Origin of the sequence: Agromyces sp. S2-1-8 (genome assembly GCF_021129215.1) — a bacterium.
Taxonomy (GTDB): domain Bacteria; phylum Actinomycetota; class Actinomycetes; order Actinomycetales; family Microbacteriaceae; genus Agromyces; species Agromyces chromiiresistens.
This window is the reverse complement of record NZ_JAJOLP010000001.1, coordinates 1,826,366-2,280,713: the sequence shown is the minus strand read 5'-3', so window position 1 is coordinate 2,280,713 and position 454,348 is coordinate 1,826,366. Positions and strand designations below refer to the sequence as shown.

The window sequence follows — 454,348 nt, the reverse complement described above, 5'->3', positions numbered from 1 at the left end:
CAACGACGTCGTCTCGGGCACCACGGCCATCACCGAACTCTCATCCGCCGTCTCGGTCATCCCCTCGGAGACCGAGTGCACGTCGGTCGACGACGCGACCACCGCGCCCGGCACCGACGGCTGAGCCGGAACCGGGGGCCGCACTTCGCGTGCTACCGGGCACCGGTCGCGTGCCCGACCTCGATGAGCTCGGTGATGAGCTCGGGATAGCTGAGGCCCGAGTTCAGCCAGCACGTCGGGAACATCGAGATCGGCGTGAACCCCGGCATGGTGTTGATCTCGTTGACGACGAACCCCTCGCCGGTGAGGAAGACGTCGACGCGGGCGAGGCCCTGGCCGCCGATCGCCTCGAAGGCGCGACGCGCGACGCGCTGCAGCTCGAACAGCTCGCCGTCGCCGAGGTCGGCCGGGCAGACGAGTTCGACGCCCGGCGCGTCCAGGTACTTCGCCTCGAAGTCGTAGAACTCCCGCCCGGTCACGACGATCTCGCCGGCGACGCTGACCTGCGGCGTTCCGTCGCGCCCCTCGAGGACGGCGCACTCGATCTCACGGCCGACGACGCCCGACTCGACGAGCACGGTGCCGTCCTCGGCGAACGCCACGTCCAGGGCCTCGTGCAGCTTCGCCCAGTCGTCGACCTTCGTGACACCGACCGACGAGCCGGCCCGGGCCGGCTTCACGAACACCGGGAGGCCGAGGCTGTGCACCCGGCGATGCCACAGCTCGGGGTCGCGGTCGATCGCCGCGCGCGTCACGGTCACCCACGGCGCGACGGGGATGCCGGCACCCTCGAGCACCGTCTTCGTGAAGTGCTTGTCCATGCCGAGCGACGAGGCGAGCACGCCGTTGCCGACGTAGGGCAGGCCGACGAGCTCGAGGAGGCCCTGGACGGTGCCGTCCTCGCCGAACCGGCCGTGCAGGATCGGGAAGACCACGTCGACGTCGCCGAGCGAGCGCGTGCCCGAGGCATCCGACACGGTGAGCTCGCGCGACGAGGCCGACTCGGGCCAACGCACCCGGGTGCCGTTGTCGACGACCTCGGGCAGGTGGGCCGGATCGAGCGCGAATCGCGCCGGGTCGTCGGCCTCGAGCACGTAGGCGCCGTCGCGCGTGATCCCGACGGGGATCACCTCGAACCGGCTACGGTCGATCGCCCCCAGCACCCCGCCCGCCGTGGCGCAGCTGATCGAATGCTCGCTTGAGCGCCCGCCGAACAGCAGAACCACCGTGAGCTTGTCCATCTTTCGTCCTTTCGCCCTGCGGCTCGTCGTCGGTCGTGAGGTGCGGCGCGATGTCCTTGGGGTCGAGGGTGCCCGCGAGCACCTGTCGCACCTGCTCGACGATGGGCATCTCCACGCCCTTCGCCCGCGCGAGTTCGAGGATCGGCCCGACCGAGGCGAGGCCCTCGGTCGTCTGCTGCATGCGGTTGACCACGTCGTTGAGGTGGTAGCCCTGGCCGAGCAACCGCCCGGCCGTGTTGTTGCGCGAGAGGGGCGACTGGCTCGTCGCGATGAGGTCGCCGAGTCCGGCGAGGCCCGACAGCGTCTCGGGGTGGGCGCCGAAGGCGACGGCGAAGTCGCTCATCTCGACGAGGCCGCGCGTGATGATCGACGCTTTCGTGTTGTCGCCGTAGCCGGCACCGTCGACGATGCCGATCGCCACGGCGATGAGGTTCTTCAGCACGCCGCCGAACTCGGTGCCGATGACGTCGGTGTTGACGAACGAGTGGAAGTAGCGGTTGCGCGCGACGCTGGCGACGGCCTGCGCGGTCTCGAGGCTCGTCGACGACACGACGGCGGCCGTCGGCTGCTCCTTCGCGATCTCGAGCGCGAGGTTGGGGCCCGAGATGACGGCGATCTGCGATTCGTCGATGTGCAGCACCTCGGCGATGACCTCGCTCATGCGAAGGCCCGTCGACTTCTCGACGCCCTTCATGAGCGAGACGACCTTCGCCTCGGCGTGCAGGTGCGGCGCGATCGTCTTCAGGTTGTCGCGCAGCGACTGGCTGGGCACCGACACGAACACCTGCTCGGCCCCGGCGAGAGCGAGGTCGAGCCGGCTCGTCGCACGGAGGTTCAGCGGCAGATTGACACCCGGGAGGTAGTCGCTGTTGCGCTTCGCCTCCTGGATCTCGCGGGCCATCTCGGGCCGCCGGGCCCACAGGACGACGTCGGCACCGCCGTCGGCGAGGATCTTCGCGAAGGTCGTGCCCCAGCTGCCGGCGCCCAGCACGGCCACACGAGTGCCGTGCGGCGGCTTCTGTCTACTCTTCAAGGCGCCCCGTCTCCTTCTGGCCGTGGGCGGCCGGGTTCCAGCGCTCGGCGGGTGCGGGCTCGCCGCGCACCTCGGCGAGGAGCTCGGCGATCGCGTCCATGAGCTCGCCGGTCGCCTTCACGAGCATCGCCTGGTCGATGGGCTTGTCGCGGTAGGCGCTGAGGTCGAAGGGCTCGCCGATGATGACGTCGATCGTCTTGCGAGGGAACAGGCTGATCTTCTTGCCGTAGCGGGGCAGCACGGCCTGGGTGCCCCAGTGGGCGGCCGGCACGATCGGGATGCCTCGCTCGAGTGCGATGCGCACCGCGCCGGTCTTGCCGCGCATGGGCCAGAGGTCGGGGTCGCGGGTGAGCGAGCCCTCGGGGTAGACGATGACCATCCGGCCCTTCTCGACGAGCTCCTCGGCGGCACGCAGCGCCTGGTGGCCGTTGCTTCCGGTTCGTTCGACCGGGATCTGGCCCGAGGTGCGCAGGAACCAGCCGAGCACGGGGTTCTTGAAGAGCGACGCCTTCGCGAGGAACCGCGGCGCGCGACCGAGCTTCCAGCTCGCGGCGCCCATCACGACGGGGTCGATCTCGCTGTAGTGGTTCGGCGCGAGCACGAACGCACCCGAAGCGGGCATGCGCTCTCGATGGTGGAACCGGAAGCGCATGCCGAGGTTGATGATCGGCAGGATGAGGACGGCGAGCACCCAGAAGAACGACGGTCGACGGGTCTCGGACCGCGGTTTGGCAGGGGTGATCGCCTCGGAGGTGTCGTGTGGCACGCCCCTATTATCCTTCGAGTTCGAAATCCGCCCCGAGCAGCTCGAGCTTCGTGATGAAGTCCTCGTACCCGCGGGCGATGATGCCGACGTTCGAGACCGTCGAACGCCCTTCGGCCGTGAGTGCCGCGATCAGGTGGCTGAAACCGCCGCGCAGGTCGGGCACTTCGATGTCGGCGCCGGTGAGGGTCGCCGGGCCGGAGATGACCGCGGAGTGCTTGAAGTTGCGCTGGCCGAAGCGGCAGGGCCGACCGCCGAGGCACTCCTTGTGCACCTCGATCGACGCGCCCATCTCGACGAGGGCGTCGACGAAGCCGAAACGCTGCTCGTAGACCGTCTCGTGCACGATCGAGACGCCCTTGGCCTTCGCGAGGGCGACGACGAGCGGCTGCTGCCAGTCGGTCATGAAGCCGGGGTGCACGTCGGTCTCGATGATCACGGGCTTCAGCTCGCCACCGGGGTGGTAGAAGCGGATGCCCTCCTCCTCGATCTCGAAGGCGCCGCCGACCTTGCGGAAGACGTTGAGGAACGTGAGCATCTCGGCCTGTCGGGCACCGCCGACGAAGATGTCCCCGTCGGTCGCGAGTGCCGCGGCCGCCCAGCTCGCAGCCTCGTTGCGGTCGAAGAGCGCGCGGTGCGTGTAGCCGTCGAGCTTGTCGACGCCCTCGATGCGGATGACGCGGTCGGTGTCGACCGTGATGATCGCGCCCATCTTCTGCAGGATGTTGATGAGATCCATGATCTCGGGCTCGATCGCGGCACCCGAGAGTTCGGTGATGCCGTCGGCGAGGACGGCGGTGAGCAGGACCTGCTCGGTCGCGCCGACGCTCGGGTACGGCAGCGACACCTTGGCGCCGTGGAGGCCGCCGGGCGCCGACATGCGGATGCCGCTCGGCAGCTTCTCGACGATGGCACCGAAGTTGCGCAGCACCTCGAGGTGGTAGTCGATCGGCCGGTCGCCGATGCGGCAGCCGCCGAGATCGGGGATGAACGCCTCGCCGAGGCGATGCAGGAGCGGTCCGCAGAACAGGATCGGGATCCGGCTCGAGCCCGCGTGGGCATCGATGTCGGCCATGTGCGCGGTGGCGACGCCCGACGGGTCGAGGATGAGCTCGCCCTCCTCGATGCCGTGCGTGACGCTCACGCCGTGCACCTCGAGCAGCCCCCGCACGATGCGCACGTCGCTGATGTTCGGCACGTTCTTCAACACGCTCGGGGTGTCGCCGAGGATCGCCGCCACCATCGCCTTCGTGACGAGGTTCTTGGCGCCCTTCAGCTCGATCCTGCCGCGGAGCGGCTTGCCTCCGTTGATCGTGATCTTGTCGACGTTCAACCCGACTGCCGTTCCATGGTTCTTGGCATCCTGCCCGAGTGTGTTCACAGACTCCCTGATTCCGCCGGCTCCCTGATGGGGAGCGTCTTGGGCCGCCATGCCGCTCGATGTGTCTCGAACTCGGCGATGGCCGCTTCGTCCCGGAGGGTGAGGCCGATGTCGTCCAGGCCCTCCAGAAGCCTCCACCGAGTGTAGTCGTCGATGTCGAACGGCACGGTGAGCGCGCCCGCGCTCACCGTTCGTGCAACGAGATCGACGGTCACCGCTATTCCCGGGTCGGCTTCGACGACCGCCCACAGGCGCTCGATGTCCTCGTAGGCGACCTGTGCGGCGAGCAGGCCCTGCTTGCCCGAGTTGCCGCGGAAGATGTCACCGAACCGCGAGCTGATCACGACGTCGAAACCGTAGTCGCGCAACGCCCAGACGGCGTGCTCTCGGCTCGATCCGGTGCCGAAGTCGGGGCCGGCGATGAGCACCTTCGCGCCCGCGTACTCGGACCGGTTGAGGATGAACTCGGGGTCCTGGCGCCAGGCGTGGAACAGCGCGTCGTCGAAGCCGGTCTTCGTGACCCGCTTGAGGAAGACCGCGGGGATGATCTGGTCGGTGTCGACGTTCGAGCGGCGCAGCGGCACGGCGACGCCGGTGACGGTCGTGAGCTTCTGCATCAGCGGGCCTCCCCTTCGGTCTGCAGATCCCATGGGCTCGAGAGCGTGCCCCTGATGGCGGTCGCGGCCGCGACGAGCGGCGAGACGAGGTGCGTGCGGCCGCCCTTGCCCTGCCGGCCCTCGAAGTTGCGGTTCGAGGTCGAGGCGCAACGTTCGCCCGGGGCGAGCTGGTCGGGGTTCATGCCGAGGCACATCGAGCAGCCGGCGAAGCGCCATTCGGCGCCGAACGCCTCGAACACCTTGTCGAGCCCCTCGGCCTCGGCCTCGAGGCGCACGCGTGCTGAGCCGGGCACGACCATCACCCGCACGCCGTCGGCCTTCTGCTTGCCCTCGATGACCGACGCGAACGCGCGCAGGTCTTCGATGCGGCTGTTCGTGCACGAGCCCATGAACACCGCATCGACCTTGATGTCCTTGAGCGGCGTGCCCGGCTCGAGGTCCATGTACTCGAGCGCGCGCTCGGCGGCCGCCCGCTCGTGCTGGTCCGCGATGGCGGCGGGATCGGGCACCGACTCGGAGAGCGACACGCCCTGGCCCGGGTTCGTGCCCCAGGTGACGAACGGCTCGAGCGCGTCGGCGTCGATGAACACCTCGGCGTCGAACTCGGCGCCCTCGTCGGTCGGCAGCGTCTTCCAGTACTCCACGGCCGCATCCCACTCGGCCCCCTCGGGCGCGTGCGCGCGACCCTTCAGGTACGCGAAGGTGGTCTCGTCGGGGGCGACCATGCCGGCGCGCGCGCCGGCCTCGATCGACATGTTGCAGATCGTCATGCGACCGTCCATCGACAGCTCGCGGATCGCCGAGCCGCGGTACTCGAGCACGTAGCCCTGGCCGCCGCCCGTGCCGATCTTCGCGATGACGGCGAGGATGATGTCCTTCGCGGTCACGCCCGGCCGCAGGGCGCCGTCGACGTTGATCGCCATGGTCTTGAACGGCTTCAGCGGCAGCGTCTGCGTGGCGAGCACGTGCTCGACCTCGCTCGTGCCGATGCCGAACGCCATCGCGCCGAAGGCGCCGTGGGTCGACGTGTGCGAGTCGCCGCAGACGACCGTGATGCCGGGCATCGTGAGGCCGAGCTGGGGCCCCACGACGTGGACGATGCCCTGCTCCTTGTCACCGAGGGAGTGCAGGCGGATGCCGAACTCCTTCGCGTTCCTGCGGAGGGTCTCGATCTGCGTGCGGCTCGTCGGGTCGGCGATGGGCCGGTCGATCTGGAGCGTCGGCGTGTTGTGGTCTTCGGTCGCGATCGTGAGGTCGGGGCGGCGCACCGGGCGCCCGGCCATCCGCAGGCCGTCGAACGCCTGGGGGCTCGTGACCTCGTGCACGAGGTGCAGGTCGATGTAGATGAGGTCGGGGGTGCCGTCTTCGCCCTGCTTGACCAAGTGGTCGGTCCAGACCTTCTCGGCCAGGGTGCGGGGACGTGCGACAGCGTCGTGCGCAGCGTTCATTCGTTCGTCTTCCTTCGAGGATCGGTTTCGGCCGACGACGGACTCCGCGACGGGGACGGCCTCAGATCGAAGCCCCGTCGCGGCGACGAAGGAGAAGTCGTGGCGCGCGCATGCCCATCAGGCTAACACCTCGCCGCCGGCGCTTCGGCCGCGAGCGGACATGTGGCGGTCATCGGGCGTCACGCCGAGGGATCCGCGATCAGCGGTGCGTCCCGGCGCCGTCGACCCGCAGCCCGAACTCGCCGAGGTACAGCGCCGACCCGAGGGGCACCACCGTCGCCTCGCCCGGTGGCAGCTCGCGCACCGGTGCGCCCGGCACCTCGACTCGCACCCCGTTCGTCGACCGGAGATCGGTGACGCGCACGCCCGCCTCGACGGGCTCGACGTACGCATGCGTCTTCGAGACGGTACGGGCGGGATCGTCGACCGCGACGGTGCGAGCGCCGGGCACCGCGGACGGCGCCGGGTCGCGGCCGAGCACGACCGGTTGGTCGATGACGGCTTCGAACCCGGATGCCGCGACGAGACGCCGTGCGGGAGCACCGGGCCGCGGAGGCGGAGCCGCCGGCCCCGCCGCCACCACCGGTGCGGGATGCTGCGGCGGCGCCGGAAGCGGTGTTCCGGGCGCGCCGATGACCGGCCCGCCCGGGGCGAAGGTCGGCAGCGTCCTCGGGACGGCCCGAACCGTGCGATCGGGCGCATGCGGCTGCGGCGCCGAGGGCACGATCCCCGGCGGGGGAACGATGAAGTCCGATTCACCCACCGTCCCAGCCTACCGACGACGACGGATCCGATAGCGACTGATGAATCGCCGGGCTCTGCCGACGGCCGCGGTCACCGCAGCCGTCGCCGCCTCGGCCTCGGTCCAGCGACGGGCGACGACCTCGTCGGACACGGGGCGGCCGTCGAAGACGTCCCGGTCGATCGTGGAGGCGAGCGTCGACAACGGCACGCCTTCGGCCGCGGCATCCGCGCCCTGCATCGCATCGCCGAGCCCCTGCTCGACGACCTGCTGCTCGAGGGCCCTCGCGGACTGCAGGCGCGTCGCTCGCGTCGGCGGCTCGAAGCCGAGCTCTGCGTAGCGGTCGACGAGCTCGTCCCAGGCGGCCGCGGCCTGCCGGTCGTTGGGGCCGGAGCGACGCCGCCGACGCCGTGCCGCCTTGATCAGCGCCGCGGCGAGCATCGGCAGGAAGACGAGCGCCGCGGGGATCGCGATCGACCCGAGTGCGATCCACACCCATCCCGGAATCTGGAAGGGACGATCCTTGTCGTCGTCGTCCGTGTCGTCGATCTCGACGGTGGCGAGCAGCTCGTCCTCGGTCTGCTCGGCGCGCGGCGGCTGGCGCACCTGCGGCTGCGGCTCCGACTTCGGCTTCGGGGTCTCCTCCTTCGGCACGTCGACCTGGTCGGGCGTGGGGTGGAAGCTCACCCAGCCGATGCCGTCGAACGCGACCTCGACCCACGCGGTGACGTCGTCGCCGACGACCTCCACCTCGTCCTGTCCTTCCGCGACGTCGGGTGCGAACCCCATCACGACGCGCGCCGGATAGCCCAGATCGCGGGCCATGAGCGCCATCGCGGCGGCGTACTGCTCGGCGTCGCCGACCATCTGCGATCGCGTGAAGAGCTCGGTGATGCGGTCGGCGCCGTGCCCCGCGCGCGACGCCACCTCGTCGGAGGCGAGGCCGTGGCTCAGGAATCCGTTCGTCTTGAGCGCCTTCTCGATCGCGCGCAGCTGCTCGATCGGGCTCGCGGCGTCGCCGGCGAGCTCGCTCGCCTTGGCCTCGGCCACGTCGGGCGAGTTCTCGACGATCGGCAGGGTGAGGTCGGCGACGGGCACGTCGAGCATGTCGTCGGTGTCGGGCTCGCGCTGCACGTTCGCCGTGAGCTCGTACCGGGTGCCCTCGCCGATGCCGCTCGTGAGCACGGCGGTGCCCGCGTCGGGGTTGTAGCGCAGGTCGCCCGCGCGGGCGGCGCTGGCGGCATCCTGCAAGTGCAGGCTGCTGCCGTAACCGACGGTCGGGAGCCAGACGTCGGAGTAGGCGCCGACCTCGATCTCGACGTCGCGCTTCGAGCCGAGGTCGGCGAGTCCGGGCTCGGGCAGCGACTCGCCCACGATGCCGTACCCCGCGTCGGACCCGGCGTCCTCGGGACCGGCGACGTTCCAGAGGCGGCCGGTGTAGGAGTCCATCGTGGCCAGCCGCAGGGTGTCGCCCGGTTGGAGGCCGCGCACCGTGAACAGCGTCTCCTCGGCGAGGTCCTTCGTGTACTTGCGGAATCCCGACAGCGGGCTCGGGAACTCGAGCGGGTCGAAGGGCGGCACGACCTCGTCGCGCAGCACGAAGCGCTCGGGACTCACCGGTGCGAACGCGACGCCCGCAATCGCGCCGATGGCGACGGCTCCGGCGACGACCGCGCTCGTGCCGGTGATCTTCTGCCGGCGCAGGCGCTTCGCCCCCTCTCCCGTCGCCTCGACGGTCGTCCCGCGGTGCCACGCGATCCAGACCAGGGCGATGACCGCGAAGGCGACGCCGCGGACACCCGCGAAGTACGGCTCGTCGGTGCCGAGCAGGATGCCGGAGAGGTAGAGGAGGGCTGGGCCGATGACGAGCACGCTCGCACGCAGTGCGGTTCGACGCTTGGGCAGCCATCGGGTCGCGAGCATCGTGCCGACGAGCGAGACGAGCCAGGCGGCGAAGTAGGGCAGCGCCGCGATGTAGTACGGCGCCTCGACCGGTGTGCCGATCGTGACGATGTCGGCCCAGCCGAAGACGGCCCCGTAGGCGAGCCCGGCGAGCGACGTGAGCGAGGGCAGCACGGCGAAGAGTCCGGTCTCGGGCATCGTGAACGGCGTGCCGAGGATGAAGTAGGCGGCGACGGCGACGAGCACGGTCGTGAGCACGCCGAGCCGCCAGACCGCGCCGGCGACGGCCGCGAGGGTGCCGACGACGAGCCCGGCGATCGCCGCGACGAGGAAGTTGAGGTCGCCGAAGCTCGTCTCGTAGCCGACGATGCCGAGCAGTGACAGGAGGCTCAGGACGAGCAGGTCGCTGACGACGTTGCGGGGCAGGCGTCTCATGGGCGCACCCTCCGCATCAGCCGAGGAAGGTCGGCGAGCTCGCCGATGGTTGCGACGGTCATGCCCGCGATCTTCGTGAGCGAGCTCGGCGCGCCGAGGTCGATGCGCACGGCGACCGTCTGGGTGTCGTTGCCGAACACCGTCTCGACGGCGCGGAACTCGGCGAGCGGGAGCTGCGAACCGCCGACCGCGATCACGACGCTCGGGGCCGGCAGGCGCTTCGTCGCCTCGCGCACGAAGTCGCGCATCGTCGGGTAGGCGCGGTCGACCGGATCGATGCGGCACGAGTCATCCAGCAAGGTCGTCGGCGTCGCCGTGCGCAGGGAGACCCGTTCGGTCGCGACCGAGAGCCGCGTCTTGTCGCGGATGACCTGCACGCCGATCGAGGCGAGCACCGACACCCCGAGCTCGAACTCGTCCTCGGATGCGTAGTGCGCCCGCTCGGTCGACTGCAGGAGCGCGAGCTGCGAACGACGCGTCTCCTCGTACTGGCGGACCATGAGCTGTCCGGTGCGGGCCGATGTGCGCCAGTGCACGTTGCGCAGCGGGTCGCCCGGCTCGTAGGCGCGCAGGGCGTGGAACGAGATGTCGTTGTTCGTGATGACCTTCGTGATCTCGCCCTCGAGGTCGCGGACGAGGCCCGCGGCCGACGGCAGCAGGCGCGCGGTCACCGGGTGCACGAAGAGTTCGACCGGGTCGGTCCAGCGCACCGTCCGGCGCAGCATGCCGAGCTGGTCGCCGCGGACGGAGACCGCAGGGCCGGCGACGATCACGGCGCGGCGGTTCGTCGGCACGGCGAAGAGCTCTTCGTGCTCCTCGCCCGGTGCCAGCTGCGGCACGACGAACTCGGCGAGCCCGGCGCCGACCGGGAGCTCGATGCGCGCGGGCGCCGACGGCGCGCCGCCCGCGTTGCGGACGGCGAGCCGTCCGAGTGCGCGTTCACCGGCGACGACTCGGGCGGGCTGCAGCTCGATGCCGACGTCGAAGTGCATCCGACCGAACACGAACGCGATCGAGACGAGCACCGCCGCGAGCAGGGTGAACCCGAGGAACGCGAACTCGATCCAGCCGAAGGCCCACGCGAGCACGAGCGAGACGACGGCGGCGGCGAGCACGAGCCATCCCGTCGTCGAGATCACGCCCGTGACCGGCTCGCAGAAGGCGGCCACCGCGCGCGCCGCGCGCACGACGGCGCGCCGAGCCGCCGTCAGCGACGTCCCGAGCGAACGCGAGACCGTCCTGAGTGCGATGCGTGTCTGCGAGGGCGCCTGCGCCTGGGCCTCCCGCGTGCCGGCCGGTACGCTCATGCCGCCCGGTACGCCGGCGGAGCGACCTCGACCAGGACCCTGTTCACGATGTCCGTCGCGGTCACGCCCGCGAACTCCGACTCGGGATCCACGATGATGCGATGGGCCAGCACCGGCACGGCCAGGTCGCGCACGTCATCGGGCGTGGCGAACGTGCGGCCACGCGAGATCGCTCGCGTCTTCACCGCCCGTGCGAGGGCCAGTGCGCCGCGCATGCTCACGCCCAAGGCCGAATCCCGGTCGTCCCGGGTCGCCGCGACGAGCTCGTTCAGGTACGACAGCACGGCCGCGTCGACGTACACGTCGCTCGCGAGCGCGGACATCGTGGTGATCGACTCGGGGGCGATGATCGGCGACACCTTCGACGCCCGCGCACGGTTCGCCGAGTCGAGCAGCAACGTCACGGCGGTGTCGTGGTCGGGGTACCCGAGCGAGGTCTTGATCAGGAACCGGTCGAGCTGCGCCTCTGGCAGCGAGTACGTGCCGGCCTGCTCGACCGGGTTCTGCGTCGCGATCACCATGAAGGGCGACCCCACCTCGTACGAGACGCCGTCGACCGTGACCCGGCCCTCCTCCATCACCTCGAGGAGGGACGACTGCGTCTTCGGGCTCGCCCGGTTGATCTCGTCGGCCAGCACGATCGAGGCGAAGATGGGGCCACGATGGAACTCGAACTGCCCCTTGCCTTGGTCGTAGATCGTGACGCCGGTGACGTCCGACGGCAGCAGGTCGGGCGTGAACTGGATGCGCGAGTTCGTGCCGTCGAGGGTGTTCGCGAGGGCCTTCGCGAGCACCGTCTTACCCGTGCCGGGGAAGTCCTCGAGCAGGACGTGCCCGTCGGAGAGCAGTGCCGTCACGACGAGCTCGATGACCTCGCGCTTGCCGAGGATGGCGCGGTCGACGTTGTCGACGAGCTTCGAGAACGCGTCCTGGAACCACAGGGCCTGTTCTTGGGTCACTGACATGCGGGTTTCGTCTCTCTCTTGCTTCGTTGCCGTCGGGTCACACGCGTCACCACGTGTTGTACGGGATGCTGTTCCACTGGCTGCCGCTGATCGCGCCGAGGGTCTTCGAGGTGCCGCCGCTGACGTTCTCGAAGCGCACCGCGATCGTCTCGCCCGCGGCACGCCGGCCGAGGTGGTTCTGCAGCTCGAGTCGGCCGTCCGCGCCGACGTCGTAGGTCCCCTTGTAGTTGTCCCACGAGCCGTTGACGGTCACGTACACCTGGTAGCGGCCCGGGTCCATGTTGCTCCAGCTGATGCGCACGTTCGCGCAACCGCTGCCGCCGCTGTCGCAGGCGCGGCTCCCGCCCTTGCCGATCGAGCCCGAAGCCTGGGGCGGCGGACGGTTCTCGACGCTGAACCTGATGGAGTTCGCGGGGCCCTCCTTGCCGCTGCCGTTGTTCCTCGCCTTGACGTCGACCGTGTGGCTGCCGGCGCCGAGGTTGCCGAACGTGCGCGACTGGGCCGTGCCCCAGCCCGACCAACCGCCACCGTCGATCTGTGTGGAGTACTGCACGCCTCCGCCACCCGTGTCGGCGGGCGGATCCCACGCGACCGTGACGTCGGCGGGCGCGTAGCCGATGCCGCCCGTGCGCAGGTTCGTGGGCTGGGTCGGCGTGCCGTACGGCGTCTGGGTCATGCTGTTCGACGCGTCGGACGTGCCCTTCGCGTTGACCGCGCGCACGGTGAACGTGTACGCCGCACCGTTGCGGAGGCCGTCGATCGTCTGCGGCGTGCCGGCTGCGGCTTCGCCGAACTCCCTCGAGCCGCCGTCGTAGCTCACGATGTAGCCCGTGATCGGCGAGTTGTTCGTGGCGTTGGCGCGCCATGTCACCTGGATGTTGCCGTCTCCGCTCGTCGCGGCGGTGAGCGTCGGCGGGTCGGGCCGATCCCTGACGATCACGGTGACGCGTCCCTGCACCTCGCGCGCCGGGTCCATCGTGGCGTCGCCGATGCGGTAGATGACGCTGAGCTCGCCCGTGAACGATGCACCGGTGCGCACCGTGATGTCGGATTCGGTGTGGCTCACCGACGCGTTCGAGCCCACGCTCGCCGAGTCGATCTCGGCGGCGACGACGCGCAGCTTCTCGCCCTCCGCGTTGAACGGGTTGAAGTCGTTCTCGAGGACGTCGACGAGCTTCGAGTCGCTGCGCACCATCTCGATCGGACCGTCGTCCTTGGCGATGGGCTTCGCGCGCGTCGAGGAGACGACCTTCACGTCGACATAGCCCGGAACCGTGAACGACTCGAACTTGAGGTCGAAGGTCAGGCGGGTCGAGGTGCCCGGCTGCACGCCGAGCTCCGACGAGACCTTCAGCGTTCCGCCGTCGATCGACGCCTGGATCTCGTCCGTCGTCCCGGACAGGTTCGTGTACTCGACGCGCTCGATGTTGTCGGGATTCGGCTGGTAGGTCGACGAGCGCAGGTCGACGTCGAGCGGCGCCTCACCGGCCTCGATCGTCTCGGTGCGCGGCGTGAACGTCGGCGGGGTGTCGTTGAAGTTCGGATCGCCGACCGTGATGGGAATGGTGAGGATCGCGACGCGGCCGATGGGGTCGGTCGCGCTCTTGCCGTCGGTCACCTGGAACGTCACGGCGGCAGAGCCCCGGTAATCCTGCTCGGGCACGTACTGCAGCGTCTGGCCGTCGACCATGGGCGCCTCGCCCGCGTTCGTCGCCGACGCCGTGAGGATGAGCGGCGGCTGGCCGGAGGGCACCACGACGATGTCGTCGACGTCCCAGGTGATGCTGCCGTTCATCGGCACGACGACCGGCTCCATGTCGGCGAGGTGCGGTGCGGGGAACTTCGCCTTCTCTTCGGCGGCGAGCTCTTCGGGGGTCTTCGGCCGCTGGGTCTCCTCGACGACGGGCTCCTCGTCTCCGCCGGGGATCGGCGGCACGATGACGAACGCCATCGCATCGAGTTCGTCGAGCTCGTTGGTCAGTCGATAGGCGACCGCGAACCGATCGCGGCCCGGCTTCACGTCGATGCTGCCGTCGGAGAGCACCTCGGCGCGATCGGCGTTGGGGCCCTCGACGCTCACCTTGAGGTCCTCGACGAGTCCTCCGGGGTTCGTCGCATCGTTGAGCGGGCGAACGTTGACCTTGTCGACGTCGACGACCTCTTCGGGTTCGATGACCTGGTCCTCGGCGGTGGGCGGCGGGATCACGGCGTCCTTCGAGACCGCGATCTGCAGGAAGGCGGCATCGGCGCCGCCGTGACCGTTCGAGATCTCGTACCGCACTGTGTACGCGCCCTCGGTCTCGGGGGCCGTCACGACGACGCGCCGCCGGTCGCGGACCTCGGCCTCGATGCCCTCGTCGACGTCGGGGAGCCCCGCGACGCGCAGCTGGTAGCCGGACGGGTCGGAGTCGTTGAGCAGCACCTCGACGCCGACGGTGCGGCCGGGCTTCATCTCGATCGTGTCGTCGACCGCCTTCGGCGGCAGCTGCACCGCCGGCCGCGGGATGACGCCGATGCGCACGGTGCCCTTCGACTTCGCGCCCTGCGTGTCTTCGACCTCGTACTGGAAGGTGTCGGTGCCCGCGGATCCGGTCAACGCCTCGTAGGTGATCGACGTGCTCGTGCGCTCGAGGATGCGCCCGAGCGACGGCGCCGAGGCGATGCCCGTCAGCGTCACCGAATCGCCGTCGGGGTCGATGCCGTCGAGCGGGACGTCGATCTTGACCGCCGAACCCTCGAAGGTGCGCGAGGTGAGCGGCGTCGGAAGCGGCGCACGGTTGTTGGCGGGGTCGGGACCGACCACCGTGAAGTGCACCGTCGCGCGCGCGGTCTGCTCGAAGTCGTCTCCGACCGTGTAGACCGCGCTGTAGACGCCCGGCGTCTTCGGAGCCTGGAACCGCACCTCGTCGCCGTTGACGAACGCGAGGCCGCCCTCGGCGTCGACCTTCGACAGCTCGGGCAGCACGTGGATCGCCGCGGCGTCGGGGTGGTAGTCGTTGCGCAGCACGGGGACGGTGACGATGTCGCCCGCGCGCACGTTCACGCTGTCGTCGGCCGCGACGGGCGGTTGGTGCTTGACGAGCGGCGGCACGGGCACGACGGCGACGCTCGCGGTCGCGGTGTTCACGCCGTCGGAGATCGTGTACTCGAACTCGAGCTGGCGGTCGATCGCCTCGGAGGCCGTGACGCGTGCGACCGTGTTCGTCAGGATCTCGACGGAGACGAGGTCGTCGGTCGCCGAGTCGTCGACGGACTGCACGGCGAGCACCCGGCCCGACGGTGAGACGTCGTTCGCGAGGAGCGGCACCGTGGTCGGCTCGCCCGGCCGGAGGTAGGCCGTGTCCTTCACGGCGATGGGCTTCGGCTCGTCGTCGGGCGTCTCGGCGACCTGCACGCGGATGAGGCCGACGCTCACGGCGGTGTCGGCGGCGAGGTCGTAGAGGAAGACGTACTCGCCCGGCTCGTCGGCCGAGAACGTGATGGTGCCGCGTTCGAGGTTCGGGGTCACCGTCGCACCGTCGGGCACCTCCTCGACGCCGGCGAGCGACAGCGGGGCGCCCGAGGGCGTCAGGTCGTTCGCGAGCGGCTCGATCGCGACCGCCTCGCCGACGAAGACCTGCGCGAAGTCGGGCGTGCCGACCGGGTTGAGGGTGCCGGTGGGCTTCACCTCGACCTCGAGGGTGCCGGCGGACTCGGTCTGCCCGTCGGAGACGACGTACTGCACCTCCTTCGTGCCGAGCTCTCCCGAACGGTGCCCGAAGGTGACCTGGCCGTCGGGGCTGAACCGCACGGAGTCGCCGCTCGTCGGCGACGCGTTCACGAGGTACACGTCGTCGCCGTCGGGGTCGTTCCAGTCGGCCAGCACGTTGTACGAGATCTGCCGGTTCTGCTCGACGCTCGTCGCCGCGGTGCGCATCGACACGGGCGCCTCGTTCTCGCTCTCGGGCGTGATGCGCACGTTCACGGATGCCTCGGCGACGCCCCCGCGTCCGTCGTCGACGGAGTACCGGAACGAGGCGGTGCCCGCCGCACCGTCATCGGGGGTGAACTGGAGCGCTCGCCCGCCGTCGATGAGTTCAAGTCGGCCCTGCGCACCGCTCACGGCCGGCAGTTCGGCCACGGTGAGCACGTCGCCGTCGGGGTCGGTGTCGTTCTCGAGCACCTCGAGGATCGTCGTGCGTTCTGGCCGTACGCCGAACTCGTCGTCGCGCGCGACCGGAGGACGGTTGACGGGCCCCCGTTCCGCGAGCGTGTCCTCGAAGTTCTGGCGGGAGCTCTTCTCCTCGCCCTCCTCGTCGTCCGACTCCTCGGGCGGGGTGACCTCCTCCCAGTTGTCGACGAGTCGGAGGTCGGAGTCGACCAGCCATGCGTTGCCGTTCGAGAGGTTGTTGAGCACGATGACGTTGCGGTTGACGCGGAACTCGAGCCGCCCGCCCGCCGTCTTCTGCTCGATCTCCTGCGACCGGGGGTCCTCGCCGTCGCAGGCGGCGAGGTAGCTCGCCGAATTCGCCCAGGCGCCGTGCGCGCAGCCGTTGAGCCAGACCGGTGCCGCGACCTGCGACGCCTTCTCGGCTTCGACTTCGCCACCGCTCGGGATGACGCGGACCTCTCCCCCGGCGAGCGGTGCCTCGAGCAGTGCACCCGCGCTCGCGACGAGGGCGACGTCGTGCTCGGCGCCGGACTGCTGCAGTCGCAGGCCCTGCTCGGGCAGGTCGACGGCGACGTCGCCCGAGATCAGGCGGTTCTGGTCTTCGTCGAGGATGACGGCGCGCTCGCCCACGGCGGCGAGCTGGTGCTCGCCGAGCTTCGGCGTGCTGCGCTTCTGCGGGTCGGCGCCCACGGCGATCGTGTACAGCGCCTTCTTGCCCGGTCGGGTCGCGAAGACGGTGCCTTCGCTCGAGACGGCGACCCTGGCCCCCTCGCCGAGCTTCAGGAGCGGGTCGGTGCCGGCGGCGTCGAAGGAGAGCGCGGACCCGGCCTGCACCGTCCACAGCTCGCCCTTCGGCGAGAGCACCGCGATGACCTCGCCGCCGTAGGCGACCTGCGAGCCCGGGGGCACGTCGATGCGTTCGGTGAGCGTGGTGAACGAGGGATCGATGCGCTCGATCGAGCCGATGCTGCGGTCGTAGAGGAACGCGTCGTCGCCGTTCTGCAGGACGTCGAACTCGTTCGTTGCCGTGTTGACGGCCGCGTCGAGCTCGCCGATCGGCCGGTTGAGGCGGCCGGCGAGCAGATCGTGCTCGTTGAGGACCCAGACGTCTCGCGCGTCGAGGTCGGGGTCGGTCACGGGGAAACCCTGGTGCAGCACCGCGAAGGTCAGCGGTACCCCCGCGATGAGCGTGAGTGCGAGCGTCGTCGCCGTCGCCTTGCGCGTGCGCACCCAGGACGTGAAGGATCCCACCACTTCTCCCCTGATGCACCACGAATCGGATCGGGCCGATCGGCCCCCACAACGGGGTACACGGTAACACGGGGATCCGACGCGGTCACATGGGGAGTCGTCCCCATGCGCAACAGTCGCTGATCGTCGCGGTGCGATCGTGCCGCGTCGTCGGCACAGCGGCGGGCGTCACGCCCGCGCAGCGTCGTCGGCGTCGGGGGCCGGCCGATCGAGGAGCGGCAGGTCGTCGGCACTCACGAGCCGGGTCGCCACCGCGTACTCGACGAGCCGGGCCCGTCGATTGGTGGCGAGCTTGCCGCGACCGCCGCGGAGGCCGTCGACGCCGATGCGATCGAGCTTCTCGCAGACGTTGTCGAGCTTGCGGTTGAAGGTCGTCATGCTCCAGCCGAGGCGGGCCGCGGCCTCCGCCGAAGTCGGGACCGCGGCGCGACCGGCCGCCGGCTGCGCGAGCACGTGCTCGGCGAGCGCGACGACCAGCAACCGCTGGCTCGTCGTCAGCGTCACCGGCATCACCGTCGTGCCGCCGTCGACCGGCGTCGCGGTGAGGGACGTGTTGTAGAAGTCCTCTTCGGCATGGACGGTGAAGTCGTAGGTCGTCGCTCCCGCGCTGAACATGACGTGCACGGTCTGGAAGACGAGCGGCAGCTTGGCGCCGGGCGCCACCCAGGCCTGCACGCTGCCGGTGGCGTCGGAGACGGTCGCCGCGAGAAGCTGGCCCACGTTCGACAGCCACCACAGCCCGTACTCGCTCGAGAGCGTGAGGAAGGTTCGGTGCAGGTAGGGGTTCTCGTCGATCGTGAGGTCGGAGTCCCGTCCGATCGTGAACGGATCGCCTCCAGCCTCGACCGTGTACCACTCCCCGCAGTATTCGACGCGCAACGGCCTCATTCCGAGCATCCCCTCACCGGCTCCGATGTCTTGCTGCCGCGCTGCACCTCGACGTCGATGCAGACGACTCCCCCAGCAGTGTTCTCGACCATGATCGTCGACTCGTCGGTGACCTCCGTCTTGCCTGAACCGTCGGCGCGCTCCCACCGATAGCGGTCGCCCTCCTCGGCGCGGGGATGCGTGACCTCGAACACGGCGGAGGACCCCTCCGCCCCGGTGAACTCGACCTCCGGCGCTGGAACGGCGACCTCGAGCAGCGCGTCCTCGCCGTTCGCATCGCTCGTCGGCTCGGGCCCGGCATTCACGAACGTGCCCGACATGGCGATCGCGATGCCCACGACGGCGACGATCACGACACCCGCGCAGGCCGCGACGATCGCACCGACGCGGCTGCGCCGCGGTGCGCGGGTCTCGGTCGGCGCAGCACCGGGCGCCTCCGGCACGTTCCTGCGCGGACGGACGATCGTCTCGTCGACTGCCGCGGCCGAGGCTTCGCGCATCACCGTGGCGTCGTCGGCGACCGGTGCGGTGCGGTGCGGTTGCGCGTCGATCTGCTGCGGCGTTCGTGCACGGGTCCGGTCGTCGTCGATCGGCGCTGGGGCCGACGCGGCTGCGGCGACCGGCGGCGCTCCGATCGCCGCGCCGGGGGCTCGGGGCGCCTGCGCCTCGACCGTCTGCACCGTGCGCGCGCGGGTCGCGTCGGCCCCGTCGTCGGGAGCCGGCTCCCGCTCGGCGCCGAGGTTCGGGACCTCGATCGTCGTGGCCGCGTAACCGAGCTCGAGTTCGACGCGCTGCAGGGCGCGCGCGAACTCCACAGCGCTCGGATAGCGGTCGGCGCGATGCGCCGCCATGCCCTTGGCGAGGACGGCGACGAGGCTCGCGGGCACGTCGGCGCGCCCGATCGGCGTGATCGCGCCCCGCTCGATGCGGCCCATGAGGTCGAGCGACCCGTTCGGCCGGCCGGGGATCTCGAACGGCGTGCGGCCCGCAAGCAGCGTGTGGACGGTCGCGGCGAGCGAGAAGACGTCGCTTCGGGTGTCGGGCTTCGGGTCGTCCTCGAACATCTCGGGCGGCGACCACGGCACGCTCAGGCCGACGGCCGACTGGCCCGAGCCGGATCCCGTCGCGCCGAGTTCGGCGACGGTGACCGTGTGCACGGGCAGCTCGCCCTCGAGGTTCGACGAGATGCCGAAGTCGGTGAGCGCGGGCCAGCCGTAGTCGTTCGTGAGCACGTTCGCCGGCTTGATGTCGCGGTGCAGGATGCCTGCGGCGTGGGCGGTCGCGATCGCCCCCGCCAGTCGCACGCCGGTGCGCAGCGCGTCCTCCACGGAGAAGGGCTCCCGCTTGTAGCGCTCGGCGAGACTCGGGCCGGAGCAGTACTCCATGACGAAGTACGGGCGGCCGTCGGCCGACACGTCGGCATGGAAGATCGTGACGATGAACGGGTGCGCCGAGAGCTGCGCCATGAGGTTCGCCTCGGCGACGAACTGCGCGCGGGTGTCTCGGCCGAGCTCCTCGGTGAGCAGCACCTTCACCGCGACCTTGCGCCGCGGCAGCCGCTGCTCGTAGAGGAAGACGTCGGCGAACCCGCCCGAGCCGAGCAGGCCGAGCGACGCGTAGCCGGGCAGTTCCGGCGGGCTGGACGGGGCTCGACGCATCAGTCCCCGACCACCTGGATGGTCCATCCGCCGCCGAGGTCGACGACGGTGCCGATGAGCACGGGCGTGGGCTCGCCGGCGCGGAGCTTCACCGGGGCCTTCCCGGGCGCGACGACGAGGGTGCCGTTGCGAGAGTGCAGGTCGGTGACGACGACGGTGCCGCCCTCGAGCGCGAGCCGGACGTGGCTGCGCGAGATGTCGGCGTCGCCCTGCCCGATCGTGACGATCCGAGGCAACCGGCCGCCGGCCACCTTGCTGACGCTCGGGGCTCGCCCGAGCACGATCTCGTGCACGAGCGGCTCGAAGCTGCCGTCGGGCATGCGCAGGCGCACCTCGGGCACGGGCGCGGGCGCGGCGCCTTCGGCGGGCGTGTCGGACGGGCGGGCGGCGTCGCGCTCGGCGCGGAGGCGCCGGATGTCGGCACTCGCGACGGTCATGCCGTCGTGGTCGCCGTCGCCGGGCGGCGGAGAGGCGATCTCGCCCGCGGGCCGGGCGATCGTCTCGTCGAGATCGAGCTCGGGCGGGCGCACCAGCTCGGAGACGCCCACGATCGTCTCCTCGATCGGCGCCATCGTGTGCTCCGATACCGGCACGGCCGGGGCTGGCGGCGCCGGCGGCGCGACCGGTGCCGGTGCGTCGTCGACCCGACCGGCCTCGACGCGCGGCGGGCCCGCGAGCACGGTCGGCGCCGTACGAGGACCGCGCGGACCGGATGCCGGGGCGTCTTCGCCGCCGGAGACGGCCGCCGTCACGGCGACGGGCTTCGCAGGCGACTCGCCGGCGCCCGACGCGCTCGGCACCGCGATCGCCGCGGTCGGCACGACGCCGTCGAGGATGGGCAGCCACGAGGCATCCGCCCCGGCGCCCGCGGCCGACATCTCGACCCGCTCGACACCGTCGACGACCCGCTCGGCCCAGGTCGACACCGTGGCGCCCGAGACGGTCGTGTCGCCCGCGACGACCTCGAATGCGCCGCGCACGATGATGCGCACGGACCCCAGCGTGTCGCCGTCGCCCGCCCACGTGACCAGGGCGAAGTCGGGGGTGCGGCCGAGGCCGGCGGCGGTGAGCCGCTCGATCACCTCGGTCGAGGATTCGGGTGCCAGCGCCGGCCACAGCTCGGTCGCGATCGCCGGGGCCGTCGGCCCCGACACCATGAGCGCGGCCCCGCTCCGCACCGCGGCGACCGCATCGCCCTGCTCGTCTGCGCGATACTCAGGCATCGCGACCCCCCTCGTCTCGTGGTCTCGTCTCTTCGACCGCCTCGTGCACCCGATCGCGCGTCGCGTCGCCGTCGTCGTCGACCTCGCCCCCGATCGTGGACTCGACGACGACGACGCTCACGTTGTCGCGGCCCCCGTGGGCGAGCGCCGCCTCGACGAGTTCACCGGCCATTCCGGCCGGGTGGGCGGCGTCGCCCGCGAGGATCGCGGCGATGCGATCGTCGGGAAGCTCCTTCGTGAGGCCGTCGGAGCAGATCAGGAACGCCTGGCGGCCGGCAGCGGGGACGAGCCAGACGTCGGGCTCGACGAGGTCGTCGGCCCCGAGCGCCCGGGTGATCACGTTCCGCTCGGGATGCCGCTCGGCCTCTTCAGGGCGGATGAGCCCCGCGTCCACCAGTTCTTGCACGGCCGAGTGGTCGATGCTCATCTGCTCGAGCGAGCGGCCGTCCCACGAGTAGATGCGCGAGTCACCGATGTTGAATGCCATCCAGTGGAAGCCGCCCGAGTCGCCGGCGTCGACCAGCGCGACCCCCGCGAGCGTCGTGCCCGCCACAGCGGTGCCCTCGTCGCCGTCGCCGCTCAGCGCGCGGACCGCGTCGTTGGAGCTGTGGATCGCATCGAGCACCTGCTCGGGCGACGGCGGAGTGCCCGGCTCGATGTGCCGGCGGAAGGTCTCGACGACCGCCGTGCTCGCCGCGTCACCGCGGGCGTGACCGCCCATGCCGTCGGCGACGAGGTACACGGGCGCCTCGGCGAACACGGCGTCTTCGTTCACGCTGCGCACGAGCCCGATGTCGGTGCGCGCCGAGTGCGCGACGAGCGCGGAGCCGCGAGTCAGGGCGACGACGCCCTCGGCATCACCTGGCACGGAACTCCTCGGTAGGGCGGGATGGTCGGGACGGCAGCCCGAGCGACGCCGCCCGGGCGTCGCCCGTCAACGGTAGCAAGTCCGCGGACCGATCGCCCGCGCCTGTGGAGAACGCGGGCGATCCGTCGTCGCGGTTCAGCGGCCGGTGTGCTCGGGGTCCTCGGTGAAGTGCGGCACCTCGTCGAGCAGCCGGTGGCCGCGGCGCTTCGCGTCGACCCGCGCCTTCACGAGGCTCGCGACGGTCGCGACGAGCATCGCGAGCACGATGACGCCGAGCGACATCCACGTCGAGATCTCGGGCGCCCACTCGATCGGCTCGCCGCCGTTGAGGAACGGCAGCTCGTTCACGTGCATCGCATGGAGCACGAGCTTCACGCCGATGAAGGCGAGGATGAACGCGATGCCGTACTTCAGGTACTCGAGGCGCTCGAGCAGGCCGCCCAGCATGAAGTACAGCTGGCGCAGCCCCATGAGCGCGAAGACGTTCGCGGTGAAGACGATGAACGCCGACTGGGTGATGCCGAAGATCGCGGGGATCGAGTCGAGCGCGAAGAGCAGGTCGGTCGTACCGATCGCGATGAACACGATGAGCATGGGCGTGAAGAAGCGCTTGCCGTCGATCGTGGTGCGCAGCTTCACCCCGTCGTAGTCGTCGGTGAGGCGCACGCGCTTGCGAAGCATGCGCACGACGAAGGTCTCGGAATCGTCGTCGTCGTGGTCGCCGCGCACCTGTTGGATGGCCGTCCAGACGAGCCAGGCGCCGAAGATGTAGAAGATCCAGCTGAAGTTCTCGATGAGCGAGGCGCCGAGCAGGATGAAGATGCCGCGCAGCACGAGCGCGATGATGATGCCCACCATCAGCACCTCCTGCTGCAGCTTCCGCGGTACCGCGAACTTCGCCATGATGATGACGAACACGAAGAGGTTGTCGATCGAGAGGCTGTACTCGGTCAACCATCCGGCGAGGAACTGCCCCGCGAACTCGCCGCCGGCGAACAGGTACATGAGCCCGGCGAAGACGAGGGCGAGCACGACGTAGAAGACGACCCACAGGGTCGACTCCCGCATGGAGGGCACGTGCGGGCGCTTGAGCACGAGCAGCAGGTCACCGACGAGGATGAGCGTCAGGACGACGAGCGAACCGACTTCGAACCAGATGGGGAGTTCGAGCACGTTGGGCCTTTCGGGGATCAGGGTACGACGGAACCCGAAAGTCTCTCCCTCGTGGCGCTGCCACTCCCAGGACCGGAGCGGCGACGACGGCGCTCGTACTGACGATCATGGGCCGAGGCGTTGCCTCGCGGGATACTCCCCTTCGCTCAGGCGAGTCTAGCGGACGGTGGGCCCACGTAGACTCGAACCCCGCGAACCGAGGAGAGAGCTTGAGCGCCCGAACGACGCCCACCCCCGCCCGCCCGTACCGCCGCGCCCCCGGCACCTCGTTGATCGGCTATTCGATCTTCGCGAGCCGCTGGCTCCAGGCTCCCCTCTACCTGGGACTCATCGTCGCCCAGGCGATCTACGTGTGGGTGTTCCTCAAAGAACTGTGGCACCTCGTCGACGGCGTCTTCATCGACCAGGAGCACGCGTTCACCGAGGCCGACATCATGCTGCTCGTGCTCGGCCTGATCGACGTGGTCATGATCGCGAACCTGCTGATCATGGTCATCATCGGCGGCTATGAGACGTTCGTCTCGCGGATCAGGGTCGACGATCACCCCGACCAGCCCGAGTGGCTCTCGCACGTCAATGCGAACGTGCTCAAGGTCAAGCTCGCCATGGCGATCATCGGCATCTCCTCGATCCACCTGCTCAAGACCTTCATCGAGGTCGGCGACCTCGGCAGCCCGAACGCCGAGAACACGACCGGCAACGACTACACCGGCGAGGGCGTCATGTGGCAGGTGATCATCCACTGCGTGTTCATCCTGTCGGCGCTCGCGCTCGCGCTCATCGACCGCATGTCGTACCACAGGGTCACCGCGGGCGAGATCCACGACGGCGTCGTCGTTCCGGTCCCGGCGGCGCCGGGGCCCGATGCGGCCTCGGAGGGCGTGCAATCCCCCGATCCGAGGCTCGAGCCCGTGCGGTGAGCGGTCCGGCCTCCGGCCCGACACGGATGCCTCGGAGCGGCCCGCTCCGAGGCATCCGCCGTCGGTGCCGCGCCCGGCCCGGCGCGCCCCGGAAACGACGAACGCCCTCGCTTTCGCGAGGGCGTTCTGCCGTGTTGCCGTTGGTGACCCCAGCGGGATTTGAACCCGCGCTACCGCCGTGAGAGGGCGGCGTCCTAGGCCGCTAAACGATGGGGCCGTGTCGTGGATCGGACTCCCTCTCGGGAACCTCGCTCCGTTTTGGCAACTCGAAGAGTATGACACACGTTTCGGGCGGTTTCCAAATCGAGGCGCCGGCGGGCGCGCGGGGTCACGCGAACGCCGCGACGGCGGCCGGAACGACGCGGATCCCGGCCGGCATCGCATCGGCTCGCTCAGGCTTGCGCACGCCGGCCGCACGGGTGTTGGCTCGAGGCATGCGCCTCACGAAACTCGAGCACGCGGCCCTCCTCATCGAGGACTCGGGCGACAAGCTGTTCATCGACCCGGGCAAGTTCACGACGCCCATCACCGAGTCGGCGGGCACCGTCGCCGTCGTGATCACGCACGAGCACGACGACCACTGGGCCCCCGACCAGCTCGACCGCATCATCGAGATGAATCCCGATGTGCGGATCTTCGGGCCGGCGGGGGTCGCCGCCGACGCCGAGCACTACCCGGTCGAGGTCGTCGCCGCGGGCGACGCCGTCGAGGTCGGCCCCTTCCACTTGCGGTTCTTCGGCGGCGAGCACGCGCTCATCCACCGGTCGATCCCGATCATCGACAACGTGGGCGTCCTCGTGAACGACGCGCTCTACTACGCCGGGGACTCGTTCGCCGTGCCCGAGGGGGTCGCGGTCGATGTGCTCGCCGCCCCGGCGGGTGCACCGTGGATGAAGCTGTCGGACTCGATGGACTACGTCGAGGCGGTCGCGCCTCGCCGCGCCTTCGCGACGCACGAGATGCTGCTCTCGCGCGCCGGCAAGGCTCTCGCGAACACCCGCCTGGCATGGGCGACCGAACAGCACGGCGGCGAGTTCCTGCCGCTCGAGCCGGGCGACACGCTCGACTTCTGAGGCTCAGTCCCCCGTATTTCCGTTGCCGTTGCCGTTGTTGCCGTTCCCGTTATTGCCGTTGCCGTTGCCGTTGCCCTGATCGCTGCTGCCCTCGTCGCCGGCGCCCTCGTCGTCCCGGTCGCCGACACCGGGTGGCGGCTCGACCACGGGGCCCGGTCCGGCCTCGGTGAAGGGCCCTCCCCCGTACTTCGCGGCGGCGACCGACATCACGACGGGCCACATGCGGTGCCGCGCCTCGGCGGCCCGCCCGCTGTCGAACCAGATGCCGCGCTGGTTCGCGTCGCCGTTCACGCTCACGACCGCCGCGACCGTCGCGACCTCCGTGCTCGCACCGGCCATCCAGGTGTCCTTCGCGCCGTCGGTCGTTCCGGTCTTGCCGATGAACGGCACGTGCGGCACGGTGTTCTGATCCGACTCCCACGCCGTGCCGTTCATCACCCGGGTCATGCCGTAGTGCATACCGGCAGCCACCTCGGGCGACACCGACTGCGTGCAGGTCGACGCGGGCGGCGGCAACTCCTCGCCGTCCCGTCCGACGATGCGGTCGATCGCGATGGGGCTGCAGGTGCGCCCGTTGTTCGCGATGCCGGCGAAGGCCACGGCGACGCTCAGCGGCGCGACCTCGTTCGTGCCGATCACGGTCGAGGGACTCTCCAGCAGCGGGTCGCCGTCGGCCCGGTGCATCCCGAACGCCTCGGCCGTCTTCCGGATGCCGCAGAGGTCGAGTTCCTTCGCCATGCCGAGGAAGCCCGTGTTGATCGACTGGACGGTCGACTCGAGCGCCGTGTAGGCACCGCCGGACTCGCCCGCGTCGTTCTTCGGGTTCCAGTTCTCGCCCGAGACGTCGTAGTCGCCGAGGCAGCTGTCGTGGAAGACGCCCCAGTTCGATCTCGGGCGCGAGTCGACGCGCTCGCTGAGCCCGTGCCCCTCCTTCAGCCACTGCGCGAGCGTGAAGACCTTGTACGTCGATCCGGGCTGGAACCCGCGCGAGCCACCCTGGTCGAAATCGGTGTTGTAGTTGATGCTCGTGTACTCGGGGCCCGAGGCGAGCACGGTCGGGTCCTGGCTGTACCGCTTGTTCTGCGCCATCGCGAGCACGCGCCCAGTGCCGACCTCCACGCTCACGACGACCCCGCCGAGGTCCCACCCGGGGTAGGTCATCGGCACGTTCTCGGCGATCGCCCGGACGGCCGCGCCCTGCAGGTCGACGTCGAGCGTCGTGTACACGTCGTAGCCGCCGCGGCGGAAGTTGAGCATGCGCGTCTCGGCGTCCTCGCCGAAGCTCGGATCGGTCTGCAGGATGTTCTTCACGTAGTCGCAGAAGTAGGCACTCGCACCGGCGGTCTGGCAACCGGTGCTCGGTTCCGTGATCTTCGGCTCGACCGGCGTCGCGATCGCCTCGTCGTAGCGGTCGCGCGTGATCTTCCCGAGGGTGAGCATGCGCTTCAGGATGTAGTCGCGGCGCGTGTGGTTCGCGGCATAGCCGTTCGCGGCCCCATTGGCCTCGCTGTCGGGCTCGTCCAGCCGGAACTTCTCCGGATTGTTCACGATCGCGACGAGCGACGCAGCCTGCGGAAGAGTGAGGTCCGACGCCTTCGTGCCGAAGTAGTAGTTCGCCGCGGCCTCGATGCCGTACACGGTGCCGCCGAACCCCGCGATGTTGAGGTACCCGAGCAGGATCTCGTCCTTGCTGTAGCGCTTCTCGACCCCGATCGCGAGCCGCATCTCCTTCACCTTGCGGTCGATCGTGGTCTCGGTGACCGCGTCGTAGCAGTCGTCTCGCGCGGCCTCGTCGGTCTCGAGCTCGCACTGCTGCACCCGCACGTTCTTCACGTACTGCTGGGCGATCGACGAGCCGCCCTGCGTCTCACGGCCGCTCGCCGTCGTGACCGCCGCACGCAGCGTGCCCTGCAGGTCGATGCCGCCGTGCTCGTAGAATCGCGGATCCTCGCTCGCGACGGTCGCATCCTTCACGTCCTGGTCGACGGCCTCCCACCCGACCTCGACCCGGTTCTGGTCGTAGAACGAGGCCATCATGCTCGGCCGGCCCGACGCGCCGATCACGTAGATGTTGCTCTTCTCGCTGAGCTCGTCGATCTTGAGATACCCCGGCAGGCTGTCGAACATGCCGATCGTGCCGCTCGCGGCCATGCCGACCATGGCGATCGCCGGCGTCGCCGCCGCCACGACGAGTGCGGCGACGGCGGCACTCGCGGCGATGAGCCCGACGAACCCGCCGAGCACCCCCAGCGGCGTGCGCGTCTCGGCGAAGTCTCGATTGCGCTTGTTGCGCGGTTCCGACGACTTCACCCCGACGCACCCCCAGCCACAAGCAGTACGCGGCGGATGCGAGCGGAATCGATCCGCGCTGTCATTCCATGACACCGCAGCCGGCCGGACTTGTAAAGCGTCCGGTCGGCCGGTTGCGGAATCGAAGCGGCGCCCGGCCCTTCAGGAGGCGAGCCGGTCGCGTCGCACCGGCCGCCATCCCGGGCGAGGCACGGCCGCGCGCAGCGAGCGCGTGTACGGGTGCACCGGGTTCGCGAGGAGGTCCGCGGTCTCGCCCGAGTCGACGACGATGCCGTGCTCCATCACGATCATGCGGTCGGAGATCTGGTTGACGACGGCCAGGTCGTGCGAGATGAACAGATAGCTGATCTCCCGCTCGGCCCGGATGTCGGCGAGCAGGTTGAGGATCTGCGCCTGGATCGACACGTCGAGCGCCGCGACCGCCTCGTCGAGGACGATGACGGCGGGGTCGGCCGCGAGCGCGCGCGCGATCGCGACGCGCTGACGCTGCCCGCCCGACAGCTGATGCGGGTACTTCGACGCGAACTGCTCGCCGAGGCCGACGCTCTCGAGGATCTCGAGCGCCGCCGTCCTGGCTGAGCCTCGGCGCCCGGAGCGGTTGGCGTGCAGGACCACGCTCGTCTCGACGATGTCGCCGACACGCTGCCGTCCGTTGAGCGACGAGTACGGGTCCTGGAACACGTACTGCACCTCCCGCGCCCAGCGACGGCGGTCGGCGAGCCGCTTCACCCCGCCGGCGCGAGACTCCCCGCGAACGGTGAGCTCGCCGCCGGTCAGGGTCTCGAGGCCGACGAGCATGCGCGCGACCGTCGTCTTGCCGGAGCCCGACTCGCCGACGATCGCGAGGCACTCGTCGGGATGCAGCTCGAACGACACCTCGTCGACGGCGACGATCGGCTCGTCCTTCGCCCGCCCCGGGAACACCTTGCGCAGCCCGCGCGCGACGACGATGGGCTCGGTCCTGTCGGTCATGCTTCCGCCTTCATCAGTTCGTGGGTCTCACGGTTGTAGCGCAGCACCGGCAGCCGGTCGGCTCGTTCGTCGATGCTCGGTCGAGCGCCCAGCAGCTCGACCGTGTAGGGATGGCTCGGCGCGTCGTAGACGTGCGCGCCCTGCTCGACGATCTCGCCGGCGTACATGACGGCCAGTCGGTCGCAGCACGCTGCGGCGAGTTCGAGGTCGTGAGTGATGAACAGCAGCGCGAGCCCGCGGGCACGCCGCTGCTCGTCGAGGATCGCCATGACGTCGGACTGCGCGGTCACGTCGAGCGCGGTCGTCGGCTCGTCGGCGAGGATGAGCCTCGGCTCGGTGAGCAGCACGCTCGCGATCATCACGCGCTGCAGCAGCCCGCCGGAGAGCTCGTGCGGGTACTGGCGCAGCCGGTGCTCGGGATTGCGCACGCCGACCTCGTCGAGCAGCACGACCGCCCGGCGCTCGGCCTCGCGGCGATCGACGCCCCGATTCTGCACGAGCGCCTCGGTGAGGAAGTCGCCTACGCGGTGCACCGGATTCACGTGGGCGCGCGGGTCCTGGAAGATCATGCCGACGTCCTGCGAACGGTAGCGCCGCAGCTTCGCGGCGTTCATGCCGAGCACGGACGCCCCGCCGAACTCGATCTCGCCGGTGACGGCGAACTCGGGTCCGAGCATGCGGGTGATCGCGCGAGTGGTGAGCGACTTGCCCGACCCCGACTCGCCGACGAGTCCGAGGGCCTCGCCCTCGCCGATCTCGAGCGAGACGCCGTCGAGCAGGGTCTGCTCGCCGCCCTTGAGCCGCAGGGTCGCCCGTACGTCGTCGAGGCGCAGCAGTGGTGCGGTCATCGGAGGCTCCTTGCGCTGGAGGTGAGTCGGTCGCCGATGACGGTGACGCACCAGACGATCACGACGATGAGCGTGCCGGCCGCGATCGCCTCGATCGGGTGGCCGCGCAGCATCGAGTCGAAGCCGCTCTTGACCATGAGGCCGAGGTCGGCCGTCGGCGGCTGCACGCCGAGCCCGAGGAACGACACGGCGGCGAGGTCGATCACGGCGAAGCCGAGCGACGAGACCGCCTGCGCGACCACGATCGGCTGCACGTTCGGCAGGACCTGCGTGAACGTGATGCCCGTGCCCGACTGCCCCTGCAGCCACGCGGCCGAGACGTACGGCATGTTCCGCTCGCGGAGCGCGGCACCGCGGACGACCCGGGCCACGTAGGGGATGTAGGCGATCGAGAGCCCGGCGACGACGGTGCCGAGGCCCGGGCCCCAGATGGCGACGGCGATGAGCCCGAACACGATGCCAGGCACCGCGAACAGCACGTCGAGGAGCCAGGTGATGACCGTGTCGGTGCGGCCGCCGCGCCACGCGGCGAGGAGCGCGAGCAGGACGCCCACGACGGTCGCGATCAGGATCACGAGACCCGGGCCGGCGAGCGTGATGCGCGCGCCCCAGATGAGCCGCGAGAGGATGTCGCGGCCGAGTGCGTCGGTGCCGAGCAGGTGCGCCGGCGAGGGCCCCGACAGCGCCGCCAGCAGGTCGGGGAAGTCGGGATCGTAGGGTGCGACGATCGGCGCGAACAGCGCGGCGACGACGATCACGAGGAGCACGGCCGCCGCGGTGCAGCCGAGGACGCCGAGCCGGTCTCGCGTCGCGGTGACGACGCCCGCTCGGCGTCGCTCCCGCGTCACGCGCGCGACGGCGAGGCTCGTGGTGGATGGGGTGGTCATTGCCGGCTCCCGAGCGCGATGCGCGGATCGATGAACGTGTAGAGGAAGTCGACGACCGCGTTCACGACGACGAACGCGACGACGAGGACGAGGATGACGGCCTGGACGACCGCGAAGTCGCGCTGCAGGATCGCCCGCACGAGCAGCGATCCGAGCCCGTCGAGCGCGAACACGTTCTCGACGACGACGGCGCCCGCGATGAGCGTCGCGATCGTGAGGCCGAGCACCGTGACGATCGGCACGAGCGAGTTGCGCAGCACGTGGTGCCGGACGATGTACCGTGGCGCGAGACCCCGCACCGTCGCGGTCTGCACGTGCTCGCGCCCGCTCTCCTCGAGCACCGCCGCACGCGTGATGCGTGCGAGATAGGCGGCGCTCGCGACCGAGAGGGCGATCGCCGGCAGGGTGAGGTGGTGCAGCGTGTCGATCCCGCCGGTTCCCGACCCGAAGGTCGGGAACCAGCCGAGGGTGACGGCGAAGATGCTGATCAGCGCCACGCCGACCACGAACGACGGCGTCGAGAGCCCGACCGCCGCGAGCGTCGACGTGAGCTGGTCGCTCCAGCCGCGCCGGAGCGCGGCGTACGTCCCCGCCAGGATGCCGACCACCGCGATGATCACGGCCGCCATCGACACGAGCACGAGCGTCGTGGGGACGCGACCCGAGATCAGCGTCGAGACGTCCTGCCGGTAGACGATCGAGTAGCCCAGGTCGCCGTGGAGGATGTCGCCGAGCCAGGCCACGTAGCGCACGAGGAAGGGGTCGTCGAGGTGGTACTGCTCGGTGACCGCGGCGATCTGCTCGGGTGTGCCGCCGCGCGGCCCGAGGATGAACGCAAGGGGGCTTCCGGGGGCGAGGTACAGCAGTCCGAAGACGAGGAAGGAGGTCACGAGCAGGACGAGCAGGAGCCCGCCCACGCGTCGCAACAGGTAGGAGCCGGCCGACATGGTTACTCCACGCCGCCGAGCGTCGCCGCCCACGGCGCGTAGAGGTAGGCGAACGAGGCAGTCGCACCCGAGATGCGGTCGTTCTGCACGAGGGTCACCGGCTCGTAGGCGAGCGGGAGCCAGGGCAGTTCGTCGGTGATGGTCTGCTGCGCGTCGATCACGTGGTCGGCACGAGCGGCCTCGTCGGTCTCGGCGCGCGCCGCGAAGATCGCGTCGTCTGCGTGGTCCCAGCCCGCGTAGTTGTGGCTGTCGGTGCTCGCGAACATCTGGTACACGTCGGTCGGGTCGGCGAAGCTGCCGTACTGCGTCGTGAAGAAGCCGTCGATGCCCTCACGCGCCGCCGGGTCGAAGTAGAGGTTGCCGAACTGCTCGACCGGGATCACCTTGGTCTGGATGTCGAGGCCGATCGCCTGGCCGGCGGCCTGGATGACGTTCGCGGTCTGCTCGTGCACGGCCGAGCTGCCCTGCACCGCGAGCACGATCGGGGCGACCGTGCCGGCCTCGGCCACGAGCTGCTTCGCCTCCTCGATGTCGGGGTCGGCCGAGAACCCGTCGAACGCCTTCGCGAACTTCTCCTCCTCGTAGCCCCAGTACGAGGGGCCGGCGAGGGTGGTGGCGGGGATTCCGGCGCCCTGGAAGACGACCTTCGTGAGCGCCTCGCGGTCGATCGCGAGCGAGAGCGCCTGGCGGATGCGGTCGTCGCCGAGGCCGCCGTCGAAGTTCGTCGTCATCATGGTCCAGAACACGAGCGAGTCGCCGAACGTCACGGTCACCTCGTCGCTGTCGGTGAGCTGGCTGAGGCCGGCGGGCGGAAGGTAGAAGTACTGGCCGTCGACCTCGCCCGTGCGGAGGGCGTTGACCGCCGTCGACTCGTCGGCGATGAAGCTGAAGCTGAGTTTCGACGCGAGCGGCGCGCCGTCCCAGTAGGCGGGGTTCGCCGCGAGCTCGATGCTCTTGCCCGAGTTCCACGCCTCGAGCGAGAACGGGCCCGTGCACTGGAGACCGCCGTCGGGCGTGCCGAACGCCTCGCCCTGCGCCTCGGCCGCGGCCTTCTGCACGATCGCGCCGGCCGCGGTGGCCATGGCCTGGGTGAACAGCACGTCGGGCTGGGTGAGCTTCACCGTGACTTCGTTCGGGCCGGTCGCCTCGACCGACTCGACGTTCTGGAAGTAGCTCGAGAAGTAGCTCGTGGCCGTCTCGCCGACCTGGCGGTCGAGCGAGTAGACCACGTCGTCGACCGTCAGCGGTGTGCCGTCCCAGAACGTGACGCCGTCGCGGATGGTGTAGACGACGGTCGTGTCGTCGGGCTGGGTGACCCCCGACGCGAGGCCCGGCTCGACCGAGAAGTCGGGCTTCATGCGCAGCAGGCTCTCGCAGAGGTTCGCGGTGGCCGTGTTCTCCGCGTAGTTGTAGCCGAACTGCGGGTCGAGCGACATCGGCTCGTACGGCAGGTTCCACGTCACCTCGTCGACCGGCGCGGTGCCGGACTCCGTGGTGGTGACGAGGTTGTCGAAGTCGACGGCGAGCGCCGCGTCAGCGTTCTGGTCGGTCGACTGCGCGGTGCAGCCGGCGAGGGCGAGGCTCGCGGCAGCCAGGGCGGCTGCGGTGAGCGTGATACGGCGTCGGAACACGGGGGAACTCCTTTGTCGTCGTGTCTCTGGATGAGGGGTGGTGGGGGTGTTTCGGATGGGTGGGTGGGTGGAGATCGGAAGGGGTGCGGCGGGCCGGCTCAGCGCCGGTCGAACACGAGCCCGTCGCGGATCACGCTGACGGGGCCGGGACGGTCGACCACGATCTGCGCGATCGACTCGCCGGCGAACTCGACCCGGGTCGGGTGCTCCGGGCCCGAGAACTCGGCGAGGTCGGGTACGCCGATCAGGCTCGCCCCCTCGGTCGAGCAGATGCGGTAGCAGCGCTCGAGCTCGTCGTCGGTCATGGCGCCCGTGCGATACGCGAGCAGGTGCGCGCGATCGACCATGCTGCCCGAGCCGAACGGCGTCCAGGAGTCGCGGACGCCGTCGCTGCCGGCCACCAGGCGGACGCCGTGACGCCCGAGCTGGTCGAGATCGGGCACGGGGTCGTCGCCGAGGGCGCAGTTCGCGATCCACACCCCGGCATCGGCCACAGTGTCGAGCGTCGCGCCGAGCGTCGGGAGCGACGCATCCCCGAGCGCGAACGCGTGGCTCACGGTGACCCGCCCCTGCAGGCCGGCCGCTCGCGTGCGCCGGGCGATCTCGCGGATCTGCGCGAGGCCCGGCTCGCCGCCGTCGTGCAGGTGGATGTCGATCTCGCGTCCTGCGCGCTCGGCGAGCCCGAAGACGGCGTCGAGGTGGCCGTCGACGTCGCCCTCGAGGCCGAGCGGGTCGATGCCGCCGACGAGGTCGGCACCACTGTCGAGCGCGGCGGCCATCGCCTCGACGGTTCCCGGATTCGTGAGCAGGCCGAACTGCGGGAACGCGACGATCTGCACCGTGAGCCACGGTGCGAGGCGCTCTGCGGCAGCTCGCACGCCCTCGACGTTCCTCGTGCCGAGTTCGCTGGAGACGTCGACGTGCGCGCGCATCGCGAGCGTGCCCTGCGCGAGCGCGGTCGAGAGCAGCGCGTGGGCGCGTTCTTCGACGCTGCGGGTGTAGGCGCGCTGCGTCGCGAGGTCGTTCGCGATGAACTCCGGCAGTGAGCCGGCACGACGGCGAGACATCCACGGACCGCCCCAGCTCGACTTGTCGGGGTGGATGTGGGCGTCGACGAGCCCCGGAGCGGCGACGATGCCCGTCGCCGAGCGGTGGTCGCCGGCCAGCTCGGCGGTCGTGTCGGTCATGCGAACGAACTCCTTTGTCTGTGAGGGTCGGCCGGGGTCTGCCGGCCGAGATTTGTAAGATGTATGATAACCATACATTCCCCCGGGAGCGGAAGATCGAGAGAATGGAAATCGTGAAGCCCATCCAGCGAAGGTCGATCGTCGACTCGGTCGTCGACCGCCTGCAGTCCGAGATCGCGACGGGCGCCTGGCCCGTCGGCACGCGGATCCCCACCGAGGCCGAACTCACCGAGACATTCGGCGTGAGCCGCCCGTCGGTGCGCGAGGCGGTGCGCTCGGTCGCGCAGCTCGGGCTGCTCGAGACACGACAGGGCGACGGCACCTACGTGATCGCGAGCGACGCCACCGAGGTCGCCCTCCGACGCGCGCTCGGCGTCGCCGACGCGCGCGAGGTGCTCGCCGTGCGCCGCGCGCTCGACGTGCTCGCGGCGCGCGAGGCGGCGACGCACCGCGACGACGACGACGTCGCGGCCCTCCGGGAGGAGCTGCAGCATCGCCGCACGGCGATCGACCGCAACGACGTCGACGCCTTCGCCGACCACGACGTCGCGTTCCACGTCGGCGTGGCGGCCGCCTCGCACAACCGGCTGCTCGTGGGCATCTACGCGAGCTTCGATTCGTCGCTGCGGCATTCGGTCGCGCAGAACTCGTGCCTCTCGAACAATGCCGATCCCAGTGCGGTCGACCTGCACGAGCAGCTGCTGCGCGCGATCGAGGCCGCCGACCCCGAGGCCGCGACCGCCGCGGCGCTCGGCGTGCTCGACCAGACCGAGCGCTCGCTCGATGCCTGACCGCCGGCCGACGCCGATCCTCGCGGTGACGGCGCTCGTCGCCGTCGGGCTGCTCGCCGGATGCACGGCCCAGCCCGGACCGACGGGGGTCCCGACGGCATCGGCCCGGCCCGCCACGACCGCCCCGACCGCAGAGGAGACCGCCGTGCCCACCCCCGAGATGACGCCCGACCGGGCCACCGCCCTCATCGTCTCCGCGACCGCCGCGGGCGACCTCGCCGGCGTCGAGCGCGCGATCGCGAACTCGGCCGATGTCGACGCGCGAGACGGCGAGGGCCGGCCCGTGCTCGTGACGGCGACCCGCGCGAACGACGTCGCCGTCGCCCGAGCCCTCCTCGAGGCGGGCGCCGACCCGAACGCGAAGGACGGCATCGAGGACTCGGCGTTCCTCTACGCCGGGGCGGAGGGCCTGAACGACATCCTGCGCCTCACGATCGCGCACGGCGCCGACCCGAAGAGCACCAACCGCTACGGCGGCACCGCGCTCATCCCCGCGAGCGAGCACGCGCACGTCGAGACCGTCGGCATCCTCATCGAGGCGGGCGTTCCCGTCGACCACGTCAACAACCTCGCCTGGACGGCGCTGCACGAGGCGATCGTGCTGGGCGACGGCGACGACGCGCACGTCGAGACGGTCCGACTGCTGCTCGCGGCCGGCGCCGACCCGTCCATCCCCGACGGCGACGGGGTGCTCCCCCGCCGGCTCGCCGCACAGCGCGGCTACGACGCCATCGTCGCCGAGATCGACGCGGCGAGCTGACTCGAGGCGGATGCCTCGTGGCGCGCGCTCGTCGCGCATGCGTTCGACTCCCCGCAGCGGGCCACGACCGCACCCTCGGCGGGGTCATCCCGCACGAGCAGCGGCGAGCCGCGCCTCAGCTGCGAGCGGCGCTGCGCGCCGGAGCGGCAGGAGCCGGAGGCATCCTTCTCACCTGGCCGAAGCGCTCGGCCACGGGAGCCAGCAGGAGCGGCCGGGCGAGCACCCAGCCGGCGACCATGACGGCGAGCGACACCGCGAACACCGCGAACCCGACCCAGTCGTCGCTCTCGCGGGCCGCGTACATGTGGTTGAGGTTGCGCAGGGCGCCGGTCGCGAGCACGAGCACGACGTGCACGGCGGTGAAGAGCAGGAAGAACAGCATCACCGGATAGTGCAGCGCCCGCGCGAACCGCTCGGGCGGCGCCGAGGCGAGCGCCCCCCGCATCGGCCACACCGGCGACAGCCGCAGTCCCGTGAGGATCGCCAGCGGCGAGGCGATGAACACGATCGCGAAGTACGCGAGCACCTGCGCGTCGTTGTACGAGACCCACGAGTTCTCGACGGGCCACTCGAGCGAGAGGTACTGCAGCACGACCGAGATCGAGTTCGGCACGACGTCCCAGCTGGTCGGCACGATGCGCAGCCACTGCCCCGTCGCGAACAGCAGCACGACGTAGACGACGCCGTTGAGCACCCAGAACGCGTCGACGACGAGATGCAGCCACACCGAGATCCCGAGCCGGCGCGGCGCCCCGTTCGTGCGCGGCCAGCGGGTGTTGTCCCGCGTCCAGAAGGCCGGCGGCCGCGCCTTCGACCTGATGATCAGCCCCGTCCGCACGAGCATCACCAGGAAGAAGGCGTTGAAGAAGTGCTGCCACGCGAGCCATGCCGGGATGCCCACCGGCGCCCCATCGGGCAGCGGGCTGTGGCCCGGGTACTCCGCGATGAAGTCCTGCACGGCCGGCGCGGTGCGAAGGAACCGGGCGACGACCACGGCGACGACGAGCAGGATGACGGCGCCGCAGGCGAGGAGCAGGGCTCGCTTCACGGAGAGTCCCCGTGACCCGGGGCGCGAGGTTGAGGGCACGTCACTCAGCGTGACAAAGGCCCGCGAGCGGCGCAACTCCGCGCCGTCACGTGACGCGGGCGCGCCGGGGATTCGGCGACGGACGGGGCAGATGCTCGCGCGATCGGACTCGGCGCGCCAGAGTGGGGGCATGTTCGAATCGGACGCTCGCGACGTCGCCCAGCGCAGTTCGACCGGGTCGTTGCCGTTGAAGGACCACGTCGACGAACTCGTCGCGGCCGCCCATGCGCGCTATGCGGACCTCCACGAGGGCACCGTGGCCGACTACATCCCGGTCCTCGCCGAGGCCGATCCCGCCTGGTTCGGTCTCGCCGTGGTGGGCGCGGACGGCGGCGAGCATCTCGCAGGCGACATCGGGCTCGCCTTCTCCGTCCAGTCGATCTCGAAGGCGTTCGTCTTCGCGCTCGTGTGCGACGCGATCGGTCACGAAGCCGTGCACGAGGTCATCGGGGTGAACAACACGGGACTCGCGTTCAACTCGGTCGTCGCGGTCGAGCTCAACGGCGGCAGCCCGATGAACCCCATGGTGAACGCGGGCGCGATCGCGACGACCGCGCTCGTGCCGGCCGGCCACGCCGACGAGCGCTGGCAGCTGATCCGCGACGGGCTCAGCCGCTTCGCCGGCCGGCCGCTCGCACTCGACGGCGAGGTGTACCGCTCGGAGTCGTTCACGAACCACCGCAACCAGGCGCTCGCCCGGCTCCTGCAGAGCTACGACCGGCTCGCCATCGACCCGGAGGAGGCGGTCGACGTCTACACGCGGCAGTGCTCGCTCGCGGTCACCGCGCGCGATCTCGCGGTCATGGGCGCGACGCTCGCCGACGGCGGGGTGAACCCCGTCACGGGTGAGCGCGTCGTCTCGGCGGAGACCGCACGGGACACCCTCGCACTGCTCGCCTCGTGCGGCATGTACGAACGTTCGGGCGAATGGCTCTTCGAGATCGGACTGCCCGCGAAGTCGGGCGTCTCGGGCGGCATCGTCGCCGTCGCACCGGGCAAGGGGGCGGTCGGCGTCTTCTCACCGCCGCTCGACGAGGCCGGCAACAGCGTGCGCGGCCAGCGCGCCTGCGCCTACCTGTCACGCGCCCTCGGACTCAACCTGTTCGCCTCCGACCCACAGCCGCTCGTGGCGCGAACCGCGCCCACCGACGAAGGAGACCTGCGATGACCACACCCGCACCGACCACGAACGGCGCGAACGGGGCGGATGCCTCGGGGCCGGCACCGCACGCAGTCGAACGCCGCTCGTGGGCGCCGATGGTGGGGCTCTTCCTCGCCCAGGTGCTCATGTCGTTCAACGTCGCCGCGCTGCCGATCTCGCTCGGCGGCATGGTCGAGGACTTCGGCGTGCCGCCGACGGTCGCATCGACGACGATCGTCGTCTACGGCCTCGCGGTCGCGGCCCTCGTGATGACGGGCGCGAAGCTCGGCCAGCGCATCGGGTGGGTGCTCATCTTCCGCATCGTCGTCGCGGTGTTCGCCGTGTCGTCGGTCATGATGATCCTCTCGACGACGATCGGCTGGGCGATCGCGGGGCAGGTGCTCGCCGGCGCCTCCGCCGCGATCATCGTGCCCGCACTCGTGGCGCTGATCGCCGAGAACTACCGCGGCGACCAGCAGGCCACCGCCGTCGGCTCGCTCGGCTCGGCGCGCGCGTTCTCGGGCATCAGCGCCTTCCTCATCGGCGGTACGCTCGGCACGCTCGTCGGCTGGCGTCCGGTGTTCTTCATCACGCTGGGGCTCGCCGTCGCCGTCTTCGCACTGAGCTTCAGGCTGCGGGGCGACCGGGGCGACCGGAGCATCCGCATCGACCTCGTCGCGTCTGCGCTCATCGGCGCCGCGATCGTGCTACTCACGCTCGGCTTCAACAACCTGAACGCGTGGGGCATCCTGCTCGCCGAGCCCGGGGCGCCGTTCTCCGTGCTCGGCCTCTCCCCCGCGCCCGTGTTCGTCGTCGTCGGGCTGATCCTCGGACAGGCCTTCTTCATGTGGACGAAGCGCCGCATGCGGCTCGGCCGGGTTCCGCTCGTCGATCTCGGCGTGCTGAGCGAGCCGACCGAGCGGGCGGCCGTCTACGCCATGTTCATCATCGTCGCGATGGAGGCGGCCGTGAACTTCACGGTGCCGACGTACATCCAGGTGGTGCAGGGGCGCACCCCCTTCGACACCTCGCTCGCGATGATGCCGTTCAACCTCACGGTGTTCGTCACGGCGACCCTCATCGTGCGCTTCTATCGTCGGCACAGCCCGCGTACGATCGCGCTGTTCGCGTTCGGGCTGACGACGGCCGCGCTGATCTGGCTCGCGTTCGTGGTCACGAACAACTGGGAGACGGTGCCGACGATCGTCGGGCTCATCGTGTTCGGGATCGGCCAGGGCGCGCTCGTGACCCTCGTGTTCAACGTGCTCGTGACCGCGGCTCCCAAGGAACTCGCCGGCGACGTCGGCTCCATCCGCGGCACGACGCAGAACCTCGCGAGCGCGGTGGGCACCGCGCTCATGGGGGCCCTGCTCGTCACGATGCTCACGCTCAACTTCACGCAGGCAGCGGTCGAGCACCCCGAGATCCCCGAGGAGCTGAAGGCCGAGGTCGGCCTCGGCCAGGTGAACTTCGTCAGCAACGACGACCTGCGCGCGAAGTTCGAGGAGACGAGCGCGACACCCGAGCAGATCGACGCCGCCGTCGCCATCAACGAGGAGGAGCGGCTGAACACGCTGCGCCTCGGGTTCCTCGTGCTCGCCGGTCTCAGCGCGCTCGCGGCACTGCCCGCGTCGCGCCTGCCGAAGTACAAGCCCGAGGAGATCCCCGACCCGATGGCCGCGGGCGGCGACGACGTCTGATGCGCTGGTCCGGCGCGCGAGTGCCGGGGTGCCGCGACGGAGGCGTCCCGGCGCCCGCTCCCGCCATCGTCAGTGGGTGGGTGGGGTGAGGGTGTCGGTGTAGTCGATGAGCCAGGAGCGCAGGTCGGCGCCGAGGTCCTCGCGATCGACCGCGAGCTGGATCACGGCCTTGATGTAGTCCAGCTTGTCGCCCGTGTCGTACCGGCGACCCCGGAACACGACCCCGTACACCCCGCCCGTGCCCGCCACATCTCCGGCCATCGTCATCAACGCATCGGTCAACTGGATCTCACCACCCTTGCCCGGCGGCGTGTCGGCCAGGATGCCGAACACCTCGGGCTTGAGCACGTACCGGCCGATCACCGCGTAGTTCGACGGCGCGACCTCCTTCGCGGGCTTCTCCACCAACCCCGTGATCCGCACCACATCGGGATCGTCGGTCGGCTCGACCTGCGCAGCCCCGTACAGGTGGATCTGATCCGGGTCCACCTCCAACAAGGCCACGATCGACGCGTCCCGCTTCTGCTGCTCGTCCAGCATCCGCGTCAACAACTCGTCCCGGGCATCGATGATGTCATCCCCCAGCAGCACCGCGAACGGCTCATCACCCACATGCATGTGCGCCCGATGCACCGCATGCCCGAGCCCCAGCGGGTCACCCTGCCGCACGTAATGCATGTCCGCCAGATCGGTCGACTCGTTCACCTTCTCCAGCTTCGCCGTATCGCCCTTGCGCTCCAGCGTCGCCTCCAACTCCGCGACCCGGTCGAAATGGTTCTCCAACGCGTTCTTGTTCCGACCCGTGATCATCAACACATCCGTCAACCCCGCCGCCACGGCCTCCTCGACCACGTACTGGATCGCCGGCTTGTCCACCACCGGCAGCATCTCCTTCGGCATCGCCTTCGTCGCCGGCAGGAACCGCGTCCCCAACCCCGCCGCAGGAATGACCGCCTTCGTGATCCGCTTCGTCATCGATCGTGCCTCTCCGTCTGTCGTCGTGTCATGTCGTCGTCTGCGCGTGCCGCCCCCGTCGGCGGCGACGGCAGCGCTCAGGCCGGGCGGAACCCGGTCGTCTCGGGCGGCGGCGCGTGCCGGATCATGAGGTGCCGGGTCACCGAGTAGTCGAGCAGCGGCTCGATCGACATGTCCTTGCCGAAGCCCGACCCCTTGACGCCGCCGTGCGGGGCCTCCGACGCGATCGGCAGGTGGTCGTTCACCCACGTGACGCCCACGTCGAGCGACTGGCTCACCCGCAGCGCGCGGCCGACATCGGTCGTCCAGACCGATGAGGCGAGCCCGTACGCGCTGTCGTTCGCGAGCGCGATGCCGCCTGCCTCGCCGTCGAACGGCAGCACCACGAGCACGGGGCCGAACACCTCGCCCTGCACGATCTCCGACGATTGCGCCGCGCCGACGAGCAGGGTCGGTGCGAAGTACGATCCCGGGCCATCGATCGACCGGCCGCCGACGAGCGCCTCGGCCCCCTCCGCGACGGCGCGCGTCACGAAGCCCTCGACGCGCGAACGGTGCGCCTTCGACACGAGCGGCCCGATGTGGGTCTCGGGGTCCATCGGGTCGCCGGCGACGACGCTCGCCACGGCCTGCCGCAGTGCCGCGACCCCGTCGTCGAAGATCGACCGCTCGAGGTAGACGCGGGTCGCCGCGGTGCAGTCCTGTCCCGAGTTGTACGTCGCCCCCATCGTGACGGCCTGCGCCATCGCGCCGAGGTCGGCGTCCGCGAAGACGATGACGGGCGCCTTGCCGCCGAGCTCGAGATGCACGCGCTTCACGCCGTCGACGGCGCCGCGCATGACGGCCTTGCCGGTCTGGGTCGACCCGGTGACGCTCACCATGTCGACCTCGCGGTGCGTCACGAGCGCCTGCCCGACCTCGGCGTCGCCCGTGACGACGTTGAAGAGGCCTGCGGGCAGTCCGGCCTCGACCGCGAGTTCGGCGAAGCGGAGCGTCGTGCGCGGGGTCGCCGGCGCGGGCTTCACGATCACGGCGTTCCCCGCGGCGAGCGCGGGACCGGCCTTCCAGATCGCCATGATGAGCGGGAAGTTCCACGGTGTGATGCCCGCGACGACGCCGACGGGGCGCCGGGTGAGGATCGACGTGTATCCGTTCGAGAACGACCCCGCCCCGGTGCCGTCGAGCGAGCGCGCCGCCCCGGCGAAGAACCGCAGGTTGTCGATGCCGAACGGCAGCTCGCCGTCGAATGCGGTCGTCCAGGGCTTGCCCGAGTCCTCGACCTCGAGGCGGGCGAGATTCGCCGCGTCATCCTCGAGGGCGTCGGCGAGCCGCAGGAGCGCGAGCGAGCGCTCCCCCGGCGTCTTCGCGGCCCACGCCGGCTGCGCCGCCCGCGCCGCCGCCGCGGCCTCGTCGACGTCGGCGACGCCCGATGAGGTGAACGCGGCGACCTCCTCCTCAGTGGCGGGATTGGTGATCACGGCGTCGCCGCCGGTGCCGGCGCGGTAGTCGCCGATGAAGGTTCCGGTGCTCATGGAGAGCTCCTCTCGTCTCGTTCACCGAGTCCGTCGGAGCGGACCCAGCGGTCGTGCGGCTCGCGTCGACGGGCTCGGCGAGCGGGTGGTCAGGAGTTGAAGCCGAGGCCGAACCGGTCGAGCGTGCGCAGCCACAGGTTGCGTCGGCCCTCGCGGGCGTCGGCCGCGAGGATCGAGCGCCGCGTGAACTGCACGATCGGGTTGCGGAGCGGCTCGGGCGGGATGGGGAACGGACGGCGGCGCACGATGTCGTAGCGCAGGCGCGACGTCGGCTCGCCCGAGAGCAGGTCGAGCGCGACGTCCGCCGAGAATCGCGATGCCCCCACGCCCAGGCCGGTGTGCCCGACCGCATAGGCGACCCGCCCGCCGCGGGCGGTGCCGTACGCCGCCGTGAATCGGGTCGTCGAGTCGATCGGCCCGGCCCACCGGTGCGTGAACCGCACGCCGTCCAGCTGCGGGAAGGTCTCGAAGAAGTGGCGCGCGAGCAGTTCGTGCGAGGCGTCGCGCTGCTCGAGCCCCGCATCGACCCTGCCGCCGAAGTAGTACACGGCGTCCCAGCCGCCGAACAGGATGCGCCCGTCGGCGGTCGGCCGGTAGTAGTGGAACTGGTTGCCCGCGTCGGTGAGCCCCTGCCCCTCGGACCAGCCGATCGCCGCCTGCTGCGCGACGTCGAGCGGCTCGGTCATGAGCACGTGGTCGTAGAGCGGCATGATGTAGTTGCCGAGCCGCCGGAGCGGCGCCGGGTAGGCCGCGGTCGCGATGACCGCGTCGCGCGCGTCGACGTGCCCGAGCACAGTGCGCACGCGCACGCCCGCGCCCTGCCGGTCGATGCCGGTGACGGCGGATGCCTCGAAGATGCGCACCCCGCGGCGTTCGAGCTCCGCGGCCATGCCCCACGCGAGCCGCGCGGGGTCGATGAGCACCGTCCCGGTGCGGTCGCGGAGGCCGCCGAGGTACGTCGGCGAGTGCACGTCCGCCTGCACCTCGTCGCGGTCCTGCAGTTCGAGCTCGACCCCGTGCCTGGCACCGAGCTCGTGCGCCTCGCGCAGCCCGTCGAGCTGCCACGGTTCGATCGCGATCGTCGTCTTGCCGGCGCGCCGCAGCGCGCAGTCGATGCCGGCCGCCTCGATCGTCGCGACGAGCTCGGCGAGGTTTCGCTCGCCCTCGTCGTGCAGGGCGCCCACCTGGTCGGGCCAGATCGCGGTGCCGTGGGTGAGCCCGTGCGTGAGCGAGCTCGAGACGAAGCCGCCGTTGCGCCCGGTCGCCCCGTGCGCCACGCGTTCGGCCTCGAGCACCACGACGGATGCCGCGGGGTCGCGCTCGAGCGCCCGCCAGGCGGTCCAGAGGCCGGTGAACCCCGCCCCGATGACGACGAGGTCGGCCTCGTCCTGGCCGGTCAGCGATGTCCGCGGCGACGGGGCGCCGTCGCGCTGCGCGCGGTCGGTCCAGTAGGCGCGGGGCGCTGCGTCGGCGAGCGCCGCCTCGGCCTGCGCCTGCGCCCGTTGCTGCGCTCGCGCCCCGGTGGCGCTCACACCCGTTCCCGGGCGCCGACGCGCTCGATCACGTCGGCGGCGGCCGAGACGCCGTCGCGCGAGCGGATCTCCGCCCCGGCGGCCGCCACGCGCTCGCGCAGGGCCGCGTCGCCCACGAGGGTGCGCACGGCGTCCGCGAGCTCGTCGGGCGTGAAGCGGTACGGGTCGAGCCGGAGGCCGTAGCCCTTCTCGTGGACGCGTTGCGCATTGTCGTACTGGTCCCAGAAGAGCGGCAGCAGCACCATGGGCTTGCCGAAGTGCAGCGCCTCGGTCGTCGTGTTGTTGCCGCCGTGGGTGATGACGAGGTCGACGAGCGGCAGGATCGTGGTCTGCGGCAGGAACTCGGCGCCCCACATGTTGTCGGCGAGCTCGATCTCGTCGTGCAACGGCCCCTTCGAGACGATGACGTTGATCGGCTGGTCGGCGAGCGCCGCGATCACCCGGCGCATGAGCTCGACGTCGGCCGAGCCGAGCGAGCCGAGGCTGAAGTAGACGAGCGGGCGGCTGCCGTCGGTGAACGAGGCGGGCAGTTCGGCGGGTGCCTGCTCGGTCTCGCGCACCGACGAGTCGAGCCGGTGCCAGGTCTCGTCCAGGGGGCGGGCGTCGGTGTAGTCGAGCACCTCGGGGTAGACGTAGAGGTTCGCGTCGCCGCGGTGGATGAACTCGAGCTCGGGCAGGGCGGGTGCCCCCTGCTCCTGCACCCACGCGTCGAACTCCTGCCAGAGCGCGCGGTGCGTGCGGTCGTACTCGGCGCGGAACGCGGGCCAGGCCGCCCGGTCGTCTTCGGCCAGCCCCGAGAAGACGGGCGCGATGTCGTCGCCGGGCACCTCGAGCGGGTTGCACGACACGATGCGAACGAACGGAACGCCCGCGGTGACGAGCGCCGGGAAGGCGAGGACGTTGTCTTCGACGACGACATCGGGCCGCACCCGCTCGATGATCGCCTTCAGCTGCGGCTCGCAGTACTTCGCGCCGTCGACGAGCGCCTGCCAGATCGGGAGCGTGACCGTCTCGAGCTGCTCGGCGGTCGTCTTGCGGAACTCGGGCGACACCTCCCGGATGTAGTCCTTCCAGAACTGGCCGGCATCCTGCTCGACCTCCTCCTCGGGTGCCGGTGCGAGGTCGACGAGATCCTCCTCGAAGCCGAGGGCGGCGAGCTTGCCCTCCCACGAGCGCTCGGCGGCGAACACGACGCGGTGGCCGCGCTGCAGGAGCACGTTTCCGATGCCGATGCAGTTGTTCGTCGGGCCGTAGGCGCTCTCGGGCATGAAGAGGAAGGTGCGGCGCTCGTCTGCCATTGGTGACTCCTTCGTCGATTTATTGAATCGTGATGAAAAGAATTCGAGTTGTCAAGGGTTGCGAGAAATCTGGCCGCATCGACGTATCATTGACCAGCAGTACAGAGAACTCGACGGTGAGGGGAGCCCGAATGGCGCGGCCGAAGCGGCAGGAGGAGCGACGCAGCCAACTCGTCGCGGCGGCCCAGCGCGCGATCGCGGCGCACGGCCCCGACGGGGCGCGACTGAATCGCGTCGCGGAAGAGGCGGGCCTCACGTCGAGCGCGGTGCTGTACTACTACCCCGACATCGACGAGCTGATGTTCGAGGCGAACCGTGCCGGCATGGAGCGCTTCTACGAGGCGCGCGTGCGCATGCTCGAACAACTGCCCGACGACCCGGTGGCACGCCTGCTGGCCCTCGCGAAGTCGGGCCTGCCGAGCGGCCCGGGCGACACCGAGGTGCGGCTGCTCTGCGAGCTCGGCGGGTCGGCCGGCCGCAACCCCCTCATGGCGTCGCTGCTCACGACCCTCTACGACCGCCAGGTCGGCATGTACCAGGTCGTGCTCGAGCAGGGCGCCGCACGCGGCATCTTCGCCCTCGCGCAGCCGTCGCTCGTGATCGCGCGCAACCTCGTCGCCCTCGAGGACGCGTACGGCTATCGCATCATCGCCGGCCACCCCACGATCGACCACGACGGGGCCTACGAGCTCATCGTGGCGAGCGCGCGGCTCGCGACGGGTCATGACCTGACCCCCTCCGCCTCCTCCTGAGGCGTGCCCGCGACGCCGGTCGGTTCCGCCGAGTCATCGGTGCCGTCCTGGTCGTCGACGGTCGCCGCGTCGCGGGAGACCGCGGCCGCCCGCCCGAACCGCACGCCCACCGCGTCGCCGCGGGTGAGCGCGCTCGTGCCGTGCACCGAGGCGATGATCGGCGCCGCGAGGCCCGCGACCTCGATCGAGAGCGTCGACGCCCCGCCGAGGAAGTAGGTGTCGACGACGACGCCCGAGAGCGCGGCCGTCGCCGCATCGGCGGTGAGGTCGACGTCTTCGGGTCGTACGACCGCGGTCGCCGGGGTGCCGTCGGGCAGCGCGTGCGCTGCCACCTCGACGGCGCCGACGCCGGGTACGTCGACCCGCCCCGGGCGAACGACACCGTCGAGCAGGTTCGCCGAGCCGATGAACGACGCGACGAAGCGCGTGGCCGGGTTCGCGTAGAGCTCCTGCGGGGTGGCGAGCTGCTCGAGACGACCGTCGCGCAGCACGGCGATGCGGTCCGCCATCGACATGGCCTCCTCCTGGTCGTGGGTGACGACGACGAACGTGAGCCCGACCTCGTGCTGCAGCCGCTTGAGCTCGAGCTGCATCGACGCCCGCACCTGCCGGTCGAGTGCCGAGAGCGGCTCGTCGAGGAGCAGCAGCCTCGGGCGCTTGACGATCGCGCGGGCGAGCGCGACGCGCTGGCGCTGGCCGCCCGACAGCTGGCCCGGTCGGCGCTTGGCGAGGTGGCCGAGGCCGACGACGTCCATCACCTCCGCGACGCGCTTCGCGGTCTCCGCCCGGCCGACCCCCTCGGACTCGAGCCCGTAGGCGACGTTCTTCTCGACCGACATGTGCGGGAACAGTGCGTAGCTCTGGAACATCATGTTCACCGGGCGTCGGTGCGCCGGCATGCGCAGCAGGTCGTCGCCGTCGATCTCGATGCGACCCGCGGCCGGCGTCTCGAAGCCGGCGATCGAGCGCAGCAGCGTCGTCTTGCCGCACCCCGACGGCCCGAGCAGGGCGAAGAACTCGTTGTCGGCGATGTCGAGCGAGATGTCGTGGAGGGCGACGGTGTCGCCGTAGACGGCGCGCACGCCGTCGACGCGGAGGAGGGGTGCGGTGCTCACTTCACGGTTCCTGTCAGTCGGGTCAGTCGTTGCGCCGCGATCACCGTGACGATGCTCACGAGCAGGAGGATGGTGGCGAGGGCGTTGACCTCGGGCGTGACCCCGAAGCGCACCATCGAGTAGATGACGATCGGCAAGGTCGGCTGGGTCGGCGCGGTGGTGAAGAACGCGATCACGAACTCGTCGATCGAGAGCGTGAACGCGAGCAGCGCGCCCGCGACGATGCCCGGGGCGAGCTGCGGCAGTGTCACGCGCATGAAGGTGCGCACGGGACCCGCGCCGAGGTCGCGCGACGCCTCCTCGAGGCTCTGGTCGAGGCTCGCCATGCGGGCGAGCACGATCGCGGTGACGAACGCGGTCGCGAACACGGCGTGCGCGAGGATCGCCGAGTGCAGGCCGAGCGTCAACGACAGCAACGAGAAGAACGTGAGCAGGCCGATGCCGAGCAGCAGGTCGGGCAGGATGGCGGGCGCGATCGCGAAGGCGCGGATGAGTCCGCCACGCGTGTACTTCTGGATGCCGTACGCGAGCAGCGTGCCGAGCACCGTCGCGATCGCCGTGGCGCCGGCGGCGACGACGAGCGTGTTCGCGAGGCCCTGCATGATCTGCTCGTCGGCGAAGAGCTCGGGGTACCAGCGCAGCGAGAACCCGCGCCAGACGAACAGGTTCTCGGAGTCGTTGAAGCTCATGATCACGACCACGAGGATCGGCAGGTAGAGGAACGCGTAGCCGAGCCACAACGGCACGAGGATGCCTCGGGCCTTGCGCACCGCCCGCGGCGCCGACGCCGGATCGGCCTCGCGCATCGCGGTCGTCGGCGGGTTGCCGGTGTCAGCCACGGCGGCTCCCTTCGGTCAGGCGCCGCGAGACCGCGGACTGCACGAGGATGACGAGCACGAGCATGATCGTGAGCACGAGCGCGAGGGTCGCGCCGAACGGCCAGTCGCGCGCCTCGAAGAACTGGTCGCGTACGAGGTTGCCGACCATGATCGTCTTGCCGCCGCCGATGAGCTCGGGAATCACGAAGTTCGACATGGCCGGCACGAACACGAAGATGCAGCCGGTGAGCGCCCCCGGCAGCGAGAGCGGCAGCGTGACGGTGCGGAAGGTGCGCCACGGGGTGGCGCCGAGGTTCGTCGCCGCCTCGCGGAGCGAAGGATCGAGCTGCTGGAGCGACGCGTAGAGCGGCAGCACCATGAGCGGCAGGTACATGTAGAGCAGTCCGACCACGATCGCCTGCGGGGTGTACAGCATCGCGATCGGCTCGTCGACGATGCCGAGCGACTGCAGCCACTGGTTCACCCAGCCCGCATTGTTGAGCAGCAGGATCCACGCGTACGTGCGGATGAGGAAGTTCGTCCAGAACGGCAGCACGATCGCGACGAGCGCGACGGTGCGCCACTTCGGCGAGAGCCCGGCGATGGCGTACGCCATCGGGTAGCCGATGAGGAGCGCCAGGAGGGTCACGACGAGCGCGACGCCGACCGACTGCACGATGACACCGAGGTACAGCGGCTCGAAGAGCTTCACCCAGTTGTCGAGCGTGAACTCGAACACGACGCCGCCGAAGCGGCCGCGCTTGAAGAAGCTGTAGAACGCGAGCAGGCCCACCGGGATCGCCATGAAGGCGATCAGGAAGACGAGGCCCGGGGCGAGGAACGGAACCGGGGCGAACCCCCGCCGCGCGCGGGGTGCGCGTACGGCGGGGGCCTTCCGGTCGAGTGTCGACGTCACGGCGTCAGTTGGTCGCCAGCACTTCGGCGTTGAGGTCGACGTACTTCGTCGTGTCCTCGCCGAGGTCGACGATGACCTCCTGCTCGAACAGTTCGTCGACCGAGATGCCGAGCGTCGGGTACTGCTCGACGAGCGCCGGGTCGAGGGCCTCCATCGCGGCCTGGTTCGGCACCTTGTAGAGGATGTTCTCGGCGACCCAGGTCTGCACCTCGGGGTCGAGGATGTAGTTGACGAAGGCCATCGCGGCCTCCTTGTTCTCCGAGCTCTTGAGCACCGTCATGGTGTCGACCCACAGGTCGGCGCCCTCGTCGGGGATCACGAACTCGATGTCGGGGTTCTCGGCGATGCCGTAGTTGCACCAGCCGTCCCAGGCCTCGACCATGGCGGCCTCGCCAGAGACGAGCTTCGAGTAGAACGTCGTGTCGTCGTAGGCGAGGAGGGTCGGCTTGGTCTCGAGCAGCTGCGCCTTCGCCTCGTCGAGCTCGGCGTCGTCGGTCGTGTTGAGCGAGTGACCGGCGGCCTTGAGCGCGGGCATCGCGAGCCAGCGGTCGGTCGAGAGCATCGTGGTCTTGCCCTCGAGCTCGGGCTTCGGGTCGAGCAGGTCGTTCCACGACGTCGGTGCGAAGCCGGTCAGGTCGGGACGGTAGCAGAGGCCCGTCGTGCCCCAGGCGTACGGTTCGGAGTAGACGTTGCCCTCGTCGTAGTCGAGCTCGAGCGCCTCGGGGTAGAGGTTCTCCTCGTTCGGGATGAGCGACTTGTCGAGCTCCTGGAGCAGCCCCTGCTCGCCGAGCGCCTGGGCGTACTGGCCCGAGACGAACGCGACGTCGATGCCGGGGTCGGCGCTCGCGGTGAGCTTGGCGACGATGTCCTCGTTGGTGGTGTGGTTCACGATCGTCGTCTTGACCCCCGTCGCCTGCTCGAACTGCTCGGCGAGGTCTTCGGGGTAGTAGTCGGCCCAGATCGACACCGTGAGCGTCTGCTGGCTGAGGTCGGCGTCGGGGTCGAGCGTCTCGTCGGCGGCACCGCCACCGGAGGAGGCGCACGAGGAGAGGGCGAGGGCGAACGCGAGTGCGCAGCCCGAGGCGGCGACGATTCGACGGGTCGAACGCATGGGGAACCTCCTGCAACAGTGGACAAGGTTGAGCGATTGTTGCATCGGTCATCAAGAAATGGCAATGGCTCCGAGAAAACACTGGAGCGGGCTTTGCCGAATAGTTATAATCCGAATTCAATGAACTCGACGATGAGCGACGGCTCCACCATCAGCGGCGCAGAGCCGGTCGTCGGCGGGCGCACGCTGTCCGTCGGCGACGACGGAGCGCTGCTCGCCGACGGGCGGCACCCCGCTGCCGGCGACGGCCTCGCCCGTGCGCTCGCCGCCGCGGTTCCCGGCTCATCGATCACGGCGGATGCCGCGGAGCGGGCGATCACGGTCGACCAGACGAACGTCTCGGTCATCGTCGACGAGCGCCTCGTCGTGAAGCTCGTCGGCCGCTGGGGCGCCGCCGACCGCGCCGGCGCCCTGCTCGAGCGACTCGCCGAGGCGGGGTCGCGCGACGTCGACCGGCTGGTCGGCCGAGTCGAATGGCGGCATCCCGAGCTCGGCAGGTCGACGATCGCGATCGTCACCGAGTACCTGCCCGGTGCCGAAGACGGCTGGACCTGGGCGGTCGACGATATCGTCGAGCTGCTCGGCTCGGGCACGGAGCCCGAGTGGCCCGGCCTCCTGGGTGCACGCGTCGCCCGCATCCACGGCGTCCTCGGCGCCTCCGCCGTGACGTCCGGCGACGACGCGCCCGCCGCCCGACTGGTCCGCGCCGAGGATGCGCTCGCCCGTGCGCTCGAGGCCGCCGATCCGGCCGACGGCGAGAGCGGAGCGCGCCTGCACAACCGCCGCACCTCGCTCGCCCGAGACATCCGGTCGCTCGGGGGCACCTCGCCCGGGCTCGAGTTCCCGATCCACGGCGACCTGCACGTCGGGCAGGTGCTCGCCTCCCCCGACGGCTCCGGCACCCGGCGCTACACCGTCATCGACTTCGACGGCGACCCGCAGCTCTCGGCCGACGACCGCGAGCGCGCCGACGCGGCCGCGCGCGACGTCGCTCATCTGGTCGTGTCGCTCGACCTCGTCGCCGCGGTCGCCCAGCGCCGCATCGGCTGCGCCGACGACCGCGCCTTCGCGTGGGCGGATCGGGCCCGGTCCGCGTTCCTCGAGGCGTACCGGTCCGAGCTCTCACGCCCCGAGCTCTTCGACGAGGCGCTCCTGCCCGGCTTCTGCGCCGAGCAGCTCGTCGCAGAACTCCACTACGCCGACCGATTCCTGCCCGTCTGGCGCTACGCGCCCGACGCCGCCATCACCCACCGCCATCGATCGACCGATGAACATCCGGAGACCCAGTGGACCCCACCGCCTTCCGCGCCGACCTCGACCTGATCCCGCACTCGCTCGGCGCGCTCGCCGATGCGCTCGACGCCGGGCTCGCGGGCCTCGACGAGGTCGCCGCGCTCGCGCGCGGCGCCGTCGAGCGCGTGCTCGTCGTGGGCATGGGCTCGAGCCGGTACGCCGCCGACGTCGTCGCGCGACGGCACCGCGCGGCCGGCGCGCACGTCGTCGTCGAGCTCGCGAGCACCGAGCTGCTGCCCGCGCCCGCACCCGGCCTCGTCGTCGTCGCCGTGTCGGCGACCGGCGGAAGCGTCGAGGTGCTGCGCGCCGTCGAGCGGTACCGCGGGTCGGGCCGGCTCGTGGCCATCACCAACCGCCCCGGCTCCGCCCTCGGCGAGGCGGCCGACGTCGTCGTACCGCTCGTCGCCGGCACCGAGGCATCCGGCGTCGCCTGTCGCACCTTCCGGGCGACGTTCGCCGTCGTCGACGCGGTGCTCCACGCGCTGCGCCCGGTCGCCGAGCCGGGCCGTGCCGCACGATTCGACGCCGCGGTGCTGCGCCGGGCCGCCGACGCCTCGGCCGACCTGCTCGCGACGAGCTCGAGCTGGCTCGACCCGATGACCCGACTGCTCGCCGGGCCGTCGGGCACCTGGACCCTCGCCCCGGTCGAGCGGCTCTCGAGCGCGCAGCAGTCGGCGCTCATGCTGCGGGAGGTGCCGCGGGTGGGCGCGTTCGCCTCGGAGACGGGCGACTGGTCGCACGTCGACGTGTACCTCACGAAGACCCAGGACTATCGGGCGCTCGTGTTCGCCGGCTCGGCCTGGGACGACCAGGCCCTCGAGTGGATGGCGATGCGCGAGTCGCGCTTCGCGTCGGTCGGCCGGGAACTCGCCGGCGCCGAGCTCGTCGTGCGGCATGCGCACGACGACGAGCCCGATGTCGCGACGCTCGCCGAGGTGATCGTCGGCGAGCTCGTCGCGAACCGCCTCTTCGACGGAGAGGGGGTGCGCGAGGGCGCCTGATGCCGCGCGTCGGGTGTCCGGCACTCCTGCCGGCCCGGGCATCGAACTTGCTCCATGTTCAGCACCGCTCCACCGATACACCGATACGGAAACAGCGAGGTTCATCATGCAGGCAACTCCCCGCGGCACGACGCCGCTCAGTTCACGGATCGGCGCGATCCTCCGCGCCCACGGCGAAGCCGAGCGGCGCGGCATGCCCGTCGACGAGGTGCTCGGCGAGGCCGCTGCGGCCCGCGCCGAGGCATCCGGCTCGAGTTCTTCCGACACCGGACGACCGAAATCGCCGCCCAGCCGGCGCGACGCCCTGAGGGTCGCGGGCATCGCCGGAGCCGGCGCGGCACTCGCACTGGCCTCCTCGCCGATGCCGGCCGCCGCCGCGGCGGCGAAGCCCGCCCCTGCCCCGAGCGTCGGCATCGTCGGCGCCGGGCTCGCCGGTACGCGGGCCGCCCACTGGCTGTGGCGCACGAAGGGCGTCGCATCGACGCTCTTCGAGGGCAGTGCCCGCGCCGGCGGCCGCTGCTACAGCCTGCGCGACCACTTCGACGACGGCATCGTCGTCGAGCACGGCGGCGCGCTCGTCAACACCGACCACAACGCCATCCGCAACCTCGCGTCGAGCCTCGGGCTCAGCCTCGACGTCGTCGCGGGCGGCAGCTACATGGGTTGGGTCGACAAGTACCGCATCGACGGCGCCGACTATCCCTACGACGACGCGAACGACGACTGGGGCGAGGTGTACCAGGCGATGAAGGCCGACCTCGCCGCCGCACCCTACTGCCAGACCCACGACGTGCACACGGCGGCCGGGGTCGCCCTCGACGGGATGACGGTCGACGACTGGCTCGCGGCGAAGGTGCCGGGTGGCCTGTCGAGCCGCTTCGCGAAGCTCATGCAGTCGAACGTGATGGCGGAGTACGGCCTCGAGTCGCACGAGCAGTCGGCGCTCAACCTCGTCTACCTCCTCGGCTGGAACGCCCAGAACAGCCTCTCGCCGATCAACGGCGCCGACGAGAAGTACGTGGTCCGCGGCGGCAACGACCAGATCGTGTCGCGCATGCTCGCGGAACTGCCCGCCGGCACGGCGCGCTACGGCCACGAGCTCATCGCCGTCAAGCGCAACGCCGACGGCACCGTGCGGCTCAGCTTCAAGGTCGGCAACCAGACCGTCGACAAGACCTTCGACCGCGTCATCCTCGCGCTGCCGTTCACGACGCTGCGCGAGTGCGACCTCAGCCAGTCGGGCTTCTCGTCGCTCACCCGGCGGGCGATCGACGAGCTCGGGCTCGGCGCGAACGCCAAGGTGCACGTGCAGGTCTCGCACCGGCCGTGGGTCGAGCAGGGCTACGGCGGGGCGGCGTACACGAATCCGTCGGGGTTCCAGTGCGGCTGGGACGACACGGCATCGCACCCGCTGCCCGTCGGCGTCTACAACTTCTTCCCCTCGGGCGACCACGTGAAGGCGTGGTCGGGCCAGCCCTTCGGCGTCGCCCCGGCGGCGCAGGTGCAGGGGCTGCTCGCGCAGCTCGAGCCGATCTTCCCGGGCGTCACGGCGGCGTACACGGGCAAGAGCTACCGCGACTTCTGGTGGGCGAACCGCTGGTCGCACGGCGCCTACACCTGCCAGCGGCCGGGCCAGTACACGCAGCTGTTCGGCGTGGGCTCGACCCCCGAGGGCAACGTGCACTTCGCGGGCGAGCATACGAGCGTCGAGTACTACGGCTTCCTCAACGGGGCGGTCGAGTCGGGCGAACGGGCGGCGAAGGCGGTCGCGCTCTCGTGAGCTGACGTCGCGCCCGCGGGGCGGGGAGTTCGAGCTCTCGGATGCCTCCGCTTCGCGGGCGGGCCCCTCGGTCGCAGCGAGCCGGCCCCGGGGCATCCCCGGGTTCGGACATGGCGGGTCGCTACTGCTGGGCCGCGCGATACCGCTCGACGGCGTTGAGCCCGCCGGCGATCGCCCCGAAGAGCACTGCGGCGATCGGCCAGACGATCCACGAGATGCCCCAGGCGTGACCGATGAAGCTCCAGCCGAGGAACACCGCGACGACCAACGGCCAGTAGAAGGCGGCGATCACCCCGACGATGCTGCGGTCGCCGTCGCTCGCCCGGCGACCGGCCGAGCCGCCGCCCGAGAGGGTCTCGGCGACCGAAGCGGCCCAGTTCGCCGGGAGGAAGATCAGGAGCCCGACCGCGACGATGACGAGCATCGCCGCGACCGCGACGCCGATCCATGCGTTGGACACCGACGGGGGCGCGAGCAGGCTCACGCCGAGCACCGGGGTGACGGCCAGGATCCAGAGCGCGACGGCGACCTGCAGGGCCGTCGACCGCCTCGGCGCCGCCTCCGCGGCGAGCTGCTCCGCCCACCGGTCGACTCCGGGCGAACGGGTGAACTCGCCCGTGGCGAGTCGGTGGTACGGCGCCAGCTCGCCGGCGCGGCGCACGACCATGAGCACCGCCACGAGCACGACCACGAGCAGGCAGGCGAGGCCGATCATGGCCGCGGCGTCCTGGCCGACCCCGATCACGCCGCCCGCGCCCAGGGTCGCCAGTGCGATGAGCGGCGCGGGCGAGACGACGAACATCGCGATCGCGAGCGCCAGGCGCGGCTCGCTGCGGCGGCGGGCCTCGGCGTACCGCTCGGCCTCTTCTTGGGTGACCGGTGCCGGCGCGGGCACCTTGCGGACGGCCGGCGCGGGCGGTGCGGACGATGCGACCGGCGCTCCACCCGTGCCTTCGAGGCCGCTTCCGGACGGTGCGATCTCCGCGCTGATGCCGAGCACGGGCGCCAGTTCGTCGAGATTGCCGAACTCGGTGATGACGCGCCCGACGGCCTCGTTCTCGGACATGCCCTGGGCGAGATAGCCGTGATAGGCGTCTTCCATCATCGCGTGGAGCTCGGCCTTCGCCTCGAGCAGCCGCGTCGTCTTCGGGTAGGCGCCGAACATCGTCTCGAGATAGGCGGTGATGACGTTCATGCTTCGACCCCTTCGATGAATCGATCGACGACGGACCTCGTGTCGCGCCACTCGGCGACCTTCGACTCGAGGTAGGCGAGCCCGTCGGCGGTGATCTGGTAGTAGGTGCGCGGCTTGCCCGACTCCGAGGCGCCGGCGTACGAGGTGACGAGGCTCGCCCCCTCGAGGCGCTTCACCGCCGAGTACAGGGTGGTCTGCTTGATCGAGTACTCCGCGCCGGTCACCGCGTGGATCTGCTGCGCGAGCTCGTAGGCGTACGAGGGACGCTGTCGCAGCAGCGACAGCAGCATCAGATCGACGTAACCGCGAATCGCGTCGGCGCTGATCATGACGACCTCCACTCCGCACACCCCGTTGATATTGCCCTCAACGTACTATGCGTGACGTAGTACGTCAAGCATTCCGGCCGGGGCGGGGAAGGTCGCGCCGGCGGAGCCACGGCTGGCACCACGAGGCGGCGTTCGAGAGCAGCGCCACCATGCCCATGGCGAAGATCACCGGCGCGGGTCCCCACTGTTCGGCGAGCACGCCGGCGAGGACGCCCGCGATCGGCATGCCCGCGAAGTTCACGAGCTGGGCACTCGTGCTCTGCCGCGCCAGCATGTGCTCGGGCACGTACGACTGGATCCAGGTGCGTCGCAGCACGTTCGCGGCGACGATGCCCGCCACCGCCAGCGCATCGGCGACGACGACGATCCACAGCACCGGACCGGGCTGGGCGAGGGCGAGCAGCGGCAGCATCAGCCCCGCGCCGGTCAGCATGATGCTGATGCCGCGCGCGTCGCCGAGCACACGGCCGAGCCACGGCGACGCGAGCGCCCCGACGACGCCGCCGATCGAGGTGATCGCGAACACGGCGCCGATCATCGCGGCGTCGAGTCGCAGGTCGCGGCTCAGCCACAGCACGAGGATCGCCTGCTGGCCGATCAGGCCGAAGTTCGCCACGGCGCCCTGCACGACGAAGAATCGCACCATCCGGTCGCCGAACACGAGCCTGAGCCCCGCACGCACCGATGCCCAGAGCGGCTCGCGCTCGACTCGTCTCGCGACCGGGTGGGGTCGCATCGCCACGAGGCAGACGAGCGAGACCGCAAGTCCGATCGCCTCGCCGAGCAGTCCCTTCACCGGCCCGATGAGCTGCCCGACGAGACCGCCGATCCCCGGACCGACGGTGTTCGCGGCGTTCTCCGTGCCGAACAGGAGGCTGTTGGCGAGCGCCCGATCGGGTTCCGGCACGATCCGCACGAGCAGCTTCGTGTAGGCGGAGCGGAACGCGATCGTCGCGGTGCCGACGACGAGCGCGACGATCACGAGCTGCCAGAGACTCAGCACGCCGAGCATCGCGGCGACCGGAACGAAGGCGTACGCCGCCATCGAGATCGCGTTCGCGCCGATCATCACGGCGCGCGGCGAACGACCGTCGACCCAGGCGCCGATCGGCAGGCCCACGACGAGCCACGGCAGCCACGTCGCCGCTGCGATCACGCCCATCCACGTCGCCGAGGCGTCGAGCAGGTCGACCGCGATGAGCGGCAGCAGCACGCTCGTCATCCCGGCGCCGGTGACCGACGCCGCCTCGCCCGTCCACATCAGCAGGAAGTCGCGATTGCGCCAGACTCCCCCGCCGCGCCGGCCGTTCGTCGCCGGGACGGCGACGACGTCCTGCGGTGCCTCGGTGCCGCCTGCGACCGGGCGCTCGACGCTCGGCGCCTGCTCGACGCTCGGCGCCTGCTCGACGCTCGGCGCCTGCTCGACGCTCATGGGTGGTTCGGGAATGCGCGCGCCCACACGAGTACGGCCTCCCGCCCTTCGCGCTCGCGCCCGGCGAACGAGCGCAGCACGGCCTCGAGCGCCTCGCCGAGTTCGGTCGCCTCGTCGGCCGTGAGCCACAGCCGCGACTGGTGCGCGAACGCGACCTCGGCCCATTCGGGCCGATCATCGCGCTCGGCGAGCCACTGGCGGGCCTGGGCATGCTGCTGCTCGAGCATCTGCTCTTCGATCGCATCGGCGACGACGCGCGCCGCGGGATCGGTGAACGCCGTCGACGACCAGCGGATGCCGCGCTGGGCACGTTGCCACCAGTGCTCGCGAGCGTCGCGCGCGAGCTCGGGCGCCTCGACGATGAGGCCGGCTCGCGCGAGGATGCCGAGGTGGTGGCTGGCACTCCCGATCGCGACGCCGGCCTTCTCGGCGAGCATCGAGACCGTCGCCGGACCGTCGACCGAGAGCAGGTCGTACAGATGGTTGCGCAGCGGGTGCGTGAACGCCTTCAGCACATCGACGTCGACGACGTCGCGGATGCCGTCGGGCTCCTGGATGGGTTCCATGCCCTTCACGATAGATGCACAAGTGTATTTGTACAAGTCTTCTTGTGCATCTTTTCGAGCGGGTGAGGGTGCGCCGATGAGTACGATCGCACAATGGGGATCAACGATCATCCGCAGCCTCAACGCTGGTCCGAGGCCGCCGCCGGTCCTGAGCTTCGCATCCCGTTCCGGTTCGAGGAGGCCCTCACCGAACGTTTGCGCCTCCGCATCATGACCGACGCAGACGTCGATGCCGTGCACGCTTATCAGTCGAGGACCGATGTCTGCGAGTATTTGCTCTACGAGCCGCGTGATCATCGCACCGTCTCAGAGAAGATTGCAAAGTGGTCGCAACGCACGACACTCGAGCGCGAAGGTGAATCTCTCGAACTCGCAGTGGAGCGCCGAGCCGACGGTCAAGTCATCGGCGATCTCTACTTCTCACTGAAGACCGTCGAGCACTCTTGCGCCGAGATCGGCTGGGCGTTGCACCCAGACCATCAAGGGCTGGGATACGCCACCGAGGCTGCGGCGGAGTTGCTGCGGATGAGCTTCGCGACCATCGGCCTGCACCGGGTCATCGCCGAGGTCGACCCACGGAACGACGCATCCGTAGCGCTCTGCCGGAGGCTCGGGATGCGCCAGGAAGCACACTTCATCGAGGAACTCTGGTTCAAGGGCGCTTGGGCCGACACCGTCGTCTATGCGATGCGCGAGACCGACTGGCACGACACGACGATCGCCGGCGCGGGGACTCTGCCGGCCCACTTCACAAGCGAAGGGCCTGATCGAACCCGGAAACCACTGAAGCCCGGATGACCGCTACTTCCGCGGTATTCCGGGCTTCTCGTATGGCTGGGGTACCTGGACTCGAACCAAGAACAACTGAACCAGAATCAGCCGTGTTGCCAATTACACCATACCCCAATGGCCCGAAACCGAGGTTCTCGGGCCGAGAGTCAACTGTAGCCTACCCGCCCGCCGCAGCCAAACTGAGCCGGTCTCACCCGATCGTGCCGGGTTCCGAGGGTGCAGCTCCGCAAGATCCGTGCCGCGAAAGCGGTGAAGATCGCGGGAGAGCACCCCCGGAACTCGTGGTCTCGATACGCGCTTCGCGCTGCTCGACCGACGAATACGAGCGTCAGCCGACGAGCGCCGCCAGGCGGTCGATGCGCGCGAGCGAGTCGACCTTGCCGAGGATCTGCATCGACTCGAACAGCGGCGGCGAGACGCGGCGGCCCGAGACGGCGGTGCGCACGGGGCCGAAGGCCACGCGGGGCTTCAGCCCGAGACCGTCGATGAGGGCGGCGCGCAGCGCCTCCTCGATCTCGGCGGTGTTCCAGGCCGAGGCGGGCAGCGCGTCGAGGGCGTCGCGGGCAGCCGAGAGCACGGCGGAAGCGTCGGCCGGCAGGCCGCCGACGGCGGCCTCGTCGTACTCGAGCCCCGAGGCATCCGTGAACAGGAAGCCGAGCATGCCGGGCGCCTCGCCCAGCAGGGCGATGCGCTCCTGCACGAGCGGGGCCGCCTCGGCGAGCACCGACTCCTCGGCCGCCGAGATCGGCGTCGAGGCGACGCCCGCGGCCTGCAGGTACGGCACGGTGCGGGCTGCGAAGTCGTCGGCCGAGAGCTGGCGGATGTGGTCGCCGTTGATCGCCTCGGCCTTCTTGAGGTCGAAGCGCGCGGGGTTCGGGTTGACGTTCTCGACGTCGAACGCGGCGACGAGCTCGTCGCGGCTGAACACGTCTCGGTCGGCCGAGAAGCCCCAGCCGAGCAGCGCCAGGTAGTTCAGCAGCCCCTCGGGGATGAACCCGCGGTCGCGGTGGTGGAACAGGTTCGACTCGGGGTCGCGCTTCGAGAGCTTCTTGTTGCCCTCGCCCATGACGTAGGGCAGGTGGCCGAACCGCGGGATGAACGTCGTCACGCCGATGTCGATGAGCGCGCGGTAGAGCGCGATCTGGCGCGGCGTCGACGAGAGCAGGTCTTCGCCGCGCAGCACGTGCGTGATGCCCATGAGCGCGTCGTCGACGGGGTTCACGAGCGTGTAGAGCGGGGCGCCGTTGGGGCGCACGAGCACGAAGTCGGTGGTCGAACCCGCCGGGAAGTCGATGCGTCCGCGCACGAGGTCGTCGAAGCCGAGCTCGACCTCGGGCACCCGCAGGCGCAGCGCGGGCTGTCGCCCCTCGGCTCGGAACGCGGCCCGCTGCTGCTCCGTCAGGTCGCGGTCGAAGTTGTCGTAGCCGAACTGCTTCGGCCGGCCGGCGGCCTCGTTGCGGGCGTCGATCTCTTCGGCGGTCGAGAACGACTCGTAGAGATGGCCGGCCGCCTTCAGCTTCTCGATGACGCCGGCGTAGATGTCGCCTCGCATCGACTGGCGGTACGGCTCGTGCGGGCCGCCGACACCGACGCCCTCGTCCCACGAGAGGCCGAGCCAGGTCAGCGCGTCGAGGATCTGCTCGTAGCTCTCCTCGCTGTCGCGCGCGGCGTCGGTGTCTTCGATGCGGAACACGAACGTGCCGCCGGTGTGCCGCGCGTACGCCCAGTTGAAGAGGGCGGTGCGCACGAGACCCACGTGCGGGGTTCCGGTCGGTGAAGGGCAGAAGCGCACACGGATGTCGCTGCCGGTGGCCTGGGTGACGGGGTGAGCTGAATCGGACATCGGCTCAATGGTACCGACGCGGGCGGTGGGTTCGCGGTGCCGGGGTGGCGCGCTCAGCCCTCGTGACCCGCCAGCGCGGCCAGCGCCGACAGCGCCGCCGCGACGGCGGGCACCCGGTCGGCGCCCTTGGCGGTCACCAGATGCAGCGACCGCACGTCGGCGCGGGCCGTCGGCCGCGTGACGACCCCCGGATGCCTCGGCGACGCGGCGAGCGCGAGCGCCGGCAGCAGCGCGACGCCGAGCCCCTGCGCGACCATGCCCTCGACGGCGACGAAGTTGTCGGTCTCGAACGCGATGCGCGGCGTGAACCCGGCGGCGCCGGCGAGTTCGAGCAGGTGGCCGCGGCACCGCGGGCAGCCCGCGATCCACGGCTCCTCCCCCAGCTCGGCCAGATCGATCGTCTCGGATGCCGCGGCCGCATGCCCCGTGGGCAGCACGAGCCGCATCGGCTCGTCGCCGTAGCTGCGCACGTCGAGACCGCGCGCGCTCGCCCGGTGCGGGTCGTCGCGGTCGCCCGGGTAGCTGAAGGTGATCGCCACGTCGGCCCGGTCGCCGCGCACGGCGGCGACGGCCTCGGGGGGCTCCGCCTCGACGTAGGTCACCGTGACGCCGGGATGCTCGGCCGCGAGGGCGGCGATGAGTCGGGGCACGAGCGTGGCCGACGCCGACGGGAACGCGACGAGGCGCACCCGTCCGGCACGGAGTCCCCGGAGTTCGGCGAGCTCGCCCGCGGCCGCTTCGAGCGCGGTCGCGACGGCGTTCGCGTGGCGGGCGAGCACCCGGCCCGATTGGGTGAGGCGGATGCCTCGGCCCACGCGTTCGACGAGGGCGATGCCGGTGCGCTCCTCGAAGCGGCGCAGCTGCTGGCTCACGGCGGGCTGGCTGTAGCCGAGCGCCTCAGCTGCGGCCGTGAGCGAGCCGTGCTCGGCGATGCGGCGCACGACCCGCACGGTCTGCAGGTCGAGGGCGGCGGCGAGGGCTTCGATCGAGGCGTCCGACATGTCGTAATCATAATCGGACGTTATGCATATCATCGATCACTGGGCCTTGTCGAATGATTCTCGGACGTCGAGGCTGGAGGCATGCTCGAACTCGGAGACCGCTTCGCCGCCGGCCGCGGCTATCTGGCCGCCTGCACGCTGGGACTTCCCGCCGATGTGACCCGCGACGCCGTGCGCCGCGACCTGGAGAGGTGGGCCACCGGCACCGCGAGCGCCGCCGACTACTCGGCGACTCTCGAGCGGGCGCGCGGTCACGCTGCCGCGCTGCTCGGCACCGCGGCCGAGCGCGTGGCGACCGGCTCGCAGGTCTCGGTGTTCGCCGGGCTCGCCGCCGCGTCGGCGCCGGCCGGTGCCGAGATCCTCTGCGTCGACGGCGACTTCTCGTCGGTCGTCGCACCATTCCTCGCCCGGGGCGACCTCCGAGTGCGCCACGTGCCGCTCGACGCCCTCGCGGACGCGATCTCGACGTCGACCTGGCTCGTCTCCTACTCGCTCGTGCAGTCGGCGACCGGGGAGGTCGCCGACGAGGCATCCATCGCCGCTGCCGCCCGGGCGGCCGGCGCGCTGACGCTCGTCGACACGACCCAGGCGACCGGCTGGATGCCGACCGACGAGGTCGCCGGCGACCTCGTCGTCTGCCACGCGTACAAGTGGCTCGGCGCACCGCGCGGTGCGGCCTTCGCGGCGTTCTCCGACCGCGCGGTCGCCGAATTCACCCCGCACACCGCGGGATGGTACTCGGGCGCCGACCCGTGGGCGTCGTGCTACGGGCCCGAGCTGCACCTCGCCGAGGGCGCGCGCCGGTTCGAGGTCTCCCCCGCGTGGCATGCCTGGGCCGGTGCCGAGGCGGCGCTCGGGTTCGCCGCGTCGCTCGACCTGCGGGCGGTGCGGCGCCACGATGTCGGGCTCGCGAACGCGTTCCGCGAGCGGCTCGGGCTCGAGGCATCCGACTCGGCCATCGTGACCTGGCCCGACGAGACCGGGTGCGACCTCGCCGCGCTGACCGCGGCCGGGCTCGTCGCGTCGGGGCGCGCAGGTCGGGCGCGGGTCGCGTTCCACCTCTGGAACGACGAAGAGGATGTCGCCCTCGCCGCCGACGCGGTCACCGGCTCACGCAGCCCGCTCGGCGTCGGCTGAGCCGTTCGGCATCGGCGCCCGAGCCGTCGGGTGCATCGATCATGCCCGCCGCCTCGAGGCGTTCGCGAGTGGTGATGGTCTCGTGCATCGAGCCCGATCCGCCCTCGAGGCGTCGCCGGATCGATGCGGCGATCCGCTGCGCCTGCGTCTTCGCCCGTCCGGCGGTGGGGCCGGCGAAACGGGCATCGACCTCGGCGTTCCACAGCTCGAGCCAGCGATCGAACTCGGGTGCGCCGAGCGACGCCTTCGCGTGCATCGCGACGTGCAGCGCGAGCGCGTTGCGGCGGTAGGCACCGGTGTCGAACAGCACCGTCTCCCAGAAGTCGCACATGATCGGCAGGTGGTGGTCGAGGTCCATGTGCGCGACGTCGGTGAAGATGGGGCCGATGAGCGGGTCCGCGAACGCACGACGGTAGAACGCCCCGATCAGCGCGGCGAGATCGTCGCGGTCGCGGATGTCTCGCCGCTCCCCGCTCGCCGCACCCATGCCCCGACTCGCCTACTGCGCGGCGCGCACCGGGTTCGAGAGGCTGCCGAGCCCTGAGATCGTGACTTCGACCGTGTCGCCGTCGACGATCGGGCCGACGCCCGCGGGCGTGCCCGTGAGGATGACGTCGCCCGGCAGCAGCGTGAACACGCTCGAGGCGTACGCGACGATCGCGGGCACCGAGTGCACGAGGTCGGCCAGTCGCCCGTCCTGGCGGCGTTCGCCGTTGACGCTGGTCTCGATCGTGCCGGCCGCGAAGTCGACGTCGGTGTCGATGACCGGGCCGAGCGGGCAGAACGAGTCGAAGCCCTTCGCGCGGGTCCACTGGCCGTCGCGGCGCTGCAGGTCGCGGGCCGTCACGTCGTTCGCGATGGTGTAGCCGAAGATCACTTGGTCGGCGTCGGCTTCGCTCACGTTCTTCGCGATGCGCCCGATGACGACCGCGAGCTCGCCCTCGTGCTCGACCTGCTCGCTCTGCCTCGGCAGCACGATCGCGTCGCCGGGGCCGATCACCGAGGTGTTCGGCTTCAGGAAGAGCAGCGGCTCGGCGGGCGCCTCGCCACCCATCTCGGCCGCGTGGTCGCGGTAGTTCTTGCCGACCGCGATGACCTTCGACCGCGGGATCACGGGCGCCAGCAGCTTCGCCTCGGTCAGCGGAACCCGCTCGCCCGTCGGCTCGTAGCCGGCGAACATCGGGTCGGCCTTCAACACGACGAGCTCGTGCTCCTCTTCGTCGACGACGCCGAACGAGATGGTCTCACCGTGGCTGAACCGCGCGATCTTCATGACGTCAAGCCTATCGGCGCGGTCTTCGCCCGCCGAGTCGCCGAACAGTGCTGCTCATGACGCGAAGAAGAGCATGCTTCGGCGACTCGATGAGCGTGCCGACCACCGGGCACGCCGGCGGGGCGACGCAGCGGCCCGACCGGCTCAGCCGTCGGGGATCAGCCGCTTGCCGAGGCTCACCGCGTCGTCGATCACGTAGCCGAGCCGCTCGTAGAAGGCGATCACCTCGGTGTTCGACGTGCGCACCTGCAGGTTGACCTTGGGGCAGCCGCGCTCGATGAGCCGGCGCTCGGCCTCGTCCATGAGCGCTCGCCCGAGTCCCGTGCCGCGGGCCGGGTCGGCGACAGCGAGGTAGTTGACCCACCCGCGGTGCCCCTCGTAGCCGACCATCGCCGTGCCGACCACGCGGCCGGCGGCGGGATCGCCGGCCACCGCGACCAGGAACAGCTCGGGCTGCACCGAGAGCTTGCGCTCGACGTCGAGGTAGGGGTCGTTCCACGGCTTCACGAGACCCGCTGCGCGCCAGAGCGCGACCACCGCCTCGGTGTCGCCGACGGCGAACGACCGGATCGCGATCGATCCGGCCGTCACCGTCTCATCCGCAGGCGCCGACGAGGAGGAGGACGCCTCGGTCACGCGTCGAGCCGCACCATCCAGCCGTGACGGTCTTCGACGCGGCCGTACTGGATGCCCGTGAGCTCGTCGCGCAGCGACATCGCGAGCTCCGTCGCGGCGTCGCCCTCGTGCACGATCTCGAAGTCGTCCGCGAGCAGCTTGCCGATCGGCACGACGACCGCGGCGGTGCCGCACGCGAACGCGCCGATGATCTCGCCCGACTCGGCCCCCCGGCGCCACTCGTCGATCGAGATCTTGCGCTCTTCGACCTCGATGCCGCGGTCGCGCGCGAGCTGCAGGATCGAGTCGCGCGTGATGCCCTCGAGGATCGAGTCGGACTCGGGGGTCAGCAGCCGGCCGTCGCGCGTGACGAGCACGACGTTCATGCCGCCGAGCTCTTCCAGGTTGCGCTCGTCGTCGAGGAAGAGCACCTGCTGGCAGCCCTTCTCGTACGCCTCGGCCTGCGGCAGCAGGCTCGACGCGTAGTTGCCGCCGGTCTTGGCGGCACCGGTGCCGCCCTTGCCGGCGCGGGCGTAGTTCGTCGAGAGCCAGATGTTCACGGGCTGCACGCCGCCGGGGAAGTACGCCCCGGCCGGGCTCGCGATGAGGTAGTACGCGACCTTCTTCGCGGGACGGACGCCGAGGAACGCCTCTTTCGCGAACATGAACGGACGCAGGTACAGGCTCGTCTCGTCGGCCGAGGGCACCCACGCTCCGTCGACCGAGATGATCTGGGCGAGCGAGTCGAGGAAGATCGACTCGGGCAGCTCGGGCAGCGCGAGGCGGCGGGCCGAGCGCTGCATGCGCGCGGCGTTCGCCTGCGGGCGGAAGGTCTGGATCGAGCCGTCGGCGTGACGGTAGGCCTTGAGGCCCTCGAAGATCTCCTGCGCGTAGTGCAGCACGGCGGCCGCGGGGTCGAGCTGGATGGGACCGTACGGCGAGACGCGCGGCCGATGCCAGCCGCCCTTCTCGCTCCAGCACACGTCGACCATGTGATCGGTGAAGTGCTGGCCGAAGCCCGGAGCGGCGAGGATCGCCTCGCGCTCGGCGTCGGACTTCGCCTCGGGGTTGCGGATGGTCTGCCAGATGAGCCCGGCGGCGGTCGGGGCCTGGAGCGGAAGGTCGATGGTCATGGCGCCCTCTCTCAGAGATGCGGATATGGGATGCGGTTGCTACGAATTCGCGGGCACCGTCGCCGCGATGCGGGCGGCGATGCGGTCGCCGACCTCGCTGGTCGACCGTGCGGCGTCGCCGCGCTCGGCGACGTCGTCGGCGATCGCCCGTTCGACGCGGGTCGCGGCATCCGTCTCGCCCAGGTGGCGGAGCAGGAGCGCGACCGAGCCGATCGCGGCGGTCGGGTCGGCGATGCCCTTCCCGGCGATGTCGGGAGCCGAACCGTGAACCGGCTCGAACATGCTCGGGAACGTGCCGTCGGGGTTGATGTTGCCCGAGGCTGCGAGTCCGATGCCGCCGCTGATTGCGCCGGCCAGATCGGTGAGGATGTCGCCGAAGAGGTTGTCCGTGACGATGACATCGAATCTAGCAGGATCGGTGACGAGGAAGATCGTCGCCGCGTCGACGTGCAGGTAGTCGACCGCGACATCGGGGAACTCGGCGGCGACGGCGTCGACCGTGCGCTTCCACAGCGACCCCGCGAAGACGAGCACGTTCGTCTTGTGCACGAGCGTGAGCTTGTTGCGGCGGCGGGATGCCTCGGCGAACGCGTAGCGGACGACGCGCTCGACCCCGTACGCGGTGTTGACCGAGACCTCGTTCGCGACCTCCGCGGGCGTGCCGACGCGGATCGCCCCGCCGATGCCGACGTACGGGCCCTCGGTGCCCTCGCGCACGACGACGAAGTCGACGTCGCCGGGATTCGCGAGCGGGCTCACGACCCCCGGGTAGAGCACGCTCGGGCGCAGGTTCACGTAGTGGTCGAGCTCGAAGCGGAGCTTCAGCAGCAGGCCGCGCTCGATGTTGGCGCCGGCCAGCCGCGGGTCGCCCGGCACCCCGCCGACCGCGCCGAGCAGGATCGCGTCGTGCGCCTTGATGGCGTCGAGGTCGGCGTCGGTCAGCACGTCGCCCGTCTCGAGGTAGCGCGCGGCACCGAGCGAGAACGGCGTCTGCTCGAATGCGAGGTCGCCCCCGGCCGTCGCAGCGTCGAGCACCTTGAGCGCCTCGGCGACGACCTCGGGGCCGATGCCGTCTCCGGGGATGACCGCGAGCTTGACCGTACGTACCATGGATTCTCCTTCTCGCACCAGCCCCTCCAGCGTAGTGCCGTACCTCGCTACGCTCAGCCCTATGACGAGGACCCGTCGCCTGACGGGATGCTCATCGAGGCGGCGTCCGCCCACGGCCGTCGCGGAACAAGGGAGGGACGCAATGAGTCTGGGACTCGGTATCGTGCTCGTCGTCATCGGCGCGATCCTCACGTACGCCCTGAATGTCACGGTCGACTGGATCGACCTGCAACTCGTCGGCTACATCCTGATGGCCGCCGGTGCGGTGATCATCGTGATCGGGATCATCCTGCTCGTCCGGCGCCGCCGGACGATCGCGACGTCGCACACGAGCGTCGACCCCACGACGGGAGACCGGATGACTCGGGCCGAGAACTCCACGCCCGAGGACCCGACGCTCTGATCGTCACGGCGTGACCCGCCGCACCCTCGCCGCCGAGCCGGTGCGGGCGCCCGACGCACGCGCGACCCGTCGCGTGCCCGGGGGTCCGCCCGGGCGGCCGGCGCTCAGTCGTGCTGCGCGGGGTTGCGCAGCGTGACCGCCGCGACGACCGCGGCGGCGACCATGAGGCCGACGCCGATGAGCGAGGTCACGAGCACGCCGCCGTCGAACGCGACGGCCGCGGCGCCCATGAGCGCGTCGGCCTGCGCCGGGGGCAGCTCGCTCGCGACGGCCGCCGCGCCTGCGAGCGTCTCGCGCGAGGCATCCGCCTGGGCCGCCGTCAGGGAGGCGGGCAGTTCGATCGCGCTCGCGTAGTGCGCCGCGATGATGCTGCCGAGGCCCGCGGTGCCGAGCACCGCGCCGAGTTCGTACGCCGTCTCCGAGACGGCCGACGCCGCGCCCGCCTTCGCGGGCGGCGCGCTCGAGAGGATGAGCTCGTTCGAGACGGTCTCGGCCATGCCGATCCCGATGCCGAGCATCGTGAACGCGACGATCACGGCCCCGGTCGACCCGTCGGAAGCGCCGAACGCCACCACGAGGTAGCCGCCCGCCGACAACGTGAGCGCCGAGGGCACGAGCACCCTCGGGTGCACGCGACGTGCGATCGGCACGACGACGAGGCCCGAGATGATCATCGCGATGAGTCCGGGCAGGAGTGCGAGCCCCGCCTCGACGGGCGAGAGCCTCGCGATGATCTGCAGGTGCTGCGACACGAAGAACAGGAAGCCGACGAGCGACACGACGCTCAGGAGGTTCACGAGCACGGCGCCGCCGAACGGCCCCACCGTGAAGAGGCGCACGTCGAGCATCGGGGCGTCGCTTGCGAGCTGGCGCCGCACGAACAGGTAGCCGGCCAGGAGCCCGCCGACGATGAACAGCGGGCCGACGACGTCGATGCCCTCCGTCGCGAGGTGCTTGATGCCGAACACGATCGGCGCCATCGTCGCGAGCGACAGCAGGATGCTCCAGACGTCGATGCGACCGGGATTCGGGTCACGGCTCTCGGTGATCAGCAGCGGCACGAGCACGAGCATCGGCACGAGCACGGGCACCGCGAGCAGGAACACCGAACCCCACGCGAAGTGCTCGAGGAGCACGCCGCCCACGAGCGGTCCGAGCGCGCTGCCCGCGGCGAACGCCGAGGCCCAGATCGCGATCGCGAGACGCCGCTGCTCGCGATCGCTGAAGATCGAGCGCAGCAGCGACAGCGTCGAGGGCATGAGCATCGCGCCGAAGAAGCCGAGCGCGGCACGCGCCGCGATGAGGAGTTCGGCGGTCGGCGCGAAGGCCGCCCCGACCGAGACGGCCGCGAAGCCGATCGAGCCGACCATGAGCATGCGGCGACGGCCCCAGCGGTCGCCGGCGCTGCCCATCGCGACGAGCAGGGCGGCGAGCACGAGCGGGTAGGCGTCGATGATCCAGAGCTGCTGCGCGGCGGTCGGCGCGAGGTCGCTCGAGATCTCGGGCAGTGCGAAGCTCAGCACCGTGTTGTCGATCGACACGAGCAGCGCCGGCAGCATGAGCACCGCGAGGGCGAGCCAGGCGCGGCGCGGCGCTCGGCCGGCTCGGGCCGCAGCCCGGGCGCGGGTGGCGGCGGCCGCGGCGGATGCCTCGGGCACAGCGCGCGGCCGGCCGTTCGTCTGGTTCGTGGTCGTGGTCGTGGTGGCCGTCTGGTCGGTCATGGTTTCACTCAGTTTCTATACCGTCTGGCTGGTATAGTAACAGAATCCGCCGACGTCGCGGCAGCCGCCTCGCCCAGCACGCGATCACCGCCGTTTCAGGGAGAATGAAGCCATGGCCCGCCCACCCGCCGCCCGCGAAGCGGTGCTCGACGCCTTCGAACGGCTCATCATCGCCGACGGCGAGCGCACCGCGACGATCGACGCGACCGCCCGCGCCGCCGGCGTCTCGAAGGGCGGGCTGCTCTACCACTTCGGCTCGAAGCAGGCCCTCGTCGCGGGGCTCATCGAGCGCCTGCTGCGCCTCGTCGACGAAGACCTGACGCGCATCGACGAGGCGCCCGACGGCGCGATCGCCTACTTCCTGCGCTCCTCGCTCGACATCGAGACCCCGCTCGACCACACCTTCGTGGCGACGCTGCGGCTCGCCCAGGGCGGCGATCGCGAGGCGGGGCGCGCACTCGACGAGGCCGAGACCCGCTGGATCGAGACCATCACGCGGCACGTCGGCGACCCGACGCTCGCCCTCGCCGTCACCCTCCTGGGCGACGGCCTCTACCATCGGGCGGCCCTCCGCGCAGAAGCCGTCGGCGTCGACCTCCCCGCCGCCGCGACCGGGTCGGTCTCGGCCGAGCAGCTGACGGCGCTCGTCGCCCTGCTCGAGCGCCTCGTCACCCGCTGACAGCAGGTCGCCCCCGGCGTCGGCGCGACGCTCCGAGAGGATCGACCGGATCCGCTTCAGCCGGCGACGTCACAGGACATTCCGGCCGGCACCACCGCATACGCACCCGCCGACCGCATGCTCCTGCAACGTCCCAGAACGACGGATGCCTCGGCGCGACGCCCGCGAGGGCGCAGCGCCGAGGCATCCGGGCGGTGAATCGACCTACTCGGTGATGTCGATCTCGACGAACAGCGTCGCGTCGATCGCCTCGCGCACCCGGTCGAGCACGTCGGCCGGAACCGGCGAGTCGACCGTGAGCACGCTGAGCGCCGATCCTCCGGCCTCGCGACGGGCGATCTGCATGCCGGCGATGTTGATGCCGGCCTCGCCGAACTCCCGGCCGTAGACCGCGACGATGCCGGGGCGGTCGGTGTACTCCATGATGATGTGCGTCGTCGCGATCGGCACCTCGAGCTCGTAGCCGTTCACGCCGACGAGCTTCTCGGCCTGCTTCGGGCCGGTCAGCGTGCCCGCGACCGACACCTGGGTGCCGTCGGCGAGTGCGCCGCGCAGCGTGATGACGTTGCGGTACTCGGGGCTGTCGGCCTCGGTGATGAGGCGCACCTGCACGCCGCGCTGCTCGGCGAGGAGCGGCGCATTGACGTACGACACGGTCTCGGAGACGACGTTCGTAAACACGCCCTTGAGCGCCGCGAGCTTCAGCACGCTCACGTCGTAGTCGACGAGCTCGCCGCGCACCTCGACGTCGAGGCTCGTGAGCGCGCCGTGGGCGAGGCCCGAGAACAGCTGCCCGAGCTTCTCGACGAGCGGGATGCCGGGGCGAACGTACGGGTCGATGACGCCGCCTGCGACGTTGACGGCGTCGGGCACCAGTTCGCCGGCGAGGGCGAGGCGCACCGACTTCGCGACCGAGACGCCCGCCTTCTCCTGCGCGTCATCGGTCGACCCGCCGAGGTGCGGCGTCGCGATGAGGTTCGGCAGGCCGATGAGCGGCGACTCCTTCGGCGGCTCCTGCACGAAGACGTCGAGCGCGGCGCCCGCGATCTCGCCCGAGACGAGGGCGTCGTGCAGTGCCTGCTCGTCGATGAGGCCGCCGCGGGCGACGTTCACGATGTACGCCGTGTTCTTCATCTTGGCGAGCTGCTCTGCGCCGATCATGCCGACCGTCTCGGGCGTGCGCGGCATGTGGATCGTGACGAAGTCGCTGCGCTCGAGCAGTTCGTCGAGCGAGACGGTCTGCACGCCGAGCTGCTGGGCGCGCGCCGACGTGATGAACGGGTCGTACGCGATGACCTCGACGCCGAACGCCTGCAGGCGGGCGGTGATGAGCGCGCCGATGCGGCCGAGACCGATGATGCCGACGGTCTTCTCGTACAGCTCGGTGCCGGTGTAGGCCGAGCGCTTCCACTCCCCCGCCGAGAGCGAGGCGTGCCCGGCCGGGATGTGGCGGGCGAGGCTCAGGATGTGGCCGATCGTCAGCTCGGCGGCCGAGATGATGTTCGACGTCGGGGCGTTGACGACCATGACGCCGGCCGTCGTGGCCGCCTTCACGTCGACGTTGTCGAGGCCGACGCCGGCACGGGCGACGACCCGCAGGTTCGGCGCCGCGGCGATGGCCTCGGCGTCGACCTTCGTGGCCGAACGGATGAGGACGGCGGCGGCATCGGCGAGCGCCGACAGGAGCGCCGGACGGTCGGTACCGTCGACCTTGCGGATCTCGAAGTCGGGCCCGAGGGCGTCGACGGTGGCGGGCGAGAGTTCTTCGGCGATCAGCACGACCGGCTTTGACACGAACGGTTCCTTCGGGGCGGTGCGCGACGAAGCGCGCAAAGGGGGGTGCGCCTACGCCAGTGGGGGCGCCGTTACCCCGACAACCCTACTGGAGCATGACGCCGCATCTCGTTCTGTGACGGCCCGCGACACCGGTCGATCGGGCCGGAATGGGTGAAAGCGCGGACGAACTGTGCGCGGACTCGGGTGTCAGCCGACGACGACCCCGCGCACGAGTCCCAGCAGCACCGTGCAGCTGAGGAACAGCGCGCCGGAGACGCAGAGTCCGGTGAAGTACAGCGCGACGCGAGGGAGCACGCCGCGCGACCGGCCGAGCGCGAACGCGGCGAAGAAGCACGCGAACGGCGCGAGGAACGCCACGGTCATGATCGCCCAGCCCGCCGGCGAGAACGTCAGCCCGATGCCGAGCAGCTGCACGACGCTCTCGACGACCTCCCACACGTCGTACGCGTAGAAGAGGCCGAACAGCGTCGCGAGCGCGACATCGAGCCACATCGGCACGCGGCGCGAGGGGGCGGACGCCTCGGGGGCGAGCGGTTCGGCGGTCATGCGGTCACCCCCAGTACGAACGGCAGCGGGACGAGCACGACGGCGCCCGCGACGAGCCAGAGGAATCGCGACCGCGTGGTCGTCGTGCCGCGCAGTGCCAGCGCGAACCAGCAGGGCGCAGCGAGCACGGCGAGCCAGAGCCCGAGCGAGTACATGGCGTCGCTCACGACGCTCGTGCCGGGCGCCGACGTCCGCACGGCTGTGATGAGCCAGCCGATCGTGTAGAGCAGGTAGACCCCGCCGAGCACGCCCAGGGCGATGAGCACGGCCGAGCCCGTCTGCGCCGGGGCATCGTCGTCGCTCGACTCGCCGGCCTCCTCGTCGGCCGCTCCGTCGTCGGCCGGTTCCGCGGCTCCCGCATCAGCGAGCGGAACGGCCTTGCCGACGGTCTTCCAGCCTGGGGCGAGGGTCGGGTCGTCGTCACCGTCCCAGCGCAGGGCGTCGTCGTCGGAATCAGGGTCGGGACGCATGGCTCCAGCCTAGCGGCGCGGCTCCCCGGGCCGCTTGCGGGAGTCAGGCGCCCGCGGTCACCCCGCGCCGGGCGGCCTCGACGGCGGCGGCCACGAGCGCCGCATCGGTCTCGTCGAATCCGTCGACCCCGCCGCCCGGTCCGCTCGCGCCGCCTCGCACGGCCCGCCCGCGGGCCGAGAGGTGCACCGCATCGACGCCCGCCGCGGCGAGCTCCGCGATGTCGTCGAGCCTCACTCCGCCGCCGGCCATGATCTCGAGTACGCCGGACGCCTCGGCCATGGCTGCGAGATTCGCGAGGCCCGTGCGGCAGTCGGCCGCGCCGCCCGAGGTGAGCACCCGCCGCACGCCGAGGCGAGCGAGACCGGCGACCGCGGCGCGGGGGTCGTTCGCGGCATCGACGGCGCGGTGCACGGTGACGTCGGCCTGCCCCGCGGCGTCGATGAACCGGCGCACGGCCTCGACGTCGAGGTCGCCCGTCTCGGTGAGCGCGCCGACGACCACGCCGTCGGCGCCGGCGGCGACCACGGCCCGGATGTCGCGCTCGATCGTGTCGAGCTCGTCGGCGTCGTAGACGAATCCGCCGCCGCGCGGGCGCACGAGCACGTGCACGAACGAGGGTGCCGACGCCTCGGCGGCGAGCCCGACCGCCGTCTCGACGAGTCCGATCGACGGCGTGAGGCCGCCGAGGCCGAGGGCCTGGCAGAGCTCGATGCGCGCGGCACCGTGCTCGAGCGCGATGCGCGTGCCCGAGGCACCCTGAACGGCGATCTCGACGGGGAGCGGGAAGGCGACCATTCTCGACAGCGTAGCGGGCGGCACCGCGCTCCGACGTCGCCGCCGTCTCCGCGGACCTCGACACCGCGGCCGCACGGCGGCGGCCCGCCCCGAGGCATCCTCGGAGCGGGCCGCCGTGCGCGCGACACGACCCGTTACGGGAAGACCGGCACCCCGTTGCGAACGAGCTTCCAGTTCACGGTGTGGAAGGTGGCCGGGTCGATCGTGCCCTGCTCCGAGGCGTAGGCGACGATCGCCTCGCGGATGGCGACCTGGGCGTTGTAGACGACCGGTGCCGACGCGATGTGCGGGAATCCTCCACCGCCCGACTGGCGGTAGTTGTTCACGGCGACGAGGAACTGCTGGCCGTCGGTCACCGGCGCACCGTCGTACATGAGCGGCGAGATGCGCTGGCCGACCGGCTTCGAGATGTCGATCGTGTACTCGACGCCCGAGAACTGGTCGTAGTTGTAGTCGGGTGTGAACGCCGACCTCGGGGTCGCCGCGTTCGTCCACTTCTCGGGCTCGATCGGGGCGTCGGGCGCGACGACCTTGAAGTACTCGGCAGAGAACTCGAGGTACTGCTTGATCTGCGCGCCCGTGAGGATCGAGGCCATGAGCGTGTTGTCGTAGATGTAGAGCCCCGCGACGTCCTTGATCGTCACATCGCCCTGCGGGAAGCTCGCGGCCCGGTTGAAGGGCGCGGCGATCGAGACGATGGGCAGGGAGGCCTCGGGCGTGCCGGCGACCGCCGCGGCGACGGTCTCGGTCTGCACCTTGTTGACGTAGTCGAGGATCGCGGTGTCCTTCCAGCAGGACTCGGCGGCGAGCATCTCCTCGGTCGAGACCGCGACCTTCGAGTGCATGTAGTCGACGACGGCATCGTGCTGGTCGCGCACGATCGCGACGAACTCGGGGTCGTCGACGACGGTGTTCGCGTTGAGCAGGTACGCCTTGTGCTCGGCGACGGACCACTTGCCGCGCGCGTAGGTGAGATCGAGGTCGAAGACGCTGAGGCGCTGGCCCCAGTTCTTGGGCTCGCTCATGATGACCTCGGCGCCGGTCACGAGGTTCGTGACGAGGCGCTCGGGAATCTCCGCGTGCGCGTGACCGAAGAGGATCACGTCGACGTCCGGCACCTGCTCGGCGACGAGCTTCGCCGCGTTCTCGATCGGCAGTTCGGGCCCGTAGGTCGACAGGCCGCTCTCACCCGAGTGGGCGCTCACGACGATGATGTGGGCGCCCTCGGCCTTCATCACCGGAACCCAGCGCTTGGCGGTCTCGACGAGGTCGAGCACCTCGACCTTGCCCGACACGTTCGCCTTGTCCCAGATGACCACGCCGGGGTTCGTGAGTCCGAGCACGCCGACCTTGACGGGCGGGTGTCTCTTCGCGACCTTCATCGACGTGATGGTGTACGGCGTGTACCGGGGAACCTTCGTGCCCGCGTGGACGGCGTTCGCGGCGAGCACCGGGGCGTCCATCTGCGAGATCCAGTTGTCGAGGAAGTCGAGGCCGTAGTTGAACTCGTGGTTGCCGAGGGCGACGGCGTCGTACTCGAGGGCGTTCATCTGCGCGGCCACCGGGTGCATCGCACCCGATTCGGTGATCGGATCGACGGTCGCGTAGTAGAACCCGAGCGGGGTGCCCTGGATGGTGTCGCCGGCGTCGAACAGCAAGGTGTTGCCGCGCCCCCGGTCGGCGCGGACCTGCTTCACGAGGCTGGCCACCCGAGAGAGCCCGACCGCGTTGCTCGGAACACCCGGCTTGCCGTCGTAGTACACCGCGTCCTTGTAGTAGTCCCAGTTGACGACGTTCGCATGCAGGTCGGACGTGCCCATGATCGTGATCTTCGCCGTCGTGCCGTTCGTCGCCGCCGTCGCCGGGGCGGCCGACCAGCCGGCCGCGGCGAGGGCGGTCGCGGCCGAGGCGCCGATCAGGACGTTTCGTCGGGTGAAACCGGACGACGCGTGGCCGACCTCTTCGTCGGGAACTGCGCACGAGCACCAGCGGGGGACGGGTTCGTGATTCGAGTGATCGCTCATGGCATCGAATCCGACCACGTCGGGATGCCTCACTGCAAGGGTTTGCAGCTGAATTCCTCGTGCTCATTCGCGCACGGCGACGAACGGCCCGTCCAGGAGGGAATTCCTGGACGGGCCGTGTGGGTTTCGAGACGCGTCGGGCTTCGCCCGGCGCTCCTCAACCGGCGGGGTGGGTCAGCGAGCGACCTCGCCGTCGACGTAGTCGTCGTCGTCCGACGAGTTCCACGCGAAGAGCTTGCGCAGCTCGCGGCCGGTCGTCTCGATCGGGTGCTGCTCGCCCTTGGCGCGGAGCTCGAGGAACTCCTTCTGCCCGTTGTCCTGGTCGGCGATGAAGCGCTTCGCGAAGGTGCCGTCCTGGATGTCGGCGAGCACCGCCTTCATGTTCTCCTTGACCGACGGGTCGATGACGCGGGGGCCCGACACGTAGTCGCCGTACTCCGCCGTGTCGGAGACCGACCAGCGCTGCTTGGCGATGCCGCCCTCCCACATGAGGTCGACGATGAGCTTGAGCTCGTGCAGCACCTCGAAGTAGGCGATCTCGGGCTGGTAGCCGGCCTCGACGAGGGTCTCGAAGCCGTACTGCACGAGCTGCGAGGTGCCGCCGCAGAGCACGGCCTGCTCGCCGAACAGGTCGGTCTCGGTCTCTTCGGTGAAGGTGGTCTTGATGACGCCGGCGCGGGTGCCGCCGATGCCCTTGGCGTACGACTTCGCGAGCTCCCAGGCGGTGCCGGTCGCGTCCTGCTCGACGGCGATGATGTCGGGGATGCCTCGGCCGGCGACGAACTCGCGGCGCACGGTGTGACCGGGCGCCTTCGGCGCGACGAGGATCACGTCGACGCCCGCGGGCGCCTCGATGTAGCCGAAGCGGATGTTGAAGCCGTGACCGAAGACGAGCGCGTTGCCCTCGACGAGGTTGTCGCGCACCGACTCCGCGTAGATGTGGCGCTGGTACTGGTCGGGGGCGAGGATGACGACGACGTCGGCCCACGCCGCGGCATCCGCGACGCTCTTGACCTCGAAGCCGGCCTCTTCGGCCTTCTGGATCGACTTCGAGCCCTCCTTGAGGCCGATGACGACCTCGACGCCCGAGTCGCGCAGGTTCTGCGCGTGCGCGTGGCCCTGCGAGCCGTAGCCGATGACGGCGACCTTCTTGCCCTGGACGATCGAGAGGTCGGCGTCCTGGTCGTAATACATCTCAGCCATTGCTGTTCTTCTCCTTGGTGTGGGTGTTCATGACGGATGCCTCGGCGCCGTGCCGCGGCATCCGCGCTCAGTTCTTGAAGACGCGTTCGGTGATGCTCTTGCCGCCACGGCCGATCGCGAGGAGACCCGACTGGGCGATCTCCTTGATGCCGTAGGGCTCGAGCACCTTGAGCAGCGCCTGGGTCTTGCCCGAGTCGCCGGTGACCTCGATCACGAGTGCGTCGGTCGAGACGTCGACGACGCGGGCGCGGAAGAGGTTGACCGCCTCGAGCACCTGCGAGCGGGTCGTGTTGTCGACGCGCACCTTGATCAGCAGGTGCTCGCGCTGCACCGACTGGGCGGGGTCGAGCTCGACGATCTTGATGACGTTGACGAGCTTGTTGAGCTGCTTCGTCACCTGCTCGAGCGGCAGGTCCTCGACGTCGACGACGACCGTGATGCGGCTGAGGCCGTCGATCTCGGAGTGGCCGACCGCGAGCGACTCGATGTTGAAGCCGCGGCGTGCGAAGAGGCCCGCGACGCGGGTCAGGAGGCCGGGCTTGTCCTCGACGAGGAGTGAGAGCACGTGGGTCGACATGGTCAGTCCTCCTCGCTGAAGGCCGGCGCGTGATCGCGGGCGTACTGGATGTAGCTGTTCGACACACCCTGCGGCACCATCGGCCACACCATCGCGTCGGCGGAGACGACGAAGTCGATCACGACCGGGCGGTCGTTCGTCTCGAGGGCGAGCTTGATCGCGTCGTCGACCTCCTCTTTCTTCGTGACGCGGATGCCGAGGGCGCCGTACGCCTCGGCGAGCTTCACGAAGTCGGGGATGCGAACGGTGTCGTGCCCCGTGTTGAGGTCGGTGTTCGAGTACCGGCCGTCGTAGAACAGGGTCTGCCACTGGCGCACCATGCCGAGCGAGGAGTTGTTGATGACCGCGACCTTGATGGGGATGTCGTTCAGGGCGCACGTCGCGAGCTCCTGGTTCGTCATCTGGAAGCAGCCGTCGCCGTCGATCGCCCAGACGTCGCGGTCGGGCTGCGCGACCTTCGCTCCCATCGCCGCGGGCACCGCGTAGCCCATCGTGCCGGCGCCGCCGGAGTTGAGCCACGAGTTGGGGCGCTCGTACTTGATGAACTGGGCCGCCCACATCTGGTGCTGGCCGACGCCCGCGGCGTAGACGCCCTCGGGGCCGGTGAGCTCGCCGATGCGCTCGATCACGTACTGCGGGGCGAGCAGTCCGTCGCTCGGCTCGGAGTAGCCGAGCGGGTACTCGTTGCGGAGCCCGTCGAGCGTCGCCCACCACTCGTCGAGGTCGGGCGTCGTCGCGCGGATCGCGTCGCGGTAGGCGGCGCCGAGGTCGACGAGCACCTCTTTCAGGTCGCCCACGATCGGCACGTCGGCCGTGCGGATCTTGGAGATCTCGGCGGGGTCGATGTCGACGTGCACGACCTTCGCATCGGGGGCGAACAGCGCGGCCTTGCCGGTGACCCGGTCGTCGAAGCGCGCACCGAGGGCGACGATGAGGTCGGACTCCTGCAGCGCGAGCACCGCGGGCACGGTGCCGTGCATGCCGGGCATGCCGAGGTGCTGCGGGTGCGAGTCGGGGAAGGCGCCGCGGGCCATGAGCGTCGTGACGACCGGGGCCTTCGTCGTCTCGGCGAGCGCGAGCAGCTCTTCGGAGGCGCGGGCGCGGATGACGCCGCCGCCGACGTAGAGCACCGGGCGCCTGGCCGCCGCGATCAGCTGGGCTGCGGCGGTGACCTGCTTGCCGTGCGCCTTCGTGATCGGGCGGTAGCCGGGCAGTTCGACCTTCGGCGGCCATCGGAAGGGGAACTTCGCCTGCTGGGCGTCCTTCGTGATGTCGACGAGCACGGGGCCGGGCCGGCCCGTCGTGGCGATGTGCACGGCCGCGGCGATCGTGGCGGGGATGTCCTCCGCCTTCTTCACGAGGAAGGAGTGCTTCGTGATCGGCATCGTGATGCCGACGATGTCGGCCTCCTGGAAGGCGTCGGTGCCCATGAGCGTCGAGAACACCTGGCCGGTGATCGCGAGCAGCGGCACCGAGTCCATGTGCGCGTCGGCGATGGCGGTGACGAGGTTCGTCGCGCCGGGCCCCGACGTGGCGATCGTGACGCCGAGTCGGCCGCTCGACGACGCGTAGCCCTGGGCGGCGTGGCCGCCGCCCTGCTCGTGACGGACGAGGATGTGGCGGAGCTTCTTGCTCTCGAAGAGCGGGTCGTAGACGGGCAGGATGGCCCCGCCCGGGAGTCCGAAGACGTCGGTGATGCCGAGCAGTTCGAGCGAACGGACGACCGCCTCGGCACCCGTGATCTCCACGGGTGCAGCGGACGGCACGGCCGCAGGCGTCGGCACGGGGGACGATTCCGTGGGCATGCGGTTCCTATCTGGTGGACGGTGATTGCGAAGGGTGCGCAGCACTCAGCCCGTCGTCGCGCCTTCGGCAGCGGAGCGCACGAGCTTGGAGTACTTCGCGAGAACGCCTCGGGTGTAGCGCGGAGGAAGCGGAGCCCAGCCCTCACGGCGGGCAGCCAGCTCGGCCTCGTCGACAAGTAGGTCGATGGACCGGGCTGCGATATCGACCCGAATCAGATCACCATCGCGCACGAAAGCAATCGGACCTGCGTCGACTGCTTCGGGTGCCAGATGGCCGATGCACAGGCCGGTTGTGCCGCCTGAGAATCGACCGTCCGTCAAGAGTAGTACATCTTTTCCGAGCCCTGCGCCCTTGATGGCCGCGGTGATCGCGAGCATCTCGCGCATGCCGGGGCCGCCCTTCGGCCCCTCGTAGCGGATCACGACGACGTCGCCGTGCTTGATCTCGCCGTTCGTGAGCGCATCCATCGCGCCGCGCTCGCGCTCGAACACGCGCGCAGGGCCCTCGAACACGGCCGCGTCGAAGCCGGCGGTCTTCACGACCGCGCCCTCGGGCGCGAGCGTACCGTGAAGGATGGTGAGGCCGCCGGTCTCGTGGATCGGGTCGTCGAGGGTGTGCAGCACCTCGCCGTCGAGCGGCGGCAGGTCGAGCTCGGCGAGGTTCTCGGCCATGGTCTTGCCGGTGACGGTGAGCACGTCGCCGTGCAGGAGGCCCGCGTCGAGCAGCGCCTTCATGAGCACGGGCACGCCGCCGCGGCGGTCGACGTCGTTCATGACGTACTTGCCGAACGGCTTGAGGTCGCCGATGTGCGGCACCTTCGAGCCGATGCGGTTGAAGTCGTCGAGGGTGAGATCGACCTCGGCCTCGCGGGCGATCGCGAGCAGGTGCAGCACGATGTTCGTCGAGCCGCCGAGCGCCATGCCGACGGCGATGGCGTTCTCGAAGGCCTTCTTGGTGAGGATCTGGCGGGCGGTGATGCCCTTGTTGAGGAGGTTGACGACGGCCTCGCCGGAGCGGTGCGCGTAGTAGTCGCGGCGGCGGTCGGCCGACGCCGGCGAGGCGGAGCCGGGCAGCGAGAGCCCGAGCGCCTCGGCGACCGACGCCATCGTGTTCGCGGTGTACATGCCGCCGCAGGCGCCCTCGCCGGGCGCGAAGGCGCACTCGATGCGCTTCGCATCGGCCTCGCTCATGGTGCCGGCCTTGACCGCGCCGACCGCCTCGAACGAGTCGATGATCGTGATGTCCTTCTCGGTGCCGTCGGAGAGGCGCACCCAACCGGGCGCGATCGAGCCGGCGTAGAGGAAGACGCTCGCGAGGTCGAGGCGGGCGGCCGCCATGAGCATGCCGGGGATCGACTTGTCGCAGCCGGCGAGCAGCACCGAGCCGTCGAGGCGCTCGGCCTGCATGACGACCTCGACCGAGTCGGCGATGACCTCGCGCGAGACGAGCGAGAAGTGCATGCCCTCGTGCCCCATCGAGATGCCGTCGGAGACCGAGACGGTGCCGAACTGCAGCGGGTAGCCGCCGCCGCCGTGCACGCCCTCCTTCGCGGCCTGCGCGAGGCGGCCGAGCGAGAGGTTGCAGGGGGTGATCTCGTTCCACGAGCTCGCGATGCCGATCTGCGGCTTGTCCCAGTCGGCATCGCCCATGCCGACGGCGCGGAGCATGCCCCGGCTCGTCATGGCCTCGATGCCATCGGTGACGGTACGACTACGCGGTTTGGGATCGAACTCCGACATGCATCGAGTCTATGGCCAGCGCGATGGGGCCCCGCGCGAGATGTCACGCTCGTCGGCGAGGCGCTCGAGCAGGAGCGCGACATCCTCGGGGCTGCGCACCCGGTGCGTCGCGAGCGAGCGCCCCTGGCCGACCTTCACCCCGACGTCATCGCCCTCGAGGGTGGCGAAGGCGTCTTCGTCGGTGACGTCGTCGCCGACGTAGACGACCGCACTCGCGCCCGCATGCTGGCGGAGCCGCATGAGCGCCTCGCCCTTGTCGCTCGGCCGCACCGAGAACTCGATGACCCCCTTGCCGGCCCGCATCGTGAGGTCGGGCAGCTCGGCGGCGACCCGCTCGCGCGCCGCGCGCTGCAACTCGCTGGCCGTGGCCGCGGGCACCTTGCGCGTGTGCAGCGCGAGTCCGGCCGGCTTCCACTCGACCCACGCCGCCGCATCGCCCGCGGCGATCTCGTCGAGGATGCGGGTGAGCTCCTCGAGATCGGCGAGCTCGCCGTCGCGCAGCTCCATCGTCACCGCTCCCCCGTCGAGCTGCAGTTCGACGCCGTGCGAACCGCTCAGCAGGGCGCCGTGCGGCGGGTCGGCGACCTCGCGCAGGCTCTCGAGCGCACGGCCCGAGACGATCGCGACACGGGTGTCGTCGGCCGCCGCGAGCCGCTCGACGGCGGCGCGGGCGCGTCCGGTCGCCCTCGCGTCTTCAGGACGGTCGACGAGCGGCGCGAGGGTGCCGTCGAAGTCGAGTGCCACGAGCAGCCGCTCGGCGCCGGCGACGCGACGGACGGCCGCCTCGAGCGGCTCGGGCACGCCCGGGGCGATGATGCCGGCCCCCGTGAGGGTCTTCAGGAACGAGGCCGACCAGTTCGCGACGTCGTTGTCGCGGACGCGCCGTCGGAGCGCCCGCATGCGCCGCGTGCGCTCCCGCTTGGGCATCGACACCGCCTCGACCATCGCGTCCTTCACGCCCTCGATGTCGTGCGGGTTGACGAGCACGGCCTGGCGCAGCTCATCGCTCGCGCCGGTGAACTCGCTGAGCAGCAGGACCCCGTCTTCGTCGAATCGGCACGCGACGTACTCCTTCGCGACGAGGTTCATGCCGTCGCGCAGCGCCGTCACGAGCATGACGTCGGCGGCGAGGTAGAGCGCCACCATCTCCTCGCGCGGGTAGCCGTGGTGCAGGTACGCGATCGCCTGGTGGCCGAGCGTCGAGTAGTCGCCGTTCAGGCGGCCCACCATGAGCTCGATCTCGTCGCGGAGCTGCCGGTACGTCTCGACGCGCTCGCGCGACGGACTCGCGACCTGCACGAGCGTGGCCTGCTGCACCGAGAGGCGTCCGTCGCGCAGCAGCTCGCCGAACGCCTTCAGCCGATGCCGGATGCCCTTCGTGTAGTCGAGCCGGTCGACCCCGAGCATGATCGTCTCGGGATCGCCGAGGCTCGCGCGGATCTCGCGGGCCCGGGCCTGCACCTCGGGCCGGCGGGCGATCTCCTCGAAGCCGGCCGAGTCGATCGAGATGGGGAACTGCCTGGCGACGACGTGCCGCACCTCGCCCGAGTCATCGGGCACGTCGATGACGCTGCCGCGCGTCGCGAAGCCGAAGAGCCGCCGCACCGCCCGCGTGAAGTTGCCGGCGTCGGCAGCGCGCTGGAAGCCGATGACGTCGGCACCGAGCAGTCCGTGGACGACCTGGCGGCGCCACGGCAGCTGCGAGTAGATGCCGTACGCCGGGAACGGGATGTGGTTGAAGAAGCCGATCACGAGGTCGGGCCGGCTCTCGCGCAGCATGCGCGGCACGAGCTGCAGCTGGTAGTCCTGCACCCAGACGACGGCGCCCGGCGACGCGGCCCTGGCGGCCGCCTCGGCGAAGCGCCGGTTGACGCGCACGTACGCGTCCCACCACTCGCGGTGGTACGACGGCGGCGCGATCACGTCGTGGTAGAGCGGCCAGAGCGTGTCGTTCGAGAACCCCTCGTAGTACTCCTCGAGCTCCGACTCGCTGAGCGGCACCGGGATGATGGAGATGCCGTCGTGCTCGAACGGCTCGAACTCGCGGTCGGCCACGCCGGCCCACCCGATCCAGGCGCCGTCGGCGGTGCGCATGACCGGCTCGAGGGCGGTGACGAGCCCGCCGGGCGAGCTCTTCCACTGCGTCTCGCCGTCGGGCCCCGCCTGGTAGTCGACGGGCAACCGGTTCGAGACCACGATCATGTCGTAGGCGGCATCGACGTACAGGTCGTCGCGTGATGGTTCGGGGGCGTTCATAGAGCGGATGTCCCTCCTCGCGCTGTCCTCAGGCTAACAGCGCCCCCGCATGCGCCGGACGGTCGGGTCGACGCGCACCCCGATGTCGGGGGTTCCTGCCAGCATCGGGTCATGGACATCCAACGCCTCCAGCCAGACGGGCTCGTCGTGAGCCCGGCGTTCAGCCACGTCGCGATCGTTCCCGCCGGCGCGACGACCGTCTACCTCGGCGGCCAGAACGGCGTCGACGAGACGGGCTCGGTCGTCTCGGGCGACATCGCCGAGCAGGCCGTGCGCACCATCGACAATGCGGCCGTCGCCCTCGCCGCGGCGGGTGCGTCGCTCGCCGACGTCGTGCAGTGGACCGTGCTCATCGCCGACGGCGCCGATCTGCGCGCCGCCTACGGTGCGATCGCGCCGCGCCTCGCCACGGGCGGCGCGCCGCCCCTCGTCACCGCGGCGACGGTCGCGGGCCTCGGGGTGCCGGGCGCGCTCATCGAGGTGAGCGCGATCGCTGCGCTGCCCGCCTGATTCCACCGCCGGTCGAGTAGCGCCCGAGGAGCGTAGCGAGACCACCACCGCAGGTGCCCCGATACCCTCCCGGCGCGCCGACTCGACCGGCGGCGGGTTCGCTCAGCCGAGCGCTGCGGCCGCGAATCCGATCGAGCGGATGCCTCGGCGTCGGCCGACCACGATCGCGGTGCCGACGACCCCGATCACGCCGAACAGCGCGATCACGCCGGCCGCGCCCGCGACGGCTCCCCCGCCCGCACCCGACACGATCGTCTGCATGCCCTGCACCGCCCACGTGAGCGGCAGGAACGGGCTGATCGCCTGGTACGGCCCGCTCAGCACCTCGATCGGCACGAGCCCGCCCGTCGACGTCAACTGCAGCGCGACGAGCACGAGCGAGACGAGCAGTCCGGCCCGGCCGAGCCACGCCGTGAAGAACGCGTGCAGCGCCGTGAAGGCGAGCGCGAGCAGAGCCGAGAACGCGAGGGTCTGCGGCAGCAGGCTCCATGCGACGCCCAAGGCGCCGTGCAGCAGGAGCACGACGGCGACCGCCTGCGCGAGCGCGATGAGCCCGGCGCGCGCGAGGGAGCGCCAGACGAGCCCGCCGGTCGAGGCCGTGCTGCGCAGCGCTTCGCGGCCGAACGGCCGGAACACGAGGAAGAGCGCCATCGCGCCGAGCCAGAGCCCGATCGGTACGAACAGCATGCCGATGACCTCGCTCGTCGAAGCGATCTCGTTCTCGCGCGACGTGTCGACGCTCACCGGTTCTGCGACGACGTCGGCGGTCTTCGCCGCGTCGATGTCGCCGAGCTTCTGCGCCTCCTTCGCGCCCGAGGCGAGGCCGTCGGCGAGGGAGTCGGCGCCGGTCGCGAGCTTCGTGGCGCCGTCGGCGGCGCCGTCGGCGCCCGACTCGAGCTGGCCGAGCCCGCCGGCGAGCTCGCCGATGCCCGAGGCGAGGCCGTTCGCGCCGTCGCTCAGCCCCGCGGATCCGGCCGAGAGCTGCTGCGCGCCCGATGCGAGTCCCGCAGCGCCGTCGCGAAGCCCGGCCGAGCCGGCCGAGAGCTTCGCGGCGCCGGTGGAGAGCCCGCCGATGCCCTCCTGCAGCGCCGGCAGCCCGGCCCCGCCGGCGGCGAGCGGTGCACCTTCCGTCGAGAGGGTTTCGGCGCCGTCGCCGACGCCGACGACGCCCGCACGCATCTCGCAGAGGGAGGTGAGCTCTGTCGGCAGCGGCTTCGTAGTGCAGTCGGCGGCTCCGCCGGTCGCGGTCGAGATGGTCTGGTCGATCAGGGCGAGGAGGCCGGGTTCGAGCGCGGCATAGTTGTCCGAGAGCGCCGTGACGCCCCCGGTGTACGCCACGACGCCGTCGCCGAGCTGGCCCAGCTGGTCGGTGTTCTGCTCGAGCTGTGAGAGCCCGCTCGCGATGCCGTCGACGCCCTGGGTGTACTGGGCGACACCGCTCGAGTAGCTCGAGAGGCCGCTCGCGATGCCGTCGACGCCCTGCGTGTACTGGGCGACCCCACCGGCGTACGCCGATGCTCCGTCCGCGGCATCCGAGGCACCGGCGGCCGACTGCGCGACGCCGTCGGCGAGCTGGCCGATGCCGTTCGAGAGCGAGCCCGCACCGCTCGAGAGCTGCGCGGCGCCGTCGGCGGCGTCGCCGAGCGAGCCTCCCATGGTGGCGAGGTTGCCGTAGAAGCCCTCGAGGTACTGGGTCGTGAGTTCGCGACCGAAGGCGGTCGACATAGCGTCGCCCACCGACTGGGCGACCGAGCCGGTGAGGTAGCCGTGCGCGTCGTCGGTGCGGATGTCGAGGTTCGCACGGGTCGGCGACTCCCCCGAGATCGACGTGACCGACTCCGAGAAGTCGGAGGGGATGGTGAGCACGGCGTACGCCTCGCCCGAGGCGAGCTTGTCGGCGGCCTCTTCGTCGTTCGAGATCGTCCACTCGAACCCTGCGGTGTCGGGCCCGGTGAGCTCGGTCACGAGCTGGCGGCCGGCGAGCACGGGCTGCTCGGTGCCGTCGGGCAGGGTCATCGTGACCATCTCGTCGTTGTTGACGACGACGGCGGGGATCTGCTCGAGATTGTCGTCGGCGCCGCCGAGCGCGCCCGAGACGAGCCCGGTGACGGCGAGGGGGACGGCGATCACGGCGGCGACGAGCACGCCGTAGCGCACGCGGCGCTGGGCGGGGGTCGAGCCGAACAGGCGGGCGAGTCGGGAGCTCATCGCTGTGCCTCCAGGGAGCGTGAAACGGGTTCGATGAATCGGATGCCTCGGGCTGCGAGCTCGGGCGTCGCGTCGGGCGTGCACGACCCGGCACCGAGCCCGACGATGAGGGTGACCTGCGCGGGCAGGAGCCGGCCGAGCGCGGCCCAGAGCTCGTCGCTCGCGTCGCCCGGATCGTCGTCGATGTCGACGACGACGACTCCGGGACGCTCGGCGAGCGCCGCCGCCACGGCGACGACGGTGCGGGCTTCGGCACCGAGCGCCGACAGCGGGGTGTCGACGCCGAGCCGAGTCCGGTCGACGCCGAGCGCGGTCGCGGCACGGTCGGCCCACTCGCGGACGAGCGAGCTCGACGGGGCGAGCCGGTACCACGGACGGGTCGCGTCGAGGCGGGCGGCGATGAGCTCGCCGACGGTCGAGCCGGTCGGAGCGTCGGAGGCGACCTCGGCCATGGCGACCTGCCGCATGACCCGCCCCGCGCCGGTCGGCAGGGGTGTGCCCTGCACCGCGACCCGGCCCGAGACCGGTGCGAGCCGGCCCGCGAGCGACGCGGCGACGACACGGCGGTCGACGGCCTCGCCGCGCACGACGAGCACGCCGCCGGTCGGGACCTCGACCGCGAGCGGCCCGATCGGCCGCTCGGGCAGCCCGAAGACCGCTTCGTCGAGGTTGACGGCCGCCGGTCGCGCCGCCGCCCACTCGGCCTGCTCGAGGTGGGCGCGCAGGCCCTCGCCCTCGATGTCGACGTCGGGGAGGATGCGGGCGAGCCACTTCGGCAGCCACCACGCCGACGTCCCGGCGAGCGCCATCGCGGCGGGCACGAGGGTCATGCGCACGAGGAAGGCGTCGAAGGCCACGCCGATCGCGAGGGCGAACGCGATGCCCTTGATGACGCCGGACCCCTCGGGCACGAACGCGAAGAAGACGAAGAACATGATGAGCGCGGCAGCCGTGACGACGCGTGCGGCGTGCTGGAACCCGTGCACGATCGACGTGCGCGGCTCCTTCGTCTTCACGAACTCCTCGCGCATGCCCGACACGAGGAACACCTCGTAGTCCATCGCGAGGCCGAACAGCACGGCCATGAGCAGGATGGGGAGGAAGCTCAGGATCGGGCCGGGCTCGACGTGCAGCAGGTCGGCGAACCATCCCCACTGGAAGATCGCGACCGTCGCGCCGATGGCGCCGAACGCCGACAGGAGGAAGCCGAGTGCGGCCTTGATCGGCACGAACACCGAGCGGAACACCATGAGCAGGAGCACCACCGAGAGTCCGACGACGATGAGGGCGAACGGCACGAGGGCGTCGGCGAGCCGGTTCGAGATGTCGATCGCGACCGCGGTGAAGCCGGTCACCGCGATCGGAGTGCCGTAGTCCCGCTCGATCGACGGGGCGAGGTCGCGGATCGAGGCGACGAGCTCCTTCGTCTCGGGCGAGTCGGGCGCCGACTCGGGGATGACCTGGATGATCGCCGTGTCGACCGTCTCGTTCGGCAGGCCGTCGCCGACGTAGGCGACGTCGTCGAGTTCGGCGATGCGGGCGCCGATCGCGTCGAGGTCGTCGAAGATGTCGGTCGTCTGCGTGATGTCGACCGTGACGATGAGGGGACCGTTGTACCCGGGGCCGAAGCCGTCGTCGATCATCTCGTAGGCCTCGCGCTGGGTCGATCCGGCCTCGCCCGAGCCGTTCGGCAGGTTGAGGTCCAGGCTGAGCGCCGGCACCGCGGCCAGGCCGAGCAGGCCGACCACGGCGACGACGAAGACGACGGGCGCCTTGAGCACGAGGTCGACCCAGCGGCGGCCCATCGTGCGCTCGCCGCCCTCGTCGGCGGCGTTCGCCCGACGGTGCGCACGGCTGCCGGGCTTCGGCGTGAGCTTGCGCCCGAAGACCCCGAGCAGCGCCGGCAGGAGCGTGACCGCACCGGCCACCGCGATGAAGACGGCGAACGCGGCGCCGACGCCCATGACGCTGAGGAACGGGATGCCGACGACGAGGAGTCCGAGGAGCGCGATGATCACCGTGAGTCCGGCGAAGACGACGGCGCCGCCCGCGGTCGCGACGGCCTCGGCCGCGCTCTCCTCCGGGTCCTGTCCGCGGGCGAGCTGGTTGCGGTGCCGCGAGAGGATGAACAGGGCGTAGTCGATGCCGACCGCGAGCCCGATCATGACGGCGAGCATGGGCGCGGTCGACGAGACCGTCGCGAACGCCGCGACGATCGTGATGCCGCCGACGGCGGTGCCGACGCCCACGAGTGCGGTGAGCAGCGGCATCCCCGCGGCCAGCAGCGAGCCGAAGGTGATGATCAGCACGACGGCGGCGAACAGCACGCCGAACACCTCGGTGATGGTGAGGCCGAAGCTCGTCTCCTGGAAGACATCGCCGCCGAACGCGACCTGGAGCCCGGCGTCGGTGCCGATCTCGCCGGTCGCGGTGACCTCGTCGAGGGTCTCGGGGGTCACGTCGGTGACCTGTCCGTCGAACGTGATCTGGATGTACGCGGTGCGCTCGTCGCCCGAGACCTGGTCGCCCGCGTACTCGTCGAACGGCCCGAGAACGCTCGCGATGCCGTCGACGTCCTCGAGGGCGGATTCCATGTCCTCGATGGCGCCCTGGTACTGCGCCGATTCGACCGACTCCCCTTCCGGGGCCTCGACGACGGCCTTCGCCGACGCCCCAGCGGTCTGCGGGAAGACGGCGGCGAGCTGGTCGATCGCCTGCTGCGACTCGGTGCCGGGGATGGCGAACGAGTCCTGCAGCTGGCCGCCGAGCGCGACGCCGGTGCCGAGGACGGCGCCGAGCGCGACGACCCACGCGACGATGACGAGCCAGGCGCGGCGGTAGGCGAATCGCCCGATGCGATGGAGGAGCAGAGCCATGGGCGGTGCCTTAACGGGTCGGCCGGCCGTCGGCCGGGATCAGCAGTTCGGTGAGCACGTCGACGAGGGCCGTGCGCACCTCGTCGTCGGAGTGGGTGTTCATGAGCTCGCTCATCTCGTCGTCGTCGAAGAACGTCGCCCCGGCGACGAGGGCGTAGGTGGCCCCGGCGAGCGCGACGCCGAAGCGCATCTGCTCGGCGAGCGAGGCTCCCGAGCAGATCGCGTCGGCGAGGACGCGGATCGCGGCGTTGCCGCGCTTCACGATCGGGATGTCGCCGAGCGAGTGCCCCTGGCTCACGAAGAGGTGCACGGCGAGGCGCTCCCCGAGCAGCAGGTCGACGAACCGGCCGATGAACGCGCCGCGCGCCGCATCGGAGCGGCGCCCCTCGGCGAACTCGGCGACGAGCACCTCGAGCCGCTCGATCGCGGGCGCGATGCCGGCCTCGAGCAGCGCCTCCTTCGAGGCGTAGTGGTAGAGCACGCTCGACTTCGAGTAGCCGGCGTGGTCGGCGATCTGCTGCAGCGACGTGCCGGCGAAGCCGACGGTGGCGAACTGTTCGAGGGCGGCGTGCAGCAGCTCGTCGCTCGCGCGGGCGCGCGGAGGTGCGGTCGCATCGGTGGGCATGCTCCGACGGTACTTGACCGATCGGTCAGATCCTGCACGATCGGTCAGATTCACGGATGACTCCCAGCACGGGCGGGTGGCGCGGTAGCGTGGCGCCATGCGCAAGTACCTCTTCAGCGGAGCCGTGATCTCAGCAGCCGTCAGCGGCATCACCGTGATCAAGGCCACCGCGTCGGGTCCGCGCGACTGGCGACTGCTGCTGCTCTGGATCTCGTGGGCCGCGAGCCTCGCGATCGCGATCGGCACGGTGGCCGAAGAGACGAAGCGACCCGAGCTCGGCGAATAGCCGGTCGCAGCCGCCGCTCTGCGGCGTGTCTTGCGGAATCCGCTCCGCCGTGCCCGAAACTGGAGCGAACGACCCGAATATCGCAGTACCCGCTGCAACACGACGAGAGGGGCCACCGATGTTCCGCCGTTGGCGACGCGCTCGGCTTGCCGCCCAGGCCTCCGCACACGCTGCCGCTCCCGCTCCCGCACCGCGCCCCACCGCGGCCGACCTGCGCGGCGAGCACATCTTCGAACTGCTGAACGCCCGCCTCTCCGAGTTCATCGGCCCGGGCGGCGGCTGGTCGCTCGTGCGCCGCAGCGACGGCGACACCGACCGCATCTTCCACGCGATGCTGACGCACCAGATCGCCGCTGAACTCACCCGTGCGATCCTCGACGAGCGCGACTCGGTCGCGGTCGTGGTTCCCGCAGGCGAAGAGTCGATGGCGCTCGGCTGGGAGCCCGCGCCGCTCATCGTCTGGGCCGACCCCGTCGAGACCTCCGGTTCGATCGACGCCGACGCCGACGCATCCGCCCTCGAAGCCGACGTGCGGCCGTTCGGTCCGCTCACCGAGCTCGAGGCTCGCGCCGCCGCCTGACCCCGTCGAGCGGGGTGACGAGCGAGCGCCGGCGCGCCTCGAGACCCCCACCGTGCGCTTCCAAAATCGACCCCCGAATCTTGTACGGCTGGGGCGACGCGACCCCTCCCCGCCCTCATAGCGTGATTCACGGGCACTCCGCCCGCACGCCTTGAGAGGGGATCCCGATGAGCACCGCACCGAGCAGCACCCCGCCCACCGCCGGCCCGACGAGCGGTTCGGAGACCGACGTCGTCGACGCGCCGACGCGGCGCCACACCGCACGCGACCTCGCGCAGATCGCGGTCTTCACCGGCCTCATCGCCGCGCTCGGCCTGCCCGGCGCGATCTACCTCGGCGGCACCGCGGTGCCGATCACGTTCCAGACGCTCGGCGTCATGCTCGCGGGCGCCATCCTCGGTGCACGCAAGGGCTTCCTCTCGGTGCTGCTGCTCATCGCCCTCGTCGCCGCGGGACTCCCGCTCCTCTCCGGCGGCCGCGGCGGGCTCGGCGTCTTCGTCGGCCCGTCGGTCGGCTACCTGATCGGGTGGCTCGTCGGGGTCGTGGTGATCGGCTGGGCGACCGCGCGCCTGCTCCCCCGCTACCGCGTCGTGCCCGCACTGCTCTGGACGGCGCTCGGCGGCATCGTCGCGATCTACGCCGTCGGCATCCCCGTCCTCGCGGCGATGACGGGCACCCCGATCGGCGTCGCCGCCGCCGGCTCGCTGCTGTTCCTGCCCGGCGATGCGCTGAAGGTCGTCATCACGGTGCTCGTCGCGAAGGGCGTGCACCGCGCCTGGCCGGGCCTCATCGAGCCTCGTTCGTGGCCGTGGGCGCGCCGCGCCGCGCTCGACGCCGGGGCGGTCGACGCCGCGTGAGCGAGTGGCTGCGGGGTTCGCCCGGTGCGCCCGCCCTCGCGTTCGGCGGCGACGTCGTGCGCGTGGGCGAGCTCGCCGCGGCGGTCGCCGCGGCCCGCCTGCCCGGCGGCACCGGGTTGGTGCCCTGCCCCGTCGGCACGGCACCGGTCGAGCTCATCACGACCGTGCTGGCGGCCCTCGAGCGCGGTCGGCCCGTCCTCGTCGGCGGGTCGTCCGACGAGGCACGGCGCCTCGACGACCTGCTGCCTGCGGCCACCGCGATCGCGCTGCGCACCTCGGGCTCGTCGGGCACCGCGCCCACGGTCGTGGCCCGCACCGAGGCATCCTGGCTCGAGTCGGCTGCGCCGCTGGCGCAGCTCGCCGGCATCGAGGCCGGCGACCGCGTGGCCGTGACCGGGCCGCTGCACGTCTCGATGCACCTCTACGCGGCGCTGCACGCGCTGTGGGCGGGCGCGGTCGTCGGCGACTCCGTTCGCGATGCGACGGTCGTGCACGCGACGCCGACGAGGCTGGCCCGGCTCCTCGACGGCGGTCTCGACGCCCGTGCCGCCGTGGTCGCGGGCGCCGCGCTCCCCGAGCGGGTGCGGCACACCGCCCGTGCGCGCCTCCGGCTCACGGAGTACTACGGTGCGGCCGAGCTCTCGTTCGTCGCGGCCGGGCACGGCGAGGGGCTCGTTGCGTTCCCGGGTGCCGAGATCGAGCTGCGCGAGGCCGCCGGCGGTCGTGAGCTCTGGGTGCGGTCGCCCTATCTCGCGATCGACGCGGTCGGCGGGATGCTGCGCCGCGACGCCGCCGGTTTCGCCACCGTCGGCGACCTCGCCGAACTGGGCGCCGACGGCACCCTCACGATCCTCGGACGCGGCGATGCGGCGATCACGACAGCCGGTGCCACCGTGATCGCAGAACGGATCGAGGGCGTGCTCGCCGGCCTCCCGGGCGTCGCCGCGGTGGCCGTCGTGGGCGAACCGAACGAGCTGCTCGGCGAGCGCGTGGTCGCGATCGTCGAGCTCGACGAGCTCGACGAGCTCGACGAGCGCGTCCGCGCGACCGATCGCGACGCATTCGGCGGCGACGACGAGGCCGCGGACCCCCGCGACGCGACCGACCTCCGCGACGAGATCGTCGCGGAGGCGAGGGCGCGCCTCGAGGTCGCCGAGCTGCCGCGCCGCTGGTTCTTCGCCCCGCTGCCGCGCACCGACTCGGGCAAGGTCGCCCGCGGCGCGCTCCGGTCGGCGCTCGCCGCCGGCGGGCTCGACGGCGAGCACCGGGCCGCAGCCCGCCGCCACGACGCGATCCGCGCCGTCGCAGCAGGCGCCGCACCGACGAACGCCGCACCACCGACGGGAGGACCCGCATGACCGCCGCCCCGACCCCCGTCCTCGTCGCGGGCCGCCGTACGCCCATCGGCACTGCCGGCCGCGGCTTCGCCGGCCACTCGGTCGATGCGCTCGCCGCGCCCGTGCTCGCGGCCGTGGCCGCGCGGGTCGCGCCGGCCGAGGTGCCGATCGACGACGTCGTGCTCGGCAACTGCATGGGCCCCGGCGGCGACCTCGCCCGCGTCGCCGCGCTCCGCGCCGGTCTCGGCGTCGGCGTTCCCGGTGTGACCGTCGACCGGCAGTGCGGCTCGGGTCTCGACGCGGTCATGCAGGCGGCGGCCCGCGTGCGGGCGGGCGACGGCCGGCTGCTCGTCGCCGGCGGCGCCGAGTCGGCGTCGACGGCGCCGGTTCGCAGCTGGCGCGACACGGGTGCCCGGTACGACCGTGCACCGTTCGCCCCGCCCGGGCTGCCCGACCCCGACATGGGTCCCGCCGCCGACCGGCTCGCCGCCGTCGCCGGCATCTCCCGCACACGCCAGGACGCCTGGGCCGAGCGCTCGCACCGTCTCGCGCTCGCCACCCACCGCTCGGGCGGCTTCGATGCCGAGCTCGTCGCCGTCGACGGGGTCGTCCGCGACGACCGGCCGCGCCGGCTGAGTCTCGAGACGCTCGCACGATTCGCGCCCGCCTTCGTGTCGGACCCGGCGGACTCGAGCGATGCCGCCGGTGCCGGCACCGTCACGGCCGGCAACTCCTGCGGCTTCTCCGACGGCGCAGCGGCGATGGCCGTGACCACGCCGGAGCTCGCGCGCGAACTCGGGCTGCCCGCGCTCCGCGTCCGCGCGGCCGCCGTCGCCGCGGGCGACCCCGCCCTGCCCGGGCTCGGCGCCGCGCCGGCCGCGCAGGCCGCCCTGGTCCGGGCGGGCCTCGCCCCGGCCGACCTCGGCTTCGTCGAGATCACCGAGGCGTTCGCCGCGCAGCTCCTCGCCGTGACCGATGCCCTCGCGCTCGACGAGGAGATCGTCAACGCCGAGGGCGGTGCCATCGCGATCGGACATCCGTGGGGTGCCTCGGGCGCCGTGCTGCTCGTGCGGCTCGCCGCGCGCATGCTCTCCGCCGACGACGACCGCCCGGGCCTCGCCGCGTGCTCGATCGGCGGCGGCCAGGGCATCGCGATGATCGTGGAGCGCGTCGCATGAGCGGGATCGTCTTCGACCGCGTCTCGCACGACTTCGGCGCCGAGCCGATCGTCGACGACGTCTCGCTCGTCATCGACGAACGACGGGTCGGCATCGTCGGCGCGAACGGCTCGGGCAAGTCGACCCTCGCCCGCATGATCAACGGCCTCGTGACGCCGAAGACGGGTCGGGTGATCGTCGACGACCTCGACGTCGCGCGACGCGGTCGCGACGTGCGCCGCCGGGTCGGCTTCGTGTTCACGAACGCCGACAACCAGATCGTCATGCCCACGGTCCGCGAAGACGTCGCATTCACCCTGCGCCGCCATCGGCTGCCGGCCGAGGATGCCGCGGCGCGCGTCGAGGCGACGCTCGAGCGCTTCGGGCTCATGGGCCTCGCCGATCGACCGGCGCACCGCCTCTCGGGCGGGCAGAAGCAGCTGCTCGCCCTCGCGTCGGTGCTCGTCGCCGACCCGGCGATCGTCGTCGCCGACGAGCCGACCACACTGCTCGACGCGCGCAACGCCCGGCTCGTCGCCGACCACTTCCGCGCGCTCGACCAGCGGCTCGTCGTCGTGAGCCACCAGCTCGAACTGCTCGAGGACTTCGACCGGGTGATCGTCATGGAGTCGGGCCGCGTCGTCGCCGACGACGAGCCCGCCGGTGCGCTCGCGGCCTACCGGTCCCTGATCGGCTGAGCGGCGGAATCGTGATCGGCGTCTTCCACCCCGGCGACTCGCTCGTGCACCGGGCGCCCGCGCTCCTGAAGCTCGGGCTGCTCGCCGTGCTCGTGACCGTCGTCGCGGTGCAGAGTTCGCTCGTCGTCCTGGGCGCCGCCGCTGCGGCGACCATCGTGCTGTTCCTCGTCGCGCGCCTTCCGGCGCGCGCCGCCTGGCGGCAGATCGTCCCCATCCTCTGGGTGCTCGCGTTCGCCGTGCCCGTGCAGTGGCTGTTCTCCGGCTGGGAGTCGGCGGCCACGATGGCGTTCCGGCTCGTGATCGCCGTTGCGCTCGCCGCGCTCTACACGCTCACGACGCCCGTCTCCGCGACCCTCGATGCCATGCAGCTGCTCTTGCGCCCGCTGCACCGATGGGTCGACGCCGACCGAGTCGGCCTCGCCCTCGCGCTCGCGATCCGCTGCGTGCCCCTGCTCGCCGACATCGTTCGCGAGGTGCTCGAGGCGAGGAAGGCCCGAGGTGCGGAGGGTTCGGTCATGGCGCTCGCGGTGCCCGTCATCGTGCGCGCGCTGCGCACGGCCGACCATCTCGGCGAGGCGCTCGTCGCCCGCGGCTTCGACGACTGAGACGCACGCCTCGGCGCGCTCGCGTCGCGCCCGCCGCCGCGTCGTCCACCATCGGGGGTACATTGAGGGTCACTCGTCGGAAACCCTCGCGGAGGTGCGTGATGGATTGGTCCTTCTGGCTCGCGATCGGGGTGCTGATCGCCGTCTGGGCGGTCGGCCAGTGGATGTACACGCGTCGCCGCAAGGCCGGCCGCTCCAGCCGACCCGCGCCCGGCGGCACGGACGTCGCGAACTCGGTCGACGTCGAGCGCGAGAAGTCGATGCGGCAGATGCGCGGCGGCATGATGCCCTGACGTCCTCGCGAGAGGTGCGCGCCGCACGACCGCACACGGAAGAAGCCCGGAACCACGCGATTCGCGTGCGTTCCGGGCTTCTCTTGGTGCACCCCCAGGGACTTGAACCCTGAACCCACTGATTAAGAGTCAGTTGCTCTGCCGATTGAGCTAGAGGTGCATCGATTCGGGGCTGTTTTTCAACAACCGAACCGAGCGTCAACGTTATCAGGTCGTTCGCCGCTGCGCCAATCGAGCACGGCACGGCGTGTTCACCCGCGCCCGATAGCCTGAATCGCGTGACCGACCACGCCGAAACCACCGCCCTCGACCTCGCCGACGACCTCGAACTCGCCCTCGAGCTCGCCGACCTCGCCGACGCCGTCGCGATCGCGAAGTTCCGCGCCGTCGACCTCGCCGTGTCGACGAAGCCCGACCGCACGTTCGTGACCGAGGCCGACCTCGCCGTCGAACGGGCGATTCGCGATCGGCTCGCCGAGGCGCGCCCCGCCGACGGCATCCTCGGCGAGGAGTTCGGCACGTCGGGCGACACGACGCGTCAGTGGATCATCGACCCGATCGACGGTACGTCGAACTTCATGCGCGGCGTCCCGGTGTGGGGCGCGCTCATCTCGCTCGCGATCGACGGCGTGCCCGTCGTCGGCGTCGCCTCCTCCCCCGCGCTGGGCCGGCGCTGGTGGGCGGCGCGCGGCGCCGGCGCGTTCACGACGGATGCCTCGGGCGCGACCCCGCGCCGCATCGCCGTGTCGCAGGTGGCCGACCTCGCCGATGCCTCGCTGAGCTTCCAGAGCATCGCCCAGTGGCGCGAGGCCGGCTACCTCGACCGCCTGCTCGCCCTCGCCGAACGGGTCTGGCGCGATCGCGCCTACGGCGACCTGTGGTCGTACATGCTGCTCGCCGAGGGGCTCATCGACGTGACCGGCGAGTTCGACGTGAAGCCCTACGACCTCGCCGCGCTCGTGCCGATCGTCGAGGAGGCGGGCGGGCGATTCACCTCGATCACCGGCGAGCCCGGCCCGTGGCACGGCTCGGCGCTCGCGACGAACGGCCGGTTGCACGAGACGGTGCTCGAGGCGCTCGGCGAGCGGGCGTGACCGGCATGGAGTTCGTCGTCTTCACCGAACCGCAGCAGGGCGCGAGCTACGACGAGCAGCTCGCCCAGGCGCAGGCCGCCGAGCGCCTCGGCTTCGACGGCTGGTTCCGTTCCGACCACTTCCTGCGCATGGGCGACGGCGACCCGCTGCCCGGCCCGACCGACGCGTGGGTGACCCTCGCGGGCCTCGCCCGTGAGACCGAGCGCATCAGGCTCGGCACCCTCGTCTCGTCGGCGACGTTCCGCCACCCGTCGCTGCTCGCGATCCAGGTGGCCCAGGTCGACGCGATGTCGGGCGGCCGTGCCGAGTTCGGCCTCGGCACCGGATGGTTCGCCGAGGAGCACACCGCCTACGGCATCCCGTTCCCGCCGAAGCGCTTCGACCTGCTCGAGGAGCAGCTCGACATCGTCACGGGCCTCTGGGCGACGCCGGTGGGCGAGGCCTTCGACTTCGCCGGCGAGCACTATGCGCTCGCCGGCGCACCGGCGCTCCCGAAGCCCGTGCAGTCCCGCGTGCCGGTCGTCATCGGCGGCGCCGGGCTGAAGCGCACCCCCGAGCTCGCGGCGCGGTTCGCGACCGAGTTCAACCTCGGCTTCCGCTCGGAGGACGAGATCGCCGCCGCCTTCGAGCGCGTGCGCCGAGCCTGCGAGGCGATCGGCCGCGACCCCGCGACGATGCGCACGTCCGTCGCACTGCCGACGGTCGTCGCGGAGCACGACGCCGACTACCTGCGCCGCCTCGCCGCGATCGACGAGGACCCCGACGACTTCGCCGAGGTCAACATCGCCGGAACGCCGGCGGCCGCGGTCGAGAAGCTCGAGCGGCTGCGCGAGCTCGGCGCCGACCGCGTCTACCTGCAGCTCGTCGACCTGCGCGACCTCGACCATCTCGAGCTCATCGCGGCCGAGGTGCTCCCCGCGCTTCGCTGACCCCGCGACGGATGCCTCGTGGCCGGCGCCGGCCACGAGGCATCCGCTCGCTCATCGACGGGCCGGCCGTGACGGCCTGCGGCTCCACGCCACGCCGATGAGGCAGAGCGCGCCGCCCACCATGCCGAGGACGGTCGGCAGCTCGCCGAGCAGCAGCCAGCCGAGCAGCACGACGATCGCGGGGACGGCGAGCGTCGCCGAGGCGGTGACGCCGGCCGGACTGCGCTTGAGCACGTACGCCCAGAGCAGGAACGCGACCGCCGACGGGAACACCCCGAGGTACACCATCGCCCAGACCGCGGGCGCGGGCGCGGCGCCGACCTCGACGACGGTTTGCGGCAGGAAGGGCAGCAGGGCGGCGGCGCCGATCGCGCAGCCCACCCACGTCGCGCTCAGCGCGTCGGTGTCGCGCAGGGCGACCTTCTGCACGAGCACGCCGAGCGCGTAGAGCAGCGCGGCCAGGAGGCCGAGGACGACGCCCAGCGGATCGGCGTGATTGCCGACGCCGCCGGTCGCGATGAGCACGACGCCCGCGAAGGCGACGAGCATGCCGACCACGAGCGAGCGCGGGAAGCCCTCCTTGAGGAACACGCCGGCCGCGACCGCGACGATGAGGGGTGCGACGTTCACGAGCATCGCGGCGGTGCCGGCGTCGAGATGCCGCTCGGCGAGGTTCAGCACGAGGGTGTAGCCGGCGAACCAGAGCACGCCGTACAGGGCCACGAGTGCGAGCGAGCGTCCGCGCGGCAACGGCGGCCGGCGAACGAGGGCGACGGCGACCAGTGCCGCGGTGCCGACGAGTTGCCGGCCCAGCGCGAGGGGGCCCGGCGAGAGCGCGTCGCCGACGAAGCGGATGGCGATGAACGCCGAGGCCCAGAGCACCAGGACGACGAGCATCGCCGTCAGCACCTTCCACCCCGGCGAGGGTGTCGACGCGGTCACGGCTGGCGGCTGGAGGCTCGGGGCGGCGGTTCGCATTCCCCCAGCCTGACGATCGGATCATCTCAGCACAAGCGAACGATCCTTGGGTTCGATTAAGCAGAACTGTACGATTGTGATCATGGTCGATCCGCACCGGCTCCAGGTCTTCCGCACCGTCGTGCTCACGGGCTCGATCAACCGCGCGGCGGCCCGACTCGGCTACACCGCGTCGGCCGTGAGCCAGCACGTCAGCGCCCTGCAGCGGGAGACCGGTCTGACCCTCGTCGAGCGCCGCGGTCGCGGCATCGTGCCGACCTCGGCCGGTGTCGCGGTCGCCGATCGCGCCGGTCGCGTGCTCGATCACCTCGCGGACTTCGATGGCGCGGTCGACGACCTGCGGGCGGGTCGCAGCGGCACGATGCGCATCAGCTGCTTCATGTCGGCGAATCGCGCATGGATGCCGCCCGTCGTGGCCGAGCTCGCCCGCACCTACCCCGACCTCCGGCTCGAGCTCTCGATGGTCGAACGAGCCGGACAGCTCTCAGGCGAGCCCGACCTCGAGCTCTACATCGCCGAGTCGATCCGCGGCGACCGCGACCCGGCGGTGGCCGACGGCTCGCCCGACGGCTACGACCTGGAAGAGCTGCGCACCGAGGGCTACGTCGTCGTGGTGCCCTCGGGACACCGGCTCGCCGCGCGCGAGTCGATCGGACTCGTCGAACTCGAGGGCGAGCCGTGGATCGACAACGACGACGCGCACGGGCCGTGCCGCGAGATCGTGCTCTCGGCGTGTGCGGCACTCGGGTTCGCACCGCAGTACCGCCTGCACGCGCCCGATTACACGAGTGCCTTCGACTACGTCGAGCAGGGCGTCGGCATCACCGTGCTGCCCCGCCTCGGCGCGATCGGACTGCCCGACGGCGTCGAACTGCGGCCCATCGCCGACACGGCCGCACGGCGCCGCATCATGATGCGGGTGAAACGGTCGATGCGCACCCACCCGGCGGTGCTGCGCGCCGCCGAGCTGCTGAGGGCGGCGGCCCGGCGCGACTGACCGCGGCGCCGGCCCCCTCGGATGCCTCGTGGCCGGTCACGAGGCATCCGGATCGTTCGACGCCTGCGATCAGGGTCGCAACTCGGGCAGCGGCCCGCCGCCCCGGGCGTCGGCCCAGAGGTCGATGCCGGCGTCGCCGGCGAACCGGTCGATCTCGGTGAGCTCGTCGGCGGTGAAGTCGCGGCGGTCGACCGCCGCGACGTTCTCCTCGAGCTGCCGCACGCTCGACGCCCCGACGACGAGGCTCGTCACCCGCTCGTCGCGGAGCGCCCAGGCGAGCGCGAGCTGCGCGAGCGACTGCCCGCGGCGCTCCGCGATCGCGGCGAGCCCGCGGATGCGCTCGAGGGTCTCGTCGGAGAGCATCGAACGGTCGAGCGACCCGTCGGCCGCCGCGCGCGAATCGGCCGGGATGCCGCCGAGGTACTTGCCGGTCAGGAGGCCCTGCGCGAGCGCGGTGAAGCCGATGACGCCGAAGCCGTCGTCGGCCGCCGCGTCGAGGAGGCCCTCGGTCTCGATCCAGCGGTTCAGCATGGAGTACGACGGCTGGTGGATCGTGAGCGGCGTGCCGCGCTCGGCGAGCAGGCGCGCCATCTCACGGCTCTGCTCGGCCGAGTACGACGAGATGCCGACGTACAGCGCCTTGCCCTGCCGCACGATGTGGTCGAGGGCGGCCGCCGTCTCTTCGAGCGGCGTGCCGGGGTCGGGGCGGTGGTGGTAGAAGATGTCGACGTGGTCGAGGCCGAGCGCGGTGAGCGAGCGGTCGAGGCTCGCGACCAGGTACTTGCGGCTGCCCCCCACGCCGTGCGGCCCCGGCCACATGTCCCACCCGGCCTTCGTCGAGACGACGATCTCGTCTCGGTAGGGGGCGAGGTCGCTCGCGAGGATACGGCCGAAGTTCTCTTCGGCGGCGCCGTACGGCGGGCCGTAGTTGTTCGCGAGGTCGAAGTGCGTGATGCCGAGGTCGAATGCCCGGCGCACGATCGCCCGCTGCGACTCGAGCGGCCGATCGTCGCCGAAGTTCTGCCAGAGCCCGAGCGAGAGCAGCGGCAGCTGCAACCCGGACCGACCGGTGCGGCGGTGTGGCATACGGTCGTATCTGGCGGCATCGGCGATGTACGGCATGCAGTCATGCTAGCCAGACTCACCGACACGGGCCGTGCGCGGCCCGGCCCGCCTCGAGCCGTATTCCGTTGCCGGTATCCGTCGCACCATGGACACGATGGACAATCGGCTCCGACAACTTCACCGCACCGGCCATATGGCGCCGTGCCGCGCGACTGGCAGGATCTTCAACCATCGCGACGCGACTCCCCCACCGCGCGCAGCCCCGACGAAGGATCCGACGATGGACGAGCACCAGCCCGAGAACTGGTACTGCCCCGAGCCCGACTGCGACTACTGCGGGGGCGCGTTCACCGACTGAGCCAGCACGTCGTCCCCGACGACACCCGACCCGTACCGTCCCCGACGCAGAACGCCCGGCGACTCCGAGTGGAGTCGCCGGGCGTTCTGCGGCTTCCGCAGCGTGCGATGACGGCCGGTGGTGGAGATGGGGGGAATTGAACCCCCGTCCATCGCTGAGATTCCACGTCTTCTCCGGGCGCAGCCTGTGAAAGCGCTCTGCTCGGCCCCGACTCTTGCCACAGGCACCTGAGTCGACGGGCCCAGCCTGAAAGAGTCCCGCACGTCGCTCAGGCGACGACGCGCAGCAAGTTCCCTAGATGACGTCAGTGACCGGGGCGGGAACGAACCCGGACTGACGGACTATCGAGCTCGCTTAGGCAGCGAGGGCGAAGTCAGACTGCTTCTTATTGGCAGTTATTTGTTCGCAGGGGGCGTTCACGAGATAACCCTGCATCCTCGGCCCGCTTCTCGTGGGCACACAGGCGATGTCGAAACCGATCATCCCCATGTGACGTCGAACGGATTCGACGGACCTTCATCGCACGCTGTGGAGTTTCCAAGAGTCGCGACCCGTTCGCAGGACGAAGGGGTGCGCGGCCTTACAGTCTAGAACAGGCGACACCGCTCCGCCATTCCCAGACCTCGAGCGGATGCCTCGTGGAGGACCAAATGGCCACCGTCATCGCCGTTCGCGGCACCGCAGAAGAACGCGTCGACCCCGAGCTCGCCGCCGTCACGCTCACGATCGGGGTCTCCGAGCCCGAACGCGACACCGCGCTCGCCCGCACTGCCAGGGCGCGCGAGCGCCTCCTCGCCGAGGTTCGCGATCTCGAGGCCGCCGGGGCGCTCGACACCTGGTCGGCGGGTCAGCTTCGAGTGTGGTCGCACCGCCCGTTCAACAACGAGGGCCGGCAGTTGCCGCTCGTGCACCAGACCAGGTCAGAGGTCGAGATCGTGTTCAGCGACCTCGACCGGCTCGGCGAATGGGTGAGCCGGGTCTCCGACGGTGAGGCCGTCGACCTCGACGGCATCGACTGGCGCCTGACCGAGGCGACCCGCCGGCGCGTGCAGGAACTCGCGCAGCGCGCCGCGGTCGCCGACGCCATCGCGAAGGCGCGCGTCTACGCGGCCGCCCTCGGGCTCGGTGCGCCGACGCCGGTTGAGCTCGCCGACACGGGACTCCTCACGGCCCAGCCGCTGCCGCCCGCACCGCGCGGCGGCATGAAGATGGCGATGGCCGCCTACGACGGCGGAGGCGCGGGGTCGGGCACCGAGTTCGCACCCGCCGTGCTCGTCGTCGAAGCCTCCGTCGAGGCGCGATTCCACGCCGAGGTCCGAACCGGCTGAGGCGCCGCCCGCGGCTCAGTCGCCGTCGATGAGCAGGCGTTCGAGACCGGCGAGGTCGCCGAGCCCGAGCCCTGACGCGAGCAGGTACTCGCGCACCGACCCGTGCGCGCGCTCGACCGTGTCGAGCACGCCCTCGATCGCCTCCCGCGGGCTCCCTCCCATCAGGGTGCGCAGTTCCGGGGTGTCGGGCACGCCGTACTTCGCGATGACCGCGACCATGCCCTCGAGCCATTCGCCCGCGAGGTTCGCCTCGGTCCTGGCGTAGTCGTCGATCACGGCCTCGCGGTCGACGCCGACGGCCAGGAGCGCGAGCGCGACGACGATCCCGGTGCGGTCCTTGCCCGCGGTGCAGTGCACGATGACCGAACGCTCGCCCGCACTCGCGATCTCGCGCAGCGCCGCGACCACGACGCCCGCATGCTGCGTGACGATGCGGTCGTACAGGGCTTCGAGCGAGATGCCCGCCATGCCCTGCGAGGCGCCGGATCCCTCGAACACCGGCAGCCGCAGCACCTCGACGTCGAGCCCGTCGAGGTCGTCGGGCATCGAGCGGGCCTCGTTGTCGTCGCGCAGGTCGATCACGATGCCGACGCCGAGCTCTCGCAACTCGGCCTTGCCGGCGTCGCCGAGCCGGAACAGCCCGTCGGACCGGTAGAGCACCCCGTCGCGCACCCGGCCCGTGCGGGCGGGCAGTCCGCCGACATCGCGGAAATTGTACGTGCCGGGAACGGGGATGCGCATCGACGTCTTCATCGCGACGAGCCTACCTCCGGCGGCCGAGCGGGTCACCCAGGCTCGACCCGGCTCACTCGCCGAGGTGCCGGCGGCTCGCCATCGCGCGATCCGCCTCGCGCTTGTCCTGCCGCTCGCGCAGCGTCTGCCGCTTGTCGTACTCGCGCTTGCCTCGGGCGACCGCGAGCTCGACCTTCGCGCGGCCGTCGCTGAAGTAGATCGAGAGCGGGATGAGCGTGTAGCCCCCCTCTTTGATGCGGTGGCTGATCTTCACGATCTCCTGCTTGTGCAGCAGCAGCTTGCGCTTGCGCCGGGGCGCGTGGTTGTTCCACGTGCCCTCGGTGTACTCGGGGATGTGCACCGCATCGAGCCACATCTCGCCGCCGTCGATGAACGCGTACCCGTCGACGAGCGACGCCCGCCCCTCGCGCAGCGACTTCACCTCGGTGCCCTGCAGCACGAGCCCGGCCTCGTAGGTGTCCTCGATGAGGTACTCGTGCCGCGCCTTGCGGTTGGTCGCGACGACCTTCTGTCCGCGTTCCCTGGGCACGGTGATCTCCTTGCGAATCGAGCTGACACTGACGGATGCCTCCGGCCGATGCCGGGCGAGCCGTTCAGTCTATCCGACTCAGACGCGCAGGTACCGCCTGATCGCGATGCCCGCCGAGACGGCGGCGAGCAGTACCCCGACCACGACGAGCAGCGGCATCACGAGCAGCGCGTCGCCGTTGTCGACGAACGTGAGCGACAGGTTCTTCGCCAGGTAGCCCTGCACGAAGAAGTGCACGATCGCGACGACGGCGCCACCCGCGAGGAGCGACCCGACGAGCCCGGCGAAGACGCCCTCGAGCACGAACGGTGTCTGGATGAACCGGTTCGAGGCGCCGACGAGCCGCATGATGCCGAGCTCGCGCCGCCTCGAGAACGCCGACAGCCTGATCGTCGTCGCAATGAGCAGTGCGGCGGCGACGAGCATGATCGCCGCGATCGCGATCGCCGTGTAGCTCGCCGCGTTGAGCGCGTCGAAGATCGGATCGAGGTAGCGGCGCTGGTCGACGACCTGTTCGACGCCCGCCATGCCGGCGAGGCTCTCGACGATGACGTCCGACTGCGACGGGTCGATGAGGTTGACCCAGAACGCCTCGGGCAGCACGTCGGGGGTCACGTAGTCGGCCGACGGCGTGCCCTCGAACTGCTTCTGGAAGTTCTCGTAGGCCTGCTCGTGGTCCTCGAAGTAGAACTCGTCGATGAAGGGCTTCAGCGTGTCGGACTTCAGCTGCGCCTCGACGGCCGCCTTCTGCTCCTCGTTGGCCTCGCCGTCGGTGCAGCCCGCGGCCGTCGACATCGAGGTGCACAGGTACACCGCGACCTGGGCGCGGTCGTACCAGAAGCCCTTCATCTGGGCGATCTGCAACTGCATGAGCGCGGCGGTGCCGACGAACGTCAGCGAGATGAACGTGACGAGCACCACGGAGACGACCATGGTGATGTTGCGGCGAAGTCCGTTCGCCGCCTCGCGCAGGACGAGCCCGATCCTCACTTCGTCGGCCCCACTTCCTGGTCACTGTCGCCTTCTCGCGGGCCTCCCGGCGCCCTGAGCCCCAACCGTTCGGCGAGGGTGAGCGGGGCGGATGCCTCGCCCGGGGCCTTCTCCTTCGGCACGAGCTTCTCGGGGTCGACCTCGATGGCACCGGTCGCGGCCTTCGTGATCTCGGCAGCGGCCTCGGTGACCTCGTCGGTCGCCTCGGGCTCGACGTAGAGGGGCTCGGCGTCGCGCATGACCTCGGCCGTGACCTTGGGTGCGGCCGCAGTGGTCGCAGCCATCGTCGCGGCCGGCTGCGCCGTCTCGGACGCCTGCGCCGACTCCGGAGGGACGGCGGCGGCGACGCGTTCGGCGTCGGTCGCGACATCCTCGACGGCCTCGCCACCCTGTTCGGGGACGTACTCGACGTCGCGGACGGTCTGGCCGTCGTAGCCGGCGCTGCGCTCGTCGCGCACGATGTCGCCGGCCGACAGCTCGATGACGCGGCGGCGCATCTGGTCGACGATGCCGGCCTCGTGCGTGGCCATGACGACCGTCGTGCCGCCCGCGTTGATCCGCTCGAGGAGGGTCATGATGCCCGCGCTCGTGACGGGGTCGAGGTTGCCGGTCGGCTCGTCGGCGAGCAGGATCTGCGGCTTGTTGACGATCGCGCGTGCGATCGCCACGCGCTGCTGCTCGCCGCCCGAGAGCTCGTGCGGCATGCGCTTCTCCTTGCCGTCGAGGCCGACGAGCTTCAGCGTCTCGGGTACCGCCGACTGGATGAAGCCGCGCGACTTGCCGATGACCCGCAGGGTGAAGGCGACGTTCTCGAACACCGACTTGTTCGGCAGCAGCCGGAAGTCCTGGAACACGACGCCGAGGTCGCGGCGGAAGTACGGCACCTTGCGGGTGGAGATCTTGCCGAGGTCCTGGCCGAGCACGTGGATCTTGCCCTTCGTCGGCTTCTCCTCCTTGAGGATCAGACGGAGGAAGCTCGACTTGCCGGAGCCCGATGCGCCGACGAGGAACACGAACTCGCCCCGCAGGATCTCGACCCCGATGTCGTTCAGGGCGGGCCTCGATTGGCCGGGGTAGGACTTGGTGACGGAGTCGAAGCGGATCATCGTGTTCGAGCCTAGGCAGGCGGCACCCAAAAGTGGGCAGCGACACCGGAAATCGGTGCCGCCGCCCACTCGATCGGGACGACCGGCCCGGTCAGACGCCGAGGAACCCGACCACGAGGTAGCCGGCGAGGCTCAGCACGGCCGCGATCGCCGCGTACGGCAGGATCGCCGTCATCAGGTTGAGCGGCTTGATGCCGGTCGAACGCGACGCGAGGATGATGCCGTCGCCGTAGAGGCACGTCGTCGAACCGAGGGCGGCGCCCGAGAACACCGCGGCCCCGGCGATGATCGGGTTCACGTCCATCGCGAGCGCGAGCGGGATCACGATCGGGGTGATGACGGCGGCGAGGTCCCAGAACGACCCGGTCGCGTAGGCGTAGACGCCGCAGACGAGGAACACCATCGCCGGCAGCAGCGCTCCGATCATGACGGGCTCGGTCGTGGCGATCACGAAGTCGGCGAGCTTCAGGTCGATGTTCATGTGCTGCACCATGAACGCGAGGGCGGTGAGCACGATGACGAAGAGCATGCTGCCGACGCCGTCGAAGGCCGCGTCGAACACGCCCTTGATCTTCAGGCGGCGCTGCACCGTGTACATGACGATCGCGACGACGAGGGCGGCGACCGTGCCCTTCAGCACGTCGACCTCGGTGAGGATCGTGACGGCGATCATGACGGCGATCGGCACGAGGAAGTTCCACGGCCGGGGCTTCGCGATGTCGGGGGCCCGGGTTGCGACCGCGACCGGCGCGGCGGCGACCGCGCGTCCGCCGTCGTCGCCCGACGCGGCGAACTCGCCGACCTCGGCATCCGCCGGCAGCACGCCCTCGGCGAGGCGCTCCTCTTCGGTCGTGCCGGCCGGGAACACGTCGCCCGTGGTGTCGGCGCGCTTCGCGTCCTTCTTCAGCGCCCCGAGCCGCGGGAAGACGCCGAAGGCGACGAGCGCGGCGATCACGAGCGCGATCCAGCCGAAGAAGATGTAGGGGATCGCCTGGAGGTAGGCGCCGAAGCCGGAGCCGTCCACGGTGACGCCCTGCGCTTCGAGGAGACCCGCGAAGAACAGCGCCCAGGTCGAGAACGGCACGACGACCGCGATCGGCGCGGCGGTGAGCTTCATGATGGTGCCGAGCTCGGTGCGCGGCACCCTGTACCGGTCGGTGACGGCCTTCATCGAGGTGCCGACCGTGAGCACGTTGAGGTAGTCGTCGACGAAGAGCACGATGCTGAGCAGGAAGCTCAGCACCGTCGACTTGCGCCGCGAGTTCACGAAGCGCTCGGCCCAGGCGGCGAACTCGCGCACGGCGCCCGAGCGCTCGAAGAGCGTGATCAGGATGCCGAAGAGCACGACGACGAGCATGAGCCACTGCAGGGTCTCGTCGGCCATCGCGGTGCCGAAGTAGCCGATCCAGGAGTCGAAGAAGCCCCAGCCGCCGAGCAGCACGGCACCGACGAGCGTGCCGCAGAGCATGGCGAAGAGGGTGCGCCGGGTGAGCACCGCGACGAGCAGGATGATGACGACGGGGAGGAGCGCGAGCGCGCCGACGTCTTGCATGGTTGCCTCGGATTCGAAGGGGGTCAGGCGGCGGATGCCGCGGTCAGGGGTCGCCCGTCGACGATCGTCGTCAGCACGGGCAGGTCGAGCAGGTCGTCCGCTCCGACGGCGATCGGGCTGTCGGCCCAGACCACGAGGTCGGCACGGTACCCCGGCGCGATGACGCCGAGGTCGTGGTCGCCCTGGGCGAGCGCCGCCCACACGGTGTAGCCCTGTAGGGCCTCGTACGGCGTGAGCACCTGGTCGGGCTCGAACACCGGGGCGTCGGGATTGCCGGGCTCGCGGCGGAGCCGCGCCCAGGCGAGGCCGATGCGCGCGTCGGTCTGCGCCACCGGCCAGTCGGAGCCGAGTGCGACGGGCGCCCCGGCGTCGATCATGTCGCGCACGCGCCAGCCGAGCGCCGCACGCTCTGGGCCGAGCCGCTCGGCCCAGAAGTCGGAGCCGTCGGCCTTGCGCCACTGCATGTGCAGCGGCTGCACCGAGGCGGTGATGCCGGTCTGGGCGAGGCGCGCGAGGTCGCGGTCGGCGAGCAGTTCGAGATGCTCGATGCGGTGCGGGGCGCCCTGGGCCGACTGCACGCCCGCCTTCAGGTACGCGTCGATCGTCGTGCCGATCGCGCGGTCGCCGATCGCGTGGGTCGCGATCTGGAATCCGGCGGCGGAGTAGCGGGCGACGACGCGCTCGAACTCGTCGGGGTCGGCCCAGAACGAGTGGAGGCCCTCGCCGTGCGTGTCGGGCTCGTAGAGCCAACCGGTGCCGGTGTCGATGACGCCGTCGTTGAAGAGCTTCACGAGGCCGCCCCGCCAGCGCCCGCCGCGGCGATCGCGCTGCGCGAGGTGGTGCTGCGTGCGCTCCTCGTCGTAGCCGGGGTTGTGCGCCATCGCCGAGACGATGCGCACGGGGAGCAGGCTTCGCGCGTCGCGGTCGTCAGGGGCGGCGGATGCCTCGCCGTCGAGTTCGTCGAGCAGGTCGAGGGTGCCCGGGTTGCCGTCCATGATGCAGCCGCCCGTGATGCCCGAGGCGGTGAGGCCGCCGAGGATCTCGCGGACCCGCTCGAGCGTCTCCTCACGGGTGTACTCGGGCGCGGTGCGCAGCACGATGTCGAACGCCGAGTCCTCGCGGAGCGCGCCCGTCGGACGGCCGGACTCGTCGACGACGATCTCGGAGGTGTCGCCGAACGTGCGGGCGCCCGTGATGCCCGAGCGCCGCAGCGCCTCGCTGTTGGCGAGCGCCGTGTGCCCGTCGAAGAAGAGCAGGAACGCCGGCGCCCCGGCGGTCGCGTCGTCGATCGCCGCGGCGGTCATCGGCAGGGTCGAGAACACGTCGTAGTCGATGTTCCAGCCGCGCACCCAGCCGCCCGCGGTGCCGCCTGCCACGCGCGCGGCCTCGGCACGGAGCAGTTCGAGGAACCGCTCGGGGTCGCGCACTCCCCCGAAGTCGATGCCGACCGCGAGCTCGACGCCCTGGATGGGGTGCATGTGCGCGTCGATGAGGCCCGGCGTCACCGAGGCGCCGCGCAGGTCGTCGACCGTCGTCGCCGGTCCGCGGAGCTCGGCGAGCGTGGCGGCGTCGCCCACCGCGAGGATGCGTCCGCCCCGGATCGCGATCGCCTCGGCGACCGGCTGGCGCGGGTTCAGCGTGATGACCCGGGCCCCCACGAGAATGGTGTCGGCGAAGATGCGCTGCATGCTGCTCGTTTCCGCGCCGTCGCCCTCGTTGGCCGGCTGCGCAATTTAACGTGATTAAATTCGGGCACACGTTACTCCGCCCGCGCAGCACGGCCAAATCGACGACCCGACGACCGACGACACCGAAGGAACCAGGTGAACCCGACCCCGACGAAACGCACCGCCGGTCGCCCGCGCACCCCCGTACTGAGCGCCGACCAGATCGTCGACGCCGCGTTCGACCTCGCGAAGACGGCCGGACCCGACGGGTTCACCATGGCGGCCCTCGCCCGGTCGCTCTCGGTGCACCCGCCTGCGCTCTACCACTACTTCCGCGGCAAGGCCGACGTCGTCCGCGCGATGCGCGGACGACTCGCCGACCTCCTCGACGTGTCGGGCTTCGAGTCCGACGAGGTGCCGCTCGCCGAGGCGGTGGCCCGGTGGGGCAGCTCGTACCGTTCGGCGATGGCCGCCAACCCCGCGGGCATCACCCTGCTCGCGACCACGCCCATCGACGGGCAGGCGCGCTCGGTCGCGAACTACGATGCGATCACCGGGCGACTGCTGCGCGAGGGCTGGCGCGCCGACGGCGTCGTCGACGCACTCGTCGCGCTCGAGTCGTTCATCATCGGGTCGTCGCTCGACGCGCTCGCACCCGCAGACATCATGTCACCGGGCGACGCCGCGGCGGACGCGCCGCAGTACGCCCACGTGGAGTCGCTGCGCTCGGCCGCGGCGTCGGCGCGAGGCATCCGCCCCACCGATCGCTCGTTCGAGCTTGGACTCGCCGCGCTCGTCACCGGCCTGCGGGCCGAGCTCGCAGACGACGAGGCCGGCCGAGCCGACCCGTCGGGCGCGGCGACGTCGGATCGTGGCTAGTCGTCGTCCTTGCGCTTGCGCCACTTGATGCCGGCGGCGATGAGGCCGTCGAGGTCGCCGTCGAAGACGGTGGCGGGGTTGCCGACCTCGTACCCGGTACGCAGGTCTTTCACGAGCTGCTGGCCGTAGAGGAAGTACGAGCGCATCTGGTCGCCCCAGCTCGCGGTGATCGTGCCGGCGAGCTCCTTCTTCTGCGCCGCCTCCTCCTCTTTCTTCAGCAGCAGGAGGCGGGTCTGCAGCACGCGCATCGCCGCGGCGCGGTTCTGGATCTGCGACTTCTCGTTCTGCATCGAGACGACGATGCCGGTGGGGAGGTGGGTGATGCGCACCGCCGAGTCGGTCGTGTTGACCGACTGGCCGCCGGGGCCCGAGGAGCGGAAGACGTCGACGCGGATGTCGTTCTCGGGGACCTCGACCTCCGTCGCCTCCTCCATGACCGGGATGACCTCGACCGCGGCGAAGCTCGTCTGGCGCTTGTCGGCGCCGCCGAACGGGCTGATGCGGGCGAGCCGGTGGGTGCCCGCCTCGACCGAGAGCGTGCCGTAGGCGTAGGGGGCGTCGATCTCGAACGTCGCCGACTTGATGCCGGCACCCTCGGCGTACGAGGTGTCGAGCACCTTCACCGGGTAGTCGTGCCGCTCGGCCCAGCGCAGGTACATGCGCATGAGCATCTCGGCGAAGTCGGTCGCGTCGTCGCCGCCGGCACCCGAGCGGATCGTCACGACCGCGCCGCGATCGTCGTACTCGCCGTCGAGGAGCGTCTGCACCTCGAGGTCGCCGATCGTCTTCTGCAGGGCGGCGACCTCGGCGCGCGCCTCGGCGGCCGAGTCCTCGTCCTCCATCTCATTGGCGAGATCGATGAGCACGTCGAGGTCGTCGAGCCGCTGCCCGACCTCGGTGATGCGCTTCAGCTCGGACTGGCGATGGCTGAGCGCGCTCGTCACCTTCTGGGCGTTCGCGGTGTCGTCCCAGAGGTCTGGAGCGCCCGCCTGCTCGGAGAGCTCGGCGATCTGCGCCTCGAGCGCGTCGACGTCGATCACGGTACGGATGTCGCCGAAGGTGGCGCGCAGCGCCGCGATCTCCTGCGAGAGGTCAAGTTCCAACATGGCGCCCTCCAGCCTAGTCGGCTGCGGGGTGGATGCCTCGCGCCGGCGCCTCAGACCCAGGAGCGCCGCACGGCCTCGGCACCGAGCTGCATGCGGCTCGTGACCCCGGCCGTCTCCATGAGCTCGGCCACGCGGCGCTGCAGGGTGCGCAGCGAGATCCCGAGCTGCGAGGCGGCGCCCGCATCGGTCACGCCGAGCAGCAGCAGCCTGAGGAGGTCGCGGTCGATGTCGTCGGAGGACGGTGCCGCGGCGATCGGCAGGAACTCGGTGGCAGAGCGCCAGTACTCCTCGAAGATCGAGATCACGAGGTCGAGCAGGCCGCTCGGGTGGATGAGCAGCGCGCCGAACCCGCGATCCTCCCCCTGCGAACGCATGGGCACGAGCGCCATCTGGTCGTCGGCGATGAACATCCGCGTCGGCAGCGTCGGCAGCACCCGGATCTCCTCGCCGATCTGCGCCATCTCGCGCGCGACGGCGAGCCATCCGGGGCGCTCGAGCACGCCGCTCTCGACGATCACCCGGTAGCGCACCCCGCGTTCGAGCGCGCGGTCCTCCTCGACGTTCTCCTCGCCGCTCAGCAGGGCGACATCGTGCAGCACGAGCGCCCGCACCTGCTCGGTCGACGCCGCCTGCAGCTGGGCGACCCGCTGCCGCACGGAATCGTCGCCGATGACGACGTCGACGACGTCGGCCACGCTCCGCTGATCCGCCGAGCGCCGGTAGAGCTCGCCGAGCTCGACGAGGGCCTCGTGCGCGCGGGTGAGCCCGCGCTCGCGTTCGAGCAGCAGCGGGCGGAGCGAGATCGACGGCGGCGACGCGACGAACCGGTCGCGGTTCGAGCCCTGCCGTGCGAGCAGCCCGAGGCCCTCGAGCTCGGTCGCGATCGAGCGAACGCGCGGCACCGACATGCTGAGCATCGCGCCGATCTCGGCGGTCGACGCAGACGGCTGCTGCAGCACGCACCGGTACACCGCGGTGTGCGCCGCGTCGAGCCCGAGCGCCTCGAGCACGTTGACCTCCTCGCCCGCCCGACCGTGGCGGATCATGGCCATGGCGGGACTCCGCCACCACTTTAGGCGAGCGGGCGGCGAAGGTGGGAGACGGAATCCCCTACACCGAGAGGCTCGCGCATGTCACGACCCCAACCCTTCGGTCGCCGTCTGCTTCCGATCGTCGCCGCCACGAGCGGCCTGGCGATCGGCATCGCAGGCGTCGGCCTCTCATCCCTGCCGGCGGCCGCCGGCCCTGCGTCCGGCGTTCCCCACGCCAGTGCGGCCGCCGGCAGTGCCCACACCGTCACGCTGATCACCGGCGATCGCGTCACGGTCACCGACCTCTCCGACGGTACGCACACCGTCTCCGTCGACACCGCCGTCGACGGAGCCGGCGTGCAGACCTTCGAGACTGGGGGCGACCTGCACGTCGTCCCGCAGGGTGCGATGCCCTACCTCGCGTCGGGAGCGCTCGACGGCGACCTGTTCAACGTGACGAAGCTCATCGAGTTCGGCTACGACGACGCGTCGGTCGATGCGACCCCCGTCATCGTCGAGCGGGACGGCGCGGCCGCCCGCACGTTCGCCGCGCCCGTGCCCGGCCTCGAGGTGCGGGCGCAGCTCGAGAGCATCGGCGGGGCCGCGGCGACGCTCGGGCACGACGACGCGGCATCGGCGTGGCAGGCGCTCACCGCGCCGAGCGGGGCGGCCGCCCGCAGCACCTCGGCGGCGCCGTCGCTCGCCGACGGCATCGAGACCATCCACCTCGACGGCAAGGTGAAGGCGTCGCTCGATTCGAGCGTGCCCTTCATCGATGCCCCCGAGGCCTGGGCCGAGGGGTACACGGGCGACGGCGTCACGGTCGCGGTGCTCGACACCGGCTACGACGACACCCACCCCGACCTCGCGGGTCGCGTGCTTCCCGCGTCGAAGAGCTTCGTGCCCGACTCGGACGTCGCGACCGACGTCAACGGGCACGGCACCCACGTCGCCTCGACCATCGCGGGCAACGGCGCCGCGAGCGGCGGCACCCACCGCGGCGTGGCCGACGGCGCCGACCTGCTCGTCGGCAAGGTGCTCGGCGACGACGGCTACGGCCAGGACTCGTGGATCATCGAGGCGATGGAGTGGGCCGGGCAGAACGCCCCGATCGTCTCGATGAGCCTCGGCTCGATGGAGGCCTCGGACGGCGAGGACCTCATGGCCGAGTCGCTCAACCGCATCGCGGACGAGACCGGCGCGCTGTTCGTCGTCGCCGCAGGCAACGCCGGAGCGGCCGAGACGATCGGTGCCCCCGGCTCCGCCGCCGAGGCGCTCACGGTGGGGTCGGTCGACGACCCGTCGGGCGACCTGTCGTGGTTCTCGAGCCAGGGGCCGCTCACGCGCTCGGGTGCGCTGAAGCCCGACGTGACCGGCCCCGGCAGCGACGTCACCGCCGCCCGATCGGCCGACAGCGCCGGCTCGGGCGACTACGTCGCCATGAGCGGCACCTCGATGGCGACCCCGCACGTCGCCGGCGCTGCGGCGATCATCAAGCAGCGGCATCCCGAGTACACCGCCGACCAGCTGAAGGCGGCGCTCGCGAGCACCGCGGTCGACCACGGCCAGACGCCGTACCAGGGCGGAGCGGGCGTCATCGACGTCGACGCCGCCCTCGACGCCCCGGTGATCGCCGCCGGCTCGGGCGACTTCGGCATGCTCCGCTGGGGCGAGGAGCCGACGCCCGTCGAGCGCACGGTCGAGTACACGAACCGCACCGACGCGGAGATCACGGTCGCGCTCGAGGCGACGCTGAACGACACGACCCCCGGCGGCGGAGTCGACCCGGGCCCGCTCTCGGCGGGCATCGCGTTCGACGCCCTGACCCTCGACGTCGCGTCGCTCACGATCCCGGCGGGTGAGACCCGCTCGGCGACCATGACGGTCGACCCGGCCGTGGTTCCCGCGGGAAGCCAGCTGTCGGGCGCGCTCGTCGGCACGGTCGACGGCCAGCCGGTCACCCGCACGGCGCTCGGCACGATCGCCGAGGCGGAGCGCTACGACCTCACCATCACGGCGACCGACTTCGACGGCGAGCCGACGGCGACCTACGCGTACCTCTGGAACCCCGCCACGCAGTTCGCAGAGCCCGTGTGGGTCGACGGTGAGACGACGCTGCGCATCCTGAAGGGCGACTACACGCTGATGTCGTTCATGGAGCTGCAGCGCACGCCCGACACGCTCGCGAGCGTCATGGTCGGCGAGCCGACGCTGCACCTCGACGAGGACAGCACGGTCGCGCTCGACGCACGCACGACCGAGCAGGTCACGCTCGACGTCGGCGAAGACGGGCTCGACCCGGTGTTCCGGCGCATGGACATGAAGGTCGACGACTTCCTCGCGAGCGCGATGATGCCGATCTGGACCGACGAGATGTGGGCGCAGCCGATGACGGTCGACGACGCCGACTTCGACTTCACGACCCGGTGGCGCCTGCAGAAGCCGTTCCTCGAGGTCACCGCGGGCAAGCACCAGCTCGACGTGATCGTGCCCGGCGGTTCCGCCCTGCTCGACGGCTCGCTGAAGGCCACGGCGGTCGACGCCGGCACCGGCACGCCGGAGGAGCTCGCCGCAGCGGGTGCGGCCGGCAAGGTCGCCGTCGTCACGCGCACCGCCGAGCGCTCGGCCTCGCAGCAGGCCGCCGACGCGGCCGCCGCCGGAGTGAAGCTGCTCGTTCTCGCGAACGACCAGGACGCCGAGTTCAACGCGTGGGTCGGTTCCGAGACGGACTTCTCGGACGTCGCGATCCCCGTCGCGACCATCAGCGGCATCGAGGGCCGCGAGCTCGTCGCCCGGCTCGCGAAGAACAAGAAGCTGACGGTCTCGGCGATCGGGACGCACTACTCGGACGTCGTCTACGACATCGCGGAGTACGGCGACGGCGAGATCCCGTCGGACCTCGCGTACACGCACTCGAAGAAGGACCTCGCACGTATCGACACCCGCTTCCACGGACAGCAGGAGGAGCTCGCGGAGTTCCGCTACGACTTCGTGCCCGGTGCCCAGTACGGCAGCGGTTTCCCGATGATCGCCCAGCGCGGCATGGATCGCACCGAGTGGGTCAACACCGAAGGACTGCGCTGGAACCAGTGGGTCGCCGTCAGCTCGGTGCTGTGGGAGATCCGCGACATCCAGCACACCTACGAGCCCGGCGAACGCACGTCGGCCGAGTACTTCGGCGGCATCGTTCGCCCGTACGTGGCGACCGGGTTCTGGGTGCCGTACCGCGTCTCGGATTACGCGCAGATCAACGTGCCCAGCTGGGCCGACGGCGGCAGCGCCGATCGCACGGGCACCTTCGACACCTGGGTGGAGCCCTCGACCGTGAAGCAGACGACCGACGTGTACTTCGACGGCGAACTGGTCAAGCAGGCCGAGCATCAGGGCGTGAACGTCTACGACCTGCCCGACGGCGAGCAGCAGATCCGCGTGGTGAGCACCGCGACCCACGACGGCTCGCACCTCGAGGGCTCGACGAAGACGGTGAGCGACTGGACGTTCACCTCGGAGGGCAAGCTCGGCGACTGGACCAACCGGCTGCTGCCGATGATCCAGGCGTACTACGACCTCGACGTGAACGCCGCGAACGAGGCCGGCGACGGTCGCCGCAAGGGCACCGGCATCGCGCTCGGCCTCGAGCTCGGCCACGTCGCGGGCTCCGCGCCGGCCGGCGCGATCACCGAGGCGACGCTCGAGGCCCGCGCCGCCGGCGGCGACTGGGTCGAGGTCGCGCTGCAGCCCGCGAAGACCGATGCCCCGACGGGTGCGGTCGAGGGCGACGGCGACGTCTTCGTGAAGAGCCGCGCCTGGGTGAGCGGCTACGCCGCGAAGGTGCCGGTCGCCGACAAGGGCGGCTGGGTCGACCTGCGGGTGACGGCGAAGGATGCCGCGGGCAACACCTTCTCGCAGGAGATCGACCGCGCGTTCGAGGCCGCGCCCGCGAAGGGCGTTCGCTGAACTCACTCCCCCGTGAGAGGCGAGGGGCCCGGCCGTCACGGCCGGGCCCCTCGTTCGCGTCGCACGGGCCGCGGCTCGCATGCGTCCGCACCGCGTGCCGGGTGTAGCGTCGAAGGCGATGACCGACTCCGCCGCCCCGTTCTCGTGGCGCGGCATCGTCCTCCCGGCCTACCTGCCGACGCTGCTGTTCTCGCTCGGCGAGGGGGCGATCATCCCCGTCATCCCGGTCGTCGCGACCGAGCGCGGCGCCTCGCTCGCGCTCGCGGGGCTCATCGCCGCGATGCTCATGGTCGGCGAGCTCGTCGGCGACCTGCCCGCGGGGTGGGTCGTCGCCCGCATCGGCGAGCGCAACGCCATGATCGGGGCGGCGCTGCTCGCGGTGACCGGCGTGCTCATCGCGCTCGCGTCGCCGACGACGGTCGCGCTCGGTGTCGGGGTGTTCCTGCTCGGGCTCGCGACGGCGGTGTTCGGGCTCGCCCGCCACGCATTCCTCACGAGCTACGTGCCCGAGCGGGTGCGCGCCCGCGCGCTGTCGACGCTCGCGGGCGTGTTCCGCGCCGGCTGGGCGGTCGGCCCGTTCGTCGCGGCGGCGATCATCGCGTTCGCGGGCTCCTCGGAGCCGGTGTTCTGGGTGCTCGTCGCGAGCTGCTTCGCGGTCGTCGTGGTGCTCGTGCTGCTGCCCGACCCCGAGCAGGCGTTCGGGGCCGCACGGCGCGCGCGTGAGGCATCCGCGGTCGAAGTGCGTCGCGGCACCGCCGGCGAGGCCGACGCGGCGGCCGCATCGCACGGCGTGTTCCGCGCGATCGTGGTGCACCGCGAGGTGCTCGCACGCATCGGCACGGGCATCGGCATCCTCGCGGCGCTGCGCGCGAGTCGCACGATGATCCTGCCGCTGTGGGCGGTGTCGATCGGCATGCCGCCCGAGCAGGCGGCGCTCGTGATCGGCATCTCGGCGACGATCGACTTCGCGCTGTTCTACGTGAGCGGGCAGGTCATGGACCGGTTCGGCCGCATGTGGAGCGCCATCCCCGGGCTGCTCGGGCTCGCGGTCGGGCACCTCGTGCTCGCGTTCACCCACGACGTGCCCGCTGCGGCCGCGTGGTTCACGGCGGTCGCGCTGCTCTTCGGCGTCGCGAACGGGCTGTCGAGCGGGGTGATCCTGACCCTCGGCGCCGACCTGGCACCGAAGGCGAACCCGGCCCCGTTCCTCGCCGCGTACCGCACGATCGGCGACACCGGCCAGGCGGTCGCGCCGCTCGTCGTCGCGGGCGTGACGTCGCTCGTGTCGATCATGGCCGCGAGCGCGACGATGGGCATCGTCGGCCTCGTCGGGGCGGGCGTGCTCTGGCGCTACATCCCGAGGTACGTGCCGCGCCGCCTGCGCTGACCGGCGCCGTCAGCGGCCGTTGACCTTCTCGAGCTGCATGACGAGGATGACGCGGTCGGCGTGGTCGGCGGGCACCGCGGTGTCGGGGTCGCCGTACCGCTGCCCGAGGTGCACGTAGAACGCCCCCTCGGGGTCGGGGACGACTTCGGCGAGCCGGCCGCGCACCTCGACGTACTTGTGCGCGTTCTCGGGGTCGGTCATCGCGAGCGTCATCGCCGGGTTCTTCTGCAGGTTGCGGAACTTCGCACGCTTCGTCGTGTGCGTGAAACGGATGGTCTGGGTGTCGGCATCGAACTCGAACCACATCGGGTTGACCTGCACCTCGCCGTTCGGGCGCGTGGTGCCGAGGAAGGCGAACACGGGCGCGTTGAGGATGCGGGCGAAGTGGTCTGAGATCTCGATGGTCATGCTTCAAGTCAATCAGGCGCGGGCGGCCGCATATTCCCGATCAGGCAGCGCGCGGGCCATCGTGCGTCAATGGAAGACCGACCGCGCGGTCGCCGTCACCTCGATGGGCACCGCCACCGGGATGAGGTCTGTCGAGATCGGCGCGTGCCACACGGCGCGCAGGGTCACGGTCGCGGTGCGGCCGTCGGTCGACGTCGCCTCGACGAGTTCGACCGCGTCGAGTTCGTGCACGGCGTCGCCGAGGTAGTCGTTCGCGGCGCGCAGGACGCGGGCGTCGTCGAGTTCGACGGAGAGCGCGCCGTCGTCGACGCGCACCTCGTCGAGGTTCCACATCTCGGCGCCGGCGAGCGCGGCCCCGTCGGCGAGAGTGAAGAGTCGCTTCCGGTCGAGATAGAGCGATGTCGCCGATGCGACCACGAGTACGAGGGCGAGCCCGAGCGCGCAGAAGAAGATCGTGAGCAGCATCGTGGATCCGCGTTCGTCGCCGCCGGCACCGGCATGGCACTCGCGTCTCGGCTCCGCTCCCCGGCGGAACCGTGCGGCCCAGCGCGTCACGGGCGATCACCCGCGAATCGCGACACCGTCTGCGTCGCGCTCGCATCGAGCGGAACGCTGCCGACCCGGTCGAGGTCGAGCACGTCGGGGACGAGGGGCAGGCGCACCGTGGCCCGGACCGACACCCGCACCCGGCTGCCGGGTGCGGCGCAGTCGCCCGCCTGGCAGTCGAGCTCGACGGACGCCTCGCCGGCCTCGATCCCGTAGTCCGCGAGCGCGACCGCCACCGCGCGCTCGACGGCGATCTCGGCGTCGCCCCGACCGCCCGCCTCGACGGCGACCCGGGCGGCCTGGCGGGCGGCACCCTCGACCGCGAGCGCACCGCCCTGCACGGCGGCGATCGCGAGCACCAGGTAGACGAGCGGCACGAGCAGCAGCATCCCGACCGTCAGGAACTCGAGCGACGCGGAGCCCCGCTCGCCGTCGTCGCCACTCGGGCCCGCCGGCCACCGCAGCTCAGCCGAGGCGTTCGACCGCCGCATGCCCGGTCACCTCCAGCCCGCGATCGAGGCCGAGCAGTCCGACGACGGGCAGCGTCGCACGAACGGTCACGGCGACGACCGGAACGCCGTCGATCGTCGTGCGCGACGCGCTCACCTCGCCCGCATAGTCGCTCGAGATCGCAGCCGAGATCAGCTCCCGCGTGCGCACGACGCCGTCGGCATCGCTCGACCCGGCGAGCGATGCGTACCGGGCTCCCTCGGCCGCAGCATCGAGCACCGTGTTGCGCACATGGAGCGCGAGCCCGAGCTGCACGACCGCGAGCGCGAGCACCGTCAGCAAGACGCCGACGAGGGTGAACTCCGCGACCGCCGAGCCTCGTTCGTCGGCGAGTCGCGCCCGCACCACCGCGAGCGAGCGCCGGATCAGATGCCGAGCACTCGATCGATCGCCTGGTTGAAGACGTCGCTCAGCGCAGGACCGGCAAGGCCCCAGATGACGATCACGAGCCCGGCGGTCATGAGGGTGATCAACACCCAGCCGGGCACGTCGCCGCGCTCGTCGTGGATTCGGCGCATGATCTGCTGTCGCATGGGAGTTCCTTTCGTCGTCGGGCATCAGAAGCCCGCCTGCAGTACGAGGTAGCCGGGGAAGAGCGCGAACGCTTCTGTTGTTATATGGGGATATGACTTCCACTCCGAAACGCGCTGCTTTGTATCTGCGCATCAGTAAGGACGATGCCCGGACCGGGCTTGCCGTAGAGCGTCAGCGCTCCGAGTGCGAGGCGCTTATTGCCCGCCGAGGTTGGACGCTGGTCGAGACGTACGTAGACAACGGCGTGAGCGCGTACGCCCGAAACGTGAAGCGACCCGCCTATGACCGCATGGCACTCGACTATGAGGCAGGCGAGTTTGATGCGGTGGTCTGCTGGGACGCCGACCGCCTGACGCGTCAGCCGGAGCAGCTCGAAAGGTGGATCCGTGTAGGCGAGAGCCGGGGGCTCGTGATCCTCACCGCGACCGAAGAGATAGACCTCAGCACCGATAACGGGCGGCTCTTCGCTCGCATCAAGTCAGCCGTGGCGCGAGCCGAGGTCGAGAGGAAGAGTGCTCGGCAAAAGGCGCAGGCTGCCCAAGCCCGAGCTGCAGGCAAGATGCCTGCGGGCCTCCGCCCCTTCGGGTTCGATCAGGACGGCGTGACGGTCCGAGAGTCAGAGGCGGTATGGCTGCGCGAGTGTTACCGGATGATCCTTGCGGGTGACTCGGTACGGGCCTGCGTGCGCAAGCTCAATGAGAAGGAAGTGAAGACCCGGCTCGATGGGCCATGGCAGGCCGTTACTCTAAAGCGCGCTCTGGAGCGCCCACGCAACCGAGGGCGGATCGTCCCGGAAGCTGAGTTCGACACCGCCGTAGGCATCCTTGCGGCTCGGCGGACAAAGGCGGGGCGACCGGCGCGTAAGGCATGGCTCTCGGGCATCATCAAGTGCGGTGTGTGCGGCTCGGGGATGCTCTCCCATCACGGCTACTACCACTGTGCCCGGAAGGTGAACGCTCCCGGCGTTGACCCTGAGACGCGACACGTCAGCATCAATGGCGAGGTTGCTGAATCCAAGGTCTCGGCCTTCGTGTACGGATTCCAGAAAGCGGAGCCCCCCAAGGCTGAACCGAAGCCCGCCGTGACGGCAAGCAAGCTCGCTGCGATCGAAGCGGAGATGTCTCGGGTCACGGAGCTTGCGCTGCTTCCCGGCGCTGACGTCTCTGTAACGGGAGCACGGCTCGCTGAGCTGGCTGCGGAACGGGACGAGCTGGATGCTCAGCGGGGCGAAGAGCTAGCGGCAGGCGCGGGCCTCGCGGCTCTGGCCACCCTTCCCGACTCTGGAGAGAACGCTCTGGAGTGGCTCGAAGCTTGGAAAGCACTCGACTCGGACAAGCGCAGGGAAATTGTCCGGAGTGGCTACACAGTGACTGTTACCAAGGGCGGGAAAGGCTCGAAGCGGGTTCAAGTAGTACCCCGTTAGAGCGGCCCCAATTTCAAGTTTTGGCCCGCCAGAGAGCCAAAACGCCTAATTAACTATGCTGCGACACGCCGAGAAATCATCCACAACGAAAGAATCTCTACGGCAATCTGACTGTGGATAGTTCCCGGATCCGGCCCGGGATCCTGTGAACTGGCCCGGAATCTCGCGGGAGCAGCCGACGGCGCTTAATTCGCGGGGGTCACGCCCACCTGTGGATAACTACATGGATGTAACTACAGGTCGTCGGTATACGTGCATTAAGTCATTAGGGGTACGTAGACTTAACGCAGCCAAGATGCACAAGACCCCGGAACTTCGGGTAGTGCCGAAGGTCACGGGGTCGTGAGCGTCAAACTTGTCTAGGGGATGACTCTTCCGATCTTAGACCTTCGAGGTGCGAGGGAGGCAAGTCCGCCTCCGGAGCGTCGCCACTTCAGGCCTTGGTTGGAACAAGGGAGACTCCCATGACGGGACGTATCTATATCTGCACCAACCCGCGATGCCGTGCGAAGCTCGGGCCGTACCGGGTGACCCGCCCGGGCTTGGCCCGCTGCGCGTACTGCGGCACGCAGTTCAGGGTTCGCTAGCCGGTAGCTTTCGCTAGCGGGTAGCCACTGGGGCGCGTTCTTCCTCTCGGAGGGGCGCGCCCTTCGCTGTGCCCGGTCCCCCTTGTCAGACTTCTCCGCCTGAACGCTCTCCTGCGTACTGAGCGAGCCATGCGCCAAGCTCCGCCGCATCCTTGCCTGTGTCAGTCGCCCATAGCCCGAGAGCCGAATAGGTGAGGGAGGCGGAAGCCATGGCGAAGCAGTCGAGTCGGAGGCTTTGCTCTGCCCCTGATTGCGCCTCATTCATGTAGTCGTGAACAGCCTTGTATCCCTCAACCAAGAGCGCGTCGTCCTTCGCGACCAATGCCGTCAGGATCGCCACTGCTGGCCCGGTAGCTCGGTGCGTGAGAGCGTCAACATCCATACCGCAAAGCTACGCCCGCTCGCGTTCGGCACTGCGGTAGCTCGACCCCCCTTTTTTCTGGTGGGGATGCCATGAACCCCGCTCCCAGTAGTTATTTTTACGCGCGGGGGTCAAAACATTTGGGACTATATGTTTTTCGCTGGCGTTCGTTGTTGACCGGTGTGGTTTCGGGCTACTCGCACCGGATACGACGAAGGCCCCCGAGCCTGTCGAACTCAGGGGCCTTTCGCAGGCGCTAGCGGGTCACAGGCCAAGCGCCTGACGCACTGCCGCCTCTCGCTGCTTCGTCCGAGCCTGCTCCGCCCAGATCGTCTGTGCTAGCGCGGCGCAAACGGAACAGGACTGTCGGCTGTCCCACTCTCCGAGGTTGAGGGCGCGCATTGTGAGGTCCGAGGCAACCTCACCGCACAGGGGGCAAGTGTGCGACTCGCGGTAGGCGGCTTCGCGCTCAGCCGCTAGCCGAGGGGCCTCCACTTCCTCCCAAGCAATCGCCATTCTGGAGCGGTGCTCCGAGCGCGCGAAGATTTCCGCGAGGTGGTCATTCTTGACCTTTCGGATCATGTCCGCTGTGTAGACGGGTTCGTTGGGGTACAGCTCGCGTGCCAAGTCCAGAGCGGCAGCTTCGATATACGCGTATGGATCCGGGATCGCCGCGTCATAGGCGGCTCGGAGGTTGTCCGGTACTGGGTAGGGGGTTGGCTCGGCGTCCTTTCTGCCGAATAGGGAGTTACGCATTTTCATTGCCTTTCGTGTTGGGGGTGATGGGTGCCCATCCTTCGGCTGCGAGCCGATCTAGGGCGGCAGGGATGTATTGGCGCTTGTGGAAGTTGACGCGGTGTTCCCACCCGTCTTCACCACTGCGCCGGATGCCGTCTGCGTCCCAAATGCGGATGCGCTCCGCGAGTGCTGCGACATAGACGGGGGCGGGGGTTGTCCTCATTTTTCGAGGTCCTTTCGTTGAGGTTGAGGGGTTATCCACCGAGCGCCTCCCGGAGAGCTGAGGGCGGCTCCGGAGGGGTGAATCCTGACGCTCCCGGGGAGGGTTGGGGAGACTCGGGAGGCTCGGGGAGGGCTGAATCTGAAGCCTCCCCAGACGGCGCAGGGAGACTAGTCTCCCGGGAGGCTTGGGAGGGCTCTACTTCCGCATGATTCCGGGCCTCAAAGCCTCCCTGGGGATGCTTAGGGAGGCTTAGGGAGGCAGTATCCCCACTCTCCCCCAGTCCTAGGGACTGGGGAGGGGGGAGGGTTGAAGCGAGCGGAAGATTGAGAAGCTTTGCGCCGTAGGCTCCGGGGGTCTCCACGAGCCGTCCGGACTCGATGAGGTACGCGAGAACGGGACCGTACTCTTTGAGGTCGTTGTACAGTCCGAGCGCCTCCCGAAGTTCGGCCCGCTTCATCGGTCCGTTGTGCTCGGAGACGGCGGAGAGGATCTCGCCCTCTCGCGCGCGGTCCGCCTGAGCGTGGCGCGCAATCTGCGTGCTCGCCTCCGGGTGCCGGAGTGTGTAGCGGATCGTGTCCCCGGTGCTGTCTACGACAAACTCGGCGGCTAGTTCGTTCTTCCGGAGCCCGAGACCTCCGCCGTTGTCCTTCGCGAGCTTGAGCGTGAGTAGCCCCACAGAGCCCTTGCGCGGGCCTCCAGCCTTCGGAGCCTCCAGTAGATAGACAGCGCCCTTGTAGCCCGCAAGCTTCGCCTGAGAGCCGATAGGGAAGAGCGGGTTAGCGGCGTCCTTCGTGATGTGGTCAATCACGAGCACACAGGCCCCGCCCCGCGCGAACTCGCGAATGAACGAGTGCCACCGGGTCACGTCATCGGTGGAGTTGGAGTCTCCGCCGGTCACGTTGTTGATCGACTCGCCTACCGTGTCGATTACAACCAGTGCGTGGCCCTCCGCCGCGAAGGCCTCAACGGCTGCGAGCGTCGGGCGTTCTTCCGGGCGCACGTAATGGAAGCGCTCGCGGATGCTCTCGACGGGGACGCCGTAATCAAGCAGGCGCTTCGTGATGCGGCCCGGGTGCTCCTCATAGTCGAGGTAGAGCACGCTCTCCCCCAGCCCGAGCTGCTCCGCGACGATCGCGAGGGCGAACAGCGTCTTACCGGTGCCCGGGGTCGCGTGGAACTCATTGACCACTCCGGGGTAGAACATCCCGATACCGTCATCCCGAAGGAAGACAGAGGGCTTAGGCGGTTCGTAGCCGCCTTCGAGGTACTCCGAGAGGTCGAGAGCCTTCCAGCTCTCCGGGATCGCCGTCTCTTCACTCGCCCGGGCTTCGGTTGCCTTCGCACGGTTGATTGCCTGCGCGTGTAGGTCCTGCCAGTCGTAACCGAACTCGGCTTCGGCCTGCTCGGGTGTGAGGCTCTCCAAGCGCTCCAGCTCGGACTGAGCGGAGCGCTCGCCGGTCAGGAAGGGTAGAGCCCAATCGACAGCCGCGCGTCCAATCTCGGCCTCCAGCTCTGCGAGCTGCTCGGCCTGCTTCGGCAGTGCGTTCTGCCACAGCCGATCCATGCGCCCCATGCGCTCGGCCTGCGGAGTGCTTGTGTCCGGTCGATTGACATAGGCGTCCGTGATCTGCCCCCGGAGCGTATCGATTCCGGGAGTCTCGGGGAGCAGTACCGCGATCCACGCAAGGTCCCAGAGGGCTCGCTGAGCATCCGGGTAGCGCTCTACGCCTCCCCACTGCTCGGCAAGCTCCAGCAGCCAAGGTGCAACCTCTCCAGCGTCATAACTCGCCGGAGCTTCCCACTCCGGAAGAGCACGGTACTCACGTGCAGGCCTGCTTAGGTGCTTGAGCCATTCGGCGGGCAACTCTGCGACATGCTCGGCAATGTCCTGTGCTGTGGGCGGACCCGAAAGGGCGGAGCCGTCAGGGAGGTACCAAGTCTCTTCGGCAAGCGTCCTGTGGTTGCGGGTCGGGCCGACGAAGGCAAAACGGTGGAAGTGATCTACGACCTCTCCCCCGCTGTAGCGGTCGGCAAGGGTGGCATCTTCGGGCACCCGGTACAGCCGCTTTGCGCGCCCCTGCGTGTCAGAGAGCGGGCCGCGTGAGGTTGTGTAGAGCGTTGCAGGACGAACCCCTAGCCGAGCCTCCAGAGCGGCGCAGAGCGCGGCGTCATCGTCATCTAGGAAGACGTACCCGGGCGCAGGGCTGGAAGCAGTGCGGGCCTGAGCCCAGTGCTCCGACTCAGCCCAGCGTGCCGCCGTCTCCGGGCTCCAATTGCGAAAGCCTCGGGGCGGAGTGGTGGCAACAGGGACGGGGCGAAGGATGCTTGCCGAGCCCGCTGCGGTGTAGAGCCGTAGCGCGTCCGCGTAGCCGACTCCCGGTGTTGGGTAACCCTGAGCCGCCCCTAGGGCCGCTTCGAGGGTTGTTGCGTTGTTCATGTTGTGGTGCTCCTAAGAGGTGGGGAGTAGCCCCGAGCACCACACCGGAGACCACCCCCCGGCATATGGAAAATCGCGGGTGGTGCCTGTCTCTGTGTCGCTGGTCTCAGTATACCAGACGTTTGTAGACTATATCTAAGCAATACGCGATTGTTATGTAGCTATTTGACAACCAGAGTGTAATAGCGAAGACTCCAATTGCCCCGGTCCCGCTAACAAAAGACCGCCTGACATGTCAAGTCGAGGCGGCCATTTCCGTTACCAAAATGTGATCTTCCCCGGAAACTAACACTGTCGAAGGCGATCGTGACCGGGAGGATGAGGAAGATCAACGGCACGAGCATCGCGATCTCCTTGCGGCCGGCCGCCTCGATGATCGAGCGCTTCGCGGCCTCGCGGGCGTCGCCGGCTTGGGCGCGCAGCACGGCGGCGAGGGGTGCCCCGCGCTCGAGCGCTCCGAGCACCTGATCCAGCGCGCGAGTGAGCCCGGGATGGTCGACACCGTCGCGCAGCTCGGCGAGCGCCATCGCGAGCGGTACGCCGGTGCCGACCGTCGCGACGACCCGACCGAACTCGGTCGGCAACTCGCCGGTGCCCGCTGCCGACACCCTGCGCAGCGCGTCGAGCATGCCTTCGCCTGCGGTGAGGCTCAGCGTCAGGAACTCGAGGACGGTCGCGAGCTCGGATGAGATGCGGGCGAGGCGCCGTCTCGCGCTCCGCTGCAGGACCCAGTCACGTCCGATCGCGCCGAGCGCCGCCGCGATGAACGGAGCCGTGATCCGCACGATCGCGGGCAGCGTCGCGAAGCCGGGTGCCGCCACGGCGAGAGCTGCCCCGAACACGAACCCGCCGGCCGCCCACGCGAGCTGCTCGCCGCGGAATCGCTCGACACTCGCCGTCGAGCCCGCCTGCCGCAGGCGCCGTGCGATGAGGTCGTTGCCGCCGAGCCACGACGACAGCACTCCGCGCAGCCGCTGGGCGGTCGGCGCGACGAGCGCTGCGAGCACGGGGCCCGGGTCGGCGGGTCGTCGTGCGAGCATCGCCCGTGCCTCCGCAGAGAGGTCGGCGACGTATGGTGCGACGCGTTCCGCGAGGCGCGGACGGCCGATCCGCGGCAGCGTCGACACGAGCATCCAGAGACCGAGGCCGGCGGTGACGCCGAGGACGAGGCTCAGTGCCCCGACGGTCGTCAGTTGAACCATCGTCGCTCCTCGGGAAGCCGGCCGAGCGCGATCATGGCGCGGTACGCAACGAGGGTCACGCCGAGGCCGACGAGGATGAGGACGGCTCCGGCCGGGCTGTCGTAGGCGATGATCGCCTCGTGCCGCGAGGCGAGCACGAGCAGCAGCAGCCAGGGGGCGGCAACGCCGAGCCGAGCCGCGTTGCGGATCCAGGACTGGCGCGAGACGACCTCGGCGCGGAGTGCCGCGTCTTCACGGAGGTACCCGGCGAGCGCGCGCAGGACTGCGGTCACGTCGCTGCCGCCGACCTCCCGCGCCATGCGCAGTGTTTCGAGGATCCGGTCGGAGACGGGATCGGCGAGCTCGGCCTTGAGCCCGTCGAGGCAGGCGGAGAAGTTCGCCGTGCGCCGGTACTCGCGTTCGAACGCGGCGAACGCGGGTCGCGTCGGAGCCGGGCCGAGCTCCGCGAGGGCTCCGAGGCTGTCGGGCAGCGACATGCCCGCCCGAACCGACGCGACCAGGTGGTCGACGACGTCGGGCCAGACCGCGCGATTCGCCGCGCGCCGGCGGGCCGCGCGGCCGCGCACGACGAACGGGACGAGCGCGCCACCGAGGAGCGCACCGATCGCGGTCAGGAACGGTATGCCGAAGATCGCCTGCGCGAGGGCGGCGCCGACGAGGGCGAGCGCGAGGCCGACGGCCACGATGACGGGCAGCGGCACGCCGCCGAGCCCCGCCAGGGCGAGTTCGCCGCGAAGGCGGTCGAGCGAGTCCGTCGCCCTCGCGGAAGCACCCGCGACGCGCGGCCAGAGCAATGGTGCGGCGATGAGCAGGATGCCGAGGCCGAGCACCGCGCCGAGCACGAGACTCATTCGACCACGCCCAGGACGTGGTCGGGGTCGAAGCCGCGGGCCTCGAACTTCTCGAGGCGGGCCGGGCGCGCCCCGGTCGCCCTCAGCACGCCGTCGCTCGTCGCGAAGATCGCCTCCGCGTCGACACTCGCCCCGCTGGCTGCACCGGTGGGCGCGAGGATCTCGGCGACGCGGCGGTGTCCGTCCCGGTCGATCGCGAGGTGGACGACGAGGTCGATGCAGCTCGCCACCGTCGGAACGACGAAGGCGGAGTCGATGTTCCGTCCGGCGAGCAGCGGCAGCGTGCACAGCTTCGCGAGTGCGTCGCGAGCCGAGTTCGCGTGGATGGTGCACATGCCGGGAAGACCCGAGTTCAGCGCGATGAGCAGGTCGAGGCTCTCGGCCTCTCGCACCTCGCCCACGATGAGCCGGTCGGGGCGCATGCGCAATGCTTCCTTGATGAGCCGTCGCAGGGTGATCTCGCCGGTTCCCTCGAGGCTCGGCTGCCGGCACTGGAGGGCGACGAGGTCGCGCACGTCGAGGTCGAGCTCGAAGGTCTCCTCCACGGTGACGACCCGGTCGCCCGTCCGCGCGCCCGACATGAGGGCGTTGACCATGGTGGTCTTGCCGGTGTGCGTCGCCCCGGAGACGAGGATGTTCGCTCCGGCGAGCACCGACATGCGCAGGTACTCGGAGGCCTGGACCGTCAGCGATCCGAGCTCGACGAGCGCCGCGAGCGACCTGATGCGCCGCTGGAACTTTCGGACGTTGACCGCCCAGTGCTCCCTCGCGACGTCGGGAATCGCCACGTGCAACCGCGATCCGTCGGGCAGCGAGGCATCGACGAACGGCGAGCTGAGGTCGACGCGCCGTCCGGTGTGCGCGAGCATGCGCTCGACGAGTTCGCGCACCTCGCGGTCGCTCAGCACGAGGTTCGTCAGTTCGGAGACGCCTCCGCGCGCCACGAACACGCGGGCCGGACCGTTGATCCAGATCTCTTCGACGGTGTCATCGTCGAAGAAGGGCTGCAGGGCGCCGTACCCGGTGAGCGCGGCGACGACGTCTCGCGCGGTGCCCGCCTCGTCGACGAGCCCCGAATGGGCGCCCGCGAGCGCCCGCTCGCTGTACCGTCTCACCTCGTCGTGCGCATACCGGGCGGCGACGTCGTCGTCGCCCGCGAGATCGACCCCCTCGCGCAGCACCCGCGTGCGCACGCGCTCGGCGATGGTGCGGACGGCGTCGGACATGGCATCCATCATGCGGTGGGACCCGACGACTGCGTCGAAGTTATCCACAACGCCAGCCGCGAGCCATCCACGTCGTCGGCGCACCACCCTGCGACATCCATTTCTTGTTCACATTTATTACTTGATCTGTTACAGTACTTCACATGATCCAAGATTCAGCGGCATCCGGCGACGCCTTCGCGTCCGACCTGCTGCGCGGGCACACCGACACGATCGTGCTCGGCGTGCTGCGCGAGCACGACAGCTACGGCTTCGAGATCTACAAGCACATCCGCGATGCCACGGGCGGGGGCTACGAGATCAAGGAGGCCACCCTCTACGCCAGCTACCGCCGGCTCGTACGCGACGGTCTCGCAGAGGCGTACTGGGGCGACGAGTCGCAGGGCGGCCGCCGCAAGTACTACCGCATCACCGACGCGGGCCGCGCCGCCTTCCGCCAGAACGTGGCGAGCTGGGTGGCCACCCGCACCGTCATCGACTCCCTGCTCGGCAGCCAGACGGCGCCGGCGAACACGAAAGGCTCCCTGCGATGAGCGACAACCGCAGCCCCCGCACCTCGACCGAGGTGCACCGCCTCCTCGACGAGGCCTTCGCGGGCATCGACCCCACCCCCGAGGCGCAAGACCTGAAGGAGGAGATCCGCGACAACCTGCTCTCGCGGGTCGCCGAGCTCGAGGTCGCCGGCGCCTCCCCCGTCGAGGCCGCCCGCCGAGCCGTCGACGAGCTCGGCGACGTGCGCGAGCTCGTCGCGGCGGCGACCGGCGACGCGGATGCCTCGGCACCCGCCGCACCCGCCGCACGCGCCGCTCGCCCCGCGGCATCCGCGGCCCAGACGGCCCTGCGCCACCGGGTGCGCCCGAAGCCCGCGTTCGTCGTGCGCACCGTCGTGCTCTCGATCGTCGCGGCGGCGGCGCTCGTGACCCTCGTGCTCGGCCTCACCCCGCTCATGCCGCTCGCCGCCGGGCCGCTCATCGCGATCGCCGCCGCGCTCGGGCTCGCGATCGGCGTCATCACGGCCGACGCGCTCCGCCAGGAGACCACGACGAACTACCCGCTGCCGACCGGCCGCGCCGTCGCGTTCGGTGCGGCGACCGGCACGCTCGTCGCCTCGCTGGGCTTCGCCGCCGTCGTCGTCTGGCGGCTCGAGCTCGTCTGGCTCGTGCTCGCCGCGGTGCTCGCCGTCGCCGCGATCGCCGTGCTGAGCGCGCTCGGTGCCACCCAGACGAACCGGCACAAGCCGTGGGTGGTCGCGATGCACCGCGACGCCGTCGAGGTCGGCAACCGCTTCGAGCAGGACCCGGCCGCGGCCGCCCGCTTCGGCATCTACAGCGCCGTCATCTGGCTCACGGCGTTCGCGCTCGTGCCCGTGCTCGGCTTCACGGTCGGCTGGTGGTGGGCGCCGCTGCCGGTGGTCGCCGCGTTCATCGTCATGATGCTCGTGCTCGCGCGCATGCTGTTCGGCCACGACGCTCGCTCATCGCACTGATCGCGCTGTCGGCCCCGTCGCGCCCACCGCGCCGGGCAGGCCGAGCGGGCGCCGCGACCCCCGTCGAGGCCGCTGCGACGGCCGACGGCGAAAGCGCACCCGCATAGACTGAACGGGCACTCGCGGGAGTGGTGAAATCGGCAGACACGCAGGATTTAGGTTCCTGTGCCTTCGGGCGTGTGGGTTCAAGTCCCACCTTCCGCACTCGACGCGACGCGACGCAGCCCGACGGCGCTGCGTTCGACCGTTTCCGTCCGACCCGACTCGCCATGCATCAGGCCACGGGCCCCGTCAACCCCTCGCGGAGGAATCGGTTCCCGTGTTCTGCTGAGAGAGTCGCAGGGACGACGCCCCGGTGGTTCGGTCATCGGGATCAGGGGAAATACGGCCCGGGCTCGTGTGATCGACGCGAGCCCGGGCCGACTCCGTGTCAGCGGTCGATGACGGGCGGACCCGCCGCGAGCCGCGCTCTCGAGTACTGCTCGATGCGCTCGGCGGGCACCGACCAGTCGGTGTCGAGCCACCACGTCGCCCCCGCCTCGGCCCAACTGCGGACGACCGCGGCGTCGGAGGCCGGGTCGAGCCCCGCCGTCGTGCCCTCCTGCACCCAGTCGAACGGCTCGTCGGCGAGGCCGAGGCGCTCGCGCTCGGCGCGCAGCCACGCCATCGCCTCGGCGCCGATCTCGGGCGTGAACAGCTCGCGCTGGGCGTCGGGCCCCGCGGCGCCCTCGCCGGGCGGCGCGTAGTTGGGCAACCACCCGTCGAGGCGGGCGACGCGTCGCATGGACTTCGGGCGCGGCCACAGGCCGACCGCCCAGATCGGGATGCGCGGTTGCTGCACGGGCGGCAGCGGCAGCATGCGGTCGGTGCGCCGCACCGTGTAGTGCGCCCCCTCGTGCTCGAAGGGCTCGCCCCGCCAGAGCTTCGGCAGGAGGTCGAGCGACTCGTCGAAGACGTCGGCCCGCTCGCGCCGGCCCGGGTCGTGCTCGAAGATCCAGAAGCGGTCTTCGGCGACTTCGGCGACGCCGAGCCCGGCCGACAGGATGACGCGCCCGCCCGAGAGCCGGTCGACCGTCATCGTCTGGCCCGCGAGCTCCCACACCCGGCGGCGGGGCACGGGCGTGAGCATCGTGCCCAGTCGCACGTTCGTCGTGCGCATCGCCGCCGCCGCGAGCACCGACCACGGGTCGGTCGCCCAGATGCCCTCCCACACGAAGAAGCCATGCCAGCCGTACTGTTCTGCGAGCCCGGCCAGCTCGACCGCGAGTTCTGGGTCACTGCCGGGATAGATGAATCCGTAGCGCATGTCGGCGACCCTACGCGCGACGACCGACACGCTGCGACCTCGGCGGCGGCGCGCGGACGAGCGCGGCCGGTGCCGCGCATCTCACCCCGCGGGGTGAGCCCCGGGTCATCCTGCAGTCGGATGCCGCGTCCAGGGGCCGCTCGGTAGACTCACGTCATACCCACGCCGCCCGCCGACCCGGTACCGCCGGGTCCGACGACTGGAGCCCATCCGCATGGTCCACACCGCCCTCATCCCGTGGCTCGACCCCGAGACGATCATCGGCGGCGCCGGGCCGTGGGCACTGCTCGTCGTGTGCGGCATCATCTTCGCCGAGACGGGCCTGCTCGTCGGGTTCCTGCTGCCCGGCGACACCCTCCTCGTGATCTCGGGGCTGCTCTCGCACCCGCTGCCCGGTTCGCCCGAGGGCGTCTTCGGCATCAGCGTCTGGTGGGTGTCGCTGCTCATCGGACTCGCCGCGTTCATCGGCGGCGAGGTCGGCTACCTCATCGGCCACAAGGCCGGCCCGGCGATCTTCGAACGAAAGGAATCGGGCCTGTTCAGCGTCAAGAACGTCGAACGCACGAACGCCTTCTTCGACCGGTTCGGCGCCCTCGCGGTCATCCTCGCGCGCTTCGTGCCGATCGTGCGCACCTTCACCCCCGTCGCCGCAGGCGTCGGCCACATGCACAAGGGCAAGTACACGCTCTACAACCTCGTCGGCGCCGTGCTCTGGGGCTTCGGACTCACGATGTTCGGGTACGCGATCGGCTTCATCCCCCCGATCGCCGACTTCGTCAAGGAGTACATCGACCTCATCCTGCTCGCCGCGGTCGGCGGCACGGCCATCGTGACGCTCTGGCACTACCTGCGCGAGCGGTCGAAGGCGAAGAAGGCCGCCGCCGCCGGCGAAGACGTCGTCACCGACGAGACCGAGGCCGCCGAGCTCGTGCTCGACGCCGACGTCTTCGAGCGGGGCCCGAAGCACGACGAGCACTGACGGGGATGCCTCGGCCGAGGCATCCGCTCGCCTGAACCGCGCCTCGCGGCTTCAGCCCGCGTACCACCCGCTCGGCGCGACCTCGGTGCCCATCCGCGGCACGTACTGGTCGAAGTAGACGCGCGAGATGAGCTCGCGACGGCTGCGCACCCCAGCCTTCTCGAACACCGACTTCAGGTGGTCCTGCACGGTGTAGGCCGAGACGTGCATGGTCGCCGCGATCTCCTTCGTCTCGACGCCCTGCAGCACGAGCCTCGTGACGTCGCGCTCGCGGGGCGTCAGCCCGAACGCGGCGACCACGAGTGCGACGATCTCGGGCGGGCGCGCCTCCTCGATCGTGATGACGACGTCGCCCGCTGCGCCGTCGGGACCGGCCAGCGGCGAGGCGTGCAGCACGAGCCAGGTGCCCGCGGCGGTGCGCACGCGCGCCCGTGGGATCGGCGAGCCGGGCACGGCGAGCATGCGCCGGGCCGCGCCGACGAGCGAGGTCACGAGGCTCAGCGGGTCGCCGCTGTGCTGGGTGGTCGCGAGCTGGGCGAGCCGCTCCTCGGCACCCAGGCTGATCTGCGAGACCTCGTCGTCGGTTCCCACGATGACGACCGCCGGCCCGCAGACGTCCGACTCGGCGACCGGTGACGCCGAGAGCCGGGTCAGCATTCCGGCGCGGACGCCGCGGGCGAACGACTCCGACAGGGTGCCGAGGAAGTCGACCTCATCGCGCGAGAACTTCGCGTCGTCCGTTCCCCGGAACATCGCGAGGCACCCCCACACGCCCGCACCGTCGCGGAACACGAGGCGGGCCTCGTCGCCGAAGCCGTAGACCGGGCGCATGAGGCGGTTCGTGCGCTCCGACCGGTCGGCGTCGACGTCGTCCGAGGCGTGCATGCCGATCGCGCGCGCCTCCGACCTGGCGAGCGCGCGGAACGAGCTCGGCTCCTCGGCCCCGTACTCGAGGAGGCCGAACAGCATGTCGTGCTCGTTGTTCGCGACGAGCGAGCCGTACTTGCGGGCGCTCGTCAGCATCATGGTCGACGGGTCGTGCGTGCCGACGCACGCGCCCACCCACGGCGTCGCCCGGCCGACGGTCTCGGTCGCCTCGGCGATGAAGTCGTCGAGGTCGAGGCCAGCGCGCGAGAGCACGTCGAGATCGCCGCGAGCGCGTTCGGCGCGCAACCGGTTGTGCATGCGATCAGTATGCGCCCGCCGGCCCCCGCCGCGATATCCCAGAACACTGGGATCCGGAAATCCCCCCACAACTGGGATGGCTCGGGGCCGGCGCCGTTCGCAGGCTTGGATCCGTGACCACCACGATCCATTCCGAGCCCGTCGACGAGCGCGGCGATCTCGTGCACGCCGACGACGCGACCGCGCAGCTGTGCCTCGCGTTCGTGCGCCTCGAGCACGACATCGTCGACCGCGGGCTGCCGCTGACCGCGCTGCGCCGGCTTCGCGTGCACAACGCGTCGGCCGAACCCGCCGACGAGCTCGTGGTCATCCTCGCCGAGCGACTGGGCGACGCGACCCGCGACGTCCGCGTCGAGGTCGTCGCCGACGAACGCGAGCGGCCCGCGGGCATGCTCGTGCGACTCGAGGCGACGGTGGCCGCACCCGCTCCGACCCATCACGAAGGAATCAGCATGAACCCGACCCTCACCCGCCTCGCCGCGCTGCGCGAGCTCGAGGTCGTCCTCCTGCCGGGCGACACCGGCTACGACGACGCCTGCCGCCCGTGGAACCTGGCCGTCTCGCAGCGGCCGGCCGCCGTCGCCGTGCCGCGCACCGTCGCCGAGGTCGTCGCCACCGTCACGGCGGCCGGCGCCGACGGACTGCGGATCGCGCCGCAGAGCACTGGCCACGCGGCATCCGCCATCGCCGGCGACCACCTCGAGGAGGCGCTGCTCCTCCGCCTGCACGCCCTCACGGGTGTCGAGGTCGACCCGGCCCTGCGTACCGCGCGCGTCGCCGGCGGCACGCTCTGGCAGGACGTCGTCGCCGCGGCGGCCCCGCACGGCCTGACCGCGCTGCACGGCAGCGCGGGCGACGTCGCGGTCGCGGGCTACCTGCTCGGCGGCGGACTCTCGTTCTACGGGCGCGCGCACGGGCTGGCCGCTTCATCGGTGCGGGCGATCGAGCTCGTCACGGCCGACGGCGAGCTCATCCGTGCGAGCGCTGAGCAGCACGCCGCCCTGTTCTGGGCGCTCCGGGGCGGCGGTGGCGGCTTCGGCGTCGTCGTCGCCGTCGAGATCGACCTGCTGCCCATCGCCGACGTGGTCGCGGGAATGCTCCTGTGGGACCTCGCGGCGGCGCCGCAGGTCGCCCGCGCGTGGGCGGAGTGGACGAGCACGGTGCCCGAGTCGGTCACGACCTCGCTGCGCCTCATGCGCTTCCCGCCGCTGCCCGAGCTGCCGCCCTTCCTCAGCGGCCGCGAGCTCGTCGTCATCGACGGCGCGCTGCTCGAGGACGACGAGCGGGCGGCCGAGCTGCTCGCCCCCCTCCGCGACCTCGCACCCGAGCTCGACACCTTCGGGCGGATGCCGTCGTCGGGGCTGCTCGCGGTCCACATGGACCCGCCCGCGCCGACCCCCGGCGTCTCCGACCACGCGATGCTCGCCGGCCTTCCGGAGGCGGCGATCGACGCGCTGCTCGCCGCGGCGGGGCCCGGCGTCGAGACGCCGCTCATGATCGCGGAGCTCCGTCACCTCGGCGGGGCGCTCGCCCGCCCGCACGACGGCGCGCTCGCCCGCCTCGACGGCGCCTACGCGCTCTTCGCCGTCTCGCCCGCGCCGACCCCCGAGCTCGCCGAGCTCGGCGAGCAGGTCACCGCCGCGGTCGCCGGCGCGCTGCAGCCCTGGTCGACGGGCGGCACCTTCCCGAACTTCGCCGAACGCCCGGACGCGAGCTCGGCGTTCTCCGAGGCGGCCGACCGCGAGCGGCTCGTGCGCGTGCGCGACCTCTACGACCCGCGGCGCGTCTGGATCGCATCGCACGCGGTCGAGCGCGACTGAGCGTCGCGCGGCGGCATCGGACCCCCGAACTCGGCCACCCGCACCGAGCCGCACCCGCACGCAACCGCACGCCGAACCCGAACCCGAACCCGAACCCGAACCCGAACCCGAACCCGAACCCGAACCCGAACCCGAACGAAGGAAACCACCACCATGCGCACCATCCACCGCACCATCGCCGCGACGCTCGTCACCGCCGCGGCCGTCACCCTGTCGGCGCTGCCGGCGCAGGCCCACGACGGCGAACACCCGCTCGACCCCGGCCCCACGACGCCCGAGATGCGGCGCGTCGTCGCCGACGTGCGTGCCGCGACCGCCCGATTCCACGACGTCGACGCCGCGATCGCGGCCGGCTACGTGCCCGCCGGCGAATGCGCCGCGAGCCCCGACGGAGCGATGGGCTTCCACTACGTGAACCCGGCGCTCGTGCGCCCCGGCGCACCGGTCGACCCCGCCGCGCCGCCGATGCTCACCTACGGCCCGTCGCCGTCGGGCGAGCTCCGGCTCTGGAGCGCCGAGTTCTTCGAGCCCGACGTCGGCCAGCCCGTGCCGATGCTCGGCACGCGGCCGTTCGACGGCCCGATGCCCGGGCACGAGCCAGGCATGCCGACGCACTACGACCTGCACGTGTGGGTCGGAGCGCACAACCCGGCGGGCGTCTTCACGCCGTTCAACCCCGCGGTGAGCTGCTGATCGCCCTCGGCAGACGGCGCCGAGGCCCGCTTCGCATCCGCGCGGTGGGCCTCGGCCGCTTCGCGCGCGCCGGTCAGCAGTGCGAGCCCTGCTCCTGCTCCGCCCGGCCGGCGGGCTCGAGCTGGAAGGTCGAGTGCGCGACGTCGAAGTGCTCGCTGAGGCATCCCCCGAGCTCGTCGAGCAGCGCACCCGCGCGCCCCGCCTCGAAGACCTCGGGCTCGACCTCGACGTGCGCCGTGAACACCGGCTGGCCCGAGGTGATCTGCCAGACGTGGATGTCGTGCACCGCCACCACTCCGGCGGTGCCGAGCAGGTGGTCGCGGATCTCGGCGACGTCGGTGTCGGCGGGCGCGCTCTCGCTGAGCACTCGCGCGACGTCGCGCAGCAGCGACAGCGCGCGCGGCACGATCAGCACCGCGATGCCGAGCGAGGCGATCGGGTCGGCCGCGTTCCAGCCGGTCAAGAGGATGACGATCGCCGCGACGATGACGAGGGCCGAGCCGATCGTGTCGCCGAGCACCTCGAGGTACGCGCCGCGCAGGTTGATCGAGTCCTTCGCTCCGCCGCGCAGCACGAGCATCGCCGCGATGTTCGCGACGAGCCCGAGCACGGCGATGACGAGCATCATGCCGCCCTGCACCTCGTGCGCCTCGCCCTCCGCGCCCGTGACGAGCCGGCCGATCGCGCCGATCGTGACGGTCACTGCGACGACGACGAGGATCACGCCGTTGATGAGCGCACCGAACACCTCGGCGCGACGGAATCCGTAGGTCTGCCGGTCGGTCGCCGGGCGGGCGGCGACGAACGCGGCGACGAGCGCGACGATCAGGCCGATGAGGTCGCTCGTCATGTGCCCGGCGTCGGCGAGCAGTGCGAGGGAGCCGCTCAGCAGGCCGCCGATGACCTGCACGAGCACGAACGCGCCGATGATCGCGATCGCGATCCAGAGTCGGGTGCGGTTCGCCGTCGCAGCGTGGTCGTGCGCGTGATCGTGTGCCATGTCGCTTCCAGCGTAGGTCGGCCGGGGCGCGCTGGGAGCGAATCGCCCCAATCAGGAATGAGTCGCGTTCTCACCGGCATGGCAGCGCACGGGGGGGTCGCGGTCGCTGCGGCTCCCGCCCTAGGCTGCGGTGCATGCCCTCGCGCCGCACGCTCGCCATCGCCCTGACCGTCGGATGCCTCGTCGCCGCGCTCTCCGCATGCGCGGGCGGTCCCGGAGGCGGCGGCGGAGCGACGAGCGGCGCCGACGCGTCGGCGACGGCCGAGCCCGCCGCCGAGCAGCCCACGCCGCCCTCCGAGCAGTGCGGCGACACCGGCGTCGAGTCGAGCGCGATGCTGCTGCCCGTCGGCGAGGCGCTGTTCGACGTCGGCGTCGCAGGCTCCGGCACGACGACCGCGATCTTCGCGCACCAGCGGAATCAAGACGAGTGCGGATTCTGGCCGTACGCGTCGAGCCTGGCCGAGCAGGGCGTGCAGGTGCTGCTCGTCAACAACTGCGGCTACGGCGCGACCGAGTGCCCCTCCGGCGCGAACCACGTCGTCGACGACGGTGCCGACGCCCTGCTCGCGGCCGCCGACTGGGCGCGCGAGCACGGGGCGGAGCGGGTCGTCGTCATCGGTGCCTCGATGGGCGGAACGGCGGCCGTCGTCGCGGGCGGGCGGGACGGCGATGCCGCCGTCCTCGACGGCGTCGCCGACCTGTCGGGACCGATCTCGTTCCGCGGCTACGACTCGATGGACGACGCACCGGCGCTCGCGGCGCCGCTCTTCCTCGCGGTCGCCCCCGACGACTCGACCGTGAGCGTCGACGAGTTGCAGCAGCTCGCCGACGCGAGCGCGAGCGACGACGTGACGATCGTCGGCGACGGGGTCGGCCACGGGTGGGCGATGCTCACCACCGGCACGGCGTTCAACGAGTTCGCCGACCGGTTGACGGCGTTCGTCACCGGGTGACGTCGGGCTTGGGCAGGGGCATCCGCTATTCGGCGGGAGTGACGCCCGCCGCGATGCGCTCGAGCTCGGGGATGAGCGCCTCGAACGCCCGCGCCCGGTGGCTGATCGCGTTCTTCTGCTCGGGCAGCAGCTCGGCGGCCGTCACCTCGTGCCCCTCGGGCTCGAACACGGGGTCGTAGCCGAATCCGTGCGAGCCGCGCGGCTCGTAGGCGAGCGAACCTCGCCAGAGTCCCTCGGCGACGAACTCCTCGTCGGCATCGGCGTCCCGGAGCACGGCCGACGGCACGACGACCGCGATCGTGCAGTGGAAGGCCGCGCCGCGATTCGGCCGGCGCACGTCGCCGAGCTGCGCGAGCAGCAGCCGCACGTTCTCCTCGTCGCCGGCGCGCTCGCCCGCCCAGCGGGCTGAGAAGATGCCGGGGGCGCCGCCCATGACGTCGACCGTGATACCCGAGTCGTCGGCGAGCGCGATGCGCCCGGTGTGCTCCGCCGCGGCGCGAGCCTTGATGAGCGCGTTCTCGGCGAAGCTCGTGCCGTCCTCCACGGGCGACGGGCCGTCGTAGGCGAGCACCGTGAGTCCCGGCATCCGCTCACCCAGGATGCGCTGGAACTCGGCCACCTTGTGCGCGTTGTGGGTGGCGAGCACGACCTCGAGCGCACCCGATGCGGCCGTGGCGTTCGCCCCGGTCACGCTCGCTCCCCCGCCGCCTCGGCGAGCGCGGCGCGCTGCAGCTCGGTGAGCGATGCGGTGCCGGCGAGGGCGAGGTCGAGCAGCGAGTCGAGCTCGCGCCGGTCGAACGGCGCACCCTCGGCGGTGCCCTGCACCTCGACGAAGAGCCCGCGCCCGGTGGCGACGACGTTCATGTCGGTCTCGGCGCGCACGTCCTCGACATAGGCGAGGTCGAGCATGGGGACGCCGTCGATGATGCCGACCGACACGGCCGAGACGGTGTCGATGAGCGGAGTCGCCTTCTGCCCGATGAACTTCTTGTCGCGGGCCCACTCGATGGCGTCGGCGAGCGCGACGTACGCGCCCGTGATCGCGGCGGTGCGCGTGCCGCCGTCGGCCTGCAGCACGTCGCAGTCGATCACGATCGTGTTCTCGCCGAGCGCCTTGGTGTCGATGACGGCGCGGAGGCTGCGACCGATGAGGCGGCTGATCTCGTGGGTGCGCCCGCCGATGCGGCCCTTCACGCTCTCGCGGTCGTTGCGGGTGTTCGTCGAGCGGGGCAGCATCGCGTACTCCGCCGTGACCCAGCCCTTGCCCTTGCCGGTGAGCCAGCGCGGCACGCCGTTCGTGAAGCTCGCGGTGCACAGCACCTTCGTGCCGCCGAACGAGATGAGGGCGCTGCCCTCGGCATGGGCGCTCCAGCCGCGCTCGATGGTAACCTCGCGCAGCTGGTCGGGCGCGCGCCCGTCGGCTCGGACGATCGGGGTGGCGGATGCCTCGGTCATGCGTTGTTCTCCTGTCGAAGCCGTGCGCGGTCGGGAAGGGGGATGACGCCCGTCTGCACGAGCTCGACGCTCGGGATCTCGGGGGCGATCAGTCGGTGTGCGAGGTCGAGGAAGGCGCTCGTCGAACGACCGGTCGCCTCGTAGCGGTAGCTGGGCGGCGTCGGTTCGCGCCGCTCCATGCCCGTCGAGACGAGCACGCGGTAGACGTCGTTCGCGGTCTCGACGTCGCTCGAGACGAGGGTGACGCCCTCGCCCATGACGTACGAGATGGCGCCTTTCAGGAACGGGTAGTGGGTGCAGCCGAGCACGAGCGTGTCGATGTCGGCGCGGCGCAGCGGCGCGAGGTACTCCTCGGCGACGGCGAGCAGTTCGTCGCCCGTCGTGATGCCCGCCTCGACGAACTCGACGAAACGGGGGCACGCCTGCGAGAAGAGCTCGAGGTGGGGTGCCGCGGCGAACGCGTCGTCGTACGCTCGCGACGAGACGGTGCCCTGGGTGCCGATCACGCCCACCCGGCCGGTCTTCGTCGCCGCGACCGCCCGGCGCACGGCGGGCTGGATGACCTCGACCACGGGCACGTCGTAGCGCTCGCGCGCGTCGCGCAGCATCGCCGACGAAGCCGTGTTGCACGCGATCACGAGCATCTTCACGCCCTGCGCGACGAGGTCGTCGAGCACGGCGAGCGCGTAGCCGCGCACGTCGGCGATCTTCTTCGGCCCGTAAGGCGAGTGCTCGAGGTCGCCGATGTACAGGATCGACTCGTTCGGCAGCTGGTCCTTCACCGCGCGGGCGACGGTGAGGCCGCCGACCCCTGAGTCGAAGATCCCGATCGGTGCGTCCGTCACGAGGTTCAAGCTTAGGCGAGCGGGCCGGTCGCGTAGGCCTCGCGGATGGCGCGCGCCAGTCTCGTCGTCGCCGGATGCCGCCACGATCGGTGCCAGGCGAGGTGCACCTCGATCGGCGGCGCATCGGTGAGCTCGGCGAACACGATGCCCGGCCTCGGGTACTGGTGGGTCGTGGCCGCCGCCGTGACGCCGATGACCTCGCCGGCGGCGATGAGGTCGAGCCAGTCCTCGAAGTCGGTCGTGTCGGTGATGCGGGGCGGTTCGAGCCCGGCGTCGGACCACAGCGAGGTCGTGGTCGTGCCCGTGTACCGGTCGACCGCGACGACGAACGGCGTGAGGTCGGCGAGTGCGACCCGCGACCGGTCGGCGAGCTCGTGGTCGACCGGCATCGCCACGTAGCGGCGTTCGTGGCCCACGACCTCGTCGACGACGTCGGGCACGCGCACGTCGCCGCGGATCACGGCGAGGTCGACCCGGCCGTCGGCGAGGCCGGCGTCGCGCCGGTTGATGCGGCTGAGCCGCAGCGGCTCGTCGGGGTGCGCGCGGTTCCAGGCGCGGAGCACGGCGGTCGTGTGCGCCCCGAGGGCCGCCCACGAGTAGCCGAGTCGCACCCGGGACCGTTCGCCTCGCAGCTCCGCGAGCGCACGGTCGAGCTCGGCGTTCAGCCGGCGGGCCGTGCCCGCGAAGGCGGCGCCCGCGGCCGTCGGCTCGACCCGGCGGGTGGTGCGGTGCACGAGCGGGGTGCCGAGCTCGTGCTCGAGCGCCGCGATCGCCCGCGAGACGGCCGCCTGCGAGAGCCCGAGGCGCGCCGCGGCCGCGGTGAACGAGCGCTCCTCGTCGAGTGCCACGAGGACCCGGAGGTGGCGGAGCTCGACATCCATGCGTCTAGCGTATCGATCGTCCGTGATTGCATTTCACTTCGAACACAATGCGACCTAGCGTCGAATCATGGAATCGACACGCGCGGCGAGCCTCGCCATGGTCGGCAGCGCGACCTCGGTCGCCGTCGGCGCCGCGATCGGCGCGACCGTCTTCCCGATCGTCGGGCCGGCCGGTGTCGTCGCCCTGCGCCAGGCGGTCGCCGCGATCGCGACGCTCGCCGTGGCCCGCCCCCGGCTCCGCGCGATCGGCTGGCGCCGCCTGCGCCCCGCCGTGCTGCTCGGCGCGGTGCTCGTCGTCATGAACCTCTCGCTCTACGCCTCGATCAGCCGGGTCGGCCTCGGCCTCGCGGTCACCCTCGAGTTCCTCGGCCCCCTCCCGGTCGCGCTCGTCGGTTCGCGCCGGCGGCTCGACCTCGCCTGCGCACTCGGAGCGGGGCTCGGCGTCGTGCTGCTCACCGGCACGGTCGCCGGCCTCGACCCGCTCGGCATCGCCTTCGGATTCGTCGCGGCGGGCGCCTGGGCGGCCTACATCGTCATCGGCCAGCGGGCCGCGCTCGCGCTGCCGGGCCTCACCGCGACCGCGGTCGCGAACACCACCGCCGCAGCGGCCACCTCGCCGCTCCTCGTGCTCGCGCTCATCGGGCTCGACCCGGCGGAGCTTCCGCGCGTGCTCCTCGTCGGGGTCGCGGTCGGCCTGCTCTGCTCGGCGCTCCCGTACGCGATCGACATGTGGGCACTGCGGCGCGTCTCGAGAGCCAGGTTCGGCGTGCTGCAGAGCCTGCACCCGGCCGCGGCGACGCTCTTCGGCTTCCTCATCCTCGGGCAGACGCTCACCGGATGGCAGCTCGCGGGCATCGCGCTCGTGATGCTGAGCAACGTCGTCGCGACCGCACGCCCCGCCGACGCATCCGGCCCGCCCGACGCCGCGTCGCCGCGACCGGGGTCGCGTCGGCTCCGGCTAGGCTCGGGGGCGTGACCGGCTCAGCTGCCCTCTTCACCGACCGCTACGAACTGACGATGGTCGATGCCGCCCTGCTCGACGGCACCGCCCACCGCGAGAGCCTCTTCGAGGCGTTCGCGAGACGCCTGCCCGACGGACGCCGCTACGGCGTCGTCGCCGGCACCGGGCGCCTGCTCGAACTCGTCCAGCGGTTCCATTTCGAAGACGCCGAGCTCGAGTGGCTGCGCGAACAGGAGATCGTGCGGCCCGCGACGCTCGACTGGCTCGCCGACTACCGGTTCACGGGCGACATCTGGGGGTATCGCGAGGGCGAGGCGTACTTCCCGGGCTCGCCGCTGCTCACCATCCAGGCGTCGTTCGCCGAGGCCGTCATGCTCGAGACCGTGGTGCTCTCGACGCTCAACTACGACTCCTCCATCGCGAGCGCCGCAGCACGCATGGTGTCGGTCGCACTCGGCCGACCGATCGCCGAGATGGGTTCACGTCGCACGAGCGAACGCTCGGCGATCGCCGCCGCGCGCGCCGCCTACATCGCCGGGTTCGACGCGACCTCGAACCTGGAGGCCGGCCGCACCTGGGGCATCCCGACGATGGGCACCGCGGCGCACGCCTTCACGCTCCTCCACGACAGCGAGGAAGACGCGTTCCGCGCCCAGGTGGCCGCATTCGGCCCGAAGACGACCCTCCTCGTCGACACGTACGACATCACCCGCGGCGTCGAGCTCGCCGTGCAGGTCGCCGGTCCCGAGCTCGGCGCGGTGCGCATCGACTCGGGCGACCTGCCGACGGTCGTCGCCGCGGTGCGCGAGCAGCTCGACGCGCTCGGGGCGGTCGATACGAAGATCACCGTGACGAGCGACCTCGACGAGTTCACGATCGCGGGGCTCTCGGGCGCACCGGTCGACTCGTACGGCGTCGGCACCGCCGTGGTCACCGGCTCGGGCTTTCCCGCCGCAGGCATGGTCTACAAGCTCGTCGCCCGCAAGGACGACGCGGGCGGATGGGTGCCGGTCGCGAAGGCCTCGACCCAGAAGGCGAGCGTGGGCGGACGCAAGAACGCCGCCCGCAGGCTCGACTCGACCCGTACCGCTCGCGAGGAGCTCGTGTTCGTGGGCGACGGGCCCGACGGCGAGGCCGAGTTCGAGGCGGGCGACCGGCTCCGCCCGCTCATGGTCCAGCTGGTCGCGAAGGGCGAGCCCGACCCGGCGCACCTCGGTCCGGCCGGCACGGCCGCTGCGCGGGCGCACCGCGCCGAGGTCATGCAGGAGCTGCCGATCGAGGCGTTCCGCCTCGGCCGCGGCGAGCCGGTGATCCCGACGAGCTACCGCTGAAGAAGGTGCGCGCCTACGAGCGACGCATCTTCTCGTAGATCTCCTTGCAGGTCGGGCACACCGGGAACTTCTCGGGGTCGCGACCCGGCGTCCACTTCTTGCCGCAGAGCGCCTTGACCGGCTTGCCGGTGAGCGCCGACTCGAGGATCTTCTCCTTCTGCACGTAGTGCGAGAAGCGCTCGTGGTCGCCCGGCTCGATGGCCTCGTCCTCGAGGAGCTTCTCGAGTTCGCGGTCGAGGACGTCGGTGCCGCCGCCCGGCTGGCCGGGGTCGGCGATGCTGGCGCGCACGCTGTGGATCATGACGAAGAGTCTACGCGCGGCTCAGGCGCGGATGGCCGCGGCGAGCGTCTCGGGGCCACGGGCGTCGAACACGCGTCCGCCCCACCACACGCCGATCGCGAGTGCGCCGAGCCCGAGGCCGACGCCGGCGGCGAACGCCGCCGCATGCCACGACGGGTCGACGAGCACGCCCATCGCGGCGAAGATCAGGGCCGGAGCCGCGATGAGGACGGAGGCGAGCATCGTGAGCGACTGCACGAGTGCCGTGAGCCCGCCCGTGGCCTGGGGCTGCTGGAACGGGCTGTCGCCCGGCTTCACCGCAGGATAGGGGAACCGCGCGGACGCGACCGAGCCGACTCCGAGCCCGGCGAGCAGCAGCGCGGTGCTCACGCCGAGCAGCGACGGCAGGAGGCGCCAGTCGTCGAGCACGAAGACGGTGACCGCGCTGCCGAGGCCGATCACGAGGACGCCTGCGAGGAGCACCGGCACCAGCCGGCCGAACCGGTCGGAGACCCCGCGCACCCCGGACACGACGTGCAGCCAGATCGCGGTCGAGTCGTACGCGGTGTCGTTGTGCAGGCTCCAGCCGAGGAACAGGCACATGAGCGGCACCGGGATGAGCCCGAGGTACTGGGTCGGCACGCCGGCGACACCGAGCGGCACCATCACGAGCACGGGCACGATCGGGATCATCACGACCGACACCCAGTAGCGGGCGTCGCGGAACCAGTACGTGAAGCTGCGGGCGGCGACGGCGCCCGTCGCGCCGTGCGGCATCCGATCGAACCAGCCGAGCCCGCGATAGCTCTTCGCCGAGGCCTCGCGGCCGGGCGTGACGAGCATCTTCGCGACGAGCGCCTGCCAGGCGAGCCAGACGGCGCCGAGCGTGGCCGCGGCGATGAGGAGTTCGAGCACGGCCGGACCCCACGCGCCGGCCGAGGCGTCGCCGGGCACCGCGAAGGCGGCGCCGAACGGCGTCCAGCCGAGGAGTCCGCCGAGGGTCGAGAGGATGCTCCGCCCCGAGTTCGCCCAGTCGAGGGTCGCGATCGCGACGATGATGGGCGAGAGCATGACGATGAGCAGCAGGCCGATGACGCCGAGCAGTTCGCGGGCGCGTCGCGTCGACAGCAGGAACGATGCGAGCGCGGTCGTCACCCGGGCCAGGAGCAGGCAGGTCGCGAACGCGAGCGCGGCGGAGATGAGCGCGAGCAGGGTCTCGGCGACACCGCGCGACCAGGTGACGACGGTGCCGAGCAGCACGATGCCGAGCACGAGCGCCGGGATGCCGACGAGCCCGGCGACCGCGAGGCTCAGCGCGAGCGTGCGGTCGGGCAGGCCGAAGAGCGCGAACTTGCGCGGGTCCATCGTGTCGTCGGTGCCGAACACGAGCGGGAACACGATGAACCCGACCATCGTCGCCGACCCGGCGATGACGAGCGCGTTGCGGATCGTCTCGACGTCGCCGACGACGCGCAGCGCGACGAGCGAGAGGAACAGGACGATCGCGAGCCCGAGCCCGTAGACGAGCCCGACGACGATGCCGACGACCTGCCAGGTGCTCCGTTTGAAGATGTTCGCCAGCAGGCGCAGTTTCAGTCCGAGAAACTGTGCAACCATTCCATGCCTTCCGCAGCCTTGCGCCCGCCCGCGAGCTCGACGAATCGGTCTTCGAGCGTCTGGCCGGCGCGCACCTCGTCGAGGGTGCCGGAGGCGAGCACGCGGCCCGAGACGATGATGGCCGCCGAGTCGCACACCCGCTCGATGAGATCCATGCCGTGGCTCGAGAGCACCACCGTGCCGCCGCCCGCGACGTACCGTTCGAGGATCTCGGTGAGGTTCGCGGCCGACACCGGGTCGACCGACTCGAAGGGCTCGTCGAGCACGAGCAGCCGGGGCGAGTGGATCAGCGCGCACGCGAGCGCGATCTTCTTCGTCATGCCGGCCGAGTAGTCGGCGACGAGCCGGTCGACCGCGTCGTCGAGCCCGAACGCGGAGATGAGGTCGGCGCTGCGATCGCGCACCGTGCGGTTGTCGAGCCCGCGGAGCACGCCCGAGTAGTAGAGCAGCTGGCTGCCGGTCAACCGATCGAACAGGCGCAGGCGGTCTGGCAGCACGCCGGTCACGCGCTTCGCGGCGCGCGGGTCGGCCCAGGCGTCGATGCCGTGGATGGCGACCGTGCCGGCGTCGGGCCGCAGCAGGCCCGTGACCATCGAGAGCGTCGTCGTCTTGCCCGCGCCGTTCGGCCCGACGATGCCGAAGAACGACCCCGCGCGCACCGAGAGGCTGATGCCGTCGACCGCCGTGTTCTCGCCGAAGCGCTTCACGAGGCCGGAGATCTCGAGCACGCGCGGCGCATCGACGGGCGGCGCCGGCCGCGCCACCCGGAGGGTGCGCTTCTTGCGCGGCGCCGTCGACTTCTTCGCGGGGATCACGGTCACGGCCTGGGCAGCGATGGTCGGTGCGGATGCCTCGGCGGCGGGTGCGTCGTCGAGCACGCCGTCGGCGCCGGGCGCCTCGGCGGGCGAGGTCTCGGCGAGTGCCGCCGAGCCGTCGGGGTCGACCGCGTCGGCAGGCGGCGTCGTGACGCCGGCGGCGGGCGCTTCGTCCGATTCGTGGACCAGCACCTCCGTCGCCGCGGTCGCCGCCGTCGCCGCCGTGCGCTTGCGTTCGGTGGTCGCCTCCAGGTCGAACGCCCCGTCCTTCGCCGGGGCCTCCGCGGGCTCGACGGCGGGGGCCGCGGCGTCGCCGCCCTTGCGCGGGCCGCGTTCGGCGGCGGTGGTCTCAGTGGTGAGCGAGGCCGCCACGCGCTGCGACTGGCGATGCGCCGACGCCGACGCGGCGGCGCGATTGCGCGTCTCGGCGGCGCTCGCGACGCTCGAGGACCGGGTGGCCCCCGTCGATCGCGCGGCCGCGCTCCGCGCCGAACTCGCCGAGGCCGACGCGGCGCGGGAGGCACCGCTGCGCTTCGATCCGGACGCCTCGGCCGTCGTGCTCGAGGGCGACTCGCCCTCGGCCGCCGCGGCTGCCGCGGCGGCAGCGGCGGCCTTGTTGGCCTTGCGCGTCGCTGCGGCCTTCTTCGCTGCCGCCGAACGTGCCGCCGAACGCTCGGCGGGCGTCATCGCCGCGGTCTTCGACGTCGCCGAGGCCGGCTTCGCGCCGCCCTCCTTCGAGCCGGCCGGCTTCGCAGCTGCACCCTTCTCGGAGCCCGCCTTCGAACCGGCCGATGAGCCGGCGCTCGTCGAGCGGGCGCCGGAGCCGCCGGTCGACCCGGTCGGGGCACCACCCTGCTCGGACGCCCCCGCACCGGTGCCTTCGACAGCTTCGTCGTCGTGGTCGGAACGCGAAACGGAAGTCACCAAGCCAACCTACCAATGACCGCCCGTCGAGCGCGCCCCCGCCCTCGGCGGCGCTTTCTGTGCATTGCCTGTGCGTCGTATCACGATCCGACTACGACCGTCCGGCCCGAATGGCCCGTTCGGCAGGCGCCCCGATAGTCTGTAGTCCGGCATAACGGCGTGTCCATATGTGAACTTCCGGATGAACTCCGGGCGAATTCCTCGGTTCGAGGCCGCCCGGTGGGGGCGTCCGACCACCGAAGGAGATGCAGTGACCACCCAGATCGTGATTCTCGCGGCCGGCATGGGGAGCCGACTCGGGCGATCCCTCCCCAAGCCGCTCACCGAACTCAGCGACGGCCGCACCATCATGCGCCAGCAGTTCGACAACATCGAGCACGCGTTCGGCGGCACCGCCGACGTGACGATCGTCGTCGGCTACAAGCTCGAGCACATCATCGAGGCGTTCCCGCAGGCGTCGTTCGTGTACAACGAGGAGTACGACCAGACGAACACCTCGAAGTCGCTCATGCGCGCCCTCGCCGCGTCGCAGCAGGGCGGCGTGCTGTGGATGAACGGCGACGTCGTGTTCGACCCGGCGATCCTCGACCGGGCCCTTCCGCTCATCGCGCGCGACCAGTCCTTCGTCACGGTGAACACCGCGAAGGTCTCCGACGAAGAGGTGAAGTACACGACGAGCGCCGAGGGCTACATCAAGGAGCTCTCGAAGACCGTCAAGGGCGGCCTCGGCGAAGCGGTCGGCATCAACTACATCTCGAGCCGCGACAAGGCCACGTTCCTCGCGCACCTGCAGCGCGTCGGCGACCAGGACTACTTCGAGCGCGGTCTCGAGCTCGCGATCGAGCACAACGGCCTCCTCGTCGAGCCGATGGACGTCTCCGACCTCTACGCGGTCGAGATCGACTTCGCCGAAGACCTGGAGCGTGCGAACCACTTCGTGTGACCTGCAGCACACAGCGCAATGACGAAGAGCGGATGCCTCGAGGCATCCGCTCTTCGTCGTTCAGGGCACGTCAGGCGAGGGTGCGCGCGACGCCCGCCCGTGACAGCGAGCGCGCGATCACACGACCGAGCCAGGTGAAGACCACGGGGCTCAGCGTGAACATCGCGAGGTAGAGCACCCAGAACCAGGGCGCGTAGTGCTCGGGGCCGAGCGCGACGAACGTTCCGGCCGCGAGCGCGAGCCCCGATCCGCCGGCCGCGGCGTAGAACAGCCACGGCGACCACGAGCGGTAGCGCGTGACGAAGAACGGGAGTTCGAGGAGCGCGCCGACGAGCAGGCCCGTGAGCAGGAACCGCCAGATCCACTGCGGCGCGAACGCGGCGCCAACGAGCCCCGCGATGAACCCCGTGAGGATGCCGACCCCCGGGCGCTTCAGCAGTGCGAGTGCGACGGCGCTCGGCAGGAAGTGCGAGCCGATCGTGATGCCGTAGAGCATGGGCGCGATGCCCGCGATGAGGCCGGCGAAGTAGCCGGCTCCCGCGGCGAACAGGCCGCCGCCGACGCCGATCGCGGCGCAGCTCAGAATGACGCGGGTGCTGGTGCGGTGCACGGGTGCGCGGCTCCTCTCGACCGGGCTCGGCAGGTCGCCACCCGTCCGCATCAAATCTACCCCGCCCGGGCATCTACGATGAGATGCGTGACGAGCACCGCACCGGTCGCCTACGGCGACGCCCATCCGCTCCAGCGGACGCCGTGGGCGCGGTACCGGCACGCGCTCTGGCTGCTCACGACGCGCGACCTCAAGGTGCGCTACTCGACCTCGGCGCTCGGCTACGTGTGGTCGGTGCTCGACCCGCTGCTCATGGCGGGCATCTACTACTTCGTGTTCACGATCGTGTTCCAGCGGCTGAGCGGCACCGAACCGTACATCGTGTTCCTGCTGTCGGCGCTCCTGCCGTGGATGTGGTTCAACGGAGCGGTGTCCGACTCGACGCGCGCGTTCCTGAAGGATGCGAAGCTCGTTCGGTCGACGATGATCCCCCGCACGATCTGGGTCAACCGCATCGTGCTCGCGAAGGGCATCGAGTTCCTGCTCGCGATCCCGGTGCTCGCGCTGTTCGCGATCGTGTTCGGCGCGACCGTCTCGTGGGAGCTCGTGCTCTTCCCGCTCGGGATCGCACTGCAGGCGCTGCTCACGGTCGCCGTGTGCCTCATCGTCGCGCCGCTCGTCGTGTTCTTCCGCGACCTCGAGCGCGCGGTGAAGCTCATCCTGCGGTTCCTGTTCTACGCGTCCCCGATCGTCTACGGCGTCTCGAACCTGCCGGCCGACCTGCGCCCGTGGGCCGCCTTCAACCCGCTGACCGGCATCTTCAGCCTCTACCGCGCCGGGTTCTTCCCGGGCGAGCTCGACTGGTTCGCGGTCGCGGTGTCGACCGGAATGTCGCTCGTGCTGCTCGCGCTCGGGCTGTGGGTGTTCCGTTCGTGCGAGCGTCAGGTGCTGAAGGAGATCTGATGACGGAAGCCACCACCGCCGTCTCCCCCGGCGCCGCCGCCCCGCCACCGCCGACCGCGATCCGCACGGAGGGCCTCGGCATCCGGTTCCGACGCAACCGCCGCGGCCGCCGTTCGTTCAAGGACCTGTTCGCCGGCAAGCGCCGCCGCAACCGGCCGGGCGAGTTCTGGGCGCTCCGCGACGTGTCGATCGAGGTGCGCCCCGGCGAGGCCATCGGCGTCGTCGGACGCAACGGCCAGGGCAAGTCGACGCTCCTGAAGCTCGTGGCGGGGGTCATGCTGCCCGACGAGGGCACGGTCGAGATCACGGGCGGCGTCGCGCCGCTCATCGAGATCACCGGCGGGTTCGTCGGCGAGCTCACGGTGCGCGACAACGTGTACCTGACCGCGGGCCTGCACGGCATGACGCGGGCGCAGATCGATGCGAAGTTCGACGAGGTCATCGGGTTCGCCGAGATCGGCGACTTCCTCGAAACGCCGTACAAGCACCTCTCGAGCGGCATGAAGGTGCGCATCGCCTTCGCGGTGATCTCGCAGCTCGAGGAGCCGATCCTGCTCGTCGACGAGGTGCTCGCCGTGGGCGACGCCGCGTTCCGCGAGAAGTGCTATCGGCGCATCGACGAGCTGCTCGCCGGCGGCCGCACCCTCTTCTTCGTCTCGCACAACGAGCGCGACCTGCGCCGGTTCTGCACGCGCGGTCTCTACCTCGACAAGGGCAGGCTCGCGCTCGACGCGCCCATCGACGAGGTGCTCGAGCAGTACAACAAGGACTACGGCACGAAGAAGTAGCGACGCTCGCGCGGTCGAGGAGCGCGCGACGGTGGGCCTTGTGCCTCGGGAGCCGTCTCGCAGAGCTCAGGCGAGTGCGTCGCGCTCGATGATCGCCCGGATCGCGGCGGCGTCGTTCGCCGTCTCGGTCACGACCTGCGGCGCGTCGAGGAGTTCGCGCAGGTGCTCGGGCACCTCGGGCGTCCGCCCGATCGCCTCCTCCACGATGTCGGGGAACTTGGCGGGCTTCGCGGTCTCGAGCACGAGCATCGGGATGCCTCGTTCGAGATTCCGACGCGCGACGGCGAGCCCGTCGGCCGTGTGGGGGTCGACGACCACGCCGTAGCGCTCGTGGGTCTCGCGGATCGCGGCGACCCGGTCGGCGTGCGTGCTCGAGCCGCTCACGAACCCGAACTCGCCGGCGAAGCGCTCGCGTTCTGCCGACAGGTCGAGCACGCCGTCGCGTTCGAGGCCAACCCAGGCCTCGCGGAGCCGCTCGGGGTCGCGCCCGAGCACCTCGAACACGAACCGCTCGAAGTTCGACGCGCGGGAGATGTCCATCGAGGGGCTCGACGTCGCGAGGGCCTCGACGCCGGCGCGCGGCCGGTACACGCCCGTGCGGAAGAACTCGTCGAGCACGTTGTTCTCGTTCGTCGCGAGCACGAGCCGGCGGATCGGCACGCCCATGCAGCGGGCGAGGTAGCCCGAGAAGATGTTGCCGAAGTTGCCCGACGGCACGGTGACGTCGATGCGTTGCGCAGCGCGCTCGGCCTCGGGCAGCGCATCGGTGACGCGCAGCCACGCCCAGACGTAGTAGACGACCTGCGCGCAGACGCGTGCGAAGTTGATCGAGTTGACCGCGCCGATGCGATAGCGCCGCTTGAACTCGGCATCGCCGGCGATCTGCTTCACGAGGTGCTGGCAGTCGTCGAAGTCGCCCGCGACGGCGATGTTGTGGATGTTCTCGTCGGTGAGCGAGTACATCTGTGCGCGCTGGAACCGGCTCATGCGCCCCTGCGGCGACAGCATGAACACCGCGATGCCGCGCTTGCCGCGCAGCGCGACCTCGGCGGCCGAGCCGGTGTCGCCCGACGTCGCGCCGAGGATGTTGAGGGTGGCGCCGTCGTGGGCGAGGGCGTACTCGAGCGCCTGCCCGAGGAACTGCATCGCCATGTCCTTGAAGGCGAGCGTCGGCCCCTCCGAGAGCCCCACGAGCGCGAGCTCGTCGTCGAGGCGCCGGATCGGCACGATCTCGTCGCGGTCGAACAACGCCGGGTCGTAGGCGGCGCGGCAGAGCCGTTCGAGGTCGTCGCGCGGGACGCCGTCGGCGTAGCGGCCGATCACCTCGATCGCGAGGCCGGCGTAGTCGAGCCCGCGCCACGCCTCGAGCTCGGCAGCCGACACCTGCGGCACCGTCTCGGGCACGACGAGACCCCCGTCGGGTGCGAGCCCCTCCACCAGGATCTCGGAGAACGGCGACGGCTGCATGCCGCCGCGGGTCGAGACGTACTTCACGGCGCTCCTCCGGGATCGGTGCGGAACTTCGATCGTATCGAGGATCGGCCGAGTGCGACGGCGGGTGACGCGGATGCCCCGAGCCGTCGACCGGCCCGAGGCATCCGTTCCCGCTCCGCCGTCCGTCGTCAGTCGGTGTCGCAGATGAAGTTCTCGAAGTGCCCGGGCGTCGACGAGAACGCCTTGCCCGAGTTGTCCTTCAGGTCCTTCGTGTAGACGATCGCCGCCTCGCGATACGCCGACCCGCTCGCGGACTGCACGTCGGCGAGGGTCGGTGCCCCGTCGAAGTCGGCGCGGGCGCCGGTCACGTAGGCGAGCTTCTCGAGCCCGAGCAGGTTGTTCGGGTCGAGCTTGCGCACGTTGTTCCATCCGCCGTAGGCCGCGTTGCAGGCCGTGTAGAGGTTGTACGCGCCGTTCCAGTCGAGCAGCTTGTCGCCGTCGTTCGGGCCGTTCGCCGAGACATCCGCCTGCAGCACGTCGCGGTCCCAGCCGCCGTACAGCCAGTCGGTGCCGTGGTGGTGCTGCCTGGTCTCCGCGCCGGCGTTCTCCGGCGCGGTGTCGGCGTACGCGGCGACCATCGTCTGCCACACGACCGGGTCGGTGCCCGGTCGCGGCTGGTAGTCGAGGACGTCGGCGCCCGCCTCGGCCGCGGACTGGCCGTGACCGCCGAACAGCACGTCGATCCACTCGCCGTCCTCGCCCGGGTCGTTGCGGCCCGGCAGGTCGGGGCTGCCGACCGTCGGGTCGCCGCGACCGCCCCACATCACGTCGGCGCCGTCGTCGCCGTACGCGTAGTCGCCGCCGGAGTCGCCGTTCATGAGGTCGGCGCCCTCTCCTCCGTGCAGCGAGTCGTGCCCGGGTCCGCCGCGCATGCGGTCGGCACCGCCGACTTCGTGCCCGTTCTTCTCGAGCACCGAACCGTCGCGGTCGTGCGTGAGCGAGGTGCCGCGGTAGAGCGGGTGCGCCTCGAAGGGATGGAGCACCGCGTCCTGCGCGCCCGAGTCGGGACCGCCGAGGTTGATGCCGGGAGGGCCCTGGCTGTTGTGCGTGAGGAGATCGGGATCGTCGCCGTCGCTGCCGTCGACCTCGACGAAGCGGGTCTGCACTCCGCCGCGGTCGCCCACCATCGCGTCTTCGCCGTCGCCGCCCCACATGGTGTCGTCGCCGAGCTCGCCGAACTGGTCGTCGTCGCCGTCCTCGCCGAACAGCCGGTCGTTGCCGTCCTGGCCCCATTGGCTGTCGTCGCCGTCGCCGGCGCCTGCGGAGATGAGCGGGTTCGTGCCGTTTCCGCCGAAGACGAGGTCGGCGCCCCAGACCCCGGCCGCCGCCGGCGCTCCGACGTCGTAGCGGGTGACGTCGCGTTCGATCACCGCGGAGCCGTCGTCGGGCGGGTCGTTGTCGGGGTATCGCTCCTCGTAGACCGCGTAGGCGGCGGCGTCGCCCTCGCCCTCGACCGTGCGGTCGAGCTCGCCGTTGTCGCCGAGCTGGAAGTCGGCTTCGCCGTCACCGAAGAGCCAGTCGCCCGTGTCGCGGTGGCCGGCGAGGTTCGATCCGCCGAACTGGTCGTCCTGCCCGTCGGCCTGCGCCGGGCCGACGAGGTCGGCGCCCGTGCTCGGGGAGCCGGGCAGGCCGGCCGGCACCGCCGGGAGCGCAGGCAGTACTCCGCCGACCTCGGGCGGCAGGGCGATCCCGCCGTACGCCGCGACCGGCCGGTCGCCGACGACGATGTCGGCGTCGCCGTTGCCGTGCTGGAAGTCGGCGCCGCCGTCGCCGAAGAGCGCGTCACCGCCGTCCTGGCCGAACTCGGCGTCGACGCCCGAGCCGCCGTTCAGCGTGTCGCGCCCGAACTCGCTCGGGAACGGCCCGTCGAGGTCGTGGTAGACGAGGCCGCGCCGCGTCTCGACGCCGAGCTGGCTCGTGACGTAGTGGAACTCCTCGGGCGCCGGGTCGTCGAGCTCGGGGCACGAGCTCGGGTCGAAGTCGACGCCGGGCACGTCGCGCACGACGCACGCGTTGTCACCGGCGAGCACGTCGGCGCCGCCGCCGCCCCAGAGCACGTCGCCCGTGTCGGGCTGGTCGGGGAACGACGAGCCGCCGATGACGTCGTCCTCGTCGGCGTTGCCCTCGAGCCAGTCGCCGTCCTGGTTGCCCTCCACCAGGTCGTCGTCGGCGTTGCCCTTGGCGAGGTCGTTGCCGCCCTCGCCGAAGATCCGGTCGTTCTCGTCGTTGCCGGCCATGAAGTCACCGCCCGAGACCTCGGCGAGGTCGGCTCCGGTCTTGCCGGTGTCGAGCAGGGTGACCTCGCGGAAGACCCCGCCCGTGACGGGATCGGTCTGCCAGGCGTTCGCGTCATCGGGGTCGGCGTGACGCGTCAGCACCGCGTTGTCCCCCGTCATGACGTCATCGGCGCCGTTGCCCTGCATCTCGACCTCGCCCTCGTCGAGCGCGTGGTCGAATCCGTCGGGGTCGGCGAGCGGGTTGACCGGCGACGATCCGCCGATCAGGTCGTCGGCGCCGTCGGTCGAGTCGTCGGCCGTGTGGTCGCTCTCCTCGTCGAAGCCGAAGATGCGGTCCTGCCCGCCGTTGCCCTCGAGGTGGTCGTCGTGCGATCCGCCGCGCAGGGTGTCGGTGCCGTGTCCGCCGAATCCGCGGTCGTCGCCGCCCGTCGGCCAGGGGGCGGCCGCCGTGTCGAAGTCGCCCCAGATCGCGTCGCCGCCGCCCACGGTGGGCGCCACGAGGCTCAGCTCCACGTCGGGCGAGCCCTGCGGGGTGCCGGGCTTCCAGCCGCCCGCGGGCGGCTCGATCTCGCGAGCCGGCGGCGCGATCGTCCCCTGGTCGCCGATGATGTCGTCGGGATCGGCACCGCCCACGAGGTGGTCGCCCGCGAGCTCGCCGAAGAGCTGGTCGTAGTCCTCGGCGCCGTAGAGCCGGTCGACGGCGTCCTGGCCGTGCAACTCATCGAGGCCCGTGCCGCCGTCGCCGATGTCGTCGCCGTAGGTGCCCACGACGAACGACGGCTCGAACGTCACGTCGTCGAGCGCGTCGAGCCCGGGATCGAACGCACCGTTGAACCCGCCGTCGACGTCGATCGAGACGTCGTCGCCGAACGTGCGGTCGTCGTCGGGCCCGCCGTACATGGTGTCGCCCGCATCGGCGCCCGCCGGGTCGTCGTGACCGCCGACGATGAGGTCGACGCCCTCCTGGCCGTGCAGCTGGTCGCTGCCTGCGTTGCCGATCACGACGTCGGCGCCGGGACCGCCGTAGCCGAAGTCGTCGTCGCCGTCGCCCCTGACCTCGTCGTCGCCGAGCTCACCGTAGAGGTGGTCGGCGCCGCCGTTGCCGTGCACCAGGTCACGACCCGCTCCGCCGTAGGCGTTGTCGGCGCCGCCCTCGCCGTAGACGCGGTCCTTGTCGGCACCGCCCGAGAGCGACGGGTCTCCGACGCCGACCGTCTCGCTCGGGTGCGCGACCCGTGCACCGGGCGCGCCGTCGATCGTCCCGTTGTCGCCGAGCACGAGGTCGTTGCCGTCGCCGCCGTCGGCCGTGTCGCCGCCCATGGTCGCGGCATCCGCGCCGTCGCCGTCGCCGATGAGCTCGTCGTTCCCGGCCTCACCGTTGATCGTGTCGGCGCCGGGTCCGCCCCACATCCGGTCGTCGTCGGGCCCGCCGTTCAGCGCGGGGTCGGCATCGGACTGGCCGTGCACCTCGTCGGCGCCGGCCTCGCCGTTGACCGCGTCGGCCCCGCGCCCGCCGTAGAGCAGGTCGGCGCCGTTCGACCCGTACAGCTTGTCTGCACCGTCTCCGCCCTGGAGCTGGTCGGCCGAGTCGTCGACACCGCTCGCGACGAGCCGGAAGCCGCCGTACAGTTCGTCGGGGGCGCCGCCGCCGAAGATCACGTCGGCTCCCGCTTCGCCCTCGATGCGGTCGACGCCATCGGTGCCGGGTGCCGCCGCGCCTTCGGCCTCGACGGTGTCGTCGTCGGGCGTCGCGTCGGGCGGGTCGTCGCCGAAGAGCCGGTCGCCGCCGCTGCCGCCGAGGAGCGTGTCGGCGTCTGCGCCGCCGATGATGAGGTCGCCCGCATCGATCTTGTTGGGCTTGTCCTGGGGCGGCGTCTGGCCCGGCGGCACCGACAGCTTGTCCTTGCCGCCGCGCAGGGTGTCGTTGCCGGCGTCGCCGCGGATCACGTCGGCCGCCAGCCCGGCGTCGATGTTGTCGTTGTCACCGCCGCCGCTCAGGGTGTCGACGCCCTCGCCGCCCGTGATCGTGTCGCGCCCGCTGCCCGTACCGTCGGAGTTGTCGCCGGCTGCGGTGTTGGTTCCGTCACCGAGGTTGATCGTGTCGGCCCCGTTGCCGCCGTTGACCGTGTCGTCGCCCGAGCCCGTGATGATGCGATCATCGCCGTCGCCGAGCGTCTGCGCGTCGACCGGTGCGCTGAACGCCCACTCGCCCGCCTCGGGCGGCTCGGCCTCGGGGTTGAGGTCGCCCGGCTTGGCGCCGGCGCCCGATCCGTTGAACAGGAACGAGTCGTTGCCGCCGAGCGCGTCGATGATGCGCACACCGGCGCCCTTCTCCGTCTCGGTGTAGCCGAATGCGCTGATGCTGAACTCGTACTCGCCGCCCTGCGGTTCGGCGCTCAGCTGATGCACCGTGAACGACTCGTTCTCGACGTCCTCGAACGCCCCGCGCACGTCGGCACGACCGCCGACGTTGAGCACGACCCAGCCGCCTTCGACGCTCGCGAGATCGGGTGTCTTCGCCTCGCACGACGACGAGAACTCGAACAGCGTCACCTCGGCGAGACGCCAGCTGTCGGAGTAGCAGAACGGGCAGGGCCCGAACTCGGCGTACACCTCGAGGAAGGCGATGAGCTTGCCCTCGATGTCGAACAGGCAGATCGGCGTCTTGAACTTCGCGACGATCTCATCGATGTGCATGCGCCCGTCGGCCTCGGGGCTGTCGTTGAGATTGAGCCCGAACGTCGCGGTGATGCCGCCCTTCACGCCGGCCTCGGCGATGAAGATGTCGAGCTTCGCGCCCGCGGTGATCGTGCCCGACACCGAGAACTCGGGGATGTCCTTGCCCTCCGCGTCGAGGTCGGTGAGATAGAGGCTCTGCAGGAAGGCCTCGCCGGCCTTCGTCGCCGCGTCGAGTGCGCTGTCGACCTCACCGCCGATGATCGACTCGGCGAGCATTCGCACACCGCGCGTCGAGACGCCGCCGCCGACCTGGGCGTTCACGTCGAGCGCGCCGCCGATCGTGATGTACAGCACGCCGAAGAACGGGCCGAAGCTCTGCGTGTACTCCATGTGCACGGCGAGCGGGTCGGGCCGCCACTCGACGACGGCGCAGTCCTTGCCGAGCAGGAGGCCCACGAGGCAGGTCGGGTCGTCGAACATCGGGAAGGAGAAGTCCGACTCCCCGGCCGGCGCACCCTTCTGCCGCAGCTTGTCGAAGTCGCCGGATGTGCCGCCGAGCGCGGTGCCGACCTGGGCCTCCGGGTCGCCCGTCATCGCGGCCGAGCCTTGCACGGCCTTGAGCTTCTGATCCTGCGTGAGCGGAGCGCCACGGGCGGTCTCGGGCGAGAGCTCGAGCTCGTCGACGAGGATGAACGGCGAACCGTTCGCGAGTCCTTCGATCATCTCGAGGAAGTCGAAGAGCTGGTCGATGTCTTCGAGCAGCGACACGTCGACGACGCCGAACGCCTTCGCGAGGGTGGCCATCGTCACCGGGTCTCCTCCGAAGTACTCGGAGAGGTCGCTGATCACGGGGATCGGCGAGAACAGGAACTCCCGCACGGGCTTCGTGGGAGCGAGGATCGGGTCGAGTGTCTTCAGCACCGAGCCGAAGAGCTTGGTGAACATCTCGCCCGGCGCGACGCCGATGTTGCGCAGTTCGAGCTCGAGGTCGCCCGCGCCGGTGCCGTCGAACTCCCAGGTGAGCCCGAACTCGGCGGTGAAGGTCGGCAGCGTCGTGTTGACGTTGCCGCCGTCGGCGATGCCGGTGTCGATGTCGAGGTCGAGTGCGATGCCGCCGTCGATGCGCGGCTCGGTGAGCAGGCCGCCGATGTCGCCCGAGAGGAACGACGAGATCGGGATGACGCTCGTGCAGTGCGCTCCACCGGTGACGCCGTTCCCGTACGTGGCCGGGTCGAGGTCCTCGCAGCCGTCGGCCTCGAGCCCGAGTTGTGCCATCAGACGTGCGCCGCTCGGCTGGTTCGGGTCGGTGCTGCGGTCTTCGGCCTGCATTCCGATGAAGCCGATGCGCCCGGTGATGGGTACCCCGGCGGTGAGGTTCGCCCCGACGTTCACCCGGATCTCCTCGAGGGCGTCCGCTCCCTCTGGAGTGGCCTCGCCCGTGCCGGGCACGGGGTTGTCGAGCAGGTAGAACCCGTCGTCGCGCGAGACGCCGAAGCCGAGCTCGACGGTCCAGCCGGCGCTCGCGGTGACCTTGCCGGTGAGCGAGAGCGGCAGGCCCGGCAGCCCGAGGTCGAGTGGGATCTCGCTCACGCCCGGGCACGCCGCGGCATCGCCGACGGGGCAGCCGCCCGTCAGGTCGCGTGCGCCCTGCCCGAGTTCGAGCTCGAACCTCAGGTCGACGAGGTACATCAGCGACTCGGTGCCGTCGCAGAGCTCGTCGCTGCCGCTGTCGTTGCAGATGGCGACGACGCGGATGTCGGTGGCGCTCGGGTCGTCCCCGGCGTCGCCGGGGAACACGCCGACGGCCTGGTAGTCGCTGTCGCGCAGTACCCCGGCTGCGATGAGCTTCTGCGCGAGCACGTCGCGGATCCCGCCCGCGCCGTACACCGCCGCGTTCACGTCGGAGTCGGGCAGGCCCGGGATCTGCGGGTCGTCGAGGAACGCCTTCACGTCTCCGAGTCCGTCGGCGAGTGCGGTGAGGTCTTCGCCGACGACCGGGAGATCGCCGCCGGCCTTGCTCGCGTCGATCGCGAGGCCGAGGATCTTGCTGATCGACTTCAGTCCGTCGCCGAAGCTGTCGAAGCTGAAGCTCGCGGCGTCGAGCACGCTGGCGAGAGCCGCGGGCGCATCGACCTCCAGGTCCGTGAGGCCGCTGGACGGGTCGGCGGGGTCGCCGTACCTGACCGTGAGGTAGTCGTCCGCAGTCGGTGCGGTCGCCGGCGCGCCGCTCGGAAGCTCGGGGCCGGAACCGAGGTCGACGAGCACCGGCAGTGCAGCGCACGCGAACTTGCCCTCGACGGGCGCCTGTCCCGGGGCGGCGCACGTGTACTTGCCGCCCTCGGCGGGCGAGGTCACGCCGGCCGTGAAGTCGCCGTCGAAGAACGCGTCGAGTTCGCGAGGCTCCTCGGCCGGGTCTCCCGGCTGGGGTGCATTCGTGCGCTCGAGCGCGAATCGCACGCCGACCGCGATGCGACCGGTCTTGTTCGTCGCGTCGCCGAGTTGCGCCGAGAACGGCCCGAGGTGCACGCCGAGCTGCACCGACCCGGGCGGCTGCTCGGTGACCTCGGCCTTCACGCTCACCCGGCTCGAGTCGAGCAGGCGCGGAGGTGCTGCGGCGGCATCCTCATCGAGACCGACGACGAGCCCGAGGGCGAGCTTCGCCTCGAGGACGGCGTGCAGCGTGCCTTCGCCCTCGGTGCCCGCGATCGAGGGAAGCTCCGCATTCACGAACGACATCGGCACCTCGGCCTCGACCGACTTCGTGCCGTCGAACGCCGCGATCAGCGCGGGCTCGATCGCGCCGCCGTCGTCGAGGTCGCGCAGACGGAACTCGACCCCGAGGCCGAGCGCGTCTTCGAGGCCCTTCTCGAGCTTGGCGAGGTCGGTCGGCAGCAGCCCGCCGCGGAACTCGTTGTACTTGTCGCGGAGGCCGGTGACCTCCCGCAGGATGCTCTCGACGCCACGGTTCAGGAACGGCACCGTATCGCCGCCGACCACGCTGTCGACGGCGTCGAGCCGGTCGACCACGGCGCCGATGCCGTCGAGCGCGCGGCCGAGCAGCACGTCGGGCTCGGACGTGTCGATGTTCAGCGCCGCGAGCAGGGTCATCTCGTCGTTGCCGAGCACGACCGTCTGCCCCGGCTGGTCGAACGCGGGGCCGTCGACCGTGAACGTGCCGGGTGCCTCGGTCAGGTGCTGGGCGGCATCGAAACCGTGCCCGACGACCGTGTAGTCCGCGTCGATGAGGCCGCGCCGTACGGCCGCGGCGACCGGGTAGACGGCGGGCTCGCCGTCGTGCTCGTAGAGCCCGGCGAGCAGGTCGACGATGCGCGGCGTGGCGGTCTCGCCGGAAGCCGGGTCGACGTCGGCGCCGGTCGTCGGCGAGGTGCCGTCCTGCAGCAGCTTCCAGGTGCCGCCGATCGCCGCCGGCACGATGCCGAGCTGGCCCTCGCCGTGCACCGCGGCCTCGGCCTGCTCGGTGATGGTGAGCTCGGCGCCATCGATGAGCTCGGTGCCGAACCGCTCGTAGACCATCGGCGACTCGAACTCGACGACGGCGGTTGCGGCGTCGTCGGCTGCGGGCTCGGCCTCGTCGAGGTCGATGAGGATCGGCAGGTCGATGTCGTACGCGACGTCCGTCTCGACGGTCTCGGGGTCGCCGCTCGCCGAGACGCCGCGCAGGCCGGTCGTGTCGAGCAGTTGGTCGCCGAAGGCGGCCTGCCCGGGCGGCGGGGTGTCGTCGGTCGGCTGGTCCTCGAGCACCGGCGGCACGTCGGGCTGATCGTCGAGTGCGTGGTGCACGACGAAGTCGAGCCGCACCTCGGCGGCGTCGCGGTCGTAGACGGGCGTGATGGTGGCGGGTGCACCGGGGATGTCGCTCTCGATGCGGTCGGCGAGGTCGCCGACCGTCGAGATGCCGACATCGATCACGGGCTGGGGATCGGCCGGGTCGGGGTCGGGGTCGGGTTGGACGTCGATGAGATCCTCGGCGAGCTTCGCGAACTCGCCGCCGAGGTCGTAGAGCTCGCTCAGCGTGCCGCTCGCGAGCGGCAGAGGGGCGTCGACGTTGGTGTGTCGCTGCAGCGCCCGCAACAGGGTGCCGTACTGGATGATGCCCGAGACGAGGTCGACCGGCCCCAGGCGGGTGAAGGCCTCGAACGCGGCGAGATCCCCGTCGCTCGCGACGAGCTCGGCGAGCGGTTCGGGGACCTGCGCGAGGTCGGCGTCCATGGTCAGCGAGGGCGCCGGGTCGGACGACAGCCCGAGCAGCGACGACCCGAAGCGGATGTCGGCCGTCGCGGTGCCGGCGAGCTCGAACGTCGTGAGCTGGTCGGCCGGCACGGTGAGCTCGCCCGGCGTCTGCTCCCCACCCTCGAACGCCGGCGGCTCGAACATCGCGAGCCGGCCGTCGCCGTTGACGTCGTCGATCGTGCCCGACCATTCGGCGGAGACGTCGACGGAGCTGTCGTCGAGGATCTCGACGTCGCCCACGCCGATCGCGGCCGCGCCCCCGGGGAAGGCGAACGCGTCGTCGCCGGCGAGTTCGGCGGTGACCTCGACGGTGGGCTCGCCCGACGCGGTGTCGAGCCAGAAGCGCAGCCCCTGCGGGTCGGTGCGGACCGTTCCCGTGAACTCGAACGCGATCTCGTACGGAGCGGGGTCGGCCTCCGCGGTCACGAGGCGCAGCGGCTCGCCCCCGGGGCCGTCGGGGTCGACGATCGCGATGGGCGAGTCGACGGTGCGCGAAGCGCGGATCGCGAGGTCGAAGCCACGCGTGTCCCCCGAGTCGACGAGGTTCGACGTCGTCAGCTCGAGCTGCGTCCCCGCGACGTCGGCGTCGAGTCCGTCGACGCCGGCCATGAAGTCGGCGGTCGTGGCCTGCTGCGCGAGGCCGAGGAGCGCCGTCTTCACGCCGACGATGAACGTGTTCGTCAGCTGCAGCGCCGCGCCGGGGCGGACGACCGCGACACCCGGTGCCGTGTCGGCGAGCGGCAGCGGAGCCGCGAGCGGGCCCACGTCCTCGTAGTCGCCGAGCGCGACCTCGGCGAGCGCCGCGATGCCCGCACGGAGCTGGGCGACATCGGCGGAGTCGGTCACGGGGTCGGCGTAGGCGACCTGCGCGCCGGTCAGGGCGAGCGCCCAGGCGCCGACGACGGCGATCGCCCGGAACGGCCATCGCCGACCGTCCTGGCGGCGCCGTCGGATCACGCCTTCGGCCTGCGTGTACGAACGGTTCGGGACGTTCTTGGCGCGCATGAGACTCCCCCAAGTCGATGCCGGCACAGTGCACGCCGTCTGCGTATGCACCCGTCGCCCGTTGTACTCCTCCGGAGAACGCGCTGACAAGAGAAACCCTCACTTTGGGGGGCAAAATCAGTCGGGGCGATCTAGGATCGACGGCATGGCCGAGCCGGTGCACACGATCACGTCGATGGACTCCGGTGCGCCTCGCGAGCACTCCGGGCACGCCGACGAGCACTCCGGGCACGCGAACGCCGATGGGCGGCCGTCAGCTGCACCGACCGTCGATGGGGGACGTGCCCATGGCGTCGAGCATGCGATCGATCGTGCGCTCGCCATCCAGCGACCGGTCGTCGTCGCGCACCTCCGGAGCATCCGCCGGCGAGCCCCCGGCGCGACGCCCGATCAGCTCGTCCGCATCCTCGAGCGCCGCTACCTCACGGCCGTGACGACCGGCGGCGCCGCCGTTGGTGCGACCGCGGTGATCCCGGGCATCAGCACCGGCATCACGCTCGCCCTGTCGGGGGTCGAGACCGCCGGCTTCCTCGAGGCCACGGCCCTGTTCGCCCAGTCGGTCACCGAGGTGCACGGCATCCCGCTGGAGAATCCCGAACGCGCGCGTGCGCTCGTGATGACCCTCATGCTCGGCGATGAGGGCAGTGATCTCGTCCGCCAGTTCGCGGGCCAGGTGACCGGCTCCGGCGTCGCACGCAGCGCGTACTGGGGCGAGCTCATCACGAACAGCCTGCCGAAGGCGGTGATGGGCACGGTCGTCGACCAGTTGCGCCGCACGTTCATGAGGCAGTTCGCCGTGCGCGGCGGCGCGGGGATCATCGGCAAGGCGATCCCGTTCGGCATCGGCGCCGCGATCGGCGGCGTCGGCAACCACATGCTCGGCCGCAAGGTGCTCGCCCAGTCGCGGCTCGCGTTCGGGCAGGCGCCCGCACTGCTGCCGTCCGAGCTCGAGCCCGTCGGCGACGACGCGGCCGTCGTGGCGGCGGGCCGGCGAGTCGCTCGTGCTGCCGGCGTCGTCGGCGGCGCGGTCGGGCGGGCGGCGATGCGGCCGTTCGCGCAGATCGCAGCTCGACGCGCGACCGCGGAGACCGATGCCCGCGACACCGCAGATGCCCGTGACACGCCGACCGCAGATGCTGGCGGCGGCGGCGAAGCGGCCGCGCCTCCGGCCTGACCGGGGCCGGGCCTCCGGCCTGACCGGGGCCGGGCCTCGAGCGCAGCCCCCTATCCCAGTTCCACTCCGAGCAGCCCCGCGAGTTCCCGCGCCTCGACGTCGAGCACGTCTTCGGCCTTGCCGGCGTCGCGGCGCACCCGGTAGCGCCCGGCGAGGGCCGCGATGCGGTCGTCGACGTCGTGCTCGGGGTCGCGCTCGACGCAGCGCAGCGCGATCACGAACCAGCGCTCCGCGAGCTCGAGCTCGTCGGCCAGCTCGAACACCTCGGCGACGTCGAGCAACCGCCACCAGTCGTCGAGCCGGGCGGCGCGCAGCCGGTCGGCCTCGGCGATCGCCGCGTCGCGCTCACCGAGATCGAGCAGGATCGACACGAGCGTTCCGCCCGCCTCGCCCGGTTCGACATCGGATGCCTCGGCGGCACGCCGCGCGACCGCGAGTGCGCGATCGAGCTCACCGGCCGCTTCGAGGTGCTCGGCCGCGATGAACAGCAGCTGCGCGCGCCGCACTCCGTCGCCGAGCACGAACCCGTCGCCCTCGACCGCCCATCGCTCGAGCAGCTCGGCCTGCGCCGTGTGATGGCCCGGGCCGTCGGAGACCCGGAGCTCGAGGTCGTCGAGGTCGGCTTCGGTGATGAGCTGCGCCATGACGTCAGTGTAGGTCGACTTCGGAGGGACGCGACGGGTTTCGAGACGCGTCACCGCTTCGCGTCGACGCTCCTCGACCAGCGGGCGTGGTCGTGGCCTGGAGACGGCGCTGCGCGCCTACTCGACCGGCGAGCAGGGTGTCACCCGAGCTCGGCCTCGTCGCCCGCGCCCGATTCGGCCGCCTCGCCCTCGACGTCGTGATCGTCGACCTCTCCGTCAGCGGCGTGCAGCGCCGCGAAGCGCTCCCACTCGGCCATCAGGTGGTCGATCGCCGCATGGAACCTGGCGGTCGTCACCCCCGGCGTCGTGTCGCCGAAGTAGCGTTCGACCCAGAACTTCAGGCGCTCGAGCGCCTGCTCGTCGTGCGCCACCTCGTCGACGCGTTCGACCATGGCCGAGGCATCCCCGGCGTCGAGCCACTCGCACGCCTGCAGGTAGCCGCCCGTGTCGATCTGCGCGGCCGGGTTCGCCGGGCGCGTGATGAGCAGCGGCTTTCCGGCGGCGAGGCGGTCGTAGACCATCGCCGAGATGTCGACGATCGCGACGTCGGCGGCCGCGAGCTGCCAGCCGAGCTTCGGCCCGTCGTCGAACACGTGCTGCGCGGTGGGGTCGGCGGCGTTCGCCTGCTCGAGCGCGGCGATGATGCGCTTGTTCGCGGCGGCGTACTGCTCGTCGAGCACTCCCGAACGCGGGTGCGGGCGGTAGATGACCCGGTGCCGCCCGGTGGCGAGCAAGCCCTCGACGAGGGTGACGCCGTGCGACGCGATCGAGCCGTATGCGGCGGCCGCGCGGTCGCCCTCCCAGGTCGGCGCGTAGAGCACGACCTCGCGCTCGTCGGGCGTGTACGGCAACGGGCTGCCGTCGAGGTAGTGGTCGGCCTGCGGGCGCCCGATGGGGATCGCCCGCTTGTCGAAGTCGTAGTCCCACAGCACCTTGTCGAGCCGCGCGCGAGCCGCGTCGCCCGCGATCAGGGCGTAGTCGTACGCCTTGAACTGGTTCGTGGTCATGTACATCTTGTCGGACTCGCCGTGGTTGATGAACACGTGCCAGCGGCGCCCGTAGCGCATCATCTGGAAGTTCTTCGCGTTCTGGTTCACGTAGAGGATGACGTGCAGGTCCTGCTCATGGATGACCCGCTCGAGGTCGGCGACGCGACGCACGTACGCGACCGGCAGCGGCGACTCGTCGAGGAGCTTCAGCGCCGCGCCCGAGGCTCGGCTGAGGATCAGCACCGGATGCGTCTCGGCGAGCTCGGCGAGCGGGGCGTACCACTGGCGCAGCTGGTAGAGGTTGACCTTGCCGTCGGCGAAGTACACGCCGACGCGGTAGCGGTGCGGCTCGAGCGGCGGCCGGTCGGCGAGCTTCGCCTTGAGCGACCGCTGCGCCCGCCGCGACCACATGATGTCTTTCGCGAGCTTCACGGCGCGACGCGCGTCTTTCCTCAATCCCACCGTCCAAGGGTAGCGAGCCCCGGCTGGGCGGATGCCTCGTGGCGGATGCGCGGCCGAGACCGAGAGCCGATCGTTACGGCGGCCGGTGGTCAGTCTCAACAGCCCGGACCCGAGGGGTTCGCCTTGCAAGCACCGATCGTGAGCACCGTGTCGACCTCACTCGCGAGCGACCTGGTACCCCGCGACCGCGAGAACGCCCGAGATCGGGCCGCCACCCCGAATCGCCGAACCGATACTCCGCCGACAACACCGCCTCGAGGGTCACCGTGTGCTCAGTACGCTCGGCAGAGACAGAGCCGGTGCGGGTCGGGCTGAACTGGTTGGCGTCGAGGTCGGCCCGCCTCGCACCCGTCGACGCACTCTCCACCACTCCGCCGTCGCTGTGGGTCCGCCGGAAGGCGTGCGATGAGCGGGTCATCCACAGAGTGGCGGCGGCGTCGGGTGCGGCAAGTTGCAGGACTCTGCGGTCGGCACCCCGCGTTGGGCGCCTGCCGACCCGATCGTCCTGCGTTCGTCGAGTCGACGCGGCAGCTGCGGTCGTCCGCGCGGCGGCACCGGTGGCAAGCTGCAGGACTGTTCGGCGGGCACCGTGCATGAAGAGCCGGCTCGACGGATCGTCCTGCATCTGGGTCTCGATACGTCGCCTGCGGCGGCGCCAACGACCAGCGAGACAGCGAGACTGCGAGACAGCGAGACAGCGAGACAGCGAGACAGCGAGACATCGAGACATCGAGACTGCGACGCCACGCTACTCGACCACCGGGGCCGGAGAACGGCCTCAGACGACGGGCGGGCGCCCTGCGCGAGTCATCCGCCAGACGGTGCGCCAGGAGATCGGCCGTCGCTCGCCGGGCGACTCCCGCCACCCGGCTCGCCACCCGCCGAACCAGGCGCCCAGCGCAGCGGGCCGCCGCGCCCAGCGCAGCACCTGGATCGCCGTCCACGAGCCGACGTAGAACGGCACGAGCACCGCGGGCAGGTTGCGTCGCGCGAGCCAGACCCGGTTGCGGGCGTTGAGCCGGTAGTAGTACGAGTGCCGGGCCGGATCGATCACCGGGTGAGCGGCCTCGAGGCCGCCCTCGTACCAGGCGATGTGCCCGGTGTCCCACACGCGCCACGCGAGCTCGATGCCCTCGTGCGCGTAGAAGAACGGGTCGGCCCAGCCGCCCGTCGCGTCGAAGACCGCGCGGGGCATGAGCACCGCGCCCTCCCAGCACGAGAAGACCGGGCTCGAGTGCGCCGGGTCGCCCTTCCGGATCCGGGGTATCCAGCGGCGCGGAGAGGCGAGACCGGTCGGGTCGACGACCCGGGGCTGGATGAGCCCGAGCTCGGGTCGCTCGGCGAGCAGACGGCAGCCGTCGGCGAGGAACGTGTCGCTCGGCAGGGACGCATCGTCGTCGAGGAAGAAGAGCGCCTCGCCCGCGACGAGCGGCACGCCGGCGTTGCGACCCGCGGGGATGCCGAGGTTCTCGGGAAGGTGCCGGGTCTTCACCCCGGCCGGCAGCGACGGGTCGGCGGTCGCCGGGTCCCAGCCGTTGCCGACCACGACGACGTCGACCTCCACGCCGCGCTGGTCGAGCACGCTGCGGATGCCGCGGGCGAGGTCGTCGGGCCGCTTGCCCATCGTGAGCACGACGACGCCGACGGTCGCGGTGCCTGCGCCCGCCGCGGGCGGGAGCGGAACGTCAGGACCGGACACGACGGCTCGCCATGATCGCGACGAAGTGGCCGATCACCGCGAGCACGGCGAGCGGCAGCAACGCCGCGACGACGATGCGGTCGACGAGGGGCTGGCCGGCGAAGAGCCCGACGACTGCCGCCGCGAACGCGATGAGCGTGAGCTCGACCGAGTGGTAGAGGCGGTGGAACGGCACGAACCTCGCCGCCCTGCGCAGCTTCGCGACGAGTCCGCCGCGGGGCGCCGTCTCGCCGTGCGTGTCGGCGAGCTTCGGCAGCCCGGCGTTCGCGCGGGCGACGTGCACCATGTCGTTGAGCGCCTTGTTGAGCACGATCACGAGCGCGAGCATCGCACCGATCGTGGTCCACAGGAAGTCCTCGGGGAACTCGAGCGGGTACGCGGCCGCGCGGATGCCGAGCGCGATCGGGATGAGCGCCTCCGTCGTGTAGTGGCCCACCTTGTCGAGGAACACGCCCGCGGGCGACGACGTGCGCCGCCAGCGCGCGACCTCGCCGTCGCAGCAGTCGACGAGCATCTGCAGCTGCCCGAGCACGACCGCGAGGAGCGCGCCCCAGACGCCCGGGATGAGGAGCGCGGCGGCCGTCGACCAGCCGACGAGGATCATGAGCCCGGTCACGCCGTTCGCCGAGATCCTGGTCTTCAGCAGCGCCCACGTGAGGTAGATCGAGAACCGGCGGAGGTACAGCGAAGCGGTCCAGTGCTCGGCGTTGCGGCGGCCGCGCACCTCAGGCGGCTGCGCGACGGCGCGCAGCTCTGCGATGTTCGCCGGCCTGGTCGTCACCGGTCGGGCGTCAGTCATCCCGTGCTCACCTTCCCGTGTGCCGTGCGATGTTGCTCGTCAGCGACAGGTAGCCGAGCACGAAGCCGATGCCCCACGTGACATGTATGCACGGCAACACTACGAGAAACCAGCCGGCAGTGCCCGCACCCCGGCCGCGGGCCTCGGCGATCGTCGCCGCCACGACGAAGGCCAGGTACACGAGCGGTGCGGCGAAGCCGAGGAGCAGCCACGGCGCGGCCCCCACGGCGAGCTGCACGAGCCCGCCGATGCCGAGCAGGAGGCCGATGGTCACGCCGACGACCATCGCCGGCGGAACGAAGTAGCGGAGGCCGTTCGATGCCGGGAAACGGCGGGCGAGCTCGCCCCGCCAGAGGCCCGTCGAGAACATCTGCCGCGCGAGCCGGTCGAGGCTCGAGCGCGGTCGGTACGTCACCGCGAGCTCGGGGGTGAACCACACGGTGCCGCCGGTCTCGCGCAGGCGACGGTTCAGCTCCCAGTCCTGGCCGCGCTTGATCGACTCGTCGAAGAGCCCGACCCGCTCGAGCGCCGACCGTCGGAAGACGCCGAGGTACACCGTCTCGGCCGGGCCCTCGACCCCGCCGACGTGGAACGCCGAACCGCCCAGCCCGACCTTGGTCGTGTAGGCCAGCGCGACCGCTCGTTCGAAGGGGGTCTCGCCACGCGCGTCCATGATGCCGCCGACGTTGTCGGCCCCCGTGCGCTCGAGCGTCTCGACGGCGATGCGCGCGTAGTCGACGGGCAGCATGGAGTGGGAATCGACCCGGACGACCACGGGGTACTGCGCGGCGCGGATGCCGATGTTGAGCCCCGCGGGGGTCGAGCCCACCACGTTCTCGAGCACGCGCACCCGGTCGTCGCGCGATGCGAGGTCTCCGACGAGCTCGGCCGTGCCGTCGATCGACGGGCCGAGGGCGATGAGCACCTCGACCGGGCCCGGATAGTCCTGCGCGAGGATCGATTCGACGGCGGCCCGAACGTGGGTGGCGTCGTTCAGCACGGGCATGACGTACGACACGCCGACGAGCGACGACGGTGCCGTCTCGGGGTGGTGCTCGGGCATGTTCCTCATTCGTGCTCGGGTCGATCGAGCCTAACAGGCGACGCCTCGCGGCGGGCGCCGCGCCGGGCGACGCCGAACGGGGCCGGATCGAATCCGATCCGGCCCCGTCGCGTGGCCTCGGGCCGAGGCATCCGTGCCGTTCTGGGTCAGCCCTCGAACGTGTCGAGCTCGACCGTCACGGTCTTGGTGTCGCCGTCACGGGTGACGGTGAGCTCGGCCTTGTCGCCGCCGGCCAGTGCACGCACCTGGGCGGTGAGGTCGGTCTGGTCGGTGATCGGCAGGCCGTTGAAGCCGGTGACGACGTCGCCCTGCTTGAGGCCGGCCTTCTCGGCGGCGCCGCCCGACGAGACGTCGGTGATGAGCGCGCCGACCGTGTCGCTCTGCTCGTCGGCCGCGGCCGAGGTGACCGTCGCGCCGAGCAGGCCGTGGGTGGCCGAGCCGTTCTCGATGATCTCCTTCGCGATGCGCTCGGCGAGGTTCGACGGCACGGCGAAGCCGACGCCGATGTTGCCGCTCTGACCGCCCGACGAGTCGCCGGTGCCGAGGATCGCGACGTTCACGCCGATGAGCTTGCCCTCGCTGTCGACGAGCGCGCCGCCCGAGTTGCCCGGGTTGATGGCCGCATCGGTCTGGATGACCGGCAGCGCCACCTGGCCCGCGCCCGCAGCCTGCTGCTGCGGCGCCTGCTCCTGCGACTGGCCGCCCTCGTCGGGGATGTCGAAGAAGAAGTCGAACGGGCTGTCGCCGTTCTGGCCGCCGTCGCCCTGGCCGCTGTCGCCCTGGCTGTCGTCGCCCTCGGTGCTGTCGTCGGGGGTCGACGGGGCCGCCGAGGAGGCGACGTCGATCGAGCGGTTGAGCGCCGACACGATGCCGTTCGTCACGGTGCCCGAGAGGCCGAGCGGCGCGCCGATCGCGATCGCCGTGTCGCCCACGTTGAGCTTCGACGAGTCGGCGAACTCGAGCGGGGTGAGGCCCGACGCGTCGACCAGCTTGATGACCGCGAGGTCGCTGAGCGGGTCGGTGCCGATGAGCTCGGCCTTGTAGAGGTGGCCGTCGTTCGTCTTGACCTGGATGGTCGGGTCGGCGGTCGCGCCGTCGAGGGTCACGACGTGCGTGTTGGTGAGCACGTAGCCGTCCTTCGAGAGGATGATGCCCGAGCCGGTGCCCGCGCCCTCGCCGCTCGAGACCGAGATGGTCACGACGCTCGGGCTCGCCTTCGCGGCGACCGCCGAGATCTGGTTCACCGAGTCGGGGTCGTTGACGACGATGTTCTGCGCCGAGTTCGACGCGGCCGTCGAGTTCGCCGGCTGGTTCGCAGCGACGAGCGCGGTGATGCCGGCGCCCGAGGCACCGCCGATGAGGGCGGCGGCCACGATCGCGGCGGCGACGCCGAGTCCGACCTTGCGCTGCTTGGGCTCCTTGGCGGAAGCCGCGGGGCCGTGCTGGCCCGGGGCGCCGGCGATCGGCGCCGTGGGCTGCGACGGCTGCGGGCCGCCGAAGGCCGGGGGGACCTGGCCCGCGACCGGAGCCGTCGGGGCGGTCGCCTGCGTCTGCTTGGCGTACTGCGGGGCGTGGTAGGGCTGGGGCGCCTGGCCCGGCTGGTACACGACGCCGGTCGCGGCGGCCGGGGCCGCGGGCGCGGCAGGGGCCGGCTGCGGCGCGGCGGGAGCCGGGGCGGCGGGCGCCTCCGCCTTCGCGACCGTCTCGACGGCGGTCGTCTCGACGGCGGCGTCGGGCGTGGTGGTGACGGCGGTCGTCTCGACGGCCGCCTCGGGCGTGGTGGTCTCGTGGGCCTCGGTGGGGCCGGCCCCGGTCGCGGCCGAAACGGCGGCAGCGTCGGTGGTGCTGGTCACGGGCGTGGTCTGCTCCGCGGGGACGTCGGCCTCGCGGGGCTCCCCCGTGGCGCCGTTGGTCGTGTCGGTCATGTCTGCTCCTTCCAAAGCGATGCCAGCATCCCGCGGCAGCCTGTGCGGGGGATTTGCGGAGTCTATGTCTCGGCTATCAGCGAGCAGTGATTCATCCGGCAGTGGTCCGCCCCGGGCCCGGGCGACCCGAGGGCCCGGCGCCAGCGTACCGGCCCGAGCCTCGCGTACGGTGTGAAGATGAGCGACTTCTCCCCCGTGACCGCCGGTCTCAGCCCGTGGCAGCGCACGGCGGCCGGGGCGGGCCTGCTCGGCGCCGACGGTGCGATCGCCACCACGATCTTCGCCGAGATGAGCGCCCTCGCCGCACGCACCGGGGCCATCAACCTGGGCCAGGGGTTCCCCGACGAGGACGGCCCGGCCGCCGTGCTCGACGCGGCCCGCGATGCGATCGCGGCCGGGCTCAACCAGTACCCGCCCGGCATCGGCATGCCGGTGCTGCGCGAGGCGATCGCGCGCCACTGGTCCCGGTGGTACGGGATCGAGCTCGACGCGGCGTCCGAGGTGCTCGTGACCGCTGGCGCGACCGAGGCGCTCGCCGCGACGATCCTCGCGTTCGTCGACACCGGCGACGAGGTCGTGACCTTCGAGCCGTACTACGACGCGTATGCCGCGCTCATCGCGCGCGCGGGCGGCGTGCACCGCACGGTGCCGCTCACATTCCCCGGCTGGCGGCCCGATCTCGACTCGCTCGCCCGCGCGATCACCGACCGGACTCGCATGATCATCGTCAACTCGCCGCACAACCCGACGGGGGCCGTGTTCGACGACGACGTGCTCGCCGAGATCGTGCGCCTCGCGGAGCTCCACGACGTGCTCATCGTGACCGACGAGGTGTACGAGCACCTCGTCTTCGACGCGCCGCACCGCCCGATCGCGACGTTCCCCGGTGCCCGCGAGCGCACGATCTCGGTCTCGTCGGGCGGCAAGACGTTCTCGACGACAGGGTGGAAGATCGGCTGGCTCAGCGCACCCGCACCGCTCGTGAGCGCCGTGCTCGCGGTGAAGCAGTTCCTGACCTACGTGAACGGGGCGCCGTTCCAGCCGGCGATCGCGACCGGGCTCGACCTGCCCGACGAGTTCTTCGCCGGCGCCGCGGCGGCGCTCGCCGCGAAGCGCGACCTGCTCGCCGCGGGCCTCGAGTCGGCCGGGTTCGCGGTCTCGCCCCCGCAGGCGGGCTACTTCGTCGTCGCGGATGCCTCGCCGCTCGGCCACTCGGACGCGGCGCGGCTCTGCCGCGAGCTGCCGGGGCGAGCGGGCGTCGTCGGGGTGCCCGTGTCGGCGTTCGTGCACCCCGACCGCCATGACGCGTATCGCAGCCTCGTGCGCTTCGCGTTCTGCAAGCGCATGCCCGTGCTCGAGGAGGCCTCCGCGCGTCTCGCCTCACTCGGTCGCGGCTGAGCGGGGCACGACCGCGTACCGGCGCAGCGCGAGCGCCGGGTTCACCCGCCTGACGGCGGCGACGCGCTCGCGCGACACCCAGGCGACCGCGACGCCGGCCTGCTCGCCGAGGCCCGCGAGCTCGGTGCCCATGGGGTCGATGACGAAGCTGTTGCCGACCGCGACGGGCGGCGTCTGGTCGGCGGCGGCGAGGTACACGGTGTTCTCGATCGCGCGCGCGGTCGCGAGCGTGCGCCAGTGGTGCTCCTTCAGCGGGCCGCGCACCCACTCGGCCGGCACGAGCACGAGTTCGGCCCCGGCGTCGACGATCGTGCGCGTGACCTCGGGGAATCGCAGGTCGTAGCAGGTCTGCATCCCCACCGGCACGCCGTCGACGGTGAAGATCTCGGGTGCGTCGACCGCCCCCGCGACCACCCGGTCGGACTCCCGCTGCCCGAACGCGTCGTAGAGGTGCTGCTTGCGATACGCCGCCACGAGCCGCCCGTCGTCGTCGAACGCGACGAGCGTGTTCGAGAAGCGCTCGGGGTCGGAGGCCTGCTCGAGCATGCCCGCGACGAGGTGCACGCCGAGGTCGCCCGCGAGCGCGCCGAGCGCGCCCGCGAAGGCGCCGTCGATCGGCTCGGAGGCATCGGCCATCTCCTGGCCGAGCTCGGCGGTGAAGAACATCGAGTACTCGGGGAGCACGACGAGCCGCGCGCCGCGCGCCACCGCCGTGCGGGCGAGCCCCTCGATCGTGTCGAGATTCGCCGCGACATCCGCAACAGGTGCGAACTGCGCGACGGCGACCCCCAGGTCACCGCCGGATGCCTCGCCGTCGCTCCGTTCGTCATCCATCACGACCTCGCCGTCCACCATGCCACCAGCGTAGGCCCGGGCCTGGCCGCGAAGCGTCGCCCGCACTCCCGATCGGCGGGTGGCGACGCGGTACTGCGCATCACGGGCGGGTGTGCAAGCCCCTTCCGATGAGAATTCCGAGGTGCTGTACTGGCCGGGTTCATCACGGAGGCCGCGACGACGCGGACTCCGAACAGATCGGTCCCGCGCGACGAAGGGCAGACCGTCCGGCGCCACGGGTCCACGAGAGAAATGGGACACCGCCGTGCTCCGAGCACCATCAAGGGCGGTCGGCGCCGCCACGAGCATCGCCGTCGCCGCCGCGGCCTTCGTCGCGGCATCCGCCCTGCCGGCCCAGGCCGACGACCACCTGAACCTTCCGGGCGAACCGACGATCACGCTGCCGATCAACGACAGCGAGGCCGGCGGCACCTACGACCAGGACTTCACCCGGGTCTACGCGGGCACGACGCCCGACGACACCCCCGTGTACATCTACGTGCCCGTGGGCACGCCGCTCGACGGCAGCGCGCCGACCGGCGTCGACAGCCTCGACCCCGCCTTCGACCCCACCCCCGACGACGAGTTCGTGCCGTGCGCCGACGCCGACGTCGCCGACTACACGCTCACGCAGGCGCAGATCGACTACATGGGCGCCGAGCTCTCGAACCAGATCGTCGCCGTCGACGAGGAGCACTTCGGGCCCATGGACGCGGCCGACCCCGACGAGCCCGCGAGCGACTCGCTCGTCATGGTGGTCTACAACGTGCAGGACACCCAGTACTACGACTGCACGGAGACCACGTACACCGCCGGGTACTTCGCCCCCGAGTTCATCGACTCGTCGGGCATGAACGCCATCGTGATCGACGCGTACGACTGGGCGAACCGGGTCGGCCCCGCCGACTCGGAGTGGAACGACGACGACCCCGACAACGACCAGCCGACCCTCTACGAGGGCGTCATCGCGCACGAGTTGGAGCACCTGCTGCACAACTACAGCGATCCCGGGGAACTCTCCTGGGTCGACGAGGGCCTCGCCGACTTCGCGGTGTTCCTCAACGGCTACGACGTCGGAGGCTCGCACCTCACCTACCACCAGGTGTTCTACGCCGAGACGTCGTTGACCAGATGGGGCGGCGGCCTCGAGAACTACGGCGCCGCGTACACCTTCTTCCAGTACCTGTGGGAGCAGGCCGGCGGCAACGGCGACGGAACCTACGAACCCGATCTCGAATACGACGGCGAGGGCGGCGACCTGCTGATCAAGCTCATCTTCGAGAACCCGGCCGACGGCATGGAGGGCGTGCAGGCCGCCATCGACGCCTTCAACGGCGAGACGGGCGCCGAGCTCCGCTCGGCCGAGGACCTCTACCGCGACTGGGCGGTCGCCGTCTACCTCGACGACGAGGCATCCGACCGCTTCGACATCAAGGCCGTCGACTTCGGCGACCCCGCGTTCACGAATTGGACCTTCGACATCGCCGACGACCAGTTCTGGGAGGGCCGGGGCTCGAACCAGGGCGCCCAGCCCGAGGCCAAGTGGCTGCGCCGGGCGAACCCCTCGAGCGACGTGGCGCTGCCGTACGGCATCCAGGTCGAGCGTTTCCGCAACCCCGGGCCGACCGTCACCGTCGCGCTCGACGGCGACGACACCACGCGGATCGCACCCCACACCGGCGACACGCACTGGTACGCCGGCTACGAGAGCCAGTCGGAGAACGTCCTCGACGTGGACGTCACCGGAGCGGTGACCTCGCTCGACTTCTGGACCTGGCACTTCATCGAGGAGGGCTGGGACTACGGATTCGTCGAGGCGCTCGTCGGCGGCGAGTGGGTCACGGTGCCTCTCGTCGACGACGCCGGCACCGAGGTGACGACCGATGACGACCCGCACGGCAACAACCCGACGGGCAACGGCCTGACCGGCACCTCGGGCGGTGAGTACTTCGTCGACGAGCCGGTGTACGTGCACTACACGGCGCAGCTGCCCGCCGGCACGACCGACGTGCAGTTCCGGTACTCCACCGACGCGGCGTACCTCGACACGGGCTGGTTCGTCGACGACGTGATGGTGAACGGCGCCGCGGCGACGCTGTCGTCGGACGAGGGCGAATGGTTCGAGACGACGGGACTCCAGGACAACAACTGGACGCTCCAGATCGTCGCGACCTGCGACCTGACGCCGGGCGTCGACTCGCCCTTCGAGATCACCGACGACGCGGGCAACTTCGTCTACCGGCTCGAGGGCGACGCGATCTCGCAGGCCGGCTTCCAGACGAAGCGCGCGAGCGGCAACAACCGCGACTTCGTGACGCTCGTGTCGAACCTGCCGACGGGCGACCTGACGTACCTCGACGCCGGGTACACGCTCACGGTCACGAACACGGGGAACCGCAAGTCCGGCTGAGGCCGGGCCGTCGGCTCGGCGTGCCGAGCCGCTCGGGGCCGGGAGGATTTCGCACCCTCCCGGCCCCGGCATGCGTCAGTCGAACCGCGCCGCGATCGCCTCGACGGCCCAGCCGTAGTGCCCGCCGAGACACTCGTGCGCGGGCACCGCGAGCGGCTCGCCGAGCCAGTCGAACCGATCCGCATCGAAGAGCACGTCGCCGCCGATGGCCGACACCCGCGCGAGGGCGGCGGCATGGCTCGCCTGGACGCGGGCGAACGCCCGCGCGACGTCGCGCACGCGGTACTTGTCGCGCAGCGACCGGTTGAGTGCGTCCAGGTGCTCCCAGTCGTAGCCCTCGGCCGGATAGGCCGGCGTCGTGCCCGCATCGATCGCATCGAGCCAGCCGAGCAGCAGCTCGTGCCACGCGTGCAGGTGGTTGAGCACGTCCTGCAGGTCGCGGTCGCGCCCGGCGCCCGGAACGCCGGATGCCTCGGCGGACGCAGGGGCGATCGGGAACGGCCGATCGCGAACGGCCGGCGGGATCACGTCGATCACGTCCTCGAGCGTGCGGAATCCGCGCATCGCGGCGGCCTGGAGGGCGACGGCGGTCTCGGGTACGGGCATGTGGCCATCGTAGGGGCCCCACGGCGGCGGTCGGCCGGGTCGGTGCACGTCGATCGCCGTGAGCCGGGTGCGCGCCCGGTTACCTGTGAGTGCGCACATGTTGAGTGCCGATACTGCGAAGCGGAGGACATCACGGACTCCGGGCGCTGAAGAGGAGGTGCCCATGAACAAGAAACGCGCTCCACGCGAAGGCGCTCGAGCGGACGAGCGTTGGGAGACCGAAGGCGGATCGCTCGACGCCTCCGGAAACGAGGCCGACGCCGCCGACGCCCAGGCTGACGCCGACGCCCGGGTCGACGCCCACGCTGACGCCGACGCCGACGCCCGGGTCGACGCCGACGTCGAGGCGGACGCCCAGGTCGACTCCGAGACCGACGTCGATGCGGCGGCCGGTCGCGGGGCGGCGCAGCGACGAGAGGGCCGCTGGCGCGCGGCGCAGGGCGAGCACTGGCACAAGGCCGACTACACCGACGAGACGAAGCGACGCGATGGGAATTGACGCCGCCGCAGACGGTGACGTCTCCCGTGCAAGTGCCCGGCGCAGAAAAGCAGAAGGCCCGGAATCTCGACGATTCCGGGCCTTCTTCTCGTTGCGGGGGCAGGATTTGAACCTACGACCTCTGGGTTATGAGCCCAGCGAGCTACCGAACTGCTCCACCCCGCGGCACAAGAGAAAACACTAGCACGGGAAACGGGCACCGTCCAATCGGCCGCCTTCTCGACCCCGCGACCGCTGCGGCGAGCACGCTCATCGGGAGGCGGAAATCACGCCGAGCCCTCGGCCGCGGGTGTGCAGCATGTGCACGCCCGCGCGATTCGATTGGAGGTCTCCACAGCGACCGTGCGGCTTCGCTCGCGACATCCGCGAACCTTTGTGAGGAGTCTTAACTTACGTGGACGGCCTTGGTAGTGTCCCGGCAACCGCCGCACCCGCGGCGGCCGGCAGACCACGATCGATGAGGATTCCATGTCACCACGCCCCCTCCTGCGCGGCGCGGCCATCGCCGCCGCCACCACCGCGCTCATCGCCGCCTCCGCGGCCGCCCCCGCCGTTGCGAAGGGCCACGACGGGCCCGAAGGCCCGAGCGACATCAACGGCTACCGCAGCGTCGGCTACCTGATGGCCGACACCCCGGTGACCCGTGACTTCGAGATCGAGGACCTGCTCACGACGGGTGCCATCGAGGACGTCACCCACATCAACTACGCGTTCGGCAACGTCACCGCGAACCTCGCCTGCGAGATCACGGATGTCGCGGGCGAGGGCGATGCGTACAACGACTACCTGCGACTCGTCTCGCCGCAGGACTCGGTCGACGGCAAGCGCGACCTGCCGAACCGGCATCAGCGCCTCGCCGGCAACTTCAACCAGCTCAAGAAGCTCAAGGCCGTGAGCCCCGAGACGAAGGTGCTCATCTCGCTCGGCGGCTGGACCTGGTCGGACAACTTCTCGGCCGCCGCGGCGACCGCCGAGAGCCGCGAGCGGCTCGTCTCGTCGTGCATCGACCTCTACCTGAAGGGCGACCTGCCGAGGGTCGGCCATCTCGGCGGCCCCGGCGCCGCGGCCGGCGTCTTCGACGGCATCGACGTCGACTGGGAGTGGCCGGTCAACGGCGGCGAGACGGCCAACGCCTCCCCCGCCGACCGTGAGAACTTCCTCGCGCTCATGGAGGAGTTCCGCCGCCAGCTCGACGCGTACGGCGCCGAGACGGGCGAGGACTACCTGCTGACCGCGTTCGCCCCCGCGGGCGGCTGGAACACGAACGCGGGCGGCTGGACCGACCCGCGCCTCTTCGACGTCGTCGACTGGCTCAACATCCAGGGCTACGACTACGCGGGCGGCTGGACGGGCAACACGGGCCACCAGGGCAACCTGCACCCCGACGGCTCGAACAACTGGGGCCTCGCCCTCGACAACGCGGTCGGCCTCTACACGGCCGCCGGCGCCCGGCCGGAACAGCTCAACGTCGGCATCCCCGCCTACGGCCAGGGCTGGACGGGCGTGACCGTCGGCGACCGCGCCGTGTGGACGCCCGACCCCGCCGTCAGCTCGATCGGCACGAAGCCGTACTACGAGATCCGCTCGATCGGCGAGGGCTACTACGACCCCGCGATCGGCGCCTCCTGGCGCTACGACGCGGCGACCGGCCAGTGGTGGAGCCTCGACGACCCGAAGTCGGTCGAGCAGAAGGCCGAATGGCTCGCCGAACAGGGCTACGGCGGCGCGATGTGGTGGGACCTCTCGGGCGACTACCGCAACGAGCTCGGCGGCGCGCTCGGTGAGACGCTGCGCGCGGCCGAGGAGGGCCCGCTCGGCTGATTCCCCGGAGGACGGCGGATGCCTCGGAGCGGGCACGCTCCGAGGCATCCGTGCTGCTCGCGGTCGCGGGCCCGACGCGCGTCGCTACGCCGCCGACGGGTTGCGCGCGACGATCTCGTACGAGAGCGGCAGCCAGTGCTCGGCCGGCCAGCCGTACATGCCCTCGCCGAGCGCGGGCGTCGCCGGGTAGATCTGCCACGGCACCGAGTAGTGCTCGTCGAACGCCTCGACCTCGAGGCCGGCGTCGCGCAGCGCGCCGAGCACCGTGCTGAGCGGATGCAGCCATTCCCAGTTGCGGGAGTTGACGAGCTTCGCCCCGGGGTCGGCGTAGTCGCTCGGATCGTCGAGCACGTCGGGCTGCCCGGCGTTGTCGTACGCGTAGCTGATCGTCGGCAACCCACCGGGTCCGTCGGCCCCGTCGAGCACCATCGCCGACGGATGCCCCTCGGCGAAGTACAGGCGACCGCCCGGCTTCAGGAACCAGGCGACGATGCGCGCCCACTCGGCGATGTCGGGCAGCCAGTTGATCGTGCCCCAGGTCGCGAAGACGAGGTCGAACGACTCGGGCTCCGGCAGCATGTGCCGGGCGTCGTAGACGTTGGACTCGATGAACCGCGCGCGACCTTCGACGCCGAGCTCGGCGGCCATGCGCCGAGCCTCGGCGACGGCCGCGGGGGCGAAGTCGATGCCGACCGCCGTCGCGCCGCGGTTCACGAGCGAGAGCGTGTCCGAGCCGAAGTGGCACTGCAGGTGCAGCACCCGGACGCCCTCGAGGCCGTCGGGATGCAGCCGGTCGATGCCGGCCGCGGCGATCGGGTCGAGCACTCCCCCGCCGGCGCGCAGCGGCGCCTGGTCGTAGAAGTCGCTCGCCAGGTGCACCCCGACGCGCTCGTCCCAGTTGGCCCGGTTGTCGTCGAGCCACTCGCCGTCGCGCAGGTCGAAGCCCATCGTCAGTCGCCTGAACCGCCGTCGGTCGTGCCGCCGTCGGTCGTGCCGCCGTCGGTCGTGCCGCCGCCCGACTCGTCGGTCAGGGCGATCATCTTCGAGATGATGTCGGCCAGCTGCGCGTCGGCCTGGCCGTATGCGGTCCAGTCGCCCTCCGCGAGTGCGGTCTTCTTGTTCTTCAGCGCCTGCTTGGCCTGGTTCAGCAGCGCCTGCATCTCGTCGCTCGGCGTCTCGGGCGTCGTCGGCGTCGAACCGCCGTTCTCGCCCTCGCCGCCCGGCTCGGGCTCGACGTTCTCGTCGCCCGTGGTCGCGCCCGAGTCACCGCCGAACAGCACGTTCAGCGCCTGGTCGAGCGTGTCCTGGAAGGCGATCTGGTCGCCGAACGCGACGAGCACCTTCTGCAGCAGCGGGTAGCTCGTGTTGCCCGTCGACTTCACGTAGACCGGCTGCACGTAGAGCAGTCCCCCGCCGACGGGCACCGTGAGCAGGTTGCCGTTGATGACGTCGGACTGGCCCTGCTTCAGCAGGTTGAGCGACTGCGACACGCTCGGATCGGAGTTGAACTTCGCCTGGACCTGGCCGGGGCCGGGCACGTTGTCGTCCTCGGGGAGCGTGAGCAGCCTGAGCTTGCCGTAGCCGTCCGACCGCTTGCCGTCTTCTGCACCTGCATCGGAGTCGACCGCGAGATACCCGCGCAGCACGTTGCGGCTCTGGTCGCCCCGCGCCTCGGGGATGAACGTCGAGTAGAGCGAGTAGGCCGGTGCGTCCTGGCCCGGCATCTGCATCGTCAGGTAGTACGGCGGCTGCAGCAAGGCGGTGTTCGCGCCCGCGGTCGGCTCCTTCGGCGTCGTCCACGCGTCTTCGCGCGAGTAGAACGGACTCGCCTCGGTGACGTGGTAGCGGCCGAGCACGGCGCGCTGCACCTTGAACAGGTCGGACGGGTAGCGCACGTGGCTCATGAGCTCGCCCGACATCTTGCTCATCGGCTCGATCGTCGTCGGGAAGACCTTCTGCCACGTCTGCAGCATGGGGTCCTCTTCGTCCCACGCGTAGAGCGTGACCGTGCCGTCGTAGGCGTCGACCGTGGCCTTCACCGAGTTGCGGATGTAGTTGACCTCGTCGAACGCGAGCGACGGGGTGAGGCCTTCGCTGTCGGCGATCGCCTCCGACATGCTCACCTTGTTCGAGTACGGGTACTGGTCGCTCAGCGTGTACCCGTCGACGACCCACACGATGCGCCCGTCGACGACGGTCGGGTAGGTGTCGGAGTCGAGCGTGAGGTACGGCGCGACCTTCTGCACGCGCTGGATCGGGTCGCGATCGTAGAGGATCTGCGAGTCGGTCGTGACCTCGTCGGAGAGGAAGATCTGCTCCGACTGGAACTTGAGCGCGTAGACGAGCTTCGTGAACACGTTGTCGAGCTTCGGCCCGCCGTCGCCCGCGAAGGTCGTCTGCGTCTGCTGCTCGTTGTCGCCGCCCGCCGGGTAGTCGAGCTCGATCGGATCGCTGCCCTTCGGGCCGCCCACGATCGAGTACTGCGGCGATCCCTCGCCGAAGTACACGCGAGGCTCGAAGTCGCCGAGCGTGCCCGACTGCGGGATGCCGGACTGGATGAAGACGGGCTGGCCGTCGACCGAGCGCTGGTTGCCGGCCGCGGCGACGAGGCCGTAGCCGTGCGTGTACACGAGGTGCGAGTTGAACCAGGTCTCGGCGTCGCCGAGGCCCGAGAGCTTGACGTCGCGGACGGCGACCACGGTGTCCTGGGTCTCACCGTCGATGTCGTAGCGGTCGACGTCGAGCTGCTTCGGGAACTGGTAGTACTGGCGGAACTGCTCGAGCTGTTCGAAGGCGGGCGAGATCACGAGCGGGTCCATCAGGCGGATGTTCGCGGTCGTCTCGGCGTCGGAGCGGAGCGCGCCCGGCTCGGCGTCGGTCTTCGCCTCGAACGGGATCTCCTCGACCTCCGCGACGCCGTACGCGTCGCGGGTGAGGTCGATGTTGCGCTGGATGTACGGCGCCTCGAGCGACTTCGCGCTCGGGTCGACCTGGAAGCGCTGCACGACCCACGGGTAGAGGGTGCCGATGAGCAGGCTCGTGACGATGAGCAGCGCCGTGCCGATGAGGGGCAGCCGCCACCTTCCGATGATCGCGGTCACGAAGAAGAGCACGGCGACGACGACCGCGACACCGGCGAGGATGCCTCGGCCCGGGATCACCGCGTTGACGTCGGTGTACGCGGCGCCCGTGATGAGCGAGCCCGATTCGGTGACGGTGGCGTACTGGTCGAGCCAGATGCTGATGCCCTGCAGCAGCAGGTAGATGCCCGCCGTGACCGCGATCTGGATGCGCGCCGACTTCGAGATGACGACCTCGCGGCCCGAGACGCGGATGGCTCCGTAGAGGTAGTTCGTCGCGATGACGAGCAGCACCGAGAGCAGGACGACCGCCGACGCGAAGCCGACGACCCCGCGATAGAAGGGGAGCTCGAAGATGTAGAACCCGATGTCGAGGCCGAACTGCGGGTCGGTCTGCCCGAACGGGGTGCGGTTCAGCCACGCGAGGGTGACCTCCCAGCGGCTCGAGGCGGAGACACCGGCGAAGACGCCGAGGACCACCGGGATGCCGTACATGGCGAGCCGGCGGAGCGGCTCGAACACCTCCTGGTAGCGGTCGAGCTGCGAGTTGAGCTTCGCGTACACCGGGCGCGTGCGGTACGCGATCTGGATCGAGCCCCACACCGGCAGGGCCATCGCGAGGAAGCCGATCACGAACAGCGAGGCACGGGCGATCCACTCGGTGGTGAGCACCGAGAGGAATCCGAGCTGCTGGTACCAGAGCACGTCGGCGTAGAGGCCGGTGAACACGAAGAACGCGATGACGAGCACCACCACGATGCCGATCGTGATGGCGATCGGCGCGCGACGGCGCGGAATCCTCGGTTCTTGCGGCTGTGCTGACACTCTCGGCCTCATGTTCGGTCGGGATGGGATCGGGACTCCATCCTAGAGTCGCGATGCTTGGAATCTGCTGGTCAGGAGGCGTCGCACGACGGGTAGGAACCCGTCACCTCGCCGTCGGCGAGGTCCTCGACGATCGTGCGCGCCTGGTCGAGCGTCGACACCGCGAAGACGTTCATGCCGTCGGGGACATGCCCGACCACCTCGTCGCAGTTCGACTCGGGCGCGAGGAACCAGTCGGCGCCCGCGCCCTCGGCACCCCACAGCTTCTGGCGGATGCCGCCGATCGGGCCCACCCGGCCCGCCGAGTCGATCGTGCCGGTGCCCGCGACGACCTCGCCGCCGGTCATGGCGCCCGGCGTCAGCTCGTCGACGATGCCGAGCGCGAACATCATGCCGGCGCTCGGGCCGCCCACGTTGTCGAGCTGCAGTTCGACGTCGACCGGGAACTCGTAGTGCATGCGAACGCCGACCCCGAGCACGGGCGTGCCCCCGTTGTCGACCGGTGTCACCTCGACGGTCTGCTGCTCGCCGTCGCGCTCGATCACGATCTCCGCCGGGTCGTCCGTGCCGTGCTCGCCGACCGCCTGCTGCAGTTCGCCGATCGAGTGCACCTGGGTGCCGTCGAGCGAGACGATGACGTCGTCGGGCTCGATGACCCCGGCCGCGGGCGAGTCGTCGAGCAGCGACACGACGGTCACCTCGCGGGGGAAGTCGTAGCCCAGCTCCACGAGCGCCGCCGCGATCGCGTCCTGCTGGGAGTCGACCATCGCGGCCTGGTTCTGCGCATCGCGGTCGGAGTTCGACACCCCGGGTGGGAAGACTGCCTCGATCGGCATGACCGAGCGCGTGCGGTCGAACCATGCCGTCATCACCTCGATCCAGCTGGGGGTGTTGCCGGGCTTGCCGAACACGGAGACCGTGAGCAGGTTGAGCTCGCCGTCGGTCGGGTAGGTCGTCTCGCCGGGGATGTGGATCAGCGGCACCTCATCGCCGTCGGCGTTCTCGGCCGAGCCGAGGGTGTCGTAGACGGGACCGGGCGCCTCGATCACGTAGGGCGACGGCATCACGGCGAAGACGAGCCCGATCACGACCGCGACCGTGACGGAGCCCCAGCCGATGCGCTCGCGGAGCGACCACTCGTGCCGGTGATGCGCCGACGAGGAGTCGTCGGAGAAGAGGGCCATCGGGCATCCTTTCGCGCCGATCGCAGCGGGTGCGGGGGTTGCGGGGGCGGCCAGGCCGGCGCTGTTCGCGAAGGGCGGACACCCGAAGAGCCAGCCTAGGCCATTTCCCGGTCGCCACCCGGGATCGTCGCGTTACGGTTGAAGCGACGAGACGTGGAGGTGGCGCACGTGGCCGATCAGCAGGGTGAACCCGGCGACCGGAGCCCGGAGGACGAGTTCCGCGAGATGCTGCGGGAGCTGCTCTCGGGTGCCGGCGGCATCGACCCGTCGAAGCTCGCCGGCGCGGCCGGCCTGCCCGACGACCCGGCGAGCGTCGCGGCGCTGTTCGGGCAGTTGCAGCAGGCGATGAACCACAGCGGCGACGGCATCGACTGGAGCATCGCCACCCGACAGGGCGAGGAGCGCGCCGCGGCGGGCCAGCAGCAGATCTCCGACGCCGAGCGGGCCCGGTTCGACCAGGCGTTCCAGGTCGCCTCGCTGTGGCTCGACGAGGCGGTCGACTTCTCGTCGCTGCCGCAGACGCCCGAACTCCTCACCCGCAGGGCGTGGGTCGCCGCGACGATGCCGATCTGGACGCAGCTGGCCGAACCGGTCGCCCTCTCGATCTCCGACGCGCTCACGCGCGTGATGCTCGAGCAGGCGCCCGAAGAGATGCGCGGCATGATCGAGAATGCGAGCCGCATGCTGCGCGGCATCGGCGGCACGCTGTTCGCCATGCAGCTCGGCCAGGTCGTCGGCCAGCTCTCGACCGAGGTCGTCTCCGGCGGCGACGTCGGGCTGCCCCTGCTCGACGACTCGCGGGCGGCCATCCTGCCGCAGAACGCCGCCGAGTTCGGCCAGGGCCTCGACATCCCCACCGACCAGGTCGAGTTGTACCTCGCCGTGCGCGAGCTCGCGCACGCTCGGCTCTTCCGCCACGCGCGGTGGCTGCGGCTGCACTTCATCACGGCGATCACCGCGTTCGCGAAGGGCATCGACATCGACACCGACCGGCTCGAGCAGCTGGCCGAGGGCTTCGACCCGTCGAACACCGAAGAGCTGCGGCAGGCGGTCGTGTCGGGTGCGCTGATCCGCCCGAAGAGCGAGGCGCAGCAGGGCGCCCTCGCCCGCCTCGAGACGATGCTCGCGCTCGTGGAGGGCTGGGTCGACGCCGCCACCGCCGACGCGACCGGCCGACTCCCCCGTACCGACGCGATCGCCGAGACGATCCGACGGCGACGTGCGTCGGGCGGCCCCGCCGAGTCGGCGTTCGCGACGCTCGTCGGCCTCGAGCTGCGTCCGCGCCGCCTCCGCGAGGCGACCGCGATGTGGCGGGCCGTCACCGACGCGGTCGGCGTCGAGGCGCGCGACGCGCTGTGGGCGCATCCCGACCTCCTGCCGACGGCCGACGACCTCGACGACCCGAGCGGGCTCATCGCACGGCTCACCGGTGCCGACAGCGCCGAGAACGAGGCCGACGACGAGTTCGACCAGGCCCTCGAGCAGCTCCTCCGCGGCGAGACGCCGGCCGGCCCCGGAGAAGACGGCGAGTCGCCCGAGGCCTGAGCGCTCGTCGCACGAGGGCACCCTGTGGAAGGATTCCGCGGCGGTGTCGGGTCCTGGTGCATGCTCTCGGCATGGCTCCGCGAATCGATCCGGCCCTCCCGCTCGTCTGGCGCTCGCCCGTCGAGCTGCAGCTCGGCGCCGAGACCCCGCGCGTGATCATCGACGACCCCGGCCCGCTCGAGACCGGGCTCATCGGCCTGCTGCGCCACGGCGCGAGCCTCGCGACGGTGCGCACGATCGGCGCCGGCCTCGACGGGTCTCCCGGCGACATCGATCGCGTGCTCGCGCTGCTCGCGCCGGCGTTCGTCGCGGACTCCGACGAGGCCGACGACGCCTCCGACCGTGCACCCGCAGAGACGGGGGCGCGGGCACTCGTCGTCGTCGACGGGCCGGCACCCTTCGCCGCGCGCCTGTCGGCCATGCTCGCCCATCTCGGCCACGCCACGACCACCCCCGCCGAATTCGACGGCGCCACGGCCGCCGCGGTGCCTGCGCTGGCGGTCCTCGCCGCGCACTGGGTCGTGCCGCCCTCGCAGCACCTGCGCTGGCTCCGGGCGGACGTGCCGCACCTCGTCGTCGTCGATGACGACCGGGGCTGGCGCGTCGGGCCGCTCGTCGAGCCCGGCCGCGGGCCGTGCGTGCGCTGCCTCGAGCTCGAGCGACGCGATCGCGACCCGGCATGGCCGGTGATCGCCGCGCAGCTCGCCGGTTCCCCGGCACCGTCCCTGCCCCGAGGCATCCGCGCGCTCTTCGACGCCGCCGTCGCGGCGGCCGGTGCCGTCGACGATCGACTCCGGCGCGGCGACGAATCGCTCATCGCGGCGAGCCTCACACCGGGCGAGACGTCGCCGTCGACCTCCTATCGGCCGCATCCGGAGTGCGGGTGCCGAGCTCCTGCAGGAATCGCGACGGCTCCCGCTCCCCTCGCTGGCCGTCGCCCTGCCGGGCCCAGCTCAATCGCAGGCGTCGCCGTGCCCGCGTGAGGCCGACGTAGAGCAGTCGCCGCTCCTCGTCGATGGCGTCGAAGCCCTTGGCGTACGCGATCGGCAGCATGCCCTCGTTGAGGCCGACGAGGAACACCTCGTCCCATTCGAGGCCCTTCGCCGAGTGCAGCGTCGCGAGCGTCACCACCGCGAGCGCGGGCTCGTGCTGGGCCTCGGCGCGCGCGCGGAGGTCGTCGGCGAACTGACGGAAGGTCGTCCCGGCGGGGGCGTCGTCGACGAGTCGGGCGATCGCGTTGAGCGACTCCCACCGTGCGCGCACCGCGCCCGGCCCGTCCGGCGCCTGCACGCTCCAGCCGAGCGAACGCAGCACGTCGCTCACCGACTTGAACAGCGGTTCGCCCGTGATCGTGAGCGCGGCGGCCCGGAGCGCGTGCACCGCCTGGCGCACCTCGGGCTGGTCGAAGAACCGCGCCGCGCCGCGAACCCGCGACCCGACGCCGACCTCGTCGAGCGCGTGCTCGAGGATCGCCGACTGGGAGTTGACGCGCATGAGCACCGCGATGCGATCGGGCGTCACGCCCGCATCGACGCGATCGCGGATGAGCGTCGCGACGCCCCTCGCCTCGGCGAGGTCGTTCGCGTACTCGGTGACCTCGGGTTCAGGGGCATCCGCCCGCCCGTCGGTGACCGCCTCGAGGCGCAGGGCGCCCTCGCGGCCCCGCATCAAGCGGTTCGCCGTGTCGACGATCGGCCCGGTCGACCGGTAGTTGCGCTCGAGCCGCACGATCGTCGCATCGTCGTAGCGGCGCTCGAAGCCGAGCAGGTAGTCGCTCGTCGCGCCGGCGAACGAGTAGATGGTCTGGCTCGCGTCGCCGACGACGCACAGCTCGGTGCGATCGCCGAGCCAGAGTTCCAGCAGGTGCTGCTGCGCCGGCGAGACGTCCTGGTACTCGTCGACGATGAAGTGCCGGTAGCTCTCGCGCACCTGCAGCGCGACGGATGCCTCGGTCTCGATCATCCCCGCGGTGGTGAGCAGCACGTCTTCGAAGTCGATCATGCGCCGCTCGTCCTTGACCTGCTCGTACGCCTCGACGAGCTCGACGAACTGCTCGATCGTGAGCCGCCCGGGGGCGCCGCGGCCTTCGAGCCGGGCGCGATACGCCTCGGGGCCGTGCAGGCCGACCTTGCGCCACTCGATCTCCGCGGCGACGTCGCGCAGGGTCGGCGTGTCGACCTTGAGGTTCACCCGCTCGGCCGCCTGCCCGAGCGCACGCCCCTTGTAGTCGAGCACGCGCGGCGCCGGTCCGCCGACGACGATCGGCCAGAAGTGGTTGAGCTGCGCCAGCGCGGCGGCGTGGAACGTGCGTGCGCGCACGGCACCGGCGCCGAGCGCCGCGAGTCGCCCCCGGAGCTCGGCCGCTGCACGGGCGGTGAAGGTGAGGGCCATCACCCGCGCGGGATCGTACGAGCCCGAGGCGACGCCGTAGGCGATCCGGTGCGTGATGGCCCGGGTCTTGCCGGTACCGGCGCCGGCGAGCACGCAGACCGGTCCGTGCAGCGCCTCCGCCACGATGCGCTGCTCGTCGTCGAGCCCGTCGAGCAGCGGGTCGCCGGTGGTGCGGGCGTCGACGTCGGTCACGTGCCCGACCGCTCGGCGACCGCGGGTGCGCGGTCGGGTTCCTGCGGGGCGGTCTCGACCGGGCCGCCGTACCACTGTTCGATGAGCCACCGGGCGATCGAGGTCGCCCCGGGCAGGAGCACCCCGCCCCACGCGTCGGCCAACTCGTCGCGCGTGAACCACCTGAGCTCGAGGATCTCCTCGCCGTCGGGGGTCGCGGTCGCCGGGTCCGCGCCGGGGGCGACTCGCGCGGCGAAGCCGAGCATGAGGCTCGCAGGGAACGGCCACGGCTGCGAGGCGCGGTACTCGACCCGGTCGACGGCGATGCCGGCCTCCTCGGCGATCTCGCGCACGACCGCCTCCTCGAGCGACTCGCCCGGCTCCACGAAGCCGGCGAGCAGCGAGAACCGGCGCTGCTCCCACAGTGCGTTGGAGCCGAGCAGCAGGCGGTCGTGGTCGTCGGTGACGAGCATGATCACCGCGGGGTCGGTGCGCGGGAACAGCAGTGCGTCGTCGCGGTCGCAGCGCCGGACCCATCCGGCCTGGCCGGGTGTGGTGGTGGAGCCGCACCGAGGGCAGAATCCGTGCGCTGCATGCCAGTTCGCGAGGGCGAGCGCCTCGACGAAGAGACCGGCGTCGAGCGCGTCGACGGCCGTGGCCACGGCTCGGAGGCCCTGCCAGCGCGCAGCCTCGGGCTCGAGCGCGGCGGCCGTGTCGTCGTCGACGACGCGCGCCTCGTACGCGAAACGCGGATCGCGACCGAGGTAGATGCGCAGGTCGCCCGCCGGGGCCGCCGACGGCCGACGCAGCTCGAGCGCCGGCGCCGACCCGTCGACCTGCTCGGCCAGCAGCACGCGGTCGCCGTGCACGAAGAGCACCCGCGAGGCCGGGTCGGCGTCGAACGAGGACTCGAATCCGGGAGCGGTGCGGCGCCCGGCGTCGCGATCGATCACGGCCCGCGCGAACGGCGGCAGCGGGTCGTGCTCGGTCACTGGGCCCCTCTCACTGCGGTCTGCGGGAGTCGTCACCGCGGCTGCGGAGTCAGCGGGAAGGTGTGGCGGTCGCCCCTCGCCCGAAGATGCCTGCTTAAGCTGAATGCCATGGCCAGACCCCCTCTCACTCTAGCCGCGTTGGCCACGGCGGCGGTGCCCGGACTCGAGGTCAACGCGGCACGCGCGCACACGCGCCGCAGCCACGGGGCGTACGACGCCGTCGAGTTCCGCACCACCGACGGGCGCCACCTGATCATCCGCGTCCCGCGCACGCAGGCCGCCGAGTCCGAGCAGTCGGCCGACCTCGTCGCGCTCCGCGCGCTCACCCCCGGCATCCGCAGCAGGCTGCCGTTCGCCGTTCCGACGTTCGTCGGCCAGGCGCCCGTCGACGGCACGCGCGCCGTCGTCACCGACTTCCTCGAGGGCGGGATCTCGACCCCCGATGAGCTCACCTCGCACGACCGCCTCGCCGAATCGGTCGGCCTCGCGATCGCCGCGATCCACTCGCTGCCCGCCGGGTTCGTCGGCGACGCCGGCCTCACCCGCCAGTCCGCCGACGGCGCGCGGGAGTCGGTCGTCGCGCTCGTCGGCCGCGCCGCCGACACCGGGCACCTCCCCGCGGCGCTGCTGCGCCGGTGGGAGGAGGCGACCGACGACGACACGCTGTGGCGGTTCCGCCCCACGGTCGTGCACGGCGGGCTCACCGCCGACGTCATCCTCAACGACGGCGAGACCGTGACCGGTGTGCTCGGCTGGTCGGGCCTCGCCGAGGGCGACCCCGCCCGAGACCTGCACTGGCTGCTCACCTCGCGCGGGGCGGCGGCCGAGCGGGCGCTCGGCGCGTACGTCGCGGCTCGCGAGGGCGGCGCCGACGCGCACCTGCCCCAGCGCGCCCTGCTCTACGGCGAGCTCGAGCTGGCGCGTTGGCTGCTGCACGGCGTCGACGAGCACGACCAGGCCGTCGTCGACGATGCGATCGGCCTGCTCGACGGGCTCGTCGAGAGCGTGCACGACCGCTCGAGCGAGCCGCTCTCGCCCGAGACGGGGCCCATCCTCGCCGTCGGCGATGTCGAGCGGATGCTCGACGAGACCCCTCACGACCGGCTTCCCTCCGACCGTGGCGGCGCCATGCTCACCGACAGCTACGACTTCTCGGCCCTGCAGTCGGGCGAGACGCCGATGGATGCCACGGCCCCGATCCCGCTCGACCTCAGCGACTGGGGCGATGCCGCCCCGCCGCGTTCGCCGGGGACCGCGGACAGCTCGAGCGAGGGGACGGACGGCGCCGGCGCTCAGGCAGGTGACGACTCGCGTGACGACGCCGACGACCAGGCCCGGCGCAACTCCGCCTCGTCGTAGAGGGCGTCGGGGCGGATGACCCGATCGTCTTCGACGAAGTAGAACACCGCGTCGACGGTCGACGGATCGACTCCGGCCCAGTGGGCGTACGCCAGTCGGTACAGCGCGAGCTGGGTCTGCTTGAGCTCGAGGTCGCGAGCATCGCGCGGCGCCTTGCCCGTCTTCCAGTCGACGACCTGCACGGCGATGCCCCGCGCGCCCAGCTCCGACGACGGGTCGACGTCGTAGACGGCGTCGAGCTTGCACACGAAGACGTTCTCGCCGAGCGGAAGGTGGAGTTCGAGCTCGACGGCGGCCGGTCGGCGGTCGCCCCACTCCGATGCCGCGAACCGCTCCTGCAGCGCACGGAGCCGATCGGGCGAGTCGTCGACGAGTGCGCCGCCGGCCGGGTCGTCGTCGAGTTCGACGAGCAGCGCATCGAGCTCGTCGAGCCCGGCCGGGGCGCTGCCCTCGATCGCGCCGATCGAGCGCTGCTCGACCCATTCGTGGAACAGCGTGCCGATGCGGGTCGCCCGGAACGGGCGCTGCGGCATCGGCCGGCGCAGCGCCGCCGCGACCTGGAGCGGGTCGTCGACGTAGTCCTTGAAGCGCGAGGCGGGGACGCGGACGGGGATCTCGGGCGCCGCGTCGGGTTCGTGCCTGCGCCGGCGCTCTTCGAGGAGCAGCCGGAGCTCGTCGGCCAGCCGCGGTCCGATGCCCTGGCCGGTGGGTCGGGTCGCCGCGAGCCGCACCGCCTCGGCCGCCGCCTCGACGGCATCGCGACGCCGGCCGAGCGGATCGAGCGGCCAGCGAACCCGCTCGGTCGAGCCGGTTCGCGGGTTCTCGGCTTCGGCGGGGGTGCTCGGCAGCGCATCGGCCGCGATCACGCCCGCCACCGCGAGTTCGCGCAGGAACTGGCTCGGCTCGCGGGCCGTCTTCTGGGTCGACCACCACGAGCCGGTGAGCAGCAGCTCGGACTTCGCCCTCGTGACCGCCACGTAGGCGAGTCGGCGCTCTTCCTCGGCGTGGCGCTCACGGTTCTCGTCGGCGAAGGCGGTGACGGCCTCGTCGAACTCGGCCTGGCTCTGGACACCTCGCCACTGCAACTCGGGCAGCTCGTCGTGGTCGCCCTTGAACTCGTTCGGCAGCTCGCCGAACGACAGCCAGCCCTTGGTCGAGCGCGGCTTCGACGGCACCTCGGCGTCGACCATGCGGGGAATCGCGACGAGGTCCCACTCGAGCCCCTTCGACCCGTGGATGGAGAGCAGCTGCACCGCCCCCGGCTCGGGTTCGTCGTGACGGGGCGAGAGCCGATCGCGCTGCTCGGCCTCGGTGAGCCACGCGAGGAACGCCCCGAGCGTCGGCTGCTCGGCCATCTCGACGAAACCGACGAGCAGTTCGTCGAACGCCTCGAGGCTCGGCGCTCCGAGCGGCTGCGCCGCGTTCGCGGCGACCTCGACGTCGAGCAGGAGCTCTTGTTGCACGAGGTTCACGAAGTCGACGAGCCCGAGTCCCGCGCGGCGGCGCAGCGACTGCAGCTGCGCTCCGGCGCGGCGCATGCGCGCGAGGCCGACCGGGCTGAACGCGCGGAGCGCCGAGTGCTGGTCGGGCGCCGTGAGCACGAAGTCGAGGGCGTCGACGATCGAGGGCGACTCGTCGATGGCGATCGACGAGCGCAGCCCCCTGCGCACGTCGTCGTCGAGGCGTCGCATCGCGAGGTCGCGGTCGGCGAGCCACTTGGCGAGGCCGCGGAGTGCATCGAGGTCGGCGGCCCCGATGCTCCACCTCGCGCCGCCGAGCACGCGGACGAGCTCGGAGCCCGCCGAGGGATCGTGGAGCACCCGCAGCACGCACACGAGGTCGGCGATCACCGGCTGGTCGAGGAGACCGGCCATGCCGAGCACGTGCACGGGCACGCCCCGGGCCCGGAGCGCCTCGGTGAAGACCTCGGCGTTCGCGAAGGTGCGGCAGAGCAGCGCGCCGCTCGGGCGATCGCCCGTTCGGCCGAGGCGCGTCGCGAACCACTCGGCGACACGGGCGGCCTCGGCCTCGATCGTCTCGGCCCAGGCGACCTCGAGCCGGCCGGGCCCCGCGAACGGCGAGGCCGTGAGCGGTGCCTTCGGAATGCCGGCGTCGAGCGGGGCGATGAGCACGTTGGCGGCGTCGAGCACGATGCGGGGATTGCGCCAGCTCGTGGAGAGGTCGTAGACGGCCGCAGCGCCGGTCGTGGCGAAGTCGCGCCCGAACCGGGCGAGGTTCGCCGCGCTCGCGCCGCGCCATCCGTAGATCGACTGGTCGGGGTCGCCGACGGCCATGACCGGATGGTCGGCGAAGAGCGCCGACAGCAGGCGGGTCTGCACGACGCTCGTGTCCTGGTACTCGTCGAGCAGCACCGTGCGGTAGCGCTCGCGGTGCGCCGTCGCGACCTCGGGGTGCTGCTCGCAGATCGCGAGCGCGAGCGACACCTGGTCGGAGAACTCGACGAACCCGCGCTGCTGCTTCGCCGCAGCATAGGCGTCGGCGAGCTCGAGCAGCGGCGGAAGCGCCCCGACCACTCCGAGGGCGTCGACGAACGACGCGAAGTCGGTGCGCTTGCGCGGCGCCTCGATCGGCAGTCCCTCCATCTGCAGGAAGTCGCGCACCATGACGCGCACGTCGCGACTGTCGGCGACGTTCTCGGCGAGCGCCCGGCTGAGGCCCAGCACGGCGCCCGTGACGCGGTCGAGCGAGGCGTCGAGCTCGACGAGGCGGGGATCGGCCGATGCCTGCGCGACCGACCGCGCCAACTGCCAGGCCGATGCCTCGCCGAGCACCGAGGCGTCGGGCTCGCGACCGATCAGCATGGCGTGCTCGCGGTAGATCGCGCTCGCGAACGCGTTGTACGTGCCGACGGCGGCGGACTCGAGCGGGTCGAGCACGACCTCGGCGATGCCCTCGTCGACGAGTTGCCCGACTCGCTCGCGCACCCGCTCGGCGAGCTCGCCGGCCGCCTTGCGGGTGAACGTGAGCCCGAGCACCTCCGGCACTCCGACATGGCCGTTGGCGAGCAGCCACACGACGCGGTTCGCCATCGTCTCGGTCTTGCCGCTGCCGGCGCCCGCGACGACGATGCTCTGGCCGAACGGGTCGGCCTCGATGACGGCCCGCTGCTCGGGCGTCGGCGCGTGCAGGCCGAGTCGCGATGCGATGTCGAGCGCGCTGAGCCCCGCGCCCGTCGACGCCGATGACGCGCTCACGCGGACACCGCCGGGATCAGGTGCACCCGGTACTGCCAGGCGCCGAACCTCGAGCCGAAGCCGAGCTCGGCGGGCCCGTCGAAGCCCGACGCGGCCATCGTGCGCGCGACGTCGGCGAGCCGCTCGCGGAACTCGCCCTCTGCCTCGTCGTCGAACGGCTGCTGCGCCCGCTCGGTGTAGCCACGGCCGTGCGCCGGTCGTGCGACGTAGACGAGCTTCGCGCCGCCGAGCGATCCACCGCCGGGCACCGCCCCTGACCTGGCGGCCAGCTGGTACGCGGCGAGCTGCGGATGCGCCGCCGTCTGGGCCGCCGTCGGCGGGGTCCGGCCGGTCTTCAAGTCGACGATCACGGTCGTGCCGTCGGGCGAGACCTCGACCCGATCGATCGTGCCCGTGACGCGCACCCGATCGATCTCGAGCGTGAACCGCCCCTCGGCCTCGAGCAGCACCTTCTCGTCGTCGGCGAAGTTCGCGAGGTAATCGGCGGCGCCCTCGGTCATCTTGCGCGCGCCCCGGCGCTCGCGCTCGGCGACCCAGCCCGCCTCGAAGCGGAGTTCGTCGAGTCGGGCCGACACGCCCGCCCAGAGCGTCTCGACGCTCGTGTCGCCGTCGGCCCGGGCGCCGGCCTCTTCGACGACGGCGTGCACGATCGTGCCGATCGAGGCGGCGATGCCCGACGGGGGCGACGCGACGTGATCGATGAACCAGCCGAGCGGGGACTCCTCGACGCGGTCGATCTGCGACGGCGAGACCGCGACGACCGCCTCGGGGTCGCCGTCGAGGTCGACGAGCGGCGCCGAGGTCGAAGGCTCGGCCAGCCCGTACCAGTCGTCGGGATGGGCCCCGGCGACGCCGGCCTCGGCGAGCAGCGCGAGCGCCGCCGGCGCCTCGCCCGACGGAGACGCGACCGACTCGCGACGGAGCGCACCGACGAGGCCGCGCAGGTGCAGCGGGCGCGAGCGCGGCGTGCGCAGGCGGTCGGGCGCGTAGCCCATCAGCATCGAGGGCTGCTCGTCGTCGTTCGCGGTGCAGCTCAGCACCAGTTGCCGCTCGGCGCGCGACGCCGCGAGTGCGAAGAGCCGCAACTCGTCGCCCCGCACCGCGGCACGGGCCTCGGCGACCGTCTCGACCGACGGCACGGGCGCCCCGGACCGGAGGGCGCTCGCGGTGCGGGCGAGCAACCCGGCGTGCAGGAGCGTGCCGCGCGGGCGCAGGTTCGGCCATACTCCGTCTTGGAGGCCGGCGACGACCACGACGTCGAAGGCACGGCCGATGAGCGCCGGCGGCGTCGTGACGACCACCGACTCGGCCGCGCGCTGCGGCGCGAGCGAGTCCTCGGGCAGCTCGCTCGCGAGCACCTCGTCGATGAACCGGACGGCCGGCGCGTCGGGCTCTCGCTCGACGAACCGCTGCGCCGCGGCGAACAGGGCGACGGCGGCGTCGAGCGACCGGTTCGCCTCGTCGGCGAGCACGCCGGTGCCCGCCGCCTGCGGACCCCATTCGGCCGCGAGGGCGCTCGCGTTCCACACCGACCAGAGCAGCTCCTCGACCGTCCGGCCGCGCGCGGCCTCGGCTCGGGCGGCGGCCAGGAGCTTCGCGAGCCGTGCGGCCCGGCGCGCCGGTGCGGCGTCGATGGTGTCGAACCCGCCGGGTGCGGCGAGCGCCTCGACGAGCAGCTCGTCACCGGTGCGATCGCCGCCGCCCGCGAGTTCTTCGTGGCGGAGGGCGAGGCGGAGCCGCCTGAGCCCCACTGCGTCGAGCCGCCCGATCGGGCCCGTGAGCAGGCTCACCGCGAGCTCGGGGGTGAGGGGTTCGCGGTCGAGCACGAGCGAAACGGCCGAGAGGAGCGCGGCTGCCGCCGGCGCATCGCGCAGCGCCGTGCGCCCGGCGCCGCCGGCGGTCGGCACGTCGGCGAGCGCCAGCCCGCGCTCGAACGCGGGCACGTCGCCGCCGGAGCGGAGGACGACGGCCATCTTCGACCACGGCACGCCGTCGAGCAGGTGCCGTTCGCGGAGGAGCGCGGAGACCGCGCGGCACTCGGCCGCATGCGACGGCGCTTCGAGGCCGACGACGGACTCCAACGCGGGGCGGCCCTCGGCCGCGTCCTGGGTGCGGTCGTACCGGTCGCCGCCGCGCACCGGCCGCGCCCCGCGACCTTCGTCGCCCGCACCGGCCCGGTCGCCCCGCTCGACGCCGGCGGCCCGGTGCGCCCCGCCGAGCGCGGCGCCGATGTGACCGGTGGCCGACTGCACGACGGCGCGCAGGGCGGCGTCGCCTCGATGCACCGTCGGCAGCACATGGCGTTCGACCGGCGCCCCGTCGAGCACGCCGGAGAGCGCACCGAGCAGTTCGGGCCGGCCACCGCGGAATCCGTTGCTCGCGACGTCGGGATCGCCGATCGCGATCACCTGCACGCCGCGCGCGGCGAACGCGGCGAGCAGCGCCGCAGTCGCCTCTGTCGCCTCCTGCGCATCGTCGACCACGATGAGACGCAGCGCGGCCAGGCGCCCGAGGGCCTCGGCGGATTCGGCGTCGACCGTGCTGCGCCGCACGATCGCCGCGGCGAAGGCGGCGAGCTCGGCCGAGTCGTACTGGGTCGGGCGCACCTGCGCCTTGACCTCGTCGTACTCGGCGAGGAAGTCGGCGGCGGCCACCCATTCGGGCCGCCCGCACCGCTCGCCGAGCCGGGCGAGGGCCTCGGCGTCGACGCCGTGCTCGACCGCGCGCATCATGAGGTCGCGCAACTCGGTGCGGAAGCCCCGCAGCGCCCGCACCTCGGGCGAGAGCGGCTCGGGCCAGTCGGGCCCGAAGCCGTCGCGCACGCCGCCCTCGAGCAGTTCGCCGATGATGTGGTCGTGCTCGGCTCCGGTGAGCAGCGTGACGGGTCGGCCGGTGTAGGCACGCACGAGCTCGAAGGCGATCGAGTTCGCCGTCCTCGCGAGCGGCCCGCGCGTCGTGAGGCCGAGCCGCACCGCGAGCGCATCGCGCAGCGAGGTCGCAGCGGTGCGCGTCGCGGACACCACGAGCACCTCGTCGGCCGTGCCGCCCTCGCGCTCGATGCGGTCGGCGACGACCTCGATCGCGAGCGTCGTCTTGCCGCTGCCGGGCGCCCCGAAGACCGCCGCGTGCCCGCCGGAGACCAGACGGCGGACGAGCTCTGGAGCGGTTCGGGTGCCCTGCATGCCGGCAACGTTAACGGGTTCCGCCGACAGTGAACGCGAACGGCTCGCGCCTCGGCGATGTGTAGGGTTTCAGCAAGAGCAGAAAGGCGTACCGTGGACGTTCGCATCGGCATCCAGAACTCCCCCCGTGAACTCGGGTTCGAGACCTCCCAGTCGGCCGCCGAGGTCGAGCAGGCGGTCGCCGCGGCGCTCGCCGGGCAGGCCCCCCTGCTGAAGCTCGCCGATGACAAGGGCACCGTGTACGTCGTGCCCGCTGCTGCGCTCGCGTACGTCGAGATCGGCTCGGAGGAGTCGCGTCGCGTCGGATTCGTCGCCTGACGATGGAACTCCTCTTCGTCACGCTCGGCGGCGCCATCATCGGCATCGCCGCGCACTTCCTCTTCCCGCTCCGCAAGCTGCGGGGCGTCGCACTCGTGCCGGCGATCGGCGCGGGCGTCGCCGCCGTGGTCTGGGTGGCGCTCACCTGGCTCGGCTGGCCGTGGGACGGCGGATGGATCTGGGTCGTGTCGCTCGCCGCATCGGCGATCGCGTCCGCGGCCTCGGCCTGGCTCATCGGGCCTGGTCGCCAGAAGGCCGACGACGCCCGCTTCGAGCACCTCTCCCGGCACGGGCTCGGCAAGGCCTGACGGGCGTACCTGCCCGATCCGAACTCGTCCGTGCCCTCTGGCACGGGGGCGGTGTCAGGCCGTGAGCCCGAGCGCGTCCATGCGGCGGGTGTGCTCCGCGATGAGCTCGGTGAACACCGGCTCGACGCGATCGCCCGTGCGGTCCGCCGGCTCCGAGCCCCGCAGCGCCGAGCGCGCGATGAGCAGCGTGTCGCCGACGATGCTGCGTCCCCAGAGCGCGAGCCGGTCGGCGAGACCCGGTTCTGCCTCGATCGCGGCACGCAGTTCGGCGTCGAGCACCTCGCCGATCCCGCCGACGGCGAGGATCGACCGCACCCGCGCACGCAGTTCGACCGGCAGTCCCTCGGCCAGGCGGGTGAAGTAGTCGTCGAGCATGCCCGACGTCACGTGGATGCCGAGCATGAGCTCGTACTGGTCGGCGCCCGCGGTCGACTGCCCGAGCCGATCCGTCGCGGGCGCGAACGGCGCCATCACCGCGTCGGGTTCGACGTCCAGCCTGCGCAGCTCGGCGATGAGGTCGTGGTGCTTGCGCAGCGCGACGCCGGCTGCCGAGCTCAGCCGCTCCTTCGAGTGCATGGCCGCTGCGCCGATCACCGCCTGCGACAGGCTCTCGAAGAACTCGAGCTGGATGTACGCGGCCTGGCCGAGGAACGGCACCGGGTCGGGGACGAGCTCGGTGAAGTCGACCTTGGTGACCTCCGTCGGCGCGACCCGCGGACGCAGCCGCGGCAGCTCTTGACGCACGCCGCGCCGCTTGGACCAGAACACCACGCGAACAGCCTATCCGAGGCTCACAGGGAGTCTCCGATAGGGTGGTGGGGCATGCGGACGCTGGATCCGCGGCCGTGCGCCCGGGGATGAGTCGAGGCGCACCTTCCGACCTTCACTCTCGAAGCACGACCGACAGGCAGATCTTTGACCACTTTCACCGACCTCGGCATCGCGTCCGACATCGTCGACGCGCTCGCGGGCAAGGGCATCATCGATGCCTTCCCCATTCAGGAGCAGACCATCCCCCTCGCCCTCACCGGGCAGGACATCATCGGCCAGGCCAAGACCGGCACGGGCAAGACCTTCGGGTTCGGCCTGCCGCTCATCCAGCGCCTCGGCGACGACCCCGAGCACGGCGTCAAGGCGCTCGTCGTGGTGCCGACGCGCGAGCTCTGCGTGCAGGTGACCGAGGACCTCGAGCTCGCCACCTCGAACCGGCCCACGAAGATCGTGTCGATCTACGGCGGCAAGGCCTACGAAGGGCAGATCGAGCAGCTCAAGGCCGGCGCGCAGATCGTCGTCGGCACGCCGGGCCGCCTCATCGACCTCGCGAACCAGCGCCTCCTCTCGCTCGCCGACGTGCGCGAGGTCGTGCTCGACGAGGCCGACAAGATGCTCGACCTCGGCTTCCTCGCCGACATCGAGAAGATCTTCTCGAAGGTGCCCGCCGTGCGGCACACCATGCTCTTCTCGGCCACGATGCCGGGGCCGATCGTCGCGCTCGCCCGCCGCTTCATGTCGAAGCCGATCCACATCCGGGCGACCGACCCCGACGAGGGCCTCACGCAGGCGAACATCAAGCACCTCGTCTACCGCGCGCACTCGCTCGACAAGGACGAGGTGATCTCGCGCATCCTCCAGGCCGACGGCCGCGGCAAGACCGTCATCTTCACGCGCACGAAGCGTGCCGCCGCGAAGCTCGTCGAAGAGCTCAACGACCGCGGCTTCAACGCGGCCGCCGTGCACGGCGACCTCAACCAGGACCAGCGCGAACGCGCGATGGCCGCGTTCAAGGCGGGCAAGAAGGACATCCTGATCGCCACGGATGTCGCGGCCCGCGGCATCGACGTCGACGACGTGACCCACGTCATCAACCACACCATCCCCGACGACGACAAGACCTACCTGCACCGCGCGGGCCGCACCGGCCGCGCCGGCAAGACCGGCATCGCCGTCACGTTCGTCGACTGGGACGACCTGCACAAGTGGGCGCTCATCAACCGCGCCCTCGAGTTCGGCCAGCCCGAACCGACCGAGACCTACTCGTCGAGCCCGCACCTCTACACCGACCTCGACATCCCCGCCGGGACGAAGGGCCGCCTGAAGCCCGCCGCCCCCGCGGCGAGCGCGACGCGCTCGAGCACGGCCGGCCGGACCGAGGGCGACGCCGAGCGTGCTCCGCGCAGCCGCAACCGCCGTCGCACCCGCAACGGCGTGCCCGCGGGTGACGGCCAGGCGGTCGAGACCTCGGGCCAGACCTCCAAGGATGCCTCGGAGAAGGCTGCCGGCACCGGCACGCACGATGGCAAGGGCAAGGAGCACCACGACGGCAACGCCGCGCCTCGCCGTCGCCGTCGGCGGCGCGGCGGCAGCTCGGGCGGCGGGCAGACCGCCGCACCGGCGGCGCCGCAGGGCTGACCCCGACACCTCCACCTCGCGAGCGCGCAGGCCCCGTCGATGACGGGCGCCCGCGCGCTCGCGGCGTCTCAGCGCCCCACGAGTCGACGCGCTTCCGACGCCGCGGGCCTATTCGGGCGGCAGCACCGGCGCGCTGCCGCGCGCCTCGGCGACGAGCCGAGCGACCACGTCGGCCGCCGTGCGGCACTCCCCCAGGCGGTTCGGCTTGCCCGCGCCGTGGTAGTCGCTCGACCCGGTGATCTCGAGCCCGAACCTCGCCGCCAGTTCGCGCAGCCGGGGCTTGGCGTCGGCGCGGTTCTCGGGGTGGTCGACCTCGAGGCCGAACAGTCCGGCGTCGACGAGCTTGGCGAGGCGAGCGGGCGGCACGACCTGTTCGGCGCCGCGTGTGCCGGGGTGCGCGAGCACGGGCACGCCCCCGGCGGCGCGGATGAGGCGCACGCCCGTGAGCGGGTCGGGCGCGTAGTGCGGCTGGGCGTACCCGGCCCGAGGGTGCAGGATGCCGGCGAAGGCCGCCGAACGGGTCGCCGCATGCCCTCGGGCGACGAGCGCGTCGGCGATGTGGGGCCGTCCGATCGTCGCCCCCTCGACGGTCTGGTCGAGCACGTCGCTCCAGCTGAGGTCGTAGTCGCGCGCGATGCGCCGCACGATCTCCTCGGCGCGGGTGAGACGCGACTCGCGGATGCGAGCGGTCTCGGCGAGCAACGGCTCGTCGAGCGGGTCGACGAGGTAACCGAGCAGGTGCACGCTCGTGAACCCCTCGCGGGTCGACAGCTCCATGCCGGGGATGAGCGCGACGCCCGTCCCGGGCACCGCGGCGGCCGCCTCGGCCCAGCCGCTCGTCGAATCGTGATCGGTGAGCGCGACGGCCCGGAGCCCGGCGGCCGCCGCCTGCCGCATCAGTTCCGCCGGCGACTCGGTGCCGTCGGACACCACCGAGTGGGTGTGCAGATCGGCCTCGCCGATCGCGGCAGGAGCTCGCGACATCCCCCTATCGTATCGAGGGCGCCGTTCTCGGGGCCCTCTCAGAACCCGGCCCCGTAGGGTGGGTGGAATGCTCCCCCGCATCCTCGGCTGGGTCGTGATCGTCGGCACGGCCGCCCTCGCCGCCGTGCTCCTCTGGCCTCAGGCGTTCGGCTTGCAGAACCAGTGGATCGCGGCGCACGTCGTGGCGCTGCGCGGGGTCGCCGCCGTCTGCGGGGCGATCGTCGCGGTGCTGTTCCTCCTCCTCGCGATCCCGCGCCGCGGTCGTCGCTTCGCGATCGCCATGGCGATCGTGTTCGCCGTGTTCACCGCGGGCCAGGTCGCGGTGCTCGCGGTGCGTGGCACGGGCGGCGCGGCCACCGCCGCTGCCGACGACCGCGCGGCGGATGCCTCGGGGCCCGAGGCGTCCGTCACGGTGCTGTCGTGGAACACCCTCGGCGAGGTGCCCGACGCGTCGACGATCGCGGAGCTCGCCCTCACGGAGGGCGCCGACGTCGTCGTGCTGCCCGAGACGACCGACTCGCTCGGTGAGGAGGTCGCGATCGCGATGCGCGAGGGCGGCTCGCCGATGTGGGTGCACACGCAGGCGTACGACGACATCGCGAAGGCCCGGTCGACGACCCTGCTCATCAGCCCGGAGCTCGGCGACTACGAGGTCGTCTCGGCCGACTACCCAGGCCCGCCGGGCAATACGAACACGCTGCCGAGCGTCGTGGCCGACCCGATCTCGGGCGACGGGCCGCGCATCGTGGCCGTGCACGCGGTCGCGCCGATCCGCTGGGAGCTGCGGAACTGGCGCAGCGACCTCGACTGGCTCGCCGAGCAGTGCACCGGCGAGAACGTGATCATGGCGGGCGACTTCAACGCGACGGTCGACCACTTCGCCGGGCGCGGCATCGACGGCGGCGACCTGGGGCGCTGCCGGGATGCCTCGGTGCAGGCGCGCGCCGCGGCGCTCGGCACCTGGCCCACCGACCTGCCGCCGCTGCTCGGCAGCCCGATCGACCATGTGCTCGCGACGCCCGGCTGGGCGGTCGAGGACTTCCGCGTGATCGAGTCGCTCGACGACGCCGGCAGCGACCACCGCCCGGTCGTGGCGACGCTGACCCGGGCGGGTTGACGAGCCCCGGACCATCCGCCAGCACTCGGGGCCGGTGCGAGAATGGGGGCATGGCGAACTCGAGCGACACCTCCACCACCGAGACCGCGGCAGCGGCGAACCCCTCCGGCGACGAGGCCGGACGCAACGCGAACCGGTCGACCACGCCGGGCTCCGAGGGCTTCAAGGCGTTCATCTCGAACGGTTGGGCCGAACGCGCCGAGACGCTGCCCGAGGCGCGCCCCCAGGCCGCGTACGCCGCCGCGCGCCGCGCGAAGGTCTCGGCCGAGTTCCCGGGCCGGCGGCTCGTCATCCCGGCCGGCGACATGAAGCAGCGGGCGAACGACACCGACTACCCCTACCGGGCGCACTCGGCGTTCGCGCACCTCACCGGCTGGGGGTCCGACTCCGAGCCCGGCGCGGTGCTCGTGCTCGAGCCCACCGGCGACGCCGGGCACGAGGCGACCGTCTACTTCCGCGAGCGCGCGGGTCGCGACTCCGAGGAGTTCTACGCGAACGCGGCGATCGGCGAGTTCTGGATCGGCCCGCGCCCGTCGCTCGCCCACGTCGCGGCCGACCTCGCGGTCGCGACCCGCGACATCAGCGCCTTCGACGCCGTGGTCGACCGGATCGACACCGCGACGCTCGTGGTGCGCGAGGCCGATGCCGCGCTCACCGAGCGCGTCGACCACGCCCGCATCCGATTCGCGGCCGAGCGCGTGCTCAGCGAGAACGCGCAGGACGCGGCGTTCTCGCTGGAGGTGGGCGACGAGCACGAGCCCGACGGCGAGCTCGCGCGCGTCGTGAGCGAACTGCGACTCGTGAAGGACGACTTCGAGGTCGCCGAGATGCGGGCGGCGATCGCAGCCACCGAGCGCGGCTTCGGCGAGGTGCTCGCCGAGCTCCCCCGCATCACCTCCGAGGTGCGCGGCGAGCGCGTCATCGAGGGCGTCTTCGCGACCCGGGCTCGGCTCGACGGCAACGACGTGGGCTACGGCTCGATCGCCGCGGCGGGCCCGCACGCGACGATCCTGCACTGGACCCGCAACGACGGGCCCGTCGTGCCGGGCGATCTCGTGCTGCTCGACGCCGGCGTCGAGATGGACACGTACTACACGGCCGACATCACCCGGACGTTCCCGGTCAACGGCACCTTCTCGCCCGTGCAGCGCCAGGTCTACGAGGCGGTGCTCGAGGCAGCCGACGCGGCGTTCGCGATCGTGAGGCCGGGCATCGTGTTCCGCGAGGTGCACGCCGCGGCGATGCAGGTGATCGCGCGCAAGACGGCCGAGTGGGGCTTCCTGCCCGTGTCGGCCGAGGAGTCCCTCGAACCCGAGAACCAGTTCCACCGCCGCTACATGGTGCACGGCACGAGCCACCACCTCGGGCTCGACGTGCACGACTGCGCGCAGGCCCGCCGCGAGCTCTACATGGACGGCGTGGTCGAAGCCGGCATGATCTTCACGATCGAGCCGGGCCTGTACTTCCAGCCCGACGACCTGACCGTGCCCGAGGAGTTCCGCGGCATCGGCGTGCGCATCGAGGACGACATCCTCGTCACGGCGGACGGCGCCGAGAACCTCTCGGTGCGCATTCCGCGCACCGCCGACGAGGTCGAGGCCTGGGTGCGCGGCGCGAGCCGCTGAACGATGCGTTCGCTCCCGCCGTCATCGGGCGTGCACTCGCCGTCGCACGGGCGGTGAGTGCACGCCCGACGCTCGCAGATCAGGTGCGCTCGACCGTCGCCCGCCTCGCCCGCCACCAGGCCCAGAACCGGGCGAGCTGACGCTTCGTGAACGCCGCGGCGCGCTTCGCCCAGGCGAACTCGGTGCCGAGGATCGCGAGACCGAGGAAGACGACGAGCCAGCCGGGGCCGGGGAGCGGTACGAGCAGGAGGCCGGCCACCGTCACGATGCCGCCGAGCACCCCGACGAGCACGCGGTAGGCGCGCTGCAGGCCCGGGCGGCGACCGATCGCCTGCCGCAGCCGCCGCAGCGCCCGACGGATGGGTCGGTCGGGCCGCTCGGCAGCGGCGATCTCATCCGCGATCTCGAGTTCGAGGGCGGGCCGCGAGGCGTCTCGTCCGGTGGTCATGCGCGTCACGATATATCGCGAGTCTGGGAGCTCCCCGGGTCTGGCGGGTCGCGCCGGGGCACGGCTAGGGTCGGGACGAACCCCGATCGCACCAACGTGCTGGAGGATCCATGTCGCACCGCCGCAGCACCCTCGCCGTTCTCGGCGCCGCGGGCCTCGCCCTCGCCGTCGCCACTGCCCCCGCCGTCGCCTCCGCCGCACCGGGCGAGCCCGGCGCACCCCGGTACAGCGCCGGCTCCGACGGTGCGGGCGACCCGTACTTCCCGCTCGCGGGCAACGGCGGCATCGACCTCGTGCACCTCGGACTCGACCTCGACTACACCCCGCCCGCACCCGAGCCGGCCCCGCTCGAAGGGCAGCTCGACGGCGTCGCGACGATCGACCTGCGCGCGACGCAGGACCTCGACCGGTTCGACCTCGACCTCCGTGGGCTCACGGCGACGACGGTCACGGTCGACGGTCACGCCGCGCGATTCGAACAGACCGACAACGAACTCGTGATCACCCCGCGGCCGAAGCTGAAGCGCGGGCACGACGCCCGCGTCGTCGTCGAGTACGGCGGCACGACGACGAGGCCCACCGACATCGAAGGCGCGCTCTACGGCTGGGTGACGACCCGCGACGGCGCCATGGTCGTGTCGGAGCCCGACGGCGCCGCGACCTGGTTCCCGGTCAGCGACCACCCGACCGACAAGGCCGCCTACGACTTCGAGATCACGGTCCCCGAGGGGCTCGTCGCCGTCGCGAACGGCAGCCTCACCGGGTCGGACACGGCCGACGGTCGCACCACCTGGACGTGGCACGCTCCCGACCCGATGGCGGCGTACCTGGCCACCGCGAGCGTCGGCGACTACGTGCTCGACGACTACACGACCGCCGACGGCCTCCGCATCATCGACGCCGTCGACCCGGCGCTCCCGGCGTCCGCATCGGCCGCGCTCGCGCTCACGCCGCAGATGATCGACTTCTTCGACGACCGCTTCGGGCCGTACCCGTTCGTCGCGTACGGCGCGATCGTCGACGACGACTCGGTCGGCTACGCGCTCGAGACCCAGACCCGCTCGTTCTTCTCGCGCCGCGCCGCCGAGGGCACCGTCGCGCACGAGCTCGCCCATCAGTGGATGGGCGACCACGTGAGCCCCGGCCGCTGGGCCGACATCTGGCTCAACGAGGGCTGGGCGACGTACGCGTCCTGGATGTGGGCCGAGCACCAGGGTCGCGCCACCGCCGACGAGAGCTTCGACGAGGTGATGTCGATTCCGGCCGACGACGAGTTCTGGAGCCTCGTCGTCGCCGATCCGCAGCCGCTCGGCCTGTTCGCCGACCCCGTCTACGACCGCGGCGCCGCGACGCTGCACGCCCTGCGCGTCGAGATCGGCGACGACGCCTTCTTCGAGCTCGCGAAGGAGTGGGTCGACCGCTACGGAGGAGGCAGCGCGACGACGGCCGACTTCACGGCGCTCGCCGAGGAGGTCTCGGGGGCCGACCTCGACACCCTCTTCGCAGCGTGGCTCTTCACACCCCAGAAGCCGACGACCTGGTAGGCCGGTCGGTCAGGCCCCGTCGCCCTCCGAGGCGCGACGGCGCGCCGCATCGGCTTCACGAGCGGCACGGCGCGCGGCATCCTGCGCCTCGCCGTACGTGAGGCCCTGCGGTTCGTCACCCTGGCCTGTTGCCGAGCCGGATGTCTCGTCGCCGGCGCCCGTCGTCGCATCGCCGTCGCGCGGCGTCGGAGCCGGCGCGGCAGGCGGGGCCGACGCGGGCGTCGGGGTCGGTGCGGTCGGCGCCGCCGCGGCCGGGACCGCAGGGGCGACGTCGCTCGCGGTGCCGAGCAGGTTGCGCGCCCGGGCGACGTGCGACGGATCGGTGATGATGATCGCGTAGCGCCTTGCGAGCACCTGGATGTTCGACGTGAAGTCGCGACGGCGCCGGTTCACGGAGTACGTGACGACGCTGAAGATCATGCCGAACCCGGCACCGATGAGCACGGCGGCGCCGAGGATGCCGAGCGAGGCGCCGCTGGGCGCGAAGATGAAGAACAGCAACCCGAGGAAGAGGCCGAACCACGCCCCCGAGATCGCGCCGGCGCCGGCGGCCCGGCTCCACGTGAGCCGTCCGGTGATGCGCTCGACCGTCGTCAGGTCGGTGCCGATGATCGCCAGTTCCTTCACGGGGAACTCGGCCTTCGACAGGCGGTCGACGGCGTCTTGCGCCTCGGCGTAGGTCTCGAAGCCCGCGACCGTCTCGCCCTTCGGCATGGTCGGGAGCTCGCGGCCCGCGCGGCCGCCGAACGGCGTCTGGTTCGTCACCCGGCCATTGTCCCACGATGCGGGCCGGGTCGCCCGGATGGCGCCGCCGCCGAGGCATCCGGGGGCTAAGTTTGTAGCGTGAGCGCCACGAGAGTCTTCGTCGCCCGACTCGCCGGGTGCGCCGTCTTCGACCCCAACGGCGATCGAGTGGGCAAGGTGCGCGACGTCCTCGTCGTGTACCGCAAGAGCGACCCGCCGCGCGTGGTCGGGCTCATCGTCGAGATCCCGGGCAAGCGCCGCGTCTTCGTCTCGATCGGGCGCGTCACCTCGATCGGCGGCGGCCAGATCATCACGACGGGCCTCATCAACCTTCGCCGCTTCGAGCAGCGCGGCGGCGAGGTGCGCGTGATCGCCGAGATGCTCGGTCGCAAGGTCGGCTTCAACGACGGCTCGGGCACGGCCACCATCGAGGACGTCGCGATCGAGGAGCAGGAGCCCGGCGAGTGGGAGGTCGACCAGCTGTTCGTGCGTCGCCCCAAGGGCGCCTCGCCGTTCTCGAAGGGGCAGTCGGCGTACGTCACCTGGCGCGAGGTTCGCGAGCAGGTCGCGAAGGGCGAGGCCCAGTCGGCCGAACAGCTCATCGCGACGTACTCCGAGCTGAAGCCCGCCGACCTCGCTTCGACGCTGCTCGACCTGCCGGCGCAGCGCCGGCAGGAGGTCGCCGAGGAGCTGCCCGACGACCGTCTCGCCGACGTGCTGGAGGAGATGCCCGAGTCCGATCAGGTCGACATCCTCGCCGGTCTCGGCGACGACCGCGCGGCCGACGTGCTCGACCACATGCAGCCCGACGACGCGGCCGACCTCATCGCACAGCTGCCCGAAGAGCGCGGCGAGCACCTGCTCGAGCTGATGGAGCCCGAAGAGGCAGAAGACGTGCGGTTCCTGCTGTCGTACGGCCCCGACACGGCCGGCGGCCTCATGACGACCGAGCCGATCATCGTCTCGGCCGACGCGACCGTCGCCGAGGGGCTCGCGCTCATCCGCCGGCACGACCTGCCGCCCGCGCTCGGCGCGGCGGTCTGCGTCACGCTGCCGCCGTACGAGCCGCCGACGGGCCGGTTCCTCGGCATCGTGCACTTCCAGCGGATGCTGCGCTACCCGCCGCACGAGCGGCTCGGCACCCTCATCGACCAGGGCCTCGAACCCGTGACCGCCGACACCTCGGCCGCCGAGGTCAGCCGCATCCTCGCGAGCTACGACCTCGTCTCGGTGCCGGTGGTCGACGAGAAGCATCGACTCGTCGGGGTGGTGACGATTGACGACGTGCTCGACTACCTGCTGCCCGATGACTGGCGAAGTCACCCCGAGGAGGACGAGCTGGCCAAGCGCAGCACGGCGCGGGCGCAGCTGACGACGGGAAGCATCCCGATCCCATACGGAAGGAGGGGCGCAGATGGCACGCGCTGAGTCGGAAGACCGTCGATTCGACACGCCGAAGGGCATCCGCCGCACCGCCACCTTCCGCGGTTCGGGCGACAGCGACCGCTTCGGCCGCTTCACCGAGTGGGTGGCCCGCGGCATGGGCACGCCCGGCTTCCTCGTCGGGCTGTCGGTGTTCGCGATCGGCTGGATGGCGTGGAACACCTTCGCTCCCTCCGCCTGGCGCTTCGATGACATCGCGATCGGCTTCACGGCGCTCACCCTCATGCTCTCGCTGCAGGCGTCGTACGCGGCACCGCTGATCCTGCTCGCGCAGAACCGGCAGGACGACCGCGACCGCGTGCAGATCGAGCAGGACCGGCAGCGCGCCGAGCGCAACCTCGCCGACACCGAGTACCTCGCACGCGAGGTGGTCGCCCTGCGACTCGCCGTGAAGGAGCTCGCGTCGAAGGAGTTCATCCGCTCCGAGCTGCGCGCGATGCTCGACGAGCTCGACCGCCGCGACGAGGAGGAATCCGAACATGCCGGCTGACGCCGCCTCGGGCGACGCGGCGCTGCTCGAGGAGGCGGTGCGGCGCGTGCTCGCCTCCGTCATCGACCCCGAGATCCGCAAGCCCGTCACCGAACTCGACATGGTCGACCGCGTGGTCGCCCGCGAGGGCGGTCGCGTCGAGGTCGGCATCCGGCTGACGATCGTCGGGTGTCCCGCATCGGATCGCATCGAACGCGACGTGCGCCAGGCGGCCGAGTCGATCGTCGGGGCCGGCAACGCCGACGTGGAGCTCTCGGTCATGACGCCCGAGCAGCGGGCCGCCCTCACCGAACGCCTTCGCGGCGGCCGCGCCGCCCGCGGCAATCCGTTCGGCCCCGGCACCCTGACGAAGGTGCTCGCGGTCACGAGCGGCAAGGGCGGCGTCGGCAAGTCGACCGTCACGGCGAACCTCGCCGTCGCCCTCGCGGCGCGCGGGCTCGCGGTCGGGCTCATCGACGCCGACGTGCACGGGTTCTCGATCCCGGGCCTCCTCGGCCTCGTCGACGACGACGGCCTCGCGGCCCGGCCGACCCGGGTCGACGAGATGATCCTGCCGCCCGTCGCGCACGGCGTGAAGGTCATCTCGATCGGCATGTTCATCGAGCCGGCCGAGCCCGGGGCGCGCGCCTCGTCGACGGCCGTCGCCTGGCGCGGGCCGATGCTGCACCGCACGCTCTCGCAGTTCCTCACCGACGTGTACTTCGGCGACCTCGACGTGCTGCTCGTCGACCTTCCGCCCGGGACGGGCGACATCGCCATCTCGCTCGGCCAGCTGCTGCCGAACGCCGAGGTCGTCGTCGTCACGACGCCGCAGGCCGCCGCGGCCGACGTCGCCGAGCGATCGGGCGTCGTCGCGCGCCAGACCGGCCAGCGCATCGTCGGCGTGATCGAGAACATGGCGGGCCTCGTGCAGCCCGACGGGCAGGTGCTCGAGCTCTTCGGGTCGGGCGGCGGCGAGCTCGTCGCCGAGCGGCTCTCGGCCGGTCAGCCCGAGCCCGTGCCGCTGCTCGCGAGCGTGCCCCTCAGCATGGCGCTTCGCCAGGGCGGCGACGACGGCGTGCCCGTCGTCGTGTCGGCGCCCGACGACCCGGCCGCGCGCGCGATCGAGGCGGTCGCCGCACGCCTGGCCGGGATGCCTCGCGACCTCGCGGGCCGCCGCCTCGACGTCTCGGTGCGCTGAGCGCGAGCCGCTGGTCGACGAGCGCGCGCTCGGCCGACGGACACGTCACCGCTGAGGACAAGCTGCCCGCATCACGGCGAAACCGGAGAAGACGTCCTGAGCGGCGCGCTCGCTCCTGAAACGGGTGGACGGATCAGGTCGGCTCGACGACCCGTGCGAGCAGCTCGATGAGCAGGCGCTCGGTGAGCGACCCGGGCAGGGCCTCGACGAGCGCGAGCACGGGCGCGAGCCGGTCGGGCAGCGCCCCCTCGCCGCCGAGGAGCCCTGCGGCCGAGAGCACCGCGGCCGCGGCATCCGAGTCGAGCGAAGCGGCGAACAGGTCGAAGGCCGCCGCGTCGGTCCCGCCTGCATCGAGCAACGCTCCACCGACCCCGCCGGGCAGGGCCTCCGCGAGCCCGGCGAGCGCGACCCGGCCGTCGATGCGCGGGATGCCGCGCACCTCGTCGGCCGCCGCCACGAGCGCCGGAACGAGTTCGGGCAGCACCCGCTCCGTGACCGGGGTGACCGTCAGGTGGGTCGTGTGCGGCAGTCGGGTGCCGTCGGCCTGGGCGAGTCCGGGCTGCAACTGCAGCTGCCAGCCGGCCTCGCGCGCGGCATCCGCCCAGTGGTGCGGGTCGACCCGCGACGTGACCGGAGCCGCCTCGTCGGCGGCGACCGCGAGCAGCGGCCCCACGGGCTCGCCGACGACGCGCAGGCCCTCGATGCCGTCGATCGCGGCGCGCAGCTCCGCGGTCGCACGCGCCGTCTGCGCGGTCAGGTCGCGGAAGCCGGGCTCGCCCAGCGCCTCGATGATCGCCCACGCCGCCGCGAGCGGCCCGGCCGGCTTCGAGCCCGTCATCGTGGGGTTCACGACCGGGTAGCCGGGCCAGCCGGTGGTCGCGAAGTACTGGCGGCGCTGGCGGTCGCGTCCGCGCGTGAGCAGCACCGAGGCGCCCTTCGGCGCGTAGCCGTACTTGTGCAGGTCGGCCGAGATGCTCGTGACGCCGGGCACCGACAGGTTCCAGGCGGGCAGCGGCTCGGGCCAGAAGGCGAGCGCGAATCCGCCGATGCAGGCGTCGACGTGGAGGGCGATGCCGCGGGCGGCGGTGATCGCGGCGACGTCGGCGACGGGGTCGAGGCTCGCGAACGGATAGGAGGGCGCACTCACCACAACGAGCGCGACGTCGTCACCCAGGCGCTCCTCGATCGCCGACGGCGCGAGGGTGCCGGTCTCCGGGTCGACGGGAACGAGGTCGAGCTCGAGGCCGAAGTAGTGGGCCGCCTTGTGGAACGCGGCGTGCACCGTGACGGGCGCGACGACGCGGGGCACCCGCGGCGAGCCGATCCGTGCGGCGCGCCAGGCGTCGCGGGCGGACTTCACTGCGAGCAGGCAGCTCTCGGTGCCGCCGGACGTCACCGAGCCGACGACGACCTCGCCGTCGGCGCCGCCGCCGTCGCCCCCGCCGAGCACGCGCCGGGCGAAGCCGACGACGGCGCGCTCCATCGCGGCGACGGAGCCGAACGTGGTCGGGTCGAGCCCGTTGACGGGTTGCACCCGCCGGGCGGCGCGGCCGGCGAGCTCGTCGAGTTCGTCGAGGCCCGAGTCGTACACGTACGACAGCACGCGGCCGCCGTGGGTGGGCGCGTCGGCGGCGCGCAGCGCGTCGAGCTCGCGCAGGATCTCGGATGCCTCGCGGCGGAACCCGATCATCGGGTGCTCCCTTCGGTGGTGCCGGCGGCACCGGTCGTTCCGGTCGTTCCGGGGTCGCCGGCGATGCCGGCGAGGGCCGCGACGTCATGATCCACGTCGGCGCGGCGCAGCGGGTAGGCGCGCAGCACGACGACGCTGACCGCGACGAGCAGCGCGGGCACGAGGCTGAACGAGAGCGCGATGCCCGCGACCGCCGCCGCCGACTGCTCGACCGTCTCGGCGCCCCTCGACTCGAGGTAGCCGGTCGCGGCGAGCATGAGGGTGAGCAGCGTGGCGCCGAGCGCCATGCCGGCGGTCTCGCCCGCGGTCCACACGCCGCCGAAGCTGCCGGCGTTGTCGCGTCCGGTCCGCCGGGCGTCGTGCGAGATGACGTCGGGCAGCATCGCCATGGGCAGCGACTGCATGCCGGCGTAGGCGGCGCCCGCGACCGCGACGGGCAGGTACACCCAGGGGCCGGGCGCCCAGACGAGCAGGACCATGCTGAGGGCCGCGAGCGCGAACACGATGCTCGCGACGCGGAAGCCGCGCTCCTTGCCGACGCGGCGGGCGAGCCGCCCCCAGAGCGGGGCGAAGAACAACGCCGGGGCGATGAGCGCGACGAAGAGCAGCGTGACCGCGGTCTCGGACTCGAGCACCCACGTCGCCACGAACTGGGCACCCGCGAGCATGAGCCCGGTCGCGAGCCCCTGCAGCACGAACACCGCGAGCAGCACGCGGAACGGCAGGCTGCGACGCAGCGCGCGCAGTCCCTCGCGGTACCCGCCCTCGGCCGACACCGCCGACGCCCGCTGCTGCGATCGGCCGAGGGCCGCGGCATCCGCCCGCTTCGCCGTGCCCGCGGCGATCAGCATGCCGACGCCGATGACGACGCCCGCGACGATCGCCATCACGAGGTAGCCGGTCGCCTCGTCGTCGAACGCGTTGCGGATCTCGGGCCCGCCGGCTCCGAACAGCAGGATCGCGAGGGTGAGCACGACGACCCGCCACGTCAGCAGTCGGGTGCGCTCGTCGTAGTCGCCGGTGAGTTCGGCGGGCAGCGCGATGTACGGCACCTGGAAGAGGCTGAACGCGGTCGCGGTCGCGAGGAACGCGACGAACACCCACACCCCGGACGCCCCGGGTGCGACGCCCGCCGGCACCGCGAACGTGAGTGCGAAGCCCACGGGCAGGGCGATCGCGCCGACGAGCATCCACGTGCGGCGGGTGCCGGTGCGCACGAGCGCCCGGTCGCTGCGCGCGCCGATCCACGGGTCGATGACGACGTCCCACACCTTCGCGGCGGTGACCACGAGACCGGCGATGAGGGCGCTCACCCCGAGCGTGTCGGTGAGGTAGTAGACGAGGACGAGTCCGGGCAGCGTCGCGAACCCGCCGGTGCCGAGCGAACCGATCGCGTAGCGGGCGACGACGCCACGGGACAACGCGCCTCGGGACTGGGGACGCTCCGCTGCGGTCATGGGGGAAGTGTACTCACACGGCGGCGAAGTGGGTCACTTGACCTAGACTGTGCGCATGCGCGCCCAGACCGCCTCCCCCGACCTGTTCCGCAGCCTGACCGACGACGTCGTCGCGTCGGGCGCGGAGACCACCGCCGTGCCGACGCCCACCACGGGCGAGGTGCTGCACGATCTGCCCCGCTCGAGCGCCGACGACGTGCACGACGCCGTCGACCGGGCACGGCTCGCCCAGCTCGCGTGGGCCCGCGCCGGCTTCGCGGAGCGCCGCCGCGTGCTGCTCGCCGCGCACGACCTGCTGCTGGAGCGACGCGACGAACTGCTCGACCTCATCCAGCTCGAGAGCGGCAAGACCAGGGGGCAGGCCTTCGAGGAGATCTTCGAGGCCGCGTCGGTCACCCGCTACAACGCGATCGCGGCCCGCAGGGTGCTGCGCGGTCGTCCCGTCCGTTCCGGCATCCCGACCGTCGCGACCTCGCGCGTGCGCTTCGCACCCAAGGGCGTCGTCGGTGTCATCACGCCGTGGAACTACGCGCTCAGCCTCGCCGCCATGGACGTGGTGCCCGCCCTCGCCGCCGGTTGCGGCGTCGTGCAGAAGGCCGACGACCAGGGAGCACTGTCGATCCTCGCGCTGCGTCGCGCGTACATCGACGCGGGCGTGCCCGAAGCCCTCTGGGCGGTCGTGACGGGCGATGCGGCCGAGGTCGGTGAGGCGCTCACCGACACCGTCGACTACATCTGCTTCACGGGCTCGACGGCGACGGGACGCAGGGTCGCCGAGAAGGCCGGGCGGCGCCTCGTCGGCGCCTCGCTCGAACTCGGCGGCAAGAACGCCCTGCTCGTGCTCGACGACGCCGACCCGGCCCGCGCGGCGGCGAATGCGGCCCACGCCTGCTTCTCGGCGATGGGGCAGCTGTGCGTCTCGATCGAGCGCATCTTCGTCGACCGGAGGATCGCGGGAGACTTCGAGCGCGAGCTCGTCGACCGGCTGCGTACCGCGAAGCTCGGCACGTCGGTCGGCTTCGGCGCCGACTTCGGCTCGCTCGCGAGCGCCGCGCAGCTCGCGCGGGTGCAGGCCCACCTCGACGACGCCGTCGAGAAGGGCGCGACCGTGCTCGTCGGCGGCAAAGCCCGCCCCGACCTCGGCCCGTGGGTGTTCGAGCCCACGATCCTCACGGGCGTGACCCCTGAGATGCGCGTCCACGCCGAGGAGACGTTCGGCGCGATCGCGTCGCTCTACCTCGTGTCGGGCGACGACGAGGCGGTGCTCGCCGCCAACGCGAGCGAGTACGGGCTGAACGCCGCGGTCTTCACCGGATCGACGCGCCGCGGCCACCGCGTCGCCGACGCGCTCGAGGCCGGGAGCGTCAACATCAACGAGGGCTACCGCGGCTCGTTCGCCTCGGTCGCCGCCCCCATGGGCGGCGTGAAGCAGTCGGGCGTGGGCCGACGCAACGGCGAGGCGGGGCTCCTGCGCTTCGTCGAGCCCGTCACGATCTCGCAGGCGGCCGGCCTGCTGCAGTTGCCGCGCACCTCGGCCGAGTACGAGGCGCAGGCGCCGCTGCTGCTGCTCCTGGCGCGGGCGCTCAAGGCCGTGCGCCGCGCCTGACCCGCGCGCGAGCCATCCCGGTCGGTCGTGTCACGAGCGCTTCGGGATGCCTCGGGCACGAGGCATCCCGGCCGATCAGGTGGCCTCGGAGTCGAACGGAGCGGGCTCGCCCGCGCCGAGCGCCTCCCGCTTGCGCTTGCGCTGCAGGTAGGCGGAGTTCTCGTTGACGCCCGCGCGCGCCACGACCGGCGTCGGCGCCGCCTCTTCGGCGAACGGGTCGACGTCGGTGAGCGCCTCGCGGATGATGCGCCGCGGGTCGTACTGGCGCGGGTCGAGCTTCTTCCAGTCGACGTCGTCGAAGTCGGGGCCCATCTCTTCGCGCATGCGGTCTTTCGCGCCGTTGGCCATGTCCCGCAGCGAGCGCACCAGCCGGCCGAGCTGTGCCGCGTAGTGCGGCAGGCGTTCGGGGCCGAGCAGGAAGACGGCGATCACCCCGATGATGAGGAGCTTCTCGAACGTCAGACCGAACACCCCTACAGGATAGTCGGCGGCGAGGCATGCGAACGCCACGCCGCCGGCCCCCTAGGCTGGGGTGTCGAGAGAGCCACCAGGGAGCCGAACCGTGTCCGATCACGACCTGAACTGGAAGTACGTCGACGAGTCGGTCGTCGAGTCCGAGCCGATCATCAAGGCGCGTCAGCAGTCGCTCGAGCTCGGGGTCGATCCCGTCTCCCCTGCGGTGGGCGCCCAGCTCGCCGTCATCGCCGCCGCCTCGCGTGCGAGCTCCATCATCGAGGTCGGCACCGGGCTCGGCGTCTCGGGACTCTGGATGCTGCAGACCGCCAGGCACGCGATGCTCACGTCGATCGACACCGAGAACGAGTACCAGCAGCACGCCCGCCAGCACTTCGCCGACGCCGGCATCGCCGCGGCGCGCGTGCGACTCATCGCAGGTCGCGCGAGCGAGGTGCTCCCGCGCATGAACGAGAGCTCGTACGACATCGTGTTCGTCGACGCCGACGCCCCGTCGGTGATCGAGTACGCCGAACACGGCCTCCGCCTCGCAAAGCCCGGCGGCAGCGTGCTCGTGGCGCGCGCCCTCTGGAAGGGCCGCGTCGCCGACCCGGCCAAGCGAGACGAAGCGGCGAGCGCGTTCCGCACGCTCATCACCGAACTCGCCTCGTCGACGGCGGTCGCGACCGCGATCTCGCCCGCCGGCGACGGCCTGCTGCAGATCGTCAAGCTCGGCGCCTGAGCGCCCCTTAACGCCACGAGCCCCGAGAACGCTCTCGGGGCTCGAACAGTGCGTATGACTCAGGCAGGGTTCACGACGCCGCCGAGGACGTCGTAGAGCTCCTTGGCCTCAGCGTCGTTCACCGAGACGACGAGGCGCCCTCCACCCTCGAGCGGCACGCGCACGATGATGAGTCGCCCCTCCTTCACAGCCTCCATAGGCCCGTCTCCGGTGCGTGGCTTCATGGCCGCCATTGAGCTCCCCTTTCGCTGCTGAGATTCCATTATCGGACATCCCGAGCGTTGCTGTGAAATCGCCGCGAAGTTGTGGATGAGCGGTCGACCCTGATTCGCCCCCTGTTCACCGGCGTTTCGCCCACCCCGGATGTCAGGATTCCTGCCCCGATCAGGGAGGCGTCCAGTCGTAGTCGTCGACGCGCCAGACCCCGGCGAGCCACCAGTATTGGAGCGCGATGAGCAGCAGCACGATCGACCACCGGTACCATCGCGCCCTCGGCACCGCGAGCGCACCCACGATCGGGAACAGCGGCGCGAGGATGCGGAACGTCGACGACTGCGGGAAGAACACCGCGAAGAGGTACAGGCCGTAGCTCGCGAGCCAGAACCGGATGTCGACGCCGAGCCGGCGCACCGCAGGCAGGAACAGCATCGCCGCGAACCCGACCGCGAGCACGCCGACGGCGGCGATGCCCACCCAGGCCGGCAGCCCGACCCAGGTCGCCCACCACGCCCCGCCCTGGAACCAGGGCGTGAGCGGCACGAGCTCCTGCCTGCCGATGTACGCCGACCGCCAGGCCAGCTCGGTCTCGGTGTACCCGTCGACCTGCCCGGTCACGCCCCACACGATGAGCGGCCATGCGAACCCCGCGAGCACGGTGAAGAGCCCCACTCCGATCACGACGAGCTGCTCGCGCGGCGGGAACGGGTCGCGGTCGCGGTGCCACCAGCGCCACACGAAGTGCAATCCGAGGGTGAGCGCGAACGCGAGCGCCCCGGGTCGGGTGAACGCCCACGCGAGGACGACCGGTACGAGCCATCCGTACCGTCGATCGACCAGCAGGAGCAGCGCGAGCGCGACCCAGAGGAACCCGAGCGATTCGGCGTACCCGAACTGCATGATCGGCGACACCGGGGCGATCGAGAACAGCACCACGGCGAACAGCGCCCGGTCGGGTTCGAGGAAGCGCGACATGAGCCGGTGCAGGACGAGTGCGGCGCCGTAGCCGGCGGTGACCGCGACGATGACGGCCGCGAGCTTCCACGGCAGGCCGAGCAGGGTCGCGGCCTCGGTCGCGCCCGGGTAGAGCGGCAGGAATGCCCACGCGTTCTCAGCCACGTGGCCGTCGTCGGCGAGCGGCAGCTCGCGCGGATAGCCGCCGATGCCGATGATCTCGTACCAGCGGGCGTCCCACAGGCTCGCGAAGTCGAGGTAGCCGGGCTTCGCGCCCGTCCAGGAATTGGGCCCCTGCTGCCGCGCCACCTCGATCACCATGATCGTCGTCAGCACCCGGGCGGCGAGGTAGACGAGCGTGACCTTGACCCACCACGGGAGCAGCCGCCAGCGCACGCGCAGCGACCGGCGGGACACCCGGTACGGATCGGGTTCGCGCACCGCCGACCCCGAGTTCACGGAGTCTGCGCTCATGCCCCGGTGAGCCAGGCCCGCAGCGCCCGCTCGGTGTCGAGGATCTGGGCGACCTGCACGCGCTCGTCATCGGCGTGCGCCTTCAAGGGATCGCCCGGGCCGAAGTTCACGGCCGGGATGCCGAGGGCGCTGAAGCGCGCGACATCCGTCCAGCCGTACTTCGGCCGCGCCTCGGCGCCGACCGCGGCGACGAACTGCTGCGCGAGAGGGGCGTCGAGGCCCGGCCGCGCACCCTCGGCGCTGTCGACGATGTCGACGTCGAAGCCCTCGAACACGGCGCGGACGAGGGCGGACGCCTCGGCGACGCTGCGGCTCGGGGCGAAGCGGTAGTTCACGGTGAGCACGGCCGAGTCGGGGATGACGTTGCCCGCGACGCCGCCCTCGACGAGCACGCCGTTGAGGCCCTCGCGGTAGGCGAGCCCATCGACCTCGACCGTCTCGGCCTCGTACTCGGCGAGGCGCGTGAGCGCGGGCGCGAGCTTGTGGATCGCGTTGTCGCCGACCCAGCTGCGTGCGGAGTGCGCCCGCAGGCCCGTCGTGCGCACCTCGGCCCGCAGGGTGCCGTTGCAGCCGCCCTCGACCTGCCCGTTCGACGGCTCGCCGAGGATCGCGAAGTCGCCCTCGAACAGCTCGGGGCGATTGCGCGAGAGCCGACCGAGCCCGTTGAGCGAGGCGGCGACCTCTTCGTGGTCGTACCACATCCAGGTGAGGTCGACGATGGGATCGGTGAGCTCGAGGGCGAGCTTCAGCTGCACCGCGACGCCGGCCTTCATGTCGACGGTGCCGCGGCCCCACAGGTACTCGACGCCGTCGATCGTCTCGAACCGCGTCGGCAGGTTCTCGTTGATCGGCACCGTGTCGATGTGCCCGGCGATCACGACGCGGCGCTCGCGCCCGAGGTTCGTGCGCGCGACGACCGTGTCGCCGTCGCGGACGACCTCGAGGTGGGATGCCTCGGCGAGCGCCCGCTCGATGAGGTCGGCCAACGGGGTCTCGTCGCCCGAGACGCTGCGGATGTCGCAGATCGCCTGCGTGATGGCGACGGCGTCGGCGGTGAGGTCGAGCGAATCGGGGATCGCGGAGGGCATTCCCCGAGTCTATTCGCGGGTGGTCGGAGGGTCTGCGCGCACGACGACGACTCCTCGCGCCGACGGAGGGCGACGGGCGGATCGGGCTCAGCGTCCGCGAGCGCCGAGCATCGCCGCGTCGGCGGAGTGCGCCGCGTACGCGGCGCCGATCATCGGCGCCTCGTCCGAGAGCTCCGCCCGGATGACCGGGAAGCCCGGTCGGCGGAGCCCCGAGGACAGCGCCGGCTCGAGGAGGTCCCACGAGCGGGCGATCGTCCCGCCGATGATGAGCGCGTCGGCATCGAATCGGGCGAGCGGACCGTCGAGCGCTCGCCCGAGGAACGAGAACGCGTCCTCGAGCACGTCGCGCGCGATCGGATCGCCGCCGCGGGCCAGGTCGGCGATCTCCTTCACGTCGGGCACGGCTTCCGATCGGCCCGTCCTCCGCGAGTAGGCGGCCCTGATGGCCCGGCGCGACATCCGCGCCTCGATGCGCTGCCCCTCGAACTCGAGCAGATGCACCTCGCCGCCCGGAGCGGCGCCGTCGGTCCGTTCACCCGCGACGACCCATCCGGAGCCGACGCCGGTGCCGAGCGTGACGCAGCAGAATCTCGACAGGCCGCGGGCGGCGCCGGCCGCGTACTCGCCGAGTGCGAACGCGTCCGCGTCGTTGACGAACGTGAACGAGCTCGGCTCCGCGTCGAGGGCGTCGGCGAGCCGTGCGCGCAGGTCGATGCCGTACAGCGAGTCGAACTTCCCCACGCCGGTGTACCGCGCGATGCCGGCGGCGAAGTCGAACGGACCGGGCACTGCGACGGCCCAACGCCCCCCGTGCTCGGATCCGAGCACGCGGGCGGCGGCGGCGATGGCGTCGAGGATGTCGTCGGCGCTCCCGCCGGAGTTCAGGGGCCGGGTCAGGTGGGTGCCCCCGACGATCGCACGAGCGGCGAGGTCGATGACGGCGACGGCGACGTGGGTCCCGCCGAGTTCGATGGTCGCTACCCGGTTGCCGGTCACGGTGCTCCTTCCGTCGGCCCGTCGTCTGTTCCTAAGACAGCGCTGTCATACGGTGGAAGCTATCAGACTCCGACCACGGGTGTCCAACCTGGATCCCGCTCGATCGGCGCTCGACGTACGACGGACGCCCGGCGTCACACGCGGCAGCGCCCGCCGCCGCTCGCTACCCTTGGAGCATGCCCGCGAACGACGACGCCATCCGCCCTGCCCGCACGGCCTCCGCCGCCGGGCTCACGACGATCGCCGGCGACGGCACGGTGCTCGACGCGTGGTTCCCGAGGCCTCGGCTCGGCGCGGAGGCATCCCCCCTCGCCCCCGAGCACGCGGCCCTCGCGGGCGACGACGCCCGCCGCAACGTGCGCGTGGAGGTCGTCGAGCTCACGATCGACCTCGACGCAGCGCCCGGGGGCACCGCCGACGCCTACCTGCGGCTGCACGTGCTCTCGCACCTGCTCGCGGCCCCGAACACGGTCAACCTCGACGGCGTCTTCGCCCACCTTCCCGCCGTCGTGTGGACGAACGCCGGCCCCGTGCACCCGGCCGACTTCGACCGCCTGCGGCCGGCGCTCCAGCGCGCGGGCATCCACGCGACGGGGCTCGACAAGTTCCCGCGCCTCCTCGACTACGTGACGCCCGAGCGGGTGCGCATCGCGGACGCCTCGCGCGTGCGCCTGGGCGCGCACCTCGCTCCCGGCACGACCGTCATGCACGAGGGCTTCGTGAACTTCAACGCCGGCACGCTCGGCACCTCGATGGTCGAGGGCCGCATCTCGCAGGGCGTCGTCGTCGGCGACGGCAGCGACATCGGCGGCGGCGCCTCGATCATGGGCACCCTGTCTGGCGGCGGCACCCAGCGCGTCGAGATCGGCGAACGGGCGCTGCTCGGCGCGAACTCGGGCATCGGCATCTCGATCGGCGACGACTCGGTCGTCGAGGCCGGACTCTACGTGACCGCGGGCACGAAGGTCGTCATCCTGGGCGACGACGGCGACGAGCGCACCGTGAAGGCGGTCGAGCTGTCGGGACAGCCGAGCCTGCTGTTCCGGCGCAACTCGCTGAGCGGCCGGGTCGAGGTGCTCGCACGCGACGGGCACGGCATCGTGCTCAACTCGGCACTGCACGCGTAGGGGCGCATCGCCCTCCGCATCCCACTCCCCGGGCGCTCCTCGACGGGCGGGACGTGGGTCATGCGCCCCACTGGCTCGGGGTACAGTGGTGCTCCGAGGCCGCCGAGTGGCGGCCCTCGTCATGCGCATCACGAAGGAGTGACGTGGGTACCGACGCCCCGAGAACCAGCCGCCATCGAGGCCTGAGCTTCCTCATCGGCCTCCTGGTCGCCGTGCTCGTGCTCGCGGTCGTCGGGGCCGGCATCGGCTGGTGGACGGTGCAGCGCTCATTCCCCACGACGAGCGGACGCATCGACGTGCGGGGGCTCGACACCGACGTCACCGTCTACCGCGACGAGGCAGGCATCCCCCAGATCGTCGGCGACACGAGCCACGACCTCTTCTTCGCACAGGGCTACGTGCACGCGCAGGACCGGTTCTGGGAGATGGACTTCCGCCGCCACGTGACGGCGGGCCGGCTCGCGGAGCTCTTCGGCGAGTCGCAGGTCGGCACCGACACGTTCATCCGCACCCTCGACTGGCGCGGCATCGCCGAGCAGGAGTACGAGCTGCTCGACGAGGAGTCGCGCGCCTACTACGACGCCTACGCCGCGGGCGTCAACGCCTACCTCGACGAGCACTCGGGCGCCGACCTCTCGCTCGAGTACGCCGTGCTCGGGCTGCAGAACCCCGGCTACTCCCCCGAGCCGTGGACGCCGGTGGACTCGATCGCCTGGCTCAAGGCCATGGCGTGGGACCTGCGCTCGAACCTCGGCGACGAGATCGACCGCGCCCTGCTCACGACCGAGCTGACGCCCGAGCAGGTCGCCGAGCTCCACCCCGACTACGCCTGGGGGCAGATGCCGACGATCGTCGGCGGACCGATCGCCGCCGCTCCGGCGGCGACCGGGAGCCGGCTGCTCGATGCCGACGGCGCACCGCTCGCGACACCGGTCACGACCACGACGACGGATGCCTCGGCGCCAGGGTACGCCGCCCCGTTGACCTCGCTCGCCGCAGCCCTCGACGACCTCCCCGAACTGCTCGGTCCCGAGGGCGGCGACATCGGCTCGAACTCGTGGGTCGTCTCCGGCAGTCTCACCGAGAGCGGCAAGCCGCTCCTGGCCAACGACCCCCACCTCGGCCCGGCGATGCCGTCGATCTGGGCGCAGATGGGCCTGCACTGCACCGAGATCACCGACGACTGCGCGTTCGACGTGGCCGGCTACACGTTCTCGGGGCTGCCGGGCGTGATCATCGGGCACAACGAACGCATCGCGTGGGGGTTCACGAACCTCGGCCCCGATGTCGCCGACCTCTACCTCGAGCGGGTCGAGGGCGACTCGTACGAGCTCGACGGCGCGATGGTGCCGCTCACCCTCCGCGAGGAGGTGATCGAGGTCGCGGGCGGCGACCCGGTGACCATCACGGTGCGCTCGACCGGTCGCGGTCCCATCGTCACCGGCATCGGGAGCGACTTCACGGCCGTCGCGGATGCCGCAGCCGCGGCATCCCCCGACGAGGCCTCCGACCTGCAGGTCTCCCTGCAGTGGACCGCGCTCACGCCCGGCACGACCGCCCAGGCGATCTTCGCGCTCGACCGCGCGCGCGACTGGGACGGCTTCCGCCACGCGGCGTCGCTCTTCGACGTGCCGGCGCAGAACCTCATCTACGCCGACGACGAGGGCAACATCGGCTATCAGGCGCCCGGCAAGATCCCGCTCCGCAAGTCGGGCGACGGCACGATGCCGCTGCCCGGGTGGACGAGCGCCAACGGCTGGAGCGGCATGCTGCCGTTCGACGAGCTCCCGAGCGTGCAGAACCCGCCCGCCGGGTACATCGTGACGGCGAACAACGCGGCCGCCGGACCCGACGGCCCGCTGCTGACGAAGGACTGGGACTACGGCTACCGCGCCACCGGGATCGACTCGCGACTCCGCGCGGCGCTCGCGGGCGGAGCGAAGCTCACCGCCGACGACATGTCGTCGATCCAGCTCGACACGTCCGATGCGAACGCCGCCCGGTTCCTGCCGGTGATCGCGGAGCTCGACCTCTCGGGCGACGCCGCTCGCGGCGCCGAGCTGCTCGACGGCTGGAACGGGCACGCCGACGCCGACAGCGCCGAGGCCGCGTACTTCAACGTGTTCTGGCGGACGCTCCTCGACGACATGTTCGGCGGGCTGCCCGCCGAGACCCTGCCGCAGGGCGGCGACCGATGGTTCACGGTCGTGGGCACCCTGCTCGGCCAGCCCGACTCGTCGTGGTGGGGCGAGGCATCCGGCGAGGTACCGGCTCGTGACGCGGCGATCGCGAAGGCGCTCGACGAGGCGTGGGACGAGGCGGCCGACCTCATGGGCGACGATGCCGCCGACTGGCGGTGGGGCGACCTGCACACGCTGACGCTCACCAACCAGAGCTTCGGCGAGTCGGGCGTCGCGCCCATCGAATGGCTGTTCAACCGCGGGCCGTACGAGCTCGGCGGCGGATCGGCGATCGTGAACGCGATCGGATGGGACGCCTCGCAGGGGTACGGCGTCGACTGGGTGCCGTCGATGCGCATGGTCGTCGACCTCGACGACGTCGACCGATCGACGTGGATCAACCTCACCGGCGCCTCGGGGCACGCGTTCCACCCGAACTACGACGACCAGGCACCGCTCTGGCAACGGGGCGAGACGCGGCAGTGGCCGTTCACGCTCGACGCGATCGTCGCGTCGGCGCGCGACACGCTGCTGCTCCGCGCGGTCGAGTAGACGCTCTGCGCGGTATCGGGGGCGTCGCCGTGCCGTGGCTCCCCCGACGCTCCCGCGTCGCTCCCCGACCGCGCGGTCAGGTGCGGATCGCGTTGATCGCGAGCCCGAGCACACGACTGCGCTGCGCCTCGTCGTCGAACGACGACACGGCCGCGACTCCCGAGACGAGCTTCACGACGTCGCCGATGGTGACGTCGTCGCGCACCTCGCCGGCGGCCTGGGCGCGCGCGAGCAGCGGCTCGCCGGCGCCCAGCATGATCGACCGGCATTCGCCGAGCACGGACGACTCGCGGTTGAGCCCCTCGAGCAGGGCGTGCTTGGTGCCCACGTACGAGACGAATCGGTCGAGCCAGGTCTCGAGCGCGGGCCACGGCTCGAGCGCCGAGACCTCGTCGGCCGCCTGGGCGAGCGCCTCGACCTCGCCCAGGTAGAGCGTCTCGATGAGGTCGTCTCGGGTCGGGAAGTTGCGGTAGAGCGTGCCGATGCCGACCCCGGCGCGCCGGGCGATGTCCTCGAGCGAGGCCGACGAGCCGTCTTCGGCGAACGCCTGCCGCCCCGCCGCGACGAGCGCGTCGAAGTTGCGCGCGGCGTCGGCACGGCGGGGCCGCCGCGCCTCGAGGGTGTGCACCCGCAGCACCTCGGTCATTCCGCGCTCAACTCCTCTGCCGGTTGCGGCGGGCAGGTGACGTGCCGCCGACGAATTCCAGTGGACCCCTTGCGAAACGGAGGCCCCCTCCGGTAATGTCGTCTTCGTCGATAACCGGAGGCTTCCTCCACTCGGAGCCATACTCCACTTTACCTCGCTCCTCGCGTTCGCGCACCTGACCGAAGGGTCCGCAGTGTCAACCACCTCACGCGCCGCTTTCGCGGCCATCGCCGTGAGCGTCGCCTCGCTCGCGCTGCTCCAGAATCTCGTCATCCCCGTCATCCCGACCATCGCCGCCGACTTCGGCGTCGCCGCCGACACGGCCTCGTGGACCAACACGGCCTGGCTCATCGCGGCCGCCGTCGCCACTCCCCTGCTCGGTCGCATCGGCGACCTCCGCGGGCGCCGCGCCACCTTCCTCGCCGTGCTCGCGGTCGTCGCCGTGGGCGACATCGTCGCCGCGGTCGCACCCGACCTCACGACCCTCATCGCGGGCCGCATCCTGCAGGGGGTGGGCGGGGCGCTGTTCCCCCTCGCGTTCGGCCTGCTGCGCGACGTCATGCCGCGCGAACGCCTCACCGGCGCGATCGGCGCGACGAGCGCGATCATCGGCATCGGCGGCGCCGCGGGCAGCGTGCTCGCCGGCCCGATCGCCGGCGTGCTCAGCTGGCGCGCGGTGTTCGCCGTCCCGCTCATCACCGCGATCGCGGGCATCGTGCTCGTCGCGCTCCTCGTGCCGGCGACCGGCACCCGCGCGACCGGTCGGGTGAACGTGCTCGCCGGCGTGCTGCTGTCGGGCTGGCTCGTCGCCCTCCTCGTCCCGCTCAGCTCCGGCGCCCGCTGGGGCTGGGGGTCGCCGCTCACGATCGGCCTGTTCGTGCTCGCCGCCCTGCTGATGGCCGCCTGGGCGGTCACCGAGCTGCGCTCGGCCGAGCCGCTCGTCGACCTGCGCCTGCTCTTCGCCCGTGAGCTCTGGCCGGTCAATGCGGCGTCACTGCTGCTCGGCGCCGCGGCATTCGGGTTCTGGGGCTACCTGCCGCAGTTCCTCGAGACGACGGCCGGCTGGGGGCTCGGCCTCGACGTGCAGGCCGCGGGGCTCGCCCTGCTGCCGCTGCTCATCGGCATGTCGGGCGTCGGCTTCGCCGCCGGGGCGCTCAGCCGCGTCATCCCGCTTCGCCTCATGCTCGCGGGCGGCGCACTGCTCATGGCCGCAGGCGTCGGGTTCGCCGTGTTCGACCACGACGCGGTGTGGAAGCTCGCGGTCGCCGGCGGCGTGTTCGGCGTCGGCATCGGGCTCGCCTACGCCTCGGCGGCGAGCATCGTCGTCGAGAGCGTACCCGCCGACCGCACCGGCGTGGCGACCGGCGTGAACGCGAACCTCCGCACGATCGGCTCGGCGATCGGATCGGCCCTCGTGAGCACCATCGTCTTCGGCAGCGCGGGCGGCACGGCCGCCCCGACGCAGACGGGCTACGACATCGCGTGGCTCACGGTCGCGCTGATGGCGGTGCTCGCCGCGGTCATCGTGCTCGCGGTCGGGCGAGCGCCCCGTACGGCGCGCCTCGACGAACTGGATGCCTCGCCGACGGCCGAACTCGTCGACGCGGCCTGATCGGCCGACGCGAAGGGTCCCGATTCCACCGGAATCGGGACCCTCGTCGTTCGTGCGCCCGACGCGCCGGGCTCAGGCGCCCGGGTAGTGCCGCACCGGCTCACCCGTGTAGAGCTGCTGCGGGCGACCGATCTTGGTCTGCGGGTCGAGGTTCATCTCGCGCCAGTGGGCGATCCAGCCGGGCAGGCGGCCGATCGCGAACAGCACGGTGAACATGCGCGTCGGGAAGCCCATCGCCTTGTAGATGACGCCCGTGTAGAAGTCGACGTTCGGGTAGAGCCGGCGCTCCTTGAAGTAGTCGTCCTGCAAGGCGAACTGCTCGAGCTCCTTCGCGATGTCGAGCAGCGGGTCGTCGATGCCGAGGCTCTCGAGCACGGCGTCGGCCGACTCCTTGACGATCTTCGCCCGCGGGTCGTAGTTCTTGTAGACGCGGTGCCCGAAGCCCATGAGCTTCACGCCGTCTTCCTTGTTCTTGACGCGCTCGACGAAGCGGGCGACGCCCTCGCCCGACTCCTGGATCCGGCCGAGCATCTGCAGCACGGCCTCGTTGGCGCCGCCGTGCAGCGGGCCCGAGAGTGCCTGGATGCCCGCCGAGATCGACGAGTAGAGGTTCGCACCGGTCGAGCCGACGAGGCGCACGGTCGAGGTCGACGCGTTCTGCTCGTGGTCCTCGTGCAGGATGAGCAGCCGGTCGAGCGCCTTCGCGAGCGTCGGGTCGATGCGATACGGCTCGGCCATGTTGCCGAAGTTCAGCCGCAGGAAGTTCTCGACGAAGTTCAGCGAGTTGTCGGGGTAGAGGAACGCCTGGCCGACGCTCTTCTTGTGGGCGTAGGCGGCGATCACCGGCAGCTTCGCGAGCAGGCGCAGCGTCGTGAGCTCGACGTGGTCGAGATCGTGCGGGTCGGACGAGTCCTCGTAGTAGGTCGAGAGGGCCGCGACCGCGCTCGACAGCACCGACATCGGGTGCGCCGTGTGCGGCAGCGCCGAGAAGAAGCGCTTGAGGTCTTCGTGCAGCAGCGTGTGGCGGCGCACCTTCTCATCGAACTCGCCGAGCTGGTCGGCGGTCGGCAGCTGGCCGTAGATGAGCAGCCAGGCGACCTCGAGGTAGGTCGAGTGCTCGGCGAGCTCTTCGATCGGGTAGCCCCGGTAGCGCAGGATGCCCTGCTCGCCGTCGATGTAGGTGATCGCCGACCGCGTCGATGCGGTGTTGACGAATCCGTAGTCGAGCGCGGTGAGCCCCGTCTGGCGCGTCAGCGTCGACAGGTCGATGCTCGCATTGCCGTCGACCGCGGGGCGCACGGGGAACTCGGCGGTGCCGCCGGGGAAGCTGAGGGTCGCGGTCTCGGGGTTCTGCCCCGCCGCGGGGTTCACGACGTCGCTCACGGCGCCTCCTGTGATCGTCACTTGCGCGGTCACCTGCCTTTCGGGCTCGCGGCGTAGGGTCGGCCACGGTCCGACCTACAGCCTAGACGTGCCGGAGGCACACTGTCGCATCCGCCAAGAGATCGCTGTATACATTGGCGGCACCTGACACTGCGCCGCGCCGGGTTCGTGTCGGGATGCTACGAGCCGGCCGCCGCACGCAGGCGCGACGCCGCCGCGGCGATGCGCTCGTCGGTCGCCGTGAGCGACAGGCGCACGTGCTCGGGGTGGTGCACGCCGTAGAAGTGGCCGGGGCCCCCGATGATGCCGAGGTCGGCGAGCCGGCCGATCGACTCCCACGCGTCGCGCCCCTCGGTCGCCCACAGGTAGAGGCCGGCGTCGCTGCGGTCGATGCGGAAGCCGGCCGCCTCGAGCGCCGGCTTGAGCTGCGCGCGGCGCGCTCGGTAGCGCTCCTTCTGCTCGGCCACGTGCGCATCGTCGCGGAGGGCTGCGATCATCGCCTGCTGCAGCGGCTGGGCGAGCATGAGCCCGGCGTGCTTGCGCACGTTCGTGAGCCGGCCGACGACCGTGCGGCACCCTGCGATGAACGCGGTGCGGTAGCCCGCCATGTTCGACTGCTTGGAGAGGGAGTACGCGACGAGCGTGTTCCGCCGGCTGTCGCCGACCACCCTGGGGTCGAGCAGGCTCGGCACCGCGCCCTCGGCCCACTCGCCCTCCCACCCGAGCTCGGCGTAGCACTCGTCGCCGACGATGACCGCGTCGAGCTCGAGGGCGCGCTCGCGCGCCGTGCGGAGCTCGTCGATCGTGAGCACGCGCCCGTCGGGGTTGCCGGGGCTGTTGAGCCAGACGAGCCTCGTCGCGTCGGGCCATTCGGCGGGGTCGTCGCTCGCCATCGCCGTCGCGCCGGCGAGCACCGCACCCATCTCGTAGCTCGGGTACGCGGCCTTCGGGTGCACGACGACGTCGCCCTCGCCGAGCCCGAGCAGGAACGGCAGCAGCGCCACGAGCTCCTTCGAGCCGACCGTGGGCAGCACGTTCTCGCGGGTGAGCCCGGTCACGCCGCGACGCCGGGCGAACCACGCGACGATCTCGTCGCGCAGCAGGTCGGAGCCGACGGTCTGCGGATACGCGTGAGCGTCGGTCGAGGCGGCGAGCGCCTCGCGCACGATCGCGGGCGTCTCGTCGACGGGCGACCCGATCGAGAGGTCGACCACCCCGTCGGGGTGGGCGGCCGCCCGCTCGCGGTACGGGACCATGAGGTCCCACGGATAGTCGGGCAGTTCGCCCCGCGCCACGGTCGGAACCTCGCCGACTAGTGCGCCTGCGGCGGAAGCGCCGCGATGATCGGGTGGTCCTTCGCGATGACGCCGACCTTCGCGGCACCGCCGGGCGAGCCGATGTCGTCGAAGAACTCGACGTTCGCCTTGTAGTAGTCGGACCACTCGTCGGGCAGGTCGTCCTCGTAGTAGATCGCCTCGACCGGGCACACCGGCTCGCACGCGCCGCAGTCGACGCACTCGTCGGGGTGGATGTAGAGCGAGCGCTCACCCTCGTAGATGCAGTCGACGGGGCACTCGTCGATGCACGCACGGTCTTTCACATCGACGCACGGGAGGGCGATGACATAGGTCACGGTGGTTCGTGCTCCTTCGGAGAGGCTGGATCTTCAGTCTATGCGCGGGCTCGGGCCCGCGACGGCAACTCGGGCCACGCGACGACGAGCACGGCGATGAGCGCGGGCGCGAACGACCAGACGGTGCCGAGGAGGTCGCCGACGACGAGCACCGAGCCGCCCGGCCCGGGCAGGTAGGTGAGCACGGCGACCATCACCACGAGGCCGGCCGCCGCGGCGGCCGTGATCGCGCGGCCCCGGGTCACGAGCCGGATGCCGACGAGGAGGGCGGCGATGCCGATGATCGCGACGACGAGGCCCCACGGGATCACCGCGTCACCGATGCGGAGCACCTGCCGGTGGCCGACCGTGGCGATCGCGCCGTAGACGGCGCCGACGAGTGCGGCGACGACGAGCGCGCCGACACGGGCGGCGATCGACGGCGACTCGTGGCGCACGACGTCGCTCATCGGGCGGCAGGGGTGGGGGTCGACGGCATGCGACGAGTCTACCGGGGCGGGCCCTCGGTGGGCTTGCGCCGGCGACCGCCGGCGCAGCGCCCGCGGGAGCCGATGCCGTAGCGTGGTCGGCACGCACCGAAGCACCGAGAGGATCGACGATGACCGACGCCACGACCGCCGCCCCGACCGACGTCCCCGAGGTGCGGGTCGAACGCGACGCCGACCTCGCCGTCGTCACGATCGACCGGCCGAAGGCACTCAACGCCCTCTCCCCCGCCGTGCTCGCCGCGCTCGAGACGGCGTTCACCGGGTTCGCCGACGAGATCGCCGGCGACGGTGCGGCGGTGCGCGGCGTGCTGCTGACCGGCGCGGGCGGACGAGCGTTCATCGCCGGCGCCGACATCCGGGCGATGGCCGGCCTCACCCCCGAGGAGGGCGAGGCGGCTGCACGCGCCGGCCACCGGGTCGCCGCCGCGATCGAGGCGCTGCCGGTTCCCGTCATCGCCTGCGTCGACGGGTTCGCGCTGGGGGGCGGGCTCGAGATGGCGCTCGCGTGCGACTTCATCTACGCGACCGACGCCTCGGCGTTCGGCCAGCCCGAGGTGCATCTCGGACTCATCCCGGGCTTCGGCGGTACGGTGCGACTGCCCCGCACGATCGGCCTCGCCCTCGCGAAGGAACTGATCTACACCGGCCGCCGCATCGGCATCGACGAGGCCGTCGCGGCGGGGCTCGTCGCCCGCCGCTTCGCCGACCGCGAGTCGATGTTCGCCGGCGCGCGCGAGACGATCGCGCTCGTGTCGCAGAACGCCGCCCCGGCCGTGGGCCTCGCGAAGCGCGTGCTCGTCGATGCGACGGGGATGCCGACCGCGACGGCGAGCGATCTGGAGATCGCGGGCTTCGGCGATGCGTTCCGAACGGCCGACATGCGCGAGGGGGTCTCGGCGTTCATCGAGAAGCGGGAACCCCGCTTCACCGGGGCGTAGGACGCCGAGCGGCCGAGGAGCGCGCGCCGACGGAGCACGCGTATCGAGACCGGCGATCGTCGGCGCTCCTCGACCACCCGAGAGGACGTCAGCCGATGTGGGCGGCGAGCCAGGCGAACCCGTCGAACCGGGCCCCGTCGGCACCGAACATCTCGAGGTGCAGGTGCGGGCCGGTCGACTGGCCGGTCGTGCCGACGAGGCCGAGCTGCTGGCCGGCGGCCACGCGCTGACCGACCGACACCGCGATCGAGCCGAACTGCATGTGCGCGTACGAGCTCGTGACGAGCTCGCCGCCGATGTTGTGCTCGACCTCGACGTTGACGCCCAGGCCGCCGCCGTTCTCGGTCGCCTTCACGACGACGCCGTCGGCGATCGACATGACCGGCGTGCCGTCGCCGGGCGTGAAGTCGACCCCGTCGTGGAACGTCGAGCAGCCCGCGCAGGGTGCATCGCGCGGGCCGTAGCCGCCGCTGCGGCGGTCGGGGTTCTGCACCGGCCACACGACCACGTCGGACTCGATGATCGACACCGAGCCGAGCCCCGCGACCTGCGAGACGATGGGCGGCGGCGCCTTGACGACGTCGTACGACTCGGCCGCGAGCGTCGCCTCGACGGCGTCGGCACCGACCTCGACGTGTTGCGGGGTGAAGCTCACGGTGTCTTCGACGGGGGCATAGACCGACGCGCGGGACTCGGCATCGGTCGCGGTCACGGCGAGGGCGGGCACGCTCGTCGCGACGATCATCGCGCCGACGAAGCCCATCGCGGCGATCGAGAGCGCTTGGCGAGCGGTCGCTGGGCGACGTGCGGGGCGGCGGGCAGGAACGGGGGCGGCCGCGCGGCGGCCGTGCTGGGGGGAAGTCATCACGCGTTACGTATCAAAGGGGGTCGGGTTTCGTGGCGAAACTGGCTTGAGATCGAGACAATCTCAGCTACCGTACGCAGCGTTTCTGAGAGGAACCTCCGATACGCATGCATGGAAGCCGTGCGCCCATGCGCGCTCTCCCCGCCCCGCCCCCGCCGCAGACACGACGACGCGGATGCCTCGGGGCCGGCCCCGGGGCATCCGCGTCGTGTGGTGGCGGAGCTGCGCTCAGCCCTGCTTCTTGAGGCGCGACGCCGCACGGGCGCGCGCCGTCTGGTCGAGCTCGACCTTGCGGATGCGCACCTTCTCGGGCGTGACCTCGACGCACTCGTCCTCGCGGGCGAACTCGAGGCACTCCTCGAGCGTCAGCTGGCGCGAGGGCGTCATCGACTCGAAGGTGTCGGCGGTCGACGAACGCATGTTCGTGAGCTTCTTCTCCTTCGTGATGTTGACGTCCATGTCGTCGGCGCGCGAGTTCTCGCCGATGACCATGCCCTCGTAGACCTCTTCGGTCGGGTTCACGAAGAAGGTCATGCGCTCCTGCAGGGCGATGATCGCGAACGGGGTCACGACGCCGGCGCGGTCGGCGACGATCGAGCCGTTGTTGCGGGTCGTGATCGCACCCGCCCACTCGTCGTACCCGTGCGAGATCGCGTTCGCGATGCCGGTGCCGCGCGTGATCGTCAGGAACTCGGTGCGGAAGCCGATGAGACCGCGGCTCGGCACGATGAACTCCATGCGCACCCAGCCGGTGCCGTGGTTCGACATGTTGTCCATGCGGCCCTTGCGGGCGGCGAGCAGCTGCGTGATCGCGCCGAGGTACTCCTCGGGGGCGTCGATCGTGAGGTGTTCGTACGGCTCGTGCGTCTTGCCGTCGACCTGCTTCGTGACCACCTGCGGCTTGCCGACGGTGAGCTCGTAGCCCTCACGGCGCATCTGCTCGACGAGGATCGCGAGCGCGAGCTCGCCGCGGCCCTGCACCTCCCACGCGTCGGGGCGGCCGATGTCGAGCACGCGCAGCGACACGTTGCCGACGAGCTCGCGGTCGAGCCGGTCCTTCACCATGCGGGCGGTGAGCTTGTGGCCCTTGACCTTGCCGACGATCGGCGAGGTGTTGGTCCCGATGGTCATCGAGATCGCGGGGTCGTCGACGTGGATCGCGGGCAGCGGACGCACGTCGTCGGGATCGGCGAGCGTCTCGCCGATCGTGATGTCCTCGAAGCCCGCGACGGCGATGATGTCGCCGGGGCCGGCCTCCTCGGCCGGGAAGCGCTCGAGCGCCTTCGTCTTCAGGAGCTCCGTGACGCGCACGTTCGAGTGCGAGCCGTCGTGGCGCACCCAGGCGACCGTCTGCCCCTTCTTGATCGTGCCGTTGAAGACGCGCAGGAGCGCGAGGCGGCCGAGGAACGGCGACGCGTCGAGGTTCGTGACCCACGCCTGCAGCGGCGCCTCGTCGTCGTACGAGGGCGCGGGGACGTGCTCGAGGATGGCGCCGAACAGCGGCTCGAGGTCTTCGTTGTCGGGCAGCGCGCCGTTCGCGGGCCGCGTGAGCGAGGCGCGGCCGGCCTTGCCGGATGCGTACACCACCGGCACGTCGAGCAGGGCGTCGACGTCGAGGTCGGGCACGTCGTCGACGAGGTCCGACGCGAGGCCGAGCAGCAGGTCGTGGCTCTCCTCCTCGACCTCCTCGATGCGGGCATCGGGACGGTCGGTCTTGTTGACGAGCAGGATCACGGGCAGTCGCGCCTCGAGCGCCTTGCGCAGCACGAAGCGGGTCTGCGGCAGCGGGCCCTCGCTCGCGTCGACGAGCAGCACCACGCCGTCGACCATCGAGAGACCGCGCTCGACCTCGCCGCCGAAGTCGGCGTGGCCCGGGGTGTCGATCACGTTGATCGTGACGGGCCCGTCGGTCGCGTGGACCCCGTTGTACTCGACGGCGGTGTTCTTCGCGAGGATCGTGATGCCCTTCTCGCGCTCGAGCTCGTTCGAGTCCATCGCGCGGTCGTCGACGTGGGCGTGCTCGGCGAACGAGTGGGTCTGCTTGAGCATCGCGTCGACGAGCGTCGTCTTGCCGTGGTCGACGTGCGCGACGATCGCGACGTTGCGCAGGGAATTGCGGGTGGCCTTCGCCATGGATTTTCGTCCTCGCGGTGAGGCATCCGCCGGATCGGCCCGCCGGCCCGGAAACGGGCTCGGCTGGGCCGCGCGGATGCGCTGGATGGGAGTCTGTGGGAGCGCGGACGACCGTGGATCGACGGTTCGCGCCATGACAGCCTACCGCGCGCAACCGTGTGAACGCCGAACGCCCGGCATCCGATGTCGGATGCCGGGCGTTCGGGCGCATCTTGGGCGGCGTGGATGCCTCTCGGCCTCCTGCGCCCCCAGCTCGATGTCTCGCGCGCTTCGGAGCAGGTTGGCTGCCTTGCGGCGGCCTACGCCCCCAGCTCGATGTTCGCCCCGGGGATGGCGGCGAGCAGGTCGCGCGTGTACTGCTCCTTGGGGCTGCCGAAGACCTCGTCGGTCGTCGCCGCCTCGACGATGCGCCCCTTCTGCATCACGCAGACGTTGTCGGCGATGACGCGCACGACCGCGAGGTCGTGGGTGATGAAGAGGTACGTGAGGTTGAGCTCGGCCTGGAGCTCGGCGAGCAGGCGCAGGATCTGCGCCTGGACGAGCACGTCGAGCGCCGACACGGCCTCGTCGAGGATGACGATCTCGGGCTTGAGCGCGAGCGCCCGCGCGATGGCGATGCGCTGTCGCTGGCCGCCCGAGAGCTCGTTCGGATAGCGGCCGAGGAGCGTGCGCGGCAGCGACACCTGGTCGAGCAGCTCGAAGACGCGCTCGCGACGCGATGCCTTCGTACCGACCTTGTGCGTCTGCAGCGGCTCGGCGATCGTGTTGCCGATGTTGCGGAGCGGGTTGAGCGAACCGTACGGGTCCTGGAAGACCGGCTGCATGCGGCTGCGGAGCGCGAACAGCTCCTTGCCGCTCGTCGACGCCAGGTCCTTTCCGCCGACGACGATCTTGCCGCTCGTCGCCTCTTCGAGCTTCAGCAGCATCTTCGCGACGGTCGACTTGCCCGAGCCCGATTCACCCACGAGCGCCGTGGTGGTGCCGCGCCGGATCTGGAACGAGACGTCGTCGACCGCCTTGAAGTCGCCGGAACCGCGGATCTTGAACACCTTGGTGAGGTTCTCGACCACGATCGCCGGCGGCTGCGCGGCGGCGGCCTCGAGTGCCTCGGCGCGGGCCTCGGCCGTCGCGATGAGGTCGATCGCCTCGCCCGCCGCGGTCGCCGCGTCGGCCGCGATGGCCGACTCGGCCGCCGCGATGCTGCCCGTCGCCTGGATGCGGCGCGAGGCGAGGCTCGGTGCCGCGGCGACGAGTCGCTGCGTGTACGGGTGCTGCGGGTTCTGCAGGATCTCGCGCGACGGGCCCGCCTCGACGACCTGGCCCTTGTACATGACGAGCAGCTGTTCGGCGCGCTCGGCCGCGAGGCCGAGGTCGTGCGTGATGAACAGCAGGGTCGTGCCGAGCTCGCGGGTGAGCGACTCGAGGTGGTCGAGGATGACGCGCTGAACGGTGACGTCGAGCGCCGAGGTCGGCTCGTCGGCGATGAGCAGCTGCGGGTTCGCCGCGAGGCCCATGCCGATGAGCACGCGCTGGCGCATGCCGCCCGAGAACTGATGCGGGTACTGCTTGAGGCGACGGTCGGCGTCCTGCAGGCCCGCCTCCTTCAGCACCTGGATCGCACGCGCCTTGACCTCTTTGCGGCCCGTGGCGATGCCGTTGGCACGGATCGCCTCCTCGACCTGGAAGCCGATCGACCACACGGGGTTGAGGTTCGACATCGGGTCCTGGGGCACGAAACCGATCTTGCGACCGCGGATGTGCTCCATCTCGTTCTGCGAAGCCTTGGCCAGGTCTTCGCCGTCGAGCAGGATCTGCCCGCCGGAGATGTGGCCGGTGCCCGGCAGCAGGTTGATGATCGCGTGCGCGGTCGTCGACTTGCCGGAGCCCGATTCGCCCACGATCGCGAGGCTGGAGCCGCGGTCGAGCGTGAAGCTCACGCCGCGGACCGCCTGCACGACACCGTTCTGGGTGCGGAACGCGACCTCGAGGTCTTTGACTTGGAGCAGGGGGGTGCTCATCGCTGGGCCCTCGCCTTCGGGTCGAGTGCGTCTCGCACGACTTCACCGAGCATGATGAACGAGAACACGGTCAGGGAAAGCGCGATCGACGGGTAGATCAGCACCTGCGGAGCGGTGCGGAGCGTCGTCTGCGCCTGGGCGATGTCGTTGCCCCACGACATGATGTTCGTCGGCAGGCCGACGCCGAGGAACGACAGGGTCGCCTCGGCGACGATCGCGCCGGCGAGCGAGATCGTCGCGATGACGATGACCGGGGCGATGGAGTTCGGCACGACGTGCGCCCAGAGGATCTTGAACCGCGATACGCCGATCGCCGTGGCGGCGGTGACGAAGTCGGAGTTCTTGACCCTCAGGATCTCGGACCTCAGCACTCGGGCTGTGGCCGGCCACGCGAAGATGCCGATCGCGAGGGAGATGACCCACACGCTGCGGTAGTTCGCGAGCACCGTCATGATCACGACCGCCGCGAGGATGTAGGGGATCGAGAAGAAGATGTCGCCGACGCGCGAGAGGATGCCGTCGGTCCAGCCGCCGTAGTAGCCCGCGAACGCGCCGAAGATCACACCGAGCGTGAACACGAGGATCGTCACGATGATGCCCACCGAGAGCGAGGTGCCCGCACCGTGCACGATGCGCGACCAGACGTCGCAGCCCTGCCGGGTGAAGCCGAGCGGGTGACCCGCGACGGGTGCGCCGTTGCTGTTGGCGAGCAGGCAGTTCGCGTTCGGAGGCTCGTTCGTGAACAGTCCGGGGAACAGCGCGATGAACACGATGATGAGGATCAGCGCGGACGAGATCCAGAACATCGGTCGGCGGCGCAGGTCGGCCCACGCGTCGATCCAGAGGTTCGACGGCTTGCCCTCGGTCTTGACCGAGTCGATGGCCTCGAGCTTGGTCTCCTCCAGCGGGGCGACGTAGTGCTCGATCGGGAGCTTCGATGAAGACTGGTCAGGCATAGCGGATCCTCGGGTCGAGCACGGCGTAGAGAAGGTCGATCAGGAGGTTCACGATGAGGTACAGCAGCACCATGATCGTGACGAAGGACACGACGGTGGGTCCTTCACCTCGGATGACCGCCTGATAGAGGGTTCGACCGACGCCGGGCACGTTGAAGATGCCCTCGGTGACGGTCGCGCCGACGAGGAGCGTGCCGAAGTCGGTGCCGAGGTACGTGACGACCGGGATCAGCGAGTTGCGCAGGATGTGCACCGGCACGATGCGCTTGCCGGAGAGTCCCTTGCTGTACGCGGTGCGCACGAAGTCGAGCCCCTGGGTCTCGATGACCGAGGAGCGCGTCAACCGCGAGATCTGCGCGAAGCTGATGGTCGCCAGCACCAGGGCCGGGAGGATGAGGTCCTGGGTCGGAGCACCGGCACCCACGGTCGGGCTGAACCAGCCCCACTGGATGCCCATGAAGTACTGCGCGACGAAGCCGAGCACGAAGATCGGCAGCGAGATGAGCACGAGGCTCACGCCGAGGCCGGTCGCGTCGAAGATTCCGCCCTTGCGCAGGCCGCTGATGAGGCCGACCGAGATGCCGGCGATCATCTCGAAGAAGATCGCGAGCAGCGCGAGGCGGATCGTCACCGGGAACGTTCGGGCGAGGACTTCATTGACCGGCTGGCCCGAGTAGGTGACGCCGAAGTCGCCTTGGAAGATGCCCGCGAGGTAGTAGAAGTACTGCACGATGAACGGTTCGTTCAGGTGGTACTGCTCGCGGAGCTGCTCGATCACACCGGGCGCCGGTGGCCGGTCGCCGAAGAGCGCCGCGATCGGGTCTCCGGGCATGGAGAAGACCATGAAGTAGATGAGGAAGGTGGCTCCGAGGAGCACGGGGATGATTTGGAGGAGTCGCTTTCCGGTGTACCAGAGCATCAGCGCTCCTCAGTGTCTAGTGCTGAGAGCATTTTGGGCCGCAATCACAGAGTCGTTCGGATATCAGCATGATGTCCGGGGCGTTGCCGCCCCGGACATCATGTTAGACGGGATTATAGACGAGGTGTCGTCTTAGCCCTGCGCCTTGGTGATCTCGGTGTACAGCGGAACCGAGTCCCAGCCGAACACCACGTTGTCGACCGTGTCGGCGGAAGCGCCGGTCACGTTCGAGTACCAGAGCGGGATGGCCGGAAGGTCCTTCAGGAGGACCTCCTGGGCCTTCTGGAAGGTCGCGGTCGCGTCTTCCGGAGTAGCGGCCTGCGAGCCCTCCTTCAGGAGGCCGTCGAACTCGGCGCTCGAGTAGCCCTCGTAGTTCGACCCGGCACCGGTCTGGTAGAGCGGCGCGAGGAAGTTGTACATCGAGGGGTAGTCACCCTGCCAGCCGGCGCGCGTGCCGCCGGTCAGCTTCTTGTTCTCGCGGTCGTCGAGGGCCGCGGCGAACGTCGGGTAGGGCTTGCCCACGGCCTGGATGCCGAGGGTGTTGGAGATCGAGTTCACGACCGCGTCGACCCAGGCCTGGTGGCCGCCGTCGGCGTTGTACGAGATGTCGAACACGGTGTCGCCGTAGGGCGAGATCGCGTCGGCCTCGGCCCACAGCTTCTTGGCCTCTTCGGGGTTGTAGTCGAGCACCTCGGCGCCCTCGAGCTGGTCGGTCCAGCCCGCGATGACCGGCGAGGTGTAGTCGGTCGCCGGGGTACGGGTGCCCTGGAAGATCACGTCGGTGATCTCGTCGCGGTTGATCGCCATCGAGATGGCGGCGCGACGGAGCTTGCCCTCGTCACCGCTCCAGTGCTCGAGGTAGTACGGCATGTTGAAGCCCTGGAAGATGGCCGCCGGCTGGTTGACCGCACGGTCGCCGAACTCGTCCTCGTAGGTCGCGAGCGCCGAGTCGGGCACGGCGTCGAGCACGTCGAGGTTGCCGGCCTGGAGGTCGGCGTACGCCGAGTCCTGCGAGGCGTAGAAGACGATGGTCAGGCCACCGTTCTTGGGCGTGCGAACGCCGTCGTAGTCGGGGTTCGTGACGAGGTCGATCTTCTCCTCGTGCGTCCACGCGTCGTCGCCGGCGAACATGTACGGGCCGTTGCCGATCGGGTGCTCGCCGAAGGCCTCCATGTCGTCGTACGCCGACTCGGGGAGCGGGTAGTACGCCGTGTAGCCGAGACGCAGCGGCCAGTCGGCCTCGGGGGCGACGAGCTTGACCGTGAAGGTCTTGTCGTCGACCACGTTGAGGCCGGTCAGCTCCGAGTCCTCGGTGTAGCTGAAGCCCTCGATGTTGTCGAAGAAGTACGAAGCGCTCTGGGCGTTGCTGAACTTCGCGCCGTAGTTCCACGCGTCGACGAACGACTGCGCGGTGACGTCGGTGCCGTCGGTGAACTTCTGCCCGTCCTTGAGGGTGACGGTCCAGGTCTGCTTGTCGTCCGACTCGATCGACTCGGCGACGTCGTTCACGATCTCGCCGTCGGCCGTGTACGACACGAGGCCCGCGAAGAGCGAGGTGACGATCTTGCCGCCGCCGGTCTCGGTGGTGTTGGTCGGGATCAGCGGGTTCTGCGGCTCGGAGCCATTCGTCGTGATGATCGCGGTGGGGTCGCCAGCGGCCTCGGTGGACTCGCCCCCGCCGCCGCTCGTGCAGCCGGTGAGCACCAGTGCGCCGGCGGCAGCAAGAGCAATGGCTGCAGCGCCGATTCTCTTGTTCTTCAATGTTCCTCCTGTGAGATGGGCGCGGAACAACACGGCTCTTGGCCGGGCTGTGCGCTTCGTGGTGCCAGACTACGAATCGTTCCCTGAGATGCAAAGTCGAGACGGAAACCGTTACCGAGGCGCAACCTAGCGACACCTTGCACGACATATTCCGCCGCGAATGCGCACGATCGTTGCGTGGGCGCCTCCCGTGCGATGATTGCGGCATGCCGGATGCACGACCACTGCACAGGCCGCACACAGGTGAACCCAAGGTGCGTGGTGCGCACGCGCGCTGGGCGTTCCGGCTGCGCGCCGAGATCGTCATCGTGCTCGGGCTCTCGCTCGGTGCGTCCGCGGTCTACTCGATCGTGTCCATCATCGCCCGCGTGACCGACACGACCCCGCTCGCGAAGCAGTCGGCGGCGATCAACCAGTCGCGTTCGAGTCGCGAGTGGCTCGACTTCACCTACCAGTTCCTCGACGTGTTCTTCGGCCTCTTCGTCGTCGCCCTCGCGATCTACCTGCTGTGGCAGCCGACGCGCAGCGGATTCCGCCGCATCGGGTTCGACCTCACGCGGCCCGGCCGCGACGCGGCATCCGGCCTCGCCCTCGTGCTCGTGATCGGCCTGCCCGGCCTCGCCCTCTACGCGCTCGGACGCGCGGCCGGCATCACCGTGACCATCGTGCCGTCACCGCTCGACACGCACTGGTGGACGGTGCCGATCCTCGTGCTCGCGGCGCTCAAGGCCGCCCTCACCGAGGAGATCATCGTCGTCGGCTACCTGTTCACGAGGCTGCGCGAACTGGGGGTGGGCCCGTGGGCGACGATCGTCTCGAGCGCGCTCCTGCGCGGCACCTATCACCTCTACCAGGGCTTCGGTCCGTTCGCGGGCAACGTCGCGATGGGGATCGTGTTCGGCTGGTGCTATTCGCGCTGGGGCCGCACGATGCCGCTCGTCATCGCCCATTGGGTGCTCGACATGGCGTCGTTCATCGGGTACCCGCTCGCGGTCGCGTGGTGGCCCGGGCTCTTCGCTCCGCCGGCCTGAGCGACCGCGTCGTCCCGCGATGGCGGGGACCGACGAGCACGCGGATGCCTCGGGCGAGTCGCCTGCGGGGCGAGGCGTGCCTCGGGGCGAGGTGCCGTGCCGTCCGTTCGGGGCGCACCTCGGCGACGACGGCCGGCGCCTCCGCGACCGCCCGCACCTCGGGTGCGGCCTCGTCGGGCGGGATCGTCGCCGGCTCGAGGTCGCCCGAGAGTCGCATGCGCCGGGTCGGGGTGCAGACGACGCCGAGGTAGCCGCCGCGGGCGTAGTCCATCACGTCCTGCGCGTGCCGGATCGCCTCGGCCGCCTCGCCGACGCTGCCGCGGCGACGCATGCGCTGCTCGAGCACCCCCGTGTCGGCCGTCGCGACGCTCACGATGACGAACGTCGCGATGATCGCGATACCTGCGATCACATCGATGCCAGGCATGCGGCACCTCCCCGTGCGAGTGGAGCTCGGGCAGCCCGAACGGAAAGCCCGAGAGAATCTCAGTGTACTCCCGGGGTCGGTTCGGGGGTCCACCCGGAATCGGCGATCCGCCGCGCCGACGAGTCTTGAACCGCCCCCGGCCCGGGGGCGCCCACCGGCTCCGCCGGATCACAGAGATGGAATCGATTCCCATGAACCTCGCCGCCGCCTTCGCCGCCGGGCACCTCGCCGGCCGCGCCACCGACCGCCTGCACCGCACGACCGAGGCGGAGATCCGCGAAGCGCACGAGCGTGCCGTCGCCCGGCGAAGCGTCCGCTCCGGCGAGCCCGTGCCCGCGGCCCGGCGCGAGCTCACGGAGCGCGGCCGACACGCCGCGCCCCGCCTCGTGTAGCTGCGAACGCCGTCAGCCGCCGACCTTGTCGCCCGCCGGGGTCAGCACCCACCACACTCCGCCGACCCCCTGGCCGTTCGTGTCGCCCGCGGCGCTGTCGCCCGCATAGGTGTACAACGGCCAGCCGTTGAGCGTCACCTGCTTCGAGCCGTCGACTCCCGTGATCGTGCCGACCTCACCGGTCACGCCCTCGACCTCCGGCGCGTCGGAGTCGGTGGTCACGGCGGGCCAGTTCGTCGCGCACTGGCCCTCGCAGGTGCTCGAGTCGCCGCCCTGCGTGTCGGTGTCGAACATGTAGACGGTCATGCCGTGGCCGTCGACCACGATCTCGCCGAGGTCGGAGTCCGCGGTCGTGAGCGCCGACGACGAGCCGGCACCGCTGTCGGGCGCCTCCGTCGCGGTCGACGTCTCCCCACCGTAGCCCGTTCCGTCGGACGTGCCGCCCGACCCGCCGGACGTCCCCGTGCAGCCCGCGAGCGCGATGACGAGCCCGAGCACGGCGGCTCCTGTTGCAATGCGCGATTTCATGCGAATTCCCTCTTCTCCGGCATCGGCCGCGGTCGCGGCCCTGCAGTGAGCACGAGAGGGAGCGACGGATGGTTCAGCCGTTCAGTCGAGTGCGCTCCGCATGAGCACGTCGCCCGAGCCCACCGCCCGGATCTCGAGGGATGCGATCTCGTCGAGGTCGAGAGCGGCTCCCGCCGTGAGCCGGGCCTCGGTGCCCGGACTCGCCCGCCAGCTCGACACGTCCGTGCGCCCGCCGTCGTGCCCGACCACCACGAGCACGTACGGCCAGCTCGCGTCCGCGTCGCCGGATGCCCCGGTGTCGGCGTAGCGGCAGTCGAGTTCGATCCTCGTGCCCCACGCGACCTGTGTGAGCCTCGCGGTCGCGGTCAGCGGCACCTCCGCGACGGATTCGAAGGCCACCGACTCGGAGGCGACGGGCGTGCCGGTGAGGCCGATCGGCACGGCGATCGCGGCGACGAGCAGGACGGCGGCCGCCGCGGACGCGAGCCACCAGGTCCGCGCCCTGCGTCGGCGACGGCGACGACCCTCGAGCCGCACGACGTCGAGGAGGTCGTCGCGCGGGCCCGGCTGGGTGCCGGGCTCGCCCTCGCCGAGGAGTCCGTCGGCGCGCTCGGGCGTCAGGCGTGCGAGCAGGCCGGGCATCGGCGCGAGCTCGGCGACCGCGCGCCGGCAGCGGTCGCAGCTCTCGAGGTGCCGCTCGTACTCGCCGCGCTCGGCCGGCGAGAGCGCACCGAGCACGTAGGCGGAGTCCCATTCCGCGAAGCGCGCGTGATCGGGGTTCATCGCGTCACTCCCTTCTCCTGCAGTGCGAGCCGCAGCGCCCGGAGGCCGTAGTGCAGCCGGGACTTCACGGTACCCTCCGGGATCCCGAGCCGCCGCGCGACCTCCGCCACGCTGCATCCGCCGTAGTAGGCGTGCACGATCACCGCGCGGTGCTCCAGGCTCAGGGTCACCAGCGCCTCCTCGATCAACAGGCTCTCGAAGAGGGCGTCGGTCTCGTCCCCCGTCGGCGGCCCGGGCGGCTCGGGCGCCTCGGCGACTCCGATCTCGTGCCGTCGGCGTGCGCTGCGCGCCTCGTCGATCACGAGGTTGCGGGCGACGGTGATCATCCACGACCTCGTCGACGCGGGTTCTTGGGCGAGGATTCGAGGGCTCCGCCACGCACGCAGGAGCGTCTCCTGCACGATGTCGTCGGCGCCGGCGGGGTCTCCGGTGAGGTGGACCACGTAGCGCCACACCGTCGGGCCGTGCGCCTCGTACAGCGCGACCAGTCGTCGATCGTCATCGAGCGGCTCGTCGTCGTTCGGCATCCGTCACCTCCGGTCCTTCGACGGGAGAACGAGACGGCGGCGCGAAACGTTCAGCCTGCGGTGGAGGTGAACCGGCCGGGCGTGCGCGACGTGTTCTCGGCATGGATTCCACGATCGTCGCACCGCTCGCGTCCGGCGACCTCATCCAGGTCGCCGGACTGCCCCTGCATCCGCTCATCGTGCACGCGGTCGTCGTGCTCACTCCGCTCACGGTACTCGCGCTGCTGCTGGGCACGTTCTGGCCGCGGGCACGCCGCCGCCTCGGCATCGTGACCGCGCTGGGTGCCGCCCTCGTGCTGGTGCTCGTGCCGATCACGGTCGCCGCGGGGCGGTCGCTCGCGGCCGTGCTCGGCCCGATCCCCGCGGTCGCCCGGCATCAGGGGTTCGGCGAGATGCTCCTGCCGTGGGCCATCGCGCTCTTCGTCGTCGCTGCGGGCCAGTGGGCGTGGTTCCGTTTCGCCGACGACCGGGTGCGCCGAGACTCGCCGGGCGCGGCTCGCGCCGTTCGAGTCGGACTCGCCGCAGCATCCCTCGTCGTCGGGGTGGGCACGATGGTGCTGCTGGTGCTCATCGGCGACTCGGGAGCCCGCGCCGTGTGGGGCGGGCTCCCGAGCTGACGGTGGTCGCGACGAGGGCCATCGAATGTCGCCGTCTCCGCCCGACGCATCCGCTCCAGAGGAGACCGACGGTCGGAACGGCAACACTCGTGGGCGGGACACCCGAGCGGGCTACGCGAAGGCCTCCACCGGCGGGCAGGCGCACACGAGGTTGCGGTCGCCGTAGGCCTGGTCGATGCGGCGCACCGGGGCCCAGTACTTGTTGCGCACGAGGGAGCGCACCGGGTAGACCGCCTGCTCGCGGGTGTACGGGTGGCTCCACTCCCCCGCGATGGCCGACTCGGCCGTGTGCGGGGCGTTCCGCAACGGGTTGTCGTCGGCCGGCCACTCGCCGCGGCCGACCGCGTCGGCCTCGGCCTTGATCGCGACCATCGCCTCGACGAAGCGCTCGAGCTCGGCCAGGTCCTCGGACTCGGTCGGCTCGACCATGAGGGTGCCCGCGACCGGGAACGACATGGTCGGCGCGTGGAACCCGTAGTCGATGAGGCGCTTGGCGACGTCGTCGACGGTCACGCCGGTCTCCGCCGTGAGCGGTCGCAGGTCGAGGATGCACTCGTGCGCGACGAGCCCGTTCTCGCCCGTGTAGAGCACCGGGAAGTGCTCGCGCAGGCGCGACGCGACGAAGTTCGCCGCGAGCACCGCCGTCGCGGTCGCCTGCTTGAGGCCCTCCGAGCCCATCATGCGCACGTACGCCCACGAGATCGGCAGGATCGACGGGCTTCCGTACGGCGCCGCCGAGACCGGTCCGCCGCCGTGCACGAAGCCGCCGGCGTGGTCGGCGCGCTGCGCCATCGGGTGGCCGGGCAGGTAGGGCGCGAGGTGCGCCTTCGCCGCCACCGGCCCGACGCCCGGGCCGCCGCCGCCGTGCGGGATGCAGAACGTCTTGTGCAGGTTGAGGTGCGAGACGTCGCCGCCGAAGTCGCCGAAGCGCGAGTAGCCGAGCAGCGCGTTGAGGTTCGCACCGTCGACGTACACCTGCCCGCCGGCGTCGTGCACCGCCTGGGTGATCTCCTTCACCTCGTGCTCGTAGACGCCGTGCGTCGACGGGTACGTGATCATGAGGGCCGCGATCGATGCGGCGTGCTCGGCGATCTTCGCGCGCAGGTCGTCGAGGTCGACGTTGCCGAGCTCGTCGGTCGCGACGACCACGACGCGCATGCCGGCGAGCACCGCCGACGCCGCGTTCGTGCCGTGCGCGCTCGAGGGGATGAGGCACACGTCGCGCTCGGCCTCGCCGTTCGCACGGTGGTAGCCGCGGATCGCGAGCAGGCCCGCGAGCTCGCCCTGGCTTCCGGCGTTCGGCTGCAGCGACACCGTGTCGTACCCGGTGACCTCGGCGAGCCACGACTCGAGCTGCTCGACGAGCCCGAGCGAGCCGACGACGTCGGCCTCGGGCGCGAACGGGTGCAGGTTCGCGAAGGCGGGCCAGGTGACCGCCTGCATCTCGGTCGCCGCGTTGAGCTTCATCGTGCACGAGCCCAGCGGGATCATGCCGCGGTCGAGCGCGTAGTCGCGATCGGCGAGCTGCTTGAGGTACCGCATCATCTGCGTCTCGGAGTGGTGCGTGTTGAACACCGGGTGCTCGAGGTACGGCGAGGTGCGGCGGAGCGCCTCGGGGATGGCCGTCTCGGTGATCGCGCCCTCGAGTTCGCGCTCGTCGGGTCCGCCGAACGCCTGCGCGACCCGGTGCAGGTCGTCGAGCGTGGTCGTCTCGTCGACCGACACGTACACGGTCGCCTCGTCGGCCTCCCACAGCAGCACGCCGAGCTCGCGACCGCGGGCGACGACGTTCTTCGCGAGGCCCGGCACGTGCACCGCGAGCGTGTCGAAGTAGGCGTCGTGCGCGACTCGCTGGCCGAGGTCCTCGAGCCAGCCCGCGAGCAGCCTCGCCTTGCCGGCGGTCTGGGTGGCGATCGCGCGGATGCCGCGGGGCCCGTGGTAGACGGCGTACATCGAGGCCATCACGGCGAGCAGCACCTGCGCGGTGCAGATGTTCGACGTCGCCTTCTCACGGCGGATGTGCTGCTCGCGGGCCTGCAGGCTGAGGCGGTAGGCGGGGTGGCCCGCCGCGTCCTGCGAGACGCCGACGAGGCGGCCCGGCATCTGCCGCTCGAGGCCCTTGCGCACCGCCATGTAGCCGGCGTGCGGTCCGCCGAATCCCATCGGCACGCCGAAGCGCTGCGAGGTGCCGACGGCGACGTCGGCGCCGAGCTCCCCGGGGCTCGTGATCAGTGCGAGCGCGAGCAGGTCGGCGGCGACGACGGCGAGCGCGCCCTGCGCCCTCGACGCGGCGATCACCGTCGACGGGTCCCACACCCGGCCCGAGGCGCCGGGGTACTGCACGAAGATGCCGAAGTGCTCGCCGAAGGCGGAGGCGTCCGTGTTCTCGGTGAGATCGACCTCGAGCAGCTCGATGCCGACCGCCTCGGCGCGCGAGGCGAGCAGCGCCTTCGTCTGCGGCAGCGCATCGGCGTCGACGACGAAGCGATTCGCCTTCGACTTCGAGCCGCGGCGGGCGAGCAGCATCGCCTCGACGACGGCGGTGCCCTCGTCGAGCATCGACGCGTTCGCGATGTCGAGGCCCGTGAGGTTCTCGACCATCGTCTGGAAGTTGATGAGCGCCTCGAGCCGGCCCTGGCTGATCTCGGGCTGGTACGGCGTGTACGCCGTGTACCAGCTCGGGTTCTCGAGCACGTTGCGCTGGATCACCGCGGGAGTGATCGTGCCGTAGTAGCCGAGGCCGATGAGCGGCGTGCGCACCGTGTTCTGGGCGGCGAGCGCCGCGAGCTCGGCGAGCGCTTCGCGCTCGGTCGCCGCCGCGGGGATGGCCGAGTTCAGCACCTCGCCCATGCGGATCGACGACGGCACGGCCGCCGACATGAGCGCGTCGAGCGAGTCGTAGCCGAGCTCGGCGAGCATGAGCGAGTGGTCGCTCGGCGAGGTGCCGATGTGGCGGCGCCCGAAGGCGTCGAGGTCGAAGGCCGACGAGGGCGAAGTCATCCGGGTGGTTCCTTACTCTCCGGTGAGGGCGACGTACTCGTCGCGGGTGAGCAGCTTCGGCAGGCTCGTGACCGTGACCTTGAGCAGCCAGCCCTCGCCGAACGGGTCGCTGTTCACGAGCTCGGGCGCGTCGACGACGGCCTGGTTCGCCTCGGCGACCTCGCCGCTCAGCGGGGCGAAGAGCTCGCCGACCGACTTCGTCGACTCGATCTCGCCGACGACGTTGCCCTCGGTGATGGTCGAGCCGGCGGCGGGCAGGTCGACGTAGACGACGTCGCCGAGCTTCTCGGCGGCGTAGTCGGTGATGCCGATCGTCGCGACGTCGCCGTCGACGACGACCCACTCGTGCTCTTCGGTGTACTGCAGGGCGTTGAGGTCGGTCATGGGGTGCTCCTTGTGGTTGGGATGACTCGGGGTTCGCGCCGCCCGCCCGTGCCGGGCCGGCGGCGCCGGGATCAGGAGGCGCGCTTGTAGAACGGCAGCGCGACGACGGTCGCGGGGATGCGCGTGCCACGCACGTCGACGAAGAGCGACGTGCCGTGCTCGGCGAGGCCGGGACTCACGTACGCCATCGCGACCGGGTGGCCGAGGGTCGGCGACAGCGCGCCGCTCGTGACGATGCCGACGCGAGCCGCATCGGCACCCTCGCCGTCGAACACCTCGTAGTCGGCGCGGGCGGCACGGCGCCCCTCGGCCGCGAGGCCGACGAGCACGGGCGCGTCGTCGGCGGGACCGCGTTCGATCGCGGCGCGACCGACGAAGTCGCCCTCCTTCGAGAGGGCGACGACGCGACCGAGGCCGGCCTGCACGGGCAGGATGTCGCGGCTCAGCTCGTGGCCGTAGAGCGGCATGCCCGCCTCGAGTCGGAGGGTGTCGCGGCTCGCGAGGCCGCAGGGCACGACGCGGGGACCGCCGGTCTCGGTCAGGGCCGCCCACAGGCGCGACGCCAGCTCGGGCGCGACGTAGAGCTCGAAGCCGTCTTCGCCGGTGTAGCCCGTCCGCGCGACGAGCACCGGCTGCCCCTCGAAGGTCGCCGGGAACGCCCGGTAGTACTTGAGCGCGGCGATCTGCGCGTCGAAGTCGTCCTGGTCGTTGCCGGGGCCGTCGACGCCGAAGCCGGGCGTCTCGAGCAGCACGGCGCGTGCGTCGGGTCCCTGCAGCGCGACGAGCGCGATGTCGTCGCTCTCGTCGGAGACGAGGGTGTCGAAGCCTGCGGCGCGGGTGCGCAGCTCGTCGGCGACGACGGCGGCATTCGAAGCGTTCGCCACGACCATGTACCGGTCGTCGCCGGTGCGGTAGACGACGAGGTCGTCGATGATGCCGCCGTCGTCGGCGAGCAGCAGCGAGTACTTCGCCTGGCCGACCTCGATCGCCGACAGCTTGCCCGCGAGCGCGTGGTCGAGCGCTGCAGCGGCCTCGGGGCCGACGAGCACGATCTCGCCCATGTGCGAGAGGTCGAAGATGCCCGACGTCGTGCGCACGGCATGGTGCTCGGCGAGGTCGGACGAGTAGCGCACCGGCATCTGCCAGCCGGCGAAGTCGGTGAAGCTCGCACCCGCGGCGCGGTGCACGGCATCGAGCGGGCTCCGTCGCTCGTCGGCGGGGATGGTGGTACCGGGGTCGTTCGTCACGAGTTCTCCAGACTGGCCGACGGACGGTGTCGGCGCGGTCGCGATTCGTGCGGCGGATGCCGCATGAGAACTCCCCCTCTGTCATGAGCCTGAGAGTTTCACGCGATGACGCGCTTTCACCGTGGGCGGCCCCGCGCGCATCGCGGGGCACTTTTCAGAGCGGCCTCGTCATCGCGGTGTGTGACCTGAGAGATTGGCAGGGAGGCTTGCTCCTTCGGTGCCGGGCGGCCCTGTTCGATGGAACTGAACGAGGCTCCGGCTCTCCCGCGACGCGTCGATGGCCCGGTATGAGGTTGTACCGTGATCCTAGCAGCGCCCGACCGGGCGGGCCGATGGTGTCCCCCTTCGCCCCCCGTACGCGGTACGGACGGCGATGTCCGCCGGGCGATAGCCTCGTCGCAACAGCAGGTTCGAGCTTGGGCGGGTGGTGCTGGTGACGCAAGCCTCGGGCGCGCGCGCGGCGGTGCAGGACGACGCCGCCGGAAGCCGCGACGACGTGCCGCGACCGACGTGGCCGGGCATCGGCGACGCGGTGTGGAGACGGGTCGGCCGCGTGCTCTCCCTCGCCGCGACCGTGCTGCTCATCGCCGTGGCCCTCGCCGAACTCGATCGGCTCATCGCGAGCGTCCCCGACGCCGACGGGCGGAGCCACTCCCTCAACCTCGTGCTCGGTCCGCTCGGGCCGTTCCAGCACGAGAGCTGGGCGGCCTGGGCGCACATGCCATGGCATGCCGACCTCGGCGTGTGGATCGCACTGTCCGCCGTGCTCGACCTCGTCATGGTGGCGGCGTACGCGACACTGCTCCGCGGCCTCGTGCGGCAGGCGCCGCGCCGGGCGCAGACGGTGCCGAGGATCGCCCTCATCGCGATCGTCGGGGCGGAGGTGCTCGAGGACGCGCTCCAGCTCGTCGCCGGACTCACCGTCGCGAACGGCCTCGAGGCGGCATCCGGTGCGGTCGGCGGCGTGCTCGTCTGGGCCACGGTCATCAAGGTGCTCGGGTTCGTCGTGTTCGGGGTGGCGGTGCTGCGGATCACGGCGTACCGGAGCTGGCTCGCCAACCGGATCGCCCGGCTGGGCCGCGCGATCTGGGTGCACCGCCTGGCCGCCCTCGCCATCGTCGTCCTCCTCGTGCTCGCCTGCATCCCGGCCGCCGACCTCCTCGACCAGCTGCCCGACGTGCAGCGCCAGTGGGCCGACGGCCCGATCGGCGCCGTGCACGGGTTCGCCGCGATCGTCGCGATGCTCGTCACGGGCGCACTCGCGCTCGCGCTCGGGCGCCGCCGCACCCGCTACATGATCGAGACCCGGGTGAACGGGTGGGTCGGCCGGCCGACGCCCCGGCCGTTCGATGCGGCATTCCCGTGGCTCATCGCACCGGTCGCCCAGATCGGCCTCGCGATCGCGACTGTCGCGATCGTCGGACCCGTCGATCCTGACGGGGCGTTCCCCGTGCACCTGCCGACCTTCCTCGCCGTGCTCGTCGTCGAACTGGTCATCGCCGGCCTCGCCGCGATCGGCGCCCGCTGGGTCGCACGTCACCCGGAGCAGCCCAGGCCCCTGTCGGTCGAGCGGGCGAGCGACAGCTGGATCGTCGGCGACTCGCTCTCCGCCGTCGTGCTCGTCGTCGGCGCGGTCGGCGTCGTGCGCTCGTTCCTCGTACCGCTCGTGCTCGGCGGCTCCGCGACGTCCGTGGCGGGTTGGCTGCTGGTGCCCGTGTCGGCCGCCGTCGCCGTGCTCGCGCCGATGGCCGTCATCGGCTTCGCCGACCGCACCTCGTGGGGCGGGCGCCTGCTGCGCGCGGGGCGTCTCGACCCGACCGACCACCGCTCGGCGAAGGACGGCAACGTGTCGCGCGCCATGCTCGTCGAGTGGATCGCGCTCGGGGTCGGCTCGGTCGCCCTCGTCGCGGCGATGCTCTGGCCGGCGCAGCTCGGCGCGGCGCTCGGCGCCGTCGCCGTCGTGCTCCTCGCACTCGGCGCCTGGGTGGCGGTGCTCGGCTCGTTCACGCTCATCCTGCAGGCACGGGCGCTCATCGCGCCCTTCCGCTGGCTCAACATGAAGGCGAGCCCCGTGATCGCGCTCGCCCTCGTGATGCCGCTCGCGATCAACGTCGCCCTCTCGGCCGTGCCGTGGGGGCTCTCCGACACGGCCCTGCACCGGGTGCACGTCTCGAACGAGGACTCCGCCCGCAACCTCGTCGAACCCGACGCGCTGGCCCAGCGTCTCGGCGACCTCCGATCGGAGAGCGCCTGCACCTACGAGGCCGAGGACGGGACACGGATCCGGCCGGTGTTCCTGATCGCGTCCGAGGGCGGCGGCATCCGGGCCGCCTACTGGACCGCCTCGGTGCTCGACGCGCTGCCGGGCTGCGCCGGGAAGTCCGGTCTCGTCGCGAGCGGGATCAGCGGCGGCTCGGTCGGACTCGCGCTCGCCAGTTCTGCGGGCACCAACCCGCAGGACGCCGACGGATCGCTCGTCGACTCGGCCGCGCGGCTCTCGGCGCCGGGCGCCGTGTCGACTGCGGCGCTCGCGCTCGTCGTCGGCGATGCGGTCGCGGGCGGGTGGGGCGTGCACATGCCGTCGTACCTCGATTCGTCTGAGACCGACGACGACGGCTGGCGCTGGCGGGATCGCGCCGCGCTCATCGAATCGTTCTGGGAGCAGGGCACGGCCCTCGGCGAGCCGTTCACGAACGACATCGACCCGCTGACGGGGGCGTTGCTCATGAACTCCGCCGACGTCGTCACGAAATGCCGGCTGCTCGTGCAGCAGGCGCCCGTCACCGCCGAGCGGGCGGCGTCGGACTTCGCACCGGTGGGCGGCGCGATCGGCCCGTGCGACGCCACCGGCGGGCTGCCGTCCATGCTGCAGTTCGGCGAGCTGCCCGGAGTCGACGGCGCGCAGGACGCGGCCGACTGCCTGGCGGGCCTCGACTGGTCGACGGCCGCCATGCTGTCGGCGCGCTTCGCGGTGATCACCCCGACCGGCAGCATGCCGGGCACGGGTCCGTGCCGCGACGTGGGCGGTCGCGCCGGCGCCCAGTTCGTCGACGGCGGGTACGTCGAACCGACGTCGCTCGCGACGATCGCCGACATCGCCCCGGCACTCATGAAGGTCTTCGCCGCCGTGAACGACGATCCGGCGTCCGACACCAAGCTCGTTCCGGTGCTCCTCTACCTGCGCAACTCGCAGGGCTACGACCTCGTCACCGACGTCACGAGGGCCGAGGCCGAACCGCTCGCGCCGATCACCGGCAATGCGGCACGGGTCCGGCTCACCGCGCAGGACGCGTGGATCCAGCGCATCGCGCTCACCCTCCCCGAGGCCTGTCCCGAAGGCGATGCCGCGTGCGCCGCGGCCGTCGACACCCTGATCGGCGACGAGGGCCGGATCGACGGCGGCGTCGTCGTGGTCGCACCCGCCTCCGAGCCGGCCGTCGTGCCCCCGCTCGGCTGGGCGCTGTCGTCGGCGAGCCGCGATCGGTTCACCGAGGCGCTGAGCACCGCCGCGCACTGCGGACAGGACTCGTTCGGCGAGCTCGAGGCCGCGAGCAGCCACTACCCCGGCCTCGACGAGCTGCCCCGGCTCTTCGAGCGCGACGGCGACGTCCGGGCCCTCCGCGACGACATGTGCGACCGGATCGCCGCGCAGCGCACCTCCGAGTGACCGGCGCGCCGGCGAGACATCCTGCCCCGCCGGCCCGCACCGCGCTCATTCCGGTCGGTTGCCGTGCCCGTCGTGCTCGAACGGGCTCGTGACGCCCTCGTAGGCGAGCGTCATCATCATTCCCTCGGCGGCGTGCTCGAGGTTGTGGCAGTGGTCCATCCAGATGCCGGGATTGTCGGCGACCAGGAGCACCTGCCACACCTCCCCCGGCCGAACGTCGACCGAGTCCAGCCGGAGCGGGGCACCGGTCGCGACGACCCCGTCGCGGGAGAGCACGAGCACGTGGTGCCCGTGCACGTGCATCGGATGCGATTCGAACCCGCGGTTGACGATCGTGAGCCGCACGAGGTCGCCCTCGCGCACCGACACGGGATCGATGTGCGGGAACACTCGGCCGTCGACTGTGTAGGCGTACTTCGGCGCACCGCCGACGAAGCGCGGCAGGCGGTCGAGCACGAGGCGCGCGTCGACGTCGGGGGTCGCCGCCGCGAGACGCACGGCGGCCGGGTCGGGCGCGCCGTACGACAGCAGGTCGAGCTCGGGCGCGGCCGAGGGCACCGGCATCGGAACCGCCGACGCGGTGTCACCGGCAACGGCGAGCGCCGGTCCCGAGGCATCCCCCTCGCCCGGCAGGAAGACGAGTCCCGCCTCGCGGGACCGGTCGACGCCGAGCGCGACGCGGGCGTCCGGCATCGTGAACTCGACGTCGATCCGTCCGCCGGCGGGCAGCCTGAGCGAACGATCCGCGACCTCGGCACCGCCGGCCAGGTCGCGGCCGTCGACCGCGACCACGGTGAACGGGACCCCCTCGAGTCGCGCAGCGAGCGGTTCGAGATCGGTGTCGGCGAGCCGCACCCGCACGCGCGTGCCCGGTGCGACCTCGCGGGTCTCGGCGTGCGCGTGCTCGCCGACGACGACGTGGGAGCCGAAGGTGTGCACGGGCGCGGAGACGTCGAGCGTCCCGGCGCCGTCGGCCGGCCTCGGGGGGTCGGCCGGTTCCACGACGAGCATGCCGTAGAGCCCCTTGCGCACGCCCTCGGCCGAACCCTGATGGGTGTGGTACCAGTACGTTCCCGGCTCGTCGGCCACGAAGCGGTAGTCGAACGAGTCGCCGGGCAGCACGGCGTCCTGCGTGACGCCGGCGACGCCGTCCTCCCCGTTCGGCACGTCGACGCCGTGCCAGTGCAGCGTGACCCCGGCGGCGATGTCGTCGTTGCGGAGCTCGACCTCGACGAGGTCGCCCTCGCGCACGCGGAGCTCCGGGCCGGGGACCTGCCCGTCGAACGTCCACGCGTCGATCGTCGCCCCGTCGTCGAGCACGACGAGCGAGCGCTTCGCGGTGAGGGTGAACCGGTCGGTGCGGCGGCCGGGGTCGGCCGGCGTGCTCAGGTCGGCGACCGAGACGGATGCCTCGGCGCCGGCGCCGGCCGACGCGCCGGCCGCGACGGCGTGGTGGCCCGGGGCCGCCTCGAGGCTCGGTGGCGCGGTGTCGGCGAGCCATACCCAGCCGATCGATGCGCCGACGGCGAGGCCGGCGAGCGCGGCGAACCCGGTGACGGTGCGGCGGCCCCGCCCGTCGACGACGGCCCACGTCGCACCGATCGCGAGCGCGACCACCGCGAGCAGGACGACGGTCGGCACGACGCGCACCGGCCCGCCGATGATCCAGGTCTCGGCCGCCGCCCCCGCGACCGCGATGACCGCTGCGATGAGCGCGATGCGCGTCGCGGGGTCGTCGGTGCCGTCGGCTCCGTCGGCGCGGCGGCGGCGACGACCGATGGCGGCCAGACCCGCGACGCAGCCCGCGAGCGCGAGCGGGACGCCGACGAACAGCTTCTCGTCGGCGAACGCGACGTCGCGCACGGCGAGGCCGGCGGCGATCGCGGCGGCGCCCACGACGGCGAGGCATCCGCCCGCCGCGAACCAGCGGGCGTGCCGTGCACCGGTCGTCGCGGCGGCCGCCCAGAGGCCGGCCGCCGCGATGATCACGATGCCGTACAGGGCGAGGAGGGCCGCCGTGCTCATCGTGGGGTCCTCCTCGCCGTGGTGGCTGCGCAGGTCAAGCGACGCTCGTCGGCTGGGCCTGTTCGACCACGGTGTCGGTGGTCGGCTGCGACGACGCCGAGCCCTCGCGAACGAGCTTGCGCGCCCGGAAGAACAGCGCGACGCCGAGCACGATGATGAGTGCGCCGTTGAGGCCGTGCAGGCTCACCATGAGCATCGCCGGCAGCGGCGGGGCGGCGCTCTCCGGCCCGATGCCGAAGATCACGCCGGTCAGGATGAAGATGAGCAGCTGCAGGACGGTCAGCAGGAACACGGTCACCGTCATCCAGATCGTGCGCTTGCCGGCCCTCGCGAGCGCGGCGAACGCGATCATGGCGAGGGCGAGCACGCGAAGCACGATCTGCCCGTTGATGCCGTGCGCGCTGAACGCGTTCTCGTCGCCGGTCTCCATGCCGAACGTGCCGAATGCGGCGAGGTACACCTGCAGCATCGAGTCGACGATGAACAGGACGGTGGTCACGAGGAACGCCTTCTTCATGGCGCGCCTCCTCTCTGGTCGGGTGGGGATGGTGTCGGGACCCATCGAGCGTGCTCGCCCCCGGGCGCCCGGGCATCAGTGCCGACCCCGATCCCGGGTCAGCGGCGTCACCGAGTTCGCGTTCTGGTCAGAGTGACTGTAAGCTGTCGTCGACCGCAGTTCGAGTCAGACTGACCTGAACTCTCCGAATAGAAGGACCGCTCGCATGCCGCAGCCCCACGACGCCCAGATGCGCCTCGCCGTGTCGACGGTGATCTTCGCGCTGCGGCCGGACGCCGCCGGGCGCGCGGTGCTGTGGACTCCGCTCGTGCGCCGCACCCGCGAGCCGCAGCTCGGGCTCTGGGCACTGCCCGGAGGCTGGCTTCCCGTCAACGAAGAACTCGAGGTCGCCGCGGCGCGCACCCTGCGCGCGACGACGGGCCTCGCGCCCAAGTACCTCGAGCAGCTCTACACGTTCGGCGAGGTCGACCGCTCCCCCGACGCGCGCGTCGTCTCGGTCGTCTACTGGGCACTCGTGCAGAGCGACGAGGCGGCTCGCGCCGTCGCCGGGCCGAACGTGCGCTGGGTGCCGGCCGACACGCTGCCCGGGCTCGCGTTCGACCACAACCGCATCGTCGAGTACGCGCTCTGGCGGCTGCGCACCAAGGTCGAGTACACCGAGCTCGCCCACTCGTTCCTCGGCGAGACCTTCACACTCGCCGAGCTGCGCGAGGTCTACGAGGCGGTGCTGCAGCGGCCGCTCGACCCGGCGAACTTCCGACGCACCATGATCGCGTCGGGCCGCCTGCGCGAGACCGGCGAGCTGCTCGCCGGTGCGGCGCACCGCCCGCCCAAGCTGTACCGCTACGACGCCTCCGTCCGCACGGCCGGGGCCCGAGAACCGTTCCAGAGCGAGAGGCCAGCCTCATGACCATCACGACGCCGAGCATCCGCCGCGAGGCATCCGTCGACCGCAGCCTGCAGCTCATCGCTTCGGGCGCCGCGCCGGGGGCGAGCTGCGCACCCGAACTCGCCAAGGGCCCGTGGGAGTTCGACTCCGGCCCCGCCGGCTACGGCCCGGGCGCCTCGATGGGCGACGTCATCCCGACCGGGTCGCCGCGGCAGGGCGCGCTGCCCGAAGAATACCGGCTGGCCTCCGACGACGAGCTGCACGAGCGCATCCGCGCCGCGAAGGCGACGCTCGGCGACCGGGTCGTCGTGCTCGGCCACTTCTACCAGCGCGACGAGGTGGTGCAGCACGCCGACTTCGTCGGCGACTCGTTCCAGCTCGCGAACGCCGCGCTCACCCGGCCCGACGCCGAGGCGATCGTCTTCTGCGGCGTGCACTTCATGGCCGAGACCGCCGACCTGCTCTCCCGGCCCGACCAGGCGGTCATCCTGCCGAACCTCGCCGCCGGCTGCTCGATGGCCGACATGGCCGACCTGTCGAGCGTCGAGGAGTGCTGGGAGCAGCTCGCCGACGTCTACGGCGACCTCGACGCGGTGGACGCCTCGGGGCGGGTGCCCGTCGTGCCGGTCACCTACATGAACTCGTCGGCGGCGCTCAAGGGGTTCGTGGGCCGGCACGGCGGCATCGTCTGCACCTCGTCGAACGCCCGCACGGTGCTCGAGCAGGTCTTCGAGCGCGGGCAGCGCGTGCTGTTCTTCCCCGACCAGCACCTCGGGCGCAACACGGCCAAGGCCATGGGGGTCGCGCTCTCGCAGATGCCGATGTGGAACCCCCGCAAGCCCCTCGGCGGGAGCACCGTCGACGAGCTCGCCGACGCGAGGGTGATCCTCTGGCACGGGTTCTGCTCGGTGCACAAGCGCTTCACCGTCGACCAGATCGCCGAGGCGCGCGCGACGCACCCGGGCGTGCAGGTCATCGTGCACCCCGAGTGCCCCATGCCCGTCGTCGACGCCGCCGACGCCGCGGGGTCGACCGACTTCATCGTGAAGGCGATCGCGGCGGCGCCCGCCGGTTCGACCTTCGCCATCGGCACCGAGATCAACCTCGTGCAGCGCCTGGCCGCCGAGCACCCCGAGCACACCATCTTCTGCCTCGACCCGGTCGTGTGCCCGTGCTCGACCATGTACCGGATCCACCCCGGCTACCTCGCATGGGTGCTCGAGGAGCTCGTCGAAGGGCGCGTCGTCAACCGCATCAGCGTGCCCGCCGATGTCGCGGATCCCGCGCGGCTCGCGCTCGAGCGCATGCTCGCGGCGAAGCCGCCGGCACCGACGCCCGCTCCGGGAGCCTGAGATGACGAGCGTGCTCGTCGTCGGCGGTGGCATCGGCGGCCTCTGGGCCGCCGTTCGGGCCGCCGACGCGGGGGCGGGCGTCGAGCTCGTCACGAAGACCGAGCTTGCCGAGACCAACACCCGCTACGCCCAGGGCGGCATCGCCGCGGCGCTGTTCCCCGACGACTCGGCCGAGCGGCACCTCGCCGACACGCTCGCCGCCGGCGCGGGTCTCGCCGACCCCGAAGCGGTGCGCGTGCTGTGCGACGAGGGGCCTGCGCGGGTGCGCGACCTCATCAGGTTCGGCGTCGCGTTCGACCGCGGCGAGTCCGGGCTCTCGCGCGGCCTCGAGGCGGCGCACTCGCGAGCCCGCATCGTGCACGCGGGCGGCGACGCGACCGGTGCGGCGATCGAGGCCGCGCTCGTCGACACGGTGCGCCGGCGTGCCGTGCGCATCGACGAACGCACGATGCTCGTCGACCTGCTCGTCGAGCCGGGCGACGACGGTCGTCCCGCCGTCGTCGGCGCCCGGCTGCTCGACGAGCACGGCGCGCTCGTCGAACGACGCGCCGACGCGGTCGTGCTCGCGACCGGCGGCAGCGGATGCCTCTATCGGCATACGACGAACCCCGACGTCGCGACCGGAGACGGCGTCGCCGCGGCGTGGCGCGCCGGAGCCGCGGTCGCCGACCTCGAGTTCACCCAGTTCCACCCGACGGCCCTCGCCGCGCCGGGCACACCGCTCATCTCCGAGGCCGTCCGGGGCGAAGGCGCGGTGCTGCGCGACGCCGCGGGCGCCCGGTTCATGGCGGACGTGCACGCCGACGCCGAGCTCGCCCCGCGCGACGTCGTCGCCCGCGCCGTCTGGCGTCGCATGACCGAGCAGGGCGGCGAACCCGTGCGACTCGATGCGACCGCCCTCGGCGCGGCGTTCCTCGCAGAACGCTTCCCCGGGCTCGACCGGGTCGTGCGCGAGGCGGGCTTCGACTGGGCGCGCGAGCCGGTGCCCGTCACCCCGGCCGCGCACTACGCGATGGGCGGCATCGTCACCGACCTCGACGGCCGGTCGAGCCTCCGCGGTCTCTACGCGGTCGGCGAGTGCGCCCGCACGGGCGTGCACGGCGCGAACCGCCTCGCGTCGAACTCGCTGCTCGAGGCGGCCGTCTTCGGCGAGCGCGCCGCCCGCGCGATCACGGGCGGCGGCGCATCGCAGTCCGCCTCCCCGTCACCGTCTGCCGCACCCGCTGCGCGGCGCGCCGACGCGGCCTCCAACGGCGCGCCGTCGGAGCGTTCCGACGACTCGATCGGACGGCGCGGCGGCGTCGCCGACGGAGACGGAAGCGGAACCGGCTCGGGCGAGCGCACCCGCCTCGCTGGTGCGCCGGTCGAGCGCACCGCACTGCAGGAGCTCATGTGGCGCCGTGTCGGGCTCGAGCGCGACGCGCGCAGGCTCGCCGAGGCATCCGCGCTGCTCGACGCGTGGGACGCCCCCGCCCCCGTCGATCGCCGCCGCGCGGAGGACCGCAACCTGCTCGACCTCGCCCGACTGACCGTCGCCGCAGCGCTCGCGCGCCGCGCGAGCATCGGCGCCCACTTCCGCACCGACGACCCGCGCGCCGCGACCACCGCCGACCGGACGCGCACCACGACCCCCGACCTCGAGGAGGCCGCCTGATGACCGACACCCGTGAGATCGAGCGCATCGTCACCGCAGCCCTCGACGAGGACGCCCCCTGGGGCGACCTCACCGGCGACACGCTCATCCCGGCCGACGCGACCGCGACGGCCGAGCTCGTCGCACGCGAGCCCGGCGTGCTGAGCGGCATCGACGTGTTCGCGGCGGCATTCCGCCTCGTCGACGCGCGCATCGCCGTGGAGCCGCTCGCGCGCGACGGCGAGCCCTTCGCGGCCGGTGCGGTGCTCGCCCGAGTGCAGGGTCCGTCACGGGGCATCCTGCGCGCGGAACGCGTCGGGCTCAACCTGCTGCAGCGCATGTCGGGCATCGCGACGCTCACGGCCCGATACGTCGCGGCGGTCGCCGGCACCGGCGCGCGCATCGTGGACACCCGCAAGACGACGCCGGGCCTGCGCAGCCTCGAGCGCCAGGCCGTGCGCGACGGCGGCGGGCGCAACCACCGCCGCTCGCTCTCCGATGCGATCATGGCGAAGGACAACCACCTCGCGGTGCTCACGGCCGGCGGCGTCGACCTCGCGACCGCGCTCCGCGAGGCGCGCGACCGGATGCCGCACACCGCGCACCTCGAGGTCGAGGTCGACCGCATCGACCAGATCGCGCCCGTGCTCGCGGGCGGGGCCGACACGATCATGCTCGACAACTTCACGACCGACGAGCTGCGCGCGGGCGTCGCGCTCATCGACGGCCGCACGATCGTCGAGGCGTCGGGCGGGGTGAACCTCGACACGGTCGCCGCGATCGCGGCGACGGGAGTCGACGTGATCTCGGTCGGCGCGCTCACCCACTCGGTGCGGTCGCTCGACCTCGGGCTCGACGTGGTGGTGGAGAGCGCCGCCGCCGGCGCCGCCCCCGCTGCCGCTGCCGCCCCCGCTGCCGCTGCCGCTGCCGCGAGGCATCCGTGATCTTCCTCGATCACGCGGCGACGACGCCCGCGCGCCGCGAGGTGCTCGAGGCGATGTGGCCGTACCTGACGGGTGCGTTCGGCAACCCGTCGAGCCGGCACGGGCTCGGCGACGAGGCGGCGCGGGCGCTCGCGGCCGCCCGGACGGCGGTCGCCGAGGCGATCGGCTGCCGGCCCGGCGACGTCGTCTTCACGAGCGGCGGCACCGAAGCCGACAACCTCGCGGTCAAGGGCCTCGCGCTCGCGGATCCGCGGGGCCGGCACGTGGTGGTCTCCCCCATCGAGCACGAGGCCGTGCTCGAATCGGCCGCCTACCTCGCCCGCCACCACGGCTTCGACGTCGACGAGGTCGCGGTGGACGCCGGCGGGCGCACGACACCCGACGCCCTGGCGGCCGTGCTCCGGCCCGACACGACGCTCGTGTCGGTGCAGCTCGCCAACAATGAGATCGGCACCGTGCAGCCCGTCGCGGAACTCGCACGACTCGCCCACGGCGTCGGTGCCCTCGTGCACACCGACGCGGTGCAGGCAGCCGGCCGGCTGCCGCTCTCGCTCGACGCGCTCGGCGTCGATGCGATCTCGCTCGCCGGCCACAAGATCGGAGCCCCGAAGGGCACCGGCGCCCTCATCGTGCGGGGCCGGCTGCCCCTCGAGCCCGTGCTGCACGGCGGCGGACAGGAGCGCGGGCGCCGGTCGGGCACCGAGAACGTCGCCGGTGCGGTCGCGTTCGCCACGGCCTTGCAGCTGGCCGAGGCCGAGCGCGCCGAGGCCGTCGAGCGCATCGGCGCGCTCGGCGCGCGGCTCACCGCGCGCGTGCTCGCCGAGGTGCCGGAGGCCCGGCTCACGGGCGACCCCTCCGACCGGCTGCCCGGCACCGTCTCATTCGTCTTCCCCGGCACGAGCGGCGAGGCGGTGCTGCTCGAACTCGAACGCGACGGCGTCATCTGCTCGAGCGGCTCGGCCTGCGCCGCAGGACGCGACGACCCGTCGCACGTGCTGACGGCGATCGGCGTGCCCGCCGAGCTCGCGCAGACCGCGGTGCGGTTCACGCTCGGTTCCGCGACCACGCCGGCCGAGATCGAGGATGCCTCGGCCGCCGTCGCGCGGGCCGTGTCGGCGGTGCGCACTATCGTGAGGCCCTGATCGATTCGACACCGGTCGCCGCAGCCGCGGCGACCGGCACGGGCTTCGCAACGCGACTGTTTCCATGCATTCCGATCCATCTCCGAATCCGGGAATAGCGCGTCGCCCGTACCGGGTTGACCCACCTGTCCGCTTCTTCCGCACCTTCACGTCTCGACGCACGTTCCGGCGCGCTCCGCGCCGATCTCGATTGGAAACTCTGTGACCGAACGCGCCGTATCCGACCTCGACCCCTCGACCGCCTCCACTCCGGCCGTCGACGCCGACGCCGCGGCCCAGGACGCCGCGGTCGTCGCCCATCAGCCCGCCCACGGCGCGAGCAACACGCGCGTCATCTGGCTGCTGCTCGCCGCGACCTTCGTCGTCTTCCTCAACGAGACGATCATGGGCGTCGCGATCCCGCATCTCGTCGACGACCTGCACATCACGCTCTCGGCGGCACAGTGGCTGACCACGGCCTTCATGCTGACGATGGCCGTCGTGATCCCGATCACGGGCTTCCTGTTGCAGCGGTACCCGACCCGTCCCATCTTCATCACCGCGATGAGCCTGTTCTCGGCCGGCACGCTGATGGCCGCGCTCGCACCGGGCTTCGAGGTGCTCCTCGGCGCCCGTGTCGTGCAGGCCACCGGCACCGCCATCATGATGCCGCTGCTGATGACGACGCTCATGACCCTCGTCGCCCCGTCCGACCGCGGCCGGTTCATGGGGCGCGTCTCGATCGTCATGTCGGTCGCACCCGCGATCGGGCCGACGATCTCGGGGCTCATCCTGAACTACCTGACCTGGCGGTTCATGTTCTGGCTCGTGCTGCCGATCGCACTGGTCATGCTCGTCATCGGCATCCGCCGCGTCACGAACGTGAGCGAGACGCGCAAGCTGCCGATCGACGTGTTCTCGGTGATCCTCTCGGCGTTCGGCTTCGGCGGCCTCGTCTACGGGCTCAGCCTCGTCGGCGGTGTCGTCAGCGGTCGCAGCGCGGCCGACGCGACGGCCATGTGGGTCTCGCTCGCCGTCGGCGTCGCCGGCATCGCCGCGTTCATCGTGCGTCAGCTGATGCTGCAGCGCCACGACCGCGCCCTGCTCGACCTGCGCACGTTCACCTCGCGCAACTTCGCGCTGTCGGTCGCGCTCATGGTCGTCATGATGGCGGCGCTGTTCGGCACGATCATCCTGCTGCCGATCTACCTGCAGGACGTGCTCGGGCTCGAGCCGCTCTACACGGGTCTCCTGCTCCTGCCCGGCGGCCTCATCATGGGCCTGCTCGGGCCGACCGTGGGCCGGCTCTACGACCGGTTCGGTCCGACGCCCCTGCTCGTACCGGGCTCGATCGTCGTGTCGGGCGTGCTGTGGAGCCTGACGCTGGTCACCGACCACACGTCGCCCTGGCTCGTCCTCGTCGCGCACATGGTCATGTCGGCGGCGCTCGCCTTCATGTTCACGCCGCTGTTCACCTCGGCGCTCGGTTCGGTCGAACCGAGGTTCTATTCGCACGGCTCGGCGATCGTCGGCACCGTGCAGCAGGTCGCGGGCGCCGCGGGCACGGCGCTCTTCATCACCGTGATGACGTCGCGCGCAGCGATCGCCGAGGCGAACGGCGCCTCGACCGTCGCGGCGAACGCGGCCGGCATCAGCTCGGCGTTCATGGTCGGCGCGATCCTGTCGCTCGTGGCGATCGTCGGCGCGTTCCTCGTCCGCCGCCCGGCCGACATGGAGCAGGGGGCGCCGGTGGGCCACTGAGCCGCGGTACGTCCGAAGGGCGAGGGAGCACCGCTCCCTCGCCCTTCGTCGTCGGGCGCGCCGCCGTCAGCCGCAGTTCGGGCGGCAGCTGCGCTGCGAGAGCGCGTCGACGAGCACGGTCGAGAGGTCTTCGGGCTCCGTCGCCGAGTACGCGGCGCCCTGCGTGGCCTGGGCGATCTGCTGCATCGCCGCGAGGTCGGTGTCGGGCCCGAAGCCGATCATGATCACGGGCACGGGCTTCGCCGGGTCGTCCAGCTTCTTGAGCTCGGCGAGCAGCGTGTCGAGGTCGATGCCGTTCTCGTCTTCGTTGCGCCCGTCGGTGATGAGCAGCACCGAGTTGACCTTCTCGGGGTCGTACGACTCGCGCACGCGCTTCACGGCCGCGAGCGTCGTGTCGTAGAGGCCGGTCGCCCCACCGAGCCGAGCGGGCAGCGACTGGATGATGCCGGCGATCTGCTGGGTGTGGGCGGCGTCGGCGAGCGGCGCGATCGGCGAGACGTCCTCGTAGTCGAGGTCGCCGTTGCGCGCGGTGGAGAAGAGCCAGACCCCGAGCTCCACCTCGCCCGAGAACTTCTCCATGGCCCCGAGCGCCGCCTGCTGGAAGACGTCGATGCGTCGCAGCCCGTTGGCCGCCGGCTCCTCCATCGACCCCGACACGTCGATCACGGTCAGCATGCGCGAGCGCAGCGTCAGCACGCTCCAGGCGCGCAGGATCTCGAGCTGGGCCTGACCGTCGGTCGCCGGCTCCGCGCCCGGGCCCGAGGCGCCGACCCCGGCGAGGTCGAGCTTCCCGCTGCCGTCGGGCGCACGGAAGCCGTGCTTCGCGAAGGTCTTCGCCCCGTCGGCGAGGGCCGCCTCGAAATCGCCGAGCACCTCTCGCTTCGACTTCTCGAGGGTGAGATGCACGAAGGGGTAGTCGAGCGCGACGGTGCCGTCGGCCGGGTACGCGGCGACGAGCGGCTCGGCCGGCTCTTCGCCGTTGTACGCCGCGACCTGCGCCTCGCTCGTGACGACGACCGCCGGAGCCTCACCCACACCGAGCGAGCCGAAGGCGGCGCTCGTCGACGCGGGGATCGACTTGCCGAGCGCGAGCATCGCGCCCGCGAACTGCCGCGGATCGTCGGGCGAGGCGTGGCCGCGCAGCGCGAGGAGGCCCGCGAGGCTCGCCGCGGATGCCTCGGGGTCGGGCAGGATCGTCGGCAGGGTGCCGCGCAGCACCCGCGACCAGCTGACCGGCTCGCTCGCCAGCGCCGTGGCGTCGGTCGCCGCGGCGGCGAACACGATCGGCGTGGAGGCGACCGACCCGCCCGCCTCGACGACGGGGGGCGCCTGGCCGAGCGATGCGGCCGTCGCATTCATGCGATCGAGCCAGACACTCGATTCGGGCACCCAGGCGTCGGCTTCGATGGTGCCCGATGCGAGGACTGCGGACGTGTCGGCCGAGTCCTGCGGGGTGACCTTCGTCGTGACGCAGTTCTCCGACGCGCGGTCGAAGCGATCGGCGATCTCGGCGACCGCCGGCGCGATCGACCGGTCGGCGACGACGACGAGCTTCTGGGGGTCGTCGCAACCGGCCTCGGCGGAGGCGAGCAGCGGGTCGAGGTGCCCTCCGACCCAGAGGAAGACGCCCGTGCCGACGACGGCGACGACGGCGACCGCCCCGACGACGGACATGACGAGATTGCGGGCAGGCTTCTTCACCGGCGCCGCGACAGTATGACGTCCCACGGGTTCTCCAAGTGACGGGGTTGGGGGCCCGCCGAATCCTTGAACGGGTTCGCCCCGAACCGGGGAGCCCGGGGGAAGGATTTGCACCAGTGTAGGCGACGAGCCCCTGAACACGAAGTCCCCTCGGCTTTCACGGCGCCGGGCAAGGGGTTGACGCTACTGCCGCGTCGGGCTAATCAGGAGAGTGCAGCCACCCACGAGGCATCCTGGCCGTTCTCATGGAGCATTTCGCGAACCGCGTCGAGGCGGGCGGGCGACTCGCCGCCCGGCTCCTCGAACGGTCGCGCTCCCAGGCGTCAGCGGCGCTGCACGACCCGGTCGTGCTCGGGCTGCCGCGCGGAGGCGTGCCGGTCGCCGCACCCGTCGCCGACGCGCTCGGCGCCCCCCTCGACGTGCTCGTCGTGCGCAAGCTCGGCACGCCGGGACAGCCCGAACTCGCGATGGGCGCGATCGGCGAGGAGGGCGCACTCGTGCGCAACGACGACGTCATCGCGTCGGCGCGCGTCGACCGTGCGCGATTCGACGCCGTGCTCCAGCGCGAACGGGCCGAGCTCGACGCACGGGTGGCGCGCTTCCGCGGCGGTGCGTCGCCGGTGCCGCTCGCGGGGCGCGCCGCGATCGTCGTCGACGACGGCGTCGCCACCGGCGCGACGATGCGCGTCGCCTGTCGCGTGGCCCGTGCCCGCGGCGCCGCCCGGGTCGTCGTCGCCGTGCCGGTCGCCGCGCCCGACAGCCTCGCGGCGCTCGAGGCCTCGCCCGAGGTCGACGAGGTCGTGTGCCTCGCGGCACCGCCGGGATTCATGGCGGTCGGCATGCACTACCTCGACTTCGCCCAGACCGGCGACGACGAGGTCGCGCGCCTGCTCGCCGAACGCCGGCGACCATGACCGCGCGGCGTGGTCAGCCTCGCGGGTCGGTCGCCCGCGGGCGGCGGCCGACGACCACGACCGTGTCGTCCTCGTCCGTGTCGTCGGCCCGCACCGATCGCGGTTCGAGGCCCCCGGCGCGCATGAGCTCGGCCGCCGTGTCGGACTGCCACTCGCTCGTCTCGATGAGCAGGCTCCCGCCCGGCGCGAGCCACTCGCGCGCGGATGCCACGACCCGGCGATGCACGTCGAGCCCGTCCCGCCCGCCGTCGAGCGCGACCACCGCCTCGTGCTCGCGGGCCTCGGGCGGCATGAGCGCGATCTCGTCGGTGGGCACGTACGGGGCGTTGACCGCGAGCACGTCGATGCGGCCCGCGACCCCGGTGGGCAGGGCGTCGTAGAGATCTCCCTCGAACACGCGCCCGCCGCGCGGCTCGAGGTTGCGTCGGGCCGCGCGCACCGCGACCGGGTCGAGGTCGGCGGCGTACAGGTCGACCTGCGCCGCCGTCGCGGCCACGACGGCCCCGATGGCGCCCGCTCCGCAGCAGAGGTCGACGACGATCGCGGGGCGTCCGTGCGACCTCGTCGCCTCGCGCGCGATCCCGGCGGCCTCTGCGGCGAGCAGCTCGGTGCGATGCCGCGGCACGAACACGCCGGGTTCGACGGCGAGCCGGAGCCCGGCGAACTCGGCCCAGCCGAGCACGACCTCGAGCGGCTCTCCGGCGACTCGGCGGACGACGAGCGCCTCGAGCTCGACGTCGTCGTCGGTGGCGGCCGCCAGCAGCTCGGCCTCCGCCTCGGCGAAGACGCAGCCGGCCGCGCGGAGGCGGGCGACGAGCATGGGATCCGGATCGGCGGGCATTCCCGAAGCGTAATACGGGTGGCGCACCCTCGCGTCATGCCGTATGGTGCTCGACATGACCGCGTCGAACCGCAACTGGTGGCCCGCCTCCTAGGCGGCCTGCGCGTTCCGACGACTCACGACCGCCCGAGGGCGGTCGTTCCGTTTCTGCGGAGGGTCCATCCGAGGGCCCGACCCGGAGACACCATGACGAAGCTCCTCACCGCCCTGCTCGCCGCGAGCACGCCGCCCGCGTTCGCCGTCATCCGCCGCGAACGCGAGGCGACGCTCGATGTGCTCGTCGGCGACGTGCTCGACGTCGAGCACCTCGCCGACATCCCGCTCGACGGCGCCGAGGTGCTCGCGCTCGTGCCGTTCCGGCAGGTGCGCGAGCGCGGTTTCGCCGCGCACGACGACGGCGCTCCGCTCCGATGCCTCGTCGTGCGCGAACGCGAGCAGGTCGCGGTCGACGCCGCGACCGGGCTGCTGCCGCGCCATCCGGTCGTCGTCGACGACCTCCGCGTCGACGTCGCCGACGACGAGTACGCCGCGATCGTTCGGCGCGTGATCGAGCGCGAGATCGGGCAGGGCGAAGGCGCGAACTTCGTGATCCGCCGCGAGTTCGCCGGCTCGACCGCCGAACGGCCCGCCACCGCCGTGCTGGGCTGGCTGCGCGCACTCCTCGAGCACGAGGCGGGCGCGTACTGGACGTTCGCGGTGCACACCCCCGGCCTCTCGGCGGTCGGCGCGACCCCCGAGCGCCATGTCTCGAGCGTCGGCGGCGTCGTCACCATGAACCCGATCTCCGGCACGTTCCGCCACCTCGACGGCCCGCCGTCGAACGACGCCCTCGAGGCCTTCCTCGCCGACGTCAAGGAGCGCGAGGAGCTCGTGATGGTCGTCGACGAGGAACTCAAGATGATGAGCGCCGTCTGCCCCGACGGAGGTCGCATCCGCGGGCCGTTCCTCAAGCGCATGTCCCGCCTCACGCACACCGAGTACGTGCTCGAGGGCCGGAGCACCCTCGACCCCCGCGAGGTGCTGCGCCGCACGATGTTCGCGCCGACCGTGACTGGCTCGCCGATGGGCAACGCCTGCACCGTGATCGCCCGCCACGAGACCACGCCGCGCGGCTACTACGCGGGCGTGCTCGCGCGGTTCACGCCGACGGCGTCGAGCTACGACCTCGACGCGCCGATCCTCATCCGCACCGCCTACCTCGACGGCGACGGCAGCGTGCGCGTGCCCGTCGGCGCGACGCTCGTCCGTCACTCCGACCCCGCCGGCGAGGTGGCCGAGACCCACGCGAAGGCGGCCGGGATGCTCACGGCGCTCGGTGCCATCCCGCGGCAGGACGACGCACGAGGCGGATCCGCCGTCGCCGACACCACGGGCGACGCCTCGGCCTCCGACCCGGTCGCGCTCGCCGAGCGCAACGCGCACCTCGCGCCCTTCTGGATCGCGCCCCAACCCGCCGCTCCCCCGCGCGGCGTGTCGGCGCTCGTGGTCGACGCGGGCGACGACTTCACGACGATGCTCGCGCACCAGCTGCACCACCTCGGCGTCGCGTCCCGGATCGTGCCGTGGCACGAGGCCCCGCTCGACGCCGCCGAGGATCTCGTCGTGTTCGGCCCCGGCCCGGGCGACCCGCGCGACGCCGGCGACGCGCGCCTGTTCCGGCTGCACGAGCTCATCGCCGCACGGCTCGGCCAGCGGCGCCCGATGCTCGCCGTCTGCCTCAGCCACCAGGTGCTCGCCCGTCTCTCGGGTCTCGCCGTCGCACCGCTGGCCGCACCGCAACAGGGCCTGCAGCGCGAGGTCGCGCTCTTCGGCGAGACCGCGACGATCGGGTACTACAACACGTTCACGGCGTACGATGCGGGGCTCGACCGCACCCCGCGACACGGGCTCGAGATCGCCGCAGACCCGCACACCGGCGCCGTGCACGGCCTCAACGGCGCCGGCGTCGCATCGGTGCAGGGGCACCTCGAGTCGGTGCTCTCGATCGACGGGCTCGCCGTGCTCGAGCGCCTCGTCGACGGGGTGCTCGATGCCGGTGCGAGGCCGGCGGCGGTCAGCCGCGCGGATGTCACGGCTCGAGGTGCAGCCTGACCATCGGGATCTCGGGGTCGGCTTCGCCGGTCGCATCGACGATCGAGCGCTGCAGCATCGCCCACGTCTTCGGGCGTTCACGCGCGTAGCGGTCGAGCAGGGCACGGCTCTCGACGGCGTCGAGCAGCTCGGCGCGCGCGGGGACCCGACGGCGCCAGCCCACACTGACGCCGCACCTGGGTTCGGCCTCGAGGTTCCGGTACCAGTGCGCGGTCGGCCCGAACCCCGAGGCGACGACGATGCGATCGCGCGACTCGTGCCGTGCCGCTTCGACGACGACGTACCGGCGTTCGCCGCTCACCCGTCCGCGATGCTCGAGCATGAGCAGCCGCCCGAAGAACAGGAAGCCGAACCCGGCCGTGAACATCGGGATCGGGAGTCGGACCGCCCACCGGGTCGTCAGGATCTTCGCGCCGAGATCCACCGCGCTCCTCTCGTTCGCCGCGCTCAGTTCGCCGCGGTCCGCTCGGCGACCCGCCGCTCGCGCCACTCGTCGGCGAGGATGGCGTAGGTGTACCCGTCGATCCACCCGAGCTCGGCGTGCCACGAGTCGCGCACGCCGTGCTGCTCGCGCCGCATGCCGAGCCGCTCCATGACCTTCCATGAGGCGATGTTGTCGGCGTAGCAGCCGGCGGTCACGCGGTGCGCGCCGAGCTCGTCGACGGCGAGGTCGATGAGCGCGCGGGCGATCTCGGTCGCGAACCCGCGACCTGCGTGGTGCGGGGCCACCCCGTAGCCGATGCCCGCCTCGGCGCGCACGTACTCGGCCGGGTCTCCGTGGGTCTGCCCCATCGCATCGGTGATCCAGAGGGATCCGGTGCCGACGACCTCGCCGTCGAGCACCGCGATCGCCGAGTGGTCGAGCGGGTCGTCGATGCCGTCGAGCCAGGTCTTCGTGAACGCCTCGGGCTCGACCTCGGTGCGCAGCAGCCACCGGGTCACCTCGGGGCGGTTGCGCCACACGAGGACCTGCTCGACGAGTTCGCGGGTCGGCAGCCGGAGCTCGAGCGGGCCGGCAGGTCGTGGCCAGGCCACGTCGGAAGTCGTCATCACCCCTGCCTACCATCCCGCACCGACGGTGTGCCACCCGCGGCAAGCGGGGCGCTACTTCACGAGCCGCGACAGCACCCGGTCGGCCAGCGGCTTGCCGCCCGTCTGGCAGGTCGGACAGTACTGGAAGGTCGAGTCGGCGAAGATCACCTGCCGGATCGTGTCGCCGCACACCTCGCACGTCTCGCCGGTGCGGCCGTGCACGCGCATGGCGCGGCGCTTCGCGTCTTTCAGCTCCGCCGGAGGGCGACCGGATGCCACGGCCGCCGCCTCGGCGAGGGTGTCGCGCATCGCCCGGTAGAGCACCTCGGTCTGCTCGGGGGTGAGCTTCGCCGCGAGCAGGTAGGGCGAGAGCTTCGCGGCGTGCAGGATCTCGTCGGAGTAGGCGTTGCCGATGCCTGCGAACACCGACTGGTCGCGCAGCAGCCCCTTGATCTGCGTGCGCCGCCCGGCGAGGATGCCGGCGAAATCGTCGAGCGTGAAGTCGGCGGCGGTCGGGTCGGGGCCGAGCCGCGCGATGCCGGGGACGTCGGCGACGTCGCGCACGACGTAGACCGCGAGCGACTTCTTCGTGCCGGCCTCGGTCAGGTCGAATCCGGCCCCGTCGTCGAGGCGCACGCGCAGCGCGAGCGGCGACCTGCCCGGCTTCACCGGGGTCTTCGGCACCTCGTCGTACCAGCGCAGCCAGCCGGCACGCGCGAGATGGAACACCAGGTGCGCACCACCCGTCTCGACGTCGACGAACTTGCCGTGCCGATGCACGCCGTCGATACGTTCGCCCTCGAGCGCGGAGAGCGGCGGGTCGAACGTCTTGAGCGCCGAGATCGCCGCGACCCGCAACGAGGCGAAGGCACGCCCGGTCAGCCGCTCGTCGAGGAAGGCGACGAGCGCCTGCACTTCGGGAAGCTCGGGCACAGAGGCATCCTGTCACCGACGGGCGACATCCGCACCCGGTGCATCGCGCGCTGCGTCAGGCCCGCCAGACGTACGGCGTCGTCGTCGAGACCTTCACGAGGCCCGACCGCTCGAGGATCGGGCGCGAGAACTCGGTCGAATCGCTGTGGAGGTATCGCTTGCCCATCGCCAGCGCGGAGCGCGCCCGCGCCGCGGTCAGTGCGCGGTAGATGCCGCGCCCGCGCCATTCCTCGCGCGTCGCGCCGCCCCAGATGCCGGCGAAGTCCGATCCCTCGACCGGCTGGAGCCGTCCGGCGCTGACGATGCGCCCGTCGGCCTCGGCGATCCAGAGTTCGGTGCCGTCGTCGCCGTCGAGCCGCCGCACCAGGTCGTCGGCGCGCTCGGCCGACACCGGGTCGCCGAACACCTCGTCCTGCATCGCGCTCATCGCCCGCACATCCCGTTCGTCGGCGGCGCGGCGCAGCACCACGCCCTCCGGCAGCGGCACGTCGGCCGTCAGCAGAGCGGCCTCGCCGACCATGATCGACTCCGGCTCCTCCGCGACGAACCCGTGCGCGACGAGGGCATCGAGGAGGCCGGGTGCGCGATCGTGCCCGCGGGTCTTCCACTCGACGGCCGTGATCGCCGGGTCGGCCGCGAAGTGCGCGAGGGTCGAGCCCACGAGCTCGCCCATCGAATCCTCGCGAACGCCCTCGAGGTCGCGGTAGCTCACGAAGCCGTACCCGCCGGGGAACATCGCGAGTCGAAGCGGCCCGCGCCGCTCGGCCGTGACGGCGTGCGCCGTCTCGGCGTCGGTGCGGAGCTGGTCGTCGTAGGCGTGCAGCAATGCGGCGGCGTCGGTCACCGCTCCATGATGGCCCATCCGCGCGGCTTCCGGCGCGAGGCATCCGATCGCCCCGGCCGGGGCCGTGCGGGAGGGCGCCGGCCGGGCCGGGGCGGTCAGCGACCGGCCTGCTCGGCAGGCACCGGCCCGGCGATCACGAGATCGACGGGTTCGCGGCGGATCACGAGGGCGACCGCGACCGCGAAGACGACGGCGATGACGGCCATGAATGCGAAGCTCCACTCCCAGCCGCCGGATGTCTCGTGCAGGACGCCGACGAGCAGCGATCCCGCCCCGGCGATGGCGTAGCCGCCGCCCTGTGCGATCGCCGAGATCGCTCCGGCCGATGCGGCGTTCGCCGACATCCCGACGATGAGGCTGATGCCGAGCCCGAATGCCGCACTCTGCACGGCGCCGAGCAGGCCCACGACGAGCACGAACCCGTCGCTCGTGGCGAGGTGGAGCGCCCCGAGGCCGACCGCGACGGCGATGCCCAGGCCGGGGCCGAACCACGCCAGCACACGCGGCCTGCGGGCGAGCACGGGCGTCATGAGGGTCGGCACGAACCCGGCGATGCTGAACCATGCGAGGAGCGCACCGCGCACGGCGGGCGACTCGCCCCGATCGGCGAGGAACTGCGGGAGCCACGCCGTGACCGCGAAGTAGAGCAGGGCCTGCAGCCCGAACACGGCCGTCACGAGCCCGATCGTGCAGCCGCCGCCGGGCGGCAGCCGGAGCCCGGGACGCTCGACCGCTCCGCCGCGGCCCGCGCCACGTCGCACCGCGAACGCCGTCGCCGCGGTCGCCGTGAGGGCGAGGAGGGCCCACATGCCGAGCGCGACGGGCGCGGAACCGGTCGCCGTGTACGCCGGCACGGCGAGCCCGGCCCCGAGCGCCGCGCCCACGCCGAACGACATGCTGCTGAGGCCGACCCAGAGTCCCGATGCGCGGAGCTCCTTGAGGAACTGCGGCAGCAGCGTGCCCGCGGCCATGATGGCGACGCCAGCGACGAAGGTGCCGGGCAGCACGAGCACCGACGCGACGACCCGAGCCGCGAGCGTCGCGGCGAGCGCCGCCATCGACCATGCGAGTGCGCGGGCGACGCCGACCCGTCTGGCGAGCCAGGGGCCGACGGGGGCGGTGAGTCCGAAGGCGATGACGGGCAGGGTCGCGAGCACGGTCGCGTCGGCCGAGGTCAGCCCGAACGCGAGGCGGGTCTCGTCGAGCAGCGCCGCGACGCCGGTGATCGCGGGGCGCAGGTTCACCCCGATCAGGAGGGCGGCGACGAGGCCGGCGGTCGTGCCGGCATCCACCCGCCGCTTGCGCCCGGCCCGCCGCTCAGGCGCCGACGACACGGAGGCCATCGGCGACGACGCGGCCGTCGTGGATGACGGTGCGGTCGCGACCCCGGTCCATGACCGCGCTCGTGGGCGTCTCACCGTCGACGAGCACGAGGTCGGCGCGGTCGCCGACGGCGACGCCGGGGCGGACGCCGACACCCGTGACGCGGGGCGAATCATGCGACATGATGCTCGCGCCGCCCATGGTCGCCACGGCGAGCGCGAGCTCGATGTGGTCGTCGCGGCGGAACCCGTTGACGAACGCGAGCTGCCAGGTGCGGTCGAGCATGTCGCAGTTGCCGTACGGGCTCCAGTAGTCGCGCTGGCCGTCTTCGCCGAGGCCGACGCGCACGCCCGCCGCCGCGAGGTCGACGAGCCGCAGGTGGCCCGTCGTCGACGGCGCGACGGTGGCCATCGCGATGTCGAGATCGGCGAACTCGTCGATGAGGCGGCGGCTGACCGCCTCGGACACCGAGCCGAGATCGTACGCGTGCGACATCGTGACCTTGCCCTGCATGCCGAGCGCGCGCGTGCGCTCGAGCACGAGCTCGGTGCTGAACACGCCGAGCTCACCCGGCTCGTGCAGGTGGATGTCGATCTCGACCTGGTACTTCTCGGCGAGGCCGAACACGATGTCGAGGTGCTTCGCCGGGTCGCGGTCGAGCTGGCTCGGGTCGATGCCGCCCATGACGTCGGCGCCCTGCTTGAGCGACTCCTCGAGGAGCTCGACGGTGCCCGCCTCGCGCAGGATGCCGGCCTGCGGAAAGGTCATGACCTGCACGTCGGCGTGCGCGGCGAACTTCTCCTTCGCGGCGACGACCGCGTCGAACTTCTCGAGCCTGCAGTCGACGTCGACCTGCGCGTACGACCGCACCCGGGTCGTGCCCTTCGCGATCATCTGCTCGAGAGTGCCGGCGACGATCTCGTCGTGGGGCACGTCGGTGCTGCGCCAGTTCTCCCGGTCGTTCATCATCATGTCCCAGACACCGGGCCGACCCGTGTGCGGGCGGAACGGCAGGCCGATGCGGCTCGAGTCGAGGTGCACGTGCACGTCGCTGAACGCGGGCAGCGCGAGGCGGCCCCGACCGTCGACCGTGTCCGCCTCGGTGGCCGCGGCGGCGTCGTGGGGCCGGATCCCGCTGATGCGCGAGCCGTCGATGACGAGGTCGACGAGGTCGCCGCCCCAGGGGCGGACGTCACGGATGAGCATGCTGGAGTTCCTTTCGTAGCGACACCAAGGCTTTTCGTATACCAAAAGAACTTCACACTTTCCAGCATCGGACGAGATTGCGCAGGAGTGTGACCCCAGGATTAACCACGGTGATATCTTTTGTATACCAAATATTTCGAGAGGATACCCGTGCGCACGCTGATCACCGCCGATCACCTGCTCGCCTTCGACGGCACGAGCCACACCGAGATCAGAGACGGTGCCGTCGTGACCGAGGGCGATCGCATCGTGTACGCCGGTCCCGCCGTCGGCGCGCGCGACCTGGAGGTCGACGAGCGCATCGACCTCGGCGAGAGCCTCGTCATGCCGGGGCTCATCGATCTGGATGCGCTCACCGACATCGACCACCTCATCCTCGACTCGTGGTCGAGCGGCGAGGACGGCCCCCGCCTGCAGTGGTCGACCGAGTACTTCGACCGGCGAGCGCACGTGTTCACCGAGGCCGAGCGCCGTCGCATCCGCGAGATCGCGCTCGTGCAGCTCGCGCTGCACGGCATCACGAGCTACATGCCCATCGCCTCCGAGGTGCACTCCGCATGGGCGGAGTCGGCCGACGACTTCTTCGCGATGGCCGAGTTCTCGAGCCGGATCGGGTTGCGCGGGTTCCTCGGACCGTCGTATCGATCGGGCGTGCCCGTCGTCGACGAGACCGGTGCCCGCGACATCCGATTCATCGAGGAGGAGGGTCGCGCGGGCCTCGCCGACGCGATCCGATTCGTGGATGGCATCCGCGAGCTCGACGACCCGCTGCTGACCGGCGTCTTCCTGCCCTGTCGCATCGAGACCCTCTCCGCCGAGCTCATGGAGGCGACGGCCGCCGCCGCCGAGGCGCGCGACGCACTCGTGCGCATCCACGCCCTGCAGGGCGAGTTCGAGCGCGAGTACGTGATCGCCCGGTACGGGCGCACGCCGCTCGACCACCTGGAGGAGCACGGCCTGCTGCACGATCGCGTGATCGTGCCCCACGCCGTCGTCATCGACGTGCACCCCCTCGTGCACGGCGAAGACCGCGGCGACCTCGGCCGCCTCGCCGAGGCCGGCGTCTCGATCGTGCACTGCGCACTCACGAACGCCCGGTACGGGGCCGAGCTCTGGGACTTCGCGCGCTACCGCGACGCGGGCGTCAACTTCGCGCTCGGCACCGACTCGTTCCCGCCCGACCTCATCCGCGGGATCGACACGGGCGTCTCCGCCGCGAAGGTGCAGCACGGCGACCTCGCGAAGGGCGACATCGCCGCCTACGTCGACGCAGCCACCCTCGGCGGCGCGCGGGCGCTGCACCGGCCCGACCTCGGACGGATCGAGGCGGGTGCGACCGCAGACCTCACCGCGTTCCGCCTCGACGATGTGCGGATGGGGCCGACCGAAGACCCGATCCGCACGCTCGTGCTCAACGGCACCGCGCGCGACGCGTGCCTGACGATGGTCGCCGGCCGCGTCGTCATGCGCGACGGCCGGGTGCCCGGTGTGGACCTCGACGCGGTGCGCGCCGACACGAAACGGCTGTTCGCGAAGCTGCGCGCGGGCTACAGCGAGCGCGACGCCCGGCACGGCACGCCCGACGAGCTCTTCCCGCCCGTCTTCCCGGTGGCGGGCTGAGCGGGCACCATCAACCAGCACTGGGAGGAGGCGCTCGCCCATCGCGTCCATCGCGCTCTCCTGCACGCGATCATCGCCGGCGATCCGCGACGACGAGCAGGCGCACGAGCACGAACGGCTCTGAGAGGCCCTCCTCGCGGGCAATGCCGAGCTCGCCGGCTCGCTCGCCTACGCCCATATCGAGCTCGGGCGCGCACCGATCCTTGCCCAGTCGGCCGACGTGCTCGCCGCTCGACCGAGAACGACGGAACACCCCGTGCCCGGCCCGAGGCCTCCCGTACGCCGAACGCGGAACGGTCCCGGGATGCGATGTCGGTGGGTGCTGAGATCATCTCAACATGGAGGTCACGGAACTGCGGCAGACTCGCGAACTTCGTGTCGGCGACACGCTCGTGAGCTCCACCGGCCGCGCCTACGAGGTGACGAAGCTCACCCGGGTGGGCCGAGGCATCCGCGTGCAGTACCTGACGCCCGAGGGGCAGCCCGGCCGGTTCACCGCCGCGCCCGATGCGACGAGCCGCGTCCGCATCGCCCACGCCCCGTTCGCAGCCTGAGCCGCCCGCCCGACGCTTCGACGCCCCAACGACAGGGTGCCCGCTCAGCGCAGCGGCAGTACCTCGCCGCCGGTCTGGCACGTCGGGCAGTACTGCGCCGTCGTGCTCGCGAACGTGAAGTCGCGCACCGTGTCGCCGCAGACCGGGCACGCCTCGCCCGCCCGGCCGTGCACGCGCATGGCGGCGACCTTCTCCGCTTTGAGGCGGTCGATCGGCACACCCCGCCGATCAACGATCGCCCGGTTGACGACCCCGACCGTGCTCGCGAACAGCCCGTCGAGCGCCGTCTCGTCGAGCGCCGCCGCGTGCTTGACGGGCGAGAGCTTCGCGGCGTGCAGGATCTCGTCGGAGTATGCGTTGCCGATGCCCGCGATCGACTCCTGCTCTTGCAGCACGGCCTTCACCTGCTTGCGTCGCCCCTCGACGGCGGCGTCGAAGTCGGCCCGGGTGAACTCGGGATCGGCCGGATCGGGCCCGAGCTTCGCCACCGCCGGCACCGCGATGGGGTCGTCGACGACCCAGAGCCCGAGCGAGACCCACTCGCCGGCATCGGTGAACTCGACAGCGGTGCCGTCGTCGAACTCGACGATCGCGAGTGCGGGCGGCCGGCCGTCGCCGGAGGCATCCACCTCGTCGTCGGATCCGTAGCGCGCCCAGCCGTGCCGCCCGAGCGAGACCACGAGGTGGCCCGTTCCGAGCACGAGGTCGAGCAGCTTGCCGTGACGCGACACCCCCTCGACGCGTTCGCCGACGAGCGACGTCGGCGGCGCCGTGCGCGTCTTCACCGTGCGGAACTCGACGACGTCGACCGCCGTGATCTCGTGACCGCGAAGTCGCTCGTCGAGCTCGTCGGCGAGCGCCTGCACCTCTGGTGACTCGGGCATGCGTCCAGCCTCGCACGACGACGGGCGGCCCGGAAGGGGCCGCCCGTCATCGTGCACTCACGACTCGGCCGAGAAGTCGAGCTCGGAGTCGGCGACCGCGATCATCGACCAGGTGCCGCCGTCCGCGTCCGTGAACTCGTACGCCGGCACGACGAGCACGCTGCCGTCGGGCTGCCATTGGCTCGCGAGTCCGAGTCGGGCATCGACGATCTCGACCTCGTTCACCGGCCACGAGATGTGCACGCCGTCGGCGGGGGTCGCGGGCGGCTCGGTCGGCGGCGTGTAGACGTCGGGGGTCGCCACGGAGTCGCCCTCCGCGACGGCGTAGGGCATCGCGGTCATCTGCGCGCCGAACCGGGGGTCGGAGAGGCGCTCGAACGCCTCCTGCTCGCTCACGATCTCGTAGTCGCCGAGACGCACGACAGGGGCGAGGAAGCCGCTCGCGCTGTACGTGCCCTGCGGCGTCAGTTCGATCGACCATGCCTGGTCGAGGCGCTGGCCGTCGACCACGGGCCAGGCCTGCGCCGACCGGGTGAACGCGCCCTCGTAGTTGTTGTCCGTCGTGTACTCGAACGCGCCGGGGTCTCCGCCGGCTGCGGCGATGAGCGACCGCAGCGCATCGGCCGCTGCGGCGTCGCTCGGCAGGTCGGGCACGGCGGGCTCGCACGGCTCGACCGGCGCAGCCGGCTCGGTCGCGCCCTCGAGGAGCTTGTTGCACTCGGCCCACGGGTCGAGCGCGGGGTTCATGAACCAGAAGCTCAGGGTGCCGTCGAGCCCGACCGACACCGAGGGACCGGTGCCGTCCTGCGGACCGGCGATCCATGCCCCGTCCTTGAGCTCGGGCGCGCCCTCGACGCCGAGCGCCGCGGCGAGCGCGGAGACCGTCTCTGCGTTCGATGCGGAGCGCGGGTCGTAGCCGTAGCCGGCCGCGGTGCCCGACTCGGTCGAGAGGCCCGATGCGCTGAAGACGTTGCGGCCGTACCCGTACCCGTACGGGTACGCCATGTCGGCCGACATCTTGCCGGAGGCGTCGAATGCGCCGCCGACGGCCGGCGCCTGCTCGGTCACCGGCCGGTCGGCGGCACCGCTCGATTCACTGCCGCTATCACCGGCGCCGGGCAGCGAGATGGGCGGGGCAGCGGAACCTGCGAGCGTCGAGGCGCCGTTGAGTCCCGCACCTGCGGCGTAGCCGGCCCCTCCGACGATCGCGAGCGAGGCCGCGACGGCTGCGATCGCGATCCACCGCGGCCTGCGGCGCGCGCGCTCGGCTCGGAGGTCGGCGACGGGGGTGGTTCCGCCGCGGTCGGGCGTCGCACCTCCGGCTTCCGCGTCCACCGCGGCCGACGGCACCGCGGTGTCCGCCAGCACGCCGGCGACGATGTCGTCGGCGAACCCGTCGCGCGGTTCGACGCCTGCGGCCGGGTCGGCTGCGCGCAGCAGCGCCACCGGGTCGGATGCCTCGTCGGCGGGCAGCTCGCGCTCGAGCTCGTCGTCGGACCCGGGCTCGCCGTCGCGCTCGCGCTCGCCGTCGGACGCGAGCTCGCCTTCGTGCTCGAACTCGTCGTCGGACCCGAACTCGTCTTCGGGGTCGCGCTCGCCGGGCCCGTTCGGGTCGCGTTCGCGGTCGTCGTTCATGTCGATCAGCCTCCGTGGTGGGTACACATCGCATATGTCTCGGACCCGTCGGACCTTGCACGGCGCGCCCCCGGCACGCGAGCGCGGCAGGATCAGAAGGTCAGACGCTCGCCCCACGCCTCGCGAAGGCGTTTGCGGGCACGTGAGAGTGCGGCGTCCGCGCCCGATCGCGAGATGCCGAGCACCTCGGCGAGCTGTTCGCCATCGAGCCCCTCCCACGCGTGCAGCAGCAGGATGCGGCGATCGCGCTCGCCGACGCTCGCGAGGGCGCCGCGCAGCTCGGCGTCGAAGAGCGCACTGAGCTCGGGATCGTCGGCGACGCGAGGTCGTCCGGCCTCCGGCACCTCCTCGACGGGGAGGTCGACGTGCTTGCGCCGGTGGTTCGCGAGGGTGAACCCGGCCGTGCGGTAGAGCCAGGGAAGCTCAGCGCCCTGCGGAACGTCGTCGCGCCGCCGCCAGGCCGTGGCGAACACCTCGGCGGCGAGATCCTCCGCGTCCTGACGGGGCCCGCGCCGGGCGAAGTAGCGCACGAGTGCGGTCGAGTGCGTGCGCACGAGACCCGTGAACCAGGCGACGTCGTCGCGCACCGCGGCCTCGACGTCGGGCGTGACAGGCGGGTCGGCGCTCGCTGGCATCGCGACTCCCTCGGTCGTCTCGACGGCGACGGCGGCATCGGCATTCCTCACACCATGCTTGTGTCACCCGTGCCGAGAGTCTTGCACGCGGCCGCGAAGATCGCCGATCCCTCAGGCCTCGGCGACCCGCCCACCCTCGACGCGCCAGCGCCGGTCGAGCTGCACGCGTTCGAGCATCCGCCGATCGTGCGTGACGAGCAGCAGCGTGCCCTCGTAGCCCTCGAGCGCCTGTTCGAGCTGTTCGATCGCGGGAAGGTCGAGGTGGTTCGTGGGCTCGTCGAGCACGAGCACGTTGACGCCGCGCGCCTGCAGCAGTGCCATGCCCGCGCGTGTCCGCTCGCCGGGCGAGAGGTCGTCGACCGGTCGCAGCACGTGGTCGGCCTTCAGCCCGAACTTCGCGAGCAGGGTGCGCACCTCGCCCGAGCTGAGTTCGGGCACGAGCAGCTCGAACGCGTCGGCGAGCGGCGTGCGACCGGCGAGCTGCGACCGGGCCTGGTCGATCTCGCCGATCGCGACCGAGGATCCGAGGCTCGCACGCCCGACGTCGGGCGCGATGCGACCGAGGAGGAGGCCGAGGAGCGTCGACTTGCCTGCCCCGTTCGGACCGGTGATGCCGATGCGGTCGCCGGCCTGCACCTGCAGCGAGACCGGTCCGAGCGTGAAGTCGCCCCGCGTGACCGATGCCGCATCGAGGGTCGCGACGACGGACGACGACCTCGGCGCCTGCCCGATCGTGAACTCGAGCTTCCACTCCTTCCGCGGCTCCTCGACCTCGTCGAGGCGGGCGATGCGGCTCTCCATCTGGCGCACCTTCTGCGCCTGCTTCTCGCTCGACTCGGTGGCCGCCTTGCGGCGGATCTTGTCGTTGTCGGGCGACTTCTTCATGGCGTTGCGCACGCCCTGGCTCGACCATTCGCGCTGCACCCGTGCCCGGGAGACGAGGTCGGCCTTCTTCGCGGCGAACTCCTCGTAGTCCTCGCGCGCGTGCCGGCGCACGGTCTCGCGCTCCTCGAGGTACGCGTCGTAGCCGCCGCCGTAGAGGCGGTTGGAGTGCTGCGCGAGGTCGAGCTCGAGCACCTTCGTCACGGTGCGCGCGAGGAACTCGCGGTCGTGGCTGACGAGGACGACCCCGCCGCGGAGGCCCGCGACGAACGCCTCGAGCCGGGCCAGGCCGTCGAGGTCGAGGTCGTTGGTGGGCTCGTCGAGCAGCACGAGGTCGAACCGCGAGCAGATGAGCGCGGCGAGGCCGACCCGGGCCGCCTGCCCGCCCGAGAGGCCGGTCATGAGCGAGTCGGCCGTGACGGCGTGGGCATCGACCGCCCCGTCGCCGACCGCGAGCCCGAGCTCCGCGAGCACCGCGGGCAGGCGCTCGTCGAGGTCGGCCGCCCCCGAGGCGAGCCAGCGCTCGAGCGCGACCGAGTACTCCTCCCCCGGGTCGACCCCGACGGGCGGTTCGGCGAGCGCGAGCTGTTCGGCCGCGGCATCCAGGCGGGCGGATGCCTCGGCGCACCCCGTGCGCCGGGCGACGTACTGGGCGATCGTCTCGCCCTCGACCCGCTCGTGCTCCTGCGGCAGCCAGCCGACGAAGGCGTCGGCGGGAGCCAGCGACACCGTGCCGGCGAGCGGCGCGATCGCGCCGCCGAGGATGCCGAGGAGCGTCGACTTGCCCGCGCCGTTGGCGCCGACGACGCCGACCACGTCACCCGGTGCGACCGTGAGGTCGAGGTCGTCGAACAGCGTCCGGTGGGCATATCCGCCCGCGAGGCCCTGGGCCACGAGAGTTGCAGTCACCGGACAACCCTAGTCAGCCCGGACTGAGCGCCGTGCCCTGCGCGCTCGGCCGTCGCGGCCGCACTCGCGCGGGCGGGCCATGCCTCATTCGAAGATGGGCGCCAGGAACCGTCGCTCGTAGCGGCGGATGCACTTCGTCTCGACGGCGAAGCGGTACGCCTCGACGCACTCGGGGTCGGTTTCGGCGGCGCGGCGATACTGCTCGTACGCGGCGAGCGACGGGAACGTGAACAATGCGAACGCCTCGTCGCTGTCACCCTCGCTCGGCAGGAAGTAGCCGTGGTGGGTGCCGCCGAGGCGATCGACGAGTCGGATCCATCGCTGCCCGTACTCGCGGAACTCCGCGAGCTTGTCGGCGTCGATCTCGTAGCGCAGGTGCACGGTGACGGGTTTGCTCATCTGCGACATCCTGCCGCAGTTCGGCCGGGTCGAATACCGGGGCGTACGCATACCGACACAGACATATGCGGTCGCATACGTTTGCGGGATGCTGCGTCGTCTCGTCTCCCGCTTCTACTGGGCCCTGAGCCGGTGGACACTCGGGGGCGAGCCCGCGCCCTCCCGACCCACCGTGCTGATCGGCGCTCCGCACACCTCGAACTGGGACTTCGTGCTCATGCTCGGCATCGCGTGGCGGCTCGGCATCGACGTGCGCTGGCTCGGCAAGAAGAGCCTGTTCGCGGGCTGGCGGGGTCCGATCATGCGCGGGCTCGGCGGGATCCCCGTCGATCGCGCCGATCCGAGCCGGGTCGTCGACGAGGTCGTCGCACGCATCCGCGCTGGCGAGGTGTTCGGCCTCGTGGTGACGCCCGATGGCACCCGCGGTGCGCACGAGTACTGGAAGTCGGGCTTCTACCGCATCGCGCGCGAGGCCGGCATGCCCGTGACCCTCGGCTACGTCGACCGCACGACGATGACGACCGGCCTCGGTCCGACGTTCGCGCTGACCGGCGACGTCGCCGCGGACATGGATCGCATCCGGGCGTTCTACGCCGACAAGGCGGGCGTGCACCCCGACCAGCGCGTCGAGCCGCGACTGCGCGAGGAGGCGGGGCGCGGCTAGTCCTGCTGGCGCTGGCGCCACTCGTCGGCGAGCAGTCCGAGCAGCACCTCGTCGAGGTGTTCGCCGACCACCCAGGCCGACGAGCGCAGCACCCCCTCGCGCACGAAGCCGTTGCGCTCGGCGGCGCGCAGCATCGCATGATTGTCGGCGAGCGTCTCGATCTGCAGCCGGTGCATGCCGCGGAACGCGAAGCCGTAGCGGCAGAGCGTCGCGACCACGTCGGTGCCGTACCCCTTCCCGCGCGTCGACGGCAGCAGGCCGAGCCCGATGTGCGCCGAGCGGTTGTGGGTGTCGATGCCCCAGAACGTCGCCGCCCCGATGAGGCTCTCGCCCTCGAGCTCGACGATCGAGAACTGCACGAGCCCCTCGGCGGCGTCGTCCACGACGAGCCTGCGGTCCTTCGTGCCCGGCGTCAGCGGGCGCCACGGCCCGCCGTCTGCGCGAGCGGAGTTGACCGGGTCGTCGAACAGTTCGGCCAGCAGAATCGGGATGTCGTCGTCGTGACGGGCCCTGAGCCCGATCTTGCCGCCTCGTAGCATGGTCTCTTTCCTATCGGGTCGGGGCTGTCGCGGGCAAACCGCCGACCCCCGCCCTGCGACTCGGACCGGCCGGTGCTCTCCGGCCAACCGCTATCGGGCGGTCGGCCGCGGACCGTTCGCCGAGCGAACGATGCTGTGTTCGACACCGTCGAGGAGCCGAGCCAGGCCGAATTCAGCGCTGTCGAAGGACGTGTCGACGAGAGCACCGCTGGTGAGCGCCGCATGCAACGCCGGGAATCGTCGGGCAGTGACGAGCTGTGCCAGCAGCCGAGCCTCCGCCTCGACCACCTGCAGGGGTTCCTCGCCCGTCGCCCCGGCTCGCTGCTGGTATCCCCGCTCGATTGCGGCGTGGAACCGGGCGTGGCCCGTCACCTCGAGCACGACGGCGATGCGCTCCTGCTCGGTCAACCCGGTTCCGTCGAGCGCCGCCAACCCCGCGTCGAACCAGGCGAGGTTGTTCGGCGTGCTCGTGATGCCCCGGATCGGGATGTCCAGCATCCACGGGTGGCGCCGGTAGACCTCGGCCGATGCCGAAGCGTGCGCCTCGAGCTTGGCGCGCCACCCCTCCGCGCGGGCCACCGCGGCCGGTGGCGCGCCGGTGGCCCGCTCCTGGAGGAGGAGGACGAGCGTGTCCTTCGATCCGACGTATCGATAGAGCGACATCGCGGTGAGGCCGAGCGAGGCGGCGACGGCCGGCATGGTCACCGCATCGATGCCGTCGGCGTCCGCGATGGCGAGCGCCGCGTCGAGTACCTGGTCGAGGCTGTACTCGCGCCTCGGCCCGCGCTGGGCGGTCGGTGCTCTGCCCCAAGCGAGCGCGAGCTCGGCGGGAAGTGCGGGCAGCGCCGAGTCATCCGCCACGGCACCCTCCTCAAAGCTCAGCTCCAGCATAGGCCGAGGCCGATCACGGACTCGCCCCGATGGCGGGAGCAGATCAGGCTGCGGACCAGCCGCCGTCGGATGCGAGGACGACACCGTTGATGTTCGCAGCCGCGTCGCTCGCGAGCCACGCAATAGTGCTCGCGATCTGCTCGGCGCTCGCCGGGGGCGACATCGTCGCCTGCATGATCGGGCCGACGCGACCGGGGCCGTACTCCGACTTCACGGACATATCGAGCCCCGTGACCACCGCGCCCGGCGCGACCGCATTCGTGCGGATTCCCTGCGGCCCGTACATCACTGCGCAGCTCTTCGTCAGACCGACGACCGCATGCTTCGACGCCGTATACGCGGCACCGCCGACAGAGCCGCGAAGCGCGGCTTCGGAGGCGATGTTCACGATCGCACCCGACGACCGGCTCCGCATCAGTGGAATCACCGCGCGGGTCGTGCGAAGCACTGCGGTCACGTTGATGTCGAAGATGCGCTGCCACGTGGCGTCGTCGACCTCGTCGGCGGGTACGACGCCGTCCATGACGCCGGCGATGTTGGCGAGCACGTCGACCCGGCCCTCGGCTGCGCGGAGGAGCTCGCCCACGGTCGCCTCCTGCGTGAGATCGCCGGTGACGACGCGGAGATCGAAGTCGCCGAGATCGGCGATCAGGTCGTGCAATCGGTCCTCGGCGACGTCGTTTGCGACGACCGTCGCGCCCGCACGCGCGAGGATCTGAGCCGTCGCCCATCCGATGCCGGACCCGGCCCCGGTCACGATGGCGGTTCGCCCGGTGAATCGAGCGGTGTTGTGGTCGGTCATTTCGTCCTCGCTGTCGATGAAAAACTAGTACTTACATAAACTGTATATGTCAGCACGGGTTGTTGTCGACCGACTGTCGCTCGGGCGAGGCATGTTCAGGACCATCGCATAACCTGAAGTCGGCCGCGGAACGCTCGGCTCGACGGAAGGCTTCGCGTGAACATCACCCAGCTTCGACGGTTCGTCGCCGTGGCCGAGGAGCTGCACTTCCCACGTGCCGCCGACTCGCTCGACATCCCCCTCGCTTCCCTCCACTCGTCGATCGAGAAGCTCGAGACCGAGCTCGGGCGCCCGCTGTTCACCCGGCAGAAGCCGACCCGCCTGACGGAGTTCGGGGCGGCCTTCCTGCCCGAGGCCCTGGCCGAGATCGCTGCGGCGCCGCAGCCCGCCGCGGGGCCCCCGGTCAAGGCCGGCGGCAAGGCGAAGGCGTCGAAGGGCCGGGGCCGCGCCCCGATCGTGAAGGGCCAGCCCAAGCCCTACAAGAAGCGCCAAGGGCGCTGACCGGTCGACCGCGCATCGGATGACAGACCGGCCGACAAGCCGGGCAGGGGCGGCGACACGCCGTGCTCAGCCCGGACGCTGCTCCGTTCGCCGCCGTCTCACCGACGTCGGGCGAGAATCGCACCGTACGGACGACGGCCGGGGTCGGTTCGCGTGTGCACCGCGACCACCTCGAAACCCGCGACCTCGAGCGCGGATCGCATCTCGGGCACGGGCCAGAAGTACGCGGTGACCACGGCGTGATCGAACGGCTCCAGTCGAGGGCCCTCGAAGAAGCCGATGAGCAGCTCGCCGCGCGGGCGGAGAACGCGCGCGAACTCGCCGAGGATCGCGGGCACCTGCTCGGGTTCGGTGTGGATGACCGAGTACCAGGCGAGCACGCCACCGAGCGCGCCGTCGTCGGCGGGAAGCGATTCGAGCCTGCCGAGCCGGAACGTCACGTCGGGGAATCGCTCGGTTGCGCCCTCGATGAACTCGGGCACCATGTCGACGCCCTCGACCGCGACGCCGTGGTCGGCGATGAACCTCGTCCAGTGTCCCGGTCCGCAGCCCGCGTCGATCGCCGGGCCCTCGATCATCGTCGCCCAGTGAGCGATCAGGTCGCGGTCGGGGGCGGCCATGGCGTCGACCGACCCGAGCAGTTCGGTGTACTCGGCGGCACGCGAACGATAGCGCTCGCGCACGTCGGCCGTCGCCGTCGCTGGATCGCCGCGCATCTCAGCCCTCCCAGTCGCGCCTCAGCAGTCCGTAGACCCAGGTGTCGGACACATCGCCGTTGACGATGCAGTCCTCTCGCAGCGTTCCCTCGCGCACGAAGCCGAGCTTCTCGAGCACTCGGGCCGACGCCGCGTTGCGCGTGTCGGTCTCGGACTGCACGCGATTGAGATCGAGCGCGTCGAAGGCCCACTCGAGCATCGCGCGCGCCGACTCCGTCGCGTAGCCGTGGCCCCAGGCGGCCTTGGTGAAGCAGTACCCCAGGGAGGCGCTTCGAAAGTCGGGGTTCCAGCCGTTGAACGTGCACCAACCGACGAACGCCTGGTCGGCGACGCGTTCGATCGCCACGCGCGCACCGCTGCCCTCTTCCGCCATGCGTCGGCATCCGTCCATGAAGCGGGCGATCGAGGCCCGGTCGACCCACGGCGGGGAGTCCCAATAGCGCAGCACCTCCGCGTCGCTCAGCAGCTCGAAGAGCTCGTCGCCGTCGGCCTCCGTGAACGGACGGAGTCGCAGGCGCTCGGTGTGCAACGTCGGAGTCGGCAGTGTCATGGAGCCATCCTCGCAGGCACCGACCGCCTCGCGGTCAGACCGCGGCGAGGAACGCCTTCACCCGCTCCAGGAGCAGGGCGGATGCCTCGGGGTCGTACGCCTCGAGCGAGGAATCGACGAACAGGTGCTCGTCACCGGGGTAGACGAACAGTTCGGCGTCGTTCGTCGAGCCGACCAGTTCGCGCGCGGCGGGCAGGTCCTCGTCGAAGAACTCGTCGCCCTCCTTGCCGTGGATCTGCACCGGCACGCCCTCGGGCCAAGCTCCCCCGAACTCCGAGACGGGGATGCAGGAGAGCATGAGGAGCGCCCCGCGGGCACCCGGCCGCGTCTGCGCGAGTCGCTGCGCGATCGTCACGCCGAAGGAGAGCCCGGCGTAGACGAGGTCGGGGCCGAGCGCCGCGGCTGCGGCGGCGCCGCGCTCGCGGATCGCGTCGAACCCGGCTTCACGCGCGAACGCGAACCCCTCCTCGATGCTGCCGAACGTGCGGCCGTCGAACAGGTCGGGCGCGTGCACGGTGTGGCCGTCGCGTCGCAGGTCGTCGGCGAAGGCCCGGACGCCGTCGGTCAGCCCCTGGATGTGGTGGTAGAGCAGCACTTCGGCCATGTCAGCGGCTTCCCTCTCCGAACGATCGACTGTTTTGGATTATTCCATGATGCTAGTCTGTTCGATCATGGCGGACAACCCTCCGGACTACGCGCTCGCCGATCGGATGGCACTGACCGATCCCGCGCAGGTGAGAGCCATCGGGCACCCGGTCCGCACCACGATCCTGCAGCTCCTCCACGAGCGGGCTGCGACGGTCAGCCAGCTCGCGGAGGCCATCGGGCGCCCCAAGAGCACGATCGCGCATCACGTGGACGTGCTCGCCCGCAACGGCCTGCTCCAAGTGGTGCGGACGCGGAAGGTGCGGGCGATCGAGGAGCGCTTCTACGGGCGAACGGCGCGCATGTTCTACGTGGCGGCCGAGTCGTCATCCGCCGGCGGGGAGGCCTCGGGCGACTTCAACGACTTCGAGGTCGCGGCACGCGAGTCGGCGACGGCCTTCGAGCAGGGAAGGCTCTGGGGCTTCATCCGGCATGCGCGGATCTCGGAGGATCAGGCCTCCGAGTTCTGGGACCGGATGGCCGAACTGGTCGAATCGTTCGACCGGTTGCCGAGGTCGGGCGAGACCGTCTACGGGTTCACGATCGGCATCTACCCCACGTCATATCCGGCCCTGCCCACCGCGGAGTAGACACCGCGCACCTCGACGTCGGACCGGGATCCGACGAGGCCGACATCGGCGCACCGACGCAGAGAAACGGCCCCGGCACAACCCCTTGTCCGGCGCGCGCGCCGGCTCGTTGAATGATGCTGTCGCCGAAAGGGTGGAATCACTCATGGATACGAGCATCTGGATCTGGATCGTCGTCGCGATCGTCGTGGTCGCGATCATCGTCGCCGTCGTGGTCTGGGCCACGTCGCGGCGCCGGGCCGAGGCGCGGGCGGAGGCCGATCGCCGTCGTGCGGCTGAGCTTCGGGAGAAGTCGGACGAGACGGCCCGGGACGCCCGCGAGCAGGCCGCCGCGGCCTCGCAGGCCGAGGCCGCCCGGCTCGCCGCCGAGTCGAACGCCGCCGAGGCCGAGGCATCCGCCGAGCGCGCCAGGCTGGAAGCGGATCGGCTGGCGCGCGAACGAGCCGAACGCGCGGATCGTGCGGCTCACCTCCAGGAAGAAGCGGATGAGCACGCCCGCCGTGCGGCGGACGTCGACCCCGACGTGTCGACCGAGACGACTCGCGCCCGCCATGCGAGCAGCGACGACCAGGACGGTCACGTCGACGAGGACGAACGCGTCGCCGCGCGGGCGGCGGACGAGCGGACCGCCGTGGACGATGCGCACCCCGCGGCCACGAACGAGGCGGCCGTGGACCCCGGCCGCGATGATCCCCGGCGGGCGGACGGCACTGCCGTGTGACGCCGACCCGAGCGGCGCGTGCGAACCGTTGAGGCTACAGTCCATGCATGGAGCTGACTGACGCCGAGGTCGCCGTCGCCGCCGCCCGGGCCGGTGCGGAGGTGGTCGCGCGCACGTATGGCGACGGGTCGCGGGCTGGTCGTCTCAGCGGACCCGGAAACGCACGACCGGATGCTCGCCGTCGTCGAACCCCGTCTTCGAGCGCGGCACGGGAGCGCGTGATTCCGCCCGGCTGAGGCATCAGTCGCGGAAGACTCACACGTTGAAGCGGAACTCCACCACGTCGCCGTCCTGCATGACGTAGTCCTTGCCCTCCATGCGGGCCTTGCCCTTGGCACGGGCCTCGGCGACCGAACCGGTCTCGACGAGGTCGGCGAACGAGATGACCTCGGCCTTGATGAAGCCGCGCTCGAAGTCGGTGTGGATGACGCCGGCCGCCTGCGGGGCCTTGTCGCCCTTGTGGATCGTCCACGCGCGCGACTCCTTGGGGCCGGCGGTGAGGTAGGTCTGGAGGCCCAGCGTGTCGAAGCCGACGCGCGCGAGCTGGTCGAGGCCCGACTCGTCCTGTCCGGTCGAGGCGAGCAGCTCGGCCGCATCCGCGGGGTCGAGGTCGATGAGCTCCGACTCGATCTTCGCGTCGAGGAACACCGCCTCGGCGGGAGCGACGAGCGCCGCGAGCTCTGCCTTCTTCGCGGCATCCGTGAGCACCGCCTCGTCGACGTTGAAGACGTAGATGAAGGGCTTGGCGGTCAGCAGCCCGAGCTCCTTGATCGGGGCGATGTCGACCTTCGACGCCGAGAGCGGGGTGCCGGCCTGCAGCACCTCGAGCGCCTCCTTCGCAGCGGCGAGCACCGAGGGGTCGAGCTTCTTGCCCTTGACCTCCTTCTCATAGCGCGTGATGGCGCGCTCGAGGGTCTCGAGGTCGGCGAGGATGAGTTCGGTGTTGATGGTCTCCATGTCGGCCTTGGGGTCGACCGCGCCGTCGACGTGCACGACGTCGGAGTCGCTGAACCCGCGCACGACCTGGGCGATCGCGTCGGCCTCGCGGATGTTCGCGAGGAACTTGTTGCCGAGGCCCTCGCCCTCGGAGGCTCCGCGGACGATGCCGGCGATGTCGACGAACGACACGGCCGCGGGCAGGATGCGCTCCGAGCCGAAGATCGAGGCCAGCTGCTCGAGGCGCGGGTCGGGCAGGTTCACCACGCCGATGTTGGGCTCGATCGTCGCGAACGGGTAGTTCGCCGCGAGCACCTGGTTCTTGGTGAGGGCGTTGAAGAGGGTGGACTTGCCGACGTTGGGCAGGCCGACGATGCCGATAGTGAGAGCCACGGGGGTCTATCGTACCGGTCCGGTGATGGCGGGCCCATGAGCGCGGTGGCGCGGATGCCTCGTGCCGGCACTTGCCTCGGCATACCAGTAAGTGGTAGCTTACCGTTCGTGGAGGCTTACCAAGTGCTCGACGCGCTCGGAGACCCGACCCGGCGCCGCATCGTCGAACTGCTGGCGACCTCGGGGCCGCTCTCGGTCGGCGAGGTCGCCGCTGGACTGCCCGTGAGCCGGCCCGCCGTCTCGCAGCACCTGCGGGTGCTCGCGAGCAGCGGCCTCGTCACGCACGACGCGGTCGGCACCCGCAACATCTACCGCCTCGACGACCGCGGCGCCGAGGCCCTGCGCGGCTGGCTCGACGAGTTCTGGTCGGCCGCGCTCTCCCGCTTCGCGGAAGCCGCGGAACGCGAATCGAAGGAGTCATCGTGAACGAGGACGTCATCATGGACGACATCCCGGGCGAGCCCGCCCCTCCGGCCGACGCGATCGTGAAGACCGTGCACGTGCCGCTCGCACCCGACCGGGCGTTCGAGCTCTTCACCGCCCGCATCGCCGAGTGGTGGCCGCTCGCGACCCACTCGGCCGGCCACGAGGACGCGGTCGACCTCGCGATCGACGGCCGGGTCGGCGGGCTCATCGTCGAGACGCTGCGCGACGGCTCGACGAGCGTGTGGGGCACGATCACCGGATGGCAGCCGCCGCACGCGCTCGCCTTCACGTGGCATCCCGCCCTCGGACCCGAGGAGGCGACGCAGGTCGCCGTCGCGTTCGCGGCCGACGCGGCCGGCTGCGCCCTCACGCTCGTGCACACGGGCTGGGCGAAGCGCCGAGACGGCGACGTGCGGGACCGCTACGTCACCGGGTGGGAGTTCGTGCTCGGACGGTTCGTCGCCGCTGCGGCCTGATCGCCTGCGAGCGGCGTCGGCCCCGGGGCATCCGCCGCGCAGGGATGTCGATCAGGCGAGCCGCGCCCGGAAGCAGCGCGTCAGGTACGGCACCTCGAGCTCGTCTCGGCCGACGAGATCGGGATGCCGGGCGAGCAGTTCCTCGAGCTTCGCGATCGTGTCGGCCTGCTCGACGGCGCCGGCGGTGATGAAGGTCGAGCGCGAGCGCACGAGGTCGAGGAAGCCGTCGCGGCTCATCCGCGCCGCCCAGGCCACCGTGTGCTCCTCGATCGGGCCGAACGGTGCGCCGATGCGCACGTACTCCTCGAAGCCGGCGCTCGCGTCGTGGCGCTCCTGCATGATCTCGCCGGCCTCGCGCAGCCAGCCGACACTCGTGTCGCGGCTGTTCCAGACGAGGCCGAGCACGCCGTCCGGGCGCAGCACGCGCGCGATCTCGGGCACCGCGCGCTCGGGGATGAACCAGTGCCACGCCTGCCCGACCACGACCGCGTCGACGGCGTCGTCCTCGATCGGGATGTCCTCCGCCGTGCCGAGGATGCGCGGCACCCCGGGCACGGCGATCTCGAGCTCGTCGAGCATCTCCTCCACGGGGTCGACCGCGATCACCTCCCGATCGAGTTCGACGAGCGCCTGGGTCAGCTTCCCGGTGCCCGCGCCGAGGTCGAGCACGCGCTTCGCATCGCCCACGAGCCACGCGACCGCCTCGGCGGGGTAGCCCGGCCTGGCAGCGTGATACACGGATGCCGCGGAGCCGAACGATCGCGCGGCATGCTCGTTCTCGGGGCCGAGGGGATTCATGGTCCCCATTCCATGCCCGCGGCGAGGCATCCGTCAACCGTCGGCGGGCCGTGCGACGATGCCCGCATGCCAGTGGATTTCACCGCCATCGACTTCGAGACCGCGAACTCCTCCGGCGCCTCGGCCTGTTCGGTCGGGCTGGTCAAGGTACGCGACGGGCGCGTCGTCGACCGGGCGTACTGGCTGCTGCGCCCCCCGTTCCCCCACGACGAGTTCAACGAGTGGAACGTCCGCATCCACGGCATCACGCCCGACATGGTCGCGGACGCCTCGGGCTGGGCCGCGCGCCTCGACGAGTTCCGCGAGTTCACGGGCGACGACTGGCTGGTCGCCCACAACGCGACCTTCGACATGGGCGTGATCGCGAAGACGAGCGAGGCCTTCGGCCTCGAGGCGCCCTCCCACCGCTACCTCTGCAGTCTGCAGGTCGCCCGCAAGACGTACCACCTCGACTCCTACCGCCTGCCCGTCGCGGCGATGGCCGCGGGCTTCGAGGACTTCTCGCACCACAACGCCCTCGACGACGCCGCGGCGTGCGCGGCGATCATGGCGCACGCCGCGCAGCGGCACGACGCCGACGACCTCGATGCGCTCGCGCGCATCACGGGCGTGCGCGTCGGCATGCTCGGCGCGGCGCGGCCGGCGGCCGTGCGGGCTCCGGCGGTCGAGTAGGCGCGCTGCGCCGTATCGAGACCACCGCGACCATCGGCGTCGAGACCCCGCTCCCCCGAGCGCCTCGCCCCCGATGTCGGCGGCCCCTGCGACACTCGTGGCATGGAGATCCTGCTGCTCATCATCGGCCTCGTCGTCGGCATCGCGCTCGGCGCGCTCGGCGCCTGGTTCCTCGCGCAGCGACGCGCCGCCGGGTCACCGGTCGACGCGACGGTCGTCGAAGACCCCGCGCTCGTCGCCGCGCGGCACGAGCGCGAGCTCGTCGAGCTCCGGGCCGCGGGCGAAGCCGCGCTCGCTCGCGCCGTCGCGGCCGAGCAGCAGACCCAGGCCGAGCTGCGCGCCGACCTCGCCGCCGCGTCGGCCGCCGTCGACGGGCTGCGCGAGCAGCTCGACCAGCAGCGGGCGCAGCAGCGCGATGCGGCCGAGCAGCAGCGGGCCGACCAGGCCGAGCGGGCCGAGCGCGAGAAGCGCGAGAGCGCGGTGCTGCAGGCGCTGAGCCCCGTGCGCGAGACGCTCGCGAGCATGCAGCAGAAGGTCTCGGAGCTCGAGCAGCAGCGCAGCTCCCAATACGGCTCGCTGGCCGAGCAGCTCAAGCAGGCCCAGGCCGCCGACGAGCGGCTGCGGGCGACGACCGAGTCGCTCGCGAGCGCCCTGCGCTCCAACAGCACGCGCGGAGTCTGGGGCGAGACGCAGCTGCGCCGGGTGGTCGAGGCCGCGGGCCTGCTCGAGCACGTCGATTTCGGTGTGCAGCACTCGATCTCGACCGATGCGGGCCGTGGGCGTCCCGACATGGTCGTCTACCTCCCCGGCGGCAAGTACATCCCGCTCGACTCGAAGGTGCCGCTCGAGCACTACATCGAGGCGTCCTCGATCCCCGAGACGGCCGTGGGCGAAGAGGCGGCGCGGCGCAAGTCGCTCATCGAACGGCACGTCAAGGCGGTTCGCCTGCACATCGACGCGCTCTCGAAGAAGACGTACTGGCAGGGCTTCGACGCCTCGCCCGAGTTCGTGATCGCGTTCATCCCGAACGAGTCGCTGCTCTCCGCCGCGCTCGAGGCCGACGCCACGCTCCTCAACTACGCCTTCGAACGTCGGGTCGCCCTCGCGTCGCCCGTCAACCTGTTCGCGGTGCTCAAGACGATCGACTACGCGTGGCAGCAGCAGGCCGTCTCCGACGAAGCGAAGAAGCTGTTCGACCTCGGCAACACCCTCTACCAGCGCATCGGCGTGCTCGCCGGTCACGCCGACGGTCTGCGCAAGGCGATCGAGCGCACGGTCGACAGCTACAACAAGTTCGCGAGCTCGCTCGAGTCGAGGGTGCTCGTGACCGCACGCCAGTTCCCGGGCATCAACGAGGCGAAGCTCGTGTCCGTCGCCGAGCCGCAATCGATCCACGAGTCGCCGCGTCGCCTCACCTCGCCCGAACTGACCGAGGGTGAGGCGGCCGTCCCCGCCCCGGTCGCCGACGACCCGATCCAGAGTGACGACCACGCGGCCCCGGTCGCCGCGAGCGAAGCGGTCGACCGCGCCACGCCGACCACCGCCTTCGACGAGGGCGACGACGCGCTGCTTCCGCTCGATGACGCCTTCGAAGGCGCCGACATCGACCCCGAGGTCCGTTCAGCCTCGAACTGACGCGGTCCGACGGCGGCGTGCGTTGCACGAGCGCGCGGTCGCCGGCGGGCATCGACCCGTCGCGCGAGCGCAGCGGCGCGAGCGCGCGCACGTAGCGCCGACGCGGGCGTCTCAGGGCTGCAGCACGCTGAGCACGTTCCCCGCGGGGTCGCGGAACCAGCAGATGTCGGGTCCCGTCCCTGCCTCGCGGCCGTGCGCGATGCCGCGCTCATCGGTTCCGTAGTCCAGGTCGCCCGCGTAGATCTTCGTCACCACACCGGCGGCGTTGAGCTCGTCGGCTGCGGCGTCGACGTCCGCGACGACGAAGTTCAGCACCGTGAAGCCGGCGGGTTCGTGATCGGGCTTGCCGTACACGAACAAGGTCTGGCCCGACGGCAGCGTCAGGCGAAGACCGCCCATGTCATCGGCGACATCGAGCCCGATCACGTCACGGTAGAAGTTCCGCGCCGCGTCGATGTCGTCGACCGCGAGTCCCGGAAACGCGTCCAGCATCTGCACCATGGCTCCCCCTCGGGTCGAGTGCACGCAGCGTGCGGACACCCTGCGCCGAGCCTCGCAGGTCCCGTGCACCGCGGCAAGGCCGTGCGGAGCGCACGATGCGCTGCGCTCCCGCGCGAACTCGTTCGGGGCGCACTCCCGCAACTCGAGAGCCCTGCCGAACTCCGACCTGCGGGAAAGCCCCCGGAGCGAGGGAACGCGCCCTGACGCGTCTCAGTCCTCGTCGAGCCACTTCGAGGCGAGGTGCTCCGCCTGGATCCGCCGCAGCGTTCCCGACTTCGAGCGCAGCACGACCGACTCGGTGACGATGTAGTCGCCCTCGCGCTTCACGCCGGCGACGAGCGCGCCGTCGGTGACGCCGGTCGCGACGAAGAAGGTGTTGTCGCCGCGCACCATGTCGTCGATCTCGAGCACCGCGTCGACGTCGAGGCCGGCGGCGATGCCCCGCTCGCGCTCGGCGTCGTCCTTCGGCGCCAGCCGGCCCTGCATGAAGCCGCCGAGCGCCTTGACGGCGCAGGCCGTCGTGATGCCCTCGGGGCTGCCGCCGATGCCGACGCACATGTCGATGCGGCTGCCGCTGCGGGCCGCGTTGATGCCGCCCGCGACGTCGCCGTCGAGGATGAGGCGGGTGCCGGCGCCCGCCGCGCGGATGTCGGCGATGAGCTGCTCGTGGCGCGGGCGGTCGAGCACCGCGACGAGGATGTCTCCGACGTCCTTGCCGAGCGCCGCGGCCAGCGCACGGATGTTGTCACCGATGGGCTTGCGGATGTCGACGACCCCGTGGCCGGCAGGCCCGGTCACGATCTTGTCCATGTAGAACACGCTCGAGGCGTCGAGCATCGTGCCACGGTCCGACACGGCGAGCACCGACAGCGCGTGCGATCGGCCCGCGGCCGTGAGCGAGGTGCCGTCGATCGGGTCGACGGCGATGTCGCAGGCCGGTCCGTTGCCCGAGCCGACGCGCTCGCCGTTGAAGAGCATCGGCGCCTCGTCCTTCTCACCCTCGCCGATCACGATGACGCCGTCGAAGTCGACGGTCGAGAGGAACGCGCGCATCGCGTCGACGGCCGCGCCGTCGGCCGCGTTCTTGTCGCCCTTGCCGATCCACGGCACCGCCCGGATCGCCGCCGCCTCAGTCGCCCGCACGAGCTCGAGCGCGAGGTTGCGATCGGGGTGGTGGAACAGGCTGGCTTCGTTGCTCATGAGCGGGGTCCTCCAGGACGCGTCTGCGCCGTGGTCGTGCCGCGGCGCGCCGATCGGCGGTGATCCCGCCGTTTCGAGCCTAACGAGCCGATCGCGCCATCCGATGAAATTCGGCGGCCCACGGCGCGCAAGTTCGACGATTCTTAACCGTCGAGCAAGTCGGCCCACCCGGCCACGCGTTCGGAGGTCGACCAGCGGTGCACTCGTGCCCCACCCGGCATCGCCAGCACGCCGGGCAGCGAGACGCCGATCTCGCAGTCCGTGACCGCGGCGACGAGCAGGTCGACGGCCTCGACCGGCGCGGCGCAGAGGACGTCGAGAGCCACGACGTCGTCGATCGGGCGGACGCCCGCGAGGTGGGCGAGCACGCCGACCCGCTCGCGCTCCGACTGCGGCGCGAACCGGGCCAGCATCGAACCGCCGAGTGCACGTGCGCCGGTCGCCACGATGACGCCCTCGGGCGCCCCGCCGATGCCGACCACCGCGTCGAGGCCGGCGATTCCACCCTGTTCGCCGTCGGTGCGCGATGCGGACGACCGGCCGTGCAGCGCCCGGAGGCTCAGCTCGACGTCGCCGTGCTCGAACAGCTCGACCCGACCGCCCGCTGCTTCGACCGCCTCGGCGTACGGCCGATTGCGAGGTCGATCCTGCACGGCGACCAGCACCTCGTCCGGCGCGACACCGCGCCGCGCCGCGGCGGCGGTCACGACCCGCACGACCGCGCCCGCGATGCCTCCCGCCGAGGCATCCGGCGCCGTGATGCCGGGCACCCACGTGACGAGCTTCTCGAGGTAGTGCGCCGGCCCGAGATCGAACAGTCCGCCGCGCGGTGCCACCGCGATGACCGCCATCGCACCGGGGCGACCGGCGGCGGCGAGCCGGGTGCCGTCGACCGGATCGACGGCGAGGTCGATCGCCGGGTCGCCCGGCCGTGCACGACCGAACCGCTCCCCCAGGTGCAGCATCGGCGCACCGTCCTTCTCCCCCTCGCCGACGACGACCCTCCCGTCGAACGGCACGTCGGCGAGCGCGGCGCGCATCGCGGCGACCGCCGCGGCGTCGACCGCGTGGCCGTCGCCGGAGCCGATGAGGGGCAGGCAGGCGGCGGCGGCCCGCGCGACGGCGGGCACGAGCGACGAAGTCATGAGCCCATCCTGCCCGCCGTTCATCGTCCGCCGCGCGCCGCAGGTCATCAACATCTGAGCCTTGCTCGCGAGTCGTTAGACTCGTGCCGAACCCACTGTCGTCATCGAAGGAGCACCATGCCCATCGCCACCCCCGAGCAGTACGCCGAGATGCTGGACACCGCGAAGGCCAAGGGCTTCGCGTTCCCCGCCTTCAACGTCTCGAGCTCGCAGACCCTGAACGCGGTGCTCCAGGGCCTCACCGAGGCGGGTTCGGACGGCATCATCCAGGTCACGACGGGCGGCGCCGACTACTTCGCCGGCCACACCGTGAAGGCCCGGGCGACGGGCGCCCTCGCCTTCGCGCGCTTCGCGCACGAGGTCGCGAAGTCGTACCCCGTCACCGTGGCCCTCCACACCGACCACTGCCCGAAGCCGGCGCTCGCCGACTTCGTCTTCCCGCTCATCGAGGCCTCCGAGGCCGAGGTGAAGGCGGGTCGCAACCCCATCTTCCAGTCGCACATGTGGGACGGCTCGGCCGTGCCGCTCACCGAGAACCTCGACATCGCGAAGGAGATCCTCCCCCGCATGAAGGCGATCAACGCGATCCTCGAAGTCGAGATCGGCGTCGTCGGCGGCGAGGAGGACGGCGTCAAGCACGAGGGCTCCAACGAGGCGCTCTACACGACCCTCGAGGACGCGATCGCGACGGTCGAGGCGCTCGGCCTCGGCGAGCAGGGCCGCTACATGGCCGCCCTCACCTTCGGCAACGTGCACGGCGTCTACGCACCGGGCAACGTGAAGCTGCGTCCTGCGCTCCTCAAGGAGATCCAGGACGGCCTCGCCGCCAAGTACGGCACCGGTGAGAAGCCGCTCGACCTCGTCTTCCACGGCGGTTCGGGCTCGACCGACGCCGAGATCGCCGAAGCCGTTGCGAACGGCGTCGTGAAGATGAACATCGACACCGACACGCAGTACGCGTTCACGCGTTCGATCGCCGGCTACATGTTCCAGAACTACGACGGCGTGCTGAAGGTCGACGGTTCGGTCGGCAACAAGAAGCAGTACGACCCGCGGGCGTGGGGCAAGGTCGCCGAGTCGGCGATGGCCGTGCGCGTGGGTGAGTCGACCCGTCAGCTCGGGTCCGCCGGCCAGTCGATCACCGCGTAGGGCACCGGATGACTCCCGACGAGGCCGCTCGTACGCCCGACGACGCCGTGGCCGGTGCCGCTGCCCCGCAGCCGCCGGTCACGCCGTCCGCCGACGAGCGGCCTCGTCCGAGATACGGCGAGTACGCCCCGGAGGGGTGGACCTGGCAGCCGCCCGCCGACCCCCACTCGGCCGGCACGAACCACGCGCCCGACGCTGCCGGCCCGGCAGCCGGTTCGGCACGCTCCGCCGGCGCCCCCGTCCCGGCGTACGCCCGGCCCGGCGCGGTCGCCCGGCCGACCGACCGCGCCTGGACGGTCGCGCTCCTCGTCTTCGGCGCGATGGGCGCCGTCTACAACGTGCTCTCGCTCGTCTCCCTGCCGTCGAGCATGCTCCAGTCGCTGCAACTGACGGCCTCGATGCTCGGCACCACGCCGCCGACCGAGTTCAACGCCGGGCCCGTGACGCCCATCGCGATCGCCGTCGGCGTGATCGCGCAGCTCGCACTCTGGTTCGGGGCACTCGTCTGGTCGCGCGCACGCATGCGGGCCGGCACCAGCTCGTGGTGGATCCCGCTGCTCGCCGGCGTCGTCGCGTTCATCGTCGTGATGATCGTGACCTACGTGGTGGCGTTCAGCGATCCGGCCTTCGCCGAGTTCTTCCTGACGATTCCGACGGCGACCCCCTGACGGGCGCCGCGGCGTATCCGCCCCTCCCCTACCCGAGCGCCTCGATCGCGCCCGTCTCAGGTTCGGCGGTCGCCGACTCCACCGCCTCCGCGTCGCGCTCGTCCTCGCGGGCCGTCTCCTCCTCGCCGTCGACCGGCGCCGCGAACTGGGCCTGGTAGAGCCGCGCGTACGCACCGCCCGCGGCGAGCAGACCCGAGTGCGTGCCCTGCTCGACGATGCGGCCCGACTCCATCACGAGGATCAGGTCGGCGTCGCGGATCGTCGACAGCCGGTGCGCGATCACGAACGACGTGCGGTCGGCGCGCAGCGCGTTCATCGCGTGCTGCAGCAGCAGCTCGGTACGGGTGTCGACCGAGCTCGTCGCCTCGTCGAGGATCAGCACGGCCGGCTGCGCGAGGAACGCACGCGCGATCGTGACGAGCTGACGCTCGCCCGCCGAGAGGTTGGAGGCCTCGTCGTCGAGCACGGTGTCGTACCCGTCGGGCAGCGTGCGCACGAATCGGTCGACGTAGGTCGCGCGGGCTGCCTCGAGGATCTCCTCCTCCGAGGCATCCGGCCGGCCGTAGGCGATGTTCTCGCGGATGGTGCCCGAGAACAGCCACGTGTCCTGCAGCACCATGCCCATGCGCCCGCGCAGCTCGTCGCGCGTCATGCGCGTGATGTCGACGCCGTCGAGCGTGATTCGCCCGGCGTCGAGCTCGTAGAACCGCATGATGAGGTTCACGAGCGTCGTCTTGCCGGCGCCGGTCGGCCCGACGATCGCGATCGACTGCCCGGGCTCTGCGGTCAGCGAGAGGTGCTCGATGAGCGGCTTCCCGGGGTCGTAGCTGAACGACACGTCCTCGAACACCAGGCGACCGGACGCCTCGCCGGGCGCGGCCTCGGGCACCTCGGGCTCTTCGGGGTCGGCCACCTGCTCGTCGGCGTCGAGCAGCTCGAACACGCGCTCGGCGCTTGCGACGCCCGACTGCAGCAGGTTCGCCATGGAGCCGAGCTGGCTGAGCGGCTGCGTGAACTGGCGCGAGTACTGGATGAACGCCTGCACGTCGCCGAGCGAGATCGAGCCGCCGGCGACCATGAGCCCGCCGACGACGGCGATCGCGACGTAGACGAGGTTGCCGACGAACATCATGGCGGGCATGATGATGCCGCTCACGAACTGGGCGCCGAAGCTCGCCGTGTAGAGCTCCTCGTTCTTCTCGTCGAACGACTGCTCGACCTCGTGGCGCCGCCCGAAGACGCGCACGAGGGCGTGGCCCGAGTAGGCCTCCTCGATGCGGGCGTTGAGCGTGCCCGTGTGCGTCCACTGGGCGATGAACTGCTTCTGCGACCGCTTCGCGATGATCGTCGTGATGAGCAGGGTCAACGGGATCGTCACGAGCGCGATCACCGCGAGCAGCGGCGAGATGACGAACATCATGACGAGCACGCCGACGACCGTGAGGAGCGACGTGAGCAGCTGGCTCATCGTCTGCTGCAGGGTCTGCGAGATGTTGTCGATGTCGTTCGTCACCCGCGAGAGCAGTTCGCCGCGCTGCATCTTGTCGAAGTACGACAGCGGAAGCCGGTGGATCTTCTCCTCGACCTCGCGGCGCAGCCGGTAGACCGTGCGCTGCGTCACGCCGTTCAGCACATACGCCTGCGCCCAGCCGAACAGCGAGGCGAGCACGTAGAGCAGCAGCACGAGTCCGAGCACCGCGGCGAGCGCGGCGAAGTCGATGCCCTGCCCCGGCACGATGTTCTGCATCGACGCGATCATGTCGGCCTGCTGGGTGTCGCCCGAGGCGCGCAACTGGTCGACGACCTGCTGCTGGGTGACTCCCGCGGGCATCTGCAGCGAGACGAACCCCTCGAAGATGATGTTCGTCGCCTGGCCGAGGATCTTCGGGCCCAGCACGCTGAACACGACGCTCACGACGCCGAGCAGGATGACGAACACGACGAGTGCACGCTCCGGCTTCAGCCGCCCGATGAGCCGCTTCGCGCTCGGGCCGAAGTTCATCGACTTCTCGGCGGGCATGCCCATGCCCGCCATCGGGCCGCCGCCCATCGGCCCGCGACGCACCGGCGGGCGCGGCGTCGCCGCCGCCTCGGTCTTCTGCTCGCTCACGCTGCCGCCTCCTCTGCGCTCAGCTGGCTCTCGACGATCTCGGCGTACGCCTGCGAGGTCTCGAGCAGCTCGTCATGGGTGCCGCGAGCGGTGATGCGGCCGTCTTCGACGACGAGGATCTGGTCGGCGCCCGTGATCGTCGCGACGCGCTGCGCGACGACGATCATCGTGGCGTCGGCGACGTCGCGCTGGAGTGCGGCGCGGAGCCGCTGGTCGGTCGCGGTGTCGAGCGCCGAGAACGAGTCGTCGAAGAGGTAGATCGGCGGTCGCTTCACGAGCGCCCTCGCGATCGAGAGGCGCTGCCGCTGACCGCCCGACACGTTCGTGCCGCCCTGCGCGATGGGGGCGTCGAGGCCGCCCGGCATGGCGGCGACGAAGTCGCGCCCCTGGGCGGTCTCGAGCGCCGCCCACAGCTCGTCGTCCGAGGCATCCGGGTCGCCGTACCTGAGGGTCGAGCCGACGGTCCCGGCGAACAGGTAGGGCTTCTGGGGCACGAGGGCGAACTGCGCGTTGAGCAGCTCGGGGTCGAGATCGCGCACGTCGACGCCGCCGACGAGCACGCTGCCGCTCGTCGCGTCGAAGAGCCGAGCGGCGAGGTTCACGATCGTCGTCTTGCCGACGCCCGTCGAGCCGATGATCGCGGTCACCTCGCCGGGGCGGGCCGTGAAGCTGAGGTCGTGCAGCACGGGTGCCTCGGCTCCCGGGTAGGCGAAGCTCACGCCCCGGAACTCGACGGTGCCCGGCGCCGTGAGCGCGATGACCGGCTGCACCGGGTCGTGCACCGTCGACTCGGTCTCGAGGACCTCGCCGATGCGGCCGGCCGAGACGACCGCGCGCGGCAGCAGGAACGCGATCATCGTCGCCATCATGACCGCCATCAGGATCTGGATGAGGTAGCTGAGGAACGCCGTGAGCGACCCGACCTGCATCGACCCGTCCTCGACGCGGAACGCGCCGAACCACAGCACGGCGATGCTCGAGAGGTTGAGCACGAGCATGACGATCGGGAAGACGAGCGCGAACAGCCGGCCGGCCTTCAGCGCCGTGTCGGTGAGCGCGTCGTTGGCGTCGTCGAAGCGCTCCGACTCGACGCCTTCGCGCACGAACGCGCGGATGACGCGGATACCGGTCAGCTGCTCGCGCAGCACGCGGTTGACGCCGTCGATCTTGCGCTGCATCGACTGGAAGAGCGGCACCATGCGGCTGATGATGAGCCCGACCGAGATGAGCAGCACGGGTACGGCGACGACCATGATCCACGACAGCGCGAGGTCCTCCTTGAGCGCCATGATCACGCCGCCGATCGCGAGGATGGGCGCAGAGACGAGGATGGTGCAGCTCATGAGCACGAGCATCTGCACCTGCTGCACGTCGTTCGTCGAGCGGGTGATGAGGCTCGGAGCGCCGAATCGCGACACCTCCTGCTCGCTGAAGTCGGCGACCCGGCGGAACACCGAGCGGCGCACGTCGCGCCCGAGACCCATGGCGGTCTTCGCACCGAAGTAGACCGCCGTGATCGAGGCGGCGACCTGCACGAGCGTGATGCCGAGCATGACCGCGCCGGTCGAGAGGATGAAGCCCGTGTCGCCGGTGGCGACGCCGTCGTCGATGATGTCGGCGTTGAGGCTCGGCAGGTACAGCGATGCGATCGACTGCACGAGCTGGAAGAAGATCACGGCGGCGACGAGCCAGCGGTACGGGCGCAGGTACGTTCGCAGCAGTCTCAGCAGCATGGTTCGGTTCCCCTCGGGGCGGCGGTTCGGGTGGCGGGGTGGTCTGCGGGCGCGGCGGATGCCTCGGCGGCGGTGTCGCGCCGGCCGATGATGCCGTGCACGATGAGGTCGGCGAGCCGGTCGGAGTCGAGGCCGGTGGTCTGGGCGAACTGCGGCATCGCCGACGAGAACGCGATGATGCGCACGAACGCGAACACGTCGGCGGGCGGCACCCGCAGTCGTTCGAGCTCGGGCGCGAGCAGGTGCTCGAAGATGGCGACGATCGCGCCGGGGTCGATCGACTGCGGCGGGCGCGGCCGGGCGCCGAGCGCGGCGAAGACGCCGAAGATGCCGCTGAAGCGGTCCTGGAAGCGGTCGATGACGAGGCGCATCTTGAGGTCGAGCGGCAGGCCCGGGTCGATGCGGCGCAGCGCCTCGCGGAACGGCTCGGGGTCGAGGAACACCTCGACGGCCGCGTCGATGATCGCCTCCTTGTTGTCGAACACGCGGAAGAGCGTGCCCTCGGCGACGCCGGCCGCCTCCGCGATCTGCCGGGTCGTGACGTCGCGACCGTACTGCGAGAGCAGGGGCACGGTGGCCGCGGCGATCGCGGCCCGCCGGTCGTCGACGGACATCGGCTTGGCCCGGCCCTGCCTGGTCGGCGGCGGGGTCGATGCCTGGGCGGGCGGCATGGTCATGAGCGCGAGCGTAGCACTGAGTGAGCGCTCACTCACATCATGTTCGCCGAGGGCGAGCGACCCGGCGGCCGCGCCTGCGCTACCGTGGCGACGTGCCGAGCCGCGACCTCCCCGCCGACCGCATCGCCCGCATCGCCTCACGGGTCTCGACGGTCGAGCTCCTCTTCGACCTCGTCTTCGTCTTCACCATCAGCCGCGTCGCCGAGATCGTCGTGCATCAGCCCGACGTCACCGGCATCGCGCAGGCCGCGCTCGTGCTCGGCCTCGTGTGGTGGATGTACGACGCGTTCGCCTGGCTCACGAACCAGGCCGCGCCCGACACCGCGTTCGTGCGCATCGCGCTCATCGGCGCGATGGCGGCGTTCCTCGTCATGTCGCTGGCGATCCCCGAGGCGTTCGGCGCGACCGGCGTGCTGTTCGGCGCGAGCTACATCGTCGTCGCCGTGATCCACGCCGCCCTGTTCATCCACCGGGGCGGCCGCGCCGCCGCGCGACGCATGCTCGTCGTCGGACCGTCGAACGTGCTCGTCGGCGTGCTGCTCGTGTGCTCGGGCTTCGTCGAGGGCCCGCTCGACTGGGTGCTCTTCACCCTGCCGTTCGCCGCCTTCTTCATCTCCGCCGCGCTGAGCTCGCGCGGCGGGTTCGACCCGGGCGCGACGCACTTCGTCGAGCGGCACGGGCTCGTCATGATCATCGCCTTCGGCGAGTCGATCGTCTCGGTGGGCGTCGGCGCGACCGGCCACGAGATCGAGCCGGCGCTCATCGTCGGCGCGGTGCTCGCGGTCGGGCTCGTCGCCGCACTGTGGTGGTGCTACTTCACCGGTGACGACGAACGCGCGGAGCGGGCGATCGCCGAGGCGCCGGCCGAGGCGCGCACCCGCCTCGCCCTCGTCGCCTTCTACCTCGAGCACCTCGCGATGATCTTCGGCCTCGTGCTGCTCGCGGCGGGCCTGCACGAGCTGCTCGGCCATGCCTTCGCCCCGGCCGAGCCATCCGGCGCCTGGCTCGTCGCGGGCGGCACGGCGGTGTACCTCGTCGCCGACGCCGCCTATCGGCGCACGCTCTCGCTCGGCCCGATCGCGTGGCGGCTCGGTGCCGCGGCCGTCGCCCTCGCGACCGCGCCGCTCGGCGCGTTGGCCTCGGGCGCGGCCCAGCTCGCCGCGGTCATCGCGATCGTCGCCGCCGCACTCACGCTCGAGGCGGCGTCGGCGGGTCGCCGCGAGCCCGTCGCCGCGACGGCGGGCTGATCGGGGCTCGCGTCAGGCGTCGGCGGCGCGGTTGCGGCCTCCGAGCGCACGCGCGTCGCGATTGCCCTGGAGGTCCTTGCGGAGCTCCTTCGGCAGCGAGAACATGAGGTCCTCCTCGGCCGTCTTCACCTCGTCGACCTCGGCGTACCCGGCGTCGGCGAGCTCGAGCAGCACTTCTTTCACGAGGCCCTCGGGCACCGAGGCGCCGCTCGTGACGCCGACCGTGGCGACCCCGTCGAGCCACTCCTGGCGGATCTCGCTCGAGTAGTCGACCCGGTACGCCGCCTTGGCCCCGTTCTCGAGCGCGACCTCGACGAGGCGCACACTGTTCGACGAGTTCGCCGAACCGACGACGATCACGAGCTCGGCCTCCTGCGCGACCTTCTTGATCGCGACCTGGCGATTCTGGGTGGCGTAGCAGATGTCGTCGCTGGGCGGGTCCTGCAGATTCGGGAACCGTTCGCGCAGGCGCCGCACCGTCTCCATCGTCTCGTCGACCGAGAGCGTCGTCTGCGAGAGCCACACGACCTTGTCGGGGTCGCGCACCTCGATGTTGGGCACGTCGTCGGGGCTGTTCACGAGGGTGACGTGATCTGGCGCCTCGCCGGCGGTGCCCTCGACCTCTTCGTGGCCCTCGTGGCCGATGAGCAGGATCTCGAAGTCGTCGCGCGCGAACCGCACGGCCTCGCGGTGCACCTTCGTGACCAGTGGGCAGGTCGCATCGATCGCGTGCAGGCCGCGGTCGGACGCGGCGTTCACGACGGCGGGCGCGACGCCGTGGGCGCTGAACACGATGTGGGCGCCCTCGGGCACCTCGTCGACCTCGTCGACGAAGATCGCCCCCTGCTTCTCGAGCTCGGTGACGACGTGGATGTTGTGCACGATCTGCTTGCGCACGTACACCGGTGCGCCGTAGTGCTCGAGCGCCTTCTCGACCGCGATCACCGCGCGGTCGACACCGGCGCAGTAGCCTCGGGGCGCCGCGAGCAGCACGCGCTTGGGTCGGTCGACCGGGTTATCCTTGAGCCGGCCGCGCACGCTCGGGATTCTGGGCATGCCAAGGCCGATCCGCGGGGCATCAGTCAAGCTCGTCACGATGCCGAGTCTACGCGGCGCACGCAGGCGGGCGGCTGGGAGGCCACGGTGACGGATGCTCCGGCGACACGCGAGGCGCCGTGGCCGGTCGCTCTCCTCTCGGGCAAGCTCAAGCAGTACATCGATCGTCTCGGAACGGTGTGGGTCGAGGGCGAGCTCACCCAGTGGGGCGTGTCGGGCGGCAACGTCTACGGCAAGCTGAAGGACCTCGACGCCGACGCGACGGTCTCGTTCCAGATCTGGTCGTCGGTCAGGGCTCGACTCGGCGAGGAGTTCAAGCAGGGCGACCGCGTCGTCGCCCTCGTGAAGCCGAACTGGTGGGTCAAGGGCGGCTCGCTGTCGATGCAGGTCTTCGAGATGAAGCACGTCGGCCTCGGCGACCTGCTCGAGCGACTCGAGCGTCTGCGAGCCCAGCTCGCCGCCGAAGGACTCTTCGACCTCGATCGCAAGCGCCGGCTGCCGTTCCTCCCGGGCGTCGTCGGGCTCGTCACCGGCAGAGACAGCGACGCCGAGAAGGACGTGCTGCGCAACGCGCGGCTTCGCTGGCCGGCCGTCGAGTTCCGCGTCGTGCACGCGGCCGTGCAGGGCGACCGCACCGCGAGCGAGGTCGTCTCGGCGATCCGGCGCCTCGACGCCGACCCCGACGTCGAGGTCATCATCGTCGCGCGCGGCGGCGGCGACTTCCAGAACCTGCTCGGCTTCAGCGACGAACGGGTCGTGCGCGCCGCCGCCGAGGCGACGACCCCCATCGTGAGCGCCATCGGGCACGAGGCCGACCGACCCCTGCTCGACGAGGTCGCCGACCTGCGCGCCTCGACCCCGACCGACGCGGCCAAGCGCGTCGTGCCCGACGTCGGCGAAGAACTGCTGCGCGTCGAGCAGGCCCGCGCCCGCATCGCACTCCGCCTGCGCACGCTGGTCGCCCACGAGATCGACCGCGTCGGACACCTGCGTTCTCGCCCGGCGCTCGCCGACACCTCGTGGATCGTCGACCGCCGTGCCGAAGACCTCACGCGCTGGGTCGCACGCGGCGTCGAGCTCGTCGGGCGTTCCATCGAACGGCAGACGCACCGGATCGGCGAGCTCCGCGGTCACCTCCGGGCGTTGTCGCCGCAGGCGACGCTCGACCGCGGGTACGCGATCGTGCAGGGTGCCGACGGGCACGTCGTGACCTCGCCGGCCGCCGCGCCCGTCGGCGCAGCGCTCACGGTGATGCTCGCCGCCGGCGCCATCTCGGCGAGATCCGAGGGCGAGGCGCCGGCGCCGGCCCGATCGGGCGACGCGGGCGCGACCGAGCCGGTCGGCGGCGGCGAATAGAATGGGCCCCATGCCCTCCACCCCCGATGTCGCCGAGCTGAGCTACGAGCAGGCGCGCGACGAGCTCGTGCGCGTCGTCGGCGAGCTCGAGCAGGGTTCGGCCACGCTCGAGCAGTCGCTCGCGCTGTGGGAGCGCGGCGAGGCCCTCGCGGCCCGCTGCGAGGAGTGGCTCATCGGCGCGAAGGCACGCCTCGACGCGGCGCGGGCCGGCGCCGCGGCATCCCTGTCGGGTCGCGACTCGGCCGACCCCGAAGGCGACGAGCGCTGATGGCCGAACGCGCACCACGGGTCGTCGCCGAGCTCGGCCGCCCCGAGACCCCGGCCGAGACGGCCGCCCGCAAGGCCGACGCCTCGCTCAAGCACCGGCAGCGCCAGACCCTCAAGAACCTCGTGCTCGCGCTCGGCGCGAGCCTCGCGATCGTCGTCGTGATCGTGCTCATGGTGCCGCGCAGCGACACCCCGATCGATCGCGACATCGACGTCTCCGCCGTCGCCGAGCAGGTGCAGGCGGTCCGCGACGAGCCGATCGCCGTACCCGAGCTGCCCGAGGGCTGGCGCGCCAACGCCGCCGAGCTGCGTACCGACAAGACCGACGACGTCACCGCCTGGTACGCGGGCTATCTCACGCCGAGCGACGAGTACCTCGGCCTGTACCAGGGCTTCGACGCGAACCCGACCTGGGTCGCGAACCAGCTCGCGCGCACCCTCGCGACGGGGACCGTGAACATCGACGGCGTCGACTGGACCATCTACGACAACCGCAAGACCGACGCCGACGTCGGCAACGCGCGGTACGCACTGACCACCGAGTCGGGCGGCAGCACCTTCGTGCTGCTCGGCACGGCCACCCCCGAAGAGTTCGCCACCTTCGCCACGGCGATCACGCCGACGATCGAGGCGCAGGACTAGACCACGAGGAGCCACGTGACCGAGCAGCCGAACGATGCGCCCACCGCCCGTCCCGACACTCCGGCCGCCACGTGGCGCGAGTTGCGCCGGGGCAACGAGCGCTTCATCGCCGGCGAGCCCGAGCACCCCCGCCAGGACATCGACCACCGCGGCTCGCTCGCGCACGCCCAGCGGCCCATCGTGGCGATCTTCGGCTGCAGCGACTCGCGCCTCGCCGCCGAGATCATCTTCGACGTCGGCCTCGGCGACGCGTTCGTCGTGCGCAACGCCGGCCAGGTGGTGACGCCGTCGGCCCTCGGCTCGCTCGAGTACGCCGTGGGCATCCTCGACGTGCCGGTCATCATCGTGCTGGCACACGACGAGTGCGGGGCGGTGCGCGCCGCGATCGACTCGCAGGCGCCCGACGCCGCGCCGCTGCCGCCTCACATCGCGGGTCTCGTCGAGAAGATCGTCCCCGCGGTGCGCAAGGTCGCCGGCGGCGACGGCCCGATCGAGCCGAGCCATGTCGACACCGCGTTCGTCGGTCGTGAGCACCTGCGCAACACCGTCACCGAGCTCGTCGAGAGCTCCGAGATGATCAGCGACGCGGTCGCAGCAGGTACGCTGGCTTTCGTCGGCGCGAACTACCGACTGTTCGAAGGTCGCGTCGAGACCGACATCGTCATCGGTCGCATCTGACGCCGCCGCGCGCGGCATTCGCCGGCCGCGCCGGCATCGCAGCCGGGCCCACCGGCATCGCAGAAAAGGGGAAGCACACCGTGGTGGACAACGCCGCCGACTACCGCATCGAACACGACACGATGGGCGAGGTGCGGGTGCCCGCGCGGGCCCTGTACCGGGCGCAGACGCAGCGCGCGGTCGAGAACTTCCCCATCTCGGGGTCGGGTCTCGAGCCCCAGCAGATCCAGGCGCTCGCCCGCATCAAGAAGGCGGCAGCGCAGGCCAACGCGCGCCTCGGCGTTCTCGACCAGGGCATCGCCGACGCGATCGTGGCCGCCGCCGACGAGGTCATCTCGGGCGCACACGGCTTCACCGAGCACTTCCCGGTCGACGTGTACCAGACCGGCTCGGGCACGAGCTCGAACATGAACATGAACGAGGTGCTCGCGACGCTCGCGACCTCGAAGCTCGGCAGCGCCGTGCACCCGAACGACCACGTCAACGCCTCGCAGTCGTCGAACGACGTGTTCCCGACCTCGGTGCACATCGCGGTCACGGCCGCGCTCATCGACGACCTCATCCCGGCGCTCGACCACCTCGCGGTCGCCCTCGAGGCGAAGGCCGAGCTGTGGGCCGGCGTCGTGAAGGCCGGTCGCACCCACCTCATGGACGCGACGCCCGTCACCCTCGGCCAGGAGTTCGGCGGCTACGCCCGCCAGGTGCGCCTCGGCATCGAGCGCGTGCGCTCGGCGCTCCCCCGCGTCGCCGAGGTCCCGCTCGGCGGCACCGCCGTCGGCACGGGCATCAACACCCCGGCCGGCTTCCCGCAGCTCGTCATCGAGCTGCTGCAGTCCGAGACCGAGCTGCCGATCACCGAGGCGGCCGACCACTTCGAAGCGCAGGCGAACCGCGACGGCCTCGTCGACGCGTCGAGCGCGCTCCGCACGATCGCGGTGAGCCTCACGAAGATCGCCAACGACCTGCGCTGGATGGGCTCGGGCCCGAACACCGGCCTCGGCGAATTGCACATCCCCGACCTGCAGCCGGGCTCCTCGATCATGCCCGGCAAGGTCAACCCGGTCGTGCCCGAGGCCGTGCTCATGGTGTGCGCCCGGGTCATCGGCAACGACGCGACCATCGCGTGGGGCGGCGCCTCGGGCGCGTTCGAGCTCAACGTGCAGATCCCGGTCATGGGCACTGCGCTCCTCGAGTCGATCCGCCTGCTCGCCAACTCGGTGCGCGTCCTCGCCGACAAGACCATCGACGGCCTCGAGGCGAACGTCGAGCGCGCGACGGCCCTCGCCGGCATGTCGCCCTCCATCGTCACGCCGCTCAACAAGCTCATCGGCTACGAAGCCGCCGCGAAGATCGCGAAGCACTCGGTCGCCAAGGGCATCACGGTGCGCGAGGCCGTCATCGACCTCGGCTACGTCGAGCGCGGCGACCTGACGGTCGAGCAGCTCGACTCGGCCCTCGACCTGCTCTCGATGACGCGCCCCCCGCAGGCGAAGTAACGTCACCGATGAGGATGCCTCGTGCCGGCTGCCGGCACGAGGCATCCGTCGTCTTGGGCAGGTGCGAGACAGCTCGACGCGCGTCGGGCGGCGCCCCCAGGGGCGGAGCTGGCCGCGGCTCGATCTCTGGGCCGGCGAGCCGGTCACGACTCAGGCGATCGCCTCGACCAGATGACGTCGCCACTCGGGCGCCGCGTCGCCGCCGCGCGTCGTCCAGTACTCGCGACCCTCGACGATCAGCCCCTCGCGCACGCGCCAGAAGGAGGCGGCACGGAACACGCCGACGCCCTCGTGCGGCACCTCGACCTCGGAGACGACCCGGTCGCCGTCGGCGACGATCGAGATGATGCGGATCGACCACCCCTCGGGGTATTCGGCATTGACGGCGACGAAGTTCTCGGGGCCGACGATGCGCTCGAGCGAGGCGAACCACTCGACGACGAGCTCGTCGGCGAGCAGTGCGCGCACAGCCGGCCAGTCCCTGGCCTGCATCCTCGTCCAGAGGGCTCGGATCACGTTCGCGGGCGCGCTGTCTGCAGGCATGCCGATATCGTGCCGCCTTCCACCGACATCGCGCACTGCGGCATCGGCTTCCACGCCCGCGGTCCAGCGCCCGGGGAGGCCCGGTGCGCCGCCCCGCCGAGCGAGCCCCGCTACGCCAGCTCGGCCCCGTCGAGCAGTTCCGACACCAGCGCCGCGATCGCCGACCGCTCGCTGCGCGTGAGCGTGATGTGCGCGAACAGCGGGTGGTCCTTCAGCGTCTCGATGACGCTCGCGATGCCGTCGTGCCGGCCGACGCGCAGGTTGTCGCGCTGGGCGACGTCGTGGGTGAGCACGACCCGCGAGTTCTGGCCGATACGGCTGAGCACCGTGAGCAGCACGTTGCGCTCGAGCGACTGCGCCTCGTCGACGATCACGAAGGCGTCGTGCAGCGATCGTCCGCGGATGTGCGTGAGCGGCAGCACCTCGAGGATGCCCCGGTCGACGACCTCGTCGAGCACGTTGTCGGAGACGACCGAGCCGAGGGTGTCGAACACCGCCTGGCCCCAGGGATTCATCTTCTCGCCCTGGTCGCCCGGCAGGTACCCGAGCTCCTGGCCGCCGACGGCGTAGAGCGGGCGGAACACCATGATCTTCTTGTGCTGCTGGCGCTCGAGCACCATCTCGAGCCCGGCGCACAGCGCGAGCGCCGACTTGCCGGTGCCTGCCCGGCCGCCGAGCGAGAGGATGCCGATCTCGGGGTCGAGCAGCAGGTCGATCGCGAGGCGCTGCTCGGCCGACCGGCCGTGCAGGCCGAAGACCTCGCGGTCGCCGCGCACGAGCTTCACCTCGCCGTCGCCCACGACGCGGCCGAGTGCCGAGCCCCGGTCGGAGTGGATGACGAGGCCCGTGTTGACCGGCAGCCCTTCCACCTCGCGCGTGATCATCGACTCGTGCTCGTAGAGCTTCGCCATGTCGTTCGAGCCGAGCGAGAGCTCGGCCATGCCGGTCCAGCCCGAGTCGAGCGCGAGCTCGTGCCGGTACTCCTGCGCGTCGAGGCCGATCGATGCGGCCTTCACGCGCAGCGGCAGGTCCTTCGAGACGACCGTCACCGGCACGCCGTCCTGCTGCAGGTTCGCCGCGCAGGCGAGGATCCGCGAGTCGTTGTCGCCGAGTTGGAGCCCCGACGGCAGCACCTTCGGATTCGAGTGGTTGAGCTCGACCCTGAGCGAACCGCCGTCGCCCACGGGGATCGGGAAGTCGAGCCGCTCGTGCGCGACGCGCAACTCGTCGAGGATGCGCAGCGACTGCCGCGCGAAGTACCCGATCTCGGGGTCGTTGCGCTTCGCCTCGAGCTCGGTGATGACCACGACGGGCAGCACCACCGCGTGTTCGGCGAAGTTGAAGAGTGCGCGCGGATCGCTGAGCAGCACCGACGTGTCGAGCACGTACGTGCGCTCGGCCTGTGCAACGCCCTCGCGGGGCTCCGCTGCGTCGCGCTCCCCCGCGCGAACGTCCGAACGACCGACCGAATCAGGAGTAACCGATGACGCCACAACCGCTCCCGCCCCGAGCATTCCTGCCCGGTTCACGCGCCTGCCGCCGATCCCTCCCGAAGTCGGTTCCGGTGGCCGACCCGAACGGGTGATCTACCCGTTGAGCCGAACCTACGTCCGGCCCGCTGGATCCGCGGAAGCGACACGCGCATCGTCATGTCGTGTTCACCTTCGGACGGCGGATGCCTCGGCGCCGGCGCCGAGGCATCCCGATCGTGCGCGGTGACCGGCCTCAGTAGGAGGCGGCCGTCGAGTACGAGACGAACGCGCCCCGCAGCATCTCGAGCGTCTCCTCGCTCGTCGCGGCGTGGATCGAGAGCCGCACCGTCCCGAGCCTGGTCGTCGCCGTCACACCGTGGTTGTGCAGCGAGGCGGTGAGCACCGTGACCTGGTCTGCCGGCGGTTCGAGCACGACGATGCCCGCGCGCTCCTGCTCGTCGCGCGACGACGCCACGGGAATGGCGTACTCGTCGGCGAGCTCGATCACCCGGCTCACCCGATCGGCGACGGCGGCGTTGATCACCGGCACGGTCACGTCGGCGATCTCCTCGAGCGCGGCCGCGAGGCGCGCCTGCGCGAGCGGGTCGGGGTTCGAGACCCGGTAGGCGCGGGCGTCGGGCGCCGGCGGGGGCACATGGCCCCACGGCTCGGCCTCCTCGGTCGCGCTGAATCCGGAGAAGACGGGCGTGAGTCGCTCGAGAGCCCGGTCGGAGAGCGCCAGGATGCCGGTGCCCCAGCCCGCACGGCACCACTTCTGCCCGCCCGTGACGACGACGTCGGCCGCCTCCCAGGGGGCGTCGACGATGCCGAAGCCCTGGATCGCGTCGACGATGAGCAGTCGGTCGCCGATCACCTGCCGGACGCCCTCGATGTCGCAGAGGTAGCCGGTGCGCGAGTCGACGAGGCTCACCGCGACGGCGACGACGCCCTGCTCGAGCTGTTCGCGGATCTGCCCCGGCGTCACCTTGCCGTGGTCGGTCTCGAGCCACACCGGCTGGACCGTGTGCAGCGCCTCCTGCGCACGCACGGCGGCGATGGGCAGGCTCGGGAACTCCTCGGCCGACAGCAGCACTCCCCCGGTGAGCCCGAACATGGCGTGCATGAGGCCGGTCGTCGCGTTCGGCTCGAACGCGATCTGGTCGACCGGGAAACCGGTCAGCGCCGAGGCGGCCGCGCGCACGCGCGAGTCCTGCTCGCCGAATGCGTCGAGGCTGCCGTGCCGGGCGCGCTGCAGCACCTGGGTGAATGCGAGGGTCTCCTCCGCGGCGGCCGTCGAGAGCGGCCCCACGCGGCCGTAGTCGAGGTACCCCGGCTCCTCGGTGAAGCCGGCGGTGAAATCGTCGATGGTCACGTTGCGTGCCCCCTTCTCCGTCGATCATCATGACAGAACGGGTGGATGCCTCGCAGCGCGCCGCCGCGAGAACGGGTGGTCAGCCGCCGAATCGGCGATGGCGTTTCGCGTAGTCGCGGAGCGCCCGGAGGAAGTCGACCTTGCGCAGGTCGGGGCCGAGCGCCTCGACGAAGTAGAACTCGGAGTGCGCCGACTGCCAGAGCATGAAGTCGCTGAGCCGCTGCTCGCCCGAGGTGCGGATCACGAGGTCGGGGTCGGGCTGGCCGCCCGTGTAGAGGTGCTCGCCGATGAGGTCGGGCGTGAGCCGCTCGGCCAGGTCTTCGAGGCTGCGACCCTCGGCGTGGTGCGCAGCGACGATCGAGCGCATGGCGTCGGTGATCTCCTTGCGGCCGCCGTAGCCGACCGCGAGGTTGACGTGCAGGCCGTGCTTGTCGGCCGTGCGGTGCTCGGCGGCGTCGAGCGCGGCGACGAGCGGCCCGGGCAGCCCCGTGTCGCTGCCGACGTGCTGCACGCGCCAGTCCCGGTAGTGACTGAGCTCCTCAGCGAGGTCGGCGATGATCTCGAAGAGGTCCGAGAGCTCGTCGCCGGGGCGGTTGCCGAGGTTGTCGCTCGAGAGCAGGTAGAGCGTGACGGTCGAGATGCCGAGGTCGTCGCACCACTCGAGGAACTCCCGCATCTTCGCGGCGCCCGCCCGGTGCCCGTCGGCCGCCGTGCGATAGCCGAGCTGCTTCGCCCAGCGACGGTTGCCGTCGATGATCATCGCGACGTGGCGGGGCAGGCCGGCGGGGTCGAGTCCGCGACGGAGCCGGTTCTGGTAGAGCCGGTAGAGGATCCCGCGACCGAGGGGCTGATCGCTCGTCTGCACGGCACTACGCTACCCCCTCACCCTCCTCGAACTCACAGCGGACCGTGATGGGGCAGGCCCTACGCTGTGACCATGACCCCTGAGCGCCACCACGACCCCGCGGATCTCGCAGACGAGTTCGCGCGGCCCGTGGCTCCCGACGACCCGGGCGACCTCGCGGTGTCACGCGAGGAGCACGGCCCCGACCTGCCGAACATCCCGCTGCTGGACGACTCGTTGAACCACGCGGTCGAGGTGAAGCCGACGTGGCGGGGGTGGATCCACGCCGGCACCTTCCCCGTCGCCATCGCGGCGGGCATCGTGCTCATCTGCCTCGCGCAGGGTGCGCCCGCGAAATGGGCCTCGGCCGTGTTCATGCTGACGTCGATGCTGCTGTTCGGCAACTCGGCGCTGTACCACCGCTTCAACTGGAAGCCGAAGACGAAGGTCGTGCTCAAGCGCATCGACCACGCGAACATCTTCCTGCTGATCGCGGGCACCTACACGCCGCTCGCCATCCTCGCCCTCCCGCCGGCGAAGGGCTGGCTGCTGCTCGCGATCGTGTGGGGCGGGGCCCTGCTCGGCATCGGGTTCCGGGTGTTCTGGATCCATGCGCCGCGCTGGCTGTACGTTCCGCTCTACCTGCTGCTCGGCTGGGCCGCGGTGATGTACCTCGGCGACCTGCTCGCGGCGAACGTCGCGATGATGGTGCTCGTCATCGTCGGCGGCCTGCTCTACACGGTCGGCGCGGTCGTCTACGGCCTGAAGAGGCCGAACCCGTGGCCCGGCGTCTTCGGCTTCCACGAGATCTTCCACGTGTGCACGGTGCTCGCCTTCATGTGCCACTGGACCGCGACGCTGCTCATCGCGATGGCACCGGTCTACCACGTGGGCTGATCGACGCCGGCGTCCGGTGGCCAGTCGCGACGAAGGACCGCGTCGAGACCCGCCCCGAGCTACTCGGTCGGGCGGTCGGGCGCCTCGCCCGAGGCATCCGGCCGGTCGTCGCCCTCGCCGAACTCGGCGAGCTCCGCGTCGCGTGCCGCCGCCTCGTTCTCGGCGTCGATCTGCGCGCGCACCTGCGCGCGGTAGTTGGTGCGGCGGATGCGGCGGACCATGTCGAGGACGAGCAGCAGCACCGCCACCATCACGAGGAACGTGACGACGAAGCCCCATACGCCGGGGGTGACCGTGTCGGGGTCGAACTCCTCCTTGCCGTCGGCGAGGACCAGCGTCGCCGAGGACAGCAGGGAACGGACGGAGTCGACGAGCATCGGCCAGCCTTTCGGGGATGGATCCTGCCCTCAGGGGGCGGGTTTAGGCTTGATGCAGCCTAGTCGATCCACCTCCGAAGGAGCCCCGTGACCACGTCGCTCGACGAACGGTACGGCCGCACGCGCCGCAACCGCTCGCGTGATCGGTTCCTGCTCATCGCCGGAGCCGTCGCGGTCGCCGTCGTGATCGTCGCGTGGGTCGTCTGGGCCGGCCTCGACGGCTCGAAGCCGCAGGTCGAGGTCACCGACACCGGCCACCGGCTCATGAACGAGGAGCGCGCGGTCGAGGTGAGCTGGAACCTCTCGGTCCCGCCCGGCAACGAGACCGCTTGCATCGTGCAGGCCCTCAACGCCGACTTCGCCATCGTCGGCTGGAAGACGATCATCGTGCCGCCGTCGACCGAGCACATCCGCGCGCTCACCGAGACCGTTCGCACGGCGCAGGAGGCGAACACCGGTTTGATTTACCGCTGCTGGCTCACCTAACATGGGTCATTCGCCCCGACCCATGTCGGGGCGACACGTCTATCCGGCGCGGCTTCGCGGGCTCCATGCCCGCGAGGGGGACCGCACCGGGTATCCCGACACAGGAGTGTGCATCATGGCGCAGGACGCCACTGTCACCTGGCTCACCCAGGACGCCTACGACCGACTCGCGGGCGAGCTCGAGCAGCTCTCGACGACCGGTCGCGAGGAGATCGCGAAGCGCATCGAGGCGGCCCGCGAAGAGGGCGACCTCAAGGAGAACGGCGGCTACCACGCTGCGAAGGACGAGCAGGGCAAGATCGAGGCCCGGATCCGCCAGCTCAAGGAGCTGCTGAAGACCGCCGAGGTCGGCGAGGCGCCCGCGTCGAAGGGCATCGTCGAGTCGGGCACCGTCATCACCGCCGTGATCGCCGGCGACGAAGAGACGTTCCTCATCGGCAGCCGTGAGATCGCCGGTGATTCCGAGCTCGACGTGTGGAGCGAGCAGTCGCCGCTCGGCGCCGCCATCCTCGGCCTCAAGGTCGGCGAGAAGACGAGCTACACCGCGCCCAACGGTCGCGAGATCGCCGTGGAGATCACGAGCGTCGACACCTGGGGCGGCCAGTAGTCGCCCGCGACCGGTCCAGCGCGAAGAGCGGATGCCTCGGAGGCATCCGCTCTTCGCGTCTCGGCGGCGAGCAGCACCGGTTCAGGAGCTGTTCAGGACGAGACCACGAGGATCGTCCTGATTCCGCGCCGGTCTCCTGAGACGGCGGCTGCTCAGTCGTCGAGCACGACCGGTTCGTAGCCGGCACGGCGCAGGACTTCGACGACCTCGGCGCGATGCTCGGGCCCGCGCGTCTCGACCGAGATGTCGATCTCGACCTCGGAGATCTGCATGCCGCGGCCGTGGCGCGTGTGCAGCACCTCGACGACGTTCGCATGCGAACCCGCGAGCAGCTCGGCGACGCGCACGAGCTGGCCGGGCCGGTCGGGAAGGCCGACGCGGACCGTGAGGTAGCGGCCGGAGGCGGCGAGCCCGTGCGCGATGACGCGCTGCATGAGCAGCGGGTCGATGTTGCCGCCCGAGAGCACCGCGACCACCGGGCCGTCGTTCGGCACGGCCCCCTTCATGATCGCGGCGACGGCGACGGCACCGGCGGGTTCGACGACGAGCTTCGCGCGCTCGAGCAGCACGAGCAGTGCGCGAGCGATGTCGTCCTCGGTGACGGTGACGACCTCGTCGACCGCGTCGCGGATGATCTCGAAGTTGAGTTCGCCGGGCCGGTAGACGGCGATGCCGTCGGCGATGGTCGGCACGACCGGCACCGTCTGCGGAGCCCCCGCCGCGAGCGAGGCGACGTACGGCGCCGCGTTCTCGGACTGGACGCCGATGATCCGGATGCTGCGCCCCTCCGCCGCGGCCCGCTGCTTGGCCGCACTCGCGATACCGGCGGCGAGGCCGCCGCCGCCGATCGGCACGACGATCGTCGTGGCGTCGGGCGCCTGGTCGAGGATCTCGAGCCCGAGGGTGCCCTGACCCGTGACGACGTCGACGTGGTCGAAGGGCGGGATCACGACCGCACCGGTCTCCGCCGCGAAGGCGGCTGCCGCTTCGAGCGTCTCGCCGACCGAGGCTCCCGCGAGCACGACGTCGGCGCCGTAGGCCTTCGTCGCCTCGAGCTTCGGCAGGGCGACGCCGACCGGCATGAAGATCGTGGCGCGGATGCCGAGCTCGCGTGCGGCGAATGCGACGCCTTGGGCGTGGTTGCCGGCCGAGGCGGCGACGACGCCGCGCGCTCGCTCCTCCGGCGTCAGCGAGGACATGCGGTGGTAGGCGCCGCGCAGCTTGTACGAACCCGTGCGCTGCAGGTTCTCGCACTTGAGGCGCACGGGCGCGCCGAGCACCCGCTCCAGGTAGCGGGAGGACTCCATCGGCGTCGTGCGGGCGACGCGGGCGACGATGTCACGGGCGGCCTCGAAGTCGGCGAGCGCGGGGCCGGCGATCGTGTGGTTCAACTCGTTCATTCTCCTCGCTGGAAGCCGGGACGCTGCGGGACGGTGCGCCACAGCGGCGAACGCACGGCGACGGTCGACGGCGGGGCGTCGTCCTTCCAGTCGCCGCTCGAGATGTACAGGATCATCACGTTGACGACCGCCGCGACCGGCACCGCGAAGAGCGCGCCAGGGATGCCCGCGAGGAACGACCCGGTCGCGACTGCGACGACGACGCCCAGCGGATGCACCTTGACCGCGGTGCCCATGATGAGCGGTTGCAGCACGTGCCCCTCGATCTGCTGCACGAGCAGCACGATGCCGAGCATGATCACGGCCGGCCAGAAGCCGCTGTACACGAGCGCGACGAACACCGCGAGTGCACCCGTGACGACGGCGCCGACGATCGGGATGAACGACCCGAGGAACACGAGGATGGCGATCGGGATGGCGAGCGGCAGCCCGAGGAAGAACGCACCGAGTCCGATGCCGATCGCGTCGATCGTCGCGACGAGGATCTGCACGCGGACGAAGTTCTGCAGCGTCTCCCAGCCGGCCTGGCCGGCACCGTCGACGGCGGTGCGTGCCCGTCGTGGGAAGATGCCGACGATCCAGTTCCAGATGCCACGGCCGTCGATCAGCATGAAGAGCGTGGCGAAGAGGGCGAGCAGCATGCCGGCGAGGAAATGACCGACCGTCGATCCGAGCGAGAGCGCCCCGCTCCAGATGATGCCCATGTCCTGCTGCACCGCGGTGACGGCCTGCTCGACCCAATCGTTGAGCTGCGCCTCGGTGATGTGCAGCGGACCGGCGAGGAGCCAGGCACGGAAATCGTCCCACGCGACGAGCGACTGGGCGGTGAGTTCGTCGGCCCCGCGCACGATCTGCCAGATGCCGAGCGTGAGCAGTCCGCCGACGACGGCGAGTGCGGAGAGCATCGCGACGGCGACCGCGAGCCACTTCGGCCAGCCGTGCCGCCGGAGGAACGCGGAGAAGGGCACGAGCAGGGCGCTGAGGAGCACCGCGACGAGGAGCGGGATCAGGATGAGCCGCAACTGGATGACGAGGAAGACGACGACCGCGAGCACCCCGGCGATCAGCAGCAGACGCCACGACCATGCACCGGCGAGGCGGACGCCGTAGGGCACGCTCGACTCGACATCACCGCTCGCGGGTTCGTGGACCTGCTTCGCCGCCGGCTCGGGCGCAGCACCGAAGCCGAACCATCGTCGTGCGCGTCGTCCGCCTCGTCCCGCCCCGCCCGAGTCCGCCATTCATCCAGTCTAGGCACGGCGTATGCGCACCTCGGCATGCCGTGCCCGGGGCGGGCGCCGCTCGCCGATGTCGGTGGCGGACGCTAGCGTCGGTGTCACCATGGTCGACGTCGTCAGTCCCGCCCTCGCCCGCCGCATCGCACTGGCCGCGCAGGGCTTCTCCCGCCCGCACCCCGAGGCCGCCGGCACCCGCGCCCTGAACGGCGTGGTCGACCGGCTCGGCCTGCTCCAGATCGACTCGGTCAACGTGTTCGAGCGCAGCCACTACCTGCCGGCCTTCAGCCGGGTCGGCGACTACGACCGGTCGCTTCTCGATCGCATCACGTCTGGCCGTCGCGGGCGCATGGTCGAGTACTGGGCGCATCAGGCGGCGTACATCCCGCGCGAGCTGTGGCCGTTGTTCGAGTTCCGGCGCGACGAGTACCGGCAGGCCGGCAACGACTGGGGCGGCTGGGTGGCCGACGAGCACGGGCTCGCCGGCTGGCTGCGCGCCGAGCTGACCGAGAAGGGTCCGCTCCGCGCGAGCGAGATCGAGCACGATGCGAACGTGCGGCGCGGCCCCTGGTGGGGCTGGTCCGACGTGAAGCGCACCCTCGAGATGATGTTCCGCACCGGCGACGTCGTCTGCGTCGACCGGCAGCGGTTCGAGCGCGTCTACGCCCTGCCCGAGCAGGCGCTGCCCGCCGAGCTGCTCGACGCGTCTCCGCCCGTCGACGAGGCCGTCCGCACGCTCGTCGCGCTCGCGGCCAGCGCCTACGGCATCGCCACCGAAGCCGATCTCGCGGACTACTGGCGCATGAAGCGGGCGCCGGTGCGCCAGGCGATCGCCGAGCTCGAGGCTGCCGGCGTGCTCCTCCCGGTCGAGGTACCCGGTTGGCGCACCGGCAGCCGGGCGACGCCGGCCTGGCTGCATCGCGATGCGCGGCGGCCGCGCCGCATCGAGACCGTCGCGCTGTTGTCGCCGTTCGATCCGGTCGTGTGGTTCCGCCCACGCACCGAGCGTCTGTTCGACTTCCACTACCGCATCGAGATCTACACGCCAGAGCCCGACCGCCGGTTCGGCTACTACTCGCTGCCGTTGCTCATCGACGATCGCGTGGTCGGCCGGGTCGATCTCAAGAGCGACCGCAAGGCGGGCGTCCTGCGCGTGCAGTCCGCGTGGACCGAGCCCGATGCCCCGGCAGACACGGCGGCGCGGCTCGTGCCCGTGCTTCGCCGAGCGGCGGCCTGGCAGGGTCTCGACGACGTGCTGGTCACCGGTCGTGGCGACCTCTCCCCCGCGCTCGCGGCCGAACTCGGGTCTGCTGCGCAGCTCGTCGGGGTCGGCTAGAAGCTGCCGCCCATCTCCTCGAGCCGCTTGACCCGATCGGCGATCGGCGGGTGGGTCGCGAAGAGTCGGCTCATGACGCCCGGCTTCAGCGGGTCGGCGATCCAGAGGTGCGCCATCGACGAGTTCTGCCGCTGCATCGGCCGGCCGTACGCCTCGAGCTTCTCGAGGGCCCGCGCGAGGGCGTCGGGATGCCGCGTGGTCATCGCCCCCGTCGCGTCGGCGAGGTACTCGCGCTGTCGGGAGACGGCGAGCTGCACGAGGCTCGCGACGAGCGGCGCGATGAGCATCGCAACGAGGCCGAACACCATGACGATCGGGTTCGAGTTGTTGTTGTTGCGACCGAAGAACGCCATGCGCACGAACATGTCGGAGATGAAGCCGACCGCGACCACGAGCCCGAACACGATCATCGACAGCCGGATGTCGTAGTTGCGCACGTGCCCGAGCTCATGCGCCATGACGCCCTCGAGCTCGGCGTCGTCCATGATCTCGAGGAGACCCGTCGTCGCCGCGACGACGGCGTGCTCGGGGTCGCGGCCGGTCGCGAACGCGTTGGGCGCGGGGTCCGAGATCACGTAGACGCGCGGCATCGGCGTGCCCGTCGCGATCGAGAGGTTCTCGACCGTGCGCCAGAGGCGCGGGTGGTCGGCCTTCGACCGGACCTCGATCGCCCCCGACATCGAGAGCGCCTGGCGGTCGGCCGTGAAGTACTGGATGAGCGCGTACCCGGTCGCCACGACGAGCGTCACGACGACGATCGTGAGGTCCTGGTAGACGACCGCGGCCAGCCACCCCAGCCCGCCGATGATGGCGAGGAAGAACAGGATGATGAAGACGGTGTTGCGCTTGTTCCTGGCGATCGCGCGATACAAGGCCGGCCCTCAGAACTGGACGCGCGGAGGCTCGGCGATCGCCGCCGCCTCGGTGACCTCGAAGAAGTCGCGCTCGTGGAAGCCGAGGCCCCGAACGAACAGGGTGTTCGGGAACACCTTGATCTTCGTGTTCAGCTCGCGCACGCCGCCGTTGTAGAACCGGCGCGACGCCTGGATCTTGTCTTCGGTGTCGACGAGCTCGGCCTGCAGCTGCAGGAAGTTCTGGCTCGCCTGCAGCTGCGGGTACGCCTCGGCGACCGCGAAGATCGACTTCAGCGCCTGCTGCATGTGGTTCTCGGCGACGCCGGCCTCTGCGGGGCCCTGCGCCTGCAGGGTCTCGGCGCGTGCCTGCGTGACGGACTCGAACACGCCCTTCTCGTGCGCCGCGTAGCCCTTGACCGCCTCGATGAGGTTCGGGATCAGGTCGGCCCGGCGCTTGAGCTGCACGGTGATGTCGCTCCACGCCTCGTCGACGCGGACGTTGAGGGTGACGAGCGAGTTGTAGGTGGCCCAGAGGTAGATGCCGATGATCACCACGAGTGCGACGACGATGATGACGGGGATGAGCCATTCCATGGCACGGACTCCTAGCGCATTCGGCGGCAGAACTGGGGCGTGAACAATCCTACCGATCGGTCTCGTCGCGGAACGGCCTTCCCATGAGACTCGGAGGAACCCCGCGGCGGGCTCCGGGGCGGGGCACCGGAGAGGCACAGCGTGTGACGGAGCACCCCGAGCCGGCCCCCGGGGTTAGGCTCTGGGTGTGACGGAGCGCATCCCCCGACGGCGCCCGGGTCGCCCCCGCGGCGCGAAATCGGGTGACACCAGGGCGCGCATCCTCGCCGCCGCGACCGAGGAGTTCGGCGAGCGCGGCTACGAAGCGGCGTCGATGCGGGCGATCGCCCGTCGCGCCGGCGTCGATCCCGCGCTCGTGCACCACTACTTCGACGACAAGCAGCACCTCGTCACCGAGGTCGTCGAGGTGCCGCTGCAACCCGACCGCCTCGTCGCCGGCGCGCTCGACGGCCCGCTCGACGGCCTGGGCGACCGGCTCGTGCGCGCAGTGGTCACCGCGTGGGACTCGGCGACGGTGCGCCCGGCCGCGGTGGCCGCCCTGCGATCGGCGATCGGCCAGGGACCGGTGTCGCGGATGCTCCGCGAGTTCCTGCGACGCGAGATCATGCACCGCATCGCGGAGCACCTCGACGAACCCGACGCCGAGCTCCGCGCCGAACTCGCCGCGTCACAGCTCGTGGGCGTCATCATGGTGCGCTACGTGCTCGAGTTCGAGCCGGTCGCGTCGCTGCCGACCGACGAGCTCGTCGCCCGTGTCGGCCCGTCGGTGCAATGGCACCTGACCGGACGTCCTCCGGGGTCTTGACAGGGCACCCGCGCAGGCGAATTATTCAGCACATGGTGAATAGCTCGGATGCCTCGTCACCGCCCCCGCACCGGGGCGCCCACGCGATCGCGGGATCGGGGGCGGCGGTCGTCGCCGAGGACCTCCACGTCGTGCGCGGTGGTGCCGCGGTGCTCGACGGCCTGTCCCTTGCGGTGCCGAGCGGCATGATCGTGGGGCTGCTCGGCCCGAGCGGCAGTGGCAAGACGACGCTGATGCGCTCGATCGTGGGCGCACAGGTCGTGAAGTCGGGACGAATCGAGGTGCTCGGCCGCCCGGCCGGCAGTCGGGAACTGCGACGCCGGGTCGGCTACGTCACGCAGCAGGCGAGCGTCTACGACGACCTCACCGTGCGGCAGAACATCTCGTACTTCCGCCGGGTGCTCGGCGCGCCGGCGGGCGACGCCGACCGGGTCATCGACCGCACGGATCTGCGTCCGGTCGCCGATCGGCTCGTCGGCTCGCTGTCGGGCGGGCAGCGCGGTCGCGTCTCGCTCGCCGCCGCCCTGCTCGGCAGCCCCGAGCTGCTCGTGCTCGACGAGCCGACCGTCGGGCTCGACCCGGTGCTCCGGGTCGACCTCTGGGGAATGTTCCGGAACCTCGCCGACGAGGGCACGACGCTCCTGGTCTCGAGCCATGTGATGGACGAGGCGAAGCGGTGCGACCGGCTGCTGCTGATGCGCGACGGCGCGCTGCTCGCCGACGACACGGTGCAGGGCGTGCTCGAGGTCACGGGCACCGACGACGTCGAGACGGCGTTCCTCCGGCTCATCGATCGAGGCGAGCCCGACCTGAGGTCGCTCGACGACGAGCAGAGCGGTGCGCACGGCCGTCACGAGGAGGAACCGCGATGACGCCCGCACGGACCCTCGCGACCACCGGCCGGGTGCTCGGTCAGATCCGGCACGATCACCGCACGATCGCGCTGCTGCTCGTCGTGCCCAGCCTGCTCATCGGCCTCGTCGCGTGGATCTTCGTCGACACCGACGTGTTCGCCGACATCGGCCCCGCGATGATCGCGCTGTTCCCGTTCATCGTGATGTTCCTCGTGACGAGCATCGCGACGCTGCGCGAGCGTCGCAGCGGCACGCTCGAACGGCTGCTGGCGATGCCGCTCGGCAAGGGCGACTTCATTCTCGGCTACGCGCTCGCCTTCGGCCTGCTCGCCGTCGCGCAGACCGCGATCGTCGTGTCGTTCGCCGTCTGGGTGTGCGGTCTCGAGATCGAGGGGTCGATCTGGCTGCTGTTCGCGGTCGCGGTCGCCGACGCGCTGCTCGGCACCGCGCTCGGGCTGCTCGCGAGCGCGTTCGCGCGCACCGAGTTCCAGGTCGTGCAGTTCATGCCGCTCATCGTCTTCCCGCAGATCCTGCTCGGCGGCATCTTCATCCCGCGCGACCAGCTTCCCGCAGGGCTCGAAGAGATCAGCGACTGGCTGCCGCTCAGCTACGCGATCGACGCACTCCAGGCGGTCGCCGCCGACAGTGAGTCGACCGAGTGGATCATGGTGAGGATCCTCGCGATCGCAGCATGGATCGTCGGCTCCATCGTGGTCGGCTCGATCACGCTGCGTCGACGAACGCCCTGACGCGGTTCTCACGCGCGTCTCCCCACTTTCGAGCGCGTCTCTCGACAACGACATCGCCGGGGGAGCATGATCGTCACACCGTTGTCCCTCGACCGGAAGTGAGCGATGCGCAAGAAACTGTTCGCGGCCCTCGCGGCCCTCGCCACCGTCTGCGGCCTCGCCGTCGGTGCCGCCCCCGCCCAAGCGTCGACCGGCGGCTCCGCCGACGGCGAGCTCCACCCCGATGTCGGGCTGATCGCGTTCTACGACAGCACCGGCCGCTACCGCTGCAGCGCGACGCTCGTGTCGCCGACGGTCGTCATCACGGCGGCGCACTGCACGCTCGGCACACTCGGCAAGACGCTCGTGACGTTCGACACCTTCCTCGACGACGCTCCTCCGAGTTTCCTCCCGACCGCCGCCGACCCGGCCGTGGGTTACACGGCCGACGAGCTCGCCGACGCGGGCTACCTCTCGGGCACGGCGTACACGCATCCGCAGTACTCCGACTTCACCGACACGAAGAACTGGAACGACGTGGGCGTGATCGTGCTCGACGAGCCGGTGGCCTCGCACGGCGACGGCTACCCGCAGATCGCGGAGACCGGCACGCTCGACGGCATCGCGCAGCGGGCACTGTCGAAGACGCTGTTCACGGCGGTCGGCTACGGCACCGAGGTGCGGCAGGAGGGCGACAACATGAAGCCCGAGCCCGAGAGCTACCCGATCCTGCGCCGGTACGTCGACATGCCCGGGCAGAAGCTCACGCCGCAGATCCTGCAGACCAACGGCAACGAGAAGGACCCGTGGGGCACGGGCGGCACCTGCTTCGGCGACTCGGGCGGGCCGGTCTTCCTCGACGGCGAGCTCGTCGCGGTGACGAGCTACGGCTACACCTCGAACTGCCGGTACCTCGGTGGCTACCAGCGCGTCGAGATCCCCGTCGTCGACGAGTGGCTCGCGGAGTTCGGTCTCTGACCGACGCTTCGACCGGTGAGGGCGGGTGCCGAACGGCACCCGCCCTCGCTGCGTCGAGGATCAGGGGTTCGCCGCGTCCCGTCGAGCTGCGCCGGTCGGGCGGGTGCCGCCCGGTGTCGTGCCGAGCACCCGGTCGAGGTAGGGGTTCGCGAACCGCAGCTCGGGGTCGAGCTCGTCGCGAACCGCGAGGAAGTCGTCGAAGCGCGGGTACACCTCGCGCAGCGTCTCGGCGGTCTGCGTGTGCATCTTGCCCCAGTGCGGGCGTCCGCCGTGATCGCGCATGATCGCCTCGACGGCGGCGAAGTACTCGCGCTCGTCCTCGCGGAAGTAGCGGTGCACGGCGATGTAGCCAGACTCGCGCCCGTGGGCCGTCGAGAGCCAGTTCTCGTCGGCCGCGGCCGCGCGGACCTCGATCGGGAAGCTGATGCGCCAGCCCTCCCGCTCGATGAGCGCCCGAACCTCGCGGAGGGCGTCGGGCACGTCGGCGAGCGGGATCGCGTACTCCATCTCGCGGAAGCGCACGGTGCGGTTCGTGACGAACACCGAGGGCGAGAAGTCGGCGAAGTCCCGCCCGCTCTGCAGCCGCTCGACCTGGCGCGCGAAGAACGGGATGACGCCGGGTGCGGCCGTGCCGAGCGCGCAGACTCCGCGGAAGACGCCGTTCGCGAGCAGCTCGTCGTCGAGCCAGCGCGAGACGCGACCGAGCGGCTTCCGCGGGGCGTCGCCCGGGAGCCGCGTGTTCGTCTTGGTCATCGCGACCTCGGTGTGCGGATGCCAGTAGAACTCGAAGTGGTCGACGGCGCGCACGCGCTGCAGCCACCCGTCGAGCACGTCGGTGAGCGGCTCGGGCCGCTCGATCGCGTGCAGCACGAAGCGCGGCACGAGCTGCAGGGTCACCTCGACGAGCACGCCGAGGGCGCCGAGCCCGAGGCGCACCGCGGGCAGCAGCTCGGGATGCTCGGTCTCGCTCACGGTGACGAGCTCGCCCGTGCCGGTGACGAGCTTCGCGGCGACGATCTGCGTCGCGAGGCCGCCGAAGCCGAGCCCGGTGCCGTGGGTACCGGTCGACGTGGCACCGGCGATCGTCTGCTTGTCGATGTCGCCCATGTTGGCGAGTGCGAGGCCGTAGGGTGCGAGCAGCGCCGGCAGCCGGTGCAGCGGGGTTCCTGCGCCGAGCGTCACCCGTCCGGTCGCGACATCGGCGTCGATGATGCCCGAGAGGTCGGCGAGGTCGAGCTGCACACCGGGCGCGACCGCGATGCCGGTGAAGCTGTGCCCCGAGCCGACGGGCTTGATGCGCAGGCCCGCCGCAGCCGCGGCCTGCACGGCGCGCTGCACCGCCTCGGGCGAGTCGGGTCGTTCGACGCGCAGCGGCCGCACCGCCTCCGTCCGGCCCCAGTTGCGCCAGGTTGCTCCGGTCGCGGTCACAGGAACGCCATCCCTTCTCCCCGGTACGTCGGGATCATCGCCACGGTGTCGTCGCCGTCGACGACGGCGAACTCGTTCAGGTGTTCGGCGAGCTCGCCCGACTTGGTGTGCCGGAACCAGACGCGGTCGCCGACGGCGAGCGAGCGAGCGGCGCGGCCCGACACCGGGGTCTGCACCTCGCCCGCCATCTCGCGGGGCTCCATCACGAGCCCCTCCGGCCACACGATGCGCGGCAGCCGGTCGGCCGCGGGCGGCCCCGAGGCGATCCAGCCTCCGCCGAGGATCGTCGCGTGCTTCGCGCTCGGGCGTCGCACCACGTCGAGCGCGAAGGCGGCCGCCGGCGCCGGCGTGAAGTGCTCGTAGCCGTCGAAGAGGTGCCCGCCGAAGAGACCCGAGCCCGCGGCGATCTCGGTCACCGACGGATCGGCCGAGGTCCGCTCGAGCGAGCCCGTGCCGCCGCCGTTGACGAACTCGAGGTCGGCGACCTCGCGCACCGCCGCGACGGCGCGGGCGCGGCGCTCGAGGAGTTCGGGCATCGAGCGCGACTGCATCCAGCGGTTGACCGCTCCGTCGACGGGGCGCCCCTCTGGGCGGTTCACGACGCCTGCGATCTGCGCCTCGTACGACATCATGCCGACGAGCTCGAAGCCCGGCCGCTTCGCGATGTACGCGGCGAGCGCACCCGCGTCGGCGGGCTCGTGCACGGGCGACCGGCGCACGCCGAGGTGGCCGAGCACCGGGGCGTCCCAGGAGGCGTCGAGCTCGAGGCAGACTCGGATGCGCTCGCGCCGGCCGGGCGGCAGCACGGAGTCGACGAGGTCGAGCTGCGCCGGCGAGTCGACCATGAGCGTGACCCGCGCGGCGAAGTCGGGGTCGGTCGCGAGTCGCCTGATGCTGCCCCGCTCGGCGGTCGGGTAGCCGACCACGACGTCGTCCACGGTGTCCGCGAGCCAGAGCGCCTCGGCGAGCGTGTACGCGAGCACGCCCCGGTAACCGGGCATCGCGAGCAGGGCCTCGACGACGCCCCGCACGCGCACCGACTTCGACGCGACGCGGATCGGCGTGCCGTTGGCGCGCCGCAGCATGTCGAGGGCGTTGTGCCGCAGGGCGCCGAGGTGGAGCGCGCCGACGGGGGCGTCGAGATGGCGCGTCGCCTCGGTCAGCCGCGGCCAGTACTCCGCCGGACGGCGCCAGCTCGAGGCATCCGCGGCCGGGGTGCCGGTCTTGCGCAGGTCGAGGCCGGCCATCAGCGCACGCTCCGCACCCGCGCGACCGCGAACGCCCCGGCGGTCGAGAGCGCCGCACCGAGGAGGAAGACGAGCATGAACGAGCCGGAGACGACGACCGCGGCCGCACCGATCATGGGGGCGACCGCCTGCGGCACGGCCGAGGCGATGTTCATGATGCCGAGGTCCTTGCCTCGACTGGCGGCGTCGGGCAGCACCTGCGTCGCAAGGGCCTGGTCGACGGAGAGGAAGCAGCCGTACCCGAGGCCGAGCATGCCGGCGGCGACCATGGCGACCGTGAGATCGGGGAAGAGCGCGAGCAGCAGCGCGGCGACGCCCTGCAACGCCGAGGCGACGAACACGAACTGCTTGCGGCGTCCGAGACGGTCGGAGAGCCGGCCGCCCACGAGCGAGGCGAGGATCACGAACACCATGTAGACGAGCGTCAGCACGATGAGGTCGTCCTCGGCGTGCTGGTCGTTCAGCTGGAACATGAGGAAGTAGAGCAGCAGGCTCGTGCCGAGCGCGTTGCCGGTCGAGACCAGCACGCGACTGAGCAGCGTCCAGCCGAAGTCGGGGTGCTTCCGCGGGCTGATCCAGAACCCCGCGATGACGCTCCGGAGTGTCATCGGGGTGCGCAGGGCGCGCTCGAGCGGCTCGTCGTGCCGAGTCAGGAAGGGCACGGCGAGCACGACGAGCAGCACCGCGAGCAGCAGGTAGCCGAGTGCGGCGTCGGTCACGAGCTCGGTCACGAGGATGAGCCCGACGATGATGCCCACCGCCTGCGGCGCAGACATCCACCCCGAGACGAAGCCGCGTTGGTTGACCGGCACCTGGTCGGAGATCGTCGCGGTGAGCGCGGCGGTCATGATGCAGAACCCGACGGATGCCGCGACCCATGCCGCGCCGATGGCCCACATCTCGGTCTGCCAGCCGAGGAGCACGAGCGAGGCGGCGAAGACGAGCGCGCCGATGAGGATCCACGGCCGGCGACGGCCGAACCGGCTCGTCGTGCGGTCGGAGAGCGCGCCGGTCAGGGGGTAGGCGATGATCGTCGCGACCGCGGCGATCCCCGAGACCGTTCCGAACGCGACGACCGAGTCGACCCAGTGCTCGGGCTGCAGCTCGGCGTCGATCTGCGCGGGCAGCAGCAGCTGGACGGGGGTGAGCTGCGCCATCCAGATACCGAGCCAGACGGTCGCGAACGACGCGATCCAGCCGGCGCCGACGCGGCGCGTGGGCTCGGCGAAGGCGGCGGGGGCCTCGGGGCCGGCCCCGCGGGGGGCGGCCGGGTCGATGCGGGTCATCGGGGGTCTGCCATTCTCGAGACGGCGTCGGCGGCGGCCGCCGCGACGCGGGCCGCGGCCGCGTCATCGCGGTCGACGAGCCAGGTGATGGTGAGGCCGTCGCTGAACGCGACGAGCACGCGGGCGACCTGGTCGACGGGCAGGCGCCACGTCGTGCCGGTGAGCTCGGCGGCGGCGGCGAGCGCCTCGACGAGGAGGTCGACGTACCGCGCGTACTGCGCGATCGCGAGCGGGTGCCGCTCGGGCGAGCGGAGGGCGTACTGGGTGAGCTCGAGCATCGCCTGCTCGTGCTCGGGGTCCTCGCGCAGGTGCTCGAAGTATCGCAGCATGCCCGCTTCGAGGAGATCGCCCAGGCTCGCGCCCTGCTCGGCGGCAGCAGCGAGTTCGTCGACCGCGATGGCCTTCCGCTCCCGGGCGACCACGACGCCGATGAGCTCGTCGATGAGCTCGTCGCGTGATTCGAAGGCGTAGTGGAAGCTTGCGAGGCTCATGCCTGCCTCGGCGACGATCGCGCGGGTCGTCGCTTGTGCGAGCCCTTCGCGGGAGACCACGCGCAGCGCGGCCTCGGTGAGCGCTGCGCGGCGCTCGGCCGCCGACATCCGCGTCATCGCGTTCTCCTGCTCCTTCGCGGGGCACGGCGCGCAGCGATGCGCCGACCGTGACTGGGACAATTGACCCAGTTGCAACAGTATGCAGCATCGGGACAGAGATCGCCACGCCGGGCGCTACGCTCGCATCATGCGCCTCGGGGTTCTCGACGTCGGTTCGAATACCGTGCACCTGCTCGTGGTCGACGCCCACCCGGGCGCTCGGCCGATCCCGACCGCGTCGCACAAGTCGGTGCTCCGCCTGATGCGCTACCTCGAGCCAGATGGCGCGATCAGCGCCGAGGGCGTCGCGGCGATCCTCTCATCGGTCGGCGACGCCGCGAAGGCGGCGCGCGAGGCCGGCATCGACGAGTTGCTCGCCTTCGCGACCTCGGCGATCCGGGAGGCTGCGAACGGCGAACACGTGCTCGATCTCGTCGAGCGCGAGACGGGCGTGCGGCTCGCCGTGCTGAGCGGTGACGACGAGGCCCGCCTCACCTTCCTCGCGGTGCGGCGGTGGTTCGGCTGGTCGGCCGGCCGCATGCTGCTCTTCGACATCGGCGGCGGCTCGCTCGAGATCGCCCAGGGCGGCGACGAGGTGCCCGACGTGGCGCGATCGCTGCCGCTCGGCGCCGGGCGGTCGACCGTGGCCTTCCTGCCCGACGATCCGCCCTCGAGCGATCAGGTCGATCGACTGCGCGAGCACGCGCGCGCCGTGCTCGCGGGAGCGGTCGCCGACTTCGCGGGTCTCTCCTCCCCCGACCACGTCGTCGGCTCGTCGAAGACGATCCGCTCGCTCGCGCGCCTGGCCGGCTGGACGGAGGACGGCGTCGGTTCCGATGAGCGCAGCATCCTGCGGCGCAAGGGCCTCGACGACTGGATCCCCCGACTCGCCCGTATCCCCGCGGACGCACGTCCAGCACTGCCGGGCATCACGGCCGACCGCACGTTCCAGATCGTGGCGGGTGCGGTGGTGCTGTCCGAGGCGATGCGCGCCTTCGACGTCTCCGAGCTGGATGTCTCGCCCTGGGCCCTGCGCGAGGGCCTGATCCTGCGTCGACTCGACCTGATGGAGTGATCCGCGGCGACTGGCGGCGGCACACCACGCAGAACGGCGGCGGTCGCGCACCTTCGTGCTCGACCGCCGCCGTTTCGATCGTGTTCGTCAGCCGGCGAGCGCCTTGGCCTTCAGCTGGTCGTACTCGGCCTGGGAGATCGCACCCGAGTCGAGCAGGCCCTTGGCTTTCTCGATGTCGGCGGCCGCCGAGCTGCCGCCGGCCCCCGCGACGCTACGGATGTACGCGTTGGCCTGCGCCTGCGCGTCCGCCTGCTCCTGCATCCGACGCTCCGACATCGACCGGCCCCGTGCGATCAGGTAGATGAACGCGGCGAGGAACGGCAGGAACACCAGGAAGACGACCCAGAGCGCCTTCGCCCAGCCGTTGAGCGTGTGGTCGCGGAAGATGTCGATGATGATCGTGATGAAGATCCAGATGCACGCGATCATGATGTAGATCCAGAAGAGCCAGACGAGGAAGTCCCAGAAACTGTTCATTGGCGTGCCCTTTCGTCACTCCGCGAGACCGTCGCGCGCGAGGATGCCTCGAAGCTACTCCTGCCCCGACCGAGCGCGCATCATTCGATTCGAGTGACGCCGAGCGTGTCGTAGGTGGCGAGCGGCACGATGCCGGACGCGGCAGCGGCCACCCGCTCGTCGCCGGCGACCAGGACGTCGGCCTGCAGCGTCGCGACCGCGAGGTACTCGGCGAGCGACGGATCTTCGAGGTCGAGCTGTCGTGCCAGCCGCCAGGCGGTCGCTCGTGAGACGCGATCGCCCAGGAGCCGCATGCGGAGCGAGGCGAGGCCCTCGAGAGCAGTGCGTGCGTCGCGCTCGTCGAGCCGGCCGTCGCGCACCTCGCGGTAGAGCAGCGACATCGCGTGGCTGCGGATGAGGGACGGTGCGACGAACGGGTGCGTCGCCTCGGCATTCCGCCCGTCGCGGATGAGACGCAGTGCCGTCACCGCATCGATCGCGTACCTGGTCGTCTCAGGGTCGCCCATGGCTCCAGTGAACCCCTCGCGACCGACATCGTCGAGCGACGGTGACCGGCGCGCGTGTCGTCGTGCCCGTGCCCGTGCCCGGTGCCCCCACTGGGACTCGAACCCAGACTTGAGCTTGGGCCGAGGACCCAGCGCCGCCTGCCGCCGGTGCCCCCACTGGGATTCGAACCCAGACTTGAGCGGGTTTAAGCCGCCTGCCTCTGCCGGTTGGGCTATGGGGGCGTTGTGCGCGCAGACGCAGAACGCGGCGCCGCCCCGAGGGGCGACGCCGCGTCACAGCATAGTCACGACCGTACCGCTACTTGGCGGCGACGGGCTCCTTCTCGGCCGACTTCGCCGACTTGGCCTTCGCCGCGGCCTTCGCGTCGGCGGCCGGTGCAGGGGCCTCGGCGGCCGGCGGCTTCGGACGCGCGGCGAACGCCTCGAACTGTGCGCGCGGCTGCTGCAGTGCCGAGAGCGACACGATGTCGCGACCGAGCCAGAAGTTGTTCCACCAGCCCCAGAAGACGCGGAACTTGCGCTCCCAGCTGGGCATGGCCAGGCCGTGGTAGCCGCGGTGGGCGAACCATGCGAGCAGGCCCTTGATCGCGAGCTTGCCCGACTGGAACACGCCCGAGCCGATGCCGAGGCCGGCGACGGCACCCAGGTTCTTGTGCACGTAGTTCTTGGGCTCTTCACCGCGCAGCACGGCGACGATGTTCTTCGCGAGCAGCTTGCCCTGGCGCACGGCGTGCTGCGCGTTCGGCACGCAATAGCCGCCGACGCCGCCGCCGGTGAGGTCGGGCACGGCCGAGATGTCGCCGGCCGCCCAGGCGTCGGCGACGATCTCGTCGTCGTCTTCGCCCCCGACCCGCAGGTCGGCGCGGGTCTTGATGCGGCCGCGCTCTTCGACGGGCAGGTCGCTCGAGCGGACGATGGCGGGGTTCGCCATCACGCCGGCGGTCCACACGATGAGGTCGCTCTCGAAGCTCTCGCCGGTCGACAGCTCGATCTTGCCGTCGACGGCGCTCGTGAGCTGCGTGTCGAGGTGGATCTCGGCGCCGCGCTGGGCGAGGTGCTTGATGACCCAGTGGCTCGTCGGCAGCGAGACCTCGGGCATGATGCGGCCCATCGCCTCGATGAGGTGGAAGTGCGTCTCGTCGAAGGTGAGCTGCGGGTAGTACTCGAGCAGTGCGCTCGCGAACGAGCGGAGCTCGGCGAACACCTCGATGCCGGCGAAGCCGCCGCCGACGACGACGAACGTGAGCAGGCGCTCGCGCTCGGGCCCGGGCGGGAGGTTCGAGGCCTTGTCGAAGTTCGTGAGCACGCGGTCGCGGATCGCGACGGCCTCTTCGACGGTCTTCAGGCCGATCGCGTTGTCGGCGATGCCGGGGATCGGGAAGGTGCGCGAGACGGCGCCGCCCGTGACGACGACGACGTCGTACTCGAACTCCCAGGGCTCACCGAGCTCGGGGGTGATGGTCGCCGTCTTCGACGCGTGGTCGATCTTGGTGACCTTCGCGGTGACGACGTTGGTCTTCTTGAGGTGGCGGCGGTGCGAGGTGACCGAGTGGCGCGCCTCGATCGACCCGGCTGCGACCTCGGGCAGGAAGGGCTGGTACGTCATGTACGGCAGCGGGTCGACGACCGTCACCTCGGCCTCGCCGGGACGCAGCCACTTCTCGAGCTTCCACGCCGTGTAGAACCCCGCATAGCCACCGCCGACGATGAGAATCTTGGGCACGGTGAATGGACTCCTCAGTATCTGGTGGATGCGACCCGGTGCGCGCGATCAGTGGTCGCGCGTGCGTACCGCTCGCCTGGTGTGCCGAATGGCGCCGATGCCCAACAGCGCTGCTAGCGTACCAAATCCTGCGACCAACGAGAGCGGCACGGTGATGTAGGCGAGCGTCCACGGCGTCGGCAGCATGGTCGCCGTGCCCTCGTCGGCGGGTGGCGGCGGGTCGGCGATCGGCACGATCTGCTGTTCGGTCGCCTCGGGGGTCGGCGTCGTCGACGTGGCTCGGCGGTGGATGGTGATCCACTCCTCGAGGCTGCCGAGCGGGTTCGCGTCGACCGGCTCGACGTCGGCCTCGAGCGCTGCGACGGGATCGATGAGCCCGTGGCCGTACAGCGGGCTGGGCACCTCGTGCCCGTCGGGGTCGGCGGTCTGGATGACGCGGTTGATCACGTTGGCCGCATCGAGGTCGGGGTACTCGGCGCGGACGAGCGCGACGAGCCCCGAGACGAGGGGCGCCGCGCCGCTCGTGCCGCTCCAGATCGCGACGCGACCGTCGGGCCGCACGCCGACGAGGTCTTCGCTCGGTGCGGCGACCCCGAGCGTGATGCCCTGGGAGCTCGCGTCGAGGCTCGCGTTCTTCTCCTTGTCGACACCCGCGACCGCGAGGACGCCGGGGATCGTCGCCGGCGCACCGACCTCGGTCGTGCCGTTCCCGCGGTTGCCGGCCGCGGCGACGACGACGACGTCGTGCTCGAAGGCGTAGGTGAACGCGTCGTCCCAGCTCTCGGGCCAGTCGCGGGTGTTGCGGGTGAGCGACATGTTGATGACGTCGGCCCCGTTGTCGACGGCCCACTTGACGCCCTCGGCGATCTGCTCGTCGTTCGACTTCGCGGCCCCCGTGTCCTGGCCGAACGCGACCGACACCGTCAACAGGTCGGCCTCGGGCGCGACGCCGATGACGCCGTTGCCCTCGCCCGTGCCGCGGCCGGCGAGGAGGGAGGCGACCATCGTGCCGTGGGCGCTCTCGTCGGGGTCGCCGACCGGCGTCTGGCCGTCGGGACTGCCGAGGCCCGAGACATCCGTGCCGCCCTTGACGACGCCCCGGAGCTCGGTGACGTTGCCGTTCACTCCCGTGTCGATGATCGCGACCGTGACGCCCTTGCCCTGCGTCGTCGACCAGGCCGTCGTGAAGCCGTAGTCGCCGAGCCAGTACTCGTAGTCGCGCACGGTGTCGGCATGCGCGGGTGCCGCGCCGCCGAGCGCGACGGCGACGGCCGCGACGACGGCGACCGCCGACTTCGCGGCGGTCGCACGCGCGCGTGCGATGCGGCTCGGGCGGGTCATGCCTCGTCGACTCCGTAGTCGGGGCACTTGCAGACGTCGGGCGACCAGCTCGACCGGGCGAGCGCGAGGTCGCCGATCGGGTTGGCGCCGGGGCCGGCGGCGAGCGCATGGGCCGCGAGCGCGTGCAGGCACTTCACGCGGGTCGGCATGCCGCCGGCGGAGATGCCGGCGATCTCGGGGACGTCGCCGAAACCCTCGCGGTCGGCGAGGTAGTCGCGGTGGGCCTGCTCGTAGCCGGCGCGCACCTCGGCGTCGTTCGCGAGCAGCTCGCTGAACTCGACCATGAGCTGGCCGGCCTCGAGGAACGACATCGCGGCCGTCGCGGCCGGGTGCGACAGGTAGTAGAACGTCGGGAACGGCGTGCCGTCGGCCAGCCGCGGCGCCGTCGCGACCACGGTCGGATTGCCGCAGACGCAGCGGGCGGCGATGCCGACGACATTGCGCGCCGGACGGCCGAGCTGCGCGGAGACGACGGCGAGATCGCGCTCGGTGACGGGTTCGAAGGGCGGGCGGGTCATCGGCCGTCCTCCGTCGCGGGTGCACCGGTCGGCGCCGTCGTCGCGGGGGCGTCGCTCGCCGGCGCGTCGGTCGCGCCGGCTTCGGGCGCGAGCCCCGCGGTCATCACGGAGTCGAGCAGGGTGCGCATCCAGTCGCCCTTCGATTCGGTCACTTCGGCTGAGACGGCCGTCGTCTCGTCGGTCTTCGCGGCCGCGTCGCGGTCGTCGATGACGAGGTAGCTCACCTCGCCCGGCATCACGTAGTAGAGCCGTTCACGCGCCTGCGTGACGATGAACGTCTCGTCGTTCCATCGCTCGCGCTCGTCGCGGAGCCGCTGCACCTCCTCCTCCTGCGCGGAGACGGCGGCCTTGAGCTCTGCGAGCTGCGCACGCTGCTGGGCGAACGCCGCGATCGTCGGCGCGAGCACCACGACCGCGAGCACGAGTATGCCCAACATGATCAGCGAGAAACCTGAGAATCGGATGCCGCTGAGCCATCCCGCTCGCGTCGCCGACGCAGCACCGGCGCCGGCGGAGGCGGTGGAGCGGGGCTTGGCGCCCCTCGGCTTCGCACTCGAGGACGAGGCGTGCGTGCTCGTCTTCGACGGCTTCGCGGTCGACGACGATTTCGCGGACCGGGAGGAATTCGCGCTCGACCGGGCGCGCTTCGCCTCGCCCGCGTCGGACGCCGGGCCCTTCGCCGGCGACGCCGGCTCCGAGGCATCCGCCCTCGGCTTCGACCTCGGCACGCGCGAGCCGGCAGGGTTCGCGGGCCTGCGGGGGGTGCGGGACGACTCGCCGTTCATCGCCCTCCTCATGACGGCCCGGAATGCGACGACGGGGGCGGCCACCCGGCCGCCCCCGTCGCGATGTCGCTACGCGATCACGCCGTGAAGCGCGGGAACGCCGTGCGGCCGGCGTACACCGCGGCCTCACCGAGCTCTTCTTCGATCCTCAGAAGCTGATTGTACTTCGCCACGCGCTCGCTCCTCGCGGGCGCGCCCGTCTTGATCTGACCCGCGTTCGTGGCGACCGCGAGGTCGGCGATCGTCGTGTCCTCGGTCTCGCCCGAACGGTGCGAGAGCACCGCGGTGTAGCCCGAGCGCTGCGCGAGCGACACGGCGTCGAGGGTCTCGGTCAGCGTGCCGATCTGGTTGACCTTGACGAGGATCGAGTTGCCCGCGTGCTTGCCGATGCCGTCGGCGAGGCGCTTCGGGTTCGTGACGAACAGGTCGTCGCCCACGAGCTGCAGCTTGCCGCCGAGCTCGGCGGTGAGGGCGGTCCAGCCCTCCCAGTCGTCCTCGGCGAGCGGGTCTTCGATCGACACGAGCGGGTACGCGGCGGCGAGCTCGGCGTAGTAGGCGCTCATCTCGGCCGACGTGCGGTCCTTGCCCTCGAAACGGTAGGCGCCGTTCTCGAAGAACTCGGTCGACGCGACGTCGAGGCCGAGCGCGATGTCGGTGCCGAGCGTGAAGCCGGCCTTGCCGATCGCCTCCGAGATGAAGTCGAGCGCGTCGCGGTTCGACGCGAAGTCGGGCGCGAAGCCGCCCTCGTCGCCGAGGCCGGTCGAGAGGCCCTTGGCCTTCAGCAGGCCCTTGAGCGCGTGGTAGGTCTCGACGCCCCAGCGCAGGCCCTCGGAGAAGGTCGGCGCACCGACCGGGAGGATCATGAACTCCTGGATGTCGACGCTGGTGTCGGCGTGCGCACCGCCGTTGATGATGTTCATCATCGGCACGGGCAGCACGTGCGCGTTCGGGCCGCCGAGGTAGCGGAACAGCGGCAGGTCGGCCGAGTCGGCGGCGGCCTTCGACACGGCGAGCGAGACGCCGAGGATGGCGTTCGCGCCGAGGCGGCTCTTGTTGTCGGTGCCGTCGGCCTCGATCAGGGCGGCGTCGACGAGGCGCTGGTCGCTCGCGTCGAGGTCTTCGATGGCCGGGCCGAGCTCGTCGAGCACGGCGTCGACGGCCTTCTGCACGCCCTTGCCGAGGTAGCGGTCGGCGTCGCCGTCGCGCAGCTCGTACGCCTCGAAGGCACCGGTCGAGGCGCCCGAGGGCACCGCGGCGCGGGCGAGGGTGCCGTCGTCGAGCAGCACCTCGACCTCGACGGTCGGGTTGCCGCGCGAATCGAGAATCTCGCGCGCACCTACAGCTTCGATGAATGCCACAGTGGACTCCTCTGTGATGGGGGTGACTGGTGGACGACGCCGTCGTGATCCGCGCCCAAGTCTAGAGGTCGAGGATGTCTCGTGCTCGCCGCGTGACTCCCCGCGGCCGCCCTACGCCGTGAGCTCGCGGAACTCGAGCGACGCCGCGCCGTTCGCCTCGGCGTTCACGGTCGCGAACGCGTCGAACCCGTCGGCGGTGACGCGGTCGAGCAGGGCGCGCAGGTTCTTCACGCGACGCTCGAGGCGCACCCGCGACCCGGAGGCCACGAGTTCGGCCTTGATCGCGAGGAGGCGCTCGGCGGGGACGTTCCCGTCGTGCACGAGCACGACCGCACGGGGGCGCGCGTCGTCGCGCACCTCGAGCAGGTCGACGATGCGCTCGAAGCCGATGGAGAAGCCGCACGCCGGCACCTCCTGGCCGAGGAACCGCCCGATCATGTGGTCGTAGCGGCCTCCGCCGCCGAGCGAGTAGCCGAGCTCGGGGTGCGCGATCTCGAAGATCGTGCCGGTGTAGTAGCCCATGCCGCGCACGAGGGTCGGGTCGAACTCGATCGCCGCCTCGGGCATCGCGTCGCGGAGGGCGAGCAGGTCGGCGTACGCGGCGCCGTCGAGCCATGCGGGCGGGGGCACGACGCCGTCGGCCAGGTGCCAGTCGGCGCTCGTGAGCCCCTCGAGGGCCGTCGCGACGTCGGCGTCGGCCGTGACCGCACCGAGCTCGGCGAGCTCGTTCGCCACTCCCCCGACCCCGATCTTGTCGAGCTTGTCGATCGTGATGAGCGCACGCTCGCGCAGGTCGTCGGGCACGCCCCACGACGCGAGGATGCCCTGCAGGATGCGCCGGTCGTTGATGCGGATCGTGCAGCCGGCGAGCCCGAGCGCGTCGAGCGTCGCGACGGTCGCGGTCAGCAGCTCGAGCTCGGCGAGCGGCGTCGCGTCGCCGATGACGTCGATGTCGCACTGCACGAACTGGCGGTAGCGCCCCTTCTGCGGGCGCTCGGCACGCCAGACGGGCGCGATCTGGATCGAGCGGAACACGGGCGGCAGCGCCGCGCGGTGGGTCGCGTAGAACCGCGCGAGCGGCACGGTCAGGTCGTAGCGCAGGCCGAGGTCGGCCAGTGCGAGGGCGTCGCCGGATGCCGCGGCCGAGGCGAGGTCGTCGGGGGTGAGCCCGCGCTTCATGACGGCGAAGGCGAGCTTCTCGTTGTCGCCGCCGAGTCCGGCGTGCAGGCGTGACGAGTCCTCCATGACCGGCGTCTCGATCTCGTCGAAGCCGTGCGCCGCGTAGACGCCGCGGATCACGCCGAGGGCGTGCTCGCGTCGGGCCTTCTCGGCGGGGAGGAAGTCGCGCATGCCGCGCGGGGGCGTCACGTTCTGGGCCATGCGCCCCATTCTTCCAGTCGCGGGCGACCGGCTCGTGCCCGCTCTCGTTCGCAACGGCTTCGCAACGCCTCCGGCGCCGCCCTCGCGCACGGGCCGCACCCCGCCCTACACTCGACCGGACGACGCTCGGCCGACCCCCGCGGCGCCGGAGGGGGGATCCGCATGTCGGGCATCACGGTCGAGGGCGTCGCCCGGTCGTTCGGCGACGTGCACGCCGTGCGGCACGCGAGCTTCGAGGTCGCGCAGGGCTCGGTCGCCGGGTTGATCGGGCCGAACGGCGCGGGCAAGACGACGCTGCTGCTCATGCTCGCGACCCTGCTGGTCCCCGACTCGGGCAGCATCCGGGTCGCGGGCTACGATCCCGTCACCGAGCCGCACCAGGTGCGACGGCGCATGGGCTGGATGCCCGACGCGCTGGGCTCGTGGCCGTCGCTCGACGTGAGGACCGCACTCACGACGAGCGGCCGGATGTACGGGATGGAGTTCGACGAGGCATCCCGCCGCGCCGACGAGCTCATCGGGCTCGTCGGGCTGACGCCGCTCGCCGACCAGCCGACCCGGGTGCTCTCCCGCGGCCAGAAGCAGCGCTTGAGCCTCGCGCGCGCCCTCGTGCACGACCCCGAGGTGCTGCTGCTCGACGAGCCGGCCTCGGGACTCGACCCCGCCGCCCGCACCGAGCTGCGCGAGCTCGTTCGACGCCTCGCGCACGAGGGCAAGACCGTGATCGTCTCGAGCCACGTGCTCGCCGAGCTCGAGGAGATGGCCGACACGGCGGTCTACCTCGCAGCCGGCGAGACCGCCGCACCCGACGAGGTCGCGCGGGCCGGCCGCACGGCGCGCGACTGGCGCGTCCGCTCGCTCGACCCCGACCGCCTCGCCGCGGTGCTCGGCGCCGCCGGCTACGGCGAGGTCTCCGTGGTCGACCGGTTCGGCGCCGTCGTGCCGTTCGCGAGCGAGGCCGACGCCGCGCAGATGCTGGCCCACCTCGTCGGCTCGGGGGTGCCGATCTCGTCGTTCGCCCCTGCGGTCGGCGACCTCGAACACGTCTTCCACGACCTCAACCGATCGGACGGCGACGCATGAACGGGTTCCTGCGGGGCATGTGGCTGATCGTCACGCTCGACCTGAAGCAGCGTGTGCGCGGCATCGCCTGGTACGTGCTGCTCGGCGTCTTCGTCGTGCTCGTGACGGCCGTCACCGCCCTCGTCGTGATCGCGACGAACGCGTGGGACTCCGGCGGCGGCGGCGTCTTCTCGACGATCGTCTTCTTCGTGCTGCTGCTCGGCACGCTCGTCTCCCCCGCGCTCAGCGGCAACGCGATCAACGGCGAGCGCGAGGCGGGCACGCTCGCGACGACGCAGGTCACGCTCGTCACGACGGCGCAGCTCGTGATCGGCAAGTGGGTGGCGGCCTGGCTGACGGCGCTCGCGTTCCTCGCCGCATCGCTGCCGTTCCTCGCGTTCGGCATCGTGCTCGGCGAGGTCTCGCCGGCCACCGTGATCACCACGGTGCTCGTGCTCGCGGTCGAGCTCGGCATCATCGCCGCGATCGGCGTCGGCCTCTCGGGCCTCGTCACGCGCCCGCTGTTCTCCGTCGTCGTCACCTACCTCGTCGTCGCGGCCCTGTCGGTCGGCACGCTCATCGCGTTCGGCCTCGGCGGGGCGGCGGTGCAGACGACCGTGAAGCAGACGATCATCGGCGTCGACTACCAGCAGCTCGACGAGAACGGGCTCGCCCCCGGCGGCGGGGAGGTGCCCTGCCTGCCGCCGAACACCTGGGAGCAGCAGACCCCCAGGTTCGACCTCGTCTGGGGGTTCCTCGCGGCCAACCCGTACGTCGTCGTCGCCGACGCCGCGCCCGGCTCGTTCGACGAGGACGGCAACCCGACCGACCTGTTCGGCTGGATCGCGGTCGGCGTGCGGCAGGCTCAGCAGGCGCCCGAGACCGAGGTCGTCATCGACGAGTGCAGCGAGTACTCGTCCAAGGGCTACGCGCCCCACGACTCCCCGACCCCTCGGGAGATCTACGACGGCTCGGTGCCCTCGTGGTTCGTCGGGCTCACGATCCACCTGCTGCTCGGCGCGGGCGCCCTCGCCTGGGCGTGGAGGCGCACGGAGGTGCCCGCGAAGCGCCTCGCCGCGGGAAGCCGCATCGCGTGACCCGCGCCGAGCGGGTGCTCGTCGTCGGCGCGACCGGCGTGCTCGGCGCGCCCGCGGTGCGCGCGCTCGTCGCGGAGGGGCGCACGGTGTTCGGCACGAGTCGAAGCCCCGAGCGCCTCCCCGTGATCGAGGCCGCCGGGGCGACGGGGCTCCTGCTGGACGTGCTCGACCGCGAGTCGGTCGACCGTGCCGTCGCTGCGGCCCGCCCGACCGCCATCGTCTTCCTCGCGACCGATCTCGCCGCGCTCGACTACGCGGCCAACGCGCGCCTGCGGATGGAGGGCGCGCCCGCGCTCGTCGATTCCGCCCGCGCGGCCGGCGTCGGACGGGTGATCGCCGAGGGCATCTCCTGGGCCCCGGACGACGCGCCCGTCGCAGCACTCGAACGCGCCGTCGCCTCGCATCCGCACGGCATCGTGCTGCGGCTCGGGCTCCTGTACGGGCCGCGGACCTGGTACGCCGCCGACGGCGCCTTCACCGCGAAGGCGGGCGAGGGGCGCGTCGACGCGATCGCCGAGACCACGAACTGGCTCCACGTCGACGACGCGGTGTCGGCGGTCGTCGCGGCGCTCGACTGGCCCGCCGGCATCGTCGACGTGGTCGACGACGAACCCGCGCCGCTCGACGACTGGGCGGGCGTGCTCGCGGCCCGCGCCGGCTTCTCCGGCCGGCCGGCGACGAGCGCGCGCGGGCCCGCGCGGGTGGCGGATGCCTCGACCGCGAAGTCGCTCGGCTGGTGGCCGGCTCGTCCCTCGTGGCGCGACGGGCTCGGCTTCGGCTGATCGTCCGGCCAGGTGCTGCACGGCAGTCGGCGCGATCGACGATCCCGCCCGTGCGATTCGCCGTGCCGCTCAGCCGCCCACGGCGGCGCCTCCCGGCGCCTCCGACCGGTCCTCTGCCGCGTCCGCCCGCTCAGCGCGTCGCACCTCGTCCTCGAACGCGCGCACGGCCCCGCGCAGCGCCCGCTCGGCGTCGAGGCCCTGCACACGCGCCGACGCGACGAGACCGAAGAGCAGCCGCCCGAGCTCGCGCTCGGTCGCCGGTGCGACGGGCGCCGGGATCGAGGCATCCGCGACCGCCGCGGCGGTGACGCCCGCCTTCTCGGCCTTCCCGAGCATCTTCTGCGCGAGCGCCAGCGCGGGCATGCCGCGCGGCACGCCGTCGAGCACGCTCGTGCGGTGCGGCTTCTCGTCGGCCTTCAGGTCTTCCCAGAACGCGACGACGTCGTCGGCCGTCTCGGCCTCGCGGTCGCCGAACACGTGGGGGTGCCGCGACACCATCTTGGCCGTCATATGGCGTGCGACGTCGTCGATGTCGAACCGCTCGCCGTCGGTGTGCGCTGCGATGTCGGCGTGGAAGAGCACCTGGTAGAGCACGTCGCCGAGCTCCTCGATCATCTCGGCGCGGTCGCCCGCCTCGATGGCGTCGATGAGCTCCCAGCATTCCTCGACGAGGTACTGCACGAGCGACTCATGGGTCTGGTCGGCGTCCCACGGGCAACCGCCCGGGGCGCGCAGCAGCGCGACTGTGGCGATGAGTTCGTCGAGACCGGCGTGGGCTTGGCTCATACCGGCAGCCTATGCCGGGCGGGCCCGGTCGGCCCCGTTCGCGGGCGTGCCCCGCCCGCCCGTGCCCGCCCGCCCGGGTCAGTGCACGAACGCGAGCAGCAGCGCGACCGCGATGAAGAGGCCGCCGAACACGAGGTTGAGCGTGCGCTGGCCGCGCGCGGTGCGGGTGAACCGGCGGAACCCGTGCGCGGCGGCGGCGAAGAACCCCCACATGACGGCGATGTCGACGGTGATCACCGTCACGGTCACGATGAGGTACTGCACCCAGAGCGGCTCCCCCGGGCGGATGAACTGCGGCAGGAACGCCAGGAAGAACACGATGGCCTTCGGGTTCAGGAGGTTCACCCAGAGCCCTCGGCGGAACATCGACCAGCGGCTCTCGGATGTCGCGGCGAGCGCGCGGCCCGAGGCATCCGTCTCGTCGTCGTCATCGGCCGGGAGCGTCGGCTTCGCGAGCATCTGCCGGATGCCGAGGTAGACGAGGTACGCGGCGCCGGCGTACCGGATCACGTTGAACGCGAACTCCGACGAGGCGACGAGCACGCCGACGCCGAGCGCCACGATCGCGATGTGGATGACGAGGGCCGCCTGCTGGCCGAGGATGCCCCAGATCGACCGGCGGAAGCCGTGGTTGAGCGAGTTGCCCATCGTGTTGATGGCGCCCGCGCCGGGGGTGAAGCTGATCACGAGGCACGCGATGAGCAGCGTGATCCAGAGCGAGAAGGGCATCCCGTCAGCCTAGGCGGCGGCCGCCGCGCCCTCGTCGCCGCCGGGCGACCGCGGTGCGGCGCCGCGGTCGCGGGCGGCCCGCCGATAGGATCGACGCGGAGAGCCGGGAAGTCTGGTCGGCAGCACACGTACGTCGTACCCCGAAGGATCCGCATGAACGTCCTCCGCTCCGAACGCTGGGCCGCCGCCCTGCTGCTCATCGCCGCCGCACTCGGCCTCATCATCGCCAACACGCCCGTCGGCCCCTCGCTGATCGAGCTCAAGACCGAGCACCTCGATCTGCCGTGGCTCGGGCTCGACCTGTCGCTCGGGCATTGGATCAGCGACGGGCTGCTCGCGATCTTCTTCTTCATCGTCGCCGTCGAGCTCAAGCGCGAGCTCGTGATCGGCGAGCTGAACTCGCTGTCGAAGGCGCTGCTGCCGGCGATCGCGGCGGTCGGCGGCGTGATCGTTCCGGCGCTCATCTACGTCGGGTTCACGGCCGGCACCGACACGGTCGACGGCTGGCCGATCCCGACGGCGACCGACATCGCCTTCGCGCTCGGCGTGCTCGCGGTGTTCGGCACGTGGATCCCGACGCGCGTGCGCGTGTTCCTGCTCGCCCTCGCGGTGCTCGACGACCTCATCGCGATCCTCATCATCGCGTTCTTCTTCACGAGCGACGCCGACCTCGCGGCGCTCGGCTTCGCGGGCATCGCGATCGCGCTGTTCGGCGCCGTGAGCCGGCTCATGAAGCCGCGCTCGTCGTACATCCTCGCCCGCCGCCCGCAGTGGCCGATCGTGCTGCTGCTCATCGTGCTCGGCGTCGTCGCCTGGTACTTCGTCTACCAGTCGGGCGTGCACGCGACGATCGCGGGCGTCGCGCTCGGCCTCGTGATGAGCCGTCGCCCCGGCGGTCGCGCCGCGCACGCGCTCGAGCCGTGGTCCAACGGCGTGATCCTGCCGCTGTTCGCCCTGTCCGCGGCGATGGTGGCGATCCCGCAGGTGCGGCCGAGCGAGCTGGATCCCGCGTTCTGGGGCATCCTCGTGGCACTGCCCGTCGGCAAGGTCATCGGCATCACGCTGATCGGCGGACTCGGCGGACTCGTCGCGCGACGCCGGCCCGGCGCGACGCCGCTGACCGTCGTCGACCTGCTCGTCGTCGGCGCCCTGGGCGGCGTGGGCTTCACCGTGTCGCTGCTCATGAACGAACTCGCGTTCGCCGGCATGCCCGCGGTCGCCGACGAGGGCACCCTCGCCGTGCTGCTCGGTTCGGGCGTCGCGATCGTCGGCTCGGCGATCGCCGTCTCGCTGCGGTCGGCCTGGTATCGGCGTCACGGCGCGAAGTCGGGAGTCGGAGGGGCGTTCGCGCACTGACCGGGCCGGCCGCCGTGCTGCGCGCAGCGCTCAGGCCGCGACGGGCGCCGGCTCGAAGATGTTCGCGATGAGCCGCGACACCCACTCGATGAGGTCGGCGTCGCCCGGCGGTTCGCCGCCGGGGGTCGGCCACGGCACGAGGATCACGTCGTTCTGCGCGAAGTGCTTCGCCCCCGGGTACATGCGCTCGAGCCGCACCCGACGCGAGTCGGGGATCTGCGCCGGCCCGATGCGCAGCTTCGAGCCCGTCGCGATGACCTCGCCGAGCCCCGCGAGCTGCGCCTGGCGCCGCAGCCGCGAGACGGCGACGAGATGCTCGACCGACTCGGGCGGCGTGCCGTAGCGGTCGACGAGCTCTTCGACCACCTGGTCGATCTGCCCGTCCTTCGAGGCCGGGCCGCTCGCCGCCGACAGCTTCTGGTACGCCTCGAGGCGCAGCCGCTCGCTGTCGACGTACTCGTCGGGGATGTGCGCGTCGACCGGCAGCTCGAGCCGGAGCTCGGTCTGGCCCTCGGCCACGTCGCCCCGGAAGGCCGAGACCGCTTCGCCGATCATGCGCAGGTAGAGGTCGAAGCCGACACCCGCGATGTGCCCGGCCTGCTCGGCGCCGAGCAGGTTGCCCGCACCGCGGATCTCGAGGTCTTTCAGGGCGACCTGCATGCCGCTGCCGAGCTCGTTGTTCGCCGCGATCGTCGAGAGCCGGTCGTGCGCGGTCTCGGAGAGGGGCTTGGCCGGGTCGTAGAGGAAGTACGCGTACGCCCGCTCGCGGCCGCGGCCGACGCGACCGCGCAACTGGTGCAGCTGCGAGAGGCCGTACTTGTCGGCCCGGTCGATGATGATCGTGTTCGCGTTCGCGATGTCGAGGCCGGTCTCGATGATCGTCGTCGAGACGAGCACGTCGAACTTGCGCTCCCAGAAGTCGCTCACGATCTGGTCGAGCGAGTGCTCGTTGAGCTGTCCGTGCGCGACCGCGATGCGCGCCTCGGGCACGAGCTCGGCGAGCTGCGCCGCGACCCGGTTGATCGACGAGACCCGGTTGTGCACGAAGAACACCTGGCCCTCGCGCAGCATCTCGCGGCGGATGGCGGCGGCGACCTGCTGCTCGGAGTACGGCCCGACGAACGTGAGGATCGGGTGGCGGTCTTCGGGCGGGGTCGCGAGGGTGGACATCTCGCGGATGCCGGTGACCGCCATCTCGAGCGAGCGCGGGATCGGGGTCGCGCTCATCGCGAGGATGTCGACGTTCGTCTTGAGCTTCTTCAGCGTGTCCTTGTGCTCGACGCCGAACCGCTGCTCCTCGTCGATGATCAGGAGGCCGAGGTCTTTGAAGGACACCTTCTCGGTGAGGATGCGGTGCGTGCCGATCACCAGGTCGACGGTGCCGTCGGCGAGCCCGGCGACCGTCTCGCGCGCCTCCTTGTCGGTCTGGAACCGGCTGAGCGCGCGCACGTGCACTGGGAAGCCCGCGTAGCGTTCGTTGAACGTCTCGAGGTGCTGCTTCACGAGCAGCGTCGTCGGCACGAGCATCGCGACCTGCTTGCCGTCTTGGATGGCCTTGAACGCCGCGCGCACGGCGACCTCGGTCTTGCCGAAGCCGACGTCGCCGGCCAGCAGCCGGTCCATCGGGATCGGCCGCTCCATGTCGGCCTTCACCTCGTCGATCGTCTGCAGCTGGTCGTGCGTCTCGGCGTACGGGAACGCCTCTTCGAGCTCGTGCTGCCACGGGGTGTCGGGCCCGAACGCGTGCCCCTTCGCGGCCATGCGCGCCGAGTACAGCTTCACCAGCTCGACCGCGATGTCGCGCACCGCCTTGCGGGCGCGGCTCTTCGCCTGCGACCAGTCGCTGCCGCCCATCTTCGAGAGCGACGGCGCCTCGCCGCCGACGTAGCGCGACAGCAGGTCGAGCTGGTCCATCGGCACGAACAGCCGGTCGCCCGGCTGCCCGCGCTTCGACGACGCGTACTCGAGCACGAGGTACTCGCGCACGGTCGTCGGCTGCCCGGCGATGCCCGCGGTGCGGCTCGGGCCCTTCGGCCTCGTGCCGGTCGCGACCTCGCGCTGCACGAGCTCGACGAACCTGCCGATGCCGTGCGTCGAGTGCACGACGTAGTCGCCCGGCTTCAGCTGCAACGGGTCGACGACGTTGCGGCGCCTCGTCGCGAGCTTCTTGCCCGCGCGGGCGTCGTACCCGGCGGAGCGACCGTAGAACTCGGCCTCGGCGATGACGCCGAGCTTCGCCTCGGGCACCTCGAATCCGCGCGACGCCTCGGCCTGGACGAGGTACGCGACGCCGGGTTCGAGCTGCTCAGGCACCGACTCGACGATGCGGCCCGCGAGCCCGGCGTCGGCGAGCACGTCGCGGGCTCGCTCGACGAGGCCATGACCGGCCGCGGCGACGACGAGCGACCAGCCGTCGCGCAGGCGTTCGGCGACGTGGTCGACGGCGCCCGAGACGTTGCCCTGGAAGCTCGGCATCGCGTTCGCCGCGATGCGCACGTACGAGGCATCCAGCTCGAGGTCTTCGGATGCCTCGCCCGCGTCGAACGCCGAGAGGGTCCACCAGACCCGGCCCGGGTCGGCCTCGCCCGGGGCGCTGAACAGCGTCGCCTCGCGCAGTCGCGCGACCGTCAGGAAGTCGCCGGCGTCGAGGTCGATCGGCGCACCCGCGCCGATGGTCGCGGCGTTCCATGCTGCGGCGAGGAACTCGCGGTTGGTCTCTGCGAGGCTCGTGGCGCGACCGGTGACGCGCTCGGGCGCGATCACCGCGACCGCCGCCTCACGGGGCAGGTAGTCGACGAGCGGCACGAGCCGCTCGGTCAGGGCGGGCGCCAGCGATTCCATGCCCTCGACCGGGATGCCCTCGGCGATCTTCTCGAGCATGGCCGAGAGGCTCGGGAACTCGTGCACCATCTCGCGGGCCCGCTGCCGAACCGCAGGCGTGAGCAGCAGCTCGCGGCTCGGCGAGAGGCTCACGCGTTCGACCGGGTCGGGCAGCGATCGCTGGTCGGCGACCGAGAACGCCCGGAGCTCTTCGACCTCGTCGCCGAAGAACTCGACGCGCACGGGGTGGTCGGCCGTGGGCGGGAAGACGTCGAGGATGCCGCCGCGCACCGCGAACTCGCCGCGCCGCGACACCATGTCGACACGGGCGTACGCGAGGTCGACGAGCCGCAGCGCGATCTGGGACAGGTCGTGGCCGCGGCCGCCCCGGGTGAGCTCGATCGGCTCGATCGCCGCGAGGTTGTCGGCGAGCGGCTGCAGCGCCGCGCGCACCGATGCGACGACCACGAGCGGATGCCTCGGGCCGGCCTCGCCGGCCCACTCGTGCATGCGGCGGAGGGCGTGCAGGCGCCGGCCGACCGTCTCGGCGCTCGGCGACAGGCGCTCGTGCGGAAGGGTCTCCCACGCGGGGAACTCGAGGAGCTCGGCGTCGGGAAGGTACGGCTCGAGCGACGCCCGCAGGGCCTCGCCCTCGCGGCTCGTGGCCGTGACGACGAGCATCGCCGGGGCGAGCCCGGCGGCGGCGCGGCGCTCGAGGAGCGCGGCGAGCATCGGCGCATCGAGGCCCGACGGCGCCGAGAAGTCGGCGTTGCGCTGAGCCTCGGCCAGCGCGCGATCGATCGTGGAGGCGCGCGAAAGCACCGTGTTCAGACCCTTGAGGCTCACCGGAGAAGTCTATGCCGCGCCCCCGACACCTCGGCCCGGGCCGATACGATTGCCCCGCCCCGATGGAAGGACCCACCGCATGATCATCGCCGCCGCAGACGGATCGGCCCTCGGCAATCCCGGCCCCGCCGGGTGGGCCTGGTACGTCGCCGACGACTGCTGGGCGGCCGGCGGGTGGAAGCACAGCACGAACAACGTCGGCGAGCTCACCGCGGTGCTCGAGCTCTTCCGCGCGACCGCCCACCTCGACGACGAGCTGCTCGTGCAGTGCGACAGCCAGTACGTCATCAACTCGGTGACGAAGTGGATGCCGGGGTGGAAGCGCAAGGGCTGGCGCAAGGCCGACGGCAAGCCGGTCATGAACGTCGAGATCCTGAAGGAGATCGACGCCGCCATCGCCGGGCGCCGCTATCGCTTCGAGTGGGTGAAGGGCCATGTCGGCCATCCGATGAACGAGGCCGCCGACGAGCGGGCCCGCGCCGCCGCCGAGGCCTTCCGCAGCGGCCTCCCGGTGCCCGCAGGACCCGGTTGGTCGGGCGCGTGCGAGAGCGATGCCGCGGTCGCGACCGCCGTGGTCGAGGGGCTGCCGACGGCCGGGGTCGACGACGGATCGGTGGTTCCGGCCCGGGCCGATGCGTCCGCCGCCGTCGAGACCGCGCCGCACGACGACCGGTCGCCGGCCGACGCGACGCTCTTCGACTTCGACGACCCGACCGCCGACTGGCTCACGATGACGCTCGACCTCACGGTCGACGAGCACTCGCGACTCGTCGAGCGCGCCCGAGCCGCGGGCACGAGCCCCGAGGAGTTCCTCCGCGGGCTGATCTGAGCGAACCGGCGCCCGCGCCCGTCGCCGTCAGCTCGGCGAGTGGAACCGCTGCTGCGCGGCGAGCAGCCCGTCGCTCGCGACCGCCTCGACGGCGTCCGCGGCGTCCGAGATCAGGTTCGGCAACGCCTGCCGCTCGGTGCCGGAGAAGTCCTTGAGCACGAAGTCCGCCGGGTCCTGCCGGCCGGGCGGGCGGCCGATCCCGACCCGCACCCTGACGAACTCGGGCCCCTGCGACTTCGCGATGTCGCGCAGTCCGTTGTGGCCGCCGTGCCCGCCGCCCTGCTTGAGCTTCACCGTGTCGAACGGCAGGTCGAGCTCGTCGTGCACGACGATGATGCGCTCGGGCGGCACCCCGTAGAACTTCACGAGCGCCGACACCGGCCCGCCAGAGGTGTTCATGTACGAGTTGGGCTTGGCCACGACGAGCTTCGGGCCTCCGGGGCGCACGAATCCCTCGGCGACGCGTGAGGGGGTCTTGTGGCTCTTGAACGCCGCGCCGAGGCGCGTCGCGAGCTCGTCGGCGACCATCTGGCCGACGTTGTGGCGGTTGCCGGCGTACTGCGCGCCGGGGTTGCCGAGTCCGACGACGAGCCAGGTGTTCTCGGCCATGCCGTCGTCCTCTCGTGCGCGCGCCCGCCTGAACCACGCCATCCGTGCTCCGCCCGGGTCGAATCAGGGCCGCTCCGGCCCGCAACGAGCGTACCCGCTCAGAACGTCGCCTGATGCGAGTCGTCGTACGTGATGCGGTCGGCGAGCATGCCGCGCAGCGGCAGCGTCAGGCGGGTGAGGCCGGCGAGTTGCTCGGGCGTCGGCGCGGTGAGCGTGTCGATGAGCCGCTCGGTTCCGTCGGCGAGGATGCCGCGGATCGACGGGGTGTAGACGACGACGTTCCCCTCGATCGTGAGGGTCGTCGCGGTGTTGCGGAGGCCGCCGTCGCCGGCCGGCACGTCGAGCTGGAACCCGTCGATCACGATGCGGTCGGCGCTGATCCGGATCGCCCGCTCGGTCGACCCGTCGGCGAGCTTCACCGAGACGATCGCGAGCCCCGAGAGCCCCTCGATCGCGAGGCCGTCGGCCGAGAGGGTCGCCGGGTCGCCGGTGAACACGGGCGCATCCTCGTCGAGGGGTGCGAGCACCGGGGTCTTCGGAGTCGGGGATGCCCCGGGCTCGCCGCCGGGCACGACCGGGCCGGGCGTTGCCGGCGGATCGGTGGGCACGGGCGTGGGCGTCGGTTCGGGAGCCGGGGTCGGCTCGGGGGTGGGCGTCGGCTCGGGCGTGGGCGTCGGCTCGGGCGTCGGGTCGTCGCACTCGCCGAGTCCGAAGAACTGCTCGAGCGGCGTCGGCTCCGGGCAGCCGTCGGTCGCCGAGGCGCGCAGGCCGGGCGTCGCCGAGGCGCCCTGCGCGGTACCCGTGACGAGCAGCAGCGCGAGCGCGGCGATCGCGCCCGCGCGCAGGCGGCGCGCGCGGCTCATTCGGCGTCCTCCGAGGCGTCGGCGGGCGAATCGGCGGAGCCGCCGGCGTCCGCGTCGGGGGCCGCGTCCGTCGCGGCCGGGTCGTCCACGCCGTCGACGCGTTCACGCCGCGGAGCCCATGAGACGACCATGATGCCGCCGACGCAGCCGAGGAGGAACCCCACGAAGAAGCCGCCGAGGTTCACCGCGACGAGCGAGTACACCGAGGCGGCGAGCACGATCACGCCGTAGAAGATGCGGTGGGCGGGCATCGCGACGGCGAGCACGCCTGCGAGGGCGACGACGATCGGCAGGATCGTCGCCTGCATGCCCTCGATGCCGACGTGGATCGTGAGGTTGCCGAGGTCGAGCTGGCTCGACAGGAACAGCGCGGCTCCCGCGAGCACCGTGATGATGCCGCCGATGAGCGGGCGGGATCGGTACCACGCGCCGAATCCGCCCGGGCGGGCTGCATCGTCGCGATCCGATCGGTCGTCGTCGTCGCGCGTCGTCGCTCCGAGGGCGGCGAGCACGTCGGTGCCGGCGGTCTCCTCGAGGTCGGTCTGCTGGTCGTGGGTCGCGGGCATCGGTGACTCCTTCGTCGTGTGCTGGCGCGTCGTGGTGCTGGCTGTGAGGGTCGCGGGGCGGGTGTCGTCGGGTCGCACCCGCCCCGCGGGTCATCCGGCGTCGCGGCCGGCGCGGCTCAGAAGCATTCCTTGCCGTTGGTCAGCTGCAGGTGCAGCCCGTTGAGCGTGAACACCCCCGCCTGCGTGCTCCAGGCGGTCTGCTTGAGCCCGGCGATCTTGATCGTGTCGGCGTCCTGGGCGAAGCCGCCGGCCTCGCCCTTCGCCGGGGTCTTGACCGTCGAGGCATCCACGCCGATGCGGATGTTGCCGAACGTGGCGTCTCCCTGCAGGTCGGTGAGCCCGATCTGCAGGTCGCTCGCGGTGGCGGGCTTGCCGCCGCCGCCCGCCGAGATCAGCATGCCGAGCTTGCCGAGCGGCGTGTCGGTGACGACCGACTGGCAGAGGTCGGAGAGCGAGGCTTCGCCGATGTTCGAGATCGCGACGGGGTGCGGCGTGCCGTTCTTCTCGGCGGCCACACCGGCGTACTGCGAGAACGCGCTGCCGTCGAGCGAGGACGCCGCGATCTTGAACTGGCTGCCCGAGACGGCGAACGAGACCGGCACGGCGCCGTTCGCGACACCGGCCATGACGAGACTGGCTGCGACGCCGACCGGCACCGCGGCGATCGCGACCCGGCCGAGGCGCGAGCCAGTGAGTGAGCGGAACTTCATGGATCCTCCTTGATGCACTGAAGCGGGCGGCGGTTTCGCCGCCACGCCGACTGTACGGAGGCTATTGACTTGTCGTCAACAGTTGTTCACTCGAAGTCAATAACGATCGGGTCACCGAGGTCCCGCCCGGTGCGCACCGGCGCCGTTAGGCTCGGAGCATGGCCGCCCGAGTCGACGAGATCCCCGCATCGCGGCGGGCACGGCTCTCGCCCGACGAACGTCGCGCCCAACTCATCGCACTCGGCGTCGCCGCCCTCGCCGAGCACCCGCTCGGCGAGCTCAACATCGAGCGCCTCGCCGCCGATGCGGGCGTCTCGCGGGCGCTCCTGTTCCACTACTTCGGCTCCCGCCACGGCTTCCAGCGCGAGCTCGTGAAGACGGCGCGCGACAGCATGCTGCTCGCCACCGAACCCGACCAGTCGCTCGCCCCCCTCCCCCGGCTCACCGACACCCTGCGCCGCACCGTCGGGTTCGTGCGCGCGCACGGCGGCACGTTCTTCTCGCTCGTGCGCGGCCCCGCGAGCGGCGACCCGCAGATCCGCGAGGTCGTCGAGCAGGCGCGCGTGCTGCAGACCGAGCGCGTCGTCGTGCTCTTCCGCGAGCTCGGCGTCGAGCCGTCGTCGAAGCTCCGCATCGGACTGCGCGGCTGGCTCGCGTTCACCGAACAGGCGCTCGTCGACGCGGCGCTCGCCGACGAGCTCGGCGACGACGAGATCGTCGAGCTGCTCGAGCACGCGCTGCGCGGCATCGCCTCGGAGATCGCGCCCGAGGCGTCGCGCGTGCTGTTCGAAGCCTGACCGCGCACCACCCGCCGTTCTCGTCTTCCCGGAGGCGGAGGGCGCCGGGACGACGAAGGCCCGCCGGCGACCTTCCGGTCGCGGGCGGGCCCTCGTGAGCGCGGCGTACGCGCGGCGCGATTACTCGGCGGCAGCCTCTTCGGCGGGCGCCTCGGCCTCGGCCTCCGCCTCGGCGGCGGGAGCGGCCTCTTCACCGAGGTCGACCTTCTGCGGCGTGTGCACGTTGACGACGAGCGCCTCGGCGTCGGTCAGGAGCGTCGCGCCCTTGGGCAGCTCGACGTCCTTCGCGTGGATCTGCGTGCCCTCCTCGAGGCCCTCGACCGAGACGACGACGTTCTCGGGGATGTGGGTCGCCTCGACCTCGAGCGAGAGGGTGTGGTGGTCGAGGTCCGCGACGGTGCCCGCGGCCGACTCGCCCTCGAGGTGCACGGGCACCTCGACCTGGACCTTCTCGCCCTTCTTCACGACGATGAGGTCGAGGTGCTCGATGATCTGGTGCACCGGGTCCTTCTGCACGTCCTTGACGAGCACGAGCTGGCTCTTGCCGCCGACCTGCAGGTCGAGCACGGCGTTCGCCTTGCGGATGAGCAGGCCCACCTGGTGCGCGGGCACGGTGACGTGCTGCGGGTCGGTGCCGTGGCCGTAGATGACCGCGGGGATCTTGCCGGCGGCACGGATCTTGCGGGCCGCACCCTTGCCGAAGCTCTCGCGAGCCTCGGCGATGACCTTGTTGTCGTCGTCCATGATGTTCTCCTTGCGGGGCCGGGCGCTTCGCCCTGACGGCCCAGATCGTGTGTCTGTTGTTTTCGACTCGAACGCGCGCAGCGTGCTGCGCAGAGCGTGAGGAAAAGCCGTGGAGCCTGCCCCTACCGCGTCGATCACGGATGCCTCGCCCGCCGTTCGCACGGCGACGCGGCGTCCCTCGCCGAAGTCCAATCGGCAAGTCTACCAGCCCGGACGACGGCCACGAGGCATCCACCTCACCGCAACACCGTGCAACCGTGAGGCCGGCTCACAGTACGCTGGAAGCCGACCCCACACCTTCTCGAGGAGAAACTCCGTGCCTGTCACCCCTTCAGCAAACATCGGCGTCGTCGGACTCGCGGTCATGGGGTCGAACCTCGCCCGCAACCTCGCGAGCCGCGAGGGCAACACGGTCGCCGTGTTCAACCGCTCGCCCGAGCGCACCCGCACGCTCGTCGCCGAGCACCCCGAGGCCGAGTTCGTCGCGAGCGAGTCGTACGACGACTTCGTCGCGTCGCTCGTCAAGCCGCGCACCGCGATCATCATGGTCCAGGCGGGCAAGGGCACCGACGCGGTCATCTCCGAGCTGGCCGCGCGCTTCGAGCCGGGCGACATCATCGTCGACGGCGGCAACGCGAACTTCCACGACACGATCCGCCGCGAGGCGGAGATCTCCCCCACCGGCATCCACTTCGTCGGCACCGGCATCTCGGGCGGCGAGGAGGGCGCGCTCAACGGACCCTCGATCATGCCCGGCGGCACGGCCCAGTCGTACGAGACGCTCGGACCGATCCTCGCGTCGATCGCCGCCCGCGCCCCTGAAGACGGCGCACCCTGCGTCACGCACGTCGGCACCGACGGGGCCGGCCACTTCGTGAAGATGGTGCACAACGGCATCGAGTACGCCGACATGCAGCTCATCGCCGAGGCCTACGATCTCATCCGCCAGGCCACCGGCAAGACGCCCGCGGAGATCGCCGACATCTTCGCCGAGTGGAACACCGGCGAGCTCGAGAGCTACCTCATCGAGATCACGGCCGAGGTGCTGCGTCAGGTCGACGCCGAGACGGGCGAGCCGCTCGTCGACGTCATCCTCGACTCGGCCGGCGCGAAGGGCACCGGCGCATGGACGGTGCAGAACGCGCTCGACCTCGGCGTGCCCGTCTCCGGCATCGCCGAAGCCGTGTTCGCGCGCAGTCTCTCGTCGCAGCGCGGCCAGCGCGCGGCGGCGACCGACCTGCCCGGCCCGTCGGGCGCGTTCACGGTCGCCGACCCCGACGCGTTCATCGAGGACGTGCGCCAGGCGCTCTACGCCTCGAAGATCATCGCCTACTCGCAGGGCTTCGACGAGATCATCGCCGGTGCCGCGCAGTTCGGCTGGGACGTCAAGAAGGGCGACATCGCCCGCATCTGGCGCGCCGGCTGCATCATCCGCGCCCGCTTCCTCAACCGCATCGCCGACGCCTACGCCGAGAACCCCGAGCTCGTCGCGCTCGTCGTCGCCCCGTACTTCCGCGACGCCGTCACGGGCGCGCAGGAGGCCTGGCGGCGCGTCGTCGTCGCGGCCGCGCAGACGGGCATCCCGGCGCCCGCGTTCAGCTCGTCGCTCGCGTACTACGACGGCCTGCGCGCCGAGCGCTTGCCCGCCGCGCTCGTGCAGGGCCAGCGCGACTTCTTCGGCGCGCACACCTACCAGCGCGTCGACAAGCCCGGCGTCTTCCACACGCTGTGGTCGGGCGACCGCACCGAGATCGAGACCACGCCCTCGTCGCACTGACGACACGAGGCATCCACGGATGCCTCGGACCCGAGATGCCCGCTCCCGCACGGAAGCGGGCATCTCGCGTCTCATGCGTCCGCCGCTCCTCGGCCCGGCGCAGTCGCGGTTAGGCTCGACGCATGGCCGAACCGAAGTGGCGCAGCGAGGGCCACGACCCCGACTACCGCTTCACGCTCGCGAACGAGCGCACGTTCCTCGCCTGGATCCGCACCGCGCTCGCCCTCATCGCCGGCGGCGTGCTGCTGCACGAGTTCGCGGCGAACGTCGGCCCCGGCCCCGTCATCACGCTGCTCGCCGTCCTGCTCGGCCTCGCGGCGGCGGCCCTCGCACTGCTCTCGTACTTCCGGTGGCGCAGCAACGAGATCGCGATGCGCCACGGCGGCCGCCTCGGCTACAGCTGGGCGCTTCCCGTGCTCGCGGGCGTCTGCCTCATCGCGGCGGTCGTCCTCACCGTCTTCCTGGCCCTGCCATGAGCGACCAGGCCGCCCGCGATCCCGGGCTGCAACCGGAGCGGACCTCGCTGTCGTGGAGCCGCACGGCGCTCATCGTCGCCGTGAACGCCCTGCTCGCCCTCCGAACCGGCTTCGTCGAAGGCGAGGACTGGCTCGTGGTCGCGGGTGTCGTGCTCGTCGGCGCAGCGGCCGCCGTCGCCGCGGTCGGCACGGTCCGGCGGCGGCAGCTCGATGCCGGGCGGTTCGCGCCGCCCGCGTCGCTCATCGTCGCGATCGCGGCCGTGACGGTCGTGGCCGCAGCCGCCGGCATCGGTTCGATCCTCGGCAGGAGCCTGCCATGACCGACGACCACCCCGAGCTCGACGACCGGCCGCACGACGACGGGCCGGTCTACGGCGGGCGCCGGCGCCGGGCGCTGCGCATCACCGTGCTCATCGCGCTCGGCGCCCTCGTGCTGCCCCTCGTGCTCTCGCTCGTCGGCCAGGCGCAGTCGGCCGCGGCCCGCGCCTGCGCCGTCTACGTCGAGCGGTTCGACATCGAGGCCGAGGGCTCGCAGGTGTCGTTCGAGCTGTTCGGCGCGGGCGGGCCCGGTTGGCAGTGCTCCGCCATCGCGCCCGGCGGCGTCGCGACGCCGCTCGCGAATCTCGGGCTGCTGCCGTCGGCACCGACGCCGGTGCAGCCCGACGAGCGCGGGACGTGATCGGGCGCCCCGGTCGTCAGAGCGCGTTCGTCGCGGGATCGGGATCCGGCGAGGGATCGCCCGGGTTGCGGAGGAACACGATCACCCAGCTGAACACGAGCACCGCGACCACGAGCTCGACGGCGGTGAGGTTGTAGTAGCCGTTGATGAAGAACACCGCCATGACCACGATCACGGCGACGTCCACGTAGCCGAGGATCACGAACGGGCGAGGCGCCGACGGCAGCCACCGATGCAGCGCGAGCACGAGCACGGTGAACACGATCGCCATGCCGGTCGCGGCGAGATTGTGCGCCTGGAGGTACTCGTCGACCGGGAAGATGCCGACGCACGCGAGCAGGATGCCGAGCAGGGCGAGCAGTGCGGTGACCTTGCGACGCCCCTTCACCTCCTTCGGCGTCACGGCCGTGATCGACGCGACGGCGTAGTGCGCGATCGTGGTGACGAGCACGCCCGCGATGATGAGCGTCAGGTTGAACGCGAGCGCCGAGATGTCGTCAGTCATGCCGAGCGAGCTCAGGTTCATCTTCCACCAGTACGGGTCTGAGGCGCTCAGCATGCTCGCGAGCGCCCCGAGCACGAGGAAGACGGCGAGCACGAGCGACAGCAGCAACGGGTTCATGTGCACCGACGAGAGGAACACCGCATAGGCGGTGAGCGCGACGGCGACGCCAGTGAGCGCCGCAGCCGGCACTGCGAACACGACGGCGTCGACGAAGCTCAGGCTGAGCACGGAGGCCAGGCCGGTCCAGCCGAGCAGCACGACGACGGCGTGCGCGATGGCCAGGGCCGCGACGTCGAACCAGCGCAGGCGCCCGCGCAGCTCGGTCGGGTCGTCGCCGCTCGTCGCGGAGCCCGTCGAGCGGGAGGCGCGGGTCGCGACGACGGCTCGCCCGAAGACGAAGACGGCCGCCGCCACGACGGCCGCGGTGATCGCGATCGCCTGACCGAGCGACCCCGGCCCGGAGATCGGCAGCTCACTGTCGCGGTAGAGCAGCCACGAGACGGGTGCGACGACGACGAACACCGCGCCGGCGATCAGGAGTGCCACGGATTCGAGCGACTGGGTGTTCGCGGCCGGGTGGCGCAGCAACCTGGTGATCGACGTGGACATCGCACTCCCTCACCTCCGCGCCCGGGAGCTCGATCGAGCGATCCGTCCCGGTCGTTCGCGGCGGCCCGCCGTGGGCCTCAGCCGCAACCTAGCACCCCCGCGAACACGTGCCCGAGAGCCCCGATCGAGCGTCGCGAAACGGGCTGGCGTGCGGAGCGTCGTCGAAGTATCTTGATATCAAGATACTTCGGAGGTCGGCATGCTGCATCACGTCCAACTCGCCTGTCCGCCCGACAGCGAGAGGGCGCTCCGCGACTTCTACACCGGCGTGCTCGGCTTCGCCGAGCTCGAGAAACCGGCCGCCCTCGCCGCGCGCGGCGGGTGCTGGTTCCGAGGGCACGGCATCGAGCTGCACCTCGGCGTCGAACCCGAATTCAGGCCCGCGACCAAGGCGCACCCGGGCCTGCTCGTGACCCGCCTCGACGAGTGGGCGGTCCGACTGCAGGGCGCCGGCTGCCCCGTGCGGTTCGACGACGACTTCCCGGGGATGCGCCGCTTCTACAGCGAGGACTGCCACGGCAACCGACTCGAGTTCCTCGAGCCGGTCGGCTGAGCGCCGTCGTCGCCCTCCGCCTCACTCCGCGAGGTCGTCGGGGAAGACCCGCTTGTACTTGCGGCCGTCGGACAGCTCGACGGTGCGCGCCTCGAGCTGTCCGCGGTTCACCCGCTGGTAGATCGCCTGCGCCGTGACCCCGAGCTTCGCCGCCGCCTCGGCGACCGAGAGCCCCGGCAGGTCGGTCGGCACGCTCGACGGTCGCTCGCGCTTACGGCGCCGGCTCGCCTCCTGGCGTTCGGCGATCGCAGCGTCGTCGCCGGCCCAGCGGTACTTGGCGGCCGAGGGGCTCAGCCCCGCGGCGTCGGCGATCTCCTCCCACCCCGTGCCGGCGGCGACGGCCTCACGCACGGCAGCCAGCACGGCCGGCTCGGCTTCGAGGGCGGACACGAGCGTGCGGATGCCTCGGAGCCGCTCGAGCGGCGAGGCATCCCCCTCGTCGTCGCCGTCGCCCGTGGTGAGCGCATCGAGGGTCGCGAGCTCGGCGAGCGCCCTCGCGGTCTCGGCGGAGAGGAACGACACGGCGCCCTGCTCAGCCGTTGATGAGGCCGTTGCGCACCTCGCGGCGCAGCACCTTGCCGATGAGCGAGCGCGGCAGGTCGTCGGCCTGCACGATGCGCTTGGGCACCTTGTAGGGCGTCAGCCCGTCGCGCGCGAAGTCGCGGAGCGCGCGCTCGTCGAACACGGCGCCGTCGCGCAGGACGACGACCGCGACGACCTGCTCGCCCGAATGCTCGTCGGGCAGGCCGACGACGGCGGCGTCCTCGACGTCGTCGTGCGCGCGCAGGGCCTCCTCGACCTCGCTCGGCGACACGTTGAAGCCGCCAGTGATGATCAGCTCCTTGATGCGGTCGACGATGCGCACGAAGCCCTCGTCGTCGATCGCGACGATGTCGCCCGTGCGGAACCAGGGCGCACCGCCGGCGGGGTCGTCGACGAACACGGCCTCGGTCTCGTCGGGCTTCAGCCAGTAGCCCGAGAACACCTGCGGGCCGCGCACGACGAGCTCGCCCTCCGCGCCGGGCGCGACGTCGGTCATGGGGTCGTCGGGGTCGACGACGCGGCACTCGGTCGACGGCAGCGGCAGGCCGACCGTTCCGGCCCTGCGGTTCTGCGCGACCGGGTTCGCCATGAGCACCGGCGAGCACTCGGAGAGTCCGTAGCCCTCCACCAGGAAGCCGCCGGTCGCCGCCTCCCAGGGCTCGACGACCTCGGCCGAGAGCGGCATGGCGCCGGAGATCGCGATCTGGATGCCGTCGAGCGACACCCCGGCGGCCGCGGCCGCCTTGGTGAGCCGGTCGTAGATGGGCGGCACCGCGGGCAGGAACGTGGCGGGCCGCTTCTTGACGACCTTGAGCACGAGCTCGGGGTCGAACTTGGGGAACAGCACGAGGCGCGCGCCCATGCTCATCGCGAACGTGAGGCACAGCGTCAGGCCGTAGGCGTGGAACATCGGCAGCACCGCGTAGACGACCGCACTGCCGCGCGGCACGTCGGGCACCCAGGCGCGCGCCTGCGCCGCATTGACCTCGAGATTGGCGTGCGTGAGGGTCGCGCCCTTCGGGCTGCCGGTCGTGCCGCTCGTGTACTGGATGAGGGCGACGTCGTCGACGCCCGGCGCGATGATGTGCGGGTCGATCGGCGCCGAGGAGGCGAGGTCCTCCCAGCGGATCGCGCCGCGCACCTTCGTCGTGAGCGCCGCACGAGACTCGCGGGCCTTCGCGATCGGCAGGCGCAGCATCGCCCGCATCGCGAACGGCATCGCCCGGGTCACGTCGACCGAGATCAGGTGCGGCACCGCGACGTCGTCGGGGAAGGCCTGGATCGTCTCGACGACGTTGCTCCAGGCGATCGCGACGCGGGCGCCGTGGTCCTCGAACTGATGGCGCAGCTCGCGCGGCGTGTAGAGCGGGTTGTGCTCGACGACGATCGCGCCGAGCCGCAGTACCGCGTAGAACGCGACGATGTGCTGCGGGCAGTTCGGCAGCACGATGGCGACCGGGTCGCCCTTCTGCACGCCGAGCAGGCGGAGCCCCTCGGCGACGCGCTCGATCTCATCGCCGAGTTCGCGGTACGTCATCGTGCGCTCGAAGAACTCGAGCGCGACGTGGTCGGGGTACTGCTCGACCGACGCGCGGATCAGGTCGTAGAGCGAGCCCTCGGGCGTCTCGACCTCATCGGGCACGCCGTCGGCATAGCTCGCGACCCACGGCCGGCCGGGAAGGGCCGAGCGCACGATCAGGCCTCGCCGTTGAACATGCTCGTGACCGAGCCGTCTTCGAACACCTCGCGGATCGCGCGGCCGAGCAGCGGTGCGATCGGCAGGATCGTGAGGCCGGCCCAGCGTCGCTCGGGCGGGAGCGGAATCGTGTCGGTCACGACGACCTGGTCGATCGCCGGGTCCTGCAGGCGCTCGGTCGCGGGGTCGCTGAAGATCGGGTGCGTCGCCGCGACGATGACCTTCTCGGCGCCGTTCTCCTTCAGGGCCTGCGCGGCCTTCACGATCGTGCCGCCGGTGTCGATCATGTCGTCGACGAGCAGGCACACGCGGCCCTCGACGTTGCCGACGATCTCGTGGACGGTGACCTGGTTGGCGACCTTCGGGTCGCGGCGCTTGTGGATGATCGCGAGCGGAGCGCCGAGCTCGTCGGCCCACGTGTCGGCGACGCGGACGCGACCCATGTCGGGCGAGACCACCGTGAGCTTGGTGCGGTCGTCGGCCGACAGGCTCTCTTGGAAGTGGCGCAGCAGCACCGGCTTCGCGAAGAGGTGGTCGACGGGGCCGTCGAAGAAGCCCTGGATCTGCGCGGCGTGCAGGTCGACGCTCATGATGCGGTCGGCCCCCGCCGTCTTCAGCAGGTCGGCGACGAGGCGCGCCGAGATCGGCTCGCGGCCGCGACCCTTCTTGTCCTGCCGGGAGTACGGGAAGTACGGGGCGACGACGGTGATGCGCTTCGCCGAGGCGCGCTTCAGCGCGTCGAGCATGATGAGCAGCTCCATGAGCCACTCGTTGACGGGCGGGCCGAACGACTGCACCACGAAGACGTCGCACCCGCGGACCGACACCTCGAAGCGGGTGTAGATCTCACCGCTCGCGAACGTGCGGTGCTCGGTCGGGGCGAGTTCGGTGCCGAGCGTCGCGGCGACCTGTGCGGCGAGCGCGGGATCGCTGCGACCCGACACGACGACGAGACGCTTCTTGGTCTTCGCCTGCAGCCCCGGTGCGATGTTGTTCTCTCGGTCGAGGTCAACGACCTTCTTCTTGCGCCCCATGGTTCGCCTTCTGCTCACTCGCCTCGTTCGACGGACCGCGCCTCGGCGGCGACACGAGCCGCCTCCGTACCGGGCCGATGTTCTTCGACCCACCCCTCGATGTTGCGCTGAGGGGCGACGCTGAGGGCCAGTGCCCCCGCGGGAACGTCCTTGCGGACGATCGCGCCTGCGCCGGTCTTCGCTCCGGGACCAAGCCTAACGGGCGCGACGAGCACGGTGTGCGAACTCGTGTGCACCTCGTCGGCGATCTCGGTGCGGTGCTTGTTGACGTCGTCGTAGTTCGCGGTGATCGTGCCGGCGCCGAGGTTCACGCCGCGGCCGATGGTCGCGTCGCCGACGTACGAGAGGTGCGGCACCTTGCTGCCCTCGCCGATCGTCGTGTTCTTCGACTCGACGAACGCCCCGATCTTGCCGTCGGCGCCGAGCACCGTGCCGGGGCGCAGGTACGACCACGGGCCGACGGTCGCGCCGGCGCCGATCACGGCGAGCGTGGCGTCGGTGCGCTTCACGTGGGCGCCGGCACCGACCTCGCAGTCGACGAGGGTCGAGTCGGGACCCACGATCGCGCCGGTCTCGATGAGGGTCGCCCCCTTGAGCTGGGTGCCGGGGCGGATCGTCACGTCGGGTTCGATCTTCACGGCCAGGTCGATCCACGTCGTCGCGGGGTCGTCGATCGTGACGCCGGCGAGCTGCCAGCCGCGAACGATGAGCGCGTTGAGCCGTGCCGCGGTCTCCGACAGCTGTGCGCGGTCGTTGACGCCCGCGACGAGCCACGGCTCGGACACGGGCACGGCCTCGACTTCCGAGCCCGCCGCGCGGAGCAGCCCGATGACGTCGGTCAGGTACTTCTCGCCCTGCGCGTTGTCGGTCGTGAGGTTCGCGAGCTGGTCGCGCAGCGCCGAGGCGCCGAAGGCGTAGATGCCGGCGTTGATCTCGGCGATCGCCCGCTCGGCCTCGCTGGCGTCCTTCTGCTCCACGATGCGGTCGAAGGCACCCGAGTCGCCGCGCACGATGCGACCGTAGCCCGTGGGGTCGTCGTAGACGGCCGAGAGCACGGACGCGGCGGAGGCCGTGCCGCGGTGCTGCTCGAGGAACCCGGCGAGGGTGTCGGCGTCGAGCAGCGGCACGTCGCCGTTCAGGACGAGCACGTCGCCGTCGAAGTCGTCGGGCAGGGCGGCGACGGCGAGCTCCACGGCGCGGCCGGTACCGTCGACCTCGTCCTGGTCGACGATGACGATGCCCGGGAACTCGGCCTCGACGGCGGCGGCGACGCGGTCGCGCTCGTGCCGCACGACGGCGAGCACGTGCGCCGCGTCGAGCGCCTTCGCCGTGGCGAGCACGTGGCCGACGAGCGGCGTGCCCGCGATCGGGTGCAGCATCTTCGGCAGGGACGACTTCATGCGGGTGCCCTGGCCGGCGGCGAGGACGATGATCGCGAGGTTCTGGTCGGTCATTCGGGCTTCCTGTCGGTTGCTGGCGGATGTCTCGGCGTCGGCCGCGGTGTCACGGGTAACCCGATCGCGGCCGGGCGGGCTCCGCCACCAGGATTCGAACCTGGTCCTCACAGCTCCAAAGGCTGTCGTGCTGCCGTTACACCATGGCGGAACGCGCGGGCGGCTCGGCTCGCGCGACATCAAGTCTGCCATGGCGGCCGGGGCCCGAACGGCGCCGGCCGCGGCCGTCAGAACGCCCGCCGAGGCATCCGCACCGGCTGACGCCCCGACCGGCGGGATAATGGCGAGGTGAGAGATGCTGACGAGGTCGACCGGATCGTCGACGACTGGGAGCGGGAGCGCCCCGATCTCGACTTCGCCCCGCTGCAGGTGCTCTCCCGGGTCGCGCGGCTCTCGAAGCACCTCGATCGCGCCCGCCGCCAGGCGTTCGCCCGGTCCGAGCTCGAGGCCAGCGAATTCGACGTGCTCTCGGCGCTGCGCCGTGCCGGGGCGCCGTACCGGCTCTCCCCCAAGCAGTTGCTGCAGCAGACGCTCGTGTCGAGCGGCACGATGACGAACCGTATCGACCGGCTCGTCGAGCGCGGGCTGGTCACCCGCCAGACCGACCCCAACGACGGCCGCGGCATCCTCGTCGAGATGAGCCCCGCGGGGCTCACCCGTGTCGACGCCGCGATCACCCGGCTCGTCGACGCCGAGGCCGAGCTGCTGGCGCGACTGCCCGCGGCCGAGCAGAAGCGGCTCGCAGGCCTCCTGCGCAAGCTCAGCCTCGGGTTCGACGCGGGCTGAGCGCAGTCCGCCGGCGCCCTCGCCCGTAGGCACCCGGTCAGGCGTCGTCGTCGCGCGCGAACCAGCGGACGCCGCCGTCGTGCACGATGAACTGCGACCACACCTCGACGTGCTCGTTCCGGCAGGCCGCTGCCAGTCCGCACGCCCATTCGCGGTCGACAGGAGTGCTCCGCTCGGGACCGCGGCGCTCCCAGGCGAAGGCGACCCGCGTCGCCCCGATGAAGTCGCAGACGTACGCCACGCGGTTCGCCAGCAGCTGCGCGGCGGTGCCCTCGGGGGTCGGCCCGTCGGGGGCACCGGGGTAGTCGGCCATCGGCATCATGAGCAACTGGTAGCCCTCGTCATCGAAGAAGAGCGTCCACAATTGACGGCGGAACGCCCGCTGGATGAGCTCCTCGACCCGGTCCTGCAGTGCAGCGTCGGTCATCACGGGTACGTCGGGCAGATGCGGGTCGGTGCTGCACTGGCTCGTCGGTTCGGTGTCGGCGTCTCGGTCGGTCATGCGTCGATCCTGCGGGCGCGCCGGGGTGGTGCCGCCCGCGACGGCCCGATTCGTGACGGATGCCGCGGAGCAGCGCCTGTGGAGGATGGGTCGTGCGCCCGACTCCTCGGCGCATGCTCGAGGTGCCGTCTGCCGGGTGGGCCCTGGGCGGACCGGCGTCTCGCACCGACGTCCGGCCGCGTCCCGGGCCCGAACGTTCGCATTCGCAGCGCGTCGCGGCCGCGCATTCACTCGGCGAAACAGTCGAACATTCGTTCTGGGTATCTGTCTAAGTGAAGTAGGCTGGATTTGTGGCCGAGTCTGGGCATGCCGTGGGCGGTGTCGACTATCCGCGGACGTTCCAGGAGCTGCGCGAGTGGTTCCCGGATGACGAGGCGTGCCTGGCGTATCTGGCGCGATTGCGCTGGCCGGACGGGTTCGTATGCCCGGACTGCCAGGGCCGGGAGTTCTGGCTCACGGGCGCGGGACTATGGATGTGCCGCGCCTGCCAGCGGCGCACGTCGGTGACCGCGGGCACGATCTTCCACCGGACCCGGATGCCGCTGTCGACGTGGTTCGCGGCGGTGTGGTTCGTGACGTCGCAGAAGAACGGGATGTCCGCGCGGGGCCTGCAGCGGATGTTGGGCCTGAAGTCCTACGAGACCGCGTGGGCGTGGATGCACAAGCTCCGCCGGGCGATGGTGCGCCCCGACCGCGACCTGCTCCACGGCATCGTCGAGGTCGACGAGACCTTCGTCGGCGGCGTCAACGGCGGCCACTCCGGCGCGAGCACGGGCAAAGCGACTGTGATGGTCGCGGTCGAGAAGCCCGGCCCGGGCCGCAAGCTCGGCCGGATTCGACTCGGGCTCGCGGACCGGCCCGGCACGCTCGGACTTGTCACCTTCGCGCAAAACACCGTCGTGCAGGGCTCGACCATTCACACCGATGATGCACGGATGATGCGCCGGCTCGCCGAGCTGGGCTACACGCATGAGTTCGCCACCGGGTACAACGCCCCCGACCCGACCGCAGTGCTGCCCGGTGTGCACCTGACCGCCTCCCTGTTGAAACGCTGGCTGACCGGCACCCTGCATTACGGCGTCGCTGAGCACCAGCTGCCCTACTACCTCGACGAATTCACGTTCCGATTCAACCGCCGCGAGGCCACCAGCCGCGGGCTGCTGTTCTACCGACTGCTGCAGCAGGCCGTGCGCACCGACCCGCACCCGCTCGGGGACCTCCTCGACCCCGAATCGAATCCGTACTTCACTGACGCCTGGGGTTGAGGGGAATTCGAGCGAGCTGGACCACTCAGTCCGACCGGGCGATTCTTTTCCACACCCTCCAGCGAATGACTTCGTATCCCTGAACCGAAAGGCCATACTTCACTAACATGCAACGGCAGACGAGATTGGAGAGTGGCTTGAATCAGGGAACGCGTGCTCGGAGAACCGTGTTTCTGGCATCGGCCATCCTCTGCGGTCTAGTGGTCGCGGGGTGCTCCACCGGTGCTGCCGCTGGCCCGGCGACGCCGTCACCGACTGACGATGGGAAGCCGGCTGCGGCGGAGGGCACGCCTGTGGACTCCGCGATTGCGGCTACGTGCGCGACCGTGAGCACGATCGACACCACACTCCAAAACGCTCGCCAAGACCACTCCCTCGGCACGATCACCGCCGAGCAATACCTCGCGCTCGTCGAGTCCGCCTACACGGGCTACCGATCGTTGACCGCGTTCCCCGAGTCGCAGCGGGGCCTTCGCGATGAGTTCGAAGCGGTCGTCGAGTACATCGAAGCCAACCCGGACACTGCGTCGGGCGCGAGATTCGACCCGACAACGGCGGGTTACCAGGAGGCTCGGCTGCCGATCATGGAGGCGTGCAGGTCGAATCTCTCGGAGCTCGCGATATTCTCCACGACGGGTGGCTGACAGACCCGATGATGAGCACCCCCAAGGATGATTACGGCGACCGACACGTCGTAGGATCGCGGGGCTGCGTCTTCATTTTCGGTGCAGTGCTACCCACTCTCTGGGCGATTTGGGTGGTCATCCGGATCGGCCTCGGGAACTCCACCTTCTGGGGTCAGCAGACCGAGAATCCCACGTACCCACGGGACGTGGCAGAACTCTGGGCGACGGCCGCGATCCTGACACTCGCAGCAATCACGTTCATCGGCATGGTGCTGCGCTACTCAACCGCGCGGCGCACGGGCACGTTGGTTCTCGCCGTTCTGACTGTTGCCGCTGCGATCGCGAACTGGATGATTCTGCTGCTCCCGTAGCCGCGAAATCTGGGACCAGTCGCTGGCGGATCGGATCGGAGTCGAGCCTCAACACAACACTTCACCTAAGCAGATACCCAGAACATTCGTTCGAATCTTGATACGATGGGGCATGGCCTTCGACGAGCACACCACCTCCGTTCCCGGAGGACTCGCGGTGCCCGTCGCGCCGTCACCCGCAGCGTTCCCACCCCCCTCCGAGATGTCCCCGTTCGCTCGTGCGCAAGAGGGCCTCGCCGTCCTCGTCGACGCCGCCGTGCGAGCGCAACGCATCGAGGCGATGCATCGCGCCATGCACATCGACGTGATCGCGATGACCGTCGCCTTCGCACTGCGCCATGCCGGCGCATTCGTGTCGGCGTCGCTGTCGCCCGCGCGTCGCGACGAGATGGCGCGCCGCAGCGTCGTGGCCGAACTCGCGGCCGCGCTGCGAACCCCAGAGCGCACGATGCAGCGCGAGATCGACGAAGCGTGGGTGCTGTCGAACCAGCTGCCGGCCACCCTGTCGGCGCTGCGACGCGGCGAACTCACGATGCAGCACGCTCGGGTCATCGTCGGCGCCGGCTGCGATCTCGCCGACCGGCCGCGCGTGCGTGCCGAGCTCGACGAGCGCCTCGCCGCGCTCGGGGCCGACCTCACTGCGGCGAAACTGCGGGTCAAAGCCCGCCGACTTCGTGAAGAGCTCCTCGCCGAGACGACGTCAGAACGGCATCGGGCCGCCCGCGAGACCCGGCGAGTCGAATTCGAGCCCGCCACCGACGGCATGGCCTGGCTGCACGTGCTCCTGCCGGCGGCCGATGCGTTGAGCATCTTCGTGCGGCTCGACGACGCCGCACACACCGCCGCCGGCGCCGACGTCAGGGGCGTGAGCGGTCGGGTTGGCGGCGCCGGCCGCGGTGATGAAGACCGCAACCACGAGCAACTTCGCGCCGACTTCGCCGGCGACCTCCTCCGTTTCGGCCTTCTCCCCGCTGGCGACCGCGGAGCGGAGGCGATCGCGTCGGCGCGTGCGACGGTGCATGTCACCGTTCCGGTTTTCACGCTCATGGGGCTCGACGAGACGCCGGGGCACCTCGACGGCTACGGGCCGATCGACGCCGACACCGCACGACGCCTCACCGCGACCGCTCCCTCGTTCACCCGGTTGCTCACGCACCCCGTGACGGGCGCGGTGCTCGATGTCGACCGTGCGAGCTACCGACCGCCGGCCGACCTGCGCCGCTGGCTGCGGGTGCGAGACGGCACCTGCCGCTTCCCCGGCTGCAACAGGCCGGCGGGTCGCAGCGAGATCGATCACACCCGCGACTACGCCGACGGCAATCCGACCGCGCACGACAACCTCGCGCACCTCTGCGCCGGGCATCATCACCTGAAACACGAGACGGCCTGGTCGGTCGTGCACCGTGGCGGCGGCATCCTCGAGTGGCGCTCGTCTTCGGGGCGGGTCTACGCGACCCATCCGGCCGAACCGATACCGACGACACCACGGCCGGCCGATGACCGCGATCACCGTGATTGCCGCGATCACCGCGAGCCAACCGTGCCGGGTCGGGTTGCCGACGACGCATCGCGCCGGCCGAACGTCGAGCCGGACGGCGATGAGTACCCACCGAACGCGCCGTTCTGACCAGTCCCATCGACGCCACCGGGCCGATCACTGCACCGGGCCGATCACCACACCGGGCTGAGCACCGCAGGGCGCGCCACAGATCACACTGAACCGATCACCACGAGCCGATCATCACACCGGGTGATGACCGCAGAGCGCACCAGAGACCGCACCGGGTGATGACCGCAGAGCGCACCAGAGACCACACCGGGTGAAGACCGCAGAGCGCACCAGAGACCACACCGGGTGATGACCGCAGAGCGCACCAGAGACCGCACCGGGTGAAGACCGCAGAGCGCAGATCACCGCCGAGCGCCGACGAACGGCGCCCACGACCGCCCGCGACCGCTGCGAACGAACGACTCGACGCCGTCCGAGCCGCTACCGGCGCATCACCTTGCGGGCGAGCCAGTTGCCGAGGAACTGCAGCGCCTGCACGAAGACCACGATGAGCAGGAGCGCGGCCCACGTGATCGCCGGCTCGAACTGGCGGTAGCCGTAGACGAGCGCGAAGTTGCCGAGCCCGCCGCCGCCGATGAACCCCGCCATCGCGGTCATGTCGACGATCGCGACGACGATGAACGTGTACCCGAGGATGAGCGGTCCGAGCGCCTCGGGGATGACGACCGTGCGCAGGATCCTGACCGGCCCGGCGCCCATCGCCCGTGCCGCCTCGATGACGCCCGGCGACACGGTGACGAGGTTCTGCTCGACGATGCGCGAGATCGCGAACGATGCCGCGATCGAGAGGGAGAAGATCATGGCGTCGTTGCCGATGCCGATGCCGATCACGTAGCGGGCGAGCGGCTGCACGGCGGCGATGAAGATGATGAACGGGATCGGGCGGAAGAAGTTGATGACGACGTTGAGCACGTTGTAGACGATCGGGTTCGGCATGAGGCCGCCCGCACGCGACGCGTAGAGCACGATGCCGAGCACGAGCCCGATCGCGCCGCCGATGAGCAGCGTCAGTGCGACCATGTACAGCGTCTCGAAGGCGGCGGTCCAGAAATCGGGGCCGAGCTCGAACAGGCGATCCATCAGCGGGCCTCCGTCACTTCCGCGCGCGACGCGATCGAGGCGAGCACGCTGTCGATGGAGGCATCCGCCCCCCTGATCGCGAGCGTCAGGTGGCCGAACGCTCGCCCCTGGATGTCGTTGATGCCGCCGTAGACGAGCTCGAAGTCGAGCCCCGCGTTCGCGAGCTCGACGAAGACCTGTGCCTGCGAGGCGTCGCTGTCGCGGAACGAGATCGTGACGATGCGGCCCTCGTGGCGCTCGCGCAGCACCGCGAGCTCGGCGGGCGACGGCACGCCCTTCACGACCGTCGCAACGAACCGCTGCGACGACGCGTTCCGCGGCCTCGAGAACACGTCGAAGACCTCGCCGTTCTCGATCACGCGGCCGCCGTCCATGACGGCGACCTTCGTCGCGATCGACTGGATGACGTCCATCTCGTGGGTGATCACGATGATCGTGACGCCGAACTCGCGATTGACGCGCTTGAGGAGTTCGAGCACCTCCTGCGTCGTGTCGGGATCGAGTGCGCTCGTCGCCTCGTCGGCGAGCAGCAGCCGTGGCGACGTCGCGAGCGCCCGGGCGATGCCGACGCGCTGCTTCTGGCCGCCCGAGAGCTGGTCGGGGAACGCCTTCGCCTTCTCGGCGAGCCCGACGAACTCGAGCAGTTCGGCGACCCGGGGCTCGATCTCGGCCTTCGACCACCCGGCCACCTTGAGCGGGTAGGCGATGTTGCCGGCGACGGTCTTCGCGCCGAACAGGTTGAACTGCTGGAAGATCATGCCGATGCCGAGGCGGATGCCGCGCAGTTCGCGTTCGGGAAGGCCCACGATCTCGCGGCCGTCGATCTCGATCGATCCGGCGGTGGCGGGCTCGAGCGCGTTCACGAGCCGGAGCAGGGTCGACTTGCCCGCTCCCGAATAGCCGATGATGCCGTAGACGTCGCCCGGCTCGATGTCGAGGGTGACGTCGTCGACGGCGACGATCTCAGCCCCGTCACGACCTTGGGGCGGATACGCCTTGGTGACGTTCTTCAGCGCGACGAGCGCCATGGTGGTTCTCCTCCTGGGCTTGTGGCCCGCATGGAACGCCGCAGGCGGTGGGCACTGATTCGGCGCCCACCGCCCGCGGCGATCGTCGTCCCCGTCGGGAGACGAGCAGACGAGCAGACGAGCAGACGATCAGCCCGAGTGCGCCTCGGTGTCGGCCTGGACCTTCGCGAGCGAGTCCTCGAGGTCGGCGACCGGAGTGGTCGCCGGCACACCCGTGCCGCCCGAGGCCTCGATGAGGCCGGCCTGCACGTCGGGGTCGGTCTGGAAGATCTCGACGAGCTTCTTGTACGTCGCGTTGTCCTTGTCCTCGGCGCGGGTCGCGAAGATGTTGACGTAGGGCAGCGCGTTCGGGTCGGTCGGGTCGTCCTTCGCGATCGCGTCCTCGAACTTCAGCCCGGCGTCCTCGACGAAGTCGTTGTTGATGACGGCGGCGGCCACGTCGGGCAGCGAGGTCGGGGTGAGGGCCGCGTCGAGCGCGGTGACCTTCACCTTCGACTTCGCCTCGTCGATGTCGGCGAGATCGCTGAAGATCGTGCCGCCGCTCTTCAGCTCGACGAGGCCGGCCGACTGCAGCACGAGCAGCGCGCGGGCCTGGTTCGACTCGTCGTTCGGCACGGCGACGGTCTCGCCCTTCTCGATGTCGTCGACCGACTCGTATTTCGTCGAGTAGAGGCCGAGCGGGTAGATCGCCGTCGCGCCGATCGGTGCCAGGTCCTCACCGGCCGACACGTTGTAGTCGGCGAGGTAGACGATGTGCTGGAACTGGTTGAGGTCGAGCTCGCCCTCGGTCGTCGCGGGGTTCGGCTGCGCGTAGTCGGTGAAGTTCACGATCTCGATCGTGATGCCCTCGTCGGCCGCGGCCTTCTCGAACGCGTCCCACTGGGGGTCGCCCGCGCCGACCACGCCGATCTTCACGACGTCGTCGGAGCCGGCCTCGGCACCGGCGGCGCCGTTCGAGGCGCAGGCCGCGAGCGTGGCGACGAGGGGCACCGCGGCGAGCGCGGCGATGACTGAGGTGATGCGGGTACGGCGTGACATGGGGTTCCTCTCTCGGTGGGCGCACGCGAACGAGGGCCTGATCGGCTGGGTGCCGGCATGGCTCCGCCACGGAGGATGTCGGTGGGGGCTTCGATGCCGCGAACGCGGGCGCATCTCCACGTTAGGCGAAGCATCTTCGCCCTGTTGACCACATGGTCACACTGCGTCACAGCTTCTGCGACGTCACCCCTCGAGCAGCTCAGATACTTCGAGCCAACGCGTCTCGAGATCGGCCACGGATGCCTCGAGCTCGCGCAGCTCGTCGCCGAGCGCGCCGAGCCCCACGTAGTCGGACTGGTCGTGACGGGCGAGTTGCTCGTGATGCCGGGCGATCTCGCCCTGCAGCTTCTCGAGCCGACGGTCGATCGAGGCGAGCTCCTTCTCGGCGGCCCGGCGATCGGCGCCGGCCAGGGAGGGCGCGCTCCCGGATCCCGTCGCGACCGGCTGGGCCGGTTGCGAAGCGTGCGCCTCGTAACCTCGGCGCTCGGATGCGGACGGCGTCGGCCGCGAGGCATCCGCCGTCTTGCGCAGCTCCAGGTACTGCTCAACTCCGCGCGGCAGGTCGCGCAGGTGACCGTCGATCACCGCGAGCTGCCGGTCGGTGACGCGCTCGATGAGGTAGCGGTCGTGGGAGACCACGAGCAGCGTGCCCGGCCAGGAGTCGAGCAGGTCCTCGATGGCAGCGAGCATGTCGGTGTCGAGGTCGTTGGTGGGCTCGTCGAGGATGAGCACGTTGGGTTCCTGCAGCAGGATCAGCAACAGCTGGAGCCGCCGCTTCTGCCCGCCCGAGAGGTTCTTCACCGGGGTCGACAGCTGCTGGCTCGAGAACCCGAGGCGCTCGAGCAGCTGCCCGGGCGTGAGCTCGACGGCCTTCGAGCCCTGTCCGATCGTGTAGCTCGCCCGTTGCTCGGCCACGACCGCCGACACGCGTTCGTCGCCCCACTCGGCGAGTTCGGCGAGTTCCTGGCTGAGCGTCGCGATCTTGACCGTCTTGCCGCGCTTGACGCGGCCCGAGGTCGGCGTCACCGCGCCGGTGACCAGGCCGAGCAGCGTCGACTTGCCGGCGCCGTTGACGCCGAGGATGCCGGTGCGTTCCCCCGGCGCGATCCGCCACTCGACATCGCGGAGCACCGTGCGCGGCGCCCCGTCGAGTCCGGGGTACTCGACCGTCGCGTCGAGCAGGTCGACCACGTCCTTGCCGAGCCGCGAGACCGCGAGCCGGCTGAGCTCGACGGTGTCGCGCACGGGCGGCTCGTTCTCGATGAGCTGGTTCGCCGCCTCGATCCGGAACTTCGGCTTCGAGGTGCGGGCAGGAGCGCCGCGGCGCAGCCACGCGAGCTCCTTGCGCATGAGGTTCTGGCGCTTCGCCTCGCTCGCCGCGGCCATCCGGTCGCGCTCGACCCGCTGCAGGATGTACGCGGCGTACCCGCCCTCGAAGGGCTCGACGATGCCGTCGTGCACCTCCCAGGTCGCGGTGCAGACCTCGTCGAGGAACCAGCGGTCGTGGGTCACGACGACGACCGCTCCGGCGGTCGCCGTCCAGCGCTGCTTCAGGTGGCGTGCGAGCCAGGCGATGCCCTCGACGTCGAGGTGGTTCGTCGGCTCGTCGAGGAACAGCACGTCCCAGTCGCCCACGAGGAGCGCCGCGAGCCCGACCCTGCGCCGCTGCCCGCCCGAGAGGCTTGCGATGGGCGCCTGCCACGGGACATCCGCGAGCAGGCCCGAGATGACGTCGCGCACCTTCGCGTCGCCGGCCCACACGTGCTCGTCGATGCCGCCGACGACTGCCTCGGCCACGGTCTTGCCCGGGTCGACGATGTCGGCCTGGTCGAGCATGCCGATGCGCAGGCCGCGCCGCTGGGTGACGCGGCCGCCGTCGGGTTCGAGGCGCCCGGCGAGCAGCTTCAGGAGCGTCGACTTGCCGTCGCCGTTGCGGCCGACGATGCCGATGCGGTCGCCCTCGTCGATGCCGAGGGTCACCTCGTCGAAGACGGTACGCGTCGGGAACTCGAGATGCAGGCGCTCGGCGCCGAGGAGGTGTGCCATGACCGAACGAGCCTAGCCGCCCGTCGCTCGGGCAGCGACGCACGACGTCTCCGCGGTCGGCGCAGTGGCGACGCGGGCGGCGGGTCGAACCGGCGCCCGGGCGCCGTCTCGAGATGAGCGCACCGGGACCACGGTCCCGATCCGGTTCCCTACCCGGCGACCAGGCGCGCGCCGTGCACGGCGCCGTGCACGTGCACGGCGTTGAGCCGCGCGGCCGACAGCGCGACCTGCAGCTCGATCGCCGAATCGGCGTCCTCGACGAGGAACGCCACCGTCGGGCCGGATCCGGAGACGATCCCGGCCAGCGCTCCGTGCGCCTCGCCGAGCTCGAGGATGCCGCCGAGCCCGGGCGCCAGCCCGAGCGCCGCCGCCTGCAGGTCGTTGTGCAGCGCGTCGGCGAGCATGCGCGCGTCGCCTGCTCGCAGTGCGTGCAGCACCTCCGCGTCGACGGCGGGGGTCACGTCGCCCGGGTCGGTCTCGGGGTGCGCCTCGCGCCGGCGGTCGAGTTCGCGGTAGACCCCCGGCGTCGAGAGGCCGAACTCGGCGACCGCGAGGACCCAGTGGAACGAACCGGTCGCGAGCGCCGGGCTCAGCCGGTCGCCGCGGCCGGTGCCGATGGCCGTGCCGCCGGAGAGGGCGAACGGCACGTCGGCGCCGAGCTTGGCCGCGAGCGCGTGCAGTTCCTCCTTGGTGAGGCCTGTGCCCCAGAGGGCGTCGCACGCGACGAGGGTCGCCGCCGCGTCGGCGCTGCCGCCGCCCATGCCGCCGGCGATCGGCACGTGCTTCTCGATCTCGAGCCGCACGCCGCCCGGCACGCCGACGGTGCGCGCCAGCAGCTTCGCCGCCTTGATCGCGAGGTTCGAGCCGTCGGTCGGGAGGCCGGAGACGTCGATCGAGCCGCCGAACGCGACGCTGAACTCGTCGTCGGGCCAGGCGCGCACGTCCTCGTAGAGCGAGACGGCCTGGTACGCGGTCGCGACATCGTGGTAGCCGTCGGACTGCACCGCGCCGACGCGCATGAACAGATTGATCTTGCCGGGCGCCCGAACGTGCACTGCCTCGTCGGCCCAGGCGATCGTCATGCCCCCACGCTACCCGACGGCGTCCGGGCGCCGACCGCGCGCGCCGCGCTCAGCCGACCTCGGCGAGCCACGCCCGCATGCGCGACTTCACGTCCGCGAGGCGCTCGTCGTCGGGCATGCGACCCCAGGTGAGGCCGAACGAGCTGCGTCCGCCGGCGCGCTCGCTCGCCGAGGCGAGCACGAACTCGCCGCTCTCGAGCGGGAAACGGGCGGTGGGATGCTTCGCACCGAGGTTGAGCGCGAGCGGGGCCACCCCCAGCTCGCGTTCGACGAGCGTCGCGAGCGCACGCAGACCGTCGGCCTTCTCGAGGTCGACGGTGCGGGTGACGCTCGCCTCGTAGGTGCCGTCCTGCCGTTGCCCTGGACGGCGGATGCCGCGGGCCTGCTCGTAGGCCACGGTCACGTTCTGCGCCCACCAGGCGTCGACCCCGTGCACGTTGGCCAACCGGGTCGCGATCTGCTGGTGCGTCAACTGTTCGGCGCCCGCCTCGTCGAGCAGCGCGAACCACTCCTCTCGCGGCCGCCCCGTCGCCGCGCCCACCGCGTCGTCGCCGACGCCATCGGCGTTCGCCCCCACCGTCGTCTTCGCCATGCGACGAGAATAACGGCCGTCTGCGTCACCCGTCCGCGTCGCGCTCACCCCAACCCGGCCGACGGCAGGCGTGTCGGAAGAACCGTGCGATACGCCGCTCGGCGCCCGCTTGCGCCCGGAATCTCCGACATCCCGCCGGGGCGCGCGGCCGCGCGTGCGGACGGCGCCGCCACGTCGAGACCCGACGCGGTCGCCGAGACGTCAGGCGGATGCCGCGGTGCGCGCGACGCGCAGGAAGTCGTCGACGTTCAACTGCTCGCCGCGCGCCTGCGGGTCGACGCCGGCCGCCGTCAGCACCTCGGCCGCGGCGGACGAGCTGCCGCCGAGCACGCCGGAGAGCGACTGACGCAGCATCTTGCGCCGCTGCTGGAAGGCGGCGTCGACGAGTGCGAACGTCGCGACACGCTCGACCTCGGTGCCCGGTTGCTCGGCGCGCTCGAAGCCCACGAGCACCGAATCGACGTTCGGCACGGGCCAGAACACCATGCGCGACACCTGGCCGGCCGTTCGCCAGCGCCCGTACCAGGCGGCCTTGACGCTCGGCGCGCCGTAGACCTTCGACCCGGGCTCGGCCGCGAGCCGGTGACCGACCTCGGCCTGCACCATGACGATGCCCGACACGAGCGACGGGAAGTGCTCGAGCAGGTGCAGCAGCACCGGCACCGAGACGTTGTAGGGCAGGTTCGCGACGAGTCGCACCGGGTCGGCCGGCAGTTCGACGACCTTGAGCGCGTCTTGGTGCACGACGGTGAGCGAGGTGCCCGGCTGCATGATCGCGACGGTGTGCGGCAATTGCTCGGCGAGGCGCCCGTCGATCTCGACGGCGACGACCTCGGCGCCGGCCTCGAGGAGGCCCAGCGTGAGCGAGCCGAGCCCGGGCCCGATCTCGAGCACGGTCTCGCCGCGCTGCACGCCGGCGGTCTGCACGATGCGGCGCACCGTGTTCGCGTCGTGGACGAAGTTCTGCCCGAGCTTCTTCGTGGGCGTGACGTCGAGGAGCTCGGCGAGGTCGCGGATCTCGGCCGGGCCGAGCAGGCGCGGCGTCGCGGCCTCGGCGCCGTCGGCGGGCTCAGCCTCGTGGCGGTGCATGCCGCTCATCCTCCCACGAGCCGTACACCGCGACCGTGTTCGCCGCGAGCTGCGCGCAGAACTCGTCGAGCGGGGCCCCGAGGGTCTCGGCCATGAACCGCACCGTGTGCGGCACGAGATAGGGGGCGTTCGGCCGGCCGCGCAGCGGCACCGGGGTGAGGTAGGGCGCGTCGGTCTCGACGAGGATGCGGTCGCGGGGCACCGCACGCAGCGCGTCGCGCAGGTTCTCGGCGTTCTTGAACGTCACGTTGCCCGCGAACGAGCAGTACCAGCCCTCGTCGGCCGCGAGGCCGGCGAGCTCCTCGCCGCCCGAGAAGCAGTGGAAGACGGTGCGCTCGGGAGCGCCGACCCGGCGCAGCGTTGCGACGACCTCGTCATGCGCGTCTCGATCGTGGATCTGCAGCGCGATGCCGTGCCGCTTCGCGATGTCGATGTGCGCCTCGAACGAGCGGAACTGCGCCGGCCGCCCCTCGTCGCCGGTGCGGAAGAAGTCGAGTCCCGTCTCGCCGACGGCCCGCACTCGCGGCTCCGCCGCCAGCTCGTCGATCACGGCGAGGGCGTCGTCGAGCGTTCCGGATGCCTCGAGCTCGGGCGCCTCGTTGGGGTGCAGCGCCACCGCGGCGAGGAGCCGCGCTTCGCGCGCGGCGGCCGCGGCCGACCAGCGGCTCGTCGCCACATCGGTGCCGACCTGCACGGCCCCGGCGACGCCGACCGCTGCGGCCCGCTCGAGGTGCTCATGCACGTCGAGCAGCGTCTCGGGACGCCCGGGCGGTGCGTCGTCGCTCGGTTCGAGGTGCGTGTGGTTGTCATAGACCGCGACGGGCAGCGGCTCGGGCAGCGGCGGGTAGCCCTGACCGGACGTCTTCGAGGGCGGCACCGACCTACTCCGCGACCTCGACCCGCGGGAACAGCGCCTCGAGCGGGGCGACGCGTTCGCCGAGCTCCGCCTCGTACGCAAGGTCGACGCGCGCGTCCTGCACCGTGCCGGGCGCGCCGAGCGCCGTCCACAGCTTCGCCGTCGCCTTCGGCAGCACCGGCGAGAGCAGCACCGCGAGGGTGCCGAGCCCGCGGTATGCCGTCGCGAGCACGGTCTCGAGCCGGTCGCGCCGCTCGGGGTCCTTCGCAAGCGCCCAGGGCTCCTCGGCCGTGAGGTAGCCGTTGAGCGCGTCGACGAGCTCCCACGCCGCACCGATCGCCTCATGGATCGCGATGCGGTCGATGGCCTGCCACGAGGCATCCGTCGCCCGTCGTTCGACCGCACCGATCTCGATGTCGGCCGCCTCGAGCGCGCCCTGCCGAGGCACGACGCCGTCGCAGTACCGGTTGATCATCGCGACGACGCGCGAGGCGAGGTTGCCGAAGCCGTTCGCGAGTTCGGCCTGGTAGCGGGCGGCGAGGTCCTCCCAGGAGAACGAGCCGTCCTGGCCGAACGCGATCGCGCGCATGAAGTAGTAGCGGAACGCATCGGAGCCGAAGGTCGACGTGATCTGCTCGGGCGCGATGCCCGTGAGCTTCGACTTCGACATCTTCTCGCCGCCGACGAGCAGCCAGCCGTGGCCGAAGACGCCCTTCGGCACCTCGAGGCCGGCGGCCATCAGCATCGCCGGCCAGATGACGGCGTGGAAGCGCAGGATGTCCTTGCCGACGATGTGCTGCGCGGGCCAGCGCCGCGAGAACTCGTCATCGTCCTGCCCGTAGCCCACGGCGGTGATGTAGTTGAGCAGGGCGTCGAACCAGACGTAGACGACGTGGGTCTCGTCCCACGGCACCTTGACGCCCCAGTCGAACGTCGACCGCGAGATCGAGAGGTCGGCGAGGCCCGAGCGCACCCAGCCGAGCACCTCGTTGCGCGCCGACTCGGGCTGCACGAAGTCGGGGCGCTCCTCGTAGAGCGCGAGCAGCCGCTCGGCGAACGCCGAGGTGCGGAAGAAGTAGTTCTTCTCGTGCAGCAGCTCGACGGGCTTCGAATGGATGGCGCAGACCTGCTGCCCCTCGTACTCGCCGGTGCCCGCGACGAGGTCGGACTCCTGCTTGTACTCCTCGCAGCCGACGCAGTAGTAGCCCTCGTACTCGCCCGTGTAGATGTGACCGTCGTCGTAGAGCTTCTGCAGGAACTTCTGCACGTTCGCCTCGTGGCGCGCGTCGGTCGTGCGGATGAAGTCGTCGTTCGCGATGTCGACCGTCTCGAGCAGCGGGATCCAGGCGTCGGCGACGAGCTTGTCGGCCCACTCCTGCGGGGTGACGCCGTTCGCGGTCGCGGTGCGCAGGATCTTCTGGCCGTGCTCGTCGGTGCCCGTGAGCATCCACGTGTCGTCGCCCGCCTGCCGGTGCCAGCGCGCGAGCACGTCGGCGGCGACCTCGGTGTACGCGTGCCCGATGTGGGGCACGTCGTTCACGTAGAAAATGGGCGTGGTGATGTAGAACGAGGAGGCTTCGGCCATGCGCTCAATCCTATGGGCGCACGAAGCAGCATTACTGCGGAGGCTTCGGACTCGACCCACAGGGCCGCTCAACCCCATGGGCGCACACGCAGCAGCAGTACTGCGGAGGCCTCGGACTCGACCCACAGGGCCGCTCAACCCCATGGGCGCACGACGCAGCAGTACTGCGGAGGCCTCGGACTCGACCCACAGGGCCGCTCAACCCCATGGGCGCACGGGATGCCTCCACGTCTGCGTTACTCGCCTCCGCTGTTGAGCGGCGACCGGCGAAGGAGGAGGCATCGCGAAACCCCCGCACTACTCGGCCGCCGCCGCCTGCTCCCGCTCGTGCTCCTCGCGGTGACGGCGCCGCACGCTGCCGTCGCCGATCGCGGGCGGGATCGCCTCGGTCACCTCCATGTGGGCGTGCGGGGTCGGCACGCCGAGGGTGACGTCCTGCTCCTTGATCGCGGGTTCGCGCACCTTCTGGCCCGGATAGTCGACCACCCTGAGGCCGAGCACGATCTTGCCCGGCGCGTCGCGCCGGTCGAGCGCCCGGTACGCGTCGACGATGCCGTCGAGCCCGAACACGTCGGCGATCGGCAATCGCACCCGGCGGGCCGCGACGAGCGCGGCCACCCGCCCCATCGCGACGACGTCGCCCGTGCCCGCCGCGACCGCATCGTCGGCTTCGACCGCCTCGTGGTCGAGCACGGTCAGCGTGCGGGAACTCGCCACCCCGAGCTCGGCGGCGGCGTCGGTCTCGCCGCCGAGGAAGTCGAGGAAGGCGCTCACGGGTCGCGCATGCTCGGTCTCCTCGACGATCGCCCGCACCCGCTCGGCGAGCCCCGGTCCGTATCGCGTGGGGATCACGCCGAACTGCCGCAGGAAGTCGAAGCGCTCCTGGGTCGTCGTGCCGATGACGGTCGCGCCGCGCATCCGTGCGAACTGCACGGCGAGGCAGCCCACCCCGCCGGCGGCGGCGGTGACGACGACCGTGTCGTCGGGGCCGAGGGCGAGGCCCTCGACGGCGTTCCATGCGGTCGTGCCGGCGACGTAGAGCGAACCGGCGACCTCCCACGATAGCCCGGCCGGCTTCGGCAGCAGCTGGCGCTCGGGTACCGCGACGTGCGTGGCCTGCGCGCCGCGCTCGACGAAACCCATGACCTCGTCGCCGCGGCCGAACCGCCCGACGTCGGGGCCGGTCGCGATGACCACCCCGGCAAGGTCGCGCCCCTGCATCGCCGGGAGGGCGATCGGGCCCTGGCCGTCGTGCTCGCCGCGCCTCGTCGCGCTCTCGGCGGGGTTGAGCCCCGCGGCGAAGACCTCGACGAGCACCTCGCCGTCGCCGGGCACCGGCATCGGCACCTCGTCGACGTGCAGCACCTCGGGGCCGCCGAACTCGGCGTATCGCACCGCCCGGGCCGTGAAGGCCCGCGACTCGTCTCTGGTTGCCATCTCGCACCTCCTGGATCGTGCGAACGGTTCCATTGTCCCCCAATCGGGGGCCGACCGACAGGGGTTGCGCGCGGGGTGAGCGAGCTGCGACGGCGGCTGCGGCGCGCGGTTCAGCGCCCGTCGCGGCTCGCGAGCGCGGCCTCGTAGAGCTCGCGCTTGCCGAGGCCGGTCTCAGCGGCGACGAGCGAGGCGGCGTCCTTCAGTCGGGTGCCCGATGCCGCGAGGCCGAGCACCCGTTCGAGCGCGGCATCGGCGTCGACCACGACGTCGCCCGCTCCCCCGACGACGATGACGATCTCGCCGCGCACGCCGTCGGCCGCCCAGGCCGCGAGCTCGCCGAGCGGGCCGCGGCGCACCTCCTCATGGAGCTTCGTGAGTTCTCGGCACACGGCCGCCGGCCGGTCGGCTCCGAAGGCCTCCGCGAGCGCTTCGAGGCTCGCGGCGACCCGCGACGGGCCCTCGAAGAAGACGAGTGTGCGCCGGTCGCCCGCGAGCTCCGCGAGCCGGCGGCCGCGCTCGCCGGCCTTGCGGGGCAGGAAGCCCTCGAACGCGAACCGATCGGTGGGCAGCCCCGAGACGGCGAGTGCCGTGACCACGGCCGAAGGCCCGGGGATCACCGTGACGACGACACCGGCGGCGGCGGCCGCGGCCACGAGCGGGAAGCCGGGGTCGGAGACGGTCGGCATACCGGCGTCGCTCAGCACGAGGAGATCGTCGTCGCGGGCGAGCTCCACGAGTTCGGCCGCCTTCTGCCGCTCGTTGTGCTCGTGCAGGGCGATGAGGCGCGGCCGGTTGTCGATGCCGAGCGCCGCGAGCAGGCGCTGGGTCACGCGGGTGTCCTCCGAGGCGATCACGGTCGCCGTCCCGAGCGCCTCGCGCAGTCGCGTCGACGCATCGCCGAGATTGCCGATGGGGGTCGCCGCGAGGATGATCATGGGTTCCAGTCTGTCCTAGGGTTGGGCGCATGAGTGTCGACGAGACGGTGGAACCCCAGGGGTCCCGACTCGACGACGCCGACGAGGCCGTCGTCGAGCCGCGTGGATCGCGGCTCGACGAGTGGTGGGCCGCCGCGACCGCGACGCCGCGTCGTCGCGCACTCTGGACGTGGGGCGGCCCCCTCCTCGTCACGCTCGTCGCCGCAGTGCTGCGCTTCTGGGGGCTCGGCCACCCGCACCAGATCGTCTTCGACGAGACCTACTACGTGAAGGACGCCTGGACCCTCTGGCACAACGGCTACGAGTCGAGCTGGCCCGACGGCGCCGACGCCGATTTCGCCCGCGGCGACCCGAACGTCTACCTCGACGACCCCGCGTACGTCGTGCATCCGCCGCTCGGCAAGTGGCTCATCGGGCTCGGCATGGCCGCGTTCGGCGCGGGCGACGCGTTCTGGTGGCGCGCGACGACGGCGCTGGCCGGCACGATCGCGGTCTTCCTCCTGACGATGGTGGCGCGGCGGCTCTTCGCCTCGACCTCGCTCGCGGTGGTCGCAGGCCTCCTCTTCGCGATCGACGGCAACGCGATCGTGATGTCGCGCGTCGCGCTGCTCGACAACTGGGTCATGCTCTTCTGCCTGCTCGGGTTCTGGTTCGTCCTGATCGATCGCGAGCATGCGGAGCGGGCGCTCGACCGCCGGCTGGCGGCCGAGTGGGGCGCCGGTCGGGATCCGCATTTCGGCCCCGCGCTGTGGGCGAGGCCATGGGTCGTCGCCGCGGGCGCCGCGTTCGGGGCCGCGACGGCGGTGAAGTGGTCGGGACTCTGGTTCCTCGCGGCCTTCGGCGTCTACCTGGTGGTCGTCGACGCCCTCGCCCGCCGCCGTGCTGGCGTACCGTTCTGGGCGAGCGCGGCGCTGCTCAAGCAGGCGCCCGTCACGTTCGTGCTGCTCGTGCCGGTCGCAATGGTCGTCTACTTCGCGTCGTGGACCGGCTGGCTCACGACCGACGGCGGCTACTACCGGCACTGGGCCGACGAGGAGGGCAACGCGTGGACCGGCGCGCTCGCCTGGGTGCCGAAGGCGCTGCAGAGCCTCTGGCACTACCATTCCTCGGCCTACCAGTACCACGTCGGCGTGCACAGCGAGCACCCCTGGCAGTCGAATCCGTTGACGTGGCTCTTCATGATCCGACCGACCAACATGTACTACGACGACGCGAACGGGCAGGTCTCGTCGATCATCGAGGTCGGCAACCCGCTCATCTGGTGGGCGGCGGCGCTCGCCGCGTTCTACCTCGTCTACCGCTTCGCACGGTACCGCGAGTGGCAGGCGGCCGCGATCCTCGTCGGTCTCGCCGCCGGCTACCTGCCGTGGCTCATGTACCTGAACCGCACGGTGTTCCAGTTCTACTCGATCGCGTTCGAGCCCTTCCTCGTGCTCGCGCTCGTCTACGTCATCGGCATCGTCGCGGGCAGGCCGACCGACCCGCGCTGGCGCCGGCAGGGAGGGCTCTGGACGGTCGGGGTCTACCTCGTCGTCGTGATCGCCGTGTCGGCGTTCTTCCTGCCGATCTGGACGGGGATACCGCTCACGCCCATCGTGCGGCAGCTGCACTTCTGGCTGCCGAGCTGGGGCTGAGCGAACTCAGGCCTGCTGAGCCGCGAGCCGCAGCTCGAGCTGGTCGAGCACGAGGTCGAGGCCGTAGCCGAACTCGTCGCCGAAGTCGTAGTCGTGCCCGAGGACCATCTGCTCGAGCATCTCGGCGAGGTACGGGTACTCGTCGGCGGGCAGTTCGAGCCCTTCGGCGAAGGCGTCGGCGCCGACGTCGGGAGTGAACGGCAGGTTGAGCTCGGTGAGCACGAAGCCGTAGATGTAGGCGTCGAGCACCGAGTAGGCGTGTGCGGCGAGCGCGAGGTCGAAGCCGTCGCGCCGCAGCACTCCGAGCACGCGGTCGTGGTGCCGCATGACGGCCGGTCCGGGATCCGACCGCGACTCGAGGAGGCCGAGCGCCCAGGAGTGCTTCTTGAGCACGGCGCGCATGGTGTCGGCGCGGGCGGTCATCGCGGCGCGCCACGGCGTGCCGATCTCGAGCAGCGGAATCTCGTCGAACGCCGCGTCGGCGAGGAGATCGAGGAGTTCCTCCTTGCCGGAGACGTGGTGGTAGAGCGACATCGCCTCGGCGCCGAGTGCCTTGCCGACGCTGCGCATGCTGACGGCCGCGAGGCCGCCGCCGTCGGCGACCTGCATCGCGGCGGCGATGATGCGCTCGCGGCTGAGCGGGGTGCGCTGGGCCATGCCGACTCCATTCTCGGGCGATGCTTGCATCCTTACGACTGTAAGGCTATCGTGATCGACACAGGGACTTACAGGTGTAAGGGAGCAACATGCGTGCAGGAGTGGTCGATCGGTACGGTCCGCCGTCGGTCGTACGGGTCGACACGGTGCCCGATCCCGTCGCGGGCCGCGGCGAGGCGCTCGTGCGCGTCATGGCGGCGACCGTCAACTCGGGCGACGCCCGCATCCGCGGCGCCCGGTTCCCGCGCGGCTTCGCCCTGCCGGGCAGGCTCGCACTCGGGGTGAACGGCCCGCGCGCCAGGGTGCTCGGCGTGGTCTTCGCCGGGGTCGTCGAGACGATCGGTGGTGATGCCACGGGCGGCGCCCCGCACGCGGGCGGCATCGCCTCAGCGGCATCCGGGTTCGCCGTCGGCGACCGCGTCTGCGGCATGACGGGCGCGCGCATGGGCGCGCACGCCGAACTCGTCGCGGTCCCCGCCTCGCGGCTCGCGCGCATCCCCGACGGGGTGTCGTTCGACGACGCGGCCGGGGTGCTGTTCGGCGGCGCGACGGCGCTGCACTACCTGCGCGACAAGGCCGCGGTGCGGCCGGGCGAGCACGTGCTCGTCGTCGGAGCCTCGGGCGCGGTCGGCACGAACGCCGTGCAACTCGCGAAGCACTTCGGGGCGAGGGTCACGGCCGTCACGAGCGCACCGAACGCCGAACTGGTCACCGCGCTCGGCGCCGACCGGGTCGTCGACTACCGCGCGACGCCGCTCGAGTCGCTCGAGTCACGCGGCGAGCGCTTCGACGTCGTGTTCGACACGGTGGGCGTGCTGAGCCCGGCGACCGGGCGACCGCTCCTCGCCGAGGGCGGGCGACTGCTGCTCGCCGTCGCGAGCCTCGGCGAGATGATCACCGCCCACGGTCCGGTGAAGACGGGCACCTCACCCGAGCGACCCGAGGACTTCTCGACCCTGCTCGACCTCGTCGAGGCGGACGCACTGCGGGTCGTCATCGACGAGACGATGCCGCTCGACCGCCTCGCCGAGGCGCACGCCCGCGTCGACTCGGGCCGCAAGGTCGGCAACCTCGTGCTGCATCCGCAGGAGGCCGCGGGCGCGGGCGCGGCGGCCGGGTCGGCCGAGGCGGCGGCTTGACCATGGACCCGACCCGTGTCATCCTCGCCGGCGGCTGGACCTCGCTCATGCTGGTCTACCTGCTCGGCGACGTGCTGCGCATCTTCGCCGGTGATGCCGAGCCGGGCAGGATCGGCGACAGGGCGGCCGCGAGCTGGATGTGGGTGCTGGCCGCACTCATCATGCTCGTGCCGATCGCGATGATCACGATCTCGCTCATGGTGCCGGCGACCCCGCTCAAGTGGATCACCGTCATCGTCTCGGCCGCGCTCGTGCTGTTCAACCTCGCAGCGCTGCCCTACAAGGGCCTCTACGACAACGTGCTCATCGTCGTGGGCTTCGGGTTCAACGCGCTCCTCATCTGGGTCGCGCTCGCCTGGCACCCGGCCCAGGAGGCGTGAGCACCCGGCGCATCGCTAGTGGCCGGCGCCGCCGTCGACGAACTTGAGCCCGATGACGCAGCCGACGAGGCCGGCGATGAGGGCGAGCTTCAGCCACGAGACATCCGAATCGCCCGTGATCATCGCCCAGACGACCGTGAGTGCCGCGCCGATGCCGACCCAGACCGCGTAGGCGGTACCGGTCGAGATGTCTCGCATGGCCCACGCGAGCCCGCCCATGGAGAGGGCGAGGGCGCCGAAGAAGATCACGCTCGGCCAGAGCTTCGTGAAGCCCTCGCTCTTGCCGAGTGCGGTGGCCCAGACGGCTTCGAGCACGCCCGAGACGATGAGGATGACCCATGCCATGACTGTTCACTCCCGACCAGATCGACATCGAGAAGGATGTCGCGTGCCAGTCGTCGTGTCCGGGTACTGGGTGCCCTCGTCCGGTGGCCGCCGGGGTGGGCGACCTGATCACAGGATAGCGAACCGGCCTGATCAACCCCTGTGCACCCTGTCCCGACCGACCCCCTCCGCCGACGGGTGCACGGGGCGGATGCGAGGCATCCGTTGCCGTAGGTTACGCCGCGGGCGCGAGGCCGACGCCGGGTGCGCGTAGCGTTCTCGGCATGGCAGACCGCGAATACGGCTTCAAGACCCGCGCCATCCACGCGGGCAACATCCCCGACCAGGTGACGGGCGCCCGCGCGCTGCCGATCTACCAGACGAGTGCGTTCGTCTTCGACGACACCGCCGACGCCGCGGCACGGTTCGCCCTCCAGAAGTACGGCAACATCTACTCACGCCTCGCGAACCCGACGGTCGCGAGCTTCGAGGAGCGCATCGCGAGCCTCGAGGGCGGCCTGGGCGCCGTCGCGACCGCCTCCGGACTCGCCGCGCAGTACATCACCTTCGCATCGCTCGCGGGAGCCGGCGACCACATCGTCGCCTCCGCGCAGCTCTACGGCGGCTCGATCACCCAACTCGACGTGACGCTGCGCCGCTTCGGCATCGAGACGACCTTCGTCGCCGGTTCCGACGCCGACGACTACGCCGCGGCCATCCGCGAGAACACGAAGGCCCTCTTCGTCGAGACGATCGCGAACCCCTCGGGCGAGATCGCCGACCTCGAGGCGCTCGCCGACGTCGCCCACGCCCACGGCATCCCGTTCATCGTCGACTCGACGATCGCGACCCCGTACCTCAACCGCCCGATCGAATGGGGCGCCGACATCGTCACCCACTCGGCGACCAAGTTCCTCGGCGGGCACGGCACGACCCTCGGCGGCGTCGTGGTCGAGTCAGGCCGGTTCCACTGGCACTCGGAGAAGTTCCCGCTGTTCGGCCAGCCGGTGCCGAGCTACGGCGGCCTCGAGTGGTCGGGCAACTTCGGCGAGTACGCCTTCTTGACGCGCCTCCGCGCCGAGCAGCTGCGCGACATCGGCCCGACGCTCGCGCCGCACTCGGCGTTCCTCCTCGCGCAGGGCGTCGAGACGTTGCCGTACCGCATCCAGGCGCACGTCGACAATGCCCGCGCCGTCGCCCGGTGGCTCGCCGAGGACCCGCGGGTCGAGCGCGTGTTCTGGGCGGGCCTCGAGGGCCACCCGCACCACGACCGCGCGAAGAAGTACCTGCCGCAGGGCCCCGGCTCGGTGTTCAGCTTCGAGGTGAAGGGCGGCCGGCAGGTGGGCCAGGCGCTCATCGAGAACGTGAACCTCGCGTCGCACCTCGCGAACATCGGCGACGCGAAGACGCTCATCATCCACCCGGCGTCGACCACGCACGCCCAGCTCACCGAGCAGCAGCTCGTCGACGCGGGCGTGCTGCCCGGCGTCGTGCGGCTCTCGATCGGCATCGAGGACGTCGACGACATCATCTACGATCTCGACCAGGCGCTCGCCGCCGCGACAGGAGGCACGCGATGACCGACACCATCACCGGGCAGGCGACGCAGACGGATGCCTCGGCGGCGGCCGAGCTCGAGACCGTGCGCCTCGTCAACGGCCTGAGCTGCGACCTGCCCGCCGACTCGCCGCTCGCGAAGCTGCTGCGCTCGCAGCGCACGTGGACGGGTCCCGACGCGAAGGCTCGCCTGCGCATCCTCGACGCGGCGAAGTCGGTCGCGATCGTCGGCGCCTCGCCGAAGCCGCAGCGCTCGAGCTACTTCGTGGGCACGTACCTGCAGCAGTCGAGCGACTACCGCCTCTACTTCGTGAACCCGATGGAGACCGAGATCCTCGGCCAGCCGGCGTACGCGAGCCTCACGGACCTGCCCGAGGTGCCCGACGTCGTCGTCGTGTTCCGCCGGGGCAGCGACATCCCGAAGGTCGTCGACGAGGTCGTCGCGGCCGGTGCGAAGACCATCTGGGTGCAGCTCGGCATCTGGAACGAGGAGGCCGCGTACTACGGCGAGGAGCAGGGGCTCACCGTCGTCATGGACCGCTGCATCAAGGTGGAGCACGCCCGCTTCCACGGAGGCCTCCACCTGCTCGGATTCGACACGGGTCAGATCACGTCGCGCAAGACCGTGCGCTGACGTGCTCCCGTCGAGCGGATGCCTCGGTGGAGGCATCCGCTCGAACCGCGCCCCGATACGCTGGACCGATGCCCCGCGACCTCGATTTCTCGACCGACCCCGCCCGGCTCGACCGCGAACGCGTGCACCGCTGGCTCTCCGAGCACGCCTACTGGGCGCTCGGCCGACCTCGCGAGACGCAGGATGCGGCGATCGACGGGTCGATGAACTTCGGCGTGTACGACCGCGACTCGGGCGGGCAGCTGGCCTACGCCCGCGTCGTCACCGACGGCGTCACCTTCGCCTGGCTCTGCGATGTCATCGTCGACCCCGAGAGCCGCGGCGAGCGCCTCGGCGTCTCGCTGATGGAGTACGTGCTCGCGACGCTCGACCCGCTGCGCCTGAAGCGCGTGGTGCTCATCACGGGCGACGCCCACGGCCTCTACGAGAAGTTCGGGTTCGCGCCGATCGACCGAGCGGCGGACTGGATGTCGCGGGTCGGGCCCGACCCGATCGTCTGAGCGGGGGCGACCCGGCCACGCTCCCGACCGACCGCGGCAGGGGCGCCGCTTCGCTGCCGTCAGGCGGCGTCGCGTCCATAGGCGAGCATCCGGAAGCCCGACCCACCACCGGGGCGGCGGCGCACGAAGCGGTCACGCGGCGTCGCGTCCACAGGCGAGCATCCGGAACCCCGACCCACCACCGGGGCGGCGGCGCACGAAGCGGTCACGCGGCGTCGCGTCCATAGGCGAGCATCTGGAAGCCCGACCCGTCTGGGCGCACGAAGCGGTACTCGCGCTCGTGCAGGCGGGCGAACCCGAGCCGGTCGTAGAGCCGCTGCGCGTCGAGCATGTCGGGGCCGGTGTTGAGCACCACCCGGTCCATCCCGCGGATGCGCGCGAGTCGCAGCACGTGCCGCACGAGCGTCTCGCCGATGCCGCGCCGCCGGGCACCCGGTGCGACGCCGAGGAAGCGGAAGTCGAGCTCGCCGGCCCGCGCGACCGGCGACATCGTCGCGCCTGCTCGCGGCGTCGACGCCGTGCCGAGGAGCTCGCCGGTCGCCGAGTCGACGGCGACCCACACCCGATGGTCGCGCGCACGCTCGGCCACGGCGACGATGTCGGCGCGATACCCCGCGTTCAGCTCGAAGTCGGCGGCGTACGCCGACTCGACGAGCCGGGCGACGTGATCGGCCTCGCCGTCCCGCATCGATCGCACCACGACGTCGTCGCGCTGCTGAAGCGGGTATCGGTACACGACCGAGTCGACGTCGGCCCCGACCGCCGCGTCGCGCTCGGGCGCGCGCTCGAAGCCGAGTCGTTCGTAGAGCGCCTGGGCCCTGGTGTTGCGGCTGCCCGTGTCGAGCACGAGCGCCGACGCACCCCACTCGAGCGCCGCCTCGAGGCTCGCCCGCGTGAGCGCGGCGCCGAGTCCGCCGCCCTGCACGGCTGGGTCGACGGAGATGAGGCGCACCTCGGCCTCGCCGGGCCGGGCGACCCGCGAGTAGCGAGTGCCGGCGCGCAGCACGCTCGCCGTGCCGACGACGCCGCTTTGGGCGTCGAGCGCGACGAGCACGGCGCCGTCGGCGGCACGCCCCGCCGTGTCGGCCTCGAACGCGGCGCGCTCGGCGCCTTTCGGCAGGTGACCGTACGGCCCTGCGGCGAAGGCGCGCCCGATCAGGGCGGCCTCGGCGGCGGACTCCTCGGCGCGGATCGGACGGATGGTCGGGGATGCGGGCGGGGTTCCGGCGGCGTTCGACATCGTCATCCAGCCTAGGCCCGCCCGCCGGCGCGGCGGCCTGGCGACGGTCGCCGCCGGTAGGCTCGACGCGTGCTGACCGACCGCCGCGACCTCCGCGTCGCGCTGCTCGGCCCGGTCCTCGTCGAGGGTCGGTCGGGCGAGCAGATCGAGCCCGCGGGCGCGCTCGCGAAGGCGCTGTTCGCCGCGCTCGCGGGGGTCGACGGGCGTGCCTCGGGTCGCACGCACGGGCTCGAGGCGATCTCCGACGACCTGTGGGGCGACGACCGGCCCGAGAACGAGCGGGCGGCACTGCAGTCGCTCGTGTCACGGGTGCGCACAACGAGCGCGACCGGGCTCATCGCGTCGCGCCCCGGCGGGTACGCGCTCGACGTGACCCCGGCGCAGACCGATCTCGGACTCGCCGGCGAACTCGGCGGGCGCGCCGCGGAGCTCGCCCGTGGCGGCGACCACCGCGCCGCGATCGGCGTGCTCGACGAGGCCCTCGCCCTCTGGCGCGGCGAGCCGGGGCTCGACCTCGGCCAGGCGCCGATCGGCGCCGAGCTCGCCGACCGTGCGTCGTCGCGTCGCATCGGATTGCTCGAGTTCCGTGCGCGCTGCCTGCTCGACGCCGGTGACGCCGAAGCGGCGATCACCGCCCTCGCTCCGCTCGCGGCGGCCAGCCCGCTCGACGAGCGACTGCACACCTCGCTCATCGCCGCGCTCGCGAGCGCCGGCCGGCGCACCGAGGCGCTCGCTACCTTCGCGCGCGTGCGAGCGACGCTGCGCGACGAGCTCGGGGTCTCGCCCGGCCCCGAACTCGTCGAGCTCAACGCGCGACTGCTCGCCGATCCCGACACGGGCATCGCGCCCGTGGTCGGCGTCGACCCGGTCGCGGACGTCCGGCCCGGGGCATCCGTCACGATCGAGCTGACGCGACCGACGGCCGATGAGGTCCCGTCGCCCGCGGAGACGGCCGATTCCCCCCGACTCCCCGAAGAACCCACCCGGATCGGCCTGCGCGCCGCCCCGAACCGGCTCATCGGCCGCGACGACGACCTGCCGGCGATCCTCGCACTGCTCGACCGGCACCGGCTGGTCACCATCCTCGGCGCAGGCGGGCTCGGAAAGACCCGGCTCGCCCAGGCGGTCGCGGCGCGAGCCGACGCGCCGGCGGTGGTGGTCGCCGAGCTCGCGGGCGTCCGCGACGACGACGACGTCGAGCTCGCGCTCGGCTCGGCGCTCGGCCTCAGGGAGGCCCGTGCCTCGAGGCTCTCCGACGCCGCGAGCCGGCCCGACCTTCGTCAGCGCATCGAGGCGCGCCTCGCCGACACGCCGACCCTGCTCGTGCTCGACAACTGCGAGCAGGTCGTCGACGGCGTCGCCGCCTGCACGGACGAGCTGCTGTCAGCGGTGCCGACCCTGCGCGTGCTCGCGACGAGCCGGAGCCCGATCGCGATCGGCGCCGAGCAGGTGTATCCGCTCGAACCGCTGCCGGCGCGCGTCGGCGACGAAGCCGGGCCCGGCTCGCAGCTCTTCATCGAACGGGCGCTCGCCGTGCGCCCCGATGCCGCCCTCCCCCTCGACGTGGTCGAGCGGCTGTGCGCGCGCCTCGACGGCCTGCCGCTCGCGATCGAGCTCGCCGCGGCGCGCACCCGCGGCATGACCGTCGCCGAGATCGAGGCCCGCCTCGACAATCGTTTCGCATTGCTCGCCGGGCGCGACCGCAGCGCGCCGCCCCGTCAGCGCACCCTCGAGGCCGTCATCGAGTGGAGCTGGGCGCTGCTCACCCCCGACGAGCAACGCGGGCTCGTCCGGCTCTCGACCTTCGCCGACGGCTTCGGGATCGAGGCGGCACAGGAGGTGCTCGGCCCGGGCGCGATCGACGTGCTCGTGGGTCTCGTCGACCAGTCGCTGCTCACCGTGCGCGACGACCGGCTGACGGGTGCCACCCGGTACCGCATGCTCGAGACGGTGCGCGAGTTCGGCCAGCTCCGACTCGCGCAGGCCGGCGAGCTCGCCGACGTGCACGATGCGATGGCCCGGTGGGCCGAGCGGCTCGCCGACGTGCACTTCGTCGGCGGCGGCTCGACGCAGCTCCACGACCTGCGGGTGCTGCGCCTCGAGGAGGAGAACCTCGTCGAGATCCTGCGCCGAGCCAACGCCGAGCGTCGCGTGCCGACCGCGCTGCGGCTCTACGCCGCGCTCGGCTACCTCTGGAACGTGCGCAGCGCGCACGAGGAGGTGCTCGTGTTCGGTGAGGCGATGCTCGAGGCGACCCGCCACGGCGCGCACGAACGCGACCTCGCGGTGCCGGCGATGATCTCGGCGGTGTTCGCAGCCGGCACGTCGCTCGCCTACGGTGCACCGGCCGCGACGCGCGCGCTCGCACGGCTCCGCTCGCATCTCGCCGATCGCTGGCCGCTGCCCGAATGGCTGGCCGCGGTCGCGCGGGTCATCGGCGCGCGCGACCTCGACGCCGCGCTCGCCGACCTCGTGGTCATGTCCGAATCCGCCGACGAGGCGACGGCGCTCATCGGCGCACTGCTGCGCTGCCAGTTCGATGAGAACGCCGGCGAACCCGCACTCGCCATCGAGCACGCCCAGCGCGCGCACCGGCTCGCGCGGCGCCTCGGCGACGGATGGGCCGAGTCGATGAGCTCGATGATGATGGCGCAGCTCGCCAGCCAGTCGGGCGACCCCGAGCGCGCGTTGCACTGGTCGGCGGTCGCGGTCGACGGCCTCGCCGCCCTCGACGCGGAGCCAGACCTGCTCCAGCTCGAGTGGATGCGCGCGGGAAACCTGCTCTCGGCGGGCCGGTTCGACGAGGTGCGCCCGCTGCTCGACGAACTCGCGGCGAGCGAGCGTCGCACGGCCGACGGCCTCGCGCTCGCAACGGTCGCCGAGCTCGGCCGCGCCGAGCTCGCACGGGCGGATCGCCGCATGGCCGACGCCCGTCGCCACGGTCGGGCGGCCGCCGACTCGTTCGGCGTCCACGAGCGGTCGACCCCGTGGTACCTGATGGTGCTCGCCGATCTCCTCTCCGCGGCGGTGTTCGACGAGCGCGACGCCGACGACGCCGACCGGTGGGCCGCCCGCATCCGGTACCGCACGATCGCGCTCCACCGCGCGTGGCCGGCGTTCACCGACAAGCCCGTGCTCGGCACGGCGGCGCTCGGCTGGTCGGCGTGGGCGATGCGCCGACCGCACCTGCGGGGTCGCGCGCTCGAGCTGCTCGCCCTCGCCGAGCGGATGCACCCCCGGCAGGACCTTCCCGCGCTCAGACTCGAGCCGCACCTCGCGGCCGCCGAGCGCATCGCCGGCGCCGCCGCCCTCGAGCGGGCGCGCGCCGACGTCGCCGACCTCACCCAGCCCGAGCGCGCGGAACGGGCGCTGCGATTGCTCGCAGCGCCCGTCGCGCCCGGTTCGGTCGGCTCGGCCTGACGGTCACCCCCGGCGGGGCGCCGACCCGACGGCCGTCGCCCGCACCGAGGCATCCGCACCGGTCTACGCCTTGCGCATGTACGCGCGCACCGTGAGCGGGGCGAAGATCGCGACCACGACCGCGGCGCCGACGAGCGTCGCCAGCAGGTCGCCCGTGACCTCGGTGCCCATCGTGATGCCGCGCGCGGCGGTCACGAGGTGCGAGACCGGGTTGACGTTCACGAACCACTGCAGCCAGTCGGGCATCGTGTCGGCCTGCACGAACGCGTTCGAGAGGAACGTCAGCGGGAACAGGATGAGGAACGAGATGCCCTGCACCGAACCGGCCGATCGCGCGATCACGCCGAAGAAGGCGAAGATCCAGCTGAGCGACCATGCTGCGACGATCACGACGAGGCTCGCCGTCACGACGCTGCCGATGCCGGCCTCGGGCCGGTAGCCCATGACGTACCCCGCGACGAAGGTGAGCACGGTCGCGATGCCGTAGCGCACCGTGTCGGCGAGCAGCGCGCCGGCGAGCGGTGCGACGCGCGCGATCGGCAGCGAGCGGAACCGGTCGAACACGCCCTTGTCCATGTCCTCCCGCAGCTGCACGCCCGTGACGACCGACGTCGTGATGACGGTCTGCACGAGGATGCCGGGCAGCAGGAACGGCAGGTACGTCATCGCATCGCCGGCGATCGCGCCGCCGAAGATGTAGGTGAACATGACGGTGAACAGGATCGGCTGCACGGTGACGTCGATGAGCTGCTCGGGCGTGCGCTTGATCTTCAGGAGACCCCGCCAGGCCATGCTGAACGAGTTGCGCACCGTCTGGCCGAAGCCGACGTGGTTCTTGAGCGTGCGGGCGGCGCCCGGCACGATGGTCGCGGTGGTCATGCGCGGCTTCCTTCGAGTTCGAGATCGGATGCTTCGTCGCCGGCCCCTTCGGGCTCGGCGCTGTGGCCGGTGAGCGTGAGGAACACCTCGTCGAGCGTGGGCTTCTGCACGCTGAGCTCGGCGAGGTGGATGCCCGCGTCGCGGAACGTGACGAGGAGCTCGGCGACGCGATCCGCGTCCTGCATGGGGGCGGTGAGGCGGGCGGCCTCGGGGCTCGCGGTGGCGTGCACGCCGAGCACGCGCTCGATCGCCGCCTGGGCGTCGCCGAGGTCGCGCGGGTCGATGAGCCGCAGTTGCAGGCTCGACTCGCCGACCGAGGCCTTGAGCTCGTCGCCCGTGCCCTCGGCGACCACGCGGCCGCGGTCGATCACCGCGATGCGATCGGCGAGCTGGTCCGCCTCGTCGAGGTACTGGGTCGTGAGCAGGACCGTCGAACCGGTCGCGACGAGTCGTCGGATCGTCTCCCACATCTGCGCGCGGGTGCGCGGGTCGAGGCCGGTCGTCGGCTCGTCGAGGAAGATGAGCGGCGGCTGTGCGATGAGGCTCGCCGCGAGGTCGAGCCGACGGCGCATGCCGCCCGAGAACTGCTTGAGCGGCCGCTTGGCGGCCTCGGTGAGCCCGAACTCCTCGAGGAGCTCACCGGCCTTGCGCTTCGCGTCGCGCCGGCCGAGGCCGAGCAGGCGCGAGAAGAGCACGAGGTTCTCGGTCGCCGAGAGCGTCTCGTCGACCGAGGCGTACTGCCCGGTGACGCCGATGAGCTGGCGCACGACCTGCGCCTCCCGCTGCACGTCGTGGCCGAAGACGCGGGCCGTGCCGGCGTCGGGGCGCAGCAGCGTCGCGAGCATCGAGATCGTGGTGGTCTTGCCGGCCCCGTTCGGGCCGAGCACGCCGTAGACGGTGCCGGTGGCGACCCGCAGGTCGACCCCGTCGACCGCGCGGTGCTCGCCGAAGGTCTTCACGAGGCCGTCGGCCTCGATCGCCCAGTCTCCCCGGGCTCGGGTGTTGGTGATGTCCATGCACGCCATGCTTCCGCCGCGCGCTCGCAGCGCGCTGTCGCGGTGCTGTCGGCGCACTGTCGCGGTGCCGTCGGTGCGCCGTCGCCGCGTGGTCGCGGATACTGCCGCGGATGTGCGCGAGATCGGCGGTCGACGCACGATTCTTCGAACCGCAGCGGCATCCGTGCGCGCCGTGCGACGTACCCTTGAGGGGTGACAGCGTTCGTCTCCGCCCTCGATCTGTTCTCGATCGGGATCGGCCCCTCGAGTTCGCACACCGTCGGCCCCATGCGGGCGGCTCGCATGTTCGTCGAGTCGCTCGATGCCCGCGGTGTGCTCGGCGACGTCACGCGCGTGTCGTGCTCGCTCTACGGCTCGCTCGGCGCGACCGGCCTCGGGCACGGCACGCCCGACGCCGTCGTCGCCGGCCTCGCCGGCCTCGAGCCGCACGACTGCGACCCCGCCGACGTGCGCGACGCGTGGACCCGCCTCGCCGACGCGGGCGACACCGGCGCCGAGATCCGCCTCCTCGGCGCGCACCCCGTGCGGCTGCGCCAGAGCGACATCTCCCTCGAGCCGCGCACGCGCCTGCCCGGGCACCCCAATGCCATGACGCTCCAGGCGTTCGGCGAAGGGCCGCTGCCCATCGCCGAGGAGACCTACTACTCCGTCGGCGGCGGCTTCATCCGCCGCGACGGCGACCCCGCCGCCGAGGCCGAGGCCCTGCGCCATCCGCTCCCCTACTCCAACGCCGCCGAACTGCTCGCCCTCTGCGACGAGCACGGCGTCTCGTTCTGCGACGTCGCCAGGCACAACGAGATCGCCGTGCACGGCGAGGCCGGCATCGACGCAGGGCTCGACGCCATCTGGGACGCGATGGCCGAGTGCGTCGAGCACGGCCTCGAGACCGAGGGCACGCTGCCCGGCGGCCTCCGCGTCAAGCGGCGCGCACCCGACGTGCGCCGGCGCCTGGAGGCCTACGACCGCGACGAGATCGAGTCGACGGCGCACCGCGACACGTCGACCGAGTGGCTGCACGCCTTCGCACTCGCCGTCAACGAGGAGAACGCCTCCGGAGGCCGGGTGGTGACCGCGCCGACGAACGGCGCGGCCGGCATCCTGCCCGCCGTCGGCCACTACTACCTGCGCTTCGTGCCGGGCGCCGACCGGGCGGGCATCCGCCGGTTCCTGCTGACCGCGTCGGCGATCGCGAGCCTCGTCAAGAAGAACGCGTCGATCTCGGGCGCCGAGGGCGGCTGCCAGGCCGAGGTCGGCTCAGCGTGCGCGATGGCGGCGGGTGCGCTCTGCGCCGTGCTCGGCGGCACCCCCCAGCAGATCGAGAACGCGGCCGAGATCGCGATGGAGCACCACCTGGGCCTCACGTGCGACCCGGTCGCCGGACTCGTCCAGGTGCCCTGCATCGAGCGCAACGCGATCGCCGCATCGACCGCGGTCTCGGCGGCCCGGCTCGCGCTGCACGGCGACGGCACGCACCTCGTCTCGCTCGACACGGTCATCGAGACGATGCGCCAGACGGGCCTCGACATGATGACGAAGTACAAGGAGACGAGCGAGGGCGGCCTCGCCGTCAACGTCATCGAGTGCTGACCTGCGTGTCCCCCACTCGGGGACCCTCCCGGACCCGACGCGTTTCTGCCATGGTGGCCCCATGGAAAGCGACCCGACGATCGATCCGAACTTCTTCCTCGGCGCCGGCCTCATCGGCCTCATCATCGGCGTGGTGATCTACCTCGCCGTGCTCGCCCTGATGCTGTGGATCGGCTACCTCATCATCAAGGCCGCGGTGCGCAACGGCCTCCGCGAGCACACGCTCTGGCTCGAGAGCCGGCGCGGACCGCTCCGCTGAGCCGCCGCCGGCTCGTGCACCGCGCGGCCGCAGCCGTTCGCGCGGCACGCGCGTCGCCGTGCTACGCCTCGTGACGGCCTGTTGCGGTCCGGCCGCGCCGGCCGGCAGCGGCGCCTAGCGTGGCCGGCATGACTCTCGACGCGACCTCGGATCCGCTCACCGTGCCCGGCCCGCTCGTCTCGACCGGCTGGGTGGCCGAACACCACGACGACGAACGACTCGTCGTCGTCGACGCGACGGTGCTCGGCGTCGACGCGGCGACGGGATTCCACTGGCTGAGCGGGCTCGACGATCACCTCATCGCCGGGCACCTGCCCGGCGCCGTCTTCGCCGACCTGCTCGAGGAGTTCTCTGACCCGGGCAGCCCGTTCGCGTTCACCCGCCCCGACCTCGACCGCCTCACCGAGGCCGCACGCGGCCTCGGCATCGACGACGGCACCGCGGTCGCCGTGTACGACGCGTCGATCGGCCATTGGGCCGCCCGCCTCTGGTGGCTGCTCCGCTCGGCCGGCTTCGCGAACGTCGCCGTGATCGACGGCGGCTTCGAGCGGTGGCGGGCCGAGGGCCGCGAGGTCGAGACGGGGTACCGCGAGCCGCGCGCCGCCGGCCCGCTGCGCCTCACGGCGCAGCCCGGCTACTGGGCCGACCGCGAGGAGGTGCGCCGCATCGTCGCGGGCGACGAGCGCTCCGCCCTCGTCTGCGCCCTGCCACGGGGCGACTTCCGCGGCGAGACCGGCAAGCGTGCGCGGCGGGGCCACATCCCGGGCAGCGTCAACGTGCCCGTGGGCTCGCTCGTCGACCGCGAGACGCGCGTCGCGCTCCACGGGGACGCCCTCGCCGAACGTCTCGCCCCGGCGGTCGACGCGGCCGACGCCGCGACGGGCCGGTTCGTCGTCTACTGCGGTGCGGGCATCGCCGCAGCGGGCACCGCGCTCGCGCTCCGGCGATCCGGCCATCCCGACGTCGCCGTCTACGACGGGTCGCTCGACGAGTGGCTCGCCGACCCCGAGGCGCCGCTCGTCGCCCTCACCTGACCCGATGTCCCGGTCGCGACCGGCGAGGGGCGACGAGCGCCGCACCGCCGTGCGCCTCAGCAGGCGCAGGTGATGCCGGCCGCCTCGGCGGCCGTCACCGGTGAACCGGCGAGCCCCGCCGAAGCGACGTTCGTGAGCGGGTCGGGCACCCGCTGCGCGAGCCCCTCGTCGGTCTCGTAGGCGAAGCCCTCGCGCACCCAGTACTCGAACCCGCCGATCATCTCCTTCACCGGATGGCCGAGCCGGGCGAACTCGAGCGCCGCTCGCGTCGCCCCGTTGCACGCCGGCCCCCAGCAGTAGACGACGACCGGAACGCCGGAGGGCACGAGCGCCGCCGCCTCCCCCGCGATGCGGCGACCCGGCAGGTGCACCGCGCCGGGCACCCGCCCCTGCGCCCACGCGGCCTCGTTGCGGGTGTCGACGAGCACGAAGCCCGGCGCGCCAGCGGCGAGCTCGGCGGCGACGTCCGAGACATCCGTCTCGAACGCGAGTCGGCCCTCGAAGTGACGGATCGCGGACTCGGAATCGGCCGCGGTCCGGAAGATCGAGGAGGTCGTGATCGTGTCGGTCATGCGCCCAGACTGGCAGGCCCAGCGCCGTCGGCGGGACGGAAATCGCGCCAACGCGGCGCGACTTCCCGCCAACCGCTCGCGGGTGCTCAGGCTCCGGCGAAGAAGGCGGTCGCAGCGGCGCCGAGCGCCGCGAGGTCGTCGACGTGCGCGAGCTCCCGGGCCGAGTGCATCGACAGCAGCGGCACGCCCACGTCGACCGTGCGGATGCCGAGACGGGTCGCCGAGAGCGGACCGATCGTCGATCCGCACGGGATCGCGTTGTTCGACACGAACCGCTGCACGGGCACGCCCGCGGCACGGCACACGCCGGCCCAGAGCGCACCGCCGAGCGCATCGCTCGCGTAGCGCTGGTTCGCGTTGAGCTTCAGCAGCGGACCGCCACCGAGCACCGGGCGGTTCGCCGGGTCGTGACGGTCGGCGTAGTTGGGGTGCACGGCGTGTCCCGCGTCCGACGAGACGATCCAGCTCGCCGCGTGGGCGCGTCGGCGTTCGTCGTCGGAGGCGCCGAGGCCCGAGGCGATGCGGGAGAGCACGTCCTCCAGGAACGGCCCGCTCGCGCCCGAGCGCGACTCCGAGCCGAGCTCCTCGTGGTCGAAGGCGGCGAGCACGCTCACGTGCTCCGCGTCGGACGGCGCCCGCAGGAGCGCGACGAGCCCGGCGTGCACCGAGGTCAGGTTGTCCATGCGGCCCGAGGCGAACAGCTCGCCCGAGCGGCCGAAGCGGGTCGGCGCGGCCGTGTCGGCGACGAGCACGTCGTGCCCGACGATCGCCGCGCCGGGCACGCCCGCCAACGCGGCGAGCTCGTCGAGCAGGTCGGCGTCGTCACCGGTGCCGACCCCCCAGACCGGCTGCGTATGGCGCTGCTTGTCGAGCAGGAGGCCCTTGGAGTTCACCTCGCGGTCGAGGTGGATCGCGAGCTGCGGGATGCGCAGCATCGGCCCCGTTCGCACGAGGTGCACGGCGCCGTCGTCGGTCGCGATGCGGCCCGCGAGCTCGAGCTCGCGGTCGAGCCAGGAGTTCAGGAGCGGCCCGCCGTAGACCTCGACCGAGGCCTGCAGCACGCCTTCGCTGACCGTCTGCCCGTTGGGCTTCAGCTTGAACGACGGCGAATCGGTGTGCGCCCCGAGGATGCGGTACGGCGTGGTCGGCACGGCGCCGTCGGGTTGCATCCACGCGATGACCGCACCGTCGCGCACGACGACGCGACGCCCGGGACCGGTGGGCCATTCGGCGGTCTCGTCGAGCCGCTCGAACCCGCCCGCCTCGAGACGGCGGGCGACCTCGGCGGCGGCGTGGTACGACGAGGGCGAGGCCTGCACGAAGTCGGCGAAGTCGGCGATGTGGGCATCGAGGTCGGGCACGGATGCGGCGGCGGCGTCAGCTGGCATGGTTCCATCCAACACCGCGAACGGGCGGCGGGCGAACCGGGCGGCCACCGGGGGCTCAGGCGAACCGCACGACCGCCTGCAGGCGCGAGCGCACCTCCATGACCTCGGTGCCGCCGAGGTGCGCCGATCCGGGCAGGCCCTCGCGCACGGCGCTCGCGAGACGCGAACGCCGGACGAGCGCGACGACGGCGCCGCGCACCGACCCGCCGAGTTCGAGCGGCTCGCCGGCGTGGTCGTCGGGCACGACGATCATGAGCGCCGTCGGCTTCGCCTTCGCTGCCCGTCCGATCGCCTTGGCCCGCGCCGCGAGCGCCTTGAACGGCCGCTCGCCCGCGAGCGCCTCGCCGACGAGTTCACCGCGCTTGAGCGCGACGGGCCCGCCCCAGTCCTCCGACTGGATCGCGAAGAGCCCCGTGGGACCGAGCACGAGGTGGTCGAGTTTCGGCGGCAGGCCGTGCCCCGCGGCATCCGTCGCGACGTCGTGCCAGATCGTGTACGCGATGCCGAGCGTCGCGAGCGCCCGGGCGCTCGCCTCCTCGGCGAGCGCGTCGGCGAGGAGGTGCCGGATGCCGCGGGGCGCACCGCGCACGAGCGCCGGGTCGTACGGATCGGGAAGCGAGGCGCCCCGCCCGACCCACTCGCGGATCGACTCGAGGTACCGCTCGCGCGAGAGCCCGCCTGGGTGGCCGTACGACCGCGCGAGCGGCCGCGAGTCGCGCCGCGGCCGGGGCGCGGCGGGCGCCCATGCCTCACGACTCGGCGCGGTGCCGACCGTGCCGCGACCGCGGTCGAACGCGGCCCGCGCCGCCGGCGTGCCGACGAGCGCCCACGCCGACTGCACCGCGTGGAACTTCGCGGGGTCGCCGCCCGTGTCGGGGTGCGCCTCGCGCAGGGCCCGGCGGTAGGCGGCGCGCAGGGTCGCCTCGTCGGCGTCGGCTGCGACGCCGAGCAGTTCATAGGGCGACGCTGACAGGGGGCTCTCGGGCATTGGCTCGCTTTCGTTGCGAGCACGAGAATACCGCGCACGAATCGGCCGGCCCTCTGAATTCGTCGGTGTCGGCGCCGTGCGCAGGTCGGCCCGGAGGAGGATGCCGCTGCTCCGATCCGCGCCGACCGGTGCGTCAGTCCGCCGGCAGCAGCAGGAAGCCGTCGTCGACGAGTTCCCGCACCTCCGGCAGCAGCTCTGCGGCGAGCGCCGCCCCGTCGACCTCGAGCAGCTGCGCGAGTGCGGCGACGATCGCGCCGACCGCGAGTTCGCCGTCGCAGGCGCCGACGAGTGCGGCCAGTGCCGTGCCGGGCGAGATCGTGCGCGCGAACCCGCCGCCCTGCCGCAGCAGCATCGCCGTCGGGTCCGCGTCGCCGGGCCAGTAGTGGCGCTCCTCGGTGACGTCGCCCGCGACGGTCAGGCGCAGCGCGGCGAGGGCGCCGTCGTCGAGGGACGCCAGCCGGTCGTGCGCCGCGAGGCACTGCGCGAGGTGCCCGCCGAGGCCCGCGGGGTTCGACCCGATCGCGCCGTGCCGGCGCTCGACCCGGGCGAGCCCGTCGGTCGCGGATGCCGCGGCCGAGGCATCCCCGCCGACCGGCCGTCGCAGCACGACGTACCCGAAGCCGACCTCGGTGACCCCGCGCGCCGCGAAGTCGTCGAGCCACGCGTCGTAGAGGCGGTCGAAGGCCGCGGTACCCGACCTCGTGCCGCCGTCGCGGATCCACGTCTCGGCGTACTCCGTGACGGGCTGCACCTCGCGCTCGACGATCCAATGGTCGAGTCCGTGCGCCCATGCCGCGGCGCGCTCGAGCCCGTCGTCGCCGCCGCGATACTCCCAGTTGGCGAGCAGCTGCGCGGTGCCGCCGGGCTCGAGGTGCTCGGCGCAACCGCGCACGACCGCTTCGACGAGCGCGTCGCCCACCATGCCGCCGTCGCGGTAGTCGTACTCGGGAACCCCCTCGGTGCGCGGCGTGATGACGAACGGCGGGTTCGAGACGATGCGGTCGAACCGCTCGCCGGCGACCGGTTCGAACAGGCTCCCGAGGCGCAGTTCGACGCCCTCGATGCCGTTGAGCTCGAGGTTCATGCGGGCGAGCTCGAGCGCCCGCTCCGAGATGTCGGTCGCGACGACCTCGTCGGCGAATCGCGACGCGTGCATGGCCTGGATGCCGCAGCCGGTGCCGAGGTCGAGCACGCGTCGGGCGGGCGTCGGCAGCATGAGCCCCGAGAGCGTCGTCGAGGCGCCGCCGACCCCGAGCACGTGGTGCTCGCCGAGCGCGTGTCCGAGCGCGAGCTCGCCGAGATCCGAGAGGATCCACCAGTGCGCTTCGCCGTGCGCGTCGCCGAACGCGTAGGGGCGCAGGTCGAGGGCGGCGACGACGAGATCGCCGTCGCGCCGGATCAGCCCGAGCTCGACCGCGTCGTCGAGACCGAGTCGCGGCAGGGCCTCGGCCGCCTCGTCGGCCGGCACCGGCAGCCCGAGCACGAAGAGCTCGGCGAGGGTCGCGAGCACCGCACCGCCGGCGTGCGCGCGACGGCGGCCGTCGAGCACTCGCCGGGCGGGCACGCGTTCGCCCCGGTGCAGCGCCGCAGCCGCAGCCCCGCCCCAGAGGCCGTCGAGCGCGTCGACCGTGAAGTCGACGGCGCGCAGGTCCTCGGCGAGGCGGCTGAGGGGTTTCGGGGTGCGTGCGGTGTCCACCGGACCATTCAAGCAGCGGAGACCGCACGGGTGCGGTGACGGCGCTCATCGCGGTCGCGTGCCGCGCCGGTCATCCGGTGGGCGAGCCGGGGTCGAGCACGAGGTCGAGCACGAGCGGGAACGGACCGTACCCGTCGCCGATCGTGAGGTGGCCGCCGCCCGGCACCGTCACGCGCTCGAGCCCGAAGACCTCGGCGAAGGCGACCGTTCCAGCCGGGTTGACCGGGTCGTCATCGCCCTGCACCACCATCGGTGCCGCGATGCTCGCCGCCGCGAGCGCCGCCGCGACCGCGTCATCCTCACCGGTGTCGGCGGTGAGGAACCCGGAGATCTCGGGCGTCCGCTCGAGGAATCCGTCGGAGGGCGGTGAGACCAGGATGACGCGAGCCGCCGCCGGGTCGTCGAGCCCCGACTCGCGCCGGGCGACCGCGTACGCGAGCCACAGCGCGCAGCCGAGGCTGTGCGCGACGACGGTGAGCTGCGACGGCGTCGTGCCGACGAGCTCGGCCTCGAGTGCGGCCAGCCAGCCGGCACGGACCGGGGTGTCGGCATCGGGCAGCTGCGGGTACCGCACGTCGTGGCCGCGGGCGTCGAGCTCTTCGGCGAGCCAGCGCTGCCAATGCCCCTCGGGTCGATGGTTCTGCCAGCCGTGCAGGATGAGCACCTCGCCCACGTCGTCTCCCGTCGTTCGTCCGGCCGTGATCGCCGGCCGCGGCCATCAGTCAAGCGCCTCGCGCGGCGGCGTGCACGGGCGAATGTCACAGAGCCGTCATCTGCGGGTCATCTGGCATTGCGCCCCGTAACCCGCCCGTCACACGGTGCGCGTAGCGTGGGCTTACGATCGTGGAAGGCGAGGGGAGGGCGCGTATGGCGGAGTCATCGGTGCTCGAGCGCCTGCGTCGAGACGCACGCGACGAGCTCGCCGCGCTCATCGAACTGCGCTGCCGGCTCGGCGAAGACCCGTGGATGTTCCTGCCCGACCTGCCCTCCGTCGACGAGCAGGTCGTCGCGACGCTGCGCGAGGAGCGCCTGCAGTCGGAGACCTGGGGTCCGGCACGGTCGCGCGCGTACCACCCGGCTGCACGCCCGGGCGAGGCGGCGAGGTTCGAGTTCGAGCTGCTGCGGGGCATCGCCCTCGAGCACCCCGAACTCAGTGGGGCGGTATGGGCGCTGCTCGACCGCGTGCCCGCGCCCTGGTGACGCGCCGCCGGCGGCACCCGCGTTCAGGCGGCCGGTGACCCCGACGCCGCCTCGCGCCGTCGCTGCACCCGCAGCCAGGTGAAGAACCCCAGCATGGTGAACGCGCCGTAGAACAGGTACAGCAGCGCCGAGGCGTAGTAGCCGGCCGAGACGAGCAACGGCACGCCGACGATGTCGACGGCCACCCAGATGAGCCAGAACTCCGTCCAGCCCTTCGCCATGCCCCACGTCGCGAGCAGCGACCCCATGAAGATCCACGCGTCGGCCCACACCGGCTCGAACGAACCCAGGGCGCTGAAGATGGGCGTGAGCACGAGCGTGCCCCCGATCATCGCCACGACGAGCAGCACGCGCTCGCGCCCGGTCGCCCAGCGCGGGTCGACGGCGTTCGCCGACGTGTGCCGGTGCCTCGACCACTGGATCCACCCGTAGATCGAGACGCCGATGAACATGAGCTGCCGTCCGGCCTGCCCGAGCAGGTTGACCGGGTTCGGCGTGTGGAAGACGGCGCCCATGAAGACCGTGAAGAGCAGGGCGTTGCCGATGATGCCGACGGGCCACGCCCAGACCTTGCGCCGCATGCCGCCGAGCGCCGACGCGAGCCCGAACAGGTTGCCGACGATCTCGCGCCAGAGGATCACCTGTCCGCCGATCACGAGCTGGGCGTCGAAGAGCCACTCGATCGGGCCGGGCGCCGCCGCGGCTTCGAGCATCATGCGACGGTCCTGGCGCGTCCGCGGAGGGCGCGCACGAGCGCGACGATCGCGCGCCAGCCGATGAGGAGGAGCGCGAGCGTCAGCGCCGCGACGATCATGAACGCGACCTGCGCGGTGTCGCCGGCGAGGACCCGGAGGGCAAGCCCGCCGACGACGGCCACGGCCCACACGATCACGCCCGTCGGCCACGGCGCGCTCGGCGCGCGCCAGGCGCGTGCGAGGCCCCATCCCGCGAGCACGGCGACGAGGAACGGCCACGCGGTCGCGACGATGCCGGCGACGTCGAGCGCCTCGGCGTGGCTGCGACGGCCGATGAGCACGAAGACGATGACGAGCGCCAGGTCGACGACGAGGCTCACGAGGATCGTTCGCGCGCTCGCCCGGTTCGGGCTCGCCGATCCGGCGACGGTTCCGCTCATGCCTCCATCGTACGGAGCGCGGCGAGCGCCCGGAGCGCGGCGGCGTCGACGACCGGCAGCGCGCAGACGAACTCGCGGCACCGGTAGGCCGCGGCGGCGCGGTCGCGCAGGTCGCGCCCGGCGAACAGGTCGAAGCCGGCATCCGCGAACCGTCGGGCCGCCTCCTCCGTGACGACGGCCGTGATGGATGCCTCGTGCCGACGGCTCTCGGTGACGAGCTCGGCCTCCTGCGGGGCCGCGGCGGCCGGGCCACCGGTCGCCGCGCCGGGCACGACGGTCACGAGCTGCACGACGGGCGCGGCGAGGTCGGCCATGAGCCCGAGCGAAGCGCCGAACGCGATCGGACGCTGCACGGCGACGGCGGCGACGCGCTCCATCGCCGCGACGGCCGCGGCCCGATATCGATCGCCGGCACCGAGCAGCCACAGCCGCCACGCCGCCTGCGCGCATGCGGTCGCGCCCGACGGGGTCGCGCCCTCGGCGGGGTCACCGGGCAGGGCGAGGCCGCGCGCGGCGAGCACGGGATCGGGCCCGCCGGGCACGGCGAAGGGCACGGTCTCGTCGGGCCGGGCCGCGTCGATCGCGGCGTCGACGAGTTCGCGCGCGACCTCGGCGTACCGGGGATCGCCGCTCGCGAGCGCGAGGTCGATGAGTCCCCCGGCGAGCATTCCGGGGTCTTCGAGGGCCGCGGTGGCGGCCGACGCCCGGCCGTCGCGCGAGGCCCGGACGATCGCGCCGTCGGCGAGGTGGTGGCCGATCACGAAGTCGGCGGCCCGGCGCGCGGCGGCCAGGGCTCGATCGCCGTCCTGCCCGCCGATGGCGCCCGACGCACGTGCGAGCGCACCGATCGCCAGGCCGTTCCAGCCCGTGAGCACCTTCTCGTCGAGCGCGGGCGGCTCGAGCGACCTCCGTCGCTCGGCGTCGGCCTGCGCGTAACCGCCTTCGGTGCGCACGCCGTCGACGATGCTCTCCGAGTCCTGCGCGGCGGCGAACCCGCCCGACGCGAGCTGCATCGTACCGATGAGGAACGCCGACGTGTCGCGGGCGACCTCGCGGAGCACTGCGTCGTCGCGGGCCAGGTCGGCCGCGACGGCGAGCAGCAGGGCGTTGTCGGTGAGCATCCGTTCGTAGTGCGGCTCGCTCCAGTCGGCGCGGGTGGCGTACCTGAAGAACCCGCCGTCGACCGGGTCGCGGAGCGGCGACGCCGCCATCGCCCGCAGCGTACGGCGGGCGATGGCTCGGCCGTCGGCGCCGCTCCGCGCGAGGAAGTCGAGCACCGGCGCCACCGGGAACTTCGGGGCCCCGCCGAAGCCTCCGTGCACCCGGTCCTCCTGCGCCGCGAGCGCCTCGACGGCGTCAGCCAGCCGAGCGGTCGTCGGCAGTGCGCCCGCCGTCTCGGCCGACGCCGCGTCGGCGAGCGCACCCGCGACCGCGTCGGCGGTGTCGGTCAGCTGCGTCCGCCGTTCGCGCCAGGCCTCGTCGACCGCGGCGAGCACCTGCCGGAACGACGGCATGCCGCGCTGCGGAGCGGGCGGGAAGTACGTGCCCGCGTAGAACGCCCGCCCGTCGGGGGTTGCGAAGACCGTGAGGGGCCAGCCGAGCTCGCGCGTGAACGCCGAGGCGGCGGCCAGGTAGCTCGAGTCGACGTCGGGGTGCTCCTCGCGGTCGACCTTGATCGCGACGAACCGCTCGTTGAGCACGCGCGCCGTCTCGACGTCGTCGAAGCTCTCGCGGGCCATCACGTGGCACCAGTGGCAGGTCGCGTAGCCGATCGAGATCATGACGGGGATGTCTCGCGCGCGCGCCTCGTCGAAGGCGTCGTCGCCCCAGGGGAACCAGTCGACGGGGTTCCCCGCGTGGGCCCGCAGGTACGGGCTGACGGCGTCGGCGAGGCGTCGGCCCATCGGTCAGTCCACCTCGTCGGGGTGGGCGCTCACCCGGCCCTCGCGCTCGAGCGCCGTGATCGCCTGCATCTCGGCATCGTCGAGCTCGAAGTCGAACACGTCGAAGTTCTCGGCCATGCGCTCGCGACGGGTCGACTTCGGGAAGACGATGTGCCCGCGCTGCAGGTGCCAGCGCACGACGACCTGGGCGGGGGTCTTCTCGTGCGTCGCCGCCGGTCCGGCGATCTCGGGCAGCTCGAAGAGCGGGTACTTGCCCTGCCCGAGCGGCCCCCAGGCCTCGATCGCGATGCCGTGCTCCTCGGCGAACGCCGCGGTCGCCGGCTGCTGGTGGGCCGGGTGCAGCTCGATCTGGTCGACGGCGGGCACGACGTCGGTCTCGTCGAGCAGTCGTTCGAGGTGCGGCACGAGGAAGTTCGAGACGCCGATCGAACGCACGCGACCGCTGTCGCGGAGCTTCTCGAACTCGCGCCACGTGTCGACGTACCGGTCGCGGGCCGGGCTCGGCCAGTGGATCAGGTAGAGGTCGACGTAGTCGAGCCCCAGCCGTTCGAGGCTCGCATCGAAGGCGTCGTGCACGGACTGCGTGCCCTGGTCGTCGTTCCAGAGCTTCGTCGTCACGTACAGCTGTTCTCGGGCGATGCCCGATGCCGCGATCGCCCGGCCCACGCCCGCCTCGTTGCCGTAGATGCGCGCCGTGTCGAGGTGCCGGTAGCCGACCTCGAGCGCGTCGGTCACGATCCGCTCGGTCTCGTTCGGGTCGACCTTGAAGACCCCGAAGCCGAGCTGCGGGATGGAGTGGCCGTCGTTGAGCTGGATGCGGGGAACCGTCATGCCCGCCATCCCATCATGACCGGGCTCGCGCCGACAGGGCGGTTCGCTGCCCGCGAAGCCGGGCACGGCCGCCTCCGGTCACGCCGCGGGCGACTCCGCCGCGACCGTGCGGCGCACCGGCAGGCGCTCCCCCGCGCGCACCGCGACCGACCACCGGTTGCCGGGCGAGGGCAGCGGGCACACGTACTGGTCGCTGAAGGCGCAGGGCGGCAGGTACGCCCGGTTGAAGTCGAGCTCGAGCGTGCCGTCGGCCGCGGGCTCGTCCACGGCGAGGAAGCGGAACCGGTACGCCTCGTGGCCGCTCGTCGCGTCGGCGAACACCGCGCCGAGGCCGCCGGCGTCCCGCGTCAGGGTGAGTTCGATCGGGGTGCCGTCGACGTCGAACCGGGCGACGCCTGCGACGTGCTCGGTCGACGCGTGCCCGTCGACGCTCGTCACGTCGAGCGTCGCGTCCGCCGCAGGCTCGAAGCTCGCACGCACGACCCAGCGCGGCGACGGTGCGAACGCGTCGATGCCGGCGAGCGACGTGCGCGTCGGGGCGTCGGGGTCGAGCACGCGCAGCGCCAGCGCCCCGTCGCGCTCGAACGCGCGCAGCACCGTCGCACCCACCGCCAGTTCGTCGCCGGCTGCGAGGCGCACCGCGTCCGAGGCATCCGCGAGCCCTGTGCCGACCACCGCGCCGTCATGGGCCGCCCAGCGACCGGGCGCGCCCTCCACCGCCGCCGGCTCGTCGGTGAGCCAGTGCGTGTGCCGCAGGGCGGCGAGCCCGTGCGGGGCCGTCGCGCGCGCTTCGCGCGCGTGGTGCCAGTCGTGCCAGTCCGACTCGAAGCGTTCGCTCGTCATGCCTCCACGCTACCGATCGCGGCGACCCGGTTCAGCGCTCGGCGTCCTCGTGCGACCCACCACGTCATACGATGGAGGGCTATGTCGTCGCCTGCGCCGATCCCCGTGATCACCTATCCCGCCGAGCTGCCGGTCTCCGCGCAGCGCGACGAGATCGCGCGCGCCCTCGAGACGCACCAGGTCGTGATCGTCGCCGGCGCGACGGGCTCGGGCAAGACGACGCAGCTGCCGAAGATCTGCCTCGAGCTCGGCCGGACCTCGATCGCGCACACCCAGCCCCGCCGCATCGCCGCGCGCACGATCGCCGAGCGCATCTCCGAGGAGCTCGGCGTCGAGCTCGGCGGCCTCGTCGGCTACCAGGTGCGCTTCACCGACCGCGTGAGCGAGTCGACCCGCGTCAAGGTGATGACCGACGGCATCCTGCTGAACGAGATCCACCGCGACCGCGACCTGCGCCGGTACGACACGATCATCATCGACGAGGCGCACGAGCGCAGCCTCAACATCGACTTCCTGCTCGGCTACCTGAAGCGGCTGCTGCCGCGCCGCCCCGACCTCAAGGTCATCGTCACGAGCGCGACGATCGACCCCGAGAGCTTCGCGCGGCACTTCGAGGATGGCTCGGGCGAGCCCGCGCCCGTGATCGAGGTGTCGGGCCGGACATATCCCGTCGAGGTCCGGTACCGGCCGCTCGTCGCCGAGGCCGGTATCGGCGACGACGACGAGGACGAGGGCGCCGCGGCCGAGGACAAGGACGTGCAGCGCGGCATCATCGACGCGCTCGACGAGCTCGACCGCGAGTCGAGCGGCGACGTGCTCGTCTTCCTCTCGGGCGAGGGCGAGATCCGCGACGCCGAGCAGGCGGTACGGGCCCGCTATGCGGGCGGTCGCGGCGGCGAGACCGAGGTGCTGCCGCTCTACGGGCGCCTGTCCTCCGCCGATCAGCACCGCGTGTTCGAACCGTCGAAGGTCGCGGGCCTGCGGCGCCGCGTCGTGCTCGCGACGAACGTCGCCGAGACGAGCCTCACGGTGCCGGGCATCCGCTACGTCGTCGACGCGGGCACCGCGCGCATCAGCAGGTACTCGGTGCGCTCGAAGGTGCAGCGGCTGCCGATCGAGCCGATCTCGCAGGCCTCGGCGAACCAGCGCTCCGGCCGGTCGGGCCGCACGAGCGACGGCATCGCGATCCGGCTCTACTCGGAGGAGGACTTCGAGCGCCGGCCCGAGTTCACCGACCCCGAGATCCTGCGCACGAACCTCGCCGCGGTGATCCTGCAGATGGCGTCCCTCGGGCTCGGCCCGATCGAGGAGTTCCCGTTCCTCACGCCGCCCGACGCCCGCGGAATCCGCGACGGTCTCGAGCTGCTGCGCGAACTCGGTGCGCTCGACGACGGCGCCGCGGGCGACGGGCCGCAGCTCACGCGCATCGGACGCCAGCTCTCGCGCCTGCCGATCGAGCCGCGCTTCGCGCGCATGGTGCTCGAGTCGAAGGCGCAGGGCGTCTCGCGCGAGGTGCTCGCGATCGTCGCGGGCCTCACCGTCCAGGACCCGCGCGAGCGCCCCCTCGAGCGCCGCGAGGAGGCGAACGGGTCCCACGCTCGATTCGTCGACCCGACGAGCGACTTCCTGACGCTCCTGAACCTCTGGAACCACCTCGAGCGGCAGCAGCGCGAGCTCTCGGGCAGCGCGTTCCGCCGCATGTGCAGGTCGGAGTTCCTGAACTACCTGCGCGTGCGGGAGTGGCAGGACCTGTACCGCCAGCTCGTGCGCCTCGCGAAGCCGCTCGGCCTGCACATCGCCGAGCGGGCCGGCGAACCGAACGGCGACGGCATCCACCGGGCGCTCCTCGCGGGTCTCCTCTCGCAGATCGGGCTGCGTGACGACGCCCTGCGCCAATCAGCACCGACGTCGACGGGGCGCGGCGGCGCGCGCGACGCCGATCGCAGGGGACGGCGCCGCGACGCCGAGTTCCTCGGCGCCCGCAACACCCGCTTCGTGGTCTTCCCCGGCTCCGCACTCGCGAAGAAGCCGCCGCCGGCGCTCATGAGCGCCGAACTGGTCGAGACGAGCCGGCTCTTCGCCCGCACGAATGCCGCGATCGACCCGGCATGGGCCGAGCAGCTCGCCGGCCCGCTCGCCAAGCGCAGCTACTCCGAGCCGCGCTGGGAGCGCCGCCAGGGCTCGGCCGTCGCCGACGAGAAGGTGCTGCTGTTCGGCGTGCCGATCGTCGCGAAGCGGCGGATCCAGCTCGCCCGGGTCGACGCCGAGCTCGCCCGCGAGCTGTTCATCCGGCACGCCCTCGTCGACGAGGACTGGGACACCTCGAAGCTCGATCGCCGGCTCTTCGCGTTCGTCAGGCAGAACCGGGCGCTGCGCGGCGAGCTCGGCGAGGTCGAGGAGCGCACCCGCCGCCGTGACCTGCTCGCGGGCGACGAGGCGGTGGTCGCGTTCTACGAGGCGCGCGTGCCGCACGACGTCGCCGACGTTCGCTCGTTCGAGCGGTGGTGGCGCGGTGCGCAGCGCACGGCGCCCGACCTCCTCACGATGCGCCGAGAGGACCTGCTCGGCGAGGACACCGACCGCGCGCACGACGACGGCTTCCCCGACCGCTGGCGGCAGGGCGACCAGACCCTCTCGCTCGCGTACCGCTTCGAACCCGGGGCCGACGACGACGGCGTCACGGTCGTCGTGCCGCTCGTGCTGCTGCCGCGGCTCGAGGCGACCGGCTTCGACTGGCAGGTCCCCGGACTCCGCGACGAGCTCATCACGGCGCTGCTGCGCTCCCTGCCGAAGGTGCTCCGTCGCCAGGTCGTCCCGGCGGCCGAGTGGGCGGCGAAGATCGCCGCCGAGCTTCCGGACGGCCCCGAGGGCGGCGAGCCTCGCGAACCGCTCGTCGCCGAGGTCGGCCGGGCGATCCGGCGGCTCACGTTCACGCCCGTCGACCCGAGCGACTTCGACCTCGACCGCGTGCCGCCGCACCTTCGGGTCACGTTCCGCGCCGTCGACGAGCGCGGCCGCGCGCTCGGCGCGTCGAAGGACCTGTCCGAGCTGCAGGCCCGGCTCGCCGACCGCACGCGCGACGCCGTCGCGCGCGCCGTGAGCGGGTCGGGCGGTCCCGGCGATCGCCCGGCCGTCGCGGGCGACCGCCGCAATGGACGCGGCGCACGGAACGACGACCGGCGCGGCCCGCGGCCCGCCACCGCCCCTCCCCCCGAGCTCGCCGAGCGCGGCGGCATCACCGCCTGGGAGTGGGACGCGCTGCCCGAGCATCTCGACACGAGCCAGGCCGGCAACGTCGTGCGGGCCTATCCGACACTCGTCGACGAGCGCGAGGCGGTGGCCCTCCGGCTCGTCGCGACGCCCGAGGAGCGCGATCGGGCGCTCCGGCGAGGCATCCGGCGGCTCGTCGTGCTCTCGACCCCGACGCCGGTCGCCTATGTGCAGGAGCACCTCTCGAACGAGGAGAAGCTCGCGCTCGCCGCGAGCGCGTACCCGTCGACCCGCGCGCTGCTCGACGACTGCCTCGCCGCCTGCGTCGACGCCGAACTGCGTGCCCGCCACCCCGACGGGATCCTGCGGACGCGAGCCGAGTTCGATGCCGTGCGCGACGCGGTCGCGGCCACGATCGTCGACCGGCTGTTCGAGACGGTGTCGCTCGTCGCCCGGATCCTCAGGGCGGCCCGCGAGGCCGACCGGGCGATCTCGGGCGCGTCGAGCATCCAGCTCATGGCGGCGCTCGCCGACCTCCGCGAGCAGCTCGCCGCCCTCGTGCCGAACGGGTTCGTCTCGGCCACGGGGCTCGAGCGGCTGCGCCACCTGCCGCGGTACCTCGAGGCGATCACGGCGCGCGTGCGCAAGCTCGTGGACAACCCCGGACGCGACCGGCAGCTCATGAACGAGTTCGACGTCGCCCGTTCGGCCTATGAGAAGGCCGGAGGCACGCTGCCGATCGACGCCGAGGCCGACCCGGTGCTCGTGCGCGTGCGGTGGATGCTCGAGGAGCTGCGCGTGGGCCTCTTCGCCCAGGAGCTGCGCACGGCCGAGACCGTCTCGGTCCAGCGCGTGCAGAAGGCGCTCGCCGGCTGAGCCGACGAGCGCCTTCGGGGCGGATGCGCCTCAGAGCACCTTGGAGAGGAACGCCTTGGTGCGCTGGTGCTGCGGGTTCGAGAGCACTTCTCGCGGGTCGCCCGACTCGACGACGACGCCCCCGTCCATGAAGACGAGCGTGTCGGCGACCTCGCGGGCGAAGCCCATCTCGTGCGTCACGACGATCATCGTCATGCCGCTCTTCGCGAGCTCCTTCATGACCTCGAGCACCTCGCCGACGAGCTCGGGGTCGAGCGCCGAGGTCGGCTCGTCGAACAGCATGAGCTTCGGCTCCATCGCGAGCGCCCTGGCGATCGCGACACGCTGCTGCTGCCCGCCCGACAACTGCGAGGGGTAGTAGTCGGAGCGCTCGGCGAGGCCGACGCGGGCGAGCAGCTCGAGCGCGCGCGCCTTCGCCTGCGACTTCGGCAGCCCCTTCTTCAGCAGCGTCGGTGCGAGCATCACGTTCTCGACGGCCGTCATGTGCGGGAAGAGGTTGAAGCGCTGGAACACCATGCCGATGTCGCGGCGCTGCTTCGCGGCCTCCTTCGGGTGCAGCTCGTAGATCTTGTCGCCGTGCTGGCGGTAGCCCACGAGCTGGCCGTCGACCGAGAGCCGTCCGGTGCTCACGGTCTCGAGGTGGTTGATGCAGCGGAGGAAGGTCGACTTGCCCGAGCCCGACGGCCCCACGAGGCAGAGCACCTCGCCGCGCTTCACCTCGAGCGAGATCGACCGGAGCACGGTGTTCGAGCCGTAGGACTTCGACACCGCCTCGGCCTTCACCATGGGGGTCTCCGCGGCGTTCATGCGCCTCCTCCGGCGTGGTGGTTCGACGGCGGGACCTCCGTGTCGACCGCGGCGACCGCGCTCGTCTCGACGGTCGGCTGCTGCACGGCCGGTCGCTGGTCGATGCCCTTCGCGTAGTGCTTCTCGAGGTAGTACTGGCCGACCATCAGGATCGACGTGATCGCGAGGTACCAGATCGACGCGACGATCAGCATCGGCACCGGCTGGTACGTCTTCGCCGCGATGTCGCTCGTGCGCGTGAACAGTTCGAGCGTGAACGGCACGGCGATGACGAGCGAGGTCGTCTTCAGCATCGAGATGACCTCGTTGCCGGTCGGCGGGATGATCACGCGCATGGCCTGCGGCAGGATGACCCGGCTCATCGTGTGCCACCAGCCGAGGCCGAGGGCGGTCGCCGCCTCCTCCTGGCCGCGGTCGACCGCGAGCAGGCCCGCGCGCACGATCTCCGCCATGTAGGCGGCCTCGTTGAGCGCGAGGCCGATGACCGCGAGGGCGAAGTAGCTCAGCAGGTCGCTCGTCGTGATCGACAGCCACGGCTCGGAGCCGGGGAGGCCGATGTCGATCGACTTGTAGATGACGCCGATGAGGCCCCAGAACACGAGCTGCACGTACACCGGGGTTCCGCGGAACAGCCACAGGTACACCCACGCCACCGACTTCACGACGGGGTTCGGCGAGAGGCGCATCACGGCGAGCACGATGCCCAGGATGATCGCGATGACCATCGAGTACACGGTCAGCTGCAGGGTGTAGCCGGCGGCTTCGACGACTCGCGTGTCGAAGAGGTACTTGCCGACCTCGGTCCAGTTGTAGACCGGCCGGTTGACGGCCGCGTCGACGACGAAGAGGACGACGAGCACGATGAGCACGACGGCGAGGACCATGCGCCACGGGTGGCGCAGCTTGATGGCCTTGATCGCCTCGGGGGGCGTGTCGGTTCCGGAGCCGGCCGGCGGGGTCTCGGACCCCGCCGGCCGGGAAGGCATGTCGGACATGACTGCGGTGCTTCTCAGGTCAGTTCGTCGCGCCGTTGATGGTCGCCTCGTCGACGGCACCCGACTCGATGCCGGCCGACTTCAGGATCTCGAGGTACGTGCCGTCGTCGATGAGCGACTGCACCGCGGCCTGCACGGCCTTCGTCATGTCGCTGTCCTTCTGGGTGGCGAAGCCGTAGGGAGCCGCGTCGAACATCTCGCCGACCGTCTCGAGCTGGCCGTCGAGGTTGGCGACCGCGTCACCCGTCACGGGCAGGTCGGCGGAGAAGGCGTCGGCCTTGCCGTTGACGACGGCGTTCGTGACCTCGGGCTGCCCCTCGAACGGCAGGATCTCGATGGGCTCCTCGCCCGCGTCGACGCACTCCTGGCTGCGTGCGGGCAGCTCGTCGGTGTGCTGGATGGTGCCCGACTGCACGGCGACGGTCTTGCCGCACGCGGTGTCGGGGGTGATGTCGCTGCCGGCGGGCGCGGCCCACAGGCTGCCCGCGTTCAGGAAGTCGACGAAGTCGACCGAGGCCTGGCGCTCGACCGTGTCGGTGAACGACGACGAGCCCATGTCGAGGGCGCCCTCCTGGATGCGGGGGATGATGCTGTCGAAGCTCAGGATCTCCCACTCGGGCTCGAGCCCGAGCTTGGCCGAGACCGCCTCGGCGAGGGTGACGCCCCAGCCGGTCGGCTCGCCGGCGTCGTTCTTGTACTCGTTGGGCGGGTACTCGGCGTCGGTGCCGATGCGCAGCACGCCCGAGTCCTTGACCTCGGCGGGCAGCAGGGCCACCGCGGCGTCGTCGGCCTCGACCGAGGTCTTGGGGGCGGTGCTCTCGGAACCGCCGCCCTCGCTCTCGGAGTTGTTGACGCAGCCGGTGAAGAGCAGGGCCGCGGCGGAGGCGATGGCGGCCGGCAGGAGCAGGCGTCGGATGTTCATGTTGATACCTCTGTCGTCACATGATGATGGGGACAAACGACTGAGCGCAAAGTGAGGCTCCGTCGCCGTAGACCGAGCCTAAACCACCGCAGGCTCGACGCAAGCATCTCGGCAGATCACGATTCGGTGGCGATTCGAATCGCCCGCTTCACACCCTCGAGACGCAAGATTCCGTACTTTCGAGACGCAATGCCGCACTGCGCAGCCGTTCGGCGGGCGCGTCGCACCGATCGATAGGCTTGGCGCACCGTGGGAACCTACTCCGAACTGCTCAAGACGCAGGGCGTCGCACGCATCATCGCCGCCCAGCTGACCGCGCGCTTCCCGTCGGGAATGCTCTCGCTCGCGTTCCTGCTGCACGTCGAGCAGCAGACGGGCTCGTACGGCGCAGCCGGGCTCGTGCTCGCCGCCACGTCGATCGGGCAGGCCGTCGCCGGCCCGCTCACGAGCCGCCTCATGGGTCGGTTCGGCATGCGCCCGGTGCTCGTCGTCACGCTCGTGATCTGCGTGAGCGCCGTGGTCGCGATCGGAGTGCTGCCCCTCACCGTGCCGCTGTACATGGCGGTCGGCCTCGTCGCCGGTCTCGCGACCCCGCCCGTGCAGCCCGCCGTGCGCACGATCTACCCGAAGATGGTGAACTCGCGACAGCTCACCCCGCTGTTCTCCCTCGACGCCTCGGCGCAGGAGATCATCTGGGTCGTCGGGCCGGTCGTCACGACCTTCGTCGCGACGCAGATCGGCACGGTGTGGGCCATCCTGCTCGCCGCCCTGCTCATGGTCGTGGGCGGCGCCTGGTTCATCTCCTCCCCCGAACTCGGCCGGGTGCGCATCCCCCGCTCGAAACGCCGGTTCGGCACCGTGCTCGCCCGCCCCGCCGTCCTGCTCGCGACTGTCGTCGGATTCCTCCTGATCGGCGCGTGCGCGGCCATCGAGGCCGGCGTCGTGGCCGTCTTCGGCCACGACGGCAGCGAGGCCGGCATCGTGCTCGCGATCTTCTCCATCGGATCGCTCGCCGGCGGCCTCTTCCTCGGCCACGTCCCCATCGGACCGTGGTCGACCGCCCGCCGCATGTTCATCGTGTTCGTCGGCACCGCGCTCGCAGCGTTCGTGATGGACTTCTGGTGGCTCTCGATCACCCTCTTCGTCGCCGGCATCGGCATCGCGCCCGCGCTCGCGGTGCTGTTCGCGATCGTCTCGGCGAGCGTGAAGTTCTCCGACACCGCCGAGGCGTACGGCTGGGTCGGCACGGGCCAGCTCATCGGCGCCGCACTCGGCTCGGCCCTCGCCGGCTTCCTCATCGACGGCTACGGCGCGCAGGGCGCGTTCTGGGCGGCGAGCGCGCTCGCCTTCCTCGGGTTCCTCGTGCCCGCGTTCGCACGCCGATGGCACCCCGATCTCCGAGGCCGCGACGCGAGCCCCATTCCCGACACCGAACCGGTGCCGCTCCAACCCAGTTGACGAAGGGCGCCAGGATGCCTCGACAGCTCCCGCTCGCACCGCTCGTGCCGCTGGCCGACGGCCACGCGATCCCGCAGCTCGGCTACGGGCTCTACAAGGTGCCCGCGCACGACGCGGCGCAGCTCGCCGGCGTCGCGATCGCGACCGGCTACCGCCACCTCGACACGGCCGCCTTCTACGAGAACGAGCAGGGTGCCGGCGCGGCCGTGCGCGCGGCCGAGGTGCCGCGCGACGAGCTCTTCGTGACGAGCAAGGTGTGGAAGGACGACAACGGCTACGACGAGGCGCTCCGCGCTTTCGACGCGTCGATGGGCCGGCTCGGGCTCGACCGGCTCGACCTCTTCCTCATCCACTGGCCGGTGCCGTCGACCGACCGCTACGTCGACACCTGGCGGGCCCTCGTGCGGCTCCGCGACGAAGGACGGGTGCGCTCGATCGGGGTCTCGAACTTCCACGCCCACCACCTCGACCGCATCATCGGCGAGACGGGCGTCGCCCCGGTCGTCAACCAGGTCGAGCTGCATCCGCGGCTGCCGCAGGCCGCCCTCCGCGAGTTCCATGCGGCACGCGGCATCCGCACCGAGGCGTGGTCCCCGCTCGCCCGGGGTCGCCTCCTCGACGACCCGGTGCTCGCCCGGCTGTCGACGGCGCACGGGCGCAGCCCGGCGCAGATCGTGCTGCGCTGGCACGTCCAGCTCGGCAACGTCGTGATCCCGAAGGCGTCGTCGCCGGAGCGCATCCGCGAGAACCTCGACGTCTTCGACTTCGAGCTCGGCGTCGACGACCTCGCCGCGATCGCCTCCCTCGAGACCGGCGAGCGCACCGGACGAGATCCCGACGACGACTGACGCGCGCCGCTCGCGCTCGTCCGGCCGCGACCGGATCGTGACCCGACTCCCAGCGCCCGTCCAGACACTGGCTCCCGGCGCGGCAATACCCTGACCGCATGAGACGACTCGCACCCGCCGCGGCGTCCGCCGCGATCATCGCCCTCCTGCTCGCCGGCTGCTCGATGGGCGGCAGCTCGAGCACGCCCGGCGTCGCCGAGCCCGACATGCCGGCTCCCGCCCAGGGCGGCGACGCCGGCGCCGACGGGGGCTCGGCCGACGAGGCCCGGGCCGAGCCCGACGCCGTCGACCGCAGCGTGATCACGACGGGGTGGATCGCGGTGACCGTCGACGATCCGATCGACGCCGCCGAGGAGGCCGCCGCGATCGTCGACCGCGCCGGCGGGCGCACCGAGAGCCGGACGGAGCAGCCCGGCACCGATGCGTCACCGCCGAGCGCGCACCTCGTGCTGCGCGTGCCCGCGGCAGAGCTCGACGGCGTCGTCGACGAGATCCGCGGTCTCGGCCGGGTGGACTCCGTCTCGATGCAGGCCTCCGACGTCACGCAGCAGCGCACCGACCTCGACGCGCGCATCGAGGCGCTCTCGGCCTCGGTCGACCGGCTCGAGCAGCTGCTCGCCGAAGCCGAGACCATCGCCGATCTCATCGCCATCGAATCCGAGCTCACGACCCGCCAGGCCGAACTCGACAGCCTCACCCAGCAGCGCGACCAGCTCGTCGACCAGGTCGACTACTCGACCCTCACGCTCGATCTCGCCACGGTCGAGGCGGCGCCGGCCCCGGCACCCGACGACTTCTGGAGCGGGGTCGTCGCCGGGTGGACGGCCCTGGTCGGCTTCCTGTCTTCGCTCGCCGTCGCCCTCGGCGTGCTCCTGCCGTGGTTCGCCGTACTGCTCGTCATCGCCGCCGTCGTGACGCTCGTCGTGGTGCTCGCCGCCCGCGGACGGCGACGGGCGCCGGGGGTCCCGGCCGAGCCGGCGCCGCACCCCGGCTCCGACGCCGATCGCTCCCCCACCGGGCCGGAGCCGCGGGCGTAGTCTGGCGACGTGAGCGCGACGACCGAGACCACGACGCAGACCCCGACGCCCGAATCCCTCCTCGACGACGACCTCCTCGAGCGATTCCGCGCCCGAGCGGCCGAGTACGACCGCGACAACGCCTTCTTCGACGACGACCTCGAAGAACTCCGCGCGGCCGGCTACCTCACCGCACTCGTGCCCGTCGAGCACGGCGGCCTCGGCTGGGGCCTCGTCGACGCGGTGCACGCGCAGATGCGGCTCGCCGGCGCCGCACCCGCGACGGCGCTCGCCGTCAACATGCACCTCGTGTGGACGGGCGTCGCGAAGGTGCTGCGCGACCGCGGTGACGACTCGCTCGACTTCGTCCTCCGCGAGGCGGGTGCGGGCGAGGTGTTCGGGTTCGGCATCTCCGAAGCCGGCAACGACCTCATGCTGTTCGGCTCGCGCACCACGGCCGAACCGCAGGCCGACGGCGGCTACCGGTACGCGGGCCGCAAGATCTTCACGTCGCTGTCGCCCACATGGACGCGGCTCGGCACGATGGGCCTCGACTCGGTGTCGTCCGATGCGCCGAAGCTCGTCTACGGCTTCATCGACCGCGAAGACCCCGACGTGCGCATCCTCGACGACTGGAACACGATGGGCATGCGCGCGAGCCAGAGCCGCACGACCGTGCTCGACGGGGCGTACGCCGCGCCCGACCGCATCGTGCGCCGGCTCGACCCCGGGCCCAACGCCGACCCGCTGGTCTTCGGCATCTTCGCGAACTTCGAACTGCTCCTGGCCGCCGTGTACACGGGCATCGGCCGGCGCGCGCTCGACCTCGCGGTGGCCGCGGCCGGCCGCCGCACCTCGATGAAGCACGACGGGCGTCCCCTCGCGCACGACCCCGACATCCGGTGGCGCGTCGCCGACGCGGCGATCGCCTACGACGCGATCCCGCCCCAGCTCGACGCCGTCGCCCGCGACCTCGACGAGCTCGTCGACCACGGCGCGGCCTGGTTCGCGAAGCTCGTCGGCATCAAGGTGCGGGCGACCGAGACCGCCAAGCACGTCGTCGACCAGGCGGTCCGCGTCTCGGGCGGCTCGACCTATTTCGCGGGCTCCGAGCTCGGGCGGCTCTACCGCGACGTGCTCGCCGGCATCTTCCACCCGTCCGACGACGAGTCGGCGCACGCGACCGTCGCCAACGCATGGCTCGGCCCGGTCCCCGACTGACGAGTCGCCCCGTTCCCGACCGGCGCGCGGGGCACGACCGCGGCGCGGCCCGATGGATAGACTGGCCGAGGCGACGAACGTCGCCCCCGCACCCTGGAGGACCTTGTGAACGTCGTCGCCACCGTCATCGCCCTGGGACTGTTCGTCTTCGGCATGTGGGTCATGAGCATCGCCCCCGAACTGGCGAGCCTCCAGGCCGCCGTGTTCTTCGGCGGCATCCTCGCCGTCGCGCTCTCGCTGGCGATCCCGTTCCACCTGCTCGGCCGCGCCGACGACTGACGCCGGTCGCATGACGCTGCCCGCGCACGACACGATCGTCACGTACCCCGCCGGTGAACTCGTACGGCACGCCACCGTGCTGCACACGACCCCCGCCCGCGACGGGCTCGTGGCCGTCGTCACCGACGCGACGTCGTTCCACCCGGTCGACGCCGCCTGGCCCGACCAGCCCGCCGACACCGGCACGCTGCGCGCGGGCGATCGCGAACTGCCGATCCGAGACGCCGTCGTCGCCGCGACCGACGGGTCCGAGCTGCATGTCGGCGACGACGTCCCCGTGCGCAAGGGCACCGAGGGCTGGGCGTTCGTCGTCGCACACCTGATCGATGGCGACGGCCCGGTCGCCGAAGGCGACCAGGTCGTCATCACCGCGGATGCCTCGGCGCGCCGCGCCCTCTCGCTCGGGCACAGCGCCTGCCACGCGGCATCCCTCGCCCTGAACCGTGCGGTCGAGTCGCGCTGGTCGAAGCCGGCCCGCACCGATGCGCTCGGGCGTGTCGACTTCGACGGCATCGCGATCGCGTCGAGCCGCATCGAGCCGTTCGGCTCGGTCGACCGCTACCGGCTGAACAAGTCGCTGCGCCGCGCCGGCTTCGACGCGACGGGCCTCGCGGAGGCACTCGACGAACTCGGCCGTGAGGTCTCCGCCGCCGTCGGCGAGTGGGTCGCGGCGGGCTCGACGGTCCGCGTCGAGCGCGACGGCGACCGGCTCACCGACCGGCGCAGCTGGGTCGCCGAGCTGCCCGAGGGCGTCGCCCGCATCGCCTGCGGCGGCACGCACGTCGACTCGCTCGCCGAGCTGGGCGCCGTGCGAGTCGCCTTCGAGCTCGTCGACGACGCCGGCACCCCGGTGCTCGAGATGCGCACCCGGGTGGGCGCCGACGGCTGAACCCCCGCGCGCCCGGCCGTGCACCTCCGCAACGGGGTTACGATTACGGGCGTGGGTATTCGCATCGAGAAGGTCGACCTGCCCGGGATCGGCGTGCGTCACGACCTCGTGACCGAAGCCGGGCGCCGAATCAGCGTGGTCTCGCACCGCGACGGCGAGCGCGATCTCGGCGTGTTCGACATCGACGACCCCGACGCGTGCCGCGACAGCGTCGCACTCAACGACGACGAGGCCTCCGCCCTCGCCGATGTGCTGAGCGCCTCGGTCATGCTGAGCCGCCTGACGAGCCTCTCCGACGAGACCGCCGGCCTGTACACGGAGCAGATCGCACTGCCCACCGACTCGCCGTTCCTCAATCGCACCCTGGGCGACACCAAGGCCCGGACCCGCACGCACGCATCGATCGTGGCGATCGTGCGCGACCGCCAGGTCATCGCCTCCCCCACGCCGTCCGAGCCCCTGCGCGCGGGCGACGTGATCGTCGCCGTCGGCACCCGCGAGGGTCTCGACGGGGTCTCGAGACTGCTCGCCAACGGACCCGACTGACGCCGGGCCCCGCATGCACGAGACCACGCTCCTCCTCATCGAAGTCGGCGCGCTGCTCCTCGGAATGAGCCTCCTGGGGCGGCTCGCACTGCTCATCGGCCTCTCGCCGATCCCCTTCTATCTCCTGCTCGGCCTCGCGTTCGGCTCGGGCGGCATCTTCCCGTTCGACGCGAGCATCGAGTTCCTGCAGACCGGGTCCGAGATCGGCGTGATCCTGCTGCTCGCCCTGCTCGGGCTCGAGTACACCGCGTCCGAGCTCTTCGACAGCCTGAAGTCGGCGCGCATGCCGGGAGTGGTCGACGGGCTGCTGAACGCGTTGCCGGGCGCGGCCCTCGCACTCATCCTCGGCTGGGGTCCGGTCGCAGCGGTCGCATTGGCGGGCGTCACGTGGGTGTCGTCGTCGGGGGTGATCGCGAAGCTGCTGCGCGACCTCGGCCGTCTCTCCAACCGCGAGACGCCGGCGATCCTCGGCGTGCTCGTCATCGAAGACCTGGCGATGGCGTTCTACCTGCCGATCCTCTCGGCGATCGTCATCGGTGTCAGCCTCGTGCAGGGCGCCGTGGCCGTGGCCGTCGCGGTCGCGGTCGTCGTCGTGATCCTCTACATCGCGCTGCGTCACGGCCACCTCGTCTCGCGTCTCTTCCCCGCCGACCATGCCGAGCCCCTGCTGCTCGGCGTGCTCGGCCTCACGATGCTCGTCGCCGGGCTCGCCCAGGAGGTCTCGGTCTCGGCCGCGGTCGGCGCCTTCCTCGTCGGCATCGCGTTGTCGGGTCGCGTGGCGGTGAACGCGAGCCAGGTGCTGACGCCGCTCCGAGACCTGTTCGCCGCGACGTTCTTCGTGTTCTTCGGGCTCACGACCGATTCGTCGCAGCTCATGTCGATGATCCTGCCGGCGCTCCTGCTCGCGGCGGTCACGATCGCGACGAAGCTCGCGACGGGCGCCTACGCCGCGGCGCGCGCAGGGGTCGGCACGCTCGGCCGGTGGCGCGCGGGCTTCTCGCTCGCGCCGCGCGGCGAGTTCTCGATCGTGATCGCCGGTCTCGCCGTGACCGCCGGAGTGGAGCCCGCGCTCGCCTCGCTCGCCACCGACTACGTCCTCATCACGATCATCGCGGGCACGTTCCTCGCCCGCGTGCCCGACGCCGCGTGGTTCCGCACCGCGGTGCGGCGCCGTCAGCAGCGCACGCGGCAGGCCGTCTGAGGCGGATGCCGCGGCTCGGCCCGCTCGAACATCGCGCTCCGGACACCCGTCGAGCGGGCGATGCCGGATGGGTGCTCGCCGGTCGACGCGACGAGATCGCCCCTTCGGGGTCTACGCGCGCCCCGCGGCCGCGTCGTCGGCGCGGTCGGCCAGGGCCAGGGCCGCGGCCTCGTCGAGCTCGGCGTCGGCGGCATCGGCGGCGGCGAGCAGTTCGCGAACGCGCGGCACGACCTCGGTCGCGTACCGCTCGATGCTGCCCATCATCGCCTCGTGCGGCAGGGTGCCGTTCGAGTACTTGAGGTCGAAGCGCACTGCGCCGATCGAGCGCATCGCCGCAGCGATCTTCTGCGCGACCGTCTCGGGCGAGCCGGCGTAGAGCGCGCCGTGCGACGAGGCCTCGGCCTCGAAGTGCTCGCGCGTCGCGGGCCCCCAGCCGCGCTCGCGGCCGATGCGGTCGATGATCACCTGGTAGTGGGGCCACAGGGTGTCGAGCGCCTCCTGGTCGGAGTCGGCGATGAAGCCCGGCGAGTGGATGGCGACAGGCTGCGCGGGCTTGCCGAACTGGGCGAGCGCCTTGCGGTAGAGCTCGGCGAGCGGTGCGAAGCGCGCGGGGCTTCCGCCGATGATCGCGAGCACCAGCGGCAGCCCGTAGTGCGCCGCGCGCACGACCGACTCGGGGCTGCCGCCGACGCCGACCCACGTCTTCAGGTGCCCGTGCTCGACGGGCGGGTACACGAGCTGGTCGGTGAGGGCGGGGCGCAGCCGGCCCTCCCAGGTGACGGGCTCCTGCTCGAGGAGCGCCGCGAAGAGCTCGAGCTTCTCCTCGAAGAGCTCCTGGTACTGGCCGAGGTCGAAGCCGAAGAGCGGGAACGACTCGATGAACGAGCCACGTCCGAGGATGACCTCGGCGCGACCTCCCGAGACGCCGTCGAGCGTCGCGAAGCGCTGGAACACGCGCACCGGGTCGTCGGAGCTCAGCACCGTCACCGCTGAGCCGAGGTGGATGCGATCGGTGCGCCCGGCGATCGCGCCGAGCACGACCTCGGGAGCCGAGACGGCGAACTCGTGCCGATGGTGCTCGCCGATGCCGAAGAAGTCGAGGCCGAGGCGGTCGGCGAGCACGGCCTCGTCGACCACGTTGCGCAGCACCTGCGCATGCGGCAGCGTGGTGCCGTCGGCGGCCGCCGTGACGTCGCCGAAGGTGTCGAGTCCGAATTCGTAGCGCTCGGTCATGCCGGCCCCTCTCATCGTCGCCGGGTGCGGAAGCCCGGTGCGGAAGTCGATGCATGCGTACGCATGCACAGGTCGGAACCCGCCCCATGCCGAGACTATTCCCGGGAATGTCACGACGGCACCCCGCGTTGAGATGCATGTCGACGCATGGATCGAGCAGCGCGCCGAGCGGAATGGGAGCATGGAGACTGTGACGGATCGCCCGGTGATCGGAATCTACGGCGCGGGAAAGGTGGGCACGGCCCTCGCCCGCCTGCTCGTGGCCGCCGGGTACCGGGTGCTCATCGCCGGTTCGCCGAGGCAGACCGCCCTCGAGCTCCTCGTGGGCGTCGTCGCCCCCGGCGCCGTCGTCGTCCCCTCCGCCGAGCTCCCCGAGAGCGCCGACGTCATCATCGTCGCCGTGCCGTTCGGAAAGGCCGGCACCGTGCCCTGGGCCGCGTTCGACGGCCGCATCGTGGTCGACGCCATGAACTACTGGCCGCCCGTCGACGGAAACCTCGCCGAGGTCGACGCCGACCCGCGCACCACGAGCGAGCAGAACGCGGCGCGCAACCCGCGCGCCCGCGTGGTCAAGTCCCTCAACCACCTCGGCTACCACGAGATGGAGGACGACAGCCTGCCCGCCGGCGATCCCCTGCGACGTGCGCTCGCAGTGGTCGGCGACGACCCCGGCGCGCGCGCCGAGGTGGCCGCCCTCATCGACGCGATCGGGTTCGATCCGGTCGACGGCGGAGCACTCGAGCACGGCGTCGCGCTCGAGCCGGGGCATCCGGCCTTCGGTCGTGAACTGAGTGCAGGCGAGCTCGCCGCGCTGCTCACCCCGGCCGCCCATCTCGCCGCCTGACACGGCACCGCCGGGTCGCTAGCCTGAAGCCTGACGACGCGGGAGGGCGAGCGAGAATGACGGATGCCGCGGGGCTGACCTCCGCGCTCGAGGCGATGGCGAGCGAGACCGAGCGGATGAAGTACCGCCGGTACTTCCCCGACGACGCGACGGCGCCGTTCATCGGCGTGCGCATGGGCGCCGTCTTCGAGCTCGCGAAGACCGCGCTCGACCTGCCCGTCGCCGAACTCGAGCAGCTGCTCGCCCGGCCGATGCACGAGGTGCGCGCGCTCGCCTGCAGCATCATGGGCAAGTCGGCCGCCGCTCGCACCACGGGCGAGGCCCGCCGCACCGAGCTCTACGAGCTCTATCTCGCCCGCCACGACCGCATCGATCAGTGGGACCTCGTCGATCTCGCCGCCCGCGACGTCGTCGGCGGCCACCTCGTCGATCGTGACCGGTCCCCGCTCGCAGCCCTCGCCGCCTCGTCGTTCTGGCCCGAGCGGCGGACCGCGCTCGTCGCGACCTTCGCCTTCATGAAGCGCGGCGAGACCGACGACGCATTCGCGATCGCCGGGCGGCTCGCCCGCGACGAGGCGCCGTTCGTGCAGAAGGCCGTCGGCTGGGTGCTGCGCTCGGCGGGCGATCTCGACGCCGGGCGCCACCTCGCGTTCGTCGAGGAGCACGCGGCGACGATGCCGCGCGCGGCGCTGCGCGCCGCGATCGAGCACCTGCCGAAGGACGAGCGCGCGCGGGTGCTCGCGATCCGCTGATCGCCGTCCGTGGCAGCGGGCGGCCGAACCGCGACGATGACGGGCTGCGCGGTTCAGGCGTCGTCGGCCTCCGTCGGCCGCTGGCCGAGCGGGCGCCGCTCGCGCGGTTCAGGCGTCGTCGGCCTCCGTCGGCGGCTCGCCGAGCGGCCGTCGCTCGCGCGGTTCAGGCGTCGTCGGCCTCCGTCGGCGGCTCGCCGAGCGGCCGTCGCTCGCGCCGCCGGGCCCCGAGGTCGGCGACGCCGATCGCGAAGGCGATCGCGACGAACACCGCGACCGCGAGCATGCCGACGCCGTACGCGTCGTGGTACACCGCGAGATCGGGCTGGCCCTCGGATTCGCGGTAGATCGTCGAGTAGAACAACGACAGCGTCACGGCGGTGCCGATGGCCGTGCCGATGCGCTGGCCGAGCTGACCCACCGAGCCGGCGAGGCCGCCCTGCTTCACGGGGATGTCCATGAGGGTCAGCGTCTGGTTCGGCGAGACGACGAGGCCGCCGCCCGCGCCGCCGATCACCATCGCGCCGGCCATCGCCCACGGCGTCATCGCAGGCGGGGTCGCCAGCGCCGCGAGCACGAGCAGCCCGATGCCGACGAGCAGCAGCACGAGCCCCCATACGACGAGCGGTCGGCCGAGGCGGTTCACGAGGTTGCCGCCGATCCACGAGCTGAGCGCGCTCAGCAGCGCGAAGCCGATGCCCACCATTCCGGCGAACACCGCCTCGAGGCCGAGCCCGTGCTGCAGGTACAGCGTCGTCAGCAGGAACATCGAGGGCATCGCCGCGAAGTAGACGCTCGCGAGCGAGATGCCGTTGCGGAATGAGCTCACGCCGAACAGGCCCAGCGGCACGAGCGGGTGGCGACCGGATGCCGCGTAGCGGCGCTCCCACGCGACGAACGCCGTGAGCGCGAGCACGAAGACCACGAGCACCCACCAGCGCGCCGGGTCGTCATCGGGCGAGCCCGTCGTGAGCAGGAACGGCCACATGAGCGCGACCACGGTCACACCGAACAGCAGGAGCCCGACGGGGTCGAGCGACAGCGGTTTGTCGGAGGGGCGGCGGGTGACCGGCAGCAGCCAGATCGCGAGGGCGATCGCGATGAGCGCGAGCGGCACGTTGATCCAGAAGATGCCGCGCCAGCCGTCGGTCGGCCCGCCGATCGCGATCATGAGGCCGCCGAGAGTCGGGCCGAACGCCGTCGCGAGCCCGATGGTGGCGCCGAACAGGCCGAAGGCCTTTCCGCGCTCCTTGCCGTGGAAGAGCTCCTGGATGATGCCGAGGACCTGCGGCATCTGGATACCCGCGGCGACGCCCTGCAGGAGGCGCGCGACGAGCAGCACGGTCGCGTTCGGCGCGAGCGCGGCGACGAGGCTCGTGAGCGTGAACAGGCTGAGGCCGACGACGAAGAGCGTCTTGCGCGAGCGCTGGTCGCCGATGCGGCCGGCGGGCACGAGCGTGAGGCCGAACGTCAGCACGTAGCCGGCGACGATGAGCTGCAGCTCGGTCGAGGTCGCGTCGAAGGCGTCCTCGATCGAGGGAAGGCCGACGTTGACCTTCGACAGGTCGAGGATCGTGAGCGCCGCGACGGCGACGCACACCCAGTAGGCACGCCAGCGGTGCTCCTCGGACAACGGGATCGAACGGGTCACCGGCGGCTGCGACATCCGTTCCACCCTATGCCCGCCACGGAGCGATGCGGTGGAATGCCGAAGGCCCCCGCCGAAGCGGGGGCCTTCTCTCGGTGGACCCAGGGGGATTCGAACCCCCGACCTTCTCATTGCGAACGAGACGCGCTACCAACTGCGCCATGGGCCCGAGCCGTGAAAGAGCCTATCACCACTCGAGGGGTGGTCTTGACCACCCGGCTCGATCAGCCGGCCGCCCGACGACGGCGCAGCACGGCGTCGAGGTCGTCGATGCCGGGCCGGGCGTCGTCGACGATGCCCATCCGGGCGTACGGGTTCGGGGCCGCCTGCGCGGTGCGGTCGGCGGCACGCTCGGCCTCGCGCTCCCCTGCGGCGGCGCGTTCGGCTGCGGATGCCGCGGGGCTGATCTTCGGCACCGGCGGGGCGAGCCGTTCGGCCCGCCTGGCGAGGAGCGCCTCGCTCTCGACGCGCTTGAGCTCGGCGGCCGCCTCGATCGACGCCATGGCGGTCGCCGCGATCGTCCCCCGCGACAGGTGCAGGGGCTTGGGCAGCGGCCGGGGCGTCCAGCCCTCCGTCTCGGCCGTCGGCTCGGCGAACTCGATCGGCTCGAAGTCCAGCGCCGCCGGCGTCGCGGGCGCGGCGACCGCGACCTGCGGCAGGCGCCGCTTCGCGAGCCGCACGAGCCCGAAGGCCGCGCCGACGAACGCGACGCCACCGGCGGCGGCGATGACGAGCGATGCTCCGAACGCCGCGGCGACGAGGCCGACGATGACGGTGATGAGCCCGGCGAGCGCGATGAGGGTGCATGCGGCGCGACGGCGGCGCACGGCTCTGCGCGCTCGCCGCGCGGCGTCGTGCGACGGATCGATCTGCGAAGCTGCGACGGCCGGTATCGGCTGGGTGACGGGAGCACTCGCTGCCGCGCGTGCGCGCGCGGCCTCCGCCGCTTCCTCCGCGGCGCGGCGCTCGGCGATGGCCGTCTGCTCGGCCGCTTCCGCGGCGAGGCGTGCCGTCTCCTCGTGCTCGTGCAGGATGCGCTGCTGCGTCGCGACCTCGCGGGCGGTGGCCTCGACGACGATGGGCTCGGGCGTCTCGGCGGTCTCGGCGAGGATGCGGAGGGTCTGCTGGAGTCGTACGGCGTTGCGCTCGGTCGCGAGGTACTGCCGACGGCGCAGCCAGCTCGGCAGCAGGTACGCGATCCACAGCGCGGCCGCCACCGCGATCAGGATCCCCCCGCCGATCACATCCATGCGATAACGCTAGGTCACGCGCGGCCCCGCGCCCGAATCGGCGCGGGCGTGTTCAGCGATCTGTCAGCCGCAGCGGCTCGGCGGCCGCGGCGAGGTCCTCCGCGGTGATGCGTGCGGCGCCGTCGGGCACGCGCCCGTCGCGCCACCGGCGCAGCACGCCGCGCGGCACCTCCTCGCTCACGAGCGCGAACGCGAAGTGGTCGCACCAGGCGCCGTCGATGTGGATGAACCGGCGCCGCAGGCCCTCGTAGCGGAACCCGAGCTTCTCGACGACGCGCAGCGACGGCCCGTTCTCGGGTCGGATGCAGATCTCCATGCGGTGCAGGCGCAGCACGCCGAAGCAGTAGTCGGTCGCGAGCGCCACCGCGGTCGGGGTGATGCCCCGGCCGGCCACGTGCTCGGAGACCCAGTACCCGATCGTCGCCGACGACAGCGAGCCGTAGCTGATCGACGAGACGTTGAGCTGGCCGACGAGCTCGCCGTCGACCTCGATGACGAACGGCAGTCCGTGGCCGCCCCGTGCGTGCGCGAGCAGGTTGCGGATCGACGCCCTGGCATCGATGAACGACCCGCCGCCCGGGTAGGTCGCCTCCCACTTCTTCAGCCAGCCGCGGTTCGCGAGCAGCACCCGTTCGAGCGCCTTCGCGTCGCGCACGCGGATGGGCCGGAGCACGACCTCGCCGTCGCGGAGGGTGGGCAGGGACGATGCCGCCATCGTCAGTGGGTGGGTGGGGTGAGGGTGTCGGTGTAGTCGATGAGCCAGGAGCGCAGGTCGGCGCCGAGGTCCTCGCGATCGACCGCGAGCTGGATCACGGCCTTGATGTAGTCCAGCTTGTCGCCCGTGTCGTACCGGCGACCCCGGAACACGACCCCGTACACCCCGCCCGTACCCGCCACATCTCCGGCCATCGTCATCAACGCATCGGTCAACTGGATCTCACCACCCTTACCCGGCGGCGTGTCGGCCAGGATGCCGAACACCTCGGGCTTGAGCACGTACCGGCCGATCACCGCGTAGTTCGACGGCGCGACCTCCTTCGCGGGCTTCTCCACCAACCCCGTGATCCGCACCACATCGGGATCGTCGGTCGGCTCGACCTGCGCAGCCCCGTACAGGTGGATCTGATCCGGGTCCACCTCCAACAAGGCCACGATCGACGCGTCCCGCTTCTGCTGCTCGTCCAGCATCCGCGTCAACAACTCGTCCCGGGCATCGATGATGTCATCCCCCAGCAGCACCGCGAACGGCTCATCACCCACATGCATGTGCGCCCGATGCACCGCATGCCCGAGCCCGAGCGGGTCACCCTGCCGCACGTAATGCATGTCCGCCAGATCGGTCGACTCGTTCACCTTCTCCAGCTTCGCCGTGTCGCCCTTGCGCTCCAGCGTCGCCTCCAACTCCGCGACCCGGTCGAAATGGTTCTCCAACGCGTTCTTGTTCCGACCCGTGATCATCAACACATCCGTCAACCCCGCCGCCACGGCCTCCTCGACCACGTACTGGATCGCCGGCTTGTCCACCACCGGCAGCATCTCCTTCGGCATCGCCTTCGTCGCCGGCAGGAACCGCGTCCCCAACCCCGCCGCAGGAATGACCGCCTTCGTGATCCGTTGAGTCATGCGCTCCAGCGTACCGGCTGGGATCCTTCCATCCGGGCTGCGACCGGTCCGGCCGGCTGCGCCTCCGCCTAGGATGTGAGCCATGCCCGACGATCCCGGTGTCCAGAAGCGCATCCTGCGCGCGGAGCTGCGCGAGCGCCGCCAGAACATGTCGATGCACGAGCGCACGCACGCCACCGAGGGCTTCACGGCCCGCCTCCAGGAGCTCATCGGCTCCACCGGCGCCGACTCGATCTCGTGCTACCTCTCGATGCCCTCCGAGCCCGACACGCGCCCCTTCGTGAACTGGGCCGAGGCCCGAGGCATCCGCGTGCTCTTCCCCATCACCCGCGAAGACGGGCTGCTCGACTGGACCGTGGGCGAGGAGCAGACCGAGCGGCTCGGTCCCACCGGAGTGCCGGAGGCCGAGGGCGAGCTGCTCGGGCCGATGGCGATCAACGACGTCGATCTCATCGTGATTCCGGCCGCCGCGATCGACGCCACCGGCATGCGCCTCGGCTGGGGCCGCGGCTATTTCGACAAGACCCTCGGGTCGATGGGAAAATGTCCTCCGGTGTACGCCGTGGTCTTCGACAGCGAGTTCGTCGAGCACGTGCCGCGCGAGGTGCACGATCAGCCCGTCAACGGCGTCGTGACCCCCACCCGCATCATCGCCTTCTGAGCCGGCGCACCGCCGCCCACCACCGAGAGACTGCAATGCCCACCTATTCCTACCGTTGCACCGAGTGCGACAACGCCTTCGACATCCACCAGGCCTTCACCGACGACGCGCTCACGGTCTGCGAGGTCTGCGGCGGCAAGCTGCGCAAGCTCTTCAACACGATCGGCGTGACCTTCAACGGCTCGGGCTTCTACCGCACCGACTCGCGCGCGGGCGGCTCAGCGGGTTCGGGGGGTTCGAAGAGCGGGTCGGATGCCTCGTCGGCGTCATCCTCGTCGGGCTCGGGCTCGTCAGGCTCGGGCTCGTCGAAGCCGGCGTCGACCGGCGGGGGCGCCTCGGCATCGTCCTGAGCTTCGGCTAGCGTGGTGCCCGTCCGAAATCGACACCGGAGGGGGAGGCCGTGATCAAGGGCTTCAAGGAATTCATCATGCGGGGCAACGTCATCGACCTCGCCGTCGCGGTCGTCATCGGCGCGGCGTTCACGGCGGTCGTGAACTCGATCGTCACCAATCTGATCAACCCGCTGATCAGCCTCCTGTTCAAGGCTGACAGCCTCGACCAGGCACTCGTCTGGACGGTCGGCGACACGAAGTTCAGCTTCGGCGCCGTCATCGGCGCGATCATCTCCTTCCTCGCCGTCGCAGCCGTGGTCTACTTCGTGTTCGTCATGCCGATGAACCACTTCAAGGAGCGCGCCGAGCAGAAGCGCAAGGCGGGGCAGCCCGACCCCGAGGAGCCCGAGACCGAGCTCACGGTGCTCGCCCAGATCCGCGACCTCCTCGCCGAGCAGGGGTCCGTGCTCGGTTCGGGCCGCCACAGCGACCAGTAGCGCGACATCGACCGTCCGACGACGGGTCGAGACTCAGTCGCGCCGCCAGTGCGGCGGCCGGTCGCGCAGCAGGCGTTCGTCGTCGGGAGACGTGCGCCGAGGCATCCCCGTCGTGTCGCCCGACTGATCGCCCTCGGCCGGCGCGACGGGCGCCTCGGGCGACGGGTCGGAACCCGGCGCCGGCGTGAGCTTCGCCCGACGGGCACGTCCGGGAGCACGCTCGACGCGCTGGCGCGGCTCGGGCTCGTTGGTCACGGGCGGGAACCGGCGGCGCGCACCTCGGCGCCGTCGTCGACCGGGTCGGGCTTGCCGAGCACGCTCGCGACCCGAGCGGCGACCGCGTCGGGGTTGCCGAACAGCTCGAAGCTGTGCACGCGCAGGTAGTGCCACCCCAGCCGGCGCAGCACATCGGGCCGCAGCCGCAGCGACTCGCGCAGGCTCTGCCCCACGAACGCATCGTCGGTCTCGACCACGACCGCCTTGCCAGCGTGGGCGGCGGCGAGCGCGAGGCGTCCGCGGTAGCCGACGCTGACCCGGATGCCACGCCGCTCGAGCCGTGACGCGAGGTCGCGCAGCATCGAGCCGACCTCCATCCGCTCTCCCGAGTCGGCCGCGCGTTCCTCGGTCTGCGTCAGCACGTTCGCGAGGGCGAGCACGCCGTGGCTCTGCCGCGACTCGTCGATGTCGTCGGGGCGGAACGCCGAGACGATGTCCATCGAACGGCGAGCGCGGGTCATGCCGACGGCGAGCAGGCGATCGCCGCCCGGCTGGCCGAGCGACCCGAAGTTCGAGAGCAGGCGGCCGTGCGGGGTGCGACCGTAGCCGATCGAGAAGATGACGCGGTCGCGACTCTGGGCGACGGCCTGCTCGAGCGTCAGCACCGTGAACGGCTCGGCCCGGTCCTTGAGGATGAAGTCCGACAGGTCGGTGCGCTTCGCGAACGCGGCGAGCACCGCCTGGTGCACCCTGGCCGCATGCCGCGTGCTCGCGGTGATCACCATGAGCGACTCGCGCGGACGCTTGACGGCGTGCTCCATGACGAGCTCGACGACCTTCGCGACCTCGGAGTCGATCGACTCGACCGTGCCGGTCACCGAGTCGGGCAGCCCGTTGCCCGAGACGTAGTGGAGGCCGAGGCTGCCGTGCCCGAGGAAGCTGCCCGCCCACGGCAGCGACACGATGCGGCCGCCGTAGAAGCGCCGGTTCACGAGCTCCGCGAGGTCTTCGCCGCCGGCGCGGTAGCTGCGGGTGAGGGTCAGCGTCGGCAGCAGCTCGCCGAGCCGCGCGAGCGCCGAATCGGCGTGCAGGGCGTCGACGCCGCCGTGCTCGTGATCGCGGTCGGGCGGCGTCTCGCCGTCGTCGATGCCGGTCTCGAAGAGCGTCGGCGTCTGCGTGACGGGGTCGCCGAAGGCGACGACCTGCTTCGCCCGGCGGATGGCCCCGAGGTTCTCGGCGATGGTCGTGGCCCCGGCGTCGACGAGGATGACGGTGTCGAAGGCGATGCGGTCGTCGACGGCCGACACCTCGTAGGGCGAGGCGAGCCACACAGGGGCGAGCACGCGGAAGAGGTTCGGCGCCTCGGTCACGAGCGCGTCGGCGCGCAGGCGATCGCCGCGCAGCAACCGCTTGAGCACCGCGGCCTCCTCGGGGTGGTCGACGAGCGCGACCTTCCAGTTCTCGGCGAGGCGCCACGCGAGCAGCGGACCCGCAGCCGACGCGTGCGCCTCGTCGACGAGCCGGAAGTCGCCCTCGAGCCGGTCGAGCACCGTCGTGTTCGCGCCGAGCAGCGCCTTCTCACCCGCGAGCACCTGCTCGAGCACCGACTGCCACCAGGCCAGCTCGAGCTCGTCGGCGACGCGCGGCTCGGGCACGTGGCGCTTGGCGAGGTCGACGAGCAGCGGGTCGAGCCCGAGCTCGCGCAGCCGGCCGAGGATCGCGGTGCGCTCCTGCAGGTTCGCGAGCACCTCCGAGTCGGCGGCGAGGCCGGCGAGGGTCGCCACCAGGTCGCGGATGGGCCGTGCGCCGAGCTGGCGCGGCGTGCCAACGAGGTCGAGCGGCGCGTCGAGGGTCGCGAGGTCGCTCGAGACGTGCTGGTACGCGACGTGCACGTCGTCGATGCCGACCGGGACGCCGGGGATCGCCCCCGCGTCGGAGTAGCGCTGCCAGAGGGTTCGCTGCTGCTGGATGCCTCGGAGCGCCGAGTTCAGGTCGGTGATGTGCACCCCGGGGCGCACGAACTCGAGCGCGTGACGGCGCAGGCGCCGGCGATTCGCACCCGACATCCCCGACTCGCGGCGCGGGGCGGTCGCGGCGATGAGCTCGCCGAGCGGCCGGTCGAAGACCGACGGCTGGAACCGGTCGAGGGTCTCTCGCACGTCGAGCAGCAGCCGGAGGAACACGCCGAGCTCGGCGATCGACTCGAACTCGCGGAGGCGGGTCTGCGCGATCAGCGAGCGGCCTCGCTCGAGGAGCCGCGGCACCTCGACGGCGCTCAGCCGCTTCGCGAGCTCGTGGGCGTTCGTCGCCTCTGCCGACGACGTGAACGACGCGCCGTACCAGGGCGAGTCACCCGGGCCGTAGCGGAACTCGCCGAGCTCGGCGGCGCGCGCGAGGTCGCGCGCGACGTCTCCGCGGCCGGTCGCGAGCTCGGCGAGTGCCGCTCGGTCGAGCCGTGCCGTCGTCGACGGCGGTGCCGGGAGGAGCGCGAGCCGCGCGAGCTCGCTGAGCGCATCGAGCACCGACACGTGCAGTTCGGGATCGGGACGCGTGAGGGCGGTGCGATAGTCGAGCAGCACCTTGCGCAGGCGGACGAGCGCGTCGTCGACGTCGGCGACCCGCGGCCGCTCGGCCTTCTCGTTGCGGGAGATCGACTGGATGAGCTCGCGCCGCAGACCCGGCGTGGTCACCGCGGCGCCGCCGAGGCCGACCTGCCCGAGTCGATGCGCGATGCCGTCGAGGCTCGCGCGCCGCGCGCCGACGACGAGCACCCGCTTGTCGTTCGCGACGAGCGCGCCGATGGCGTTGACGATGGTCTGGGTGCCGCCCGTGCCGGGGAGCGTCTTCACCACGACGGAGGTGCCCTGCTCGATCTCTGCGACGACCTGCTCCTGCTCGGGGTCGGCGTCGAGCAGGAGGGTGTCGGTCGAGGGCGGGCGGTCGTCCTGCCCGACGGGCTTGACGCGCTCACCGCGAGCGGCGGTCACGGCGGCGCGCGCGGCCGGGTTGCCGGCGAGCGCGTCGATCACCGGGTGATCGAGCTTCGCGGCGTCGATCGCCATCTCGGGCCCGACCTCGGCGAACGACGAGACCACGAGCCGCGGAGCGACCTGGAACCAGGGCAGGTGGCTCGTGAGCCCGCGCAGCCGGTCGATGACGGGCTGCGGCTTGAAGACGCCGTTCGTGATCGCGAGTGCGACGAAGGCGTCGGCGTCGAGCGTGATCTGGAACTGGTCGCGCAGCTCGCGGGCCAGCGCGGGGTTCAGGAAGGGTTGGCCCTTGAGCTTGAGCTCGAAGTCCCGGCCGTAGCGACGGATGGCGAGCGGACGGAGCAGCACAGGGGCGAGGTACTCCTCGCCGCCGTTGCGCCACGAGGCGAGCCCGATGGCGAGGTGCACCGACTCGACGCCGCGGACGCTCCGCAGTTCGATGCCCTTCTGCGTGATCTCGGCCGCCGCGAGCCGCGCGTTGCGCAGCGCCAGCTCGTCGCGGATGAGGCTCGACAGGAGGGTCGACTTGCCCGTGATGAACTGCGGCAGGCCGCCCGGGTGCGTCGTCGAGAGCTCGATGCGGCTGCGCGGGGTGTCGACGAACCGGACGAGCGGCGAGCGGCCGCCGACCGCGGCGAGCTCGGAGTTCCAGCGTCGCCAGGCGGGTTCGGCGACGTTGCCGGCGACGAGGGCCGGGTCGCCGAGGCTGAGGCCGTCGGGGCGGGTGATGTCCTGCTGCATGGGTTCCGGAGTGAGTTGGTCGGCGGCGGCGTCGGGCTCGTCGCCGAGGATCTCGTCCTCGTCGTCCTGGTTCCGATCGAGCCGCTGCACACCGACACCCTAAGACGAAACGCGCGAAATCCTCGGAGCATCGCCGCGGTCGGCCCCGTTCAGCTGGTTCCCGGATACCCCATGGGTATACATGCTAGGGTCGTCGAGTGCGCCTGATCCCCACCCGCGACCCCAGCTCGGCCATCCGCCCGCCCGTCACCGTCATCATCGGCGGCGTCGCCGGCGGCATGTCGGCCGCGACCCGCCTGCGCCGGCTCGACGAGGAGCGCGAGATCATCGTGCTCGAACGGAGCGGCGCCGTCTCGTTCGCGAACTGCGGCCTGCCGTACCACGTCTCCGGCGTCATCGCCGAACGCGACGACCTCGCCCTGCAGACGCCCGAGCGGCTCGCCGAGCGCTTCCGCATCGATGCGCGGGTGCGCCACGAGGCGGTGGCCGTCGACCCCGCCGCGAAGACGGTCTCGGTGCGCGACCTCGCGAGCGGGAGCGTCGCGTCGATCGCGTACGACGAACTCGTGCTCGCGACGGGGGCCGCACCGAGGCGCCCCGACGACGTCGACGACGACGCCCCGATCCACGTGCTGCGCACGCTCGACGACCTCGACGGCATCATGGCCGCCCTCGCCTCGGTCGGCGATGCCGGCCCGGCCGTCGTCATCGGCGGCGGGTACATCGGCATCGAGCTCGCCGACAACCTCGTGCGGCGCGGCGTCGCGACGACGCTCGTGCAGCGCGGCGAGCAGGTGCTCGGCGGTCTGGACCCCGAGATGGCGGCGCCCGTCGCCGACCATCTCGCCCGGCGCGGCATCGGCATCGAGCTCGGCCGCGACGTGCGGCGCGTCGCCCACGACCACGTCGAGCTCGACGACGGCACCCGACTGCACGCCGGCATCGTGTTCGCGGCGATGGGCGTGCGCCCCGAATCGGTCCTCGCCGTCGCCGCGGGCCTCGCGACCGGCCCCTCCGGGGGCATCGTCGTCGACCACGATCACCGCACGAGCGACCCGTCGATCTTCGCCGTCGGCGACGTCGTCGAGCAGCGCGACGCGATCGACGGATCGTCGCGGCTCGCACCCCTCGCGGGCCTCGCGAACCGGCACGGCCGCGCCGTCGCCGACGTCATCGCCGGCGCACCACGACCCGCCCGCCCCGCCCTCGGCACCGCGATCGTCGACGCCGCAGGACTCACCGTCGCCTCGACCGGCTGGAGCGAACGGCGTGCGCGCGAACGCGGCCGGGCGGTGCGGATCGTGCACTCCCATCCCGCCTCGCACGCCGGCTACTACCCCGGCGCCGCACCCATGTCGCTGAAGCTCGTCGTCGACGCCGCCACCGACCTCATCGTCGGCGCCCAGGGCGTCGGCACCGACGGCGTCGACAAGCGCATCGACGTCATCGCCACCGCGATCGCGACCGGACTCACCGCCTCCGAGCTCGCCGACCTCGAGCTCGCCTACGCACCCCAGTACGGGCACGCGAAGGACCCGATCAACCAGCTCGGCTACATCGCGGGCAACCTCGCGAGCGGCGAGGACCGGGTCGTCCAATGGCACGAGCTCGACGACGAGCTCGCACGCGGCGCCGTACTCATCGACGTGCGTGCCGAGACGCAGCTCGACGAGGGGCGCATCCCCGGCGCAACCTGGATCCCCGTCGAAGCGCTGCGCGAACGCCACGCCGAGTTCGCCGGCCGGCGGATCGTCGTGCACTGCCGGGTGGGGCAGGGCGCGCACACCGCCGCCCGGCTGCTCGCCGGTCTCGGCCACGACGTCGTGAACCTCGACGGCGGCTTCCTCACCTGGCGCGACGGCATGCGCGCCCGCGAACTCGCCGCGGCTGCGGCATCCGACCCCGCAGACGGCGAACGCGCCGCCTGACCGACCCATCCGCTGACGAAGGAGCCCGAATGCGATCCCTCTCCCCCGCCGAGGTGCACGCCACCGACGACGCCTACCTCATCGACGTGCGCGACGAGGCCGAAGTCGCCCAGGCGCGCATCGACGGCGCCCACCACATCCCGCTCGGCGAGCTGGTGGCCCGCCTCGACGAGGTGCCGCGCGACCGCACGGTGTACGTGCTGTGCCACGTGGGCGGCCGCAGCGCGCAGGCGGTCGTCTACCTCGAGCAGCACGGGTTCGACGCCGTCAACATCGACGGCGGCATCGTCGGCTGGTACCGCGAGGGCCTGCCCGTCGAGCTCGGCGGCGCATCGTGAGCACCGCCCTCGAGGAGCAGCGGCGCATCGCGAACCGGCTGAAGCGCGCACGCGGGCAGCTCACCGCGGTGATCGAGGCCGTCGAGTCCGGTGCCGACTGCCGCACCGTCGTGACCCGGCTCGCGACGGTCTCGAGCGCACTCGACAAGGCGGGCTTCGCGATCATCTCTGCGGCGCTGCGCGAGTGCCTCGCCGACGAGGCCGAGCCCCGTCCAGCCGAGGGATCGGACGAGCCCGCGAGCGGACGGATCGGGATCGACGAGCTCGAACGGCTCTTCCTCAGCCTCGCCTGAGACGACGGATGCCCCGCCCGCGGGTCGCGGGCGGGGCATCCGGTCACGACCCGCGTGGGAGCACGCGGGTCGCAACGGTGCGCACCCCTCGCGGCCGCCTGTGCAGTGGCGGCCGATCGGCTGCGAGGGGTGACGATCGAGCGCGTGGGTGCCTCGGCCGAGGCACCCACGATCGAGCGGCTCAGCGAGCCGAGTACTCGAGACCGTGCGCCAGGGCCACCGGCTCGTTGGTGAGCTTGCCTGCGGTGGCGTTGAGGCCCTTGGCGAGCGCCGGGTCGGCGTCGAGGGCCGCCTCCCAGCCGAGGTCGGCGATCTTCAGCGCGTACGGGAGCGTCGCATTGATGAGCGCGGGCGCCGAGGTCGCCGGCACCGCACCGGGCATGTTCGCGACGCAGTAGTAGATCGCGTCGTGCACCTTGAAGGTCGGCTCGGCGTGCGTGGTCGGGCGCGAGCCCTCGAAGCAGCCGCCCTGGTCGATCGCGATGTCGACGAGCACCGCGCCCGGCTTCATCGTGGCGACCATCTCGTCGGTGACGACCTTCGGCGCGGCCGCACCCGGGATGAGCACGGCGCCGACAACGAGGTCGGCGGTCTTCAGCGCGCGGGCGATCTCGTACGACGACGAGGACATCGTCTTGATGCGGCCGTGGTAGCGGCCGTCGATCTCGCGCAGCTTCGGCAGCGAGATGTCGAACACGGTGACGTCGGCGCCGAGGCCGAGCGCGGTCGCCGCAGCCTGCTCGCCCGCGACGCCGCCGCCGATGACGACGACGTTGGCGGGGGCGGTGCCGGGCACGCCCGCGAGCAGCACGCCGCGGCCGCCCTTGGAGGCGTGCAGCTCGGCGGCGCCGACCTGCGGGGCGAGCCGGCCGGCGACCTCGCTCATGGGGGTGAGCAGCGGCAGTGAGCGGTCGGCGAGCTGCACGGTCTCGTAGGCGATCGCGGTGACGCCCGAGTCGAGGATGGCCTTCGTCAGCGGCAGGTCGGCCGCGAGGTGGAGGTAGGTGAAGAGCGTGAGGTCGTCGCGGAGGTAGCCGTACTCGCTCGCGATCGGCTCCTTGACCTTCAGCACGAGCTCGGCCGACCACGCCTCGGCGGCGGTGGCGACGATCGAGGCACCGGCCTCGGTGTACTCGGCGTCGGTGTAGCCCGCGCCGAGGCCGGCGCCGGCCTCGATCGCGACCGAGTGCCCGCGCTGCGTGAGCGCGTGCACGCCGGCGGGGTTCATCGCGACGCGGAATTCGTTGTTCTTGATCTCAGCAGGCACGCCGATGCGCATGTTGGCTCCGAATGGTGTGTGGGGTGTTCCTCATATCATCGCCGGTTGTTCGTCGCCGAGAAAGAACCACCGTGGAAAATTCGGTATCATCGACCAATCCTGTTCGTTCGTTCGAAAGGCGGTCGCATGATGACCGATGCACCGCAGATCAGCGCCCCGGGGTCCGACCCCACGGCGGTCGCACTCGACGCGATCGACCGGCAGATCATCGCACTCCTCCACGAGAACGCCCGCATCCCGAACGTCGAGCTCGCCCGCGCCGTCGGCGTCTCGCCGTCGACCTGCCTCGCCCGCGTGCGCTCGCTGCGCGAGCGGGGCGTCATCGTGCGCTACACGGCCGAGATCTCCCCGGCCGCGCTCGGCTACCACCTGCAGGCGCTCGTGAGCGTGCGCATCCGACCCGGAGCGAGGCACCTCATGGAGCAGATCTCGGACGACCTGCGACGCGAGCCCGAGGTCGCCCAGCTCTTCTTCCTCGGCGGCACGGAGGACTTCCTCATCCACGTGCGGGTACGCGACAGCGACCACGTCCGCCAGTTCGTGCTGAAGAACCTCTCGGCGAACCCGGCCGTCGCCCTCACCGAGACGAACCTCGTGTTCGAGCACCACACGGCGATGTCGGCGGGTCTTCGCGCGGTGCTCTGACCCTGGTTCGAGACCTCGCTCCGCGCCTCTTCAACCCTCGGCGGGACCGAGCGGCAGGATCTCGCCGAGGTCGAGCCCGTCGGGCGCCTCGAGCTGTGCGTACGTGCAGCTCTCGGGCGTGCGGTCGGTCCGCCACCGGCGGAACTGCACCGTGTGCCGGAACCGGTCGCCCTCCATGTGGTCGTACGCGACCTCCACGACGCGTTCGGGCCGCAGCGGCACGAACGAGAGGTCCTTGCCGGCGCTCCACCGGCTCACCGCTCCCGGCATGCGGGTCGTCGCATGCGCCTGGGCCTCGGCCCATTCTCCCCACGGGTGGTCGGACAGGTCGGTGGGGACGAGCGGTGCGAGCTCGGCGACGAGCTCGGCGCGACGGGCCATCGAGAACGCGGCCACCACGCCGACGTGGTGCAGCCGCCCGTCGTCGCCGTACAGCCCGAGCAGGAGCGACCCGACGACGTCGCCCGACTTGTGCCACCGGTACCCGGCGACGACGCAGTCGGCCGTGCGCTCGTGCTTGATCTTGAACATCGCGCGCTTGTCGGGCAGGTACGCGCCCTCGAGCGGCTTGGCGACGACCCCGTCGAGCCCGGCACCCTCGAAGCGCGTGAACCAGTCGCGGGCGACGTCGAGGTCGGCCGTCGCCGGCGTCACGAACACGGGGTCGGATGCCTCGGCGAGCGCCTGTTCGAGCCGCCGACGCCGCTCGCCGAACGGCGTGCCGGTCAGGTCGTCGTCGCCGAGCGCGAGCAGGTCGAACGCGACGAACGAGGCCGGGGTCTCCTCCGCCAGCAGCTTCACCCGGCTCGCCGCGGGGTGGATGCGCTGCTGCAGCGCGTCGAAGTCGAGCCGGCCGCCCCGCACGAGCACGATCTCGCCGTCGACGACGCACCGGTCGGGGAGCTCGCGCCGCAGCGCCTCGATGAGCTCGGGGAAGTAGCGGGTCATCGGCTTCTCGTTGCGGCTGCCGAGCTCGACCTCGTCGCCGTCCTTGAACACGATCGTGCGGAAGCCGTCCCACTTCGGTTCGACGTGCCCGACATCGGGGATCTCCTTCACCGACTTGGCGAGCATGGGAGCGACGGGCGGCATCACCGGGAGATCCATTCGACCATCCTGCACCCGGCCGCCGACGAGCGGTAGCACGCCCCCACGGCGGGGTCAATCCCTCGCCGTGCCGCGTCGCCGACGCGTAGCGTCGTCAGCGACCGACGGGGACGTCGGCATGAGCGAGTCGACCGCGAGGGAGCTGATATGAGTTCGATCATCGACCGCCCCGTTCATCGTCGTGACCGGGACCCCGACTTCGCGCTGCCGCCGATCGGCCTGTGGTGGCCGATGCTCGAGGGCACCCTCCGACGCGAGATCCTCGAGAACCTCGAGGCTCCGCTGCGTGCCGTCGTCGTCCGCCGCATCTTCGAGCTGTGCGAGCTCGACGTGGGCCCGGCGCCGCGCATCGGCGTGCACCTCGACGAGAACCAGCGCGCGTACATCGCCGGCTGGATGCACGCCGTCGACTGGACCTGAGCGCCGTCCGGTGTGCGCAGGGCATCGTCGTGATGCGACGATAGACGGATGCCCTCCGATTCCTACCCGCTCGTCGAGGAGCTCGCGATCGCCCGATTCGTCGGGCCGTTGAGTCTCAGTCGCGGGCGCACGGTCGAGCGCGCGGGCGCGGTCCGGCACCTCGCCTGGGATGCCTCGGGCTTCCGTCTCTCGGCAGCCGTCGACGGCACCGCGACGGCGCCGTACCGGGTGGAGGTCCGCCTCGACCTCGGCGTCCCCGGCCGCACTACGATCCTCTCCGGCACCTGCACCTGCCCGGTCTCGCGCAACTGCAAGCACGTCGCGGCCGTGCTCCTCGCCTCCGGCGAGCGCCATCGCCTCGACGAGGCGCCGCCGGCGCCCGCGTCCCCCGTCGATCCGGCAGAGCCCGAGTGGCGCACGGCGCTCAACGCGCTCACGGCGACCGCGACCGCGACCGGCGTCGAGGCCGCGCCGCGGCAGCCGCTCGCGCTGCAGTTCGAGCTCCGCGAACGGATCACCCGCCGCGGGGCGCGCCAGTCGGCACGCGACGAACCCGCGACCAACGAGGAGGCGGTCGAGCGGCTCGCCGTTCGACCGGTGACCCGCGGTGCGAGAGGCGGCTGGATCAAGGCGAACCTGACCTGGCAGAACGTCGGCTTCCAGGGGCGGGCGGGCGGATTCGACCCGCGACAGGCACGCTGGTTCGCCGAGTTCTCCATGCTGAAGGGCGCGAGGCACGCCGGGTTCGCCGAGTACGGCTCCGCGTGGATCTCGCTCGACGACTACGAGAGTACGACCCTGTGGGCGCTGCTGGCCGCCGCCCCGGCCCACGGCATCGAGTTCGTGGGCACCGGGGCGCGCACGGTGATCTCGGTGGCGGCCGCCGCCGACATCGGCCTCGAGGTCCGGCGGGACGACGCCGAGACGGAGGCGGCGCCGACGGACCACGCCGAAGCTTCGTCCTCGGCGGCGAACCGGCTCGAGCCCGTCGCCGAGGCGCCGACCCCGATCGCGCTCGAGCTCGCCTCGAGCGTGACCGTCGACGGGGAGCGCCACGCGAGCCGACGCGCTCGGCTGATCGGCGACCACGGCGTCTACGTCTTCGACTTCGCCCGCGGGCGGATCGTGCTCGCCCCGCTCGCCGCGCCGCTCCGTCCCGCCGCGCGGGCGGCGGTCCGGCGACGCGAACCGATCGTCGTGCCGGCCGACGAGGTCGCGACGTTCACCCGCGAGCAATACCCCGTCCTCGCCCGCTCACTGCGGATCTCGAGCGACGACCCGGCCGTCGACCTTCCCGAGCTGCCGCCCGCGACGCTCGTCGCGGTCCTCGCCCACGAACCGGGCCAGGTGCTCCGCATCGGCTGGGAATGGGAGGCCGACGGCGGCCGCCGGCTGCCGTTCGACGTGCCCGACGCCGAGTTCCACGATCCCGTGCTCGAACGCCGGCCGGCCTTCGAGGCCGCCGGGATCGCCGCCGACGAGCCGGCGGGTGCGCCGCTCCTGCGCGCCCCAGCGCGCGACGGACGCTCCGACCCCGCGCTGCGGCCGACGACCGTGCTGCGCGGCATCGAGGCGGCCGAGTTCTCGACCCGCGTGCTGCCGCGACTGCGCGAGCTCGAACGCCTGCGCATCGACGAGACCGGCGAGGCGCCCGAGTACCGCGAGCTGACCGAGGCACCGAGGCTCGCCGTCACCGCGGTCGAGAGCGAACGCACCGACTGGTTCGACCTCGGCGTGATCGTGACCGTCGAGGGCAAGAAGGTGCCGTTCGGCCCGCTGTTCCGTGCCCTGTCCCGCGGGCAGAAGAAGCTGCTCCTCGTCGACCACAGCTACCTCTCGCTCGACCACGAGGTGTTCGCGCCGCTGCGCGAGCTCCTGGAGGAGGCCGGGACCCTCGACGAGTGGGAGACCGGCGAACTCGCCATCCATCGCACCCAGACGGCGCTGTGGTCGGAGTTCGAAGACCTCGCCGACGAGTCCGAAGCCGCGGTGTCCTGGCGCGAGACGGTCGCCGGGCTCCGCTCCCTCGAGCGCATCGACCCGGTGGCACCGCCCGCGGGCCTCGCGCTCGAGCTCCGTCCCTACCAGCTCGAGGGCTACCGCTGGCTCGCCTTCCTGCACCGGCACCGGCTCGGCGGCATCCTCGCCGACGACATGGGACTCGGCAAGACGGCCCAGACCCTTGCGCTCGTCGCCCACGCCCGCGAGCTGGATGCCTCGGAGCCGCCCTTCCTCGTCGTCGCGCCGACCTCGGTCGTGTCGAACTGGGCCCGGGAGGCATCCCGCTTCGTGCCGGGGTTGAAGGTCGCGACCGTCACCGCGACCCAGGCGGCGAGCCGGGTGCGGCTCGCCGACGCGATCGCGGGCGCCGACCTCGTCGTGACGAGCTACGCCATCCTGCGGCTCGACGCCGAGGCCTTCGCCGAGCCCGAGTGGACCGGGCTCGTGCTCGATGAGGCCCAGTTCGTGAAGAACGGCAACTCGAAGGCGAACCAGGCGGCCCGGGACATCCGTGCGCCGTTCCGGCTGGCCGTGACCGGAACCCCCGTCGAGAACAACCTCATGGAGCTGTGGGCGCTCATGAAGGTCGTCGCGCCCGGGCTCTTCCCCTCCGCACGGGCCTTCGCCGAACGCTATCGCCGCCCGATCGAGAACGACCGCAACACCGAGCGGCTCGCGACGCTCCGCCGACGCATCCGCCCGCTCGTGCTGCGCCGTACCAAGGAGCTCGTCGCGCCGGAGCTGCCGGAGAAGCAGGAGCAGGTGCTGGCGGTCGCGCTCGACCCCGCGCACCGCCGCATCTACGACACATTCCTGCAGCGCGAGCGGCAGAAGCTGCTCGGCCTCATCGACGATCTCGACCGCAACCGGTTCACGATCTTCCGCTCCCTCACGCTGCTGCGCATGCTGAGCCTCTCGCCGGCGCTCATCGACTCCGAGCAGTACGCCGACGTGCCCTCGGCGAAGCTCGACGCCCTCTTCGAGCAGCTCGACGAGGTCGTCGCCGAAGGCCACCGCGCGCTCGTCTTCAGCCAGTTCACGTCGTTCCTGCAGCTGGCGGCCGCCCGTCTCGAATCGGCGGGGGTGCCCTACGCCTACCTCGACGGCGCGACCCGCCGCCGCAGCGAGGTCATCGACCGGTTCCGCACCGGCGGTTCGCCCGTCTTCCTCATCAGCCTGAAGGCCGGCGGCTTCGGGCTCAACCTGACCGAGGCCGACTACGTGTTCCTGCTCGACCCCTGGTGGAATCCCGCGAGCGAGGCCCAGGCGGTCGACCGGGCGCACCGCATCGGGCAGTCGAAGAACGTCATGGTCTACCGACTCGTGGCCGAGGACACGATCGAGGAGAAGGTCATGGCGCTCAAGGAGAAGAAGGCGGCGCTCGTCTCGTCGGTGATGGACGACGAGGAGTTGTTCGCGACGGCGCTCACCGCCGACGACCTCCGCGGGCTGATCCAGCCCTGAGCAGGGCCGACGAGGTGCCGCCGGGCCGGTGAGGGGGAATCACCGGCCCGGCCGTCGACAGCCCACGCGGGTAGGGTCGCGAGCCCATCGACGGCGTACACCTGAAGGCACACGCGTCGCAAAGGCGAGGAAGGAGCACATACCCCCGAGCTTCTCCCCCGTCGCTCTCCGCGCACGCAGTAACGAGGAGGCGATGAACCCGAATCATCGCCGCCGCCACGTCGCGGAGTCCTTCGACTCTATCGGGTGTCGTCCCCCGGTCAGGGGGACGACACGTGCCGAACGTCCCGAATTGGACGATTCGGCTCGAGCACGCGTGGTGCCCCTGGAGGGACTCGAACCCCCAACCTGCTCCTTAGGACGGAGTTGCTCTTCCATTGAGCTACAGAGGCTGACCCGAAGAGTCTAGCCGCTCCGCTACCGTGGAACGCGGCGCACGCGGGTGCGCCATGGAGCGGCTCGTCCGCGAGCGACGGAAGGCGGGCATCATGGCCGACGGCACCACGAGGTTCTGGGTCGGCGCCTCGACGCTCGGAGCCCTCGGCTCCGCCGCGACGGGCGTGCGATCGCTCGACGTCGACACCGAGGGCCGCGCCGTGCTCGGCGACCCCGTCGAGGTCGGCGAGAACCCGATGTTCCTCGCGATCTCGCCGGCGAACGGCGTGCTCGCCATCGCGCACGAGCTCACCGACGGGCGTGTCTCGACCTGGACCCTCGAGGGCGACGGGCTCGCCGCGTTCGGCCGTGCCGGCTCCGCGTCGGGCGATCCCTGTCACGTCGCCTTCGACGAGTCGGGCGAACTCGCGTTCGCCGCGAACTACTCGGGCGGCCGGCTCACGGTGCACCACATCGCACCGGATGCCTCGGGCGACGCCGTGCTCGAGGCCGAGTTCGCCGGCACCGGTCCCGACCGAGCGCGCCAGGAGTCGTCGCACCCGCACCAGGCGGTCCTCGACTCGGCGCGCGACCGGTTGCTCGTGCCCGATCTCGGCGCCGACCGCGTGCGGGTCGTCGGCCTCGCCGCCCTCCCCGAATCGCTCGGGCACGACCCGGCCGCCGACATCGTGATCCACGCCGGCGCCGGGCCCCGCCATCTCGTGGTCAGCGGCGACCTCGCCGTCACCGCGAACGAGCTCGACCGCACCGCGAGCGTCGTCGACCTCGCCGAGGGCCGCGAGCTCGGCTGGTTCCCGATCGGGCCCGAGACGCCTCCGCGCGGCCTCGGCTGCTCTGCGATCCGCCTCACGCGCGGCGGCATCGTGCTCGTCGGCGACCGTGACGCGGACGCGCTGCGCGGCCTGCGGCTCGACCGCGATGCCGCGACGCTCGAGCTCGTCGCGACCGTGCCGACCGGCGGCCGCCACCCGCGCGACCTCGAGCTGACGCGCGACGAGCGATTCGCGCTCATCGCCGACCAGGGTTCCGACTCGATCGCGATCGTCGCGCTCGACGGGGAAGGCGTGCCGGTCGAGGTCGTCGGCACCGTGTCGACGCCGGCGCCGGCCTGCCTCGCACGGGTGCCGTAGGGGTCTCGATACGCGTCGACTCCGTCGGCGCTACTCGACCGACGGAACCCACCGGGTCGGCTCCGTCGGCGCTGCTCGACCGCCGGATCAGCCCGTCAGACCGGCGGGTACAGGTACAGCGCGTCGCCGGCGGGGATCGTGCGCCGGTGGTACGAGTGGTCGGAGTTCTGGTTGTACTCCTCGATGTTCACCGAACCGTCGGCGTTGATCGACTGCACGTAGGCGACGTGGTTGTAGGGGAACCACGCGACCGCGCCGACGACCGGCGTCGACGAGGTCGGCCAGCCGTGGGCGACCCATTCGTCGGCCCACGCATAGGCGCTGCCGGAGGCCAGGTTCGACCAGTCCCACTTCCACGGGGCGCTCGTCACCCCGGCATCGCGGTTGAGTCGCCACGCCACGAAGTCGACGCACTCCCGGTAGTAGTAGCGCAGCGGCGACAGCCCCCCGCCGTAGTCGTCGGGCAGCTGGTCCCACCAGGGGTAGTCGTCGCCCTGGGCCTGCACGGCCGGCTTGGCGTACGCGCCGTTGCCCCGTGACGCGAGTTCGGCCGCCCAGGCTCGCCGTTCGGCCTCCTCGGCCGCGAGCCGGGCCTCCTCGATCTCGGCCTTCGTCGTCACCGCGTAGCCGTCGACCGTGATCGGGGCATCGCTCGCCATTGCGCCGACGCTGAGCCCCTGCGCCTCGGCGACCGACTTGCTGAAGGCTCCGGATGCCTCGAACTCGGTGCCGTTCGGCACCATCGCGTAGGCCGGCAGCGCGACCGTGCCGACGATCGCGGGCACGATGACGATCGTCGAGAGCACCCGCAACCGGCGGTCCCGCGAACGGGCCGTCGCGCTCGGTACGGGCGCCTGGCGCGGGGACGGAACGCGCCGTGCCGTCCGATGCGTCGACCGGGCCTCGGCAGCACGACGACCGTGCTCGGGTTCTCGGGGGCGGCTCCGCACCCGACCTACCCTAGGGCACGTCGCGACGCTTTGTCACGATCGACCCGCGCCGGCTCCCCCGCGTGTCCCGAACCGGTGGACGGACGTCAGGCGGCGGCCGCGAGGAACTCGCTCCACTGCGGCAGCGGGCGCTCGACGCCCCGTACGACCCAGGTGCGTCCGTGCGGCATCTTGGGGGTGAAGCGCAACTCCCACCCCATCTCCGCCGGAGTGCGATCGCTCTTCACGTTGTTGCACCGCAGGCAGCATGCCACGAGGTTCTCCCACGTGTCGCGCCCGCCGCGCGAACGTGGAAGCACGTGGTCGATCGTCGCCGCGCTGCGTCCGCAATAGGCGCAGCGGTGATCGTCGCGTCGGAGCACGCCGCGTCGGGTCACCGGAATGCGGTGCGCTCGTGGCGCCCTGACGTAGCGCGTGAGCAGGATCACGCTGGGTCGCTGCCAGCTTCCGCTCGCCGCGCACACCGGATTGCCCTCCTCGTGCACGAGGACCGTGGCCTTCTGGTTCATGACGAGCAGGAGCGCCCGCTTGAACGAGACGACGGCGAGCGGTTCATATCCGGCGTTGAGCACGAGAGTGCGCATGGGGGGCCTTTCGTTCGGTGCTGGATGGCTTCCAGCCGCGTGGACGGTTCGGCGACCCGGTGTCGGCCGTCCTGGCCGAACCGGCAGGGCGTGCAGCGCCGAGCCCCGGAGAACGCGAAACGGGCACCGCCATGAAGACAGTGCCCGTCGAAGTGCTCGCCCGGATGATGCTCGGCTGACTGCTCGGCCGATGGTCGAAATGCGCGCGCGCATCCGTGGAATGGATGCTGCGCCAGCCCGCCATCGCCCTCCCCCTGCTCGGATTCTGGGATCGTCAGGGCTTCAGGGTAGAACACGAACGGCGCGCCGGATACTCCCGGCGCGCCGTTCGTCGCGTGCGAGTCACGCGGTGTTCATGTTCAGATGCCGATTCGGACGATGTAGTAGTCGCTCGTCCAGATCGGCTGCACGCGCACCGAGGCCCCCTCGTACGGCGCGTGCAGGATCATGCCGTTGCCGGCGTAGAAGCCGTCGTGGCCGTCCATGATGACGAGGTCGCCCGGCTGCGCGTCGGCCTCCGAGATGACCGTGCCCATGGCGCCCTGGCCGGAGGACGAGTGCGGCATGCTGACGCCGAACTGCGCGTAGACGTACATGACGAAACCGGAGCAGTCGAAGCCGGCGGGCGTCGCGCCGCCGTAGACGTAGGGCACGCCGACGTACTGCGTGGCGACGTCGTAGACGCTCGCGAGGTCGAAGTCGGGGTACGGCGGGTTCGCGAGGAGCTCCGAAGCGCTCGGCCCGTCGTACGACGCGGCGTACGAGGCCATCGCGTTCTCGGCGGCGATGCGAGCGGCCTCGGCCTCGGCCGCAGCGCGTTCGGCGGCGCGGATCGATTCACCGGTGACCGTCTTGTACCCGTCCTCCGTGACGGGGGCGGCGATCACGTCGTCGGTCACCTCGACGGTCTGGGCCTGCGCCTTCGAGAGCCTCGTCGCATCGGTCTCGCCGAACTGCGGACCGATGCTGCCCGGGGCGATGGCGTAGGCGGGAATCGCGAGCGTGCCGACGATGCCGGCGGCGACGGTCATCACCATGATGTTCGCGAGACCGCCGCGCCGGAACCGGCGGGTCGACGGCAGCGGCTTCGTTGCGACAGCCTTCGCGAGATCGGGAGTGGGGGGATTCTGGGGCGCCTTCGAGGCGATGATCGCCTTCGTCGCGGCCCCGCGGGTGCGGCTCTTCGAGAGCCGACGCCGTGAGAGTCGAGCCAAAACGTGTACCTCCGTCGCCCCGCGACACCTGGATGCCGCTCCACCTGTTGCGCACGCGGCGCTTCACGGGTACCGGATCGAGCAGTGGAACGCGGGAGGCGTCTCGACCCTGGTCCACCGGCGGGCTTCTCGCCAGCAGACTCGTACGAGGGTACGCGAGTGCCGCCCGAATGTCACATTCTGATCACGGCGCGGCGCAGATCACCCGATCAGCGGCCAGAATGCGCCATCACTCGGCGATGAAGATGTGGCTCGCGACCTCGGTCGGGAGCTCGAGGCCGCCGCCCGCTCCGTCGACGCGCACGAGCACGTAGCCCCCGGCACGGCTGAAGCTCGCCACGGCGCCGGGGACGATCCCGGCCTGCTTCAGCTGGCCGAGCAGCTCGGGGTCGAACTGCACGGGCTCGCCGAGGCGGCGCACCGTGCCGCGCACCGGTTCGTCGCGATCGGCGACGAGCTCGACCACGTTGACGACGCCGGCGAGGAAGGGATCGGCGGGTGCGAGCCCGAGTTCCTCGAGGCCGGGGATGGGGTTGCCGTAGGGCGACTCCTTCGGACTGCCGAGGATCTCGATGATGCGTCGCTCGACCTGCTCGCTCATCACATGCTCCCAACGGCATGCCTCGTCGTGCACGTACTCCCATTCGAGCCCGATCACATCGGCGAGCAGCCGTTCGGCCAGCCGGTGCTTGCGCATGACGTGCACGGCCTTCGAACGCCCGGTCTCGGTGAGCTCGAGGTGGCGGTCGCCGGTCACGACGACGAGTCCGTCGCGCTCCATGCGCGCGACCGTCTGCGAGACGGTGGGACCGGAGTGACCGAGACGCTCGGAGATGCGCGCGCGCAGGGGGACGATGTTCTCTTCTTCGAGGTCGAGGATCGTGCGCAGGTACATCTCGGTGGTGTCGATCAGATCGGTCACGCGTGTCCTCCCATTGCGTCGCAGCCCGTCATCCAGCCTAGTGGCCGCCGCCCGCTCGCTAGACTCGTCGCATGCCGAGCCTCGTGATCCCCGCTTCCCTGCTGCCCGCCGACGGACGCTTCGGCTGCGGCCCGTCGAAGGTGCGTCCCGAGCAGCTCGCGCACCTGGCCGAGTTCGGCCCGGCGATCCTCGGCACGTCCCACCGCCAGGCGCCGGTCAAGGACCTCGTGGGCCGCGTGCGCACCGGCCTCGCGGAGCTCTTCTCGCTGCCCGACGGCTACGAGGTGGTGCTCGGCAACGGCGGCTCGACCGCGTTCTGGGACGCGGCGTCGGCGTCGCTCATCGACCGTCGCGCGCAGCTCGCCTCGTTCGGCGAGTTCGGCGCGAAGTTCGCGAAGGCCGCCGGTGCCCCGTGGCTCGAGGCACCCGATGTGCGCACCGCAGCTCCGGGCGCGAGTGCGCGGCCCGAGGCTGTTGCCGGCATCGACGTGTACGCGTGGCCGCAGAACGAGACGTCGACGGGCGTGCAGGCCCCCGTCGCCAGGGTCGCGGGCGACGACGGCGCACTGACCGTGATCGACGCGACGAGCGCAGCCGGCGGTGCCGCCGTCGACGCACGCGAGTTCGACGTGTACTACTTCGCGCCCCAGAAGAACTTCGCGGCCGACGGCGGCCTCTGGTTCGCGATCCTCTCCCCCGCGGCGATCGAGCGCATCGAGCGCATCGCCGCGACCGACCGGTACATCCCCGAGTTCCTCTCGCTGAAGAACGCGGTCGACAACTCCCGGCTGAACCAGACGCTCAACACCCCGGCCCTCGCGACGCTCCTCCTCATGGAGAACCAGATCGACTGGATCAACGCCTCCGGCGGCCTCGCCTGGGCCGACGCGCGTACGCGCGAGTCGTCCTCGCTGCTCTACAGCTGGGCCGAGGCGAGCGACGTCGCGACGCCCTTCGTCGCCGACCCCGCCGACCGCTCGCAGGTCGTCGTCACCATCGACTTCGACGAGCGCGTCGACGCCTCGGCGATCTCGAGGACGCTCCGCGAGAACGGCATCGTCGACACCGAGCCCTACCGCAAGCTCGGTCGCAACCAGCTGCGCATCGCGACGTTCACGGCGATCGAACCCGCCGACGTGCGAGCGCTCATCGCCTCGATCGACCACGTGCTCGAGCGGATCGGCTGACCCGATGCGGCTCTGGCTGGGCGAGAGCGAGCGCAGGCCCGATCCGGCGCCGGCCCGGGCCGACGCGCGCAAGGCGCTCGTCGCCGGAACGATCGGCTGGATCGCCCTGCTCGGCGCGTGCCTCGCGTTCGGCGACTGGTTCGAGGCGTCGGGCCTCGGCTGGCTCACCGCGGCGTCCGTCGTCGGGGTCGCGCTCGGCCTCATCGGCCTCGGCGTCGTGCAGACGATGCGCCGACGCGCACGTCAGTCGCCGGCGGGCGTCTCCGACTCGGGCGCCTGAGCGGCGTCCACCTCGGGCGATGGGTCGTCCCCATCGACCTGGCCGGCATCGTCGTCGTGGTCGCCCTCGTCGTCGTCTCCGTCGTCGAGCGCGTCGATGTCGATCCCGTCGAAGTCGTCGTCGGCCTCGAGCCCCTCGTCGAGCCCGTCGTCCTCGTCGTCCTCGTCGTGATCGTCGCCTTCGCCGTCGTCGAGACCCTCGTCGTCGTCGATCTCGTCATCGGCGGAGGTCTCGTCGTACTCGTCGTCGTCCGCCCCGGCGGCCTCGGCGGCCGCAGCTGCCTGGACGGCCCGGTACTCGGCGAGCCGCTCCGACCAGGGCACCCACTCGGGCGCGAGCAGCGCGTGCTCCCCCGGCATGAGTTCGGTCTCGAGCACCGTCGGCTCGGCGTCGTCGACCCTCGCGATCGTGACGCTCCAGTGCCAGCCCGGATAGCCGGCGAGGTCGGCGGCGAACTGCAGGGTGAGCACGTGCTCGCCCTCGGCGATGTGCCCGACGACCGAGCCCACGGTCTCGGGCGCCGTCACCTCGAGCAGGGCGCGCTGGGCGAGCGAGGCCGAGGCGAGCAGCACCTCGTCCGCGACGAGGGCCGGCGCCGCGTCGTGTTCGGTCGTCGTCTCGGCGACGACGTCGTCCGTCGCCGTCGCGGGGACGACCTCGTCGTCCGCCGTGTCGGGTTCGCGCGGCTCAGGCATCCAGCTCGTCAGCCACCTTGCGCAGCAGCGCCGCGATCTGACGGCCCCGCGCCTTGTCGGGGTAGCGGCCGCGACGGAGGTCGCTGCCGGCGGCGTCGAGCCACTTCACGAGGTCCTCGACGATGACGGCCATGTCGTCGGCCGACCGCCGGTTCATCTTCGCGAGGCTCGGCGGCGTCTCGATGACGCGCACCGAGAGCGCCTGCGGCCCGCGGCGCCCGTCGGCGATGCCGAACTCGACCTTCGATCCCGCACGCACGGTCGCGCCGGCGGGAAGAGCGGAAGCGTGGAGGAAGACCTCCTGGCCGTCATCTGAGCTGATGAAGCCGAACCCCTTCTCCTCGTCGTAGAACTTGACCTTGCCGGTGGGCATCGCAGAACCTCGCTTATACGTCGCACGGCGCGCCGAGAGCAACGCGCCGTTCAACCTCCAGTCTAGAGTCCCGGCGACCCACGCGCCGCCCCGCTGCCCTATCCTTGACGAGTGAGCGATTCCGGCCCTATCACCGAACATCGCGCCGAACGCGTCCTCGCCGTGATGTTCGCGGCGATCATCGGCTGCTCGATCGTCGCGTTCTTCGCCGTCATCATCGGCAGCGCCGCGGGCGCCGCTGCGAACGACGGCTTCAGCCAGGGCATCTGGCCGTTCGTCATCATGTTCCCGTGGTTCGGCCTGCCGATCGCCTTCGTGCTCCTCATCACGCTGCTGATCGTCAACGCGGTACGCCGTTCGCGCGAGACGCGGGCCGGATCGAGCTGAGCGGAGACGATGCTCGAACTCGCCGGACGACTTCGCGAACTGCCACGGGACGACCTCGCCGCAGCGCTCCGGTCGCGCGAGTTCGACGCCACCGGGGTCAACGATCTGTTCGACCTCGCCGAGTCGCTCCTCGCACCCGACTCGGTCGACCGCGCGATCGCGCGACTCGACCGGCCCCGCCTCGCCGTGCTCGTGGCGGCGGCCGACCCGACCTCGACGGTCGACGGCGTGCGGCGGACCCTCGCCGAACTCGGCGCGCCGGCATCGATGGTGGATGCCTCGGCGACGCTCATCGATCGCCTGGCCGAGTCGCTCCTCGTGGTGCGCGGCGACCAGCACCTGCACGTGCCCGCCGGCGTCGCCTCCCGGCTCCTCCCACGACTGGGCGTCGACCTGCCGACGCTCGCCGAGCTCGCCGCGCCCGCTCCGCCCGTGCTCGTGGGCGACGACCCCGTCGACCGCTCCCTGCTCGAGCGCCACTCGTCGGACGCCGCGTACGCGACGGTCGCGGCGACCGCCGAGCTGCTCGCCGCGCTCGGTGCGCAACCGGCCCGCGAACTCGCGAAGGGCGGGCTCGCCCTGCCCGACTCGAAGCGGCTCGCCGAGGCGAGCGGCACGCCCCTCGAGGCGCTGCCCGGCCTGTTCCACCGGGCCGACGAAGCCGGCCTCGTCGTGCGCGACGGGGCGTACTGGCTCGAGTCCGATCGTGGCGCGGCTTGGTCGATGGAGTCGGCGCGCGGCCGCTGGATCGTGCTCGCGGGGTGCTGGCGCGATCGCATCCCCGAGACGCTGCGGGAGCTCGTCGCGCGGCGAAGCGACACGCTCACCTCGGGGGCGCTCCGCGACGACGTTCGCTGGCTCTACCCCGCCGGCGGCGCCTGGCTCGACGACGGGCTGCAGCGCCTGCTCGGCGAGGCCGAGGCGCTCGGGCTCGCCGTCTCCGGCGAGCCGGTCGAAGCGGGCCGTCTCGTGCTCGCCGGCGAACTCGAGCGGGCCGCCGACCTCGTCGCCGCCCACTTCCCCGCCCAGGTCGATCACGTCTACCTGCAGCACGACCTCTCGATCGTCGCGCCCGGGCCGCTCGAGCCCGAGCTCGACGCGCGACTCCGCGGCATCGCCGACGTCGAGGCCCGCGACCTCGCATCGACGTATCGCGTGAGCGCGGCATCCGTGAACCGCGCGCTCGCCGCGGGCGAGCGTGCCGATTCGATCCTCGAGTTCCTGTCGTCGATCTCGCTGACCGGAATCCCGCAGCCGCTCGCGTACCTCGTCTCCGAGGCCGCCGAACGTTTCGGCGCCGTCAGGGTCACGGCCGCGGCCGAGTCGGAGGCACCCGCACAGGCCTCCATCCGATCCGACGACGCCGAGCTCGTCGGCACGCTGGCCGTCGACCAGGCGCTCGCCTCGCTCGCGCTGCGCCGCGCCGGCCCGCACCGGCTGCTCACCCGGTTCACGCCCGACGTGGTGTTCTGGGCGCTCTCCGACGCCAAGTACCCGGTCGCCGCGGAGAACGCCGACGGCGAGATCGTGCGCCTCCAGCGGCACCGGCTCGCGCCGGCTCCGGTCGTCGCTCCTCGCGCCGACCCCGTCGCCGCGCTCCTCGACCGCCTCGAGGCGACGCAGGGCGGCGACGGCACCGAGCAGGCCTGGCTCGCCCGCCAGCTCGAGGCGGCCGCCCGCTCGAAAGAGAGCCTCACCGTGACCGTCCGCATGCCCGGCGGCGACACGGCCGACTACCTGCTCGCGCCCGCGAGCGTGGCGAACGGGCGGCTGCGCGCGCGCGACCACAAGGCCGACATCGAACGCACGCTGCCGCTGTCGGCCATCGCCGCCGTCGCGCCGGCGCCCGCGGCGACGCCGGAGGGGTAGCCGGCAGCGCGACCGCGACCCACGCGACCGGGACGAGCACGAGGCATCCGCGCCGGCCGGGCGCCCACGAACCGGGCGTAGACTGGACGGTCATGTCGGACGGCCCACTCATCGTTCAGAGCGACCGCACGGTCCTCCTCGAAGTCGCGCACCCCCTCGCGGAGGACGCGCGGCACGATCTCGCCGTGTTCGCCGAGCTCGAACGCGCGCCCGAGCACGTCCACACCTACCGCATCACGCGCCTCGGTCTCTGGAACGCCAGGGCCGCGGGCCACGACGCCGACGACATGCTCGCGACGCTCGAGCGGTACGCGAAGTTCCCGGTGCCCCAGACGGTCGCGGTCGACCTCCGAGAGACCGTCGGCCGATACGGCCGGCTCGTCATCGACCGCACCGACGACGGCGCGCTTCGCCTTCAGAGCACCGACCTCGCCGTGCTCACCGAGGTCGTCGGCGCGAAGAAGATCGCCCCGCTCGTCGGCGACCGCATCGACGAGCGGAGCTTCCTCGTCGCGCCCTGGGCGCGCGGGCAGCTCAAGCAGGAGCTCGTGAAGCTCGGCTGGCCCGCCGAGGACCTCGCCGGCTACACGCCCGGCACCCCGCACGAGATGGGCCTCGTCGAGAACGGCTGGCACCTGCGCGACTACCAGCAGAAGGCGGTCGACAACTTCTTCGACGGCGGCTCGGGCGTGGTCGTGCTGCCGTGCGGCGCCGGCAAGACCCTCGTCGGCGCGGGCGCGATGGCGACCGCGAAGACCACGACGCTCATCCTCGTGACGAACACGGTGAGCGCCCGCCAGTGGCGCGACGAGCTGTTGAAGCGCACGACCCTCACCGTCGACGAGATCGGCGAGTACTCGGGTCAGGTGAAGGAGGTCAAGCCCGTCACGATCGCGACCTACCAGATCCTCACCGCGAAGCGGAAGGGCGAGTACGCGCACCTGTCGCTGCTCGACGCGCTCGACTGGGGCCTCATCGTCTACGACGAGGTGCACCTGCTGCCCGCACCCGTGTTCAAGCTCACCGCCGAGCTGCAGGCTCGCCGCCGGCTCGGGCTCACGGCGACCCTCGTGCGCGAGGACGGCCGCGAGGGCGACGTGTTCAGCCTCATCGGGCCGAAGCGCTTCGACGCCCCGTGGAAGGAGATCGAGGCGCAGGGCTTCATCTCGCCCGCGGCCTGCTACGAGGTGCGCATCGACCTGCCGCAGTCCGAACGGCTCGCATACGCGGCATCCGCCGACGACGAACGCTATCGGCTCGCCGCGACCGCCCCCGCGAAGCTCGGCGTCGTGAAAGAGCTCGTCGCCCGCCACGCGGGCGAGCGCATCCTCGTGATCGGCCAGTACCTCGACCAGATCGACGAGCTCGCCGAAGTGCTCGGCGCCCCGCAGCTGACCGGCTCGACGCCCGTCGACGAGCGCGAGCGCCTGTACCAGGAGTTCCGCGAGGGCACGACACCGGTCCTGGTGGTGTCGAAGGTCGCGAACTTCTCGGTCGACCTGCCCGAGGCGACCGTCGCGATCCAGGTGTCGGGCTCCTACGGCTCGCGCCAGGAGGAGGCGCAGCGGCTCGGCCGCCTGCTGCGCCCGAAGGAGTCGGGCCTCAGCGCCAACTTCTACACGCTCGTCGCCCGCGACACCGTCGACCAGGACTTCGCGCAGAACCGGCAGCGGTTCCTCGCCGAGCAGGGCTACAGCTACACGATCCTCGACGCGCACGCGCTCGAGGCCGCCTGATCGCCCGAGCGGCCCGAGACCCGACAGCGGTCAGCGTGCGCGCTCGTAGCGCAGCAGCAGCAGGTCGCCCGCCGGGATGGCGTGCACGAGACGCATCGGGCGGTCGAGCTCGGGCGCGCCGCGCACGATGCGCCCGGCATCGCCGGCGACGATCGTCGGACTGAGGCTCAGGCACAGCTCGTCGACGCGGTCGGCCTCGAGGAGCGAGCCGAAGAGGTGCGGCCCGCCCTCGCAGAGGACCTGCGGCACTCCCGCGGCGGCGAACGCGTCGACGGCGGCGCCGAGGTCGACCGCGACGTCACCGCACACGAACACGTCGGCGACCGCGGCGAGCGCCTTCCGCCGCTCAGGGTCCGACGCGGCGTGCGTCACGACGATCGGGCGGGTGGTCGCCTCGGCGAAGAAGGGATGCTGCGGCTGAAGCTCGAGCGCCGACGACACGACCGCGAGGCGGGGCTGGTCGGCGAGGCCGTACTCGCGTCGCCAGGCCACGTTCTCGGGACGCAGCCGCACCCCGCCGTAACCTTCGACCCGCACGGTGCCCGCCCCCACGAGGACGAGATCGGCGAGGGTGCGCATGACGCCCATCGCGAGCCGGTCGGAGGCGTCGCCGAGTCCCCCAGACCGCCCCTCGATCGTGACGGCACCGTCGAGGCTCGACACGAAGTTCATCCGCACGCGCGGGGTCGTCCGGTCGGCGAAGGCGTAGGCCTCGAGCAGCCGCTCGCGGTCGACTCGCGGCGCCTCGGCCTGCTCGGGGGCGTCGCCCGGTGTCTCGGTCATGGCTCCTCGTTCGGCCCGTCGACCATGTTGTGCTTGAGGTACGCGGGCTCGCGCCATCCCATGATCGCCTCGACCATCCGGGCCGCGTCGACCGACTCGGGCACGTTGTGCATGCGCAGGATGCGTGCGCCCTGCGCCGCGCAGAAGACCGCCGCGGCGATCGACCCGGCGAGGCGCTCACCGCGGGGGCGGTCGAGGCTCTCACCGATGAAGTCCTTGTTCGACACCGCAGCGACGAGCGGGAAGCCGAGCCTCGTGAACTCGCCGAACCTGCGAGTGAGCTCGAGCGTCTGCAGCGTGTTCTTGTTGAGGTCGTGCCCCGGGTCGAGCACGATGCGCTCCTCGGGCACGCCGCGCGAGACGGCGAGCGCGACGCGCTCCTCGAGGAACGCGCTGATCTCGCCCACGACGTCGTCGTACTGCGGCTTCGGGAACCACTGACGGGGCTCCGCTCGGCTGTGCGTGATGACGAGCGTCGCGTCGGAGCCGGCCACCACCTCGGCGAGCGCCGCGTCGTGCACCCCGGTCGTGTCGTTGATCACGTCGGCGCCCGCGGCGATCGCCGCCGCCGCGACCTCGGCGTGGAACGTGTCGACCGACAGCGCGGCCCCCGCCCCGGCGAGCGCCGCGACCACCGGCACGACGCGATCGATCTCCTCGGCGATCGGGATCGCGGGTCCAGGCCCGAACCTCGCTCCGCCGACGTCGATCCAGGACGCGCCCGCCTCGATCGCGCGGCGCCCGGCCTCGACCGCGGCATCGAGGCCGAAGGTCGCGCCGCGGTCGTAGAACGAGTCGGGGGTGCGGTTGACGACCGCCATCACGGCGATCTCACGACGGAAGTCGACCTCGCGGCCGGCGATCACGCGCACCGGCCGGGCGAGGTTCGGCTCGACCCAGCCCGCAGGCTCCGCCGTCACGCGGATGCCTCGGCGACGAGCCGCTCGAGCGGCACCGACGCATCGGCGAGCCGGGCCGGGTCGATGCGGGCACCCGATCGGATGAGCTGCTGGACCTGGTCGTTGACGTCCCAGACGTTCACGTTCATGCCCGCGACGACGCGGCCCTCCCGCTGCCAGAACGCGAGGAACTCGCGCGCGGCCCGGTCGCCGCGGAAGACCGGGTCGATGCCGTCGGCGAGCGTGCCGTAGCCCGAGTACTCCATGCCGAGATCGTACTGGTCGGTGTAGAAGTACGGGATCTCGGCGTACTCGACGCCCTCACCGGCGAGCGAGCGACCGGCGGCTCGCCCGGCGTTCTCGGCATTGGCCCAGTGCTCGACGCGCAGGTGGGACTGGAGCACCGGGTGGTAGACGCTCGCGACGTCGCCGACGGCGTACACGTCGTCGGCGCTCGTGCGGAACGAGGCGTCCGTCACGATGCCGCCCCGCACCTCGAGTCCGGCCGCCTCGGCGAGGCCGGTCTCGGGCACGGCGCCGATGCCGACGAGCACGAGATCGGCGGGCACGGTCTCACCGGTGTCGAGCTCGACCCCGGTCACGCGTCCGCCCTCGCCGCGGATGCCGGCGACGCCGGTCGACATGCGCAGGTCGACGCCGTTCGCCCGGTGCAGTTCGGCGAACACCTCGCCGACCGCGCTGCCGACGGCCGCAGCGAGCGGCACCGCCTCGGGCGCGATGACCGTCACCTCGTCGGCGTACCCGCGCGCCGCCGCCGTGGCCTCGAGGCCGATCCAGCCGGCGCCGATCGCCACCATCCGCCGGCCGCCGACCGCGAGCGCGGACCGGAGCGCCTCGGAGTCGGCGAACGTGCGCAGCACGTGCACGCCCGCGAGCTCGCCCTCCGGAGCACGCCATCGCCTGGCGCTCGCCCCCGTCGCGAGAAGCAGGCGCCCGTAGTCGAGCGTGCGGCCGTCGGCCAGCCGGAGCCGGTGCGCGGCGGGGTCGAGCCCGGTCGCGCGCACGCCGCGCAGCACCTCGACGCGCTCGTCGGCGTACCAGTCGGCCGGGAACACGTCGACGACGTCGCGTTCGGCCGCACCGGTCAGGAACTCCTTCGACAGCGGCGGCCGGATGTACGGCATCGCGTCTTCGCCGGCGACGATCGTGATCGGGCCCGTGTGCCCGGCCTGCCTCGCGCCCTCGGCTGCTCGGGCGCCCGCCAGCCCGCCGCCGACGACCAGGAGCCGTTCGTCACCCATCTCAGTTCTCCGTTCTGCCGATGCCGCAGCGCTCGAGGAACTCGCGGCGGACGCGGTCGTCGTCGCGCACGACGCCCGCGAGCGAGCTCGTGACGGTGCGCGTGCCCGGCACCTGCACGCCGCGGAGCGACATGCAGAGGTGCTCGGCCTCGAGCACGACGCCGACCCCGTCGGGCTCGAGCACCTCGACGAGGCGGTCGGCGATCTGCCGTGTCAGCCGCTCCTGCACCTGCAGGTCCCGGGCGTACTGCTCGACCACGCGGGCGAGCTTCGAGAGCCCGATGATGCGGTCGCCGGGGACGTAGCCGAGGTGGGCGACGCCGCGGAAGGGCAGCAGGTGGTGCTCGCAGAGGGAGTCGAACGGGATGTCGCGGACGACCACGAGTTCGCCGTAGCCCTCGCCGGGGAAGGTCGTCGGCGAGAACGGCCGCGGCGTCAGGAGCTCGATG

General features: G+C 71.6%; 406 protein-coding genes, 9 tRNA genes, 1 other RNA gene and 1 riboswitch (2 of these 417 cut by a window edge). Of the genes, 160 read left to right on the top strand and 256 right to left on the bottom strand.

The genetic code is table 11. The features are described 5' to 3' along the window. Positions 1-124 carry the end of a DUF3515 domain-containing protein gene (locus tag LR269_RS10360; RefSeq protein ID WP_231430716.1) on the top strand. Its footprint begins 404 nt before the window's first position, so the window shows 124 of its 528 coding nt (coding positions 405-528); its start codon lies beyond the left edge, outside the window; its stop codon occupies positions 122-124. 28 nt (positions 125-152) lie between these two features. Here LR269_RS10360 and LR269_RS10355 read toward each other — a convergent pair whose 3' ends face one another. The 16 genes from LR269_RS10355 to LR269_RS10280 form a co-directional block, all read right to left on the bottom strand. Continuing rightward, positions 153-1,241, bottom strand: coding sequence for a D-alanine--D-alanine ligase family protein (locus LR269_RS10355; RefSeq protein ID WP_231430715.1), 1,089 nt, complete (start codon positions 1,239-1,241; stop codon positions 153-155). Further along, a complete protein-coding gene (locus LR269_RS10350) occupies positions 1,141-2,274 on the bottom strand; it encodes an NAD(P)H-dependent glycerol-3-phosphate dehydrogenase (RefSeq protein WP_231430714.1) in 1,134 nt (377 codons plus the stop codon). The genes LR269_RS10355 and LR269_RS10350 overlap by 101 nt, the downstream gene beginning before the upstream one ends. Next, positions 2,264-3,040, bottom strand: coding sequence for a 1-acyl-sn-glycerol-3-phosphate acyltransferase (locus LR269_RS10345; protein WP_231430713.1), 777 nt, complete (start codon positions 3,038-3,040; stop codon positions 2,264-2,266). The genes LR269_RS10350 and LR269_RS10345 overlap by 11 nt, the downstream gene beginning before the upstream one ends. A 7-nt stretch (positions 3,041-3,047) precedes the next feature. After that, positions 3,048-4,418: a UDP-N-acetylglucosamine 1-carboxyvinyltransferase gene (gene murA, locus LR269_RS10340; protein ID WP_231430712.1), complete on the bottom strand. Its 1,371-nt coding sequence runs from the start codon at positions 4,416-4,418 to the stop codon at positions 3,048-3,050. Continuing rightward, positions 4,415-5,035: a 3-isopropylmalate dehydratase small subunit gene (gene leuD / locus LR269_RS10335; protein ID WP_231430711.1), complete on the bottom strand. Its 621-nt coding sequence runs from the start codon at positions 5,033-5,035 to the stop codon at positions 4,415-4,417. Before leuD ends, murA begins: the two co-directional genes overlap by 4 nt. Further along, positions 5,035-6,483, bottom strand: a complete 1,449-nt coding sequence (gene leuC / locus LR269_RS10330; protein ID WP_231430710.1) for a 3-isopropylmalate dehydratase large subunit — start codon at positions 6,481-6,483, stop codon at positions 5,035-5,037. The genes leuD and leuC overlap by 1 nt, the downstream gene beginning before the upstream one ends. A 199-nt stretch (positions 6,484-6,682) precedes the next feature. Beyond that, positions 6,683-7,246 (bottom strand): FHA domain-containing protein, encoded by a 564-nt coding sequence (locus tag LR269_RS10325; protein WP_231430709.1) that lies wholly within the window; start codon positions 7,244-7,246, stop codon positions 6,683-6,685. 9 nt (positions 7,247-7,255) lie between these two features. Then, the gene (locus LR269_RS10320; protein ID WP_231430708.1) at positions 7,256-9,562 is read right to left on the bottom strand and encodes a transglutaminase domain-containing protein; all 2,307 of its coding nucleotides are present in this window, start codon (positions 9,560-9,562) and stop codon (positions 7,256-7,258) included. Further along, entirely contained in the window at positions 9,559-10,869 is a 1,311-nt protein-coding gene (locus LR269_RS10315; RefSeq protein ID WP_231430707.1) for a DUF58 domain-containing protein, read from the bottom strand. Before LR269_RS10315 ends, LR269_RS10320 begins: the two co-directional genes overlap by 4 nt. Next, positions 10,866-11,834, bottom strand: coding sequence for a MoxR family ATPase (locus tag LR269_RS10310; protein WP_231430706.1), 969 nt, complete (start codon positions 11,832-11,834; stop codon positions 10,866-10,868). Before LR269_RS10310 ends, LR269_RS10315 begins: the two co-directional genes overlap by 4 nt. A gap of 46 nt (positions 11,835-11,880) precedes the next feature. Next, positions 11,881-17,235, bottom strand: a complete 5,355-nt coding sequence (locus tag LR269_RS10305) for an Ig-like domain-containing protein (RefSeq protein ID WP_231430705.1) — start codon at positions 17,233-17,235, stop codon at positions 11,881-11,883. 168 nt (positions 17,236-17,403) lie between these two features. Then, on the bottom strand, positions 17,404-18,123 hold the full coding sequence (locus LR269_RS10300) for a hypothetical protein (RefSeq protein WP_231430704.1): 720 nt from the start codon (positions 18,121-18,123) through the stop codon (positions 17,404-17,406). Then, complete coding sequence (locus LR269_RS10295) at positions 18,120-19,781, bottom strand: serine/threonine-protein kinase (RefSeq protein ID WP_231430703.1); 1,662 nt, start codon at positions 19,779-19,781, stop codon at positions 18,120-18,122. Before LR269_RS10295 ends, LR269_RS10300 begins: the two co-directional genes overlap by 4 nt. Continuing rightward, positions 19,781-21,004: an FHA domain-containing protein gene (locus LR269_RS10290; protein ID WP_231430702.1), complete on the bottom strand. Its 1,224-nt coding sequence runs from the start codon at positions 21,002-21,004 to the stop codon at positions 19,781-19,783. Before LR269_RS10290 ends, LR269_RS10295 begins: the two co-directional genes overlap by 1 nt. Then, complete coding sequence (locus tag LR269_RS10285) at positions 20,997-21,872, bottom strand: PP2C family serine/threonine-protein phosphatase (RefSeq protein WP_231430701.1); 876 nt, start codon at positions 21,870-21,872, stop codon at positions 20,997-20,999. The genes LR269_RS10290 and LR269_RS10285 overlap by 8 nt, the downstream gene beginning before the upstream one ends. Positions 21,873-22,007: 135 nt before the next feature. Next, a complete protein-coding gene (locus LR269_RS10280) occupies positions 22,008-23,045 on the bottom strand; it encodes a TerC family protein (RefSeq protein ID WP_231430700.1) in 1,038 nt (345 codons plus the stop codon). 209 nt (positions 23,046-23,254) lie between these two features. On the opposite strand from LR269_RS10280, the gene LR269_RS10275 reads away from it, so the two are divergent. After that, positions 23,255-23,965 (top strand): TIGR00645 family protein, encoded by a 711-nt coding sequence (locus LR269_RS10275; RefSeq protein WP_231430699.1) that lies wholly within the window; start codon positions 23,255-23,257, stop codon positions 23,963-23,965. Positions 23,966-24,106: 141 nt separating this feature from the next. Here the strand turns inward: LR269_RS10275 and LR269_RS10270 are convergent. After that, a tRNA-Glu gene (locus tag LR269_RS10270) sits at positions 24,107-24,182 on the bottom strand. A 217-nt stretch (positions 24,183-24,399) separates the two neighbouring features. Here LR269_RS10270 and LR269_RS10265 point away from each other — a divergent pair. After that, a complete protein-coding gene (locus tag LR269_RS10265; protein ID WP_231430698.1) occupies positions 24,400-25,038 on the top strand; it encodes an MBL fold metallo-hydrolase in 639 nt (212 codons plus the stop codon). 3 nt (positions 25,039-25,041) lie between these two features. On the opposite strand, the gene LR269_RS10260 is transcribed toward LR269_RS10265, so the two are convergent. The 7 genes from LR269_RS10260 to LR269_RS10230 form a co-directional block, all read right to left on the bottom strand. Then, the gene (locus LR269_RS10260; protein WP_231430697.1) at positions 25,042-27,348 is read right to left on the bottom strand and encodes a transglycosylase domain-containing protein; all 2,307 of its coding nucleotides are present in this window, start codon (positions 27,346-27,348) and stop codon (positions 25,042-25,044) included. A 141-nt stretch (positions 27,349-27,489) separates the two neighbouring features. Next, positions 27,490-28,320 (bottom strand): ATP-binding cassette domain-containing protein, encoded by an 831-nt coding sequence (locus tag LR269_RS10255; RefSeq protein ID WP_231430696.1) that lies wholly within the window; start codon positions 28,318-28,320, stop codon positions 27,490-27,492. Beyond that, entirely contained in the window at positions 28,317-29,168 is an 852-nt protein-coding gene (locus LR269_RS10250; protein ID WP_231430695.1) for an ABC transporter ATP-binding protein, read from the bottom strand. Before LR269_RS10250 ends, LR269_RS10255 begins: the two co-directional genes overlap by 4 nt. Further along, entirely contained in the window at positions 29,165-30,055 is an 891-nt protein-coding gene (locus LR269_RS10245) for an ABC transporter permease (RefSeq protein ID WP_231430694.1), read from the bottom strand. Before LR269_RS10245 ends, LR269_RS10250 begins: the two co-directional genes overlap by 4 nt. Beyond that, a complete protein-coding gene (locus LR269_RS10240; RefSeq protein ID WP_231430693.1) occupies positions 30,052-31,002 on the bottom strand; it encodes an ABC transporter permease in 951 nt (316 codons plus the stop codon). Before LR269_RS10240 ends, LR269_RS10245 begins: the two co-directional genes overlap by 4 nt. A 2-nt stretch (positions 31,003-31,004) precedes the next feature. After that, on the bottom strand, positions 31,005-32,633 hold the full coding sequence (locus tag LR269_RS10235; RefSeq protein WP_231430692.1) for an ABC transporter substrate-binding protein: 1,629 nt from the start codon (positions 32,631-32,633) through the stop codon (positions 31,005-31,007). Between the two features lie 98 nt (positions 32,634-32,731). Continuing rightward, positions 32,732-33,820 carry an amidohydrolase family protein gene (locus LR269_RS10230; RefSeq protein ID WP_231430691.1) on the bottom strand — a complete coding sequence of 363 codons (1,089 nt, stop codon included), beginning with the start codon at positions 33,818-33,820 and terminating at the stop codon, positions 32,732-32,734. Between the two features lie 113 nt (positions 33,821-33,933). Between LR269_RS10230 and LR269_RS10225 the strand changes: the two genes are divergently transcribed. After that, a complete protein-coding gene (locus LR269_RS10225) occupies positions 33,934-34,611 on the top strand; it encodes a FadR/GntR family transcriptional regulator (protein WP_231430690.1) in 678 nt (225 codons plus the stop codon). Further along, entirely contained in the window at positions 34,604-35,371 is a 768-nt protein-coding gene (locus tag LR269_RS10220; protein ID WP_231430689.1) for an ankyrin repeat domain-containing protein, read from the top strand. Before LR269_RS10225 ends, LR269_RS10220 begins: the two co-directional genes overlap by 8 nt. 115 nt (positions 35,372-35,486) lie before the next feature. Here LR269_RS10220 and LR269_RS10215 read toward each other — a convergent pair whose 3' ends face one another. Then, entirely contained in the window at positions 35,487-36,419 is a 933-nt protein-coding gene (locus tag LR269_RS10215) for a cytochrome b/b6 domain-containing protein (RefSeq protein WP_231430688.1), read from the bottom strand. Between the two features lie 169 nt (positions 36,420-36,588). Here LR269_RS10215 and glsA point away from each other — a divergent pair, with 169 nt between their 5' ends. Together glsA and LR269_RS10205 are read left to right on the top strand one after the other, a co-directional pair. Further along, positions 36,589-37,626, top strand: coding sequence for a glutaminase A (gene glsA / locus LR269_RS10210; protein ID WP_231430687.1), 1,038 nt, complete (start codon positions 36,589-36,591; stop codon positions 37,624-37,626). Next, positions 37,623-39,299: an MFS transporter gene (locus LR269_RS10205; protein WP_231430686.1), complete on the top strand. Its 1,677-nt coding sequence runs from the start codon at positions 37,623-37,625 to the stop codon at positions 39,297-39,299. The genes glsA and LR269_RS10205 overlap by 4 nt, the downstream gene beginning before the upstream one ends. A 69-nt stretch (positions 39,300-39,368) precedes the next feature. Here the strand turns inward: LR269_RS10205 and galU (LR269_RS10200) are convergent, their stop codons facing one another. The 4 genes from galU (LR269_RS10200) to LR269_RS10185 form a co-directional block, all read right to left on the bottom strand. Beyond that, entirely contained in the window at positions 39,369-40,274 is a 906-nt protein-coding gene (gene galU / locus LR269_RS10200) for a UTP--glucose-1-phosphate uridylyltransferase GalU (RefSeq protein ID WP_231430685.1), read from the bottom strand. A gap of 77 nt (positions 40,275-40,351) precedes the next feature. Then, on the bottom strand, positions 40,352-41,806 hold the full coding sequence (locus tag LR269_RS10195; RefSeq protein WP_231430684.1) for an aminobutyraldehyde dehydrogenase: 1,455 nt from the start codon (positions 41,804-41,806) through the stop codon (positions 40,352-40,354). 89 nt (positions 41,807-41,895) lie between these two features. Next, positions 41,896-43,338 (bottom strand): FAD-binding oxidoreductase, encoded by a 1,443-nt coding sequence (locus LR269_RS10190; RefSeq protein ID WP_231430683.1) that lies wholly within the window; start codon positions 43,336-43,338, stop codon positions 41,896-41,898. Then, entirely contained in the window at positions 43,335-44,636 is a 1,302-nt protein-coding gene (locus LR269_RS10185) for a glycosyltransferase (protein WP_231430682.1), read from the bottom strand. The genes LR269_RS10190 and LR269_RS10185 overlap by 4 nt, the downstream gene beginning before the upstream one ends. Positions 44,637-44,767: 131 nt before the next feature. Here LR269_RS10185 and LR269_RS10180 point away from each other — a divergent pair, with 131 nt between their 5' ends. Beyond that, entirely contained in the window at positions 44,768-45,388 is a 621-nt protein-coding gene (locus tag LR269_RS10180; RefSeq protein ID WP_231430681.1) for a TetR/AcrR family transcriptional regulator, read from the top strand. On the opposite strand, the gene LR269_RS10175 is transcribed toward LR269_RS10180, so the two are convergent. Genes LR269_RS10175 through LR269_RS10160 form a run of 4 tightly spaced genes read right to left on the bottom strand, consistent with a single transcriptional unit; the run spans position 45,358 to position 49,348 of the window. Next, positions 45,358-46,503: an ABC transporter ATP-binding protein gene (locus LR269_RS10175; protein ID WP_231430680.1), complete on the bottom strand. Its 1,146-nt coding sequence runs from the start codon at positions 46,501-46,503 to the stop codon at positions 45,358-45,360. The genes LR269_RS10180 and LR269_RS10175 overlap by 31 nt on opposite strands. Next, positions 46,500-47,342 (bottom strand): ABC transporter permease, encoded by an 843-nt coding sequence (locus tag LR269_RS10170; protein WP_231430679.1) that lies wholly within the window; start codon positions 47,340-47,342, stop codon positions 46,500-46,502. Before LR269_RS10170 ends, LR269_RS10175 begins: the two co-directional genes overlap by 4 nt. Then, positions 47,335-48,237, bottom strand: coding sequence for an ABC transporter permease (locus tag LR269_RS10165; RefSeq protein ID WP_231430678.1), 903 nt, complete (start codon positions 48,235-48,237; stop codon positions 47,335-47,337). Before LR269_RS10165 ends, LR269_RS10170 begins: the two co-directional genes overlap by 8 nt. A 4-nt stretch (positions 48,238-48,241) precedes the next feature. Continuing rightward, a complete protein-coding gene (locus LR269_RS10160) occupies positions 48,242-49,348 on the bottom strand; it encodes a spermidine/putrescine ABC transporter substrate-binding protein (RefSeq protein ID WP_231430677.1) in 1,107 nt (368 codons plus the stop codon). 120 nt (positions 49,349-49,468) lie between these two features. Here LR269_RS10160 and LR269_RS10155 point away from each other — a divergent pair, with 120 nt between their 5' ends. From LR269_RS10155 to LR269_RS10145, 3 genes are all read left to right on the top strand, one after another. Beyond that, positions 49,469-50,671 carry a hypothetical protein gene (locus LR269_RS10155; RefSeq protein ID WP_231430676.1) on the top strand — a complete coding sequence of 401 codons (1,203 nt, stop codon included), beginning with the start codon at positions 49,469-49,471 and terminating at the stop codon, positions 50,669-50,671. Beyond that, positions 50,635-51,642: an SIS domain-containing protein gene (locus LR269_RS10150; RefSeq protein WP_231430675.1), complete on the top strand. Its 1,008-nt coding sequence runs from the start codon at positions 50,635-50,637 to the stop codon at positions 51,640-51,642. Before LR269_RS10155 ends, LR269_RS10150 begins: the two co-directional genes overlap by 37 nt. A 106-nt stretch (positions 51,643-51,748) precedes the next feature. Continuing rightward, positions 51,749-53,422, top strand: a complete 1,674-nt coding sequence (locus tag LR269_RS10145) for an NAD(P)/FAD-dependent oxidoreductase (protein ID WP_231430674.1) — start codon at positions 51,749-51,751, stop codon at positions 53,420-53,422. Positions 53,423-53,543: 121 nt separating this feature from the next. On the opposite strand, the gene LR269_RS10140 is transcribed toward LR269_RS10145, so the two are convergent. The 4 genes from LR269_RS10140 to LR269_RS10125 all read right to left on the bottom strand — a co-directional run bounded on the left by LR269_RS10140 (position 53,544) and on the right by LR269_RS10125 (position 56,944). After that, entirely contained in the window at positions 53,544-54,617 is a 1,074-nt protein-coding gene (locus LR269_RS10140; RefSeq protein WP_231430673.1) for a permease prefix domain 1-containing protein, read from the bottom strand. Beyond that, a complete protein-coding gene (locus LR269_RS10135; RefSeq protein WP_231430672.1) occupies positions 54,614-54,946 on the bottom strand; it encodes a PadR family transcriptional regulator in 333 nt (110 codons plus the stop codon). Before LR269_RS10135 ends, LR269_RS10140 begins: the two co-directional genes overlap by 4 nt. A gap of 64 nt (positions 54,947-55,010) precedes the next feature. Next, on the bottom strand, positions 55,011-56,378 hold the full coding sequence (locus LR269_RS10130; RefSeq protein ID WP_231430671.1) for an MFS transporter: 1,368 nt from the start codon (positions 56,376-56,378) through the stop codon (positions 55,011-55,013). Beyond that, positions 56,375-56,944, bottom strand: a complete 570-nt coding sequence (locus LR269_RS10125; RefSeq protein ID WP_231430670.1) for a helix-turn-helix domain-containing protein — start codon at positions 56,942-56,944, stop codon at positions 56,375-56,377. Before LR269_RS10125 ends, LR269_RS10130 begins: the two co-directional genes overlap by 4 nt. 93 nt (positions 56,945-57,037) lie before the next feature. On the opposite strand from LR269_RS10125, the gene LR269_RS10120 reads away from it, so the two are divergent. After that, positions 57,038-57,742 carry a GNAT family N-acetyltransferase gene (locus LR269_RS10120; RefSeq protein WP_231430669.1) on the top strand — a complete coding sequence of 235 codons (705 nt, stop codon included), beginning with the start codon at positions 57,038-57,040 and terminating at the stop codon, positions 57,740-57,742. Between the two features lie 33 nt (positions 57,743-57,775). Here the strand turns inward: LR269_RS10120 and LR269_RS10115 are convergent. From LR269_RS10115 to LR269_RS10105, 3 genes are all read right to left on the bottom strand, one after another. Next, a tRNA-Gln gene (locus tag LR269_RS10115) sits at positions 57,776-57,850 on the bottom strand. A gap of 214 nt (positions 57,851-58,064) precedes the next feature. After that, complete coding sequence (gene gltX, locus LR269_RS10110) at positions 58,065-59,579, bottom strand: glutamate--tRNA ligase (protein WP_231430668.1); 1,515 nt, start codon at positions 59,577-59,579, stop codon at positions 58,065-58,067. A 53-nt stretch (positions 59,580-59,632) separates the two neighbouring features. Further along, positions 59,633-60,580 (bottom strand): LysR family transcriptional regulator, encoded by a 948-nt coding sequence (locus LR269_RS10105; RefSeq protein WP_231430667.1) that lies wholly within the window; start codon positions 60,578-60,580, stop codon positions 59,633-59,635. A gap of 81 nt (positions 60,581-60,661) precedes the next feature. On the opposite strand from LR269_RS10105, the gene LR269_RS10100 reads away from it, so the two are divergent. Then, on the top strand, positions 60,662-61,717 hold the full coding sequence (locus tag LR269_RS10100; RefSeq protein WP_231430666.1) for an aminotransferase class V-fold PLP-dependent enzyme: 1,056 nt from the start codon (positions 60,662-60,664) through the stop codon (positions 61,715-61,717). Here the strand turns inward: LR269_RS10100 and LR269_RS10095 are convergent. From LR269_RS10095 to LR269_RS10075, 5 genes are all read right to left on the bottom strand, one after another. Further along, positions 61,683-62,204, bottom strand: a complete 522-nt coding sequence (locus LR269_RS10095; protein WP_231430665.1) for a group III truncated hemoglobin — start codon at positions 62,202-62,204, stop codon at positions 61,683-61,685. The two genes, LR269_RS10100 and LR269_RS10095, sit on opposite strands and share 35 nt — an antisense overlap. Positions 62,205-62,216: 12 nt before the next feature. Beyond that, on the bottom strand, positions 62,217-62,990 hold the full coding sequence (locus tag LR269_RS10090) for a fumarylacetoacetate hydrolase family protein (RefSeq protein WP_231430664.1): 774 nt from the start codon (positions 62,988-62,990) through the stop codon (positions 62,217-62,219). A 144-nt stretch (positions 62,991-63,134) separates the two neighbouring features. Next, on the bottom strand, positions 63,135-63,626 hold the full coding sequence (locus LR269_RS10085) for a GNAT family acetyltransferase (RefSeq protein ID WP_231430663.1): 492 nt from the start codon (positions 63,624-63,626) through the stop codon (positions 63,135-63,137). Beyond that, complete coding sequence (locus LR269_RS10080; protein WP_231430662.1) at positions 63,623-64,738, bottom strand: branched-chain amino acid aminotransferase; 1,116 nt, start codon at positions 64,736-64,738, stop codon at positions 63,623-63,625. The genes LR269_RS10085 and LR269_RS10080 overlap by 4 nt, the downstream gene beginning before the upstream one ends. 39 nt (positions 64,739-64,777) lie before the next feature. After that, positions 64,778-65,848: a 3-isopropylmalate dehydrogenase gene (locus tag LR269_RS10075; RefSeq protein WP_231430661.1), complete on the bottom strand. Its 1,071-nt coding sequence runs from the start codon at positions 65,846-65,848 to the stop codon at positions 64,778-64,780. Between the two features lie 142 nt (positions 65,849-65,990). Here LR269_RS10075 and LR269_RS10070 point away from each other — a divergent pair, with 142 nt between their 5' ends. Then, positions 65,991-66,251 carry a DUF6458 family protein gene (locus LR269_RS10070; RefSeq protein WP_231430660.1) on the top strand — a complete coding sequence of 87 codons (261 nt, stop codon included), beginning with the start codon at positions 65,991-65,993 and terminating at the stop codon, positions 66,249-66,251. Between the two features lie 104 nt (positions 66,252-66,355). On the opposite strand, the gene LR269_RS10065 is transcribed toward LR269_RS10070, so the two are convergent. Further along, positions 66,356-67,972 (bottom strand): MFS transporter, encoded by a 1,617-nt coding sequence (locus LR269_RS10065; RefSeq protein WP_231430659.1) that lies wholly within the window; start codon positions 67,970-67,972, stop codon positions 66,356-66,358. Between the two features lie 112 nt (positions 67,973-68,084). Between LR269_RS10065 and LR269_RS10060 the strand changes: the two genes are divergently transcribed. Next, a complete protein-coding gene (locus tag LR269_RS10060; RefSeq protein WP_231430658.1) occupies positions 68,085-68,651 on the top strand; it encodes a TetR/AcrR family transcriptional regulator in 567 nt (188 codons plus the stop codon). A 204-nt stretch (positions 68,652-68,855) separates the two neighbouring features. Here LR269_RS10060 and serA read toward each other — a convergent pair whose 3' ends face one another. The 10 genes from serA to LR269_RS10010 form a co-directional block, all read right to left on the bottom strand. Next, positions 68,856-70,445 carry a phosphoglycerate dehydrogenase gene (gene serA / locus LR269_RS10055; protein ID WP_231430657.1) on the bottom strand — a complete coding sequence of 530 codons (1,590 nt, stop codon included), beginning with the start codon at positions 70,443-70,445 and terminating at the stop codon, positions 68,856-68,858. 189 nt (positions 70,446-70,634) lie between these two features. Next, entirely contained in the window at positions 70,635-70,994 is a 360-nt protein-coding gene (locus LR269_RS10050) for a hypothetical protein (protein WP_231430656.1), read from the bottom strand. Then, on the bottom strand, positions 70,991-71,464 hold the full coding sequence (locus LR269_RS10045; protein WP_231430655.1) for a DNA polymerase III subunit gamma/tau: 474 nt from the start codon (positions 71,462-71,464) through the stop codon (positions 70,991-70,993). The genes LR269_RS10050 and LR269_RS10045 overlap by 4 nt, the downstream gene beginning before the upstream one ends. A gap of 43 nt (positions 71,465-71,507) precedes the next feature. Continuing rightward, entirely contained in the window at positions 71,508-72,260 is a 753-nt protein-coding gene (locus LR269_RS10040; RefSeq protein WP_231430654.1) for a copper homeostasis protein CutC, read from the bottom strand. A 134-nt stretch (positions 72,261-72,394) separates the two neighbouring features. Then, complete coding sequence (locus tag LR269_RS10035) at positions 72,395-74,284, bottom strand: 5'-nucleotidase C-terminal domain-containing protein (RefSeq protein ID WP_231430653.1); 1,890 nt, start codon at positions 74,282-74,284, stop codon at positions 72,395-72,397. 174 nt (positions 74,285-74,458) lie between these two features. Next, on the bottom strand, positions 74,459-75,487 hold the full coding sequence (ilvC, locus tag LR269_RS10030; protein WP_231430652.1) for a ketol-acid reductoisomerase: 1,029 nt from the start codon (positions 75,485-75,487) through the stop codon (positions 74,459-74,461). Between the two features lie 67 nt (positions 75,488-75,554). After that, positions 75,555-76,064 carry an acetolactate synthase small subunit gene (gene ilvN / locus LR269_RS10025; RefSeq protein ID WP_231430651.1) on the bottom strand — a complete coding sequence of 170 codons (510 nt, stop codon included), beginning with the start codon at positions 76,062-76,064 and terminating at the stop codon, positions 75,555-75,557. 2 nt (positions 76,065-76,066) lie between these two features. After that, the gene (locus LR269_RS10020; protein ID WP_231430650.1) at positions 76,067-77,869 is read right to left on the bottom strand and encodes an acetolactate synthase large subunit; all 1,803 of its coding nucleotides are present in this window, start codon (positions 77,867-77,869) and stop codon (positions 76,067-76,069) included. Positions 77,870-77,914: 45 nt separating this feature from the next. Continuing rightward, a complete protein-coding gene (ilvD, locus tag LR269_RS10015; protein WP_231430649.1) occupies positions 77,915-79,609 on the bottom strand; it encodes a dihydroxy-acid dehydratase in 1,695 nt (564 codons plus the stop codon). 9 nt (positions 79,610-79,618) lie between these two features. Next, positions 79,619-81,865, bottom strand: a complete 2,247-nt coding sequence (locus tag LR269_RS10010; RefSeq protein ID WP_231430648.1) for a bifunctional alpha,alpha-trehalose-phosphate synthase (UDP-forming)/trehalose-phosphatase — start codon at positions 81,863-81,865, stop codon at positions 79,619-79,621. A gap of 111 nt (positions 81,866-81,976) precedes the next feature. Here LR269_RS10010 and LR269_RS10005 point away from each other — a divergent pair, with 111 nt between their 5' ends. Then, on the top strand, positions 81,977-82,375 hold the full coding sequence (locus tag LR269_RS10005; protein WP_231430647.1) for a RidA family protein: 399 nt from the start codon (positions 81,977-81,979) through the stop codon (positions 82,373-82,375). 102 nt (positions 82,376-82,477) lie between these two features. Here the strand turns inward: LR269_RS10005 and LR269_RS10000 are convergent, their stop codons facing one another. The 3 genes from LR269_RS10000 to LR269_RS09990 are packed head-to-tail and all read right to left on the bottom strand — an operon-like array spanning position 82,478 to position 88,084. Continuing rightward, a complete protein-coding gene (locus tag LR269_RS10000) occupies positions 82,478-84,583 on the bottom strand; it encodes a YhgE/Pip family protein (RefSeq protein WP_231430646.1) in 2,106 nt (701 codons plus the stop codon). Next, on the bottom strand, positions 84,580-87,459 hold the full coding sequence (locus tag LR269_RS09995) for an MMPL family transporter (RefSeq protein WP_231430645.1): 2,880 nt from the start codon (positions 87,457-87,459) through the stop codon (positions 84,580-84,582). The genes LR269_RS10000 and LR269_RS09995 overlap by 4 nt, the downstream gene beginning before the upstream one ends. A gap of 10 nt (positions 87,460-87,469) precedes the next feature. Further along, positions 87,470-88,084 (bottom strand): TetR/AcrR family transcriptional regulator, encoded by a 615-nt coding sequence (locus LR269_RS09990; RefSeq protein WP_231430644.1) that lies wholly within the window; start codon positions 88,082-88,084, stop codon positions 87,470-87,472. Positions 88,085-88,181: 97 nt separating this feature from the next. On the opposite strand from LR269_RS09990, the gene LR269_RS09985 reads away from it, so the two are divergent. From LR269_RS09985 to LR269_RS09950, 8 genes are all read left to right on the top strand, one after another. After that, entirely contained in the window at positions 88,182-88,370 is a 189-nt protein-coding gene (locus LR269_RS09985; RefSeq protein WP_231430643.1) for a hypothetical protein, read from the top strand. Between the two features lie 118 nt (positions 88,371-88,488). After that, positions 88,489-88,950, top strand: coding sequence for a hypothetical protein (locus LR269_RS09980; RefSeq protein ID WP_231430642.1), 462 nt, complete (start codon positions 88,489-88,491; stop codon positions 88,948-88,950). A 167-nt stretch (positions 88,951-89,117) separates the two neighbouring features. Then, entirely contained in the window at positions 89,118-89,807 is a 690-nt protein-coding gene (locus tag LR269_RS09975) for a biotin transporter BioY (RefSeq protein WP_231430641.1), read from the top strand. Beyond that, positions 89,804-91,165, top strand: coding sequence for an AMP-binding protein (locus LR269_RS09970; protein WP_231430640.1), 1,362 nt, complete (start codon positions 89,804-89,806; stop codon positions 91,163-91,165). The genes LR269_RS09975 and LR269_RS09970 overlap by 4 nt, the downstream gene beginning before the upstream one ends. Then, entirely contained in the window at positions 91,162-92,322 is a 1,161-nt protein-coding gene (locus LR269_RS09965; protein WP_231430639.1) for a thiolase family protein, read from the top strand. Before LR269_RS09970 ends, LR269_RS09965 begins: the two co-directional genes overlap by 4 nt. After that, on the top strand, positions 92,319-92,999 hold the full coding sequence (locus tag LR269_RS09960) for an energy-coupling factor ABC transporter ATP-binding protein (RefSeq protein WP_231430637.1): 681 nt from the start codon (positions 92,319-92,321) through the stop codon (positions 92,997-92,999). Before LR269_RS09965 ends, LR269_RS09960 begins: the two co-directional genes overlap by 4 nt. A gap of 11 nt (positions 93,000-93,010) precedes the next feature. Further along, on the top strand, positions 93,011-93,604 hold the full coding sequence (locus LR269_RS09955) for an energy-coupling factor transporter transmembrane protein EcfT (RefSeq protein ID WP_231430636.1): 594 nt from the start codon (positions 93,011-93,013) through the stop codon (positions 93,602-93,604). A 101-nt stretch (positions 93,605-93,705) separates the two neighbouring features. Continuing rightward, the gene (locus LR269_RS09950) at positions 93,706-93,897 is read left to right on the top strand and encodes a hypothetical protein (protein ID WP_231430634.1); all 192 of its coding nucleotides are present in this window, start codon (positions 93,706-93,708) and stop codon (positions 93,895-93,897) included. 84 nt (positions 93,898-93,981) lie between these two features. Here LR269_RS09950 and LR269_RS09945 read toward each other — a convergent pair. Continuing rightward, positions 93,982-94,057 (bottom strand) — tRNA-Lys (locus LR269_RS09945). 118 nt (positions 94,058-94,175) lie between these two features. Here LR269_RS09945 and LR269_RS09940 point away from each other — a divergent pair. Both LR269_RS09940 and LR269_RS09935 read left to right on the top strand, forming a co-directional pair. Further along, positions 94,176-94,991, top strand: a complete 816-nt coding sequence (locus LR269_RS09940; RefSeq protein WP_231430632.1) for an inositol monophosphatase family protein — start codon at positions 94,176-94,178, stop codon at positions 94,989-94,991. 5 nt (positions 94,992-94,996) lie between these two features. Then, complete coding sequence (locus LR269_RS09935; RefSeq protein ID WP_231432309.1) at positions 94,997-95,920, top strand: LLM class F420-dependent oxidoreductase; 924 nt, start codon at positions 94,997-94,999, stop codon at positions 95,918-95,920. Positions 95,921-95,971: 51 nt separating this feature from the next. Here the strand turns inward: LR269_RS09935 and LR269_RS09930 are convergent, their stop codons facing one another. Then, the gene (locus LR269_RS09930; RefSeq protein ID WP_231430631.1) at positions 95,972-96,898 is read right to left on the bottom strand and encodes a DMT family transporter; all 927 of its coding nucleotides are present in this window, start codon (positions 96,896-96,898) and stop codon (positions 95,972-95,974) included. An 82-nt stretch (positions 96,899-96,980) separates the two neighbouring features. Here LR269_RS09930 and LR269_RS09925 point away from each other — a divergent pair, with 82 nt between their 5' ends. Beyond that, positions 96,981-97,895 (top strand): LysR family transcriptional regulator, encoded by a 915-nt coding sequence (locus LR269_RS09925; protein ID WP_231430629.1) that lies wholly within the window; start codon positions 96,981-96,983, stop codon positions 97,893-97,895. A gap of 69 nt (positions 97,896-97,964) precedes the next feature. Here LR269_RS09925 and mgrA read toward each other — a convergent pair whose 3' ends face one another. Together mgrA and ssrA are read right to left on the bottom strand one after the other, a co-directional pair. Beyond that, a complete protein-coding gene (gene mgrA, locus LR269_RS09920) occupies positions 97,965-99,017 on the bottom strand; it encodes an L-glyceraldehyde 3-phosphate reductase (RefSeq protein WP_231430628.1) in 1,053 nt (350 codons plus the stop codon). A 419-nt stretch (positions 99,018-99,436) separates the two neighbouring features. Beyond that, positions 99,437-99,805, bottom strand: a transfer-messenger RNA (tmRNA) gene (gene ssrA, locus LR269_RS09915). A gap of 163 nt (positions 99,806-99,968) precedes the next feature. Between ssrA and LR269_RS09910 the strand changes: the two genes are divergently transcribed. Further along, a complete protein-coding gene (locus LR269_RS09910; protein WP_231430626.1) occupies positions 99,969-100,646 on the top strand; it encodes an SIMPL domain-containing protein in 678 nt (225 codons plus the stop codon). Between the two features lie 15 nt (positions 100,647-100,661). On the opposite strand, the gene LR269_RS09905 is transcribed toward LR269_RS09910, so the two are convergent. From LR269_RS09905 to LR269_RS09880, 6 genes are all read right to left on the bottom strand, one after another. After that, positions 100,662-101,399, bottom strand: a complete 738-nt coding sequence (locus LR269_RS09905; protein WP_231430625.1) for a tyrosine-protein phosphatase — start codon at positions 101,397-101,399, stop codon at positions 100,662-100,664. Positions 101,400-101,451: 52 nt separating this feature from the next. Then, the gene (smpB, locus tag LR269_RS09900) at positions 101,452-101,928 is read right to left on the bottom strand and encodes an SsrA-binding protein SmpB (protein WP_231430624.1); all 477 of its coding nucleotides are present in this window, start codon (positions 101,926-101,928) and stop codon (positions 101,452-101,454) included. A gap of 78 nt (positions 101,929-102,006) precedes the next feature. Further along, entirely contained in the window at positions 102,007-102,918 is a 912-nt protein-coding gene (ftsX, locus tag LR269_RS09895) for a permease-like cell division protein FtsX (protein ID WP_231430622.1), read from the bottom strand. Beyond that, on the bottom strand, positions 102,915-104,024 hold the full coding sequence (gene ftsE, locus LR269_RS09890; protein WP_231430621.1) for a cell division ATP-binding protein FtsE: 1,110 nt from the start codon (positions 104,022-104,024) through the stop codon (positions 102,915-102,917). The genes ftsX and ftsE overlap by 4 nt, the downstream gene beginning before the upstream one ends. Positions 104,025-104,115: 91 nt before the next feature. After that, positions 104,116-105,576, bottom strand: a complete 1,461-nt coding sequence (locus tag LR269_RS09885; RefSeq protein ID WP_231430620.1) for a Na+/H+ antiporter NhaC family protein — start codon at positions 105,574-105,576, stop codon at positions 104,116-104,118. A gap of 23 nt (positions 105,577-105,599) precedes the next feature. Beyond that, positions 105,600-107,264, bottom strand: a complete 1,665-nt coding sequence (locus LR269_RS09880) for an amidohydrolase (RefSeq protein ID WP_231430618.1) — start codon at positions 107,262-107,264, stop codon at positions 105,600-105,602. Positions 107,265-107,399: 135 nt separating this feature from the next. Here LR269_RS09880 and LR269_RS09875 point away from each other — a divergent pair, with 135 nt between their 5' ends. Next, positions 107,400-108,122 carry a TetR/AcrR family transcriptional regulator gene (locus LR269_RS09875; RefSeq protein WP_231430617.1) on the top strand — a complete coding sequence of 241 codons (723 nt, stop codon included), beginning with the start codon at positions 107,400-107,402 and terminating at the stop codon, positions 108,120-108,122. On the opposite strand, the gene prfB is transcribed toward LR269_RS09875, so the two are convergent. Both prfB and LR269_RS09865 read right to left on the bottom strand, forming a co-directional pair. Next, positions 108,119-109,228 carry a peptide chain release factor 2 gene (prfB, locus tag LR269_RS09870; protein WP_231430615.1) on the bottom strand — a complete coding sequence of 370 codons (1,110 nt, stop codon included), beginning with the start codon at positions 109,226-109,228 and terminating at the stop codon, positions 108,119-108,121. The two genes, LR269_RS09875 and prfB, sit on opposite strands and share 4 nt — an antisense overlap. 50 nt (positions 109,229-109,278) lie before the next feature. After that, positions 109,279-110,280 (bottom strand): transcriptional regulator TrmB, encoded by a 1,002-nt coding sequence (locus LR269_RS09865; RefSeq protein WP_231430614.1) that lies wholly within the window; start codon positions 110,278-110,280, stop codon positions 109,279-109,281. A gap of 78 nt (positions 110,281-110,358) precedes the next feature. Between LR269_RS09865 and LR269_RS09860 the strand changes: the two genes are divergently transcribed. Next, on the top strand, positions 110,359-114,216 hold the full coding sequence (locus LR269_RS09860) for a S8 family serine peptidase (protein WP_231430613.1): 3,858 nt from the start codon (positions 110,359-110,361) through the stop codon (positions 114,214-114,216). A 118-nt stretch (positions 114,217-114,334) separates the two neighbouring features. Further along, on the top strand, positions 114,335-115,603 hold the full coding sequence (locus tag LR269_RS09855; protein WP_231430612.1) for an MFS transporter: 1,269 nt from the start codon (positions 114,335-114,337) through the stop codon (positions 115,601-115,603). 9 nt (positions 115,604-115,612) lie between these two features. Here LR269_RS09855 and LR269_RS09850 read toward each other — a convergent pair whose 3' ends face one another. The 5 genes from LR269_RS09850 to LR269_RS09830 all read right to left on the bottom strand — a co-directional run bounded on the left by LR269_RS09850 (position 115,613) and on the right by LR269_RS09830 (position 117,600). Next, on the bottom strand, positions 115,613-116,011 hold the full coding sequence (locus tag LR269_RS09850) for a TIGR03618 family F420-dependent PPOX class oxidoreductase (RefSeq protein ID WP_231430611.1): 399 nt from the start codon (positions 116,009-116,011) through the stop codon (positions 115,613-115,615). A gap of 66 nt (positions 116,012-116,077) precedes the next feature. Further along, positions 116,078-116,476 carry a pilus assembly protein TadG-related protein gene (locus LR269_RS09845; protein ID WP_231430610.1) on the bottom strand — a complete coding sequence of 133 codons (399 nt, stop codon included), beginning with the start codon at positions 116,474-116,476 and terminating at the stop codon, positions 116,078-116,080. 86 nt (positions 116,477-116,562) lie between these two features. Next, positions 116,563-117,048: a hypothetical protein gene (locus tag LR269_RS09840; RefSeq protein ID WP_231430608.1), complete on the bottom strand. Its 486-nt coding sequence runs from the start codon at positions 117,046-117,048 to the stop codon at positions 116,563-116,565. Next, positions 117,023-117,412 carry a TadE/TadG family type IV pilus assembly protein gene (locus tag LR269_RS09835; protein WP_231430607.1) on the bottom strand — a complete coding sequence of 130 codons (390 nt, stop codon included), beginning with the start codon at positions 117,410-117,412 and terminating at the stop codon, positions 117,023-117,025. The genes LR269_RS09840 and LR269_RS09835 overlap by 26 nt, the downstream gene beginning before the upstream one ends. Positions 117,413-117,432: 20 nt before the next feature. Then, positions 117,433-117,600, bottom strand: coding sequence for a hypothetical protein (locus tag LR269_RS09830; protein WP_231430606.1), 168 nt, complete (start codon positions 117,598-117,600; stop codon positions 117,433-117,435). Between the two features lie 119 nt (positions 117,601-117,719). Here LR269_RS09830 and LR269_RS09825 point away from each other — a divergent pair, with 119 nt between their 5' ends. After that, on the top strand, positions 117,720-119,024 hold the full coding sequence (locus LR269_RS09825) for a recombinase family protein (protein ID WP_231430605.1): 1,305 nt from the start codon (positions 117,720-117,722) through the stop codon (positions 119,022-119,024). A 672-nt stretch (positions 119,025-119,696) separates the two neighbouring features. Here the strand turns inward: LR269_RS09825 and LR269_RS09820 are convergent. From LR269_RS09820 to LR269_RS09800, 5 genes are all read right to left on the bottom strand, one after another. Then, positions 119,697-119,951, bottom strand: a complete 255-nt coding sequence (locus tag LR269_RS09820; protein ID WP_231430604.1) for a hypothetical protein — start codon at positions 119,949-119,951, stop codon at positions 119,697-119,699. A gap of 1,013 nt (positions 119,952-120,964) precedes the next feature. After that, the gene (locus LR269_RS19010) at positions 120,965-122,986 is read right to left on the bottom strand and encodes an AAA family ATPase (protein WP_231430602.1); all 2,022 of its coding nucleotides are present in this window, start codon (positions 122,984-122,986) and stop codon (positions 120,965-120,967) included. A 596-nt stretch (positions 122,987-123,582) separates the two neighbouring features. After that, on the bottom strand, positions 123,583-124,572 hold the full coding sequence (locus tag LR269_RS09810; protein ID WP_231430600.1) for a type II secretion system F family protein: 990 nt from the start codon (positions 124,570-124,572) through the stop codon (positions 123,583-123,585). After that, positions 124,560-125,423, bottom strand: coding sequence for a type II secretion system F family protein (locus tag LR269_RS09805; protein ID WP_231430599.1), 864 nt, complete (start codon positions 125,421-125,423; stop codon positions 124,560-124,562). Before LR269_RS09805 ends, LR269_RS09810 begins: the two co-directional genes overlap by 13 nt. Beyond that, the gene (locus LR269_RS09800) at positions 125,420-126,649 is read right to left on the bottom strand and encodes a CpaF family protein (protein ID WP_231430598.1); all 1,230 of its coding nucleotides are present in this window, start codon (positions 126,647-126,649) and stop codon (positions 125,420-125,422) included. Before LR269_RS09800 ends, LR269_RS09805 begins: the two co-directional genes overlap by 4 nt. Before the next feature lie 143 nt (positions 126,650-126,792). Between LR269_RS09800 and LR269_RS09795 the strand changes: the two genes are divergently transcribed. The 3 genes from LR269_RS09795 (at position 126,793) to LR269_RS09785 (ending at position 128,339) form a co-directional block, all read left to right on the top strand. Continuing rightward, positions 126,793-127,182 carry a PadR family transcriptional regulator gene (locus LR269_RS09795; RefSeq protein ID WP_231430596.1) on the top strand — a complete coding sequence of 130 codons (390 nt, stop codon included), beginning with the start codon at positions 126,793-126,795 and terminating at the stop codon, positions 127,180-127,182. Further along, positions 127,179-128,135, top strand: a complete 957-nt coding sequence (locus LR269_RS09790; RefSeq protein WP_231430595.1) for a permease prefix domain 1-containing protein — start codon at positions 127,179-127,181, stop codon at positions 128,133-128,135. Before LR269_RS09795 ends, LR269_RS09790 begins: the two co-directional genes overlap by 4 nt. A 122-nt stretch (positions 128,136-128,257) precedes the next feature. Further along, positions 128,258-128,339, top strand: a tRNA-Leu gene (locus LR269_RS09785). Positions 128,340-128,565: 226 nt separating this feature from the next. Here the strand turns inward: LR269_RS09785 and LR269_RS09780 are convergent. Further along, positions 128,566-129,441, bottom strand: a complete 876-nt coding sequence (locus tag LR269_RS09780) for an LLM class flavin-dependent oxidoreductase (RefSeq protein ID WP_231430593.1) — start codon at positions 129,439-129,441, stop codon at positions 128,566-128,568. A gap of 214 nt (positions 129,442-129,655) precedes the next feature. Between LR269_RS09780 and LR269_RS09775 the strand changes: the two genes are divergently transcribed. Beyond that, positions 129,656-130,420: a DedA family protein gene (locus LR269_RS09775; protein WP_231430592.1), complete on the top strand. Its 765-nt coding sequence runs from the start codon at positions 129,656-129,658 to the stop codon at positions 130,418-130,420. Positions 130,421-130,471: 51 nt separating this feature from the next. On the opposite strand, the gene LR269_RS09770 is transcribed toward LR269_RS09775, so the two are convergent. Then, the gene (locus LR269_RS09770) at positions 130,472-131,605 is read right to left on the bottom strand and encodes a response regulator transcription factor (protein WP_231430591.1); all 1,134 of its coding nucleotides are present in this window, start codon (positions 131,603-131,605) and stop codon (positions 130,472-130,474) included. Positions 131,606-131,718: 113 nt separating this feature from the next. Here LR269_RS09770 and LR269_RS09765 point away from each other — a divergent pair, with 113 nt between their 5' ends. Next, positions 131,719-133,425 (top strand): FAD-binding protein, encoded by a 1,707-nt coding sequence (locus tag LR269_RS09765; protein WP_231430589.1) that lies wholly within the window; start codon positions 131,719-131,721, stop codon positions 133,423-133,425. A gap of 153 nt (positions 133,426-133,578) precedes the next feature. Next, on the top strand, positions 133,579-134,118 hold the full coding sequence (locus tag LR269_RS09760; protein ID WP_231430588.1) for a hypothetical protein: 540 nt from the start codon (positions 133,579-133,581) through the stop codon (positions 134,116-134,118). Between the two features lie 73 nt (positions 134,119-134,191). Here the strand turns inward: LR269_RS09760 and LR269_RS09755 are convergent, their stop codons facing one another. Next, a complete protein-coding gene (locus tag LR269_RS09755) occupies positions 134,192-135,118 on the bottom strand; it encodes a cation diffusion facilitator family transporter (protein ID WP_231430587.1) in 927 nt (308 codons plus the stop codon). Between the two features lie 134 nt (positions 135,119-135,252). Between LR269_RS09755 and LR269_RS09750 the strand changes: the two genes are divergently transcribed. Beyond that, positions 135,253-136,071, top strand: coding sequence for a S9 family peptidase (locus tag LR269_RS09750; protein WP_231430586.1), 819 nt, complete (start codon positions 135,253-135,255; stop codon positions 136,069-136,071). A gap of 25 nt (positions 136,072-136,096) precedes the next feature. On the opposite strand, the gene rdgB is transcribed toward LR269_RS09750, so the two are convergent. The 4 genes from rdgB to LR269_RS09730 are packed head-to-tail and all read right to left on the bottom strand — an operon-like array spanning position 136,097 to position 139,252. Then, positions 136,097-136,762 (bottom strand): RdgB/HAM1 family non-canonical purine NTP pyrophosphatase, encoded by a 666-nt coding sequence (gene rdgB / locus LR269_RS09745; protein ID WP_231430584.1) that lies wholly within the window; start codon positions 136,760-136,762, stop codon positions 136,097-136,099. After that, positions 136,759-137,526: a ribonuclease PH gene (gene rph / locus LR269_RS09740; RefSeq protein ID WP_231430583.1), complete on the bottom strand. Its 768-nt coding sequence runs from the start codon at positions 137,524-137,526 to the stop codon at positions 136,759-136,761. Before rph ends, rdgB begins: the two co-directional genes overlap by 4 nt. After that, positions 137,523-138,371, bottom strand: a complete 849-nt coding sequence (gene murI / locus LR269_RS09735) for a glutamate racemase (protein WP_231430582.1) — start codon at positions 138,369-138,371, stop codon at positions 137,523-137,525. Before murI ends, rph begins: the two co-directional genes overlap by 4 nt. 11 nt (positions 138,372-138,382) lie before the next feature. Next, on the bottom strand, positions 138,383-139,252 hold the full coding sequence (locus LR269_RS09730; protein ID WP_231430581.1) for a LysR family transcriptional regulator: 870 nt from the start codon (positions 139,250-139,252) through the stop codon (positions 138,383-138,385). 67 nt (positions 139,253-139,319) lie between these two features. On the opposite strand from LR269_RS09730, the gene LR269_RS09725 reads away from it, so the two are divergent. Together LR269_RS09725 and LR269_RS09720 are read left to right on the top strand one after the other, a co-directional pair. Beyond that, positions 139,320-140,228 (top strand): DMT family transporter, encoded by a 909-nt coding sequence (locus LR269_RS09725; RefSeq protein WP_231430580.1) that lies wholly within the window; start codon positions 139,320-139,322, stop codon positions 140,226-140,228. Then, the gene (locus tag LR269_RS09720) at positions 140,225-141,544 is read left to right on the top strand and encodes a nicotinate phosphoribosyltransferase (protein WP_231430579.1); all 1,320 of its coding nucleotides are present in this window, start codon (positions 140,225-140,227) and stop codon (positions 141,542-141,544) included. Before LR269_RS09725 ends, LR269_RS09720 begins: the two co-directional genes overlap by 4 nt. Positions 141,545-141,557: 13 nt before the next feature. On the opposite strand, the gene LR269_RS09715 is transcribed toward LR269_RS09720, so the two are convergent. From LR269_RS09715 to LR269_RS09705, 3 genes are read right to left on the bottom strand one after another with little or no spacing between them, the layout of a single operon-like run. Further along, positions 141,558-141,845, bottom strand: a complete 288-nt coding sequence (locus LR269_RS09715) for a DUF3039 domain-containing protein (protein ID WP_231430578.1) — start codon at positions 141,843-141,845, stop codon at positions 141,558-141,560. Positions 141,846-141,866: 21 nt separating this feature from the next. After that, positions 141,867-143,441, bottom strand: a complete 1,575-nt coding sequence (locus LR269_RS09710; RefSeq protein WP_231430577.1) for a hypothetical protein — start codon at positions 143,439-143,441, stop codon at positions 141,867-141,869. Continuing rightward, positions 143,417-144,628, bottom strand: coding sequence for an ATP-binding cassette domain-containing protein (locus tag LR269_RS09705; protein WP_308191640.1), 1,212 nt, complete (start codon positions 144,626-144,628; stop codon positions 143,417-143,419). Before LR269_RS09705 ends, LR269_RS09710 begins: the two co-directional genes overlap by 25 nt. On the opposite strand from LR269_RS09705, the gene LR269_RS09700 reads away from it, so the two are divergent. Continuing rightward, positions 144,612-145,199 (top strand): hypothetical protein, encoded by a 588-nt coding sequence (locus tag LR269_RS09700; protein ID WP_231430575.1) that lies wholly within the window; start codon positions 144,612-144,614, stop codon positions 145,197-145,199. The two genes, LR269_RS09705 and LR269_RS09700, sit on opposite strands and share 17 nt — an antisense overlap. Before the next feature lie 231 nt (positions 145,200-145,430). Continuing rightward, a complete protein-coding gene (locus LR269_RS09695; RefSeq protein ID WP_231430574.1) occupies positions 145,431-146,123 on the top strand; it encodes an NTP transferase domain-containing protein in 693 nt (230 codons plus the stop codon). Between the two features lie 70 nt (positions 146,124-146,193). On the opposite strand, the gene LR269_RS09690 is transcribed toward LR269_RS09695, so the two are convergent. Then, entirely contained in the window at positions 146,194-146,733 is a 540-nt protein-coding gene (locus tag LR269_RS09690; RefSeq protein ID WP_231430572.1) for an ECF transporter S component, read from the bottom strand. 87 nt (positions 146,734-146,820) lie between these two features. Here LR269_RS09690 and LR269_RS09685 point away from each other — a divergent pair, with 87 nt between their 5' ends. Together LR269_RS09685 and LR269_RS09680 are read left to right on the top strand one after the other, a co-directional pair. Then, on the top strand, positions 146,821-147,636 hold the full coding sequence (locus LR269_RS09685; RefSeq protein WP_231430570.1) for an ABC transporter permease: 816 nt from the start codon (positions 146,821-146,823) through the stop codon (positions 147,634-147,636). Beyond that, positions 147,636-148,424: an ABC transporter ATP-binding protein gene (locus LR269_RS09680; RefSeq protein WP_231430569.1), complete on the top strand. Its 789-nt coding sequence runs from the start codon at positions 147,636-147,638 to the stop codon at positions 148,422-148,424. The genes LR269_RS09685 and LR269_RS09680 overlap by 1 nt, the downstream gene beginning before the upstream one ends. A gap of 66 nt (positions 148,425-148,490) precedes the next feature. Here LR269_RS09680 and thrC read toward each other — a convergent pair whose 3' ends face one another. Both thrC and LR269_RS09670 read right to left on the bottom strand, forming a co-directional pair. Then, positions 148,491-149,918: a threonine synthase gene (thrC, locus tag LR269_RS09675; RefSeq protein ID WP_231430568.1), complete on the bottom strand. Its 1,428-nt coding sequence runs from the start codon at positions 149,916-149,918 to the stop codon at positions 148,491-148,493. Positions 149,919-150,046: 128 nt separating this feature from the next. Beyond that, complete coding sequence (locus tag LR269_RS09670; protein ID WP_231430567.1) at positions 150,047-160,090, bottom strand: calcium-binding protein; 10,044 nt, start codon at positions 160,088-160,090, stop codon at positions 150,047-150,049. Between the two features lie 145 nt (positions 160,091-160,235). Between LR269_RS09670 and LR269_RS09665 the strand changes: the two genes are divergently transcribed. Then, on the top strand, positions 160,236-161,264 hold the full coding sequence (locus tag LR269_RS09665; protein WP_231430566.1) for a hypothetical protein: 1,029 nt from the start codon (positions 160,236-160,238) through the stop codon (positions 161,262-161,264). A gap of 50 nt (positions 161,265-161,314) precedes the next feature. Here the strand turns inward: LR269_RS09665 and LR269_RS09660 are convergent, their stop codons facing one another. From LR269_RS09660 to LR269_RS09635, 6 genes are all read right to left on the bottom strand, one after another. Next, positions 161,315-161,908, bottom strand: a complete 594-nt coding sequence (locus tag LR269_RS09660) for a hypothetical protein (RefSeq protein ID WP_231430565.1) — start codon at positions 161,906-161,908, stop codon at positions 161,315-161,317. Positions 161,909-162,048: 140 nt separating this feature from the next. After that, positions 162,049-163,359, bottom strand: a complete 1,311-nt coding sequence (locus LR269_RS09655) for a CDP-glycerol glycerophosphotransferase family protein (protein WP_231430564.1) — start codon at positions 163,357-163,359, stop codon at positions 162,049-162,051. A gap of 778 nt (positions 163,360-164,137) precedes the next feature. Beyond that, a complete protein-coding gene (locus tag LR269_RS09650) occupies positions 164,138-164,983 on the bottom strand; it encodes a glycosyltransferase family 2 protein (RefSeq protein ID WP_231432307.1) in 846 nt (281 codons plus the stop codon). A 61-nt stretch (positions 164,984-165,044) separates the two neighbouring features. Further along, entirely contained in the window at positions 165,045-165,857 is an 813-nt protein-coding gene (locus LR269_RS09645) for a CDP-alcohol phosphatidyltransferase family protein (RefSeq protein WP_231430562.1), read from the bottom strand. A 7-nt stretch (positions 165,858-165,864) separates the two neighbouring features. Beyond that, positions 165,865-166,920, bottom strand: a complete 1,056-nt coding sequence (locus LR269_RS09640; RefSeq protein ID WP_231430561.1) for a glycosyltransferase family 2 protein — start codon at positions 166,918-166,920, stop codon at positions 165,865-165,867. 146 nt (positions 166,921-167,066) lie between these two features. Next, a complete protein-coding gene (locus LR269_RS09635; protein ID WP_231430559.1) occupies positions 167,067-168,845 on the bottom strand; it encodes a trypsin-like peptidase domain-containing protein in 1,779 nt (592 codons plus the stop codon). A 177-nt stretch (positions 168,846-169,022) separates the two neighbouring features. Between LR269_RS09635 and LR269_RS09630 the strand changes: the two genes are divergently transcribed. Beyond that, positions 169,023-170,243, top strand: a complete 1,221-nt coding sequence (locus LR269_RS09630; RefSeq protein ID WP_231430558.1) for an aminotransferase class I/II-fold pyridoxal phosphate-dependent enzyme — start codon at positions 169,023-169,025, stop codon at positions 170,241-170,243. Here the strand turns inward: LR269_RS09630 and LR269_RS09625 are convergent. Further along, entirely contained in the window at positions 170,226-171,077 is an 852-nt protein-coding gene (locus LR269_RS09625) for a carbon-nitrogen hydrolase family protein (RefSeq protein WP_231432306.1), read from the bottom strand. The genes LR269_RS09630 and LR269_RS09625 overlap by 18 nt on opposite strands. A 265-nt stretch (positions 171,078-171,342) precedes the next feature. Here LR269_RS09625 and LR269_RS09620 point away from each other — a divergent pair, with 265 nt between their 5' ends. Next, a complete protein-coding gene (locus LR269_RS09620; RefSeq protein WP_231430557.1) occupies positions 171,343-173,487 on the top strand; it encodes an immune inhibitor A in 2,145 nt (714 codons plus the stop codon). A gap of 75 nt (positions 173,488-173,562) precedes the next feature. Here the strand turns inward: LR269_RS09620 and LR269_RS09615 are convergent, their stop codons facing one another. Continuing rightward, a complete protein-coding gene (locus LR269_RS09615) occupies positions 173,563-174,093 on the bottom strand; it encodes a ClbS/DfsB family four-helix bundle protein (RefSeq protein WP_231430556.1) in 531 nt (176 codons plus the stop codon). A gap of 163 nt (positions 174,094-174,256) precedes the next feature. On the opposite strand from LR269_RS09615, the gene LR269_RS09610 reads away from it, so the two are divergent. Then, positions 174,257-174,592, top strand: coding sequence for a hypothetical protein (locus LR269_RS09610; protein ID WP_231430554.1), 336 nt, complete (start codon positions 174,257-174,259; stop codon positions 174,590-174,592). Positions 174,593-174,683: 91 nt separating this feature from the next. On the opposite strand, the gene LR269_RS09605 is transcribed toward LR269_RS09610, so the two are convergent. After that, a tRNA-Met gene (locus LR269_RS09605) sits at positions 174,684-174,757 on the bottom strand. A 303-nt stretch (positions 174,758-175,060) separates the two neighbouring features. Between LR269_RS09605 and LR269_RS09600 the strand changes: the two genes are divergently transcribed. Then, on the top strand, positions 175,061-176,413 hold the full coding sequence (locus tag LR269_RS09600) for a glycoside hydrolase family 18 protein (protein WP_231430552.1): 1,353 nt from the start codon (positions 175,061-175,063) through the stop codon (positions 176,411-176,413). A gap of 84 nt (positions 176,414-176,497) precedes the next feature. On the opposite strand, the gene LR269_RS09595 is transcribed toward LR269_RS09600, so the two are convergent. Genes LR269_RS09595 through LR269_RS09585 form a run of 3 tightly spaced genes read right to left on the bottom strand, consistent with a single transcriptional unit; the run spans position 176,498 to position 181,502 of the window. Continuing rightward, entirely contained in the window at positions 176,498-177,361 is an 864-nt protein-coding gene (locus tag LR269_RS09595) for a bifunctional 2-polyprenyl-6-hydroxyphenol methylase/3-demethylubiquinol 3-O-methyltransferase UbiG (protein WP_231430551.1), read from the bottom strand. Between the two features lie 2 nt (positions 177,362-177,363). Further along, complete coding sequence (locus tag LR269_RS09590) at positions 177,364-180,330, bottom strand: UPF0182 family protein (protein ID WP_374201107.1); 2,967 nt, start codon at positions 180,328-180,330, stop codon at positions 177,364-177,366. A 59-nt stretch (positions 180,331-180,389) separates the two neighbouring features. Next, positions 180,390-181,502, bottom strand: a complete 1,113-nt coding sequence (locus tag LR269_RS09585; RefSeq protein WP_231430549.1) for a PDZ domain-containing protein — start codon at positions 181,500-181,502, stop codon at positions 180,390-180,392. Between the two features lie 168 nt (positions 181,503-181,670). Here LR269_RS09585 and LR269_RS09580 point away from each other — a divergent pair, with 168 nt between their 5' ends. Beyond that, a complete protein-coding gene (locus LR269_RS09580; protein WP_374201106.1) occupies positions 181,671-183,047 on the top strand; it encodes a zinc-dependent metalloprotease in 1,377 nt (458 codons plus the stop codon). An 828-nt stretch (positions 183,048-183,875) separates the two neighbouring features. On the opposite strand, the gene LR269_RS09575 is transcribed toward LR269_RS09580, so the two are convergent. Further along, entirely contained in the window at positions 183,876-185,630 is a 1,755-nt protein-coding gene (locus tag LR269_RS09575; protein WP_231430548.1) for an ATP-dependent helicase, read from the bottom strand. Further along, the gene (nudC, locus tag LR269_RS09570) at positions 185,627-186,601 is read right to left on the bottom strand and encodes an NAD(+) diphosphatase (protein WP_231430547.1); all 975 of its coding nucleotides are present in this window, start codon (positions 186,599-186,601) and stop codon (positions 185,627-185,629) included. The genes LR269_RS09575 and nudC overlap by 4 nt, the downstream gene beginning before the upstream one ends. A 108-nt stretch (positions 186,602-186,709) precedes the next feature. Between nudC and LR269_RS09565 the strand changes: the two genes are divergently transcribed. Next, positions 186,710-187,960 (top strand): phosphotransferase, encoded by a 1,251-nt coding sequence (locus LR269_RS09565; protein ID WP_231430546.1) that lies wholly within the window; start codon positions 186,710-186,712, stop codon positions 187,958-187,960. On the opposite strand, the gene LR269_RS09560 is transcribed toward LR269_RS09565, so the two are convergent. Together LR269_RS09560 and LR269_RS09555 are read right to left on the bottom strand one after the other, a co-directional pair. Continuing rightward, positions 187,894-191,175 (bottom strand): ATP-dependent DNA helicase, encoded by a 3,282-nt coding sequence (locus LR269_RS09560; RefSeq protein WP_231430545.1) that lies wholly within the window; start codon positions 191,173-191,175, stop codon positions 187,894-187,896. The genes LR269_RS09565 and LR269_RS09560 overlap by 67 nt on opposite strands. Next, complete coding sequence (locus LR269_RS09555; RefSeq protein WP_231430544.1) at positions 191,172-194,357, bottom strand: UrvD/REP family ATP-dependent DNA helicase; 3,186 nt, start codon at positions 194,355-194,357, stop codon at positions 191,172-191,174. Before LR269_RS09555 ends, LR269_RS09560 begins: the two co-directional genes overlap by 4 nt. 93 nt (positions 194,358-194,450) lie before the next feature. Between LR269_RS09555 and LR269_RS09550 the strand changes: the two genes are divergently transcribed. Next, positions 194,451-194,675 (top strand): DUF3107 domain-containing protein, encoded by a 225-nt coding sequence (locus LR269_RS09550; RefSeq protein WP_231430543.1) that lies wholly within the window; start codon positions 194,451-194,453, stop codon positions 194,673-194,675. Between the two features lie 2 nt (positions 194,676-194,677). Then, complete coding sequence (locus LR269_RS09545; RefSeq protein WP_231430541.1) at positions 194,678-194,983, top strand: hypothetical protein; 306 nt, start codon at positions 194,678-194,680, stop codon at positions 194,981-194,983. A gap of 54 nt (positions 194,984-195,037) precedes the next feature. Here LR269_RS09545 and LR269_RS09540 read toward each other — a convergent pair whose 3' ends face one another. After that, positions 195,038-195,754: a ferritin-like fold-containing protein gene (locus LR269_RS09540; protein WP_231430539.1), complete on the bottom strand. Its 717-nt coding sequence runs from the start codon at positions 195,752-195,754 to the stop codon at positions 195,038-195,040. A 144-nt stretch (positions 195,755-195,898) separates the two neighbouring features. On the opposite strand from LR269_RS09540, the gene LR269_RS09535 reads away from it, so the two are divergent. After that, on the top strand, positions 195,899-197,392 hold the full coding sequence (locus tag LR269_RS09535; RefSeq protein WP_231430538.1) for a DEAD/DEAH box helicase: 1,494 nt from the start codon (positions 195,899-195,901) through the stop codon (positions 197,390-197,392). Between the two features lie 108 nt (positions 197,393-197,500). On the opposite strand, the gene LR269_RS09530 is transcribed toward LR269_RS09535, so the two are convergent. Further along, positions 197,501-198,376 (bottom strand): PHP domain-containing protein, encoded by an 876-nt coding sequence (locus LR269_RS09530; RefSeq protein ID WP_231430537.1) that lies wholly within the window; start codon positions 198,374-198,376, stop codon positions 197,501-197,503. A gap of 67 nt (positions 198,377-198,443) precedes the next feature. Here LR269_RS09530 and LR269_RS09525 point away from each other — a divergent pair, with 67 nt between their 5' ends. Together LR269_RS09525 and LR269_RS09520 are read left to right on the top strand one after the other, a co-directional pair. Beyond that, entirely contained in the window at positions 198,444-199,493 is a 1,050-nt protein-coding gene (locus LR269_RS09525) for an endonuclease/exonuclease/phosphatase family protein (RefSeq protein ID WP_231430536.1), read from the top strand. A gap of 50 nt (positions 199,494-199,543) precedes the next feature. Further along, positions 199,544-201,118 carry an aminopeptidase P family protein gene (locus tag LR269_RS09520; protein ID WP_231430534.1) on the top strand — a complete coding sequence of 525 codons (1,575 nt, stop codon included), beginning with the start codon at positions 199,544-199,546 and terminating at the stop codon, positions 201,116-201,118. A 79-nt stretch (positions 201,119-201,197) separates the two neighbouring features. On the opposite strand, the gene LR269_RS09515 is transcribed toward LR269_RS09520, so the two are convergent. Beyond that, positions 201,198-201,566 carry a TIGR02611 family protein gene (locus tag LR269_RS09515; protein ID WP_231430532.1) on the bottom strand — a complete coding sequence of 123 codons (369 nt, stop codon included), beginning with the start codon at positions 201,564-201,566 and terminating at the stop codon, positions 201,198-201,200. A 110-nt stretch (positions 201,567-201,676) separates the two neighbouring features. Between LR269_RS09515 and LR269_RS09510 the strand changes: the two genes are divergently transcribed. Beyond that, positions 201,677-203,110 (top strand): M1 family metallopeptidase, encoded by a 1,434-nt coding sequence (locus LR269_RS09510; RefSeq protein ID WP_231430530.1) that lies wholly within the window; start codon positions 201,677-201,679, stop codon positions 203,108-203,110. Positions 203,111-203,119: 9 nt separating this feature from the next. Here LR269_RS09510 and LR269_RS09505 read toward each other — a convergent pair whose 3' ends face one another. Next, positions 203,120-203,875 (bottom strand): general stress protein, encoded by a 756-nt coding sequence (locus tag LR269_RS09505; RefSeq protein WP_231430528.1) that lies wholly within the window; start codon positions 203,873-203,875, stop codon positions 203,120-203,122. 78 nt (positions 203,876-203,953) lie between these two features. Between LR269_RS09505 and LR269_RS09500 the strand changes: the two genes are divergently transcribed. The 3 genes from LR269_RS09500 to LR269_RS09490 are packed head-to-tail and all read left to right on the top strand — an operon-like array spanning position 203,954 to position 206,967. After that, positions 203,954-205,282: a magnesium transporter MgtE N-terminal domain-containing protein gene (locus LR269_RS09500; protein WP_231430526.1), complete on the top strand. Its 1,329-nt coding sequence runs from the start codon at positions 203,954-203,956 to the stop codon at positions 205,280-205,282. Beyond that, positions 205,269-205,787 carry a DUF1003 domain-containing protein gene (locus LR269_RS09495; RefSeq protein ID WP_231430524.1) on the top strand — a complete coding sequence of 173 codons (519 nt, stop codon included), beginning with the start codon at positions 205,269-205,271 and terminating at the stop codon, positions 205,785-205,787. Before LR269_RS09500 ends, LR269_RS09495 begins: the two co-directional genes overlap by 14 nt. Then, a complete protein-coding gene (locus LR269_RS09490; RefSeq protein ID WP_231430522.1) occupies positions 205,777-206,967 on the top strand; it encodes an Mrp/NBP35 family ATP-binding protein in 1,191 nt (396 codons plus the stop codon). The genes LR269_RS09495 and LR269_RS09490 overlap by 11 nt, the downstream gene beginning before the upstream one ends. A gap of 133 nt (positions 206,968-207,100) precedes the next feature. Here LR269_RS09490 and LR269_RS09485 read toward each other — a convergent pair whose 3' ends face one another. Next, the gene (locus tag LR269_RS09485; RefSeq protein ID WP_231430520.1) at positions 207,101-208,657 is read right to left on the bottom strand and encodes an aspartate aminotransferase family protein; all 1,557 of its coding nucleotides are present in this window, start codon (positions 208,655-208,657) and stop codon (positions 207,101-207,103) included. Beyond that, positions 208,654-210,114: an MFS transporter gene (locus LR269_RS09480; protein WP_231430518.1), complete on the bottom strand. Its 1,461-nt coding sequence runs from the start codon at positions 210,112-210,114 to the stop codon at positions 208,654-208,656. Before LR269_RS09480 ends, LR269_RS09485 begins: the two co-directional genes overlap by 4 nt. 55 nt (positions 210,115-210,169) lie before the next feature. On the opposite strand from LR269_RS09480, the gene LR269_RS09475 reads away from it, so the two are divergent. After that, positions 210,170-211,720, top strand: a complete 1,551-nt coding sequence (locus LR269_RS09475) for a succinic semialdehyde dehydrogenase (protein WP_231430516.1) — start codon at positions 210,170-210,172, stop codon at positions 211,718-211,720. A gap of 75 nt (positions 211,721-211,795) precedes the next feature. Here the strand turns inward: LR269_RS09475 and LR269_RS09470 are convergent, their stop codons facing one another. Continuing rightward, positions 211,796-212,191: a sec-independent translocase gene (locus LR269_RS09470; RefSeq protein ID WP_231430515.1), complete on the bottom strand. Its 396-nt coding sequence runs from the start codon at positions 212,189-212,191 to the stop codon at positions 211,796-211,798. 91 nt (positions 212,192-212,282) lie between these two features. Here LR269_RS09470 and LR269_RS09465 point away from each other — a divergent pair, with 91 nt between their 5' ends. Next, positions 212,283-212,915 carry an O-methyltransferase gene (locus LR269_RS09465; RefSeq protein ID WP_231430513.1) on the top strand — a complete coding sequence of 211 codons (633 nt, stop codon included), beginning with the start codon at positions 212,283-212,285 and terminating at the stop codon, positions 212,913-212,915. Between the two features lie 59 nt (positions 212,916-212,974). Here the strand turns inward: LR269_RS09465 and LR269_RS09460 are convergent, their stop codons facing one another. The 4 genes from LR269_RS09460 to LR269_RS09445 all read right to left on the bottom strand — a co-directional run bounded on the left by LR269_RS09460 (position 212,975) and on the right by LR269_RS09445 (position 216,643). Next, a complete protein-coding gene (locus tag LR269_RS09460; RefSeq protein ID WP_067875042.1) occupies positions 212,975-213,148 on the bottom strand; it encodes a DUF3117 domain-containing protein in 174 nt (57 codons plus the stop codon). A 151-nt stretch (positions 213,149-213,299) separates the two neighbouring features. Further along, positions 213,300-214,559, bottom strand: a complete 1,260-nt coding sequence (locus tag LR269_RS09455) for a hypothetical protein (protein ID WP_231430512.1) — start codon at positions 214,557-214,559, stop codon at positions 213,300-213,302. Continuing rightward, on the bottom strand, positions 214,556-215,647 hold the full coding sequence (dapE, locus tag LR269_RS09450; RefSeq protein ID WP_231430511.1) for a succinyl-diaminopimelate desuccinylase: 1,092 nt from the start codon (positions 215,645-215,647) through the stop codon (positions 214,556-214,558). The genes LR269_RS09455 and dapE overlap by 4 nt, the downstream gene beginning before the upstream one ends. Positions 215,648-215,734: 87 nt before the next feature. Then, positions 215,735-216,643 (bottom strand): ROK family protein, encoded by a 909-nt coding sequence (locus LR269_RS09445; protein WP_231430510.1) that lies wholly within the window; start codon positions 216,641-216,643, stop codon positions 215,735-215,737. A gap of 176 nt (positions 216,644-216,819) precedes the next feature. Here LR269_RS09445 and dapD point away from each other — a divergent pair, with 176 nt between their 5' ends. Both dapD and LR269_RS09435 read left to right on the top strand, forming a co-directional pair. After that, positions 216,820-217,770, top strand: coding sequence for a 2,3,4,5-tetrahydropyridine-2,6-dicarboxylate N-succinyltransferase (gene dapD / locus LR269_RS09440; protein WP_231430509.1), 951 nt, complete (start codon positions 216,820-216,822; stop codon positions 217,768-217,770). A gap of 143 nt (positions 217,771-217,913) precedes the next feature. After that, positions 217,914-220,502, top strand: coding sequence for a penicillin acylase family protein (locus LR269_RS09435; protein ID WP_231430508.1), 2,589 nt, complete (start codon positions 217,914-217,916; stop codon positions 220,500-220,502). 76 nt (positions 220,503-220,578) lie between these two features. On the opposite strand, the gene LR269_RS09430 is transcribed toward LR269_RS09435, so the two are convergent. Next, complete coding sequence (locus LR269_RS09430; RefSeq protein ID WP_231430507.1) at positions 220,579-221,148, bottom strand: TetR/AcrR family transcriptional regulator; 570 nt, start codon at positions 221,146-221,148, stop codon at positions 220,579-220,581. 139 nt (positions 221,149-221,287) lie between these two features. Here LR269_RS09430 and LR269_RS09425 point away from each other — a divergent pair, with 139 nt between their 5' ends. Further along, entirely contained in the window at positions 221,288-222,760 is a 1,473-nt protein-coding gene (locus LR269_RS09425) for an MFS transporter (protein ID WP_308191674.1), read from the top strand. A 72-nt stretch (positions 222,761-222,832) separates the two neighbouring features. Here LR269_RS09425 and LR269_RS09420 read toward each other — a convergent pair whose 3' ends face one another. From LR269_RS09420 to LR269_RS09405, 4 genes are all read right to left on the bottom strand, one after another. Then, positions 222,833-224,143 (bottom strand): citrate synthase, encoded by a 1,311-nt coding sequence (locus LR269_RS09420; protein ID WP_231430505.1) that lies wholly within the window; start codon positions 224,141-224,143, stop codon positions 222,833-222,835. A gap of 179 nt (positions 224,144-224,322) precedes the next feature. After that, on the bottom strand, positions 224,323-225,438 hold the full coding sequence (gene dapC / locus LR269_RS09415) for a succinyldiaminopimelate transaminase (protein ID WP_308191638.1): 1,116 nt from the start codon (positions 225,436-225,438) through the stop codon (positions 224,323-224,325). Positions 225,439-225,455: 17 nt separating this feature from the next. Further along, positions 225,456-225,776 carry a ferredoxin gene (gene fdxA / locus LR269_RS09410; protein WP_231430504.1) on the bottom strand — a complete coding sequence of 107 codons (321 nt, stop codon included), beginning with the start codon at positions 225,774-225,776 and terminating at the stop codon, positions 225,456-225,458. 38 nt (positions 225,777-225,814) lie between these two features. Continuing rightward, positions 225,815-226,225, bottom strand: coding sequence for a histidinol dehydrogenase (locus LR269_RS09405; protein ID WP_231430503.1), 411 nt, complete (start codon positions 226,223-226,225; stop codon positions 225,815-225,817). Between the two features lie 149 nt (positions 226,226-226,374). Between LR269_RS09405 and LR269_RS09400 the strand changes: the two genes are divergently transcribed. Next, complete coding sequence (locus tag LR269_RS09400; protein WP_231430502.1) at positions 226,375-227,202, top strand: enoyl-CoA hydratase/isomerase family protein; 828 nt, start codon at positions 226,375-226,377, stop codon at positions 227,200-227,202. An 88-nt stretch (positions 227,203-227,290) separates the two neighbouring features. Here LR269_RS09400 and LR269_RS09395 read toward each other — a convergent pair whose 3' ends face one another. The 6 genes from LR269_RS09395 to LR269_RS09370 all read right to left on the bottom strand — a co-directional run bounded on the left by LR269_RS09395 (position 227,291) and on the right by LR269_RS09370 (position 235,854). Next, a complete protein-coding gene (locus tag LR269_RS09395) occupies positions 227,291-228,067 on the bottom strand; it encodes a M23 family metallopeptidase (protein ID WP_231430501.1) in 777 nt (258 codons plus the stop codon). Between the two features lie 228 nt (positions 228,068-228,295). Continuing rightward, the gene (typA, locus tag LR269_RS09390; protein WP_231430500.1) at positions 228,296-230,200 is read right to left on the bottom strand and encodes a translational GTPase TypA; all 1,905 of its coding nucleotides are present in this window, start codon (positions 230,198-230,200) and stop codon (positions 228,296-228,298) included. Between the two features lie 299 nt (positions 230,201-230,499). Further along, positions 230,500-232,218 carry an ABC transporter ATP-binding protein gene (locus LR269_RS09385; RefSeq protein ID WP_231430499.1) on the bottom strand — a complete coding sequence of 573 codons (1,719 nt, stop codon included), beginning with the start codon at positions 232,216-232,218 and terminating at the stop codon, positions 230,500-230,502. Then, positions 232,215-233,174: an ABC transporter permease gene (locus tag LR269_RS09380; RefSeq protein WP_231430498.1), complete on the bottom strand. Its 960-nt coding sequence runs from the start codon at positions 233,172-233,174 to the stop codon at positions 232,215-232,217. The genes LR269_RS09385 and LR269_RS09380 overlap by 4 nt, the downstream gene beginning before the upstream one ends. Next, a complete protein-coding gene (locus tag LR269_RS09375; protein ID WP_231430497.1) occupies positions 233,167-234,093 on the bottom strand; it encodes an ABC transporter permease in 927 nt (308 codons plus the stop codon). Before LR269_RS09375 ends, LR269_RS09380 begins: the two co-directional genes overlap by 8 nt. A gap of 132 nt (positions 234,094-234,225) precedes the next feature. Further along, positions 234,226-235,854: an ABC transporter substrate-binding protein gene (locus tag LR269_RS09370; RefSeq protein WP_231430496.1), complete on the bottom strand. Its 1,629-nt coding sequence runs from the start codon at positions 235,852-235,854 to the stop codon at positions 234,226-234,228. Positions 235,855-236,060: 206 nt separating this feature from the next. Between LR269_RS09370 and LR269_RS09365 the strand changes: the two genes are divergently transcribed. Continuing rightward, positions 236,061-236,885, top strand: a complete 825-nt coding sequence (locus LR269_RS09365) for a CPBP family intramembrane glutamic endopeptidase (RefSeq protein WP_255679888.1) — start codon at positions 236,061-236,063, stop codon at positions 236,883-236,885. Here the strand turns inward: LR269_RS09365 and LR269_RS09360 are convergent. Beyond that, complete coding sequence (locus LR269_RS09360) at positions 236,827-237,312, bottom strand: hypothetical protein (protein WP_231430494.1); 486 nt, start codon at positions 237,310-237,312, stop codon at positions 236,827-236,829. The genes LR269_RS09365 and LR269_RS09360 overlap by 59 nt on opposite strands. Before the next feature lie 176 nt (positions 237,313-237,488). Here LR269_RS09360 and LR269_RS09355 point away from each other — a divergent pair, with 176 nt between their 5' ends. Continuing rightward, the gene (locus LR269_RS09355; RefSeq protein ID WP_231430493.1) at positions 237,489-237,704 is read left to right on the top strand and encodes a hypothetical protein; all 216 of its coding nucleotides are present in this window, start codon (positions 237,489-237,491) and stop codon (positions 237,702-237,704) included. A gap of 12 nt (positions 237,705-237,716) precedes the next feature. Here LR269_RS09355 and LR269_RS09350 read toward each other — a convergent pair whose 3' ends face one another. From LR269_RS09350 to LR269_RS09340, 3 genes are all read right to left on the bottom strand, one after another. Next, positions 237,717-238,232, bottom strand: coding sequence for a hypothetical protein (locus LR269_RS09350; RefSeq protein WP_231430492.1), 516 nt, complete (start codon positions 238,230-238,232; stop codon positions 237,717-237,719). A gap of 81 nt (positions 238,233-238,313) precedes the next feature. Further along, a complete protein-coding gene (locus tag LR269_RS09345) occupies positions 238,314-239,015 on the bottom strand; it encodes an anti-sigma factor (RefSeq protein ID WP_231430491.1) in 702 nt (233 codons plus the stop codon). Next, the gene (locus tag LR269_RS09340) at positions 239,012-239,542 is read right to left on the bottom strand and encodes a sigma-70 family RNA polymerase sigma factor (protein ID WP_231430490.1); all 531 of its coding nucleotides are present in this window, start codon (positions 239,540-239,542) and stop codon (positions 239,012-239,014) included. The genes LR269_RS09345 and LR269_RS09340 overlap by 4 nt, the downstream gene beginning before the upstream one ends. Before the next feature lie 101 nt (positions 239,543-239,643). Here LR269_RS09340 and LR269_RS09335 point away from each other — a divergent pair, with 101 nt between their 5' ends. Beyond that, positions 239,644-240,159, top strand: a complete 516-nt coding sequence (locus LR269_RS09335) for a DUF2231 domain-containing protein (protein WP_231430489.1) — start codon at positions 239,644-239,646, stop codon at positions 240,157-240,159. A gap of 111 nt (positions 240,160-240,270) precedes the next feature. Here LR269_RS09335 and gcvP read toward each other — a convergent pair whose 3' ends face one another. The 3 genes from gcvP to gcvT all read right to left on the bottom strand — a co-directional run bounded on the left by gcvP (position 240,271) and on the right by gcvT (position 244,790). Further along, a complete protein-coding gene (gcvP, locus tag LR269_RS09330) occupies positions 240,271-243,159 on the bottom strand; it encodes an aminomethyl-transferring glycine dehydrogenase (RefSeq protein WP_231430488.1) in 2,889 nt (962 codons plus the stop codon). Positions 243,160-243,171: 12 nt separating this feature from the next. Then, positions 243,172-243,543: a glycine cleavage system protein GcvH gene (gene gcvH / locus LR269_RS09325; RefSeq protein ID WP_231430487.1), complete on the bottom strand. Its 372-nt coding sequence runs from the start codon at positions 243,541-243,543 to the stop codon at positions 243,172-243,174. Positions 243,544-243,614: 71 nt separating this feature from the next. Further along, positions 243,615-244,790, bottom strand: a complete 1,176-nt coding sequence (gcvT, locus tag LR269_RS09320; protein ID WP_231430486.1) for a glycine cleavage system aminomethyltransferase GcvT — start codon at positions 244,788-244,790, stop codon at positions 243,615-243,617. Between the two features lie 164 nt (positions 244,791-244,954). After that, positions 244,955-245,067, bottom strand: a riboswitch (glycine riboswitch). A 156-nt stretch (positions 245,068-245,223) separates the two neighbouring features. Here gcvT and LR269_RS09315 point away from each other — a divergent pair. After that, on the top strand, positions 245,224-248,457 hold the full coding sequence (locus tag LR269_RS09315; protein ID WP_231430485.1) for a hypothetical protein: 3,234 nt from the start codon (positions 245,224-245,226) through the stop codon (positions 248,455-248,457). Positions 248,458-248,502: 45 nt separating this feature from the next. Here the strand turns inward: LR269_RS09315 and LR269_RS09310 are convergent, their stop codons facing one another. Together LR269_RS09310 and LR269_RS09305 are read right to left on the bottom strand one after the other, a co-directional pair. Beyond that, positions 248,503-250,482: a multicopper oxidase family protein gene (locus LR269_RS09310; protein ID WP_231430484.1), complete on the bottom strand. Its 1,980-nt coding sequence runs from the start codon at positions 250,480-250,482 to the stop codon at positions 248,503-248,505. Positions 250,483-250,516: 34 nt separating this feature from the next. Further along, positions 250,517-250,999 carry a DUF6220 domain-containing protein gene (locus tag LR269_RS09305; RefSeq protein ID WP_231430483.1) on the bottom strand — a complete coding sequence of 161 codons (483 nt, stop codon included), beginning with the start codon at positions 250,997-250,999 and terminating at the stop codon, positions 250,517-250,519. Positions 251,000-251,204: 205 nt separating this feature from the next. Between LR269_RS09305 and LR269_RS09300 the strand changes: the two genes are divergently transcribed. From LR269_RS09300 to LR269_RS09275, 6 genes are all read left to right on the top strand, one after another. Further along, positions 251,205-251,909: an NUDIX domain-containing protein gene (locus LR269_RS09300; protein ID WP_231430482.1), complete on the top strand. Its 705-nt coding sequence runs from the start codon at positions 251,205-251,207 to the stop codon at positions 251,907-251,909. Further along, the gene (nadA, locus tag LR269_RS09295) at positions 251,906-253,240 is read left to right on the top strand and encodes a quinolinate synthase NadA (protein WP_231430481.1); all 1,335 of its coding nucleotides are present in this window, start codon (positions 251,906-251,908) and stop codon (positions 253,238-253,240) included. Before LR269_RS09300 ends, nadA begins: the two co-directional genes overlap by 4 nt. A 1-nt stretch (position 253,241) precedes the next feature. Next, a complete protein-coding gene (gene nadB / locus LR269_RS09290) occupies positions 253,242-254,894 on the top strand; it encodes an L-aspartate oxidase (RefSeq protein WP_231430480.1) in 1,653 nt (550 codons plus the stop codon). Continuing rightward, positions 254,894-255,817, top strand: coding sequence for a carboxylating nicotinate-nucleotide diphosphorylase (nadC, locus tag LR269_RS09285; protein WP_231430479.1), 924 nt, complete (start codon positions 254,894-254,896; stop codon positions 255,815-255,817). Before nadB ends, nadC begins: the two co-directional genes overlap by 1 nt. Further along, positions 255,814-256,959 carry a cysteine desulfurase family protein gene (locus LR269_RS09280; RefSeq protein ID WP_231430478.1) on the top strand — a complete coding sequence of 382 codons (1,146 nt, stop codon included), beginning with the start codon at positions 255,814-255,816 and terminating at the stop codon, positions 256,957-256,959. Before nadC ends, LR269_RS09280 begins: the two co-directional genes overlap by 4 nt. A gap of 201 nt (positions 256,960-257,160) precedes the next feature. Further along, a complete protein-coding gene (locus LR269_RS09275) occupies positions 257,161-258,699 on the top strand; it encodes an MDR family MFS transporter (RefSeq protein ID WP_231430477.1) in 1,539 nt (512 codons plus the stop codon). Positions 258,700-258,765: 66 nt separating this feature from the next. Here LR269_RS09275 and LR269_RS09270 read toward each other — a convergent pair whose 3' ends face one another. Continuing rightward, positions 258,766-260,400: a substrate-binding domain-containing protein gene (locus tag LR269_RS09270; protein ID WP_231430476.1), complete on the bottom strand. Its 1,635-nt coding sequence runs from the start codon at positions 260,398-260,400 to the stop codon at positions 258,766-258,768. A 245-nt stretch (positions 260,401-260,645) separates the two neighbouring features. Between LR269_RS09270 and LR269_RS09265 the strand changes: the two genes are divergently transcribed. After that, on the top strand, positions 260,646-261,314 hold the full coding sequence (locus LR269_RS09265) for a phosphoribosyltransferase (RefSeq protein WP_231430475.1): 669 nt from the start codon (positions 260,646-260,648) through the stop codon (positions 261,312-261,314). A gap of 13 nt (positions 261,315-261,327) precedes the next feature. On the opposite strand, the gene LR269_RS09260 is transcribed toward LR269_RS09265, so the two are convergent. Then, the gene (locus tag LR269_RS09260; protein WP_231430474.1) at positions 261,328-262,155 is read right to left on the bottom strand and encodes a putative protein N(5)-glutamine methyltransferase; all 828 of its coding nucleotides are present in this window, start codon (positions 262,153-262,155) and stop codon (positions 261,328-261,330) included. A 186-nt stretch (positions 262,156-262,341) separates the two neighbouring features. Between LR269_RS09260 and LR269_RS09255 the strand changes: the two genes are divergently transcribed. Beyond that, positions 262,342-264,246, top strand: a complete 1,905-nt coding sequence (locus tag LR269_RS09255) for an anthranilate synthase family protein (protein ID WP_231430473.1) — start codon at positions 262,342-262,344, stop codon at positions 264,244-264,246. Here the strand turns inward: LR269_RS09255 and LR269_RS09250 are convergent. From LR269_RS09250 to LR269_RS09225, 6 genes are all read right to left on the bottom strand, one after another. Further along, positions 264,224-264,670, bottom strand: a complete 447-nt coding sequence (locus tag LR269_RS09250) for a nitroreductase family deazaflavin-dependent oxidoreductase (protein ID WP_231430472.1) — start codon at positions 264,668-264,670, stop codon at positions 264,224-264,226. The two genes, LR269_RS09255 and LR269_RS09250, sit on opposite strands and share 23 nt — an antisense overlap. 23 nt (positions 264,671-264,693) lie before the next feature. Beyond that, a complete protein-coding gene (locus tag LR269_RS09245) occupies positions 264,694-265,296 on the bottom strand; it encodes a GNAT family N-acetyltransferase (protein ID WP_231430471.1) in 603 nt (200 codons plus the stop codon). A 54-nt stretch (positions 265,297-265,350) separates the two neighbouring features. After that, on the bottom strand, positions 265,351-266,211 hold the full coding sequence (locus LR269_RS09240; RefSeq protein ID WP_231430470.1) for an Fpg/Nei family DNA glycosylase: 861 nt from the start codon (positions 266,209-266,211) through the stop codon (positions 265,351-265,353). Between the two features lie 55 nt (positions 266,212-266,266). After that, on the bottom strand, positions 266,267-267,073 hold the full coding sequence (locus LR269_RS09235) for a GNAT family N-acetyltransferase (RefSeq protein ID WP_374201105.1): 807 nt from the start codon (positions 267,071-267,073) through the stop codon (positions 266,267-266,269). A 77-nt stretch (positions 267,074-267,150) separates the two neighbouring features. Then, the gene (locus tag LR269_RS09230) at positions 267,151-268,389 is read right to left on the bottom strand and encodes an MFS transporter (RefSeq protein WP_231430468.1); all 1,239 of its coding nucleotides are present in this window, start codon (positions 268,387-268,389) and stop codon (positions 267,151-267,153) included. After that, complete coding sequence (locus LR269_RS09225; RefSeq protein WP_231430467.1) at positions 268,373-269,584, bottom strand: amidohydrolase family protein; 1,212 nt, start codon at positions 269,582-269,584, stop codon at positions 268,373-268,375. The genes LR269_RS09230 and LR269_RS09225 overlap by 17 nt, the downstream gene beginning before the upstream one ends. 150 nt (positions 269,585-269,734) lie before the next feature. Here LR269_RS09225 and LR269_RS09220 point away from each other — a divergent pair, with 150 nt between their 5' ends. Next, the gene (locus LR269_RS09220) at positions 269,735-271,204 is read left to right on the top strand and encodes a chlorohydrolase family protein (RefSeq protein ID WP_231430466.1); all 1,470 of its coding nucleotides are present in this window, start codon (positions 269,735-269,737) and stop codon (positions 271,202-271,204) included. A gap of 338 nt (positions 271,205-271,542) precedes the next feature. After that, the gene (locus tag LR269_RS09215) at positions 271,543-271,758 is read left to right on the top strand and encodes a hypothetical protein (RefSeq protein WP_231430465.1); all 216 of its coding nucleotides are present in this window, start codon (positions 271,543-271,545) and stop codon (positions 271,756-271,758) included. 44 nt (positions 271,759-271,802) lie between these two features. On the opposite strand, the gene LR269_RS09210 is transcribed toward LR269_RS09215, so the two are convergent. The 5 genes from LR269_RS09210 to LR269_RS09190 form a co-directional block, all read right to left on the bottom strand. Continuing rightward, positions 271,803-272,642 (bottom strand): DNA-formamidopyrimidine glycosylase family protein, encoded by an 840-nt coding sequence (locus LR269_RS09210; protein ID WP_231430463.1) that lies wholly within the window; start codon positions 272,640-272,642, stop codon positions 271,803-271,805. A 57-nt stretch (positions 272,643-272,699) separates the two neighbouring features. Beyond that, positions 272,700-274,277, bottom strand: coding sequence for a hypothetical protein (locus LR269_RS09205; protein WP_231430462.1), 1,578 nt, complete (start codon positions 274,275-274,277; stop codon positions 272,700-272,702). A 92-nt stretch (positions 274,278-274,369) separates the two neighbouring features. Next, positions 274,370-274,963, bottom strand: a complete 594-nt coding sequence (locus tag LR269_RS09200; RefSeq protein WP_231430461.1) for an RNA polymerase sigma factor — start codon at positions 274,961-274,963, stop codon at positions 274,370-274,372. Between the two features lie 60 nt (positions 274,964-275,023). After that, positions 275,024-276,703 carry an ABC-F family ATP-binding cassette domain-containing protein gene (locus tag LR269_RS09195; RefSeq protein ID WP_308191637.1) on the bottom strand — a complete coding sequence of 560 codons (1,680 nt, stop codon included), beginning with the start codon at positions 276,701-276,703 and terminating at the stop codon, positions 275,024-275,026. An 84-nt stretch (positions 276,704-276,787) separates the two neighbouring features. Next, positions 276,788-277,102, bottom strand: coding sequence for an NIPSNAP family protein (locus tag LR269_RS09190; protein WP_231430460.1), 315 nt, complete (start codon positions 277,100-277,102; stop codon positions 276,788-276,790). 88 nt (positions 277,103-277,190) lie between these two features. On the opposite strand from LR269_RS09190, the gene LR269_RS09185 reads away from it, so the two are divergent. After that, positions 277,191-277,766 carry a 1-acyl-sn-glycerol-3-phosphate acyltransferase gene (locus LR269_RS09185; RefSeq protein WP_231430459.1) on the top strand — a complete coding sequence of 192 codons (576 nt, stop codon included), beginning with the start codon at positions 277,191-277,193 and terminating at the stop codon, positions 277,764-277,766. Here the strand turns inward: LR269_RS09185 and LR269_RS09180 are convergent. The 3 genes from LR269_RS09180 to LR269_RS09170 form a co-directional block, all read right to left on the bottom strand. After that, entirely contained in the window at positions 277,763-278,305 is a 543-nt protein-coding gene (locus LR269_RS09180) for a GNAT family N-acetyltransferase (protein ID WP_231430458.1), read from the bottom strand. The two genes, LR269_RS09185 and LR269_RS09180, sit on opposite strands and share 4 nt — an antisense overlap. Positions 278,306-278,395: 90 nt before the next feature. Then, positions 278,396-279,196 (bottom strand): TetR/AcrR family transcriptional regulator, encoded by an 801-nt coding sequence (locus tag LR269_RS09175; protein ID WP_231430457.1) that lies wholly within the window; start codon positions 279,194-279,196, stop codon positions 278,396-278,398. Between the two features lie 43 nt (positions 279,197-279,239). Next, positions 279,240-279,998: an SDR family NAD(P)-dependent oxidoreductase gene (locus tag LR269_RS09170; RefSeq protein WP_231430455.1), complete on the bottom strand. Its 759-nt coding sequence runs from the start codon at positions 279,996-279,998 to the stop codon at positions 279,240-279,242. 156 nt (positions 279,999-280,154) lie between these two features. Between LR269_RS09170 and LR269_RS09165 the strand changes: the two genes are divergently transcribed. Next, positions 280,155-280,499 (top strand): LysR family transcriptional regulator, encoded by a 345-nt coding sequence (locus tag LR269_RS09165; RefSeq protein WP_231430451.1) that lies wholly within the window; start codon positions 280,155-280,157, stop codon positions 280,497-280,499. A gap of 98 nt (positions 280,500-280,597) precedes the next feature. Here the strand turns inward: LR269_RS09165 and LR269_RS09160 are convergent, their stop codons facing one another. Genes LR269_RS09160 through LR269_RS09150 form a run of 3 tightly spaced genes read right to left on the bottom strand, consistent with a single transcriptional unit; the run spans position 280,598 to position 282,369 of the window. After that, positions 280,598-281,215: a class I SAM-dependent methyltransferase gene (locus LR269_RS09160; protein ID WP_231430448.1), complete on the bottom strand. Its 618-nt coding sequence runs from the start codon at positions 281,213-281,215 to the stop codon at positions 280,598-280,600. Position 281,216: 1 nt separating this feature from the next. After that, positions 281,217-281,765, bottom strand: coding sequence for a GNAT family N-acetyltransferase (locus tag LR269_RS09155; RefSeq protein ID WP_231430446.1), 549 nt, complete (start codon positions 281,763-281,765; stop codon positions 281,217-281,219). A 34-nt stretch (positions 281,766-281,799) separates the two neighbouring features. Then, a complete protein-coding gene (locus tag LR269_RS09150; protein ID WP_231430443.1) occupies positions 281,800-282,369 on the bottom strand; it encodes a dienelactone hydrolase family protein in 570 nt (189 codons plus the stop codon). A gap of 67 nt (positions 282,370-282,436) precedes the next feature. On the opposite strand from LR269_RS09150, the gene LR269_RS09145 reads away from it, so the two are divergent. Next, positions 282,437-283,000, top strand: coding sequence for a transcriptional regulator (locus tag LR269_RS09145; RefSeq protein WP_231430441.1), 564 nt, complete (start codon positions 282,437-282,439; stop codon positions 282,998-283,000). An 85-nt stretch (positions 283,001-283,085) separates the two neighbouring features. After that, entirely contained in the window at positions 283,086-283,721 is a 636-nt protein-coding gene (locus LR269_RS09140) for a hypothetical protein (protein WP_231430439.1), read from the top strand. Positions 283,722-283,976: 255 nt separating this feature from the next. Here the strand turns inward: LR269_RS09140 and ychF are convergent, their stop codons facing one another. After that, positions 283,977-285,050, bottom strand: a complete 1,074-nt coding sequence (ychF, locus tag LR269_RS09135; protein ID WP_231430438.1) for a redox-regulated ATPase YchF — start codon at positions 285,048-285,050, stop codon at positions 283,977-283,979. Positions 285,051-285,158: 108 nt separating this feature from the next. Here ychF and LR269_RS09130 point away from each other — a divergent pair, with 108 nt between their 5' ends. Further along, the gene (locus LR269_RS09130) at positions 285,159-285,476 is read left to right on the top strand and encodes a helix-turn-helix transcriptional regulator (RefSeq protein WP_231430436.1); all 318 of its coding nucleotides are present in this window, start codon (positions 285,159-285,161) and stop codon (positions 285,474-285,476) included. Then, positions 285,473-285,952 carry an SRPBCC domain-containing protein gene (locus LR269_RS09125; RefSeq protein WP_231430434.1) on the top strand — a complete coding sequence of 160 codons (480 nt, stop codon included), beginning with the start codon at positions 285,473-285,475 and terminating at the stop codon, positions 285,950-285,952. Before LR269_RS09130 ends, LR269_RS09125 begins: the two co-directional genes overlap by 4 nt. Before the next feature lie 51 nt (positions 285,953-286,003). Here the strand turns inward: LR269_RS09125 and LR269_RS09120 are convergent, their stop codons facing one another. Then, positions 286,004-286,750, bottom strand: coding sequence for a class I SAM-dependent methyltransferase (locus LR269_RS09120; RefSeq protein ID WP_231430432.1), 747 nt, complete (start codon positions 286,748-286,750; stop codon positions 286,004-286,006). Between the two features lie 66 nt (positions 286,751-286,816). Between LR269_RS09120 and LR269_RS09115 the strand changes: the two genes are divergently transcribed. Together LR269_RS09115 and rmuC are read left to right on the top strand one after the other, a co-directional pair. Beyond that, a complete protein-coding gene (locus tag LR269_RS09115) occupies positions 286,817-287,422 on the top strand; it encodes a 3'-5' exonuclease (RefSeq protein ID WP_231430430.1) in 606 nt (201 codons plus the stop codon). A gap of 102 nt (positions 287,423-287,524) precedes the next feature. Continuing rightward, positions 287,525-289,057, top strand: a complete 1,533-nt coding sequence (gene rmuC, locus LR269_RS09110; RefSeq protein ID WP_231430428.1) for a DNA recombination protein RmuC — start codon at positions 287,525-287,527, stop codon at positions 289,055-289,057. 111 nt (positions 289,058-289,168) lie between these two features. Here rmuC and LR269_RS09105 read toward each other — a convergent pair whose 3' ends face one another. The 3 genes from LR269_RS09105 to LR269_RS09095 all read right to left on the bottom strand — a co-directional run bounded on the left by LR269_RS09105 (position 289,169) and on the right by LR269_RS09095 (position 291,903). After that, on the bottom strand, positions 289,169-289,558 hold the full coding sequence (locus tag LR269_RS09105; protein WP_231430426.1) for a VOC family protein: 390 nt from the start codon (positions 289,556-289,558) through the stop codon (positions 289,169-289,171). Positions 289,559-289,768: 210 nt separating this feature from the next. Beyond that, entirely contained in the window at positions 289,769-290,758 is a 990-nt protein-coding gene (gene glpX / locus LR269_RS09100; RefSeq protein ID WP_231430425.1) for a class II fructose-bisphosphatase, read from the bottom strand. A 143-nt stretch (positions 290,759-290,901) separates the two neighbouring features. Next, positions 290,902-291,903 carry a fructose-bisphosphatase class II gene (locus LR269_RS09095; RefSeq protein ID WP_231430423.1) on the bottom strand — a complete coding sequence of 334 codons (1,002 nt, stop codon included), beginning with the start codon at positions 291,901-291,903 and terminating at the stop codon, positions 290,902-290,904. Between the two features lie 117 nt (positions 291,904-292,020). Here LR269_RS09095 and fbaA point away from each other — a divergent pair, with 117 nt between their 5' ends. Together fbaA and LR269_RS09085 are read left to right on the top strand one after the other, a co-directional pair. Beyond that, positions 292,021-293,052, top strand: a complete 1,032-nt coding sequence (gene fbaA, locus LR269_RS09090) for a class II fructose-bisphosphate aldolase (protein ID WP_231430422.1) — start codon at positions 292,021-292,023, stop codon at positions 293,050-293,052. A gap of 8 nt (positions 293,053-293,060) precedes the next feature. Beyond that, positions 293,061-293,720: a DUF6264 family protein gene (locus LR269_RS09085; protein ID WP_231430420.1), complete on the top strand. Its 660-nt coding sequence runs from the start codon at positions 293,061-293,063 to the stop codon at positions 293,718-293,720. A 28-nt stretch (positions 293,721-293,748) separates the two neighbouring features. On the opposite strand, the gene LR269_RS09080 is transcribed toward LR269_RS09085, so the two are convergent. From LR269_RS09080 to LR269_RS09070, 3 genes are read right to left on the bottom strand one after another with little or no spacing between them, the layout of a single operon-like run. After that, on the bottom strand, positions 293,749-295,770 hold the full coding sequence (locus LR269_RS09080; RefSeq protein ID WP_231432302.1) for an ABC transporter ATP-binding protein: 2,022 nt from the start codon (positions 295,768-295,770) through the stop codon (positions 293,749-293,751). A 56-nt stretch (positions 295,771-295,826) separates the two neighbouring features. Next, positions 295,827-297,563 carry an ABC transporter ATP-binding protein gene (locus LR269_RS09075; RefSeq protein ID WP_231430419.1) on the bottom strand — a complete coding sequence of 579 codons (1,737 nt, stop codon included), beginning with the start codon at positions 297,561-297,563 and terminating at the stop codon, positions 295,827-295,829. Next, positions 297,554-298,240 carry a TetR/AcrR family transcriptional regulator gene (locus LR269_RS09070; protein ID WP_231430417.1) on the bottom strand — a complete coding sequence of 229 codons (687 nt, stop codon included), beginning with the start codon at positions 298,238-298,240 and terminating at the stop codon, positions 297,554-297,556. Before LR269_RS09070 ends, LR269_RS09075 begins: the two co-directional genes overlap by 10 nt. 92 nt (positions 298,241-298,332) lie before the next feature. Here LR269_RS09070 and LR269_RS09065 point away from each other — a divergent pair, with 92 nt between their 5' ends. Further along, positions 298,333-299,487 carry a low temperature requirement protein A gene (locus tag LR269_RS09065; protein ID WP_231430413.1) on the top strand — a complete coding sequence of 385 codons (1,155 nt, stop codon included), beginning with the start codon at positions 298,333-298,335 and terminating at the stop codon, positions 299,485-299,487. Positions 299,488-299,499: 12 nt separating this feature from the next. Here LR269_RS09065 and LR269_RS09060 read toward each other — a convergent pair whose 3' ends face one another. Continuing rightward, positions 299,500-300,543, bottom strand: a complete 1,044-nt coding sequence (locus LR269_RS09060; protein ID WP_231430412.1) for a 4-hydroxy-3-methylbut-2-enyl diphosphate reductase — start codon at positions 300,541-300,543, stop codon at positions 299,500-299,502. An 87-nt stretch (positions 300,544-300,630) separates the two neighbouring features. On the opposite strand from LR269_RS09060, the gene xseA reads away from it, so the two are divergent. The 5 genes from xseA (at position 300,631) to LR269_RS09035 (ending at position 304,982) form a co-directional block, all read left to right on the top strand. Next, positions 300,631-301,899, top strand: a complete 1,269-nt coding sequence (gene xseA / locus LR269_RS09055) for an exodeoxyribonuclease VII large subunit (RefSeq protein ID WP_231430411.1) — start codon at positions 300,631-300,633, stop codon at positions 301,897-301,899. Between the two features lie 10 nt (positions 301,900-301,909). Then, a complete protein-coding gene (locus LR269_RS09050) occupies positions 301,910-302,167 on the top strand; it encodes an exodeoxyribonuclease VII small subunit (RefSeq protein WP_374201104.1) in 258 nt (85 codons plus the stop codon). Continuing rightward, positions 302,167-302,808, top strand: coding sequence for a DUF4245 domain-containing protein (locus LR269_RS09045; RefSeq protein WP_231430409.1), 642 nt, complete (start codon positions 302,167-302,169; stop codon positions 302,806-302,808). Before LR269_RS09050 ends, LR269_RS09045 begins: the two co-directional genes overlap by 1 nt. Before the next feature lie 15 nt (positions 302,809-302,823). After that, entirely contained in the window at positions 302,824-303,486 is a 663-nt protein-coding gene (locus LR269_RS09040; protein WP_231430408.1) for a carbonic anhydrase, read from the top strand. 80 nt (positions 303,487-303,566) lie between these two features. Then, positions 303,567-304,982, top strand: a complete 1,416-nt coding sequence (locus tag LR269_RS09035; protein ID WP_374201103.1) for a class II fumarate hydratase — start codon at positions 303,567-303,569, stop codon at positions 304,980-304,982. Positions 304,983-305,132: 150 nt separating this feature from the next. Here the strand turns inward: LR269_RS09035 and LR269_RS09030 are convergent, their stop codons facing one another. The 4 genes from LR269_RS09030 to LR269_RS09015 all read right to left on the bottom strand — a co-directional run bounded on the left by LR269_RS09030 (position 305,133) and on the right by LR269_RS09015 (position 309,234). Continuing rightward, entirely contained in the window at positions 305,133-305,525 is a 393-nt protein-coding gene (locus tag LR269_RS09030) for a nuclear transport factor 2 family protein (protein WP_231430407.1), read from the bottom strand. Positions 305,526-305,635: 110 nt separating this feature from the next. Continuing rightward, positions 305,636-307,039, bottom strand: a complete 1,404-nt coding sequence (locus LR269_RS09025) for a PhoH family protein (RefSeq protein ID WP_231432299.1) — start codon at positions 307,037-307,039, stop codon at positions 305,636-305,638. Positions 307,040-307,250: 211 nt separating this feature from the next. Continuing rightward, positions 307,251-308,369, bottom strand: a complete 1,119-nt coding sequence (locus tag LR269_RS09020) for an aminotransferase class V-fold PLP-dependent enzyme (RefSeq protein ID WP_231430406.1) — start codon at positions 308,367-308,369, stop codon at positions 307,251-307,253. A 79-nt stretch (positions 308,370-308,448) separates the two neighbouring features. Further along, a complete protein-coding gene (locus tag LR269_RS09015) occupies positions 308,449-309,234 on the bottom strand; it encodes an isoprenyl transferase (RefSeq protein WP_231430405.1) in 786 nt (261 codons plus the stop codon). 72 nt (positions 309,235-309,306) lie between these two features. Between LR269_RS09015 and LR269_RS09010 the strand changes: the two genes are divergently transcribed. Further along, a complete protein-coding gene (locus LR269_RS09010) occupies positions 309,307-310,110 on the top strand; it encodes a hemolysin III family protein (protein ID WP_308191636.1) in 804 nt (267 codons plus the stop codon). Positions 310,111-310,169: 59 nt separating this feature from the next. Here LR269_RS09010 and LR269_RS09005 read toward each other — a convergent pair whose 3' ends face one another. Further along, on the bottom strand, positions 310,170-310,487 hold the full coding sequence (locus LR269_RS09005) for a hypothetical protein (protein WP_231430404.1): 318 nt from the start codon (positions 310,485-310,487) through the stop codon (positions 310,170-310,172). A gap of 87 nt (positions 310,488-310,574) precedes the next feature. On the opposite strand from LR269_RS09005, the gene LR269_RS09000 reads away from it, so the two are divergent. Continuing rightward, complete coding sequence (locus LR269_RS09000; RefSeq protein ID WP_231430402.1) at positions 310,575-310,973, top strand: DUF4307 domain-containing protein; 399 nt, start codon at positions 310,575-310,577, stop codon at positions 310,971-310,973. 115 nt (positions 310,974-311,088) lie between these two features. Then, complete coding sequence (gene greA, locus LR269_RS08995; protein WP_231430401.1) at positions 311,089-311,580, top strand: transcription elongation factor GreA; 492 nt, start codon at positions 311,089-311,091, stop codon at positions 311,578-311,580. 152 nt (positions 311,581-311,732) lie between these two features. Here the strand turns inward: greA and ilvA are convergent, their stop codons facing one another. Then, positions 311,733-312,980, bottom strand: a complete 1,248-nt coding sequence (ilvA, locus tag LR269_RS08990) for a threonine ammonia-lyase (RefSeq protein WP_231430399.1) — start codon at positions 312,978-312,980, stop codon at positions 311,733-311,735. Next, positions 312,977-314,221 (bottom strand): AI-2E family transporter, encoded by a 1,245-nt coding sequence (locus LR269_RS08985; RefSeq protein WP_231430398.1) that lies wholly within the window; start codon positions 314,219-314,221, stop codon positions 312,977-312,979. The genes ilvA and LR269_RS08985 overlap by 4 nt, the downstream gene beginning before the upstream one ends. Positions 314,222-314,321: 100 nt before the next feature. On the opposite strand from LR269_RS08985, the gene LR269_RS08980 reads away from it, so the two are divergent. Next, positions 314,322-315,551 (top strand): winged helix-turn-helix domain-containing protein, encoded by a 1,230-nt coding sequence (locus tag LR269_RS08980; RefSeq protein ID WP_231430397.1) that lies wholly within the window; start codon positions 314,322-314,324, stop codon positions 315,549-315,551. Here LR269_RS08980 and LR269_RS08975 read toward each other — a convergent pair. Beyond that, positions 315,548-316,423: a M48 family metalloprotease gene (locus LR269_RS08975; RefSeq protein WP_231430396.1), complete on the bottom strand. Its 876-nt coding sequence runs from the start codon at positions 316,421-316,423 to the stop codon at positions 315,548-315,550. The genes LR269_RS08980 and LR269_RS08975 overlap by 4 nt on opposite strands. A gap of 9 nt (positions 316,424-316,432) precedes the next feature. Then, positions 316,433-316,999, bottom strand: coding sequence for a LemA family protein (locus LR269_RS08970; protein ID WP_231430395.1), 567 nt, complete (start codon positions 316,997-316,999; stop codon positions 316,433-316,435). Positions 317,000-317,186: 187 nt separating this feature from the next. Between LR269_RS08970 and LR269_RS08965 the strand changes: the two genes are divergently transcribed. The 4 genes from LR269_RS08965 (at position 317,187) to LR269_RS08950 (ending at position 320,364) form a co-directional block, all read left to right on the top strand. Continuing rightward, entirely contained in the window at positions 317,187-317,804 is a 618-nt protein-coding gene (locus LR269_RS08965) for a TetR family transcriptional regulator (RefSeq protein WP_231430394.1), read from the top strand. Between the two features lie 32 nt (positions 317,805-317,836). Beyond that, on the top strand, positions 317,837-318,676 hold the full coding sequence (locus LR269_RS08960) for an ABC transporter ATP-binding protein (RefSeq protein WP_231430393.1): 840 nt from the start codon (positions 317,837-317,839) through the stop codon (positions 318,674-318,676). Next, entirely contained in the window at positions 318,673-319,407 is a 735-nt protein-coding gene (locus LR269_RS08955; protein ID WP_231430392.1) for an ABC transporter permease, read from the top strand. Before LR269_RS08960 ends, LR269_RS08955 begins: the two co-directional genes overlap by 4 nt. A 105-nt stretch (positions 319,408-319,512) precedes the next feature. Beyond that, on the top strand, positions 319,513-320,364 hold the full coding sequence (locus LR269_RS08950; RefSeq protein WP_231430391.1) for a trypsin-like serine protease: 852 nt from the start codon (positions 319,513-319,515) through the stop codon (positions 320,362-320,364). A 60-nt stretch (positions 320,365-320,424) separates the two neighbouring features. Here LR269_RS08950 and LR269_RS08945 read toward each other — a convergent pair whose 3' ends face one another. The 4 genes from LR269_RS08945 to LR269_RS08930 are packed head-to-tail and all read right to left on the bottom strand — an operon-like array spanning position 320,425 to position 324,933. Continuing rightward, positions 320,425-321,792, bottom strand: coding sequence for a D-arabinono-1,4-lactone oxidase (locus LR269_RS08945; RefSeq protein ID WP_231430389.1), 1,368 nt, complete (start codon positions 321,790-321,792; stop codon positions 320,425-320,427). Continuing rightward, the gene (locus LR269_RS08940; RefSeq protein ID WP_231430388.1) at positions 321,789-323,039 is read right to left on the bottom strand and encodes an alanine racemase; all 1,251 of its coding nucleotides are present in this window, start codon (positions 323,037-323,039) and stop codon (positions 321,789-321,791) included. Before LR269_RS08940 ends, LR269_RS08945 begins: the two co-directional genes overlap by 4 nt. After that, positions 323,039-324,325, bottom strand: coding sequence for an MFS transporter (locus LR269_RS08935; protein ID WP_231430386.1), 1,287 nt, complete (start codon positions 324,323-324,325; stop codon positions 323,039-323,041). The genes LR269_RS08940 and LR269_RS08935 overlap by 1 nt, the downstream gene beginning before the upstream one ends. Beyond that, a complete protein-coding gene (locus LR269_RS08930; RefSeq protein ID WP_231430385.1) occupies positions 324,322-324,933 on the bottom strand; it encodes a TetR/AcrR family transcriptional regulator in 612 nt (203 codons plus the stop codon). The genes LR269_RS08935 and LR269_RS08930 overlap by 4 nt, the downstream gene beginning before the upstream one ends. A gap of 130 nt (positions 324,934-325,063) precedes the next feature. On the opposite strand from LR269_RS08930, the gene LR269_RS08925 reads away from it, so the two are divergent. Next, entirely contained in the window at positions 325,064-325,990 is a 927-nt protein-coding gene (locus LR269_RS08925) for a Ppx/GppA phosphatase family protein (protein WP_231430383.1), read from the top strand. An 87-nt stretch (positions 325,991-326,077) separates the two neighbouring features. Here the strand turns inward: LR269_RS08925 and LR269_RS08920 are convergent, their stop codons facing one another. The 7 genes from LR269_RS08920 to LR269_RS08890 form a co-directional block, all read right to left on the bottom strand. Next, the gene (locus tag LR269_RS08920) at positions 326,078-326,467 is read right to left on the bottom strand and encodes an SHOCT domain-containing protein (RefSeq protein ID WP_231430382.1); all 390 of its coding nucleotides are present in this window, start codon (positions 326,465-326,467) and stop codon (positions 326,078-326,080) included. Between the two features lie 80 nt (positions 326,468-326,547). Next, on the bottom strand, positions 326,548-326,973 hold the full coding sequence (locus tag LR269_RS08915; RefSeq protein ID WP_231430381.1) for a type II toxin-antitoxin system VapC family toxin: 426 nt from the start codon (positions 326,971-326,973) through the stop codon (positions 326,548-326,550). Positions 326,974-327,121: 148 nt separating this feature from the next. Beyond that, positions 327,122-327,195 (bottom strand) — tRNA-Leu (locus LR269_RS08910). 76 nt (positions 327,196-327,271) lie between these two features. Then, positions 327,272-328,696 (bottom strand): NAD(P)/FAD-dependent oxidoreductase, encoded by a 1,425-nt coding sequence (locus LR269_RS08905; RefSeq protein WP_231430380.1) that lies wholly within the window; start codon positions 328,694-328,696, stop codon positions 327,272-327,274. A gap of 48 nt (positions 328,697-328,744) precedes the next feature. Beyond that, the gene (locus LR269_RS08900; protein WP_231430379.1) at positions 328,745-330,037 is read right to left on the bottom strand and encodes a S8 family serine peptidase; all 1,293 of its coding nucleotides are present in this window, start codon (positions 330,035-330,037) and stop codon (positions 328,745-328,747) included. Further along, a complete protein-coding gene (locus LR269_RS08895; protein ID WP_231430377.1) occupies positions 330,034-330,555 on the bottom strand; it encodes a DUF501 domain-containing protein in 522 nt (173 codons plus the stop codon). The genes LR269_RS08900 and LR269_RS08895 overlap by 4 nt, the downstream gene beginning before the upstream one ends. Continuing rightward, positions 330,552-330,992 (bottom strand): septum formation initiator family protein, encoded by a 441-nt coding sequence (locus LR269_RS08890; RefSeq protein WP_231430375.1) that lies wholly within the window; start codon positions 330,990-330,992, stop codon positions 330,552-330,554. Before LR269_RS08890 ends, LR269_RS08895 begins: the two co-directional genes overlap by 4 nt. Between LR269_RS08890 and LR269_RS08885 the strand changes: the two genes are divergently transcribed. Further along, positions 330,991-331,428, top strand: coding sequence for a hypothetical protein (locus tag LR269_RS08885; protein WP_231430374.1), 438 nt, complete (start codon positions 330,991-330,993; stop codon positions 331,426-331,428). The genes LR269_RS08890 and LR269_RS08885 overlap by 2 nt on opposite strands. Here the strand turns inward: LR269_RS08885 and eno are convergent. Both eno and hisS read right to left on the bottom strand, forming a co-directional pair. Beyond that, positions 331,418-332,698 (bottom strand): phosphopyruvate hydratase, encoded by a 1,281-nt coding sequence (eno, locus tag LR269_RS08880; RefSeq protein WP_231430372.1) that lies wholly within the window; start codon positions 332,696-332,698, stop codon positions 331,418-331,420. The genes LR269_RS08885 and eno overlap by 11 nt on opposite strands. Before the next feature lie 111 nt (positions 332,699-332,809). Beyond that, positions 332,810-334,078, bottom strand: a complete 1,269-nt coding sequence (gene hisS, locus LR269_RS08875) for a histidine--tRNA ligase (protein ID WP_231430370.1) — start codon at positions 334,076-334,078, stop codon at positions 332,810-332,812. Between the two features lie 162 nt (positions 334,079-334,240). Here hisS and LR269_RS08870 point away from each other — a divergent pair, with 162 nt between their 5' ends. Genes LR269_RS08870 through LR269_RS08860 form a run of 3 tightly spaced genes read left to right on the top strand, consistent with a single transcriptional unit; the run spans position 334,241 to position 337,019 of the window. Then, entirely contained in the window at positions 334,241-335,161 is a 921-nt protein-coding gene (locus LR269_RS08870) for an ABC transporter ATP-binding protein (protein ID WP_231430369.1), read from the top strand. Beyond that, positions 335,158-336,237, top strand: a complete 1,080-nt coding sequence (locus LR269_RS08865) for an ABC transporter permease (RefSeq protein WP_231430368.1) — start codon at positions 335,158-335,160, stop codon at positions 336,235-336,237. Before LR269_RS08870 ends, LR269_RS08865 begins: the two co-directional genes overlap by 4 nt. Beyond that, complete coding sequence (locus LR269_RS08860; RefSeq protein ID WP_231430367.1) at positions 336,234-337,019, top strand: NAD(P)-dependent oxidoreductase; 786 nt, start codon at positions 336,234-336,236, stop codon at positions 337,017-337,019. The genes LR269_RS08865 and LR269_RS08860 overlap by 4 nt, the downstream gene beginning before the upstream one ends. A gap of 69 nt (positions 337,020-337,088) precedes the next feature. On the opposite strand, the gene LR269_RS08855 is transcribed toward LR269_RS08860, so the two are convergent. Together LR269_RS08855 and LR269_RS08850 are read right to left on the bottom strand one after the other, a co-directional pair. After that, positions 337,089-337,805: a YabN family protein gene (locus tag LR269_RS08855; protein WP_231430366.1), complete on the bottom strand. Its 717-nt coding sequence runs from the start codon at positions 337,803-337,805 to the stop codon at positions 337,089-337,091. A gap of 78 nt (positions 337,806-337,883) precedes the next feature. Then, a complete protein-coding gene (locus tag LR269_RS08850; protein WP_231430365.1) occupies positions 337,884-338,534 on the bottom strand; it encodes a LysE family transporter in 651 nt (216 codons plus the stop codon). Between the two features lie 153 nt (positions 338,535-338,687). On the opposite strand from LR269_RS08850, the gene LR269_RS08845 reads away from it, so the two are divergent. Further along, positions 338,688-339,890: a Na+/H+ antiporter NhaA gene (locus LR269_RS08845; protein WP_231430363.1), complete on the top strand. Its 1,203-nt coding sequence runs from the start codon at positions 338,688-338,690 to the stop codon at positions 339,888-339,890. Between the two features lie 30 nt (positions 339,891-339,920). Here LR269_RS08845 and mfd read toward each other — a convergent pair whose 3' ends face one another. Then, positions 339,921-343,556 carry a transcription-repair coupling factor gene (gene mfd / locus LR269_RS08840; RefSeq protein ID WP_231430362.1) on the bottom strand — a complete coding sequence of 1,212 codons (3,636 nt, stop codon included), beginning with the start codon at positions 343,554-343,556 and terminating at the stop codon, positions 339,921-339,923. A gap of 79 nt (positions 343,557-343,635) precedes the next feature. Between mfd and LR269_RS08835 the strand changes: the two genes are divergently transcribed. Then, the gene (locus tag LR269_RS08835; RefSeq protein WP_231430361.1) at positions 343,636-344,385 is read left to right on the top strand and encodes an RNase H family protein; all 750 of its coding nucleotides are present in this window, start codon (positions 343,636-343,638) and stop codon (positions 344,383-344,385) included. Between the two features lie 27 nt (positions 344,386-344,412). On the opposite strand, the gene pth is transcribed toward LR269_RS08835, so the two are convergent. From pth to LR269_RS08815, 4 genes are all read right to left on the bottom strand, one after another. Continuing rightward, on the bottom strand, positions 344,413-344,994 hold the full coding sequence (gene pth / locus LR269_RS08830; protein ID WP_231430360.1) for an aminoacyl-tRNA hydrolase: 582 nt from the start codon (positions 344,992-344,994) through the stop codon (positions 344,413-344,415). A 98-nt stretch (positions 344,995-345,092) separates the two neighbouring features. Further along, on the bottom strand, positions 345,093-345,857 hold the full coding sequence (locus tag LR269_RS08825) for a hypothetical protein (RefSeq protein WP_231430359.1): 765 nt from the start codon (positions 345,855-345,857) through the stop codon (positions 345,093-345,095). Then, the gene (locus tag LR269_RS08820) at positions 345,854-346,423 is read right to left on the bottom strand and encodes a DUF6114 domain-containing protein (RefSeq protein ID WP_231430358.1); all 570 of its coding nucleotides are present in this window, start codon (positions 346,421-346,423) and stop codon (positions 345,854-345,856) included. The genes LR269_RS08825 and LR269_RS08820 overlap by 4 nt, the downstream gene beginning before the upstream one ends. Positions 346,424-346,539: 116 nt before the next feature. Then, complete coding sequence (locus LR269_RS08815; protein WP_231430357.1) at positions 346,540-347,133, bottom strand: DUF6230 family protein; 594 nt, start codon at positions 347,131-347,133, stop codon at positions 346,540-346,542. Between the two features lie 158 nt (positions 347,134-347,291). On the opposite strand from LR269_RS08815, the gene LR269_RS08810 reads away from it, so the two are divergent. Next, positions 347,292-347,930, top strand: coding sequence for a TetR/AcrR family transcriptional regulator (locus tag LR269_RS08810; protein WP_231430356.1), 639 nt, complete (start codon positions 347,292-347,294; stop codon positions 347,928-347,930). A gap of 120 nt (positions 347,931-348,050) precedes the next feature. On the opposite strand, the gene LR269_RS08805 is transcribed toward LR269_RS08810, so the two are convergent. Then, positions 348,051-348,674, bottom strand: coding sequence for a 50S ribosomal protein L25/general stress protein Ctc (locus tag LR269_RS08805; protein ID WP_231430355.1), 624 nt, complete (start codon positions 348,672-348,674; stop codon positions 348,051-348,053). A gap of 364 nt (positions 348,675-349,038) precedes the next feature. Here LR269_RS08805 and gndA point away from each other — a divergent pair, with 364 nt between their 5' ends. The 4 genes from gndA (at position 349,039) to LR269_RS08785 (ending at position 351,606) form a co-directional block, all read left to right on the top strand. Further along, positions 349,039-350,451, top strand: a complete 1,413-nt coding sequence (gndA, locus tag LR269_RS08800; RefSeq protein WP_231432297.1) for an NADP-dependent phosphogluconate dehydrogenase — start codon at positions 349,039-349,041, stop codon at positions 350,449-350,451. Positions 350,452-350,573: 122 nt separating this feature from the next. After that, positions 350,574-350,927 (top strand): YidH family protein, encoded by a 354-nt coding sequence (locus LR269_RS08795; protein ID WP_231430354.1) that lies wholly within the window; start codon positions 350,574-350,576, stop codon positions 350,925-350,927. Next, a complete protein-coding gene (locus LR269_RS08790; RefSeq protein ID WP_231430353.1) occupies positions 350,924-351,247 on the top strand; it encodes a DUF202 domain-containing protein in 324 nt (107 codons plus the stop codon). Before LR269_RS08795 ends, LR269_RS08790 begins: the two co-directional genes overlap by 4 nt. Next, on the top strand, positions 351,244-351,606 hold the full coding sequence (locus LR269_RS08785) for a hypothetical protein (protein WP_231430352.1): 363 nt from the start codon (positions 351,244-351,246) through the stop codon (positions 351,604-351,606). Before LR269_RS08790 ends, LR269_RS08785 begins: the two co-directional genes overlap by 4 nt. A gap of 16 nt (positions 351,607-351,622) precedes the next feature. Here LR269_RS08785 and LR269_RS08780 read toward each other — a convergent pair whose 3' ends face one another. Then, positions 351,623-352,720, bottom strand: a complete 1,098-nt coding sequence (locus LR269_RS08780) for a DUF998 domain-containing protein (protein WP_231430351.1) — start codon at positions 352,718-352,720, stop codon at positions 351,623-351,625. A 199-nt stretch (positions 352,721-352,919) separates the two neighbouring features. Here LR269_RS08780 and LR269_RS08775 point away from each other — a divergent pair, with 199 nt between their 5' ends. Further along, positions 352,920-353,273, top strand: a complete 354-nt coding sequence (locus LR269_RS08775; protein WP_231430350.1) for a VOC family protein — start codon at positions 352,920-352,922, stop codon at positions 353,271-353,273. A 21-nt stretch (positions 353,274-353,294) separates the two neighbouring features. Here LR269_RS08775 and LR269_RS08770 read toward each other — a convergent pair whose 3' ends face one another. The 5 genes from LR269_RS08770 to LR269_RS08750 all read right to left on the bottom strand — a co-directional run bounded on the left by LR269_RS08770 (position 353,295) and on the right by LR269_RS08750 (position 358,151). After that, entirely contained in the window at positions 353,295-353,795 is a 501-nt protein-coding gene (locus tag LR269_RS08770; RefSeq protein WP_231430349.1) for a helix-turn-helix domain-containing protein, read from the bottom strand. 10 nt (positions 353,796-353,805) lie between these two features. Next, complete coding sequence (locus LR269_RS08765; RefSeq protein ID WP_231430348.1) at positions 353,806-355,509, bottom strand: long-chain-fatty-acid--CoA ligase; 1,704 nt, start codon at positions 355,507-355,509, stop codon at positions 353,806-353,808. Between the two features lie 2 nt (positions 355,510-355,511). Beyond that, positions 355,512-356,546, bottom strand: coding sequence for a ribose-phosphate diphosphokinase (locus LR269_RS08760; protein ID WP_231430347.1), 1,035 nt, complete (start codon positions 356,544-356,546; stop codon positions 355,512-355,514). A gap of 14 nt (positions 356,547-356,560) precedes the next feature. After that, positions 356,561-358,000, bottom strand: a complete 1,440-nt coding sequence (glmU, locus tag LR269_RS08755; protein WP_231430346.1) for a bifunctional UDP-N-acetylglucosamine diphosphorylase/glucosamine-1-phosphate N-acetyltransferase GlmU — start codon at positions 357,998-358,000, stop codon at positions 356,561-356,563. 79 nt (positions 358,001-358,079) lie between these two features. After that, positions 358,080-358,151: transfer RNA gene (locus LR269_RS08750), tRNA-Gln, on the bottom strand. A 137-nt stretch (positions 358,152-358,288) separates the two neighbouring features. On the opposite strand from LR269_RS08750, the gene LR269_RS08745 reads away from it, so the two are divergent. After that, the gene (locus LR269_RS08745) at positions 358,289-358,786 is read left to right on the top strand and encodes a MarR family winged helix-turn-helix transcriptional regulator (RefSeq protein ID WP_231430345.1); all 498 of its coding nucleotides are present in this window, start codon (positions 358,289-358,291) and stop codon (positions 358,784-358,786) included. A 37-nt stretch (positions 358,787-358,823) separates the two neighbouring features. On the opposite strand, the gene LR269_RS08740 is transcribed toward LR269_RS08745, so the two are convergent. Next, on the bottom strand, positions 358,824-359,288 hold the full coding sequence (locus LR269_RS08740; protein ID WP_231430344.1) for a hypothetical protein: 465 nt from the start codon (positions 359,286-359,288) through the stop codon (positions 358,824-358,826). Between the two features lie 311 nt (positions 359,289-359,599). Between LR269_RS08740 and LR269_RS08735 the strand changes: the two genes are divergently transcribed. The 4 genes from LR269_RS08735 to LR269_RS08720 all read left to right on the top strand — a co-directional run bounded on the left by LR269_RS08735 (position 359,600) and on the right by LR269_RS08720 (position 363,177). After that, positions 359,600-360,553, top strand: coding sequence for an IS1595 family transposase (locus tag LR269_RS08735; protein WP_231432295.1), 954 nt, complete (start codon positions 359,600-359,602; stop codon positions 360,551-360,553). Between the two features lie 326 nt (positions 360,554-360,879). Beyond that, entirely contained in the window at positions 360,880-361,197 is a 318-nt protein-coding gene (locus LR269_RS08730; RefSeq protein WP_231430343.1) for a hypothetical protein, read from the top strand. Positions 361,198-361,385: 188 nt separating this feature from the next. Continuing rightward, a complete protein-coding gene (locus LR269_RS08725; RefSeq protein ID WP_231430342.1) occupies positions 361,386-361,550 on the top strand; it encodes a hypothetical protein in 165 nt (54 codons plus the stop codon). A 112-nt stretch (positions 361,551-361,662) separates the two neighbouring features. After that, positions 361,663-363,177, top strand: a complete 1,515-nt coding sequence (locus LR269_RS08720; protein ID WP_231430341.1) for an HNH endonuclease signature motif containing protein — start codon at positions 361,663-361,665, stop codon at positions 363,175-363,177. A gap of 363 nt (positions 363,178-363,540) precedes the next feature. Here LR269_RS08720 and LR269_RS08715 read toward each other — a convergent pair whose 3' ends face one another. The 11 genes from LR269_RS08715 to rsmI all read right to left on the bottom strand — a co-directional run bounded on the left by LR269_RS08715 (position 363,541) and on the right by rsmI (position 375,888). Beyond that, positions 363,541-364,200, bottom strand: coding sequence for a methionine ABC transporter permease (locus LR269_RS08715; RefSeq protein ID WP_231430340.1), 660 nt, complete (start codon positions 364,198-364,200; stop codon positions 363,541-363,543). Then, on the bottom strand, positions 364,200-365,228 hold the full coding sequence (locus tag LR269_RS08710) for a methionine ABC transporter ATP-binding protein (RefSeq protein ID WP_231430339.1): 1,029 nt from the start codon (positions 365,226-365,228) through the stop codon (positions 364,200-364,202). The genes LR269_RS08715 and LR269_RS08710 overlap by 1 nt, the downstream gene beginning before the upstream one ends. Positions 365,229-365,357: 129 nt before the next feature. Then, positions 365,358-366,266 (bottom strand): MetQ/NlpA family ABC transporter substrate-binding protein, encoded by a 909-nt coding sequence (locus LR269_RS08705; RefSeq protein WP_231430338.1) that lies wholly within the window; start codon positions 366,264-366,266, stop codon positions 365,358-365,360. Between the two features lie 183 nt (positions 366,267-366,449). After that, on the bottom strand, positions 366,450-368,312 hold the full coding sequence (locus LR269_RS08700) for an ABC-F family ATP-binding cassette domain-containing protein (RefSeq protein WP_231430337.1): 1,863 nt from the start codon (positions 368,310-368,312) through the stop codon (positions 366,450-366,452). 149 nt (positions 368,313-368,461) lie between these two features. Beyond that, the gene (locus tag LR269_RS08695; RefSeq protein WP_231430336.1) at positions 368,462-369,394 is read right to left on the bottom strand and encodes a 4-(cytidine 5'-diphospho)-2-C-methyl-D-erythritol kinase; all 933 of its coding nucleotides are present in this window, start codon (positions 369,392-369,394) and stop codon (positions 368,462-368,464) included. A gap of 49 nt (positions 369,395-369,443) precedes the next feature. Continuing rightward, entirely contained in the window at positions 369,444-369,986 is a 543-nt protein-coding gene (locus LR269_RS08690; RefSeq protein WP_231430335.1) for a hypothetical protein, read from the bottom strand. A 201-nt stretch (positions 369,987-370,187) separates the two neighbouring features. Then, positions 370,188-371,075 carry a 16S rRNA (adenine(1518)-N(6)/adenine(1519)-N(6))-dimethyltransferase RsmA gene (rsmA, locus tag LR269_RS08685; RefSeq protein ID WP_231430334.1) on the bottom strand — a complete coding sequence of 296 codons (888 nt, stop codon included), beginning with the start codon at positions 371,073-371,075 and terminating at the stop codon, positions 370,188-370,190. Beyond that, complete coding sequence (locus LR269_RS08680) at positions 371,056-371,952, bottom strand: TatD family hydrolase (protein ID WP_231430333.1); 897 nt, start codon at positions 371,950-371,952, stop codon at positions 371,056-371,058. The genes rsmA and LR269_RS08680 overlap by 20 nt, the downstream gene beginning before the upstream one ends. Positions 371,953-371,956: 4 nt before the next feature. Continuing rightward, entirely contained in the window at positions 371,957-373,516 is a 1,560-nt protein-coding gene (gene metG / locus LR269_RS08675) for a methionine--tRNA ligase (protein ID WP_231430332.1), read from the bottom strand. Positions 373,517-373,813: 297 nt separating this feature from the next. Continuing rightward, on the bottom strand, positions 373,814-374,953 hold the full coding sequence (locus tag LR269_RS08670) for an NADP-dependent oxidoreductase (protein ID WP_231430331.1): 1,140 nt from the start codon (positions 374,951-374,953) through the stop codon (positions 373,814-373,816). Between the two features lie 110 nt (positions 374,954-375,063). After that, positions 375,064-375,888, bottom strand: a complete 825-nt coding sequence (rsmI, locus tag LR269_RS08665) for a 16S rRNA (cytidine(1402)-2'-O)-methyltransferase (protein ID WP_231430330.1) — start codon at positions 375,886-375,888, stop codon at positions 375,064-375,066. A 29-nt stretch (positions 375,889-375,917) separates the two neighbouring features. On the opposite strand from rsmI, the gene LR269_RS08660 reads away from it, so the two are divergent. Next, positions 375,918-377,522, top strand: coding sequence for a dolichyl-phosphate-mannose--protein mannosyltransferase (locus tag LR269_RS08660; protein ID WP_231430329.1), 1,605 nt, complete (start codon positions 375,918-375,920; stop codon positions 377,520-377,522). Between the two features lie 6 nt (positions 377,523-377,528). On the opposite strand, the gene LR269_RS08655 is transcribed toward LR269_RS08660, so the two are convergent. After that, the gene (locus LR269_RS08655; protein WP_231430328.1) at positions 377,529-378,179 is read right to left on the bottom strand and encodes a TetR/AcrR family transcriptional regulator; all 651 of its coding nucleotides are present in this window, start codon (positions 378,177-378,179) and stop codon (positions 377,529-377,531) included. A gap of 89 nt (positions 378,180-378,268) precedes the next feature. Here LR269_RS08655 and LR269_RS08650 point away from each other — a divergent pair, with 89 nt between their 5' ends. Both LR269_RS08650 and LR269_RS08645 read left to right on the top strand, forming a co-directional pair. Then, the gene (locus LR269_RS08650) at positions 378,269-379,318 is read left to right on the top strand and encodes an NAD(P)-dependent alcohol dehydrogenase (RefSeq protein ID WP_231430327.1); all 1,050 of its coding nucleotides are present in this window, start codon (positions 378,269-378,271) and stop codon (positions 379,316-379,318) included. Positions 379,319-379,320: 2 nt separating this feature from the next. After that, positions 379,321-379,698: a hypothetical protein gene (locus LR269_RS08645; RefSeq protein WP_231430326.1), complete on the top strand. Its 378-nt coding sequence runs from the start codon at positions 379,321-379,323 to the stop codon at positions 379,696-379,698. 15 nt (positions 379,699-379,713) lie between these two features. Here the strand turns inward: LR269_RS08645 and LR269_RS08640 are convergent, their stop codons facing one another. Continuing rightward, complete coding sequence (locus LR269_RS08640) at positions 379,714-380,043, bottom strand: multidrug efflux SMR transporter (RefSeq protein WP_231430325.1); 330 nt, start codon at positions 380,041-380,043, stop codon at positions 379,714-379,716. 263 nt (positions 380,044-380,306) lie between these two features. Between LR269_RS08640 and LR269_RS08635 the strand changes: the two genes are divergently transcribed. The 3 genes from LR269_RS08635 to LR269_RS08625 all read left to right on the top strand — a co-directional run bounded on the left by LR269_RS08635 (position 380,307) and on the right by LR269_RS08625 (position 382,713). Beyond that, the gene (locus LR269_RS08635; protein WP_231430324.1) at positions 380,307-381,602 is read left to right on the top strand and encodes an O-acetylhomoserine aminocarboxypropyltransferase/cysteine synthase family protein; all 1,296 of its coding nucleotides are present in this window, start codon (positions 380,307-380,309) and stop codon (positions 381,600-381,602) included. After that, positions 381,599-382,213 carry a CoA-binding protein gene (locus LR269_RS08630; RefSeq protein WP_231430323.1) on the top strand — a complete coding sequence of 205 codons (615 nt, stop codon included), beginning with the start codon at positions 381,599-381,601 and terminating at the stop codon, positions 382,211-382,213. The genes LR269_RS08635 and LR269_RS08630 overlap by 4 nt, the downstream gene beginning before the upstream one ends. Positions 382,214-382,281: 68 nt before the next feature. Next, the gene (locus LR269_RS08625) at positions 382,282-382,713 is read left to right on the top strand and encodes a GNAT family N-acetyltransferase (RefSeq protein WP_231430322.1); all 432 of its coding nucleotides are present in this window, start codon (positions 382,282-382,284) and stop codon (positions 382,711-382,713) included. A 205-nt stretch (positions 382,714-382,918) separates the two neighbouring features. On the opposite strand, the gene LR269_RS08620 is transcribed toward LR269_RS08625, so the two are convergent. Beyond that, positions 382,919-383,953 (bottom strand): GNAT family N-acetyltransferase, encoded by a 1,035-nt coding sequence (locus tag LR269_RS08620; RefSeq protein ID WP_231430321.1) that lies wholly within the window; start codon positions 383,951-383,953, stop codon positions 382,919-382,921. Between the two features lie 69 nt (positions 383,954-384,022). Between LR269_RS08620 and LR269_RS08615 the strand changes: the two genes are divergently transcribed. Then, entirely contained in the window at positions 384,023-387,373 is a 3,351-nt protein-coding gene (locus tag LR269_RS08615; RefSeq protein ID WP_231430320.1) for a BTAD domain-containing putative transcriptional regulator, read from the top strand. Between the two features lie 63 nt (positions 387,374-387,436). On the opposite strand, the gene LR269_RS08610 is transcribed toward LR269_RS08615, so the two are convergent. Beyond that, on the bottom strand, positions 387,437-388,252 hold the full coding sequence (locus LR269_RS08610) for an ABC transporter permease (RefSeq protein WP_231430319.1): 816 nt from the start codon (positions 388,250-388,252) through the stop codon (positions 387,437-387,439). Continuing rightward, on the bottom strand, positions 388,249-389,268 hold the full coding sequence (locus LR269_RS08605) for an ATP-binding cassette domain-containing protein (protein ID WP_231430318.1): 1,020 nt from the start codon (positions 389,266-389,268) through the stop codon (positions 388,249-388,251). Before LR269_RS08605 ends, LR269_RS08610 begins: the two co-directional genes overlap by 4 nt. A gap of 192 nt (positions 389,269-389,460) precedes the next feature. Between LR269_RS08605 and LR269_RS08600 the strand changes: the two genes are divergently transcribed. The 3 genes from LR269_RS08600 (at position 389,461) to LR269_RS08590 (ending at position 392,148) form a co-directional block, all read left to right on the top strand. After that, the gene (locus LR269_RS08600; protein WP_231430317.1) at positions 389,461-390,855 is read left to right on the top strand and encodes an L-serine ammonia-lyase; all 1,395 of its coding nucleotides are present in this window, start codon (positions 389,461-389,463) and stop codon (positions 390,853-390,855) included. A gap of 61 nt (positions 390,856-390,916) precedes the next feature. Then, positions 390,917-391,114 (top strand): hypothetical protein, encoded by a 198-nt coding sequence (locus LR269_RS08595; RefSeq protein WP_231430316.1) that lies wholly within the window; start codon positions 390,917-390,919, stop codon positions 391,112-391,114. 128 nt (positions 391,115-391,242) lie between these two features. Then, complete coding sequence (locus tag LR269_RS08590; protein ID WP_231430315.1) at positions 391,243-392,148, top strand: sulfurtransferase; 906 nt, start codon at positions 391,243-391,245, stop codon at positions 392,146-392,148. Positions 392,149-392,204: 56 nt separating this feature from the next. Here LR269_RS08590 and LR269_RS08585 read toward each other — a convergent pair whose 3' ends face one another. The 5 genes from LR269_RS08585 to LR269_RS08565 form a co-directional block, all read right to left on the bottom strand. After that, complete coding sequence (locus LR269_RS08585; RefSeq protein WP_231430314.1) at positions 392,205-392,720, bottom strand: rhodanese-like domain-containing protein; 516 nt, start codon at positions 392,718-392,720, stop codon at positions 392,205-392,207. An 86-nt stretch (positions 392,721-392,806) separates the two neighbouring features. Continuing rightward, positions 392,807-394,108 carry a M18 family aminopeptidase gene (locus LR269_RS08580; RefSeq protein WP_231430313.1) on the bottom strand — a complete coding sequence of 434 codons (1,302 nt, stop codon included), beginning with the start codon at positions 394,106-394,108 and terminating at the stop codon, positions 392,807-392,809. A 55-nt stretch (positions 394,109-394,163) separates the two neighbouring features. Next, positions 394,164-395,096 carry a DnaJ domain-containing protein gene (locus LR269_RS08575; RefSeq protein ID WP_231430312.1) on the bottom strand — a complete coding sequence of 311 codons (933 nt, stop codon included), beginning with the start codon at positions 395,094-395,096 and terminating at the stop codon, positions 394,164-394,166. A 133-nt stretch (positions 395,097-395,229) separates the two neighbouring features. Continuing rightward, a complete protein-coding gene (locus LR269_RS08570) occupies positions 395,230-396,792 on the bottom strand; it encodes a methyltransferase (RefSeq protein WP_231430311.1) in 1,563 nt (520 codons plus the stop codon). Positions 396,793-396,862: 70 nt separating this feature from the next. Further along, a complete protein-coding gene (locus LR269_RS08565; RefSeq protein ID WP_231430310.1) occupies positions 396,863-397,465 on the bottom strand; it encodes an alpha/beta hydrolase in 603 nt (200 codons plus the stop codon). A 194-nt stretch (positions 397,466-397,659) separates the two neighbouring features. Between LR269_RS08565 and LR269_RS08560 the strand changes: the two genes are divergently transcribed. Next, complete coding sequence (locus LR269_RS08560; RefSeq protein WP_231430309.1) at positions 397,660-397,992, top strand: hypothetical protein; 333 nt, start codon at positions 397,660-397,662, stop codon at positions 397,990-397,992. Between the two features lie 23 nt (positions 397,993-398,015). On the opposite strand, the gene pnuC is transcribed toward LR269_RS08560, so the two are convergent. The 5 genes from pnuC to LR269_RS08535 all read right to left on the bottom strand — a co-directional run bounded on the left by pnuC (position 398,016) and on the right by LR269_RS08535 (position 402,705). Next, positions 398,016-398,708, bottom strand: a complete 693-nt coding sequence (gene pnuC, locus LR269_RS08555) for a nicotinamide riboside transporter PnuC (protein WP_231430308.1) — start codon at positions 398,706-398,708, stop codon at positions 398,016-398,018. Then, positions 398,705-399,127 (bottom strand): DUF3054 domain-containing protein, encoded by a 423-nt coding sequence (locus tag LR269_RS08550; RefSeq protein WP_231430307.1) that lies wholly within the window; start codon positions 399,125-399,127, stop codon positions 398,705-398,707. The genes pnuC and LR269_RS08550 overlap by 4 nt, the downstream gene beginning before the upstream one ends. After that, positions 399,124-401,031: a thioredoxin domain-containing protein gene (locus LR269_RS08545; RefSeq protein WP_231430306.1), complete on the bottom strand. Its 1,908-nt coding sequence runs from the start codon at positions 401,029-401,031 to the stop codon at positions 399,124-399,126. The genes LR269_RS08550 and LR269_RS08545 overlap by 4 nt, the downstream gene beginning before the upstream one ends. A 3-nt stretch (positions 401,032-401,034) precedes the next feature. Then, the gene (locus LR269_RS08540; protein ID WP_231430305.1) at positions 401,035-401,862 is read right to left on the bottom strand and encodes an aldo/keto reductase; all 828 of its coding nucleotides are present in this window, start codon (positions 401,860-401,862) and stop codon (positions 401,035-401,037) included. 78 nt (positions 401,863-401,940) lie between these two features. After that, complete coding sequence (locus tag LR269_RS08535; protein WP_231430304.1) at positions 401,941-402,705, bottom strand: DUF1684 domain-containing protein; 765 nt, start codon at positions 402,703-402,705, stop codon at positions 401,941-401,943. 81 nt (positions 402,706-402,786) lie between these two features. Here LR269_RS08535 and hrpA point away from each other — a divergent pair, with 81 nt between their 5' ends. Then, entirely contained in the window at positions 402,787-406,791 is a 4,005-nt protein-coding gene (hrpA, locus tag LR269_RS08530) for an ATP-dependent RNA helicase HrpA (protein ID WP_231430303.1), read from the top strand. Positions 406,792-406,821: 30 nt separating this feature from the next. On the opposite strand, the gene LR269_RS08525 is transcribed toward hrpA, so the two are convergent. The 3 genes from LR269_RS08525 to LR269_RS08515 are packed head-to-tail and all read right to left on the bottom strand — an operon-like array spanning position 406,822 to position 409,515. Beyond that, entirely contained in the window at positions 406,822-407,598 is a 777-nt protein-coding gene (locus LR269_RS08525) for an amino acid ABC transporter ATP-binding protein (RefSeq protein ID WP_304504449.1), read from the bottom strand. Further along, positions 407,595-408,593 carry an amino acid ABC transporter permease gene (locus LR269_RS08520; RefSeq protein WP_374201102.1) on the bottom strand — a complete coding sequence of 333 codons (999 nt, stop codon included), beginning with the start codon at positions 408,591-408,593 and terminating at the stop codon, positions 407,595-407,597. Before LR269_RS08520 ends, LR269_RS08525 begins: the two co-directional genes overlap by 4 nt. Before the next feature lie 19 nt (positions 408,594-408,612). Beyond that, positions 408,613-409,515: an ABC transporter substrate-binding protein gene (locus LR269_RS08515; protein ID WP_231430302.1), complete on the bottom strand. Its 903-nt coding sequence runs from the start codon at positions 409,513-409,515 to the stop codon at positions 408,613-408,615. 249 nt (positions 409,516-409,764) lie between these two features. Between LR269_RS08515 and LR269_RS08510 the strand changes: the two genes are divergently transcribed. The 8 genes from LR269_RS08510 (at position 409,765) to LR269_RS08475 (ending at position 416,973) form a co-directional block, all read left to right on the top strand. Beyond that, positions 409,765-410,973 (top strand): MFS transporter, encoded by a 1,209-nt coding sequence (locus LR269_RS08510; RefSeq protein ID WP_231430301.1) that lies wholly within the window; start codon positions 409,765-409,767, stop codon positions 410,971-410,973. Between the two features lie 14 nt (positions 410,974-410,987). Then, positions 410,988-411,821, top strand: coding sequence for an aldo/keto reductase (locus LR269_RS08505; protein WP_231430300.1), 834 nt, complete (start codon positions 410,988-410,990; stop codon positions 411,819-411,821). Positions 411,822-411,919: 98 nt separating this feature from the next. Continuing rightward, the gene (locus LR269_RS08500; protein WP_231430299.1) at positions 411,920-412,858 is read left to right on the top strand and encodes a DUF4349 domain-containing protein; all 939 of its coding nucleotides are present in this window, start codon (positions 411,920-411,922) and stop codon (positions 412,856-412,858) included. A gap of 9 nt (positions 412,859-412,867) precedes the next feature. Further along, the gene (locus LR269_RS08495; RefSeq protein ID WP_231430298.1) at positions 412,868-414,058 is read left to right on the top strand and encodes an acyl-CoA dehydrogenase family protein; all 1,191 of its coding nucleotides are present in this window, start codon (positions 412,868-412,870) and stop codon (positions 414,056-414,058) included. 105 nt (positions 414,059-414,163) lie between these two features. Continuing rightward, the gene (locus LR269_RS08490) at positions 414,164-414,337 is read left to right on the top strand and encodes a hypothetical protein (protein ID WP_231430297.1); all 174 of its coding nucleotides are present in this window, start codon (positions 414,164-414,166) and stop codon (positions 414,335-414,337) included. Positions 414,338-414,347: 10 nt separating this feature from the next. After that, positions 414,348-415,226, top strand: coding sequence for a metal-dependent hydrolase (locus LR269_RS08485; protein WP_231430296.1), 879 nt, complete (start codon positions 414,348-414,350; stop codon positions 415,224-415,226). Between the two features lie 51 nt (positions 415,227-415,277). Then, positions 415,278-415,772: a cation:proton antiporter regulatory subunit gene (locus tag LR269_RS08480; protein ID WP_231430295.1), complete on the top strand. Its 495-nt coding sequence runs from the start codon at positions 415,278-415,280 to the stop codon at positions 415,770-415,772. Positions 415,773-415,785: 13 nt separating this feature from the next. Then, positions 415,786-416,973, top strand: a complete 1,188-nt coding sequence (locus LR269_RS08475; protein ID WP_231430294.1) for a cation:proton antiporter — start codon at positions 415,786-415,788, stop codon at positions 416,971-416,973. Between the two features lie 111 nt (positions 416,974-417,084). On the opposite strand, the gene LR269_RS08470 is transcribed toward LR269_RS08475, so the two are convergent. Next, positions 417,085-418,206 carry an LLM class flavin-dependent oxidoreductase gene (locus LR269_RS08470; RefSeq protein ID WP_231430293.1) on the bottom strand — a complete coding sequence of 374 codons (1,122 nt, stop codon included), beginning with the start codon at positions 418,204-418,206 and terminating at the stop codon, positions 417,085-417,087. Here LR269_RS08470 and LR269_RS08465 point away from each other — a divergent pair. Next, positions 418,205-419,050, top strand: a complete 846-nt coding sequence (locus LR269_RS08465; protein ID WP_308191635.1) for an NAD(P)-binding domain-containing protein — start codon at positions 418,205-418,207, stop codon at positions 419,048-419,050. The genes LR269_RS08470 and LR269_RS08465 overlap by 2 nt on opposite strands. 56 nt (positions 419,051-419,106) lie before the next feature. Further along, the gene (locus LR269_RS08460) at positions 419,107-419,802 is read left to right on the top strand and encodes a DNA alkylation repair protein (protein WP_231430291.1); all 696 of its coding nucleotides are present in this window, start codon (positions 419,107-419,109) and stop codon (positions 419,800-419,802) included. 163 nt (positions 419,803-419,965) lie between these two features. Here the strand turns inward: LR269_RS08460 and LR269_RS08455 are convergent, their stop codons facing one another. The 5 genes from LR269_RS08455 to galU (LR269_RS08435) all read right to left on the bottom strand — a co-directional run bounded on the left by LR269_RS08455 (position 419,966) and on the right by galU (LR269_RS08435) (position 424,320). Further along, the gene (locus LR269_RS08455) at positions 419,966-421,465 is read right to left on the bottom strand and encodes an MFS transporter (RefSeq protein WP_231430290.1); all 1,500 of its coding nucleotides are present in this window, start codon (positions 421,463-421,465) and stop codon (positions 419,966-419,968) included. A gap of 78 nt (positions 421,466-421,543) precedes the next feature. Continuing rightward, a tRNA-Ala gene (locus LR269_RS08450) sits at positions 421,544-421,616 on the bottom strand. A 55-nt stretch (positions 421,617-421,671) separates the two neighbouring features. Beyond that, on the bottom strand, positions 421,672-422,697 hold the full coding sequence (locus tag LR269_RS08445) for a hypothetical protein (RefSeq protein ID WP_231430289.1): 1,026 nt from the start codon (positions 422,695-422,697) through the stop codon (positions 421,672-421,674). A 52-nt stretch (positions 422,698-422,749) separates the two neighbouring features. Then, positions 422,750-423,412: a GNAT family N-acetyltransferase gene (locus LR269_RS08440; protein WP_231430288.1), complete on the bottom strand. Its 663-nt coding sequence runs from the start codon at positions 423,410-423,412 to the stop codon at positions 422,750-422,752. Between the two features lie 2 nt (positions 423,413-423,414). Then, positions 423,415-424,320: a UTP--glucose-1-phosphate uridylyltransferase GalU gene (gene galU / locus LR269_RS08435; RefSeq protein ID WP_231430287.1), complete on the bottom strand. Its 906-nt coding sequence runs from the start codon at positions 424,318-424,320 to the stop codon at positions 423,415-423,417. Between the two features lie 82 nt (positions 424,321-424,402). Here galU (LR269_RS08435) and LR269_RS08430 point away from each other — a divergent pair, with 82 nt between their 5' ends. Genes LR269_RS08430 through mscL form a run of 3 tightly spaced genes read left to right on the top strand, consistent with a single transcriptional unit; the run spans position 424,403 to position 425,810 of the window. After that, positions 424,403-424,981 carry a 5-formyltetrahydrofolate cyclo-ligase gene (locus tag LR269_RS08430; RefSeq protein ID WP_231430286.1) on the top strand — a complete coding sequence of 193 codons (579 nt, stop codon included), beginning with the start codon at positions 424,403-424,405 and terminating at the stop codon, positions 424,979-424,981. A gap of 35 nt (positions 424,982-425,016) precedes the next feature. Continuing rightward, positions 425,017-425,331 (top strand): FmdB family zinc ribbon protein, encoded by a 315-nt coding sequence (locus LR269_RS08425; protein WP_231430285.1) that lies wholly within the window; start codon positions 425,017-425,019, stop codon positions 425,329-425,331. 50 nt (positions 425,332-425,381) lie between these two features. Further along, positions 425,382-425,810 carry a large conductance mechanosensitive channel protein MscL gene (mscL, locus tag LR269_RS08420; RefSeq protein ID WP_231430284.1) on the top strand — a complete coding sequence of 143 codons (429 nt, stop codon included), beginning with the start codon at positions 425,382-425,384 and terminating at the stop codon, positions 425,808-425,810. A gap of 33 nt (positions 425,811-425,843) precedes the next feature. Here mscL and LR269_RS08415 read toward each other — a convergent pair whose 3' ends face one another. Next, entirely contained in the window at positions 425,844-426,065 is a 222-nt protein-coding gene (locus LR269_RS08415; protein ID WP_231430283.1) for a hypothetical protein, read from the bottom strand. Beyond that, positions 426,062-429,757 carry an AAA family ATPase gene (locus LR269_RS08410; RefSeq protein ID WP_255680286.1) on the bottom strand — a complete coding sequence of 1,232 codons (3,696 nt, stop codon included), beginning with the start codon at positions 429,755-429,757 and terminating at the stop codon, positions 426,062-426,064. Before LR269_RS08410 ends, LR269_RS08415 begins: the two co-directional genes overlap by 4 nt. A gap of 197 nt (positions 429,758-429,954) precedes the next feature. Between LR269_RS08410 and LR269_RS08405 the strand changes: the two genes are divergently transcribed. The 3 genes from LR269_RS08405 to LR269_RS08395 are packed head-to-tail and all read left to right on the top strand — an operon-like array spanning position 429,955 to position 432,316. Then, a complete protein-coding gene (locus LR269_RS08405) occupies positions 429,955-431,685 on the top strand; it encodes an FAD-dependent oxidoreductase (protein ID WP_308191634.1) in 1,731 nt (576 codons plus the stop codon). A 29-nt stretch (positions 431,686-431,714) separates the two neighbouring features. Continuing rightward, positions 431,715-432,023 (top strand): rhodanese-like domain-containing protein, encoded by a 309-nt coding sequence (locus LR269_RS08400; RefSeq protein WP_231430281.1) that lies wholly within the window; start codon positions 431,715-431,717, stop codon positions 432,021-432,023. Then, positions 432,017-432,316 carry a metal-sensitive transcriptional regulator gene (locus LR269_RS08395; RefSeq protein ID WP_231432290.1) on the top strand — a complete coding sequence of 100 codons (300 nt, stop codon included), beginning with the start codon at positions 432,017-432,019 and terminating at the stop codon, positions 432,314-432,316. Before LR269_RS08400 ends, LR269_RS08395 begins: the two co-directional genes overlap by 7 nt. 181 nt (positions 432,317-432,497) lie before the next feature. Here LR269_RS08395 and ald read toward each other — a convergent pair whose 3' ends face one another. Further along, the gene (gene ald, locus LR269_RS08390) at positions 432,498-433,595 is read right to left on the bottom strand and encodes an alanine dehydrogenase (protein ID WP_231430280.1); all 1,098 of its coding nucleotides are present in this window, start codon (positions 433,593-433,595) and stop codon (positions 432,498-432,500) included. Positions 433,596-433,721: 126 nt separating this feature from the next. Here ald and LR269_RS08385 point away from each other — a divergent pair, with 126 nt between their 5' ends. Continuing rightward, positions 433,722-434,240: an Lrp/AsnC family transcriptional regulator gene (locus tag LR269_RS08385; protein ID WP_231430279.1), complete on the top strand. Its 519-nt coding sequence runs from the start codon at positions 433,722-433,724 to the stop codon at positions 434,238-434,240. Between the two features lie 30 nt (positions 434,241-434,270). On the opposite strand, the gene LR269_RS08380 is transcribed toward LR269_RS08385, so the two are convergent. After that, complete coding sequence (locus LR269_RS08380) at positions 434,271-435,347, bottom strand: ATP-dependent DNA ligase (protein ID WP_231430278.1); 1,077 nt, start codon at positions 435,345-435,347, stop codon at positions 434,271-434,273. 147 nt (positions 435,348-435,494) lie between these two features. On the opposite strand from LR269_RS08380, the gene LR269_RS08375 reads away from it, so the two are divergent. Together LR269_RS08375 and LR269_RS08370 are read left to right on the top strand one after the other, a co-directional pair. After that, positions 435,495-435,767, top strand: coding sequence for a hypothetical protein (locus LR269_RS08375; RefSeq protein ID WP_231430277.1), 273 nt, complete (start codon positions 435,495-435,497; stop codon positions 435,765-435,767). Between the two features lie 48 nt (positions 435,768-435,815). Continuing rightward, a complete protein-coding gene (locus LR269_RS08370; RefSeq protein WP_231430276.1) occupies positions 435,816-439,232 on the top strand; it encodes a DEAD/DEAH box helicase in 3,417 nt (1,138 codons plus the stop codon). A gap of 317 nt (positions 439,233-439,549) precedes the next feature. On the opposite strand, the gene LR269_RS08365 is transcribed toward LR269_RS08370, so the two are convergent. Further along, positions 439,550-439,624: transfer RNA gene (locus tag LR269_RS08365), tRNA-Arg, on the bottom strand. A gap of 96 nt (positions 439,625-439,720) precedes the next feature. On the opposite strand from LR269_RS08365, the gene LR269_RS08360 reads away from it, so the two are divergent. After that, on the top strand, positions 439,721-440,758 hold the full coding sequence (locus LR269_RS08360) for a beta-propeller fold lactonase family protein (RefSeq protein WP_231430275.1): 1,038 nt from the start codon (positions 439,721-439,723) through the stop codon (positions 440,756-440,758). Positions 440,759-440,853: 95 nt separating this feature from the next. On the opposite strand, the gene LR269_RS08355 is transcribed toward LR269_RS08360, so the two are convergent. The 4 genes from LR269_RS08355 to LR269_RS08340 form a co-directional block, all read right to left on the bottom strand. Then, on the bottom strand, positions 440,854-441,543 hold the full coding sequence (locus tag LR269_RS08355; protein WP_231430274.1) for a CHAP domain-containing protein: 690 nt from the start codon (positions 441,541-441,543) through the stop codon (positions 440,854-440,856). Between the two features lie 251 nt (positions 441,544-441,794). Further along, on the bottom strand, positions 441,795-442,292 hold the full coding sequence (locus tag LR269_RS08350) for an HNH endonuclease (protein WP_231430273.1): 498 nt from the start codon (positions 442,290-442,292) through the stop codon (positions 441,795-441,797). A 359-nt stretch (positions 442,293-442,651) separates the two neighbouring features. Beyond that, positions 442,652-443,506: a C40 family peptidase gene (locus tag LR269_RS08345; RefSeq protein ID WP_231430272.1), complete on the bottom strand. Its 855-nt coding sequence runs from the start codon at positions 443,504-443,506 to the stop codon at positions 442,652-442,654. Positions 443,507-443,735: 229 nt separating this feature from the next. Then, complete coding sequence (locus LR269_RS08340; protein WP_231430271.1) at positions 443,736-444,428, bottom strand: metal-dependent transcriptional regulator; 693 nt, start codon at positions 444,426-444,428, stop codon at positions 443,736-443,738. Positions 444,429-444,499: 71 nt separating this feature from the next. Between LR269_RS08340 and serC the strand changes: the two genes are divergently transcribed. Then, complete coding sequence (gene serC / locus LR269_RS08335; RefSeq protein WP_231430270.1) at positions 444,500-445,615, top strand: phosphoserine transaminase; 1,116 nt, start codon at positions 444,500-444,502, stop codon at positions 445,613-445,615. 4 nt (positions 445,616-445,619) lie between these two features. Then, positions 445,620-445,895 carry a DUF2530 domain-containing protein gene (locus LR269_RS08330; protein ID WP_231430269.1) on the top strand — a complete coding sequence of 92 codons (276 nt, stop codon included), beginning with the start codon at positions 445,620-445,622 and terminating at the stop codon, positions 445,893-445,895. On the opposite strand, the gene LR269_RS08325 is transcribed toward LR269_RS08330, so the two are convergent. Both LR269_RS08325 and LR269_RS08320 read right to left on the bottom strand, forming a co-directional pair. Next, the gene (locus LR269_RS08325; RefSeq protein WP_231430268.1) at positions 445,859-446,590 is read right to left on the bottom strand and encodes a DUF3027 domain-containing protein; all 732 of its coding nucleotides are present in this window, start codon (positions 446,588-446,590) and stop codon (positions 445,859-445,861) included. The two genes, LR269_RS08330 and LR269_RS08325, sit on opposite strands and share 37 nt — an antisense overlap. Next, on the bottom strand, positions 446,583-446,963 hold the full coding sequence (locus LR269_RS08320; RefSeq protein WP_231430267.1) for a cold-shock protein: 381 nt from the start codon (positions 446,961-446,963) through the stop codon (positions 446,583-446,585). The genes LR269_RS08325 and LR269_RS08320 overlap by 8 nt, the downstream gene beginning before the upstream one ends. Positions 446,964-447,074: 111 nt before the next feature. On the opposite strand from LR269_RS08320, the gene LR269_RS08315 reads away from it, so the two are divergent. From LR269_RS08315 to LR269_RS08305, 3 genes are all read left to right on the top strand, one after another. Continuing rightward, a complete protein-coding gene (locus LR269_RS08315; RefSeq protein ID WP_231430266.1) occupies positions 447,075-447,350 on the top strand; it encodes a multidrug ABC transporter ATPase in 276 nt (91 codons plus the stop codon). 9 nt (positions 447,351-447,359) lie between these two features. Beyond that, entirely contained in the window at positions 447,360-449,219 is a 1,860-nt protein-coding gene (locus LR269_RS08310) for a helicase-associated domain-containing protein (RefSeq protein WP_231430265.1), read from the top strand. Between the two features lie 92 nt (positions 449,220-449,311). Continuing rightward, entirely contained in the window at positions 449,312-450,955 is a 1,644-nt protein-coding gene (locus LR269_RS08305; RefSeq protein ID WP_231430264.1) for a DNA repair helicase XPB, read from the top strand. 30 nt (positions 450,956-450,985) lie between these two features. On the opposite strand, the gene LR269_RS08300 is transcribed toward LR269_RS08305, so the two are convergent. The 4 genes in view from LR269_RS08300 to folE are tightly spaced (at most 1 nt apart) and all read right to left on the bottom strand, a layout consistent with a single transcriptional unit that may run on beyond the window. After that, positions 450,986-451,738 (bottom strand): pyrimidine reductase family protein, encoded by a 753-nt coding sequence (locus LR269_RS08300; RefSeq protein ID WP_231430263.1) that lies wholly within the window; start codon positions 451,736-451,738, stop codon positions 450,986-450,988. After that, the gene (folP, locus tag LR269_RS08295) at positions 451,735-452,658 is read right to left on the bottom strand and encodes a dihydropteroate synthase (protein WP_374201101.1); all 924 of its coding nucleotides are present in this window, start codon (positions 452,656-452,658) and stop codon (positions 451,735-451,737) included. The genes LR269_RS08300 and folP overlap by 4 nt, the downstream gene beginning before the upstream one ends. Then, on the bottom strand, positions 452,655-453,899 hold the full coding sequence (locus LR269_RS08290) for an NAD(P)/FAD-dependent oxidoreductase (protein WP_231430262.1): 1,245 nt from the start codon (positions 453,897-453,899) through the stop codon (positions 452,655-452,657). Before LR269_RS08290 ends, folP begins: the two co-directional genes overlap by 4 nt. Before the next feature lies 1 nt (position 453,900). Beyond that, positions 453,901-454,348 carry the 3' portion of a GTP cyclohydrolase I FolE gene (folE, locus tag LR269_RS08285; protein ID WP_231430261.1) on the bottom strand. 191 nt of this gene lie beyond the right edge of the window, so the window shows 448 of its 639 coding nt (coding positions 192-639); the start codon falls outside the window, past its right edge; its stop codon occupies positions 453,901-453,903.

What these genes read in the sequence shown, in the direction of transcription:
- LR269_RS08790 (WP_231430353.1), top strand. Translation starts at nt 350,924, where the DNA reads ATGAGCGACCAGGCCGCCCGCGATCCCGGGCTGCAACCGGAGCGGACC.
- LR269_RS09600 (WP_231430552.1), top strand. Translation starts at nt 175,061, where the DNA reads ATGTCACCACGCCCCCTCCTGCGCGGCGCGGCCATCGCCGCCGCCACC.
- fbaA (WP_231430422.1), top strand. Translation starts at nt 292,021, where the DNA reads ATGCCCATCGCCACCCCCGAGCAGTACGCCGAGATGCTGGACACCGCG.
- greA (WP_231430401.1), top strand. Translation starts at nt 311,089, where the DNA reads ATGGCGCAGGACGCCACTGTCACCTGGCTCACCCAGGACGCCTACGAC.
- LR269_RS09615 (WP_231430556.1), bottom strand. Translation starts at nt 174,093, where the DNA reads ATGCCCGTACCCGAGACCGCCGTCGCCCTCCAGGCCGCCGCGATGCGC.
- metG (WP_231430332.1), bottom strand. Translation starts at nt 373,516, where the DNA reads ATGGCCGAAGCCTCCTCGTTCTACATCACCACGCCCATTTTCTACGTG.
- nadA (WP_231430481.1), top strand. Translation starts at nt 251,906, where the DNA reads ATGACCATCACGACGCCGAGCATCCGCCGCGAGGCATCCGTCGACCGC.
- rsmA (WP_231430334.1), bottom strand. Translation starts at nt 371,075, where the DNA reads ATGCACCGCCACGAGGCTGAGCCCGCCGACGGCGCCGAGGCCGCGACG.
- LR269_RS09190 (WP_231430460.1), bottom strand. Translation starts at nt 277,102, where the DNA reads ATGAGCAAACCCGTCACCGTGCACCTGCGCTACGAGATCGACGCCGAC.
- LR269_RS09360 (WP_231430494.1), bottom strand. Translation starts at nt 237,312, where the DNA reads ATGCCTGGCATCGATGTGATCGCAGGTATCGCGATCATCGCGACGTTC.
- LR269_RS09185 (WP_231430459.1), top strand. Translation starts at nt 277,191, where the DNA reads ATGCTGCGTCGTCTCGTCTCCCGCTTCTACTGGGCCCTGAGCCGGTGG.
- LR269_RS09060 (WP_231430412.1), bottom strand. Translation starts at nt 300,543, where the DNA reads ATGCCCAGAATCCCGAGCGTGCGCGGCCGGCTCAAGGATAACCCGGTC.
- LR269_RS10090 (WP_231430664.1), bottom strand. Translation starts at nt 62,990, where the DNA reads ATGAAGATCGCGCGGTTCAGCCACGGTGAGACCATCTCGTTCGGCGTC.
- ftsE (WP_231430621.1), bottom strand. Translation starts at nt 104,024, where the DNA reads ATGATCCGCTTCGACTCCGTCACCAAGTCCTACCCCGGCCAATCGAGG.
- LR269_RS09555 (WP_231430544.1), bottom strand. Translation starts at nt 194,357, where the DNA reads ATGCAGGGCACCCGAACCGCTCCAGAGCTCGTCCGCCGTCTGGTCTCC.
- pnuC (WP_231430308.1), bottom strand. Translation starts at nt 398,708, where the DNA reads ATGATGCTCGAAGCCGCGGCGGCGCCCGGCCCGATCGAGTGGCTCTTC.
- LR269_RS10080 (WP_231430662.1), bottom strand. Translation starts at nt 64,738, where the DNA reads ATGACCATCGACCTTCCGCTCCAGGCCCCGACCGCCGCCGGGCTCATC.
- LR269_RS09215 (WP_231430465.1), top strand. Translation starts at nt 271,543, where the DNA reads ATGGAGGTCACGGAACTGCGGCAGACTCGCGAACTTCGTGTCGGCGAC.
- LR269_RS08595 (WP_231430316.1), top strand. Translation starts at nt 390,917, where the DNA reads ATGGAAAGCGACCCGACGATCGATCCGAACTTCTTCCTCGGCGCCGGC.
- glmU (WP_231430346.1), bottom strand. Translation starts at nt 358,000, where the DNA reads ATGACCGACCAGAACCTCGCGATCATCGTCCTCGCCGCCGGCCAGGGC.
- LR269_RS08940 (WP_231430388.1), bottom strand. Translation starts at nt 323,039, where the DNA reads ATGGCCGGCCTCGACCTGCGCAAGACCGGCACCCCGGCCGCGGATGCC.
- LR269_RS09355 (WP_231430493.1), top strand. Translation starts at nt 237,489, where the DNA reads ATGGAATCGATTCCCATGAACCTCGCCGCCGCCTTCGCCGCCGGGCAC.
- LR269_RS09725 (WP_231430580.1), top strand. Translation starts at nt 139,320, where the DNA reads ATGGAATCGACACGCGCGGCGAGCCTCGCCATGGTCGGCAGCGCGACC.
- LR269_RS09310 (WP_231430484.1), bottom strand. Translation starts at nt 250,482, where the DNA reads ATGAGCACGGCGGCCCTCCTCGCCCTGTACGGCATCGTGATCATCGCG.
- LR269_RS09965 (WP_231430639.1), top strand. Translation starts at nt 91,162, where the DNA reads ATGACCGCCGCCCCGACCCCCGTCCTCGTCGCGGGCCGCCGTACGCCC.
- LR269_RS09805 (WP_231430599.1), bottom strand. Translation starts at nt 125,423, where the DNA reads ATGAGTCTCGTGCTCGGCGCGGTGCTCGGCCTCGGCATCCTGCTCATC.
- LR269_RS09595 (WP_231430551.1), bottom strand. Translation starts at nt 177,361, where the DNA reads ATGGGCTTCGACCTGCGCGACGGCGAGTGGCTCGACGACAACCGGGCC.
- LR269_RS08445 (WP_231430289.1), bottom strand. Translation starts at nt 422,697, where the DNA reads ATGGATGTGATCGGCGGGGGGATCCTGATCGCGGTGGCGGCCGCGCTG.
- LR269_RS08590 (WP_231430315.1), top strand. Translation starts at nt 391,243, where the DNA reads ATGACTCTCGACGCGACCTCGGATCCGCTCACCGTGCCCGGCCCGCTC.
- ilvN (WP_231430651.1), bottom strand. Translation starts at nt 76,064, where the DNA reads ATGTCGACCCACGTGCTCTCACTCCTCGTCGAGGACAAGCCCGGCCTC.
- LR269_RS09770 (WP_231430591.1), bottom strand. Translation starts at nt 131,605, where the DNA reads ATGCACAACCGGTTGCGCGCCGAACGCGCTCGCGGCGATCTCGACGTG.
- LR269_RS09780 (WP_231430593.1), bottom strand. Translation starts at nt 129,441, where the DNA reads ATGCGCTACGGATTCATCTATCCCGGCAGTGACCCAGAACTCGCGGTC.
- LR269_RS08430 (WP_231430286.1), top strand. Translation starts at nt 424,403, where the DNA reads ATGCCCGACGATCCCGGTGTCCAGAAGCGCATCCTGCGCGCGGAGCTG.
- LR269_RS08980 (WP_231430397.1), top strand. Translation starts at nt 314,322, where the DNA reads ATGGTCGACGTCGTCAGTCCCGCCCTCGCCCGCCGCATCGCACTGGCC.
- LR269_RS09305 (WP_231430483.1), bottom strand. Translation starts at nt 250,999, where the DNA reads ATGAAGAAGGCGTTCCTCGTGACCACCGTCCTGTTCATCGTCGACTCG.
- LR269_RS08960 (WP_231430393.1), top strand. Translation starts at nt 317,837, where the DNA reads ATGGTGAATAGCTCGGATGCCTCGTCACCGCCCCCGCACCGGGGCGCC.
- LR269_RS09105 (WP_231430426.1), bottom strand. Translation starts at nt 289,558, where the DNA reads ATGGTGCAGATGCTGGACGCGTTTCCGGGACTCGCGGTCGACGACATC.
- LR269_RS10100 (WP_231430666.1), top strand. Translation starts at nt 60,662, where the DNA reads ATGCTCGAACTCGGAGACCGCTTCGCCGCCGGCCGCGGCTATCTGGCC.
- LR269_RS08610 (WP_231430319.1), bottom strand. Translation starts at nt 388,252, where the DNA reads ATGACCACCGCGACCATCGTGCCGGGCGCCGCCCGCACGCTCAAGAAC.
- LR269_RS08545 (WP_231430306.1), bottom strand. Translation starts at nt 401,031, where the DNA reads ATGGGCCGACGCCTCGCCGACGCCGTCAGCCCGTACCTGCGGGCCCAC.
- LR269_RS09340 (WP_231430490.1), bottom strand. Translation starts at nt 239,542, where the DNA reads ATGCCGAACGACGACGAGCCGCTCGATGACGATCGACGACTGGTCGCG.
- nadC (WP_231430479.1), top strand. Translation starts at nt 254,894, where the DNA reads ATGACCGACACCCGTGAGATCGAGCGCATCGTCACCGCAGCCCTCGAC.
- LR269_RS08575 (WP_231430312.1), bottom strand. Translation starts at nt 395,096, where the DNA reads ATGCCCGAGAGCCCCCTGTCAGCGTCGCCCTATGAACTGCTCGGCGTC.
- LR269_RS09245 (WP_231430471.1), bottom strand. Translation starts at nt 265,296, where the DNA reads ATGACGACTTCCGACGTGGCCTGGCCACGACCTGCCGGCCCGCTCGAG.
- LR269_RS10070 (WP_231430660.1), top strand. Translation starts at nt 65,991, where the DNA reads ATGAGTCTGGGACTCGGTATCGTGCTCGTCGTCATCGGCGCGATCCTC.
- LR269_RS09760 (WP_231430588.1), top strand. Translation starts at nt 133,579, where the DNA reads ATGCGCACCATCCACCGCACCATCGCCGCGACGCTCGTCACCGCCGCG.
- nadB (WP_231430480.1), top strand. Translation starts at nt 253,242, where the DNA reads ATGACGAGCGTGCTCGTCGTCGGCGGTGGCATCGGCGGCCTCTGGGCC.
- serC (WP_231430270.1), top strand. Translation starts at nt 444,500, where the DNA reads ATGCCGAGCCTCGTGATCCCCGCTTCCCTGCTGCCCGCCGACGGACGC.
- LR269_RS09845 (WP_231430610.1), bottom strand. Translation starts at nt 116,476, where the DNA reads ATGCTGCTCACGATCTTCTTCTGCGCGCTCGGGCTCGCCCTCGTACTC.
- LR269_RS09630 (WP_231430558.1), top strand. Translation starts at nt 169,023, where the DNA reads ATGAGCGACTTCTCCCCCGTGACCGCCGGTCTCAGCCCGTGGCAGCGC.
- LR269_RS08400 (WP_231430281.1), top strand. Translation starts at nt 431,715, where the DNA reads ATGCGATCCCTCTCCCCCGCCGAGGTGCACGCCACCGACGACGCCTAC.
- LR269_RS10060 (WP_231430658.1), top strand. Translation starts at nt 68,085, where the DNA reads ATGGCCCGCCCACCCGCCGCCCGCGAAGCGGTGCTCGACGCCTTCGAA.
- glpX (WP_231430425.1), bottom strand. Translation starts at nt 290,758, where the DNA reads ATGAGCAACGAAGCCAGCCTGTTCCACCACCCCGATCGCAACCTCGCG.
- LR269_RS08385 (WP_231430279.1), top strand. Translation starts at nt 433,722, where the DNA reads ATGATGACCGATGCACCGCAGATCAGCGCCCCGGGGTCCGACCCCACG.
- LR269_RS08970 (WP_231430395.1), bottom strand. Translation starts at nt 316,999, where the DNA reads ATGGAATGGCTCATCCCCGTCATCATCGTCGTCGCACTCGTGGTGATC.
- LR269_RS09585 (WP_231430549.1), bottom strand. Translation starts at nt 181,502, where the DNA reads ATGGCCCTCTTCTCCGACGACTCCTCGTCGGCGCATCACCGGCACGAG.
- LR269_RS08375 (WP_231430277.1), top strand. Translation starts at nt 435,495, where the DNA reads ATGAGTTCGATCATCGACCGCCCCGTTCATCGTCGTGACCGGGACCCC.
- LR269_RS09710 (WP_231430577.1), bottom strand. Translation starts at nt 143,441, where the DNA reads ATGGTTGCACAGTTTCTCGGACTGAAACTGCGCCTGCTGGCGAACATC.
- LR269_RS09045 (WP_231430409.1), top strand. Translation starts at nt 302,167, where the DNA reads ATGGCCGAACGCGCACCACGGGTCGTCGCCGAGCTCGGCCGCCCCGAG.
- LR269_RS08710 (WP_231430339.1), bottom strand. Translation starts at nt 365,228, where the DNA reads ATGGCGCTCGTCGCGCTGAAGAACGTCACCAAGGCGTATCCGCCCCAA.
- LR269_RS10065 (WP_231430659.1), bottom strand. Translation starts at nt 67,972, where the DNA reads ATGACCGACCAGACGGCCACCACGACCACGACCACGAACCAGACGAAC.
- LR269_RS08540 (WP_231430305.1), bottom strand. Translation starts at nt 401,862, where the DNA reads ATGACGGTTCCCCGCATCCAGCTCAACGACGGCCACTCCATCCCGCAG.
- LR269_RS09070 (WP_231430417.1), bottom strand. Translation starts at nt 298,240, where the DNA reads ATGACCATGCCGCCCGCCCAGGCATCGACCCCGCCGCCGACCAGGCAG.
- LR269_RS10250 (WP_231430695.1), bottom strand. Translation starts at nt 29,168, where the DNA reads ATGACCGCACCACTGCTGCGCCTCGACGACGTACGGGCGACCCTGCGG.
- LR269_RS09115 (WP_231430430.1), top strand. Translation starts at nt 286,817, where the DNA reads ATGCCAGTGGATTTCACCGCCATCGACTTCGAGACCGCGAACTCCTCC.
- LR269_RS08855 (WP_231430366.1), bottom strand. Translation starts at nt 337,805, where the DNA reads ATGAGCCAAGCCCACGCCGGTCTCGACGAACTCATCGCCACAGTCGCG.
- LR269_RS08505 (WP_231430300.1), top strand. Translation starts at nt 410,988, where the DNA reads ATGCCTCGACAGCTCCCGCTCGCACCGCTCGTGCCGCTGGCCGACGGC.
- LR269_RS09430 (WP_231430507.1), bottom strand. Translation starts at nt 221,148, where the DNA reads ATGACCGAGGTGCTGCGGGTGCACACCCTCGAGGCGCGGCGGCCCCGC.
- LR269_RS09495 (WP_231430524.1), top strand. Translation starts at nt 205,269, where the DNA reads ATGGCACGCGCTGAGTCGGAAGACCGTCGATTCGACACGCCGAAGGGC.
- LR269_RS09650 (WP_231432307.1), bottom strand. Translation starts at nt 164,983, where the DNA reads ATGGGCAAGCGGCCCGACGACCTCGCCCGCGGCATCCGCAGCGTGCTC.
- LR269_RS09975 (WP_231430641.1), top strand. Translation starts at nt 89,118, where the DNA reads ATGAGCACCGCACCGAGCAGCACCCCGCCCACCGCCGGCCCGACGAGC.
- ilvD (WP_231430649.1), bottom strand. Translation starts at nt 79,609, where the DNA reads ATGTCGGAGTTCGATCCCAAACCGCGTAGTCGTACCGTCACCGATGGC.
- LR269_RS09030 (WP_231430407.1), bottom strand. Translation starts at nt 305,525, where the DNA reads ATGCCTGCAGACAGCGCGCCCGCGAACGTGATCCGAGCCCTCTGGACG.
- LR269_RS10010 (WP_231430648.1), bottom strand. Translation starts at nt 81,865, where the DNA reads ATGAACGCCCCCGAACCATCACGCGACGACCTGTACGTCGATGCCGCC.
- LR269_RS09860 (WP_231430613.1), top strand. Translation starts at nt 110,359, where the DNA reads ATGTCACGACCCCAACCCTTCGGTCGCCGTCTGCTTCCGATCGTCGCC.
- LR269_RS08715 (WP_231430340.1), bottom strand. Translation starts at nt 364,200, where the DNA reads ATGGATCGCCTGTTCGAGCTCGGCCCCGATTTCTGGACCGCCGCCTTC.
- LR269_RS09910 (WP_231430626.1), top strand. Translation starts at nt 99,969, where the DNA reads ATGGCCACCGTCATCGCCGTTCGCGGCACCGCAGAAGAACGCGTCGAC.
- LR269_RS08655 (WP_231430328.1), bottom strand. Translation starts at nt 378,179, where the DNA reads ATGGCCCAGCGCACCCCGCTCAGCCGCGAGCGCATCATCGCCGCCGCG.
- LR269_RS08460 (WP_231430291.1), top strand. Translation starts at nt 419,107, where the DNA reads ATGACGGATGCCGCGGGGCTGACCTCCGCGCTCGAGGCGATGGCGAGC.
- LR269_RS09795 (WP_231430596.1), top strand. Translation starts at nt 126,793, where the DNA reads ATGATCCAAGATTCAGCGGCATCCGGCGACGCCTTCGCGTCCGACCTG.
- LR269_RS10320 (WP_231430708.1), bottom strand. Translation starts at nt 9,562, where the DNA reads ATGAGACGCCTGCCCCGCAACGTCGTCAGCGACCTGCTCGTCCTGAGC.
- LR269_RS09990 (WP_231430644.1), bottom strand. Translation starts at nt 88,084, where the DNA reads ATGCCCACCGATGCGACCGCACCTCCGCGCGCCCGCGCGAGCGACGAG.
- dapD (WP_231430509.1), top strand. Translation starts at nt 216,820, where the DNA reads ATGCCCGCGAACGACGACGCCATCCGCCCTGCCCGCACGGCCTCCGCC.
- LR269_RS08890 (WP_231430375.1), bottom strand. Translation starts at nt 330,992, where the DNA reads ATGTTGGGCATACTCGTGCTCGCGGTCGTGGTGCTCGCGCCGACGATC.
- leuC (WP_231430710.1), bottom strand. Translation starts at nt 6,483, where the DNA reads ATGAACGCTGCGCACGACGCTGTCGCACGTCCCCGCACCCTGGCCGAG.
- dapE (WP_231430511.1), bottom strand. Translation starts at nt 215,647, where the DNA reads ATGCCCTCCGCGATCCCCGATTCGCTCGACCTCACCGCCGACGCCGTC.
- hrpA (WP_231430303.1), top strand. Translation starts at nt 402,787, where the DNA reads ATGTCGTCGCCTGCGCCGATCCCCGTGATCACCTATCCCGCCGAGCTG.
- gndA (WP_231432297.1), top strand. Translation starts at nt 349,039, where the DNA reads ATGGGGTCGAACCTCGCCCGCAACCTCGCGAGCCGCGAGGGCAACACG.
- LR269_RS08950 (WP_231430391.1), top strand. Translation starts at nt 319,513, where the DNA reads ATGCGCAAGAAACTGTTCGCGGCCCTCGCGGCCCTCGCCACCGTCTGC.
- LR269_RS08935 (WP_231430386.1), bottom strand. Translation starts at nt 324,325, where the DNA reads ATGACCCGCATCGACCCGGCCGCCCCCCGCGGGGCCGGCCCCGAGGCC.
- LR269_RS09590 (WP_374201107.1), bottom strand. Translation starts at nt 180,330, where the DNA reads ATGAGGCCGAGAGTGTCAGCACAGCCGCAAGAACCGAGGATTCCGCGC.
- LR269_RS09010 (WP_308191636.1), top strand. Translation starts at nt 309,307, where the DNA reads ATGACCCCTGAGCGCCACCACGACCCCGCGGATCTCGCAGACGAGTTC.
- LR269_RS09930 (WP_231430631.1), bottom strand. Translation starts at nt 96,898, where the DNA reads ATGCGAACCGCCGCCCCGAGCCTCCAGCCGCCAGCCGTGACCGCGTCG.
- LR269_RS10045 (WP_231430655.1), bottom strand. Translation starts at nt 71,464, where the DNA reads ATGCGTCCCGACCCTGATTCCGACGACGACGCCCTGCGCTGGGACGGT.
- LR269_RS09205 (WP_231430462.1), bottom strand. Translation starts at nt 274,277, where the DNA reads ATGAACGACGACCGCGAACGCGACCCGAACGGGCCCGGCGAGCGCGAC.
- LR269_RS08525 (WP_304504449.1), bottom strand. Translation starts at nt 407,598, where the DNA reads ATGAACGCCGCGGAGACCCCCATGGTGAAGGCCGAGGCGGTGTCGAAG.
- LR269_RS09830 (WP_231430606.1), bottom strand. Translation starts at nt 117,600, where the DNA reads ATGCGACAGCAGATCATGCGCCGAATCCACGACGAGCGCGGCGACGTG.
- glsA (WP_231430687.1), top strand. Translation starts at nt 36,589, where the DNA reads ATGTTCGAATCGGACGCTCGCGACGTCGCCCAGCGCAGTTCGACCGGG.
- LR269_RS10290 (WP_231430702.1), bottom strand. Translation starts at nt 21,004, where the DNA reads ATGCCTGAGTATCGCGCAGACGAGCAGGGCGATGCGGTCGCCGCGGTG.
- LR269_RS09950 (WP_231430634.1), top strand. Translation starts at nt 93,706, where the DNA reads ATGGATTGGTCCTTCTGGCTCGCGATCGGGGTGCTGATCGCCGTCTGG.
- LR269_RS09460 (WP_067875042.1), bottom strand. Translation starts at nt 213,148, where the DNA reads ATGGCGGCCATGAAGCCACGCACCGGAGACGGGCCTATGGAGGCTGTG.
- ald (WP_231430280.1), bottom strand. Translation starts at nt 433,595, where the DNA reads ATGCGCATCGGCGTGCCTGCTGAGATCAAGAACAACGAATTCCGCGTC.
- rph (WP_231430583.1), bottom strand. Translation starts at nt 137,526, where the DNA reads ATGACCGAGGCATCCGCCACCCCGATCGTCCGAGCCGACGGGCGCGCG.
- LR269_RS09640 (WP_231430561.1), bottom strand. Translation starts at nt 166,920, where the DNA reads ATGCCCGAGCACCACCCCGAGACGGCACCGTCGTCGCTCGTCGGCGTG.
- LR269_RS08485 (WP_231430296.1), top strand. Translation starts at nt 414,348, where the DNA reads ATGACGCTGCCCGCGCACGACACGATCGTCACGTACCCCGCCGGTGAA.
- LR269_RS08310 (WP_231430265.1), top strand. Translation starts at nt 447,360, where the DNA reads ATGCTCGAACTCGCCGGACGACTTCGCGAACTGCCACGGGACGACCTC.
- LR269_RS09475 (WP_231430516.1), top strand. Translation starts at nt 210,170, where the DNA reads ATGCGCGCCCAGACCGCCTCCCCCGACCTGTTCCGCAGCCTGACCGAC.
- LR269_RS09005 (WP_231430404.1), bottom strand. Translation starts at nt 310,487, where the DNA reads ATGCTCGTCGACTCCGTCCGTTCCCTGCTGTCCTCGGCGACGCTGGTC.
- LR269_RS09050 (WP_374201104.1), top strand. Translation starts at nt 301,910, where the DNA reads ATGCCCTCCACCCCCGATGTCGCCGAGCTGAGCTACGAGCAGGCGCGC.
- LR269_RS10220 (WP_231430689.1), top strand. Translation starts at nt 34,604, where the DNA reads ATGCCTGACCGCCGGCCGACGCCGATCCTCGCGGTGACGGCGCTCGTC.
- LR269_RS09335 (WP_231430489.1), top strand. Translation starts at nt 239,644, where the DNA reads ATGGATTCCACGATCGTCGCACCGCTCGCGTCCGGCGACCTCATCCAG.
- LR269_RS08560 (WP_231430309.1), top strand. Translation starts at nt 397,660, where the DNA reads ATGGCGGAGTCATCGGTGCTCGAGCGCCTGCGTCGAGACGCACGCGAC.
- LR269_RS10075 (WP_231430661.1), bottom strand. Translation starts at nt 65,848, where the DNA reads ATGGTACGTACGGTCAAGCTCGCGGTCATCCCCGGAGACGGCATCGGC.
- LR269_RS09715 (WP_231430578.1), bottom strand. Translation starts at nt 141,845, where the DNA reads ATGATCCACAGCGTGCGCGCCAGCATCGCCGACCCCGGCCAGCCGGGC.
- LR269_RS10005 (WP_231430647.1), top strand. Translation starts at nt 81,977, where the DNA reads ATGGACATCCAACGCCTCCAGCCAGACGGGCTCGTCGTGAGCCCGGCG.
- LR269_RS08475 (WP_231430294.1), top strand. Translation starts at nt 415,786, where the DNA reads ATGCACGAGACCACGCTCCTCCTCATCGAAGTCGGCGCGCTGCTCCTC.
- LR269_RS08845 (WP_231430363.1), top strand. Translation starts at nt 338,688, where the DNA reads ATGAACGTCCTCCGCTCCGAACGCTGGGCCGCCGCCCTGCTGCTCATC.
- LR269_RS09520 (WP_231430534.1), top strand. Translation starts at nt 199,544, where the DNA reads ATGGCGAACTCGAGCGACACCTCCACCACCGAGACCGCGGCAGCGGCG.
- LR269_RS09260 (WP_231430474.1), bottom strand. Translation starts at nt 262,155, where the DNA reads ATGCCCGCCGATCCGGATCCCATGCTCGTCGCCCGCCTCCGCGCGGCC.
- LR269_RS10095 (WP_231430665.1), bottom strand. Translation starts at nt 62,204, where the DNA reads ATGGGTGCGGCGAGCGGGGAGCGGCGAGACATCCGCGACCGCGACGAT.
- LR269_RS08985 (WP_231430398.1), bottom strand. Translation starts at nt 314,221, where the DNA reads ATGGCGGACTCGGGCGGGGCGGGACGAGGCGGACGACGCGCACGACGA.
- LR269_RS08515 (WP_231430302.1), bottom strand. Translation starts at nt 409,515, where the DNA reads ATGAACATCCGACGCCTGCTCCTGCCGGCCGCCATCGCCTCCGCCGCG.
- LR269_RS08780 (WP_231430351.1), bottom strand. Translation starts at nt 352,720, where the DNA reads ATGTCCACGTCGATCACCAGGTTGCTGCGCCACCCGGCCGCGAACACC.
- LR269_RS09120 (WP_231430432.1), bottom strand. Translation starts at nt 286,750, where the DNA reads ATGAATCCCCTCGGCCCCGAGAACGAGCATGCCGCGCGATCGTTCGGC.
- LR269_RS08785 (WP_231430352.1), top strand. Translation starts at nt 351,244, where the DNA reads ATGACCGACGACCACCCCGAGCTCGACGACCGGCCGCACGACGACGGG.
- LR269_RS08690 (WP_231430335.1), bottom strand. Translation starts at nt 369,986, where the DNA reads ATGGCGAAGACGACGGTGGGGGCGAACGCCGATGGCGTCGGCGACGAC.
- LR269_RS08630 (WP_231430323.1), top strand. Translation starts at nt 381,599, where the DNA reads ATGACCGACACCATCACCGGGCAGGCGACGCAGACGGATGCCTCGGCG.
- LR269_RS10180 (WP_231430681.1), top strand. Translation starts at nt 44,768, where the DNA reads ATGGCGCGGCCGAAGCGGCAGGAGGAGCGACGCAGCCAACTCGTCGCG.
- LR269_RS10255 (WP_231430696.1), bottom strand. Translation starts at nt 28,320, where the DNA reads ATGACCGACAGGACCGAGCCCATCGTCGTCGCGCGCGGGCTGCGCAAG.
- LR269_RS09750 (WP_231430586.1), top strand. Translation starts at nt 135,253, where the DNA reads ATGCCCTCGCGCCGCACGCTCGCCATCGCCCTGACCGTCGGATGCCTC.
- LR269_RS10195 (WP_231430684.1), bottom strand. Translation starts at nt 41,806, where the DNA reads ATGAGCACCGGAACCTTCATCGGCGACTACCGCGCCGGCACCGGCGGC.
- pth (WP_231430360.1), bottom strand. Translation starts at nt 344,994, where the DNA reads ATGGCCGAGAACACCTGGCTCGTCGTCGGACTCGGCAACCCCGGCGCG.
- LR269_RS09775 (WP_231430592.1), top strand. Translation starts at nt 129,656, where the DNA reads ATGGTCCACACCGCCCTCATCCCGTGGCTCGACCCCGAGACGATCATC.
- LR269_RS08825 (WP_231430359.1), bottom strand. Translation starts at nt 345,857, where the DNA reads ATGAGCCGCGCGCGCCGCCTGCGCGCGGGCGCGATCGCCGCGCTCGCG.
- LR269_RS09150 (WP_231430443.1), bottom strand. Translation starts at nt 282,369, where the DNA reads ATGGCCGAAGTGCTGCTCTACCACCACATCCAGGGGCTGACCGACGGC.
- LR269_RS09395 (WP_231430501.1), bottom strand. Translation starts at nt 228,067, where the DNA reads ATGACTTCCCCCCAGCACGGCCGCCGCGCGGCCGCCCCCGTTCCTGCC.
- LR269_RS10310 (WP_231430706.1), bottom strand. Translation starts at nt 11,834, where the DNA reads ATGTCAGTGACCCAAGAACAGGCCCTGTGGTTCCAGGACGCGTTCTCG.
- LR269_RS09345 (WP_231430491.1), bottom strand. Translation starts at nt 239,015, where the DNA reads ATGAACCCCGATCACGCGCGCTTCGCGGAATGGGACTCCGCCTACGTG.
- ilvC (WP_231430652.1), bottom strand. Translation starts at nt 75,487, where the DNA reads ATGGCTGAGATGTATTACGACCAGGACGCCGACCTCTCGATCGTCCAG.
- LR269_RS10040 (WP_231430654.1), bottom strand. Translation starts at nt 72,260, where the DNA reads ATGGTCGCCTTCCCGCTCCCCGTCGAGATCGCCGTTCAGGGTGCCTCG.
- LR269_RS08835 (WP_231430361.1), top strand. Translation starts at nt 343,636, where the DNA reads ATGATCATCGCCGCCGCAGACGGATCGGCCCTCGGCAATCCCGGCCCC.
- prfB (WP_231430615.1), bottom strand. Translation starts at nt 109,228, where the DNA reads ATGTTGGAACTTGACCTCTCGCAGGAGATCGCGGCGCTGCGCGCCACC.
- LR269_RS09850 (WP_231430611.1), bottom strand. Translation starts at nt 116,011, where the DNA reads ATGACCATCGAGATCTCAGACCACTTCGCCCGCATCCTCAACGCGCCC.
- LR269_RS09790 (WP_231430595.1), top strand. Translation starts at nt 127,179, where the DNA reads ATGAGCGACAACCGCAGCCCCCGCACCTCGACCGAGGTGCACCGCCTC.
- LR269_RS08605 (WP_231430318.1), bottom strand. Translation starts at nt 389,268, where the DNA reads ATGGACATCACCAACACCCGAGCCCGGGGAGACTGGGCGATCGAGGCC.
- LR269_RS08640 (WP_231430325.1), bottom strand. Translation starts at nt 380,043, where the DNA reads ATGGCATGGGTCATCCTCATCGTCTCGGGCGTGCTCGAAGCCGTCTGG.
- LR269_RS09925 (WP_231430629.1), top strand. Translation starts at nt 96,981, where the DNA reads ATGGTCGATCCGCACCGGCTCCAGGTCTTCCGCACCGTCGTGCTCACG.
- LR269_RS08700 (WP_231430337.1), bottom strand. Translation starts at nt 368,312, where the DNA reads ATGGCACACCTCCTCGGCGCCGAGCGCCTGCATCTCGAGTTCCCGACG.
- LR269_RS09300 (WP_231430482.1), top strand. Translation starts at nt 251,205, where the DNA reads ATGCCGCAGCCCCACGACGCCCAGATGCGCCTCGCCGTGTCGACGGTG.
- LR269_RS08865 (WP_231430368.1), top strand. Translation starts at nt 335,158, where the DNA reads ATGAACGGGTTCCTGCGGGGCATGTGGCTGATCGTCACGCTCGACCTG.
- LR269_RS09865 (WP_231430614.1), bottom strand. Translation starts at nt 110,280, where the DNA reads ATGGCCATGATCCGCCACGGTCGGGCGGGCGAGGAGGTCAACGTGCTC.
- LR269_RS08670 (WP_231430331.1), bottom strand. Translation starts at nt 374,953, where the DNA reads ATGGCAACCAGAGACGAGTCGCGGGCCTTCACGGCCCGGGCGGTGCGA.
- LR269_RS09155 (WP_231430446.1), bottom strand. Translation starts at nt 281,765, where the DNA reads ATGACACTGCCGACTCCGACGTTGCACACCGAGCGCCTGCGACTCCGT.
- LR269_RS10300 (WP_231430704.1), bottom strand. Translation starts at nt 18,123, where the DNA reads ATGAGGCCGTTGCGCGTCGAATACTGCGGGGAGTGGTACACGGTCGAG.
- LR269_RS10105 (WP_231430667.1), bottom strand. Translation starts at nt 60,580, where the DNA reads ATGTCGGACGCCTCGATCGAAGCCCTCGCCGCCGCCCTCGACCTGCAG.
- LR269_RS08300 (WP_231430263.1), bottom strand. Translation starts at nt 451,738, where the DNA reads ATGACCGAGACACCGGGCGACGCCCCCGAGCAGGCCGAGGCGCCGCGA.
- LR269_RS08410 (WP_255680286.1), bottom strand. Translation starts at nt 429,757, where the DNA reads ATGCAGCAGGACATCACCCGCCCCGACGGCCTCAGCCTCGGCGACCCG.
- LR269_RS09665 (WP_231430566.1), top strand. Translation starts at nt 160,236, where the DNA reads ATGGCCGAGCCGGTGCACACGATCACGTCGATGGACTCCGGTGCGCCT.
- LR269_RS09635 (WP_231430559.1), bottom strand. Translation starts at nt 168,845, where the DNA reads ATGACCGACACGACCAACGGCGCCACGGGGGAGCCCCGCGAGGCCGAC.
- gltX (WP_231430668.1), bottom strand. Translation starts at nt 59,579, where the DNA reads ATGTCCGATTCAGCTCACCCCGTCACCCAGGCCACCGGCAGCGACATC.
- LR269_RS09880 (WP_231430618.1), bottom strand. Translation starts at nt 107,264, where the DNA reads ATGCAGCGCATCTTCGCCGACACCATTCTCGTGGGGGCCCGGGTCATC.
- LR269_RS10185 (WP_231430682.1), bottom strand. Translation starts at nt 44,636, where the DNA reads ATGGCAGACGAGCGCCGCACCTTCCTCTTCATGCCCGAGAGCGCCTAC.
- LR269_RS10355 (WP_231430715.1), bottom strand. Translation starts at nt 1,241, where the DNA reads ATGGACAAGCTCACGGTGGTTCTGCTGTTCGGCGGGCGCTCAAGCGAG.
- mgrA (WP_231430628.1), bottom strand. Translation starts at nt 99,017, where the DNA reads ATGCCGTACATCGCCGATGCCGCCAGATACGACCGTATGCCACACCGC.
- LR269_RS09985 (WP_231430643.1), top strand. Translation starts at nt 88,182, where the DNA reads ATGCGCAAGTACCTCTTCAGCGGAGCCGTGATCTCAGCAGCCGTCAGC.
- LR269_RS08930 (WP_231430385.1), bottom strand. Translation starts at nt 324,933, where the DNA reads ATGACGCGGATGTCGGCGGCCGAGCGCCGCGCAGCGCTCACCGAGGCC.
- LR269_RS08850 (WP_231430365.1), bottom strand. Translation starts at nt 338,534, where the DNA reads ATGCCCTTCTCGCTCTGGATCACGCTGCTCATCGCGTGCCTCGTGATC.
- LR269_RS09800 (WP_231430598.1), bottom strand. Translation starts at nt 126,649, where the DNA reads ATGTCCGACGCCGTCCGCACCATCGCCGAGCGCGTGCGCACGCGGGTG.
- LR269_RS08380 (WP_231430278.1), bottom strand. Translation starts at nt 435,347, where the DNA reads ATGGATCTCCCGGTGATGCCGCCCGTCGCTCCCATGCTCGCCAAGTCG.
- LR269_RS08815 (WP_231430357.1), bottom strand. Translation starts at nt 347,133, where the DNA reads ATGAAGTTCCGCTCACTCACTGGCTCGCGCCTCGGCCGGGTCGCGATC.
- ilvA (WP_231430399.1), bottom strand. Translation starts at nt 312,980, where the DNA reads ATGAACGAGTTGAACCACACGATCGCCGGCCCCGCGCTCGCCGACTTC.
- LR269_RS08645 (WP_231430326.1), top strand. Translation starts at nt 379,321, where the DNA reads ATGGACCCGACCCGTGTCATCCTCGCCGGCGGCTGGACCTCGCTCATG.
- LR269_RS09365 (WP_255679888.1), top strand. Translation starts at nt 236,061, where the DNA reads ATGCCGGATGCACGACCACTGCACAGGCCGCACACAGGTGAACCCAAG.
- LR269_RS09025 (WP_231432299.1), bottom strand. Translation starts at nt 307,039, where the DNA reads ATGCTCGGGGCGGGAGCGGTTGTGGCGTCATCGGTTACTCCTGATTCG.
- hisS (WP_231430370.1), bottom strand. Translation starts at nt 334,078, where the DNA reads ATGGCCCAGAACGTGACGCCCCCGCGCGGCATGCGCGACTTCCTCCCC.
- LR269_RS08760 (WP_231430347.1), bottom strand. Translation starts at nt 356,546, where the DNA reads ATGGGGCGCAAGAAGAAGGTCGTTGACCTCGACCGAGAGAACAACATC.
- LR269_RS09455 (WP_231430512.1), bottom strand. Translation starts at nt 214,559, where the DNA reads ATGAGCGCAGACTCCGTGAACTCGGGGTCGGCGGTGCGCGAACCCGAT.
- LR269_RS09980 (WP_231430642.1), top strand. Translation starts at nt 88,489, where the DNA reads ATGTTCCGCCGTTGGCGACGCGCTCGGCTTGCCGCCCAGGCCTCCGCA.
- LR269_RS10295 (WP_231430703.1), bottom strand. Translation starts at nt 19,781, where the DNA reads ATGCGTCGAGCCCCGTCCAGCCCGCCGGAACTGCCCGGCTACGCGTCG.
- LR269_RS08500 (WP_231430299.1), top strand. Translation starts at nt 411,920, where the DNA reads ATGAGACGACTCGCACCCGCCGCGGCGTCCGCCGCGATCATCGCCCTC.
- LR269_RS09265 (WP_231430475.1), top strand. Translation starts at nt 260,646, where the DNA reads ATGGAGCATTTCGCGAACCGCGTCGAGGCGGGCGGGCGACTCGCCGCC.
- LR269_RS09960 (WP_231430637.1), top strand. Translation starts at nt 92,319, where the DNA reads ATGAGCGGGATCGTCTTCGACCGCGTCTCGCACGACTTCGGCGCCGAG.
- LR269_RS09080 (WP_231432302.1), bottom strand. Translation starts at nt 295,770, where the DNA reads ATGGGCGGCGGCCCGATGGCGGGCATGGGCATGCCCGCCGAGAAGTCG.
- LR269_RS08620 (WP_231430321.1), bottom strand. Translation starts at nt 383,953, where the DNA reads ATGTCGAACGCCGCCGGAACCCCGCCCGCATCCCCGACCATCCGTCCG.
- LR269_RS08350 (WP_231430273.1), bottom strand. Translation starts at nt 442,292, where the DNA reads ATGCGCACTCTCGTGCTCAACGCCGGATATGAACCGCTCGCCGTCGTC.
- LR269_RS08915 (WP_231430381.1), bottom strand. Translation starts at nt 326,973, where the DNA reads ATGGGCGACCCTGAGACGACCAGGTACGCGATCGATGCGGTGACGGCA.
- LR269_RS09175 (WP_231430457.1), bottom strand. Translation starts at nt 279,196, where the DNA reads ATGCTGGAGCTGAGCTTTGAGGAGGGTGCCGTGGCGGATGACTCGGCG.
- LR269_RS08720 (WP_231430341.1), top strand. Translation starts at nt 361,663, where the DNA reads ATGGCCTTCGACGAGCACACCACCTCCGTTCCCGGAGGACTCGCGGTG.
- LR269_RS08535 (WP_231430304.1), bottom strand. Translation starts at nt 402,705, where the DNA reads ATGACGAGCGAACGCTTCGAGTCGGACTGGCACGACTGGCACCACGCG.
- rmuC (WP_231430428.1), top strand. Translation starts at nt 287,525, where the DNA reads ATGGAGATCCTGCTGCTCATCATCGGCCTCGTCGTCGGCATCGCGCTC.
- LR269_RS09490 (WP_231430522.1), top strand. Translation starts at nt 205,777, where the DNA reads ATGCCGGCTGACGCCGCCTCGGGCGACGCGGCGCTGCTCGAGGAGGCG.
- LR269_RS08805 (WP_231430355.1), bottom strand. Translation starts at nt 348,674, where the DNA reads ATGGACGACGACAACAAGGTCATCGCCGAGGCTCGCGAGAGCTTCGGC.
- LR269_RS08740 (WP_231430344.1), bottom strand. Translation starts at nt 359,288, where the DNA reads ATGACCGACCGAGACGCCGACACCGAACCGACGAGCCAGTGCAGCACC.
- LR269_RS10265 (WP_231430698.1), top strand. Translation starts at nt 24,400, where the DNA reads ATGCGCCTCACGAAACTCGAGCACGCGGCCCTCCTCATCGAGGACTCG.
- LR269_RS08470 (WP_231430293.1), bottom strand. Translation starts at nt 418,206, where the DNA reads ATGACCGAGCGCTACGAATTCGGACTCGACACCTTCGGCGACGTCACG.
- LR269_RS09885 (WP_231430620.1), bottom strand. Translation starts at nt 105,576, where the DNA reads ATGCAAGACGTCGGCGCGCTCGCGCTCCTCCCCGTCGTCATCATCCTG.
- LR269_RS08370 (WP_231430276.1), top strand. Translation starts at nt 435,816, where the DNA reads ATGCCCTCCGATTCCTACCCGCTCGTCGAGGAGCTCGCGATCGCCCGA.
- LR269_RS08635 (WP_231430324.1), top strand. Translation starts at nt 380,307, where the DNA reads ATGGCAGACCGCGAATACGGCTTCAAGACCCGCGCCATCCACGCGGGC.
- LR269_RS10205 (WP_231430686.1), top strand. Translation starts at nt 37,623, where the DNA reads ATGACCACACCCGCACCGACCACGAACGGCGCGAACGGGGCGGATGCC.
- LR269_RS09085 (WP_231430420.1), top strand. Translation starts at nt 293,061, where the DNA reads ATGACTCCCGACGAGGCCGCTCGTACGCCCGACGACGCCGTGGCCGGT.
- galU (WP_231430685.1), bottom strand. Translation starts at nt 40,274, where the DNA reads ATGACGAAGCGGATCACGAAGGCGGTCATTCCTGCGGCGGGGTTGGGG.
- LR269_RS09855 (WP_231430612.1), top strand. Translation starts at nt 114,335, where the DNA reads ATGACCGACTCCGCCGCCCCGTTCTCGTGGCGCGGCATCGTCCTCCCG.
- LR269_RS09480 (WP_231430518.1), bottom strand. Translation starts at nt 210,114, where the DNA reads ATGACCGCAGCGGAGCGTCCCCAGTCCCGAGGCGCGTTGTCCCGTGGC.
- LR269_RS10050 (WP_231430656.1), bottom strand. Translation starts at nt 70,994, where the DNA reads ATGACCGCCGAACCGCTCGCCCCCGAGGCGTCCGCCCCCTCGCGCCGC.
- LR269_RS08625 (WP_231430322.1), top strand. Translation starts at nt 382,282, where the DNA reads ATGCCCCGCGACCTCGATTTCTCGACCGACCCCGCCCGGCTCGACCGC.
- LR269_RS08440 (WP_231430288.1), bottom strand. Translation starts at nt 423,412, where the DNA reads ATGGCGGCATCGTCCCTGCCCACCCTCCGCGACGGCGAGGTCGTGCTC.
- LR269_RS08955 (WP_231430392.1), top strand. Translation starts at nt 318,673, where the DNA reads ATGACGCCCGCACGGACCCTCGCGACCACCGGCCGGGTGCTCGGTCAG.
- LR269_RS08320 (WP_231430267.1), bottom strand. Translation starts at nt 446,963, where the DNA reads ATGCCCACCGGCAAGGTCAAGTTCTACGACGAGGAGAAGGGGTTCGGC.
- LR269_RS09210 (WP_231430463.1), bottom strand. Translation starts at nt 272,642, where the DNA reads ATGCCCGAGTCACCAGAGGTGCAGGCGCTCGCCGACGAGCTCGACGAG.
- LR269_RS08775 (WP_231430350.1), top strand. Translation starts at nt 352,920, where the DNA reads ATGCTGCATCACGTCCAACTCGCCTGTCCGCCCGACAGCGAGAGGGCG.
- LR269_RS08810 (WP_231430356.1), top strand. Translation starts at nt 347,292, where the DNA reads ATGGCCGCCCGAGTCGACGAGATCCCCGCATCGCGGCGGGCACGGCTC.
- LR269_RS10130 (WP_231430671.1), bottom strand. Translation starts at nt 56,378, where the DNA reads ATGAGCGTCGAGCAGGCGCCGAGCGTCGAGCAGGCGCCGAGCGTCGAG.
- LR269_RS10020 (WP_231430650.1), bottom strand. Translation starts at nt 77,869, where the DNA reads ATGCCCACGGAATCGTCCCCCGTGCCGACGCCTGCGGCCGTGCCGTCC.
- LR269_RS09235 (WP_374201105.1), bottom strand. Translation starts at nt 267,073, where the DNA reads ATGGGCCATCATGGAGCGGTGACCGACGCCGCCGCATTGCTGCACGCC.
- LR269_RS09530 (WP_231430537.1), bottom strand. Translation starts at nt 198,376, where the DNA reads ATGTCGCGAGCTCCTGCCGCGATCGGCGAGGCCGATCTGCACACCCAC.
- LR269_RS08870 (WP_231430369.1), top strand. Translation starts at nt 334,241, where the DNA reads ATGTCGGGCATCACGGTCGAGGGCGTCGCCCGGTCGTTCGGCGACGTG.
- LR269_RS09935 (WP_231432309.1), top strand. Translation starts at nt 94,997, where the DNA reads ATGGAGTTCGTCGTCTTCACCGAACCGCAGCAGGGCGCGAGCTACGAC.
- LR269_RS08585 (WP_231430314.1), bottom strand. Translation starts at nt 392,720, where the DNA reads ATGACCGACACGATCACGACCTCCTCGATCTTCCGGACCGCGGCCGAT.
- LR269_RS09625 (WP_231432306.1), bottom strand. Translation starts at nt 171,077, where the DNA reads ATGGATGACGAACGGAGCGACGGCGAGGCATCCGGCGGTGACCTGGGG.
- LR269_RS08925 (WP_231430383.1), top strand. Translation starts at nt 325,064, where the DNA reads ATGCGCCTCGGGGTTCTCGACGTCGGTTCGAATACCGTGCACCTGCTC.
- LR269_RS08330 (WP_231430269.1), top strand. Translation starts at nt 445,620, where the DNA reads ATGCGGCTCTGGCTGGGCGAGAGCGAGCGCAGGCCCGATCCGGCGCCG.
- LR269_RS10140 (WP_231430673.1), bottom strand. Translation starts at nt 54,617, where the DNA reads ATGAACGTCATCACCGCCTATCTCGAGACGATGTTCGGCGCCTACCCG.
- LR269_RS09645 (WP_231430562.1), bottom strand. Translation starts at nt 165,857, where the DNA reads ATGACTGACGCCCGACCGGTGACGACCAGGCCGGCGAACATCGCAGAG.
- LR269_RS09660 (WP_231430565.1), bottom strand. Translation starts at nt 161,908, where the DNA reads ATGGCGCAGCTCATCACCGAAGCCGACCTCGACGACCTCGAGCTCCGG.
- LR269_RS08580 (WP_231430313.1), bottom strand. Translation starts at nt 394,108, where the DNA reads ATGCCAGCTGACGCCGCCGCCGCATCCGTGCCCGACCTCGATGCCCAC.
- LR269_RS10155 (WP_231430676.1), top strand. Translation starts at nt 49,469, where the DNA reads ATGAACTCGACGATGAGCGACGGCTCCACCATCAGCGGCGCAGAGCCG.
- LR269_RS10125 (WP_231430670.1), bottom strand. Translation starts at nt 56,944, where the DNA reads ATGGAACCCATCCAGGAGCCCGACGGCATCCGCGACGTCGTCGACGTC.
- LR269_RS09840 (WP_231430608.1), bottom strand. Translation starts at nt 117,048, where the DNA reads ATGCGGCGGTCGAACGCCTCGGCTGAGCTGCGGTGGCCGGCGGGCCCG.
- LR269_RS09400 (WP_231430502.1), top strand. Translation starts at nt 226,375, where the DNA reads ATGACCGACGCCACGACCGCCGCCCCGACCGACGTCCCCGAGGTGCGG.
- LR269_RS08920 (WP_231430382.1), bottom strand. Translation starts at nt 326,467, where the DNA reads ATGAACAGTTTCTGGGACTTCCTCGTCTGGCTCTTCTGGATCTACATC.
- LR269_RS08650 (WP_231430327.1), top strand. Translation starts at nt 378,269, where the DNA reads ATGCGTGCAGGAGTGGTCGATCGGTACGGTCCGCCGTCGGTCGTACGG.
- LR269_RS09810 (WP_231430600.1), bottom strand. Translation starts at nt 124,572, where the DNA reads ATGGTTCAACTGACGACCGTCGGGGCACTGAGCCTCGTCCTCGGCGTC.
- LR269_RS10120 (WP_231430669.1), top strand. Translation starts at nt 57,038, where the DNA reads ATGGGGATCAACGATCATCCGCAGCCTCAACGCTGGTCCGAGGCCGCC.
- rsmI (WP_231430330.1), bottom strand. Translation starts at nt 375,888, where the DNA reads ATGATCATCCTCGCGGCGACCCCCATCGGCAATCTCGGCGATGCGTCG.
- LR269_RS08820 (WP_231430358.1), bottom strand. Translation starts at nt 346,423, where the DNA reads ATGCCCGCGACCCACGACCAGCAGACCGACCTCGAGGAGACCGCCGGC.
- LR269_RS09225 (WP_231430467.1), bottom strand. Translation starts at nt 269,584, where the DNA reads ATGCTCATCCGTGACGTCCGCCCCTGGGGCGGCGACCTCGTCGACCTC.
- LR269_RS09180 (WP_231430458.1), bottom strand. Translation starts at nt 278,305, where the DNA reads ATGCTACGAGGCGGCAAGATCGGGCTCAGGGCCCGTCACGACGACGAC.
- LR269_RS10160 (WP_231430677.1), bottom strand. Translation starts at nt 49,348, where the DNA reads ATGCGTTCGACCCGTCGAATCGTCGCCGCCTCGGGCTGCGCACTCGCG.
- LR269_RS08900 (WP_231430379.1), bottom strand. Translation starts at nt 330,037, where the DNA reads ATGACCCGCCCGAGCCGCATCGCACGCGCGCGTGCGACCGCCGCGAAG.
- LR269_RS09095 (WP_231430423.1), bottom strand. Translation starts at nt 291,903, where the DNA reads ATGACTTCGTCGCTCGTGCCCGCCGTCGCGCGGGCCGCCGCCGCCTGC.
- LR269_RS09545 (WP_231430541.1), top strand. Translation starts at nt 194,678, where the DNA reads ATGGAACTCCTCTTCGTCACGCTCGGCGGCGCCATCATCGGCATCGCC.
- LR269_RS08520 (WP_374201102.1), bottom strand. Translation starts at nt 408,593, where the DNA reads ATGTCCGACATGCCTTCCCGGCCGGCGGGGTCCGAGACCCCGCCGGCC.
- LR269_RS10135 (WP_231430672.1), bottom strand. Translation starts at nt 54,946, where the DNA reads ATGATCAGCGCCGACGCGATTCGCGGTTACGTCGATCTGATGCTGCTG.
- LR269_RS09680 (WP_231430569.1), top strand. Translation starts at nt 147,636, where the DNA reads ATGACGGAAGCCACCACCGCCGTCTCCCCCGGCGCCGCCGCCCCGCCA.
- LR269_RS09610 (WP_231430554.1), top strand. Translation starts at nt 174,257, where the DNA reads ATGAACAAGAAACGCGCTCCACGCGAAGGCGCTCGAGCGGACGAGCGT.
- LR269_RS09730 (WP_231430581.1), bottom strand. Translation starts at nt 139,252, where the DNA reads ATGGATGTCGAGCTCCGCCACCTCCGGGTCCTCGTGGCACTCGACGAG.
- LR269_RS09075 (WP_231430419.1), bottom strand. Translation starts at nt 297,563, where the DNA reads ATGCTGCTGAGACTGCTGCGAACGTACCTGCGCCCGTACCGCTGGCTC.
- gcvP (WP_231430488.1), bottom strand. Translation starts at nt 243,159, where the DNA reads ATGACTTCGCCCTCGTCGGCCTTCGACCTCGACGCCTTCGGGCGCCGC.
- LR269_RS08325 (WP_231430268.1), bottom strand. Translation starts at nt 446,590, where the DNA reads ATGCCTGAGCCGCGCGAACCCGACACGGCGGACGACGAGGTCGTCCCC.
- LR269_RS09525 (WP_231430536.1), top strand. Translation starts at nt 198,444, where the DNA reads ATGCTCCCCCGCATCCTCGGCTGGGTCGTGATCGTCGGCACGGCCGCC.
- LR269_RS09170 (WP_231430455.1), bottom strand. Translation starts at nt 279,998, where the DNA reads ATGACCGACCACAACACCGCTCGATTCACCGGGCGAACCGCCATCGTG.
- LR269_RS10000 (WP_231430646.1), bottom strand. Translation starts at nt 84,583, where the DNA reads ATGAGCTCCCGACTCGCCCGCCTGTTCGGCTCGACCCCCGCCCAGCGC.
- LR269_RS10035 (WP_231430653.1), bottom strand. Translation starts at nt 74,284, where the DNA reads ATGAGCGATCACTCGAATCACGAACCCGTCCCCCGCTGGTGCTCGTGC.
- LR269_RS09375 (WP_231430497.1), bottom strand. Translation starts at nt 234,093, where the DNA reads ATGCTCTGGTACACCGGAAAGCGACTCCTCCAAATCATCCCCGTGCTC.
- LR269_RS09405 (WP_231430503.1), bottom strand. Translation starts at nt 226,225, where the DNA reads ATGAGCGACGTCGTGCGCCACGAGTCGCCGTCGATCGCCGCCCGTGTC.
- LR269_RS09515 (WP_231430532.1), bottom strand. Translation starts at nt 201,566, where the DNA reads ATGACCACCGGACGAGACGCCTCGCGGCCCGCCCTCGAACTCGAGATC.
- LR269_RS08290 (WP_231430262.1), bottom strand. Translation starts at nt 453,899, where the DNA reads ATGGGTGACGAACGGCTCCTGGTCGTCGGCGGCGGGCTGGCGGGCGCC.
- LR269_RS10245 (WP_231430694.1), bottom strand. Translation starts at nt 30,055, where the DNA reads ATGACCACCCCATCCACCACGAGCCTCGCCGTCGCGCGCGTGACGCGG.
- LR269_RS08895 (WP_231430377.1), bottom strand. Translation starts at nt 330,555, where the DNA reads ATGACCCGCCCGCCCTTCGAACCCGTCACCGAGCGCGATCTCGCCGTC.
- gcvH (WP_231430487.1), bottom strand. Translation starts at nt 243,543, where the DNA reads ATGACCGACCTCAACGCCCTGCAGTACACCGAAGAGCACGAGTGGGTC.
- LR269_RS08795 (WP_231430354.1), top strand. Translation starts at nt 350,574, where the DNA reads ATGGCCGAACCGAAGTGGCGCAGCGAGGGCCACGACCCCGACTACCGC.
- LR269_RS09380 (WP_231430498.1), bottom strand. Translation starts at nt 233,174, where the DNA reads ATGCCTGACCAGTCTTCATCGAAGCTCCCGATCGAGCACTACGTCGCC.
- LR269_RS09565 (WP_231430546.1), top strand. Translation starts at nt 186,710, where the DNA reads ATGGCCAGACCCCCTCTCACTCTAGCCGCGTTGGCCACGGCGGCGGTG.
- LR269_RS08705 (WP_231430338.1), bottom strand. Translation starts at nt 366,266, where the DNA reads ATGTCACGCCGTACCCGCATCACCTCAGTCATCGCCGCGCTCGCCGCG.
- LR269_RS09510 (WP_231430530.1), top strand. Translation starts at nt 201,677, where the DNA reads ATGTCGCACCGCCGCAGCACCCTCGCCGTTCTCGGCGCCGCGGGCCTC.
- LR269_RS08660 (WP_231430329.1), top strand. Translation starts at nt 375,918, where the DNA reads ATGAGTGTCGACGAGACGGTGGAACCCCAGGGGTCCCGACTCGACGAC.
- LR269_RS09905 (WP_231430625.1), bottom strand. Translation starts at nt 101,399, where the DNA reads ATGAAGACGTCGATGCGCATCCCCGTTCCCGGCACGTACAATTTCCGC.
- LR269_RS09160 (WP_231430448.1), bottom strand. Translation starts at nt 281,215, where the DNA reads ATGCGCGGCGATCCAGCGACGGCGACGGCCGACGTGCGCGAGCGCTAT.
- LR269_RS08885 (WP_231430374.1), top strand. Translation starts at nt 330,991, where the DNA reads ATGATCAGCGAGAAACCTGAGAATCGGATGCCGCTGAGCCATCCCGCT.
- LR269_RS09755 (WP_231430587.1), bottom strand. Translation starts at nt 135,118, where the DNA reads ATGGCACACGATCACGCGCACGACCACGCTGCGACGGCGAACCGCACC.
- LR269_RS09350 (WP_231430492.1), bottom strand. Translation starts at nt 238,232, where the DNA reads ATGAAATCGCGCATTGCAACAGGAGCCGCCGTGCTCGGGCTCGTCATC.
- LR269_RS09485 (WP_231430520.1), bottom strand. Translation starts at nt 208,657, where the DNA reads ATGATCGGGTTCCGCCGCGAGGCATCCGAGATCCTGCGCGAGCTCGAC.
- LR269_RS08465 (WP_308191635.1), top strand. Translation starts at nt 418,205, where the DNA reads ATGCCGGCCCCTCTCATCGTCGCCGGGTGCGGAAGCCCGGTGCGGAAG.
- LR269_RS09145 (WP_231430441.1), top strand. Translation starts at nt 282,437, where the DNA reads ATGGCGGACAACCCTCCGGACTACGCGCTCGCCGATCGGATGGCACTG.
- LR269_RS09670 (WP_231430567.1), bottom strand. Translation starts at nt 160,090, where the DNA reads ATGCGCGCCAAGAACGTCCCGAACCGTTCGTACACGCAGGCCGAAGGC.
- typA (WP_231430500.1), bottom strand. Translation starts at nt 230,200, where the DNA reads ATGGCGAAGGCCACCCGCAATTCCCTGCGCAACGTCGCGATCGTCGCG.
- LR269_RS08360 (WP_231430275.1), top strand. Translation starts at nt 439,721, where the DNA reads ATGGCCGACGGCACCACGAGGTTCTGGGTCGGCGCCTCGACGCTCGGA.
- LR269_RS09995 (WP_231430645.1), bottom strand. Translation starts at nt 87,459, where the DNA reads ATGGCTCTGCTCCTCCATCGCATCGGGCGATTCGCCTACCGCCGCGCC.
- LR269_RS10145 (WP_231430674.1), top strand. Translation starts at nt 51,749, where the DNA reads ATGCAGGCAACTCCCCGCGGCACGACGCCGCTCAGTTCACGGATCGGC.
- leuD (WP_231430711.1), bottom strand. Translation starts at nt 5,035, where the DNA reads ATGCAGAAGCTCACGACCGTCACCGGCGTCGCCGTGCCGCTGCGCCGC.
- LR269_RS10230 (WP_231430691.1), bottom strand. Translation starts at nt 33,820, where the DNA reads ATGACCGACACGACCGCCGAGCTGGCCGGCGACCACCGCTCGGCGACG.
- galU (WP_231430287.1), bottom strand. Translation starts at nt 424,320, where the DNA reads ATGACTCAACGGATCACGAAGGCGGTCATTCCTGCGGCGGGGTTGGGG.
- LR269_RS09385 (WP_231430499.1), bottom strand. Translation starts at nt 232,218, where the DNA reads ATGAGCACCCCCCTGCTCCAAGTCAAAGACCTCGAGGTCGCGTTCCGC.
- LR269_RS09255 (WP_231430473.1), top strand. Translation starts at nt 262,342, where the DNA reads ATGACGAAGCTCCTCACCGCCCTGCTCGCCGCGAGCACGCCGCCCGCG.
- LR269_RS10315 (WP_231430707.1), bottom strand. Translation starts at nt 10,869, where the DNA reads ATGAGCGTACCGGCCGGCACGCGGGAGGCCCAGGCGCAGGCGCCCTCG.
- LR269_RS08550 (WP_231430307.1), bottom strand. Translation starts at nt 399,127, where the DNA reads ATGAGCGGAACCGTCGCCGGATCGGCGAGCCCGAACCGGGCGAGCGCG.
- LR269_RS08695 (WP_231430336.1), bottom strand. Translation starts at nt 369,394, where the DNA reads ATGACGATCGCCTGGGCCGACGAGGCAGTGCACGTTCGGGCGCCCGGC.
- LR269_RS08305 (WP_231430264.1), top strand. Translation starts at nt 449,312, where the DNA reads ATGTCGGACGGCCCACTCATCGTTCAGAGCGACCGCACGGTCCTCCTC.
- LR269_RS10240 (WP_231430693.1), bottom strand. Translation starts at nt 31,002, where the DNA reads ATGTCGGCCGGCTCCTACCTGTTGCGACGCGTGGGCGGGCTCCTGCTC.
- LR269_RS08425 (WP_231430285.1), top strand. Translation starts at nt 425,017, where the DNA reads ATGCCCACCTATTCCTACCGTTGCACCGAGTGCGACAACGCCTTCGAC.
- LR269_RS08455 (WP_231430290.1), bottom strand. Translation starts at nt 421,465, where the DNA reads ATGTCGCAGCCGCCGGTGACCCGTTCGATCCCGTTGTCCGAGGAGCAC.